Origin of the sequence: Mucilaginibacter sp. OAE612 (assembly GCF_041806395.1) — a bacterium.
Classification (GTDB): Bacteria; Bacteroidota; Bacteroidia; order Sphingobacteriales; family Sphingobacteriaceae; genus Mucilaginibacter; species Mucilaginibacter rubeus.
This window is the reverse complement of sequence record NZ_JBGMUW010000001.1, coordinates 2,421,621-2,882,993: the sequence shown is the minus strand read 5'-3', so window position 1 is coordinate 2,882,993 and position 461,373 is coordinate 2,421,621. Positions and strand designations below refer to the sequence as shown.

Sequence of the window (461,373 nt, the reverse complement as noted above, 5' to 3'; positions counted from 1 at the left end):
AATTAACCAGTGAATCAAAACTGTAGCGATTGAGCCTAAAAGCACACTAACAACATTTACCCTTTCAAGCATAGTACCAACAAGCACCATTAATGCAAAACACAGGTAAACCCATGCGGCTCCGCCATACCATAAAGTTAACTTTGAAGTAAACAGGTAATTAATCACGATATCTGTAGTAAACAACGTAAGCAATACAGTAGCATACCCTTTCCACTTTGAGGTAAAATAAGCGCCGCCAAATAATGCAATAGCACCTACCGGATTGAAATTACTCAATTCTTTATATTTAAATGCTAAAAGCCTGAATGCGGCAGCAACCAGGATCATCAGGATCAGGAACAAGTTGCGGTTGGTGTTATCTTTTGCGGTCATGATTTTATATATGGCGTAAAATTACTTAATAATCCGAACAATAAGCAAACGCTATTTAAATTGATACCTGGCACCAAGCATGAAGTTGATACCGCGGGTGTTATATCCTAACCAATCTACGTATTTAGTATCCAAAACGTTGTTAAGGTCACCAAAAACATTTAGATTTTTGGTTGCCTTGTATTCCAAATGCAAATTTACCAGGTTATAGTGCTTCAGTGTAATCACTTCTGATCCAGTGTTTGTAAAAGTCAGATCGGTACGGTTACTTGTATATTTGTAGTTAACACCTACCTCAAAATCACTTAAAACATCATAGCTGATATTAGCGCCGAAAGTACTTTTAGGCCTGCGGTAAAGGTTGCCGGTTTGTGTACCGGCTTCGTCGGTTAGTTTACCTGTTACATAAGCGTAATATGCAGATGCATGAATGTTATTATCGTGATATTTTAATTCGGTTTCAAAGCCTTTATCTTTTTGCTGTTGCCCGTTTGCATATTGACTATAAGGAGGGCCAGACAGGTTTTTAAAATAGATAACATCTTTGGTATTGCGCTTGAAAAACTGGGTATTAAATGAAAGGGTATTCTTAACAATATCCCAATCAAAACCTGCTTCATATGATGTTGTGATTTCAGGGTTTAATTTAGCATTACCATATTCTGAAAACAACTGATATAACGAAGGTGATTTGAAGGCCGAAGCTATGGTGCCAAAGATCTTAAACTGATCGGCAAGGAATAATGATGGGTTGATGGTGTAGGTAAACTTGTCGCCATATTTGCTATGGTTGTTGTACCTGCCACCTAACTCCATGTGGAAGATATCGTATTTGAAAAATAACGACGTATAAGCGCTGAATATGTTATTAGCAGCATCACCAGCTTTAATAATGCTCGGCACACCCGGATAAGATGTTGATTCATACAGACTGTACTGGCTTGTGTTGCTGTATTTAAAGGCCGCACCGCTGGTAATATCAAAATACTTATTCAATTCATAATTAAACACAGCTTCGACATTGGTTATACGACCTGTATTTTTTGTAACCTGGTGGGTTCCGTAATTGTCAGATGGCAGGTTATTGAAATCATTTTGAACCGTATTTTGCGACAGGTTCACGTTGAGGTTACCTTTTGGTAAAATCAATTTTGCACCTATGCCACCAAATAAAAATGTGTTTTTATAAGTGTAATCATTGTCGTTTATAAAAGCACCGTAAGGCAGATCACCAGTATTGTGGCTCACCTGCAGGTTTCCATTAAGAATAAATTTAGATGAGACATTTTGGCTCAGGTTCACACTGGCCGAACGTTGGTGAAAACCATCTTTCTTAAAATCGCCTTTGCCAGTGGTATCTGTGGCCGCGGCAAAGCCTTTTGAATCGGTATTTGACAGATTAATGGCTATGCCTGTATTTTTCACCTGTCCAATTAATGAGGCCGACTCTTTGAACGTATTATAGCTGCCACCTGTTAGCTGCAATCCACCGGTTAATCCTTGCTGTTTAGCTTTTTTTGTGATGATATTAATAACGCCTGCTACAGCATCAGAACCATACAGCGTTGAACCGCTTCCTTTCAAGATCTCGATATGATCTATCAGATCCAGCGAAAAAGCGTTAAGATCATAACTACCATCAATGCCCGAAGCATTGTTTACCGGAAAACCATCAACCAGGATAAGGGTATTGCCAGATGAAGCCCCGCGCAGGAAAACCGATGTGCTGATACCGGGGGCATTATTTGCACCAGAAAAAGTTATCCCGGCAACCGTATTTAATAATTGAGGCAATGATTTGCCCTGCGATTTATTGATCTCATCGGCAGAAATGATGGTAACAACGCGGCCAATGTCTGACAGTTTTTTAGGCGACCGGCTTGCAGTTACTACTACCGTATTGAGTGTGCGTGTGGTATCCTGTGCATATGCTGCTGAGGTAGATAACCCAACAGTTAACAAACCGAATCCTAAAATAATTTTAGCGTACTTTTTTTCCATGTATGATTGATATGTATAAAATAATAATGCAGCCTTAATAGCATACACGGAAATGAATAAAATGAAAACACGCCAAACGAAGAGCATTCACATCCAAGCTTCAATCCCCGAAAGCTATGAATAACATATAATGCCTTGGCAGGTCTTCTGACTTGCTCCCCATTTTGCCTGGCCTTCCCTCCTGTTTACAGAAAGTGGCTGTATAGATTTGGCAACGGTTACGGAGCTTACAGCTGCGGGACAGTTACGGATTTACACCGTATTCCCTTTTAATTCATTAAAAAAATAGTTTAATGAAACCTAAAGCGCTGCAAAAGTACAATAAGTATCTGTTAACCTCAAACTACATAACTATATTTATCATGATGAAATATTGCTGCATTTTATTATTGATGATGGGCGCGCTTGGCAGTTTTGCCCAACATCCCGATACCGTTTTTCTGAAAGGTTTACTATATAGCCATCCCGAACTATTTTCAGGCGTTTTGAACCATCCTGCACAAAACGAAATACAGATCCTATATACCCGGATCGACAGGGATAAAGACAATGTTCCGCACTTTACTTCATACAGCTATCATCTTAATGCGCATCATTATTTTTACCCCGCGAGCACGGTAAAGCTTCCAACGGCCATTTTTGCGCTTGAGAAACTTAACGAATTAAAAATAAAAGGCTTAAGCCGCAAATCGGTCATGATTACTGATAGCGCATTTGCCGGCCAGACTAAAGTTAAAATAGATACATCATCCTCAACAGGTTTGTCGAGTATCGAAAATTATATTAAAAAGATCTTGCTGGTAAGCGATAATGATGCATATAACCGGCTCTATGAATTTGTCGGCCGTACAGAGATCAATCAAAAGCTAAAGAAGTATCATCTTAACAATACCCGTATTGTAGGCAGGTTAGCCATAGGTGATGCAGGCGAAAGCACAAAGCACACCAACCCTATTGATTTTTACAATGATAATAAGCTAATTTATCAGAAACCGGCGCTATATGATGCGTCAAATTATCCCATGCACCTGGAAAACATGCTGCAGGGTAAAGCTTATTTAGATAGCAGCGAACGGCTGGTTAACAAGCCTCTTGACTTTTCTGAAAAGAATGTTTACTCTCTCGCCGATCAGCAAATGGTGCTTAAAAGGTTGTTGTTTCCTGAAACTTGCCCTAAAAAGCAACGCTTTAATTTAACGATAGATGACTATCGCTTCATTTACCGTTATATGAGTACCTTCCCCACCGAAAACACCAAACCCACCTATCGCCGCCCCGAATATTTCCCGGCTTATTGCAAGTTTTTGTTCTATGGCGGAGACAGTACAGCAGTTATTAACCCTGACATCAGGATCTTTAATAAAGTTGGTGATAGTTATGGTTATGATATTGATAATGCATATATCGTAGATTTTAAAAACAATGTTGAGTTCATGCTCAGTGCCGTCGTGCAATCAAATGAAGATGGGATACTGAACGATAATAAATACGAGTACACAACGGTATGCCTGCCTTTCCTGAAAAACCTTGGCCAGGTGATATACCAATATGAACTCAAGCGCCCTAAAAAACACCTGCCCCATTTAACTAAATTTAAATTTACTTATAGCAAAAAGCAATAAAATTCACTTCTGGAAAACTTAGTAGCCCTAAAGGTGTTTTAAAAACGATAACTATTTAAAAACCTATGGCAACTACAATAGTAAAATATACCGACAACTTCCCTGTGCTTTATGGAGATGACCGCATAAACCTGAATTGGCCCGAACGCTTTACGTCCATCGCAGGTGGTATGAAGCTCGGTTTCTCAGGTTTTAAAAATATTTTTAAAAACCCGTTTGCAAGTATCGTAAAAATAGGTGCCGGTGGCTATTTGTTAAACAGGGGCATCACAGGGCATTGTGAGCTTTACAAACGTATTGGTAAATTATCCACCAATCCCATAAATGTAAATATTCGTTCGTCGTTTATTGTAAATAAACCCCGGCAAAAGGTTTATGAATTTTGGCGCAAGCTTGATAACCTGCCCCTTTTTATGAAACACCTGGAAAGTGTGGAGGTCATCGACTCTAAATATTCACACTGGGTTTTGAAGCTTCCCAAAAATGTAGCTACAATCAGCTGGCATGCCGAAATTGTCCATGACGAACCTAATGAAGTGATCGGCTGGAGTTCGCTGTCTGATTCGATGATTAATAATGCGGGTAAAATTCGTTTTCAGGATACGGTTGACGGGCAGGGTACCATTGTTGATGTGGTGATCAGTTATCAGCCCCCGGCAGGCGGTGTAGGCGCAGGCATAGCCAAAATACTAAACCCGGTATTCAAAAATATGGTTGATAAGGATATTCAGAACTTTAAACAGTATATGGATATCAATAACGATCCGGATGAGTTTGTTGAAGTAATTGTCGTCAAATAAAAAAATAACACCTTTATCCAAGGGCGCTCAGGTAATGCGAGCGCCTTTATATCTTACAACAATAGCATCATTTATGGGTGAATTTTGATTTGAGTTTTAGAAAACGCCGTTCATAAAGATAATACGATAATAAAGGGACAGTAATCAAACCCAATACATTGTTAGGAAATATGCTTAATAGCATTTTACTATCCCGGCCGGTAAATAACTGTTGCCATATGTATATGCCATAAGATAGAATACCAATAAATGATAGAAATTTATTGTTTAACACCTTAAAAATCCAATCGTTTGCGGGTATGATATTGCTTAAAATTAAATAGCCGGTAATTACTGAAATCGCCAGGTTTACGTACAGTGATTTTAAGGTATAAAATTCGTCAAAGCGCAATCCAAACATCAATATTATAGCCAAAATATTGCCAGCTGCCTTTGTTTGTTTGAGCCAAATTACATTCAAAATTTCTTTGGACGCCATCAACGCAAAAAAACAGCCGACACCAATTGATTGAAACTTTATAAAATAGTGAGTAAAACAGTAAATAATGCCACGATTCAAAACCGGAACAAACTGTTGCACTGTACACAATAGCGGCAATGCGAATACAATGCTGATAATAATATAATAAAATGCAGTTCTGTTGATCTTTAAAATAAAAGGAAAAAGGAGATAAAATTGTTCTTCAACCGATAACGACCAATAATGACTGAAGTAATAAGTGAAATCATGGCTGCGGAAATAGCTAAAATTCATTAGATATAATGCCGAGCCAAAAAATTGAATCCAGGAAATGTTTAAACTATAGAAATGGTTTAATAAAAACACCACTCTAATATATAAATAGGCTAAAGGAAATATTCGCAAAAAACGCCTGATATAAAATTTTTTTAGCGATAAGCCACCTGTTACTTCTTTTTCTTTTAAACATAGGCTCGTAATTAAAAAACCACTTATTACAAAGAAAATGTTTACTCCCAACCCACCATTGAATATTGTAGTATAAAAATAATTATCAGATAACTGAAGGTGGTAAAATACAACCAGGATAATTGAAATGCCGCGAAATCCATTTAAAGAGTAATAATAGTTACTGCGCAATAAGCTGGATAAGACAGGCTGTCCCTCCTTGTTTGATGTCATACCATAAAAATAGGCACTCAAATAATTAAAACAAAAAAGGCCGCAAATTGCGGCCTCTCTCATGCATTAGAATGCGATATTATTTTACTGCATCAACAACTGCTTTGAAAGCGTCTGGGTTGTTCATTGCTAAGTCAGCCAATACTTTACGGTTTAAACCGATTTCTTTAGCGGCTAATTTACCCATCAACTGAGAGTAAGAAATTCCGTGCTGACGGGCACCAGCGTTAATACGTTGGATCCATAAAGCCCTGAACTCTCTCTTTTTGGTTTTACGGTCGCGGTAAGCGTATTGTAAACCTTTTTCAACTGTGTTTTTTGCAATGGTGTATACCTTGCTACGTGAACCCCAATAACCTTTGGCGAGGTTCATGATCCTTTTCCTGCGTCTTCTCGACGCTACTGCGTTAACTGAACGTGGCATCTTGTGTGTTTTTTGGTAGTGAGTGCCTGCATCTCGTGTGCCGGACTTAAAACTCTAATACCTGGTTTTAAAATTTGTGAATTACTTTCCGATACAAAGCATACGTTTTACGTTACCCATGTCGGCATCAGATACTAAGCTGGTTTGACCAAGGGCACGCTTACGTTTTGTCGACATCTTGGTTAAGATGTGGCTTTTGTATGCGTTTTTTCTTGCGATTTTACCGGTTCCAGTAAGCTTAAAGCGCTTTTTAGCACTGGAATTGGTTTTCATTTTTGGCATAACTCTATTTATTTGTGTTAGATATTAACGTTTCTCAACGTTTTATTTTCAAACCCCGATCCTGAGACCGAGGTTATTTAATTACTTTTTAGCTGCCTTAGGTGCAAGGGTTAAAAACATCCTTTTCCCTTCAAGCTTTGGTAATTGCTCCACTTTACCAACTTCTTCCAATGCCTGGGCAAAGCGAAGCAATAAGATCTCGCCTTGTTCTTTGTAAACAATGGCACGACCTTTAAAGTGTACGTAAGCCCTCACCTTTTCGCCAGCTTCCAAAAACTTAATGGCATGCTTTAATTTAAATTCAAAGTCATGATCATCAGTATTCGGTCCGAAACGGATCTCCTTAATAACCGTTTGCTTGGCATTGCTTTTTATCTCTTTAAGCTTTTTCTTTTGTTCGTAAATGAACTTGTTATAGTCCGTTACTTTACAAACCGGCGGTACGGCGTTAGGAGATATTTCAACCAAATCCAGTTCCTGCTCCTGCGCTATTGCAAGGGCATCTCTTAATGAGTAAACTCCCTGCTCAACGTTATCACCTACAAGGCGAACTTCCTGAGCCCTAATGAATTGGTTTATGTTATGTTCGGCTTCTTTTTTCTTAAAAGGAAGCCTTGGTCCTCTATTGAAAGGTTTGTTTAATGCCAAGTTATACTGTTATTTCTTTAGTTATCTGTTCTTTAAAATCTTCAATGCTCATACTTCCCAAATCACCGGTACCATGTTTACGTACAGAAACCAAGCCTTCGGCAGCTTCTTTTTCGCCCACAACCAGCATGTAAGGGATTTTTTTGACTTCAGCATCTCGTATCTTTCTGCCTATTTTCTCGTCCCTGAAGTCGATTAGCCCGCAAATATCGGAATCTTTTAATATATCAGAAACTTTTTTTGCATATTCTTCATATTTTTCTGATATGGGAAGTATAATGAACTGCTCGGGCGATAGCCACAACGGGAAATTACCTGCACAATGCTCAATTAATACCGCTATAAAGCGTTCCATCGAACCAAACGGCGCCCTGTGGATCATTACCGGACGGTGCTTCTGATTGTCGCTGCCTGTATATTCCAGTTCAAAACGTTCAGGCAGGTTATAGTCAACCTGGATAGTACCCAATTGCCATTTACGGCCAAGAGCGTCTTTTACCATAAAATCAAGCTTAGGGCCGTAAAATGCAGCCTCACCGTATTCAACAACGGTAGGCAAGCCTTTTTCGGCTGCTGCCTCAATGATGGCATTCTCGGCCAATGCCCAGTTTTCGTCACTGCCGATATATTTAGCGCGGTTCTCCGGGTCACGTAACGACACCTGCGCTATGTAGTTATCAAAGCCCAAAGCTTTGAATACATACAATACAAGGTCAATTACTTTTTTAAATTCATCCTTCACCTGATCCGGACGGCAAAATAAGTGGGCATCATCCTGAGTAAAACCACGTACACGGGTTAAACCGTGCAACTCGCCGCTCTGCTCATAACGGTACACAGTACCAAACTCAGCAAAACGAACCGGCAGGTCTTTGTATGAACGCGGTTTTGTTTTGTAGATTTCGCAATGGTGAGGGCAGTTCATCGGTTTTAAGAAAAACTCCTCTCCTTCCTGCGGGGTCTTTATCGGCTGGAATGAATCGGCACCGTATTTTTCATAGTGACCCGATGTTACATACAGATTTTTATGACCAATATGAGGAGTGATTACCTGCTCATAGCCTGCTTTTACCTGTGCTTTTTGCAAGAAATTTACCAAACGTTCGCGCAATGCAGTTCCTTTAGGTAACCACAATGGTAATCCCATACCTACCTTTTCCGAAAAAGCGAACAGTTCCAGTTCCTTACCCAATTTGCGGTGATCGCGCTTTTTAGCCTCTTCGATCATATGCAGGTATTCAGTAAGTTCGCTGGCCTTAGGGAAAGTAACGCCGTATATGCGGGTTAACTGTTTGCGGGTTTCATCACCACGCCAGTATGCCCCGGCAAGGCTCATGAGCTTAACCGCTTTTATAAAACCTGTATTAGGGATGTGGGGCCCGCGGCACAGATCTGTAAAATTACCTTGCGAATAAAAAGTAATAGCACCATCAGGCAGGTCTTTAATCAGGTCCAGTTTATACTCATCACCTTTTTCAGTGAAATACTCAATAGCATCTGCCTTGCTTACCGGTTTGCGGATGTATTCCTCTTTGGTTTTGGCAAGTTCGATCATTTTATCTTCGATCTGCTTAAACTCGTCAGAAGACAAAACCTTGTCGCCAAAATCAACATCGTAATAAAAACCGGTTTCAATTGCCGGACCGATACCAAATTTAGTACCCGGGTTAAAGGGCTTCCAAAGCCTCGGCCATTAAGTGGGCTGATGAATGCCAGAAAGTTGACTTACCATCAGCATCGTTCCAGGTTAATAATTTAACATGGGCATCCTGCTCAATAGGGCGACTTGCGTCCCAAACCTGGCCGTCAACTTCGGCCGCTAATACGTTACGTGCTAATCCTTCGGAAATCGACTGCGCGATTTGCATGGAAGAGATCCCTTTGTCATACTGACGAACGGATCCATCGGGAAGTGTAATGTTAATCATCTACAACTATGATTTAAAGTTTTATAAAATTACGTTTAAACGGTCACCTACAAAGTGACCCTCATTTTGTGGGTACAAAAATAGAATTTTAAATAGCATTTAACATCAAAGCAGTTTCAATTTTTTGTTTGATGGGGATTTTCAGGCTTGTAGCATAGAAAATAAAAATGGGGCATCTTAATTTTCAATTTATATGAAAAATTAAGATGCCCCATCGGTTTACGGTGTTGAGCCTACTTAAAAGCCTCGTTCGACGGATTAGAATTAACAGATGTCTCTTTAACCTTAAATTCAATTGGTTGGCCAACCAGGATGGTCTTTACAGAGAACGGAATTTTAATACCTCCGTTTATACCTTCATAGTTACCAAACTCAACAGTCAGGTCATTTGCCCCTTCAATGGTTTGTTTAAGCTTCAGTCCTGTTTTTTGGCTATAATAATTATGGATATGAATCTCAGTACCTATATTGATATCAACCTCGTAGGCCAGCTCGTTATTTACCACTCTTAAAATAGGCTGCAGCGTTATATTTTGATTTATCCGCTCATAATCAAGTTCGGGAAACGGGCGGCTTTTAAGTTTGATCATTTTTTTGGCTGCATCATCAAGCTGTACATCCCTGTTAACCTGCCTTGCTTTTATACTATCGCCATTAAGTGTGATATGCGACACAACGAGGTTGTTATATGAGGGTACTATTGCTTCCTGGTAGTACTTATCAGGCATTTTATACCGGGTTACCAATTGAACATCGGCGCCTTGTATATTACCAACTGCCGATGTTTGCAGATCGCGAATATTTTTTAGTTTGTCGGCACCGCCAATGGCATCTAAATACGCCTTGATTACAGTACTTGCAGTTGTGCCTTGTGGAATCGGCAGCCCGCTATATGAGTTATTTTCGGGATTAACATCAGGTAAATTATGATCAGGATCGATGGTTGCATAAGCAATTTTCGAGGTCGATTTGTACGGGAAGGCCCAGGTATCGCCGCGCTGCCAGATCTCAGCCGGAAGCTTTACAATGCCGGTTTTTCCGTTCTCTTCTTTAATTGATATGGTAACCGGCAATGCCATTTCTTCCAGGTTTACAATGGTGATTGTAGCACCTTTGGTGGCATCATTATCTGGATAAGAAATATCCTTTATACCCTGATCAACTTTCCAGGTGGTGAAAAACCATTCGTTCCAAAACCAGCTCAGGTCCTCACCTGCGGCATTATCCATCGTATGGAAAAAATCCCAGGGAGTTGGATGTTTAAAAGCCCAGCGTTTGATATAGGTTTTAAATGCATAATCAAAACGCTCTTCACCTAAGATCTGTTCGCGTAAAATAGTTAATCCTAAGGCCGGTTTTTCATAAGCAGCAACTGCTAAAAAATCCTCCTGTATCACATCGGGCGTATTCATAATAGCCTCAGCACCTGGGCTAAATAAATAAGCGGCACTTTTTTGCTGATCGGGCTTTTCATAATATTCACCCTTGTTAAATACCTTGGTATCAACATTATTTAAAAAGGTGTTAAAACCCTCGTCCATCCAGGCGTATTTACGCTCATTTGAACCGACGATCATCGGGAACCAGTTATGGCCAAACTCGTGGTTGGTAACCTCCCACAAACCCCCGTTTTGATTATTTGAGCCACAGAATACGATACCCGGGTACTCCATCCCTCCTACTATACCGGCCACATTAGTAGCTACAGGATAAGTATATTCAAACCATTTATCACTATATAGTTCAATTGCGGCTTTAACATATTCGGTTGAGCGGCCATACGAGTTATTCCCTTTAGCCTCAACTGGATAAACTGATTGTGCAAGAGCTTTTTTACCACTCGGCAAATTGATGCGTGCGGCGTCCCAGATAAATGCTTTTGACGCAGCCCAGGCCACATCACGGGCGTTTTTACACATAAAATGCCAGGTGAGCGTCGGCTTTTTCGGGTAATCGTTATTACGTAAAATATCAGTCGAATCTTTAATGATAACTGTTTTATCACTCTTACGGGCTTCGGCCAAACGGTTTATCGAGGTAGGTGATAATACTTCAGCAGGGTTAAGCAGTTCGCCCGATCCAGCTACAACCAAACTTGCAGGCGCGGTAATAGTATAATCAAAATTGCCGTACTCCAGGTAAAACTCGCTTGCACCAAGATATGGTATGGTGTTCCATCCGGTTACATCGTCGTAAACTTCCATGCGTGGGTACCACTGCGCAATTTCATAGATCCAGCCATTTTTACTATGCTGACGGCCCATTCTGTCGGTACCATATTCGGGAATATCAAAACCGTATTCAATCTTGATCTGCAATTTGCTCCCGGCTGCACGTAATGAATCTTTAAGCTTGATCTGCATACGGGTATCAGTGATCAGGTAATCGGCTTTCAGCGTTTTGCCTTTGTTGATGATATAAACCGATTTTATTTCGGCACCCTTTGTATATGATTTATTTGCAAACCTTCCACCCGAAACATTGCTTGTAGATTCGGCACGTGAATCCTCTTTATAAATATTCTGATCTACCTGGAGCCATAAAAACCCAAGCGCATCCGGGCTGTTATTGGTGTAAGTAATTAAAGTACTGCCCTCTATCCGGTGTTTAGCGGTATCAAGCGTAACATCAAGCTTATAATCGGCCCGGTTTTGCCAGTATTTTGGACCTGGAGCACCACTGGCCGTCCTGAACTCACCGCCCCTTTCGGGGTAAAATATAGGGTTAAATACTTTGTGCTGATCATACTTGGGTGCTGCCTGATCTGCATTTTGCGCTTTTACTTCACCGGCATAAATGCCTAAAACCAATAACAACGCGGCTTTGTAGAATTTCATTAACTGTGTTTTAATTGTGAGGGAAAGATATTAAAATATATTTGACTTGAAACGTAATTGCTTGGTTACGTAGTATCAGGCTCATTTGTTTATAACAATTACGAATAAACTATTTTGCTAAAATGGCCGTTGATACATTGTTGCAAATCAATCCCTATTTTTTATATTTTTGCGGATGATTTACGGCACATACAGGTCGTTGATCGCAGCCCTAATAAATGGATATATCAGTTGTAGTACCTCTTTACGATGAAGTAGAATCATTACCCGAATTAACCTCATGGATTAGCCGGGTAATGGACGAAAACCGTTTTACTTACGAGATAATTTTGGTTGACGATGGCAGCAAGGACGGATCATGGGAAATGATCAGAAAGCTGCAAACCGGTAATCCTTTTATCAAAGGCATTAAATTCAGGCGTAATTATGGTAAATCCGCAGCCCTTAACACCGGTTTTATCGCTGCCAAAGGCAATGTGGTGATCACCATGGATGCCGATTTGCAGGATAGTCCGGATGAGATCCCGGAACTTTACCGCCGGATAACTGAAGAGAAATACGACCTTGTTTCGGGCTGGAAAGCAAAAAGGCACGACCCGCTGAGCAAAACTATACCTACCAAACTATTCAACGCGGCAACCCGTCGTATGAGTGGCATCCATAACCTGCATGATTTTAATTGCGGTTTAAAAGCCTATCGTAATGTTGTAGTTAAAAACATTGAAATTTATGGCGAGATGCACCGTTATATCCCGGTGCTGGCCAAGTGGGCAGGCTTTACCAAAATTGGCGAACAGGTTGTTGAGCACCGCCCTCGCAAATATGGCAAAACCAAGTTTGGCTTAAGCCGGTTTATCAACGGCTTTCTCGATCTGCTTTCAATTTTCTTTGTAGGTAAATTTGGCAAGCGTCCGATGCACTTTTTTGGTACGCTGGGCACATTGAGCTTTTTTACGGGTTTGATTATGGCCATCTGGATAATTTGGGAAAAGCTTTACAATATAGCACACAACCTAAAATACAGGGATGTAACCACGAGTCCGCTGTTTTATATAGCCTTAGTTGCTATTATATTAGGCTCACAATTGTTTTTAACAGGCTTTGTTGCCGAGCTTGTTTCACGCAGCGCAAGCGAACGTAACCATTACCAAATTGAGGAAACAATTTAATCAGATTTGAGATGTTAGATATGAGATTTGAGACTTTTTGAATACTTGCCTCCTGTCTCATATCTAACATCTTAAATCTCACATCTATTCTAAAAACATGTTTTTTTCCATCATCATTCCTTTATATAACCGACCGCAGGAAATTAAAGAACTGCTGGAAAGCCTCACCTTGCAAACCTATCACAATTTTGAGGTTTTGGTTATTGAAGATGGTTCTGTAAATGATGCTGAAGTCATAGTAAATACCTTTACCGATAAGCTTAACCTGCGTTATTTTAAAAAACAGAATGAAGGCCAGGGTTTTGCACGTAACTTTGGTTTTGAGCGTGCCAAAGGCGATTATTTTGTAATTTTTGACTCGGATTGTTTAGTCCCCCCCAATTACCTCCGAATTGTAAACGATTCATTGGCAAAAAACTATCTCGATGCCTATGGTGGTCCCGATGGCGCACACGAATCTTTTACCCCTACACAAAAAGCCATAAGCTATTCCATGACCTCCCCTTTTACTACCGGAGGTATTCGTGGTAATAAAAAAGGTATAGGGCAGTTTCACCCACGTAGTTTTAACATGGGTGTTTCAAGGCAGGCCTGGGAAAAAGCCGGCGGATTTATTATCACCCGCCTTGGTGAGGATATAGAATACAGCATTAGGATCCATTCGCTGGGCTTTAAAATTGGGTTGATTCCAGATGCAATAGTCTATCATAAACGACGAACCAACTTTTATCAGTTTTATAAGCAGCTGCACTTTTTCGGAAGGGCGCGCATCAATATTTCTAAATTTTTCCCGCAGGAGTTAAAGCTGGTTCATTTTTTCCCGGCTGCTTTTACAGTAGGTGTTATCCTTACTATTATTCTAAACCTATTTGGCTCTGTATTAGCACCTGTAGGTAATTTTATACTGTTGATTTTCACTTTGTTAATATTTTTCCATGCATGGTGGAAAAATAAATCGTTAAAAATCGCATTTTTGAGCATTATAGCTGCCTTCACACAACTTATTGCCTACGGGTTAGGATTTATACAGGATTTTTGGAAGCGGAAAGTTTTAAGTAGATCATAAGCAATATGTACCACCCCTTTTCTGTAGCGGAGACCATTAAAACCGCATGGAATATTTTAAAGAAGAATTTTGCCATAATCTCGGTCTACTCGGTAGTTGCCATGATATTTGTCTTCATATCAGGCTTTGCCGTATTTTATTTTGATGATAATGCAATGGTGAGTTCTATTGGCTTTGTTGTGTTACTGGTTGAAATAACTTTCATATTCTTAGCATTTATAAAGCTGGTATTCAGATTAATGGACAAAGAATACTATGATTTTGATTTTAGCGAGATCATTCCTAAAATCAGGATGCTGGTAAGCTATCTTACGTTATTGGTACTGGTGAGTACATTAGCTGTTTTTGCGACCCACCTGGTTGAAGGTTTAAAAGAAGGTTTCGCCCAGGATTTTTTCAAATTTATTATCGGACTTATTGTTCAGTTCTTTTTTTTGTTCTATTTTCCTATTTGCACCTGTTTCATTGTTGATGACGCGTCGGGGCCGATAGAATCAGTACAACAAAGCTTTTATTTGATAAAGGGGAATTTTTTAAAATATTTCTTGATCTTCATTATAATCGAAATATTGATGCTGGTTGCAGCAATCACCGTTGTAGGGTTAATAATAGCTATTCCATTTGCTAACATAATTTTGATGGCAGCCTATCGCAAACTGGTTTATAGCCACCTTGATGTGGATGATGACCTATCTGAAACCAATTAAAAATGGGATTTAAATCTGCATTAAGTAAAGTATTTGCTGCCTTTGTTAATCGGGAATTAAATAAGGTTCGTAAAAACGCGGTTGCATTTCAGCAAAAGGCATTTACAGATCTGGTGCATGCGGCCAAAGACACCAGTTTTGGTAAAGATCATCAGTTTGAAAAGATCAACAACTACGAGGATTTTAAGCGATTGGTGCCTGTACATGACTATGAAGACCTTCGCCCCTATATCGACCGAGTGGTTAATGGCGAGGAGGATGTGCTATGGCCCGGGAAACCTGCTTATCTCGCCAAAACATCCGGTACAACATCCGGTGTAAAATATATCCCCATTTCTAAAGAAAGCATGCCGGAGCATATCAAAGCGGCACGTAATGCTTTGCTAAGCTATATCCACGAAACCGGTAACTCTGATTTTGTTGATGGCAAATTGATATTTTTGCAGGGCAGCCCCATTTTAGCCGAAAAGCATGGCATTTCAACAGGCAGGCTTTCGGGTATCGTTGCGCATCATGTTCCCGCTTATCTGCAAAAAAACCGCTTGCCGAGCTATGAAACCAACTGCATAGAAGACTGGGAACAAAAAGTTGATGCCATTGTAGACGAAACTTTTAATGAAGATATGCGCCTCATCAGCGGGATCCCTCCCTGGTGCCAGATGTATTTCGACAGGCTTTCGGCCAAAGCAGGAGGTAAAAAGATAAAAGACATTTTCCCAAACTTTAAGCTTTACGTTTACGGAGGAGTTAATTACGAGCCTTACCGCGCCCGTATTGAGGAAAGTATCGGTTTCAAGATCGATTCGATAGAAACCTACCCGGCATCTGAAGGATTCATCGCGTTCCAGGATTCGCAAAAAGAAAAAGGCCTTTTATTATTAGTTGATTCTGGGATCTTCTACGAATTCATCCCATCCGAAGAGTATTTTAATGAAAGCCCAACCCGCATTAATATTAAAGATGTAGAGTTGAATAGAAACTACGCGCTCATCATGAACACCAGCGCTGGTTTATGGGGCTATAGCATAGGCGATACGATTAAATTTGTTTCAAAAGATCCGTATCGTATTGTGGTAACCGGCCGCATTAAGCATTATATATCGGCTTTTGGTGAACATGTTATAGGCGAAGAGGTAGAGTATGCATTAATGAGCGTGGCTAAAGAAGAGGGCGTTGACGTGGTTGAATTTACCGTTGCACCCCAGGTTAACCCTGCAGCGGGGCAATTACCTTACCATGAATGGTTTATCGAGTTTGGTACAGCCCCTGACAATCTTCAGGCTTTCGCCATAAAAGTGGACAAGGCGTTGCAGAATAAAAATATTTACTATTTTGACCTGATTGAAGGTAACATTTTGCAACCTTTGGTGATCCAAAGCCTGCAAAAAGATGCCTTTATCAATTATATGAGGACTGAAGGTAAACTTGGCGGGCAAAACAAAGTACCACGGCTATCAAACGACAGGAAGATTGCCGAAGGATTAAAGAGTTTTATAAAATAAAGATACTTGAGTAACCAAATAAAAAACATTGCCATCCTTGGCTCAACAGGCAGCATCGGTACACAAACACTTGATGTTGTAAGGTGGAACAGCAATTTATTCAGGGCGTTTTTGCTCACAGCACATTCTAATGCCGATTTACTCATCAGCCAGGCTATTGAGTTTGTGCCGGAATATGCCATTATCTGTGATCAAAGCAAATACCAGGAAGTTAAAGAGGCTTTAGCACATTTGCCAATACAGGTACTTGCCGGTCACCAGGCTATCATTGATACAGTAACGCATCCCGAAATTGCGGTTGTGCTGACTGCCATGGTAGGCTTTGCAGGGCTTGAACCAACTATTGCAGCTATTAAAGCGGGTAAAGACATTGCCCTGGCCAACAAAGAGACATTGGTTGTTGCCGGCGATATCATAACCGCATTGGCGAAACAAAATGAAGTTCAGATTCTACCGGTTGATTCGGAGCACTCAGCAATATTCCAAAGTCTCGTTGGTGAGGAGTATAAGTCGATAGAAAAACTGATCATTACCGCATCGGGCGGGCCTTTCCGCGGCCGCGGTCTTGATTTCTTAGCCAACGTTACCCGCGAAGACGCGCTTAAACATCCAAACTGGGTAATGGGCGCCAAAATCACCATCGACTCGGCATCATTAATGAACAAGGGCCTTGAGGTTATTGAAGCCAAATGGCTGTTTGATGTTGAGGCCGATCAGATCGAGGTTGTAGTTCACCCGCAATCTATTATTCACTCACTGGTGCAGTTCAGGGATGGATCAATTAAGGCACAATTGGGTTTGCCCGATATGAAGCTGCCTATACAGTATGCCCTCACCTATCCCAACCGGATCGAAACGAATTTTAAACGTTTCAGCTTTGCCGACTACGCTAACCTCACTTTCGAAAAACCAGACATGGAAACTTTCCGTAATCTAAGCTTAGCGTACGCTGCGTTAAAACAGGGAGGTAACATGCCTTGCATTATCAATGCGGCAAATGAAATAGCGGTTGCCGGGTTTCTTGACCGTAAAATTGGCTTTTTAACTATGAGCGGCATCATTGAAGAGTGCGTGCAGAAAATAAATTTCGTTGCAAACCCTACCTTAACAGACTATTTGAATACTGACAAAGAAACACGCATCTTTGCGCAAAATTATATACAGCAACGAGCTTCAAAAACATTACAGTTTTAATATTACATAGATATAGATAATGAGTATAGTGATCATGGTGGGCCAGCTTATACTGGGCCTTTCAATTTTGATAATCCTGCATGAACTGGGGCATTTCCTGGCGGCACGGGCCTTTGGCATTAAGGTAGAAAAATTCTACCTGTTTTTTGATGCCTGGAACGTGAGCCTGTTTAAATTTACATATAAAGGCGTTGAGTATGGTATTGGCTGGCTACCACTTGGTGGCTATGTTAAAATTGCCGGTATGATTGATGAATCGATGGATACAGAACAAATGGCTGGTCCGCCGCAACCTTGGGAGTTTCGTTCAAAACCAGCTTGGCAGCGCCTTATTGTAATGCTTGGTGGTGTTACGGTAAATGTTATACTGGGCATCTTGATATTTTGGGTGCTAACCATGCGTTTTGGCGATAGTTATATACCTAATTCGGCAGCAAAATACGGTATTGTACCAGGTGAAGTAGGTAAAAAAATAGGCCTTCAAATAGGCGACAAGGTTGTTGCTATCAATGGTAAGCCATTTGAACGTTTTGATGATCTTACAAGTCCGCAGGTATTATTGGATAATACTGTTTTTACCGTGTTGCGTGGCACCCAAACTTTGCAGATCAGCATTCCGCGTACCATCCTAAATGATTTGAACGATCATGATATAGAAGGTTTCATCAGTCGCCTGCCCCGTGCCAAGTTCATTGTTGATTCATTGGAACCGGGCAGTAATGCTGTAAAAGCAGGTTTAAAAAAGGGCGACAGCATTGTAATGGCCAACAATCATCCAATTGTATTTTGGGACGAATTGCAGGCTCAACTATCGGCTAATAAAGGCAAACAGGTTGAACTGGGTATAAAACGCAACCATGAACTGGTTACCTTGAAAGCACAGGTTACGCCAGAAGGCAAGCTGGGCTTTTACCGTGCAAAAAGCGATTTTCCGGATATCAAAACAATAAAGTACGGTTTTTTCGAGGCTTTTCCTATAGGAGCACAAAGAGCATGGGGAACTTTCAGGGATAATGCCAAAGGTATCGGTAAGATTTTCAGAGGTGATGTTAACCCTGGTAAAGCAGTAAGCGGACCGGTAGCTATAGCCAACCTGTTTGGTGGTACTGTTGATTGGGTTCACTTTTGGACGCTGGTTGGCTTCCTTTCGATGGTATTGGCATTAATGAACCTTTTGCCTATTCCAGCTCTTGACGGAGGCCACGCGGTATTCCTGATCATTGAAATGATTAAAGGTAAACCGTTGAGCGATAAGTTCCTTGAACGCGCCCAGATTGTAGGCTTTGTAATTTTAGTTACCCTAATGGTATTTGTTTTTGGTAACGATATTGTGAAGCTGGTAATGAAGAAATAGCGATTAGAGATTAGTGATTGGAGGTTAGAGATGCCTCCCAAGCATATAAAACAAGAAAGGTCTTTCAACTACTGAAAGGCCTTTCTTGTTTTATATGAATTTATCAATCAATTGAATAGCTGTACAAATTAGAATTAGCTTTAAGCTTTGAGCATTCTGCTTTCAGCTTGTTTTATACCGCCGGATCAATAGGTTTAGGATCTTCGTAATTATCGGAAACGGTGTCAAAAGGTGATCTTTCATTTTTGAATACCGCTGCCGAGATCAGACTCACTATAGCGCCAAAAATGACGTATATAAATACAACGCTTACTGTCGCTATAACCGCAAAATATTTACTTACCATACTTAAGGCATTGTCTATTTGATCCTGCGACAGATTTCCTTTTGCTTCCATTTGCGCGCGTGAGGCAGTTAGGGCCTTATTAACCATTTCCGGACTTAATATCGCATAATATACATAAGTGAATACCGCAACGAAAACTCCTGTAAAAATCGCATATAAAAAACCGGATAAAAAGCCTTCTCCGTAGGTAATATATCCGCCAAGCTGATCTTTGTATTCTTTTTGCGTTAACAGCAAGAAAGCGATGAAGGGCAAAAAACTCAGGTATTTAAGAGATGAGTTGGGGTCAATATCAAGAAACTGAAATGCATAAGTTATAACTATTGAAGTTACCAGGTTAATTAGCGCCCACTTCAGGGCTGGTTGCGATGGGCTCGCTTTTTTTATTTCCATGATATAGGTTATTTAGTGTTTGGTTAAAATTAACTAATTATCTTATATCATGTATATGTTTATTTTTTACCCAGGCAAATGCTTTTCAAATGTTTATCGCCGATATCTCGTTGTTAATTAATATAACTGAGGAAAGGCTATGATACAGGCGAGCTATTAGATGCTGTTTTATGGTCTGAAGCAGGTTAAACGCCCAGGCCCACTCGGCACCTATTTTTGCAAATAACAGGCGCAAACATTCAGATGTGCTTAATTATTCAAAAATATCAGTAGTGTTAACCCGGTAGAAATACAATATACTGATTACTATTATTTATAATCACTTTATTTAAAATGTGTTAGCCAGTGTTAACCCAGTTTATTAGGGTGTGTTATCCTGGTTTTAATTTCGTAAACTCGGTATAACAAAACAGGCCTTTCAAAATTTGAAAAGCCTGTTTTGTTATACGATTAATCTTTTATTCAAGAAATAGACTCCGCCGGCTCCCGTTTAAAGAAAGCAGCGAAAATTATCGATAAAACAAACAGAAATATAATGCTTATACCTAATGACTGGATTTGCTGACCTATGGTAATGCTTTTTCCGGTTTGAAAGCTTTTCTCCATCTCCTGAATCTTGGCGTCAGCTTCCTTCTTTTCTTCCGGTTTGGCAGTGCTTTCTTTCAGTTTAGTCAAAGCTGTAACCATAGCTGTCTTAGTCTTCTGAGCCATTTGCGGTTCTATAGCGTTTGCAAATATCTGATCACGTAGTATAAATATGGTCAGGTTTGAAATGAAAAACATAATGAAAATTCCGGTGGCGGCCTGCCTCATTGTCCAATACCCGCCGACTTTGCTCCTCAGATTTATGCAAAACAAAGCAGCAATAGCTATCGGAAATATGTACGTGAAAAGTATTGCACCAACTGTTATTGCGACAGCCGATGCTACACTTACCATAAAATAAAAATAAATAATACTTACCACAGCCAATACTGCACCTAAAATCAATCCTTTGATAAGTCCTTGTATTTTTATGGTTCTTTCTAATTGTGCGCTCATCAAAAAGGCTATTGAAAACTAACTAAAATTTCTAAAACTGCCATATCAAACTCTTTGTTGATAGCATTATCAGCAATCTCTTTCTTCTCTTCGTCAGATGGATCAATGTTTTGAAAAAAGCACATCATGGGGTAAAACAGCTCTTTAAGCTCCGAATCTTCAGGAAGCGTAGTAGCAACCTTGCTGATTTCGGATACCGGGCTTTCAATCAGGATTTGGTTGGCAATAACCGGCTCATAAATGCGGTATTCATCCTGGAACTCGTCTTCATCAACTAATAAAAACTCTTTCAGGTAATCTTCCAGTTCCGGCTCAATATCTTCATCTTCACACTCATTCAGATATAGTAAAAGGTTAAGGAGTTCGGTACCGCGGTCGAGCGTTTCTTCTTCAATGCTCTCCCATTCAGGAGTATCGAGGTAATCTTCTTCCAGTTTTTTAACATCTGCGCTAAAGAAGTTGATCATTAGCAAATCGAAGAAGATCTCACGAAGTTCTTCTACTTCAGGATTTTCATCAAAAACCGCATCAAGCTCATCTACTTTAGATAAAAAATCTTCGTCGGACGCAAAAACATCAGCAAACTCATCGGTTAGCTGGGTTGCATCAAAGCTGTTGTATTTGGAGAAGGCCTCAAGCGCTGCTATAAAGGCGTTTTCTATTTTAGGATCGATCATAGGTATGTTATTTAAAGATTTGTTGATTGTTGTAAGTTAACAATACTTTACCTTTTAAACGCTGCCCGATATAAGGCGAGTTTGCAGATTTAGATTTGTTGTTAGCCGCAGTGTATTCCCATTCGGTATCAGTATCAAAAACCACGATGTTTGCCTTTTCATCTTCAGCGATAACCGGCAGTTCAACACCAAGTATTTCGCGGGGATTAACAGCCAGTTTTTCAACTATAAGTTCAACCGGTAAACCCGCTTTTAAAGCCAGGGAAAATGCGGTTTGCAGACCTATTATGCCATATTCAGCAACTTCAAACTCCACATCTTTAAATTCAATTTCGTGTGGGGTATGTTGCGATACAATGGCGTCGATAGTGCCGTCTTTTAAACCTTTTATCAACGCAGCAACATCATCGGCAGTACGCAGGGGTGGTTTCACTTTATATAAACTGTCAAAGCCTAAAAGGGCCTCATCGGTTAATACTAAATGATGTGCGGCAACGTCGCAGGTAACTTCAATGCCTTTACGCTTGGCCTCACGGATCAATTCGATCGAACGCGCAGTTGATATGGTTGTAAAATGGATGCGGGACACGGTGTATTCTGCAAGATAAAGATCACGGGCAACCATCAGTTCTTCGGCCAGCGAAGGGATACCCTTCATGCCAAGCAGCGTGCTGATCTCCCCCTCATTAACTTTTGCCTTACCTGCTATAGCGGTATCTTCAGGGTAAGAGAAAACCAATGCGTCAAAACCCTGTGCATACAGTAAAGCTCTTTCCATTAAACCCGCGTCCTGTACCGGGCGACTGCCATCGGTAAAAGCCCTGGCACCGCTTTGGTACATATCATACATTTCGGCAAGATCTTTCCCTTCACGCTTCTGCGATATGGTCCCCAGAGGATAAACATCAACCAGGTTACCTTTTGAGCGGTTTAGCAGGTATTCAACTTCCGACTTGGAATGCACCGGCGGCTGGGTATTGGGCATTAGTGCTATGCCCGTAAAACCTCCTGCTGCTGCGGCTACTGTACCGGAGCGAAGGTCTTCCTTGGTTTCAAGGCCCAACTCGCCTACATTACAGTTAAGATCGAAAAAACCGGGCGAAACATATTTGCCTTCGGCATCAAACAGTTCGGCATCGGCATCTATATCGTCGCCTATGCGGGTGATAACACCATTTTCAATTAAAATATCGGCAACTTGTTGATGAAAGGATGATCCGGGATCAAGAATAGTGGCTGATTTGATAAGCAAATTCATTAGCACTGCTTTATGTGTGGATTTGTATCGATCTATCCAGCCTGAATAACGCCCTGTTGATCAGGCTTATAAAACCTGATTAACAAAATTTCTGCAAGCAGGAAGATCAGCGCCAAAATTATACAAAGTTTCCATAATTGTGTGCCAAAATTTGATTCGGCAACAACACTTTTTAATGAACCGCTTCCTGCTGTTAATAAGGGCTTTGCATTTGGTAGTATTTTTTCGAGATCGGCCGCCGTAAAATAACTCATATCTGATTCTGCCCGGTTATCGTTAAGAGCAAGTGTTGCCAGCGTACTGTCCTGCTTGCGGAGCGAATAAATTCCGGGTTCATTTAATTGATCAGAAACATATAACAACGTACTTCCCTCCTGCTGCCTTACATCCGGGATAATGCTTTGATTGCCTTTGGTGAGTTTGAGCAATTGCTTTTCGGTGGTTTGTACGGGTGGTACCTCAAAACTTTCGTCGGCACCAAAAGTGTAAAATAAGGGTTGGTCATGCCCGCTTAATAATGCCATCCTAAAAAGTATGGGTACAAACAGCGCATGCCTTGGCAGGTTACTAAAATCTTCGCTAAGAGGTACAGCACACATGTAAACATTCCCTTTTCCGCTGCTGTAACCCTCCCAAAAAGCTTCGCCGGTAGCAAGGTTCATCAGGCTTTCCTGCTTAGAACCGCTTTTACTCAGCTGATAATATTTTTTTACGGATGGCAAATCAGGATTTTGAGGAAAGCTCTCAAATACATTTTTAAATACTGCGCTCTGTTTGTTGATGGAGGCTACTTTTACGTCCTGGGTTATTAGCTTTTCAGGATATCCGGCATTTAAGGCTAATAAAAATGACTTATAATTAGCCAGATCAGCATCGGCCGACGGAAATACAACCAGCGTCCCTCCTTTTGTCACGTAGGTTCTCAACTGCTGTGCCAGTCCGGTAGCTATGGTTTTAATGTCGCTGATAATTACTATAGGGTAGCTATTAAGTGCAGCGTAATCAACGTTACCATCGGTTACACGGGATGCAGCAAAGAAAGCGTCAGATGCAAAAACAGCCTTCAGATATGGATTTGGAGCGCCTCCATCTATCAGCAGAATCGGCATTTGCTCCTTTACATTAAAACTAAAATAAAACTGGTTGTCAAATGTGACCGGGTTGTCCTGCAACTGAATTTCACCGCTCTGCCATCCAGGTTTTAAGCCCGAAAATGATAAGGTATCATTTTGAACATGGCGGGCATTGATACTGAAGCTACCGAGCGCCTTTTGCTCACCATTAATTAATATTTTGAGGGGAATCTTTTCTGCTTTTTCTGTAGCGTAATTATGTAGGCGTACAACCAGTTTTTCACTTTCACCCGGGCGATGTACCGCACCAAGGAGCCAAATCGAATCAACAGCAACATTGGGAAGGTTCCCGGCTTTAAGCTGAACAAGGTTAACGGCAATATTACTATCGGCTTTCACTGGTTTATCATTTCTGTTTTTTTGAAAATCAGAAATAATAAACACCGACTTGGGAGCTCCCGGTTGATTTTGCAATAGGTTTTCCTGTCTGCTGATAACCTGTTGTAAGCTCCTGCTTTGTGAACTTACTTTAACCGCATCAACTGCATCATTAAATTCATCACGGCTCAATAGTCTTTGATGTTTACCTTCAAAATCTTGCGTAAGTAATTGAAACCGATCATTAATATTATAAGCCGAAGTAATTTCCTTAGCACGGCGTTTGGCTTCATCAAGTAACGAGCCCTCGCGGTTAAGGGTTTCCATGGAGTAAGAATTATCCACAAAAACGCTGATCACCTGCTGTTTACCAGCATTAGCATTTTGCGCGCCGGGGATATAAGGTCGGGCAAATGCCAGTATCAGAAATAACAAAGCAAGTAAACGCGACGCCAATATCAATCGCTCCTTCAAATTGCGGCGTGAAGCCTGCTGTTCCTGCACCTCTTTCAGAAACTGTACATTACTGAAATATACCTTTTTGTATTTACGAAAATTGAACAGGTGGATCACAACCGGGATAGCCAGGCTCAGCAACGCGAATAAAAAAGCAGGATATAAAAAATACATATTTTATATAGATGGTTGTGCTATTTACAAATGTGGTAATTTTTTAAATATGCCGATGTGCAAATTTCAGATGCGTAGGTTTTAGCCTGGCTTTATTCATACATCTATAGATGCCCCTTTCAAATCATGTATAAATAAATATATTTGGTGCATACATCAATCTACTTAAAAAATGGAATACAGAAGATTAGGCGAAAGTAAACTAAGCGTATCGGCAATAACTTTTGGGGCATGGGCTGCTGGCGGCTGGATGTGGGGAGGCAATGATGACCAGGAAGCTATTGATGCCATGCGCGCGGCTTACGATCTTGGAATAACATCAATTGATACAGCCCCAGTTTATGGACAAGGTAAAAGCGAAGAGCTGGTGGGCCGGGCTATTAAAGACCTGCCCCGGGATAAGGTACAGATCCTGACTAAATATGGCTTGCGCTGGGACCTTGCTAAAGGTGAGTTCTTTTTTAAGAGTAAAGACAACAACGGGAAGGATATTGATGTATATCGATATGCCGGTAAAGACAGCATTATTGCCGAGTGTGAAACCAGCCTCAAACGTCTTGGTACCGATTATATCGACTTGTACCAAATTCATTGGTCGGACAAAACTACGCCTATTGACGAAACGATGGAAGCCATTTTACGTCTTCAGGAACAGGGTAAAATTCGCGAAGCAGGTGTTTGTAATTATAATTTGAGTCAAATGCAAATCGCTGCCAAAACCATTAAGCTGGCGGCAAACCAGGTTCCGTTTAGCATGGTAAACCGCGCTATTGAAGATGAGCTAATTCCTTATTGCATCGAGAATAGGAAAGCGATATTAGCTTATAGTCCCCTTGAGCGTGGTTTATTGACCGGTAAAATGAAACCCGGCCAAAACTTTGATGAGGGCGACCATCGCGCAGGCGTCAAATACTTTAAAGATCAAAACATTGAGCGTACCAATGCCTTTCTTGCCAAAATAAAACCATTGGCCGACGAAAAAGGTGCAACTTTAGGGCAATTGGTTATCCGCTGGACAATCAATCATCCAGGCATAACTGTAGCGCTGGTTGGCGCCCGTAATGCCGAACAATCTGTTCAAAATGCCAAAGCCATCAATATTCATATCAATGGAGAGGAAATGGAGTTTATCAATAACCAGTTAAGTGATTTGGTGATTGCTGGATAAACATCTTTAACACCGCGGAGAGCTATTAGTCTCTTCGCATGATTATATAAACCTGAACCATGATCATTGATACATTACTATATAGCAGCCATTTAATATCAAGCAATAATCCTACAATAACTGCTTTGACACTGGGGGGTACCGGAGCCATATTTAGCCTGTTTGGGGCTATACTATATGATAGCCACAAAAAACTCATGAAAAGAGGTATACAAGTTGAGGGTACGGTTATAAGTATTGAACATGAAAGGAGCAATAAAGATTCGATGGTATTAAACTACCCGGTAATTAGATATCGGACATTACAAAACGAATTGATAACAAAAAAACACAACATTGGTATCAGCAGATACTCATATAAAGAGGGTGATTCGGTAAATGTGGTATATGATCCTGCTGATAATTCGCTATTTACATTAAATGACAGTTCTTCAAAAAGCGTCCCCATTAGCTTCATTTTACTTGGATTAACGTTATTAGCTGCATCAATTATTATTTTCATAGTGAAAGCTGGATAGCCAAAATCGGTAAAATCGAAAAAACATGTGAATCAGCGGTCAATTTCCTTATCTTCCAATTATGAAAAGATCGTTATTATTATTTCTTTTATCACTCACGCTAAAACTATCTGCCCAAAACGTACAGCAAATTCATCAAAAGGCAGTTCTAATTGATGCCCACAATGATGTTATTTCAAATGAGCTGATAACCAAAGTTGATTTAAGCAAACATCAAAGCGAAGGTAACTTCGATTTGGTTCGTGCGAAAGAAGGCGGGCTTGATGCACAAATCTTTTCTATCTGGTGCGGTGAGAGTTATGGTAAAGGATCCGGTTTTGCCTTTGCTAACCGGGAAATTGATTCTTTGTACGCGCTCATCAAGCGTAATCCTGATAAAATAGCTTTAGTGCGCAACACCAAAGAACTTAAAAAAGCTGTGGCCGACAAAAAGCTGGCGGCGTTGATTGGTGTTGAAGGCGGGCATATGATCGAAGACAGGATGGATTACATCGACAGCCTTGCTAAACGTGGGATGCGTTACCTCACCCTCACCTGGAATAACAGTACTTCATGGGCAACTTCAGCACGTGACGAGGTTACTAAAAAAGATAGTTTGAAACATTTAGGGCTCACCGATTATGGTAAGCAGATTGTTAAACACCTGAACGAGCTTGGTGTTATGGTTGACGTATCGCACGTAGGTGAACGCACTTTTTATGATGTACTGGCAACTACCACAAAGCCTGTTATCGCTTCACATAGCTGTGCTTATAGTATCGATCCATTTCGCCGCAACTTAAAGGATGACCAACTAAAGGCGCTGGCAAAAAACGGCGGTGTGGTATGCATTAATTTTTATAGTGGCTTTGTAGATAGTACCTATACACCCAAAGTGCTTAAGTTTTTGGCGCTGCATAAAACAGAGCTCGATTCATTGACCAAAGTTTATCATGACGTCGATCTGGCCAATATCAGGATAAACGCCTTGTATAAATCGGAATCAGACAAGCTCAGACCACCGCTTGAGCTGCTGATCAAGCATATCGATTATATTGTGAAACTGATAGGTGTTGATTATGTGGGTATCGGGTCGGATTTTGATGGTGCCGAATCATACCCTCTTGGTTTGGATAGCGTTGCTGATTATCCAAAAATAACCGGAGAACTATTGAAATTAGGCTACAGCCAAAAAGATATTGATAAAATATTAGGTGGAAATGTAATGCGGGTGCTTGCCGCAAATACAGGCAAATGATGTCACTTTGTTGACGATATGCGCTTTGCCTTATGCGCTTAAAATCGTAAATTCGCAACTCATTTATAATAAAATGTCTCAAGAAACTGAACACGTAAAATGCCTGATCATAGGCTCAGGTCCTGCAGGTTATACTGCAGCTATATATGCTTCCCGCGCTGATCTTAAGCCAGTTATGTATACTGGTTTACTGGCAGGCGGCCAGCTTACACAAACTACCGAAGTTGAAAACTTCCCGGGCTATCCGCAGGGCATTATGGGTCCTGAACTGATGGAAGATTTTCGCAAACAGGCTGAGCGCCTGGGTACCGAAATCCGTTTCGGATATGTTAGTTCTGTAGATTTTTCAAGCCTGCCACATAAAGTTGTAGTTGATGATGTGAAAACCATCACAGCTGATACCGTGATTATTTCAACCGGAGCTTCGGCCAAATGGCTTGGTTTAGAGTCTGAACAAAAATATAGCGGCTTTGGTGTTTCTGCATGTGCAGTATGCGATGGTTTCTTTTTTAAAGGCCAGGATGTGGCTATTGTTGGTGCCGGTGACACCGCTGCCGAAGAAGCTACTTATTTAGCTAAACTTGCCCGCAAGGTATATATGATCGTTCGCAGGGACGAGTTCCGCGCTTCAAAAGCGATGGTTCACCGCGTGCTGAACACTCCAAACATTGAAATATTATATAATACCGAAACCAAAGAAATTTTAGGCGATGGTCAAAGCGTTACTGGTGTTAAAGTAATTAACAACCAAACAAACGCCGAAACCGATCTTGATGTTACAGGATTCTTTGTAGCAATTGGTCACCACCCTAATACCGATATTTTTAAAGGCTGGTTACATATGGACGAAACCGGTTATATCATCACCCGTCCCGGTTCAACTGAGACCAACGTTGAAGGTGTATTTTGCGCCGGCGACGCCCAGGATCACATTTACCGCCAGGCTGTAACAGCAGCCGGCACCGGCTGTATGGCCGCTATCGACGCTGAGCGTTATCTGGCTGCCAAAGAGCATGTGGTGACGGCTTAATTAAAGTGATTAGAGATTGGAGGTTAGAGATTAGTGTCTTAGCCTCAAAAAAGCGATAGGTTTTGCCTGTCGCTTTTTTATTTTCAAAGTACTCATCATTAAATAGCAACCGTGTTAGATTGCAATGGAAAGTTCACAGCGAGTATTGGGATTGTGGGCGGGCAAAGAGAGGCGAAGTATGTAATCATCTCTACTATTGAACTAACATTTTTACACATTAAAACTTTTTAAATTTTTTAAAAAAGTTTTATCTTACGGGCTCACACTAACCTGTTAGATAAATTATGTATAAAAAGGCTTCTTTAGTACTGCTTGCCGTGCTTGCAGCGTACACCTCCACTGTAAACGCACAGGACACGGATCCAAACCTGGGTATTATCCCCGCTCCTGTTTCCTTGAAAAAAGCTTCCGGTCAATTTGTTTTGAGCCAGGAAACTACCGTTCAGGCAGATACACCATCAAATAAAGTGGTGATATTTTTTAAAGAATACCTTGCCAACAATCAGGCTTATAACAAACCGGTTGCTTTAAAAGGCAGCAGAAGCAACAACGTTATAACTCTTACTGCAGCCGGTACCGAAGGTTTACCTGCCGAAGGTTATCGCTTAACCATTACGCCACAACAAATTACTGTTGCTGGCAAAGGGGCTGGATTATTTTACGGTGTGCAAACATTACTTCAACTGATGCCTACCGAACATTCCGCTACCATAAAGCTGCCTGCCGTGCAAATTGAAGATTACCCGCGTTTTGGATATCGTGGCGCAATGCTTGATGTTGGTCGTCATTTTTTTGGGGTTGAGATGGTTAAGAAATATATCGACCTGTTGGCTGCTTATAAACTGAATACTTTTCACTGGCACCTTACCGAAGATCAGGGCTGGCGCATTGAAATAAAGAAATACCCTAAGCTTACCCAAATAAGCAGTATGCGTGCACAAACGCTTATAGGTGGTTATCACGACCGTACGCCACAACAATTTGATGGGACACCGTACGGCGGCTTTTATACACAAGATCAAATCCGCCAGGTAGTAAAGTATGCCTCAGACAGGTTTGTTACCATAGTACCTGAAATTGAAATGCCGGGACACTCTAAAGCTGCGCTTGCTGCTTATCCCGAGTTAAGTTGTGACCCGTCAAAAACGTATCAGCCTGCCGAAACCTGGGGCGTATTTAATGATATTTATTGCCCTAATGAAAAAACCTTTGCTTTTTTGCAGGATGTTTTAACAGAAGTGATGGCGCTTTTCCCGAGCAAATACATTCACATTGGCGGTGACGAAGCTCCGAAAGATGCCTGGAAAAGTTCGCCATTTTGCCAGCAATTAATAAAAAAATTAAAGCTGAAAGATGAGCACGCACTGCAAAGTTATTTTATACAACGCATTGAAAAGTTTTTAAACTCAAAAGGTCGCAGTATCATTGGCTGGGATGAGATTTTAGAAGGTGGCCTTGCCCCTAACGCTACAGTTATGAGCTGGCGCGGCGAAGAAGGTGGAATTGCAGCAGCTCAACAAAAACATGATGTGATCATGACACCGGGAAGCAACGGTTTATATATTGATCATGGCCAGGGAAAACCAAGCCAGGAACCTTTGAGCATTGGCGGTAACGAACCATTATCAAAAATTTACAGCTACAACCCTACCCCTGCTGTGTTAACACCAGATGAGCAGAAATACATTAAAGGTGTACAAGCCAATTTGTGGACAGAATATGTAGCAACCGATGCCAAGGTAGAGTTTATGCTATTGCCGAGACTGCTTGCCCTGTCGGAAATAGCCTGGTCGCCATTGGCTAATAAAAATTATGTTGATTTTGCTGATACACGTTTACCTGCTCATTTGGCCTGGCTGGATAAAAACGGTTTTGATTACCACGTGCCAACAGCTATAGGTGCAAAAGATACAGTGATGATAGGCAGTAAGTTAAATGCCGTATTAAAACCATCTGTTGAAGGTGCAAAAGTTCATTATACTATTGACGGTTATACCCCGCGCGAAACAGATTTGATTTATACTATTCCGTTGAATTTGGAGATACCTGTTGATCAATACCGCGAACTACAGACTATCGTTATCACTCCTTCGGGCAAACGGAGCAATGTTACCCGTACATTGGTTTACAATAAAGCGCCAATGGCAGCCGTTACTTATACAGGTACAGCATCAGGACTAAAGTATCAGGTTTTTCCTGGTCTTTACAGCAGTACAAACCAACTTGGCGTTATGCCTGCCGACAGCGGTGTAACCAAAACCTTTAATACGGCCGATCTGCGAAAAAATAAAGGTAAATATGGTGTGATTTATACAGGATTTATTAATATTGAAACAGATGGCGTTTATGGCTTTGCAACGTCATCCGCAGGTGGTTCGGTTTTATTAATCGATGACCAACCGGTAGTTGATAACGACGGAAAGCATACCATAAATGAACAAATGGGAGCTGCGCCGTTATTAAAAGGCTACCATAAGGTAACGGTAAAATATTTTGATCAGGGGATTGGCCCGGTATCGTTAAAAGTGTTTATTACCGCACCTGGTAAAGCAAAAGCCGAGCTAACACCAGATACATTATACAACTAAGTTGAACCCTAAGAAATATGACTAACAGGTTTTACCTTTTTGCACTTGCAATAAGTGCATTAATGGCTGGATGCGGTGGGCAGGAAACAAAAAAGCCTGCCGCTCCTACGGCACCTAAAAAGCCGGAACTGATGGCACCTTTCAGGTATCACAAACTGATAGAGGTGTCTCCGGGCCAAAGCTATGATATTTTGAGCTGGGGGCGCGGTGCCGAAGAAGCTGGTTCGTTCATGATATTGCATTCAGATTCGTCGGCCATAAAATACACTACAACAACCGGCGATTTGGATGGCGCAATTATTGATGTTTACAATTCGGATATGGATGTGGATGGCAATCCGGAGATCCTGATCCAGGCGAAATCAAAGGATACAACCAATTACACGTCAATTTACGCCTTTGAGTTTAACGACAATAATAGTAAGGCCAATAAGCTGGATTTTCCGAAGCTGACCAGCTCGCAGCGCAAAGGTTACCGTGGTAATGATAATTTCTATATTAAGGAAGGTAAGCTGATGCGGGAGTTCCCGATATTTAACGGAACCGGCAAAGATGCCAAACCATCAGGAGCAAAACGCCAATTGGAGTATGGTTTACGGGGTAATGAATTTACCGTTAAGCAGTTGAGCAAAGATTCGACAGATGTAAAGCAACCGGACAATCAGCCTGCTAAAACTGATGAGAAAAAATCATCAGATAAACAAAATTCATCGTCATCCTCGTCAAAACCATCTAAGAAAAAGCATAAAAAGCGTAGAGGGTAGTTTAGTTTGCGTTACAAACGAGCGCAAGGCGAAACAAATCAAAATATTAAAAGCGCCGTGATGAGCAGTTCATCATGGCGCTTTTTATTAATCACTAATCTCCAACCTCTAATCACTAAGATCACGTCTGCATAACCCCTACATTAAAAGCCTTTTCTATCGGTGCGTGGTTAGCCGCGTCGATACCCATTGAAATTACTTTACGGGTTTCAAGCGGGTCGATGATCCCATCAACCCAAAGCCGGGCAGCGGCATAATATGGAGTTGTTTGAGAGTTATATTTATCTGTTATTTGTTTCAATAACTCGGCTTCTTTTGCTGCGTCAATCTCTTCGCCTTTCGCTTTGAGGCTTGCTTCCTGAATTTGTAACAGCGTTTTCGCTGCTTGTCCGCCGCCCATCACCGCAATTTTGGCCGACGGCCAGGCATAGATCAATCGTGGATCGTACGCTTTGCCACACATGGCGTAATTGCCCGCCCCGTAACTATTGCCAATAACAATGGTAAACTTTGGCACTACTGAATTTGCTACTGCATTCACCATTTTGGCGCCGTCTTTAATGATGCCTCCCTGCTCCGAGCGGCTACCCACCATAAAACCGGTAACATCCTGTAAAAACACCAATGGGATCTTTTTTTGATTGCAGTTCATGATAAAACGGGTAGCCTTATCTGCCGAATCGGAATAGATCACTCCGCCAAACTGCATCTCTCCTTTTTTTGACTTGATCACCTTGCGCTGATTAGCTACAATCCCTACAGCCCATCCGTCAATGCGGCCTAAGCCGCAAATGATAGATTGTCCGTAGCCATCTTTATAGGGTTCAAATTCTGAGTTATCCAACAAACGGAGTATGATCTCCTTCATATCATAGGCTTTTTCCCGGTTATCGGGCAGTATTCCATAAATTTCTTTTTCACTGAGTTTTGGAGCTGAGGGCTGGATCCTGTTGAAACCGGCTTTGGTATAATCGCCCGTCATACTCATGATATTGCGGATGGAATCAAGAGCGGCTTGATCATTAGGCTGTTTATAATCGGTAACGCCTGAAATTTCGCAATGAGTAGTGGCACCACCGAGGGTTTCGTTATCTACATCCTCGCCAATGGCCGATTTTACGAGATATGATCCCGCCAGGAAAACAGAGCCTGTGCCTTCTACTATCATCGCTTCATCGCTCATGATAGGCAGATATGCACCTCCTGCCACGCATGAACCCATAATGGCGGCGATCTGGATAATTCCCATACTGCTCATGATAGCATTATTGCGAAAAATGCGGCCAAAGTGTTCTTTATCCGGAAAGATCTCGTCCTGCAAAGGTAGATAAACTCCTGCCGAATCGACGAGGTAAATGATAGGTAACTTGTTTTCGATGGCTATTTCCTGGGCACGGAGATTCTTCTTAGCTGTTATCGGAAACCAGGCCCCTGCTTTTACCGTGGCGTCATTAGCCACAACAACACATTGCCTACCGGATATATACCCGATACCGCAGATAACTCCTCCGGATGGGCAGCCGCCATGTTCAGTATACATGCCGTCGGCCACAAAAGCGCCGATCTCCAGCCATGGTTTATCTTTATCAATGAGGTAAGCCACCCGCTCGCGGGCCAGCATTTTTCCTTTTTCTTTTTGTTTGGCTGCGGCTTTTTCACCACCGCCCTGATGTACTTTGTTAAGCCGGGTGTTTAGGTCATAAACAAGCTGCTTATTAATATCTTCATTTTTATTGAATTCGATATTCATAATTGGTTTTAGATAGGACAGGTAATTTAGAAAATTTCCTATCTAAAAAAGGAAATTGCAAACGGTTTTGTTTCAAAGAGGTGCAACCTGTTACCAGTTTGCCGTAAAAAGTTCGCACCAGGTCGTTTAATTAGCCAACTAAATCTTTCTACACATCAAGACTTTGACTCAGAACTCCAGACTTAAGACTTACGTAAGGTTTCTATCCTTAAACCATACATCATCTGGCTTGGCGTTGAAATTATCCATGAGGCTTACCAGTTCTATCGGATCGCCTGAGGTAAGAATCAGTTCGCGATTGGTTGGCTTCAGAAAACGTTGTTCAACCATTACATCCATTTGTTTAAGTAACAGATCGTAAAAGCCGTTGACGTTGAGCAAGCCGATAGGATGGTTATGCAAACCCAACTGCAGCCAGGTTAGCACCTCAAAAAACTCCTCAAGAGTGCCCCATCCGCCCGGAAGCGTAATGATGCCTTCACTAAGATCGTTCATCATTTGTTTACGCTGATGCATATTTTCTACAATGTGCAACTCGGTTAAACCTGTATGTCCTACTTCTTTATCCATCAAAAACTGCGGGATTATACCGATAACTTTACCTCCACTGCTTAACACAGCATCGGCCATCAAACCCATAACGCCAACTTTACCGCCGCCAAACACAAGTGTAATGTTACGGCTTACCATAACCTCTGCCAATAGTTCGATGGCTTGTTTTAATGCAGGATCGCCATTGAAATTGGCACCGCAGAACACACAGATAGATTTCATGCTCAATGATAACAAAATTTGTTCAATGGCCTATTAAGGTTTTGTTACCTGTTGATTGTATGTAATCCAATATTTATATATTTAGAAAAATTATCACATGAAAAAACCTATCTTAACCATTATCACGTTTTTTATTGTTGCAGTGCAGGCATTCGCACAAAACATCACAACTCCTAATGTTGAGCAAAAAGACGATCAATCAACAATCATCAAAAAAATAGAAACCAATAGTCAGTATACTATTGTGACCTTTGAAAACTATGCTTATCAGGATAATGCGTGGCTACAGCTCAATAAAGAGATCTTTATTCAAACTGATTTAAGCAACGCACATTATGAGTATGTTAAGTCGGAAAACATAGCCATGGTACCCAATAAAAATGTATTAAAAAAGGCTGGTGATAAGCTTGAGTTTAAGGTATATTTTAAAAAAATACCTTCTGCTGCAAAATCCATTGACATCATAGAGCATGCCGGGTTAAGCAGGTCGGGAATTAACTATTTTAATTTTTATAATGTTAGTTTAACTGAGCAAGCTGCCGCAACCAAGCATGTCAAGGTAACCGATGTTGTATTGCTTCCGCCACCACCTGTAGCCACGGATACAGCCTCAACAGGACTATTTAATGGAAGCCCCTCTAATGACATGCAAAACGCGATGAATTCTATGGGACCGATGTACGCATCGATGGCAAAATCAGTGCTTGATGCTCAACTCGCTTACTTTAAGCAGCCCGGCAAAATAGCCGAAATAGCTAAATTAAATAAAGATTATTTTGATGCACTTGTTAAAGTGGGATTCAATTACGAACAGGCGTTAAAGATCATCACCGCGAACGGTTTAATTTCAAAATCATCATCAGTGACCGGCCAATAGGTTATTATCAAAAACAAAAGCGGCTGAAAGATAGAGGATCTTTCAGCCGCCTTATTTTATGCAGTTTATATTAAGAATTACCTGCTTGTATAGTTAGGGGCTTCTTTAGTGATAGTAATATCATGCGGATGACTTTCGCGCATACCAGCAGCGGTGATCCTCACAAATTTGGCACGTTGGAGGTCTTCGATATTGGCAGCACCGCAATAGTGCATGCCGGCACGTAAACCACCGATGTACTGGAAAATCACTTCGGCCATGCTGCCTTTAAACGGCACGCGACCAACAATTCCTTCCGGTACCAGTTTTGTCACCACATCGGTTTCATCCTGAAAATAGCGGTCTTTTGAGCCTTTGGCCATCGCCTCAACCGAACCCATACCACGGTATGATTTAAATTTACGGCCTTCATATATAATAGTTTCGCCGGGCGACTCTTCAACACCGGCAAATAATGAACCTGCCATGATTGAGCTTGCACCGGCGGCAATAGCTTTAACGATATCTCCGGTTTGTTTAATACCGCCATCGGCAATTACCGGAACGCCACGACCTTCAAGTGCCTTGGCGCACTCATATACCGCGTATAACTGTGGTACACCCACACCAGCAATGATACGGGTTGTACAAATCGAGCCCGGGCCAATACCTACTTTAACCGCATCAGCACCGGCATCAGCAAGTGCGATAGCAGCATCGCCTGTTGCGATGTTGCCGGCAATTACCTGCAGGTTAGGATAGAGTTTTTTAACTGCCTTAACCATATCAATAACTCCTTTTGAATGGCCATGAGCTGTATCAACCGTAATTACGTCGACACCGGCATTAACCAGGGCGGTTACCCGGTCAATGTTATCGGCCGCCACACCAACGGCTGCACCAACACGTAAACGACCGTATTCGTCTTTACAAGCGTTAGGGAAGTTTTTAACTTTCTGAATATCTTTATAAGTGATGAGGCCTACCAGTTTCCCATCTTTATTCACAACCGGTAGTTTCTCAATCTTATTACTTTGCAATATGTTGGCAGCGTCAACTAAAGTAGTTCCTTCAGGTGCAGTGATCAGGTTTGTTTTGGTCATTACTTCGCTCACGGGAACGCTCATGTCTTTTTGGAAGCGAAGATCACGATTGGTGATAATGCCTTTCAGATTATGATCGGCATCAATAACCGGGATACCGCCAATGCTAAATTCCCTCATGATCTGGAAAGCGTCTGCAAGCAAGGCGTCTTCCAGTAAAGTTACCGGATCCTGGATCATACCGCTTTCTGAGCGTTTAACCTTGCGCACCTCGTCGGCCTGTGCCTGTATGGTCATGTTTTTATGTAACATGCCTATACCGCCTGCCTGTGCAATGGCAATAGCCAGATCAGCCTCAGTAACGGTATCCATGGCTGCCGAAATGATAGGAATGTTTAACCGGATGCTTTTAGTTAAGTAAGTGCCGGTATTCACTTCGCGCGGTAACACTTCTGAATAAGCCGGGAGTAGTAAAACGTCGTCGTAAGTTAATCCTTCGGCAACAAATTTTGATGGGTCTAACTGCATAGCAAATAATTATTTTGGAGTTATTATTTGCCGGGCAAAGGTAATAAAATATTTCGGATTTTGGAATTTCGCTTTTCTATTTATTTAAAATTGCCTTAAGATGATAATTCGGGATTTGGGATTTCGAATGTTCGATTTCGGATTTATTTTATTTTTACTGCTCAAATCCATTCAAGAATTTGGGAGTTTCGCTTTCTGATTCGCCGTTAGACAAATCAAAAAGCGAATTTCCGAAATCAAAGTAATCCGAAATCGAACATCCCAATTCCGAAGTCAAAAATTAATATTTCCCTACAATCACTTTATAAAACTGATCGAAGTTGAAATAAGTATTAGCCAGTTGGATCAGCTTATCTGAAGTTATGTTTTTTACGGTCACCGTATACCTGTCATAATAATCGTAATCCAAACCTGCAAAATAGATGGTTTTGAACTTATCAGCATGCGAAAATACATTCTCCAAACTTCCTAATAATGAGCCTAACATGTAATTGCGCACCAGGGAAAGTTCCTCTTCCGGTACCAGTTCGGTTTTCAACAGGTTCATTTCTTTTTCAATCTCGGCAACCGCCGACTTACAAACATCTGCACCAACCTCTGTCGCTATAAAAAATGATCCGCCCTGCTTAAATGACGCCAGCCCCGATCCTATACCATAGGTATACCCTTTATCCTCGCGGATATTAGCCATTAACCGCGATCCAAAATAACCACCGAATACTGTATTTAAAACCTGTAACGCCTGGAAGTCTTCATGCGAACGGTTGATGATAGGTGTACCTATCCGGATAGCCGATTGCAAAGCTTCCGGTTTCTCTGTAAAATAAAACAGGTCGGCGGCGGCCTTAATATCGGGCTGAATTGTAACCGCCGGGGTTGGGCTGTTTTCCCAGTCTTTATCAAACGTATCGGTAAGCAATGTCAGCATTTCAGGCTCAATCTTACCCGCTATAACGATAGTGCAATTGGAAGGCTGGTACATTTTTTTGTAATGTGCCAGCATATCATCATGCTGCAGGGTTTGATAGTCGGTCATCTCAGCAGCATATCCAAAAATGGTAGTTCCATAAACAGCCCTGTTAAATGCTCTGCGGGCCACCACATCATTTTTTTGCAGACTAACCTGCAATTTTTGTTGTTGGTTGCGCTTAAAGGTTTCCAGTTCCTTCTCCGGAAAAATGGAATTATTCAGGATATCGGCAATAACCGGTAAAGTATGGTGCAGGTGTTTATTTAAGCTATACAGTGTTACCTGCGAGTTTTCATATCCATAGTCAACCTGTAAAAAGGCGCCGTAAAAGTCAATTTTGTCGGCAATCTGTGCAGCAGTTAAAGTTGTAGTGCCATCAGTAAGCATGGAGTTTACAGCCATGTTAAGCAATGGTTTCGCCGGATCAAAGCTTAGGTTACCGAAGACCCACTCAATGCGCACAAGCTCCTGGTCGCCGGAGTTAAAGCAAAAAATGTTGCAGCCATTGCTTAGTTTCTTGTGCTCTGGCCTAATCAGATTAATATTATCGATAGCCCTGAATTCGGGGGCTAATTTTCTGTTGATCATATGTATATTGTTTATCTGAATCAGAATTTACAGAATTTTACAATTCACAGAATGCCATTTGAAATTCAGCTAATTCTTAAATTCTGTAAATTCTGATTCAGACGGTTTTATTTCTCAGCCAAATAAATAAGTGTTGATGAATTATCTTTTCTGAACAGTTTATTGGCTTGTGCTTTTACCTGGGCAGCGTTTACAGCAAGATATTTTGCTGTTTCATGGTTGATCAGGTCAGCATCACCCAGCAATTCAAATGAGGCCAGGTTCATGGCCTTATCCAATAGCGACATTTCGGAAAATATCATGGTTGACTCGGTTTTGTTCTGAACTTTAGTAAGTTCATCTGCCGGGATCTCCTCAGTTTTTATTTTCTCCAGTTCCTCCCATAATGCAGTCTCTGCCTGTTCAATGCTGATGCCATCGAGCGGTTTGCCTTCTAACACAAACATGCCTTTATCCAAACTGCCGGTAATATAGGCATGCACCTCGCTAAAAATCTGTTTTTCCTTAATCAGCGATTTATATAACCGTGATGAATTGCCGCGCGAAAGAATATCCGAAAGCAGCTCTACCACATAGTAATCTTGATCTGTGCGGGCCCCCATCTGAAAAGCGATATACACATCATTGAGTGGTACTTTGGCGGTAACCGTTTCGCGGCGGGCTTCCTGCTGTTCAGGTTCCTGGGGAAGGCTGCGGTGATATCTTTCGCCGGCCGGGATCGGAGCAAACCATTTTTCGGAGAGCTCTTTTACCTGTTCAGTTGTTACGTTACCCCCTACTACCATAATGGCGTTTTGTGGGTTATAATGTTTTTTGAAGAACGCTTTTACGTCTTCGATTTGTGCATCCTCGATATGTTTGATGGTTTTGCCGATAGTCGCCCAACGATAAGGGTGTTTTTTGTAAACCAGCGGACGAAGCTTTAACCAAACATCGCCGTATGGCTGATTTAAGTACCGCTGTTTAAACTCCTCTATAACTACGTTACGCTGCACCTCAAGGCTTTTTTCGCTAAAAGCAAGGCTCAGCATCCGGTCACTCTCCAACCAAAATGCGGTTTCCAGGTTAGCCGATGGCAGAGTGATATAATAGTTGGTGATATCGTTGCTGGTAAAGGCATTATTTTCACCTCCTACCCTTTGCAGTGGTTCGTCATAAACAGGGATATTGACTGATCCGCCAAACATGAGATGCTCAAACAAATGGGCAAAGCCGGTTTGTTCAGGATCTTCATCGCGTGCACCAACATCATATAAAATGTTAAGCACCGCCATTGGCGTTGTATTATCTTCATGCACAATAACCCGAAGGCCATTGTCAAGTGTGAATCGGTTGAATTTAACCATGTATCTCTTAAATTTTTAATACGGATAGCAAATGTATAACTTTTGATGACATTGAAAGTGAATGCCAAAAATGAACAAGTGTTTTAGGTTAGGCCCCGGTATTTTTTTACTTTTAGGCTACCAATGACCCGCGACGAACTTACCCAAAAAATAGCGAATACCATAGGCAAACTCAAAGTGCTTGAATTAAGCCGTATTTTGACGGAACAACAGTTTGATTTGCGCGACCTGATAGAGATTACCTTTCATGCTGATAAACCCCTCGGGTTCCGTGCGGCGTGGCTCCTGGAAAACATGTTTTTAAAAGACCCTGAGGTTTTTACCAATAATCTTGAATATTTGATTGAACGGTTACCACAGGTTACCAATCCAGGCTGCCAAAGGCATTATGCTAAAATATTGATGCACGCCACCGAAGAAAAAGAACAATCGCCGGTAAAACAAAAACTGAACAGCATCGATCTTGAACCAGCGGTTGAGCAGCTTTTTGACTGGATGATAGATCCAAAAGTTAAAATAGCGGTGAAAGTATTTGCTGGTTGGGCTTTGTTTAATTTGCGGCACCGTTACCCCTGGGTGGCCGATGAGCTACCGGCCCAGCTTGAATTTTTAACGCGTAATGGTACGGCGGCTATCCAGTCGGCAGGAAAAAAAATGACGAAGGAATTGAGATCTAAGCCTCTCTAATCCCCCGAAGGGCAGACGTTTAAAAATTGGCTGTTATATTAAAAGCCAAAAGCCGCCAACAAATATCCCGCTGTCCCTACAGAAATATTTGTCACCGACTTTTAACTTAAGATTTTTGACTTAAGACTTTCGACTTACTTACGCCGTGGGCCTGTCGTCGCCGTGCAGGTTATGACTTACCTGCCCATGATGCAATTTGGCAGCTAACGCGGATGAGCTATCATCGGCATAAGTACCATATGCATTTACCAGCACTCCTTTTAAGTTATATTTTGATGATGATACAGCGTATACTATCGACATATCCGATGGATTACTTGGACCTTCAAAGCGGTAAAACTCATCGATCTCAAAGTCATCGGCGGTCATCCTGATATCTTTTTCTTTATCATCAATAGTATCGCCATCAAGGCTAAGGTTGGCTGTATATCCCCTCTTCATGAGGTCATTAGTGGCATCCACTAAGGTTTCATAATTTTTCATGGTGAAGTTTTTGTATAGGTAAAACAGAAGATGAGTTCATTGATCACCTTCGTATAATATATAACTGCAAAAGCAACTAACTTGTTTGAAGCGGGGTAATAAAAAAGTCCGGTTGCCACGGGCAACCGGACTTAAACTAACAAATGAAAATTCTCCCGTTCTAAGGTTATTTTATGCTTACTGGGCTTTGGCCAGCCAGAATGAAGCATTTAAATGAAATGACGAATGCGAGGTATATCCTGACGGAGCATCACCCGACCAACCATTAAACAGGTTATCGCCTGTATCACCTGTGCCGTCATCGGCGTCCGAGCTGTCGCCGATCCAAACAACACGGCCGCTTCCATAGGTTGCCAATAATGCCATAGCGTTGGCATTGCCACCATTGGTAGCGCTGTTACGCCAGAATAAGCCCTGTACGGTTGAGTTGTTGGCCGGGAACAAGGTTGCTGTAGAACCATCGTAGAAAGCCATTTTTGAAGCAGTACCTGCCGCACCATTCAGCACTTTTTGCGCATCGGCATTGGAGCCGGTATAAACGTTGGTTGACGGGCTTTCGTTGATATCAACATAATTTACACTAAAGCCGAAAGGGTTGTTGTTATTGATGCCATTGTTGGTCATTAAGTCATTCCAAACCCTTGGCGAATCATAACCATCACCATCGCGGTCTGAAGGATTGTAGCCGTTAGCATCGGTACCGGCAGTTGTTGCCGCCGTATGATCAGCTATCATAAATAAACCACCACCGTTTGCTACAAAGTTCATCAAAGCAGTTTTCTCGGCGGCAGTAAATAAGCGGTTAGGTTCGCAAACAACAAATACATCGTAATTGCTCAAATCCTGGGCTCCACCGCCGCCATAAGTGATGGCAGTGCCTACAGGTAACGATTCAACCAGTTCGCCTCGTTTTACCAATTCTACAGCCCATGCTGAAAGAGCGCCTTTCCAATAAGTTTCGGTAGTAGATGAAGTAATACCTGTGTATGACGGAGTAGGAATGCGTTGTGCCTTGGTTTCGGTAGTGGTACCGCCTGTGTAAATAGCAACCTGCTCAGTGCCGTCGGCATCTATTTGCCAGTCGGCGCTGCCTGCATTTTCCAGGTGACTTGCATCAAACAGGAATTTTTTGCCTGTAAGTACAGTACCCCCGCCTGTACCGCCGCCGCCGTTATCATTAATGGTGATATCATCAATATTGATACGGTTGGTGCCGCCGGATAATTTACGGATCTCTAAACGTACATTACCGGTTTGTGTAACAGTAAAAGTTGATGTAGTAAGGGTTGCAGTAGTAGTAATTGCTGAGCCGGATTGCGTCCAGGACGAACCTCCGTTAACAGAATAAAACAATCCCCATGTGCTTGGAGTATCGCCGTTATAAGTTGCACTTTTAATAGTAACAGTACTTATGCCGGTAGTAACATCAAACAACATGGTAATTTTACCGGTATTGCGTACACGGGCACTCCATGAGCCTGCTTTTTGATCTGCTGCGAGATTACCGATCAGGGCATCATACATATTCCATGAACTGCCGGATAGGGTAACATTGTCGCCGCTTGATGAACCGGTTGGTGATACATCATAAGCAGTTTTTGGACTGGTTGCGCCAACTTCAAAACCCTGTGTTAAGGACACAGCTAAGGTTTTAATCGTTTTTGCACCGGTTGCAGTTTGATCAGCATCTTTCAATGCAGGCATCTGGCCATTTTTCTGACAGCTTGCCAGCATGCCTGTTGCGGCAGCGGCCAATACCCACATACGTAGATTAGTAAGTTTTAGCATAATGATTTTTTTAGGTTTTAATGTATAAGTTAATAATGTTAAATTATACGGTAAAGCTGCACAAAGGTTAATTCGTAATTATTGCTATTTCATTAACTTATTGTTAAGTAAACCTTGAAACTTTTTACATTTATATAAAGTGTTCCATTTTCAGAAGTGGAACATTGTGGAATACTGCGCATTTATGTTACCACTGGTTATCAACAACTTAAGTGGTTCAAAAAGTGAAAGATAGCTATATTGTTAATAATCAGGTATTTAAGATTTTCGGCGTTTTTTTAGTGGAACACCCTTTGGTCATACACATCAGGAGTGGACAACCCATGGTTGAAAGTGTTTTGACAACGGCTAACATATGGCCGGCCGCAAACAAAAAAAGCGTCCAAAAAGGCCGCTCTTTCAATACATTAAAATCATTCAAATTTATTTGGCAAAATAAGCCCCTATCCTTTTGGCAAATGCCACGGTAATTATGCCGATAAATATTTTTGCCCCTGCCGATATTACACTGCTTTGTTCATTAACGTTAGCAAGCGTATACAGGTGATATAAAAAATCAGGGATAGTGCCAACTAACAATAACCCTCCTATTATTACCAGGGATATTTCGTAGATGACTTTTCGTTCGGCAAAAAGTTTCGCGTTTTCCTGGTAATCAGTTTCATTAGTGATCCAGCGGGTGATCCTTTTAGTACCGGCAATTAACAGCACCGCCAATATGATCAGGAAAATAAAGTTTAACCCATTTACCAACAAAAGGTTTCCCTGATCGGCAGGCTGCTGTTCGGCAGGGGAACTTGCATGGTTTCCGATAAAAGTGATCAGGCCGGGAAGTTTAGAGATATCGGCCACCAGCAGGTATATACCCAGTATTTTAATGGCGACCTCATAGATGTCGGATTTTTTCATTCGTCTTAATTAGGGATTAATTGGTTTATGGCTTACAAGATAAACAATTGTGCTACATAAAAAAGAGAAATGAAGATCCGGAGGGCAAATTATTCCAGATAATAATGCTTTATCCTGTTTAAATCCCCATCAAGTTCATAAACCCAGGGGGTGGCGGTAGGGATTTCTAACGCAGTTACTTCCTCATCATTTAAATTATCTATATATTTTATAAGCGAACGCAGGCTGTTACCATGTGCCGCTACAATAACCTTTTGATTGCGGCGCAAAGCCCTGACAATTCTTTCGTTCCAGAAAGGCAATACCCTGTCCATGGTTTCGCTCAGGTTTTCGGTCAGTGGGAGCTCACGCTCAGTCAGATCTTTGTACCTGAGATCACGCCCCGGGTAGCGCGCATCATCTTTGGTTATAGCAGGCGGGTGCTCATTAGGGTCACGCCGCCATTTTAACACCTGTTCTTCGCCGTATCGGGCTACGGTTTCATCTTTATTTAACCCCTGTAAGGCACCATAAAAGCGCTCGTTCAATCGCCATGATTTTTCGACGGGGATCCATAAATGATCAAGTTCTTCCAAAATATAGTGGAGCGTTTTAATGGATCTCTTTAAATAAGATGTAAAGCCGATATCGAAATTGTAGCCGTTCTTATTAAGGATCTTTCCGGCGCGATGGGCCTGTTCGTAACCTTTTTCTGACAAGTCTACATCTTCCCAGCCTGTAAATCTGTTTTCCTGGTTCCAGGTACTTTCGCCGTGGCGTATCAATACTAATTTTTGCATAGGTAGGCCTCTCTAAATCTCTCCTAAAGAGAAAACTTTTATTGTTGTTGTTTAAAGCCCCTCCTGCCGGCAGGGTTTGAATGGGGTTAACGCAAAAGTAGGTTAAGGGTGTGAAAAACTTGCTTAATATTTATAATTCAGTTAGCTTGCGGTACAAACCAAATAAACTAAAACCTATTATGATCCCTACCACACCAGTACCAGTGAAAGACGGCATTGCCAACCCGGCGCCGCTTGGCCTTTGCGCTTTCGGAATGACCACCGTTTTATTAAACATTCACAATGCCGGTTTTTTTGAAATGAACACCATGATATTAGCTATGGGCATATTTTACGGCGGTTTGGCGCAAGTTATTGCCGGTGTTATCGAAGCTAAAAAGAACAATACCTTCGGGCTGACCGCATTCACCTCTTACGGATTTTTCTGGCTTTCATTAGTGGGTCTATTGGTAATGCCTAAATTGGGCTGGGGAGCTGCGCCATCCGAAGGAGCCATGATCGCTTACCTAAGCGTCTGGGGTGTGTTTACCCTGTTGTTGTTTTTTGGAACATTAAAGCTTAACCGTGCGCTGCAATTTGTTTTTGCATCGTTAACTATATTATTTTTCCTGTTAGTGGCTGGCGATGCTACCGGCAATGCAGGCATTAAACACCTGGCCGGTTACGAAGGTATTATTTGCGGGGCATCGGCCATCTACACCGGCATTGCCAATGTTTTGAATGAGATTTACGGAAAAACCGTTTTGCCAATTGGCCCGGTGAAGGTTTAAATTATTTGAGCTAAATTGCGCGGGTGAAAGATTATAAAAAATATTACAGCATACCGGCCACTCCCGAAGAGATCTATATGGCCATCACCAACCCGGTTACCATTGAATTGTGGACTGGTGAAGTCGCAGAAATGTCGACAGAGCCCGGTACCGAATTTTCTATGTGGGATGGCAGTATAGTAGGTAAAAACGTCGAGTTTGAACCCAATAAAAAGGTGGTTCAGCAATGGTATTTTGAAGGACAAAGCGATAATTCTATCGTTACCATCAAATTACATGCTGATAAGCAAGGCACTTCGGCCGAGTTAAGGCACACCAACATTCCCGATGATGATTATAATGATATTGTTGACGGGTGGAACGAGAGTTACTTTGGCGGCCTGATCGATTTTTTTGAGGGAGCTTAAAACACCGGGTATTCAACACCACCTCTTTAATAAAACAAAACATTTATAATTTATACGCATGAAACAAGGTCTTTTAATTGATATGGATGGTGTGATTTACAGCGGCGAAGAACTGATACAGGGCGCTGATAAATTCATCAAACACCTTATTGATAACGATATACCATTTGCCTTTATGACCAACAACAGCCAGCGTACCAGCCTGGAGGTTGTACGGAAACTTAAAAGATTGGGAATAACTGTAGAAACAAAACATATTTATACAAGCGCCATGGCTACCGGGAAATTCCTGGGCGATCAAAGCCCCAACGGTACCGCTTTTGTGCTTGGCGAAGGTGGCCTATTGAGCAGTTTGCACGAAAACGGCATCACACTTGTTGATTCCGACCCGGAGTTTGTTGTCTTGGGCGAAGGCCGCAACTTTACATTGGAAATGGTGCAGCGTGCGGTCGACATGATCCTGGCGGGCGCCAAGTTTATAACCACCAACAGGGACCCATCCCCTAAAAAACCGGGCTGGAACAATTTGGGTATTGCAGCTACAACAGCCATGATAGAGGAAGCTACCGGCCGTAAGGCTTTTGTAACCGGCAAGCCAAGCCCGGTAATGATGCGCTCGGCAAGGAAATTCCTGGGCCTTGAAACTGCCGAAACCACTGTAATTGGCGATACGATGGAAACTGATATCCAGGGCGGTGTACAAATGGGATATAAAACTATCCTGGTGCTATCCGGTATCTCCAGTAAAGATCAGTTGAGCCATTACGCGTTTAAACCGGATATGGTAGCGAGCTCGGTTGATAAGATAGTTTTTCCGCTTAAGTGGTGGTCATAAAATAGATTCTATATCCTCATCGAAAAGCGGACGATCCACAAAATCGTCCGCTTTTTGTTTTTAGATGTTTTAATAGACAGGCAGAAATCCGGCAATGAGGTGCGGCGTTTAAAATGTAAAATAACCTGTAACGAAATCTTTAATGTTCGCGTCCCATTTAAAAACTTACTTTATGCAAAACATGCGATCTTCTCAGATACACAATAAATCTACCTGGTTGCTTATACTTACCTGTTTAGTTTTGTCCGGGCTCATCTGCAACTTACAAGCACAGATCATAAGCCCAGCCGGGAAACTTATCAGTAACACTACTATGGATGCTTTTTTGAAAAAACAAATGGATTCGTTGCAGCTCCCGGGGGTATCTATCGCATTTATAAATAAAGGTAAGATAGTTTATCACCGGGCTTTGGGTATAAAAGATATTAAAACAAAAGCGCCTGTAGACGAGCAGTCGATTTTTGAAGCAGCCTCACTTTCCAAACCAATATTTACTTATTGGGTTTTAAAAATGGCAGATCGCGGAATATTAAGCCTGGATACTCCTTTGTATAAATATCTTCCCTATCCTGATATCGCACATGATGAGAGATACAAACTAATCACCGCCCGGATGGTGCTTTCTCATCAATCCGGGTTACCAAACTGGCGCTTCTTTCCCGCTGATTCCGCGCTGCACGTTAAACCCGGGAACCTTTACTTGAAATTTACACCCGGCACCTCATTTTTTTATTCGGGCGAGGGTTTTCTTTACCTGGGCAAAGTGATCGCTCATCTGCTTAACCGGTCATTGCAAAATATTGAGCCGGTATTTGAACAAGAAGTAACCGTTCCCCTGCACATGGCCCACAGTTCGTTCACTGCTAATCCCTATATCCTGAAGCACAAGGTCTCAGGTCACCAGGAGGGGCATGTAGATCCTGTTGGTGGGTCAAATTGGCCGGTGTTACCATCTTTGCAGATAGATTCAAATACTTTTAACCCGGCGGCAACACTGCATACCAATGCTTTGGACTATGCAACTTTCATCATAGCCTTAATGAAAGACAAAGGGTTGAGCAAGAACAGCATCCGGGAAATGTTCCGTCCGCAGTTAACTGTTCCGCTTGCCGAAGATTTCCGCAAGGCAGGTTATTCAACCTGGGGGCTGGGCATAGCAATTGCACAAAGCCCGGTGGGTACGTTTTACCTGCATTCGGGCAATAACGGTAATTTTCAATCTGGCTTCCTGATGGATAAGGCCCGGCAGTCCGGCTATGTATTTTTTACCAATTGCGATCACGGGAACACTTTTAATGAGAAACTGGAGGCTTTCCTTTCGCTTAAATAGGTTTACTATATTTGCTGCATGGATACACCACTCCAACTTTCCACTTTTGAATCTGAGTTTCGCGTACGCCCCGATGATATCGACATGTTTCAGCACGTACATAACAGCAAATATTTTGATTATGTACTGGCTGCGCGTTACGACCAGATGGAGCGTTGCTATGGAATGGCGATGGAAAAATTTATGGAACGCGGCTTCGGGTGGGTAGTACGTACCGCCCATGTGGATTATAAACGTGCTTTAACCATGGGCGATTACTTTATTGTGAAAACCGGTATTGAAAGTATTGACGACAAAGGCTGCCGTGTGAAGTTTACCATCACCAATAAAGCCACTAAAAAGATCTGCTGCGATGGTTGGTTTGATTATGTGATGATTGACATGGCTACTGGACGCGGTGCAAAGATCCCTCAGGATGTAATTGATCAGTACCTCATCTGATCGCCCGTTTTAGCTCCGCGGATGGAATTGGCTGATGGTGCTTTTTAAATACTCCCTGTCTAAATGGGTATAGATCTCTGTTGTGGTGATACTTTCATGTCCCAGCATCTCCTGTACTGCCCGTAAATCGGCGCCCCCTTCAACCAGGTGTGTGGCAAAGGAATGCCGAAAGGTATGCGGACTTATCTTTTTCTTCAATCCGATGGTTTCAGCCAACCCTTTGATGGTTAAAAAAATAATCTGCCGGCTTAACCTTGTGCCGCGCCTGTTCAGGAAAACATAATCCTCCTCACCTCTTTTTATAGGGTTATGTACCCTTACATTTTCTATCCAGATCTTCAGCGCTTTTATAGCTTCGCTGCCTATCGGCACCAATCGTTCCTTATTGCCTTTACCGGTCACCTTTATAAATTCAATATCAAGGTACAGGTTGGAGAGTTTCAGTTCGGTAAGCTCGGATACACGCAGGCCTGAACCGTATAGAGTTTCCAGGATGGCTTTGTTTCGCATGCCTTCGGGTTTGGAAAGGTCTAAGGCAGCTATAATTTTGTTGATCTCTTCATAGCTCAATGTATCCGGCAGTTTACGCCTGATCTTGGGCGATTCGAGCAGTTCTGACGGGTCAGATTTAATAATATCTTCCATCAGCAGGTATTTATAAAACGCTTTGATCCCGGATAGGATCCTGGCCTGGGATGACGGGATCATCCCCAGCTCATTTATCCAGTTGATGAACTCCCGTAAATTAGTTAAAGTAATTAATTCCGGTTTTAACTTAACTAACTGTAAATCTGAATATTGATATAGCTTTTCTATATCCCTGCTGTAAGCTTCGATAGAGTTGTCGGACAGCGACTTTTCTAATTTTAAATATGCCTGGAAACCTTTTATTGCCGAACGCCAATCCAATTGATTTTAGTTTTGATGATTTATAGCTAAGTTTGAACTAATGAAGATACAAATTATAAACGGCCCCAATTTGAACCTGTTAGGCGTTCGCGAAAAATCAATTTATGGCGATGCCAGTTTTGAAACCTACCTTGAAACTTTGCGCCAACGCTATGCAAACATCACCATTGATTATTATCAAAGCAACATTGAGGGCGAAATTATAAATAAACTGCATGAAATTGGGTTTAGTTACGATGGTATTGTGATGAATGCCGGCGCGTATACCCATACTTCTATTGCCATTGCCGATGCAATTGCAGCCATCAATACGCCGGTTATTGAAGTGCATATCTCCAACGTACACAAGCGCGAGGAGTTCAGGCATAAATCAATGATAGCGGCCAGTTGCCGTGGAGTAATTGCGGGTTTCGGGATGGATAGCTATCGCCTGGCCATTGAAAACCTGTCGCTCAAATAATATTAAAATATTTATCGTTTTGATAAAACGCTTTTGGTGTAAAAGCGTTTAAACATTGCTTTCAGCTTATTGTTCCAGATGCTTAAAATATTCCGGGTTGCCGCGCTAAGTTTACTTTTTATTACGCTGTTATTCAGTGTTGATGCATTTGCCCAAGCCAAAAAGAAAAAGCCAAGATCGGTAAGAGACTCGCTTCGGGCTTCTATCCTTTCGCGCGATTCGATGATGCGGGCGCTCAAACGCTCGGATACATCGGTCAATAACCTGCTGCAAAAGGTTGAATATTACACATCTGCCTTTAACCAGATCAAAAGCAACCTGTCAAAAAAGTTAGATACGGCAGAGATCAGCACCAAGCTGCCATCATTTGAAAGGCGGATTACGCTCATCAAATCGCTTATTGATAATGATAAATCAAGCACGTTAAGGTACCTGTATACCATCAGGGATGTGCTTACCCGCAGTGATGACCAGCTTGACCTTTGGCAGGAGCAGCTTGCGGATATCAACAGTAAACTTGTTCAAAATCAAAACGATCTGGACGCTATATCGCGCGACAGCGTTTTAAAGATCCTGCCTGCCGATAGCTCGCTGGCTACCACTTACCTCATCCAGAAAATAGCTATCGACAGTAAATACCATCGCCTGGACACCACTAACAAAAAGGTGATGGTAAAAGTAGGCCTGCTGCAAAACCGCACCTCGGCTGTTTATATTTCGATACTTGACCTTAAAGACCAGATTGATACCAAGATCAGGGATTTCAGCATCAGGGCGATGTCTCAGGAGTATAGCAACATATGGAACATGAACGCTGATGAAGGCAGCGATTTCGGCCCGGCAACAAAAGCTACGGCCGATATGAACGCCAAGCTGTTCAACTTTTTTATAGGTCGGGATATCCTGATCCATCTTTCGGGCTTGGTGGTTTTATTAGTATTTTTCGCCTGGGTTCGCGCCAGTCGGCGTAGGATCATACGTGATAACGATACGCCCGAAAGTGTGTTTAGCCAGGCCAATTACGTTGTAAATTATCCGTTTGTATCCTCAATTGTTTTAACTTTTACGTTGCTGCCAAACGTTTATGATCACCCGCCGGTAATTGTATTGGAGATGTTTTTATTGGTGCTGATGATTGCCCTGCTTTACCTCATAAAAAAGGCATGCCCTGCAACTATGTTCCGTTATATGCTGCAGCTATTTGGCATCACTATTATTTACAGCCTGAGCAATCTTTATATCCAGGTAACCAATATCGACAGGGTAGTTATATTAATTTCAGGCCTCGCTGCATCGGTAATAAGTTTCAGGTTTTTATCAGAAGTGCGCAAGGCCAGGGCTGATTACCTGCCTTATACCGGCTTTATATTGAAGGTTTTCATATTTCTGCAGGGAGCATCTTTTTTATGTAATGTTTTCGGCAGGGTGAGTTTGGCTAAAATCATTGGTGTTAGTGTAGTTTATAACCTGTGGCTTGCCCTTGCTATGTATTACATAGTGCATATCATTATGGAAGCCTTGTTCCTGCAACTGGAAGCCGGTAAAAAGAGCAACAACCTAACTTCTTTTATCGATTATAAATTAATGCAAAATAAGTTCAGGAGTGTGCTGAGCATATTGGCTACCTTGCTATGGCTGGTAATGCTTACCCAAAACCTGAACGTTGAAGATACCGTATTTGATTACCTGGGCGATTTTCTGACCAAAAACCGCAGCATCGGGGGTACCAATACCCAGTTCACGTTTCAAAGCGTGATCATATTTGTGGCCGTGATCTGGCTGTCATCTATCGCGTCAAAGATAATCAGCTATCTTTATGATATTGCAGCCAAGCATGCCAATGATATTGATGTAGCCAAGAAAAAGAACCGCACCTCTACCCTGCTTATCCGTATCGGGGTAATTGCTTTAGGCTTCTTCCTGGCCGTAGCTGCTTCAGGAGTGCCTATTGATAAGATTACTATCATTATCAGTGCCTTTGGTATTGGTATTGGTTTTGGCTTACAGAATATCGTTAACAACCTCGTATCGGGTTTGATACTGGCTTTCGAGAAACCGATCCAGGTTGGTGATATTATTGAAGTTGACAGCCGTTCGGGTACTATTATGGATATCGGCATCCGTGCCAGTAAAATTGCTACCGCCGATGGCGCGGAGGTAATTATCCCTAACGGCGACTTAATATCTCACCACGTAATTAACTGGACCTTAAGTAATAACAATCGCCGGGTTGAACTGATTATTGGGGTAGCATATGGATCAAACATTGAGCAGGTTAAGGCAATATTGTTAAATTTATTAACTAACCATGATGATATCATGAACCAGCCATCGCCTTCTGTATTCCTGCATAATTTAAATGAAAGCTCGGTTGATTTCAGGGTGTTTTTCTGGGCAGCCGATATCAATACCTGGCTTGGACTTAAGAGCCGCGTATTAGCCGATATTTACGATGCATTTAACAGAGAAGGTATCGAAATACCGTTCCGCCAGCAGGACGTACGCGTAATATGGCCAAAAGGCTTGCCTCCCATTAAAGTAGAAGCGCGGGGCATAAGCGACGAAACTGAGCCGGAATAGGGTACAGATGCCGCTAAAACTCCGAAGGATCAAGATCAGTAAAATGAGTTTTCTTTTTAACAAAGAAATCCCAAACTATACTGCCTCTGTATATGCCTTTTGTGTTTTGTACCGCGTTGCCTTTCGCCTTTTGCCTTTCGTCTTTAACCTTCTTGAAGAAACTTAACACAAAGCTTTGATGTGCCCTGCTTACTGCCCAGGCATCTTTGCGTTTACCTTCCATCAAAAACCTGAACAAGGCCAGGAGATCCATTATAAAACGGATGCTGATCACCCAAAACGCCCGCCAAAATGGAAGGTTCTTTTTTATAAGCAGCAGGTTATTCCTGAAATTGAGATAGGTCTTAAACGGGTTTTCGGCATTTAATGTACCGCCGCCAACGTGATATATGGTTGATTGCGCGCAATACATTACTTTATAACCCATGTTTTTTAAGCGCCAGCAAAGGTCGATCTCTTCCATATGGGCAAAAAAGCTTTCATCAAAGCCGCCGGCTTCATCCCAAATGCTTTTTTTGATAAACAAAGAAGCTCCCGATGCCCAGAATACCTCACCTGATTGCTCATATTGACCGTTATCCTTTTCCAGCTCGTAAAAGATTCTGCCACGGCAAAAGGGATAGCCGTGCTTATCAATAAAGCCACCGGCAGCGCCGGCATGTTCAAAGTATTCTTTTTGTGCGTATGACCGGATCTTGGGAGCAGCAGCAGCGATTAAACTATCGCTTTTCATTAATTCAATAACAGGTTCAATCCATCCTGGAACAACCTCAACGTCCGAATTAAGCAGGATATAATAATCGGCATCAACCTGGGCCAGCACCCGGTTATACCCCCCTGTAAAGCCGTAGTTTTTATCATTTTGGATAATCCTTACCGATGGATAGTTTGCGCGCATAAGCGCTACTGAATCATCCGAAGAAGCGTTATCCCCCATAACGATATCCAGGTTAGGATACGTTGAGGATAATACCGAAGGAAGAAATTGTTTAAGGTACTTTGCGCCGTTCCAGTTTAAAATAACTACAGCAACTTTAGGTGTATGGGTCATCTATGTAAATCCTCCGGCTTAAATTTCCATCTCCGGTGCGACCATAGCCAATATTGCGGTTCTCTCCTGATCATCCCCTCAAGATATTTAACATGCATATCTGTTATTTCGTATTCGGCAGTTTCTTTTGGTGTTTCGGTAAGCGGGATTAGCGTATATTCATAATATCCGCGTTTTACCCTTTTCATGTCGTAAAAAACAACAGCTGCGTCAATTGTTTTGGCAATTTTTTCGATACCCAAAAATACCGCAGTAGGCTGGTTTAAAAAATTGGTGAAATAGTTTACCTCATGCATCACGGGAGTTTGATCGCCCACGAGCACACTTACAGTAAGTTCTTTACGGTATTCAATCATTTTACGCAATGTTTGCTTCATGGCAACCGGCTGCCCACCAAACCTTGAACGGATCTTAATGAAAAAATCATCAAACGTTTTGTTAGACAGGTTTTTGTAAATGATCATGAACCTTTTATCGGTAACAAAGTTGAAATTTAGGGCTGCCATTTCCCAATTGCAATAATGGCCGGCAACTGCAATAATACTTTTACCTTTAGTAAAGTATTCAAACACCAGGTCGGAATTGGTAGCCACTACCCTTTTCCGGATCTGTTTTTCTGATACGGTGATCATTTTAATGGTTTCCACTATCAGGTCGGCCAGATAACGATAGTATTTTCGTTCAATATCACGGCGCTCCTGATCTGTTTTTTCGGGAAAGGAATTGCGGAGGTTTTGCTGCACTACATCACGGCGGTAATGAACAATGTAATAAATAATAACAAATGCGATATCGGATAAAATGTATAAAAACCAAAAGGGAAGCAACGATATAAGGTATAAAATTAATATCCCTAACTTAGTAAAACCCTTTTTTATCATTATTTTAGCCAATTTTGAGCACAAACATAAAATATATGATTGAAAAAGGCGCTGTGTTACCCATGTTTTATCTTCCGCCGGTAGATTATTTTGTACAATTAAATACGTATAAGCCTGATATACTGATAGAAAAAGAAGAACATTTCCCCAAACAAACTTATCGCAACCGGGCTAATATCTACTCGCCCGATGGTGTTCTGGCATTGGTGGTTCCGGTAATAAAAGGTTCAAAAAATCACACTAAAGTTAAAGATGTAAAAATCAGCTACGATTTTATGTGGCAGCGCCTGCACTGGCAAAGCTTGCAGGCTTGTTATCGCCGTTCGGCTTATTTTGAGTTTTATGAAGATGACTTTGCACCTTTTTATGAAAAACAAATTACCTACTTGTTTGATTATAATCAGGAGCTTTTGAACCTGCTGCTCAAGCTCACTAAAATAAAAACGGAATTAAATTACACGAATGAATACCAGGCCGAATATCCGAACCTGCACGATTTTCGGTTTTCTATTCATCCTAAAAAAGAAAGCGAAATGCAGCAGAAACCATATTTCCAGGTATTTGAAGACCGACGGGGCTTTATGAAAAACCTGAGTATTATTGACCTGCTGTTTAACCAGGGCCCGCAAACCGTAAACTATTTGTAGATGAATGGCAACTTTAAACGCCTGCGCCTTAAAAAACACAAACACGCAGGAAATGTAGGTGACAGACCGGGTACTATCAGGGTAGCCGAGGATGCCCTGAAACCCATTATATCCGTTTACTCATACAATAAAGATGAGTTAGTAACATGCGAGGGCAAGGATATCAAAACAGCCTTAAAACAGCTAAATAAATGTGATAATCATACCCATTGGATTAAGATTAATGGTTTGGGCGATGCCTCGCTGATTGAGCAAATTGGTGAACATTGCAATATCAATCCCCTGGTTTTGGAGGATATTGCCAATACACACCAGCGCCCCAAATTTGATGAATACGAGGATTATGCCTTTTGTACCAGCCGCATCGTTCAATTCAATAAGGATAATGAGATCATTAACTGCCAGTTTTCAGCTATCATAAAAGATAATATCATCATTAGTTTTGAGGAGGATCACACCGAGCGCTTTGATGCCGTAAAAACCCGTTTAAAAGCCGGAAAGGGCGCTATCCGTACCGCGGGACCCGGATATATGTGTTATGCGCTTACTGACACTATAATTGATACCTACTTTGTGCTGCTTGCCGAAATTGGCGACCATTTGGATGCCCTTGAAGATAAGCTTTACCTGAGCGCCGATAAAACCATCATGTTTAATGCCCAGCAGCTAAAACGTACGCTCATTGTTGTACGCCGTGCCAGCTGGCCAGAGAGGGATAAGATCAATGACATGATCAGGTCTGAAAGCCCGCTGATAACGCCGGAAGTTAAATTGTTTTTGCGCGACGCCTATGATCATTGCATCCAGGCCATGGACCTCATTGAAAACTATAAAGAGGTAACGTCAAGTATCATCGACCTGTACCTATCCATGGTAAGTAACCGCATGAACGAGATCATGAAGGTGCTTACTATCATTTCTGTGATCTTTATCCCGCTTACTTTTATAGCCGGTATCTACGGGATGAATTTTTCCCGGCAGGATGATAAAGGCCATCTTCTGCCGGATAACATGCCAGAGTTATATTGGCACCATGGTTACATTTATGCTATCGTGTTTATGTTTTTGATAGCCATAATACAGGTATTTGTATTTTGGAAGAAAGGCTGGTTTAACAGATTGTAGATGCCCCCCAGCCCCCTAAAGGGAAGTTATCGGCATAAAAAAGAAGCGTTACGAGTACTGCTTCTTTTTTTAATGGAGATGGGTAAGAAACCTGATCAGAATCCTCCCCCTTTAGGGGGTCGGGGGGCTTGGGCTTGAACTTGTTTCTTCACCATATACAGGATCTCGCTCAATCCATTTGTTTTGATCTCAAATGTGGTTGAGAGCATCATCCCCATTTTATCTTTAGTAAATCCTTTACCCGACATCCATTCAAGATATGATACAGGGATATCAGCTATAATAGTGCCTTTATACTTGCCATAAGGCATTCTGGTTTGTACAATATCAATTAGGATCTTTGGATCTGGTCTTAAATTTTCCACGCGGTAAAGGTACGCACAAACCGATGGGATTCTGCTTCTATTCCTGCAATCCTTTTATAATAAAAAATGTTGCGAGTGCAGCTGCGATGCCAACTGTTGCTTTTAAAATACCGCTGCTTACATAAGGCGGAATATAGGTTACGCCCATTTCATCGGCAACAGCGGGATGCTCTACATAGCGACCTTTTGTCGGTATTGCCACTTGCTCAAAGTTATCGGCCAGTTCGTGTAATTGATCATGCAGCTCACGGCCGCGCATTATGGGGCCATGGCCTGCCGCTACTGTGCGTGGTTCAAGCGCGGCAAGCCTGCGTACTGATTGGGCAGCAGCTTCCCAGTCGGTAGTGAAATACCTTGGCGGTCCGCTTAACTTTTTAAGCGAACTAAATGAATATAAAGCTGATTCGGCCTTAGTAGTTGAAAAGGCATCCCCGGCTACAAGGGTCGAATTTATTGGCAAAAACAGGGAAATATGGCCCGCCGTATGGCCGGGTGTGTGAATGATCTTCCATTCGGGCAGTTCGGGGATCCCTTCCTCCATATCGATGGTTTTTACTTTAGTACCGAGGTTAATGGGGGATGTTGGGAAAAATACCGACAACAAGCTCATCAGCCCGTCGGTCAGCGATGGATCGGCTGGTGGGTATGATGACAGGCCTGTTAGGTAAGGCAATTCAAGTGCGTGGGCATAAACAGGTACATTCCAAATCTCCAAAAGTTCTGCTAATCCTCCCGAGTGGTCGGCATGTCCATGTGTGAGCACAATAGCTGCAGGCCTAGTTCCCGGGCCAAAAAGCTCTTCGGCCATGGCAATTATTTTTTTTGCCGAACCTTTTAACCCCGTATCAACCAAAACCCAACCTTTGGCAGCACCGGGACGGTTGGCGATCATGTAAACATTAACAAATAATAGTTTAGTTCCCCATACCCTTTGCGATACCTGGAAATATTTTGTACTGAGCCTTCTGTTCATGGTTTATAATTATTAACAAAACGTAACTCGTGTATTAAAAGTTTTAGTTGCTTAAATTTAAATACAATTTTATCAGTCTAAAATAAATAACATGGCCTTCGGCTTAACACCAGCGCAAACAGAAACTGCCAGAACTATGTTAGGTTAGTAAAACTATAAACACTATGAAACAACAATTTGATGCCACGCTTACGGGGACCGATAGCATTATTGAAGGTACAGCGCAACAGGTGACCTGGGCGGGTTATGCCAATGCATATGAGTTTAAATCGATAGATGGCACACTACATTTGGTAATTGTCAAAGATCAGGATAGCGAATGGATCAGGATTGATGGTACAGAGCCTTACCTTTCGAGCTGGATTGATGAACTGGCCGAACAGGCGGTAAGCCACTCTTTATAAAAAAAGGAAGCCGGATCATTTGCCCCGGCTTCCTTCGTTATATTTCATATGGTTAATCCAATTCAATTGGTTTCATTTTAGGCACCAGGAAATGCATAATGAGCCAGGCTAAAATGTAAGCGCTTCCGCAAACAAAGAACATAATATAATAGGCTATCTCAATTTTACCGATTGACCGGTAATACACAAACAGGTTTTTTTGCACGGCAAGCGACAGGAACACACCACCGATAGAACCGAACATGCCACCTAAGCCCGTTACCGAACCAATAGTGCGTTTTGGGAACATATCCGAAACTGTGGTGAATATATTAGCGCTCCATGCTTGGTGCGCCGATGCTGCTATCCCTATCACTATAACCGCAAGCCACATATTAACACCACCCAGAATTTGCGCAAATATGATTGGTATTACCGCCAGTGCGTAAATAAACATAGATGTTTTGCGGGCTTTAAATACAGGCCAATCCTTTTTAATAAGGTTCATAGGCAACCAACCGCCGCCAACACTCCCAAAGGTAGACATGGTATAAACCAACGCAACGGGAATGGCTATTTCTGTGCCCTTTAAATGATACTGGCTTTCCAAAAAATCGGGGAGCCAGAACAGGTAAAACCACCATATAGGGTCGGTAAGGAATTTACCTATAACAAATGCCCACGTTTGCTTAAACGAAAGCAGCTTGCCCCAAGATATTTTCTTTTGCTCAACTGGCTGTAAAGCTTCAGTTTGACTGTCATGATCACTGTTGATGTAATCAAGCTCGGCTTTTGATACCTTGCTATGCTTTGAAGGTGCGCGGTAAATTACCTGCCATAATACAAGCCATATAAAACCGATTGAGCCGGTTATGATAAATGCCCAGCGCCATCCCCAGGCAGCTGCTATAAACGGAACTGTTAAAGGTGCAACTATAGCACCTATATTTGCACCCGAGTTAAAGATCCCCGTAGCAAATGCACGTTCTTTTTTAGGAAACCACTCGGCCACGGTTTTAATAGCTGCAGGAAAATTTCCCGCTTCACTAAGGCCCAATGCAGAACGCACTACGCCGAAACCAAAGGTGCCACCAACAAAAGCGTGGCACACCGCCGAAATACTCCATAGTAGTGTTGAAAGGAAATAGCCGAGTTTGGTGCCTATCTTATCGATGATCCGTCCGGCAGCCAGCAAACCTATTGAATAAGCTATTTTAAAAGCAATCTCAATATTGGCATAGTCGCCATCATTCCACTTAAACTCCTTGGTAAGGTCTGATTTAAGCAAACTGATTACTGCCCGGTCAAGGTAATTAACGGTTGTTGCGAAAAATACCAGCGAGCAGATCACCCAGCGGTAGTTTCCAACTTTTTCTTCTCTCATTATAATTTAGGTTAACTGGCTATTTAATGGTTTGTACTATTTCAAGCAGCTTCAGGGTATCGTTATACAGTCTATCGTACTCCTGGTTTTCCAGTACGCTTTTGCTGATTAGTTTACTGCCCATACCCACCGCACATACCCCGGCTTTAAACCAGGTGCTGATACTGTCATGGTTCAAATCAACCCCACCTGTTGGTATGAACAACTGACCGGCAAACAAATCCCTGATTGAGGATACAAACTCAGGCCCCAGTATATTGGCCGGGAATATTTTTATCAGCGCAGCCTCGTTTTGTTGAGCTGTGTAAATTTCGGTTGGTGTCATACAACCAGGAATCCATAACAGGTTGTGCTGCGCTGCCAGTTTGCCAACCTCGGGGTTAACAATTGGCGAAACGATAAAATCAGCCCCGGCAGCAACAAAAGCTTCAGCTTCCTGAACACTTTTGATAGTGCCGATACCTAACTCCAGGCCCGGCATTTCGCCGTTTGCAAGGGCTTGTTTTAAAACCTTGAAGTTTTGGAGGGCGGCTGCACCGCGGTTGGTATACTCAAATACCCTAATCCCAGCTTTATAAAGCGTGCGGGTTATTTGCAGGCTCACTTCCGGGTCTTTATAAAAGAACAGCGGTAATGTACCCTGCTTTAATATCGCGTCAAGTACTATATTTTTTTTACTCATTGTTTCATTGTGTTATAAATTTGATCAATTGTTTTTGTGGTCGCATCGCCTTCAATAAATAGCTTCTCGAATGCGGCTGCCGTTGCAAAGTCCAGCAATTGCTGTGGATCTTGTTTGTTATAAAAGCCGTAAATAAGCCCGGCCATAAAGCAATCGCCGCTGCCAACTTTGTCAACCACGGTTTCGGTAGTATAGGTTGGGGAGTGATAAAAGCGGTTGCCTGTATAAAGCGAAGTATAATATTCAACGCCTTTGCCTGCATCAAAGCGGAAGGTATTGGCAACAGCCCGGCAGCGCGGATAAGCATCCATGATCCTTTCAGACGAGTAGAGCCCCTCTTTAAGGTAGATGCTCTGCTGACCCGATTCATGGATATCCGGTGTAACGGGAATGCCCAGCATGGTTTCCTCTGCCCAAACATTCCCCATAATGATATCAGCATATTGCACCAGCTTTGGCATAATCTCCGTTGGCTTTTTACCGTACTGCCATAATTTGGGGCGATAATTAAGATCGACAGATATGGTGATATGTTTTTTGCTTGCTGCCTGTAAAACTTCTTCGCAAACATCGGCAGCCTGCTGGCTTAAGGCCGGGCATATCGCACTGAAATGAAACCAGCTCACCCCTTCCAGAACAGCATCCCAGTTAACCATGCCCGGTTTCAGATCGGCAAATGCCGAACCGGCACGGTCATATACAATGGCATTGTTCTTTACATCTTTACCACGGGTGAGATAATAAAGACCTATCCTGTTACCACTATGATGTATTGCTGATGTGTCGATGTTTTTGTTTTCCAGGTAACCGATAATCTGTTCGGATAAGGCATTATCAGGCAAAGCAGTAAAATATTTTATTGGCTGCTCCCAAAGGGCTAAAGCATTGGCTACGTTAAGCTCGGCACCACCCATAAAAAATGGCAGCTTGTTGCTTTTTAACCATTGCCCTTCACCATCGGGGCACATGCGTAACAACAATTCGCCAAATGACAGGATGCTTCCCTTTGTATTTTCTATATTGCTCATTTAAAAATTGAAATAGTTTTTGGCGTTAAAATAGCAAATATCGCTCACGATCTTTCCTGTCCATTCAATATCGTTTGGTAATTCGCCGTTTTCAATGTCATCACCCAACAAGTTACAAAGCAACCTGCGGAAATACTCATGCCTCGGGAACGACATAAAGCTCCTCGAATCGGTAAGCATCCCAACCAAACGGCTCAGCAGGCCCATGTTTGATAAAGCGTTTAATTGCTTAATCATGCCATCCTTTTGATCCAAAAACCACCAGGCCGATCCAAACTGCATTTTGCCGGCTACCGAACCGTCATTATAGTTGCCCACCATGGTAGCAAACAATTCGTTATCGGCGGGGTTTAGGTTGTAAATAATGGTTTTAGCTAACTGGTTAGTGGTATCCAGTCTGTTCAGAAATTTGGATAACGCCCTGCCTTGTGCAAAATCGCCGATAGAATCCCAGCCGGTATCAGGCCCTAAATTGGTTAAAGCGCGTGCATTATTATTGCGCAAAGCGCCAAGGTGAAACTGCTGTACCCAGCCTTTTTCATGATCCCAAATGGCAAAGTAATACAACATAGCCGATTTAAATTTCAGGATTTCCAAAGGCAACAACACTTCGCTGTTCCTTATTTTGGTAAAGATGGTAGCTATCTCTGCGTCAGTATAATCTTCGGAATAAATTTGCTCCAGTCCGTGATCTGATAATTTGCAGCCGTTTTCGGCGAAGTATTCGTGTCTTGCTTTTAAGGCCGAAAGATATTCATCAATGTTAGATATAGATACATTTGCCACTGATTCCAGTTGGTCAATGTATTTGTTGAGCCCGGCAATGTCATCGGCGTTCATAGCTTTATCGGGGCGGTAGGCTGGCAATACTTTCACACTGTACCCGTCCTGTTTCAGTTTCTGATGATGGCTAAGGTTATCCAACGGATCATCAGTAGTACCCACAACCTCTACGTTTTTACTTTTTAAAATATTACGGATGCTGAACTCCGGCGATTGCAGTTTTTCGTTGCACTGGGCATATATTTTTTGTGCCGATGCTGGTGAGAGCAACTCATTGATGCCAAAATATCGCTGCAATTCAAGGTGTGTCCAATGGTATAGCGGGTTTCTCAAAGTGTAAGGAACCGTAGCGGCCCATTGCATAAACTTTTCTTCGTCGGTTTTATTACCGGTGATATAGGCTTCATTAACACCATTTGCCCGCATAGCGCGCCATTTGTAATGATCGCCATAAAGCCAGATCTGCGTTATGTTTTTAAAATTGATATCGTCAGCAATCTGATCTGGCGGCAGGTGGCAATGATAATCAATAATAGGCTGATGGCTGGCGAACTCATGATATAAGCGCTGCGCCGTTTTTGTTTGAAGTAAAAAATCCTGATCTAAAAAATTCTTCATTGGTTATTGACAGATATATACCGGAGTTAGCGGTATAGTAGTTTATACTTGTAAGCGGCAAATTACACATCATACGGGCAAGTTGGAAGTAATAAGCCTAAACAATCCACGCAAACGTTTTCGTTGAGACGTAAAAACAACTACTATGAAGCAAAAAGGCGATGAGGTTATCACCCCATCGCCTTTTTTATCTATTGGTGAAATTTCTGCTACCAGAAAATCGAGTACAATGCAACCACAATACCTGTTACAATTAAGGCGCCTGCTAAAAATCCTCTCGAAGTTTTAAACATTGAGCCATCAATTTCGAGGCCGTTTGTTGTAACGCCCCTGGCCTGGTCAATTTTTGAAATAATGTACATACCGATAACGCACAGGATAAATACAAAACCCATACGGTCAAGGAAAGGGATTTCATATAACTTCGTTACTTTATCATCCTGCAAGGCTAATTTTGAGAAGCCATACGGCGACAGGAAGCTCAGGTCAATAAACTTTGGACAAAGTTTAAAGAAACATGAGAAAATGAAACCGCCAATGGTTGCAAATAAAGCCGCATTTGAAGTAGCTTTTTTCCAGAAGAAACCAAGGATAAACATGGCAAAGATACCCGGAGATACGAAGCCTGTATATTCCTGGATATACTGGAAGCCCTGCTTACCTTCGCCCATCAATGCTTTACCGATAAGCTCAGATAACAGGATACCTAACAACAAGGCAACAAGTACCGATATTTTACCAAGGTTAACCAGTTTTTTATCGGTAGCTTCAGGATTGATTGCTTTTTTGTAAATATCCAACGTAAAGATGGTAGCGATACTGTTTGCTTTACCCGCTAACGACGCTACAATAGCAGCCGTTAACGCAGCGAATGAAAGGCCTTTTAAGCCGCTTGGCAATAAGTTTAACAGTGATGGATACGCTTTGTTAGGATCCAAAACTCCAGATGAACTCGCCATTTCCTGGTGGAACATCCCTTTTTGATATAAAAGGTAAGCCGCAATACCAGGCAGCACTACAATAACAGGCATCAGCAACTTAAGGAAAGCTGCAAACAGGATTCCACCACGGGCAGTTTTAAGGTTTGCGCCCAAAGCCCTTTGGGTAATATACTGGTTACAGCCCCAATAGTTAAGGTTAGTGATCCACATGCCGCCTATCAGAACAGATAAGCCGGGAAGATCCATGTAATTTGGATTATCCTTTTTAAAGATCATATGGAAGTGATCAGTAGCTTCACTATGCAGGATCTTGAAACCATTGAGTAAGCCTGTTGTATTTTCTTTTTCGCTTAACAAAGTAAGTGCAAGGTAAGATGCCATTAAACCACCCAATATCAATACCGCCACCTGGATAACGTCGGTATAGCCGATAACCTTCATACCGCCCAGTGTAATAACCGCCGAGAATATGGCCAGCAACCAGATACACAGGTGAATATCAAGACCTGAAATACCGCTGACAGCTAATGCACCAAGGTAAAGGATCGACATTAAGTTAACCACAATGTACAGCAACAGCCAAAAGATAGCCATGATCATGGCCACCGTTCCGTTATACCGCTGGTGCAGGAACTGTGGCATGGTAAAAATCTTATTTTTAAGATATACCGGGATAAAGAAAACCGCCACAATGATAAGGGTAATTGCAGCCATCCACTCGTAAGTAGATATGGCTAAGCCCATTTTAAACGCAGACCCACTTGTACCTATAAATTGTTCGGCAGAGATATTTGAGGCGATGAGCGATGCTCCGATAGCCCACCAGGTTAACGACCCTTCGGCCAAAAAATAGTCTTTTGAGGTGGCATCGGCGTTGTGTTTACGCTTATACACCCACCAGCCGTAACTGGCAACAATTATAAAGTAGATAAAGAAAACAGCATAATCGCCATTTGAAAGGGTTTTGAGGTTCATTGTTTTGGTTTGTCTTTGGGTTTAATATGTATGATTGACAATTATAAACTATATATATCGATTTATCAAATTTTCGATGTATTCTTGTTTACCACTTGTCACTTTAGGTTCGCCGTTAGCTATCGCATAGTTACGCAAATCTTCCAAAGAAACCTTACCCTCTTCAAAATCTTTCCCGGTGCCAGCATCAAATGAGGCATACCTGTCGGTACGTAATTTTTTATACTCCGATTTTTGCAAAATGTTGTCAGCAGTAACCAAAGCCCTTGCGAAAAGGTCCATGCCACCAATGTGAGCATAGAACAAATCAGCCGGATCGGTTGAGTTACGGCGGATCTTGGCATCAAAGTTAATACCACCACCCTGGAAACCGCCTGCCTCAAGAATGATCAGCATGCACTCGGTTACTTCATTAATATCGTTAGGGAACTGATCGGTATCCCAGCCATTTTGCGTGTCACCGCGGTTTGCATCTATCGAACCTAATAAACCCGAATCGGCAGCAACCTGTAGTTCGTGCTGGAAAGTATGACCTGCTAAAGTAGCGTGGTTAACTTCAAGGTTCAGTTTAAAATCGTTGATCAGGTCGTATTTCTGTAAAAAGCCCAATACGGTGGCAGCATCATAATCATACTGGTGTTTGGTTGGCTCGCATGGTTTTGGCTCAATAAAGAACGTGCCTTTAAAACCTTGCTTGCGGGCATAATCTTTAGCAGTATGTAAAAACTTAGCCAAATGCTCCTGTTCGCGTTTCATATTGGTATTCAGCAGGCTCATATAACCTTCACGACCACCCCAGAAAACATAATTTTCGCCGCCTAATGCAATCGTTGCGTCAAGTGCCGCTTTTACCTGCGCACCGGCATGAGCCAATACATGAAAATCGGGGTTGGTTGATGCACCGTTCATATAACGTTTGTGGCTGAACAGGTTTGCAGTACCCCAAAGTAATTTTACACCGCTGGCAGCCTGTTTTTGTTTGGCATAATCAACCAAAGCCTGCAAACGGCGGTCGTTTTCAGCAACATCATTACCATAGTCAACCACATCAACGTCGTGGAAACAGTAGTAAGGCAGGTTCATTTTGGTCAAGAACTCAAACGCTGCATCCATTTTGTCTTTAGCTCGCTCAACAGCGTCAGCTTTTTCATCCCAAGGGAAAACGTGTGTAGCGCCGCCAAACGGATCGGCACCGTTACCGCAGAACGAATGCCAGTATGCACCTGCAAAGCGTAAATGATCCTTCATGGTTTTGCCTGCCACTACCCGATCCGCATCATACCAGCGAAACGCCAGCGGGTTGTCTGATTCAAGGCCTTCAAATTTGATCTGGCCTATTTCTTTGAAAAATTCTTTTTCGCCTGTTACTATCATTTTAATTATTGAATTAGTGAGTTATTGAATTAGTGATTTTTTTATTGGCAATTGTTTAATTATTTATTTGGATACACGGGCAACACCTTTCGCCTTTAACCTTTTCCCTTTCACCTCAGTTTCGTTTCTAAAAGCGCTTTCCACTCCTGGTAAACGGGTTCAAATTGGTCTGTAGTAGGTTCAACCAGTTTAATGGCCTTGATATTACTGAATGCCTCAGCCGGTGATTTGAAGATGCCTGCGCCTATACCTGCGCCTAAGGCCGCACCTACACTGCCGTCGTTATTATAGAGCTCGACAGGAACGCCTGTAGCATTTACAAAAGTTTGGGTAAACAGATCGCTCAGGAAAAGGTTGCTTTTGCCCGCACGGATCACAGTAGGGTTCATACCATTGCCGCGCATAATGTCAAAGCCATAACGGAACGACGAGGCTATCCCCTCCTGCACAGCCCTGAAAATATGTGCGGGGGTGTGCAGGTTAAGGTCGATATTTTGAAAATGCGCACCAACCTGCTTATTATTTAACATACGCTCGGCACCATTGCCAAAAGGCAGTACCTGTAAGCCTTCGCTGCCCAAAGGTGCTTTTTCAGCTTCTGCGTTCATTTGGTTATAGGTATAGCCTGTACCGAAGGTGTTTTTTACCCAGCGATACAAACTGCCGGTTCCGTTAATGCAAAGCAGTACACCAAGCCTCTTTTGCTCATCGGCATAATTAACGTGCGCAAAGGTATTGATGCGTGATTGCTGGTCATAAACCAGCTGATCATCCACACCATATATCACGCCAGAAGTACCTGCAGTAGCAGCTACTTCGCCGGGGTTAAGTACATTTAATGATAAAGCGTTGTTGGGTTGGTCGCCGGATTTATAAGTAACCGGAATACCTGCCTTTAAATTCAGTTTTTCGGCAACGGATGCCTGCAAAGTTCCGTGCGATGAAAAAACAGGATTGATAACCGGGAACAGGCTTTCGTCAAAACCAAAATAATTGATGATCTCTTTGGAGACGTCATTGGTTTTGAAATCAAAAAACACCCCTTCAGATAATGCCGATACAGATGTGGTGATCTCGCCGGTAAGCTTCATGGCGATATAATCACCAGGCAGCATGATCTTATCAATTTTACTGTAGATCTCCGGTTCATTTTCCTTTACCCAGGCCAGTTTTGAGGCCGTAAAGTTTCCCGGCGAATTAAGCAGGTGCGATAAGCAATGCTCTTCGCCAATGGTGGCAAAAGCTTTATCGCCAATTTCAACAGCGCGGCTATCGCACCATATAATACTATCGCGTAAAACATTTTGATCTTTATCAACCAATACCAGGCCATGCATTTGGTATGCTATACCTATTGCTGCTATATCTTTTGTATTATAATTGCCTTTAGCATGACAGCGCTCCAATGCTTTTTGTGCCTGCTCCCACCACATTGAGGGAGATTGTTCGGCCCAGCCAGGATGCAATGCTTTGATTGGCGACTCCTGGTCAGGGTATTGTGCCGAAGCGATTGTTTTTTGCGTTGCGGCGTCAACAACACTTACTTTTACCGACGAAGTACCTATATCGATCCCTAATAACAGCATAGCCTATTCAGATTTTTGTATGATTTTTTGGTTGTATTTATTAATTGGTAACTTAACGCAACGAAAATAAAGAAATAAATAAAAATTGCAATCGATTGCGTAAAATATTTTTTCCAACTTGCACGCTATAATGAAGAAAGTTAAACGCACCACCATTTATGACATTGCCGCTAAGCTCGGCATAACCGCGTCTTCTGTATCAAGAGCGCTGAATAACAGCAGCCAGGTGAACGAAAAAACCAGGGAGCTGATCATCAAAACCGCCGATGAGCTCAATTATAAACGCAACACCCTTGCCTCCAACCTACGCAAAGGGCATTCAAAAACTATTGGCGTAGTGGTGCCGCGGATAAACCAGAACTTTTTCAGTAACGTGATAGCCGGCATTGAGGAAACAACCTATCAAAAAGGATATAACCTCATCATCTGCCAGTCGGGCGAAGTGCATGATAAAGAAATTCAATGTGTAAATACGCTCATTAATCAGCATGTAGATTGTATAGTGATCTCGGTATCGGCCGATAGCTATGATTACCAGCACCTGCAAAATGTGCTTGACCATGGCATTCAGCTGATCCAGTTTGACCGTGTTGCCGAAGAGCTGGAAACGCTCAAAGTGATCAACGATAACGAACAAGCTTCATTTGAAGCGGTATCGCACCTGATAGAAAACGGCTATAAACGTATCGCCTTACTTGAAGGCCCGCAAAACCTAAACATTTTTCGCCAGCGAAAAAACGGGTACCTAAGAGCATTAGAAACGCATAAGGTGAAAGTGATTGATGAACTGGTGGTTGAAAATGCGTGGACAAAGGAGCTTGGTGCCGAAGCTACCCGTAAACTGCTTAACCTCCCCCACCCGCCGGATGCTATATTTGCCTCTACATCTGACTTTTCGGCTTTAGGTGTCTTGGAGGTAGCTAATATCATGAATATCAAGGTGCCTTCAGAATTGGGCATTTGCGGCTACTCTAATGAAGCTTTTACGGAGATTACCAGTCCATCGATAACTACTATAGATCAGTTTAGTGTTTATATGGGCAAAACCATTGGCAACCTGTTTTTCCAGGAGATTGCCAGCATCGAGGTTTCGGTTAAACCCAAGATCATCAGTATTAAGCCTGAATTGATTATAAGAGGATCAACAGCAAAGAAGGGATAAGTTAGCTCCTTATAAGATTGATGATTTATAAAGATTAAAATAAATGTCATTGCGTAGCGCGGCAATCGCAGGCTATACAGAGCGGCCGTGCTTCCGTGCGATTGCTTCGTGCCTCAATGACATTTTTTTATTTGTAATTTTTACTAAAATTCCACCACAAATCCAACTCTTTCCCGATAAAAAACATATTTTAAATTCAATATCGATAAGGATTTAGTTACAGATTTGTTACATTAAGCTTTAATTTCAACCATTATTTAAGTATAACACGTATGGATGATTTTTTAGCTGCCAGATCTCAAATGGCCTTATCCTTAGGTTTTCATATCATATACTCCTGTATCGGTATGGTAATGCCGGTTTTCATGGCCATATCGCATTATAAATGGATCACAACCCAGGACCCGGTTTATAAAAACATCACTGTAGCCTGGAGTAAAGGCGTAGCTATATTTTTTGCTACCGGCGCGGTATCCGGCACCATGCTCTCTTTTGAGCTCGGGTTGCTTTGGCCCGGCTTCATGAAACACGCCGGACCGATCTTCGGGATGCCGTTTTCGTTGGAAGGTGTCGCCTTTTTTATTGAAGCGATAGCGCTTGGCTTATTCCTTTATGGCTGGAACAAATTAAATAACTGGGTACATTGGACAGCTGGCGTTATTGTTGGAATAAGCGGCGTTGCATCAGGTATCCTGGTGGTGTCAGCCAATTCCTGGATGAACAGCCCTTCGGGCTTCGATTTTGTAAACGGGCAATATATTAATATCGATCCGGTAAAAGCCATGTTTAACAAGGCCTGGTTTTCCGAGTCGTTGCACATGATCATAGCCGCCTTTTCGGCCACAGGCTTTGCCGTGGCCGGAATCCATGCGCTCATGATCTACCGTAAAAAGAATATCGCTTTCCATACTAAGGCGTTTAAAATAGCTATCATCTTTGGGGCAGCCGCAGCTATTTTACAACCTTTCAGCGGCGACTTATCAGCCAAAAATGCAGCTAAAAGCCAGCCCGCAAAACTGGCTGCAATGGAAGCTTACTTCCTCACCCAGGAATACGCACCGCTGGTTATCGGCGGTATTCCTGATACCGCTGCAAAAAAAGTGAACTACGGCTTAGAAATTCCCGGTTTATTAAGCTTTTTAGTACATGACAATTTTAAAACGCAGGTGAATGGATTGGATAAGATCCCTGTTAAAAACCAGCCGCCGGTAGCTGTGACCCATTACGCATTCCAGATCATGGTAGGCATAGGCGTTTTGATGATGCTGATCGGGATCATCTATTTTTATGAACTCTGGAAAAAGAAAGACCTGCTTTCCAAACCATGGTTTCTGAAAACTTTTATTTGGGCAACACCACTTGGTTTTATAGCCCTTGAAGCCGGTTGGACGGTTACCGAAGTTGGTCGACAGCCATGGATTATACAGGGCGTTATGCGCACCAGCGAAGCAGTTACACCAATGCCGGGTATTCAGTATTCTTTTTACCTGTTCAGCTTTATTTATTTTACGCTGAGTGTGGCTGTTATATTTTTATTAAAAAGGCAAATCCAGATGGTGCCTGAATTGTATGACCGTAAAACCGCCCAGCCATGATGCTATATATTGTAATCCTTTTTCTTTTTGCGGCTATCACCCTCTACTTTTTATTAGGCGGAGCCGACTTCGGTGCTGGCATTATCGAGCTTTTTACATCAACTGACAATAAACACCGCACCCGCAAGATCATGTACCAGGCTATCGGCCCAATTTGGGAAGCCAATCATATGTGGCTTATCATTACCGTGGTGGTGCTATTTGTGGGCTTCCCGGTTATTTACAGCGAAATGTGTATTTATTTGCATATCCCGCTGTTAGTGATGCTGCTTGGTGTTATAGCCCGGGGTACCGCTTTTTCGTTCCGTAATTATGACGCCATTAAAGACGAAAAGACACAGGCATTTTATACGCATATATTCGTTTATTCAAGTTTTGTTACGCCATTGTTCCTGGGTATCATTGCAGGCAGTGCCCTATCCGGGCAGATTGATCCTAAAGCCACTGATTTTGTGCACGCTTACATCTTTAGCTGGTTTAACTGGTTTTCGGTATCTGTTGGCTTTTTTACCGTGGCGCTGTGCGGCTTCCTTGCAGCTATTTATATAGTTGGCGAGACTGAAGACGTTGACGAAATTAAGCGTTATATCCGCAAGGCGAAGATCATGAACATTGCCGCCGTAATATGCGGCGCACTTGTATTTTTGGCTTCTCATTTTGAGCATGTCCGCCTGGCAAACTGGATTTTTGGCAACCCTGTAAGTTTAGTTGCAGTGATAGCTGCAACCATTTCATTGGCAGTACTTTATTTAATTATATCACATCGCCGCAACCGGCAATGGATCAGGGTACTGGCGGCTTTCCAGGTGTGTATGATATTGATATCAGTTGGGTTTTCGCGCTTCCCGAGGTTTGTTATTTTTAAAGACGGCAGTTCTATGTCCTTGCTTACCGAACATGCCAATAGCAATAGTATTGATGACTTAGGGATCGGTTTATTGGTGGGTAGTTTGTTTATACTACCGGCGCTGGGGTATTTGTATTACGCGTTTAAAAAGAAAAATTAATCTTGATTTGCCTGATTTTAGGATTTCATGATGTCACACCCTAAATCAAGCTAATCGTAAAATCAAGCGCATCATGGTTCTAATGACAAATATATGCCATCAAATATTACATTTGTGTTGTGAAGAACTATTTAAAGATCCTGTCAATCGACGAATACTCCATTACGCCTAAGTACCTGCAACTCTCCAATGCTATTATCAGGGCCATTGAAAGCGGGCAGATTGTAAAGGATGATATGCTCCCTTCTATCAATGATCTCAGCTATGCACTGGATACTTCACGTAATACCATTGAGCGCGTTTATAAAGAATTGAAGGAAAAAGGCATAGTAAGCTCTGTTCCGGGAAAAGGCTTTTTTATTTCCAATACCGATTTTCAGAAGCCGCTTAAGATTTTCCTGTTATTCAACAAACTCAGCGCGCATAAGAAAATTATTTATGATGCCTTTGTTGCTACCATTGGTGAGCAGGCCGCCATAGATTTTTATATCTACAACAATGATTTTTACTTTTTTAAAAAGATCATTGCCGAGAATATCCAGAGCGATTATGCCAAATACATCATTATCCCACATTTTTTAGATAATGAAACCAAGGCTCATGAAATCATCAACACCATCCCTAAAGACAAGCTGATTTTACTGGATAACCTGGTACCTGGTGTAAACGGTAAATTTGCAGCGATATATGAGAATTTTGCTACAGATGTTTATGAAGCGCTGAAGAACATGTTGGATAACCTGAGTAAATACCATACGCTCAAGCTGATTTTCCCCGGCAAAACCTATCACTCTAAAGAGATCATGAAGGGTTTCCTGAATTTTTGCAGGCAGTATGCTTTTGAGTATGATATCGTTGAAACGCTATCGACAGAAACAATCCAAAAAAATACGGTATATATCAGTCTTACAGAGGATGACCTGGTTGAGCTCATTAAAAAAATCATCGCTTCCGATTTAAAAGTGGCTAAGGACGTTGGCGTGATATCCTATAACGAAACGGCGCTTAAAGAGATCATTCTTGACGGTATCACCACCATCTCAACCGATTTTAAATTAATGGGCAGCAAAACCGCCGAGTTTGCGTTGAATAACTGCCACGAGCATTTTGCAGTGCCGTTTACGGTGAGGTTGAGGAGTTCGTTGTAGCACCCTAACCTCCTAAAGGGGGAACGATAGTTTAAAAGTAACGATGAATCCGGACTTGCGAAGTTTTAAAACTTCGCAAGTCCGGATTCCGCAATTTGAAGCTATTTTTATTTTAAGTTCTTAACCTTAATACTTCTAAAAAACACCTCATTGCCATGATCTTGTAGCAATAAATGGCCCTCGGGAGCTTCGCCGAAGTTTTTCCAGATTTTGTACTTGCTGATGGCTACCAGGTCGCGAAAAGCTTTTGAACCACGGTCGTATTCCAGCACTTTAACGCCGTTCAGGTAGTGCTCAACATGGTTGTTTGGATATACTACCACACGACCAGTATTCCAGGCACCTATCGGGTGTATAAAACGTTCTTGTTTATTGGCTTTGATAAGGTCATACAACGAGGCTAATGTACGGTCGCCATCACGGCCAAGTTTGGCATCGGGGTGCAGTTTATCATCAAGTACCTGGTACTCCAGGCCAATAGCCGACCCTTTGGTAACTTCAGACAGGGTGACAAAATATTTGACACCGCTATTAGCACCCGGAGTAAGCTTAAACTCAAACGACAGGTCAAAAGCGCTATAATTATCATTGGTGACGATATCGCCGCCGCCAGATTCTTCCTGTCCGGCAGAGGGCAGCACATGCATAGTACCGTCAGCATATTCCCAGCCTTTATCCGGGAAACCTTTAAGGGTAGCACCGCGCCAGCCTGTATTGGTTTTGCCATCGTATAATAATTTCCATCCGTTTGCTTTTTCAGCAGCAGTTATGCTGTTTGGTGTAAGGTTAACAACATACACATCCTTTGGAAACCGGGTAGCTTTTAAATTAGTGGTTTTAATGTTTATGTTTTTGAAGTATACCTTTTTATTAGCCTGCTTTTCTTCGCTTACCGCATGCACCTGTAAAGCGATAAAGCCTTTGCTGTCGATAGTATCAACAACATCGCTTGCAGGGACACCGTTTACCCATGTTTTCATCCCGTTGCCGATACATTCAATTTTAATGTGATTGTATTCGCCTACTTTAAATGCATCTTTGGCTTTAGGGTTCAGATCAAGCGGATATAGCCAGTCGCGACGGCCTTCGTCATAAATACCACCAGTCCATTTGCGTGAGGATGGGTCTATTTCAAATTGCCTGCCATAAACCTTGCCTTTGCCTTTATTACCCTCAGGGTCAAAATGGCTGCGGGTTTGCACGCCCGAATTGCTCAATTCACTTTCGATTTTAGCATCCAGCTCTAATATAAAATTACCGTATTCCTTTTCGGTAACTAAAAATGAATTGCCCGAGTTGAGTACAGTAGTGCCTACTATGGCTCCGTCTTCTACTTTATAATCGGCGTTGCCGGCAAGCTTTTTCCAGCCTTTAAGGGTTTTACCATCAAACAGTTTGGTTTGCGCGTTTACTGGGCTAAATGCCGTTGACGCCAAAAGCATAATTGCAGGGTAGATTATTTTTTTCATATTTGATATTTTCTTGTTTGATTAAAATAAATCGTCATTGCGAACACGAAGCAACAGCGTAATTAAGAAATTACACCTTCACTTCCCAACCCTTTTCATATTCGCGGCTCCAAAGCTTTTGAGCTTCGGGGTCATTTAAAATACGACCATTATTTGGATCGATATGCAATACACGATCAACGCGATATGAGATATTGCCTAATTGCGGCAACAGGGTTGATTTGAAACCGATCTCAATCGGGCAGTTCAGTTTATCTGTCCCTCTTACCGAATCGACAAAGTTTTTCATGTGGAAGCCATCCAACGCCTCCGTTGGGCTTACCTTGTTGGTGCCATCAACCTTGGTATCATCTTTAATTTCTTTTACCAATTTGTTATCACCGTCGTAAACCCGGTAGCTATTGCCGCTATCATAAAAAAGGGTTCCTTTATCTCCATAAAATACTACCCCCCTGCTTAACTTTTCGATATCGAAGCCGTTGCAACTACGGCATTCCCACTCTGCAGCGGTGTTATTGGGGAAATTGTAAAGGATGTTTTGCGTATCCGGCGTTTGCCAGTCGTCATTAAAATGGAAGCGGCCGCCTGTTGATACCACTTTGCTTGGGTAATCAACTCCGAGCCCCCAACGAATCACGTCCAGTTCATGCGTACCATTATTCAGGGCCTCGCCTGTGCCCCAGTTCCAAAACCAGTGCCAGTTATAATGGATCAGGTTATCCTGGTACGGCTTTCTTGGCGCCGGCCCCTGCCACAAATCATAATTTAAATTGGCAGGTACAGATACCTGTTTGCCTTTACCAATACTTGCGCGATGATTGGTATACCAGCCCTTTGCATAATAAATACGACCGATTACGCCATCATGTAATTCCTTTACCATGGCCTGCACATTGGAGAATGAGCGACGCTGGCTACCCATTTGCACCAGTCGTTTATACTTATTTGCTGCTTCAACAGCCATCTCCCCCTCGTGCGGGTTATGACTACAAGGCTTTTCTACATACACATGTTTGCCGGCCTGGCAGGCCATAATGGTTGCGGGTGCGTGCCAGTGATCGGGCGGGGCAACCACTACCGCATCAAGATCCTTTATCTCCAGCATTTTGCGGATATCTGTTAATCCCTGCGGCTTTTTGCCTGTTTGCTTGTAGATGGCATCAATCGTTTTTGCAACTACGTTTGAGTCAACATCGCAGATATAACCTATCTCTACATTGGGCAACTTGGCAAAGCTTTGAGCAAGGTATAATCCCCGGCTGTTAGTGCCCATCATTCCCAATACTACTTTTTCGTTGGGCGATCCTTTAAAAAATCCGGTAGCTTTTGATAGTTGCGGCGCAAGCAGGAAACTTGTACCAGCTACAGCAGTGGATTGAATAAACTTTCTACGATTGATCATATTCAAAACAGGTTAATTGGGTTGATAAGCGCGCCCCGGCGGACTGCGCCGCAAATTAGCTAAGTTTTGGAAAGGGCTAAAGCTATCCGGCCATTTTTTTATGAAGCAATTGTAATTTAACTGTTACTTAATTGAGCTAAAAGCGAAGATCATACATGTTACTTAACCCTAAAGCAGAAAGCCTAAGGCTGAAAGCGAAGTAGTCAACGTTAAATAATTTCGACTATCAAACTATTGGTTTTAGGCTTTCAGCCTTAAGCTTTTAGCTTTTAAAGCGAAAAGCCCCATCAAGGGGCTCCGGGAGTATTAATTTGCAGGACATGCTTTAAACAAGAGGTTGTATCGAAAAAACATCGAGCTTTGAAGATTGAAAATTACGTACACGTTTGTATACGCCGTTGCCGTTGCTGCTTCCATCGGTATTGGTATTTCCTTCAATGGTATCAAATAAGTCGCCATGTACGCCAATAACAATACCTGTATGTACCCAGTCGTTAGGCGTTTTCTGAACCAGGAAAATATCGCCGGGCTTTACTACAGCAGGATTAGATCTCACTGTTGCAACACGGCTTAACAAACCTTTATTAATGCCGGTAGTACCAACAGTATCGCAACTGTAGGTTAGCGGCATAAGTGTACGGAAATCTTTTCCTAACTGGCTTGCGGCCTGGTCAATAATGGTTTGTACAAACCCCATGCACCAAAACCACTCCGTTCCTTCATTATTATCCATATAAGCCCGCACCCAAGGACCGCAATTACTTTGCCCCTTAACGGTAAGTTCAAATGGTGCGTTGCTTAAATGCTGTATAGCTGTATTCACAACCAATTCCCTTAAGCTGGTACCTGCAACCGGGCTTTTAAATGCTTTTATCATGGGTTGGCATAACTCACCGAAAACATTGCTATCAACAATGCCGGTTTGCGGCAGGTTTTTTGCCTTCTGGAAATTCTTAACCGCTGTTTCGGTGCCCGGGCCAAAGCTGCCGTCAATGCCTGTTGCTGTACCTGCCGAAGGGTTGGTAACCGCATACAGGTTAAGCCAGCTTTGAATTTTACTTACTTCTTTTTGATTGTTTGAGGCACTGCCTTTTTGTTGGGTAGCTGATATAGCTATTTCTTTAAGGTATTGTTTTTTAATCATACAGGAAAGGTTAATAGTGATAAGGTTTAGATATCGTAATAATGGATATTTCATTACCTTCAAAAGCAAAGCTAAAGCAATCATTACAACTATAACAGCGTACTGTTACGGGATTTAACAGGAAAGCTTACGTAGTTTTACGTAAGCTTTCCTGTTATTGATTTTTAATATTGTATTGGCAGCGGTACCAGCTTTAAGTTCTGGCGCTGGTGCCAGTATGGATATATTGGGTCTACCTCGCTGGCGGCATCCAATTTTTTAACCTGCTCAACCGTCAAATTCCATCCTATGGCGCCGAGGTTTTGCTTAAGCTGCTCTTCGTTACGTGCGCCAATTACCAGGTTGGCAATGGTAGGCCTTTGCAGTAACCAGTTCAATGCTACCTGTGCCACAGATTTACCGGTTTCTTCAGCAACTTCGTCAAGCACATCAACGATGTTATATAAATGCTCAAAATTTGTGGCCGGACCATGTGCGCCACCCTGCACGGTCCTTGAGTTTTCGGGGATCGGCTCTCCCCTCCTGAATTTTCCGCTCAACTGGCCGGATGATAGCGGGCTCCAAACAATAGTGCTTACTTTTTGATCGATACCTAATGGCATCAGCTCCCATTCAAACTCGCGGTTAAGTAACGAATAATATGCCTGATGGGCTACATAACGGCTCCATCCATATTTTTCAGACACCGACAGTGATTTCATTAAATGCCAGCCCGAAAAGTTTGAGCAGGCAATGTAGCGCACTTTACCGCTGGTCACCAAATCATCAAGTGCCCTTAATGTTTCTTCAACCGGGGTGTTGGCATCAAAGCCGTGCATATGATAAATATCAATCCTGTCGGTATTTAAGCGGCGCAGGCTGTCTTCGGCCGATTTAATCAGGTGATAGCGTGATGAGCCGAAGTCGTTAACCCCTTTTCCCATAGTGAAAGTAGCCTTGGTTGAGATCAGTACTTCATTACGGATACCTTCCAGGGCCTTACCTAATATTTCTTCAGAGATGCCGTGCGAATAAACGTTTGCGGTGTCAAATAAGTTAATGCCGGCATCAAGGCAAATGTTAACCAGCTTTTTTGCCTCATCAACCTGGGTGTTGCCCCATGCTTTAAAAAATTCATTACCACCGCCAAATGTGGCAGTGCCGAAACTTAATACCGGCACCCTTAAACCGGATGCGCCTAATTGTCTGTATTCCATAGTTTAATGTTTTATGATGTAGCAGGCGGTAGCCTGTATCACAAATTTATGCGGAATGGTTACCGGCAGGGATTTTTTCAGATCATAAGTTTGTCATTTATGGCCGGTGTTTCAGTGCAGAGCGGTAAACAAATATTAGTTTTGGGTAATGATTGCAGACCCGCTAAGCGTTTCCCTTTTTGAGATGAGGCTGGAAGAAATCCATCGCCGCCATCCTATGCTAAGGTATGAGATCAGCATTCGCGATTTTATTGCCTTATTTCCGCTAAAAATAAAAAATGGCAGACCGTTAAAACCCGAACAGCCTTCCTCCTTTGCACTCGACAGGGACGTGTTTTTGCAGGTGCTTGTAGCGTTTAACCAGTCATTCAACTAAATTAATCCGCACTCTCTTGTTTTGTCCAATCAGGAACACTTCTAAATAACAAATAAACAATTTTGGCGGCTTGTCAAGTTTTAACTTTGGCCAAAATTTAACACATGGAGAAAACTAAACTTACCATTAATAATAACGGTTCGGTTAAAATAGAAGGCGATTTTGAAATTGTTGATATGCAGGGCAACGCTTACGGTTTACAAGGCCGTACTGTAGTTTCTATTTGCCGTTGCGGCTTATCAGCAAACAAACCATTTTGTGATGGTTCGCACAAAGGCCATTTCGAGCATAACGCTATCGCATTTGATTTGCCTCCAAAAAAAGTATAAACAATTGTTTTATATACATTAAGCCCGGTGTTTAATTACATTGGGCTTTTGTTTTATACACGATTTTTAAAATAATCTGCATTTTTGAAAACTATGCTTAAATCAACAAGGCGGCACTTTTTTCATATAGGTTATCATGGCGCCAGGTATTCGGGCTGGCAAAAACTTTCAAAAGCAATTACGGTGCAGGAGGTGATTGAAACGGCCCTTTCCAAAATCCTGAAACAACCTGTTGCCATTAATGGTTGCGGCCGTACCGATGCCAAGGTGCATGCAAGTCAGTATTTTTTTCACGCAGATATTCCTGATAATTTAGATTTCGACCTGCTATTTCGCCTTAACAAACTGCTGCCGGATGATATTGCTGTATTCGATATTATCCCGATGCAGGGCGATCCGCATGCCCGTTTTGATGGCGTAATCCGTACCTATGATTATTTCATCCATAATTATAAAGACCCATTTCTTAGTAACTTCAGTTCACTTTATCCGGATCAGGATCTTGACTTGGATGCAATGAAAAAGGCTGTTTCCATCCTGCCTCATTACACCGACTTCCGCGCCTTATGCAAAACGCCCGACAGGATTGAGCACACGATTTGCCACGTAAAATCTGCAGGGCTTTATATCGACGGCAATGGAAGCAAGCTCAGATTCAACATTACTGCCAATCGCTTTTTATATAAGATGATCAGGATCACTGTTGGCCGCCTGCTTGAAATTGGCAAAGGACAGATGAGCACAGATGAATTTGAGTTTTATATTGCCAACAAACAAACACCCAAAATCATTATTCCGGCACACCCCCAGGGCTTGTATCTTTCAAAAGTAACTTATCGTTACCTTGATCTTGAACCGCGGTCGGCATTTTCACTGCTCAACAGTACAGACTGGTACCCCCTATAACATTTATTTGCCATGGCAAACGTATGTAAATGGGGGTTAACAGGGTTAACACTTTTTAAATAAAACGCGTTTAAATAACTAACATTAAGACACTTAAGCCGAAGCAAGGGTTACACTAACTGATGTTTTGAGCACTTAAACATGTCCGAATGTTTGTGGCTATTATCGGCAAAAGCAGGTACACATGAAATCAGGGACATTAACCGCGATCAGGCCATAAAACAAGTATCATTTGATGCTGATTGCTCACCAACATCATAACCTTATTTTGTTAGCAATCTTATAGCAAGTCGTCGCCGCTAAATATTTAGATGCAGTTCCCCTGTCTTATCTGCTGATTTTTAAAAATATGACGCGTTAATTTGGTACTTTTGCACCCTCATTTTAAATTTTAATAGTATCCTGATGGCGTGGTCTGATAAATTGAAGCTTAATAAACAATTATTGCGTTCTGTAAACGAAGCCGGTTTTGCAAACCCTAAAGAGCTCCAGCTTAAAACCATCAACCGCATTATTGGCGGGCAGGACATTATTGCCATTGGCCCTGAAGGCAGCGGAAAAACCACCACTTATGTATTAGGCGTATTAAACCGCTTTAACTATGCTCCCGAAGGCGTTCCGCGCGTATTGGTGCTTGTACCCGAAAAAGAACAAGTGTTTGCTGTTATAGAACAGTTTGACAGGCTTAACAAAAATAAATCTATCCGCATAGTTGGCCTGTACGTCACCCCTGGCTTTGAAAGCCAGATGGATGAGCTTGCCGACGGTGCCGACATTGTTGTAGCCACTCCCGACAGGGCAAGGGCCATCTATCTTAAACTGGCCTTAAATTTAAATAAAGTTGATTTGCTGGTAATAGATGATGCCGACCAGATTGTAAAAAAAGGTTTGCAATTGCCGGTTGTTGAATTGGCTAACAGTATTGACAAGGGCCAGCACCTGGTGTTTACCGAGGTGATGCACGCCAAACTCGAAAAAATGCTTGATCCGTTCATGAGGCAACCGGCTACAATTGAGGTTGATGAGCTGGGCGAAACGGCTATTGAAACCCATGAGCAGCTTTTATATAACGTACCAAACTTTGGCACCAAGCTAAACCTGCTCAATTTATTCATGTACGATGAAGAACTGTTTACTAAAACCATTGTATTTGTAAACACCCAAACAACTGCCGAAAAGCTTTTCCAAAGCCTTAAAAGTCGTTTACGTACAGGTGTGGCATACTTAAACCCTAAGTTCTTCGACTCAAAGGGGTTCAAAACCATTGAAGAGTTTAAAGCCGAAGCAGGTGCAAGAATCCTGATCGTGACTAACGAAAATGACGAAAACCTTAACCTGAGCGGTATCCCCTTCCTGATCCATTTTGATTTGCCTGCAGATAATGAACTGTTTATTAGCCGTGTGGCAAATCCTAATCCTGACGATAAGGAAGAAACGCTGGCAATGACATTTGCTACTGATATTGAGTTAAGCCAGGTGAAAAAGATTGAGCAGATGATAGGGAATAAAATTCCTGTAGCCGAGCTGCCGGATGACCTGGTGATAGTAACCGAGTCGAAGCCTAAAAAAGCGGATGCTAAGGAAGATGTTAAACCCGCAGGTGTTGGTGAAGCTTTTCATGAAAAGAAAGCGTCGAATGCCAAAACTTATAATTTAAGCGCCAGTACTAAGGCCAAAATGAACAAGAAGAAAAAGCACGGATAAAGACTCCGTTGTATCCAGACTTACGAAGTTTTAAAAACTTCGTAAGTCTCCATCGCATTTTTACTATACTATCTCCAAATACAACTCTTCTACCTTTTTCCTTGCCCAATCAGTTTTTCTCAAAAATTTGAGGCTTGATTTTATACTTGGATCATCGTTAAAACAATTGATCCGGATCCGTGTGCCCAACTCTTTCCAGCCAAAGTGAGCTACCAATTCATTTAGGATCATCTCAAGGGTTTTGCCATGTAAGGGGTTATTGGGCTGTTGCTGCATATGGCAAAAGTAAATGTTTGTTTTGTTAAAATGGTATAACAAAATTTGTTGCCCTGCCGTTTAAATAGTAAATGATATTAGCTGATATTTAATAAACGGTAAATTTTATTAAATTTAATGCAGCCAATCATGCACGGTTAAACCACTTCTTCAATTTGCCCAAAAATATTTTAATGAATAGCTATAAGTGTTATCTTGTTTTATTGTTGCAAGCTATTTCGTTATGCGTGTTTTCACAAAACCGCCCCATTCATTTTCAGCATATCGGCAGCCGCGAGGGGCTTTCTGAGTTAAACATCAATTGTATTATGCAGGATAGCCGCGGCTTTATATGGGTGGGCACGCGCGACGGTCTTAACCGTTATGACGGTAACAAATTCAAAGTTTTTAAAAACATCGTTAACGATACTAACAGTATCAGCAACAGCTTTGTTCAGGATGTACTTGAGGACAAAAACGGAAACCTGTGGATCTCGACCAGCGGTGGCGGTTTAAACATGTATGACCGTAAACTTGATCGTTTTATCCATTATCGCCATAATCGAAACAATACCAATTCAATTGCGAGCGATATCTTAGTTAAAATAGCGCTTGATAAAAGCGGAAACCTGTGGATCTCGAATCAAAAAGAAGGTCTTGATCAGTTTAATATCGCGAAAAAAAAGTTTACCCATTACCGGTATAATGCAGCCGATGCAACCAGTTTAAGCGATAACAATGTCCGTACAGTTTATGTGGACAGTCAAAATAAGGTATGGGTGGGCACAACCTACGGCGGACTAAATCTTTATAAGCCTCAAAGCGGTGATTTTACCCGCTTTGATCATGATGAAAGCATCTCCTCTTCTATATCAGCCAACAAGGTCAATGCTATTTTGGAGGATAGCGATCATCGTTTATGGGTTGGGGTGAGTGATGGGGGCCTTAATTTGTTTAATCCGGCAACCCAAACTTTTACTCATTATAAGAATGATCCGCACGATAATAATTCCCTTTCGTACAACACGGTGCAATGCATGGTCGAAGACAGTAATCATAACTTGTGGATAGGTACGGAAAACGGCGGGTTAAGTATTTTTAATTATGCTGAAGGAAAATTTAACAACCATTTTGAGGATGATGTAGATAACAGCAGTATTGCTAATAACTCGGTAGATGTGATCCTGAAAGATAAGAGCGGGAATATATGGATCGCTGCATTTGCATCAGGCCTTAACTTTTATAAAAAAACAAGCGAAAACTTCATACATTACAAGCACGGCGCCCAGCCAAATAGTCTGTCAAATAACTTTGTATTAAGCATTTACGAAGACGAAAATAACAACATATGGCAAGGCACAGATGGCGGCGGCCTCAATCTTTTCAACCCTGAGAAGGGTGAGTTTAAGGTTTATAAAAACAACAAAAACGACAATGCCAGTATTTGCGGAAACTATGTTTTGGCTATACAGGAAGATGCGAAAAATAACCTGTGGATTGGCACCTGGGGCGATGGGGTAAGTATGATGAACCCGCAAACCCGCAGGTTCAGGACATTTAAACATAATCCGGACGATAGTACAAGTATAGGCGGGAATAACATTTATGCCATCACTAAAACACTTGATGGAAAACTATGGTTTGGCACGCTTGGGACAGGGCTTGATTTATTTGACCCTAAAACCAACAGGTTTATTCATTACCGTCATGATCCCGGCAACCCCAAAAGCATAAGCAGTGATAATATCAATTCGCTGCTTGGCGATTCAAAAGGTAACCTTTGGGTAGGCACTAATGATGGAGGCGTAAACCTGTATGATGCTGCAACTGATTCATTTAAACCGGTACAATACGAAAAACTGAACAGTGCGGTAGGCAACAACACCGCGCTCGACCTTTTTGAAGATCACCTGGGTAATATCTGGATCTGCACTTACGGCGGTATCTATCGCTTAAATCCTGCTACCGGTAAGGTTACAAATTTTAAAGCAAAGGATGGCCTTCCCAATGATTACGCTTACGCAGTTGAAGAAGATAACAGCGGTAATTTATGGATCAGTACCAATAAAGGCATTTCCAAATACAATCCTAAAACTAACCATTTCAGGAATTTCACCATTGAGGATGGTTTACAGGCCGACGAGTTTAAGCCTCACTCGGCTGTAAAAAGTCATGATGGCACCATGTACTTTGGCGGGGTTAACGGGTTTAATATGTTTAATCCTGAAAATATCCATGAAAATATATATAACCCTCCACTGGTACTTACCGATTTTCAGATTTATAACAAATCTATCCGCGTAGCTCAAAACAGCGATGATCCTTCGCCCCTGAAAGAAGATATTTCCGAAACAAAATCAATAACCTTAACGCATGATCAATCGGTTATATCGTTTGAATATGTATCTATGGACTTTGCCCTAAGCAACAAGGGAACGTATGCTTATCTACTCGACGGCTTTGATAAAGCATGGAATTATGTAGGCAATAAAAACACGGCCACGTATACCAATCTGCCGGCCGGAAATTATGTATTCAGGGTGAAAAGCCGCAGCGCCGATGGTAAATGGTCTATCCGGCAGGTAAGCCTGAATGTAACTGTGCTGCCGCCTTTCTGGCTTACCTGGTGGTTTATCAGTTTGCTGATCGTGCTGATTGTTACGGCCATTTATGCATTTTATCGCTATAAAGTAAATGCTATAGTGAAACAAAAAAACCTGCTTGAAAAGCAGGTTAGCGAACGTACCGCCGAGGTAATGCAACAATCGGAAGAGTTGAAAACACAGTCCGAAAATCTGCAGACATTAAATGCCGAACTCCAAAATCAGTCAGAAGAGTTACAGGCTTTGAACGAAGAACTGCTTTCCCAATCGGAAGAGCTGCAACTGCAAAAAGAACAGGAACGTGAGGCCCGGGAAGAAGCTGATAAAGCCAACCAGGCCAAAAGCATATTTTTAGCTACCATGAGCCATGAGATCAGGACGCCCATGAACGGCGTTATTGGCATGGCCTCGCTCCTGGGCGAAACTGAACTGAATGCCGAGCAGCGCGATTATACGGATACCATTATTTCCTGCGGCGATAGTTTGGTAAATGTGATCAATGATATCCTTGATTTCTCCAAAATCGAATCAGGAAAGATGGAAATGGAGCAGGAAGATTTTGACCTGCGCCAGTGTATCGAAGAGGTGATGGATATCTTTTCGCAAAATGCAGCCAAACGCGAACTGGAGCTGGTTTACCAGATTGACCCCGCCCTACCACAGCAGGTAATTGGCGATAGCTTGAGATTAAAACAGGTGCTCACTAATTTAACTGGTAATGCACTTAAGTTTACCGAATGCGGCGAAGTATTTATTAAAGTGTTTTTATCCAAAAATATTGGCGATAAGGAAATTGAGATTGGTTTTAGCGTGATGGATACCGGTATAGGAATCCCGGAGGATAAATTGACAACTTTGTTTAATGCGTTTTCGCAGGTTGATTCATCTACCACGCGCAAATATGGAGGCACCGGGCTTGGCCTTGTGATCAGCCAGCGCCTGGTAAACTTAATGGGGGGCGAAATATGGGCTGAAAGTGTTTATGGAGAAGGCTCTGTTTTTGTATTTACCATAAAAGCCACTATCAGCAACAAACAGTCGAAACATGTACCTATTGTTTTTAATGCCGAAGAGCTTGAGGGCAAAAAGGTGCTTATTATTGATGATAATAAAACGAACCGCTTTATCCTGCAAACGCAGCTCGAACAATGGGGAATCCAAACGGTGGCGGCGGCCTCGGGCAGGCAGGCGCTTGACATCCTTACTGCCAATAATGGATTTAACCTGGTTATAACCGATATGGAAATGCCTGAGATGGATGGTGTAGGATTGGCGCGGGAAATCAAGAGCAATTATGGAGAATTGCCGGTAATTATGCTTAGTTCCATAGGCGATGGTTCAAAGAAAAAATATCCGGGTTTATTTTCAACTATTTTAACCAAGCCAGTAAAACAATCGCAATTAGGTAAAAGCCTACAGGCTGAGTTCCAGGGGAAAAAACAGGCGCCGGCTCCTGAAGCAAAGCCGGATAAACTGCTTGATGTAAATTTTGCGAAAGATCACCCCCTCAGCATACTTGTGGCTGAAGATAACACGGTTAATCAAAAGCTCATTAGCCGCATGTTGGAGAAGCTGGGCTATAGTTTTGAACTGGCCCATAACGGGCACCAAACGCTCGATAAATTAAAGGCTAATCCAACCTTCGATGTAATTTTCATGGATGTACAAATGCCTGAAATGGATGGTTTTGAGGCGACCCGCCATATTCGTCAATATGCTTTTAAGCAGCCTTTTATCATTGCTATGACCGCTAATGCCGGCCCTGACGACCGGGATATGTGTATAAGCGAAGGCATGGACGATTATATTGCCAAACCCATGAAAACCGAAGCACTGATCAATGTTTTAAAGGGTGCTTACAAAATGATGAAGAATGTAAGGGGCAAGTATGTTTAACTGTTAAAAGCAAAGCTACTTATTGTGATGCCACACCCCAGTAGCAACTATGGCGGATTTTTTTAAGAATTGCCGGTGTTATGCTTGACACTTCATGCTGATATTTATTTTGGTTATTGAGTACGTACATGGTGCCGCTGATATTGTTATAAATATATGAGCATAAGCGTGCGTCTTCACCGTCTTCATCTTTCTTTACGTCAACTCTTATACCGTTGGTTTGGTTACTGGTGTCTGGTGTTAATGCCGGGGCCGACGCTTTTACCCAGTTAATGGTATAGTTTATGCTTTGCGGCGAAATACCATTAGTACTTTCTTTGTAACTTTTACTATCCTGAATAACTGCAAGCAAACATTTTACGCACGGATCGCCCACCGTTGCCTCTCCATATTTTTTGCGCGGATTATTGATCACGCTATCCTTTTTACCTGCAACGGTAACTGTTGTTTTTGAAATATCATTTGATACAGGTTTCGGTTTATTTTGTTTGCAGGCAAATATGGTCATCGCCAAGGCGCAAAAACAAATACATGGTTTAAACAGAATCATGGTTTATAAATTAGCTCTTAACTTATATACATCATTTTAGCCGTTTTGTGTTATAGTGTTTTGATATACCAAATGCAGTATTAATCTATAAATGGAGTTTAAACAATTTAAACATAGATTTTATTGCATTTAATGGACAGGTAAAGGACAGTTTTTCTATAAAAATTTCTTAAAATTGCCTGATTTATTTTGCCGGGCCGGTTAATTAGCGGCAGGACTTAAACCATCATAACAATTTTAAAAAAACGGGGGTTTACCTTTGTTATAAATAACACTGCGGCATATGCAGGATATCATAATAAAATGACTAATAGCGGTACAGGTTCAAATTTAACAGTTGATGTGGTTTTAATTGGCGCAGGTATTATGAGCGCCACCCTTGGTGTAATGCTTAAAGAGCTGCAGCCCGATCTGACGATTGAAATTTTTGAACGCCTGGATGTTATCGCTGCCGAAAGCTCGGCCCCGATGAACAATGCAGGTACCGGTCACTCGGCATTTTGTGAATTAAACTACACCCCCCAGCTTCCCGATGGTACCGTTGAAATAAAAAAAGCCATTAAAATTGCCGAGCAGTTTGAAACCAGTAAGGAGTTTTGGGCTTATCTTATTGAACAGGGCCTTTTAAATAACCCGCGACGTTTTATCCGTAAAGTGCCGCATATGAGCTTTGTTTGGGGTGAAGAAAACGTTGAATATCTAAAAAAACGTCAGCAGGCCCTTACCAAGCATCATTTTTTTAAAGGGATGGAATACTCGGAGGATAAGGCTCAAATAAAGAAATGGATCCCGCTGGTGATGGAAGGCCGCGACCCTGATGAAAAAGTATCGGCAACGTTTATGGATATCGGCACCGACGTAAACTTTGGCAGCCTTACCAGTGCGCTTATAGATGAGCTTAAACAAAAAGGAGGCGTAAACATAAGCCTTAATCATGATGTAAGGGATATTAAGCGCAATGCCGACGGCACCTGGAAAATTACTGTGAAAGACAAGAACACAGGTAATAAAAGAAAACTGAATGCTAAATTTGTTTTTGTTGGTGCCGGTGGTGGTGCCTTGCCCCTGCTGCAAAAATCAGGAATTCCGGAAAGTAAGGGCTTTGGCGGCTTCCCGGTAAGTGGCCAGTGGCTGGTGTGTAATAACCCCGATATCGTAAAACAACACGAAGCCAAAGTTTATGGTAAAGCATCGGTTGGTTCGCCGCCAATGTCGGTTCCTCACCTGGATACCCGGATGATTGACGGTAAACGAGCATTACTTTTTGGCCCATATGCAGGTTTTTCAACCCGCTTCCTGAAAAAAGGATCATTGCTTGATCTTTTTGGTTCTATTAAGTTAAACAATATACTTCCCTTACTTGCTGTGGGGCGCGATAACTGGCCTTTAACCAAGTACCTCATTTCTCAGGTTATGCAATCGCCTGCCGACAGGCTTAACGCACTTAAGGATTACATGCCAACGGCCAAAGCCGAAGATTGGGATCTGGATATAGCCGGTCAGCGTGTACAGGTTATTAAAAAGGACGCCAAACATACTGGTGTGCTGGAGTTTGGCACAGAGGTGGTTACCTCTGCTGATGGCAGTATCTCAGCCTTGTTAGGTGCCTCACCGGGCGCCTCGACTTCGGTACCTATTATGATCCAGCTTATCGAACGCTGTTTTAAAAACCACGTCAAAACAGAGGCCTGGCAGCAAAAATTCAGACAGATGATCCCTTCATACGGGGTGTCATTGGCCAGTAACGAGGCTTTGAGTGACGAGACGAGGGCAAGAACGAGCAAAGTGTTAGGATTGATTTAAAATTAGCTTAGTTTTCATAAGCCAAGGAAAAACTTATTGGTACAGAATAAATTGCATCAACAGTAATTCCATAACTGGTGGCGGGTTTCCAGGGCGGGGATAAACGAATTACACGCAAAGCTTCTTCGGCCAGGATTTCATTTCCCTGTACGCAGTGAATGTCATGTAGAATACCCAGCCGGTTAACAGTAAAGGTTAAGATTGCCCGCCCCTGTATATTATGATTGCGTGCTTCAGGCGGGTATACTATACTCTTCGCAAGATAGCTTCCAAATTTGTTTAGCCCTCCCATAAATTCAGGGACAGTATATTCCATATTAAAAGGATATTTATTACCGCTTTTAGCATAGCCGTTTCCTTTAATCACGTTGCCGCTTTTATAAGTTGCCTCATATCGTAAGGTATCGTTTAATGATCCATTCCAGGCGCCGTCTTTTAAACCGTCTTTTATAGGGCCGGTACCGACTACACTTTTAAAATCATTTGAATAAAGTATTGCAGTTCCGTTGCCGTTTTCGGCTAACATCCGCCCTGTTGAGTCACTGCATTGGCTTACTGTCAATGTTTCGATTGGAACCCCGGAATTAATTTATAACCTCGGTGTAATACATTAATCAACTATTGCTTAACAGGAAGAATTGTGCCCTCTTTCATCTCCTCGTTAGCTTGTTTAACCAGCTTGTCACCATCTTTCAACTCACCGGTAATTTCTACTTTTTCTTTGCCTGTAAATCCTGTTTTTACATCTACCCAATTGGCTTTGCCGTTTACCAGTTTCACCACAAACTTGCGTTCCTGCGTGGTTACAACAGCCTTGTAAGGTACCGTAAAGCCAGGATCAGGACGATCAACATTTAAGGTGATCTGGGCAAACATACCGGGCTTAAGCTGTTTTTTTTGATTGGGGAAACTAAACTCCCATGTTTCGCTCCGGGTATCTGAGCTGATCGCTTCAGATTTCCGTGCAAGATTGGCTTTAAATATAACTCCCGGCAAAGCGGAAACGGTAAACGAGGCCTGGTTATCTTCTATTTTAGTGGCATTATAAGCCTCCGGTACCGGTACCTGGATCCTTAACAACGAGTTATCCTCTACTGTAAAAAGCAGGATCTTACCGGTATTATCCACATAATCGCCTTTAAAAATATTACGGGCGGTAACTACTCCGTTAAATGGTGACCGGATAACGAGGTAATCTTCTAATGCATGGTTAGCCCGGGTAGCAGCTTTGGAAGCTTCATAAGCGGAGCTGTCTGTTTTCATTTGGTTGCGGGCAATATCCAGTTCATTATCTGATATGGCGCCGGGTGTTTTGGATGCTTTTAACAGCCGCGAGTAAAAGCTTTTGCTGGACAGGAACTTAGAATAAGCTCCCTGGCTGTTACTGCGACTCTGCGCCTCGACGGCTTTTAATTCAGGCGCGTCCAGGATACAAAGCACCTGGCCTTTACTTACCGTGCTGCCAATGTCCGCTTTTACATCTTTTACGTAACCGGCTGTACGGGCATAGATATTGGCGCGGTCGTTTGGAATAATTTCCCCGGTGAGGCTGAGTTTATTGCTCACCTTACCGGCTTTAAGTTCAATCAGCTCTACAGGTTGTTTTACCGGCGCCACCGTAGCTACTGGCGTCTTATTTTCATTGCTGCCGCAAGCCCCAAGTATCAGCAACAGGCCTAATCCTAAATATGTATGTAATGCTTTCATGCGTTTGGTTCGGTAATGGTAAAGTATTTGCTTTCCTTATCGTCGGGATCAAGTGAGATCGCCTTAACCGGGCTATCGCCGGCTAAGGCATGATAGATCAGTGGTAAAATCAACAGGCTCAAGAGCAACCCGAATAATAACCCGCCTATTACCGCTATGCCTAAGGGCGCGGTCTGATCCCCGCCCTCACCTATTCCCGATGCCATCGGGACCATCCCGGCAATCATTGCAAGGCCAGTCATCAGGATGGGCCTTGTCCTGTCCCTGATTCCGATCAGAAATGAATTTTCGGTTCTTAGTTTACGATAGTTTTCTGCCTGGATGATAAACAGGATAGCATTGGCAACCGCCACGCCAATGGCCATAATACAACCCATGTAAGATTGAATATTTAAGGTTTTACCCGTTAGCCACAGCAGTAAAAAACACCCGGTCAATACGCCCGGTATAATACCGATCACAATCAGCGAAACCCTGAATGATTGGAAATTAACAGCCAGCAACAGGAATATCACGACAATGGCCAGCAGGACACCTGTTTGCAGTTCATCAAATGTTTGCTGAAACACTTCTGCCTGGCCCTGCTGCTGGATCTTCATACCATCGGGCAACTTGCCTAAGCCTGCAATAATCTTATCAATGTCGCTGATGGCGGCGCCTAACGATTTGCCATGCAGGTTAGCTGTAAGCGTGATAAAACGCTTTTGGTTTAAACGGTCATACTCCCCTTCTATCCTACCCATCTTCCAACTGGCCACATCACGCATAAACACCTGTTTGCCGCCATTTGAACCCAATAGGATATTATCTACCTTACCAGGGTCGTTCATGACAAACTCCGGCACCTGAACCTGCACCTGGTAAGCAGTGGCATTAGCTTTATCCAGCCAGTAATTGGGTTGGGTAAACCTGCTGGAAGACGTGGCCGCGATCAGTGATTTACTTGCGTCATCTACCGTTAAGCCTAATTGTCCTAACCTAACCCGGTCAAACTCCAGTTTCATGGCGGGGTAACTTTGAGGTGCGCCATAGGTAATATCCCGCAGGTATGGCAATTTGTGTAGTTGGTCGAGGATCCGCTGCGCAAAATCCCTGTCCTGTAATAAATTTTTACCCAATATCCTAATCTGTACAGGGGTGTTGGTGCCCTGGCTCATCACCTGGTCTACCAGGTCCGACGGCTCAAAGGAAATTTGCATACCGGGTATTTTCAGGGCCACTTCTTTTCTCAAAGTTTCCTTAAAATCTTCGAGATTTATGCCTGCATTCTCCACGAAATTGACTTTAAGAACTGCTTCCTGGGGGCCGCTTGTCCATAAGTGGATGGCATTAACAGGGTATGACGAACCCTGGTTGCCGATAAAGGCAGAAGTAATGGCTATTTTTTGCCCGCCCGATAAACTATCTATCAGGGCCAGCAATGCTTTGGTTTTAGTTTCAGTACGCTCAAGACGGGTGCCATCGGCTAAACGAATCCTGACCTGGAATTGGCCTGCATCAACTTTAGGAAATAATTCTTTTCCTAAAACATTGAACAATAAAACCGCGGCAACCACAGATACCAACAGGTATACCGTAACAATCAATGTAGATGCGGTGGCGGCTTTTTTCAGCCATTTGCCATGCCGGTCTTTAAATTTACTCATCTTTTCACCCTCTTTCGCGTTTTCGCTCAAATGATCCTTAAAAAGCCAGTTGGCCATGACCGGGACAAAGGATTGTGAAAGCAGGAATGACGCGATCATGGCCAAACCTACCGCTAAGGATAAAGGCAAAAACATTGCTTTGGGAATACCGGACATAAAAAATGCCGGAAAAAATATCGCAAGGATACATAGCAATATTAACAGCTTGGGTAATGCTATCTCTTTAGAAGCTTCCAGTATCGCCCGGCCTTTCGACTCGCCTTTTTCCTGGTGATGATGGATATTTTCTATAGTAACGGTAGCTTCATCTACTAAAATACCAACGGCCAGCGCCAGGCCGCCTAAAGTCATGATATTGATGGATTGCCCGAATAATTTCAAACAAATAACCGCTGATAACAAAGCCAGCGGAATAGTAAGTACCACAATGAGCGATCCCCTCCAATCGCGCAGAAATAACAGTACCATGAGGCCAGTGAGTACGGCACCTAATATCCCTTCTGTAGTTAAACTCTTTATCGAATTGATGACATAGCCCGACTGGTCAAACTCGTAGCTCACTTTGATATCCGGCGGTATGGCAGCTTGCATATCCGGCAATGCCGCTTTAACCCGTTGAACCACATCCCAGGTAGAAGCATCGGCCCTTTTGGTTACAGGAATATATACTGAGCGTTTGCCGTTAATGAGCGCATAACCTGATGTAATATCCGCCCCATTATCTACCGCGGCCACATCATGTACAAAAACAGTCGGGCCGCTGCCAGTTTTAATGGGAATATTAGCCAGGTCCTGGATATTTTCCACAACCGTATTTTGCGGCGTGATCAGCGTTTGGTCGCCTACACGAATATTGCCCGAGGGGGTGATGACATTCCCCTTGGCAATGGCGGTTACCAGGTCCTGGGGTGTAACGTTATAACTGCGTAATTTATCAGGATCAGCTTTAATGAGTACGGTTCTCTGGTTACCCCCAAACGGCGGCGGAGCGGAAACACCCGGCAGGGTTGAGAACATGGGCCTTACCTTAAACAAGGCCAGGTCCTGCACTTCAGACAGGGAGCGCGTTGAGCTGAATACCAGTTGCCCTACCGGTACACTGCCGCCGTCAAAACGGGTAACAAAGGGAGATATAGTACCCGGTGGCATAAATGCCCTGGCCCGGTTCACCATCGCCACAACTTCACCGGTGGCCTGGCCCATATCAGTACCCTCATGAAAGTTCAGCTTTAGCAGGGTTACGCCTTGTATTGTCTTGCTTTCAACCGATTTGATGCCGGTAACATACAGAAAGTGGTATTCATAATAAGAAGTGATATAACCTTCCAATTGCTCGGCAGACAAGCCGCCATAGGTTTGTGCTACATAGATGGTTGGGGTGCCCAGTTTTGGAAAAATATCTACGGGCATATTGCGAATAGAAATTACGGAAAAGAAAATGATGGCGATAACCGCGACAATGATCGTTACCGGTTTTCTTAATGAACCATATAAAAGCTGGATGATATTCATTTTCCGTATTGATTTAAAAAGATATCTATATTGCCCTGGTAAGCAGCCTTAGTTAATAAAGATTTCCAGGCTCCCCAATAAGCGATCTTAACCGAGGCTTCCGATTGGTAGAGCAATTGCAGGGATTGGATCACATCATAATAACTGATGAGCCCCGACTGATAGCGGGATTGTATTGCCTGGTAGGCGTACCGCGCCGCTTTCAATGCTTCCGGGGCCAGGCGGGCAGATTGTATGGACTTAGTTAAAGCGGAATCTGCTATTTCCCGCTCAGTATTCAAATGAAGTTCGGTTTGTTTAAGCTGCTCCCGGCTGGCCTCAATATTCAGTTGCTGCTGTTTGAATAAGGGTTTCTGTCGAAATACTTCCATGATAGGAAAAGAAAGCTGTGCGCCGATACCATAATTATACCGCTCAAAACGCCACCCATCACCATTATTAACCGCCCCATCGGCGGCTACGCCTGATCCGCGGCCATAACCCACGCTCCAGATAGTTAGTTTAGGCAAAAGGCTTCTTTTGTAGGTTTTAAGGGTTAACTCATTGGTCAGTACATTGGTTTTTTGCAAGCTAAGCTCGGGATGTTCAGTATCATCAGCATTGAGTGGAACAACAGGCAGGCTCTTAAACATCGCAGAATCTGCCACCGGGGTACCGGGTAAGTTACCACCGGTGAGTTCTTTTAAAACGATCAGGCATGAATCCCTTCGGCGTTCAAAAGCTATGAGTTGGATCTGTGCTTTAGCCAGTTCGGCGTGAAAAGTAGATGAATCCGTTCCAGGCCTTAACCCGCTTGATACAACAGCCTGCGATTGTTTCAGGTGATAAGCATCCCTGCTGATATTACTTTGATAAACTTTAACCAGGTCGGCAGTAAGCAGGTAATTGAGCCAGGCATTAATCACAAATATCTTATGCTGAAAAATGGTAAGCGTTTCGTCGGCTTGCCCGTTTTTGAGTTTCCCCCTGGCCAATTCAACGGCTGCTCCACGCTGCCCAAAGGTAAAAGGCTCCCATTGCAGGTTCAGAGCTGCGGCACTTCCTGGCGTGCCTTTATAATCATTTGATTTGCTTGGCGGGCCGCTGATAGGTGTAATGTATTGCGGGTAAATCATACCCGTAATATTGTTGTAAGTAGCGTAATCTACCTGGTAAGATGCATTTATAGAAGGAATGATGCCGTTTTGCTGTAATTTAACGGCATATTGCAATCCCTGGGTCTGCAAACGTTTGGCTTTAATCAGCGGATAATTACGGGCCGCCGTGCTGAGCAGGGAATCAAGATAAATGCTGCCGGATTGCTGTGCATGAAGCTGCTGACAAAACAACCCCATGGCCAGCATCAACAGTATAATTTTTGAGGTTTTAGCCTGATAAAATTTCGAATAGGTTTTTGAATACACTATATATAAATTTATGGTTGCAACGCTATAAACAATCTACTGGAAAAGCTTGAATAAAATTTACCATTTGGACAGATTTTACTTTTTGGCCAGGCTTTTTTTATACTCCGAAGGGCTTTGCCCCGTATGCTGTTTAAAAATCCTCGAAAAATGGCCCTGATCAGAAAAGCCGGTCAGGTAAGCAATTTCTGTGAAGCTGTGGGTGGTGGTCCCCATCAGGTTAATGGCTTTTTCAATCCGCATTTTCCGGATATAATCGCCAAAACTCATATTCTCAAAATATTTGGAAAACTCCCTGGATAAATAGGCCGGATTGATTTCCAACTCTTCAGACGCCTGTTGCAGGCTCAGGCTCATATTGGTATCGATCTGGTCCTGGATCATCTCTTTAAGTTCCTTTGTCCAGGATGGCGCTTTTTTATCTTCTTTAGTTTTGAGGTACTGGTGGTAAACCTCTATAAGCCTTTGTTCAACAGGCCCGTCTGTATGTTTTTGTTTATGGAGGTATTTAGCCCAGTTGTATAGTCCGTCGTAGATCACCATGCCTAATGCCAGGAGTTGCTGATCATCGGCAATATCATGCCTTAACCCCGAAAATACCGCTTCCAACCCGGCTGATTGCGGCGCAAAATCGTGGCGGTCGGTATCCGCGCCCCTGATTATCGAGGCCAGCCGGTTTAAAGCTGCATCCTTTAACTGGTGTTTTTTAAGGAAATAATCAAAGGTGCATTGATCTTCGTAGTGGGTATACTCTACATTGGGAATATCAAAAGGGATAGCATCCAACTCAGCTGCCTTCGCCAGCACTTCCTCGTACGGAACGTAGATGATTTCACCTTCAGGATCAATGAAGCGTTTGATGAGCCAGGGGCAGGCAATACGGTCAATTTTAGGACGGGCACGCGTGATCCATTTCATGGTGGATCAAAGTTAAAAATCTAAAGCATATTAGCAGCGACACAGTTCTTATACTCATAAGATTTTTTCAGCTACCAGAAATTATGGTTTTGTTATTCCGCTATGCGCATCGGCCAGGCGCTCTACCTCAACACTGGCTAATATAAATGCGCCGACACCTTTAGCATCGTTAGTTATTACCTTCTCGCTTAAATAATACTCGTAACTCCCATCCCGGTATGGTTTCCCTCCAAGCCCCGATACACTCACCGTGCCGTTAAGGTTCAACTGCCCATTTGCATCCGTTTCAATAAACTTTTTGATAATTCCGTTATAGCCTTTTTGAATGGAGGGTAAATAGGTTGGCTGTAAGTATCCCTGCCTCACCGCTTTTGCCATGGTGTATACAAACATACATGATGCCGATGCTTCCGGATAATTCCCTTTGGCGTCACTTTTGTCAAGTACCTGGTACCACAAGCCAGAATTTTCATCCTGATATTTAACAATTGCCGCGACAAACCGGTTAAGTATTGCCAGTAACTCCACGCGTTTGGGATGCTGCGCCGGAAAATAATCAAGCACATCAACCAATGCCATCCCATACCAACCCATTGCCCGGCCCCAAAAATTAAGCGACTGACCGGTTTCCGGGTTAGCCCAACGTTCTTTTTTACTTTGATCCCAGCCATGATACAACAGCCCGGTTTTTGTGTCGCGGGCCTTTTCTTCCATCAGGATAAATTGCCTGGCTATATCATTAAATGCGGTATCTTCATGAAAAGCAGCAGCATATTCAGCATAAAAAGGCTCGCCCATATATAAACCGTCCAGCCACATCTGGTTTGGGTAACGGTTTTTATGCCAAAAGCCCCCCTCGGGTACACGCGGTTGTTTCCGCAGTTGTTCACGCAGCAACGTTGCCGCCTTATAGTATTTTTGGGCACCCAGCACTTTATATAACGTCAACAAATTACGGCCGCACAATACGTTATCTATATTGTAATCAGCTTGCCGATAGGTGCGGATATTGCCGTCGGGCATAACATATCTGTCCATACATTGCTGTATATAGGTGAAGTATCTTTTGTCGCCTGTTTGTTGCCACACGCCTTCTATGCCTTTCAAAATCACTCCCTGGTCATAAGTCCACTTGTCGCCGGTTGTCAGGCTATCTTTCCAGATAGTCATAACCGTTTGTGTCATGCGCTGCGAATAAGGCTGCTTGTTTTGAGCCTGTAACATCAATGAACACTGTGCAAGGATGGCAATAATAAGCAGGCACCTTTTTATAAGCTGATCACTTCTCATACGAATTCATTTTGTTGATGATAAACTAACCGGATCATCTTCGTTTATTTTTATTTGTTGTTGATTTACAATTGATGGATACCGGTTCCAATATATGCTCACACATCGTATTAATTATTAGGCGTTACCCTAAACCAATCTACATCAGCATGACCCGAATCATTGACCTGGCTTGTACGTGTACAAAACAAGCCAATCTTGGCCCCAATCCAACGGCCTGCCTCGGCCGTAAATGGCCTGCCGGTACTTTTATAATCTATTCCATCGGTGCTGTAGCTGAAGTTACATACGGCATTCTTCGTTACTTTAACACGCAGGTAAACAGTTGGTGACGATAGCTTCGTAATCACTTCCTCCAGCTCCTTTTTGCCCTTATCTGCTTCCGTACAAGTAGTAAATACCAGGTATATGCCATCTTTTTTACTTTGCATGGCGATATTAGCATAGCTGAAACCCATAATGGTAAGTCCCGTTTTTTCACCCTCCAGCTTTAAGTTAGGCGTAAAGGTGATTTTGGCAGTAGCCATAAATTCGTCAGCCGGAAACTTTTGTAACAGCACATTTGGCGTAAACCACAGGTTAGCGGCATCATTTGGGGGTTGATAACTGTAAAACCTCAAAGCGCCTTTATTGATATTCATAAACATCCATATGGGCTTCGCGTTAGCCATCCATTGCCATTGTAAGCCCGGAGACATGGTATTAAATTCGTCACTTTCCTGCGGAGTGCTTACCGGAAAGATTTTACCAACATTGGGCTTTTTATACGTTAATACCGGTTCGCCTTTGCCATCACCATCCGTATCTACACCAATAACAGGCCAGTTATCCTTCCAGATCATTGGTTGTAAATGCACCACGCGCCCATAAACGCCTTTGTCCTGGAAATGCAGAAACCAGTCTTCTCCGGTTGGTGTATCCACCCATGCACCCTGATGTGGGCCATTGATGCTACTTTTCCCCTGATCCATTACTACCCGCCGCTCATATGGCCCATAGATATTTTTTGAACGTAGCGCCAGTTGCCAGCCTGTGGGGACGCCCCCTGCCGGAGCAAAAATGTAGTAAAACCCGTTACGCTTATAAAACTTCGGGCCTTCTATGGTAGGGTCCATTTCATGTCCGTCATAAACAATCACGCCATCGTCAACTACCCTGGTTCCGTCATTATTTAATTTGTTTACAGCGATTACGCTTTTTATACCTGCCCGGCTGCCTGCGAAGCCGTGCACAAGGTACATACTGCCGTCGCTATCCAGCAGCGGACAGGGATCTATGATACCTTTGCCTTCCATAACCATAAAAGGTTTGCTCCAGGGGCCGGCGGGTTTTTTAGCTTTTACCACGTAAATGCCAAAATCAGGGTCAGGATAATAAATATAAAATTCGTTATGGTAATAGCGGATGGCGGGAGCCCAAACCCCATCGCCGTGCCGCGGTACGTCAAAATGATCAAAGGGTGGCTGCTTCAATAACGCGTAACCTAAGATGCTCCAGTTAACCAGATCTTTTGAATGCAAAACAGGCAAACCTGGAATTGCTTCAAAGCTTGAAGATACAAGATAGAAATCGTCGCCAACGCGAATAGCGTCAGGATCGGAATAATCGGCATTTATCACCGGATTTTTATAGGTGCCATTACCCTGATCTGCCACCCATACTTTAGAGATATAATTGGCACCAGTTACGGATAGTCCTTTTTTTTGTTGCGCAAGAACCTGTCCGTTTATAATTAATAGCGTAACGAACAGCAATTTATTTTTCATATAAAGGTTTAACATTTGAATGCGCGATATGCGCGATAAGCCCAAGCTTTAACGACCGGATGCCTGCTAAAACTATTTCGGCCATTTTCAGGGCTCCCAGCTCACTAAAGTGCGTATCATCAGCCCGGCCTTCCGGATAGTTAATACGTTCTCCCGGATTAAGGTAATTAAACAACTTTTTTGATCCCTCGGGCCCGAGTTTTTGCAATAAAGCCTGGCTTTCCCTGTCCAGGTCAATCAGCGGGACCTTTTGTTCTGCTGCCAGTTTACGCACTATGGCCGAATACACTTCATGTGTGCTAACGATGGTTCCTGTTGTATCAAACTTTCTTCGCGCTGCTGGTGTCAGCAATACCGGGTTTGCTTTTTTTTCCCTGGTTTCGCGGATAAACCTTGCTAAGTTATCTCGGAACCCCTGTTCATTGATATAGCTCTTTTTAGTAGGTACCTCATCATTGTGGCCAAACTGTATAAATACATAATCTCCTTCCTTTAAACTGCCGATAATAGAGCTCCATAAGCCTTCACTAATAAACGTTTTGGTGCTTCGGCCATTCTGAGCACGGTTGTCAACAACTACCGTACTATCAAAAAAAGCGCTGAAAGGCATCCCCCAACCTGTCTCGGGAAATGCCTTTGGCTGCTTATTGGCCATTGTTGAATCACCCGCCAGGTATACGGTGGTATGGCCGGGAGTAATCAGAAAAGACATCAACAACAACGCGCTTATTAAAAGGCAGATAAATAATAAGCCTTTAATTTTAATATTACCGCTCCTGTACATCATATATTGTTTTTTAGCAAAATTTTTTCTCTCCGGTTGCATACTTATAGCAGGCTCAAAAATTATAAAAAGGGATCATTTATCAGATCCCCTTTTATACCGTTTCAAATTAATTATAGCCCGGGTTTTGTTTAAATACATCTTTATTGGTTACGGCATCAATTTGTCCCTGAGGTATGGGTCGTACCAATTCATATGGCTTAAAATTGGCTGCGGCGTCCGGGTTCATAGCTTGGATCCGGCTCGCCAATTTACCCGTCCGCTTCAAATCAAACCATCGTAACTGTTCGCCGCCCAACTCACGTGCTCTTTCGTCCAAAATAAAATCGAGCGTAACCTGTGCGGGAGTGATCTGCATTTCTGCTATATGACCAGGTTTTGCCGCCCTTGTCCTAAGTACGTTAATATAAGTTGCCGCGGTTCCCGGGTCGCCCAGGTTTAATTTTGCTTCGGCAGCAATCAGGTACATCTCGGCCAGCCTGATCACAAAGACATCGCGGGCACTTTGGGCCTCAGCCACACTTGCACGTGTTGAATCTTTAAATTTCGATAAAGAAACATAAAACTTACGCTGAATAGGCACCCCATTTGATTTATATACCTTGGACAGGTCATAAGTAACATATTTACTGCTCTGCGATGCTGCAGGTATAGTTGCATTGGGGGTATAACAAACCGTATCGCCAACTTTAACAGCATTACCATTATAAGTACCTGCTTTATTAGCATACCAAACACTCTGAAAGGAGCCGGCATAGCGTGAATCATTTTGCTGATCAAACATGTTTAAATAAGCTAAAGTGGGCATATACCTGTTAAACGGCCTTCCGTTTGGAATATCACGGACGAGCAGGCTTGAATTTACCTGGTCATAAACCATCAGGTATAGTAAGTGCCCGTTGTTTGAACCCCGATAGTGCCCGTTTGGATATGTTGCCGAGGTAAGATCATTATTGGCCAGGTTGGTTGAATAATCAATGGCCCAAATCACTTCCTTATTTTTCAGGTTCCCCATATTCCACAGATCAGCATATTTAGGCTGCAATACATAGCTATAGTTTTTAATCACATCATCGGCCATGTTAAATGCCTCGGCATTCATACCCCGGGTTAAGTACATCCGTGCTAAAAAAGCTTTAGCTACCGGCACTGTTGCCCGTCCATAATCGGTGGTGGTTGGAGTCAGGTTAGCTACTGCAAATGTAAGATCTTCAAATATCTGCTTATAAAAAGTCTCAACCGGTGTTTTATTAGCTTCTGTATTGGCACCTGCGGTTGGTTTGGTGGTAAAGTTTACACCGCCCCAGGTTTCAACAATATGCCAGTAATAAAATGCTCTTAAAAAACGCAGCTCGGCTTCGCGGTTCAATTTTTGGGCTGCCGTATAATCTGTAACGGCAGCAATCTGGGCTATGCCCGTATTGCATAAATTTACACCGGCATACAAGTTGTTCCACAATAAAGGCAGCGGGTCTGCGGTGCCTTGTAAATTAATATATTGAGTAAACATTGGGTATGGGTCGCCGGTACCGCTCGTCCAGATATCCGTTCCCATTTCAGAGGCCAGGTACCCTTCTTCCTTCCCATACCAAAACCGGGTATAGGTATAGGCTGCATTAACCAATGTTTCAAAACCTACCGCTTTGGTATAAACTGTTGTAGCGGTTAAATTACTGGGGTTATATTCTTCGAGCTTTTTGCTGCAGGCACTAAATAAAGTGGCAATGGCTATAAGCAGCAGCGCCCAACTTTTTAGTAAATTTTTCATAATATAATTTTTAAGATATTAGTATTTGTTAAAAAGAAAGGTTTACACCGGCCAGGAACAATTTAGTAAGTGGCCTGTCAAATGAACCGCCGCCTTCCGGATCATAATCTTTTATATTTGAGAAGGTCGCAAAGTTTTTGGCGCTCACATAGATTCTTAAATTAGACACATGGATGGGTTTAGTTACACTTGCGGGAAAGGTAAACCCAAGCGTTGCGTTCCTTATTTTAACATACGAACCATCTTTATAGCCCAAGGTTGAAGCAAATGGCTCTGATGCCTTTGTGATATTGGCACTTGGCCTTGGGTAGGCGTTTGTTGGGTTTTCCGGCGTCCAATAGTCTACATTGGCGCCATTTTCAATTCCATTAGGCTCATACTTCAATGCGTATTGAGATACGAACATCTGCCCGATACGTCCAAATACCTGCACATTTAAATCGAAGCCCCTATATTTAAAATCGTTGCTAAAGCCAAAGCTATACCTTGGGACAGCTGAGCCAAGTATTTTACGGTCAAATGTTGTGGTAAACTTTCCGTCATTATCTAAATCAGCAACCTTAATATCACCTGGCTTGTACCCATAAGTTGCAGCCTGGGCGGCTTCAGATGTTTGCCAGATACCTGTTTTTTGATAATCGTAAAAAGATACAACCGGGTAGCCTATAAACCAGCCATTGGCAAGGTCGTTCACACCATTTGGTAAATAAGTGATGCGTTCCTTATTGCGTGTATAGGTGATATTGGATGTCCATGTAAAGCTTTCTGATTGGATGTTAATGGTTTTCAGTGCAATCTCAATACCTGTATTACGACTTTTGCCAACATTGGCCAATGTTCTTTGCGCTCCTGTTGAGGCAGGTAATTGCTGTGGCAATAACAAATCCCTGGTGTGCGAATCATAATAATCTATAGTGCCCGAAACCCTGTCTTTATAAATTCCGAAATCTATACCGGCGTTTAAGGTTCCTGTTAACTCCCACTTTAATTGAGGGTTTCCGATATTGGGGTCAAGGCCATATGCTAACGCGGTTATATCGTTCCATGAAAATGGAATAAGCACTGCCTTACTTTGGGTTTGGTATGCGCTTACAGCAGCATTGCCGGCAACCCCATAGCTTAAACGTAATTTCAACTCAGAAAACACGTTTTGGGTTTTCATAAATCCCTCATCAACCACACGCCAGGCCGCGGCAGCCGAAGGGAAGAATGCCCATTTATTTCCCGACGACAATACGGATGAACCATCAGCACGCCCGGTGAGGGTTAGTAAATACCTATCTTTAAACGCATAATTTAAACGTAATGCTCCTGAAGTTAAATGTTGCCCAACGTAATTACTTGATATTTTTAAGTTAGACGGATTGTTTTGCAGCGCGTAGAAAGATTGGTCGGGTATTAATTGTCCGGTGCCTTGTGCTGCAGATTGGTCCATAACATTTGATTGATAACTGGTAACACCCGTTACAACTACGCTATGGCTGGCTATTGTCTTTTGCCAGGTAATAATATTTTCCCAAAGCAAATTAGTTTCGTTTGAATTGGTTACTGACGATAATGACCCTGAAGATAAGGCCCGGTTTATAGTATTGGCACTTTCAAAATGGCCGTTTCGTGAACCAGATAGTGTGATACCTAAATTTGACCGTATGGTTAAACCATTTATTGGCTTCCATTCTGCATAGGCGGTTGAAAGCAAATGAGTAATCTTGTTTTTATTTACAAACTGGGATGCATCATCATCAAAAAGAGGATTGGCCTGGTTACCGTTACCCGGAAATTTAGCTATACTACCATCTGCATTATACGGATTAAAATAAGGAATAATTTTATTGGCTATGGATAATACCCCATCGTTTCGAAGGTTTTGATCATAATAAGCAAGCTGACTTTGCAGCCCCACTTTAAAAGCTTTGAATAACTGGTGATCTATATTTAACCGCAGGGTATACCTGTTTGAGTAATCATTAGCGTATAACCCTTTTTCCTTAAAATAATCAAAAGAAAAGTAAGCTTTTGTTTTTTCACTACCACCGGAAACGCTGGCGTTATAATCCTGTTGGGAGCCTTTATGCAGTAAAAATCCCGGCCAGTAATATGACAGGCCGCTTTGAACTGCAGCCAGATCGCCTGCACTGGTAAAAACTTTCGGATCGTCGGCAGGGGAATTCCATGTTCCGATAGTTCTGAAGCTTTCACGTTTCAGGTTTGCATATTGCGGCCCTGTCATGGGTACCGGATAGCCTGCAACATCCGAAATTCCATAGTATGAACCCGCAGCTACTTTCGGTTGCCCGCTGCTGCCTCTTTTTGTTGTAATTATAATTACACCGTTTGCTCCGCGCGAACCATAAATAGCGGTTGATGAAGCATCCTTTAAAAACTCCATTGATGCAATGTCGTTTTGATTGATATCTTCATAATTGCTGTACTGGATTCCGTCGACTATATAAAGCGGGCCGTTACCTGCAGATAGAGACCGGTTACCCCGAACAGTTACGCTTACATTTGCACCTGCAGCACCGCTTGTACGCACGATATCTACACCCGAAACCTTTCCCTGAAGCGCTTCCATAGGATTTGATGCCGCAACTTTGGTGATCTCATCCCCCTTAACAGAAACAACGGAACCGGTAAGATCCCTCTTTTTTACCGCGCCATAACCCACAATAATCACCTCTTCGAGCGATTTGCTTAAAGGAACTAAAGCCACCTTTAAAAAGGTTTTGCCATTAACACTCTGTTCTAACGGCCTGAATCCTAAAAAAGTAAATACCAATACGGTATTGGCATTGGGAACAGTAATGGTAAAATCGCCTGAAACATTAGTTGCTACACCGATATCAGTGTCTTTTATCCTTACCGATACACCAGGCAGGGGTTCGCCTTTTTCGTCGGTTACTTTGCCATTTATGGTTATTGTTTCAATTTGCCCATTGTTGCTCGCAGCAGGCCCTGCAGTTGTGGTATTAAACAAAATAATATTGTTGTCTATCTGGCTATACCCAATTCCCCGGTTGGCAAAAAGCTCGTCAAGGATATCCTTTACCGATTTGTCGAGGGAAGAAACGGTAACGTGGGTGTTGGGTGACAGGACATTGTCTTTGTATGCAAACCGCAAATTGGTTTGCTTTTCAATTTTTTTGATTACCGATTTTATCGTTTCGTTACCCACTTCCAGCCTGACATTGATCTTATCCAGCGATTGACCCTTGCTTGAGGAAGCTAAAAGCAATTGGCCGGAGACCAGAAATACCAACAGGATCATAAAACTGAATCGCATAACTTTTCGGAACGTGTTTAAAAATTGGCGTGCAGAGGCACCGGATAATGTGCACCATTGCTTAAACGCAAGAGTTTTTTTCATAACTTGCATTGGTTTTAATCGGTTAATAATAATTGGTTAAATACTTGCCCTGTCGCCGAATGATGTGAGAAGTCGTAAGCAACGGGGCTTTTTTAATCTGGAAGGTTTAAAGTATCAATGTTTCATAGGTTTTTTATTTAAGTGGTAAAAAATTGGTTATTATTCACAGCCGGAACCGGATAGCGTAACATCACCTTCCTTACTCCATTTATAGCTCAGATTATTCAGGTGCGATAATACTTTGACAACCTGTTCCAACCCTGTGGTATTTAAGAAGGTTGCGCTAAAACGGCAGCTTCCTATCTTTTCGTTATCAAGGATAACTTTTACACCATATCTTTCTGTTAAAACGGCCGCGGCTTCTTTCAATGTGATATGATCCATCACCAAATCGGTCTCTTTCCAAAGTACCGTTGTTTTGGCATTCAATATATCTATGGAAGATTGATTATTGATTTCGTTATAACTTATCTGATGATTGGGCAATACAATGCCTAAGGTTTTTTTAGGGGTTGATACTTTAACTTTTCCACGGGTTACCGTTACCTGGATCAAACTGCCTTCCGATTTAATATTAAATGCCGTACCTAACACGCGGGTTGTAATTTGCCCTGTATGCACCAGGAAAGGGTGAAGCGGATCATGCCTTACATCGAAATAAGCTTCGCCGGTTAAATATACTTCGCGGGTTTTCCCGGTGAATTTTGCCGGGTAATCTAAATGACTGTTCTTATTTAATGTCACTACGCTTCCGTCGGCCAGCTTGATCTCGTGCACATGGCGGACGGAGTTTGATAGTGTTACCCGGGCCTGCATGGGCATTGGTTTAGGCCTTGTGTGTAAAAAGTACAGGCCTGCGCATATTAACAATGCAATGGTAGCGGCAACCGAACGGATAATTGTTTTGGAGCTTCTTTTTTGAAATGAGTAAACGTTTTTTTCCTTTTTTACAATCTCAAGCAACTTATTGTATAAAACTTCCTGGTGAACGACTTCTGCGTCAGCATCAGGTTTCATTTCAGTATCGGCCCATAGTTTCTCCAATAAACCTTCAATTTCTGGCAAATTCTCCTCTTTGGCCATCAGCTCAAAAAGTTCGTTAAACTCTTCTGTAGTACACGAGGTGTCCAGGTATTTTTGAAATAAGTATTTTATGCGAAAAACAGAGGCTGTTGACATGCTGCACTTGGCTGGTTTAAAACCAATTCATATACATGACGATAAAAAGAGAAGAGAGGACTAATCAGATTTGAAAAAAAATAAAAAAAAACGAGATTGTAAGCAGGATGGATAGTTGACCGTGTTTTATAAACTCGCGCATTTTTTTTAAAGCAGTAACAATGTGATTTTTTACCGTGTTTTTTGACAGGTTTAGTTTATCAGCAATTTGCTCATGCGTAAGCCCTTCTTCCCGGCTTAAATTGAGTATCAATTGTTGCTGTTGAGTAAGCATTTGCAAACAATGTATCACATGCTGGTTATATTCTTTAAAATCGTGATTTGGGGCTGCAGTTGCCTGCTCATACTGCATGTGTTGGTTAAGGAGCTGCTGTATTTTTTTTTCGCGGGTGGCCGTACGTAAAAAGTCGAGTGATTTATTTACAGCCATCCGGTGAAGAAAAGCATCAACATTTTCTACTTCACTTAAGATCTCTTTAGCCGACCAGATCTTTACAAAAATATCAAGCACCAATTCTTCTGCAATTTCGCGAGACTTGACAACTTTATAAATATAGGCGAAAAGCCGGGGTTGGTTTTTTTGAAAAAATAATTTAAAAGCAAGCTCATCGCCCGATGACAGACGCTGGTGCAGCGAATTTGATATTTCGTCACCTGTATCGGATGAGCCCAAATTGTTGAACAAGGCAATATTATAATTGGAATCATAAAGTAACAATCTATTATTCAAATAATCAATAAATAAGTGAATAAATGATTGTTTAGAATACAATTAATACACGCTCTGTACCGGTCAACCAATACTTAAATGATGTATCGTAATTATTGCTAATATGTTGATAATGGAATCTTAAGGTACCCTTCAGGCCTGTCCTGACTTCAACACCAGGGCATCCCCTTCAAACATGATTCCTGGCCAGCCATAGGCCATAAACTGTCGGATGTTCTGATGGTCTGTACCATCTGTATTTGCCAGTACGGCCCTGTAGTGCTCCGCAAATAAATAAAGCGTATAAGGCTCACTAAGATTATTGAGTTGCGCAAAAGCGAAAACCCTGGCGCTGCCCTGGTTCTGAGCGGCTTCGTTATAAACATTGCCATTTTTAAATGCAGTTGGCTGATGCTCGTAATAATTATTAATAAATTCAATGACCTCATTAAATGTAACCGTACCCTCTTTTAGGGCCGCAAGTAGATCAGACAGTTGTTCTTTCATTAGGAAAATATTTTTGCGAAAATAAAATTTAAAAACAGTTATTGATGCAGGTGGTTGATTTCAATTGAAATTGAGATGGAGCCGGGTTAAAGGCAAAGACGATATCCGAACCCGGGGTACCGACCCGGGGCTTATAAGTTACATTACTCTAAAGTGCCCATACCGGAATCTCTTTTTGAGTATATCCCAGAACCCGTTCTTGCTTTGCGATAGCTGTAACCTATAGCCAGCCCTGGCCTTTCAGATAAGCAACAAATTGCGGGTTTTGCACAGAAAGCACGGGTAACCATAATCCTAACTTTTCCCGTTCCCAGTAAGGGCCGGCACCAGGCGTGGGACGGGCAAAACGGTAACGGTAAATGACAGCACGAATATAACGCGGTGGTTTTCCCGGGAAGGGATTTCCGGCAAATAAACCGACTACCCCCGGGTCATTATGCAATAGTTTCCAGGCCAGATGATATGTCCAGGGGTATTGATCGGCTGTGGACATTGCGGCAAACCACATCTGCCAGTCCAGTCTCAATTGGTACGGCGCCACCTGGCGGGGGGGCCGGTCGGGCGCTACAGGCAGCCCTTTGTATGGATAAGCTTTCCAATTTGCACTGTCGGGATTGAGATCACTTGTTCCTTCAAAAACCACGTTGTAACGTTCCCTTCCCACGCTGCCAAATGCGCCGTAAGTGTTCACGAGCTCTAACGGGTCAAACGAAGTATTCATAATTTGTTTGGATGATAAGAGATTGAATGCAGGCTGGATACTGAGCATCCCTACAATACAAGCCACTGCCAGCACCGTATATTGCATGGGCTGTGAAACCTCTGCTTCCAGTGCAGCTTTCGCAGCTTTGCGTACAAGTACGCCCGGCAAAAGTTTAGCCCAAAAACCGTCATCAAGGCAAGCCAGCGCAGGCACAATGGTAAGCCAATTCAAAAAAGAGAGGTTCCCGCTCAGGATGATTGCAAATTGGAACAGAATGATAACGGTACCTGCGATGTGCCTGAATATTCGCGGGCCAAAAACAAACCAGGGTGCCAATAGTTCGGCCAGCCAATTGAACCAAACACCAAGCTGCAATAACGAATGTGGCAGAAAGTGAAACCAGCGGCTAAATGGTCCCGGTATTGGCTGGGTTTCAAAATAATAATACAATGCTGTGCCATTACGCCACACAGCATCGCCACGATATTTGATCATCCCCGCGCCAAACATGATTCGGAAGATCAGCCAGCGAAACAGGATGATAACGAGCAAAGGCGACGGACGTTTGGGAAAAGGCCGCATATCCAACAAAGGGCATAAAAATATAGCAAGAAAACCGGTTTCTGTAAGTTGGATTTCCCAGCCATAACCGTACCACTCCTGTCCAACATGTACCAATGATAGATACAATACCCACAATACCCCCATTGAAAGCCCGTTGGCATAACCGGCTACAACAATCAGGGATAAAATTAAACCTGTCCATGAAACAAGCAGTAATGCCTGATCTGAATGCCAAAACCAAAACACTGAAGGCAGCCGCATAAACCCTGCTCCTTTTGAACCCAGTGCTATACTTACCTGATGCAAATAATGATCAACCGGTAATAAGCCATTTGAGCCGATTAATGGCAGCACCTGGGTTATAGCCACAAGGAACGCCACCGCGTAAACCGCACCCAGCAAACGAAGGATCACAAAACGAGTGAGCCAATACTGAGGTGCTGAGGTATGTTCAAAGCTATATAACATAGTGACGTGTATCTTAAAGTTACAGAGATTTGAAGATTATGGGTAGAAATATTTAATTAACGCAGTGTTCGAATCAAAATGAATTTTCTTGCTCATAGCTTAAGGAGTTCAGCCCAATAAAAGCAGCCATGGCAATTAAATTTATATATTTATTACCTAAAGCTTAATTCTTAAAAAATGTCAAACAATAAAAAAAACTGGTATCAAAGACATATCGATTCCATGAACTTTGGGCAGCGATTGGCCGACTCTGTAGCGGCTGGCATGGGTTCATGGCGGTTCATCATCATTCAAACCTTAATTGTTGCATTGTGGATGGCGCTAAACGTAGTGGCCTTTATTGGTCATTGGGATCCCTACCCATACATTTTATTAAACTTGTTGTTTTCAACCCAGGCAGCATATGCAGCCCCGATTATCATGATGGCACAAAACCGCCAAAATGAACGTGACCGCGCCCAGGCCAATGAAGATTTCCGAACCAATGTGGAAGCAAAAAAAGAAATTGAAGAATTACAACTGCGCTTAAACGCCATTGAAGTAGACAAGCTCGACAGGATCCTGGCACTGCTTGAAAAAATGGATAAAGAATAATCCATAATCGCACAAACACGAAACCAACCGCCTTTTCAGGATAGTTGGTTTCGTAATCTTTGCCAATCATTATGGAGTGTAAACTACGAGGCAATGATTGCCGGCGCTTTAAAAAAAATCTTTCATAACTATTATTTTACAGGTGTATCAAATAAAGAAACCGTAAACTGGCTATCGGCGTCCGTTTCACTTGTTTTGGCATAAGGAGAAAATGTTTTGACTGACAACTCGTTGCGCTTAACCGAAAATTTATACAAACGCATCAACCCGTTACCGCCGTTTGGCCTGCTTTGATAATCGTTAAGGAAAGCCTTAATTGTGTGGCCGTTAAAAACTTCTGTACGATAACCCTCCCCATTATCACCAACGTGCCCGCAAAGCATCATAAACAGATTGGGATTGTTTTTAAGGCTTTCATAAATAGCCTTGCCCTGCGCATTAAAAGGAGCCTGCGGTACGTTGGAACCCTTTACCGGGTTAAAATGTAAAATGGAGTGGCTTACTACAATTGCCTTGCGAGAGGCGTATTTGCTTAAAATTTGGTTAGCCCAGCCATACATGCCTGCCTGATCTTCATTAAAAGCATCAAATTCGAGGAACAACACGATAAAATCAATGCCGCCTGCAGTAAACAAGTCATAATGGCTATCGTTATTATTACCGTAATGGCCGCCATAATATGAACGTCCCTCAAAGTGTTTTACACCAAAATATTGATTATATCCATTAGTAGTGCCTGTAACCGGGTGCTGTGACGGGAACTGGTCATGATTGCCAACAGCCAAACCGTAAGGAATACTAACCGGATTTTCCAGGCCATAAAGCGCGGTTTTGGCAAGGTGCCACTCGCTTCTGGCTGTTACCGGGTTATCACCATGTTCGGTAATATCACCCATGTGTGCTACATAGGCTATGTTTTCTTTGGTCTGGTTCTTCTGGATCCAGTCAATTTGCGCTTTGAACATCTCAAAAGTTCCGCCAAGCTGTGCCTGGGCCAGGTAGTATTGCGAATCGGGAATTACAGCGATTGAAAAATCGCCGGATTTTACCGTTACTTCAGGTCCCGGAGTGTTTAACACGGTATCTGTTGGAAGCAATGACTCTGATTGCGCGCTGTTATTCAACAATAATGAGCCAAGGCAAAGCCCGGCTGCGAATGCATTTCTGTATTTCGATAACATGTGGTATTAATTTGATGGTGAAACTATTCCCCGCCTTCAGCAATCTGAAAGCGGGGACAGTAAACATTGATGGATCAATGACCCGGGTTTTGAGTCATCTGACCAGGGTTTAAATCAATTTCGGGCTGTGGGATGGGATATAACAATTTGTTGGCTGTTACATTGTATGTATCAGGTGTAAGGTAGTTTACATGAGTTTTTAGTACAGCTCCAAAAGCGTTCATCACGTCAACAGCTTGGCCGGTGCGTACAAGATCGTTCCAGCGGTGGTTTTCGAAGGCCAGCTCGACCCGGCGTTCATGTGCTATGATAGTGCGCAAAGATGCCTGGTCGGCAGTGGTTGTTGCGGGTAACCCAGCCCTTGACCTTACGGCATTTAATGCTGTTAAAGGTGATTTACCCTGCTCATTTTGTGCTTCAGCCAAAAGCAGCAATGCATCTGAATAACGGTAAACAGGGAAATTATCGCTTGAACCTGTAACTGCTATCAGCGGTGGATGCTCATATTTTTTAATATAAGGCACGCCCATTTTACCCGCCGCCGGTATATAACCAATAACACTTTTATTGGCTGAATAAACAAACAGGTCGCTGGCGTTATAAGTACCTTCAACAATCCCGATAGAAGCATCAAGGCGCTTGTCATTCGGCTCATAGGCATTGATAAGATCCTGTGTAGGTGTATTCCAGCCACCGGTTGAGCTGTTGTTGATATTAATCCCAGTGATGATTGAGGTATTTGGACTCCTCGGTAAAAAATGAAAAGGCAGCGGGTTTGGCGTAGTGCCTAAAACTGTCCCTTCCAAAAACTGGATGTCAAATAATGATTCTTTGCTGTTTTTATTTCCGGGTGTAAAGGCATCTGCGTAATTAGCGTTTAATCCGTAACCCATGCCCGAAAGCGTAGTTAGTAAGGTTTCAGCATCTGCCCATTTCTTTTGAGTAGCGTAAACCTCGGCCAGGAGCATCGTTGCCGATCCTTTGGTGGCTTCTCCTGTTTGAGGGAATTTCGCCGGTGCACTCAACTCGCTGATGGCATCCTTAGCATCGGCAATAATTTGATTATATATCGCGTCAGCTGCTGAACGTGGTAAAAAGGCATCTTCGGCCTTGGTCACTTCCTTTAAAAATAAAGGAACGCCACCAAATAACCTAACCAGTTTAAAGTAATAAAAAGCCCTTAAAAATTTGGCTTGCCCATCAAGGGGCGCCTTAACTGCTGCATCAAAATCTGTTGTTTTCAATCGCTCAATAACAATATTGGTGCGGGAGATGCCGGTATAGCAATGCTGCCAAACAGCGTTTACGTAATCGTTAGTAGATGTATTTGTGAAGTTTGAAATGCTTTCGCGATATAAATATGCAGTACCGCGATTGCTGGGATAAGGCTGGTAAATGGTATTGTCCGAGCGCATTTCTGAAGTAAAGTAATCGTTTACCAAAACGTCACGCAGTGGTGCGTAGGCGGCGATGTCGGCCTGTTTAAACTGATCAACAGTTTTATAAAATGTAGCATCGGTATAGGAGTCCTTTGGTGTAAGGTCGATAAAGTCTTTTTTACACGAAGCAGCGGTAAGCGCTGTTAATGCAAGGATGATATATGTCTTTTTCATACAATGGTCTTTGGGAGATTATTTAAAAGTTGCTGAAACACCAAATGAAAAGGTGCGTGGGATAGGATAAGCATTTTCATCAACGCCAATACCCAGCGTGGGGTCAAGCCCGGCAAAGTTGATCTCGGGGTTCATGCCCGAATATTTTGTAAATACAAAAGCTTGCTGAACAGATGTATAAACCCTCAGGCTGCGCATCAAAAACTTTTCGCCCAAATTAAACCGGTATCCCAGCGAAATATTCTTTGCAGTTAGGTATGAACCATCCTCAACCCATTGCGAGTTAACCTGCCTTCCCATTGCTGTAGTACCGGTTTTTGTACGAGGATAAACGCCCGAACCAGGGTTTTCCGGCGATCTCCAGCGGTCGGCTGCCGCGGCAAGCATCACACGTGAACCGTCGAGATTGGTTTGATAAGCCCATTTAGCGGCATTTAATATTTTGCCCCCAACTGAAAAGGCCATGTGTATGTTCAGGTCCCAGTTTTTATAAACAAAGTTGTTGGTAAGGCCACCGGTAAATGTTGGCGTTGGATCCCCGATAAAGGTACGGTCGTTCACATCATCGATAACGCCATCGCCATTAATGTCCTTAACCTTGATAGTACCGACGTCAGAAGCGCTGCCGTACTTGGCCGAATTAGCCAGGTCGTTGGCATCTTTATACAATCCTAAAAATACAAAGCCATAAAACTCGCCCAGGTGGTGTCCCTCCTGCTGGCGGTAATAATCAGACGATACCGTGTTGTTTCTGCGGATGTAACCCGGAGAAACCAGGTTTTTGATCAGGTTGCGATCAAAGGAAACATTCAGGTTAGTTGTCCATTTCAATTTCCCGGTAAGGTTGGTTGAGTTAACCGTAAACTCGTGTCCCCATAACTCAATAGCACCCACGTTATCCAGGATGCTGGTAAAGCCCGATGCCTTAGGTATAGGGCGCTGCATGATAAGCCCATCGGATATTTTGTGGTAATAATCGTAAGTGAAATTCAAACGATTGTTAAACAGCGACAGGTCTAAACCGATATCGAATTGTTTATTGCGTTCCCAGCGAAGGTCATCATTAGCCAACCGGTTAATGGTTTGCCCTGCTACAGATGCGCCACCAAATTCATAATAATATTTCGCTATTGTTGCCTGTGCAGCATAGTAACCCGGAAAGAAATTATTACCGGTTACGCCATAGCTCGCGCGGATCTTCATGAGGTTAAGAAAACTGAAACGATCCATGAACTTTTCATCACTTATTACCCAGCCTGCCGATACCGAAGGGAAATTACCATAGCGCTGGTTCGCACCAAAGCGCGAAGATCCGTCACGACGAACAGCCCCCTGCAGCAGGTACCTGCCTTTATAATTGTAGTTAATACGAGCGATACCAGATAACAACGAATAAGCACTATATGAACTGCCACCTTCTGATAAACTTGTAGCCGCGTTTAAATATGGGATATCGTCGCTTGGGTAACCTAAACCGGTTAACGTATTATTAGTACCGCTATATTTTTGAGCAGAATAACCTGCCAGTGCTTCAATATTGTGATCTCCGAAAGATCTATGGTAAACCAGGTTCGCCTCCGCAGTATATGATCCATTATCTACTGAACTGCTGGTTCCGGTGGCCTGACCTACCGTTGAAGTAACTACACCCGACTGGAAATACTGCCGGGTTTCGGCGCCTTTATCTACAGCGATATTAGTTTTAATGCTCAGGCCGGTTAAAAACTCGTAGTTTAAATAGCCATTGGCCAGGATGCGTGTAGTTTTATAATCATCGTTAGTAAGGTTGAACTGGGCCAGCGGGTTAATATAAGCCACCATACCCGGTGAATAAGTATCACGGTTGTAACTGCCATCTGCATTATAAGGCGACTTTAACGGACTGGCTTCAAAAATCCTTTCAAACAAACCGCCAACCCCATCAGTACCTAAACGGTTGTTATGATCAAGGCGATAGCTTGGCGCAAGGTTAAAACCAATTTTTAATTTATTGTTGCTTAATGAAAGGTCCTGATTTATACGCAATGAAAACAATTTGGTGCCGGTATTAATCAGTACGCCCTGCTGCTCCTGGTAACCAGCCATAACTGTCGAACTTGATTTTTCGCGCGCGCTGCGGATGGTGATGTCATAACTTTGAATCGGAGCAGTACGGGTAAGCAGTTTATACCAGTTAGTACCTTCGCCATATTGCTCCGGGTTCAAATAATCGGCTGGGGTAGCTGTTGTATAGCCAGGTTCGTACTGACGGCTATCGGCAAATTTTTCATTCATGTACTGGGCAAAGCCACGGGCATCCATCATTTTTGGAACACGCTCGCCCGGTATTTTCTGCACACCATAATTAGCATTAAATTCAATTTGAGCATCGCCCGGTTTAGCATGTTTTGTAGTGATCAGTATCACGCCATTTGCTGCCCGTGAGCCATAAAGCGCTGTAGCCGAAGCATCTTTTAAAATACTGAAGCTTTCGATCTCGGCAGGGTTCATGTTATTGATGCTGCCTGTAACAGGGATTCCATCAATCACTACCAAAGGCTGGTTGCTGGCATAAAAAGAAGCCGCACCCCTGATCCTGAATTCTACGCCACGGCCCGGTTGTCCGCTGCTTTGCGCAACCTGGACACCGGCCGCCTTACCTTGCAATTGCTGAGCAAACTGCTTTACAGGCATATCCTGAAGCGGAGCTGCATCAACCTGGGTAAGCGAACCCGTAACTTCCCTTGCACGCTGTTTTCCATAACTTACAGTAACTTCTTTTAACTGGCTACCGGCCACAAGGCTTATATTTAAAGTAGTTGTTTGATTACCGTTGATTGTAACATTGGCAGATTCAACCCGGGTGTAACCTACAAATGAAGCGGTCACAGTATAAGTACCTTCGGGCAGGCTGATATTATACCTGCCCTCGGCATCGGTCATCATTCCCAACGAGGTGCCAACAATACTTACCGATGCACCAGGCAAGGGCTGGCCACTTTCATCTGTTATCCGCCCGCTTACCCGTCCGGTAAGCTGCCTGTAAAGTATAATATTACCGGCTTGCTCCTTAAAGCCTATCTCCTGCCCTTTAAACAAGTCCGTTAGGATATTTTTCAGGCTTTCGTTCTGATAATTAGCTGCATTAACATGTTTATCAGCAAGTTTTAAAAACAGCTCGTCATAAGCAAAAGCAACGTTGGCCTTTTGTTCCAGCTTTTTTATAACTGAAGAAAGGTCTTCGTTTCCGATGCTGATATCAAGCCGGGTATTCACCCCCTGGGCTGCTAACTCAGTGGCCTTTACTGATACCAGGCCGATGGTTATTGATATGGAAATTAGTAAAAAAGAGATACGCATAAACTGTCTGCATAACTGTGTATGGAAATTCATATTTTTGATTGCTTTGTAATAGTCAAATTTTGCTGAGCCTTGCAGGCTGGGGTCGGCAAACCTTCACCTGCTGAAATTAAAGCCGGCTCCTGCTGAAACAGGACCGGTTTCTTTTTTAAGGGTTAATAAATAATTACTTCGGTACCCTCCTTTCTGAAATGTGCATTATGTATGGCGCTGATGAGTTTCAGCGTTTCTGTGGCCGGTGTATTGCGCTTAATACGTAAGGTGAATAAATAATCATGCACCCGTTTGCTGCCTGCTTTTAAAGTAAGGCCATACAGGTTTTTAAAAACCAATGACAGTTCCTCAAACTTTACTCTATTTAAATAAGTGTCACCATCTTTCCAACTCTGGCTTTGACCGGCATCCACTTTTTTCTGCTCAAAAGTGCCATCGTCCGTTGTATAACTAAGTTCCTGTCCCGGCGTGAGGAATGACAGCAGCTTTGTGCTTTTACTTACCCCTACCTTGCCGGTAACAACAGTAATTTTAACATGAGAAAGGCTGTGATATGCGTTGATGTTGAACGAGGTTCCTAAAACCTGCACCTGTAAAGGAGCGGTGATAACCCTGAATGGTTTGTGAACATTGTGCTTAACCTCAAAATAAGCCTCCCCCTCATCCAGGTAAACCTGGCGTATAGTTTTATCAAAATTAGAAGGGATCCGTACACGGCTTTGGGCATTTAACCAAACAACAGAACTATCCGGCAATGTCAGTTTCCTGATCTCACCGTTATGTGTACTTAAAGTGGTATAAGTTTCCGGAACTATAGTTGCGGGGTTTCTCAGAAAATAAATCAACGCAGCGGAGCAGCATAACAATAAAATACTTGCAGCAATTCGATAGCTGAACCACATCGACCGTACAGGCGTATTGATGGAGCCGCTGATCTTAGCATGCATAGCATTTCTTACGCGCTCCAGCTCTTCTGCCGGCAACGCTTGCTTTTCATTCCCGGCATCATATGAATCATACCAGGCTTCAATGATCGCTTTTTCGGTTTCGTTAGTTGCGCCTTTCTGGTACCGGCCCAGTTGTTTTATAAATTTACGTAGCTCCATAGTGGGTTTTCAACAGTAAGTCGTCAAAAGGCCCTGGAGGTACTTATAATTTACATCAACATTTTGTTAATTAATTGTAAAGCACAAATAGTATTAGTGCTAAATAGGCGGCGCTTTGTTCGGGGTGTTTTTCGGAGATAGCGATACGGAGCCGGCGCAGTACTTCAGAGATGTAATTTTTTACCGTTTGCTCAGCCAGTCCTAATTCGCTGGCAATTGCTTTTACCGAGTGGTTTTCGCTGCGCAGTTCGTAAACCTTTTGCAGCATTTCGGGCATATGCTTAACCGCCTGTTCAAGCGTTTGCTCCAATTCAAGATATCCGGAATGGTCATGTATGGAATTTTCAAGCAGTTCTACCCGCTGCAGCGCATCCTCCAGGCGCACATGCGTAACCTTTTGCGATCTGAAATAACTGATCACACTCAGACGTACCGCGCTCAATAAATATTGCTCAAAACTTGTTTGAATGGCTAAGGTATGTCTGCGTTGCCACAGTTTTATAAAAATCTCCTGCACAAGGTCCTGTGCCTGCGCTTCATCATCAAGCCTGGCACGGGCTGCCTGGTACGCGCGCTCCCAATAACGCTCAAACAGCAGATCAAAAGCCGAATGATTGTCTTCCCTGATTCGTGAAAGTAAAATAGTATCGGCAATTTCTATCATTTGATGCTACAAACCTACATTACTAATGTTAACTAAACTTTAAGAAAATGATCGCTGCATGGTTGTTACAAAAAACTAACCGTCTAATAAAATATTGGATGATAGTTTGTAGATTTAAAAATTATGAGAAACCAACCTACTATTAAAAAGAACTCAAATAGCAGATTCATCCGCATACAGCTCATCGCAGGATTGCTGCTTTTAATGATTTCGGGAGCCAAAGCTCAACAGGCAAAGGACCCTGCCGTTATCGGCAGATGGGATATAACTATCGACAAAGGTGGTAAAAGCCTTCCTTCCTGGCTGGAAGTTCAAAAATCAGGCACACATACCCTGATTGGCCGTTTTACCTATGCTTTCGGAAGTGCGCGACCAATATCAGAAGTAAAACCACATGACGGCAAATACAGCTTTTCTATCCCGCTGCAATGGGAAGAGGGAAACCGGAACATGGATTTTGAATTTGAGGTTAAGGGCGAAGAATTAACCGGAACAATGGTATATTCAGATGGGGTTACTTATCATTTTACAGGTGTCAGAGCTCCGTCAATGACAAGGACAAAGGCACCGGTTTGGGGCAAACCTGTTAAACTGTTCAACGGTAAAGACACCAAAGGCTGGCATACGGACGGCAAAAACCAATGGGTAGTAGAATCGGGCATATTGAGGAGCAAGCACTCCGGCGCAAACCTTATTACCGATCAAAAATTCAGCGATTTTAAATTGCACATCGAATTTCGCTATCAAAAAGGCAGCAACAGCGGCGTTTACCTGAGAGGGCGCTATGAGGTACAGGTTATCGACACTAAAACCGGTGAGCCTGAACCTATCAATAACCAGTTTAGCGCTATTTACGGTTTCCTACCGCCTAATAAAATGATGGCAAAAAACGCCGGGGAATGGCAATCATATGATATTACACTGGTAGGGCGGTTAGTTACCATCGTAGCCAACGGTACTATGGTGATATGCCAGCAGGAAATTCCGGGCATTACCGGCGGGGCTATCGACAGTAAAGAAGGTGAACCAGGGCCGCTGCTGATTCAGGGGGATCACGGACCTATCGATTACAGAAACATTATCATTACTCCTGCAAAATAAATTACCGAGGGTATATTATTAAAAAAATCGGCCCGTTTAACCTAAGCAAACAGGCCGATTTTTTTCAAACTGATTTATTTAAAAACCATTAATCGGCTTGATACATCAGTTCTGCAAAGTTTTCCTTTTCGGCGCCGCAGGTTGGGCATTCATAGTCGCCTAAATTTTCAAATGGCATTCCGGGTTCTATATTATTAAAGATATCTCCATACAACTCGTCATAAATAGTGAAACAGCTTTTACATTGATGAACTGTTTTTTGATTGGGTGATTTAATTTCAGTATTGGTTTTGCTTACCGGCAACGGTGATAGATTATTGATTTGTTGTTCATAAAACATATCGCAAAGCGCTGTCAGGTGCCTGCTTAAATCTGCTTTGGCAACACCTTGTTTATAAATCACAAATTCGCGGGTATTGTGGTTAAAGTCACGTGTATACACAATTTCAAATTCATCGGGCATCCGCGCGCGGATCATAATTGAGCCATAAATCCCCGATTTAGGCGACCGTTTTATGGCAAAGCTAAGTCCATATGTTCGCAAATCGGCCTCTTCAAATTCGCTTACCAATTGCTGCTTAAGCTCGAGGCAGGGATTGCAAAGGTCTTCAACCTGCCAGTTAAGCTCATTTGAAGCATGCCTGATGTTTACCCGGTATTTATTAAGCAGGTTACCCCATAACGGCCTGTGCTTTGCCTCGATATTTTTAATGAGTAAGGATTTCCACGGGCTAAAATACAATTGTCCAACCCTGGTTTGCATACACAGGTTGCAGATTTCTTTCAAAAACTCAATATCAAAAAGCTCGTGGCGCCTGTAAATACCCAGCCAGTATTTATTACCCTGTTTGTTAAAACCCTCATAATAGGGTAGTTGAAATTCGGGAATAATAAGCGGTTGATCAATTTCCTGGATTACAAATTGGTAACCGGCAGTAACTAATTGATAAAGCTTATCGGGATTGATTTCAACCTGATCGTAAAACAGCTTTTTGTTGGCAAATATAACCTGTTGTATTGCTTTGCCAATGGCGGGAATATCATCCGAATAAACCAATACAGGCCAGCAATACAGGATATTAGTTTTAGGAAACCTGATATACAAGTACCAGTAATTACTTACCGGCGAAGAAATAAAATTAAGGTTACCGGTAAAAAAAGAAGCAAAAGTTTGATTGCTGTCAACCAGGTTTATTTTCAGTTCGGGCTGATAATCAAACAGGTCGAAAATGTCTTTATAAACACCTTCTTTGAGCCAGTTCTCCTGGTTAAAAATACCATCAGCTATGTACGAACTGGTGATGTTGGGATAAGTATCCTGGTTAACTTCATGGTCAATACCGGCACTAAGCATATCAAATCCTAGATCCTCCAGCTGCGCTTCTTCAATTTCAAAATACAGTTGCTGCCGGTTCCCAAAACGGACCTGTTTAGCACCCGCGTTTTGCGCAATGATGAGCATCTCGTAAAAATCACCGGCAGAAGCTACACCGCCGGGTAAATTTATCTTAATCAGTTGCTTATTATCCATTGGTTCAAGCTTTTAATAATTGTTGCTCAAGTACTTCTTCTAACAGGCGTTTTACTTCGGGCCTGCATGATCCGCAGCCTGTTCCAGCTCCGGTTTGGCTGCAAACATCGGCCAGTTGGGTACAGCCGCCGGCTACTTTATTACGTATATTATCGGCACCCACATTATTACAACTACAAATCAGTTTGCCTAAAACAGGTTCGGCTGTTTTACCGCTGCGAAGCAGTTTCAGGCGCTTATCGCTAAGCTCGGTTTTGTTTGCTATCAGCTCTCTGAATTCCTGAAACTCGCCTTTATCTCCAATTAAAATGGTGCCCACCAGCCTGTCCTGGTGAATAATGCATTTTTTATAATAACGCTTGGCCTTGTCTATAAACACAATTTCTTCATAGTCTTTTTCATTCGGGCAATCAGATAAACCGATACTGCACAAATCAAAGCCATGAATTTTGATGATATTCATAAACAGGCTGCCCTTGTAATAACTGGCTATGTCGCCGTTCATATAACCTGCAACTACAGCAGCTTGTTGTTCCGCAGCAGCGGTTATACCATATAATGTGCCGTTAAACTCTGCTATTTCGCCAATGGCGTATATGCTCGGATCGCTGGTAAGCAAACGTTCGTTTACAATTACGCCGCGCTTAATTTCAAGACCGCAATCTTTTGCAATTTCAAGGTTTGGCGTAGTACCGATGGCCAGGATCATGGCATCGCAGTCAATTTTTCGCCCGCTTTTTAAACCTATACCGGTAAGCTTGCTGCGACCGTAAAATAACTGTACTTCGTCGTCATAAAAAATATCGCAGCCTTGATCAACCATTTCTTCGTGCAAGAGCCTGCTGCCCAACTCATCCAATTGGCGGTTTAAAAATCTTGATGTACGTTGAATAATGGTGATGGTAATCCCTATTTCACGCAGGGAAGCCGCCATCTCCAATCCCAATAAACCACCACCAACAATAACCACATGCCCGTTTTTAGGTACATGCTTTTTGAAATTATCAGCATCGTTACGGCTGCGCATACTGAAGATCCCCGGCAGGGATGGAACGTTTTTAGGAATTGCCGCCCGGCTGCCGGTAGCCAACAGCAACACATCGTAATAGGTTTTTACACCGCGGCTATCGAGGACATATTTGTTAATACGATCTATTTTCTCGACACTTACGCCACGTAATAACTTTATTTTAAGTTCGGGTTCTTCCTCATCCGTCATTTTTACCAGTTGCTCCCAGCGTTGCTCACCGCTGATATAATCTGGCAGCATAACACGATTGTAAAAAGGATGGTCTTCTTTACTGAAAATGATGATCTCATCATCTTTGTTGAGTTCCCGATATGATCGTACAAAGCCGTGCGCACCGGCGCCGGCTCCAACAACCACAATTCTTTGAAATGGCTTTTTATATTTTTGGATATTTACCGCGCAATACTTAAAATCCGGCTCCTTTGATATCGGATCAAGTGCGTCATTAGTAACATTGTTAATGCGGTGCAAATCATTGTTCAGGATCTTGCCCCAATGCATCGGCACAAAAACGACACCCTGCTTTATCTGTTCGGTAATCCTGGCTTTTACCCTCACTTCCCCCCTTCTGGATGTAATAATAGTTACATCGCCTTCCCTGATTTCCAATGCTTCAGCATCAGCAGGATTGATCTCGATAAATGACTCTTTAATATGCTGGTTAAGCTTATTCACCTTACCGGTTTTGCTCATGGTGTGCCATTGATCTCGAATGCGGCCGGTAGTGAGAATAAAAGGATAGTCGCCGTCAGGAACCTCGCTGGTATGCGCATCCGGTACCGCGCTTATCTTAGCGTTACGTGTTTCGGTATAAAATTGCTTGTCGGTAAACAAGCGTGGTGTCCCTGGTATCGCATTACGTTTTTTATAAGGCCATTGTATTGATCGTTGTTGTATGATGGTTTCGTGCGTAAGCCCGCTGATATCAATATTGGTTTTGCCTGTTAGTTTAGCATGCTCGGCATAAATTTCTGCGGCATTTTTGAAGTCGAAGCCCTTGTACCCCATTTTTTGAGCAAAACGGCAAATGATCTCGCTATCCGGCATAGCCTCGCCTGGTGGGTCAAGTACTTTACTCAAATAACTGATCCGCCTTTCAGAATTGGTCATAGTACCCTCCTTTTCGGCCCAGGCTGCTGCAGGGAGGATCACATCGGCATAAGCCAATGTTTCGGGCTTATTGCTGATCTCCTGAACCACCACAAACTTTGCTTTTTTCAGAGCTTCTTCGGCCAGGCGTACGTTTGGCAAGCTGGTTAATGGGTTGGTACACATGATCCAGATGGCTTTAAGGCGGCCATCATTTAATGCCTCAAACATCTCCGTTGCGGTAAGACCTGGTTTTGCGGCTATCTCTGTACCTCCCCAAAACTTCTGCACCTCCGCCCTGTCTGCCGGATTGGTTAAAACACGATGCGCCGGTAAAAGATTAGCAAGCCCTCCCACTTCACGCCCGCCCATGGCATTTGGCTGCCCGGTTAGAGATAATGGGCCAGATCCCGGCTTACCAATATGGCCTGTTATCAAGTTAAGATTCAGGAGGCTTAAATTTTTATTTACCCCAACAGCGCTTTGATTTAGCCCCATTGTCCACATCGTTATGAAACCTTTTGCATCGCCTATATAACTGGCAGCAAGCCGGATGTCGTTTTCACTTACACCGCAAATTGCAGATGATTCAGCAAGGGTACGTTCAAAAACCAATTTGCTGTACTGCTCAAAACCATCAGCATGATTGTTTACAAAATCAATATCGATATCCCCATTCTCTATCAATACCCTGCCAATAGCGTGGTTAAGGGTGATATCGGTACCCGGGTTTAACTGCAGGTGCAGATCGGCATTGCTGCAGGTATCCGTAACCCGGGGGTCAACAACAATGATTTTCACATCGGGATTTGCGGCTTTATGCGCTTCAACCCTTCGCCATAAAATAGGATGGCACCAGGCTGGGTTAGCTCCGGTAACATAAAAGCAATCGGCCAGTTCAATATCGTCATAACAAACAGGTACAGTATCCTCGCCTAAAGCAATTTTATACGCGGCAACCGCGCTGCTCATACACAAACGCGAATTAGTATCTATATTATTACTGCCAATAAAACCTTTAATTAACTTATTGACAACATAATATTCTTCAGTAAGGCACTGGCCTGAGGCATAAAATGCAACCGAATCCGGCCCGTATTTATCCATGAACGTTTTAAAAATGGCTGCTGTGCGCTCCAATGCGTCGTCCCAGCTTACCCTTTGCAGGGGCATGCTTTTGTTATAACGCATTTGAGGGTACAGCAGCCTGTCGGTTTTATCATTAGCTGTGTAATGCAGGTTAAGCCCTTTACTGCATAACATGCCTTTATTTACAGGATAGTCCTTATCGCCCTCAAGCGTTATACTGCCATTTTTTTCTTTATTAATTACCACACCACAGCCTACCCCGCAGTAGCAGCAAGTACTTTTAAATGTATTTTGAGGGCGTTTGTTCAACATTTCTTTTAAGCTAAAAGCTTAAGGCTGAAAGCCAAAAGCTCTTTTATTTATTACTATTTATTATGTATTTTAAGCAGAAAGCGTTAATGGCTTTCTGCTTAAAGTTTTTTTGCCCGGGCTTTAAGCTCCTAAAGCTAAAGCAGGTTCATCTGCTGTTTGAGCTTCAGCCTGTTTTTGAAAACGGGTGATCAGCACAATCACGGAAATTACCATAACAGTTATACCGATGTAGGTAAATGCCTGTATATAGGTGATATGCTCCGATTTAAAAAGAAATCCAAACAACATCCCGCCAAGGTTACCGCCCGCACCCACTATACCACTTACCATCCCAACATTTTTACTGTTGATGAAAGGCACTATGCCATAGGTGGCGCCGTTTGACATTTTGAGGAACAACGCGAATGAAAGCATGGAAATAATAGCCATTGTAAGGCTGCCCGAATTTGCAAACAGAACAAGGCCAATACCCTCCAGCAGCAGCACGCCGGCAAGCAATAGGCCTTTGCCGCGCATACCGAATTTGCCACCAACTTTGTCAGATACAATGCCGCCTAATGCACGGGCAAAAATGTTCATGAAGCCAAAAATACCTGCCCAGAAACCGGCCGAACTTTGCGACAAATGAAAAGTATCTACAAAATGCAGGGAAGCTACGTTATCAAAAGTGATCTCCATACCAAAACACATCGCATAGGCCAGTGTAAGTGCCCAAACCCGCCAGTCGGCCAATATCGACCAATCGGTTTTTGATGGGTTGGTTTTGGCATAACCTACTTCATCATAGTTGCCGTTAGGCGTGTCTTTGGTAAATTTCCAGTATACGAATGCTATTATCAGCATCATTACACCCGGAACTATCATGGCATACCTCCAGGCTTCGGCCTTGGTAAAACCGGCCCCTACTATAGCAGCAAATATTAAAGGCATCACCATATTGGTTACACCACCGCCAAGGTTACCCCAACCACCGGTTACCGCGTTGGCTGTACCTTTTATATTAGGCGCAAACATCATAGAAGTGTGGAACTGGGTAATTACAAAAGATGAACCTATTACACCAATAGCCAGGCGGAACAGTAAAAACGAAGTATAATCATGAGCCAGACCTACCAGAAAAACAGGCAATGACCCTATAATTAATAACCTGACTGCTGTTTTACGCGGTCCCCAGGTATCACAAAGTTTACCTATAATAAGGCGGGCAATAATTGTTGCAGCTACAGATGCAATGATGGTGTTACCCACTTGTCCTTTACTCAAATGTAATTCGGCACGGATGGTTGGCATTAATGGCGCCAGTCCGAACCAGCCAAAAAAGCAAACAAAAAACATGAGCCAGGTAACGTGAAAGGTGCGCATTTGTACACCCTTTAATGAAAATATGTTGAGTTTGGTAAGTTGTTTTTCCATTTTTTTAAGCTTAAAGCTCAAAGCCTAAGGCTAAAAGCTGTTTGTTGTACTTTAATTTTTTAACATTTCTCGCTTTCGGCTTTTAGCCTTAAGCTTTCAGCCTACATTACTTGTTTAAAAACTCAGGTTTGATATTAAGTTGCAGGTATGCCCAAAACGGGTGCAGTTTGCTGCTATCCGGCGTTAAACCTTTAGCATACTCCATGCTGTGGGTTGCTGCCATGTAAGATAAGCCCAGATCAACAGCGGTAAATTTGTTAAGCTTATAGCTGTTGGTGAGATCAAACTCAGTACCCAAATATTTGTCGATAGGTTGGCCGTTTGTTCCTTTCTGATCTTTAGCCAACAGAAAGTAATGATTAGCCAAATCAACGCTAAATCGCTTATTATCTGAAAGATATTTGATTTTAACGTAAGGGTTGCTCAAGCCGCCGGTTGGGGATCCGGTGCCTGCATAAAAATAGTCCATATAGCCCCAGAACTTATGCGGAGTACCATACAATGGGTCAAACCTGTGATTGGTTTTTGAAGTGGACAGCGCATCATTTCCAGACAGATAATCCCATCCGGCTGTGTAAGCCATGTTACTGCTTTTGTATGATAAAGATGCGGTATAAGTGTAAGCACTTAACTCAGCACCGTCGCGATCATGACCTCCCTGGTAATAAAATCCAGCGGTAGCAGCCCATTCATCTTTGCTGCCGAAAACGGGATTAACAAGCAGCCCGGTTGTATAGCGGGTATTAACTCCTGGTTGATTAAACCGGCGGCCATATATATAACCAACATCTTCGCCTGATACATTTTTTACCGAATCGAGCTTGTATTTGGCAAACTGATCGGCCAGGAAAAGGCCGGTTACTTTAGTTTTATTAAATTTTTTAGCAAAGTAGAGATATTCAAGTGCTTTATAGTTCTGGTTTTGCCCGTTAGTACCGGGAGGATTTAAAAATGAGAGGTTGCCGTTTTTGGCGCTAATACCAGAGGCATTGACTAGCGGGATAAGCCCGGCAGGGGTGTTAGCCAGATTACCTTTGCTATCCTTTACTGTAGCGGGTACATTGGCCGGTGTATAATAGGTGCCATTATAATTAATAGCATCAGAGCTTTGATTAAAGGCAGCGCCGAGATCAACCTGCCAGCCTGATTGAAGAAGTTTTAATACGATGGCGTCGTGCCTGCGGGCTTGCTGAATCCAGTCGGTAGCGCCAAGCAAGCGTTCATCGTCATAGCTAATTTCCTGGCGACCAGCTTTTATGGCGAAATAATCGACAGGTGATTTTTTAAAGGAAGTGTCTTTTTTGTTGGAGAGGATCAGCTCGGCCCAGGCTTCGTGAAGGCTTAGCCGGCTGCCGTCGTTGATAGTAATAGTTGAGGCATCCTGGCCCCACAGCCTTACATCCTGTACGGATGTTTGGAAAATAAGCTTGCTGCTTTTGTAATTAAAGGTGAGCCGCGTTCGTTGTGACACAAAGGCCGCGTTTTTGTTACCTACCGGTTCTAAAGTTCCATAACCATCACGTAATTCGCCCCTTGTTTTGATCTGGCCTGTCAAAGACAGCTGCGCAGAAGCATTATAAGAAACGAAACATGATATAATTAATAGAATTTTTCCAATAGTGTATTGATTAGATACATTTTTGTACATTTGAATTGGTTTTTTATTTGTTAAAGCGATTAAAAACTATTTAACCCTGTCTGGGAATGCGACCTCCCGGCAGGGCTTTTTTATGAATTTTTGATTTTTACCATAGGCTCAACCTTTTTTGATTTATTTGTCTGTTTAATTATGATAAATATAACTTATTTAATGATTGCGTACAAATAATTGATTTTTAAAATGAATTTTTATGATTAAAATCATTAAAAACTATATTTTTTGACAAAAACTCAAATTACAAACGATCAAAAACAACTGAAATGCATTTTTAACAATTTATTAATAGATAAAAAACCAATAAACCATCGCAAAAACCAAATTAAAATCCTTTCAATAAAATAAAATCACTATAAAAAATCACATACATTGATATAAATCCATTTAAATTTGCTTTAAACTCTAAAAATTCGAAAAATAAATTCAAAATAAGACGGCAAAAACGAACATGGCTTTATTAACCAATACCTTGGTGTATAAAATACACTGAAATTTTAAACAAAAACGCAAAAAAAGCGCCATTACCCCTTTCGGCAACGGCGCTTAATGTAAATTTCGTTCTGTTTTCCGCCTAAATACACCAGCATTTAATCAACTCCGACAAAAACTTTTCCGTCGGCTATTTTTACCGGATAAGTTTTTATCACCAATTCCTCTTCCCCCAAGCACTCACCGGTAAGGAGCGAAAATGTTTTTTTATGAAAAGGACAAGCTACTTTTGGCTCGCAGCTTTCGCCGGCACTGCCGATCATGCCACGCGATATTGCCATTTGCTGCTTATGTGGGCAAAGATTTTGCGTTGCATACCATTCATTGCGACGTGTAAAATTAAATATTGCTATCTGTTCATCGCCGTGCTTAATACATGATCCGCCATTTTCTGGCACATCATCAACATAACAGGCCATGATCCATTGGGTTGCTATTGTTGCTTCCATTGTGTTTTCTTTTTAATAATGATCAATCTAACTTTGAACTAAAAACTCGGGATTTCCTAATAAAACCTACCATTCCTTAGCGCGAACCTGCTCACGCATTGGCTCAAATTGAGCATGAGGATCTTTTTCATCAGGCGCATTTATAAAATGAGCGAAGCGCTTACGCATTGAAGGGTTATTTATAGCCTCTTTCCACTCGCAATGGTAGGTATTTACCAATGCCTGCATCTCCTCTTCCAACTGCTCACCCAATCCAAGACTGTCATTTACTATTACATTTTTAAGATAGCTCATGCCACCGTCGAGCTTATTAAGCCAGGTTGCTGTCCGGGTTAACTGATCGGCTGTTTTTATATAAAACATCAGGAACCTGTCGAGATATTTAATTACGGTCTCCTTATCAATATCTGTAGCCAGCAACTGGGCGTGCTGAGGCTTTGAGCCACCATTACCACACACATATAAATTCCAACCTTTCTCTGTGGCTATAATTCCAAAATCTTTTGATTGCGCTTCGGCGCACTCCCTAACACAACCACTTACGCCGCCTTTAATTTTATGCGGTGCGCGAATCCCTTTGTATCTATCCTCCACCTCGATGGCGAAAGTCACACTATCATGCAAGCCAAACCTGCACCAGGTACTGCCTACACAGCTTTTTACGGTACGGAGTGCCTTGCCATAAGCATGCCCGCTTTCAAAACCGGCATCAATAAGCTCTTCCCAAATTAAAGGCAGATCGCTCAGGTGTGCACCAAACATATCAATGCGCTGCCCTCCGGTTATTTTAGTATACAACCCGTATCTTTTAGCAACCTGGCCAATCACGATCAATTTATCAGGCGTAATTTCACCACCCGGAATACGCGGCACAACAGAATAAGTGCCTCCCTTTTGAATATTGGCTAAAAAACGATCATTGCTATCCTGTATTACTTCCTGTTTTACAATAACATCATTCCATAAACTGGATAAAATACTGGCAACAACCGGCTTGCAAACCTCGCAGCCATCTCCTTTGCCATAATGATCCAATACAAGATCATAGTTTTTTAACCCGTTTATTTTAACAAGATCAAATAGCTCCTGGCGCGAGTAATCAAAATGCTCGCAAATAACATTTTTAATATACTGACCATTCGCCTTCATGGTGCCGGCAATCAAATCTTTTACCAATGGTACGCAACCGCCGCAGCCTGTACCCGCCTTGGTGCATTTTTTCATGCCATCAATACCGGTAACACCGCCGTCGTTCACTGCCGAACAGATAGCACCTTTGGTAACAGCCTCGCATGAACAGATCAGCGCATCATCAGGCAAGTTCATTACACCTGCCCCCGCATTAGTTTCACCTCCCCGTGATCCTAATATCAGGTCTTCCGGATCCGGCGGCAGTACTATTTTATTATTAACGGTTTGCAGCAGCATATTATATGCATCCGCATCGCCGATTAAAATACCGCCTAAAAGGTTCTTGCCATCGTTTGTTATATTAATACGTTTATAAATCCCCTTATGCGTATCCTCAAACAAAATAGTACGACAATCAGGTTCAGTAATAAAGGCATCACCAAAGCTGGCCACATCAACACCAATCAGCTTTAGCTTAGTGCTCATATCATAGCCATAAAAACTCTTATCAGCCTCAGTTAGATGAGCTGCTACAATATCAGCCATCTCATAGCCGGGTGCAACGAGGCCATATATCATACCTTCGTATAAAGCACATTCGCCAATAGCATAAATACATTCATCACTGGTTTGCATTTTTTCGTTCACTACAATACCGCCACGTGTACCTACTTGCAAACCCGCCAGTTTAGCCAGCTCATCGCGCGGGCGAATGCCGGCCGATATAACCAGCATATCTACAGCAAGCTGGCTATCATCATTAAATTTTAACGAGTGGATTTTTCTATCGCCGGTGATAGCAGCAGTGCTTTTATTAAGGTGAATATGCAAACCCAGCTGGCTCAATTTCATTTGCAACATATTACTCCCTGCAGAGTCTATCTGACGCGGCATCAGGCGCGGTGCAAATTCAATAACATGCGTTTCAGAAATACCAAGATCTATTAAAGCCTTAGCAGCTTCCAGCCCCAGCAAGCCACCACCCATTACAGCTCCTGATTTTGCATTAACAGCGCAGGCCTTGATCAACTCCAGGTCTTCAATGGTGCGATACACGAATACACCTTCCTTTTCAATACCCGGGATATCGGGCACAAAAGCCGATGAGCCGGTTGCTAAAACCAGGTAATCATATTTAAGTGTAATGCCTTTTAAAGAGTGGATTGTTTTTTCGGTGCGATTGATTTCCTGGATGGGGTCATCCAAATGCAGCGCGATGTCATTATCTGAATACCACGATAAAGTGGATAGCGACAGGTCATCAGCAGTCTTACCGTTAAAATATTCACTAAGGTGTACCCTGTCATAAGCGTGACGCGGCTCTTCGCCAAAAACAATTATTTGGAACTGTGTTGATCTGGCTAAAAGTTTTTCGCAAAACTTATAACCTACCATACCGTTGCCAACAACAATGATGGTTGGTTTTGACATATCGAAATTTTTTAAATGTTAAAGCAATTTTCAAACTAAAAATGAATCAACTGCGACCTTGATTTCATTTATATCACAATTATAACTCAAAAAAACATCAAATAAAAATTTAATTTCAATTTTTTATTAAATAAATCATGATTATTGGTGTTTAAATTCATAAATTAGTGCTATTAATATAATTTATATCAATATTTAAACAGTTTTTTTTCATTGATTTTGTGATTTTCACAAAATCAATGAAATATAAAGGCTTAAAAATCTATTTTTCAATCACTAATTTAATAAAATGCAAAAAAAAATACAAAATCCAGAACTTTTTGTACTTGGAGCCGGTCCGGGAGACCCGGAATTGATGACTATCAAGGGATTTAAGGTATTACAGCAGGCAAATGTGATATTATATGACAATCTGGCTAACAAAGAGTTACTGGCGATAAGCCGGGATGATTGTGAAAAGGTATACGTTGGCAAGCAACCTTATGGTGACTATACACCGCAGGAAACAATTCATGAGCTGATAAAACACTACGCATTTACTAAAGGTAATGTGGTAAGGTTAAAGGGAGGTGATCCATTTATATTTGGCCGCGGATTTGAAGAAATTGTTTATGCCCGTCAACATGGTATCACCACACATTACATACCTGGTGTAACCAGCATGCAGGCCTCCGGACTGGAAGACATCCCCTTAACCCACCGGCAAGTGAGCGAAAGCGTATGGATGGTTACCGGCACCAAAAAAGATGGCAGTCTATCTGCCGATTTAACCTGCGCCATGCACAGTAACGCAACAGTTGTTATATATATGGGGATGAAAAAGCTGGCAGAAATAGCATCAGCCTACATAAAAGCGGGTAAAGGCGATACACCGGCAGCTATTATACAACATGCTTCATTGCCTCAACAAAAATCTGCAAAAGGAAAAGTAAGCGGGCTTGAAGCTATCGCGGCAGATAATCAGCTTACTTACCCCGCTATTATTATTATAGGTGATGTTGTTAACGTAAAAAATTAAAAAAATGAAGATCAGAATAAAAGGAAACTCGCTGCGCTATCGCTTAACCAAAACTGACGTAGAAAACTTTGACAGGGACGGTTATCTGGAAGAAAGCACCAATTTTGGTTCACAAGTATTTAAATATGCATTGCAACGCTCTGCAACTGAATTTTTAACTGCCGGTTTCAGCGATAACACCATAATTATGTATATGCCGGCCGCGATGGCCGTTGAATGGGCAAGCACCGACCGTGTTGGTTACGAAAGCAACCACAACCAGATGTACCTGCTTATTGAAAAAGATTTTAAATGTCTGGATAATGTGGCTGAAGACCAAAGCGACAATTATCCTAACCCATTGAGTTTAAAACTTCAGCATTAAGCCAGGAAGGAGTAAATAAAAATCAATTAAACCGAAGTTATGATGAAGTTTTGGCGTGTTTATTTAATCTTAAATGCCGAACGGTAAAAAATAGCGCAACTAAAATCAAAATCCATACCCAGGTGTCCAGCGGGCAACCGTCGGGGCCGCCATCATTGCCATCGCAAAGACCATCTCCCGGATCGGCAAAACTCCAGGATACAGTGAGCAGGTTGATTATTATAATAGCTAATATTGTTTTCCATTTTGATTTAATCATAGCTAATTCAAACATGTTATTATTGTCTAAAAAACATTCCACTCCCAATCCTATCTCCTGTGCCTTCATTAACTGCAACTACTATGTAAAGCCCGCGGCTCAAGCTATTAACATTTTCCTGTATAGTATTTGTACCTGTTGCCGATAGTCTTCTCACAATAGCCCCCGAAGGGCTGACTATATTAATCCTAACAGGCCTGGTTGATGTTTGTTCTACCTTTATATTGACTGTACTCGCTGAAACTACGGTTGGATAGACCAGAAATTTAGTTACTCCGGCGCCCGGTCGGATCTCAAAATTAAGGTTATCGGAGAGTTTATTTTCCCCGGTTACCAGGGTTTGGCCAAGGCGGTAGATTATCTGCCCGCTACCAGGAGTTTGGTCTGTATAGTTATATTTACCGATACCAGTTGACTGCAGGCTATCTATAGTCAAAAACGTTTTGCCCCCATCAGCACTTTTTTGAACAGCGAATTTGGTAAAGTTGCTTTCATTATTGGTTTCCCAGTTTAGAGCTATCCCTTCAGTAACTTTCTTCCCTGTAAAGGTTAACAGCCGATAATCGTGACCAGGAACGATACCTATTTTAAGATAAAACCTGTCATGAGCATAGCTTGCCGGGTTCGACTCTACTTTGAATGCGTATTCGGAATTATGTACAACATCAAGCGAATCGTTGGTGTATTTATCCTTTAGATAAATTGAATACCTTGCATCTATATTCTTTTTTACGGGCGAGGTAAGTTTATACGTGCCATAATTCGAGAAAGTAACGATCAGGTTTACACGTTTTAACTTTTCGAGATTACCTGTGTAATTAGCAAAACACCCTACCGAATCGCTGCTTAACGAGTAAAACAAATCACCCTGCCCTGATGGCCGATAATAGGGTGCATCTTCGCCAGGAACAAACTTGTCTGTAGCATTTTTATCAAAATTGATATCGGTAGAGTTGTGGACTATCGCATCCTGCACCAACTCCATAGTAAGACGGGGCAAAGGGCTTTCAATATCATTGGTAGCTTTGCTCGCAAACGAAGCGCCAATATTTTTACTTGGGTTGCTAACGACATTGAATATTGGATTAGATGAAGGAGAGTTTGAGTAAAGAGAATAGGCCACCTTCATTGACTCATCAAATTTAAGCGCTGACGCAGCTGTTGCTAATATGAAAAAACCCTGTCCTGACAAAGCATAACGACTCGCACCTGCTCCGACACTATTAGTACTGGCATCATACAAAGCAAACTTGGTTGAAGAACTATTGGTGCCCGTACTTGCGTCTTTTACCAGCATATAATAAAATTTGTGAACACTCCCGTTTACAGTATAAAGTTTATTAAGGTCAATTACTGACGCATAAGGGTTACCAATAAGATTAAGTCCTTTCTTTGTTGAGACGGTTGAATTGAATGACAACGCCTGCGGAGCACTTACTGCTGTAGCCGTATAATAAGTTGGCGGCGTAGATGGAAAATTAACAATATTGGCCGTTAACGCGGCATTGGTAGCGGCTGAGCCAGTGCCTTTAATAACTGTACCGAAAAAATTTAATGTAGCGTTATCCGTCGCCGGAAAAGGCCTTACAAAAGGGTTAACCACGCTTCTGCTGCCTCTGAAATAATATAAAAAACCATTAGCAGCAGGCAAGCCCTGGCTTGTTGAGCTAAATGGCTTATACTCGTTATTTACCACCTGATTGGGGTCGGTACTGAGAGGCGCGTTTTCATCATATACAAAAACAGACGGACTATTATTCGTGGTTGGAGAAGAATCAAAACCACCGCCAGACGGGCCTGTGATATAAGTTGTTGCGATAAGCGGAATCAGATTATAGGTAGAAAGCGAGCCAGTTGTTGTAAATGTAGTTGTACCGTTAAGCACCGGCGACGAAAGCAGCATATACCGGCGCAAAGTGCCTTTTACGTAACGCTGAACATTAATACTGCCGGTTATACTATTGACGAAACCACTTGATACAAGATTACCGATACTTGCGTCCCCAACAGCAGTAGACAATAACGTAAGCGCCGATGTTGTTGATGTGGCATTACCTACCGCAAGGGTCGACCCCGCGCTTGCTGATGAGGTTACATTTAACGTATATAATGGAGCAACTGTAAATTTGCTGCCTGATGCCATTGTTTTGGTTCCGCCACCAGTGAAGGTTACGTTATAAAAATTTGTACCGGTGCTTGTAGCATCTGTGAGCGTTTGCGTTGTGCCATCAAATGATATCAGCGCGGATGCATTGGGTGTAAAAGTGCCTGTATTGGTATAGTCCTTGGCAATCGATAAGGCACCTGTCCCCATATTCATGGTGCCGACATTGCTGAGCGTTCCGTTTACGTCAATACTTCCAGAACCGCCGGTAATCGTCGCAGCTGCATTATTAGTCCAGATGGCAGCTGTTGAACCAGCCACACCAATTTTGGTAGCCGTATTGGTTGCATTGGAAAATGACACATTTGAATTTGTGGTAAATGTGGAATCGATATTTAAATAACTTGTTTGACCAGCGGTTGTACCACCAATAACAGCTGTGCCGCTGCCTTGTATAATGAGGTTGTCATAAGTGCGATCTGTAGCCGCATTTGGGTTTACAGGCCCGCCACCCGAGCCAAAACCCTGAACTGAAGTAGTATAAATCACTGGGTTAGCCCCTTTATAATTAACAGTAGCTTTACCTCCATGGTCACCATAAAAATTACAGGACGCATAAGGTACAGGTATCGTTCCGATGGCGTTTGTGGCGTTAAGGATTAATGTTGGATTTACAACCGTATTAGTTGTTTTATATGATGTGAGGGCATTCACCGTAAAGTAAGCGCCGTTCTGACTGGTAACACTGTGATTTGTAAAGGTTATCTGGTTATTTATGGTCATAGTCCCCCCTTCCAATCTGAATCCACTTCCATTTTGTTGTTTTACGTTCAGATGTATATTTACATTGTTGCTGACTGTTAGTGTGTTGACCTCCGAAAACAAAAATGAAAAACTACCATAGGTGGCTGAATTAGTACCGATTTGTATGTTTGTGCAGGAGATCGTACCGGTTCCTCTTATATCATTGAAAATGGTACCACTTGCATTGGTATTGACATCCTGGGTGATATCACCTGTTACGGTCAGTGTCGCGCTATTTACAGTTAATATTGTTCCGGTTAGCGATGTGCCCGCTAAGACGCCTCCCGAAACGTATTGAATCCGTCCAAAAGTGATTGAAGCTACTGTAACGTTTGCCGAAAGGACAGGTTGGTTTGTGTAAGTAGAGCCTGTAACACCAAAGCGAACAATGTCGGCAGTACTACCGCCCTGACCGGGGTATGAGGTTGTTGTCGCTCCTCCAACAGTCCAGTTATCCGGATTGCTCCATAAAGTGCCGTTTATATAACCACCAGAACATAAAAAACCTGAACATGTTCCCGCGCCGGTCCAATCAAAAGTAGTCGCAAAAGCGAGCTTATTTATGAAGAGTGCACAGATTGATAGCAGGATAATTTTCAAATAGCTTATTTTCAAGATTTTTGTGCGCTTGGTTTTAAATTGTTTCTTTATACGTTATACATTTCCTTCAGGTTATATTTCAATGCAAAAAACAAGTTACATTTAATTAATAAGCAGAAATAAAACAATACAAATCCCCCTATCATTTGATTTGATCGGCCCGCTTATCGGAGTAGTATTAATATCCTTAGCGTAACCATCTAACGGCGTAAAAAGAATAATACAACAAGATGGCCACGAACTGTTATTAACAACACGTATCAAGAGAACTTTAAATTTCAGGCAAAAAACAATTCGGCCTGGCGGCTAATACTTTTTTTAACCCAACCCTAAAATCTTTTTTTCCTGTTTACTACCACAGAAGTATAATACGAATCAGAAACAATATAGAATGTATTCGACGATAATATGAGTTTTCCAGACCCAGACTTTCAGAAAGCAAGATTCAATTTTTATGTAATCTTATGAAGATTAGATGAAGGCTCCGGCCGACAGTTGTTCATGTTTAAATATGAATTATATATTTGTAACTCATATTTAAACATGGCTAATCATAAAAAGACTGAGTTTGCCGCAACAGATCAGGACATATCAATGGTAGCAAAGGCGCTGTCGCACCCTGCAAGAATCGCCATCATGCGTATTTTGGCACAGCACAAGCATTTTACCTGCGGCGAAATAGTTGAAATACTCCCTTTAGCGCAGCCAACGGTATCCCATCATTTAAAAGAATTAATGGATGCCAGGCTGATCACCGTTGCAATTGATGGTAAAAAATCATTGTATGATGTAAACTGGCCAACCTGGAACAAGTATACAGCCGAGTTTGAAAATATGCTCAGTGCTATTAACAATGCGGACCAGCAGACCTGATTTGCCTTGTTAACTTATGGGTTATATTCATACACAACCTTATAAGGTACCTGTTTAAGTGAAGCAGACACCTGTCCTATCCTCAGATCGCGCAGTTGTGGGGTGGGCTCACAAAAGGAATAAGCTTTTCCTTTATAAAGCAAGGGTTTCCCCATCGGTTTATTAAACTGCACTGCCATAGTTATATGAGTTGGATATAACACCGCGATCATCGGCAAATTGTATATTTCTTTAACAAGGTAAAAAAATAACGCGGCACGATCATCGCAGTCGCTGTATTGGGCAAACAGCGTTTCTTCCGGGCTCAACCGTTTCTCCCGGCCGAAATTCATATCATCATTTTCATATAAAAAGGCATATCGGGTAAAATGCATCAAGTAATCAACACCTTTTTTGATACTCATGCCGTCCACATTTTTTTTTAGCAGGGGGATCAGCGATCCATAAGTTTCTTTACTCAGCGGAATATTGAAGTAAGATTCAAAATCTACAACCGGATAATTCTTGAAAATGGAATCAATCAGCGGGTTAAGCTTAATCCTGAAATAGTATGCTTTATGCCGGTAGGTAAACTGCAGATCCTTTTCAACATAGTCCGCAGGCGCAAAATCAGGCATGCTCGTAACCTTATATGAAAATGAGTTTATTGCACCGGGCACATTGATATCAACAGGAATAGCCGGTTGTATTGTAAGATCGGTACCCGGATAGTCATGAATGTTAAGACACATGTACTTTTTATCATCAACCGTATAAGAAGGAATATCTGATACATCTTCATTGTTGTAAACATAAAAAATGATTTTTTTTCCGGCCAGCGCCAATCGTGCGTCATAGCCCGATTTAACCATCAGGAACCATTTACACAAGGTGTACGTATTGTAATTTTTTTCTTTAGGGCTTATTTGCTGGGCAGTTTTGCGCACGAGCTGGTAATACAGCCAGTCATTAAGCTGGTGATCTTGTTTATAACTCAATAATGCATTAAGCAAAGATTTATAATTACCGGCATCAACATTGGTATAAAAGCTTTTTATGTTATTTACCGATAGTCCGCTTGTGGTATCGCTAATAGTTAAAGCATCAGCATTAAATGTACCATCATAAAAAGCAAAACAAATCCTCCCGTTACTTTGAGCAAACAAATTAGCTGTACTTAAAAGTATCAAACAAGGGAATAATATTTTAACATATCTGCCCATAGCAAACACATCATTTTACTTATAAAGGTTAAAGCATTTTGGTTTATGTCTAAATATACAAAATTGCAAATTAAAACATCAATTGACTTAATATTATTTTAATCGTTTAACAACATACTATTAATATTACACGCATAGATTTGAATTGGAAAATTATGATGCATGAGGACAGAAACATTAGGTAAAAGAATACTATGCTTATTTATAGCTATAGGGTATTTCTTTTTTTCGTGTTTGTATGTTACACGATGTCCCAAAATTGCAGGTCATGTCAAAACAGGAAAGTATTTAACGCTTAACAACGGAACGGTAAAACAAAACGGTCCGGTTATTTCGAGTGCAAATAACGGTAAATCGGCACCTGTTCTCTTTTTATCCCGCCCGCGGGTCATTTTCGGCAAAACCTTAGCTGCATTAAATAATCAATTCAGGTTAATTCGTACTTGTGAGTTATGTCCGTTCCTGTTCATATCAGAATATGACACTCAAAGCAGATTTCGGCCTCACAAGGTTTTTTACGCTGCTAACATTTTTTCCATTACCTGTACCTGGAAAATCTGATTTATCAACTTCTCTCCTGCCAGTACCTTTTACAACGTTTTCTTATTACCTGCATTTACAGCGATTAATGCTGTACTATTAATTTATTTAAAAATCGTGTAGACAAGTTATGCCTTATTTCAACTTAAAATTTTCAAATACCGATAATGAACTGGCTAATTTTGCGAAAGCCCTTGCATTGCCGGTCAGGATTGCCATTGTTCGTATCATTATAGCTAACGGCAATTTAGTACCCAAAGAAAGTTTATATAGCATCCCGTTTAACCAGGAAACAATAACCAAACATATTGCCGAATTAAAACGGATGGGTATTTTAAAGGCTTGTGGTTTACGCGGTTCAATTAAATACAGTATTGACGAGCGGTTGTTTCGTCAAATGGCCGATGGATTTGCCATGCTATTTGAAAGTATAAGGAGATTTGAACATGATCTGCCGGACTATTAAACTTGATTATACGAGCATTGAGGTGATTTTCTGAACGCAAGATGATTAATTACAAAAAAAATCAATTATAATAACCTGATAAACAGGTACTGCGTTATAACATTTACTTAACCTGTGCTTAAAATACCAATTCAGATTTGGCAATTCGGTTCAGATTTGTACTTTTGCGCCCGGAGAGTTGGCAGAGTGGTCGATTGCGGCAGTCTTGAAAACTGTTGAACTGTGAAAGGTTCCTGGGGTTCGAATCCCTAACTCTCCGCATCAAGTATTATTCAGTTAGGATAAAAAGCGCTGTAAATGAAATATTTACGGCGCTTTCTGTTTTTAGCCATCGCCAAAATAAACCGATCAATCGCGTTGTTCCGGTACCCGTGGGTGACCTTTTTCAAGGTAAGCTTGCCGATCACCGGAACGTTATAAGTCTCCTATATTGAACATTTTCTTAATTTAAACATCTTGATTTCAGTAGGATATGTAACTGATTTTATTCACTTAAAGCTTCAGTGATGAACAGATCTTTTAACCTCCTCTTTTACGTAAAGAGATCAAAAGCAAATGCCGAAGGCCTCGCCACATTTACCTGCGTATTACTACCACTGGGCACTTTAGATTGGCGAAGAGGGGGCAATATCACTGGTATATCCAAATTACCGCCTGAAACCGTCATTTTTCAGGGCGCAAAAAGGGCGCAGGAAAGAATTTAATTACAGTCTATTTAAGTCCTTTCAATCACTTATTTAAATACATAAACATCTTAATAACAGTATATTAACAAATAAATGCGTCTAAAATTAGAAACTAATTTCAGGGTGCATACATATGCTTCAGCTTTCGGTTCTCTTCCTCCAGCTCTTTCAGCCGCTTCAGTTCCTGGCTATCCATACCGGCATACTTTTTACGCCAGTTGTAAAAGGTTGATTTGTGAACGCCCAGTTCGCGGCATAAATCGTTAAACTCACGGCCTCCTTCGTATTCTTTGATCGCCTTGACAATCTGTGCTTCGGTAATAATAGAGTGCTTCATCGTTTGACTGTTTAAAGTTAAGGCTTTTCGTCCTTTAAGCAGTCCGATTTTTAGGAGGGGTTACACTGCTCCCGCTTAATCAAATAACGACCACAATCGTTACTGTTTTGCCAGTCCCTTAAGATATCCTAAGCAACCTTTTTACTAACCCTTTATCAAATTAGGTTGGAATCTACGTAAGCCGCTTTTGCCTCATATATTCTCTTTAGCTGAGCATTTGCGCGAGTAAAGTTTCTGATTAACATCTCTTTATCGTCATTATTTCCTTTTGATACATCAGAATAGCCGAAGTATTTTTGCACCGAAATAAACGGGAAAAACACCATTTTATTAATCACCATTTTGGAAAGCAGAATATCCGCAACTACATTATTATTATAGGGTTCGTCCAATATTTTTTGAAATACAGGTTTATACAAAATAGTAAATTGTGTACAATGGGAATAGCCTATCCAGGCTCTATTATTGGTAATGGGAAGGGCCTTAATCAATCCACAGATACCACCCAACAGCATCTCGGCCTGCTGCAAATAAGCCTCCATAATATTTTTAAGTAAAAATGACCTGGAGTAGTCGGATGTAAACTCATGATCATCTTCACAAATAATAATTACATCATCCCCGTTTTCAATAGCTAGTTTTATAATTTTACGAACGGTTTCCCATAAGCCAACGGCGCCGACTGGATTTTTACAGGCCTCTATTATCTGGATATTGAACTCATCCTTCCCAGCAAATTGCCCTTTTATATGTTCCAGTCTTTCCGTTCGTTCCGGCAGATTAATTATATATGTTGGAATAATGACGTTATCATAGTTTTCTTCATTTAAGGCATCTGCATTTTCGATTGAAAATGACTTATAAAAGGCAGAAATGCGTTCTATTAGTTCAACTTGTTCCGAAGCATTGAAACTTGGTCGTTTTACGCGTGCCTCATTAGTATCCGACTTTAAACCGGCACCTTTTGGCTCTGTCAAATTTGATATAAATGGATATATAAAGAATTGTCCATTCGCAATTGAAAATATATTTTTATCCGCCAGTAATATGTCTTCAAAAAATGGGCGAAATATAATTGTAAACTGCGATTCGGAGAAATTCTCTACCCAAAATATGTTATTTGAAACTCTTATCGCACTCCCAAATGAGGTTACGTCACCACATAAAATATCTGCACCTAACTTTTCTGCCTGCCTTATACATTCTAATAAATTATCCGTCGAATAATTGGCCGTAAATTGATGGCTGTCTTTACATATCAAAATGTAATCTGCATTTGTGCTTATTACATTTTGTACAATTTGTTGGATAGTTTTCCATAAATCACTTATTTTATTTTCATCGGTAATGGGTTCCACAAAATTCAGTGCAAATTCTTCTTTCCCGTTAAACTCCTTAAGGATATTTTCTTTAAAATCCATCCGGTCTTTGGGGTTGATAATAAAGGTGGGGATGCATTGTCTTGTCATATTCATTTTTATAACTATTAATACGTGATGGGTAAAACAATCACTGATGATTGTTCTTAAATATTTCGAATCTATACATTAGAACATACAATTCTTGTCAGGACATTTGCAAACTCGAATAAGCGGCCTTTGCTTCATATATTCGCTTTAATCTTGTGTTCTCGCGATAAAATGACTTGGCAAACAACTCTATATTTTCATGATTACCTTTAGTTACATCTGAATAGCCAAACGGCTTTTGGGCAGAGATAAATGGGAAAAACACCATTTTATTACTCAGTATCATCGAAAGCATTGCATCTGCCGTTACCGTATTGTCGTAAGGGGTGTCCAATATTTTTTGAAATACAGGTTTATATAAAATTATAAATTGCGTACAAAAGGAAGTACTCACCCAGGCTCTGTTAGTGGTAACAGGAAGGGCTTTATGGAACTCACAGATACCGCCCGAAATCATTTCCGTATGCTGTTCATGAGCTTCCAATATATTTTTAAGTAAAAGTGATTTGGAATAATCGGCCGTAAACTGATGATCGTCCTCGCAAATAATGATTACATCATCTTCGTTATCCATAGCAATCTTTACTATCTTCCGAATGCTTTCCCAAAGCCCAACCGCACCAATCGGATTTTTGCAAGCTTCGATTATTTGAACTTTGAACTCATCCTTTCCCGCGAATTGCTTTTTTATATGGTCGAGTCGTTCTGTTCGCTCGGGAAGATTGATAATATAGGTTGGAATAGCTACATCATTCAAAAATTCTTCGCCCAAGTCGTTCTGCTTTTGCCCGGAAAATTCTTGATAAAATGCGGAAATATTATCTAATATTTCAACTTGTGCTGAAGCCAACCCGCTTACATTTTCCGTTCTGCTTATTTCGGTATTGCCGGGCGTTGCGTTATCACGGACGAGTTCCTTCTTAATTGATATAAAAGGATATATAAAAAATTTACCATTGGTAAATGGGAAAGTTTTATAATCATCTGTTAGAATGGATTCGAAGAATGAGCGGAAGACAATTGTAAATGGCAACCCTGCAAAATCCTCTACCCAAAAAATATGTTTTGAAATCCTCAAAGCACTCCTGAATGTGCCCAGCCCACCACATAAAATATCGGCACCTAAATCTTTGGCCTGACTAATGCACTTAATTAAATTATTCTTTGAATAGCTATCGGTAAATTGATGGTCATCCTGGCATATTAGAATATAATCGGTTTCGGTTGCCGTCACTTTTCGGATAATATGCTGAATAGTTTTTGGTAAGCTTATTACATTATCTTCGTCCATTACGGGCGCTATAATGTTTACCAGAAATTCCTTTTTTCCTGAAAATTCTTTCAAAACAGTTTCTGTGCCATCTGTACTGTTGTTGTTAATAATAAATGCGGGGATGAAGGTTTGATTTGTCATTTCTTGTTTTGCGATTATTAGGCTGGTAAATTTGCTTCCACCTTTTATGGAATTCCCACCTATGTTACTTTTCAGAAGCAACCGATTGTTTTATTTATTTAGCTTGGCGACTTCCAGGCTTTAACAGTAAAGGCTCAACCTACCAAGAAAAACCCAGCGTATTCAAGTTTATATAGCCTTGTTCATTTTATTTAACAGCTTTAATTATTTTAGCTTGTAACATAAGTTTTATTCTACCGATAATTAACAACTCAAATTCAGCTAAAGAAGCCTTAAGATCATCCGGCTCAAAAACGGACCTTATTTCAGTTAATACATCATTTATTGCTACCGGCTGTTCCGATATCTGTAATAAGCGCATATCCAAATCATCAATTATTGACAACGAATAGCCCTTGTAATGGCATTCCGGTATAATGCATACATAAACACTTGTTGGCGTTTCATTTAAATTTAGCGGCCGTTTCTTTAAATTTTTACTGATTTCAGTATCAAACGACCTCCAGTCAAACGAGCTTTCCGTTATTTGAACTATCTTATCTGCTACGATCTTCTTAGCATAGCTACTGTCTCTGTCAGCAAAAATGTATTCAAAATAATTAGTATGTGCAATGTCTCGTTGGTACAGAAATTCATTTGAATGTTGAGAAAAATCGTTTTCTATAGTATCATTAAGCCTTGCCTCAAATAACTTTGCGTCATTCAGCATTTTGGAATATATGGCATCATCTATATTATTTGTTTCTGTATTATCGATCGCTGCTAATACATTTTCAACTATTTTACTTTGAAACTGACGTTTGGTTTCTGATTTAATACCTGTATTCTTTTCTGATATTACCAAATCCGGATGTTGTTGGCAATCCTTCAAATTAAAATATCTATCTGTTAAATATTTTTCGGTGGGCTGATTAATAAAATAGTAATAATCCTTTTTTAAGGGAGTCTGCTGATTCTTAAACAATGCAATTATCCGGTAATAATATTCAGGATAATCCTGCCTTAACCTGTTTGCCAGTTGTTGACAAACATTCGAAGTTCTTTTATATTGACCTATCAGATGCAGGTAATTTTTGTTAAAAGGCACTTCCGTAAAATCGCCGAACGATTTATATTGGTTATCAGGAATGATCTCATCAAATAACACATTTACCTTTTTATTAAATTTAGCTGCCAGGCAATAAAAAAGATATTGCTCAAAATATATATTGAAAGCGCCAATGTTAATATTGGAGAGACTGTTGACATTATTGCTTATTGTTTCCTTTGATCGTGCTGTATAAAGATTAAAAAAACTCAAGTCGTTGCCGCCTATGATCCCGGCGTTGTAGGCATATATTTTATTTTTTTTATCTTTTTCTTCTGTTACTTCAATTGGAATGTAGGTTAATCTGGGTTCCAATTCGCTAAATAAATTTTCATAAAAGCTAGTTCCAACTTCCAAATTCTGTGCTATCAAATCGCCATGAAGCAGACTTTCATCAAAGGGTTTCCAAATAATTACATCTCCGTCCACGTGTAAAAATGGTACGGCTTGTTGTGAATAGGTATGTATTTTGGGCAACCCCCATAACTCAGAGGGGTTTTGATCGAATTGATCCAAGTCGCATACTACATCTGTATAGGGTAGCCGTAAGGTATCAATTAGAGTTTTTGCTGTAACACTATCGGCATGTAATACAACCTCATCGTAATATTTTTTTAATTGCAGACAGCTTAAAGCCCAGCCCATTAAATGATATTCGGGCGAATACCATCCGGCATTAAATTTCAGCATATCCTTTTGATTACATGCCCAGGAAGTTTGAACGATTTTCATATTGGATTTTTAGTTGTGTAAATGTTCTAAGTCATTATTTAGCCGGTTAATGAATAAAGCTCCCGTCTCCCCTGCGTTTCAACGGCTGGCCGTTATGCATCGGCGTCCCCCCCCATTTTTGCAGATTTAATTTTAGCCCCACCAAAAAATATCGACTTAAAGTATTTGACTGTGTGTAAGTTATGGACTGCGGCGTAACCGATTGCTGTAAAAAATTGTTCTGGTGTAATAGATCGAATACATCAAAGGTGAGTGCCAAACTCTGTGTCCGCATTGAAAATCGCTTTTCAAAACCGGCATTAATTACCAGCGGGTTTTGTTTATAATTTGTAAAGCCCGATATGTAATTCTTGATGGCATTATAATGTAACTGAAAATTTCTTGGTAAATAGATCTGACCATCAATCGCCAATTTGGTGGTTTGAATGGTGTTTGAAGTTGCATTTAATGTGTTGGTGAATGACCTGTTGACCTCATAACCTATGTAAGGGCTTATTATAAACTTATTATCATTTAAACTTATCTGAGGGCCAAACCTTTCATTAAAATCCCATTGGGATGTATGGTAGGATATACTATTGCTTACCGCATTGAAATAGCCATAAGTAATGCTTCCGTTTAACCCAAGATAATAGTTCCGATCATTTAATTGTTTTGAAATTGAGTAGCCGCCTGTTATTGCCTTGTCGCCGTTTATATTAACATAATTAATTTCATTGATGGTTTTATTTAATGTCGCCGAAATGGGTGCTGTGATCTGCACAATATTGGTCGCTACCTGATTATCATATAATCTTCCGTCTACATTAAAAGAAATATTAAACTTGTCATTGGGGAAATATTTGTTGTAACTGGCCGTAACGCTATGGGTAAAGGTAGGCTTAAGGTTGGGGTTGCCTATAATAATGTTATTGGGATCCGATCTGTCTATAAAAGGCTGTATTTGTTGAAACTCCGGCTCGGTGTTGATACCGGAATACGCTATTTGAAATCTTTCGGAAGTTGACCAGGAGTATGAATACCTGAATACGGGTATGATCCTAAAATCCAATCGGGAGGTAGAAACATTATTGGCCGTATTATTGTCTACCTGTGTGCCTGATAGTGCGGTAGGTACAAATGTAGCCCCCAGGGATAAATTGCTCTTTCGGCCGCTATACCGGTAATCAACCGTGGCCCTTGTTTCTGTAAACGAAAAATGATAAGTATTCTCCAACCGGGTGAGTTCCTGTAACTGACCATTCGCCAACACCGTATCCGATATCGCTTTATTGTCATAAACTGCGTTTCTTATTTGTCCGGTAAACTCAAGTTGCGCCCTGGCCGTTAACGGCTCAACATAAGTAACAACGGAACGATAGACTTTGCTGTTACTTGTTTTGTTAATTATTAAATGGGATAAGGAGTCCTTTACCAACGTGTTCTGCGTTGTGTCAAGGTAATAACGGTACTCAGTGCTTTTATCCCCCTTTATCTGGCTATTTGATTGAGTGAAGCCAGCCTGAATAGAAAAGTTTCTTTTGGGCTTTTTAAATGTATGCACAAATAGTGCTGTTAAACCATAGCCATGACCGGTAGTTGAATTGACTGCTTCGAGGTTGACCACCGGGTGTTCAAATCCAGTGGTAAAATAATTTAAATTACTTGTTAGCGTACTGGTGGTTGCCGAGGAATTAATATTATTGAATGTTGCGTTGATTTGGAGATAGTTGGATTTATCAAGGTTATCCTCCAGTTGAAATTTTACAGTATTGCCACGGCTTGAGTTTTTAACCGTGCTATTGTTAATGAAATTACTTAACCCATTGCTTGAATTTGCAAATCCGTAAGTATTGCTTATTGAGTTAGTATTATTAAAATTATAAACGTAACTGCCAGTGGCCACTATTTTACTGCCCCAATCATCAGTATAACTAAAGGTAGGTGATCCGGATCGGGTTGTTCCGGGAGTGGATATCACTGAACTTGTTGGCGACGTTGAAGCGACACCATTGACAGTGCTGCTTACATTGCCAATTAAATTTAATACCCGGTTGGCATTGATATGCTGTACCGAAAGCTGTTCATTATACCGGCCATGATTTCCTTCTTGCGATACGATCCGGGCAATAGTACCAATTGACTTATCGGCCCTGGTGGTGATGTTCAATGTTTTTGAAGGGGCGCCATCTTTTATCCCGGTCCGGGCAGCCTGATCTCCATAATCATCAACTATCTGAATTTTATCCACGATGGAAGCCGGCAAATTCTGGATGGCCTGTGCTACATTTCCCCCTCCAAATACTTTTCCGTTAAGCTTGGCTTTTGTCACTTGTTGACCCTGGTGTACCAATGTCCCATCTGCTCCAACCTCCATTCCCTCCATCTTCTTCAGTAACTGATCCACGGTAGAGTAAGCGGGTACTTTATAATCGCTGGCCCTGTATTGGACGGTGTCCGTTTTATAAACAATCGTGGGCGTTCCGTTAACGTTGACTTGTTTAAGCTGATAATATTGATCTTTGAGTATTATTGGTGCCAGTACAATTTTTTTTGTCTCCTCATTATTTAAATACCGGCTCACCTTGGTTGTAAATCCTACTTCGGATACGGTAAGTAAAAATGTCGCCTCTCTTACATTCTCGAATATAAAAATCCCATCTTTATCAGAGCTTGTCGCCATCGAATCTTTTGCAGACTTTAGTATGACCGTAGCCCTGGCAACCGGCGTTCCGGTACTGTCCTGTACAATCCCGCTAACCTGGCGAAACTCCCGCGCAGGCAACTTCGGTGCGTCTTTATTGATAATTTGTTGCGCCTTCAAATTTGTCGCTACAATTAAAAAAAGGATAAAAAAAATATGTTTCATTTTATCCCTCTCATTAAGCTGTTAATTAAACGGTGAAATAAAGTGGCTTTGGCTGTTATAATTTCGGCGTCGGCTATCATCCCGTTCTTCAATAATAAATATCCGCTTCCATGGTTATCAAAAGCCACCTCTGCAACATATTCTCCTGTTTTTACTTGATCATCGGTAACATACCTGATTACACCGTCCAACGTACGTTGGTCATCAACAGGATTTCTAAGTTTAATTAATACTGTTTGCCCTGATTTAACCTTATAAATATCATTTTGCGAAACAATCATTTCTCCGTAAAACCCTCTATTCTCACCAACTATAAAAAATACATTCTGATTAGGATGTAATTGTTCATTTTCATGTATCACCCCCGCATAAATTAATTGCCCATCGACCGGTGCTTTAAGGTTCTTTCTGCCGGTCGAATTTTCGAGGACTGCCAAATAATCGTCTTTCTTGACGGAGCTATTATTTTGTACCAATATCTTGATTAATCTCGCCGAATCTTTTATTGACAAGCTATATGGTGAGTTTACCGAATGTATTTTTATCTGTGTTTGAATAGCTTCGGGATAGCTTATAGTTGATGAAATGAACACACATATTATTGCGATAGCTAATACCAGACTTATTCCCCACCTATACAACCACATTGGCGGTGTACCGATAATATCCTGCATTTCTTCAGCATGTACCGGCTCTTCTTGATTTAATAATTCCTTTGCCATGTAATTATATGCCTAATTCAAGTTGATTTTTCACCAAGTTAAAATACTCCCCCCTCATTTCAGTTAGTTGGCGATGAGTACCTTGTTCAATAATTTTGCCCTTATCCATAACAATAATATTATCAGCATTTCTTACGGTGCTTAAGCGATGTGCAACCACCACCACGGTTTTTCCGTTAGTAAACTGGTTCAGGTTGTCCATTATTATTTTTTCGTTGTTTGCGTCCAATGCATTCGTTGCTTCATCAAAAAATAAGTAAGCCGGATTTTTATAAACAGCACGGGCGATAAGCAGGCGTTGTTTTTGGCCCTGACTTATTCCATGTCCGCCTGCTCCAATCTTGGTATAGAGACCAAAAGGCAGCTCGCTTACAAAATCATTCAGGTTCGCTGTTTCAATGGCCTTATTTAATTTATCCAAATCCGGAAAATCATCTCCAACCGCTATATTATTGGCTATAGTGTCTCCAAAAATAAATCCGTCCTGCATTACGGTCCCGCAACTGCTCCGCCAAATCTTATAGCTTAAGCTGGTTAAGTGTATTTTTCCAACTTTTATTTTTCCGGTTTCGAGCGGATAAAAACGGAGAAGTAATTTCAGCAATGTGGTTTTACCGCTACCGCTCATTCCCACTATTGCCGTAGTTTTACCCTGCGGAATGTTTAAATTTATATTTTCCAAGGCGGGATTGGCATCGGCTCCCGGATATCTGAAAGTAAGGTCTTTAATACTAATGCTTTTGTCAGCGGGCAATTCATTGATAAACGTACAGTCAGCAGGCTCTTCATCTTTTAGCTGGTGCACTTCATTCAAACGTTCCAGGCTAATTTTGGCATCCTGATACGCCTGTATAAAGCCAATCATTTGTTCGATAGGGTTACTTACCTGACCAACAATGTATTGTATAGCCATCATGCCGCCTAAAGTAATATTGCCGTCAATAACAGCCTTTACGCTTATAAATGTTATCAGTATGTTTTTTCCCTGATTTATGAATGCTGATCCGGTTTGCTGTATCTGGCTTAGGGCAAGATTTTTTATTTTAAATTTGTAAAGGCTTGCCTGTATATTTTCCCAGTGCCAGCGTTTTTGTTTTTCACAATTATTCAATTTAATCTCCTGCATACCATTTACAAGCTCTATTACATTGCTTTGATTATTTGAAGCGATGCCGAACTGTCTGTAGTTAAGGTCACGCCTGCGTTTCAAAAACAGAATTATCCATAAAACATAGAGTACGGTACTAATAAGAGAAATTAAAAAAATCAGCGTATTATAATAAATCAATACAATGGTAAAAACCACCAGGTTAAGCAATGAAAACAAAGTGGTTAATGCGGTGCCGGTTAAAAAGTTTTCTATCTTTTGCTGGTCATTCATTCGCTGCAGAACGTCGCCTGTAGTTTTTGTTTCAAAATAGCTGATTGGCAACTTCATGAGTTTTACCAAAAAATCGGTTAAAATAGAAACATTGATACGCACACTTATGTGAAGCAGTATCCATGATCTGATGAAATTGATGCTCATACTTCCCAAAAAAAACATCAGCTGAGCAATCAAAATCAAATAAACGAAGTTAAGGTTACGGGTATTGATGCCTGTATCTACCAGGGCCTGCGTAAAAAACGGAGTGACCAACTGTATTAATGTGCCAACACCCAGTCCAATAATCAACTGAAAAAAAAGTTGTTTATATTGGAAATAGTAACGGAGGATGGCACTCCATTTGACCTCATTTTGCTTATCTTCTTCAAGTTCATAAAACGAAGGCATTGGTCCTAGTAAAAGTGAGATGCCATCATAAAGCTCTTTGTGCGAAAACCAATTTGATTTAAATTCTTCTTCCTGTAGCATAACCAACCCTTTGGCCGGATCGGCGATGTAGTAGGCCGTGCCTCCTATTTTATAAAGTATAACATAATGGTTTTGACGCCAATGCAAAATACAGGGCAGTTGTACTTGCTTAAGCTGTTCAATAGTTACCCTTACGCCTAATGAGCGTAAGCCTATTTTTTCTGCCGCGTCGCTGATGTTCCATAAAGTTGTCCCCCCTCTGCCCGTAAAACACAAAGCCCTCAATTTTTGAATGGAATAATTGCGATTATAATACTTAGCAATCATCCGCAAACACGTTGGGCCGCAATCTAAATTGTCTTGCTGTTTGTAAAAGGTAAATTTCAATTGACTTGAGTTATTTTATTGTTTTCTGCCAAGGCATACTTGCCGAAAAAATCTATAGTTTGAATACCCAGGTATAAAGCGTTCTTGGGCATCAATGCGCTGAATTTGTTTTGCTTTTAATTTTCATACCGGCAGGTTCACGCGGACTGTTTTTTGAAAGATGTAGAGACTTTAAGCTTTCTTACCAGTAATGCTAAGCGCCATAACAAACAATATCAGTTTAAAATTCATTATTTATCCATTTACTTTTTTGCTAAAGTATATTCACCCCAAAAATCTGTGGAGGAAGTAAAAGCCTCTATATGGACTTTAACAGGAAACGAAGGCTGGTTATTTTTGATGTATTCGTCGCTAACCCCAGGCAGGGGCCCGATGGGGACAACATATACTCCCCCAGCCAACGTTGTTGCTTGGCCGGCCGCGTTATATACAGCGGCCATATCTACGCCCGGCAATTTAATATTATAGGTAAATTTTGCAGGCGCATTTGCATCAAGTCCCAATTGTTTTAAACTGATAGACAACTCATAGGTAAAAAACAATTTATTATTAAAAGCTCCGGCTGCTTTGATGCCATCATGATTATATACCGAAATAAGGCTGTCCATGCTTTTTATTCCGGTTACCTTAATGAGTTTGGATGCATTTGCGTAATCTGTATTTTTTACCTTCATAATCGAGTCGGCTTCCGTCTGAGAAGCTGGCTGGTATTTTAGATTAACCCAGACCCGGTTGTGCATATCTGGGAAAGGATAAGTTATACTAATGCCATTTTTGATGTTTTTTTGATTAGATGGATTAATAGTCAGAATGATACCGCCTCCCAGTATTTTATTGATATTGGTATGTTCCGTTGCCTGTATAGTTAAATACAAGTTATCATCATCGTTAGCCATCGTATAAAAAATATCTGTAGCATGGTTATAAGCCTGAAATTTGTTGCTCCATTCCGTTGATTTCCCGTCAATTTTCACGTTCGACGGAGCGCGCAGGCTGCTTTGTTGGATGCCGGGCAGCTTTTGAGCATAAATAATAACGGGTATTACGATTGACAACAACAGTAGTGAGAGGTGTTTAAAGTTCATTTTTTTACAAAAAAAGATTCACGGAAAAAACAACCATGATTTTTGTTATCATGGTTGTTTACTCAAAAATTAATAACAATCAACATTGTCGCAACAATCGTTCGTATTGCAATTATTATCTGCACCAGATTGAGTACCACTTGTGATACTGGTGTGAACTCCTACTGCCCCTGCACAACCGGGGGCACTACTCCAGTACCATGTACATGAGCCTCCACTAATCATTTTCATTTGATCTTTGGTGAGCATTTCCTTAATGTCTCCAAACTTAAGTTCCAACTTTTTCATAAATTTTTGTTTTTAAATTGATGCCTCTATTTTAGGGTTGCGGCTTTCCTTATCCTGTTTTACCAAGGCAGGCAACTTTTTTGTTCGCGAAACAAATTCTTTACACCTTTTACAAAACATATTTAATATCTTCTGCCTGGTAAGCAGAAGGTAATCTGCGACCGTTGATGAACAGCGTTGGCGTACTTGTAATTTCTACCATCTTACACCACTCTTTTTGCGCTGAAAGTGCGTTAGATTCAATCGCAGTTCCCATAGCCGGGTATTTCTCTTTCCATAATTCATATTTTTTTTTCTCCTGTTTATACCAGTCATTTATTGCTTCTTTAAGCCTGATTTCGTTCTTTTCAAACTTTAATGCCATAAAGTGGCTGATAACATTTTTGTCCAGTTCTTTTTGATATAGTCTGTTAACAAAAACCAATTGAAGTTTTATATCATCTCTTGAATCAAGTAAATTATCCAAAAGCATATGTGTTTTTGTACAATGAATGCAAAAAGGGTTAGATACCAGCGTAATCACGTTGGTAGCTTCTTTGTTACCTATCATGATAGTATTTTCTTCGGTTGGCAAAGCATACTTATTCTCCCGGTGCAGCATATTTTGGAATAATTCTTTATTGTATTTATACCTATACAACTCCAGTCGAAGCATTTGTAATTGCATAGAATTAATCAAGTAAGGCTTTATGAAGACCCATAAAAGGATCGGAACAAGTATTCCGACAAACAAATTGCTCAAGGTATGTAAATCGGGATACTGAATTCCATTGGATAGATAAGTTATAAAAGCAGCAAACTCCAGCCATAAAAGAGCCTGGACCGTGCAACAGAAAATACACCATTGCTTTGCTACCCGCCACTGATAATAAATGGAATAAAAAGTATAGGGTAAGCTTAGTAAATTTAGAATTCCCAATATTTGTATTAAGTGGGCGTTTGCGGCATTAAATAGCAAAGCAACCAATGTACCTGAATAGTAAAAAAAACCAATTTCGCTCCAACTCAATTCTTCGGTTACTTTTGCAGCCTTTGATGATAATATGACATGGCAATTTTTACTATTATCGTCCCCGCAAAATTTTTGTATCAGAGGATTATTTGCATCGATGCTTTGTATTAGTAACAATATGGAAGCTAATAAGCCTACCGTCTTAAAAAAAGCTAAGATGCCGATATGCCAATTTATAGTTTGTAGATAGGATTGATTGAAAAACAAATAAGCGAGAAAAACAATGATTAGTCCTGATACAACAAACGGCATGCGTAGGGTCTCGATGATTTCTTCCCTGCGTTTGGCAGAATAATCATACTCACCGGATGAGTCATCTTTTTGAAACGCTAATATAGATCCCTGATAACGACTTTTAAATTCGTCTATACTAAATGAATGGTTATTCCAATGGTCATTCGATATGGTGATTTGGCTTTCATCTTTTTGGTTTACTAAAACAAATTCCCCTTTTGCAAAACAAGCTATAAAAGGCAAAGGTATTTCCGTCTCAATTAATTCTTCAACACTAACCTGGTAAGCTTCATTGGGGATATTCCAATAGGTCAATACCTCACTGATAGCAAGTAGGCTGGAAGCATCGGTATGTTTTTGCAATTCACTAATAATGCTATTCCGGGTGACGGGAATACCCAATTGTTTCACGACAAGGCTTATTACCTTAACTGAGTTACGGTGTTCCATAGGATATTAAAATGGCTAAGCGATGGTCAATAAACGAGGACGATCAGGATGTTTTTCGAATTCCTCAGTGATATTATCACCAATAACGGATATATCAAATGCGTGGCCAATACAGGTTATTACCTGCGAAAAATTACTTTTCATAATAAGGTTTAGATGTACAATTAATACTCTTCAGTACTAATTAGTTGTATTAAATTGATCGTATTTAATCGGTAGTATAAATTGGTATTTCAAATATATAATTATATATGTCAATAACACAAGTATTTTTAAAAATAATTTTCATTTACATGTATACCGGCCTATTTAATCTGGATCGTTGTGTTTTGTCCATATCCAAATCCGCAATTAACCCCCTTGAATTCGAATTTTCCAACTTCGAATAACTGCTTAAGCAAGATATTGTTATGAATTCCAAATTTTGTTTGACTTTTTCCCTGATTGTCATTTCGAGATTTGTGAATTGCGGTTTTCTAATATCGATCTTAGCTTTGTATTTCCAGCGGCAAGAGGTCTTTTTGCCCTACAAAAAGCCTCTTACCCTCCGGGGATTTGTCGGAATTTCGCAACTCTTTCCGATGTATTAAATATTTTAAGTTCTATTTGAAAATATAATTTCGAGTATCTGAAAAATATCGATTTCAATTTTTGGAGTTTCATTACTACGTCGTCGTTAAATCGGCAGACACTTTTCTTTCAGTAGCCAAATGTACGAGCCTCATTTTTGTTGCCTGTCGTTTAACGGCGGTTGACAAACCAGGCAGGACAGCGCCGGAATTCCGCAATCATGAACAAGCCTGATTCTACCATGGGATCTGATTTAAAAACATTTTCTAAAGTGATGGCTGATTGCTTCCGCCCTACTATTGAAGATTTCTTTTTGGGGGTGGTAAAACGTTTGCTTTACTTTATGCTTAAGCTGATGGTCCGAAGGGGAAAATAACCTCTTCGAATGAAAAATACGACTTTCCCTGTTACGTATTTTACATTTTTATTTATGCGGGATTACCACCCTTTTCGCGCTGTTTTCGCTATCTAAAACCCTGTTCATTTGCTCATAAGAAACAATTCTTAAAAATGGAACAAGCATCAGTCAACGAAAAAAGATCAGTAGCAGGACTCGGGTACTCCATTTACCTCCTGGAACAAGGTATTACATTTTCGCATACCCCACCCTATCTGATCTCGGGCGCTCTGACCGGTCCGGAATCCTGGCTGATCCACCTCTCTATCGTAAGCCAGCAATTTGATTCGTACATCAGGCCAATCCTGGATTTCCTGAAATCGGAAGGTCTGCCATTGGCTATACCCGCAGACGCTGTACAACATAACAGCATATTGGGTGGCACAGGCGGCTTTCAGTTCACCGGCAAAGTGATCTCGGTCAGGGTTAGCAGAACCAATGACCTGACAAGAATAACCGAAAAGATGCGCGATCTGACCAGGCACTGTCGTTTCTGGAGCCATGCGGCGCTCCTATTTACCCTCCCGTATGCTACTTACGTGATCCTCATGTACGGGGTACAGTTGGCGACGGTGATCCCCGAATCGCTGCGTGACCCGCGCGAAACCATCTTAACGGTAAAACCGCATTCCATTTTCTGGACGCTGGATGCGCTCGGTTTTATCTGCATGGGAAGTTCCACGTTTTTGGCGGCCTTTGCGCTGGAAAAGAGCGACCGGAAAGCTTGCCGGCTGCACGGCTTTTTACTGGCCAACGGCTTGCCTATTTCTACCCGCGTTTTTCCACCTTAGTGCTGTTCATCGTTTCGCCGTGGCTGGTCACCGCGCCGGGGTCGATGCTGGCGATGGCGATGTTTCTATGGAGGACACAGGATAAACTTTAATAACCGGAAAACGCTGCTGCCGGCTTATGCGGCTTCCAAAGCTGTATCGCAGCTTTCTTTTCCCTGGCCGGACCCATGAACGATACCATATGGTATCGGTTTGATACTTGCAATATTATCTCGATGAATTCATCTTTAAATATAATCATAGAGGCAATAGACAATCTTTAACTTTTTAGTCAAAAAAACGGCTACTGCCTCCTGATGGGCTATTACTTTCAAGAGCCTCCGCCGGGGCAAAACAAACTAAAATAATTAAGCGCGCGACCAGTGGGATCTTTACTATTTTAGGGATTCCGATCGGACAATGCATCGATTATTTACTCAAAAGCTTAATAAAAGCCTGCCCAAAATTGTCACCATTTTCTATTTCAAAATCATTTGATATAGCGAAACTGAAGATACAGCCCAATAATAACCGCATAACACATACTGCCTACAATCGCCACAATTAATCCTGTTATAAACAGATGCCCGTTATAACAGGCGGGGCGTGGTACGTCGGTCTTTTTTTTTGCCATTTTTAATGCGTAATCCGGAATTATATTAACAAAGTATCCATTTGATTAAATCACCCAAGAGGCGATCTGCTTAAATGTCGATGGTAAAACCAACCCGCTCCTATTTGAAATCAGCTGATAAATCGGCTGTTTGATAATAATCTGTAACAGCATTGGCATCGCCGTTAGGCATAATCGAAATAAGCTGGCTGTCTCCTTTTGCAAAGGGGACAAATTGTCCGTAATTGTTTTCTGGGTCGGTGATGAAAACATGTTCACTGCTCTTATAGGGCAGATCCTTTGTTCCGGATTTATAGACCTTGAAATAATACTGATGATCGGGTTCCAGTGGAGGCAGTTCTGTAAAATCGCTGAAGGCGCCGCTTACATTCTTAATTACTTTATTCAAAGGCTTGTAAACAAACTCAAATTTGTCATAGTCTATGTATTCGTCAAAAAACTCGACATCTACAGAACCTCCGTAAAAATCGATAAAAGTTGTTGTGAACCGGAGACGAAAGCCCATGTTTTCAGGGTTTTTAACAGGTGTAATAGCGACATTATCAGAAAACGTCACACCGTCATAAAAGATCCGTTTGGTCTGATTAAAGGGATTTTCTGAAAGGCTGATCGTACTGACAGCCTTATGGTCGTTTTTTTTGCGGACCTGTATCTGATCCCTGGAATTGAAAAGTGACACATTAAGTTTAAACTCGTTGTTGATGGCTTCGCCGATATTTTTATCATTCAGTGTAAATTCAAGTGTATCAGTCAGCACCAGCCCTTTAATGTTGAGTTGTACAGCTTTTACAGGATTGTTATTTAACAACTGCTCTTTCTTACAGGCAAATAAAAACAACGATAATATTGGGAGCAGGTATTTTATTTTGATCATATGTTAATTATTTGAAGAAAACCGGGACATCAGCTGATGCCCCGGTAAATCACAATTCGGTGAAAATATTAGAAAGTAAATTTGGTCCAGTTGGCAACCCAGTTACCTGAACCAACGGTTAATGCACCGCTTGTACCAGGAGCAAGGAAATTAACCGCGCCTGCATTGTAGAATGGCTGGCTCATGCCCCAGGTAGGTGCAGTGGCAGCTGTTGATGTAGGATTGGCTACAGTGCTGGAATAAGCGCCGGTTGCTACAGAGATAGCAGCGCTGAAGCCGTGAACACTGGTACCATTGATGGTTGATGGTGTAGCACTTGCATCAGCATCAAAGACAACACCGGAAGGATAACCGGTAAAGAATGAGTTGCTCAAAGTAACTTCAGTACCGCGACGGTTACGGAAGCCGTATTTAAAGCCTGGTGAGGTGATAGCCGGCGATAATGTCGCAGTTTTTGTACCGATAACACTAAAATTAGCTAACGTGGGGTGTGTTTTTGGTAATAAGCTGAAGGTAGCATCTTCAGTAGGTGCATTATTATCAGATTCGATACCGTTTGAATCACTTGCACCACTGCTGGCACTGTGTGTAGAGTAGGCATCAGCCACAGCGATGGCGTATTGGATAGAACCTGTAAAACCGTTGTCAAAGTCAAACTGGTCGTCATCATTACCAAATGAAACCAGGTATTTAGGGCTTACTTTACCGCCAAAGAACTCAAACCCGTCATCCAGGCCGTATGAAGCCTGTACGTGATCAATGGTTGTTCCGCTACCGACGCCACCTAAAGTTAAAGAGTTTACCTCCACATTTGGTGCCAGTACGTAACCAGCATATTCAATACGGGCATATTGCAGGGTACCGCTGTTGTCTGCATCGTTCGAACCACCGTAATGGAATTTAGGATCATCAGCCAGACCTTCGATCAGTTTATCACCAACGTTGATCTTCGCGTTACCTAACAGGATGACACCGCCGAAATCACCAGGATGACCAACAGTGCTTGCGTTACCGTCCAATAAATAACGGCTGGTGAATACGATAGGATTAGTCGAAGTACCAACTGCGTTGATTTTAGCACCTTTGGCTATTACCAAAACACCATTTTGAACACCAGCAGTGTTTACAGTTGATTTGATGAAAGTACCGGCATTGATGGTCAGGGTAGCACCGCTTCTAACAGTAACTACACCGCTAATTTCCCATACATGACTTGCGTCCCAGGTGGTATTGGTAGTAATATCGCCACTGACTGTTGTAACCGGCAATGATGACGCGCTGTAATCGGCAGCTGATGTACTGCGATTGTCAAATGCTTCGCCGTTTTTGGCTTCCTTTTTACAAGATGATACGAAAATACCTGCAGCAAGGCACAGGGTAATTATTGATAATTTTTTCATTTTTTCTGTTTTTCAGGGAGGTAATTTTTGTTTTATGCTCCCACTTTTTAAGGTTCATTTTTGGATTTGGGTCATACCGGTAAACTTTATACTGCTTTGCGAGATTAGATCAGCTCAATGTTTCCGGCATACATTTTTTATTATATCTTTGCCGTCAGTCCAAATCCAACAGCAACGATCTTATGTTTATACCCTTGGTTTAAACACGTATCCCTTTCGGGGGCTGATATATTACTTTCAGGTTTTCCTGTTTGTGCCGGTAGCGGGCAAGCTAATCGGTTTTAAACGAAGGGCAGTACAAGCGCCCTTCGTTTTATTTTATGGCACAGCGGATTTACTTCATCCTCCTTTTTTTAGTTAAACCATTATATATCTACATACAGAATGTATTCGTTCTGTTAAAAATTGTAGGTGAGCGATGTGCTGAAGGTCCGTCCAAAACGCTGTTGAAACATCACCTGGTCACCTTTTTCATAATTATTACTAAATCCGCTTTTTAAGCGATAGGCTTTACTTTTATCGCCGCTGTTATCGCTTGATATAAGCTCATAACTGGCTGTGTTACGATAAACATTGAATATATTATTGGTAAGATTAGCCATGTTGAATTTAGCCTCCATCTTATTTTTCAGGAAACGATAGCTGATCTGAATATCCAGTTGTTCTCTTGGCCTTTCATATTCAATAAAAGTAGGATCGTCACTAACGATGTAGGTTTTACGCCCCGACTTATTATAAGCCGCGTTGAAACCAAGGTGGTTGCCAAGGTATTGCAGGCCAATATTATACAGATAAGGCGATTGCCCATACAGAGACCGTTTTTGTTGGGTTGGAACCTGTATGTAAGGTTTGCCGTCTCCGGGGTCTACGGTATAGGTATTTTGAACAGTTGATTTTTGAAAGGTAAGGTTACCGTAGGCTGCTATATTTTTGAAGATCTCATTTTCAGCTATAAAACTGAAGTTTTTTCGCAATTCAAATTCCAGGCCGTATACTTTTGCCCAGTCCGCGTTTTGAAGGTAATAATTAGGATTGCCGTTTACCATAATAGCGTTCAGCTCTACGGGCTTATCAAAGCGTTTATAAAAACCGCCCACCGAAATAATCTCACCCAGGCCGGGAAACAATTCCGCTTTAAGGTCATAACTGTTGATACGGGTACTGTATAAGCCTTTATTACCGTATAAAGCATCAAGCGTGGGGCTATATCTCAAAAAGGGATTATTATCCATCAGCTCGGGCCGTACCACGCTGCTGGAAACAGCTCCCCGGATGTTTAGCGACTGTATAGGGCTATAGGTCAGATTAACCGATGGAAGCCATTGCCATCTTTTATCAGGTTTTACCGCGAAAATATTCTCACCACCTCCCTTAATGATCGCGCCTGCTTTGATCTCGGTATATTTATAATATTCGCCCCTTAAGCCCCACACTAACCGCAGCTTATCAAATAGCCGGTTATCAAACATCACATAGCCCGCGTGTGTCTGGCTTTTGCCTTTATAATTGTCTACAAAGGAAGGATCAATCGCATATACATATTTATCATAAGCTATATTTCCAGGACTGATCAACTGTCCAATTGGCTTATAGCCTGAACTGTCCGCATATTTTTCAGTTGTGGCCAGGGCTGCGATCTGCCAGTCAAATTCCGCTTTTTTATGCGTGCCGAAATAGCCGGTTTTTATGGTGCTGCGGAAACCTGCCAATGTGAAAGGCAATGTGCCGGAGAGGTTCCATGAATAATGAGTTTCTTTATTAGCAGCATGCTGACGCGAGGTTTGCGATATCCTGGGTTCCGTAAGTTTACTCCCGTTATAGAAGTATTGATAGCGATCACCGACCAAAACAGGTCCGCTTGTGGCAATACCAGCGTCCTTTTCCTGCCTGTTTACCGAAGTTCTGGCTACGTCCCACTCTATCTTTAATTTTGCCACCTGGTGCTGCCCGTTTAGTTTATTTTGCAGCAAAGAGGTATAGGTAGGATCATCGGCCTCTAAAACCCGTCTTGGAGGCCTGCCGGCAGCTATGTCACCCGCCCCGTTATCCGGCTCGTAGCCAGCAATTCTTGTTAGGGTATTATCATACACATGGGTATAGGTATTGCGCAGGCCAAAGCGGTTATTGCCCAGTTGCAAACCCATATTGAGCAATGCCCCCAGGGTGGTGTTAAATACGTAGGCCGAACCGGTATTTAAATCTGGTCGCTGAATATACCAGCCTCCCCTTGATTGATCATCAATAACATTGATATTTTGTGTGTTACGGTAACTTACAGCGCCTGTAAAACCAAATTTGTTGTTCCTGGCAGTATCCAACGCCAACAAACGGCCTATCGAGAACTGATAGTTTTGCGAGGGAGCCGTTTTGTATTTATACATGGTAAAGTTGTCATTGATCAATCTTTTACTTTGATCAACTACCTTTTTTTGATACTCTGCGTCAGAAAGTGCGCGGTTAGGCTCAGTATTTCTGTTGGTGTGTACCAGCCCTGCGGGGAAATCTCTCCTGCCATCATCAAAACCCCAGTAATCGTACTTCCCGCGTTTGTGGCTCAGGAAATCTTTACCTGTGCTTTGGTCATTATACGAGGCCCCTGCCGTAAAATTCATGAAATTTTCGGCCGGGATATCCTTTGTATTCACCTGGATCAGGCCGCCCCCAAAACTGGCATTCATATCCGGGGTAACTGTTTTGCTGACAACCACGTTATCCACCAAACCTGCAGGGATCATATCGAACGAAAAGTTGCGGCTTTGTGCTTCTGTACTTGGCAATACCGTTCCATCCATCATGGCTGTATTGTAGCGCTCACCAATGCCCCGTACCAGTACAAACTTATTATCAACAGTGCTTACGCCGCTAATCCTTTTCAGACTTTCGCCTATGTTCCTGTCGGGTGTGCGGTCCAATTGCTCGGCGCTGATGCCATTGCTGATCTGCGATGCGTTTTTTTGCCTGGCGAGCAATCCTTCGACCGATGCTTTTTGATAACTTGCCGTAACGACAACTTCTCTCAAGGCCGATGCGGCAGGCTTTAAAGTCACATCAAGTGCTGTATTTTTGTTTTCGTTAACAACTATTCCGGTTATACGCTGTGTTTGATAGGATATATAGCTGACTTCCAGGGCGTAGGATCCGGGTGGCAGGTTCAGTAAATAAGTCCCGTCAACGCTTGTTTGTGTTCCTGCGTCGCTTCCGATCACTTTTACCGAAGCACCAGGTAAGGTTTCCCCTTTCTCATCCAGCACTTTTCCTGCTATGGTACCGGGCTTGACAGGAACAGGAAGTTTGTACAGCAATATCGTTGACCGGTCCGCAAATTTAAACGTGACATGGGTATTAGCTAAAATTATTTTAAGCACGTCTGTAAGGGAAACATCCTTTACATCCAGGCTGATCCTGCTGTTGGGTTTAAAAATTGCTTTGTTGTAATTAATTACGCAACCCGCTTTATTTTCGAGTGCAGTAAGCCCCTGAGGAATGCTAACCGCTACCAGTTTAAGTGTGATAGTATGAGGAGGTGTTCCCTGATAAGCAGTTGCATAGGTATCCCCGAAAAGCAGGGCAAGCATCAGGGGTACGAGCAGGATTGCCCTACAGCTAATTTTGAAAAAATACAGATATACTTTTTTGTAAAAGCTTATATTCATAAGTTTACGATGTTTTTTAATTTTCACGATTTAAAAACTATTCCCGAAACCGTTCTGTTGGCGCAGAGCGGTTTCCTTGTATGATAAGTGGCGAACCCCACAACGGGCAACTGTTTGCCTGACTTTATAAGGTTATGTCTTCATTCACAAGTCTCCCCCCATAAGACGACTGTTTTATTGTTGTTGATCCTGTATTTGATGTGCCCGCTGCTCATAATGCTGAGCTGCTGCATAACACCATGGATGTTTTGGTTAAAAAAGGTAGCATTAAACCTGCAACGGGCAAGTGCCGGGTTTTTTATCTCAAAACGAACGTCATAATAGCGCTGAAGCTTAAAAAGGATATCACCCAGGTTTTCGTCCCTGAAAACGAAACGGTTGCTTATCCAACCATCAGACTCTGTGGCCTTAACACTGCTAACCTGGTAATTATGGTCATTGTTACGGTACGTTATCCGCATACCCGGCGACAGCAATGACAGGGTGGTACGAATGCCGTTCCGGTTCTCGATAACACCCACTTTCCCTGTTCGTACGGTCACGGTTACTGTATTATCGGCAGGGTAGGCATAAACATTAAAAGAGGTACCCAAAACCCTGGTTTCCAGCTTTCCGGATTTTATAATGAACGGGCGGGTTGCGTCGTGCTTCACCTCAAAAAAAGCTTCGCCTTCAAGGCTTATATACCTGGGATGGCCAGGTTCAAAATGTTCTGGCCAGGTAATTTTTGTTTCGCTTCCGAGATAAACTACAGAACTGTCAGGCAGCAGCATTTTAATTTTTTCACTGGCCACGGTTGTTTTACTTACCAGAGCGACGGGGTCAACCACATGCTGCCGGCCCGGTTTCAACTTGTACCAGATCACTGCAGCCGAGCAAAGTAAAATCAGTGCCCCGGCATATCTGAGCAGTGGGAAATGGGTGCTTCTTTTCCGCCTGCTCCGGTTAATTTTGGTCCATATCAGCTCCAGTTCAGCTTCCGGGTCAGTTGCTTCGTCTATGGCCATTTCCTCCTCCCGCCACACCGCTTCCATAACAGCTGACAACTCTGATTCCGCATCTTTATGATCTCGCAGGTACCGTAACAGGATTTTCTCCTGAACCGCGTCAGTTTTACCTTCCAGATACATTTTGAATAAGCTCTTTATTTCGTCGCTGTGTTCCACGTTTGTTACTTCTGCCGCAATTGGCCATTTTATAGTATATAAGACTGGCAGGCGAAGTATGGCTATATGAATATGAAATTATTTGAAAAAAGTTCGGGCTTGAATAAAAAGCATCTCCTCAAACACGATAACGATGTTCTACCTCTGTATAACCTGCGTGCGCAATTAAGGCAAACCGGTATATCGCCGTGTTTGCTATTTGAAGCAATAGGAGAACTTATAGGAAAAGAGAATTTAGCCCAGTTCCGGGGTAAGGGATATGATTATCAGCAAAGCAGGAAGAATTGTATCTGGAGACAGATATCGAAATCTTGCACGGATGTGGCCCAGGGATTTTTTAATGTGGTTATTAACGGTATTGGGAGAGATACCCATTTGTTGTGATATAGCAGCGTGTGAGCAGCCGCCTTCCCTGCTCAAAAGGTAAGCAGCCCTGGCCTGTGGAGACAAAGACTCGATCGCCTGCATGGCAATTTTTCCGCACTCGCGCAGCTCGATATATTGGTCTGTGGAATTATGGGTTGGTTCGCCTTGGTTCGCCGCTCTGTAAACAGACATCCTTGTTTTCTTTTTAAGAGCATCCAGAAAATAACTTCGCACCATACTGAACAGATAAGCGTCAAAGTTTTTTTCCGGGTCTATCTTATCACGGCTTTCCCAAAGACGGACAAAAACATCCTGCGTAAGCTCATGCGCATCTTCTGCACATCTTACAAAACGATAAGCGAAAGTGTAAACTTTTTTTCTGTATAGTCTATAAATTTCACCGAAAGCATCGCCATCCCCAGCTTTGACGTTTGCTAAAAGTTGCTTAACAGATAAGGTTTTCAAATATTTCATACAGCAGCAGGTTAAGACAATTGCAAGTTAACCGGGTTAATTTGAAGTTAATGTTAAATGTGCAAGATGCTTTTGAGTTTTAGCGGTGTGTAACAACCACACTTGATGAACTGGCCGATAGTTTGGAGTCTGCAAGTACAGTTAGCGCCCCCGTCGTCCTTTTTTTCGTTTGCGCAGCGAGCGTTACTCTTTGCGCATGAGCATCTTTGATAATAGTTATTGCGGTGTTTATAAGCGGATCATTCTCCGATCCAAGCGGGAGCAACGGTAAAGTCGCCAGCTCGTTTACGGAAATATCAGGATTAATCCCTCCGCTGTAATCTCCGCTCCCGACGGCGTTAAAGAGTTTATACACTATCGGATGCATTTCCCATGCTACCCGCTTAGGTACGCGCATATCAGAAATTTTAAAGGACGCAGCATCCTTCCCCCGCGTTACTTCGCCTATAAGCGTAACCTGCATGTACGGTTTTAAATTATTGATCATAACCTCAGATGCAGAAGCAGTAGCTCCGGTGCCCAGTATATAAATTTGTTTTAAGCCTAAGTTGTATTGTAATGCCAGCTCAAAATTTACGGTACCATCATAAGTAGCGGCATCCCCGACAGACTCTTTTCGCCTGCCGCCGTTCTTATTGCCCAGGTAAATGATAAAGGGCGTTGAATAATTTATATCATTCGCTATCATTGCCGTAAGACCGGCAGCCTCTGCAACTTGTCCGCCGGAGTTATAACGCAGATCAAGTATCAGATCTGAAATCCCCGAACTTTTAAACCTTGCAAAAACACTATAAAGAGAAGCAGCCAGCCCGGGGCTAAAATCATTGATATAGAGATAACCGATCTTTTTATTTCCGGCCGCTATAACTTTGCTGGTGGCCGGCTGTTCAAAGGTGGCACCTGATGAAATTTCCACATCCCTATCCGCGATCAGCTGATCTCCGCTAATGCGAGCTATGGATAATGTGACACTATTGCCAGAAAGTAGTTCGCTCTGGAGGTCTTTGGCGTTATCACGGGTTAATTGCTTACCGTTGATCTTGTTGATATAATCCCCCCTCACCAAACTGTTCCTGGAGGCAGGCGAATCATTCAGTACCAGTTTAATTACGCCAATAACCAAACCTGTTCTTTGTTCAACGATCGTACTGTAATCAAATCCGAATTTACTTTTGCTGTTCGCAATCCCGCTTGTAGGATCGCTGGGGAGAATAATATAAGAAAAGGGATCGGCCGTGTTTTTTACAGTGTTAAAATATACCAAAGGGGGCTTGCTGATGTCTGCATGTGCAGGCAGTTGGTCTGTCCAATAATAATATCGTTTGAGACTATCCGTTATCCAGGTATTAATATCTTCATTGCTCCCGGCAGGATACACAACTTTAACGTTCTCTTTTTTGCAGGAAAACTGAACCAAAATACTGAAACAGAGCAGCAGATTTGGTAATTGCCTTTTAGACAACCGGAAAAAAAGCACCATAGGTATGATAGGTTTTTCACAAAGCTATCATAAGCTTGTTAACAAATAGTTAATATATCATATATTATATGATATATTAGCAACTATCTTTTTATCTCTAAAACAATGTGTTGCGCCGCTTTTCAACCATTCTTCACAAGGAATAATATCTTCATTGCTAAAATATTCTGGTGTAACATATATATAACCAACGCGGTTCGCCACTGGCTATATTCAGTTTTTGAGATCTGGCAGTATTATAGTTTTTGAAAACTTTTGAAGGAATAAAACCGTTCCGACCAGACCATGGTTCTCATTGAAGAAAACTGTCGACCAGGGAGGGTGATGCGCCGCTGCCGTCCTTCAAACAAAAAGCCTTTACCTAATTCCAGCATAAAGTGCTCCAGTTTATTGATGATGGCGGTCTCCAGATCATTCTCCGAATAGCCGCTATCCTCCTTTAAGCCCAAAAACTCCAGTACGAACGGGCTTTTCAACGCACGAATGGGTTCTTAGCTTGTTTGACCTGCCTCCGCACCATCCGGTACGCATTTTTTATCGCGGCTTAACGCCAGCCGCTCGAACAGGGAAGAATTGTGCTGACGCTGCAATTCCCGGACTGACCAGTTATTCGTTACCGATTGCTGCTCATAAAATTCCCGTTCACCGGGGTCGGCAATCTTCATTAACTGGATGTAATGTGTCCAGCTTAATTTGAACAGACCGGAAAACGCAATCAGTGATTGCGGAATCTGTTCCTGATATAACAGGTAGAACCTTTTGAAATAGTCCAGGTTACGATGCGAATAACCTTTGCCATATTGCGCGTCAGCGCTTGACTGAGGTCTTTGACGATTGTTTCCGTATAAGCGGCCCGCTGGCTGCCGGCCTGCTCTTCATTGACGATCATTTCACCTATATGATAATAGGTGTAGGTCATTACGGTGTTCACATTCCGAACAACCTCGCTGCGGGATTTTTCGATCAGTTCCCTGACTGACCTGAAAAGTTTGTCATTGGTTAGCTGTTCCATTAGCTAACGCGTTTCATTGCGGGTTTAACATTCGATCTTCTTGCTGCCGGGCGCTTGGGTTCGGTTTCTGTTTTTCCTTCAGCACGCTCATATCCTCGCTGATCTTTTTAAGCAGTACACGGGCATAGATCTGCGTCGTGGCGATCTTGGTATGGCCCATCATTTTGCTGACGGTTTCAATAGGTACGTTATTGGCTAAGGTGATCGTCGTGGCAAACGTGTGGCGGGCTACACCGAAGGTGAGGGTCTTTTTGATACCTAAGATCTTGGCAATCTCTTTAAGGTGCATATTAACCTTCTGGTTGGTGAGGGTCGGAAAGATCGTGCCGTGGTAAACTGCCCTGGGATCGTCTTCATACTTCTTCATCAGGGCAAGTGCCGGTGCCAGCAAAGGGATATTGGTTGCCTCATTGTTTTTCTGCCGGAACAGCTTCAGCCATTTTCCACCGTCTTCGCCATCGACCACATTGCGTTCCGTCAGATTCATCAGGTCGACGAACGAAAGGCCGGTATAACAGGCATATACAAAAAGGTCGCGGATCATGACGAGCGACCCGGAAGCGAACTCATGCTCCTGAACGAGCTTCAGTTCTGAATTGGAAAGGAAGGCTGTTTCTACCTTCTTATACCGGAACCTGTAATTTTTGAAGGGGTCTTTATTGATCCATTGCAGTTTGAAAGCCAGCGTGGTCATCTTGCGCAGTCGGATCAAATGTTTCATCACACCATTATTATTGATCGGCTGAGGGTGGTCAGCTGGCTTGTGATTGCGCAAATACGTTTCAAAATCGACGATAAATTTGTAGTCGATCTCATGGATGCGGATATCGGTGGTCTTGCGTTTCTCTTTCAGGAACTTTTCCAGGTAGCACCGGATCACCGCGTAGTGCTTAAGGGTACTCCAGGTGAATGCTGCCGAAGCGACCTCATAATGATAATCCATCAGCCTACTGAGCGAGTAGGTTTCCTCAGTTACTTCGCCGAGGAAGCAAGCTTTGAGTAAAGCCGGCGTGATCTCTTTTCCGGCGATCTGCAATTGCCGGTAGTAGGTGGTAATGGTGAATCTGACCTGCTCCAGATAGGTGTTGGATTCTTTGGCTTCCGGCAGCCTGACCTTGACACAGCCGCGTCCTTTGTCCCAGCTTTCTGCATTCACGAAATGCGGCAGGGCAATGATTACTTTTTCCTTGTTGACCGTGATCGAGGCGTAAACCTTGGTTTTACCATCTTCTTTTTCTCTTCCTTTCTTGATGCTGAAATGCACACCAAACGACTGCGATGTTTTCATTTTTGTAACAGTTTGTTTATGAATAAATGATTAATTACATCCTGAAACCGTTCTTTTCAGGCCGCTTTTGTCCGCCGGATTGCGATTTTTAACAGTTTTTCTGAGTGCATTTGAGTCCTTATTTCAGGAACTCAACTAACTGTATTACAATCAATTAATTCATAAAAGCGGACAAATCTAAAAAACGATTTTTGTCCGCCGGATTGTCCGCCAAAACGGTGCATTCGAAAGGATTGAGAAGGATTGGAATAAAATAAAAAATCCTGTAAATCAACGACTTACAGGATTTTCTTAGTGCCGAAAACACTAATTTGTGCGCCCACCTGGGCTCGAACCAGGGACCAAAAGATTATGAGTGGTCGAGTTGGGTCGAAATATCTTGAGCCAAAAACCGCGTTTTTGACTTGCTTAGGGCTAATTTAAGAATAATTTTTCTATTTTGCAAGTAACTTAGTGACGGAATGGTGACGGTTTTTCGTTGAATTATGCAATTATTGGTGCTGTTTCATCCTTTCCGCATCTGGTTATAATATGTGCCTATTCAAATTTACAGAAGATAAGGGATAATTAATGATCTGCTAAAATTTACAAAACTGAAGAAAATCTGTTTGAACTGTCGGTCTGCTTTATTTTTTAAACCTATTTTGTATTAAGGTGTTGATTAGCGCTCAAATAATTCAATAATAGCGGAATTGGTGTCCTCAACAGTCGGCTCGGACGCAATTACTCCCCGCTCAGCGTGATCAGGTTCATAGTCATAGCTATCGATAATAGTATCTATTCGGTTGTCAACGCTATAAGAGAGATAATCCACAAAATCACCGTAAAAGTCTTCGAGGCCACAATTTTTCAAATAGTCCTCGTAATCAGCATGATAAACCTCATTGATAAGGTCTTCAGCGCTTTCGCGCTCATCAATTCTGCAAAACTTGAGTATGGCTGTCTCGTGTTTATCAAGACTGATATCATCCGCAGTACCATCAAATACGCTGTTAACAGATACTTGAACTTTTTCCATAAACTGTTCATCCGATTGCCAAACTTCTTTCTTTATACCATAACGGTTTAACAGACGAATTGCATTCATAAAGTCTCCAGAATCGTCACAGTGATCAAGTAACGCAGTAAAATAAGTTTTGTAATTAGCAGCAACCATTGATTTCGTTTCTGGAAACTCATTTAAAAACTCCAATATATAAGCATATCGGCTTTGATCGAAAATATCTACCTTTTCAGGCACGATGTCGTTTAATAGTTCAACCAACAATTTAACATCCACCTCCTCCAAAAAAAACCGAAAATATATATAAAGGCTATTTAGGCATTTAGAAACTTGATCAGTGTCCCTGATGGAGCGCATGTCTGGATAAATTCGCTTAAATTCTTCATAAAACTCCGGAATTATTTCGGGAGGTATAGTTACATTACCGAAAATAGACTCATCGAAAACCGAATATATCTGCTCAAAGTAGATAGCCGAATAAAGTATTCGCTTTTGCTCCGAATGGCTGTCATTTAAATATTTGATGAGAAAATCATTTACGGAAGGGTTAATAAAACTATAAATGGTACCAGACGATTCAACCCTCCCCGTAATCAAACCATCCAAAAGGCGTTTTAATGCTATTTTAAAGTCGTTTGTACCTACCTTATGCCCATTACTTAATATTTCATACTTAAAGCGTTTTTCAAATGCGTGTTCCAATACGTTTGAATGCACGCGGCTACCACCAAAACTAAAAAGCGTTGTCACCAAAAAACGGTCAGTATCATGAAGTTGTTTTTCAAAAACAGATTCCCATATCTGATCTGGGTGGTCAAGTTTTGAAAATATAAAGTCAACGAGCTTTTTTCCTTTATAATTTTCCAAGTTTACTGAGGTAGTGATGAATTCGATTAATCGGGGGAAGTAATTGTCATGCTCAATAATCTTCATATAGTTCTTTGATTCAAAAAAGACCTTTAGCTGATCATTTGGCAAATCAGAATGATACAAATGATTGTACAGTATTCGTGCTTTATCGAATTTAGAATAGGCCTTGATCTGGACTTCATAATTGGAAACTGAGCCGAGGCGAGAATTGGCAAACTTATCGTAATTATATTCCGCTTGTTTTAAAATCGTAGTACGGCTGGTGAGAATAAGATATTTATTTTTTAGGCTACATACTCGCTCAATCAGGCTGATGAGTGCGCTTTCTGAGTTTCTTGGGTTTAGGATTTCATAAAAATTAGAGCCGAAAAAATCGTCGAAGAAAATGACTTGTTTAACTTTAGAGTCTGCTGAAATTATGTTATTCGCATCCGGAATTCTATCATCAATAAAAACCAGTTTAAATCCTTTGGCAAGCAGCCCGCATATTAATAAATAAGATATTGTTGTTTTTCCAATTCCAGGCTCTCCGGAAATAACAATGAATTTTTTTTCATTCAATTTATCAACTGCATCCTGATAATTTACAGTCGGGACATAGAGACTTACTTTTCGCAAAATTTTTTGCTCATAAAATTCCGAAACACCTTTTACTCCATTGTTCAGGACATTTCTCAAAACATTGGTACTGGTGATCCAAAGTTTATAATGCTTTGTTTCTAAATCTTCGTATTTGGTCAGCATCGATTCAATGCGACCCATGCCATAAACATCCTGAGATGTAAGAATGTATGGCGCCATTATTTTAACCACCTCGTTTGTTTGCTTAACACTTAATGATAAAGAGGTGATCAAGATATATCGTTTGGGTTCAGGCGCAAGCAAGCTCATGCTTTTATGCTCCTTTTTCAATTGGGTTTTTAAATCACTGAATTTAGAATTGATAAAATGCTTTGCCTGGACAATGATCTCATTCTCTACATTCATTGCGTACCGAAGATCAATACCTTGATCTCTCCCGGATTTGAAGGTCTGCAAGGATATGTCAAGTTCCCGTTCCAATAAATCTTTTGCTAGCTGCTCAAAATCATCGTCGTTGATTACGGTTAGGTTATATTTCATTTTCGCTGATCTATCTGAGAAAATGTCCAAGATACGGATTTAAAGATCGAACACGATGTGGTTGTTGGTATCCTTTTTTTCTGTTCAAACAGCCGGGTATAGCGCTGCGTCGTTTTTACATGCCGGTGTCCCAGTATTTTAGATACCGTGAAAATATCGTTCCTGTTATTCAGCTGCAAAGTAGCATGGTATGTGTATACAACAAAAGGTAATATGCTTGGATATTGCGGGAACCTTGACCAGGCGTTTCCGTAAGATATAGACCATCAGGTTGTATTAGTAGTAACAGAGATTCAAATTGACAGACACGAAAATGATTTGGTCAAAGTGGTCCGGAATTAACCGATGCTAATTTTTGAACAGGGTGATCTCTGGCTCCACAATATCCAGACTTTTATCTCATTCCAGCTTAATGCCATTTGTTAATTAAAGATGTAAGAATGTTTAAGTACAAGTATATAATTAAATAGAATCCTAACTAAATAGTATTTTAAACATGACTTCTGATTTTTCTAAAATGCAAACCATCGATGTACTCAATCACCTGGATTGTATTTTTTGCGAATTCTTTTAGTTCCTGCTCTGAAATAAATGCAAATTCTTCTGCCCGATATATACTACCATGCGATTCATGATCTGCAATCTTTTTTAAATGGTTCAATCTTTTGATAGCTCCATCTTTATCAATGCCTCCTATAACAACATCATCAATAAGATCAAACTCTCTTACAACGCCTTTTATAAGGTGTGATAGTCCGGGTAAGCGGTCATGAGAATCATTAACAAGCGCCAATTTGAAGGACAAAAATGTTTCAAGTACTATTCTAATGTAGTTCGGTAAATAATTTTTTACAATTTCATATTCAATTTTTTTCTCTTTAAAATCAACAATCTCCTTTAACTTAACTATATAGGTATTGGTGAAGTTTTTTAAGCCTGATGGCAGCTTTCTGATTCTGGGTGATTGTTGAGTTAAAAAATACTCTTGTATGTTATCAGCCAAATGCTCATTTGTTTTAAGTGCATTATGTAAATATTTTACAAAGGTAAGATTGTGACTTAATATGAACAGTTGACTTGGATGATGACTTATTTCTTCCACCCCGTGTTCGGTTAATTTTATCTTATTATAAAATAAAAATGAGTCAATAAGGTTCGCTGTTTGAAACAACCTATTATCATCCAAACTCGAAATAGGATCATCAATAATTATGATTGAGTTTTCAAAACCGTTAGGGCTTCCCTCAATTTTTTCAACCCTTAATTTACTGATAAAATAGGCGAAAGCTAATGCCGTTTTTTCACCTTCACTAAGGGAATGATTGAGACTGGTTTTTCTTTTGCCGGACTTATATGTTATTACTAAATTATTAAGTGTCTTAACCTTATCCCTGTCAACCTCAAAATTTGTTATGCCAAAATGTTTAAGATAAATATTGATATATTTAGATTCTGCGTTCAATTTCGCAATCTCATCGGTTTTCTTGACTTGCTGACCGACAACAAGTTCACTAATTTGCTTAACCAACTTCTCACAGATTCGTGCTATATCGGAATTCCTTTTACTTATCGACTTGAAAATATTATTGCTTTCCAAATTTAATTCAACAGCTGATATTAAGCCAATCTTTGCTTTGATCTCCTTTATAATTGAATCAATACTTTTACCTTGAATTATAGCTAATTCCTCTTGTATTCTTGTTAGAGCAGCAGATTTAAATTCTGTGAGAGAATTTCCGTAATCTTTTAAAATTTGAATATGTTCCCTCTGAATTAGTATCTCTGTGTTAGGATTCTGCTTTTTCTGTTTCAGTAATTCAGAAATCTCTTTAATAGCGTCACTTAATAAATTGTTTCTTTCAGGCAGAAAAGTGAATGGTTCTATATCAAAATTGAACTCGTTCTTACAAGTATCAATCAAATCAAGTATTATCCTTTCATTTTTATTAATCTGGCCCTTTGCAATAAATGGCTCAAAAGATAAATTAGCCAAATCAATAAAATCCAATAAGTTAATTAATACGTCATTAAAATAATTAGAATACTCGTCAACAATAGAATCAATATTTATTGATAAATCGGTATCACAAAGTGGGCAATGTTTATCAATATCTTTGGAAATATGCAATAATCTACCACCTTCTTTGAACCAGTCATTCAAATCACCTATACTCGTAACGTTTTTATCTTCAATTGCTTTTTGAAATGAACTAATTCGATTTCCTACTTTTCCTTTAGCCTCTGTACTGATTTTAGTTTTTAGCCTCTTTATTAATTCATCGGTATCTATATCAAAGTTCAAGATTGAATTAACCCGGTCTATTAATGATGCAAACTTCTCAACTGTATTGGTTTCTTTGCTTTTTTTAGAATACTCTTTATAAAGATTTTCAAGTTCCTTTTTTAATATCGTAATGTCTCCTAACTGTTTATTACTAATAGACGGTTTAACGTTGACTAAACGCGAGCCACTGACCTTTTTCTGAAATTCGTCATTGTAAAATTTAAAAATCCCATCCAGTTTATTTTCAATTTGTGATACCCATTTATTTAATTTTTCGATCCTTTTGTTAAGCCGGTCGATTATATTATCTAATTTTTCTATTTCAGGGCTCGTAAGTTTGATGTCCTTGCTGAAAGAATCAATATTGGCCACTGTACCATTATACACATGGTCTGCTATAAATTTAGAATTGAATACATAAATATCTAAATTCTTCTCCGCGATGTTTTTGTTGGTTATTTTTCCTGAATCTGTCAGAATTTCCAATTCAGATGCTGTATCTAATAGTTCGTTAAGTAGGGCTGTTTTTTCCTTACAGTGCCTCGACAACAAAAAAAGCAGGTTGCTAACGGTGGTTTTCCCGCTACCGTTACTTCCATACAGAATATTGGCCTTCCCAAAAGGTTTAAGCTGTTTCGAATCAAACACAAAGTCATCGTAACAACCTATTTTTTTAATTTTTTGAAACTGAAGGATCATTTTCTGTCAATATTTAAATTCGTTATTTCCAATCGTACTTAGTCTTGTCACACCCACATCTAATTGTTTTAGCAACGGTATCGTAGTTTTTCAATGACACGTCCGGCTTTTTACAGTCGGCATCCTGGCAATGAAACAAATGTTCAAATTCAATAATGTCACTCCAGAATGCCTTTAAATCACCTAACTTGGGACTAAAGGGGTTATCATGAGAAAGTAAATTGCCCAATAAGGCCGAACTGGCAAGTCGATCTATAATGGGTAATTTGGCTTTTAAATCAACACTGCTTTTATTGATTTTGGATTTTAGTTCACTCAACATCTCGTCCGGCATACGCTTTTCGTTAATATCATTGAACCGGAAACTCAATTTAACTTCCAGGTTAAGGCAAATGCCTTTCAATATATGCTCCAAATATTTTCTGATTGGGTTACCAAGAAAATTTATGTTTCCACTGGCGATGCTTGATTCTATCAATTCCTTTAGATCATTAGGCAATTCGTCCAAATGTGTTCCTTTTGCTTCTGTCCATTTAATTTCATTGATTGACCATCCTTTCTTTTTAGCCAGTTGCCGCACATATTGGAACCATTGCTCCTCATGTGTCAATAGCACAATTTGATAGTCAGAAAACTTCTCAAACAACAGGTCAGCAAATTTTTTGCGATGATTGGTATCAAAACTGGATATTACATCATCCAATACGATAAATTTATTTTCTTTGTTAAAAGCAACGACCGACGCTAAGAAAAATGAAATACCAAAACAGTTTAAATGGGATTCACTAAAATATTTTTGTGGGGGAGATACCCATTCCCCTTTATATTTATATTCGATGGTGATCCCATTCAACTCATCTTCTTCTCCAATGGTAACTATCCTGATTTCCTCAAAAAGTTCACCTGGATTCATATATTGATAGAACTCGTTAATTGTTCCGGAAAATGTATCTATGAAATTTTGTAAGCCCTCCTTTTGCTTTTTAACAAACTCATTATAAATAATCTCAAATGTGTTCTTTTGCTGTTCAAGTTTTACCCGGTCAACTTCGAATTGCTTAATTTTCAAAAAGGCATCCCTGGCTGCGGAAATATTCGCATAGAGAATTGTGGTATTATCGCTTGCTATCGCCGTTTTGATTTTGGCGACCCTGTCAGCGATAACATTAAGCTCTTTAAAATCACCTAACTGGAGTTTTAGTAAGCTGCCAGTACTAATTTTATTACCGGATGTCACCTTTTCAATTGCCGCCTTTTGATAAAGTTCTATCTTTTGCCTTAATGTACTTATAGCTGTTTTAATTGAGGAATTTAATGCGTCATTTAATAACACATCGGTGGAAATTGCATCTAATCTTTTTAATCTTTCTGCAACAATGCCCGTGATGCTTAGTTTCGCGTTGTCGAAAGATGCTTTCTTTTTAGTAGATTCTCCTATTTCCTGAAGCCTTATTTTTATTTCAGCCTGTAAATCAGTAAGATTTTTGGGCTGTAGACATAAGGGACAGCTATCCTCCTTATGAAACTTTTTGCTTATTACGTCGTTGCCCACTTTTAGCAGTTCAGCCAAAAAAGTTTGCATGATGCTTTGAACATCATTAGCTATTTTATCAAATTCGGAGAAGTATTTAGCATATTCCGTATCAATCAAATCAATCTCAGATTGGAGATTACCAAGCGAATTATGGCAATTCTCCAAAAAACGCAATTCGTTAACAAGTTTTGCGCTGGCCGGTGTTTTCAATTTTATTAAAACTTGGTCAATATCCCCCATTGAGGTGATAATGATCCCGGTATTTAAAGGCTGAATAATCTCGTTGATTTTTTCAAAAAGATTTACTTGCTGGCTAATTGCTGCACCAATCTTTTCTATTAAGGTTTGTTTTTGAGTGTTAATCTGAGTTTCAAAATTCTGATTCTTGATCTCCGCTTTTAAGGAATTAAAAGATTTTTTTAAAACTTCTTTAGTTTTTGTTACCTCAGAAAATCCGATAATATCAGATAGGTTTTTGAGTTTATCCCCCTTAGTCTGATCAATAAAATCTCTTAAAAATTGATAGCGTAGGATTAAATTTTCTTTTTGAGATTGAGCTAAATATTCCGTAAAATCCGTCGCGCCGTTTGAAAACTCTGTAACTAACTTTCCCTTTTTATAAAATAGTTTTCTATCTGAATTGATAGCTGGTCGCGTAAAAGAAATATTTATAGATGATTCGATATCTTGCTCAAGATACGCGTTTCGTAAAGCATCTTTCAGGTCAATTTCACTGCTGGATAAATGGGAAACAGTATCCGTATAATACCACTCCAATGAATCAGAAATACTGCTTTTACCAGTGCCATTGTCCCCATACAGCAGGATGGATTTTCCTCCAAGATCCAGCGTAAATATTTCTTGTATGCCCCTTAAGCCAGCAATGTCAAGTCGTTTAATTTTTGTTGCCATTTTTCTCTCTTAGTTTTTGCAACTCATTTTTCACATTAGTGTCTGTTAGCTTATTCTGGCCATACAAATCGGCTAAACATTGTGCAATTGCTGAATCTACATCAGATATATTGAGAATTTCCGCAAAAAAGTCATCTAAAATTTCTTTTCCGGACTTAACAGGATTTGTCATAATATTATTTAAAATAGTTCCAATCGATTTTAAAATGCGTATCAATAGTGTTATTCAGGATTTCAAACCCTGTTTTATTGTTACATATAGGATAAACACCGAAGTGTTCTACGAAATTTAATATGAAATAGCTTTCTAAATCTTCGATCCTAAAAACCCAATTGCTGCGCAACATTTCAAAATTGATATAAGTAAAATATAGAGGCTCAATTTTTCGATAGTTTACCAATCCGACATTTTTAGACTTACCACCAAAATGTCCAATAAGCCTGCTGCCTATGCTATTGGTTTTTCGTTCACTCATGCCAATGTATAAAAGCCTTGAGGTGTCAAAAGGATATTGTATAAAGATCGACTGGCTGAAAATAAAATATAAGCCAGCGATACCACTCAAAGGGTTGATATTCGATGGATCAAACAATTTAGGTTCATCAAAATATATTGTGATGATTGACATATAATTTAGGGTGTAAGCAAATGTACTGATATTAAATACAAATGTTTTGCATATCTAAATATGGATTCGCAGCTGATTAATGAATGGTTAGAGAAAAAAGTATCTTTGTTTATGTACGATTTTAGCCTTTCACTTTACTTTTTCGATGTCAGGGAAGCACATCCTTTGGATACTTTTTTTATTTCTCTCCAAAACAAGATTGTCCTTTACCGTAAACATTCAGAAACAACGACCGAACTGTACCGAAAAGAATTAAGGCAGGGACTTGAAAAATTAAAAGCTGAGCAGCTTGAAGCAGAAGAAAAAACACTTGCAGCCTATAAAAAATCCTATGCTGAAGCCGGAGGAAGTGATGAGGATAAACATAGTTTTGCCACAATGGACGCTGGAGTATTGGATATGCAAAATCATTTTGCTTCAGCTGATGAGCGTTTAAAAACCCAATTTTTTGAGATGGCAGGCTATTTTAACAAGTCATCTTTGGTAATCGTTTATGCCTTGGTCGAAAACGAGTTGAGAAAACTTTGCGGCCTATTAAAAACAACTTTAAATAAAAGGATTTCCCTGGGCGATTTGGAGGGCAAGGATTATCTGCAATCTATTTTCGATTATTTTGACAAGGTTTTAGAGATAGATCTTCAGCGGGAACAGCACTTTTTGTCAATATTTAAAGACATACAGTTTTTAAGAAATAAGATTATGCATAATGGTGGGGAGTTCTCAATTGTAAAAAATGAAGAACTTGATCGGATTGTAAAAAGCAGTAAAGGCCTACTTTATTTGAATACAAATCGTGAAGAGGGAATACGTATTTTGGGGATTTCACGGATTGATTTTGTGTATGAAAAATATGATATCATACTTTCATTCCTACAAAAGTTAATATGGGTCGTCGATGAAAAATTAAAATATTCACTGCTCGAAAAGAGGCTTGTTTATTTGTTCCGGTACTTAACTGATGATTTAGATATTACAATTCAGCAAGTAAATAAGGTTAAGAATGGCTGGCAGACTACTTTTTTAATTGATACTATGGACTTTGACTATCTGATTGAATATCAATGCAAACTCACTGTTGTTGAGGCAAAACAAACAACAATAAATATTCTCAATCAAATAGAAAGTGATAAAAAACTTGAGAGGTTGAATCAACAATTGCTTGAAAACATCGACTTGCTAACTGAAAATATTTTAGCAGGTTTGTTTCATCCAGAAAAAGATGTAAATATTCAACTAATGTTTTACCCCAAATCTTAAATTGCTGATAGAACCGATTAATTAATTATTCACGAATTTTAGACAACTTATTATGGCAGAACCCTTAGAGACAGACTACCTTGCCACCCAAATCCGGGATCGGATCAGTGCCTTAAGTTCCGAATACTTTAAACATACCATGCAGGAGGAATTTGAGGACCTGCATGACCGGGACAGCACTTCCAAGGCGGAAATGATGGATTGGGTTCATGATACGCTGAAAAGAATTTATGTTTTGATCCTGGCATATCTGGAGACACAAAGGCTACCGCTGCTTGCGGAAACATTCAGAAACCGTTACGAAAACAGGTTGGAGGATGCAGGTTTCATGCTTGATGCGGGCGCCATGCCTTTCGACGAAGGCCGTGACTCATATCTATACCGATTGCGGGAATTTGAGGATTTTTTATTGGCTTTTCGGGCATTCGACATTTTCCGGGAAGAAAAACGTATCAGTACAAATATGCTGGAATCTGTTTTAAGTAATAGCCACCTAATAGTGAAGAAAACCAAAACTGTTATAAAAACGGAAACAACAGTTTATAAGGCCATAGAATGGTTTCTGCAAATGATGTACCCGGAAATTATTTACAGCAAGGCTCCATTATTTCCAGGAAAATTCAAGCATTATAGCGCCGATCTATTCATACCTGAATTACAAACAGCTATAGAATATAAATTGGTTGACCCGAACGATAATCCCGAAGACTATATTGATCAGATTAAAATCGATGCGGTAAATTATCGCGGAGATGACCGGTATAACCTATTCTATGCAGTCGTTTATTTTCGCGATAATGAAACACATAAGTTGGAAACTTTGCAAAGCTGCTGGCGGTCAAAACATTTCCCGGCTAATTGGAAACCAATTTTTGTATTTGGATAGGTTGTATCCACCCTATAACGGCCTCTGCCTTTCACCATGTTGGTTATTAAAAAATCGCCTCTGAATTGCTTCTTGAACCTGCAATAATTGCCTTTGTATAGCAACCTTATATTCCCATTCCTGTTGATCTCTATCTCTCGTTAGAGCCTCCATAATTTGCGAAATACGCGCCAACCAATCCCCATTATTTGCAGTTTGAATATATGCTTTTCTTGGGATGCTTATTGTTTGAAAAATTCACCCTTACAATGCTTTTTTAAAATTACTAATTTTATTAGTATATTTGTCTTAATGAATGATCCGAAGATATTTGAGGTGGAACTAAACGGGCAGATCGTCCAAGTGTCTGACCATACTATTAAGTCGGCTCGGGTCTATCATATTGTCTACCCCAATTCCAAACCGCCTTTAAATATTACGATAGCGGAAGATAGTGACGGATTGAAATTCTGGACTTCCCTACCTGAAGGACGTCAGAAAGAAGCGGAATTTGCAGGCAAGGTTATTGCTACGTATATTCGTGAATACAGGAGGAACCAACTATGTGTTACTACAACGGACAAAAAGTTACCCGCTCGGAATTTATTCGATTAAAAGGCATAGAAAAAGCGATCAGAAATTATAATTTCCTGAATGTCGGCGTTCATAACGGCTTTAACTATGCCCCCTGTGCTATATTAGTTCCATCTGAAGATGGAAAAGATTTTGAGATCGTGCAGGCCGAATGGGGCTATGTTCCTGGTTTTGTGAAAACCCGTTCCGAGGCCAATATTTTCCGCGCCAAATACACTACTCTTAATTTTAAATCAGAAAATCTTTTTGTGAAGGAGGACGGCAAACGGTCTATGTGGTCTTCCGCAGCTAAAAACCGTCGTTGCTTAGTATTATCTACAGGTATCGTCGAAAGCCGACATGTCCCGAAGATTGGCAAGAAGGGACAAGAGCTAAAAGAGACTATCAAGTATCCATATTATGTGACGGTAAAGAACCAGGAGTATTTTTTTATGCCAGGTTTATATAACGAATGGTTAGACCCGGAAACGAGCCAGTTTGTAAATACCGTCGCTATTGGAATTACAGAGGCCAATGCCCTTATGCGCCAAGTTCATAATACTAAATTGCGCATGCCGACGATATTAACGGAAGACCTGGCGTATGAATGGTTACTCAAAAAGCCGGACGAGGAACGATTGAGCACCATTGCCCGCACACAAATACCGTCACGCTTATTAGAGTTTTGTACGATTGATCCAGATTATCGCACCGCTAAAGAAGCGACGCCGCGTGACTTTCAGGAATTAGCGCCGATAGACACGGCTTACCTTGACGTTGCTGAGGAACTAAAGTTTAATCATTGGCCCGACGATCTTGAGCCTGTACTGGCTGGTGCCGAGCGGCCATCAGGTACAGTAGTCGAAAGTACCGTCAGAACTTATTATCCGCCAGGTATGAATCCCCAAGGCGACCTGTTCAACTAATGTTTATTTAAAATTCCTGCCTTTGTGCAGGTAGTTGGCCGATTCGTTATCGAGAGACTTTAACGGTTTTTCCACCGGAATAAATGGGGAGGCTTTTTCATCAGCTCGTGACAACGTCAAAACAGGTTGTTTCTCGTTACGGATTGCGGTTAGATCACCCAAAAGTTTTGTGATATCGAAAACACGGCGCACAATGATGTGCGTAACTTCAGCACGTTCGACCACACCTTCAACCATCAGTAATCGCGCATGTAAAATTTCTTTGCGGTATTTATCGAACAGTTTTGGAAAAACAACCAGGTTGGTTATGCCGGTTTCATCTTCCAATGTTATAAAGCAAACTCCTTTAGCTGTCCCTGGGCGCTGCCTGATCAAAATTAAGCCAGCGGTTTTAATGACTGTTTTATTTTCAATCACATTAGCTTCTTTAGCTGTTTTGATATGCAGCAATTCAAGTGTATGGCGAATAAAGCTGAGTGGATGGCCCTTTATAGAAAGGCCGGTTGTAGCGTAATCTTGTACGACGTGTTCGGACAAACGCAATTCAGGCAGATTCACTTCCGGCTCGTGAACGCTTTCCGATGGTTGGCCTTGCATCAATTGCACAGGACGGTCATGTAGTGCAGAAACTTCCCAAAGTGCGCGCCTGCGATCAAGTCCCATAGAACGGAAAGCATCGGCATTTGCGAGTTTTTCCATCGTTGCTACGCTAACTCCGGCATCACAAATCTGATGAGGAGCGGTGTAAGGTTTAGTTCTGCCCGCCACAAGCTTTTCCATTTCCTCTTTTCTAATGCCATCAATTTCCCTAAGCCCTAATCTATGCGCAAAATATTCACCTTGCTTGGCTTCAAGCGTATTGTCCCATTGTGAAAGGTTAACATCAATAGGCAGCATTTTAACACCATGCTCACGGGCATTCCTAACGATCTGTGCAGGCTGATAAAAGCCCATGGGCTGACTATTAAGTAAAGCAGCGCAGAACACATCGGGATAATAAAATTTCAGCCAACAAGAAACGTAAACGAGTAAAGCGAAACTGGCGGCATGGCTTTCGGGAAAACCATAACTTCCAAATCCCTCTAACTGTTTAAAAATACGGCGGGCATACTCTTCAGTATAACCACGAGAAGTCATACCGTTGATCAGTTTATGCTCAAACTTACTAACCATACCGTTGAATTTAAAGGTGGCCATCGTGCGACGAAGTAGGTCAGCCTCGCCTGGTGTAAATCCGGCAGCAACTATAGCCAATTCCATCGCCTGCTCTTGGAACAGCGGTACGCCGAGTGTGCGCTCCAATATAGATTTAATTTCGTCCGATGGGTAATCTACAGCTTCTTCTCCATTCCGTCGCCTGATATAGGGATGCACCATGTCGCCTTGTATCGGGCCTGGCCGTACAATTGCTACTTCGATCACCAGGTCATAAAAGCAGGTAGGCTTCATTCGTGGCAGCATAGACATCTGCGCACGGCTTTCAATCTGAAATACGCCAACGGTGTCGGCAGCAGTGATCATTTCATAAACTTTTGGGTCGTCCTGCGGAATATTTGCTAAGGTGAGTGTAATGCCGTAATGGTTTTGCACCAAATCAAAAGCCTTACGGATACAGGTCAGCATTCCCAAAGACAAAATATCTACTTTCATAAAACCGAGCGCGTCTATGTCGTCCTTATTCCATTCGATATTCGTGCGGTTTTCCATGCGGGCATGAAAGATTGGGCACAGGTCGCTTAACTTCCCGTCTGTAATAACAAAGCCCCCAGTATGCTGGCCAAGCTGACGGGGAAAGCCGATAAGCAGGGAGGTCAGCTCTATCACTTTTAGCAAATGAGGATCTTTGTGATTAAGCCCCAAAGAGCCGACTTGTGCCGCCGTAATTTCCTCATCGGACAGATCACCGTAAGCATCAGATAGTTGCTTAACCACATCTACCGAAAGTCCCATAGCGCGTCCGACATCATTAACCGCGCCTTTGTAATGGAGCATAAATACGGTTGGCAGGATCGCCGCACGGTCACGGCCAAAGCGGTTGTAGACATACTGCATTACTTCTTCCCGCCGTTCATGCTCAAAGTCTACATCAATGTCAGGCGGCTCGTTGCGCTCTTTGGAAAGGAAACGGGCGAAGAGTAAATTGGATTTATCAGGTGCAACCGACGTAATGCCGAGCACAAAGCAAACTGCAGAATTAGCGGCAGATCCCCGGCCCTGACAAAGAATATGCTGGTTCCTGGCCCAAGTAACATAGTCTTCTACAGTGAGGAAATAATCGGGAACATCCAATTCGGCAATGATCTCCAATTCATCTTCAATAGCTTTTTTGACTTTTGACGGTATGTTGTTATTATAAAAGCTATTCGCACCTTTCCAGGCGAGGTATTCCAATTGCTGCTGAGGTGTACGACCGCCAGTGGTCAGTTCACTGGGATATTTGTATTTCAGTGATTTCAGGTCGAACCGGCAGGCATCAGCAATAGTTCGGGCATTAATGATCGCTTCCGGATAATTGCGAAATAAGCGCTCCATCTCAGCTTTTTCTTTGAGATGCCTTTCGGCATTTTGATGCAGTTTATAACCGGCATTAAAAATCGTGCATTTTTCCCGAATGCAAGTCACAACGTCTTGCAGTTCCCTTCTGTTAGGGTGATGATAATGAACATCATTAGTGGCGACCAATGGGATATTTAATTCAGCTAACAGGAAAAGGCGCTTGGCATCATCGCCTGTATAATATTTGGTTGCAGCGAGATAAAGGTTAGGCAGGTTTTGCTTGTAATCTTTTACATGGTTCGTAAATACAAGTTCAAATTCAAAATCTTGGGTGATCTTGTCGGGTGGTATGATAATAAAATAAGACCCTTCAGAATGCTGGTAAACATCCCTTTTAGAAATATAACATTTTTCTTTTTCAGCACGCAAATTGCCCAATGTAAGTAAAGCGGAAAGCCGGGCATAGGATTCTTTGTCAGTTGGATAAGCCAACAAGCTTGGGCCATCGAGCAGGTCAAGGCGAACACCGGGAATCAGTCGGATATTGCGGTCTTTAGCAACTTGGTAAGCACGGACAACACCTGCAAAAGTGTTACGATCACTGATGCCAATCGCATCATACCCCAAATCGGCCGCTTGGTCGACGAGTTCTTCCGGGTGACTGCCGCCGCGCCGAAAGCTAAAATTGCTGGTCACCTGTAATTCGACGTAACTCATGCGAAAAAGCCATGTAGATACCAGTGTTGATTGTTTTCTGCATTATAGTGGCCTGAGCGAAAAAGCCAATACCGACGCCCTGCTTCATCTTCGGCGATATAGTAGTCCCGGTGTTCACCCGGTTCGAGCCACCATTCACGTTCGATGCGCTCAGGGCCGTCGGCACCTACGATAATATGCTGCTCACCTTTCCAGATAAATAACTTGGGCGGGTAATCCGGTGTTAGCGCCATCGCTTCAATACGTTCCGGATTATCCAGTATTTGCATAGGCCGTGGTTTATCCGTGCGCCAATCACTTTCGGGTTTCTTTTTAAAATTGGTGTTTGGTTCCGGCGTGCGTTCAGGCCAGTAATGTTCCCCTGGAAGGTAACGATTAATATGAGCTGTGCCGATCCGGCCTGCTACCCGGTCAAGCAGTTCGGCTACTTCTTCACTATCCGCGCCGCCTCCGGCTGACCAAATTTCACTTTGCTTATCGTTGACAGGTTCCGTCTTCAGTGCATCCAACACAAATAATTCAATGCCAAGTCCCGGCGCGATGGTTTCCAGCTTAATAAAAAATAATTTGAATAAGTGCTGTGTTCGGTTACTGGGATGATTGGTGCCTATGCTAATGTTCCCGTTCTTGCCATCTACCCGATACCAGGTTAATATAGCGGAGCGGACACCTAAACCTTCACCGTAAAGCCTTTTGCAAAGCCTTTCGAGCAAATCATTTAATCCTATTTCTATAGCCGTTCGGGTACGGACAGGTTCCATGCAATCGAGGCGTACGCTGTATGGCACTGGTTCTTTAAGCGGAAATAAATATTCTACCTCCTGACCGAGTGCTTGTTGCAGCCGCAGTACCATATCTTTACCAAAACGCCTGCGTAAGACGGCGTTTGGCATGTAAATAAAACTATTGATCTGATGCAGGCCCAAGTTCCGCAGCTTCAATAGCTGGTTCATAGGCAAACGTAGCGCGGATGGTGGTAACGGCATCAGCGCATTCCTGTGTTCGCCTTCAGGTACGATAAGGCCGGAGGTCGCGCAACGGGCAACGCCCCAGGCGGTGCCGATAGTGTCGGCAATCGCCGGGCGAACGTCATAGCCAATCGCTTTTAAGCGGGAAACAATTTCTTGTAAATAAGCTTTTTCCCCGCCTTTCAAATGTGTACAGCCGGTTACATCCAGTAATAAACCGTCAGGCGGATCAACCTGTACAAGCGGCGTATAACGCAGGCACCATTCCGCGAGGCCGGTTAGTAATTTCAGGTTGCGGCCCGGTTTACCGTCGAAAACCTGGAGATCCGGCGCGATGACCCGTGCATCGGCAACGGTCATACCTTCCGTTACTCCGTACTTACTGGCTTCATCTGTCAACGCGGTAATGAGCATACGTCCATGGTCGGGTTCGGCGAAGACATATGCTTTCCCTTTCAGCCCGGTTTGGCGGATTGCCTTCCAGTCTGTGAGTAAATGCCGGAACCATATGGACGCAAAACGCTTAGGCATAACGGCGTGCTTCTTCCGTAAGCTGCGGTGCGGTGATCGTCTGAAAATCCTGTTTTTTCCACTCTACAGTCCAGTTGCCTGGCCTGCCATTCCTCACTTTAAGCAATTCAACTTGCCAGCGCGGATGGCCGACGCCAGGCATACCAGTTCTAAGCTGGCTACGCACAGGCCGGATTTGCCATCGGGTAACGCAGGCAGTCGTATTGACTTTTTTGACATCCTTTCGCAAAACAAAACCCGTTACGTGGCTTTTTTCAACGGCTAATTGTAAACGTTGGGATTCCGTAAAGCTGAGGTCTTTAGTTTCACAAATGACTGTTGCAACACCATCACATTTTAGCACTTCCTCGGTAACCCAAAGCACATCTTTTTGTAGCGGCACATCTACGAAAATAACACGGTCGGGATCGACACCAAAAAGTTTCAGCGCTGGCGGGTAAATGCGGCGGGTATAACTGATCCACAAGCAGGCCCCACCATTGCCCAATAGTTTTTGAACAAGACCGGCAATAAATCCACCGCTGGCGGCGGTGTCTTCCGGACAGCTGCTTATAAATTCATGGATCGCGCCGGTCGGGAACACGCCGTCGGGAAAAGCGGCTGCTACCGGGCCAAGGCCCAGGTCATTGTCAGCGCCGGGTTGCGGCGGACGGAAGCCCTCCCAGCGGATCATATCCTGCCTGAGTTTGCTGATGATTTCTTCTTTCGTTGCAGTCATGGTCGTCGTTTAAAAGTCAAAGTGCATTTGATCAAAATTCAGCTTACGGCTGCTGTTATACTCCCTAATGGCGGCGGCAATGGTTCTCACTTCATCCAGCGAAAAAACCTCATCTTCGCTGAAACCTATTATATCTTCAGGTTTCAGCTGATCCTTCTCGATATTCACATAAATCACCGAATGATGATTGAATGTCCTGATCTGATAGCGCATAAAACCTACGTGATCAGCGAGTTGGTCAAGCTGTTCGCCAGAGAAAGTTACCAGCCGAGAGTTGAGTTCTATTTGTAAATTAAATGGTACCATGTTTGCCAAATTTGAGGACTATAAAGTTATGCTAATATTTTTAGCATTTTCTATTACTTTTTTACAATTTTTTATTCACATTTGTTTTATTAAAATTTACTGAACATGGATAAGGCATTTTTAAGTGGGCCCAAAGCGATTACAATTGATCGAAAGCAGGGAGGGCAACTAACCCTGCGGGTAATCCCTGAATTTGATGATGCTACCGAAGCATTAATTTATGGCGGATTGGCCTTTCAATTATTTCGGGAAGATTATGGCATGTTTCAGTTATTTCATGTTGAAGTGCCTGGCTACGAAGCGCCCAAAATGGAATCGTTAGGCATGCTTTTATTTGACCGCGAGGAAAATTGGATTTATGACGGGGATAAATTAACAATTGATGAACAGGAAGAAGCTGCGGGATTCATTACCGGTCATCGTGGAGCAATGGATAGACTGATCAAAGACATTCTTTAAAACATATGCATACAGAATACCTAAAGCGGGTGGTTATATATCTACAGCAGGAATTGCCGGAATATCAGGAAATGTTGAGTGTGAAAGCTAATCAGATTGTTTTTACCGTACATCCCGGTGCCGTATTTGAACAATTTTACCAAAAGCTATTCGCTTCTGTATCTGCTTGTACCGCCCGTATCCGCAACAGAGAAATTGATCTGGAATTTAAGGTATGGTCACCTACGCAGGAGCGCGATTTTAAGGTGCTTAAATAAAATTTCTACTACTAAACAAAATGCCAGTCGATCTCATTGCCGACAAGCTGTGCCAGCCAATTCAGATCCGGATTGGTTAGCCATTCCCACTCGTTGATATCGGCACAAATAACGGCACCAAGTTCTTTGCCTGCCTGGAAAATATAAAAACAACAAAAGTCATCCCCACTGTACCAATGGGGAATTATATCAAGATCAATCGTACCCCTATTGATTTCAATGGTAATCAAAAAAGGTGCTTCCGTTAGTATAGTTTCGACATCAAACAATGTTCAGGAGATTAGAAGTTAGGTATCCGATTAACATTTTTAATTTAGGATACTGACCTGGATATTACCCTAAGCTACGAAATCATAAAGTCATTTCAAATAGCCCAACCTAACTTATCCCCGTGTAAGATTTTGCAATCGTACTGTTTTCGAGTTAAAGTTTTGGTATTTCCGGCCCGCTAAACGGGTTTTCAATGGCTTCCATGATCTGTATTAACCTGTGCCTTGCATGGCCATTTTTGGAATCGTTCCGCATCATCTCTATATTCCGATCTACCGCCTCTTTCACATTAAACTGGGTAATGGCTCTGTTTATCCGTAATGTTTCCGGTAAAGTAACCTTTTCAAAATAGGCTATTAACTCCTGATCTGTCATTTAGCAAAAATAGCAAGGCTATGTATGGAATTGATTACTTCTCTATTTATTCTTTCCAATTTTTGGCGAATCATTGTTTTTCCATTTGAAAAAGTAAAAATAAAAGTCCCGATGCGCTCGCCGCCGGGGACTTTCAACCTAAACCTTATCACAATAAGCGAATGAGAATCATTCGCTTAAAATAGGTTGGCAATTTAAGCAATAAAATAACTTACAGGCAAATAAAAGGCACAACAAAGTACCCCGGCCTTAATAGGTCGGGGTGCAATAGCTTATGCTTTATAAGCATAAGGCAACAGGTAGGAAATAAAAATCACCTTCTTATATATTGATTATTTTCAGGGCCGTCTTTTTTTCGTTCTAACAGCGTTTCCCATATTTCGTAGTCACTTTCATAAGTTTCGCCCTCGAACAGGTACCTCTCGTTCTCTTCGTCAAAAGTAATCTGCTCAAAATCCTCGTCACTTAGCGAAATATCTGTCAATGTTTTGCCATCATAATTAGTTTCACCGAAGATGCCCATGTTCGGTTCAGAATAGCTTTGTACAAATCCGACCTGATAGTTATCCGCTAATTCTGTTACGATAGCAATATTCGGCGACCATTTCGTCTGATAGCTTAGATAATCATTATCCCATGCTATTTCAAAGAAATAACCGCCCTTTTCCTTGGCAATAAAATCAGGCAACTGGCCTTGATCAGTTTCTTTTTCTTTTTGGGCCATGCGTTCAAAAAGATCTTTCAAAGACTCGATCTGTTTTTCATCTCCTTTAAATTCAACAATATTGCTGCACCAGTTTGGCATAGTAATCAGTTTTAGAGGTTTTAAAATAATAGTTTGCCGTAGTTCTGGGCCAAATGAAATGGGTAATTGGCAACCAGCATCTCGGTCTTTAACTTCTGCTTGCGGCTTTTTGCATTAACAGCAATTGGTTGAATAATAGCAAGTTCTACCCACCCAAACTGTTTAACGTACCTCGCTAAAATGCCGGACGGGTAAGCGGACAATAGAAATTTACCTTTTATTTTAGCCAGTAAAGAGAGCAAATTCTCAAAATCCTGCTCGGAGTAACCATCATAATGCCCCATGTCAGAATTGAAATACGGCGGGTCGCAGTAGAAAAAACTGTTTTCATGGTCACGGCTTTTGATAATTTTTAAAGCATCAGTACATTCCAACTGGCAGTTTTTCAACCTTTTGACCAGCCTTTTGGTAAAGTTGTCAATCTTGGATTGAATCTTTCCGTTCATGGTATTACCTGTAATATCATATCCCCAGCCACCATCTATCATGGAGGCGAAACTTTGGCAACATAACACCCAGGTTGCCCAGGCACGCTTAACTTCGGAAAACATGTCGGTGTTATTGTAGATCACCCAAGCATGGCGGTGCAATTCCCGGCTATGGAGTGTAGCTTTAATTTCTTCATATAAAGCTTCATAATTTTGTTGTATGACCCGGTAAAGGTTTATCAGTTCACCGTTGGTATCGTTTAGCACTTCCACTTCGGAAGGATGTTTTGCAAAAAATATGGCTGCACCTCCTGTAAATGGTTCCGCATAAAGTATATGCCTGGGGATCATGGTAACAATCTTTTCAGCCAGATTCTGCTTGCCACCGTAATAAGTGACAGGCGTTTTGATTTGGACATTGCTCATAGAAAAGATTTGGTTTTTTATAGAACATCGGTTAAAGTGAGGTCGACCACTTTGTCATTAATCAACAGGGATACGCGGCACTTTACGCCAGGAGTTCCCATGCTTTGTACTTTGAAGATTTTGCCATTATGGATAGCATGCGGTGAATCTTCCGGCACTTGAATCAAAGCGGTGCCGCTCGCCCTAATCCGGTCGACCTTAGCAAGAATGTGTTTCATCGTTTAAAAATTTGCGGGTTGGGAAAAGCCAGGTCTAAACCGCCCGGCCCGTTTGAGAAAACGGGGTTGGTGAAGGGCGGCTTTGTCCTGGCGCGGGTGCCTGAAGGTGTGCGGGCGTTCCCGGCGCAAGCGATCCCGGCGTAGCGGGTACGCATGCGCAAAGGGTTAGCCCGCATTCCTGCAAGGCATGGGAGAAAAACGTTAAAGGAGTTTACTTAACGGCCTATCTTACGGCTATTGTCCTGATTATTTTGGATTTCATTTATCCGGAACTCGTTATACTTTTTACCGGTGAGATAAGACAAAACCTCCAGTTCGTGCAGGTCTAAACTTTGAGCAAGAATATGCCGTGTTAGATAGGTTTCCTTTTCGGCAAGTTGTTCAGGATTTTCCGCCGCATTTATGAATGCCCGAAGCAGTTCTGCCTGGGGTGACAAAGGCTGCTGCTGTAAACAAGTATAGGTATAGGTGCCACGATCCTCGTAAGGTACACGAAAGTCTATCTTATAGCTAACATCGAATTGCTCGGCTATTTCGCTTAGGCTCCTGATCGGGGGAATCCAGCGTGAGTCAAAATGAAGTGCGTTATCATAAACCATGATCGAAAGAAAAGGCGGTGTATGTTCCTCCATTTGGTTGAAATGATCTAAGATTACCTGTTCGTTATCGCCAGCAAACACAACAGTGTTCATACAATGGCCGGTAAGATTGCTCATCGTCCTCTTGTTACGTTATTGGCCTCACTTTCCGTTTGCTTAAATGAATTGGAGATATCATTTTCGGGAGCTTCCTGACGTTTCACGGTTGTGGTTTTAGTTTGTTCCCCATTGCCTCTCGCTGCTGCTTTTTCCGGCCATATTTCCTCATCCCTGACCTCTTTCATGTTTTTATCGTAGATGTCAAAAGATTTCATAACCGGATTGGCAGCGACCAAAACTGGAATAGATTTTTTACCCATGGTTAATTCCGTTTGCCAGTAATTACCGTTGCGCATAGCCTGAAGCCCCTCTGATTTGGTGGCTTCTTTATCCAGCCCCTTTAAAGGATACTTAGTTATGCCATTTTCAAACTGGTAGCCATATTCTGGCCTTAATACCTTTAGCGGGTGATTACCATATGCATCCTTAACATCCAGCTGTAACTTAAACCAGGCCTTGATTTTTTCGGATTTTTTCGCATCAGCCTCTGCGCCTTGTGGCCTTACGTAAATATCCTTTTCAAGTGATTGTCCGGATAATAATTTATAAGCCTGTAAAGCCGTAATGCGATGATCCCTTTCGATGTCGAAGGTTTGCTCACGCGGCACCAATTCACCTGTTTTATGCAGCGTGACATCAATCGTATTTAAAAAATAGGCATCGCCATCTTTTTGTTTATTAAAGTTAAGGCCATATTGAATGTAATCGGTTTTTGGAGCGTTTACATCCTTACTTTCTAAGGGCCTTAGAATATTGCTAATACCCAGGGTAAATTTGGGCAACTCTCGGCTAATCGCCGATTCCAGTACTGCATTTAGCTTTTCGCCAAAACCAAGGCTGGTTTGCAGTTTTTGAAGGTATTCCAGGTTTTTTTCATTTTTTACCATAATAATTAAATTTTAGTGATTAAAAAAGTTTGTATTGATGACCGATGGCCGGAGGTTCGTAGCCATTTTCCCTCGCGAAGTGTTCGCCGAATTCTGTAACCAGTTCCGCTATATCCCGGTAAGCCGTATCCTCCAAAACTTCAGTATGAAAGAAATGTGAACGATAGCCTGTTTCGCTGATAATTGGGCTTTCTGAGCGAAACTCCATGTGGCTGACCAATGGTTCATTTTCCGGATCGGGATGCTTATCCAGCCAATAATAGCGGTAAGCGACCTGTACATCCTGCCCATAAACTTTGATTTCCAGGTCGACGTTTTGTTTAAACTGTTCAGGTATCATAGTTGGCAAATTGTAATTCGATAAATGAAGACAGGCCACGCAGCGGCTTATGCGTTCGCATGCCTGCCCGCAATCCGGTTAGCCGCTCAAATCGACTTAGTGAAAAAACTTCGCTGTCTACCATAAAAGGCTTGTTGCAGCAGGTAATCTTTACCTGCTCGTTCATGATCTGGAAAGAAACAGAACGGCCCTTAAACCAGGTAGCTATTGCCGCATCTGCAATGCGGCCAACGAGGTTGGCATCAAAAATCAGGTGCCAGCGCGCCAAAGGAAAAGTTGATTTTAAAGCCTCCACTTGCGCCATAGATGGTAATAACCCTACTGCCGCAAAAGCAAGTTGTTCAGGAAATTTTAATAAAAATGCTCGTTGCGAAATAAAGCAAAGCAGTTCGGCTGCTGAATAACTGATATACAGGTCGCTAATCAGATTTGGATGGTCGGCATTTGCCAGCCAAAATTCCGAGGTGGACGGGACGCGATGCCATTCCGGTGCCCAACTTTCCACGACTTCGTTGCCATATTGAAACATCAACCGACCGTCGGCATATTGAAAAAATGGAGTGAAAAGCTCTATCACCTCCGGCTTGAGGCCAAACATAGGAGGTTATCTGGCGCGGGTTTTGTTATAACCCCTTGTTTCTTCAGTTTGCTGTTCAGTAGCTTTGAACTTCTTGGCAAAATGTTTTTCCATTTCAGCATAAGCCTTTTTGAAAGCTGGTGTCTGCTCGTCGGCTTGTTCTTTTTTATCGCTGTTTAATAGATGCCTTAGTCCCCTGATCAACAAATAAGAAATTCCGCCGTCAAGCAACACGGATAATATCAAAGCTGCGCGGTCAGCACGGATGCCTTTGGGGTCGGTTGCCCGGTGCTGCAACTCGGTTCCGTCCGGCAATCTCACATTAAAGCCTTTTTGAAAATCGTCCTTTTGCCAGTCTTTTAATTTGTACCCATTGATTTTATCAGGTGCAATAACCAGCTTGGGATCAAAAGAGATAAATTCCTTTGTACCAGGGTCATATTCAAAAACAACTTCTTTTTTCCCTGGCCCAGGAATGATCTTGTCAATACTTAGGGTTTTGCCAGTAATCAATGCCTGTGCTTCATCTTCGTCCAGTAGTGGTGGAATTACCGGCTGTTTATAAATGGGGTGCAATTTAAAGCTTACCTGGCCATCCGGGTTTCTGTCCAGTGACAATTTTGCGTCAAGCTGTTCAATGTGAACGCCGCTTGCATCAAGGTTTTTTAGGCTCATTAAATTCGTTCGCCGACCGGCAAGCAAAGCTTCAACATCTTCCGGGCTTAGGATGTAATTCCCGGTCTTATCTACCAGGCCGAGGCTTTCCATTTCCTGCTTCGGCAGTTCATTGACATAAAAAGGATTTTTCATAATTCTATTTTTAGCGTTTTAATTGATAATTATTATTGACCTCTATTTCTGAACCTTCGAAGTTGCCCATGTTTAGAGATTCAATGGTTAATACTTCAGGTTTTTGCTGTTTGGCTCCTAACAGATTTTTGTACAACAGATCCTCCCGGCTTAAAATAAATTGCTGGCCGCTTCCGAGATCTTCCATTTTCAGCCGACCATTTTTCAGGTTTTCGTTCACCTTAAAAATCGTCCCGTTATAGCTGATATGATCGTTTTCCGTTAAGAGGTGACTGGACACCTTTTTGTCATCGGCAAAAGCGGTTAGTTCCATGTTTCGTTTTCTTTCGAGGTCAAGGAGGTAGGTATAAATCTTCTCCGCATCGGCTGCGGCGCTGTGTATTTCAAAAGGATGATCAGTTAGAATACTGATCCAGCTATCCACATAAGCCGTGTGCTGGCTGGGGTCATGGCCGATTCGCAATTCATCGCCGATTAGAAGGGACGCAATTTCTGCCCGTAATTCCTCCCGTGCGTAATCTTTAGTCCCAAACTTGTTTAACAGGCTGCGGTCAAGGCGGCTTTCATGGCCAGTCCAATGGCCGAGTTCGTGAAGGGCGGTTGCATAATATTTGCCTGGCTCATCGAACTGTTGTTTAAGGGGTAAAGTGATATTATCCTTAAAGGGGCTGTAAAAAGCGCGATTTCCCGGAATATGCTGAATATCTGCACCGGAACTTTTGATGAGTTGTTCTGCTCTTTCCAGCGGCTCCCAACCAAGGGAAGAAATATCGGGTATGACCAGTTCGGGGATGCCGTTAACCTGCTCAGCGTTAAAAACGGCAAAACTGGTGATGATTGGCCTGTTCAACTTTACAGTAATTTTTACAGGATCACCTTTATCATCCTTAACCACCTTTCCATTCTCATCTCTTTTCGTTCTTTGCTCGTACAATTTAATAAACTGGATAGCGGTTGATTTCGAGCCTTTGCTTACCTGCCAGCCGTTATCATCAGCCTGTTTATAAGTCATCCACCGGGGATCGTTCCTGCCGCTCATGATGAGAGATAAAGTATTGATCCCCTGGTAGCGATTGCCGGTGACAGCGTTGTAAGGCAATTGAAATGCTGGCAGGCCCTTGCTGTTCCAGGGCTTTTGCCAGGGTGCGGTACCGGCTTTTAAAGCTTCGATCAGTTTCTCAGCAACTTCCACATGAAGTGCCTTTTTTTCATCGGCCATGTTCAGCCTCCCTTCTTTCGTCAGGGTCACCTGGAAATTCATCGGCGTAGTCAACGCCGTAAATCAATGCTTCTTCGGGTGTCAGTTCCAGTTCCTGACGCTCGGCAATCAGTTGTAATTTTCTTTCCAGCAACCCTATGTGCCGGTTATGATAATCATAGTTCATGGTGATTTATTTATGAGTTAAGGCGGCCTGGCAAACAAGCCGCATAAAAAAGCCAGCGGGGATAATTCCTGGCCATGATATTTAATGGAAAAATGCAGGTGTTCCCCGGTAACCCTGCCTGTCGCCCCGGTGATTCCGATAGCCTGACCTGCCACTATTTCTTCGTTCGGCAAAACGACGATTAGCGATAGATGCCCATAAATGCTCTCGAGGTCACTGGTATGGGTGATGATGATATAATTTCCGATGTAGGCGTTGTAGCCAATAGTCTTGACTATACCATTGAGTATGCAGAAAACGGTGTCGTGGCGGGCGGCAAGATCAACGCCCTGGTGAAATTGAATTTTGCCCGTTATGGGATGTAGCCGCCAGCCAAACCGGGAGGTCATGCGCAAACTCTTTAGTGGTAAGCTAAAATCCTGTTGGTCACAATCCATTTGAGGCCATGCTTTTGTTGCTGTTAAAAGCAATAGAAAAATTATGCAGGCATTTCTTTTTAAAACCATTAGACCTATAATTAGCGCCCGGCCCCGGCCGGGTTCATAATCGGGATCAAGGTCGCGATGCACATCAATATAATCTTGTACACTGACCACGGTAGCAAACATCAAATTCGCCCTGCTCATAGCTAAGTCCAAGGCCTCTTTTCGGTGGTTCAGTTCGCCGGTTGCATCCAAAAGATATAATCCTAAAATATCAATCACATCCTGTCCATCAATTTCCTCGTGTAGATGGGCGCGTAACTTGTCAAGTATTTCCTCGCCTGGCACCAGCATTAGCAGGGCATCCGTACTATACAGGCCAATCATCTGATTTTTAAATTTGACCAGCACCTCGTCTTTTTCAACATCCAAATTGTATATGGTGCCCATGTGGCCTTGCATGTGAACTGGGTCATGAGTGAGGGTTGGGTGAACCATGACCACTTTATCAAGTAGTTCATACATAATCTTAATTTTTTGTTAAGTAATCAATGTTTGTGAGCAGGCTTCATAGTGCCCTTTGCCGTGCCTGCTGGCTGTTGTGGCGGGATTTTTCGGAAGGTCATGGTCATGGCTTGCACCTCGTTAGTGATCCGCAAATAGTTGCTGCGCAGTATGTCATCCTTTTTGCCCTTAAAATCATAGAACAGCGGTAAGTCTTGGTAGGCTTTTTCCTCCGCTTTTATGGCATCCAGGTCGAGGTTAATGCGGCAATTGATAGCGGAAGTTTCGTATTTCCCGGTATATTTTTCAACCGCATCCGATGCTAAAAGCCCTACCATTTCCCCAGCTTTTAAGGAAGCTATCTTACCGGCCGGAATCAGCGGTTCGAGTTTCTCGTTTAAGGATAGCGACGTTTTGTTGCGGTCAATACTCAGGCTTTCGCCGGTTTGTTTAACCTTACCAAATAACCGCTCCAGCCATTCGAGCGTATCCTTATTCCGTACTGAGCCTGACAATACGTTACCCATTACTGAGGTAATGGTTTCGGCGGTTTCTTTACCATATTGCTGCCTGAGCATTGGTAATTCCTGCATTCCCAAAAGGACAGATACGCAATTACTACGTGCCTGGGAAACGCATACATCCACACGGTGGCAGTATAAACTTGGGCTTTCGTCGACTACAATCCCGACTGGGATATTACCTTTAGAATTGACTTCACGCAAGATGCAGTTCATCACTACCGAATAGCAGGCAGAGTTGATACTTTGGGTACTTGGGTCGTTGGCCAGCACCAAAATTCCGGGATGGTTAGGGTCGCTTATTTTTAGGTCAAAATCATCACCGGAGAATACCCAAAAAGTTTCTTTCGTCGCCATTCGACTAATAAAGATCTTTAAGGTGCCGACCTGGCCCTCCAACTGCTCAAAGGCTTTTGCCCGGTAAGCAGTAACGAATGGCGATAGCAATGAGGCCAGTTCCGGCTCTGAAAAGAGCGTGGTAAACACTTCCTCGTAAGGCAGATTTAAAAAAGCCAGCACATGAGGTAAAGTGGAATATTTACCATCCTCATATTTACTAAAGAAGTAGATGCAGGCTGCTAAAAAATTGACAGCACTTTGCGTAAAAAATTGGTCGCTGCCGCCGCTCTTATCGCCTTTTTTTAATGCTTCTACCAGTGCTTCGGCATTTTCGGAGGCATCGGCAAGGGTTTTGAGATACTTCTTGTTAAAAGGGTTAACCCGCCTGCTTTTCTCCGGGTCGTTTAGGTTCACCACATGAAAGGTGTAACCTTTGCATTTTTCGTTTTGTTTAGCGAGCAGGTAATGATAATAAACTATCTTACCTAAATCCGGGAATTTCAGATCGTAAACGCAAAGTGTAAACTCGTTGGCTATCATTTGCCGGATAACAGGCATCACAATCCCAAAGCTTTTCCCACTTCCCGGTACTCCCAACAGCAAAATTCCTCTGTATAAATTCTCTAAAACGAGGTAGCCTTTCCGGACTTTATTTTTGAAATAGAACAGGGTTGGAATGTTCACGGCGTTGGTTGCCAGCAATGGCATGGTTCGCTGCATAAAAGATTCCTCCTCTACGTTCCATCTGTCTTTGCCAAGCCTGGCGCTGATCATTTTGGAAACGTTATCCATTGAAGTGTGAATCAGGACAGTTCCTGTAAATGCAAAAGCGATATAGGCGATCTCATACCAGTTTAAGCCATAAAAAACAGGTAATCCCGGATGTCCGTAAAACCATAAGCCTCCGAAAAACAACAGCAAGCCTGAACTTAAAGGATAGGCGACCGAATTTTTAGGATTGAAATCCTGTTGCTTTTTGCTGAGCGTGCCAACCGATACGAGGCAGATCAGGATTAGGGTAAAAAGCTTGCTGTATATCGGTTGCTGGTAAATCTTCAGGCGGTGCAGCCGGTCAATAAAAAAAGCCAGGCCTTTGTAGGCATGGCTTTGTAATAATTGGGGGCCGTAGATAAAGCAAAATATTTCGAGTGCTACGGACAAATAGATTGCGGCCTGCAAAAACCTATGCTGGCTTTGCTGCTCTTTGCTTTCTTCCATAGCCTCATAAATTATCGGCCTTTAAAAGATCGCCGTATTTGATTTGCAGCGTTAATGTTCTGCCGGAAACCTGCTTTTCGGATAGTTCCACATTAAGGATTTTATTATCCGGGAACGTGACCTTTTTGAATACATAAATATTATGGTACTCCTTTTTAAAGGAGGGCTGCTGGTAAAGCTGCCATTCAGGTTTTATTTCTAAAGATTGTACGTTAGTCGCTTTAGTGATTTTTTTGTCCTCGATTTTAAACCGCAGTTCGTCAATGTCATAAGCAAGGTTGGTTTTGTTCTGAAAAGCCACATCTAAAAAAACGTGGTCGCCAACCGTATATACATGATTAAGGATCGCAGTCAGCCCGTACGCCTTTGCTTTCCGGATATCGGATTTTTTACCCCTGTGTAAAATGTCCATAGCGTAGGATTTCATTTCAGGGGTGGTCAGCGTTATGCCAGGAAAGTCAAGCGGCCGGCATTGCTCCGGCTGTATGGCAATAGCTGTGGGTAATTGCCGGCCGGTTGATTTGGTAAACACCAAATGATATTGCGCAATAAAGCTTTCGCCTACGATAGTGATCACGCCGAGGCTGGTGCAATCAGTTTGCAGGTGCCGCAAGGAATCCGGCACCAGTTTTATGCGCAGCAAGTTTTTAACGGGCATATCGCCGGTAATACTATGGCTGGAAATGTCTGCATACTGGATGGGTTCAGGCGATAAAAAATGAATGTCGGCCTGACTGCTGATCTCAATTTGCGGCAGCGAATCAATATTAGTTCTACCAGGGCTTTGAGCAAAAAGAATGTGTGCCGCACCGAAAAGCGCGGTTAACAACAAGAATACTTTTTTCATAAATGTTATTGTTTTTATTAGTGGTTACGAAGAGTTTCGGGGTCAATCAGGTAAACAAGCGTATTGTATTTCAACTTGGCTTTATTCTGGCGTATTAGCTTGCTTACGGCGGTGGTGGTCGATTCAAACATGCGCGAAACTACGCTCATCACCATCTGATTATTGTTATCAGCGGATTGCTGTAAGGTCAGGCCCTGGCTGGCATCGCTGCCAAGATCTTTTGTAAAATCCCGAAATGCGGATGCCGGAACATACAGGCCTGGTAAACCGTCATTATCATAAATGGATAATTTGACGGGCAGCAACTGGTCGTCTTCCATAATGGATTTAATGGTTAATAATACCCTTTGCCCGGTAAAGCCGGATATTTCGGCATAGAGATAAGTACCCTGTTTAACCAGGAAATGTCCGGCCATCATATCTTCCAATAGCCGGATGCGCAAACGTGATCCTGCATAACCGGTAATATTCTGATCGACAATGGCGCGGATGAGTCCGTCATGCTGTTCCGGCATGATGGTATTAAAGGCAGCTGTTGAATTGCTGGCTTTAGTTACCGGCAGCGTTTGTTCCTGTGGTGTCGCCGCTGCCAGTTTTTCCGCTAAAGCTTTTTTTTGCTGCGCCTTATAGTCCGGATCATGTGATTTGTCCATGCTGTCTATGAGCGCCATTTGCTGGCGGAACAATTGCATAGGGTCGGCATTCTGCGGGTTGCCGTTATTGGTGTTTTGCCTGGGCTGGCTGCGCATTCGGTTAAGTGCCTCCGCCAAGGCTTGATCTGATTGGTTGTGTTTTGCGGGCTTAGTTGGAACCGCCGATGCATCAGGAAAACTGGGATAATTAGGCGATAATGACCGCGACCTGTTGCCTTTATACTTAGCGGCTACTGCTTTTTTCAAGGAGTCAAGTTTCCTTTTCTCGGCATCGTTATAGAGATTTGGCGCTGCCGAGGCAGTCGTCGTATCATCCTGTAACTGGTTGATAGCGGTGTAGCCATCCGCTTTTTTGTATTGGTTGCGGTAGGCATCCAGTTTGTCGGTTAAGGTGCTTTTCTTAACCTGGTCGGAAACATCCGCGACGTTATCCTGCAAGGTATCCTTTCCTTTGGCAACCGCTTTTGGCTTGCCGAAGCTGCTTTTATAAGTATAAAAAAGTAGCAGGAAGAAAGGCAGCAGGATAAGCGGCAGGACGTACCTGGGGCTTTTAAAATTTACTTTCATGAGTTAATGATTTAGTTATTAATGGTTGGGCCGGGATTTTTTAAGCAAGGCGCGCAGGCTTTCCATTTGCATTAGCGCTTGATTCAGGGTCAGGCTGTCGGCATGGGTAAGTGTATCTTTTTTCAACAATAAATCGACCTGTTGCTGGGTAGCCCATAAAGTTTGCAATGCGCTTGCGGTGCTGATGATTTGGCCAAAGCCGGAGGCGGTATTTTGAACCGATGTTTTTACCTGTAGGATTGGCCTTTGCCGCTCTCGCATAACGGTAAAAGCCAATACGCCTGAAAATAGAATGGCAATAACCATGGCGGTAAAAACCTGGCGGGGATATTTTTCCATTAGCTGGCGGCTTTTTGAACCTGCGCGCTCGAAATAAATACCAAATTCCTTTTTCAGTTCGCTCCCCAATGTTTTACCGGGGTCACGGTTGGAAGTTATTTTTCTGAACATTATCGAGGTCTTTGTTTTCAAGGGTTTTCCATTGGGTAATCAGGACAGCGTTGGGATTATTATCCGAACGCACGTCAAGGTCTTTGAGGTAGCCCTCCGTGACCAGGGAACGAGTCAGGGTGCTGCTTCTGCGGTCAATCTTCTGTTTGCCATAATACCTGAAATATTTGTGCGGCATGTCCAAATAAACTGAGTCCATTGTTATGGTGAGCACTGCGCTGGAGGATAAAATGGAATTGAAAAATCCTTTTTCCTTGAGGTTATTATATTGTAAGGCACCGCTTTCATCGACGAGATACATCGCCTGTTTCATTTGGTATTCGATGTATTTATCATCGGGAGTCAGCGTAAAAAACAGGCTGTGAAACCGGATAATGTCGGAGCGGTATTCGGCTGCGCGGTTCATCTGCACATCGGTTTGTCTGGCCAGTACAGGTGTGCTATTGGCATCCAATACATAGACACTTTTACGGGCTATTGCTACTTGTTTATAGGCAAAAAAGCTGACTATACCCACCATTGCCAGGGCACATAAAAAGCTTCCTGCGGATAAAAAGGTAGCCAGCCTGATCTTTGATTCAATGTTTTTTATAATCATAATGGGCTTGGAAATTAAAAAAGCCGCCTTGTGGGGCAGCTTTTTAACGGTTAATAAAGAGGTTATTAAATCTTGGCGATCATACGGGTAACTGTCGCTCCGAGGCTGGAAGCGCCGCGTCCCATAGTAGAGGTTGCCGAGGTAATACCTGATGTCGACACTATCCAGGTGGATATGCTTGGTACTGTCAACATCGTTAAGCCGCCTATCAAAAAGGTTACTATGACCATTCCAAAGGATAAAATACCGTTGGAGGCGAACCAGCCTAACTTCTCCATTGAGTTCCCTGCCGAAGTGTCCAGTAATTGCTGGAAACGGGTAATTTCAGCTTCCATTGCAAACTGCTGAAATTGCGTGGCGATATAGAGTACGAGGTAAGCTATCCCGCTGTACAGGTTGACGGATATAAAGCGGGCGACCCATGTCGTGAACGAATCCCGAAAAGCGGGCATAATACTGACTGCGACGGAAAACGGCCCGAGTATAATCAGTATCGTTGAAAATATGATCTGTATAAAGAATATGATGTAAACACATATTCGTAATATCCAAATGGCACAAGTTTCCAACAGGGATGTGACCAGTAACTGAAGCCCGACCTGCAGCCGGTTTCTTAATTCAATAATCGGGTTCCATATTTGAGCAAAGCCATCTTTGACGGCGGAGGTGACAGATTCCCATGCTTTCCCGTACCAGGTGGTAGCCTCATTGCTGGCAACTTCGGTTTGTGCCTGCATACTCATCAGCGAGTCGGCTACCGTTACCATTAATTGCGCCCGTTGCACCCGCAGGTCGTTTAACTGGGTTTCGCTGCCGTTAAACAGGGCGTTGGTTTTGCTTTCGATGACGTCCGTTGGAAAGGCCACTACTTTCGTGAAAGTTCCCCACCAAAGTATTACCATGACTAATCCGAAAGGCCGAAGCAGTGGCATGACTTCCAATTGCTTATCTCCCGACATCATCTCGTATGCCTTTAGTGAAAAAAAGATGATCATAAATATGGCAGCAAGCGCCTGGGCATCGGCGATGAACGTATCGTACTGCCCCCAAATACTGGCTTTCATAGCTTGCAAAAAGTGCATGATACCATCTTCATAAACACCGTTGCCTTGCAAAAAATTAAAGGTGTCCTTAAACGAATCAGATACGCTGACCGGCTGGACTTGTAATAACATACCGAGCATAAATGATGAGTTAAAGTTTGTAATTGGCTAATATTTCATCCGCGATTTGTTGGTCTGACTTGTAACCAGCCGGAATGTTGACAGGAGTTGTGGCGGGCGATTTCAGGCTTTTAGCCTTTTCGCTCAGTGCGAGGAAGGTACCAGCTTGCTGCTTTTTCGTTGCCCAGGCCGCATTTAGCCTGCGGTATTCTGCCAGCAAACGATAATAGGTTAAAATGCGCGAACCCCGGTCAAGTGTCGTCGTTCTCGCCGTGTTGAGCCGTTCGGAAAGGCTATGCGATTGTTCAAGGTACCAGTTGTAAGTACCGCTGCTAACAAGATAATTTTGCACTTTGGATGATACGCCGCTTAACAATTGGCTATCCTGCTGGTTAAGCAAATCCTTAAATTCCTTACTGTAATATAAAAGCCACAAAGGATCTGCGGAGGATACCAGACCCGAATAATTGACGGCTTCAGATACAGCGGTATTACGCAGCGTATCGGCCTGTAATTTATAAGCATTGTCGGTATTCTGCATGGCGGCGACAAGTGCCAACCTTTGGGTCTGCGGGCCTGACGGACCGAGCGGACGGAGATCGGTTTTATGATAGTTCGGGAACCACGCCCAGGTCAACCAATATAGCGGGTTGAGCCAAAGAAAACCATGGGTCGGGGTAAAATCATTTTGATTCCACTGCTTAAATACCATGCGTTCTTGCTGGTATCTAACCGATTGATCGTTGACATACATTTGGGCAAAAGTGTATTTGCCCAGGCATAGCAATAGCATTGCTATGATGGTCATTCTTTTAATCATAAGCTTATTGTTTTAGTAATTGATACTGGAGTAATAGCTGGTCAGCCAGGTGGGTGTCCTGATTGATAAATCCCTGAAAGGGATCGGCTGATTTGATTACGCCGTTCAGCTTCGCGAAATACATGGTTTTGTAAATGCTGTAAGAAAGCGCGCGCATAACCTGCAAATCAAGGATCACCTTGCGCAATAAAAAATCGCGCTTTTCATAATCCATCAATACGTTGTCGCCCTCCTTTAAAATAAAGGACGATACCTCGGATACCAGGTTGATGCCCCGCGTTTTCATTTGCTCGGCATTCTGCTGGGCGAATAATAAGAGTAAGGGATCGGCTTTGGCGAGGTTTGTGATCTGGCTACATTGTGTCGTGATATCGCCAATGATTTCCGCGACCTGCTTAACGGCCAGCCCGTCTTTGAGTGTGCCGTCAACAGTAGCAAGAGACTGGTGGATCATATCCTGTACCAGTACAACCGAACTAACGTTAAGATTAATATTGTCCAAATCCTGCTTGATTTTACTCAGCGAATTTTGGTGCGTATTCTCTGCGGCTTCCCTCGTCAGGCCGTTCTCATTGACGATGGCAAAATGCTGGGCATCAAAAATGATAGTTTGGGCGTAGGTTTTCAGGCCGCCTGTTACGAACAGGAATAGGCCGATCAATAATTGTTTTTTCATAATTTTTCATTTAAGGGCTTTGGCGTTCCGCATAATGTCATCTACCAGATTTTTATCCTGGTTGATAAAACTGCCGAACGGGTTGCCCGATTTGGAATGGAGTTGATTGTTAAAATTGATAATAGAATTTAGCAGGCCGCGCGATGCGCCGTCGATGCGTCGTAATTCGGTGACCACATAGCTGAATAGCATCTTGCGGTCACTGGCTTTCATTTGGTTTACATCGCCGATACTTAAAATCAGCCCGGCGCAATATTCCGTTAATAGGGTGGCCTGATCAGCAAGGTCAGCTTCAGAATTTGCAGCCAGCAGGATCAAAACGGGATTGCCCTCGCATTGGGCGATAATTAGTTTTTGCTGGCTGATAATTTCATTAACCAGTGGAGCGGCTTCCAGCCCGATCTCACCTGCATCAATCACCAAGCCGAGCGTATGAAAGCGGCTTTGAATATTACGGTAGGTGGTTTTCAGGGTGGTCATCTGCGATTTGTTCACGTCCTCGTTGGCGGTTACCGTTGCCTGATTCGTTCGGGCGTTTGTTTGACGGTCGTGTTCTGACTGGCTTTCGGTAACCAGCTGGTCAATCAGTTCAACGTTGGTCTGTGCAGAACCCATTTTTACCAGCAGTAACAGACCCAGGCTTAAATAAATCAGCTTTTTCATTGCTTCAGGGTTTTAGAGTTCTGGATAATGTTGTCGCCGATCTGCCGGTCAATATTGATAAAGCCGGAATAAGGGTTTAACGAATTCAGGATGCCGCGCATTTTGGCATAATACATCGTTCGGTACATGCCATAAGCCACGCCCCTGATAATGGATAGTTCGCTGACTATGCGGTTTAGCAGCTTGGCTCTTTCACCGCTGTCCATTAAGTTGCTTTGTCCGCCCTGCAATATGAAGGTGCTTACCTCGGCTGAAAGTGCGGTCGCCCTGGTCTTAAATTCAGTAGCCCCTTGTTGAGCAAATAGCAATAACACCGGATCACTTTGGGCGAGGGTGGCGGCTTTATTGACGTCGGTTACAATGTCGCTGCTGATCTCGGCAATATCCTTAATGGCCAATAGGTTCGACATGATGGAGGACACCTGACTTAATCCTTTGTAAATATCCTTTTGTAAGGAATTAACAGCAGTTAACTGGCCGGTGACGGCAAGCTGGCCGGTTTGGATGAGCGTTAATTTATTGTTAGTAGTATTCAACTGCCCGTTGATGATGCCCGAATGCACTGCCATTGCCGCCGCTGTGGTTGGGTCGACGTAGACTGCCTGGGCTGAAACTTTCGCGGCGCTAATTGCCGCAAGGATGATTACGAAAAATAAAGATTTCATGGTTTTGAGTTTAATGTTTAAGCCGCATTTTGAGATAGCGGCCCCTGCTTATTCACTTGTTTCACAAAAGCTTCCAGCTTCAGACCTGATATTTGCAGGTCATTTACAAAGGCGGTTAATGCTGCGGGATAATCATGGAAAATGGCTACGTATTTTTCTACCGCACTTTTCTCCGGCTTTTCGGTTGTATAGGTCAAATACTGGAAGATGGATACCTCTACGCCATAAACCTCGCCTGTATTTCCCCTGCGGATATAAACCTCTTTGAATTTTCCCCGTCCGTCCTTGTTATCCAGTTGGTTGATGGTAAAGATTTTCTTTTGTTCGGTTTCAGACAGCGATAAAAGCTTGGCGATCTCCTGATAGTTGTCCTTAAACCGGGATTGGTCAAGCAACATGATAGTATCTGAATTACTTAATATACTGTCCTTTACTACCGCGTTCCCTAAAATGTCACCGAGTTCCTGGGTAACCACTATTGCTTCTCCCCAAAACTTGCGAACCGTTTTGTACAAGTACAATAGATAACCTGCCATTAATGGAGATGCAATGGCTTTCCATGCTTCCTCCACGATCAGGCATTTGCGATGATCAGACCGGTAACGCATTTTCTGGATGAACACATCCATAATAATGAGCGTGACGATGGGAAATAAAATGCGGTTTTCTTTTATGGAATCTATTTCAAACACTATAAACCGCTCAGTAAACAGTGACTGGTCAGCCGCCTCGTTAAGTATGCTTTGGAACTCGCCGCCTTTTGAAAATTTTTTGAGTACATAGCGGAACTCGTCCACGTCAAACGGAATGCGTTCTTCCTGCTTGATCTGAGGTATTTTGCTTAGGGCAAAATCATAAAAGGTATTAAAACAAAACGGATAATCTACTTCCCCAAACCCATAGCTATAATAAGCACTGATCACATTGGAAATCACATCCCTTTCAACCGAGGAAATACTTCCCTCGGCACCTTTCCATAACAGGCTGATGAGCGTTACTAAGAAGTCCTTTTTTTCTATATTATATTCAGCCTCCGTGATCTGGAAGGGGTTCATCGTGATGGGCTTTTTGTCGGTGTAGGTGATGTACTTGCCGTTATAATAACTGCACAGGCCGGAGTAAGAATGCCCGGTGTCCACGATCACCACGTCCATGTTATAAAGAAGGTATTGTTCGGTCAGGGAATTGATAAAGTACGATTTACCCGAACCGCTCGGACCTAAACAAAAGCGGTTTCTTGCGCTTATCCTGTTTTGTCGCATCGGCAGATCTGATGGGTCAATAGCTACTGGAATGCCCTGCCGGTCAGTGAACCTTACCAAAAAATCGGACGGGTCATCGGTCAGCAGGGCTTCCTTGAAAAAAAAGCAAAGGGCTGCATCAGAGGTGGTCAGGAACCAGTCGTATTTCTGTAATTCGACTGCATTACCCGGTAAAACAGAACGGTAAAGTTCCATTTGGTTATAGGCGTTTTTGGAAGGGATAATTCCTTGCTGAAACAGGGCGGCCTCAATATAATTTGCTGCCCGGCTTATCCGGTCATCCTGGGCGCAGACCATAATATTAAAATGGGCGTTGACCAGTAACTGGTTATCCCTGGCTACATCGGCCAATAACTGGTCGATGTCTTCGACGCATAGGTTATTAGCCGGATCGGGTACACCGGAGTGACGTTTGCGTTTCAGTTCCAGTTTATTCAGCGTTACTCTTTGCTGCGGAATTTCCAGCACTTGATTAAAGATGATGCAGTCATAGCCGGGCACCGTGTGCAGGAAACTAAAATTATCTACCGGCAGCGTACTTTTGGTTTGGCCTTCCTGCTTTTCAGTATAGGTAGCGACTTGCTCCGGCAGATCTATCAGGTCGGTATCGATCAGGCTGATACTCCGAATTGTGCGGCCACCCATTTTGAGTTCCTGGTCAAGTGAAAGCAAATTATCGAGCGTGATCAGGTCACTGGAAAACGACATACCCAATATCCGTTTGACATATTGCTGAATATCCTTTTCTTCCAATAAGATGGGCTGCAGACCTGCGCCTGATAACAGGTCGTTTGTTTTAAGCACCGACTGTTTGAAGTCGTTAAGTGCTTTGTGATCGAAAACATAAAAGGTGTTTCGCTTCACCTGCCGGGTAATGACGAGGTAAGTGTAAATGGCCGTGTATTCCCTGCCCTCAAAATGCTGGTGATATTTTTCCTGTAGGAATTCGGGGGCGGCTTTACCCTGGTATTGTTTCCGGCAAAAAACATCCTGCTTTTGGATAATAAAACCTTCGCCTAAAATTTTTACGAGGTTAAGCAGTAGGCCGTGATAACTGTTGTAGCCGTCCGGGTCAGCAGCATATTGAAGTACCGGATTTTGAATTTTAAAAATAACTGAGTAATCGCCGCGCAGGCCATATAACAAGCTTAACGCGTTATGTTGGTCTATACCCGCATACGGCAGTTCAAAGGAGTTTTTCTGATGGGATGCCATGGGATTGAAAATTGACGGGGTGAACAAAAACGCCTTTGTGGCGTGACTTGGAGTGGAGGCCCCCTTTCTGTTTTTGGAAAGTGTAAAAGAGTCCGCCTGCAATGGTGATGATGGTAACGGCACCGCCTAAATACATGCTGGTTAGTGCGCCAGTTAAGCCACCTGAAACCAATCCGATAATCAGTGAGCTGATTCCCCAGGCGATGAATTTGCCTTTGAAGCCTCGATAAATAAGGGGCTTTTGAAGCCCCTTATAAATTGCGTACTTGCGTATCATACCCCGAAAAAGGCCTTGATGACTACAGAAACCAACACCAGGAAAAGGCAAGATCCGCCCCAGCCCATGATCTCCTTGTTGATATCCTGATCCCCTGAGTTCCACTTGATGTAAACCCGGACGCCGCCGATAATACCGACCACGGCACCGATGGCGAGACAAAGTGTCGAAACAGGGTCTACATAACTGGTAAGGGATGAAGTGGCGGCATTGATGCCTGTCGTACCACCTCCGGTTTGCGCGAATGCGCCTTGTGCTGCCAAAGTTACGGACGCAGCTACTGCTAACAGTTTCTTGTTTTTTACTGTCATAAAACTTAAAAAATAAAAGGGTGAATAAAAAATGATGGATTGTTAAATCCCGTAAAGGGCTTTGATGAAGATGCCTGCGAGTATCAAAAACAGGCAGGAACCGAACCAGCCGATAACCTGGGCATCAATCGGATGATGGTGCCGATGGCCTCTAATCTGCCAGTTGGTGTAGACCCGCAAACCGCCGATGATACCAGTTAGCGCACCGATTACCAGTACCAAATCTGAAAGGCTGAAATACACACTGTGGAGTTGCTGCGTAGCCTGGTTAAAATCATCGATACCGGGCGGGTCTTGGGCGTACGCCTTAAAAGTGAAGGCAAAAAAAAAGACAGCGAGTGCTGTCTTTAAAATCAATGATTGATTTTTCATGTCAATAGGGTATTGCCTTGGTGTATTGCAGCAGACCTGCCTGGGCAACCTTGATCAGTTCTTTTAGGCTGACCGCACCTGTTGATTCCAATACAGGTGAAGGATAAGCTGGTGCAGTTTCCTCTGGCCCCTGTTGGAGTGCCGTAGCAGGGTTTACCATCTGCTCAGGCTCGTCATCATAGACAATAATTTCGGGCTGGGACTCTTCGGAAAAAAACAGGATGTCCTGATCAGTTTCTCCGCCGGGTGCTTTCTGTTTCAGGTATAGGTCGGCTAAAATGTTGAAGGCGTAATAGCCCAGGTAAATGCCAATGAGCAATAGTATAAAATGGTTCCAGTTCATAATTCAATGGTTTGCAGGGATGCTTTGATGTAATTAATTAATTCTGGGCGCTCTTTAAAAAAGCTGTCGAGGCTGTAAGCGATCAGTTTGTTCATGTCGATGCTTTTGGTCACTTTAAGTTGCTTGAGCATAAAGACCGTGCGGCCATCCAACCGGATCAATAGTTTTTCATTTCCGGTTAATTCGTAGGCGGTCAGTTCTGCAAATAAGGTTTCCAGCTCTACTGGCGGTTTTTCGGGTGGCGGCTTACCGGCTTTCTTCTTGACGGGTTTATCCTGATTGTTAGCGTTGGGTTGACTTTGCTTTTCCGTTTCGGGTTCTTCGATGCCGGGTTGCTGGCGCATTTTTTCCCTCAGTTCGTCGGCTAATGATCGTATTTTAGTCATATTGCCTCCTTTTTAAACAGGTATTGTTCATAGATACAATTGAGCGTCGGCAATACGACCGGATACAGGATCAACGGCGTTTGAAAGGTGCTGATGCGCTGGAAGTCGATCCGGTCGGGAAGGCTTGGAATGATGGGGCCAAATTGACGTATCACCTTTTCCACTTCGGCCTGGGTTTCGTATTTTACCGTTTGTTTGATCCGGTTAGGAATAAAGATCATTGGCGCACGGTTATTGATCCGGCGCACCACCATGGCAAAAAGGATGGTTGAGTCCACCGTAAACTCATCATAGGCGAAAGGGCATATAATAAAGTCGGCTGCTGCGATTGCCGGGATCAGGCCGTCATCATCCATCTTGCCCGGCATGTCTAAAATGGCGATATCCTTTTTCTTCTTGTTGATGACCTGTAGCAGATCCGGGAATTGTTTCAGGTCGGTAGGCACCACGTCATAAAGTGGTTCATTCTCCAGTATTTTTGCTTTTTCTGCTTTAGCCGCGATAGATTGCTGATAGTCCATATCCAGTATGGTAACCGGATGCTGATGGATGGTGGTGAGGTAGTTTGCCAGCAGTAGCGTAAGCGTACTTTTCCCTGCGCCACCCTTTTGGTTGCCGATAAGTATGATCATAAAATTGGTTTTAAATGTTAGCGGGTGTTGGTTCTTGCCTTGCGTTTTCTTTTGCGGTTCCGGCCATTGATCTGCTCATCGTCAATATCAGCAGCTATATCAATTCGCAATGGTGGTACGGTGATACCTGATGTCTGAAAACCGGCAAATTCAGTGTGATAGTTTCCGGCATCATCAGCGTACCAATCCTCCGGTTCATTGCCATAATTTTGCTGTGGCTCTAAATCATCAAATTCAAGAAATTCCGATACCTGGGCTGGTTCGTTAGTAATAGTAGGATCACGCTGTTCAGGTGCGGGTTTAATAAACTCTGCCAATGGCATTAGGTCGCCGCCCTTATACACAGCATTCTTAGCATGGTCAATTACTGTATATCCATAAGGTTGTTTACCATCCTTGGCGTGGAAAAAGATTTGAAGGCCAAAATCCCTTAGCAGCATTTTGCTCAGATCGGAAGAATAACCGGTCGTCTTACCTTCACCGCCTCCTGCCAGTTTACTTGTTTCAGGAAAAAGTTCAGGGTTAAAATCAGGCCGGTATTTTTCGATGATGGCTCGCAATTGCTCTATCCGCTTTTTATTTTGCTGGTGATCCGCAATACGTTCATCAACTTTTTCAACGGGCAGGCTATCCAGTTTTTTACCGAACTTGAAGATTTGAAAAATACCATCTTTCAGATTTAGGGTATATCCTTTTACTTCAAGCAACATCATGAACTGCGCCCTTGAACTGAAGTTGTAGGTTAAAGCACAGTTCTTATCTTTTTGTACCTGCAAGTTTTCGTCAAGGCCCATAACTTCATTTAATACCTGATAGCCCTTAATTCTTTCATAACTATCCTTAACCTTTTTGCCATCCCTGCCGATGCGCGTGGATACCAGGTGTACGTGGTTATTTTGAGTGTCCTTATGAAAAATAATCAAATAAGGGTGGCTGCCATAACCCATTCCCTCCAACCACTTTTCGGCAATACCAGTTAACTCCGATTTGCTGTGATCCCTGCCTTTAGTTGAAATAGTAACATGCAGCTGTGGGTAAACAATGCGTTTATTTTTATCGGTTACTGCCTCCAGGTAATTGACATAATCCTCTGCGCGTGGGTTAGAAAGCCCGGCTAATGCGCCGAAATTCTTTACCTCCATCAATTCACCTTTATCCAGCAGCATTTTGGCAAAACTGTACCCGACACCCTTAAAAGAAGATGCAGGCCTTAAAAACTTAACGATCATATCAGCCCCGGATTAGACGTATAATTTGCCGGAGCGATTTTTCGGTATCGTTACGGATTCGGGCATATTCCCGGAAAAGCAGGTTAAACTCTCTCACCACCATCTCATCGAGCCGTCCCCGCTTGTTCAGAATGTTTGCGTGCCTGGCCAGCTGGTTAATGTTATTGCCCGCCCGGCCTAATTCTGCGCCCATTACATCCAGCCGATTTAAAACTTCGCGGGCGTTAACCAGTTGTTTATGCTGGCTGCCTAACAGGCGGTGCCGAATCAGGTCTGTATGGTTCATCCCGAGTTCCTTCTCCAAAGCAACAAGTTTGTTGTATTCATCCTCCGTCAGCCTCGCCCGGATGAAGCGTTCCTTTTTTCCCTGTTGTAATTCGGGTCGCCCTGGTTTTTTAAAAGGCTTGCGGGGTTGATCCATCGGCTTATTTTTTTAAAAGGAAAACCAAGTTGCGTAGGTTTTCCCATCCCATGCCGCTTTGCGGCAATGGGCAAGTAAGTTTTTGTGACACAAAAACACAACTTGCCGCTTGTAAAACAAACGGGGACTGTATAAACAGCTATACGTATATGCGGCTATATTCAGGCGCTGGAAAAAAAAGCCCTGTTAAAACAGGGACAGTTGTACCGAATTTATTTGTGCCTGTTTAATGGCATTCAGCGTTAGCAGGATAACGCTTTGCTTAAAATTGGTGGTGTCGGTATGGCCGATAACGGCGGTCATTTTAGCCTTTAGGTCATTTAACCCGGCTGTTAAGGCCTCCAGACGGCTGTTGAATTGCTTATCGTAAACGGAGATATGCGAACCACCGCCAGCCAACCCGTAATTATAATCCAGGGTATAAGTCCAGATAGGATTTTGCCCCCGGCCTAAATAAAGAATACTGTGTTCGCTGAACCTGACAGGATTCCCTAAAATAATATCCTCCCGTTCCAGGAACTTTGGTTGGATAAACCAGCCGTTTTTATCAAAACCTATTTCCGTAAAGCCAAATTCCAGTCCTTTACGGTAGGCATAAACATTCATAGTCATGTGCCTTAAATCCTTTCCAAAGCTGTTAAACCAGTCTAATTTCGTTTGGTCTGCTTGTTTAACCGCTTCGAGCATTTCGTTCAATAGCTGTTTTTCATAAGGCACAAGGCAGCTTTTGTTGATGTAATCCGTAATTACGTTTTGCGATTGAGGGCTTAAAATCAGATTTTCCATAACATACATTTAGTTTTTTTATGCAGGTATGAAAAGCGTTTGCCTGACCTATCAAGGGCCGTGATGCAATCGCGGTTTATATACCCTTGACGGGTCAAAAGGCAAAATGCTATACCTTTGCATACTTAAAAAACTAAATGGTTAAGGAAAGCTGGCCTGCAAAAAGAAAAATATTACCGGATATCAATCAAGTAGTTTGTCTTCTAAGGATTTGACCTTTATATCCGAGATTCTATGCTTCTCCTTCAGTTCCGCAATTTGCCTGCGGTATTTTTCGCATTTGATCCGCAATTTGTGACTGCCGTGTAGGTGTCCCATCTTCCAGCCTTCCGAATAAGAGGACGTTTCATAAAATTCTGTTGGGTCAAACGGCGCATAACTGCCTGAATGCCATTTAAGGAAAGAATAATAAAGGTATCGGCCTGAAAAATAAGTGAGAGTAACGACAATGATTTTTGTCCAGGTGATGGTGATTTCCATAAGTCTTAATGTTTATATGTGAATATGTAACTGTGCAGATAGCGGTATAGGTAGCTATACCAATAGAAGTCTATCGGACTATATAAATAAGCCCATAGCTGTTTAGCTATTTATACCTATTGCTGATTAGCTGAATATTTATCTATATAAATATTCGGATAGTTGAATAAATAACTAAGTGGATATATAACTAAAGAGATATTCCTATAGCTGTATAAACAGCTAAGCGTTTATATAACTTACTGTCTATCCAGTTAGCTGTATATTGGTATATCCGTATATATAGCTATAAAGTAATTACCTGCGCAGGCTGGTCTTTACCAGGTTATTGGTATCGGCTGCGGGAAGGCGGTAGAGATTATCCAGTTCGGATACCAGCCTTTGATTATAATCCTTGAAACTGGCATAATTTGGAGCGCTGTTGTGGGTAAGTGGGTAGGCGTTTACAAAAGTCCGGCTTGCATTTTCACCGGCCTCATCATTGTCAAAAAAGATTGTTCTATCATTAAAATCTGAAGCCCGTTTGATAGCCGCTTCGATGAATGTAACCCCATTTAACAAAATGACTGTTTCACCGTCATCCTGTTGTTCAAACTTCCAGCTGAGGTAATCGATCATTCCTTCAAACAAGGCCAGCCGATCAGAGTCACCGGGAATTATGGTTAATCCCTTCGGGCCGAGGCATCCTTTAAAGTAAGGATTGTTGACCTCCCAACCACCATTTTCATTTTTCCAGCCTGCCGAAAAAAAGTATTTGCGGAGTTTTTTCTCATCCTCGATATAATAATAAACCTCCTTTAAGTGCTGATGTGCAACCGGCCATATGGCCCTGGATTGCAGATAGTTTGTAATGGCTGGGTTATTACCAAGATCTTTTACTTCTGAAATTTTATAATTAGGTATTTTGGTAGCTTTTCTTGGCCGAAAGTTTTCCCGGCTGGTTACTGGTGCAATACCTGGTTCAATATTACAGGTTTCATTTATTCGCTCCAATACATCCCTAAAGCCGAGCGGATACCAGTAAGCCAGCGCAAGGTCAATCACGTTGCCGCCTTTAATGCCCGATGGATTAGCGCCACCCCAATCGTACCAAACACCGAGTTTGTCATCAACACAAAAAGAGGGTGTGCGTTCTTCACGCAGCATACTCAAATAAAAAAGTTCTTTGCCGGATTTGTAGGCCGGGTGATAGCCCAACCGGGCCAAAAAGTCAACCGGGGAAACCTGTTCCCTGATTTCCTGCGCATTGTAGTTAATTAATGTATTCATTTTTTTTGCAATTTGTAAATGGGTCAAATCCTACAGATAGCGTAAAAGTTCAATGGATTTGGCTATCGCCGCTACTTCCAGCCGATCAATGCGCCAAACGGCGGAATGATCCCCGTCTTTGCGTATGGTAAGTATTCCTTTTTCAGCCCAATTTTCGATATTGGCCCGCCCGTATTTTCGGAATGCTTCCGACTTTTTGAGGTAGGGTTTCAGTTTACCTACTTTGGTTAGCGCCTGGATCGCGCCCATTTCGGCAGCTTCACGAATAATAAGTTTAAGCTGCTGCGTTGATAGGGTCAACTCCATCGCCAGAAGATTTAATGAGTGTTATTTGTTCCCGATCAAAGCATACCGTTACTGAATTGAATTTGAGCGCTCTCATTTTGGCTGCGCTTAAGAATTCAGGGTAATTCAGGATCAGAATGTTGGGATAATATTGCTTATGGAAATACCGCCAGTAGAGGTAAGTGGTAAAGTCCTTGAAAATAAAGAGATTGCCGGGTTCACCGGGGATAAAGGTCATCCCTTTTGGACCAAGGCAACCAGTGTAATTAGGATGCCTGATTTCCCATCCTCCATTTTCGTTTGGCCAGCCAATGGCACAAAAGTCCCTCCGCTTTTTATTTTGGTCCACTTTATAATAGTAAACTTCCCGAAGGTCGGCGGTCACCAGTTGCCACAATCCTTCCGTTTGCAGGATTGCACGAACGGCTGGCGTATCGCCCAACGGAAGCGTTTCGTTAACCTGATAATAAGGCAGTTTAGCCGCCTTTCTTTTCCGATAATCACGGTTTTGCTGGTTATTTGTATTCATAATATTATTGTCTAAATGGGAACCGGCAATGGGCAACGAACCCAAACAATTCACTTTTACCGGTTGATAAAAAATCCGGGACTACGTGCGTTGGCCTGTACAGACCATGCCCAAACGGGCTGCCCAGGGTTCGCTGTTGTCCAGTCCCGCCTGTGCTTTTGCATAGCACGGGTTGCTGTAGCTGCTTCCTGATTCCCGGCTCAATGCCGGGTAATGCTTCATCCCATGATGTCAAAAAACGTTCGTTAACCTGCCCGCCGAAGCGGGCGAAAGTTTATCTGTCCGAAACTGGCAGATAGGTTCCGCGATTACTGGCCGCTGCAATAGCTTCCAGTTTTTCGCGGTCAATCCCCGATTTTGAGATATAGATTTGGCCTTTTAAAGGTTTGAATAAGCCTTCGGAAATCCAGCGGTCAACCTGTGAGCGGCCATACAGCCGGTAGGCTTCCGCCTTACTGACCATCGCATTTTGAGAGCTTGTTTCTGATAGCGCTTTAGCGGTGCCACCGGTAACAGATTCAAGAAAAATACGTGTCAGTTCAGCCTGTTTCATCATTATCCCTTTGGTGATTATGGGAGCAAAGAACATCGGATTTGGAATGCCCAAAAAGCGCAATTTTTAGCTGCGCCCTGATTTGCGCCCTTGCGTCTTGCTGATTTTCAGGGCGTTATTTTGAGGTGGCTTTTTTAATTTTTTTTAAAAAATATAAAAAAGCCCCACCGAAAACGGGAGGCTTTCAAATGAAAACGGATTATGCGTTAATAGCCCTTAATTTTTAAAATGAGTTTTTCCAGGGTTGCGATGGCCACTTCCTTGTCGCTCTGTTCGATATGGTAAGTACTTTTGCGCATACTATCCCAGGAAAGGTTTTTGTTCTTATCGGTAGATAGGTATGGAACAACTGAACGAAAAATTACACTCATAGAACTGGCCAGTACTGTTTTGGTATCATCGGCGGCCTTGAGAATAATACCGATCTGGTCGGCGCTAAGTTTGCATAATAATTTAGAAACCACCATACGCTTAGCTGACGTTATGCTATTATCAACCCCGGTTTCCGTTATATATTTACCATACCTTTTTTTAAAGACGATGCCCATATTTCGGATATAAAAAATAATGGTTTCCCCTGTTGTGGCTAAAGGGTGGCCTTCGGGGTATGCGGCCAAGTTTTCCATTGCTTGCCGTTCCAGCAGTATCAGTGAATCATAATATTGCGTGACAGTTGCCTTTATTTTCTTGGAAGAAATAAGATAAAATGTGCTCGCTTTTAGATTCCTTAATACACTTTGCAATTCCTGGTCGAATTGGCCTGCAATAATTTCAAGCTGTTGAAATTCTAATTCAACTACATTTGTTTTTTCCGGGTTTAATGTCACCTCCACCACCTCATCCAACCAGGCATAAGGATAGGCCTGTCCCCACGTTTTCTTATACATTTATGCGCCTTTCTGTTTTTGTCGTTTTGCGTTATCTTTTTAATTATTACGCAAAATAGATGTAGAATAGGCCGTTGAGCAATAGGGGATTTCACTCATATAACAGAATAGGTATAAACCACTATGAAGATTTTATCGCGATATTTTAGGATGGAAATAATTTATGGAGCAGCGCTACCTTATTTTTTACGCTTGTTTTTTCATAAATATTCTGCATGTGATTTTCAACGGTTTTCCCAGCTATAAAAAGTTTATTCGATATTTCCCGGTAGGTTAAGCCTTCTCTCACCAAAAGCACAATTTCAATTTCCCGATTAGTAAGTTTGTAATAGCGGAACATTTCCTCAAGATTATTCCTGTGGGCACCCCCCGTATTGAATTCCAACAACTGTTCGTATTCAACTCTTGCATTTCTGATCGATCTTGAAATAAAAAGAATACTTAGGATAACAATTCCTGTATTTGTGCATAAAACCTCGAGAAGCTGACTTGATTCTACCAACCCGAAAAAAGTCAATGAGAGCCACGGAATAACCGCGCAATACATTGCGATCTCCTCTAAATATTGATTTTTATTTCTTTCAGTTTCATGTTTTTTTCTTATTGCCTTAAATATCACCCAAAGTAGTATTACTGCGTAGATGAATGGAACAATCATCCCAAATTTAATATCTACGTTAAGCTTTCCGTTTATAGCGTAAACAATGACAAAGAAAATTAAATACGGCAACATTAAGAATAGAGGAACCCCGTACAATGCATGCCAGCGCAAGGTTTTTAAATCGAATGCTTTATAAAAATAAAACGGGAAAAAAGATGCCATCAAAAATCCACTTCCATAAGCTATCATTAACTGGGTGGGGACAGGAATATTGATTTTGGGATCGGGAAATAGACCTCCAGTAATATTATAAAATTGAAAAAGAAGAAGTAATAAAAGATACCATAAGCGCATCTTATCCTGCGGCCGAAACAAATAATAAAGTATCTGGAAAAAAAACATGCAGAATTCCAGCACTATAAAAATGAAGGTGACAATGTGAATTTGCGTACCGAACACCAGCATAATTCCCTTAGTTTTGATCAACTTTAAGGAAAAAAAGCGTGTAACCCATCTCTAACTTTGCATAAATCTCAAATCCAAATCGTTTGTACCAAGGTAGGTTTATGACAGTTGATGTTTCTAAAAATACAGGCAAATGTTCTTTCGTTTTCGCCTCTATAATTTCAGTAAGCAATTTGCTTCCAATTCCCGTATGCTGTGAACTTGGCATAACTCCGATAAACCAGAGGTAAGCCATGTCGATTTTCGGTTGCAATTTTTTTATTGCAGCCTCCCGTTTTAAGGCTTTAAAAATGCGCGTTACTCCGATTGCCTTGAAGATTAAATTGATGTCCAGCCAAATAGCTTTAAAACTAAAATGCTTTTTTTGCGGATATAGAATTAACGCACAAGCGTCCATATCATCGGAAAGGTATATACTACCAAAAAGGTAACATTGCTCAAAAGAATAATCCATTAGAGCTTTTATTTGGGTTTTATTGTGCTTCTCGCTTATGATATAATTTACGCTTTGATTGTCGTAAAATGAAAGGGTTAGAATATGAATGACAATTTTTTTGTCATTGTAAGTGGCTTTTTTCATAGAATAAGTAGGCGGTTAAATAAAATCAAATCGTTTTTGGCTTAGACTTAACTAAACGTAAAAATAATACGCTATTATATAATAATACGCTACATAAAATGATTTAAGTTGCCTTTTAGTTAATAAACATCTATATAATTTACCTTTTAATGACGATGTTGGAGGAAACCGTTGGACAAACGGCAGTAAAGTCTATTCCTTCAGTTAGAAATAATTTGATAAAACAAAAAGCAGGTATTGTTGATACCTGCCTTTTTTAGAAGTTTTAAAAAAGTACGAGCTTTACTTTTTTAAAAGGTCATTTTTCTCTTGTTCGCTTTTCAACAACCGTTCATACAATTCCACTACCTTATCTAATGGATTGAATGTACAATGATGTTGGCTGATATGGTTTGCACCATGATTGTTTGACCCCTCATAATTATTTTGAATATTGTAAATTACAGCCTCATCGCTATAGTTCTTAATTGCTTCGGAGGATACGCCCAACGCATCGGCAATCTTCTCTAATATCTCATCCTCAACTTTCTCACTTTGTTCAATTTTAGAAATAGCCTGCTGGCTAACACCGAGAAGCGTAGCTAAAGCTTCTTGCTTCATACCGATAATTTCTCGCACCCTACTTATTTTTCGCCCAATCTTTAAAGTTTCTGCCATGGTTAAAATTACCCTTAAACTGTAAATGTACAAAACATTGCATTTAATGTAAAACACAATCATTAATGGTTCGGTACATTATTCACTAATAATTCTTTTGTCTCACCAGTCAAAACAGGCAGGTAGTAAGTAACAGTTATGAATTTTGGCCAGGTCGCACCATGGGAGAATTACCCTAAATATTTAAACTTTAAAGAGATCCAGAACCCTTTGCTTGTCTTGGACGAGTTTTTTGGGGATTGGGTTGAGATTCATTTGGGCGAATTAAAAAAATGGAAAAAATACGCATTGAGCAGTAAGGTCTATCGGGGTGAAATGCACGGCCCCGGTGAATTGGTTTTCATCCATGACCGGAATATCCGTCTACTCGAAGCCTGTTATTTGCTTCTGTGCAGCTACGAATATGGCTATGGCAAACGAAACAAAGTAACTGATGCCATCCTGGAAAAGGGGCAACAAGAATGGGCTTTTTTTCCTGATAATTTATCCAAATCGGAATTGCTTGATCCTTATAAGCGGATTAAGAAGGTGTTCAAAAAAGCCAACCTGGAGGACTATCGCGAAAATTTGAAAGAATGGATGCTTTTTGCATTGTATACCTTGCCAATTGATGAGGGAGAATTGAGCATTGGCATGACAAACATTTATGAAAATATGTGTAAGTTATACTCTGCCGCATGGATCATTAATCAGGTTGAAGGCACTGACCCAAGACTTAATGACGAATACCGGAACAGCCTCACACCATTAGGCAAATTAATATTGGAGGCAAATCACAGTGCCCCGTCGACAGAGGCTGATAGTAAGGCAGCGATGGTTCGGCTGAAAACTAATTGAATCACCATGGCTTTTGCGGGTTTGAGTTGTGCACCGCTTATCAAGATTTAGAAAGATGCTTTTTGTTTGACAGCCAGGACACAGTAGTGTAAGGCAGCAAATGTGCTGCCTGCATTGCTGTCGTTAAATAGACGTATTGGAAGATTCTTATTATCAAAAGGTTTTATTATACAATCAAAGAATGGTAAAGTACAAACATCTGTGGTTCGGTACACCAATAAGTCATTGTTCCTTTGCATTGTTGGTTAATGAAAACCCAACTTAATTGGATATTATGGATTACGAAAATATAGCACCATGGGAACATTATCCAAAGCATTTGCGCTTTAATGAAATTCAAAACCCGCTTTATGTCATTAGTGACTTTTACTCAACTGGCTGGCCAAAGGACCATAAAAAAAATTTAAAAACATGGCGCTATTACGTAACCCACGAAGGATATTATAAAGGTAAAGATGGACATGGGCCAGGGACGTTATTATTTGAGTATGATATGAACCTAAGATTTATTGAGGCAATGCATCTTTTACTCATTGATTACAAACGACACTCATATGATTATAAAATTGCAACACCAGAACAACTAAAAGAAGAACAAAAAAAATGGGCCTATTTCCCCAAAAATCTCTCTGATGATGAACTTGCAAATCCTTTCATTGCAATAAAAAAATCTTTTAAGGTTTTAAAACCCCAACATTATAGAGATCAATTACATGAATGGCTTCACTCATCGTTATATAATATTCCATCAGATGATGTTCTAAATGCTGGTGACATAATTGTAGTGTACGAAAGCTTATTGAAACTATATGCCGCAGGGTGGCTAATCCATCAGCGCGAGACAAAAGAAGTTTACCTTGAAAAATCTTTATTAAGCCAAGCTAAATTGGGGACATTGGATAGGGAAAGCATAGACGAGGAAATACAATTACAACAAATACATCCCGAATTAACTGAGGCTCAAAAAAGACAATTAGAAGAAATCCGAGACCTTATAATCAAGCGAATACCATGTGTGAGGATGATTGTGGCGTTGGGAACAAGTAACGACCCTTTTAATTACTATCTCGCGGTTCTAATAAACGACAATGAAAGAACCCCGGAACATGAAGTAGGCAATAAGATTGAAGATCATTGCAGATTTCTCGCCAACGTGTTCACATTTGTTAGCAAAGAAAGCAGCGCGCGAAATGCAGTTTTGGCTGGCAAACGTTTTTGGAATATTGTAATGCTGAAAGGTATTAAAATATATGAGGGCAAAAATGTCAAAATTCCGGAGCCACAAGATATTTCAAAAGATACTTGGTTGGAAAGAGCTAATCATGACTGGCACAGATGGGGGCGACAGGGAAAAGAATTTATGAAAGGTGCTACGTACTATATTGCAGAAGGGTCTGATACCCTCGCATTATTTATGCTACATCAAGTTGTTGAAAATAGTCTTATGGCAATCATTAAGCTGTTTTTAGGATATCGTCCATCTGCGCATAATTTACGTCGGATGCTAACTATTACTTTACTTCTTACACCGAAACTTGCCGAAATTTTCGATTTGGAAAGTAAAGAAGGCTCGCAACTCTTTTCTATACTTCAAACCGGTTATTCAGATGCTCGGTATAAAAATGATTTTCAGATTGACGGGACAATGTTACCATTATTGCAACAAAAAGCCGAATCGACTTTGATAACAACAGAAAATATTTACAAGCAATTCATTACAGGTATTACGAACCAAGAGACAAAGGCTGACACCCCGTTGGAAGGCAATTAAGCTGGGTGATTTTAGGTCACTCAGTTTATTGCCCACGAAATTCGCTAGGACGAAAGGCAAAAGGCTTGGGGCATTATTTACGCCCCTCGCTTTAATGCCAACGAAATTTAAAAGGCACCGCCAAGCGCCCGAGTAGTTAAGGGAGGTGGTTTATTTATCAGGCCACCTTACCTGGCTACATTAAAGACCCGGACACCTGTGAAGGAAGCAGTAGATTAGGCAGGCGGTAGTACCAGATACCGTCTTGCCTACTACTTGCTAAAAAACAATAAAGATGAAAAAAAGCAAACTCAAAGCTACTCTCGAAGATTTATATAATGAGTTATATTTTTACAAAATTGCGTTTGAGAACAGTAACCAAATATTAACTCAGGAGGTTTTGGAAAAGCATTTTCTAAAACCAATAATATTAAATAAGTCGATAAAAAAACTTCATAACGAATTCTTTAGCTTCAATACTGGGGTAATAGGGATTGCCCTAAAGGATAAGGAGACCCTTGTTCAGAAATTTTATATTGGAATTGAAAAAGACGCTATCTATGTCGCATGCAATTGTGGCATGCCGTCGCAAGAACTATGTGAACACGCCTTCTACGGATTAGGGAGGTTTATAAAAGGGCATAGTGGCGATTTTAAGTCCTATTATTGGCCAGGCATCGAGATCGATAATCACGGCTTGTGTAAATATTTAGACATAAAAATTTCTTGGCATGAAATTTCAATTCATCCAAAAAAAGAATTAGGTCGCTTGTTTATTACAAATCGAGGCTTTGACGAAATTGATCGCATTTTATTTGATGAAAAACGCTCACAGATTAGCATCAAGAAAAATGCATACGAAAAATTAATTGGTTATCATTTTATTTATAATGCAAACCAAGGAGAACGTGGGCATTGTCCCTTTCTAATGCCATTTATTGGAATTGCAAACAATACAGACGATATCCTTTCTTATGAAACGTATCTGATGATTGACGATAGATCAATTGGCGATATTCCTTTAACAAACGATCAAATACTGCTTAATGACATTTGTTATAAAATGCTGAACTTGGCATTGTCAACAAGAGGGGATAGAATAGACTGCTCGAAAGATAAGTTGTCACAAAGCCAAATGGTCGAAATACTTGAGCTATGGAAACAAGCTATCCCATTAATAAAAACACAGCCATACGTCAAAGGAAGTTATTCATTTGGTATGAGGAATCTCCCTGAAAAACCAGGAAAAAAAGATATCCAGGATTTCAAAATAGATAAAGGCACATTAAGTATTTCCTTTTTCTTAAAAGAACATGAAGACTTCTTTACGCTGGAGCCTACAATATATGTTTACGAGAAGGACATCACAGCGTCTTTCTGTAAGTTCCCTTTTTTTATTGTCGATCCTCTTAGACCAAGCTACTATCACTTCCATTTAGTTGACAATATTCAAGATGATACTGTCTTGGAATGGTTTACTTTAGGTGGAAATAAGTTGACCGTTTTAAAACATGATTTTGAGGAATTCAATAATAAATTTCTCGTCAAGATCAGAGAACACTATGTGGTCTATCATCTGCCTCTCAAATCGAGAAAAAAAAGTTTATTAAAGAACCAAGTTGTTTTATAACCTCAAACAATGCCATTTGGTACCGCCAGGAATGAAGGCGAAGCAGTTGAATTCAACTGCTTGCCTTCTTAAATTTACCTCTAAAAGAAAATTTCTCAGGCCCCAGATTGCGTGGGGGGTGATTGAATAGCAGTCACCCACCCATACTGCTGGATAAATCAACAAACTGGTATCTATGAAAATATTTGAATTAGTATAATTGAAAGACATCCGTAACTTTGATAATATGGCGTCATTAAAGACATATTTTATTATGTTAAAGCTACTTTTAAGCGGCTACAGAGAAAACCACCAAAAAGAGGAATTATATCTGCACGACGCACTAAGAAAGGCCGAGTCTGAAGATGATTTTAAGAATATTTGCACTGTGCTTGGTAAATCCGGCGGCCTCTTCTGTGTTCCTACGCTAATGGCTTTTTCAAAAGAAAAGAATGCTAACAAAGCAAATGCTGCTATTAATACACTTGTACAAATTCGTGAAAGGGTAATTGAACACGATAACCCAGATATGAAGGACTTCTTTTCACCGACATTTTGGCAACCGCGTTGGATTGGAACCAAAGAACGGTTTATTAGTTATGTCGCTTGTATCGCCGGGATTTTCGACAAAGAAGATCCATTTGATGGTGCTAATTTAGATGAAACGGCTGAAAAGTTAATGTGCGAGATACAGGTTGATCTCTATCCTCACGAGACTTTTCGTGAGTTAAGATTGTGCTCGCCTGGCTGGGAGGCAAAAGATGATTTTGTGAAGCTATTAACAGAAATTGAAAGCGACGCGCTTATGCAAAATATGTTTTTAGATCTTACAATCAAAAAAAGCCCCGAAGCTTTATATGAAGAAAATATGGTTAATATGCGGTGCGATTATCTCTTAACAAGGTTAAATTTGCATGTTGATTATCACACTATACATTATTTGTTGAAGGTTGCTGAGCAGTTAAATCGACCAACTAAAAACACAGACTAATTGACTTTTTTATATTATAATAATTGATATGTGCTATTAGATGGCCATATAATTTGCCGATACACTTTGCACGGAGCACTGGCGTCAATGGAATTAACCCCATTTGCCAAAAAACATTACAGTTGTGTTTTGTCAGTCGGCTGAAAATAAGAATTCAGTTTACGACTAACATATTATTGTTTGCTTAGTAAATACTTAACCTCCACTTTTACACAAATTTAGACGTATATTCAATTCAATGAATCTAAATAAAATGTAATTTAAAACCAGCTACTTTTTTCCCCAACACCTGTAATTATTATAGATTGTATGGCCCTTGAAAAAACCACATAATAAAGAGATCTTTCCTGTTGGTCATATGAATCTCGTTCTCTATCAGTCAGATTAGAGTAGTTAGCAAATTTATAGGGTACACTTAACTCAGACATCCCTTTAACAAAAACGACTTTAAATTCATGCCCCTTCATATTATGGAAAGTCGAAACGTTTATGGCGTTGATATTTTGTTTTGCGCTATTGAGGTCTAAATATTTAATATTTGCTGAATTAAGCGACTTCTTAAGATCGTCTAAACCACCATTCGTGCGTGAGCACAAGCAAATTTCGCTTGGCTGTATTACACCGCCACCTATATACACTTTCAGCTTGTCCAATATGAATTCATCTTCTTCCTCTGGCGTAACAAATGTTTGATAAAAAGGCTCATTGCCATGCATTAATGATAGATAGCCTTTTAAGTTTTCATGATTTCCATCGAAATCATCCACTTGCAAATTGGATACGACTTTCATTGCAAGATGTTTTATTTCTTCGGTTGTTCGATAATTGATTTTTAATTTACGACTTCTTCTTCCCCTTACAATGATTCCCGATCTTGCGAAATTAAGCGTCCTTTTATATATGTTTTGATAGGGATCGCCAACCAAAAACATATCATTTTCCTTTTCTTCAACCAATGATCTCAACAAACTCAGCTCCGGGTTACTAAAGTCCTGGATCTCATCACATATTAAATATGAATATGGTTTGGTTTTCTGTTTTCTAAAATAGTCAGCCAGCAAATTGCATAATTCTAATTTAGAATAATTTCCTGCCTTTTGTTTTTTGAATTCTTCAACTACCGCCCAAATATCGATTTTGTCTTTTTTGCCAATCCGGGAGTTTCGACCAATTCTCGAAGCAGTATTATATTCCGCTAAAGACGATATATTTTGGGGTAAGATTATCTCATTATATTCGGAAAAGAAAAATTCTACATCAAATTGAGATGGATATTTTTCCAAAGACTGGCTCCAAATCCCTTTCTCTTGTTCAGCTGAAAAGTAACCCACTTTAGAGTTAGATATTCTGTATTCAGAATTATTGGCTAAGTCAAAGATCAATTTGTCAATATTAATAATCTCGACCTGACTTTCTAAGAGACCTAAACCCTTTATGGTGTCCTGCAAATACCCCGTCAAACTTTTGGTGTAAGTAGTAAATAACACAGGACGATCAAAAATTCCGGCATTGTCAATAAGGAATTTTGCGCGGTGTAAAGCACAAACAGTTTTGCCAGTACCGGCCCCACCGGTTACCTTAACCGGGCCATTAAAATTGCGATAAGCTAAGGTGCGTTGACTTGGGTGCAAAAAGATTTTCCATTTTTCAAAGCTGCCATTCAAAACTTCTTCCAATTGCGTATCGTCTGTTAGTATAAACGCATGTTTCAAAGCATTGCTGCTTTCCATAGGATTTTCATTGGTTTTACCAGCCTCAATATCTTCAAGTATTTCTTGAAGCGGAATCCCTTCTGCTATATAAAACAAGTATTCATATAAATCTACCGGCAGATTGTTTTTGCAATTGTTAAGATCATCAACAGACGATATCGATCTTATTAAACCTATCATCTGTTCAGGAGCGCCTATTGACAATAGATTAGCATCGGTCAGATTGTCAAAAAGTGGCGTTTCCTCCTTAACAAACGCTTCTTTAATAACTTGTTCCTGGGGTTGTTCAAAAAGCTGAAAACCCTGCGTTTCAAGGTTCCATTTGAATATTTTATTTTTCGCCCAATCCATCGCTTCGTCATGGTTATCAACCCAGAGCAGATGATACCCATTCCCCTTTTCAGGAGCCTGGACTATAGCCCTGTATTTATCAGTAACGCGAACGGTTCTTAAGCTCTGATCAGCAAACGAACTTATTTTTTCATAGTTAATTGCGGATGATGTGGGGTTTTCTCTGAACTTCTTCAAAAGATCCCTTGTTTGCTTTTGAATATGTTTTGGCAATGAGGAAAATGAATCAAAAAATGAGTCGTGTATAAACAGTTGTATATCGTGATTCATAATTATAAATTGTTAATGTTGAAATTTTCAATGGTATATTCCGTAAAACCTGATTCAATAAACTTTTTCCTGGATTCTTCATCAAAAGGGAGCATGAAGAACTTTGGCAACTCAGACCCCAATGTAGCCTGAGCGACAATTATTTCATCTTCCAGCAGTTCAAAATCATAATCAAAGTTAATAGCAATGCGTCTTTCTATTAACGCTTTAACTATTTCATGCAATTCATCTGCGAAAAGTTCCAATATCTGATTTATAGATTCTGTCGGTTCTTCTACCTTCAATTCCCTCTCTACTCCTTTGAAATCATGGAATTGCAATAAATTATACGTCTGCCAAAAAAGCTCCCAGTTTTCTTTATTATAGTCAGCATCGGGCAATTCATAAAAAATACCGGATTTTATGGCCAGCGTAACCGGATGCCCAAGGCAAATAATTTTTAATTCGTCTACGAATTTTAGATTATCGCATACTGCGAATTGATCAGGCTTAGATTGCTCAAAATTGAAATCTGCCTCCCGTCCCGATTCTAAAAAAGCATCTACCTGGTCAATTGCCAGGCATTTATTTAAGAGTTTGCTTTGTGCTGCAAATAATGGGATAGACGACCACAGCTTAACATCATAGTTAAAAAGAGGCTGTTTAAGAAAAATACAAAACCTCGAATAACTGTTCTGGTTCTTGATTAAGCTAAAATCAAAAGATTTTAGAAGCGGGTGTTTAGGCGCAATTCTTCCTATTGCTTCGAAATTTATTTGTCGAAAAAAGCTATCCTCTGTTTTATTAACAGCCAAATTTACAATGTCTTCCCATGAAAATACCCATTGATCATATCTGCCTGATAGGGTTATAGCATCCCGTATTTTCAAATCACCTAAAACGCGCTTATTTTCAGCTGTGGCATGAAATTTATAACCGTCTAAATAAACAACTATATCCTTTATTGCCTGAACCTGCTCAAATGTTTGTGCAACACCATTAATGGTTAATGACACGCATTTAAACAAACAATCTGGCCTTGTGGTGTATTTTACGCCGGTTAAATAATAACCTAAATTCTGTGGCCATATTTCGTAGCAAATCCGGTTATCCTGTTCAATTAAGGTGAGCCGGTATTTTTTTAATCCATTTTCAATCAGCTCCTCAAAATCACTATTGTGTTTGGCCTTGAAATCCCTTTGCAAAAGATCAATGAACCTTTCTTCTAATTCAGACTCCTCATTGTTGGCAATATGAGCAATATTAGTCAGGCTATTTACTTCATTCCATTCGTTAGATTTCTCAACAATGTCTTTAAATAAATTCTCCGCTTCAGCTCTGCTTAATATTTCCCTGTCATACTGATTAGCGTAAGTGTAGATACACTTATAACAACCATCTTTTCCCTCATCTTTGCAGGTACAATTCCTGATATGGTCGTAAGCGATATTCAGCAGCTTTGTAAATTCCTCTGTATTAAACAATCTTGATAAATAGCCAGTACCGCCGGGAATGCTTTCATACATTACCAGGTAACTTTCCTTTCGGCCGGATTCGGTATTGAACTCATCATAGGCTCTTATATTTACATGGTCTGGGTGACCTTTGAAATAGTCCTTCAATCCTAATAATAGGCCCGCTTTAAAAATAGAGACCTTCTCGGCCGTCCTAAAATCCTGCACAGGAAGTAATATTTTTAAAGCTTCGGTTTGAAAACTCCTATAGATGTATAACTCGTTAAAAGTTTCATCATTTTGTCCCTGGTAGTTGATTGCTCGGTTTGCACAATATCCAAAATGATATGACTTTTGACGGTTATCAAGCTCACGTTGCGTAAGCGGCCTTTCTGTGGCTTTCCCACAAGTTTTACAAACTACGAAACCGACCTCCGGATTTTCTTTATCATTGATAAATAGTTTTCTGCTTCCCCAAAACCCCTCTTCCCTAATGCCAGTATTCACTTCAAAATATTCGGCAGCCGAATAAAATTCAATACCAAAAGGTACCCGTTTTAAAACTTTAGCGCCTCTCGATGAACTTGGGTCTGTTTTTAGATGGACTGACTTAGTATAAAATTTACGTTCTCTATCATCTGAACTGTCGTTAATTTTAGATGATTCCCTATCGTTTACTGACAGTACTCCCTTAAGCTTTACTAAAGTCTTTTTATTTGCAAGGCTCCCCCATGAGTTATGCTGGCACTTTGGACATAATAGCTGGTCCCGCGGTACATCTACATCTAATTCCAGAGCATCACAATTGCTGCAAAAGCGCCACGTTTCATAATCATCCGCCGAAAATATTTCAAGTCCCTGCGATTCCAGCTTGTGTCCCTGGCTATAAAAAATATTTCCGGGGGCAAGCTCTGTGATGGCACTGGATGCCGGCCGTACAATTTCACCAAAATCTTCAACATGGTATCTTACGCCTGTTGGTTCTTCGACCTTAGATATTATTTGGGCATTAATATGTACCCCCGTTTCAGGAAAAGCATAGTTTGGCAGAATACCGATATTGGTTAGGTATTCAATGGTGTTTCTCTTGAAAATATTATCAATTGCGCCAGAAATCGCTTTATTTTCAGCTTTTAATGCTTCAGTTTCAGCGCCTGTGGCTGGAAGGTTTGCCAACTGTGCATTTACTTCCTTTCTTTTTTTATAATAGTACTCCAGTTCATCAAGTAATTGTCTGTGTATGGATTGCAGCGCCATGACCGGGTGATCAGCCTGCAAATCCATTTCAATCTGTTTAATAGCCTCTAAAGCATCCTCACTGATGTACTTTTCTTTAAAGTTTGCAAATAATTTGGCCTTATTTTTTGAAATAAAATCGGCAATCTGGTTAAATACGAAACGAGCATCACCTAAAGGAATGCTTTTTATTTTTAATGCTTTTACAAATGGTGGAATGTTATTGCTGTCATGAGCAGCGGATGCCCAGGTATCAAAGCAATAGGCCATAAAATGCCTGCGTAAAATATCCCTAGCACCCAAATAACATGAGGGTGTTCTGATGTCACCCGCCATCATGGCCATGGTATCTTCAAAGTAATATTGATCGTGCTCGTCGCGCCCGGCAAGATTTACGATGAGCGAGGTGCCCGAAGCCCGCCCTGCGCGACCAACCCTCTGTAAGTAATTTGAAGTTTCGGGAGGTATAGATGCATTAAAGGCAGTATTTAAATCACCGATATCAATACCCATCTCAAGAGTAGATGTGGCCACTAATACATTAGTGCTTTGGTAATTAGGCCTATTTTTAAAATCTATTTCAAGTTTCTCCCTTTTGTCCCTGTCAATCAATCCCGTGTGGTCTTTCGCAAATATTCTTAAAGCCCGACCCCTATTATACACCATGCGGTAATAATCGAACCCGTTTTCATTTTTAGTATATTTTCCCGGGCAACGGTGTTGTAAGCAAGCCATTCCCTCAACTAAATTGCCATTACCACTACCAACATTCAAATTATTGCCGCAAACGCTGCATTCAAATGAACTTACATCAGTTGTCAGGTATATTTGATCGGGATTTAAGCCAACGTTATTAATGCCTGCAGCAACTTTTTTGTCCAGTAATTTATTGGCCTCTAAGTATTCAAAAAGCTTTTGGTAGAAATCATTAATAAGTTCGGTTTCAGCTGATCCTACTGTATCAAAACATTTCAAAAACCAGGTGCTATACCAATTTTGCTTGCCGCCCTGCGTTTGAATAATCTCAAAAGCGGCAGTATTTGGACCGGGTGATAATGTTGCAAACTTTGGCAAACGCGAGTTCTTCCCAAAGTTTTTAATCAGGAAGTGCTTTTTATTTGTGTTTTGAGTAATTAGCCAGTAATTGGTTTTTTCTGATCTATATTTTTTTAAATACACATGGTCAACACCGCCTTTAAAACGTAAGCGATGTAAAAACCCCAATAGAAACTTGGCAAATGTGTCCTGATTGATGCGGCCATTAAGGGTTTCCTTTTCAATCCAATAACTCATTTGATTATAGACATCATCAAATTGGAGAATGTCAAATTCTACGGCAGAAGCCCCTGATTTTTCGAGTGTGCGGCCAATACCCGCGCTAAATGAAAATTCAGACCATATTTCCCAGCTTAACCTATTACTGAACTCCTGCAAAAAGGGTTTCGAAAACGACTTGTCCTTTTGCCTATAGTCATCAATTTTTATCCGGCTTTCGCAATCTGGAGGCAGGTATTTAAAAATGAAGGCATCTTCAGGCTTTGATTCATTAAGTAATTTTTGACGCCATAATTTTTCAAATTCAGGGTAAAGTTCAGTTAAAGTTATACTGCCATCGTGTGCCTTTAAAACACTTTGAATAGCGTGCCGCATTCCGAAACGATAGTTCCGGCTTTCAATAAAACCAGCCTGGTGGGCAGCATCCTGCACAGCATTGGTAAAAGCGAGCAGTTTTCTGTCATGATCTGCTGCCGGATCTGTTGCCGTTGCCATCAACTGTGCAGCAATAATCGATTCTAAAGTCGGCAGACCTGTACCGATCAGTGCAAGCGTATTTCTGGAATTGCAATGCGGGCATATCTTTTCAATTCTGTCGTCAACCTGCCTTCTTACGCCTATTATTTTAAAATAATTGTCAGCTTCCTTTTTATCTGATAATTCTAAGGTTTCGGGGTTAATATAATCCCCAATTTTATCAGTAGGGCTATAGTCATCAGCGAAAACATTTGCAACAGATTGTCCTTCTAATGAAGAAATAAAGTACACATTCTTATTTTGCCTTTCAGCCATAAAGAGGGTGCGTATCTTTGTCAAATCATTTTCTAAATAATCATTCCCTTCTTTTTTTACAGCAAGCCAGCCCGAACCGCCGCAGTCACGACAATAATAAGGGGGTAATGATTTTATTTTTTCATTTGGGTTTAAATCGCTCTGCCATGCAAACAACGGGTAAGGCTGCATTTTTTTGAGGATTCGGTGTAAACTACGTATCCAATAACTGGTTTGAAAGAAAACAAACGGGGTATATTGATTTCCCGATTGCTCTTTTGCGTATGACAATATGCCCGTTAACGATTGCAGAAGCTTAAAACCTTCATGATAGTTTAGTGTTCCCTCCGAAAAGCACCTTGTTATCCAATAGGTGGTTGTTTCTTCTAATTCAACAACGCCTTTACTGGTTAGTTCGACCAGTTGCAGTAGCCATTTATTTTTTTTGAGCTGGTTTAACAGTACTTCCGGCTCATTTGAATATCCCCATAAATTTAGCTGTCGCTCAACATACGTTTCATATTCGTCAGCTTCATAAAAATCGCATTGGTTTATTTTGCCCAGGTCAAAGGCTGGCACCTCCAATGCTTCATCGAAAAACATTTCCGGTTCTATTCTTTTCTCCTCAATAACAGCGCTGCTATCTACATCAATCCCAAAGATCAGAGAGAAAAACTTTACCAGCTCTTCTTTTCCTTCATCGCCGCCAGCCATTGTTGCCGACGTGCCAACAGGAACTAACTGATCATTACCAATATTTAATTTAAGCTTTAAACGCCTGATGAGGCTAGCCACATCCGATCCTTTTGCGCCGTCATAAGTATGCAATTCATCCAATACAATAAATTTCAGCAGCAAGCTATCTGCATAATTATACTTCCATAGGTTATGATACCGGGCTATCATGAGCGAATAATCCAACATTTTAAAGTTGGTTAATATGATATCCGGAGGTGCCTGTATTAAGGTATCACGGTCTTCAATTATCCGCTGTTCTTCCATACGGGTGGGCCTGTCCTTTGCCTTGTTTCTACCTTCACCTATAAACAGGCCTGCCCTTATTTTGTCGCGTAATACATATTCGCCCGAGGGACTTTTATAATTGTGAATGGCTTGTGCCAAGCGCCTTGCCTGGTCCGTGGCGAGGGCGTTCATGGGGTATAAAATAACAGCCTTTATGCCGGGCTTGCCTATATTTTTATAGCAATAGTCCAACAAAGGGTATAAAAAACTTTCTGTTTTTCCAGAACCCGTTCCTGTTGTTAAAATTACAGGCTGGGGTTGATTATTTTGAGTTGTCAACCGTTTAAAGGCCTCGTACTGGTGCCGGTAGGGTGGAAAGTTTGGGGCAATGGTTAGTACTTCGGCAAGGTTAACTTCTTTTTCTATACGCTCAAAGGGTAGCCTTATTTGTATATAAGGGCCTTTAAACATTCCATGGCGCTTATTATATAAAAAATCTTCAAAAGCCTGCTCAACTTTTTTATCATCAAAGTTATAGGTAGCTTTCAGGTACTCAACAACCGCGTTTCTTATTTCCTCTGCCTGTAGTAGTGATAACATGTATAAGCGCTTTAGTTGTTAGGTGTAGCGGTAGCTAATTCATCACTAGCAAACACGTTTTCAAAATGTGCCCAGGCGGTTTTATAATCTTCAACCCGGTCGCATTTATCAAAGGGCGCATAGTAGGTTATTTTCTGGCCCTGGTATAATTCGCTTTTGGTAATGGTATGTTCGTATGTATCGCCATCCTTAAGGGTGCGCTGCATGGGGTTAACTTCGGTTGTTGCTTTATCCCATTCGGCTCTGTCTAAACCAACCCCAGTGAGGCCTTTGCTGCAGGTGAAAATAATGTTTCCTTTGGAATCATACCAGGTATCGTCCTCGTTCTGTTGCAACACAGGGAACTGCACATTATAAATAAGGCTCAACTCGGCAAGCGTAAGGTCTAACGCCATAGCTGTTATTACATCAATCTCTACCAAAGCCAACCGACGCTCGTACCAATTTCGGAGCGGTGTATGCCATTCCCATTCTTTAGTTAGGGTATTAAATGGTTTTAACCTTTCATCGTTCTTACTCCATTCATCTTGCCTATAAACCCCCTGCCAGTTTTCTTCCCATAGCGGCGCATAGTATTTGTTAAGGCAGTTAAGCAATAAGGTGCGGCTAAATAGTTTCGGTTTAAACTTCGCTTCAATCCCCAAAGGAAATGCAGTGATTCTGCTTTCACCTAAATTAGAAGCGCCAACAGTTTTGATGAAGAAATCTAAGATTAGAGATGAGCAAAGCCCCTGCGCTTCAATCAAATCGACCGTGTGTTTCAGGACAAGTGATATCACACCATGGATATGACTTGTTTTAGGTGGCAAAATTGCACAGGTTAATGTTCTTTCCCCTGCTTGACTAAGCATTTTCCTAAATCCAATTTTATAGTACTCTATCCATTTATCATTATCAAAAGCTTTTATCAATGACGGGAATGCGCTTGTATGTTCATCAGGAATATAGTTTGTTCTCGAGGTGTAATCTGCATCTATCTTTGATAAATCAATAGTGTTATAATCGGCTTTTTCGACGCAAATCTTTTTGGGCGTTTTATATAACGGATTACTTACAAAAAAATGTGGCCCGCTGTAAACCATTTCAAATTTCGAAATATCAGGGTATTGGGTTTTTCTTTTAATTATTCCAGCGTTCGCATCGTTGGTTTCATGCCATCCCTCGGATATTTTTAATTCGTAATTTTGAACGGATGTTTTAAATCCGCTTAACTTTTCTAAAACTTTCAATATAGTAGCTGAATGTATTGATACTAACTTGGCAGACTTGCCATCATTTGTATTTTCAAATGTTCGTGAAAGTATTTTTAATTTATCTTCATTGAAGTGAACAATGCGGTCTTTATGCGGTTGAACATTCCAGCTAAAACCATCTTCGTCATCTCCCTTCACTTTAATACCTCCACATATGCCTTTTCCGTCATGAATAAAGCTACCGGCGATGGTTGCTGGATGAAAAATATTGTTGATAGACTTAAAGGATATCGCGGCGGTAGTCCCTGAATAAATTTGGATGCCATATTTTTCACGGTGGGCAACCTCGGCAAAAAGATTAAAAGCATTCTGAAATTGAAAATGATATTTTAAACGTTGATACATTTCCCGCCGTAAAGGTTTGGCATTAGGGTCGTCATAAACTCCTTCAGGATGTAACAAGCCCATGTACCCTTGTGGTGCTGTTAAAGAAAAGCCGTCCTCTAAAACGCATTTGTATAAATTGGTTTGCTGCCCTGTAAGCAACGGGTAATTTTGATAGGCATTCATAAATTGGGCTGAACTTTCAATACCAACAAGCTCGTTATAATAACCGCTTTTTTGGCTTGCTATTGATAAATAAGCCTCTTGCATTTTTTTAACCTGTGGTGCGGTAGTCTTCCTAATCAATATTTCAGGAAATTGCTCTGCAATAACATCTTTTTCTTCAAACTGCAATTTTAACCACGGCGGGTTGCCCACTATCACATCAAAACCGCCCTTATCCTTAAACACTTCCAAAAACTCCAGTTCATGGTGAAAAAAGCGATTTTCTTCGCGCAGGATGCCTATGGTTTGTATGCGGCTGTCGCTACCAAATAAAGTCCATTGGCTTGCTGCATTTTTTTTAATGTTGGCTAAAATCTCGGGTGCGCCCGCATTTTCAGCCAATCCGGAGAGATCAATACCTAAAATATTTTCAACCTCATTGTACCACTCATTCCTATTGGGGAAATCAGCAGCGTTGCGGGCATCCCAAAACCAAAGGCTGCACCAATAGTCCATCACCATACGCAGCTTATAAAAAGGGGCGCTGCGGGCATTTCGGCTTTCGGCCAGGCGTTCCTTTTCATCGTAACCTTTAATCGCTGTTTGCGGCGCATTTTGCCCGTACACGGCATATGCACTGGTGGTATCCTTTATAATTCCTTTTATCTGCTTGTAATGCTCTTCCAGCAGGGTATCAATTACCTTGCAAAGCTTCTCCAAGCGCTTACATTCAAGGCTGGTTAGTGGTTGTTTAAACTCTTTCTTACGTTCGGTTATTGCCTTTTTTTCGAGGTCGCTTAGGTCTTCTTTTATTAAACTAAGGCTTGCAGAGGCAAGCATATTTTCGTCAGGCAATAAAAAATGATAAAACTGACCAGGTTTACGTGTTAGGTTTCCTTTTTTATCCCATTTAACACGCTTGGGTGACTTTGTCCACCAAGCTTTGGGGATAAGTGTATTACGTTGTTTTGTAGTGCCTTCTTTGGGGTATTCCGCTGTTACATCTTCCGAATCGTAAACTTTTAGCCAGCAGCCCACAACCGCATTACCCACACCTAAACGGTGCGCAAAAAATGGCGTTTCCATATTGCGGTGCATACAATTAAGCCACAACGAAAGCTTGCCCAGTTCAACAGCGGTGGGGTTTAAATCCACCCCGTACACATTATTTGCAGCTATATAGGCTTTTACTTTTTGCAGTTCGTCATTGTAACTTCCCGGCACTATGCGTTTGCGGCCTTTTCTAACTGCTTCGGTTTCTTTTAATTCCAAATAAGCATCCGCCAATTGGTTAATGGCCTCGTTATGAAAAGCCGCGGCACCCATAGCTGGTTCCAGTATTTTGAGCGATAATATTTCATCCGCACAGTCCTCACCAGCTTCCTGTCTTTCCTTCAACTTATCAATAATGCCCTTTAGCGTATATTTTACGGTTGTTTGGGTAAGTACTTCGGGTGTATAATACGAGGCCGATTTTTTCCTGTCTCGTCCATTCAGGCGATAAACAAAATGGCCTTTGGGTAATTGCTTATCGTATTTGGGATTATCCGGATCTTTTAATATTTCTTCTTCCTTAAATTCATCCCGCCTGATCAACGGCACCAAAAAAGTTCCTTCTTTACCATCCGGGTCGTCCGCCGCCTTTACCTCAATTAAAGTATCAGCTGCAAAAAATCCGCTAAAGGCAAGCAAACTTTCGTACACACTGCCTAATTGATTGATACCTAAGTTGCCGTAGGATATCCGGCCCCGGCTTTTGCCTTTACTTTGATCACTTAACGATAAACTCTTTATAATTTGCTGTAAAACGATATTGCGAAACTGTACACCTAACAAGTGTTTCAGTTCGCCATTATCAAACAAGGGCGAATCCAAAGGTTTCATCTCAAAACCCTTGCCAGCTTTTTTGACACCGTTATGCAGGTAATCGAATAATTTCCATAAGCTGATGGAAAAGAAATGCCCTTCTTTCGATGAATCTGTACCAAGATGAACAAACTCAAGGTCGCGAAGCATCTCAAGGCTATAACCTTTTTGGTAGATAGTATCTTTAACCGGTAATATTTCTAAATCTTCCCTTGCTTCTGCATAAAACAAAAACAGCAGGCGATATACCATGGTTAGACATTCATCTTTTAATTCCTTCGCAAATTTTTCATCGGCCATAAATTTTTCAATGACCTCTTTATCTTCTAAGGTTTTGGCATTTTTCTTCTTATACCAAATGGCTTCATTTGCCAAACTCTCCACAGCAAAAATTACCCCTTTTTTTAGATTTTGAGTTACACCGTAAGCCGCCTTATGTGCATCTTCGTCCAACGATTGCAGCAAACTGTCGGTATTGCCTAAAAAATTAGGTTTTGCCAGCAGGGCATAAAACAATGCCAGATAATCACGATTGGCAGAGATTTGAGATTCAAGGAAAAGTTCTTCCAGGTCGAACAATAAAAAACTATCATATTTCCATTTCTCGAAATGAATTAAGAAAATTTTTGCTCCGGCAAGCATGATCACATATACCGGGCGTTCGTCTTCGGGCAATAGAAACAATTCGGACAGCGCATCTTTAATTACATCAGGATTTAAGGTAATATCTCCCCACGCTTCCGGAAAAACCTTTTCCCACTCGTCTTTTACCCAGGTTTGGTCGTAAATACCTTCGGGCGCCTTTTCACCTTCATGAACGATGGCTTTCATTTCCATGATAAACAAATAAGGTTTTCCGCCTTTGGTATAATTGTAGCGTACCGGTATTACCTGGGTATCATCAAGGTAAACCGGCTGGTTATATTCTGGAGTGCCATTGATATAACCAAGCGCCTGCAATACTTCCCGATGAAAATCGTGAGTGCGTTTTACTTTATCTTTTACACGTTGTATGTTGAATAAATCATTTTTAAAGCGATAGTATTTTTCACGAAGAGGAGAAATAAGCGCATTTATTTCGGATAGATGATTACCTGTGTCCTTTCCATCACTATCTTTTTTCTGCGTAACATAGCCAGCCTTATCAAACACTTTTTTGGGGAAATTATCCGTAAAAAAGTGTTGTGAATAGTAATCGCCAATATTTTCTATAAACCTGATCATTCTCTTATTAAATCGTTACGCGTTATAAAACACTGCCAGCAAACGCAAATACGGGTCTTCTTCTAACTGAAAAAAAGTTTTGTAAAACTCGTCAGTCTCCTTATGCACATAATCTATATCTTTTTTTCGCTTATCCTTATGTGAGCGACCCGCGCCGGCGCTATCATCCCCAAATTGTAAATCTAACTGGCGTTCCGAGTTTTGCAGCCACTTGTTCAACTTTCTTTCGTAAACGGTTAGCCTGTCTTCAATATCATCAACCAAATTACCCTGTAACTGCTGCGTGTACAAACGCTTTGCAGATGAGACCGCATCAAATAACATAGCTTGCACAATGTCCAAATGCGCTTGTTCAATTTCCAGGGTTGGCAAATCGTCGAATAACCGGTAATGGCTAACAAAATCGTCAAAGCTATCCAGGTTGCCTACATCCCTGCCAATAAAAGACCGGCCAATCACAAATGATTTTGACAAAATTGCCTGCCCCTTGCCATTGGAGCTTATTCCCTGGAATATAAACCATGCCGATTTATCAGGCAAGGGACTGCGCATCCGGGCCACAGGAGCATTCCCTTTATCAATGCGGGCCAATATTTTATACTGCAACCATCGGGCTAAAGGATGCATGTCATAAAGTAATTGGTGCGTCGGCCAGCCTTCTTTTTTTCGCGCCCTCTCTATCGATTTTTCAACCGCTTCTTTATCACAGGTAAGTTTAAATGTATCCCTTTTATCGGGGAAAGCTTCATCCGGAATATCATATAGTACCCCTTGGGATTCGCCACGTTTGCCACAAAGTTCTTCAGTTTGAACAAACTCAATTAATTGATCCATCGGGTCAACTGATATTTTATCGCGCAGCTTTTCATCTACTGATTTTAATTCATCAATGACCGTGGAATAGTACTGGAAATCAGTAGAATAAAAAGAGCTGTGCGGCTTTTCAAAAATATTTTCTTTTGATAATTCAGTTTCTTCTGATACATCATAGACCGCATTCCAATCAATTTCGTCGTCCTTCTGTTTTTTGTCGAGTATGGTTATATCTCCTTTAACAAAAGCCCTGGTTACCAGCTTTTCTTCTTTATTGGTGTCATAAAGCATCCAAAGGCTTGCAGCGTCACCCAGCGTTTTATATACTTCTTCTTCTTTTTCCTTTAATTTATCCAGTATCCTAAAATCGTCTTTAATTGCCGGATTATCCGATTTTGAAATAAGGTAATAGATGTAAGGTGTATTTTTTTGCCCGAACCGATCTATCCTGCCATTGCGTTGTTCCAGTGTTATAATAGACCATGGAATATCATAATTAAACATCTTGTGGCAATGATAGTGCAAGTTAACCCCCTGGCTTCCTGCGTCAGATGTCAGGAACAAGCGGATAGGGCTTTCTTCCTTTGAAAACTTTTCGATAATGTCCTGTTGCTCGGTATCGGTTAAGCTACCATTAAACTGAACTATTGCAGCTTCATCAATGTTAAATGCGGCTTTCAGGTTTTTTTCAAGGTAATCGAGAGTCTTTCTTCTTTCAGTAAAAATGATGATCCGGTCGTCCGTTTTCCTGCCTTTCCAACCCGATGCCTTTAATTGAGCAATAAGTTCAGCTAACTTTCCGTCTGCATTAATTTTTAGAATGTTGTCCAGTTGAGCCTTTAATCCAAGTAAGAAACTTTTAGTTACCTCTTCATCAATTTGTTTTTCCAGCCGGTTGCTTATCGTTTCCAGACATGCAGAAGGAGAAGACATGTACGATTTGAATAAGCCTATAGTAAAAAGTAGTGAACCATCGCTCATATTTCCGTTTGCTTTATCAAAGGCTTCACTTTTAGCGTGTTGGATTTGTTCAATCACACTTTCCTCTTCGGGAAATAATGAAGCGTGAAAGCTGGTAGTTACCCGGTCACGAAAGGAATCTCCTACCTCATTTTCAACGTCCTTTTTAAATCTGCGCACATACAGTGGTGTAATATCTTCTGCTGTAAATTCCCCATTATAAGGAATGGCAGTTGGATCGAGCAATGTAATCAAGTTGGCAAAGTTTTTCTTCTTGCCGTTATGTGGTGTAGCAGAAGTAAGCACCAGTGCTTCACATCTTTGCGATAAAAATTTGGCCAGTTTACCGCGGTCGCTGCCTTCATTTGCAACTGTGTGACACTCATCTATTACGATAATGTCCCATTTGATCTTTTCAAGATAATGCCTGAATTTACCATTGTTTTTAAGGGTATCGACGGATACAATTACCTTATCATAATAATCAAATGGATTCTTGTTGGAGGGTATAATGGTACTTATTCGTGCAACCCCCTGACTATCCAACCGTACCAACGGAATTGAAAAACGCGACCATACTTCTTGTTGAAATTGGGAAAGTATAGATTTGGGAGTAACTACTAAAATTCGCTGGCCCTTTCCCCGGCGAATCATTTCTGTAAGGAAAATCCCTACCTCAATAGTTTTACCTAATCCTACAGCATCTGCAATAAGAATTCGGGGTTTGGGTAGCTTTAAGGCCTTTATAGTTGGTGTAAATTGATAAGTGCTTGGCCGGATTGCGGCTTTGTTCGCTATCTCAATTCCTTCAGAAAAGAAAGACGAGTTACGCAAAACAGTTTCTATAAAAAGTTTCGATTTGCGATATCCATTGGAATTATCAGCAACGAGCTTAGTTGATTCTGGCGTAATAACATCAAAATCCTCCAAACTGAGATCAAACGTAAAACGCATCCCTTTCACCAATTCGGAAATACCTTCAACTTCAATTATATCTTTTTCTACATGAGTTACCAAAAAGTCTTCATCCCGTAAAGAAAGACGTATTCCGGCTGCTATGTTGTGCGTTTTTGTTTCTAACATTTATCTGTTTAGGTAATTCCCCGTAATTGGTTGTGAGATTTCCTTTGATATATTGTGAAGTAATGGAAATTAATCAAATTTTCACAATGCACGAAGCTAAATAAAAAGCTTAGAATTATAATAAGTAGTATTACTCGATTGTAAATACGAATTTGAAAATATTTGTAATTAATATTGATACTATAGCGCTACTCGAGCATATTTTCAATTATGATGATGATAATTCAGGCACGAAATGATTTTTCTGTCTCCCGAACAAATCTACCCTACTTATAAATATTATAATTCGATCCCGATTTGGATTAAAATTTTTTTTTAAAGCGAACAAAAGCCGGAAGATGCTTTTAATTATCTACTAGTCTTTCGAACAAAATACCATAGAAATAAAATCCAAACTCCAAACCCTATGATAAATAAGGGTAACTTATTTGCCGACGTTGTGGCGGCAAGAAATGCCCCTGTAGCTACAATACAGGTAAGGCAAAACAAAATGAATGTTTTCATATTCAGTAATATTATGCGCTTACGAGACGCATGGTTTTACGGTGTTCTATCGGGTCACTTAATTCCTTAATTTTAGTTGTTTGTGGCTTGGCTGGTTTCGGTTTATTCAATCCTCTGAAAAACTTCATTACAGCTGCCTGTACTTTATCAACGATACTCCAGTCTTTTTCGATATAAATGTCCGTGATTTTGTGATCACCGTCTACATGGTTTAAGGCTTCTGCAATACTATCTTTATCCATTTGGCATTTATTTCTTGCAATGGTCGCAAAGGTATGCCGCGCCCAATAAAAGGTAATATCTGGCACGCCCGTTATAGTACGCAATTGTTGCATTCCCTTGCTTAACGCTGTATCCAATCCATTATAGGTACTGTATCTGTCCTGCAATTTACCTATGTATTTTTCAAGCAATGGCCTTGCTTCCGGAACAATCTTTATACTTATAAATGCATCATCATCACGAAGACCACTTGTTTTTGAGCGGTTGTATTCTAACCTTGTGCTTTCCGGATCATAGCTATTGAGGTTGTAGAAATCTACAGCGTTCATCCCGCACATATAAAAGCTTAGCATAAATAAATCCCTGGCCAATTCTGCGCGGCTTTCGGGGTTTACCGTACACTTTTTAAGTTTATTGACCTGCTCAGCTGAAATATTTCTTTTTTTGGTTTTTGGAGGTGCGCCGATCTTATAAACCTTGAACGGATAATGTTTGATTTTAATAACGCCGATGTCCTCATTATTATAGATCTTTCTGGCCTCATTGAATAGCGTACGCAAATCGCGCATGTGGGAGTAAATACCTCCGGTTTGCATACCTTTTTCTGTTGTTGTTACTTCCTTACCTAATTGGTTAACCCGCACCATTGTACGGTCGGTTTGCAACCATTTTTCGTACGCGAATAGCATACCGGAATTGATCTCTAAAATTGAAACGCTTTGCTTTTTAAAATAGTCAATTAGGCTGTTTCGGACAGCCCGATGATTATCTGCGGTTCCATCTCTTTTAGCTTTCCGTAACGAAGCTATGTGCTGGGCGCAAAAGGCAATAAAGTCTACCTCTTTGTCTTTGTTAATTAAATACGCTTTTAAATCATCACAGGTAAAAAAGTCCAATTTTGGAGCAAGATCGCCAATGGTCTTTCGATAATCCGTTAGCGCATCGTCTAAGGATTTAAGAATATGCTTATCCTTAATTTTTAAGTTCTCATCCAGTTGCCGAGCCGTTACATATTGGTTGGTTTCGATAAACCGGCGGACATCTTTGTGAAAGACTTTAATTTGTACATGGAAGGTTCCATCTTCCCTTTTAAATTGGTCATAAACCACAGCATTTACAGTTGCCATAATCTTGTTTTTTTTAGGCCACGTAAAAAACGTCATGACGGAATAGTGACGGTTTTACGTGAAGTTCAACAAATAATTATGCAAGTCCTGACGTTGTGAAGTTTTTACGGTGTCAGCGCCGTGGAATAAATCCGACTCAAAGATATTAAAAAAAGGCCGTTTCCGTTACAGAAACGGCCTTTTTACCGGAGAAAAACAGGGCCATTGCTGTCTGTTTTCTTGTGCGCCCACCTGGGCTCGAACCAGGGACCAAAAGATTATGAGTCTTCTACTCTAACCGACTGAGCTATAGGCGCGGTTATTTTGTTTTTGTTTGCGGGTGCAATTTTACATATTTGCGGCCATATCTCAAACTCTTTTTATGGAAAATATTAAAAATATCATCTTCGATTATGGTAACGTTATTTTCAGTATCGACTTTCTCCGGGTTCAACAATCTTGGAATCAATTAGGTATAAGTAACCCCGAAGCGTTTTTTGGCCACAAAACCCAGGATGAAATTTTTGATAAATTTGATCGTGGCGAAGTTACCGCGGCACAATTCAGGGATTACGTAAGGGAAAAAACCAACAACCTTTCCCTGACGGATGATCAGATTGATGCCGCATGGAACAGTATCCTGGTCGGAATTGCCGAAGGAAATCACGAATTACTGTTAAAGCTGAAAGACAAATACCGTACTTTTTTGCTTAGCAATATTAACGCTATCCATTATGATTATATCATGAACTATCTTAAAACCGATTTCGGTTTTGAAGGAAACGATCACCTGTTCGAAAAAACATATTACTCGCACCTTACAGGCAAGCGCAAGCCAGAGCCTGCCATTTTTGAACAGGTACTTAAGGAGAATAATTTAAAACCCGAAGAAACCTTATTTATTGACGATAGTCCGCAGCATTTGGAGGCCGCAAAAAAGTTGGGTATCCAAACCTTTCTAATGACAACTCCAGATACCATACAGTCCTTTGCAAAAAGAGAGCAATTAATTTAATAAATGCCCTCTTTGTATGGTAGTTTTATAAGTTAAGCGCTTCGGCGCTTTCTTTCTTTTGTAATTAGACTCAACTCGCGGCTCATTTGCCCGGCTATAGCTGTATTTTCCTGTGCACGGCGAAATAAATATGGCAGTACAGCCTTTACCGGTCCATAAGGCACGTATTTGGCTACATTATAATCGGCATGGGCCAGGTTAAAACTTAAGTTATCGCTCATGCCAAGCAATTGCGAAAAATAAACATGCGGATGTTTATGATCAATACCTTTATTGTCCAGTAATTCGGCCAGCAAACGGCAACTTTCTTCATTATGTGTACCTGCAATAAAAGCTATTTCATTGATATGACTTGTACAATAATCAAGCGCCGAATCATAATCAAGATCAGCAGATTTTTTATCGGGCTGAATTGGCGATGGGTAGCCCTTTTCTTCGGCACGTTTACGTTCTTTTTCCATGTAAGCACCGCGTACTATTTTTGCTCCCAATATAAAACCTTCGCTTTGAGCGATGGCATGATCATTTAACATCGAGGCCAGTTTATCATGCCTGTACATTTGATAGGTATTATAAACTATCGGCTTTTGCTTGTTAAATTGGGTCATCATGGTAAGCGCTAAAAGATCAATAGTATCCTGAATCCAGCTTTCTTCAGCATCTATCATTACAGGCACGTTGTTTTTGAACGCTTTATCACAAATAGCCAGTACACGGTTTTGTATCCTTCTCCACTCCTCTTCTTCGGTATCGTTCAATTTAACACGGGCATCCAATTTTTCAAGGAGGCCAAAACGTCCCACCCCCGTTACTTTAAATACGGTAAGAGGGATCGCTTTGTCTTTGGCAGCGCGGTCAATGGTACGGATAATCTCATCGCGGGTATTATCAAATACGGTTTCTTCCTCTTCACCTTCTACCGAGTAGTCCAAAATGGTACCCACCCTGCCGCTATAAAGGTTTTTGATGGTATAATCACATTCGGCAATAGTTTCGCCGCCGCAAAAATGTTTAAATATGGTAGCTTTGATAATATTCCTTATCGGCAAACCTATCTTCATGGCAAAATTGGTAACCGGTGGGCCTATCTTTACCAAAAAGTTAATATTGATCATCCTGAACAACCAGTAGGCACGGTTCAGATCGGTATTGGATGAATGGCGAAAAGCTATTTCTGTATTTTCGAACGAGGGCGTATTTCGTCCTTGATTATTGTTAGTTTCAAAAGAGGTCATCTGCAAAATTATAAAATGATAACTCATAATTGCATGAATAGTTTATTTTTGCCATCCCATGATCGAATTTAAGTTAGAAGGGGACTTTATCCCCATGATCCAGCTACTCAAGGCTGCGAACTTAGTGCAAACCGGCGGCGAGGCGCAAATAGTTGTAACTGAAGGCCTCGTGAAGTACAATGGTGTAGTTGACTACAGAAAACGCCTCAAAGTAAAAAGAGGTGACACGGTTGAGTTCGATGGAAATAAAATTATAGTCATATAATAATGAACACTATTTTAAGCGATAATTACTCGGTTTATTTTGATAATAGCCTTGATAAATTAGTTGATTTTGTTAAAAAAGGCAACTATTCAAAATTCTTTATTTTAACCGACGAAAATACAGGCGAACACTGCCTGCCCTTACTTACCAGCAAACTTAAAGATTTTAATAATTACGACCTGATCGAGATTTCGTCGGGAGAGGAAAGCAAAAACATTGATTTTTGTGTGGGCGTTTGGAAAATGCTGATTGACTTTGGTGCCGATCGTAAAAGCCTCATGATTAACTTAGGTGGCGGTGTTATTACAGACATGGGTGGCTTTGCCGCTTCTACCTATAAAAGAGGGATAGATTTTGTACAGGTGCCAACTACCCTCCTTTCACAGGTTGATGCCTCTGTGGGCGGCAAAACAGGTATCGATGTTGACGGCATAAAAAATATTATCGGGACATTTACTATGCCTAAAGCTGTGTTTATAGCGCACGAGTTTTTACAAAGCCTTCCGCCTCGCCAGATCCTTTCGGGTTTGGCCGAAATGCTGAAACATGGTTTAATTGTTGATGCCAGTTATTGGAATCAACTTAAAAACAGCGACCTGAAAAACCCTTCGGTTGAGCTTGTTCACCGCTCCGTAGAAATCAAGAATGAAATCACCATTGAGGATCCGCATGAGAAAGGTATCCGCAAGGCGTTAAACTTTGGGCATACTATCGGGCACGCGGTTGAAACATACTCTTTATTACATGACGAAGACAGCCTTTCGCACGGTGAAGCAGTAGCTATCGGCATGATCTGCGAATCATACCTCGCCCACAAAAAAACAGGGTTGCCTTCAGAAGAACTTCATGAAATTGTAAAGGTATTGACCGATCTTTATCCGAGGTATACCATCAACGAAGACAGTTTTGACGAACTGCTGTTGAATATGAAAAAGGACAAAAAGAACATTGGAGACGAAATTAATTGCACCCTGTTAACACATATAGGTGAGTTTAGTATTGATAATGTGTGCACCGCCCACGAACTTTGTGAAAGTTTAAGATATTACATTAACCTGTAACATGTTTCAGCATTTAGATCCGCGAAATCAGGCGGCCCTTGTTTTAATGGGCTTATTGGTTGTTTTAACGCTTGTTGAAATGGCTCTGAGCTATTGGGAAGATCGCAAGTACTATCAAACCCGCGATACGTTAACCAATATTTATCTTACTTCGCTGGCCGTTATTACTAATCTCTGCGTTAAGGTATTTACCTTTTTTATACTTGATTATACCTACCAGCATTACAGGCTTTTTCAAATTCAGAATGTTTTTTGGTACTGGTTTGTGTTGGTTGTTGTACAGGACTTTTTATACTGGGTACTGCATTATACGGGGCATTACTGCCGTATGTTTTGGGCAATGCATGTTACCCATCATTCGTCCGAGCATTTTAACTTCACCACGGGCTTTCGGTCAACAGTATTTGAACCGCTTTACCGGGTATTCTTTTACCTCCCGCTTGCTTTAATGGGCTTTACCGCTTTAGATATCCTGTACGCATACCTTATTACCCAGCTTTATGGCAATCTGGTGCATACGCAGTACAAAATTCCCTTGCCAAAATGGTATGGGTGGATTTTTGTAACGCCCGCGCATCACCGCGTTCACCATGCTTCAAACATCCCTTATCTTGACAAAAATATGGGAATGGTGCTTATCATCTGGGATAGGCTATTCGGCACTTTCCGTGATGAAGATTTGCCCGAGCCTGTTAAATATGGCCTGACCAAACAACCGGAAGATATGGGACCGGTAAACGTTTTGTTCCATGAATGGAAAGCCCTGCTGCATGATGTAAAAAATGCCCCCGATCTTAAATCAAAAATCAGCTATTTCCTAAATCCACCGGGCTGGAGCCATGACGGCAGTACACAAACTGCGCGTGTGCTGCAACGTGAATATAAGGCAATGGAAGGGGCTCATAGAAAACACGAAACTGCCGCATAACAATATTATATTTGGCGTGACACTTTTGTGTCGCGCTAAACCATGTTACAATTAATATCCAAACTCCAGCACAACACTTACGAAAAAAGCGAATATTCTGACGAGCAACTTCGTAATGTTGATGAGACTATCCAAGTCATTAAAGATTTCCCGTGGGACGCAGAGCGGGCATTAACTGATATCCAGTTAACCGGGCCATCGGTAGTTATTCAGGATAATAACCTGAACTACCTCAAGCTTGGCCTTTACTTTAATAGTAAATTCTGCGTTTATTATCTTGATAACGGCAATCATCTATATGAATATCATGCCTCCACCATTGATAAGGCTTGCGATCTGGTAAAAGACTTTTTTGAGCAGACACTCAATCTGAGTTCATTTGAAAAACACTTCTTTAATATCGGGAATCAACCACATTTCATAACCAGTGACTTTATCTATAGAGTTAACCCGGCGAGAATATTTGTTCTTGCAGCTTTTTTCTCAATATATCTATTATTTGCCATTTCAGTATTTTGTGCAAGCGTACTTCATATTGGCGGCGGTTCGTATCCGATAGTGCTTCTTTTAATAATTCTTGGACTGGGGATATTTATTGGCAGTATATCCTCTGTAGCCATAAAAGGCCGTAATCAGTATTTGCGAATATCACGTGGCAACCACATATTCTATTACGGGATTGACGAAAAACACATTAAGGAGTACAATAAAGCCGATGTAGCAGAACTTGCTCATAGAACAGCGACGAGCGACCGGAATATGGGTAACGTACAAATCAGGTTCAAAAACGGAGAATTTATACAACCTAAAATGTTAATCCATGATATGGATCTTATTCAGAAGTTTCCGGAAAATTTGGGAATAAAGATAATCTATCCCCAAAATTCTCTCTTCAAACGCTCCCAAAGCGCCTAACACAGAATTTAATTTGGTTGATCTATTATTTTTTACAAAAAATAAAATTTTCTATTGACAAACTCTTTTTTTACCGTACATTTACGTCGTAATAAAAAACAGCAAATGAAATTAACAGGTGCATACTTCTTTGGCTACTACTTTTACTTTACCAGTGAGAGCCGGGACTAATATGTACAAAACAAACATATAAAGAAACTAAAAAGTCCCGGCCTACCAGCCGGGACTTTTTGCTTTAAGCAGGTTTATGAAAATAGAACAACCAAAAGTCGCAATTCAGGGTATCCGGGCCTCTTTTCACGAAGAAGCTGCATTGAAATACTTCGGCGAAAACACCGAGACCATTGAATGCAACTCTTTCAAACAAACATTTGAGAGTTTAAAGAACCGTGAGGCCGATTATGTGGTAATGGCTATCGAAAACAGCATCGCCGGCAGCATCCTGCCAAATTATACCTTGCTGCTTGATTATGGCTTCCCAGTAGTTGGTGAAATTTACCTGCCCATCCAGCTGCACCTGATGGCTTTACCGGGAGTAAAATTCGAGGATATTAAATACGTAACCTCCCACCCTATTGCCTTACGCCAGTGTGTTGATTTTTTTGACGAATATCCGCACCTTAAAATTGTGGAGAGCAGTGATACCGCGGCCTGTGCTAAACGCATCAGGGATGAGCAGCTAACAGATACGGTTGCTATTGCAAACTCTTTAGCCGCTAAGCTTTACGGCCTGGATGTTTTGGAACGTCGCATCGAATCGAACAAAAGAAACTTTACCCGTTTTTTGATCCTAACCCATCATGATAATATTGAAAAGAAACCGGCTAACAAGGCTTCTTTGTGCTTCCAGGTAAGTAACAAAGTTGGTGCATTAGCTAAAGTGCTTAATATTTTCGCCGAAGAAGGCGTAAATATGAGCAAAATTCAGTCGATGCCGATTTTAGGCAAGCGCAACGAATACAATTTTTATGTAGATATAGAATGGGAGGAACAAAAACAATATGACGCTTCCATAAGGCAGATCCTTAAGTATACCCATAACTTCAATATCCTTGGCGAGTACGAAAGGCACGATGATGAGCATGCGGTGAGCCCAAAACCTCGCCGGGCCGAACGGAGTATCCGCAAGTATATCAATATCAGGCGTAATGCATAATAAAGACAATTGGCAACAGAACCCAAAAAACTAACATAATTTAAATTATCAACTAACATTCCCGGCTACCACCGGACAAACAAAAAAACGATGAAACTAAATTTAAACATACAGCCGCTTAACACCTGGATTAAAACAGGTAAGGAACCTCTGGTTATTTCAGGCCCTTGCAGCGCTGAAACAGAAGAACAATTAGTAGCCACAGCTCATTTATTAGCCCAAACAGGTAAAATCTCAGCTTTGCGTGCAGGTATTTGGAAACCACGTACCCGTCCGGGTGAGTTTGAAGGTATTGGCAGCATTGGTTTGGAGTGGTTAAAACGTGCCAAAGAAGAAACAGGCTTACCAACAGCTGTTGAGGTTGCTACTGCAAAACACGTTGAAGAAGCTTTAAAAGCGGGTGTTGATATCCTTTGGGTAGGCGCACGTTCAACCGCTAACCCTTTCACCGTTCAGGAAATTGCTGATGCTTTAAAAGGTGTTGATGTGCCTGTAATGGTTAAAAACCCGGTAAACCCTGATCTTTCATTATGGGTTGGCGCTATAGAGCGGATCAACAACGCAGGTATTACCAAATTAGCTGCAATTCACCGTGGTTTCTCATCTTACGAAAAATCAGCTTTCCGTAACGAACCAATGTGGGATGTTGCTATCGCCTTAAAAACCCTGGCTCCTGAGTTACCTCTTATTAATGACCCAAGCCATATTTCGGGTAACCGCGATCTGATCGGTTATGTTTCACAAAAAGCTTTGGATCTTGATATGCAAGGCTTAATGATCGAATCACATATCGATCCAAGCGTAGCCTGGACAGATGCTAAACAACAGGTTACCCCTGCTGCTCTTGCCGATATCATTGACCACTTAACTTTGCGTAAAGCGGAAGTTAGAAATTCTGAAGTAAATGATAAGCTGGCCGAGCTACGTAACCAAATCGACAAGATTGATGACCTGGTGATCCAGAAAATTGCTGAGCGTATGCAGATTGCTGAGAAAATCGGTCAGTACAAAAAAGATAATAACATTACCATTTTACAAGTTGGCCGTTGGGATGAAATCCTTCAAAAACGTACAACTTACGGTAAAGCATTAAAATTAAGCGCCGAGTTTACTGAAAAATTGCTTGAACTGGTTCACAACGAATCTATTCGCAGGCAAACAGAAGTAATGAACGCCGACGCCGCTCAGGGCCAGGCAGCAGAAAAACTTACACACGCCTAATATTTTAAATGATGCATAACATCATTCTGAAAAGAAACAACAAGTTCATTAACGGCACGGTTAACCTCACCGGTTCAAAAAGTGAGTGTAACCGCGCCCTGATCATCGAAGCGTTAAGCAAAGGTAAAGTAAGGGTTGAAAACGTATCTGACGCCGCTGACGCTGTTTTACTGGCAGGTATTTTAAGGGAGAACCAGGACTCAAGAACTAAGAGCCAGGAGGTTCCGGCAGGAAACGCTTCTCCCGATAATTACGAAATTGAAAATTGCAGATCCGAAATCGTAGACATCGGTCCGGCGGGTACGGCTATGCGCTTTTTGACGGCTTACTACGCCATACAGGAAGATGAAGTGATCTTAACTGGTAGTAAACGCATGAAGGAACGGCCAATAGGTATCTTAGTTGATGCATTGAGGACCTTGGGTGCCAATATTGATTATGAAGAGAATGATGGCTATCCTCCTGTCAAATTAAAAGGAGGTTTTAAGCAGCAAACCAATAAGATCAGTATAAAGGGGAATATCAGTAGCCAATATATTACAGCATTGCTACTCATAGCAGCTCAGTTGCCTTTAGGCTTGGACTTGCATATAGAAGGCGAATTAACGTCGCGCCCGTATGTTGAAATGACTTTGACTATGCTTGAAACTTCTGGCATCAAGCACGCATGGAAAGATAATGTTATCACAATTGCAAACCAGGAATTTACAACGACATCACTGTACGTTGAACCGGACTGGAGCGCTGCTTCCTACTGGTACGCTATTGCTGCTCTTGCAGATGAGGCTGAACTGTTTTTAACAGGACTTACCCCTTACAGTTTGCAGGGTGATAGTGTGATCACCGAGATCATGGCTAACTTTGGTATTACTTCGCAGTTCAGGGATGGTGGCGTTCATTTGAAGAAAGAGAACAAACCTATCTCCCGCCGCGAATTTGACCTGAAAGAATGCCCCGATCTGGCACAAACAGTAATTGTTGTTTGCGCAGCGCTTAATCATGAAGCATCTTTTACCGGCCTTGAAACTTTAAAGATCAAAGAAACCGACCGCATCCTGGCCCTGCAAACAGAGCTTGGCAAAATGGGTGTTAAGCTGATTGAAAAAGATGAAGTTTACATGCTTGATTGCAGCGGGAAATTTATCCCTGATAGTATCTTCATCAATACTTATCATGACCACCGAATGGCAATGGCCTTCGCGCCGCTGGCCCTTATCCTTCCGCAAATGGAATTTGAAAATGGGCCGGTAGTTGATAAATCATATCCCGCCTTTTGGAATGACCTGGAAAAGCAGGGGTTTGAAGTGGAAGAGAAGGAAGCTTAAAGCTGAAGGCAGAAAGCCTAACGCAAACGTACAAAGTGCGTTATTGTGGGGAACAAAGCAATCTCAAGCGAGATTAAGACTTACGAAGTTTTCAAAACTTCGTAAGTCTGGATTTTACAATGACAGTTATAAAATAACCAATTAAAGATATTCAGATAGGATTTTCTCCTGTCTCCTATCTAACATTTCATATCTAAAACTATGGCAGGCAATTCATTCGGGCAAATATTCAGGATAACTACTTTTGGCGAATCACATGGCGAGGCCATCGGTGTAATTATTGACGGATGCCCGGCCGGCTTACAAGTTGATCTTGATTATATCCAGGGCGAACTGGATAAACGTAAGCCTGGCCAGTCAAAGATCACTACCCAACGTAAAGAAAGCGACACGGTAAAAATCCTTTCGGGTGTATTTGAAGATAAAACTACGGGCACCCCTATTGCTATGCTGATCCCCAATGAAGACCAGCGTTCAAAAGATTACAGCCACAACGTGGATGTATATCGCCCGTCGCATGCCGATTATACCTATCAAACCAAATATGGCATTCGCGACCATCGCGGCGGCGGCCGTTCCTCTGCACGCGAAACTGCCGCCCGCGTTGCTGCAGGCGCTTTGGCCAAACTGTTGCTTAAAACACAGGGCATTGAAATTGTTGCCCATGTGAGCAGCGTAGGTAAAATCAATGCACCAAATGTATTTATTAACGATCCGCTTGAGTTTATTGAGGAGCGCGAAAAAAATATTGTACGCTGCGCCGACCCGGCCACTGCGGAAGAGATGATCGAATTTATTGATAGTGTGCGTAAAGATGGCGATACCGTTGGCGGCAAGATCAGCTGCTATATAAAAAACTGCCCGGTAGGCCTTGGCGACCCTGTGTTTGATAAACTGCATGCCGATTTGGGCAAAGCGATGCTAAGCATCAATGCCGTTCACGGCTTTGAGTTTGGTTCGGGCTTTGAAGGCAGCGAAATGCGAGGATCTGAGCATAACGATATCTTTGTAAAATCGCACCTGGGTGATATACAAACCATTACCAATTTCTCGGGCGGAATCCAGGGAGGCATTAGCAATGGTATGCCTATCGAATTTAAGGTAGCCTTTAAACCTGTCGCCACCATCATGAAAAACCAGGCCACAATTGATAGCGAAGGCAACGTTGCCGAAATATCAGGCAAAGGTCGTCACGACCCCTGCGTAGTTCCGCGCGCCGTACCTATTGTTGAAGCCATGGCAGCCCTTGTGTTAGCCGATCATTGGCTCAGGAACAGAAACGCCCGTTTAAGCTAAAAGCGCTCAGTTAGCCTAAAGCAAAAAGCCGAAAGCTCAAAGCGTTCCACTGAGAACATTTGAGTTTTCGGCCTTTTATTTTCACCAAGCTTCTTTTGCTTTTGGCTTTCTGCTTTAAGCTTTCAGCCCAATAACCTACCTTTGTAAAGCCATGCTTATCTCAATTATCCAATTATACAAACAAGCCTATAGCGGACTATCAAAAAACAGCTGGTACCTGAGCATCGTAATGCTTATTAACCGTAGTGGCACCATGGTTGTACCTTTCATGACCATTTATACCATCAGGCAGCTGCATTTTACCATTGAGCAGTCGGGATATATTATGGCTATTTTTGGCGTGGGTGCTGTTTCCGGCGGCTTCATCGGTGGTAAGCTGATCAATAAAATAGGCTTTTATGACTTGCAGGTTGGGGCGTTGCTTACCGGCGGATTACTATTTTTGATCCTTGGTTATCAAACCAATTTCATCAGCATGGCCATTTTCACCCTCGTGTTGAGCATTTGCAACGAATCATTCAGACCTGCCAATTCAACGGCTATAGCACATTACAGTACAGAAGAAAACAAAACGCGCTCCTACTCGCTTAATCGGTTGGCTACAAACTTAGGCTGGGCTTTTGGCGGCGGTTTGGGGGGATTATTGGCATCTATAAATTATCATTTGCTTTTTTGGGTAGATGGTTGTACAAATATCGCGGCAGGTATATTATTGCTCACTTTGATGCCCCGTTCAAAAGTGGCAAAAACAATCAAAGAAGCAGTGGCCGGTTTTGATGAAGTGGTTTCATCGGCTTATAAAGATGGGCTTTACTTGATGTTTATCTTATTGGCAACCCTGTTCGCAACTTGTTTTTTCCAGTTTTTTATTATGCAGCCTGTATTTTATAAAATACAATGGCATTTTAACGAGCGTTTTATCGGCTTTCTGCTGGCATTGAATGGTATACTCATCGTGCTTGTTGAGATGATACTAATTAACTGGCTCGAGGGTAAACGCCATGCTTTATCTTACATCATCTCCGGCATTTTAGTTACTGGTGCCGGCTTTGCATTACTTAACCTGATGCCACATGTGCCTTTGGTAGCCATATTAATTGTATGCATGATAACATTGGGTGAAATGCTTTCCATGCCATTTATGAACACGTTTTGGATAAGCCGTTCAAATGTGCGTAACCGTGGTGAGTATGCCGCGTTATATAGCATGTCATGGGCCGGTGCGCAGATCATCGCTCCATTTTTGGGTAGCCAGGTTATCGCCTATGGAGGGTTTGAAATGCTTTGGTGGCTATTGGGTGGCGTTTGCCTGATTGTGGCCTGCGGCTATTTGATCATGAAACGGTCAATACATACCACTAAACGAGTACCTGTTTTACCTTAATTTGCTATCATGAAAAAAGCCATCATATTAGATCTTGATAATACCATATACCCGGTAAGTTCCATTGCCGATCATTTGTTTAATGAACTGTTCAACTTTCTTGATCAGCATATTACCGGCGAGGGTATCGAGCATATCAATAAAGCAAAGGAGGATTTAAAGAAGGTTCCCTATCAGAAGGTGGCAGACAAATACCAATTCAGCGATCTCATTAAAAACAAAGGGCTCGAACTATTAAATAATATTGAGTACAACCGGCCGATGCAGCCTTTTGATGATTATAAGCATATCCGCGAAACTAAGATCACCAAGTTTTTGGTTACCACGGGCTTTACCAAACTGCAATGGAGCAAAGTTAAAATGCTGAACATTGAAGCAGATTTTGAAGCCATCCACATTGTTGACCCTGAACTTTCGCCCCTTACCAAGAAAGATATTTTCGCGTTGATCTTGGAGAAATATGATTACAAACCCGAAGATGTACTCGTTATTGGTGACGATCCCGAATCTGAAATAAAAGCAGCAAGCGATTTGGGTATCGATACTTTTCTATACGATCCCGAAAATAAACATCCAAACGCCCGGGTAACCTATCGCTCACAAAATCTTAAGGATGCGGCCGCTATTGTTGCTTAAGCACCTTTACAGTAACCAAAAGCTGCCCAAGATGGCGCATGGTATGTTCGGCAGAATGCATATACAAGCCGATAACTGTTGATGGTAATTGCCCCCGGCCTACTCCTCGCCATTCGGTTAATATGGTCTCGTCGGTAGCTTTGAGTTTATCGATAGCGTTATCAACCTCGGTATTAAACGCTTTTATTAAATCAACAACGGTAATTTCATATTCACCAGGTTCACCTTCGGCTGCAAGGTAATTTAGTTGTGCCGCACTAAGCCCTTCACCTTTTGCATAGGTAAAAAGCCGATTGAGTACCCCGGTGAGGTGTTGCAAATGAAAAGCCGGCGATGCCACGCCGGCAAGCTTTTCCCACAGCAGCTTTTCCGGAAAATCGGCCATCAATTCATTAAGTTCTTCCCTTGCCTGTAAAAGCGCGTGTGCAACAGGTTGAAGCAAGGCCGGCACATCATCCAGCGGGCCGCGGAGCCAAACTTCAGGTAGTTTTTGAGTAGACATTAGTTTTTATTTAGCATTGTTTTCACCTGTTCGTGATTCAACGTTTGGGGTAAGCCATATATGGTTCTTACCCGTTCATGTGTATTATCAGTCCACAGCCAGCTTGTCCATACCATAAACCAGGCCCATTCGGGTTGGGCTGCCAGAATTTCGGGTTTTGGCAGTTCGCCGGTTTCCGTCAGCGCAATGATCTTGCCATTGGCAACCTTAAGCAAATCGCTATAATCCCGTTGTTCATAATCGAAATGATAGATATCAGCACCTAAAATATCCACATAATCAGCACCGGGATAAAAGTCTTTATAGTCATACGCTTCATCTAATGGCAGGTCGCGCAAACCGTTAGGCCCCCATACCCAAATCAGGTTATTTAAATGATGATAATTGGTATAATGATCATACATCATTTTCCAAAGTTTAATGATGCCGTCATTACCTTTTTTGTTTCCCCACCAAAACCATACGCCGTTCATTTCATGGTAAGGCCGCCATAAAACAGTCACATGGGCATCTCTTAGCTGTTTCAGGTAACCGGCTACCACATCAATCTGGGCAAGCCATTTCTTATTTAAATCTGTATTAGGGGTTGTCAGTTCTTTCCATTGCGCATCAGTCAACTTTCCCTGGATACTTTGTTTCCAATCGTAGGGAGGATTATCAATCGGCCGGCCCTGGTGCCACATGAGTGTTACGAGGTAACCATCCTGCCATTTTTGTTTTGCTTCATTAACCAAATCCTGCCCCAGGTCCTTATCGCCCCAAAGCATAAAATCCGAACCCCACACAGCGGGATAATGTCCTGTAATGGCTTTAGCACTGTCTGAAAAAACGTCACGGTCACTGTTATAATTTTGTTGCCCCGACAAAATATGTTTGCCTTTTATACTATAAAGGAAAGCAAGCAATTTATTTACCTCAGGCGATGCTTCTTTATTTACTGGTTTAAAACTTTGTGCTAATGCCATGAAAGGCAATGATATGATTAAAGTAAGCGGGAGTAGTTTTTTCATTTTAATTAAACAGGCTATTCGGCTTAAAGGCGATAACGGGCTTTGTTCAAAAATAAATAAAAAGTACGGCCGTTTATGGTATGGCTATTGCTATTCATAAGCAATATTTAACTATCTTTCGTCTATATGATACCTATTCCCTTTAGGAAACACTTTATCCCGATTATACTTTCCACGTGTTTGGTTTTGCCTGCTGTATTACAAAGCTGCAAGAAAAAGCATGAAATGATTGCTGAAGATATGTTCAGGATCACACAAAATGAAATTTTCAAAAAGGCCGATACTGAAGGATACATCCCCGTTTTTAAAAGAGTATTCACAAAATACCGGTCTAAGACTGCCAATCCGCTGGTTATCGAATCATTTTTCAAAAAGAATGAATACCAGCCACTTTTAGTTATAAACCATTTAAACAATGGCGATCTCGAAGCTTTACCAGAGTATCTTGATAAGATCAATGAACACGGCCTCGATCCAACTGTGTATCCATCGGCAGACATCAAAGCACTTGTAGCCAAACTCAAAGACAAAAAGGCTATAAAAACAATTGATGAAGCCTATGAAACTGTTGCCAAGCTTGAGGTGTTAACAGCGGGCGCTTTGATAAAATACTCCAATGCGCTGCAGTACGGGGTAATCAATCCTAAAAAGATCTACTCAAGATATTTTATGGCCACCCGTCGACCTGATAGCACAACGATGCTTGCCACTTTAAACCAGGCAGATTTTAAAGCATTCCTTGACAGTATCCAACCCAAAAGCCCTCAATATTTAGCGTTACAAAAAGCATACAGGGACAGTGCAACTATAGAAGGCCTTTCCCGCGAGGAGAGCAAACGCTACTTATTGGTGAGCCTGGAGCGGCTGCGTTGGAGAAATAAACCTTTCGAACCCAAATATGTGATTGTAAATATCCCCGATTTCAGGCTCGACGTTATCGAAGATGGCAAATCGGTTTTAAATATGAAAGTTTGTGTAGGCCAGGGACGAAACATGAAAAACCAGAACACGCTTGAACATTTTGATGATACAGCGAGGGCTGATAAACCTTTTCCCCGGGAAACGCCGATACTGAACAGCCTCATCCATAGCGTTGAAGTAAACCCTATTTGGAATATTCCCCGCAGTATTGCCACAAAAGAGATCATTGTTGAGGCCGCCGAAGACCGTTACTACCTCTCCAACAAAAACATAGATGTTTTTAAGGACGGCAAAAGGATTGAAGACCCGGAAACTATCGATTGGTCGCAGGTTACGCCCGACAATCTGGAATACGAGTTTAAACAACGCCCCGGAGAAGACAACTCTCTGGGTAAAATAAAGTTTCTGTTTAAAAACCGTAGCAGCGTTTACCTGCACGATACACCTAATAAAGAAGCATTCAGACATGCTATGCGTGCAGTAAGTCACGGCTGTGTACGATTAGGTGATCCGCTTGGTCTGGCACAAAACCTGTTTGGAGAAGGCGCCGCCCTCGACACCATTTCGAAAGATATGGTTGAAGATAAACCGAACCCTACCAATATAGGTTTGCCAAAGAAAACGCCTATTTACATCACGTATGTAACCTGCTGGGCAGATGACGATGGCACCATCCAATACCGCCCGGATGTTTATGGTTTAGATATAGTGCTTTATGCACACCTGCAAAGTTTTTTGGCGAAATAAAAAAGAGCCCGGCGAACTTTTCGGTAAGCCGGGCTTCATGATTTGGTTTATAGTTGGGTTGGATTTAAAACTTTGTAAAATTGAATGACGTATCAGCGCTTGCCATTAAATTAAGCGGCCCCGTTTCATCCAGGTATTTTGAATAGTACGACTCATCGTTTCCGTTAATAAATAAAACGGTTTTGCCGGCAATGGTATTGATAACTTTATTAACCACTTTTGGCGATACCGCGGGGCAGCCAAAGCTTCTGCCGATATATCCCTGCTCATTGATAGCGGCAGGCCCAACATAATTAGCGCCATGTACAACAATGCTGCGCATACGGGCATTGCCGTTAAAGCCTTCATCCATACCGTCAAGGTATAGTGAACGGCCATGTTTACCATTATAAACCTTATCAGTTACATAAAATCCGAGACTGCTTTCATGTGAATCGTTCGCATCCGAAAAATGACTTGCCATTTCCTGTCCGCTGCCTGATCCATGTGCAACCCATGTATTGAGCACCAACTGTTTGTTCAACAAATTTATAATCCACATACGCTTTTCACGGCTTGATTTGCTAAAATCAACCACCGTGAGCACGTCGCTGCTTTGAGGTACCTGGTGCGAAAGCTTCAGATTGGTATAGCCTGTTACAGCTTTTTCAAACACATTAAAAGCTAAACCGGCCTCTTTAAGGCGCGCTGCCTCATATAAATTATTAACGTATTGCTCAAATAGTTCTTTAGTTGTAAACGTTGCATTTTCTTTCCTTACGCTCACTGATCTGTTTGCACCATCCGATTTCCAGCTTAAAATTGTTGCTGAAAGAAAAAAAATCGACATAGTGACCCACAAAAAATGTTTCCTCATACGCTTTCCTGAGTTTAATTTAATTTAAAATAATTAGGGTATAGTAACAGGTTTTGGACGGTTTGTTAACCTGATATTAACAGGTAAACACAAAAATATACTTTAAAACCTAAAATCCAAATTAGTAAACCAATATTTTTTTTACTTAAATGAAAATAAGTTTAAAGATAAGCAATATTTTAGACTGTTATACGGAGCAAAAAAAGGAAAGGTTATGGGTTAATTTTACTTAACCCATTTAATTTTATTTTCAAGCGGAATAGTACGTTTACCTTCGGGATACAGGTCGGCATAACCAAGATATAATACGCCCATTACATTATCTTCATCCCGCAAATTCAAAAATTCTTTAAAAGCGGGCTTCAGGATAGCACCGCCGGTACTCCAGAAGGAGGCCATATTTAAGGCGGTTGCACCTAAAAGGATATTCTGAATAGCGCTCGACACAGCTGCAACTTCCTCGAATGGCGGTATTTTAGGCAAATCGCCGCGCTGCATTACCGTAATGATTACATGCGAAACTTTGCTGCCGAGGGTTTTCAGATTATTGTATGCAGCCTCATTAAATTCTTCGGCAGATACACTCTGTTTATAAACTTCGGCATGTTCGGCACAAAACTGATCGGGATTTTCATAAACAATAAAGCGCCAGGGTTCGGTAAAACCATGGGTTGGTGCCCAATCGGCAAGCTCCAGCAGGGCGGCTATATGACCGTTTGGTGCCTTATGACCATTCATCATGGCTGGTTTTACGGTACGGCGGGTTTTGATATTCTCGGCAACGGTTAAAAAAGTATTGTCCATTTCAGATAAAAAGGGTTGTTGAAATCAGGATTATGAATCACTGATCTCAACAACCTGTAATTATGTTATTAATAAATAGCAGGATATTTCGATGGATTAGCCTCGTTCATCATAGCGTAAACAATTTCAACAACATCATCAACAGAAGGCTTGCTGAAGTAGTCTCCGTCCGAACCATAAGGCGGCCTATGTTCTTTTGCGGTAAGCGTTTTTGGCTGGGCATCAAGCGCATAATAGCCATTTTGGCCTTCCATTATTTTTTGCAGAATATAAGCTGAGCCAGCACCCGGTAAGTCCTCGTCAACAACAAGCAACTTGCTGGTTTTCTTTAACGAAACACCACAAACACCCTCTGTATCAAAAGGGTATAAAGTTTGCGGATCGATAATTTCAATATTGATACCCATTTCTGCGAGCTCTTCCGACGCTTCCTGTACAATGCGTAGCGTTGAACCATAAGATACAACGGTAATATCGCTGCCTTCGCGCAAAACTTCGGCTTTACCAAGCGGTACAGTAAATTCGCCGACATTGGCGGGTAATTTTTCTTTTAAGCGATAGCCGTTCAGGCATTCTATTACCAGCGCAGGTTCGTCGCCCCTTAACAGCGTATTATACATACCTGCTGCCTGGGTCATGTTACGGGGCACACAAATATGAAAGCCGCGCATCGACCCTAAAATAACACTCATTGGCGAACCTGAATGCCAGATCCCTTCTAAACGATGGCCCCGGGTACGGATAATAAGCGGAGCTTTTTGCCCGCCCATAGTACGGTAACTTAAACTTGCTATATCATCACTGATGATGGTTATGGCATAGATCAGGTAGTCAAGGTACTGGATTTCTGCTATTGGCCTTAGGCCGCGCATAGCAAGGCCCATACCCTGCCCTATGATACTTGTTTCGCGAATGCCCGTATCTGTAATGCGGATTTCGCCATATTTTGCCTGTAAACCAGCAAAGCCCTGGTTAACATCGCCTATCGCACCCAAATCTTCACCAAATGCAACGATGCTTTTATCGCGTGCAAAATTGGCGTCGAAAGCTGCATTCAATACTTCCCTTCCATCCATTAACCTGGCATCATCGCTATAAACAGCGGGCACAACAGGCACATACAGAGGCGATTCAGGAGTTCCGGTAAAAAGCTTTGAATTGTAACGTTCGGTATTTTTTGCTTTCTCAGCTTTTAACCATTCTGTTAAAAGCTGGCGTTCAACATTATTTTCGGTGGTAGTTAACCGTAATGTTTTGCGGATGGCCGAAAAAATTTCGCGACGCCCGGCATCAATACTGGAGCGCAAACCAGCTGATAATGCTGATATTACTTCTTTTTTACCCGGCACTGTTTCGGCAAAGGCATCGATCAATGCTGCAGCTTCTTCTATTTCGCTTTTTATTACGACAGCCAATTCATTAGCCGCCTCACGTTGACATTCGCGTACATACCTTTTTGCTTCAGCTTCAAGCTCTTCCAGTTCTATTTCGGTCGAGATTGCCGATGTGATCATCCATTCGCGCATTTTTAACAAACAATCGTGCTCATCTTCCCAGGTAAGGCGTTCCCTGCTTTTATAGCGTTCATGTGAGCCCGAAGTTGAGTGTCCCTGTGGTTGGGTCATTTCGGTAACATGGATCAGCACAGGCACATGTTCCTCACGGCAAATATTAATGGCGCGCTCGTAAGTTTCACAAAGGGCAATATAATCCCAACCACGCACTTTAAAGATCTCGTAACCGTTGCTTCCGTTTTCGCGCTGAAAGCCTTTTAATATTTCAGAAATATCTTCTTTGGTAGTTTGCAGGTTCGCTGGCACAGAAATAGCATACGCGTCATCCCAAATAGAGATGGCCATAGGCACCTGTAGTACCCCCCCGGCATTGAAAGTTTCAAAAAACGAACCTTCGGATGTGGCGCCGTTACCAACGCTGCCAAAAGCAACTTCATTACCATTAACCGAAAATTGTTTCAGATAATCCAGCTCTTTATTTTGGCGATATAGCTTTGACGCGTAAGCTAAACCTAATAAGCGGGGAATTTGTCCGGCGGTGGTTGATATATCCGACGAACTGTTCATCGTTTCAGCCTGGTTAACCCAACTGCCATCAGTATTTACAAAACGTGTAGCGTAGTGGCAGTTCATTTGCCTGCCGCCAGAGGCCGGATCTTTTTCAATATCGGGGTTAGCATATAACTGGGCAAAAAACTCTTTCATATTGCTCATGCCCGTAGCAAACATAAAAGTTTGATCGCGGTAATAGCCCGCGCGCCAGTCGCCGGCGCGGAAAGCCTTGGCCATTGCCAATTGCGCAACCTCTTTACCGTCGCCGAAAATACCGAACTTTGCCTTGCCCGTTAGCACTTCCCTGCGGCCTATTAAACTGGCCTGACGGCTCTCATAACCAATGCGGTAATCATCAATAACAATCTTCTTGAAATCATCAAAACTGAGCTCGGCAGTATTAAATTTACTGGTAGCGCGTGTTGTAGTTTCAGGCATATAAAATTTTGTTTAGACGGTAAAAGTATAAAATTCTATTCTGTATTAGGCAAACTAACAGATAAAACCCGGAGTTTGAGTAATAGTTTTGTAATTACATTAAACCTTTTATATTTGTAATAATCAAATATAACGTATGAAAAAGATATTAATGATTTGCGCGGTAATATTAGGCTTTGCCTTCACAGCATCAGCACAAGATAGCGGAAAAGCTGAGTTTAAATTTAACGAAGAAAAGCATGATTTTGGTAAAATACCACAAGGCACTCCTGTTACTACCGTGTTTGAATTTACCAATATTGGTAAAGAGCCGCTTATTTTAACAGAAGTAAGACCAACCTGCGGCTGTACCATTGCCGACTATACAAAAACCCCTGTAAAAAGCGGCGATAAAGGAACAATCAAGATCACTTACAATGCTGCCGCTGCTGCTCCGTTTAATAAAACTATCGTAGTTAAATCAAACGCAGTAACGCCCGAAAAATATTTGAATATTGTTGGTGAAGTGGTAGCTAAACCAGCGGCAAGCAAATAATTGATTGCATGCTTGATATATCCCGTATATCAACCGGGATATTTAAAAATATATTTAAAAGACCCGAAACCGGGTCTTTTTTCGTTTACAAAGGTTTTACAAAACAGTATTTTCATTTTTAGTAAATTTGCAGGATGCCAAAAATATCTGAAAAAGGGCAACGGATGCCCGCGTCACCGATAAGAAAATTAACACCTTACGCTGATAAAGCTAAGCAGGATGGAAAAAAGGTGTATCATCTCAACATCGGCCAGCCCGATATTGCTACACCCGATGGCATGTTGAATGCCATAAAAAACATTGATTTTAAGGTTTGGGCCTATACCCCGAGCGAAGGCACATTAAGCTATCGCAAAAAGCTTACTGAATATTATAACAAGCTGGATTATAATATTACTCCCGAAGATATTATTGTTACCACAGGAGGCTCGGAAGCGATTACCATTGCTATGATGGCCTGCCTCGATTCGGGCGATGAAGTGATCATCCCTGAGCCTTTTTATGCCAATTATAATGGATTTGCAAGCCAGGGCGATATTGTAGTTAGGCCGATATTGTCATACATTGATAATGGTTTCGCGCTCCCCCCTGTCAGCGAATTCGAAAAACTGATAACAGATAAAACCAGGGCGATTATCATATGCAACCCTAACAATCCTACCGGGTATTTATACTCAAAAGAAGAAATGGACGCCTTGAAAGAATTGGTGTTAAAGCATGACCTTTACCTGTTTTCGGACGAAGCTTACCGCGAGTTTTGCTATGACGGGCGTTCATTTATATCACCAGCGCATATGAATGGGCTTGAAGAAAACGTTGTAATACTGGATACAGTAAGCAAACGCTATAGCGCGTGCGGTGCCCGGTTAGGCTGCCTGATCACTAAAAATAAAGAGTTGCGTGCCACGGCTTTAAAATTTGCCCAGGCCCGTTTAAGCGCAGGCATGGTTGAACAAATTGCCGGCGAAGCTGCAGTTGATACTCCGGATAGCTATTTTGAAGCCGTAAATAAAGAATACACCAGCAGGCGCAACACGCTTGTTAGTGCACTGAACAAAATGGATGGCGTTTATTGTCCTAATCCGGGCGGGGCTTTTTATGTGGTTGCCAAACTACCTATTGACAATGCCGACAAGTTTTGCCAATGGATGCTTGAATGCTTCAGCCTCAACAACGAAACTGTGATGATGGCCCCTGCCACAGGCTTTTACAGCACACCCGGCGCAGGATTAAATGAAGTGCGTATGGCATACGTTTTAAATAACAGCGACCTTAAAAAAGCAATGATTTGTTTGGAGGAAGCATTGAAAGTTTATCCGGGCAGAACGGTTAGCAGTGAGCAGTTATCAGTTGGCAGTTTGTAACAGGCTGCTGCGCCAGGCAGTTTCTTAATTTATTAATACAGCAAACTGCCTGCTTAAAACTGCAAACTATTTCCGTATATTTGTAACCGCTTTACTGCAACTGCCTATTCGGCTAATACAAACTCAAAAAATGGGGTCGACCGGAATTGACAGGATGGAGATAAGTAGGTAAGCATGCAGCGCGTTGGGTGAATTAGCGCTTTAATCTGAACGCTCAAACTTACAAATGGCGAAAATAACTACGCCTTAGCTGCCTAATTTAGAATTAGCATAGCTTTTGTCCCGCCGGTTTTCCGTTTCATCGGATCGGCAATCGGGGCATCGAAAGATGAAACTGGCCTGCTTAGGGTGTGATAAGCGGGTAAGATAAAGCACCTAAGGAAGACGGTACAGGTAAGCGACTGACCTTCCCCTTCCCTACAATTAAACAGAAGCTAAGCATGTAGAAAGCTTACCTTATACCATGTTTGGACGAGGGTTCGAATCCCTCCGGCTCCACTTGAAGGGATTTTCTCAGGAAAATCCCTTTTTTTTATCAATTTAAAGCAATCCTTTCTCCTTCATTATCAATTCGTTACATGCCAATACCGGCACTATGGTAGGTGTTCGATAGATGCCATTTTTATAGTATAAATTGCTGTCGAACACCTTAGATACCAAAACTCTTTTTTCGATGGTATTTGAATGATTATAGATTGTTTTCATATCGCCAAGTTGATGCAAATGCTTTTTCAGAATCTTATAACCATATGATTGATCCCGATTATATCTTTCAATATAGCCTTTGATCGTAAATATTTCAGTATTATAAGTCGACGACCAGCGGTCGTAAGTATCGCGACCAATTTGATTACTAATCCATTTCTCCTCAACTGCATGAAGTTTTTCTTCGAGCACAGCCAGTTGAGATCTTTTATCATCAAGGATTGGAGAGTCTTGGTTTGCAAGTACTTATATTGTTCCTGATACCCAATGCGCGTTTATATGCGGCGAGGCTTATTTGATCTGCCTCAAATGAATAATCTATACCACGCCTTGAAATATTCAGAGCTTCGTTTCGGTAAGTGATTGTGATATGATGTTGTTGTAACCAGGAGGCGACCTTTATGTCAGTCGCCCGGCCGACGAGGTCGTTGCCAAACACTAAAATAACTCTCCGTCCCGGAAAAACCTGGTTTATCCAATTTATTTGCGCAGCACATGGCCTGCTGCCCAAAGCAACGACGCCCGGGTTGTCAAGCCCCGAAAAACGCTGAAAATTTAACGAGAGCATAGCGACGGCCTCCATTACCGAATGAACGATGATCAAAACAGGGGCGAGATTATTCCCGGCCACCCAGACATTCCGGGTGACCGGGACTTTATACCCCCTTTCGTCGAAAGTTTCCTTTGTATCACCATAATCAAAAACAAATTCGCTGTCCAAAGAAAAAAAGCCACTACCTGTTCAGGTATCCAAAGCTTGTGAACTAAAGTCATCAGCGGGATATTTCGTTCCCCTTATAGTTATGGGCAGCCTGGTCTGACCGGCCAGGCCTTTGATCTTCAATATCCCTGATCGCGGCATAATATCCGGGGCTTAACCTCCCTGCGGCTTCTTCATCACGCTTTTTATTGAACAAAGCGTTCAGACCGCGGTAAACCATATAAGACAGACCGCCATCAATCAATACAGAGGCTACAAGTGCCAACCTGTTCGAAAGGATACCCTGCCGGTCCGTTCCCGAATAATTGAATTTGGCGCCATCGGCAATCTGCACCTCCTTCCCCTTACGGTAATTCTCTTTTTGCGCAGGAGTAAGGAATTCATTGTTGACCATATCAGGTACCAGGATCTTCTCACTATCGGAAACTATAAACTCCCTCGTTTCTGCATCATATTCGACCAGCAGTTCCGTTTTGTTTCCTTTGTCGTCCTGTAGTATCCGTAACAGGTTTTGTATCTCTCCTTTCTGAAGCTGCTGCGCTTCGTTATCAGTTAGAAAATCAGGCGTTATCGCCGTATGATATATCGGGTGAACGAGTAGATTGGCTTTACCATTATCGTTCATTTTCAGGGAGATCCTGGCATGCAGCGATTTGATCCTGATATTTTCAGCCTCCAGGTCACTAAGTTCCAGTAAGTCCGTACGGCGGCCTGAGAGCAATGCCTTCAGGTCTTTTGCAAACCAAACGACAGGTCCGGCAGGATATTAGCTGCGCTTTTTACCCGTTTCATTTAAAATATCCCACTAACAAAATCCCCAACGAATAAATCGCCGGGGATTAGCATGGGGTGATTAGAAAAAATTTAATTAATTGGAAATATGCGGTATAAATCCCCCCTACAACCTATAGGGTCTCCATTTTTCAAAAAAGTAAACACAGGAGTAGGATTGGTTCACAACCAATATCGATTGATACAAAACCAGGTTTCAAAATAGACTAATGTACCTACGATTCGCCAACGTCTTTGCCTTCCTCCCAGCCAGGCAAATTTGCCTGTTCGAACGAGAACCGGGCAATTAGTGGCATCCACTTAATCAGCGATTCGGGCGATTGTGTAACTGTCTCCCAGTCTTCAATAGCCAGTGCTTTTTTAGCTGCTTTTCCAAGGCCTCCTTCAGCCGAACTTAGTTTCAACAATGCTTCTCTGAGTCCGCTGCCATTCAGAGCGAGCTTGTGGATCTCCTCCAGCAGTCCCGATACCCGGTGCCCGCTACCAGCTTGCAGTGCCAGAAGTATCATGGGTACCTGAAAGTCTCCGGGAAAATTTTCGTTTCCCTCAAAACCGGCAAGTTCTTCTTTCGGTACGAAAGCCTTTACGATCCTGTAAAGGTTGGTAAAACGCTTTGCAGTGCGGGGGCTGTTGATCAGTCGGAATAGTCGTTTAGCAAATGTTGCTTCCCAAGGCTTGATGAGTAGAGATTCGCCGCTGATTGTTAAATCTGAAGCATCTGCTTCAACTATTTCTTTTGTTTCTTGTTGCCATGTTTCTGACGCGCCTGCTGGCTCCGGCCCTTCCTCAGTAGCTGTGCCTGTTTTGCTATTTGTCGTTGAGTTTACTTCAGTTGGATCTCTTTCTGCTGTATTATTTTCTTCAGCACTTGCCTGCTGTTTCTTGTGGTTAACGTCCTGACTGGCGGCAGGCTGTTTGAATAAATTATCCATCAGCTTACTGAACCCTCCTTTGCCGACAGGGCGAAGACAGAAAGGTATTTGGAATATCTTCTCCAGGAAATCCTGCGGCGTAGCAAATCCCTCATCAGGAATACCACCGTTCTTACCTACGGCAGCTTCAAAAACGGTAAAGTTATTATCTATCGACCGTAACAGCCAGCGCGGATCAACACCTACAACGACAATAAAGAGTTCATAGGCTTGCATCAGGTGTACAGCACGCAGGACTTCAACAATCTTTTGACTTGGGCACCGGTCTAAATCGTCAATGTAGAGTATGATCCGGTCGATTGGTTTAAAGTTTTCCTGATTTCGGGGGACCCGTTTGAGCAAAGCAGTAAGGGAATCAAAATCCTTCCGCACAGTGGAGATCAGGCCAAGATGCTTGCGATAGTCGTCCGAGCGACTTCTCTCCCTGATAAAATGATTGAGACTGTAAGCTTCGTCAAGGCTGGCCAGCTCCTGCTCAAGTTCGTTTTTAGATTGCCTTGCTTCCTCTAATGCGCTTTCCGCCGCTTCAAATTTAAGCTTGGCGGAGCTCAACTGTTCGATTAGTTTTATTTCCGTTTCGCTTTTCTCCTGACGCTTTTCCGCCAGCTTTTCGTCTATCCGCTTTTTAAGGATTTCTACCGCTGACAATGTCTGTCTAACCTTGCCCAGTCCGTTTCTGATGGTTAGAACGATGCCCGTAATGAAGGCGGATAGTTGGGCGAAGAAAGTTCCGACCGCACTCAAGCTGTTCTCCCAGTTAGCATATCGGTGCAGTGCCCAGCCAGCAAGTGGGAATACCAGTAAGATCAATACAAGCAGGAAAATGAGGACTTTCTTATTATCCGATTGCACGACCGAAACAAAAAGCGCGTTGATACGGCCTTTGATAGTAAGCGTTTCAGACAAGACAGCATTCAAATCTGATGCACGTGCAACGACTTCGGGTAAACCCAGATCCATGGCGGCTTTTTCGATCTGCTTCTTTTCCTGTTCGTTTAAAAGGCTATAAATATCTTCTCCGCTAAGTTCATGGAAATCGACAGGTTGGTTTTTACGGCTTTCTTCCACTTCGATAAGCAAACGCTGGGTGGCTTCAATTTCTGCAAGGGCACTCGACTGATTCGCTTGCTGGAGTTCAGTTGCCAGGTCTGCTTCCGCTATACCCGCTAAAATACTCTCCTTTTGCTGGTTTATTGTTTTGGGCGGAGCAATGTGATCCTGTAGTTTTTCAAAGATAACATCTACCATACTGGCCCATAGATTAGTATCCGAGTAATGCCATGCATTAAACGTGATCTGCACGGCTCGGGTATGAAAAGAACCATCCAGTTTGTTTTTATGAAGCAGTTGGAGCCTGATAACCTCCTTTTGCATAAATTCCATAAAGAAACTTTTACCGCTTCCCCAGTTACCGAACAGGCCGAGTGCCAATGGAGGGATGACCTCCCTGGCCATCATTACGGCGGTGAGGATCTTTGCTTCCTTACTAATATCCAGCCATTCCTTGCTCACATCAATACTGTCCGGATTATAACCGGAGATAAAGAGGCTGTCCTCGTCGGGCACTAGGCGGATATCGTCTAATAAAGTCAGGAACCGTGCGGCCGTGTTTTTCAGCTGCTGATCTGTCGCAAACTTGCCGAATAGTTCATCGATATGTTTCCGATCTGCCTTATTCAATATCATTGCAAAATTACGCACCGCATTGGGTTCAGAAGACTGAGACAGGATCAGCATCTTGCGGAGAAAATTCAACCAGTCCTCATCAGAAAGGAACTGGCTAATATTGTCTCCCATTGTGCTATTTGCGAGGGCGTAGAAAGCAGCATAAGTCAAATCGTCCAGTTGGTGCTCCAGGATAAACCGGACGATATCTTCAGTGAGCGCCGGTACCGGGGCTACGCGCAGGACACGCAGGGCAATGAGTAAGCGGCTAATTTCATCCTCGCGCGGCTCTGTTTTAATATCTGCCCGCAACCTGGCTATCACTTCCTGGCTGTCGGGAGCAAGCATTACCAGTGCTGTCAGTGATATTAAAGGCGAATCATCTGCGGCCGCCAACTCAATTGCTTCCCGCATATAACTTACCTGTTTTTGATATAACCCCGCTAAGACCCGGTATCTGACGTTTTCGTATGATTCTCCTGCCGGCCTCAAATGCTGTAACAATAGTTCTTTGTTCTTTTCTTCTTCGGGGTCATTCTGTATGAGTGCGCTCAACATCCATGACCGGATTGGAGCTACTTGTTCCGGTGGACGAGCGGGTATATAGTTTTTGTCAGGGATAAAATCTTTAAAGCGGTTCTTGATCTCCTCCCGCAGCCGGATGGAGAGCGCTGAACGGTTCAGCGTCCTGGAATCGCGGATCTGGCTGATTACACGAAAACGGTCTTCGTTAGAACCATCGGTAATTCTATAAACGATATTATCGAACCTGTTTGTGGCCCTATAAGCTTCCGGTGTCCCAATGAACCTGATCAGTTGATCATATGTGCGTTCATTGCGTGTACGCAGGTCAGCATAACGATTCTTTTTAAAAAAATCGTTTAGCTCTGACATCGCTTCCGCCGGCGGGTCGCCAATTAAAACCGGAATGACATGATTACCACTGGCGAGGGCCTGAGAAGAAAAAGGAAGATGCCTGGGTCCCCAACCTTCATTGCCTAATAGCACTAGAATTGTTTTTACCGAACCAAAAAGCTCAAGCTCTTTTTCAACGGGCGCACCACCCGGAATATCCCTTTCCCAGTAAAAAGTTGTATAGCCGCTATAATCGAGTTCCTCTGCGACTTCTTTTACAATGGCTTTTTCTTTGTCGTTATATAGGAAAAGAACGTCATATCGGATGTTCATGGTTAATAAGGTTGGTACGATAAATATACACAGCCCCTTTTGTATTTAAAAGATTATTCTATCAGTCATTTAAATAATGACGTAAGTTGTCGTCCTGAATAGAATTGGTTCAGGCGAATGCTCGTTATCTTGCTCATATCATTTTCCTGGATTGATCCAGTGGTTTAGAAAAGCCCGGGCCGCAGGTAACGGCATCAGCGGCGCCTAAACAAAAGATCAAAGCGCTTCCATATTTCCTGGCCTGCTTTTCTTTTATGTTTATTTTGCCGTTGAATAAGCTGTCAACTACAGGTCCGGGGACAGAAATGTCGCTTTTAAGTTAGTGTACATGGAGAAAGCACCTGATTTGGAATTTCTTAAAACAAGGCGCTCAAAATCAATCGCCCCTAAAAACTGAGCGGTTTTCGGTACTTAATATATCTCTATTAGCTGAAATTAGGTTTTCAGCTTCATAGCCTGACATTGGAGATTTTGAATCTTATTACACTGTCAACCCTTGTTTTCAGGCCTTGGGCAAATGCCTGCCAGATCGTGTAATCATCATGAACCAAAGCATTAACAGCTTGAAATGTTGATCCAGTTTTACTGTTGAATTCACGGCTGTTACGCGTCATGAAGTTCCTGGTTACATTAACATCAATTAATACGGGGAGGATATATACAGCGCTGCATAATTACTCAAAATGTCGCTGGTTTCGTAAAAGATGGTAGCTTATCCGTACACATCTTCGTAACAGCCAGTTTCCAATACGACGGTGATGATCGTTTTCATTTTAGCCAACCCACCTTTCTTTTCCAATCCCCGATATCCCGTTTTCGCTTGTCCATGTCTTTCGGCGGTAATTGGTTTTCCGTCTTCGCGCGCCTTCTGATCATTGATATTTGCTCGTCCATAGTATTAGGCCCGATAGCTCTTCTTCTTTGATTCACGCTGATTAGATCGTCAAATGCCTTTTCTTAAACTTTTAATTGTCGGATAGTCCAGGTGGTCATAATGATCATGAGAGATGATCGGAATATCGATAGCTGGCATGTCTTGTACAGTGTAATGGCTGGCACCATCAAATGCGCTGACTACTCCGGGCAAAGGACCCGCAAGGCTACTGAATATCGGATCGATCGATATATTGATCCTCGTATGTTTGATCAATACCGAAGAGTGGCCAAACCAGACGACCACGGGCTTATCATCCGATAGTCCTTTCAGATTGGTTTTTGACCCAGGGAAGAAGGCTTAGGCGGCTTTACAGAATCCGGATGACTGAAAAGCATCCGCAAAAGGCTGATACGTTTGGCCTGCTGTGTGTCATCGGCATATTTTAAATTTTGAAACTGGCTGTTAACATAATTAGATTGAAGAGCATATTTCGTAGTATCATCCTTCCCAGGACTCCCGCCTACAGAAGTCACCAGCCCGCAACCAAAAGGCAAGGAAATTGCCGCAAGAAAGCAACAGAATAAAAACAAGGCCCTTTTAAACAAGCTTTTGATTCTAAACATCATAACAACATCTTTACAAAGCACTGTATTTATTATCTTCTACAATTCGAAAATGCCAGTTAATCTGATGGTCTATAATTTACCGCAGGTTTAGTGGTATCTGCGCTGCTAATTGTTGCGGTTGCCCGGCTAGCAAATAGTATCTCAATACGAGGTATTAATGGTTTGATTGTTACGATTGGTTACTTTAATTGACCAGTGGAAATTGTCGGATTTGCCGATATCCATCAGCACGGCATCCTGGTAGCTTTTGCCATTATAATCAAACCTGACATTGGCCTGACCAAAACTATTGTTAGCCCCGTCATGAGACCGGTAAGAAAGGCTGCTGTGGCTGGAGGTAGCGCAGCCCGAACTGGAGCAGGCGCTGCGGACATTGCTGTAATCAAAAAAATGCACAGTACCATTTATATGTAAGCCGTCTGATTCATAATCTTTAAAGGTGACGACCACATCGATGGTAGACGTGTTAGTGCTGGAAGTTGATGACGAGGCGTGTGTAGCGGCATAACTACCGTTGACGGTTGCCGTTCCGGACGAGCCATTAAGTACGGTATTGGTATAAGTTTGGACAGTTTTGGAGAGATTCGGCCTCAGCGCGGCTGTCCACAAACCATTCATTTTTGAAAACAGCGCTTTGGCACCGGTCTCATCACTGATTGGCGTCCCGCCGCCATTGTTATCGTTTCCCTCTTTTTTGCAGGCAGCCAGCACGCAAACGGCGGCCAGAGCGATGGTGATCAATTTGTTTTTCATGGTGTGATTTTTTTATTCAAAATTATCGGGCTGCTTTGCCTGGATCAATAGAACAAAAGTTACATTTTATGTAAATTAGTGGCGTGCAGGTTAAATACATTTTCTATTTAACATTCGGGGTACTGCTTTTTTTAGCGGTAAGTGCCTGCGCACAGATGGAAACGGGGCTGGATAAAGACAGTCTGAAAAGAAAGCTATCGGTTATGCATGCAGATTCCGATAAGGTGCAGACCCTGATCAGGCTGGGGCAGCAATACGAAACCAATACCCCGGATTCGGCTTTGTATTATTATGAGGCTGCGGGCAAATTGAGTGAAGGTATACATTACCTGCAAGGCACGTTGCGTTATATCGCCAACTATACCGCCGTGCTGAACGTCCAGGGAAAGTTTAAAGAATCATTGCAGCTTAATTTAAGGGCAATAGGTATTGCCCGGAAGGGCCATTTGCAGCGGCAATTAATGAAGGCGCTCATCAATACCGCGGTCGTTTACCAATATACGGAGCATTACCGGGAAGCGGTGAATTATTATCTGCAGGCGCTGCCGCTGGTCGATTCTATAGGAACTTTACAGGAACGTTCGATCACTTACGGGAACCTATGCAGCCTTTACCGTAATTTAAAACAGCCGCAAAGCGCGTTACGGTACGCTCGGCTGGCATTGGCTTTCGGCGAAAAGAACCGGGATGATTACACGGTCGCGATGGCTTGTATAAACCTGGCTAATTGCCTGAAAGATATGGGAAAGGTACGTGAAGCGATCATTGATATAGAGCGGGCAGGAAGACTTGGCCTTAAATTAAATGACGATAATATACAGGAAACGGCCTTGATCAATCTTGGGGACGCTTACCTGTCGCTTAAAGAACCGGCTAAATATGTTCCGGCTTACAATGCGGCCCTGCCCCTCGCCCGCAAAATAAGTGACGTATCCGGGGAGTGTTTTGCTTTACACGGGGTCGCCCTGGGCATGTTTTTTAAAAAAGAATATCTCCAGGCAGAACGGCTGCTGAACACCTCTATGGCATTTGCCAGGCAGCACGACCAAAAGGAGGCCTGGAGCCGCATGCTGCTGCTCATGTCTGACGTGCAGATCGCACTGGGCCGCCCGAAAGCTTCGGAAGACTACCGCGGACGCTATGATTCAGTGACTAACGTGTTACTGAATGCATCACTGTTAAAAAACATACAGGAACTCGAAGCGCGGTATGGGGCGGAAAAAAAACGACGACAGCTTTTGCAGAAAGACCTACAGTTAGCGCGTAAGCAACGCTGGCTGGTGATCTCTTTGGCAGGATTAGCGGTATTGGGTCTGGTATTTTTGCTGGTTTACCGTAGGCAGGAAACCCTGCGGGTAAAAGCGATGCTAACCGGTGAGCAGCAGGAACGCCGTCGGATCAGCCAGGAAATGCATGACGACATGGGATCCGGATTAACCCGCTTATTGTTCTTAACCCGTTCTTTGATAGCCGGTCATGAGGCCGCGCCGAAGATCAGCGATGCTGTTAATGGCCTGATCCGCCAAATGAACGAAGTGATTTGGATGATGAATAACGAGCGGGATACGCTGGAAAGTTTGGTCGCTTACTTGCGTGCCGCTTGCGCGGAGCTACTGGATGCGTCAGGTATAGCTATGATCTTTACAGTACCGGATAAAATGCCGGACGTGATCTTAGCGCAGGAAGTAAGGCGGAATATGTACTTAGCTGTCAAGGAAGCCGTGCACAATGCGTGCAAGCATTCAGGGGCAAACACTATTACTATTGCCATCATTACGGATAAGGAATTAGCGGTTTCTGTACAGGATAACGGCCGGGGCATAGACCTGGCCGGAGCGGCTTTGGGCAATGGGTTAGGTAATATGCAGCAGCGTATGGAAAATATAGGCGGAAATCTTGAAATAGTTAGCGAAGCCGGGACACTACTGCGCTTCTCGGTGCCGCTATCCATATGACTTTTGTTCTATTATAAATGTGAGTAGCAAACAGGAACTTTACCTGATGGAAAATATACGCGTAAGTATTGTAGAGGATATGCCCGAGGTTAGGGATGGCCTGCGTTTCATTGTTGGTCAGGCTACCGGCCTGAGTTGTCTGGCGACTTATAGCAGCGGCGAAGAGGCTTATGCCGGCGTGCTGGCAGCGCCACCCGATATTGTGATTATGGATATTTCGCTGCCAGGCGAAACGGGTATTGATTGTATCAGGAGATTAAAAAGCAGGGGATTCGCCGGTCAGTTCCTGATGTTTACGGTTTACGAAGACAGCGACCAGATTTTTGAGGCGCTGAACGCCGGCGCCAGCGGCTATTTGCTTAAAAGCGCCGCACCCGAGAAGATTGTCTCTGCCGTTCAGGAACTTTATGAAGGCGGTTCCCCGATGAGCGCCGCCATCGCCAGGCGGGTGGTCAACTCATTTCGCTCGTCGGGTGAAGGCGATAAACTGAGTTCACGTGAAATGGAGGTACTGAACTTGTTATCGAAAGGCTTTTTATACAAGGAGATCGCGGCGCAGCTTTTCCTGAGCGTGGGTACCATCCGGCAGCATATCCATCATATCTATGAGAAGCTGCATGTGCAAAACCGCACCGAAGCGCTCAATAAGGTGTTTGGCAAAATGTAACCTTGGTTCTATTGAGGCGCTTTCTTCAGCGGGCTAATTTTGATGCATCACTCACCAAAATCAAAGCTTATGAAAACGCTGAAAATGTTCATCCTTTTAGCCGCCCTTCCTGTCCTGGCTGCGGCACAAACCAAAGAACAAGCGCTCCAAAGTATTAAAGACCGCAAAGGCTGGTACATCGGTCTGGGTATTTATTACGCTAACCTGACCACGCATTGGAAGTACGATCAAACGCCGCCGGGCACCGGCGTGCCTTTCTTCGATGCTCGCAGGGTTTCGGCCACGAGGAAAGCCGTACGCTAATCACCCTTGGTATCGAGCGTAAATCCATTTTTGGGACACCGGCCCTCAGAGACGGTATATTTGTCAACCATTATGATTATAGCGGTAACTATCGGGGGACGGAATATACACCCATCTATAATTTCGTTGATTTTGATTTCGGCGCTGATGTATTGATCGGCCCCACTGGCAAAACTTACGCGCATTGGCTGGACACCGATGAGCCTATATCTTCCGGCGGGTTAAGCGCCGGCGCTTCCGCTTATATCCGTATGTCCTGGCAATTCATTTTATCACCCAAACTTCGCTTTACACCGTTCTCCGTGGCCATTGGCGGGCAATATCTGCATATCAAAAATAACGGTGATGGCTCAGCCCCAAGCCCGCTATTGAAGGATTTTAATTACGACCAGGGCTGGAATGAAAACCTCAGCACGCTTTACTTATCAGTGGGAACACTGGGCATAGAAACCGGCAGTCTGAGCATTACACCGGAGGTGAGGGTACTCACGCTCAGCGCTGCTTCTACCAGCCTTAAACCCGCCCGTATCATTGGCGATGTGCAAAAGGAGTCGAATCCGACATTGATCAGCGTGGGGGTCAAGGTGTTGAAGAAGTTTTAATGGCCATCATCAACACTTGTGATTCTAATTAATTTCAAAATTTTAATCTCATTGCGAAAAATCCGCAAACACCGATTTAAGCCAGAGAATCTGGCCTTATGCATATAATCTTAGTATGACAACAGTTATAAGACGCATTGCCGAACAAACCATACTTGCAAACGCATTGGCCCCGGTTGAAACTAAGCTTAAGAAAACTGATTTAAAATAAGGAAATCAGCGAATTAAATCCAATTTGAAACTTATTCCGACAAACCGAAAACAATCTCCGTCATATCTCAAAACAGCCTGTCTTAGCAAGAATGTTATTTTTATTTGGATTTATTCTAAATAATGAGTTATTTTTGGCGCATCATTTAATCCCGCCATTCATGAAACGAAATATACCTTAAGCGATTGTTAAAAAAATGAACCCGGTGCTCCGTCGCCAAACATCACACCGGGTATTGTCAACAGATCCTTCAACCTATTAACTATTACAAAACTATGAATTCTTTATTACTATGCGGTAATACCTTTACATCCTGCCCTTTCAAACGTATCTTTAAAGCAACCTGTACCATTATTTTTATCCTTTGCAGTCAATTCAGTTTCGCCCAATCACCAACAGCGACCATCCAGGGGACGATCAAAACGCACGGAGGCTTAACTGCTGCCTCGGCAACGGTCTCTTTAAATGGAACCTATAAAGGGGCAACCGCATCGGATAGCGGCACTTACCGCATCAGCAACATCCATCCTGGTAAATATACCGTCGTGGCAAAACTGGTAGGCTACCTCTCCTCTTCCAGGGAAATTGTACTTCATGCAGGTGAAACTTTAAGTATTGATTTCACCCTTGCCGACGATAAGCGGGAATTAAATGAAGTGACCGTCAGCTCCGGCTATAATAAGTTTGCTAAAAAGGAAACGCAGTCCGTTGCCAAAATGCCGTTAAAAAACCTGGAAAACCCGCAGGTATACAACGTGGTGCCAAGAGAACTCCTGCAAGACCAGGTGATCGTCAGCTATAATGATGTACTGAAGAACGTTACGGGCGTCAGTCAATCCCTCGTCAACGGCTCCAATTCTTTTAACCTGAGAGGATTCAGTACTTCCAGTTATCTTCGTAACGGCCTTCAGGACACCAAGCCAAACAGCATCGAAGTTGCTAATATCGAACGCATAGAAGTGCTGAAAGGCCCTTCCGCAACCTTATTTGGCAACGCTTTGTCCTCTTTTGGCGGTTTGCTGAACCGGGTAACCAAAAAACCTTTCGAAACTTTTGATGGTGAGCTCACTTATACCGTTGGCGGTTTCGGGCTGAACAGAGTTACAGGAGACTTCAATACACCGCTCAACAAAGAAAAAGGCTTATACCTGCGCACCAATGTTGCCTATAACAATGAAGGCAGTTTTCAGGATGCGGGCTTTACCAAACGTTTCTTTCTCGCGCCTTCGTTATTGTACAAGGTTAACGACCGATTAACCCTTTCCTTTGATGCCGAGATCTATAACCAGAAAGCCAATGATTTTAACCGACTGTTTCCGCAGGCATCTTTTACAAAGACCAACCCTACCACGCTGGGCATCGACTGGACAAAGTCCTACAGCAGCAATGACTTGTATCAAACCACGCCCTCGGTGAGTATCTATGGCCAGGCCTTATATAAGATTTCCGATCACTGGAAATCACAAACTTCATTCTCACAAACCAATTCCGGTGTGGAAGGGTACTGGAGCTACAACAACATTTTAGGAGACACTGTGGTATCCCGTAACCCGGCCTATCGGAATACGGATTATAACTACACCGAATTTCAGCAAAACTTCAACGGCGATTTTAAGATCGGCGGACTGCGTAACCGCTTAGTGGCCGGGCTGGATTACTTTGCCAATACGATTAAAAACTCGGGCGTACAGATCTATGGATTTGACCAGGTTAAGATCAGCGGAAATGATCCGCGCTATAACCAACTGACTCCCGCTGCGCTTGATAAAGCTTTTGCGGCTATTCCCTATACCAAAACCCAAGGTTCGCAAAGCATTTACAGTGCCTATGTCTCCGACGTTTTAAACGTTACCGATCAGCTTTTAGCGATGGCCAGTTTACGTGTTGATCACTTTGTGAATGATGGCACCAGGAACATTAATACCGGGACGACCACGGGCAAATACAATCAAACGGCGCTATCACCCAAATTAGGCCTGGTTTATCAGCTCATCCCGGAACAGGTTGCTCTCTTCGGTAACTACATGAATGGCTTCAGCAACAATGCCCCGGTAAGCCAGCCGGACGGATCGCTTTCCGCTTTCAAACCCAGCCAGGCCAACCAATGGGAAAGCGGTGTAAAGCTGGACTTGTTCAATGGCAAATTAAACAGCACGGTAAGCTATTACCATATCAAAGTAAGTGATGTGATCCACAGTGATTTTACGCCAGGGCGTTCTGCCTACCAGGTTCAGGACGGCGGGCAGTTGAGCAAAGGCTACGAAGCCGAGGTGATCGCCCATCCTTTCGCAGGTTTTAATCTGATCGCCGGTTATGCGCATAACGATATTTACACGATTAACACTAATCCTAATGTAGACGGTTTGCGCCAATGGACTGGGCCGTCAGAAACGGCAAACCTTTGGTTAAGCTATCATTTTCTCAAAAGTAAGTTTAAAGGCCTGGGTCTGGGTATTGGCGGTAACTATAACGGCAAAGCTTATATCATGCAATCCAGGTCCGCAGGAGAGTTCTACCTGCCTGCTTATACTGTATTGAATGCCGCAATCAGCTACGATCAGCCGGTTTACCGGGTAAGTTTAAAGATGGATAACCTGACCGATAAAGTGTATTGGGGCAGTTACGTGAGCCAGATGATGCCACGCAGGTTCAGTGCAACGATCGCCTTTAAATTAAAATAATGAGCGCTTTAAATATCAAAAGATGGTTTCGGATCCACCGCTGGACCAGCCTGATCTGTACGTTATTCCTGCTGCTGCTATGCCTTACCGGGCTGCCGCTGATATTTCACGAAGAGATAGAACAGCTTTTAAGTACGGATGCCCCCTACCAGGTTTTGCCTGAAAATACGCCAATGGCCAATCTGGATCAAATGCTTAACGCTGCGCAGCGGCGCTATCCCAAAGAAGCATTAAGTTTCGCTTTTATAGATGATGATGAGCCGCAGGTTGTTATTTATATGATGCCGGACCTTAAAGGCAAGCCCGACACCAGGCATGCCATGCAGTTCGACGCCCGTACGGAAAAATTATTGAAGGATGAGCCTCCCGCGTCCCGGCAGCCGCAAACTTTCCTGGGGTTGATGTTTTCTCTGCATACTGATCTGTTCGCAGGCTTGCCGGGCGAGTTATTTTTGTGCCTGATGGGGCTTCTTTTTGTATTTTCCATTATTTCGGGGATCGTATTATACGGTACCTTCATGAAAAAGCTGGACTTTGGTACCGTTCGAAAAGGGCGCTCCGCCCGCCTGAAATGGCTCGACCTGCATAACCTTATCGGGATCGCGACCGCTGTCTGGCTGGTTGTTGTCGGCGTAACGGGCGTGATCAATGAGCTTTCCAAACCACTTTTCGGACTGTGGCAAATGACGGACGTTAAAAAGATGCTGATGCAGTACCAGAACCGGCCGCTGCCGGAGCCTGGTCATTTGAGTTCGGTACAGGCAGCTTATAACACCACTAAAAAAGCGTTACCTGGTATGACGATAACCAGTGTCATTTATCCGGGAAATGTATTTGGAACTCCTTATCATTTCTTACTTTATACCAAAGGAAGTTCCGCCCTGACTTCCCGGTTATTTACACCGGTACTGATCGATGCCTGGACCGGCAAGCTGGATGCTATAGTGAACATGCCGGGTTATTTAAAAAGCCTAGAGATCTCACGTCCGCTTCATTTCGGCGACTATGGCGGTTTGCCCCTGAAAATTATCTGGGCTGTATTTGATTTGCTTGCCGTAGTGGTCTTAATCAGCGGAATCTATTTATGGATTGTCCGGCGAAAATTTTACGCCGATTACTTTTTAAACTTATCCAAGGAAGAAACCAATGAATAATTTGCAATTCAAGAAAGTATGGGCCATGCCGCTGCTGCTAGCGGCCCTGACCTTGTTTGGCCTGCTTGCCGCGTTGTTAGGTGCCGGGTATTGGTGCGTTTTCGCCTGGATTACCATCTCGGTGCCTTTACTGGTGATTATCCAAAAGATATGGCTTAAGCGATAAGGCTTAAAGTGAAGCGATTATATGCACGGTGTGATGGTACTATCTCAGGAAATCAACGAGTTACTCGCTCCTGCGCCTTTCATTGTTAATTTCCTTACGAGCAGATCGATTTTGGAAATGAGTGGCGAGCCACAGAGGGTACAATGATGAGACACCGCTAATGTTTTCTCGTTAAATTGTAATGATAAAGTTAGGACCGTTTCCTGATTATAGATAGACACGCTGCACTTTTTATTAAAGCAATAATAATTCACGGTGGCGTTTTCCATTTTCGGTTTTTACCTGGAATACCGCTAACATAGTGCCAAATCGCTGTGGGAATTTGTTCTAGTTGGAAATTGGTTAGTTTTTCTCTTATCGTTGTGCTACATGTGAAATTATAATTCGATCGTCTGATAACCAGGTCAGACCAGTGGTTTTGAATTTCGCAGCTCTTCAAAGAGTTCAATAACTTTTTTTTGCAGATCGATCACTTCGGTCTCCCGGGCAAATAGCTTCTCGTGCAGTACGTTAAGCTTATTGGGCCATTGGTTGAAGTTTGCATCGTCAAGTGTTAAAAGCTCGGTCACTGAGATTTCAAAGACAGCGGCAATTTGTGCGAGTCTTGACAAGTAATTTTGGAAAAATTTGCTGAACACATCGCTCCCGAAAGGCAGTCGCATTTCGCCTCCCTTTAATAAAATGACTAACTTAGCAGGTGATGACCGACATTGAACGTTTCAACCTCTATTGGCTTAACCATGCCATGACTGCCCCGGTAGCGTCGGCAGAACAGTATTATTTCGATGCCCATACCAAAACGCCTTGTCGAACGGTTAGCAGGCATCGACGCTGAAGCATCTGAAATCGTTGAAATTCCAAGATTGAATGTCCGGGACAAGGTTTCCGTGCAATTGTTATTTCTGTCGAAATTCCCCGGCATTATCCATGAGGAAAAGCTGAGGCTTGCCGCCGAACAGCAACAGGATGCGCCAGGTCTTGTCCTGGATAAACTCGAAGCTATGGACCCGGTCCTGTTACCTTTCAGGCTACTGGGAAGACTTTAAGTTAAAGACGATCCAATATTACCTGGAAAAATTCACCGGCATCATCGGCATAGCCTCAAAAATGTTTTAAATTAGGCTGCAATCTGAAAAACTGGGTTAAACCGGAACTTTTTAATCAATTATGAGGCTTATACTGCCCATCTTATTTTGATGATACTCTCGATAAAAGCATTTTCTCAGGAGGTGGCATCTGATAGTCTTGCAAATATTGCGCGAAATGCGATGTTCACCGATGCTTACATTCAAATTGAAGGTAAATTACACTCGAAAAAACTAAAAGTGGAGGTTAATTTGGGAGATACCCCGGAACAGATGAAGGCCGGAAAGGAGTATTCCGAAAAGCTGACAGGTAAAAGTCATATGCTGCTATCTTAAATTTCATGGTTCAAAACAAATTCGAACTCGTCCAAACGCTTGGATACACGGAGGCCATTCGGGAACAGGCGGCACTACGGGTATTTTTTTTATCATGAAGAAAAATACAGCGCCCCGATAGCCATTCGTAATGATCAACTTGCGTAAAAGTAATCCTGAGGTTATTTGTCAATGCTTTCACTTTCTCCTGATGCTCAGCGAAAAGCGAGGCAGTACCGTTTTTCCGTTTTTCGCCCTTTGTTTTTCCCCTCACCAGCCTGCTTCCTTCTTGCCTCGTTTCTAAAAGCCGTTACTATTGTGGCAGGTCAATCTAAACCGTTATTCAAACAATTCCTGGCTATCGACATAATAGGCTTTGCGTTTATCGAGCTCGGCTTTAAGAATAGGTTCACCGCTGAGTGTCAAGGTTTGTTTCGGCCGGTGCACCTGCAGAAAATCGCGTTCCTTTTCAGTGATGGTTATCCGGAAAGTTTTTACGGATATGGTTTTCTGCATCAGTTAATAAATCTTTAATAGCCTGGGTTAAAATTTCAATATCGGCTTCAGGTATTTTATTGGCTTTACAGCTGTTGCCGGCCTACGCCTCGTCGTAACGATCATTCCGCCAGGGATAGGCGGTGTTGGAATAACCACGCTCTTCCCAGAAACCCAGCTTGTTCTCCGTCAGGAACTGGATGCGTTTGATCCATTTGGCGCCTTTCCAGGCATAGAGCTGCGGCGTGACCATGCGGCAAGGGCCGCCATGTTCCTGGGGCAGCGGCTGCCCGTCGAAGGTGTGGACTAACCAGTACATCCGGCTTCAGTGCTTCTTCCAAAGCGATATTGGTGGTATAAGTATCGTAACCATAACAAAGCAGGTGCGTCGCTTCGGGCTTGGGTAGCACAAGCGCGGCCAAATCGATCAGGCTGACGCCTTTCCAGTGCATATCCAGCTTGGACCAGGTGGTAACGCAATGAAAGTCGGATGTATCTTTCGTTTGGGGCAGGGTCATAAAGTCTTTCCAGGTCAGCACGACCGGGTGTTCTACAGCGCCGTCAATGGTCAGCCGCCACCGTTCCTGCGGGATATTGGGATGATAGCCCAGGTCAAGGACGGGCCACTTGACCGTTTTGGTCTGCCCGATCGGGATTGCGGGCATGCCATGACGGTTAGGCGGGCCGGAGCCTTTCGGCTGATCGTCCGCCAGTGAAGGCGTCGCCTGCATCTGCTGCTCGAAGCGTGCTTTAAGTTTCATCCGCGCTTCTATGATACGTTCCAGTTTTTCCGGTTCTTCCATACGCTAAGTTAAGCATTTAATGCTTCAGCTAGTAAACGGTAAGACTTTAGCCGGGCCTGCTGATCATAAATGTGCGAAGTCGCCATCAGTTCATTGATGCCCGCGTGCTTAATAAAATCATTCAGTTGCGCCTGCACCGTTTCCTTACTACCAAAGAAGGAATAGGCCAGCATCTGCATGGCCGCTTCCTGTTCAGCCGCGCTCCAGATGCCGGCCATACTTTCTACAGGCGGTGGTAAGGGTTGCCTTCTGCCGGTAATAATGCCCTTGAACAATTGCTGTAAGGAAGTGGCGAGGTATTGCGCCTCTGCATCCGTATCAGCGGCCACTACATTCACACAGGCCAGCACATAGGGCTCGGACAAATGACGGGATGGCTTAAAAGTTCTCCGGTAGAGTTCAATTGCCTGCAGAAAATAGGCCGGTGCGAAATGGCTCGCGAAAGCATAAGGCAGGCCTTTGGCAGCCGCCAGTTTAGCGCTGTCCAGGCTGGAACCGAGTATCCAGACCGGGATATCCAAACCCTCGCCGGGAACGGCGCTGACCCCATTCGGATGATCGCCCGCAAAATAATGCTGGAGCGATGCCACATCCTGCGGAAAATGAAAGGCGGCGTTCATATTCTCGCCCCGGATGGCCAGCGCGGTCGCCTGATCGCTGCCCGGCGCCCTGCCCAATCCCAGGTCAATCCGGCCCGGATAAAGCGTTTCCAGCGTACCGAACTGCTCGGCGACTACCAGAGGTGAGTGATTGGGCAACATAATACCGCCTGAGCCGACACGGATCGTGGAGGTCTTACCGGCGATATGCCCGATCAGTAAACTGGTAGCTGAACTGGCCACGCTCACCATATTATGATGCTCGGCAAACCAGTAACGCGTGTAGCCCAGGGCTTCCGCCTGCTGCGCATTCGCTACACTATAGTTAAAACTGTCCGCAATGCTATGTCCCTGGATGACCGTCGCCAGGTCGAGAACCGAATAGTTGATCGCTGCCATGCTGCAAAGTTAGCCGATGCCAAACCGGTTTCTGTCAGCTCAGTTCCATTTTCAGGATGCCGGATCAGGGTAGCCTAGCGATTTACAAATTCACCTTGCTGTTCGGCAACCTGGTTACCCCATTGCAGGATGGCATTAAGCAGTGGAATGCAGGATCTTCCAAATTCGGTTAAGCCATAGATCACTTTGATCGGCGGCTTTTCGCCGTAGACCTTTCTATAAACCAGGCCGTCTTCTTCCATTTGCTTGAGCTGCAGGCTCAGCGTTCTTTCGGTTACGCCGGGCATTTCCTTGCCGAGCTCGCTGTACCGTTTAGCCGCATCTTTCAGATGGTAAAGGATGACCGCCTTCCACTTCCCGCCTATCAGGTCCATCGCCAGGCTTACGGTGCAAGGATATCGCTTGTCATGGAGCTGGATAAAATCGCTTTTACATTCTGTTCGCATGGGTTCGTGAGGCTATCCAAATGGATAGTTATTGCAAAACTAAGGAACGATAAATAGTTTTGCAACTATCATTTTTATAGTTTAATTTATGGAATCGAAATTCAATCAAACAGCGCTCAAACCGCTGATCACCATCACAGGAATTTTAGGCAAGCAGGGCTACAGCGCCGCGCAAACGCTTTTGCAAAGTGGCCGGTACCGGGTGCGCGGGATTACCCGCCGTACGGATTCACCGAATGCGATCAGCCTGAAAGAACAAGGTGCGGAATTAGTTAACCTGCCACTGGATATCGGTCATCAGAAAGCTTATACCGAAGCATTCCGCGGCTCGCACGGCGTTTTCATGATGACGCCTGGTATCGCGCCGCCGGATACCCACGAATTTGAGTTGGGTAAGCAACTGGCCGATGCGGCGGTGGAAGCCGGGGTACAGCACGTGATCTTCAGCAGTCTGGAAAACGTTGATGAGATCACCCGGGGAAAGAAGTTCGCACCACATTTTACAGATAAAGCCAGGATCGAAGCCTATATCCGGACACTGCCTGTTACCAGTTCCTTTATTTATATGGCTTTTTTCTACACGAACCTATTGGAGTTTTATACGCCGCTGGTCAGGGAGGATGGTACGCTGGTCTTTCCCATCTATCTGCCGGAAGACTTCCGCGCGCCTTTTGTTGATCCCTTAACAGCTACCGGGCCCGCTGTATTGGAGCTATTTTCTGACCAGCAGCAATATGCCGGGCAGTCCTTGCCTGTGATCGGCGACATCATTTCGCCGCGGGAGATGGTAGCTACTTTTAGCCGGGTAACCGGCAAAAAGGCCGTTTACAGTTCAGCTTATTCGCGCGAAGACTTTCTCCGGTATTTCCCGGCGTTTGCTTCCAACGAGCTGTTGGTGCAGGAAACTATCGGAATGGTGAAATACGCCGTGGAAGATGGTTATTTCCGCGAAGGCCGCGACCTGGAATGGAGCCGTCGGACCGATCCCGGTACCCTAACCTGGGAACGTTTTTTGCGCAAGACCGGATGGCAGGGCGAAAAGATCAGCTTTTAAACTGATCTGCCTTCCGGCTCGCCACGATGATCACCGGCTTTTTTATGCGGATTAATTTATTACATAGGCGATATCTTATCCCTGGCAAAGGGACACGTTATTCAGAATAACTCCAAATAAAAACAGGGACACTTTTTAATGGGTAATATTCTTTCCGGCTGCTGCTATCACAGCAACAGTAACGGACGCATGGAGTGGGATATGGACTAAAGAAATCATCAAATTTGTGCGCCGGCAATCTTTTCCCGGCGTTTTTTGTTAAGGAACAAACACAGCGCATGAAAGCACCGCATTTATTTTTTATCGTTAACCCCTCGGCCGGCAAAGACGAACCTATCGTAGAACAGATCGGCGAAGTATTCCGGGACAGCGGGACAGTGATCACTGTTCACGTATTGGATAAAGAAGAAGAACCTGCCGAACTCATCCGCTCGGTGCTGAATGAAACCGATCTGGTAGCCGTTTATGGTGGTGATGGCAGTGTGACGCAAGCCGCTGCGGGTTTGATAGGAACCGGCAAACCCCTGCTTATTATTCCCGGCGGAACGGCCAATGTTTTTGCCAAAGAACTGGGTATCCCGCAAGATACCATGGAAGCTTTAAAGCTGTTCCGCGACCAAAAGTATCGCCTGCAAGCGGTAGATACAGGACTGGTTAACGGCCGCTCTTTTCTTTTGCGGGTCAACCTGGGCATCATGGCAGAAATGATCACCGAAACCGACCCGGGTTTGAAGGACAAGATCGGCCAACTGGCTTATGGTGTTGCCGCGGTGAAAAGCGCTGTAAAGACCGAACCGGTTGCTTACCATTTAACGATAGACGGCAAAACGGCCGAAGCAACCGGCGTAGCCCTGACTGTCACCAATTCCGGCAGCATCGGTATCGGCGGCTTGCAAATGTACCCGGAGATCAGTGTCAATGACGGCTTACTGGATATTATACTGCTCAAAGATGCAGGATTGCTATCGCTGCTCAAAGCTGCGGGGTCCAGTCTACTGGATCAAACAACCGACGCCGTTGATCATTGGACTGGTAAGGACATTACGATCAGGTTGCCTGAAAAACAAGTATATCTCTGTGACGATTGTGAAGCAGAAGCTAAAGAACTTACGCTAAAGGTTGTTCCGGGCTCCTTAACGATTGCTGTGCCATGTTAACGAAAATCAAAAGTATCATTACCTTGCTGGTTATTTTCTGGCAGAAGATATGGGATAATATTTACCGTTTCTTTAATGGCGTTCCAACCCTGAAGCGCAGCCAGATCACCGCCAATCTTTTTTTAGGGAGCCAGTACAGCCTGATCGGCCTGCAAAAACTCAAAGCACTGGGCATCACTGCTATTGTCAATATGCGGGAACATCCGGCTTTCGCCGAGTCGAAATACGAAGGCTTCCATTACCTGCATTTGCCTACGGCTGACAATACCCCGCCGCCGCTGGAAACATTGGTCAAAGGCGCGGAATTTGTCACTCACGAGATCAAAGCCGGCGGCAAGGTTTATATTCACTGCCGTCAAGGCCTCGGGAGGGGACCTACCATGACCATTGCCTACCTGATCAGTACCGGCCTGACCTATGATGCCGCTTTTGCACTGGTCAAAAAGGCGCGCACCTTTATCAACCCACGGTCATCGCAAATTGCTCAGTTAAAAGCTTTGGAACAATACTATCAGGAACATCCCCAACCAGTGAGCGTGACCCCTAAATAATTAAAGCGGTTGGGCCAAACCCACCAGCAGTCCTTCGGCACCTCTGATATAACAAAGCCGGTAAGCATTTTCATATTGTACGATCTCGCCAACCAACGTTGCGCCTTGTTTTTGCAAACGCTCCACCAGTTCATCAATATTGGTCACGGCAAACATGGCCCGCAAATAACCCAAAGCATTGACCGGCGCATTGCGGTGATCCTCGACGACCCCGGGATCAAGAAAACGCGATAATTCTATACGGCTATGTCCGTCCGGCGTCACCATCATCGCAATTTCTACCCGCTGGTCAGGGAGGCCTGTGATCCGGCCCGCCCATTCACCTTCAACGACCATCCGCCCCTCCAGTTTCAGGCCGATCTCGGTAAAAAAAGCGATGGCTTTATCCAGGGATTCCACCACGATCCCCATGTTGTCCATTCTCAATAATTCACTTGTTGCCATAAACCTGTTGGAATAAAATTTGTTAACTATTAACTAATTATTCATAACAAATATATCGACCTATGAGTACAAGAGGAAGTAAAGTGGAAAGGAATTCCGTTTCGAATCAGCCCCACGAGATCAAATATGAAGCACAAAAGGAAGGTACCAGTTCAAAAGCCATCAAAGAGGCCAAGAAATCGGTAGGCAACCAGCGCGCCGCCATTGAAAAGAAAATTAAATGAGCCGGGCATTTGTCAAAGAGGGCGATGCCGATCAACTCAAAGATGTGGCAGCGAATAGGACTTCGCTGCTCTTCTTTTTAAAACGGGAGAATGGCGGCCCCGTATATGAACTGCGTACGCGCTACAGCGAGAAATACCGGAAAGAAGTGCACGAAATGAGCGACGGTTTAGGTTATATGCTCAATGACGAGAACCAATGGCAAATCATATTAGAAGATGAACACACCAGGAAAAAATAAAGAACAAACCGATGAGATCGGTGATGATTTAGAAAGCGGCGATGAAGTAAACCAGGCGATCGAACAACAAGGCGATGACGCTACCGCCGGAATCCTGCGCGATACCGATGCGGCTAAGCATGAGCCCAAAAAGCAGGATGATAACCAGGAATTGCAGGGCGCGCCGTAATGAAAATTGCGACATATAATACCAACGGTATTAACGGCCGCCTGGAGAATTTACTGCGTTGGCTCCGGGAGGCACAGCCAGATGTCGTCTGCCTGCAGGAACTCAAATGTGAACAGCATAGTTTCCCCGAAAGCGCTTTAAAAGATGCGGGCTACAACGCGATCTGGCAGGGCCAGAAAAGCTGGAATGGCGTAGCCATTCTTGCCAAAAACGAGATACGTGAACTGCACCGCGATCTGCCTAGCGACGATGATGAGTTTACCCATAGCCGCTATATCGAAGCGTTCGTCGATGACATGGTCATCGGCTGTATTTATTTGCCGAACGGCAATCCCTGGCCCGGACCTAAATTCGATTACAAATTACGCTGGTTCAAACGGCTGGCTGATCACGCAAAAGGGTTGGTCAACCGCGAACTGCCGGTATTGCTGATCGGCGATTACAATGTGATGCCTACCGAACTGGATACCTATAAACCCGAAAAATATCTGGAGAACGCGCTGTTCCGCCCTGAAAGCCGCGAAGCTTACCGAAATCTGGTTGATCAGGGCTGGACCGACGCCATCCGCCAGCTATATCCCAACGAACGGATCTATACCTTTTGGGATTACCTGCGCAATGCCTACGGTCGGAATGCCGGGCTGCGGCTGGATCACTTTCTGCTCAATAAACATATCGCGCCGCGTTTAAGGACCGAACAGGTAGACAAACATGTACGCGACTGGGAACACAGCAGCGACCACGCGCCGGTGTGGATCGAACTGGCATGATATTTAAACCAATTAAACCATGGACACCAAACAGCATTTAAAGCGTTTCCTGGACGCTCAACGCAGCGATTACGAAACAGCACTGGCCGAGATCAAAAGCGGCCGCAAGCGCAGCCATTGGATGTGGTATATCTTCCCGCAGATCGCCGGTTTGGGAAGCACAGCAACGTCCCGGCATTATGCAATAAAAGACATTAGCGAGGCTACCGACTTCTTATTTGACGAAACCCTGGGTCCGCGACTCGTTAATATCTGCAAAGCCCTGCTGGAACTGCCCACCAATGACGCTTTTGAAATTTTCGGGGACCCCGACCATCTCAAGCTGAGATCAAGTATGACCTTATTCGACGCCGTGCCGGCCACTTTCCCGGTATTCGGGCAGGTATTGGATAAATTCTATCGCGGCGAACGTGATCAGCGCACACTGGATATTTTAAAACAGCAAAAAATATAAAACTCGGCCCGCAGCTTTTAGCCCTGCTCGATAAGCAATATACACTATCTCAGTTGACAGAAATGGTCTTTCAACGCTATGACCTCGCATTTAAAACCGATGAAACGGGACGCCCGGTCTTATTATTCATCGGCAAAAAAGACGGCCAGGGTAAGATCAAAGGCGAAGGGCCACTGGGACAATAGGGGCAAAATATGAAAAAGAAAAGCTACAAGATCACGTTCAGTTTGCAGGAAGGCTACGCACCCGGCGCAAAAATTCACCGTATCAGCACTGCCGAACGCGTCATTAAAGATTGGCTCGCTGAACGCCTGCAGAAAAAGGAGCCCATCGTGACAGGGCTTTTACAACAAGGCACCTGGTTTTTTCCGGCGAACGACGCCGTCAGCGCATCGCCCACCGCTATCTTTACCGGTGAGCTTTCTGAACCAAAAGACATGAAGCGCAGCAACAAAGAGGTGAAAAATACGCTGCGGTCGCTGACAGCTTTGTTGAAGGAGCGGTTCAAACAAGAATCGGTCTTTATCGTTTATCGTGAAAAGAACTGGTGCGTATGATCAACCAAACAGAAACGCAGGAATTACATATAGATGATGATGGGGTGTTTCCCGGAAACAGGCTGCCGGCGCTGTTGTATAAAGGCGCTCTGGATATTCCGTTTTTGTTTCCGGCCACGCATGTCAGCAAGCTGTTTGCGGCAAACGGATGGAGCAATAGCTGGGATGCGGGCATTTTTACCTATCACCATTACCACAGCGTCACCCATGAAGTGCTCGGCATTTATTCGGGCAAGGCCCGTATTCAGTTAGGTAACGATGCCGGTCCCGTCATCCTGCTGGAGAAAGGCGACGTACTGATCATTCCGGCCGGTGTAGTCCACAAAAATCTCGATGAAGAAAATGATGTTGGCGTGGTCGGGGCTTACCCGGACGGTAAAGATTACGATATGAATTACGGCAAACCCGGTGAAAGGCCAGGAACCGATAAGAATATCGCAGCCGTGCCCTTGCCCAAAACAGATCCGCGGACGGGCGAAGTGATCAAACAATGGAAAAATTAAAAAAGGAGGATTTTATGCCATGGTATAACGGCGACTACCCGCCATGTTATAAAAACCAGCCGAAATACCTGCGGGAAAAAGCGATAGAAATCGCTAACGAGATCATTAAGGAAAGCGGCGACGAAGGCATCGCTATCGCAACCGGGCTGAAACGGGCACGGCAATATTTCGAAGAGCACCCGGAAGAAGTACCTGAAAACGAAAAGTAATCATGCCCTCTGCAGTCATCAAATCTTACAGCTATGATGCCGCCAGCGAAACGCTGGAGATCGTATATCACTCCGGCAAGGTTTATCATTACCTCAACGTGCCTGAAAAAGTATTTAAGGAGATGCGCTCTACCATGGTCAAAGGTATCTGGTTCAACCGGTACATCAAGGGCAAATATCCGTTCGAGGAAGCTACGCCAGGTTTAAACCAAACGAATTTATTTGAAGATCAACTAAAAAAACGGCCGTAAGACAGGCTTGTGTTAACGTTGATACCCGCTCCGCGGTTGGTTGCCATTATTTGGCGAGCTTTTAGAATTGAAGCCGATACAAACCAATCTCGACTATTCCAGGTTCGCGCCTGCCGTCACGAATGAACAGGCTTTGCCGGCTGAACTGTTCAGGGAAATGGTAACGCCCAAGCAAAAAAAATGCCCGGCGGGCCCCGCCGTGGAATGGCCATTTTTACCAACGGGAACAACGGCTTCGCCTTGATCAAGCAGGTCCTGAAAGCGGCGTTTCACTTGAAAGAACTTACGCCTTAAAGTAGAGAACGGCTCCGAAATTAACTGTGGCGGGCGGCAATCAGCGCCAGGGTACTCCTCCTTTGACCATATTCGCTCAGCTTCATTTATTTAACCCTATTTAGCGGTCTGTTGGAAGCCATTCCCTTTTATGTTGCGGTTTTGCCTTTGGCATCTATTAACTGAAAGCCCGCCTTCACGGCCTTCGTTTTTTTCATGTAGCGTACTTCCAGGGAATCCCTATAATTAATGGCCAATTTAATTTTATCCGGGCTTAAAAAAGTAGCTGTAAAAGGATAGTTTTCTCCTATGGTGATCCTTCCGGCGATGTAATTGGCCTGTTGATCACGGATCTTAAAATAGCCGGTATAACAATGTAGTTTTCTGGTTACGCTTATCTTGCCGCCGGGAAAAAAGGCGATCTGAAAATTTTTTAACGAGTCCGCAACCGGATCTTTCTCCGTCCAATAGCCATAAATGGTATTGGCAGGTTCTATTCGTTTGGTATAGGTTTTGAAATCAAAACCTGAACAAATACCGAGAACAATAAAGCTGCTTAATACGATAGTTTTCATAGCGATCCATTTTTTTTATCACTCATCTAAAATTAGGTGAGAATGAAAAGATGGTCAACAGATTTAACGTTTTTTAACAACCATATCTTGCCAATCGGCGTTCACCTATGTATAGCAACGCTATACTTTGTATGTTTTTCTCATCTAATAAAACGTTTTACCAAAATCTATAGATACCTGTCTTTTCTCCTGATGCTCAGCGAAAAGCGAGGCAACACCGTTTTTCCGTTTTTCACCCTTTGTTTTTTCCCTCACCAGCCTGCTTCTTTCTTGCCTCCCAAAGCATCGCAAATTTTGCCGCTTCTATCTCGTAAGACTTTTATAAAAGGCTACGGCATAATAAAGCATTCTGCTTTACCCTTGGGGACTTAAGCGGCTGAAGCCGTCCCTGCGCCGACCAAAAAAGGGCCATTGCCTGGTTATTTTGCTGCGCTCAATTAGAAAAGATGCATAGCGCTGGTTGAACTGGCGAACACCGATGATTTATTTAAAGAGCTGAACGCTTAAGTAATAGTTCAATCCCAATTGAATTCAGAAGTTGCCGGAATCGAACACAAATCGTCCGTTTTCGTTACAACCTGTTTTTGCTACCTTGTCATAAATAATTAATTTTCAATGATATTCACCCATGGAATGCGTATTGTTGCAAACTTTTTATTGGAAAACTTTACAATAAAGATCGGCATTACTGAGATAGTTTACCTGGGAGCGATCTATAGTAGCCTGGGTATGGCTGCACTTCTGGTTGTTGATAAAAGAAGCCCGAGGAAGGATTGCTGGCCATTAGCAGTGGCCCTGGTCTTGATGCAATATTTCCCTTGTGAGCATCGTGGCTATAAAAGGGCGGTTCCCTGTTGATCTGCCAGACAGCCTCATGGGTTTAGGGCCTCTGATTTACTTTCAAGTATTGAAGAAATGCCGGCCACTTGAAAAGCTTACATCAATGTACACATGGCATTTCCTTCCCTTGCTCATCACTTTAGGCATTCCGTTATGCTATCCCGCAAAAGCGACATGGCTAAACGCGTTCTCCCCGGTTTCAGTCCTGCTTTACCTGGTGGCGGCTCATCGGGAAATAGTGGCCATGTATCATAGCCGAACCTTTATCGAGGGTGACCGTAACAGGAACGAAATAGAATGGCTTCACCGGCCTTTGATAATGTTAGGCGCAGTCTGGCTGCTCTTGTTAATTTTAGGGACCGGACATTATTTAATGATCAAAAATCCGGTACTATCCGCGATTGAACACTTCTTGTACCTGCTGTCAGCCATGTTGTTGATCTGGCTCGCCTTCCGGACTTTTATTCGGACACAAGGAAATTTGGATGTACCAGGAACCTCAGCTATAAAGCTTAACTTGAATGCTGATCTGAGACGTAAGGGTGGCCAATTGAAAGCAGCTTTGAAGCTGGAACACTACTACCGGGACCCGGAACTGGACCTCCGGTCGCTGGCTGAAAAAATGGATGTTCATCCTAATGAACTTTCCAGGATCATTAACGCGGTATTCAAAAAGAGTTTCAATGAGTTGATCAATGAATACCGGATCAATGACGTTATGCGAAAAATGCAGGACAGAAATTATGACCACCTGACCTTGCTCGGCATTGCTTATGAATCTGGTTTTAACTCTAAATCCACTTTCAACCGGACATTCAGGGAAATGACAGGACAAAGTCCCGCCGAATATAAAAACGAATTAAAAAATAAGCGCCCAACTTATAACCTGGGACGAACAAGACACTTCGCTGGCCGACCTTCGGGTCATAAAACAGCCATGATTCAGGCTAAACTGGAATTAAAGCGAAAACTCATGTTGAAAAATTATTTAAAAATCGCCTGGCGTAATTTAAAGCGAAACAAGATCTACACGACGATCAACATTACCGGATTATCCGTTGGTATTGCAGCCTGCCTGCTGATATTCCTGGTCATTAAATTTGAAACGAGCTTTGACGATTACCACCAAAAGCGTGACCGGATCTACCGGGTGGTCAGGATCAGCAACGGGCCTGACGGGGTGCATGCGGGCGTTGGCACACCGTTGCCGATAACCGAAGCTTTGAAACTTGACTTCCCGCAACTGGAGCAGGTGGCCAATATCATGCAAAATTCTAATTCGCACTACACCGTGGATGACCTGCAACATACAGGCGTTGCCCGAAAGTACAGGGAGCCGCTGGCTTATTACGCCGATCCGGAATTGTTCGGCGTATTCGATTTCAAGTGGCTGGCGGGTGATCGAAATACCGCGCTTTCGGCACCAAATACCATTGTGCTGTCCCGCGAGGAGGCCAATAAATTTTTCGGCGATTGGCGGACCGCCGTGGGCAAAACGGTGAAGTTCGAAAATGCGCGCGACCTGCAAGTCACCGGGATATTTGATGATACACCGGTCAACACTGATATCCCGATGAAACTAGCCGTTTCATGGGCGACATTAACGGTGGCAGGCGGAGAACTTTATGATAGCCAGCAAGACTGGGTCAGTACCTTTGGGGCGAAGAACTGTTATGTGGTTTTGCCGCCCGGTTTAACGGCCGAACGGTTTAATAAGGACCTGCTTGCTTTTGCAAAGCGCCACTTGCCCGCAACTCAGCAAAAAGGTGGAAGCTACCAATTGCAGCCATTAAGCGATATACACTACAATACCGGCACGACCGTTTACAGCGGACATCCTTTCAGCAGGCAGCTGATCAATGTGATCGGCCTGATCGGATGCTTTCTGTTGCTGATCGGCTGTGTTAATTTTATCAATCTGGCTACCGCGCAGGCGGTCAACCGTTCAAAAGAAGTGGGGGTGCGAAAGGTAATGGGCAGCAGCCGGCTGCAACTCGTTCTGCAATATATGAGTGAGACTATGATCATTACCACCCTGGCGGTATCGTTGGCCGTTGTGATGGCGGTATTGGCCGTGCCGATGCTCAATAACTTGCTGGATACTGAATTACGCCGTTCTTTTTTAAATGATCCTGTTATCATCATGTTTTTGTTGGGCGTCATTGCCGCCGTTACGCTGGTCGCCGGGCTTTATCCGGCCTTTGTACTTTCCGGTTTCAATCCCGTCGCAGCAATGCGTAACCAGGTGACCGCCGGCAGGGCCAGCGGCATGTCGCTCCGCAGGGTATTGGTACTGGCACAATTTTGCATCGCTCAGTTTTTGGTGATCGGAACACTGGTCCTGCTGCGTCAAATGGACTATTTTCAAAACAAACCGCTGGGATTCAATAAAGACGCAGTGATCACTGTCCCGGTTCCTGCAGACAGTTTGAGCCGATTGAAATTAAACAGCCTGAAGAATGAGCTGCTCACGCAATCCGGCATCAAAAATGTCAGCCTGAGTTTGTTCGGGCCATCTGATAAGAGCGGTTGGGCTACAGATATCAAGTACGACAACGCTGCCAAACCGGCAAATTTCGCGGTTAACTTAAAATGGGCAGACCGGGAGTATTTCAAATTATACGAAATGCAATTCGTTGCCGGCGGGCCATATCCGCAAGGCGATGTGGTAAAAGGCTATGTGGTCAATGAAGCGCTGGTTCGGCAACTCGGCATCTCCGATCCGAAACTGGTCATTGGCAAATATATTATGCTTTGGGACCGCAAGGATCTCTACGCCCCGATCACCGGCGTTGTTAAAGACTACCATATCAGATCTTTGCAAAACGCCATTCCACCGGTTTTGATGGGCGCTTCTTTGAATCAGTACGCAAAACTTAACATCAAGATCGATCTGCACCATGTTGATCAAACGCTTTCAGCAATTGAACGGCTATGGAACAAAACCTATCCTGCAGGAGTCTATGAGTATCAGTTCCTGGACCAGACCATCGCCAATTTTTATAAAAAGGAAAATGCGCTTGCGGTGCTGTATGAGATCTTCGCATCGGTTGCCATTTTTATATCTTGCCTTGGCCTCTATGGTTTGGTTTCGTTCATGGCGGTACAACGAATCAAGGAAGTCGGCATCCGTAAAACGCTGGGCGCGTCGGTGATCAATATCGTCTATTTGTTTTATAAAGAATTCACGGTGCTCATTCTAATTGCCTTTGCCGTCGCTGCGCCGATTGGCTATTACTGCATGGAAAAATGGCTGCTGGATTATACCTACCGCATTCAGATAGGACCCGGCGTATTTGTGATAGCCATCGCCAGCTCCGTTTTTATTGCCTGGGCTACTGTCAGCTCAAAGGCGATCAAGGCGGCGTTGACCAATCCGGTAAAGAGCCTAAAGAGCGAATAATTTTTTAATGTTACCCAGATCAACGGGATTGTAAGAGGCACTATATGGATATTCCGGTATGCTTGACCATGCTGTTACGTGCTTTTTAGAGCAACGAATTGTGTTAGTGGATCTTAAACTTGGCTATTTACTTCAAGAAGATAGCGTGGTCAAAGTGTAACGGAACACTGTGAACTCTTTTTCGGAATGCACTGGTCAACAGATCCGGATTATCCATGCTGGCTTTTGAGTAGGATTTTTTTGCGTTGAATTATGGCTGGGACAGAACATCTAAAAAAAGACCGGTAATTGATTCCTTTATTTTAAAAAATATATTTTCGGTCTGGACAACTTGCGATGCCTGCCAAACGCTGCTTTTCAAGTATATCCCTGCCACATATAATAACATTCAAGTTTCGTATTTAATCGTCCAATCGTAACGCTCTATTTCGTCAATCCAACCCGTTTATTGTCGAAATAAGGTCTATAACTTTACTATGAACACACGCTTAGTCTGAAAATCAATATTTTAAAAACTGGCATCGGTCTTGTCTCGCTCTCCCTATAATGATAGCTTAAACACATTTGGTTTAACTACAATTCCAACAAACAAAATAATTAACCCTCAAAAAATTAAAAAGATGAACAGCGAACAATTAATTGAATTAACCCGCCAGCTAATTTATCATGCAACGCATTTTGATGTAGAATACGTTAATAAAGCTTATGCTGATAAATTACTTATTGTAAAAGTTGACGAAGATGGTGTCGTTGACACTATGAATAAAGAACAACTCATGGCTTTCATAAAGCAAAACAAAGATTTAAACACCGAACCATTATCTACTAAAACCGAATATCACTACGCTGTATGTGATGGGGATATGGGTATGGTTGTAATTACGCGTGAATTGGTTTTTGATGGAAAATTGAACAGAAAATATTTTACAGTGATTTGGGAATATCTATCAGGCAGATGGCAGGTTGTTAAAGAATCGGCAGTGGTTCGTAATTAATAAATCACAACCACATTCTACCTCATATTATCTTCCGTCTTCCGACCGCAATGGCCTATACAGGTCTCCATTATCAAACAACCAACAGCGTACTGTCTTGCTGTTGGTTGTTTGAGTTTTAAAACATATTTCCGAAGCCTATCACTTTCCTGGCCGTGAAAAGCCCGCCGTTTTAATTCGCTTATCACGGGTGTAAAAAAGCTTTCGATTCCGCCTTGCTTCTCTCAAGGCCCTATCCTCTCCTTCAATACGCTGTATTTGGTGTAACATCAGCATGTTCGGCGAAATAAGGTGCAATTAAAACTCAACCAAATCAACAAACAACTCAAAACCAATTAATTACCAGATGGCACAAGGCTTGCAAAAAGTAAAAAGCCGTCTCGCTGATGATTCAGAACATCAATACAGACTGAGCAAGGCGATAAATAAGGCTGGCAACAATTTAAACATTAAAAAAACATCAACATGGGAAACTGGCTATTCGGATCGCACAGCGATCCTCACAAAAAGAACGATCAATCAGAAGAAATGGCATCAGAAGGTTACGATCCAAATGAAGAAAGCCTTGAGGAAGGAGGCGAATATATGGACGACTCATTAAGGATGGTTGAACAGCCGCTTCAGGATGAATAAAGCGATCTGAATATATATCCACATAAAATCTAATTAAAACATTGAAGGAATGAACGAAGATCATAGGGGAACCATTTTTATTGTAGATATCAGCGGCTATTCAAAATTTGTTACCGAGACGGAGAATGAAGCAGGAAGCCTGATTGTTTGCAGTCTGTTTGAGTCAATTATTGATGCCAACCGGCTTTCATTCAACATTTCAGAAATTGAAGGTGATGCTATACTTTTTTACAGTCATGGCCCGGTTTTCCCTGTTAAAGAAATCCTTTCACAATTTGAACTTATGCTCGAGGCATTTAAAAACAGGCTCAAAACCTTTAAAGAAAGTTTTCCGCAAACCAGCTTTCTTTCAATTAAACTGGTGGTGCATTACGGGGTGATCGGGAGATTTGCTGTTGGGAGTTATTCCAAACTATTCGGTCAGGCTGTTGTAGAAGCGCATAGGCTTTTAAAAAACGGCATTGATACGCATACCTACGCGCTGATCACTAAAGAATATTTCAACGAACAGCGACAAAACGATTTTATGCTACCAGACGAAGCCACCGAGGTTTGTGAACTATATGATGTTGGCCGGCTTTGCTACACCTATTTCCCGTTCAATACCGGTCCGCTCCCATTATACCCGCAGGATTTAAACCTCGGGCAAACAGGCACCTAAAACCATAAAACTTCATTCAAAACAATCATCTATCAATATGCACGCCGGAAAATCATATAAACTGCCAGAGTTCCTGGTTTGGACCAGACGAAAAATATACAAGCTTTTTGTGCTTGGCCTTATACCGGTCATCCTTTATGAGGTGCTGGGGTTTAAATGGCTTGATATTCCCTGGGCTATTATAGGATTGGTGGGTACAAGCGCCGCATTTATAGTTGGTTTTACTAACACGCAAACTTACCGGCGTACCGACGAAGGGCAACAAATGTGGACCAGCATATTCAGTCAAAGCCGGGCATGGGGACTTATCAGCCGCGATTTTTTTAATAATCCAGAGAAAAGCAAACTACTTATTTATCGCCACATTGCCTGGCTTACGGTTCTGCGTTATCAGCTAAGGGAAGAGCGCATTTGGGAAAGCGTTGGTAAAAAGCACAACGCCGAGTACCAACAATACTATACCGTACCCGAATGGAAAACGCCACTTGAGAGTGAACTCATAAATTATCTTCAGGACGATGATTTGAGGCACATCATCAATACCAATAATAAAGCCACCCAGATTATGGCCTTACAAAGCGGAACTATTAAACAATTGTATGAACAAGGCGAAATTGCCGTGCTACAATTTGTAGAAATGGAACGCGCCATCCGCGATTTTTATACGCAGCAGGCTAAGGCTGAGCAAATAAAAAACTCACCGTATCCCCGTCAATATGCCATTATCAATACCTTTTTTGTCTGGCTGTTTTGCATCATCCTCCCTTTTGGCATGCTTAAGGATTTTGATCATCTCAATAACGAGGTGCAAGGTATAATGAAAGGATACATGGTTTGGTTAGTGACACCGTTCAGCACGCTGATATCATGGATCTATACATCTCTTGAACAGGTTGGCGAAAGCACCGAAAACCCGTTTGAAGGCAGTGCTAATGACGTACCCATTTCGCAAATGAGCCGGAGCATTGAAATTGAATTAAGAGAGTTTTTGGGCGAAAAAGATCTGCCAATCGAATTAACGGCTCAAAATAACATTGTAATGTAAGCGATACCTGATTTAAAACTCTGAAACATAATTAATGAACCTAAAATAAATTAAAGATGGAAACATTAAACATGGAAATTAAAAACACGGCACCTGTTTTAACCAATCTTTTACAGATTGTAGAAAGCGGTTTGCTTTCAGAAAACATTTACCTCACACTTACAGACGAAGGTTCAGAACAATCTTTATCCGGCTTAAGGATAAACAAACTGGGTGTTACCGAAGCACCAATCCCTGAAATCCTAAAGCTTTTAGGTATCCGCAGTATCACCTTAAATGCAAGTCATGATTTTACCGAGCTGTCAAAACTAACGGTAACACTACCACCTGCGGAGGTTGAACAATACTTATGGACATTTTTCAGGGATGAAACTGTTATTGCCGAACTACGCTCATTATTTAGCAATTGCCGCACTATTGCTTTTGATGATTGGGCAGCCATCACAGGTGCCTCTAACCTTTGGAACGGTTTATTGGCTGAGGTTATAAGGCCACTGGGCAAGAAAGATCTTGAATTTATCTTTTACCTGGGAGATCCCGGGAATAAACTTTCCTTCCAGGTAGATGAGGCAATCGATCTTATCAGCGAGTTTTCGCACCATGGCCAGGTAACCTTTGCCCTTGATGCAAGCGAGGCGATGAAGCTATGGATGGTATTGAACGGTGTAAACCCCGATACTCCATTAGAAGGGCAAACCCCGTCCGATCTTAACAAAAAATACTTCTCCATTTATAGAACGATGGACGTTAGCCGCCTGTTGATATACTCAGCCGACAATGCAATATTATTCTCAAGCGATCAGCAATTTGTACTTAGTCGAAAAAAAGTTGAGCATCATATTGAAATAAGCGCAAACGCAAGGCAAGATTTTATTGCCGGCTTCAGCATTGGCTTGTTAAAGCACCTTGACATTGCTCATTGTATAGCACTCGGTCTTATTGTATTTGGCTGCTACGGCGAATTTAACTCACAACCCGGTCAGCAAGATCTGTCGCTATATATCCAAAACTGGATCAAAGATCTCGAAAAACCCGATAGCATACACCTTTACGAATAAATAACAATCTTAATTTAATTATCAATGGAACAAAGAATCGATCTATTTGCCAAAGGGGCAAACACACTTAAATCGCTCTTTCAGGCTGGAGCTTACCTAAAACATTCTAAGATAGAAGCACCGCTTCAGGAACTGATTTTTTTCAGGGTATCCCAAATGAATGGCTGTGCTTATTGCCTGGATATGCACTCAAAAGATGCCCGCGCGCACGGTGAAGCCGAGCAGCGTTTGTATGGAGTAAGCGCATGGCGCGAAACACCGTATTTCACAGATCGTGAGCGTGCAGCTTTAGGCTGGGCTGAGGCCGTAACTAAATGCGACGTGTCCGACAGTGTTTACGAACGTGTAAAACCTCATTTCACCGATGAAGAGCTTATCGATCTTACACTCGCTGTTACAACCATTAACACATGGAACAGGTTTAACCTTTCCTTTCCACAGGTTGCAGGAACTTACCAGGTAGGTCAGTTTGGTTGATCAACCTTTTGCATGGGCCGGGCTTTACCAGCCCATGCAAATTTCAGCAAACAGCCAACACAACCATGACAACCACCCAGAATCTTGATATGGATAAGAACCCCGCTTTTAACGATGAAAAACAACCAGGGCAATTAACGTTAGATGAACTGCTGGCAAACGCTCCCTTAGCAACGTTGCCGCCGGATTTTAAACCTATGAAACCGACTCTGGTTGATGCTCCTTTTAACGATCCCGACTGGCTATTTGAAAACAAATGGGATGGTTACCGGGCAATTGCCGTTATTAATAAACATAACACCAAACTGCTTTCACATAACGAAGTTTCATTTGCCAAATACTATCCCATTATTGATGTACTAAATACATGGCCATGCAATGCAGTTATTGATGGCGAGATAGTAGTAATGGGTAACGACGGAAAAACCGATTTTGGAGCTTTGCAAAATTGGGAAAGTGAAAAAGACAGTACACTGGTATACCAGGTATTTGACATCCTATGGTATGAGGGCCGCAATCTGATGGGGTTACCGTTGAAACAACGGCAGGCAATTTTAAAGTATATTATACTACCGGGCAACCATATTATCCGCCGAAGCATACCTGTACCTGATAATGGAACAGTTCTGTTTGCAAATGCCGAAAAGCACGGCTACGAAGGTATAGTTGCCAAACGTGCCGATAGCGTTTACACGCCAGATAAACGCTCAAAAGCCTGGTTAAAAATAAAAGTACAGCGCAGGCAGGAAGTAGTTATAGGTGGATTTACTAAAAACAAAAGCACCATCAAACCATTCAGCGCTTTACCATTGGGCGTTTACGAAAACAACAAATTGCGGTTTGCTGGAAAAGTTGGAACGGGCTTTTCGATAGACTTGCAAACCAAAATGCTGCAAAACTTTACGCAATATATTACTGATACCAATCCTTTTGATACTGAAGGCACAAGCCAGATATCACCGCTAAATAAAAGGGTGCCGGGCGAAACATTTACCTGGCTTAAACCCAAGCTGATATGTGAAGTTAATTTTGCCGAGATCACTAAAGACGGGCTTTTAAGGCAGGCATCATTTAAAGGGATGCGCATTGATAAACAGGCCATTGATGTAATTTTAGAAACACCTAAAGATATCATTGCAACCATAGCCGGTGAAGAAAGTAAAGGGAGTACTTCTCTATCATCTGATCAGCCCCCAGCAACCACTTTTATTCCGCGGGGCAACGATTCGGCAACAATTAATTTTAACGGATCCGAATTGCAGTTTACTCATCTTAATAAGATTTACTGGCAACAGGAAATGGTGACAAAACGGGACATGCTTAACTATTATATAGCTGTTGCCGAGCATATGCTCCCCCATCTCTACGGCAGGGCGATGTCATTAAATCGCTTTCCTGATGGTGTTGGCGGCCCGCATTTTTATCAGAAAGATGTTACAGGCAGGGCCCCTGCCTGGGCTACCACTTATGCACACGATACAGCCAAAGGTGAACATCATAATTATATAGTAGGTAGCGATATTTCGAGCCTGTTGTGGATGGCCAGACAGGGCTGTATTGAGATAAACCCATGGCTAAGCCGTGTTAACTCACCCGAAAATCCTGATCATTGTGTGATTGATCTTGATCCTGACGAACATAATACTTTCGATCAGGTAATTGAGGCGGCGCTTATGGTAAAGAGAATAGCTGATATGCTTGGCATTCCTTCATTCCCAAAAACATCCGGATCAACCGGCATCCATATCTACATTCCACTGGGCGGGGGATATACTTATGAACAATCGCAGGTGCTTGCTAAACTCATCGTATCTGCCGTTAACAAGGAGTTACCTCATTTTACTACGCTTGAAAGAATGACAACTTCCAGGCACGGCAAAATGTACCTTGATTTTCTACAAAACCGGCCTGAGGCTACTATAGCCGGTGTGTATTCGCTCAGGCCTAAACCAGGTGCAACCGTTTCGATGCCGCTACATTGGGATGAAGTTAAACATGGACTAAAAATGCGTGATTTTACCATTTTCAATGCTATAGACCGGCTTAAAGAAACCGGCGACCTTTTTAAAGGGGTATTAAACAACGGCATTGACCTGCTCAACACAATTCAAAAAGCAGAGAACCTGTTTGGTAACCATTGATTTATGACGACGTGCTAAATAAAATATATTAAAGGACAGCTTGCCACCCGCCGTAACGAAGATGACGGGTGCCAGCTTATCGAGGATGTTGTAATGGGTATGCACTTTCCACCCGTTCGTGCATAAAACAAACCTACGCCGGCATAGCATAGCTATGCAAACCGGTCAGCAACGCGATAAGTCGGCGGGCGGTAACACCTTTAACTATATCTGATTTATCAATCACTAATCCTTTTCATCAGCTCTGCAAATACCGTCACCGGCTGGGCACCGGTTATTGAATACTTTTCATTGAATAGAAAAAAGGGGATTTTGCCAATGCCTATACGTTGTGCCCGGTGTTCATCGGCCCTTACTTCGGCCGAATAGTTATCACTTTCCAAAAGTGGTTTCGCATCAATACCAATTTCAGAGGCCAGCGTGATCAATTGTTTTTTACTGCCGATATGTTTTCCCTCCTCAAAATAGGCTTTAAAAATCCTATTATTCATTTCCACTTCTTTACCCTCATCTACAGCAAAATGAATTAGCCTGTGTGCATCAAAAGTATTTGTTCGGATCACTTTATCAAAATCGATGATCAATCCTGCTGCCTGGCCAGCGGCTGCTATAGTATCTATTGTTTGCTTTGCTCTTAGTGGAGATAATTTATATTGACGCGTTAAGGTGATATACTGTGTTTCATTATTATCAACCGCTATTTCCGGATCAAGCTCAAAGCTACGGAGCACAACGTTTGGCTGCTCACCGGCATGTAGCTTAATAGAGTTTTCTAAATGCTTTAAACCGATATAGCAATAAGGACATGCCACATCAAACCAAATTTCAATTTTCAATACTTTATGTTTAATCTAACTAACAACCAATATGACCGGATTGGACAAGATTTATAATATTTTATTTCATACCTATAAATCCTATCTTCAATAATTGTCCATATTTAATTGTACTGACCTCATTTAAAACACCATATTTCGTGACTTCTACTACCCGTCGTCGAAATGAAGTATAAAGCCAACCCACAAAACAAGATAAAACACTAACCAACAACACGTTAATACGTGGCATCTACATTGTCAAATTCATGCTCAAATACAGCATTCTAAAGTGTCGTAAAGTGTTGTTTTATAAAATGAACCGATTACACCATGGAAAAAGATTTAAAAGGCAATATCTTTATTATTGATATCAGCTATTATATAAACTATATTGAAGATATCGATAACGAGATACGCGCATGCATTATTGATAAATTATTAAGATCTATAATCAGGGCTAATCATTTATCCTTTCTGATATCAGAGATAGAAGACGATACCATACTCTTTTTTCGCTATGGACCAGCCTTTCCGGTTCGGATAATTTGGGGACAACTGGAAGCAATTCTTGCCTCGTTTAGCTGCGAATTGGATTTGCTGAAATATTATGTACCTGCAGCCCATCAGCCATCTGTTAATATCGTTATACACTATGGTAACCCTGGTAACTTTTCAAAAAAAGAGCGCTCGGAGTTGCAGGGAACTATTATAGCCGGTCCTTATAGTTTGTTAAAAAATAAAACGGTACTGCATACGCATGCCTTAATTACAAATCAATACCTCGAAGCGCAAGTACAGGAAGCAATACCTACCGAAGGCCGGGTTTGTGAATTATACCATGCAAGTACGCCTCGCAATTTGTCGCTGCAAATTGGCAGCTTTTCAAAAACAGCATAAGCCAACCGCAATTATTAATGCTAAATATTAAAATGATGCAAGCGTTTGAGATGGAAATTGTGAATTCGGCCCCGGTATTATCAGCACTTGTTGAAACGATAAAACAGGCGGGCAAATCAAAAAACACATACCTGCTATGTGAAAAGCAAAGAAAAATGACGGACTCTAAACTTCACAAAACATCACCAAATTCATTAGGAATAAAGGAATTAACGTTACCAGTTTTTTTTAAAAAATTAGGTATCAAAAGCCTGATGATGTGCAATGGCTATGACCTGTCATCATTAACCAAATATGAGTTTATTGTTTTAAACGAAAATAAATGCGAAAACTCCTGGCATGACATAAGAAATGACCAGCTAATTGCCGACCTGCATCTCCTGTTCAAAAAATGCAGGGCAATAACTTTTAACGATTGGACAGATCTGGTAGGCGCGTCGGGCTTGTTGACAGGGCTATTTGACGATGTGATAAAACCGCTTAATAAATCAAACCTCGACTTTATTTTTTATTTGGACGATCCAGGCAAAACCCTTTTTTATCAGATTGATAACATCCTTCAAATAGTCAGCAAATTTGGTGTTAAAGGTAAAGTTACTTTTGTACTTGATGAGTTTGAGGCGGTTAATCTTTGGATGGTACTCAACGGTGAAATGCCCAATACAACATTCAATATCAATACGCCTTATGGTTTAAAAAAGAAGTGCTTTTCCATATTACGCACTATGAACATCAACCGCTTGCTCATCTATTCGGTAAATAGCGTGATCCTGTTTTCAGAAGACCAGCAATTTATATTTGCACGAAGAGATTTTGATCAGATAGCCGAAATTGCCGCTGATGCAAGGGATAAATTTATTACCGGCTTTAGTTTCGGATTACTCAGCAAGCTTGATATTCAGCATTCTATAGCACTTGGCCTTATTATGCTTGGAGTGCAAACCGAAATGAATATCTCCGCCGACACTGCGCAACTTCTTTTGTACATAGAAAAATGGCTTGCCGATCAGGATCAAAATAATGATAAATATTTGTACCAGTAAATACCGACTTTTGTTTAACCATCAAATCATAGATAAAAGATTATGAAAGAATTTCTATTTCTGTTTAGAAGGGATTACAAAACAGCCGAAAACCAACCCACTCCCGAAGAATTAAAAACGCATTTAGAACATTGGCAAACCTGGTTTGACGAGCTTGCAAAAAAAAATATACTTGCCAGGCCAACTCAGCGCTGGGATGGCGTAGGAAAAGTTATTGAGCGGGGTAAAAGTACTACCAATGGCCCATTTGCCGAAATTAAAGAATCAATAGGCGGAATGATCATCATCAGGGCGCTTGATTATGATGAAGCTGAAAAAATTGCACAAGGCTGTCCTATTTTTGAACTTAACGGTTCGGTAGAGATCAGGATGGGATTATAAACTAATGAGGCTGACGAAGATGATTGTATACAGGGCGAGGATTTTATGAATAAACCGGATTTAATTCCAAACCTTTTCCGCACCGAATATCAAAAAATAGTATCGGTGCTCATTTATCTATTTGGCATCGAATATATTGAAATAGCTGAGGATATTGTAAGCGACACCTTTCTTTCAGCAACCGAACTTTGGGCTACAAAAGGGACCCCCGAAAATCCAACAGGTTGGCTCTATACCGTAGCAAAAAACAAAACCCGCAATTATATTAAACGCCACAAGGTTTTTGAAGAGAAACTGGTTGCGGCGTTGAAAACAGAAGAAACTGTAAGTAAAGAAATCGAGGTCGATCTATCTGTTAAAAATATAATCGATAGTCAGTTGGCAATGATCTTTACTGTTTGCAATCCGGTTATATCAAGCGATTCGCAGGTGGCACTCGCTTTAAACCTGCTTTGCGGCTTTGGCATTCAGGAAATTTCGGCCGCTTTTTTAACCAATAAAGAAGTAGTATACAAACGGATAAACCGGGCCAAAGAAAAGCTCAAAGAAGCCAAAATAGCGATTGAACAGCCATCGCTTAGCCAGATCACCGCCCGGCTTGATAGCGTTTTAAAAACCCTTTATCTTTTATATTCTGAAGGATACTACTCTACCTCACAAAATATTCTGTTGCGCAAAGATCTTTGTGAAGAAGCCATGCGCCTCACTTTATTACTTGCCGGCAACAACACAACAAACACGCCTGAAGTTAACGCGCTACTGGCCCTGATGAGTTTCCACTCCTCCCGCTTTGATGCCCGGTTAAGCGATGCCGGCGACGCTATCCTATACCAGGATCAGGACGAAAATTTATGGAACCAGGAATTGATTGAAACGGGCTTATATTTTTTAGACCGATCGTCGCGCGGCGACCATTTAAGTAAATATCACTGCGAAGCCGGAATTGCCTATTGGCACACCCGCAAAGCCGATTCGCCTGAAAAGTGGGAGAATATCCTACGGCTGTATGACCAGCTATTGCTTATAGAATACTCCCCTACCGCCGCGCTTAACCGCGTTTTCGCACTATCAAAAGTAAAAGGAAAACAAAAAGCCATTGCAGAGGCAGAAAAACTAAACCTTACAGATAACGTTTTTTACTATTCGTTACTGGGAAACCTGTATACCAACGTTAATGATAGTAAAGCATTGAGCAATTACAAAACTGCTTTGAACCTTTCAGCCTCAAATACCGACAAAGCTACGATTCAAAAAAATATCGAACTTTTAAAAATAAAGATGGCTAATTAAGTCTACCGCCATTTTCGAAATGTCTTTTAGTTATTAAAGAAATTGGCAAACCAACCAGTACCAAGTGCCAGATAACGCTGATGACAACAGCACTTAACTCTACCGGAGCCGGTTGAATTTTGCTAAACGGGATAATTACCAGGTTCATGAACAGCCAAATGGCAATCCCCAGTAAAAGCCCCGAAATAACAGGCCATTTTCTTAACGGGCTTATTACAGGGTACAGGTAAAAATAAACTGCGGCGATAACGAATGCTATCATTAAATGCAATAATGTACCGATAATAACCGTGGTGGTGCCTCCCGAAAATGCTTCAGCGCCATAAATCGCGCTCGCGATGTATTGCATAACCTGTGCCGGGCTCAGTCCCAGCTTGAAATAAAATACTACCGATGCTGCCATGCTATCCAAAATGCCGGCAATGATTCCCGCTGTTAATATTGTGCGGGCAGCACCTATTTTTTGTTCGGTGTCTGCCAGGATGTTTTGTCTCATATCCGTTTTAGTTGAATTGAAAACCTAACAACAACCGACATTTTATTTTTGGACAACCGCATTGTTTTTTTCACGACGAATTTCTGCCCGGGCTACTTATTTCAGATGCAGCAGAAGGAATATAGCTAAAAGGAGTTAGGCGTTATTTGGTGGCAGAAGTCACAGCCGGGCGGTATTTCGTTCGTGTGCTATACCCCTTATCCCATCAATACACTTACCATTAAGCGTTTATCATAACTGGCATAGTTTTATATAAATCCAAATTGGCTTTTAACCTTTCGGTAAAGTCATTTTAAATTATATGAAAGATACAAGTACCGAATATTTCACAGACGATATGATCACAGTGGCAGAAGACATGGAGGCTGCTGAACCTGTAACCGAACAAGAATGGGAAACCACACTCCTGCTTGATTTTGGTAACGCAATAGCTGCCGTAAGGAGTAAGGAAGATCTTTTTGATACCGTAAAGTTGTTTTTGCGAAGATTAAATATACTTCGGGGATATGCCATCAGAATGATTAACGATGATGGCAAAACCATGAGTACCTATGTACATGACCGTGCCGTTACCACTCCTGATGATCCCCTGATACTTGAGGTGGCCAAAGCGCGCTATCCTATTAAAGATGGGATACAGGATAGGGTGTTAAATAGCGACACACCCGTTTTTTTAATAGTTGATGAAGAGATTGCGCGAGGCCACGATGCAGGGTATCTGCATTTTTGGAAAAGTGTGGGCTTTGTAAAAGTAGCCGGAATGCCTTTGCAAACAGCCTCCCGAAAATGGGGTATTTTATGGCTGGCCATGGAAGAAATCAACATTCAGCTTGTTGAAAGCCTTTGTTCGCTGATATCAATTGCCATATCAAACATCAAAACCAACGAACAAATCCTCATTCTTAAAGAAAAACTGGAACAAGAAAACCAATACCTTAACGAGCAGCTTAGCAATAGCTATAGTGCCGAAATTGTGGGGCAACATCCTGCAATGCACAATGTATACAAACTCATATCTCGGGTTGCGGGTGCAAGCTCTTCGGTATTGATACTGGGCGAAACCGGTACAGGAAAAGAACTTATTGCAAGGGCCATACATCAGGCTTCTCCCCGAAACAACAAATTAATGATCAAGATCAATTGTGCGGCAATGCCGGCAAACCTCATAGAGAGCGAACTCTTCGGTCACGAAAAAGGATCGTTCACCGGCGCGTTTGAACGTCGCATAGGCAAATTTGAACAGGCACACAACAGTACGCTATTTTTAGATGAAATAGGTGAGCTCCCGTTAGAGTTACAGGTAAAACTATTAAGGGTTATCCAGGAACGTGAGTTTGAACGGATAGGCGGAAAAAACACCATTAAAATTGATGTAAGGATAATAGCAGCCACCAACAGGAATCTTGAAGAAGAGGTAGAGGCCGGCAGGTTCCGTGCCGATCTTTATTACCGTTTAAATGTTTTCCCCATTCAGCTACCGGCCTTAAGGGAACGCAAAGAAGACCTTATTCCCTTAGCCAACTTTTTTATCAGCCGCTACAGCAGGCAAACCGGCATAGCGGTAAAAGGCATGACTGCCGAAGTAGCCCGCACTTTGCAAGACTATGACTGGCCGGGTAATGTACGCGAACTTGAACACTTGATTGAACGCAGCATCCTGCTCACAAACGATAACAAGCTAAGAGACGTTCATCTTCCGGGAATTAAAATAGATCAATCTGTTCAAGACGACGCTCCGCCATTAACCATGGAAAGCAGGGAGCGCTATCACATAATTGGCACGTTAAAACGCTGCAGCGGAAAAATAGGCGGCGAAGGCGGAGCCGCCGAGATATTAGATATTCCGTCAACCACACTTCATTCAAAAATGAGAAGGCTGAAGATCACAAAAAAAGAATACAAGTAACATCCCCTTTTTGACGGCGAACAGGGTAAAAAGGGATCTTAGACAAATAAAAAAAAGAAAAAGGAGGCTAAATGCTAATGGAAAGTGAAGACGAACGGGACGAGATAATACTTTTGTTAAAATGCGAACTGGCAAAAGTTAAAACGCAGGCGCAATTAATGGTAGCGATCGACAAAACCTTAAAAAAACTGGTAAACTTTAGCCAGGCCACATTGCTGTCATGCCAGGAAGATGAAAGTACTTACCGGATCTTTTTTATGGATAAGGCCTCTGGTGGCTCTACTGGATATTCAAGCTATAATGAGATTATATCCTGTTCGTATTCGTTTTGCGACGATTTATCCGGGTTTATTTCAAAAGCTGATAAAGCACAAATTTTCGATATCCGCACATTTAACTTAGCCGTAGCACCTCAATGGCTTAAGTTAAACTACGCGTCGGGAGCCCGTGAACTCATTGTAAAAAACCTGCCCGGTGCCGGGGATACTAAACATACTCTTATCCTCTTTGCAGATAAGTTAAACTCGCTTACAGATACACATATACAGTATGTAGAAACAATAGCAGGGCAAATCGGCAAAGCCATTAATAACATCGCTGCCCACGAAGCTGTATTATACAAAGAACACAACAAAGCATGCCTGCTTAAATTTGCTACTGACCTTGCTGCTGTCAAAAAAAAGGGGGATCTGGAAGCCGCTATTTTTAATATTCTGGATCAACTTATAGGCATAAAGCTATCTATGATCAGGCTAATAGAAGATGATGGAATTACTTTAGTTCCTTATCTATATGATAAAAACGCCGTTTTTAAAGATGAAGAGCTATTTAAACAACTATTGGCAAAAAATATAACTATCGACGAACCTATTTCGGCCAGAGTACTGGATAGTGATGAGCCCGTTATATTTAATATCGAAGCTGAGCAAAAGAGTGGCAACAGCAGCCCGTATATAACCCTTTGGAAAAAGGCGGGTAAAAAACATATGTACGGCGCCCGTCTATGTATTGGGAATGAAAATATAGGAACACTTTGGCTGTTGATAAACGAACTGAATACCCATCTGTTGAAAGGCCTTTGCTCACAAATATCGGTAGCCATATTCAACATCAAAGCCAACGAACGGTTATTGGCCTATCAAAAGCAACTGGAAACGGAAAATGATCATTTGAAAGAACAGATCAAAACCATCCACAATTTTTCGGAGATAATTGGTATCAGCCTGCGAATGCAAAAGGTTTACCAGTTGATGTCGCGGGTGGCCGATTCAAATTCAACAGTGCTTATTTTAGGAGAGACCGGTACCGGGAAGGAACTGATTGCGCGTGGGATTCATGACGCCTCGCCCCGGAAAAACAAATTGATGATAAAAGTAAACTGCGCTGCTCTTCCGCCCAATCTCATCGAGAGCGAGCTTTTTGGTCATGAAAAAGGATCGTTTACCGGTGCTTTTGAACAACGGATAGGCAAGTTTGAGCTGGCCAATAACAGCACTTTATTTTTGGATGAAATTGGTGAACTACCGCTGGAGCTGCAGGTCAAATTACTCCGTGTTATCCAGGAGCGGGAGTTTGAACGCGTAGGCGGAAAAAGCACAATAAAAGTTAATGTGAGGATAATAGCAGCAACTAACCGCAACCTGGAAAAAGAGGTAGTGGCAGGTAAATTCCGATCTGATCTGTATTACAGGCTTAATGTATTTCCAATCAATTTACCATCATTACGTGAACGGGTCGAAGACATACCCCCATTGGCAAACTTCTTCCTCAATAAATATAGCAGGCTTACAGGATACAAAGTTGGCTCAATAGCACCCAAAGTTTTGCAGCAATTGAAATCGTATTTATGGCCGGGAAACGTACGGGAGCTGGAGCACATTATTGAAAGAAGCGTTTTAATGACAACCGGCAACGTATTGCGGGAGGTACATTTGCCAAACACAAAACAAAGCGATAACCAGGCCATCCCCCATTTTAATCAAACTATCGAGGAGATGGAACGAAACCATATTATTAATATCCTGAAACAATGCGAGGGCAAAATTTCAGGAGCGGGCGGTGCGGCCGGGGTATTGGCTATTCAACCAACCACCCTGCATTCTAAAATGCGAAAATTAAATATCGCTAAAAGGGAATACATGAACCATGCACAGTAAGCTAATAGAAAAAAGGGATTCACTATTTGAATAAATGAATCCCTTTAGCGCGTGCATATTGAAGGTTCAAAGGTAAGAGCCCAGCCCGCCTCCCTAAATCAACGCTAATATTTTGGTACCGGTCAATTATAGCCTTTTAATTATCGTAAAACTGCTCCGTTAAATTTCGCCACCATTTATTAATCGGTACATTTAGCTAACGGATATGCCACCATCAACAGGCAACACCACCCCGGTAACCCAATTGGATCCTGAATCGATCAATAGCGCTGTATTAGCTACAATATCTTCAACATCTCCTCTTTTTTGTAAGGGGATAGTTTTTGCTTCACTTTGCTGGATAGCGAGTATAATATCTGCCGAAAGGCCGGCATTTTCTAAAACGGGGGTATCTGTAGGGCCGGGTGCAACGCAATTTACACGAATGCCGAGCGGTGCCAGTTCCAAAGCCCATACCTTTGTAAGCATGTTAAGGCCGCTTTTTGCCGAGCCGTAAGCGCTAAGCTGAGCGTAAGCTTTTATACCATGGCTACTGCTTACGTTAATGATTTGCCCTTTGGTGGCAGATAAAAATGGCACACAACCCGCAGCGAGTAAGCTTGGAGCTATCAGGTGAACCTGATACATCTCCTCTAACTGGTCCCTGCTTATTTCGGGCAAGGGTGTAAGGGCCACATGGCCTGCATTGTTTACCAGCACGTCAAGTTTGCCGTTCCATTCATCTTTTATGAAATCGATGATCTTGTTTTCCTGTGCGTTTTTCAGGCTATCGTATACGATGGTATAAATGCCGGGTAACTCTGCCGCCAGTTTTGATAACTTAGCGTTGTTTCGGCCGGTTGTCAATACCCGCCAGCCTTTGTTATAAAAATGTTTGGCAAGCCCCTCTCCTATACCCGAAGATCCTCCTGTTATTACAATGTTCTTTTGCATTTTTTGTGTATCTAAAATTGTGTTCTAATTATTCATTTGAGTCCCTTACAATCATGCAACCGCGTTAAAAGGACGCTGGAAATGAAGCCTGAATGTTTGCGGAGCAGTTTTAACCTGTTTACTAAAAAAACGGATAAAATAAGAAGGATCATCATAACCAAGTTTATAGCCAATTTCCTTTACCGAGAGATGCGTGTAAACCAAAAGCCGTTTAGCTTCCAGTATTATCCGTCTCTTGATTATTTCATTGGGTGTGTAGCAGCTGTGTTTACAAATCCGTTTATTCAATGCTTTTGCACTGATATTTAAAATATTAGCATACGATGCCACATCGTGGTGTTTAAAAAAATTGCGCTCAACTAACTGGATAAAGAACCTGCAAAAAACCGAATCGTGCTGAGCAGATAGAATATCCGGCCCCTGAATACGCTGGCAAATACGTGCAGCCTTAATGACGATCTGTTTTAATAAAACCCGGACCATTTCTTCCAGGTTAATATCATTTTGGGTTATCTCCTGCCTTACCTCGTCAAAAATAGATAAGATGATGTCTGCATCCACAGTGCTAAGTGCTATACCAGATACCTTTTGAACTTTATCAAAAAGCAGTTCATCGCAGGCTATTTCCTGGCTATGCAGGCTTACTCCATAAAGATCCTGATCATAGTATATGATGCTGCCCCTGAAGCCTTCAGAAAGCTTGAGCATTTGCGCGGCAGTTACAAAAACAATCCCGTCCTGTTGTACCAAAACATCTGTAAAATCAATACTCAACCTGCTTCCATGCCTTACATACACTATCTTAATAAAATCCCTGAGCTGATCGATGAACTGGTCGGACTGGTTTCGCCCCTGAAAATCCAGGATCCCAAATCTGTTAAAGGCTTTTTGTTTAAAGTGTTCCATCTTAATAATCCATACCGGCAGCAATGCCGCTCTGTCTAATGGATTACAATCAATATACCATGAATTAAATAATTGACTGTCAGAACAATAAACAACAACCACCTTCCACCGCACACCTAATACAGCGGATTAAAAAGTACTTTAACGATATTGCGAGCAATCGCTGTCAGGAGGCTTGCGACAAATAATCCGTTTTGGAGATCTTCAGCTTTTTCATTTTAGCATGTAAGGTAGTTGAAGGCGTGCCCAACACATCCGCAGCCCCGCCTGATCCTGCTATTTTCCCCCCGCATATTTTGAGTGTTTGAATGATGTGGGCACGCTCAATTTCTTCGAGCGTTTGATTAACTGACAGGTCTTTTCCAAAACGGGTTTTAGGTAGGTAGATCTCCCTCAACGTGCTGCCGTTGGTTAACAAAACGCTTCGCTCCAGCAGGTGCTCAAGCTCCCTGACATTACCTGGCCATTGGTAACTTTTCAGCTCCTGCATTACTTTGGCTGATATAGATGTCACTTTTATGCCGGTATTTTTACAGTGGCGGGCAAGGAAGTAATTGGCCAGCGGAGCTATATCCGCAATCCGTTTGCGCAAAGGCGGCAGACTGATGGGGAAAACATTAAGCCGGTAATAAAGGTCGGCCCTGAACCGGCCTGCATTTACTTCTTCTTCCAGGTTGCGGTTGGTGGCCGCTATGATCCGTACATCAACCTTAATGGTAGTTTTACCGCCTATCCGCTCAAATTCGCGCTCCTGAATAACCCGCAGTAGTTTTACCTGCAATTCTAAAGGCAACTCGCCTATCTCATCTAAAAACAAAGTGCTGTTATGCGCCTGTTCAAATTTACCGATCCGCCTTTCAAGCGCGCCGGTAAATGCGCCTCTTTCATGGCCGAAAAGTTCGCTTTCAATCAGGTTGGCAGGAAGAGCGGCACAGTTAACTTTTACCATTAACTTATCCTTTCGCGGTGAGCTTTTGTGAACTCCCCGTGCTACTAATTCCTTGCCTGTCCCGGTTTCGCCCATCAGCAATACCGTTGAATTTGTTTTGGCTACAATCGACATCAACTGATAAACCTGTTGCATTTCAGGGCCGCTACCAACAATTTCGGCAGAATTATAAATGGTGTTTATCTGTTCTTTCAGGTGATCGTTTTCAACCTCCAGCATACTTTTATAGGTAATAAGCTGCTCGTTAACCAATACATTCGAAATAGCGGTAGAGATCTGCGCGCAAATTCCTTTCAATATGGCAAGGTTAACCACATCCGTTTCCATAAAAAGAATGCCGAGATCTTTACTTCCTGTTCGTAATGCTACACCAATCATTTTCCGCAGCCCCATATCGCTCCAGGTACGAACGTATTGTGGAACTACCGGGCGCCTCATTTCCTGATCGGTGATAAAAAGAATTGGTTCGGTGCTCCGCAACACCTTATCCTGTATCCCATCCTTAATATCAAACCTGGTCGCGATCATTTGCTTAAACCCCGGGGCATTTTTAAAAATAGTAGTGCTGTCATAAACATACGAACTGGTTGTCCCCCCCTCGTTATCGATAAGCCTAATGATATAGCCCTTTACCGAGCTTAGCTTTTTTACCGCCTTTTCTACAGCTACAGAAAAATCGTGTTTGCTGCGCACTGCAGCGATATCATGGCTAAAATCCAACAGGAAAGATTTTTCTCTTTCCTTATTCATGATCTCCTCGTTGGCAGCAATGTTACTTGCCGCCGTAAATAACTGACTGGAAATACGTTCAACAATATTCAATGCCGCAGCATCAAATGTTCCCTTTTTGTCGGCAAATAAAATAAGGCTTAACTCAAGTTCGGTTTTACCGGGCAGCAAGTTGATCACCATTTCGCGGGCACCGGCAGCATAGTTTAGTTTAAACCAGAGCGGAACTTTATTGAGATCAAAAGTAGTCATATCAAGCACCACAGGGCCATCACAGCCCGATGCTGCGCTATAAATGCCATCATTAACCGGATTTGCGCTCTCAAGGGCTGCAACGTGCCGGGGGAATTTTTTCGTGGGCGAATCCGGATCAGTTACATATACACTGTAGTTTTCTCCTGCCTCATCGAGGATGGTCATTACATTATGTGTAAACTTTACAAGCTTTTTAAGGCCGGTATTAACAACGATAAGTAAATCTTTTCTATGCCGTACGGTTGCCAGGTTATTGCTTATATCCAGTAAAACCTCATTTACCCACTCTTTAAATTCAATTTCTTCATTTATTTTAATGTTTGATACCGCGCTGGAAAGCTGGGAGCTTATCATCGATATGAAAGCCTTAAAATCGTCAGAAAAAGCCCCGATACGGTCTGAATACATCAAAACATGCCCGATAGTTTCCATTTTACTTTTTAGCGGAACTATCATTGCTTCTTTTATCCCGCATTCGTAATTCACTTTTAAAAAGCCGGGAATACCGGGTTTATGTATAATATCGTCCAATAAAAATGATACCGGCATATCAGAACCATGCGCCTGGCTTATAAACGGATCGTCAAGAAAAAAACGTGAGGCGAGCAATGACGGCAACTCGTCACGATGCTTGATCTGTAGCGCCTCCCTGTCAATTAAAAAAGGATAATAGGTTTGCTGCTGCTTATCAACCAGTGATACAACCGCGTGTGTAAAGTAAAACAGGCTTTTAAGCCTTGATGAAAAAACCGTAATTAAATCTATCTTGGTTCTTACCTGGGTGATATCATTACTTAACTCCAGCAATACCTCCTTCTCATTTTCATAACACCGCACGTGCTTTTTAAGTACTTTGAGAAAATTCTTTTTGTCTGTCAACTGATTTTCGAAATCATCAATCACTGTTAAAAATCCTGGCTTTTCCATTTTGTAACAATTGGGGTAAAAAGGCACCAACGCAGATTTTACCGCGCCCATGGTACAGGCCGGCAAAACCAACAATCATAAAAAATGCAGTGGCGGATTCAATTTTAAGCGATTTGCGCTATAGCAATACCCTCCCGTCTCTTAACCGGCGTTAGCTTGACCTCTAACATTACGATATTTCCTAAAACATGCCGTTATCCTATTGCATAGTATTGCTATCAAATCCCTCCGCACCGAACACTCCCACTACTCGCATTTACAGTTGATTGACAATCGACCTTCCGGAATTGGACATAACCGATAACTTTTTCCGAAACAGGCTTAAAAAGTAACGCCCCCGGGTTATCCCGGAGGCGTTACTTTTGATAAGATTATAGTTGACTATTTAAGTGCCTTTTTAATCTCGGATGCTACCTGTAACATCGCGGCCCGTGTGCCGGGAACATTGGCAATTGGGTTAAGCAAACCAAAATCGTGGATCATACCATTGTAACGTACCGACGTTACTGTCACACCCGCTTCATCAAGTTTGCGGGCGTAAGCTTCGCCCTCGTCACGCAGCACATCGTTTTCGGCTACTAAAATGAATGCCGGCGGCAGGCCTTTTAACTGTGCGGTGGTTGCCTGTAACGGTGACGCGTAGATCTGTTTGCGTTCATTAGGATCGGTAGTGTAATTATCCCAAAACCATTGCATCATTTTTTTGGTAAGGAAACGCTGAGTAGCGAACTGATTGTACGATCCGGTTTCGAAATTGGCATCTGTAACCGGCCACATCATCACTTGCAACTTAATTTGAGGGCCTTTTTTATCTTTTGCCATGAGGGCTACTGCTGCGGTCATGTTGCCGCCAACACTATTGCCTACTACTGCCAATCGTTTACCGTCTACCCCTATTTGCAATCCGTTTGCCGCAACCCATTGAAGAGCGGTGTATTCCTGGTTGATAGCAGTAGGATAATGAGCTTCGGGTGATGGCGTATAGTTTACAAATACCGCCGCCGCACCTGAGTTAACCACCAGGTCGCGTACCAAACGTTTATGGGTAGGAAAATCGCCCAACACCCAGCCGCCTCCGTGTATGAATAGAAATACCGGCAATATCCCTTTGGCCTTAGCTGGTTTAACCACGTTTAAAACAAGAATACCGCCTTCGGCCGTAATTGTTTTCTGCGTTACCTTGATGTCTGAATAATCGAACTTTACAGATTCCTGGGCACCTGTAAGTACGGCCCTTGCTTCTACTGGACTAAGCTCTTCAATTGGCTTACCTTTGCCGGCGTTCAAAACTTTTAAAAACGCTTTGATATTACTTTCAATATGCCGGTCCTGTGCCGGATCAATAGTTTGCGCGTCAACTTTACCGCAAACAGCTACCGCAAAAAGGGCGGTTAAAATTGTAATTTTTGTCTTCATTTTTTTGAGTTAGTGTATGAGTTTAACACCACAAAATTACCTTGACTCCTTATGACACTCAATGCACATACGGCTAAAAGCAATGGACTTTTTTCCCTATGGAAGGCGAATCAACTCAACAAAAAAGCCCCGTCGCTTTGCGCTCCGGGGCAATAACAAATGTCTACTAATTAAAACAACTATTTTTTCTCCGAGGCGGCGATGATCACCTTGCCTACAGCATCCGGGTGCGACATAAAAATCACATGGCTTCCTTTGATCTCGGTGACGCGTGTATTTGAACGTTTGTACATTTTACGTTCAATTTCAGGGTTGATGCTTTTATCTTCGGTTGCTACGATGCCATAAGTTGGCTTAGTTTTCCAGGCAGCATCCGCCACGGCGGTCTCAAAGCTTCCGCCAAAAATAGGTTCCTGCGAGGCAAACATAAAATCGGTTTCGGCCTGGCTTAAATCGCCTGCAAAACCGCCATGAAATTTGGCTTTATCATAGTAAACAAAACCTTTTTCATCCGGAGGTAAAATACCGTATTCAGGCAAAGTTGGCGCGGTTGCAGCCCATTGTAAAGTATTTTCACCTTTATCAGGCTGATATGCTGCAACGTAAACAAGACTGGCAACTTTTGGATGCATACCTGCTTCGGTAATCACCACTCCACCCCATGAGTGGCCCACTAAAATAACCGGACCATCCTGCTTATCGAGAATGCGGGTGGTAGCATCCACATCATCTTTGAGCGAAGTAAGTGGAATTTGCGCCGCCGTAACATGGTAACCTTTTTTAGTAAGAATCTCGAAAACACCTTTCCAACCCGAGCCGTCGGCAAAAGCGCCGTGTACAAGTACTACGTTTTTGATCTTGTCCTGCGCATTTGATAAAACTGGCGACAGTAGTAAAAAGCTTAACACAAATGCCGTAATAAACCTCCGGCCCATACTTAATTTTGATTTGTTTGATTGTTCCATTTTCATAGTTAATTTTTTTTTAACAAAGGTATTTTGGCTTCAAAAGCTCATCAATGGACAAAGAGGCGCTACTAATGGACATTTTTCCCTTTCGATTCTACCACTCCGAAAAAATTGATTTGATCAGATGATTTCAGAAAACAACGGGCAAAAAAATAGCGGGATGTTCTCCCGCTATAAAACAATAAATCGTTGTAAATCTACTTTGTTAGATGAGCCCTTAGCATCCAGGCCATTTCTTCATGAGTTTCTAAAAGCGCGGTAAGGTAATCGCTCGAGCCCATGTCCTGGTATTTTTCGGCAAAGGGGGTAATGTTACCGCGCAGAAACATGATGATGCTTTCATGATCGGCTAACAGCTCCTTGACATATCCCTGACTGTTGTTGCTATTTTCGAGCTTTTCGGTTAAATGGGTAAGCTGTAAAAACTGGGTTAATGTGGCCGGGGCATAGTGACCAATTTTACGCATCCGCTCCGCAACACCATCAACCACCTCTTCAAGCTGCTGATATTGCGATTCAAAAAATACGTGAACCGTGTGAAAGTCGGCACCCTCAATGTTCCAGTGTGCGTTTTTGGTTTTGGTATACAGGATAAATTCGTCGGCCAATAGTTTTGCCAGTTCGTCAGACACAGCCTTTCTGCCCGCATCATTAATTCCAATGTTTGTTTTCATGTTGATATAATTGTTATTTTTTGTTGGTTGGTTCATAGTTATCCCGCCAGGCAATGGCTTTATTTATTGCTATTGATCTTTAGTTTTTATCATCAGTAAAATTGTTATACCAGTGCGTGCCATCACAAAACGGTTTATTTTTTGAGCCTCCGCAGCGGCACAGGGTATAATGTTCTTTCGATGCTCCTTCCAAAAAATCGGCATCCAGTTTTATGCTTCCTTTTACACGGTACGGTCCATTTTTTGAAACTGTAATAGTAGGTTCGTTAATTACCGGTAAGTTCAGCTTAGGGTTGGCAAAACTGAAACTTAATGCTCCCGATGGGCACCTTTTAGTTTGCTGACCTATCCTTTCACCGCTGGCTGCCGTTTGATCAACAAAAGGTTCTTTTCCCAGCCTGAATACTTCGGGCAATTCATCAGTACAAAAACCCGAGTGCTGGCAGATACCACGGTTATCGCATACGGTAAAATCGGTTGCGGGATATTTATCCAACCGATCAGGCGTTCGGCCGGATAATTTACTGCTATCAAAACCTATGCGGGCATGGGTGCCATCACAAAACGGTTTATTTGCCGAACCGCCGCAACGGCATAATGCCATTTGAGGCTCTGCAAGTAGCCTCTCGCCTTTTGAATTAAGCAGATTACTTACACCTTTTACCAGGTACGGCCCGTTGGTGGATGGATTAATCTCAGGCTCAAGTTTTGCAGGATCAACGAACTCAACCTTCGGGATAATTTTTTGCGCCTGCGCGGTTTTTTTTATAAAAAGCTCAGAGAGTGCCTGTAGGGCCGCAGATGCTTCTTTCACCTCTGGTGAGGATGTTTTTTGCTCGGCTAAGGCGGTGGCTTCTTTGGCAAGGTTAAAAAGCCGCTCACAGAAAAACACCCATGCTGATTCTTTATGCGGCAGCAACGTAATATCCCTATTGTAACCAAACCCAGGGCCGGCCATTAACGCGGCATTTGCCGGATCACCGAGAGGCATTTTGGCAAGCGCCTCGCCCATTGGGCGAATTACGGTAGTCATTATCCGCAGTGTAGCACGGGATAGCATTTCCAGCTCTTCCTCAGTTTCATCGCTGTGGGCAAAAAAGCGGAGTAACATTTGCAACATGGTATCATAACTCATGTTAAAGATATCGGCCGCGCAATGCGTATCCTCATCAAGGATTAACGTGCCTCCGGTAGCATCGTCATAAAACCGGGTCATGGGGTTTGAGGCCATTTTCCTCACGGGATCGAATACTGTATTCGTATTCGCTCCTTTTTCCATTTCGCTGATGTATTGCTTCCTGATGGTATCAAAGATCTCAAAATGGCAATCAGGGTGCTGTTGTGTTGGTGCTTCTCCCTGCTCCACAATCATTTCAATAGCCTGCAAGGCAGATTCCCTGTTTACTACGGAGATCAGCGTTCCGCTCAAGTCGACATAACGGGCATTGGCCTGCGCCTCCCTCGGGCCGATAAACAATACATCTTCAGGGATACATTTAAAGCCCGATGCTACCTTGTGATAAAACTCTCCAACAGTTGTAAAATCAATTTCATAAGGTTCCTGGAATTTAAAGGCTTCGGAGCCGAAGCGGGCTATCAATTCAGGTTCGGCTTTAAAATGCCGGGGCTTTAATTCGGCATATTCCAATTCCTGTTCTCTTACAACTTTATTACGCAGTTCATCATATTGAGCATGTACAACGGGTTCAAGTACGCCTTCTTCCGGTAGTTCAAATATCACCAGCCGCTCAATTGTAGCAAGCGAAAATGGCTCAAGAGTTAACTTAATGCCGAATGGAAAAGCGGATACAGGTAAAGGAAAATTGGCCCTTTTAAAATTAGGTGCACCACCTATTGCAGTGAGCATGTTGTTAACCTGGGCAAGGTGCAGCATTTCTTCTACCGCTACCATGGCTAATTTTCGCTTCCAGGTTTTTACCATGGTAAGTTGCTCTTCAGTCATTCCCCCTTCATCAAGGTTCGATTTTAGCGAATATGCTGCATAGAGATATACACAGGCCAGGCCATGTTCCAGTTCGGATGCCCGCGAGAGCAAATAAATAAGTTCCTCTCTGCTTTCTACGTCTTTAACTGCCGATTCACGGTGAGTTGGATTATTCATATTTTAGATGTTTTAATGAGCAAAATTATTGAGGGCCGACCTGCCTGAAGGGGACCAGATGGGCCCCCTCCAGGTAATCCAGGCTTTGGCAACGATGGGGGCTTCATTCATCGTCATAATTCAAGAACAGGAAGTTAATTTCACCAGGATATCCACGGCTTTTGAAATCTCCTCTTCAGAGAGTGATGCAAACCCAAACCGGATCCCGTTATCATTCGGGTTGCCGGCAAGCCTGAACGGCATGCCAATCATACAAAGCCCGGCATGGGCGGCATCATTAATTATTTTATTTACAGGATATTGCCGCTTAAACCTAAGCCATATAGCCATGCCGCCAAGCGGCCGGGTAAACTCAACTGCGTGCGATAGTTTTTTGGTAAGCAGATCACAAATAAAGTCACAGCGCCGGGCGTATAATTTGTTCGACCGGTTAATATGCCGCACTAGATCACCATTAATGATCATCTGCGCCAGCATAAATTCAATAAAGGTATCCCCTCTTAAATCAATCAAACGCTTCAGATCCGTCGCTTTTTTTACGATATCGGGCGCGGCTATCATATAGCCCACCCTTATTGAAGGCGCAAGCAGTTTTGTAAACGATCCAATATAGATTATTTTACCGCCATGAGGGCTGCTGGCCAATGGAAGGATAGGATTATTGGTATAATGAAAATCGTAACCATAATCATCCTCAATTACATAAAACCTGTACCGTTCAATCAGTTGAAGCAATTGCTGCCTCCTCTCGGCCGACATGGTTATGGTTGTAGGATGATGCAGATGAGGAACAATGTAAAGCATTTTTACCGGCGACTTTTTCAGGATCTGTTCCAGTTGATCCAAAGCCGGCCCTTCTGCATCTATTCCTATTTTTGAAATGTGAGCGCAGGTGTTTTCAATGATCTCGTCGGCATAGCGGTAATTGGGTTCCGTGACCACTACATGATCACCTTTGGCTAATAATACCGTAGCCGCTATATAAATGGCCATCTGCGCTCCGCGGGTAATCACCAGATCATCCTTCCTGATATTTAAGCCCCTGGTTTCGTTTAAAAACAAAGCAGTTGCCTCTTTAAGCAACGGCAGGCCACCCTGATCCCTCAAACACATTAATTGCTTAATTCTGGCACTGGTGGCCTTATCCCGGTATACTTTACTGATCTCGTTAAAAGGCGCAAGTTCCGGATCTGGATAGCCATCATTAACTACAATATCCCAACTTTTGGTTGTCCGGTGCTCTGGCTGTGATCCCCCTTGTAAGGCCAGGTTTCTTGCAGTCATGTTATCGCAGGAAGAAAAAGAATTTGGTGGCTGAAACGACCGTGGTTTGATTATTGGAAGCTCGGGCGTTACCCTGTAGCCCTTCCTATCTACTGACTCTATCCAATCTTCCGTCATCAGCTCTTCGTAGGCATTTATAATCGTTTTACGGTTAACGGTGATAAATTCGGCCATTTGCCGGGTGCCCGGGAAGAATGTACCAGGCGGAATTAAGCCTTCCCTTATCAGGCTTATCAGGCGATTGGTAATTTGCCTGTAAACAGGGAGCTGGTTTTGCTTATCGATAACAATCAGGTTGTGGTAAGGAAGCATCTTATTTTGTAATTAAATTTGTTTGCTGCCCTACTGAAAAACCCGATTCAAAAGCTTGCCAAGGCAGGGCATTGCACTTTCACAACCCACATACCAGATATCAATTATTTAAAAATCAACAACTTATCAAAATAAACAACATCAAACCACTCCATATTTGGTGCCAAGGCACTCTCTTACACTATATAAAGCGGATATTTTGTCAAAACAAAAACGCCCGTCACTTTGATGATGACGAGCGCTCAAACCATAAAACAAAAAAGATAAACTATGCCTTTTTAGGTTGGTTCATGTACCAATTTTCGAAGTTGATATTAAAGATCTTAGCATCTTTACCCGGCACCAGCATACCGTCATTTAATTCTACACCATAATAACTTGCATGTACATCAGCAACAACTTTACGAGGATCTCCATTTTTAGTTAAATACATCTGAACAAGATCTGATAGGTTGAACTTATCCGGCCCGGCTATTTCAACAATTTTATTCAATGGCTCCATCAATGCTACTTTAGCAACCGCAGTGGCTACATCGGCAGACGCAATTGGTTGAATATGTGCCGGCGACAGGCGGACAGTATCTCCTTCAGTTGCAGCATTGGCAATCCCGCTTAAAAATTCAAAAAACTGAGTTGAGTGGATAATTGAATATGGAACACCTGATGCTTTGATCAAATCCTCCTGTGCCTGTTTAGCACGGAAATATCCGCTATCCTGCAAACGATCTGTCCCAACAACTGATAACGCCAGGTGATGCTTAACGCCCGCAGCAATTTCGGCTGTAAGCAGGTTTTTGCCCGATGTTTTGAAAAACTCCATAACCGCGGCATCTTCAAACGAGGGCGAATTTGCTACATCAATTACAATATCTGTTCCGTTCAAAACCTCGGCAACACCTTCGTCGGTTACGGTATTTACGCCGGTTGCCGGTGAAGCCGCTATAACTTCATGACCTTGCTCTGTAAGTTTATTTACAACCTGCGAACCTATCAGTCCGCTGCCGCCTATTACTACTATTTTCATAATTTGTATTTTTAATGGCCGGTAAAGGCCGTTTTATAATTCTGTTATTTATTAATTGTGCAGAAAATGATCCTGGTAAATATCTTCATCAAAGCCAAACAAAAGAAAATCTCCGTCTTCAATAACCGGGCGTTTGATAATACACGGCTCTTCGACCAGTAATGCGAGCGCGTTTTCAGCCGTTTTTATTGAAGCTCTAACTTCAACCGGCAATTTTTTCCAAGTGAGGCTTTTGGTATTGACAAATGTGGAATAACCAGCTTTTGCATCCCAGACTTTGAGTTTATCCGACGAAATGCCTTGTGTTTTAAAATTCTGAAATTCAAAACCTACATTGTGTGCTTTTAGCCAGGCTAAAGCCTGGCGCGTGCGTATGCAGGTGGTTAAACCGTAAACTTTCATAAAGTTTGCTTGTTATTGATGAGGTTATTGCTTAATTATTTTGCAGCGGTTATGAACGGCAATTCTTTTGGGCCGATGAAATAAACCAATAGCTTGGCCTCTTCGGTTTTGCTCATATTTTTGCTTTCGGCATGTAAACCGTTAGGGTCTTCCCAAAATGCTTCGCCCTGTTTGTAAATATGGGTTTTGCCATTAAAAGTTGAAGATATATTTCCTTGTAATACATAGGCGATAGTAGGGATCGGGTGTCTGTGAGCTCCGGATACTTCGCCGGGTGCAAACTTCACAATCACCATTTTAACCTCCTGGCTTTTGATTTGAGGTGTAGTAATGATCCTTTTAAAAATAACTTCAGGTTCGTACTGTGTAACATTTACGTTTGCACATTTGGGGTCCTTTTTTGCCTGGGCATTAACGCCTAAAGCTGCACAGAACGCCAATAAGGTTAAACTTATTTTTTTCATAATAGAATAATTATACCCAAACCCGTTATTGAGTTTGTAAGGCAAAATTATACCGTATATAAAGGCTTAAACTGGTCCAGAGATCAGCCTTGAGGGGGACCAGGCAGCATTGCCCGGAAGTGGAGATAAGGAAATTAACTAAATATGTAAAAGAAACGGTAATTGAAACGAAACGCCATTTTACAATAGCGAAACCTCGCTGCCGGGTAATACAGCAGATGACTTTTCAACTTTGAATTGTATGGTCACAACAACTCCCCGGTTGCTTTTAATATCAAAGCTGCCACCCAACTGCTTACTGAGGGCCTTCATCATTTCCATACCCAATGAGGAGGTTTCGGCGAGTTCAAAATCAGGAGGCAGGCCCTTTCCGTTGTCTGTAACACTAAGCGTAATTGTATCCGGCGGTGATAAAAGTGCTTTAATAAAAATCTCTCCCCCATCTTGATCAAATGCATATTTAATACTATTGGTAATGGCCTCGTTTAATATCAGGCCCATAGGTACAGCCTGTGATATATCCAGGCTTACAGCATCCAGTTCTTCTCTGAATTTAATTCTTCGCCTGTTGCAATCGTAGCTGGTGTTCAGATATCGGGCCAAATCGTTAATATAATCGGCCATTACAATAGTAGCCACATTACTTTTATTATATAGCTTTTGATGGATAATAGAAATAGCCTGTACCCGGTTCCGGCTATCCTGTATCGCCTCGATGGCATCGGTATTTTGCAGATATGCCGATTGCGTGTACAATAAGCTCATCACTATTTGCAAGTTGTTTTTAACACGGTGATGTACCTCCCGAAGCAGCCACTCTTTTTCTATAAGCAGGTCTTCTTGCCGTTTCAATAAATCATCCTTATCAGCAAGTAGTTTTTCTTTTTCTGAAAGTAGGGCTGACAGTATATGGTTTTGCCTGTCAATCTCTTGCTGTTTAATTTGCAGGCGTACATTGCTCCGTTGTTTGCCGCGATAGGCAATATATATCACAACCGCAAACACTACCGAAATAAGTACCCCGGCAAACGTGATATTTCTTTGCCGGTTAACTTTTTCCAGCTTGCCTTTTTGTATCTGCGCATTATTATTGAGGCTCTGAATGGTTTTATCTTTTTTAATAGAATTATAGTTGGCTTCTAATTCGTTAATTTGTTTAACCGTGGCGGCATTAGTGAGCGAATCTTTCATGCGCCTCATATATTGAAACCCCTTCAACGCGACATCAAAATTCCCCTCGGCCGAATCAATTTTATATTTATACCCGAAGATAATTATCCGTGAAGGGGTCGATAATCTTTTTAAGGGCAGGGTTTGCAGATATTTCAACTCATCCGATAGTTTTGTCCACTGTTTTGTTTGAATGAAATGCTGAGGAAGTGCGTCGTAATTTTCAACAAATCTGTCTACTGCATAAAACAGCGGATCATCATTAAGCGTACCATATAGCTTACCAAATACTTTTCTAAATGCTGGCACCTGTTTTTCTGCTTCCTCATTCCGGTTAAGAAAATTGTACAGTTGCATTTTTCTTGCAACATACTTACTTTGTTCTCCGAGGGTTTGGCTTGGAAATTTTTTTGGTGTTTCGCTTAAATAAGTAAGGGCAGTACGATATTTTTTTATCGTTATACAACAACCAATAGCCCCGTCAATAGCACTGTAATAATAATTTTGGTTTCTTATTTTAAGCGCTAATTCGGCCCCTTTTATAAAATATGGTAATGCTACACTGTCCTTATTGTTCTTCCTGTATGACAATGCTACAGCAATATTAAAAAAAGAAGCATCATAGTCGCTCCTACGCACGTCGGCATCACAACTGTTTATACATTCAATACGGGTAAGTAATTCTTTTTGAAGCTGATCTTTACGCGAGTATACTTCGGCTAGGAGGTAGTAACCGTAATAAATCCTCGGAAACTTCATAGCCTTATAGTCCTGTATTACAATGAGCATCTCTTTTTCCGCTTTGTCAAGCCGTCCTTCGTTTAGGTCGGCATCTGCAATTTTGCCGAGGGCGTCGGCTATTTTAAGGCGGTCTGTTCCCTTTTTATAAAGCTCATACGCCTTATTATAACATTTTGCGCGTGTAGCAAGCAGGCGTTTATCATTAAAAGATAAATTGTTTCCATACAAGGTCCAGTATTCAGCTTCTTTTGAATAGTTACTTGTTTTATGGTAATAGCCGGTTATCTGGTTAAATAATGAGTCGGCAGCTTTGAAATCCTCCTGCTCAATAAATGTTAGTGCCTTTTCAAACAAAGCACGGTGCAGAAAATCGGTCGATCCTATTGCCTGGCTCAACGTTATTGCCGAGTTAAAATAAGTACGGGCAGTATCAAGGTTTTTTAGATCCCAAACAGGCTTCTCCTTAAAATGTCGCCCCAACTTTATTAGCGCGACGATCCGGTTAGTATCCTTTTTAGTTTTGTTGAGTTCGGTTGTTAAAGTTTTGAAATCCTGGGCATAAGCAAATAGCGACAAACAGCAAAGTAAAAACAGAATAAAAGAATGTCGTATCGCTGAATGCTTCATGAAAATCTACTATAATGCACCGGGATGTAGTAAACCCTAAACAAATGTTTAGCGCTAAAAGTAGCTATTTTTCATGATCCGAAGCAGGCAATACCTAAACTTATGTTTATGCTTTTTGCGGAAAATAATCCTGCTTACCAATATTGAGCTTTTTCATTTTGGCATGTAGTGTAGTTGGCGGTACACCCAGCCATTCGGCCGCACCACCTTCGCCGGCAATTTTACCGCCGCATTTTTTTAATACCGCAATGATATGGCACCGCTCAACATCAATAAGTGTTTTGTTTTTGAAAATGTCCTGATCACCAATGTTTTTGTTTGTATCATTCGGCAAGCAAACCTCTCGTAATACATTATCGTTAGATAGCAGGATACTTCTTTCAATCAGGTGTTCCAGTTGCCTCACATTTCCGGGCCATGAATAGCTTTTGAGTTGCTGCAGTACTTTATTAGATATGAAACTGATTTTTTTACCGGTTAATTTGCAATAACGAAGCAGGAAAAAGTTTGCCAGTTCGGCAATGTCCTCCTGTCTTTCTCTTAACGGCGGCAAGCATATCGGGAAAACATTGAGGCGATAGTACAGGTCTGCCCTAAAACGATGCGCGTCAACCTCCTCCTCCAGATCGCGGTTGGTAGCCGCAATGATCCGGACATCAACTTTTATGGTTGTTTTCCCTCCAACCCTTTCAAACTCCCGCTCCTGGATCGCACGTAATAATTTAACCTGCAACTCCAACGGAAGTTCGCCAATTTCGTCAAGGAAAATGGTACCCTGATGGGCCAGCTCAAATTTGCCAATTCTACGGTCCATGGCTCCTGTAAATGCTCCTCTTTCGTGACCAAAAAGTTCGCTTTCTATTAGGTTTGCCGGTAGTGCTGCGCAATTAACAGTCACCATCGGTCTATTTTTTCTGGATGATGACAGGTGGACCCCCCTTGCAATAACTTCCTTTCCCGTACCTGTTTCGCCGAGCAGCAAAACTGTTGAATTACTTGGCGCAACCATGTTCATCAGCCTATACACTTTTTGCATCTCGGTGCTGTTGCCAATAATGCCGGGATATTGATTGTTGAAGACAGAGCTCCGCGCCGGACGATTTGTACCCGTATTTGCGCCCGAATCAATCAGGATACCTTGAGGTAAGTCAAACTGTAAATTCAGGTTCTGCATTTTGGCTTCCGGTTTGGATGTTATTCTTTCAGTGATCATTCCAATTTTATTTAGGGAGATTTCATTACAACTGCTTCGAATTTTATGCCACAGCCATAACAATTAAAAAAAGAACATTTTACCTTGTTAGCCGACGATATATCGGCGCTTTCGTTTTTTTGTGAATCTTATTTCGTCGGTTTACATTGCGAGTATCGGGCACTTAACGATGGGCGCTACTTATAAAATTCGCCGAAGATTCTCAAATACCTTAGTTTTCAGGACACATTTGGCAGATTATTAAAATAGGCCGAAATTGTATCATGTTATTTTGACCGCGGCACACGTATTGGATAGGATGTTTCATAACTAAAAGACTATTTAACTAAATTTCCAGATCGAACGAGTTTCGTCGAGGTGAATGGTTCTGAAATAGCTTTATTTTGCACAATATGTCGATGAAGAAAATACTGATAGTAGAAGACGAATCTCTTGTAGGGCATCATTTAAAACTGATCTTAACATCGGCCGGATATAAAGTTACCGGTATATCAGAGTCAGTTAATGAGGCATTATCTTCTATCGACGAACAAAAGCCCGACCTGGTGTTGCTTGACATTCACCTGAAAGGTGCACTAAACGGCATTGATCTTGCCAGGAAACTTACTGAACGGAATATGGCTTTTGTATACCTCACCGCAAACTTTCAAGGCGCCTTATTGGAAGAAGCCAAATCAACAATGCCATTCGGTTTTATAGTTAAGCCATTCCGCGAGGACGACTTGCTCACTACGCTTGATGTTGCTTTTTACCGGCATCAAAACAGTATTGAATCAAGCAGGCAGCAAGAAATGGAACTGAACCAAAAGCTGAAAGATATCCGTAATTATGACGGCGATAAGGTGCAAAAACTATTGCGGCTCGCCGATAAGCTGCAGGCATATGTGCCGTTTGATTACCTTAATTTCATACTCAAAAACGCAAATATCCCAAGCATCACCAGCGTTGGTTTTTTAAGGATAGGCTTTGATGAATACCAGGTGCTTGGAGAACAGGAGTTGGTGAATGTAACCGGCACAGATCATGCCACGCTGAATAACATCTATACCTCGTTACCAGCTGTAAACAGAGCAAAATACTTTAATGATGAGGAAGTTGATCACCTTTGCAATCAAAATCCCTTGAGCAAACTAATCGCCGATACCTATGACTTCGAATCAGCGTTGTTTTTTCCAATTTTGCAAGACAACTCAACCTTAATAAGATACGAGTTTTACTGCCGAAGAAGCAATACCTATGGCCAACAGCATATTGCATTATTAAGCCGTTTGATTAACGTTTTGGGTAGCGTACTTGAAAATGACAGGCAAAAGATCACTGCAGATCAACAGCCTTCAGTTCCCTCCGCCGAACCAGTATCGTTTAAAGAGCGTACCCGCGATTTTGACGGCATTGTAGGGCAAAGCCGCCCTATGCTAACTGTACTTGATCATATCAATACTATTTCGCCACTTGATACCTCAGTACTTATTCTTGGTGAAAGCGGCACCGGTAAGGAAAGAGTAGCTAAAAGCATCCATTCGCTATCGGCCAGGTCGGGCAAGCCTTTGGTGGTTGTTAATTGCGCGGCACTACCGGCCAACCTTATCGAAAGCGAGCTTTTTGGGCATGAAAAGGGTGCCTTTACCGGTGCTCTTGAAAAACGGACCGGTAAATTTGAAATGGCCAACGGCGGCACAATTTTCCTGGACGAGATAGGCGAACTGCCGATAGACCTACAAGTAAAGCTGCTTCGTGTATTGCAGGAACAGGAAATTGAACGTCTTGGCGGTAAGGGGCCTATAAAAATTGATGTTAGGATCATAGCTGCTACTAACCGCGATCTGGAAAAAGAAATGGAAGAAGGGCGTTTTAGGCTCGACTTATATTATCGCCTCTTTGTATTCCCTATCATTATCCCTTCTTTAAGGGAAAGAATTGACGATATACCTGCGCTCACTGATCATTTCATCTCGCACTTTTCAAAAAAATATAAAAGACAAATTAACGGGATCTCTCCCGAAGCGATGGCCCAAATGCTTGATTACGCATGGCCTGGGAATGTCAGGGAACTGGAGCATTTTATTGAAAGAACTATACTATTGTCAAAAACCTCAATTATAGAACAGGTTTTATTGCCCAAGCAGCCAGGTAATAAAACAAGCCTTGAACCCCAGGCAAGCACAAGAATGAAAACTATCGATGAAAATGAAAGGGACTATATCATAACCGTGCTAAAAAATTGCAACGGCCGAATAAGGGGTGCTGGCGGTGCCGCCGCGGTAATGGGACTACCTCCTACTACTCTTCATTCAAAAATGAAACGACTGGGTATTAAGTAGCCCAACTCCTTTTTCATAATATCACCGGAGTTATTACAATCTACAATAATCCGGATATCTATACCGACTACATATCGGACGGTGCTCTAAGTCCCGTCCGATATATCGCCTGCTTTGCATTCCAAACAAAAGACAAACAATTGATTTTCAAAACCTTATCCAGATGGCACAATCTTTCGTTTCCTGTATTTCATCTTAAGAGATGAGATGCCGGAAACTGAAACTATAATTAACTGATCCGCACCGGTATTAACACCCTTTTGAATAGCTATAACTCAAAAAAACTTTAGTTAAACCACATATCACGACGATGAAAAGGCTTGCCATTTGCATTTTTTTGATAAGCTACGCCTTCGTCGCCGGTGCCCAAAATGTAGTAAAACTGCTCGAAAAGCTTAATAAAACGAGGAAGGACACCAACCGTATCAACATGCAGCTTCAATTAGCCCGGCATTATTTGTACAAACCAGGCAGACCGCATACAGACATGGACAGCGCCGTATATTATATAACCCAGGCCGAAATGCTTAGTAAAACTATCCATGCCACAGCGTACCTGGATAGCGTGGTTTTTATTAAAGGAGAACTCGCTATAGAACAGAACAATTTGAGCCTGGCAAATCAAATTTTTACAGAAGCTGCTAACCATTATCAAACACATCGTCAACCATTAAAAGAAGCTAATGTATGGCGTTATTTTGCAAACCACATGCCTGCGTCAGATAAGGCTAAAACTGATAATAAACTAAAAATCCATAATAAGGCTTACGAAATTTATTTAAAAAACGGGTTCAAACTTCAGGCGGCTGATGAACAGTTCGATATCGCGTTAACTTATCAAAACGCCAATCAATTTGATAAGGCTGAGCAATATTATATTCTGGTAATCAAACAATTTGAGCTGTTAAAAAGCCCCCGAATTGCCGAGGCTTATTATAACCTTGCCGATACCTATTACAGAAAAGGCGATATGCCGAAAGAATTACTTGCCCGCATAAACTGCGTAAACGCTTATGAGGCCAACTCCAAACACGATACTTATTGGGGGCAGTATTATTATTTTACTTTAGGCGTTGCTTACTATAATAAACGGCAGTTTGGGCAAGCGCTCGTTTATCATCAAAAGTGCGTAGACATTGCAGCAAAGCTAAATGCTCATGAGATATATAACCTTGGTGTTCATGAAATACTTACCTGTTATATTAACTTAAAAAAATATCAAACAGCCATTGTCTATCTCAAAAAGACTTATCAAAAATTCCCTCAAAAAACAGTGATTGAGGAAAGCATGTTTCTTTCGGCCGAGATGAAGCTGTACAATCATACGAAGAACAACGCAAGTGCCGAAAAAATGATCCCAAGATTTAAAAAAATCCTTTTGCTGGTTCGTGACGGTATACCCGAGGAGAGCAAGAAAAATTATTACGCCATGGATAATTTTATTGCTACTTATGATCCGCTACCAAAGCATTACCTGCTAACCAGGCAATGGTTTAAACTGGCTAATGAGTTAACGATGCTGGAAGCGCTGCCCACCGGTAAGATGTCGGTGCTCTCAAAAATGACCATATATCAGCATAGGTTCAAGGTCGATTCGGCTAAAGGCGAATTTCTTGCAGCGCTAAAGGGCTTTCAGCGGATCAAAATTATAAAAGACTCCCTTACCAATATTGCAACGAGCAAGCAAATCAGTGAGCTTGAAACGAAATATTTATCAGTACAAAAGGATAAAAAGATCCAGGAACTCAACAACCAGTCAGCAATTCAAAAAAACAACCTTGAAAAAATTCACCAACAGCGAAATATCACTTTAGCGGGTGTATTGGTAGGCTTTTTATTGGCCGGAATATTATACTTCGCTTACCGAAGCAAGCAACGAAGCAACTTTAAGCTAAAAAACAAACAAAAAGAGATCAATATCCAAAACACTTCGCTCTCTTTCCTTCTGAACGAAAAAGAAAAACTGCTTCAGGATAAAGACAATTTATTAGGGCGTCAACAGGATTTGCTTACTGAAAAAGAATGGTTGCTCCGCGAGGTTCATCATCGGGTTAAAAACAACCTTCAAATAGTAATGAGTTTGTTATACACTCAATCTGCATATCTGCAGAATACCGATGCCCGGGATGCCATAAGGGATAGCCAAAACCGGGTACAGGCTATTTCTATCATCCATCAAAAGCTTTATAGCAAAAGCAATGTGGCAACTATTGTAATGGCCGATTATATTACCGATTTGGTGAGATATCTCTACACCTGCTATGATTGCGGACATCGCAAAATCAGATTTAAAGAAAACCTTGATCAAGTGAATCTTGATATATCACAGGCCGTACCTATGGGCCTTATATTGAATGAGGCTATCACCAACAGCATTAAATATGCATTTGATAAAACCGGAGGCGAGATACTTATTAATGCGAAGCTGTCGGCACCGGAAACCATCGCCTTGCTTATTAGTGACAATGGCAAAGGGCTTCCTTCGAATTTTGACTTAACAGAGACATCATCCTTAGGAATGGAGATGATGAAAGCACTTAGCAAACAACTGGGCGGAACCTTTGAGATTAAAAATGGGCCTGGAGTAAACGTGCTTGTAATTTTTAAAGTTGAAAGACAAATGAGGATAGTGTCTTGATAATATGCCGATCAATTTTTTTAACGCAAATTCATTTCATCCAAAAGCGTCAAAAGTGGAATAAGGGGTTCGATTGAGATCCCTCCGGCAACTTAAGGAGGTGAACAGAATTATCTGTCTCCTTTTTTATTAAATACAAACTACTGATAATAAATGAATTACATACACAATTTAAGTCTCAAAACAGGTTCTACGTTTCCACTAAAAATCCAAATCTTTAGACCAATAATGAAAAAACTCTACTAAAGTAACTGCGAGGTTGATAAAAAATTCGAATTCCCATCAAGGTTACTTTCTATAGAATCTCTTTGAGTTGCTTCGTTACTGCAAGGTCTGGCAATAAGATAAAGAAAATCTAATATTACTATTGCATCCTCATCCTGTACATTGATGCCATTAGCTTTTTAAATTTTTATTGCTTAGCTAGTCGAGACTTTTCTGATCGAGAAATTCTTTGGTGCTTTATATGTTATGGTTTCCATTTGCAAATCGATAATGTGTTCATCATAAAGTCGTCTATTCCTCCGTCTGCTGCCAAATTACAGATCTGCCGTATTAAATCAATGACCGATTATTTGCGGCCCTCCATTTTGCAGCGTGATATCAAACTCCAAACCAAGTTCAAATAAGCCTAACCAATTGATTCCAAACCACTATCATTAACAAAAGGCTATTTACCACTTTAATAACTTATTAATCGGTCATGGATTTAAAGGTTATTTTTTCAATATTATCAGGTTTGCCTTTTAGGGCGGGAGAGATAGAACCAATTAATTTCCCATTCTTTTTAATGGCAGTAATCTTGCGGAATGAATAGTTGCCTTTTTCGTAATCAAATGTTTCACCGTCATCATCATATAATGAATAAACACCGGGCTTGTTGCCATAATACCTGATCTCGAGATCTACCTTCTGTCCTGCTTTTGGCGCATGCAGCATTGCAGGCATCATAGGTATAATTCCACCATCCTTAACATACACAGGAATTTTATCCAGGCCCGGCTCAACGCTAATCACTTCACCTCCGCCTGCATACTTCCCGGTATAAAAGTCATACCATTTGCCTTTGGGTAGTATTACCTTTCGGCTGGTTTCACCCGCAAATACGGGCGCTACCAATAAATATTCGCCGGCCATATACTGATCTTTAACTTCTTTGGTTATGGCTTCTTCATATGGGTTCTCTTCCAGGTTTATCTGTTTCTTTTCAGTTTTGGCCTCTGAAACTCCAAAGCCGTCTTCCATATACATAGCCCTGAAAGGCGGGATCCCTGCAAAATGATATTTAGCAAATTCGCTGTACCAGTATGGCATCATTTGCATCCGCAGGTTCGCCATAGCTTTTACCTGCTCAGCAACTTCAGGAAACGACCACGGTTTAGTACCACTTGCCCATGCATTGATCATGGCCATCGGCGAAAACACGTTTGATTGGAACCTGCGCAGCCACTCCTCTCCTGTTTTGGATGATCGTACTTCTGGCGTCCATAATACACCGGCAAAACCGCTATTTACCAGCGCTGTGATAAAATCGCGGTGATCATGGTAATCATTATAGATAACATAAGGGAATGATGCACCGCCACCGTTTGATGCACGCACCAGGCCGAATGTACGCTGGTTGCGCTGATGATAAATCTCGTTTGTATAACGCTGCATCATTAACCCATAGGTTTGGCGCATTTGCTCTGCAGCATGACCGGACGGGAAAACAGCTACATCGGGCCATAAGTAATTGTCGCCCCCGTCAACCTCATCCATTTTATACCCGCTGACGCCTATATCTATTTTTCCTTTTTCCAGTTCGCCGAAGAAGATTTTACGCGCTTCGGGCATACTGATGTCTGGTACGATGCCGTTCCAAACGGTATGTGAACCGCTATAGGGTAAAATACTTTTATAAAGGGGTGCTTGTGGCGACACATAGGGATTAGTCCACAAATTAAGCCTGATATTCTTTTTCAGCATATTTTGCACCAAAGCTTTTGGATCAGGAAACCGGCTTTGATCCCATTCAAAAGTGCAGGGGTACGATTTACTTTGCCAGCCGGGTTCAAGACCGATAAAATCAAGCGGATAGCCTTTTTCTTCAAACGCCTTTGCTTCATCCTCAACACCCTGTGCATCGGTTAAGCGTTGCATACGCTGGGTAAAACCAAGCCCCCAGCGAGGCGGCAAGCAGCCACCGGCATTTAATAAATTATATCGCCTTACAGCATCAAGCATGGTAGGCCCTGCAAATACATAAATTTCGGTACCGGCGGCAGGCACTAACATTTCTACCGCATCCGAATATGGATGCGAGTTCCATGTTTTATCAAGATTTCGATCTTTTACATCTGGCGGAACTTTACTGTCCCGGCTTACCGCCGTACCGGCATATACGTTGATATATCTTGCCGAATTAATAAACACGCCATATCCTTTTGATGATACATAAAATGGTGTCGGCGCATGCGTGCGGCCATTATCTTTACCAGCGTAATTATCAACATGAAGGGTAAGCACCTTTCCCCTCTGAAATACGGTTTGAAAATTTAAGCCGAACCCAAACAGCTGTTCCTTTTTTTCAAGAGGAAAGCGGAGATAGGTTTTACCATCCTGTACCTTGCCGGTAATTTCCTCTTGTGCCAGGGGAAAACTGGCAGCAGGCATTTGCTGTAAACCTGCATGAAAAGGCCGTGCGCCTGAAGCTTTCAACAGGTCAAACTCCTCGGGCGTGCCGATTATACCTTTCCAAATGCCTGGTTCTATCTCCGTCCAACTTATTGATTGCGCATGGAGTGATGCAGCAAAACTTAAAAACAAAACAAACAGCAAACAGTATTTTAAATTTTTCATGGTATTACCGGGGAATAACAGTGTAGGTTTTGCCTTTTTCAGTGGCAAAATCAATTAAGTAGCCTTTATTAAATGTAATGTCAGGAAGTTGAGTATCATTCACTTTTTGATAAACCGGCATCGCTGGCGGAGTATTTAGTATATTACTATTTATACCAGCAGCAGTCTTACTGCCTGTCTCCACAATTTTTACGGGAATAGGTGTACGCAGCCTGCAAATGCCTCCCATGTTTGATTTAATGGTTGCTTTGCTCAGTTTCCCCTTTTTCCAGTCGATAGCCACCTCAAAATTTCCGCGTGCTTTAATGCCTTTGATGCTGCCATCGGCCCAGGCATCGGGCAGGGCTGGTAACAATTCAATTTCACCATCCTGACTTTGCAGCAGCATTTCGGTCATGCCGGCTGTTCCCCCAAAATTTCCATCAATCTGGAAAGGCGGATGCGCATCAAACAAATTCGGATAGGTGCCGCCCCCGCTCATTTGCTCTTTTTTCTGCAATGGGTCCATATAATTAAATGCGGCAGCTAATATTTTATAGGCATGGTTGCCATCATGCATTCGGGCCCACCAGTTCACCTTCCAAGCCATTGACCAGCCTGTACTTACATCTCCCCGGTAAATCATGGATTGTTTTGCGGCAGCTGCTAACTCCGGTGTTTTAAATACGGAGATTTGCCTGCCGGGAAACAGGCTGAACAGTTGCGAAATATGCCTGTGGGTATCTGCCGGATCATCCCAGTCTTTAAACCATTCCTGCAATTGGCCATGCTTGCCTATGTGAAACGGATAAAGTTTATTATATGCATTTTTCAGCTTATCGGCAAATGCGTTATCAATATCCAAAATACGGGCACTACTGATACAATCCAGAAACAGCTCCCGAATAATTGACATATCCATGGTAGAGGCCATGCTTACCAGGTATTCTTTACCATTGATCTTAACTGTGTTTTCGGGTGATGTTGAAGGGTTTGTTACCAGATAGCCTGTGTTGGTATCAGTAATTAGCCAGTGCAGCATAAATTGTGCAGCACCTTTCATAACAGGGTAAACAGTTTTGCTTAAAAAAGCCTTATCACCGGTAAAAAGGTAATGATCATACAAATGAAGGCTCATCCAGGCACCGCCCATTGGCCAGGCCGACCACCTTACCGAGCTTTTAGGATCCTGATCATAATTACCAACAGTTGATGTTTTAGCCCAAATATCGGTATTATGATGCTCAACCCAGCCTTCATTGATATTATAATTTACTTTAGCAGTGACTTTACCATTTACCCCAAGCTCTTTCAAAAAATCGAACAATGGCTGATGGCACTCAGAGAGATTGGTATTCTCGGCCAGCCAGTAATTCATTTCGGTATTAATATTGGTGGTATAATTGCTGCCCCAGGGTGGTATTACCTGGTCATTCCAGATCCCCTGTAAATTGGCAGGAGCACTTCCCGGCCTCGAACTGGCAATGAGCAAATAGCGCCCAAATTGATAATACAGCGTTTGCAACTGCTTATCGGGTTTCGCTATATTGAAGTTTTTAAGCCGTTCATCTATCGGCTGTTTTATCATTTCAGCATCAGCGCCTAAATTAAAATCTACACGTTTAAATAAATGCTGATAATCGGCAATATGCCTTTGCTTAAGCAGGTCATATGTTTTTTGTTCGGCAGCCGAAAGGCTCCTATCAGCCTCGATATCAGCGGCTTTACCCTGTAATCCGGGCGATTTATCAAAGCCATTAAAGCTGGTAGCTTCAGTCAGATATAGGATAACCTCATTTGCACCGCTAACCTGCAGCGCATTGTTAACAGCACTTACTTTCCCCCCAATATTCTTTATTTTAAGGTTGATGCGGAAATTCATACCCTCGCCTTTGGGCTCGTCATAAATCACCTGCCTGGGTTCGTAATCACGGTTAGCAACATAAGTTGGCGCTTTGCCATTCAAAACCAATTTATTGCTACCGGCTGCCGAAACAGTAAAGCGTAGTTTACTTTGCAGGTTGGCCTTGAAATTTACTGCCCCCTTTTTATCGGCAGTAATACGCACTACCATCACCTTGTCGGGGTAACTTATGAAGGTTTCTCGCGAAAAATTAGCTCCATTAACCTTATACCTCACCGTAGATACGGCATTATTTAAATCCAGCTCGCGGCGATAATCACTACAGGTGCTATCAGTCAGGTTAAAATCAAGCAACAAATCGCCTAAAGGAAGATATCGGGCAGTGTAAGGTCCCTGCAGATATTTTTTCCATATTGCTGCTGCTTTGCCAAAATCCCCGGCAAAAACAGCGGCGCGCACTTCGGGCAGATGGGCAGGCCCCTGCGGATTGTTTCCCGGTTCAGGATAACCGGACCAAAGATTATGATCATTCAACTGAAAACGTTCATGATTAACACCGCCAAACACCATAGCTCCGGTAGTAGCATTACCCAGGGGCAGCGCCTCTTCCCAGGCAACCGCGGGTTTTGTATACCAAAGCTTTAAAGCCGCATTATTACTTTTGGTTTGCGCAACAGCAAGTTTGGCACTTATCAAACCCACAAAAACTAAATACTTTTTAAGCTGATGCATATTAAAGATTTATAAATACAGTTTGTAATCCCGGCGATTGCACGCCTACTACACTTTTACCGTTTTGGGTTTGTACTTTTATAGTAGCGCGACCATTATAAGCCTGCACTTTTCTTGATCCGCCTGATGTACCTAAATCATCCTGCAATATGCCATCCCCGCTTAGCGAAAAGCTGAGCCAGTTTATAGCATCGAGGCACTGGATACCGTTTTTATCTAAAACTTTAACCTGTACTGTGGCAAAACCATTTTCTTCTGCTATTTTCTCAACTATCAGTTTAGCCGGCCTATCCCATTTATCTGTTTGATAAATCTGGTTAATCTCATCGGTTACGGTAGCTTTTCCCTTTTGAGCCACTACGCGGATATTGTTGCTGCCTTTCTTAAACGTTACCACCCAGCGCAAACCGGCAGCAGGAAAATCCTGGCTGTTCCGTTTTTTTATACCGCAGCTCTTTCCATTCAGAAATAACTCGGCGGTTTCACAGTTCGAATAAACTTTAATCACCTTCTGTTCTCCCTCGCTTCCCCATCTTACAGGCCAGGTATGCCCGTAAATATGTGCCATTGGTTTGGTTGTCCAATACGATTGAAAAACGTAATATGATTCCTTTTTGGTCATGTCCCGTTCCACCACACCCTTTTGGTTCATATAAGGGATCGGATTGTCCGGCCGTAACGGTGTCGAAAAATCTTTGAATACCCAAAAGGCCGATCCTGTTAACCAGGGCATTGTCTCCTGCTCTTTTAAATGCCAGTCGAAAAGATTGCAGATATAGCTTTCGCTCCAGTCGCCATCCTTTGAAACCCTTGCATCTCCGCCGGAGAGCGACGCGTCGCCGGCGCGTTCATCGGCGCCGCCTCCCTTCTTAATATTAACAAAGGCCTTATCAGGATCTTCAGAATGACGCAACGCATGGCTGTCCCCGCCCCATTCTGCATGAAAAAAGTGGTTTACTTTCTTAAACTCATCGAGGGTTGTTTGCTTATACTCGTTATAAGTACCACGATACCAGCCTGCCCATATAGAGGGTGAATACACATCAACAATATCCTTGCAAAAGTCACAACGACGAATGGTGGTTTTTCGGGATGGATCGAGCCGGTGGGCAAGGTCATTTTGCTCGCTCATAAAGGCCCTGATCTTTGCTTTATCAAACTCTGAGAAATCACCTTCCCAATCATTCTCATTTCCAAGCCCCCATAAAATTATAGCTGGATGATTATAATGCTGCTCAATCATGTTGGTAAGCATTTGCCGGGCCTGATTTTTATAAATCTCGCCTCCCAAGCCACCGCGGCACCAGGGCTCTTCTTCCCAGGCCAAAATACCCAGGCTATCGCACAGATTAAGTGCAATCCGCGATTGCTGGTAATGGCCCAGGCGAATAAAGTTTACGCCCATATCTTTCATGAGCTGCATTTCCTGCCTGATCATACCTTCGGTCATCGCAGCTGCAACACCTGCCTCGTCTTCATGACGATGGGTACCCCTTAACAATAGGCGTTTACCGTTAAGCATGAAAGGCCCATGATCCACAAATTCAAAATTCCGGAACCCTATCTTTTCCCTTTGGGTAAAAGTACTGCCATTGGCACGCGCACTAACCTCAACAGTATATAACACCGGATGATCTGGCGACCATAATTGCGGCTTTTTAACCGTAAATGAACCAACCGGTATTTCTCCCGCAGTAGAAGATAAATTATATTTTGATTGCTGGATAATTTTACCCTGCGGATCAATGATCTTAATATCACCCTCAACTGCATTTATTTTTTCAGGATCATAGACACGAAGACCAATATTTAACTTCCCTTGCTTACCATCTTTATCAACCTCTGCCTTGGCAAAAACCTTATCCAACGAAACAACAGGTACGTATACTAAAATGAGATACCGGTAAAGTCCGCCATACACTGTAAAGTCCGATAAACGTGACGGAATACTTTCAAGGTCGCGCGAGTTATCACACCTTATTTCGACAGGGATATTTCCTTTAAATTGAGTTTGGCAGATCTCTGTTTTCTTAAAGTCATTAACAGCCTTTGTTATATCTACCGTCCATTCATCGTAGCCGCCCAAATGCGAACCTACTTTGGTGTTATATACATAAACGTCAGTCTTTTGCCCGGCACCTTCAAAATGCAATAGTGTACGCCCTCTTTGATATGGGTTATTGATGCTTACCTGGGTACGGTACCATCCCGGCCCCTGGTAGTAGTTCACATCGGGATCTACCGCGTCACGCGCGTTAAAACAATGCGGAAGCACTACCTGCTGCCAGTGCGGAACATCATGCGGAATGCCTTTATCTTCCGGACGGATGGCTTCCCAAATCCCACCTAAATCTTGTTTTATAAACTGCCAGCCCGTATCTAAACGGGTACTTTGCTGCGCGAATAAAGACTTAGTACTCAAAACAAATATCAATATTAAATACAGTCCCAGATTTTTCAACTGCATATTAATGGGTAGTTAATTTATAAGCTACTACCTTTTTTCCAAAAAACGTTGGCACATACAAAATGTGATTAATGGTGTCGTAACCTAAATCGGCCGTATTCATCTTTTGTGCCTCCGAATCAAGCAGGGTTTCTATTTTACCATCGGCTGTTATGTAAAATATGTGCCCCGACCAGCAGGTAATCAAAAAGTCGCCATTACCTACCGGCTCTAAACCATCACCTCCACAGCTTAGCGTGGCAATTTGTGTTAAATTACCCTTGCTATCCGCCTTCATGAACTTCGGTCCGCCGAGGATATATAGATCATCGTTGATGGCTTTAAGCCCGTTTACACCATTTACGTTGGTTAAAAAAGTTGTTACCTGGCCCTTTTCAATCCGGTGGATCTTTTTGGTTTTACTGTCTGAAACGTAAACTATCCCTTTGCTATCTACGGTAATGTCATTTAACATTTTTGCGCTGTCGACAGGTATCTTATTGATCACTTTGCCTGTTTTAATATCAATGACTACCACTTCCGACAAATCGGCTGCATACAATTGATCCTCAACCCGCCCAAGGCCTTTAGGTGAATTTAATCCGGTTGTAAAGTTCAGGTCGATAATCTTTCCATCCAGTCCGATCTTTGCAACCCCACCTTTACCATCAACTGCGCTGGGATTTCCTTCAATTTCTGATACATATAAGATTTTCTTTTTAAAATCCGGTAAAACCGATTCGGGGATCCGTACTACTGTATCAGTTTCCCAAAGCTTTTCCAATTGGTGTGTTTGTGCAAAAGCGCCCTGTACTATAAATGCCATTAAAGCAGGCAATGTTGATTTTAATATCTTTTTCATAGCGGTTTGTTTTATATATCAAGATACAGTTTATAACACAACAGCCTGTGTACCACCGTCAGTTATTCTGTATTTAATTACTTTACTACCCTCAGTAATGGAGATAAGCAGTTTCCCTTTGTTTAGCCGTGAAACCTGAAGGTTAAAAACATGGCCGAATGCATGAATATTATTCAGGGCCATCTCATTCCATCCGTTTGGTAAACGGGGAGTACAATCAAAATTGCTGAAACCTGTTGGCCTGATGCCGAATAAGCCTTCGGTAAAAATCCGGCAGTAAAGCCCGCTTTCGGCCGACAAATGTCTTTGGTTACCTTCGGGATAAGCTTCCACCGGATAAGGCACGTGCTCCCCTAACAGCCTCCTTTGCGAATAATAGCGCAGATAATCCATTGCTTTTTCAGTTTTACCCACCTGAAATACGCCGCGAAGCGCATACAGGGTTGAACGGTCCCAAAATGTTTCTTTGCCCGCCTGTGTTGCTAATCCATCAGCAGTCCATAAGCTTGGCGAAAACAGGGCATTGATTGTTCCTTCGCTCCTGTCTAAAATACCCATGGTAAGCGGCAGGCAAATCCAGGCACGCAATACATCATTAGTTTCATAGTATTTATAGGTTTCAAAACCCTCAAGAGTTGCCCCAAAGTATTTTTCGATATTGATTTTAAGCGCCGCGGCCTGCTTTAAATATTCGTCTGTTTGTGTTTTGGGCTGATGCAATTGTTTGCCAAGATATGCGGCGGAGATCAGGGCATCATAATAAAGGCTATTGGTTGAAAGGTTGGCTTTGCCTGATGGAAAGCGCCCTTCCAGTTCGTCATGATCAGATGTAACAACCCCCTGGTCGTTCAGTTTCCGGTGACTATATTCAAGGCACCAGGTAATGAGCGGCCACAGTTTTTTGGCAGAGTCGGGTTTGCCATAAGCTAATGCATACCTTGACGCCCCGTAAGCGATCATCGCCTGATCTCCCCTGTCACCAGCTCCTTTCCATACTGCATCGCCTTCAGCCACTATCGAGCTGGGAATTGGTTTATATTCCAGGTTCATATATTTTGCAAACAGCCTGTAACAGTTCATGGCCGACAGGTTACCGATACTATCTCCTGAAAAAGCGAAAAAGGGGCTAATATATTCGGCCTGATCATTAGCCCAGATAGCTGCATAATACGCAAGCCCACCGGGGCCGTGCAGGTAGCCTACCTTGGTTTTGTAAATACTCTCCGTGCCCCTGATTTTGGCAAAGGCGAAGGCGGTATTTAATAAGGTATCGGGTGTTTTTAATTGCAGGGGCGATAAAATTGTATTTATACGATCTTCACGAGCCTTTTCTTCCGCATTAGCATCAATTTTAACAGGCTGGGCCGGAAAATCTGTAGCGAGGTAATAAATCGAAAAGGTAGTATTTGATCCCGGCTGAACTACCCTGCTGCCAGGATCAACAGCGCCATTGATAACCGAATGGGGCCTTACCTTACTTTTAGCACTATCCGTCCTAACCTCACACCGCAGATATTCCATAGCAATGGTAACTGGCTTATCGGTTATATTGGTAAACACAAACTTTTCAATTACCATTGGCTTATCTACCGATGGGAAGATGCTCCGATCGATTTTCACCAGCGCCGGATTACCTGCCGTAGCAGCTATCCTCATGATCCCTTTATGGCTGATACTGGTGATATTATATGAAAGATCGCCTGATTTTTTACCATTGGCCAGGTCTGTCTTTAGCTTACGGTTGTTGACAAAAAAGCGCGGCAATTCGCCGTCAACAAATGAATAATCGATGTGGGTCCGCGTGCCATCGGGCAACATCCTGAAAGTAGGAAAAACAACGGTTCTTGAAATAGACAAGTTACCGGCGCTATCTAAGCCATACTGTACCCATACAGATACTTTCTCGCCCGACATTTCGATATGATCGGTGTGGGGCAACCGGCCACTAATAGTCCATTTAATGCTTCCGTCAGGCTGAATCGCCCATCTATCTGTTTGCACGGGCGACACAACCTGCTGGGCATAAACCATATGCGGAAAAATAAAAGTAAGGACAACTAAAAATATTTTCTGTGGATATATCTTCATATGTTCTGTTTGATGGCTAAATAATGCTAATTTAAAATGGCAATGCCTGCTTTTAGACCGGCAGATAGTTCAACCTTTTTTGAGATCCCGGGAATGTTATTTTTCAGGATCTTGATATTACCGCTTGCGTCACCTTCAACACGTACAAATGCATCTGCAGAACCAGCAACCGTGGTATTCTTTATCAAAGCTTCGGCAACGCTTTCTAACCTGATCACTGCTTGGGCTCCTGCTGTTTCAGGAATTATGCAGGAATTAAGTTCAATGTTTTTCCCGTCCTCACAAATGAAAGCCGGTCTGAGGTCATTGCTACCTAATGTGAGTTTTATATTATCAAGTTTTAACCAGTCAACATGCCTGGCCCATATGCCATAAGCAGGAACAAGCGGACCAAATGTTTTTACTTCGGGATATTTATCGATGGCTTCCGGAACAACCTGCCGGGCGTTTTCTTCGCTGCCGCCACCGGCCAGATTTATCTCGATGTTTTTTAAAGTGAGCCCTTTAATATTATGCCCGGGAATCCCTGTTATCAGAATGCCTGACGGCGGCATGAGCTGTGCATTATCTGCTGCCTTTGCCTTAACATTTTGAATGGTTACATTTTCAAGTGTTCCTATTGGTTGCTGTGTATCCTGATCTTTGCGGAATACGCTTAACCTTGCCCCCAAACGGATCAGGATAGGCGTTTTCACTTCCACCATGGTAATATCAGCTATTTCAATATTCCTGATATTCGCCCCATCTACAGAAAGCAGCTTGATACCTCCGTTAGCCGTGTCATAAATATAACACTCTGAAATCCTGATATTTTCAAATGGCGCCATCGATTCTGTACCGATCTTGATGGCACCCTGCCCGCTTTTTAACCGCAAGCCCGAAATCACAATATTTTTACAGGCCATTTTGCTTGATGTTGTTTTGAAACACAAGGCATCATCGCCGCTTACCACATCGCAATTTTTGATAGTTACATCCTGGCAGCCGTCTATATCCATGCCGTCGTTATGGGCAACTCCCCTGCTTTCAATTTTTACGTTTTGAATATTTACCTGCCTGCATTGAAAGTAGTGGGAGGTCCAGGCAGCTGAGTAATTTAAAGTAACGCCACTTATTGAAACATTTTGGCAGCGTACAACCCGCAATAAAAAAGGGCGTCGTCCCCAGCGTTGTGATTCGGCACGGGTATCGGTTAAGATCTGCTGTGCTTTTAGCTTTGCTCCCTGCCCATCAATAATTCCTTCGCCTTCAATGCTGATGTTCTTTTTGTCGACGGCTACAACCAGCGCCCAGCCTACGCTTATCCCAAGCCCTTCAACAAAGGGATCAAGGTTTTTATAATCATTAACATCGGTACTTCCTAATAAAACAGCCCCCTTATTCAAATGCAGGGTAATATTATCATTCAATGCAATTGTGCCGGTTAAAAAAACACCCGATGGAACAACCACCTTGCCGCCGCCACTTTTATGGCACGCATCAATGGCATTTTGAATTGCCATTGTATTTAGTGTAGTACCATTACCGGTAGCACCAAAAGCGGTAATATCCACCTCGGCAGCGAACAACCTAAAATCAGATGTCAAAACGATAAAAGCTATACAAAACAACAACCTCATTACCCTGCACATATCTATTTTTTCTTTTCGGCTTTAATCATTTCAGTTCCGGCCAGTAATAACGCGCCTAAACCATGGGTATCGTTCAATTCGGTTGGGCGGGTATAATAAAATTTGATGTCAGTATCCATATTGGTGCCGATACAAACATCCTGTAGCTGGCCATCAGCAGTTATTTTTGAGGCTAAGCCTTTCCATCCTTCACGGGCAATGGCTATATATTTTTCATTTATCCAGCCCTGGTTTACTGCCCTTGCTACCGCATAAGTGTACATAGCGGTAACTGATGTTTCGAGGTATGAATCAGGCTTATCCAATAGCTGATGCCACAACCCGGTTTGATCCTGGTAACGGGCATAACCCACTATTTGCCTCAACAGCAATTTGATCAGTTCGGCACGTTTGGGATGGTTTGCAGGTAAATTGTTTAACAGCTCAACCTGTGCCATAGCTATCCATCCGTTACTGCGGCCCCAATGTCCTACCCCATTGGTTTGATCATCGCTGTAATAATTATGAAAAAACAAACCGGTGGCAGGATCATAAAGGTATTTGTTGAAATTCTCCACCTGTTTGATAGCATCATCAAAGTATTTATTATCGCCGGTAAGTTTGCCCATACGTGCCAAAAACGGAATGCTCATGAACATATCGTCGGCCCAAAGCGTGCCAAAGCGGGGCTGCGGGCGGGCAAGTGTACCATCGGGCAAGCGCATTTGTTTAGTTAGGATATAGGCAGCAGACCTTTCCAGATAGGCCTCATAATCCTTCCTTTGTGCAAGGGCATCCACATCAAACAAACCAGCCGACATTGCGCCACAAGCATCGAGATTAGTAATATTGAATACAGAACCGTATTCTACCTTACCTGCTTTTGCTTTGTAAAGCGTTTCGAAATAACTAAGGTTATCAAAAATAAAAGCAAAATTATGCTGTGAATAGTCTGAATATTTTTTGTCGCCAAGCACATCCGCAGTTTGCATCATGCCTATAGTTAAAACACCATTTACATATGCCCATTTGTTGTATTTATTATCAACCTTGACATCTATGGATGAAGCCAATCCCTTGGTAGAATTATATTTTTCGTTTGTTTTAGCATTAACAAACTGAAAGGAAGTTTCCTTAATAATGTTATCGGCAACACGGCGCACAATATTTTCAGTATTAACGTCCTGCCCAAACGCTGCCGAAGCATAGGCAATAAGCAACAAGTATAAAAATGATTTCATTTTAGCTGTTTTTAATTTGATTGTTATATATTTTTAATAGCTGCCTTCTTTATATTCTTCGCGCGGACCGCCTTAACCTGAGCTGCTGTAATTGCCCCGCCTTTATTACCAAAACTTTTCCGCACATAAGTCAACACATCTGCTATTTCCCGGTCCTTCAAAAAATCATGAGCGGGCATCACATTTGAATATGATTCTCCATCAATATCAATGTTCTCCGAAAACCCGTTAAGTACCACTTTAATTAATTGTGTATGATCACCTGTTACATAGGATGTTTTGATTAATGGCGGGTTCATATTTGGAACCCCTCCGCCATCGGCCTGGTGGCAGGTTAAGCAATGATTTATATAGATAGCTTTGCCATTCGCCATAGAAACAGCCAAACCTGCAACCGGCTTCGCTTTTGACTTTGCCCTGTTTTTAACCTGTGCCATTAGCTGGAAACAGCTAAAAGCAAAAAGAAAGGTCAATAAATATTTAGCCATTTGTTTATTATTTTTTAAGATAGATAATACGGTATATGGTACCTTTTGAATCATCTGTAACATATAATGAACCATCCGCACCTTGGGCAAGTCCGCAAGGACGATGATCTGCGCGCCCGGCCGCAGTTTTCTCTGGCGAGCCTGAAAAGCCATCAGCAAATACTTCCCAGGCACCATCAGGTTTACCATTTTTAAATGGCTGAAAAACAACGAAGTACCCGGCCTGCGGTTTAGGGGCCCTGTTCCACGAACCGTGAAAAGCGATAAAAGCACCGTTTTTATATTTCTCAGGGAATTGGTTTCCGGTATAAAACAACAGACCATTAGGGGCCATGTGTCCTGGATAGGCGGCAGCCGGATCAAGAAACTTTGCATCAGCTTCTTTTTTGCCATCACCGCCATATTCAGGGGCCTGGATCTTTTTATGCTGGATCTGGTCATAATACATATATGGCCAGCCCGCATTATCGCCTTTTTTTAGGCCATATAAACATTCGGCAGGTAATTCGGCCGACTGCTTGGTGGTATACAATTCAGGCCATGAACTATTCAGGTTATCCCGGCCGTGCTGCATTACAAAAAGCTGGTTGTCCTGTTGGTTCCAATCCATACCGACCATATTCCTTAAACCTGTTGCATACCGTACACCATCGCCATAGGTTTGATTTAGCTTATCCGTTCTAAATTGCCATACGCCACCCATCGAATCCAGTATCGGGCATCCGGGTATCCCCGGTGAATGTAGGCCGCGGTCTTTTTCCTGGCAGGAGTTGAACCAGGCGCCTATGTTTACATAAATATTGCCGTCGTTATCCAGCGCAAATGATTTGGTTTCATGCTGACGGCCTGCCTTTAACCCGGTAATTATTTTTTCGGGCTGATCGGGGTTGATCACTTCGTTTTTATCATTCACCTTATACCTGAACACCTCGGTATTTGATGATGCATACAGGTACCCGTTCTTTAAATAAACCTCGGTGCCGCCATAAGTACCAAAGCCCGATTTAAGTTCGGCCTTACCATTGGGCGCTTCATGAAATACTAAAATCCCCTTCCCCTCTTTATTGGGTTTGGCCAGCTTTACATAAATATTGCCCTGCGGTGTAACTACTAAATGCCGGGCCTTTGCACCGGTTTCGGCAACTTTCAGGGCACCGAAACCTAAAGGTAATTTTAAGCCCGCGTTATCGGCGTCGGGCACCACTTCTGTTACTGGCTTCAGGGCATAAAGCATTAGGCTCACCGGCAGGATCGTAAGAATTGTTGCCCATTTAAAAAGTATACTTTTCATGCTGTTGATTTACTATAATTCTTTTTTATTTGCGTTGGCCAGTTTAGTATCCGCTACCGGGCGGCTGTTATAAATGTTAAAGTCCTTTACTTCATTTAAAACAAACGTCGCCGAGCTCGCTGTCTTTTGCGCTTTGATATGCTGAAAATCTGCACCGTTTACATGATCAAGAATAAACGCGGGGCGGAAATCATCTGCGATATAGCTAACTTCCACATCGTTCATTTTTAAATCTTTAACATTGCGGATAAAGAAGCCGTAAGAAGGCATAGTGCCAAAGCGATAGGGTTCAGGGTATTCTTTTTCTAAACCAGGTACTTCACGCGTAGATTGGTCTTTAGTGCCTCCGCCTTTATAGTAGATCCTGATATTACTCAACCTCAAATCTTCTATATCATGGCCTGGGATACCGCTTATAATTGCCCCATGCTTATGATCTGCATTATAACACACAACATTGTTGATGATCACACGCCTAAGCGCCCCTACAGGTGCACTTTCCGGTCCGCGCATACGAGCGCCCAACCTTACAAAAATTGGCGCGTTAACAATATCCCGCATGGTGATGTTGGTGATGGTAACATCCTCTAAAAGTGCACCATCGACAGTTTCCAGGGCCAGGCCACGGCAGTAATCAAACACGCAGTTGGAGATGGTAACATTCTTAAAACCACCGTTTGATTCGGTACCTATTTTTATGCGGCCGGTGGGATTACCGTCAGAATATTTTTTTTCATTGCGGGTAAAAGTGCCGGCCAAAAATGAACCTTCATCGTAGCCGCTCACCTGGCAGTTGGTAATAGTAACATTTTCGGTAGCCCTGGCAAATCCAAGCCCATAGGTACTTTTAAGACAGATACCATCGTCATAAGGCGAGTTGATACTGCAGTTTGAGATACGTACGTTGCGGCAGCAGTCAATATCCATACCGTCGCGGTTAGTATCCATCTTAACATTATCAATAGTAAAATTGTCGATCCCCGTTGCGAGGATCCCAAACCAGCCGCCATGCAGAATCGAAATATCCCTGATAATTACGTTACGGCACAAATAAAGACTGATCGTTTTGTTGGGGCGCTTATCATCTTCACCCTTATTGCTCCGCACCAGATCTTTACCCCAAATGGTACCGGGACCCAGTATTGAAATATCATGCAGGTTTTCGCCCCAGATCAGGCTGTTATGCCAGTGCCTGTGTCCAAAGTCCTGGTAGTTATTATCTATTTTAGCTTCTGGCTCATCATAACCTGAACCGGCTTCAATAGGCGCTGCAATTATGGTAGCCCCCTGATCGATATATAGGCTGATGCCACTTTTAAGATGCATAGAACCGCTTAAATAATTCCCTGCCGGAAAATAAACTGTTCCGCCGCCAGCCGCTGCTGCAGCCTCAATTGCTTTATTGATATTTTGAGTATCAATTGATTTACCGTCGCCCTTCGCCCCATATAACTTTACATTATATGGGGATGTTTCAGGCGATGTACTATCATTTGCCTGAGCTTGAATGAAGCAGAATGGCAAAAGAAAAATCAAAAGAATACGAAGTATAGTATAGTGGTTTTTCATAGTATTTTTTGTCGCTTTACGTTATGTACGCCTTACCTACTTCCGGTTTACCAACCCGGATTTTGCGGATATGGAGTACCTGTAATTGTTGCATCGATTTGTGTTTGCGGGATTGGGCGAAGCACATGAAATGGTTTAATATTAGCTTTACCATCCGTATTATGCAGTTTTACCCTTTCCAGCAGCTTCCCTGTCCTTGCAAGGTCAAGCCAGCGTACAAGTTCACCGCACAATTCTCTTGAGCGCTCATCCAAAATGAAATCCAGCGAAAGTTTATCTACAGTGATATCCATTGCTGCTGCGTTGCCTGAAGGGTAAGCAGCCCTTTCACGAATGGCATTAATATATGGCACTGCGTCACCGGCACGGCCATCCATAAATAATGCTTCGGCAGCAATTAAATACGTTTCGGCCAGGCGATATATGATTATCGGCCTGCTTGAGGGCGAATTTTGATCGGGCCGTTTAGTATCAAAATACTTAATCATAGCTGGCGACAACGCAATGCTGTATTTGGCAGGCGGAATAACCTGGTAACGATAACCGGCAATCTGTGCCGAAGTCATAGCTTTACCAGGCATCCAGATAGCGGTGTCACCTACTGTAAATTTAGGTGCTCCGGGCTGAGCACCAACAGGCGCACCGGCTGGCAATGGATTAGACCACGTAGGTATTGAAGCTGCATTGTTGCATAACCACATGGTTTGAAACGTTTTATTATAACGCTGATCATTAACCCTTTCGCTAAATACAGTATCAGTAAGCCAATGTGTAGGCACCACTCGGATATATGGGCGCCCGTAAAGGGTACTGCGCTGCATGCCGGGCTGCACTTCATACTTAGGTACAAATAAGTGGCACAGCAAGTTATCAGGGCCACTGTTGTTTTGGGTAGCGGAACCGTTGTAGGCCAATGTAGTAGTGTGTTGTACAGTCCAAAGTATTTCACTGTTAGTTTCATTGCCCTCAGCAAATACTTTCCCGAAATCCTGCTGCAATTTAATACCTCCGGCGGGTGCAACGTTTGTTATAAGATCGATTGCTGTTGCATAGGCATTTTTATAGTCATCTGCCTGTTTAGCCGATGAGCCCGCCCTTGTTAAATATACTTTTGCAAGCATGTGCATTGCGGCAGCTTTTGTAGCTCTGCCGGGTTGCACTCCATTGGTTAAAGGGCTTGCAGGAAGAACCGCTATCGCATCTTTCAGGTCCTGAACAATGAAGTTATATACATCGGCCATTTTGTCCCTATTAGCCGAAGTAGTAGGTACCGCCTGAAATGTTTTATTTAAGGTAACGTCGCCCCAAAACTGAACTAATATAAAGTAATAATTTGCCCGTAAAAACTTGGCCTCACCAACCATGCTCGCTGCCGTTGTAGCGTCAATACCAGCAGGAACATTACCGATCAAGCCATTACATGTGTTAATATAGGTGTAGCAGTTTTTCCAGATGGTAGCAACGGTACCATCTGCAGTATTAAAGTTGCTGTTATATTTTACCAGGCCGTTGTTTCCATCGTTACCGGCAATAAATTCGTCGGTGCCGGGTACGGTTAATTCAAAATAGGTATCCGGCCCCCAAATGGTTCTGAAACCTGCATAGGCTGCAGTGAGACCTGCCTGAAAGCCCTGGCTTGTTGTAAAAAAAGCAGGGGTAAGCGTTGATTTCGGGTCTTCTATCAGTGTTTTTTTACAAGCTGTAGTTGTAAGACCTAAAAACAAACAGGTGTATAAATATATAGATATCCTTTTCATCTTATTTAAATTTAAAGTGTCATGTTAATACCGAATGTAAATGACTTTGTAGGAGGCGTATCTACGTTTAAGCCCCCGGCTGTTTCGGGATCCAAACCATGATAAGTATTACGATACGGAGAAAAAAGAATAAATGGATTTTGCGCCGTAGCATATATTCTTAGTGACCGTGCACTGATACGCCTGGTTATCGATTCGGGCATATTATAGCCTAAGGTCAGGCTCCTGATTTTTAAAAAGGTACCGTCAAAATAACTTAAAGTGGATGAATAAGGCGTATTGGTTGAAGCAGAATTGGGTTTAGGATAGTAATTCTGATGATTGGTTGGTGTCCAGTAATCCTCATTCAGGTTATTATAATTACCCTGGAAGGTGTTAATGAAACTTCCGCTCTGGAACATTTTGGAAGTGATTAGTCCCCCCACCCTATAAGCGGCCACTACCGTAAAATCAAATCCTTTATACCCTATGCGGTTGGTAAAACCGCCGGTATAAGTTGGCTGATCTGACCCAAGTACAATCCTGTCGGCGGCGCTGATCTTTCCATCTTTATTTACATCCTCTACCCTGATAGTGCCAATCACAGAACCTGTACCGGTGGTTGTAAGACCTAAGCTTTTAGCCTGGGCAGTATCGGCAGCTGTATTTTGCCAGATGCCAATTTTTTTATAATCAAATATGGCATTGATGGGCTGCCCCACAAACAAACCGTTTGTGATATCCTGGGTAACCCCGCTCGCTAATTTGGTTACTTTACCCCTGTTAAATGCGATGTTAAAATTGGTGCTCCAGCTAACGCTGTTCCTGCCATTACCGGGTAAATTGATGGTGCTTATGCTTACTTCAATCCCTTTATTTTGCGTTTGGCCCACATTAGTTAAAATACTGTTTGGTATACCCGAGGTTGGCGGCAATGATAATGGCAACAGTAACGACCTGGTATACTGATGGTAGGCTTCAACTGTACCAGTAACCCGTCCCTGGAAAAGCCCGAAATCAACGCCCAGGTTTAATGTAGATGTATACTCCCATGTTAGATTGGGATTCGGAACATTTGTTGGGTAAGCTCCGGTTAGGTTGGTAGAGCCAAAGTTATAGTTAACAGATGATAAAGCGCCCAAAGTTTGGTAAGGGTTAATGGCTGTATTGCCAACTGTACCATAGCTCGCCCTTAATTTAAGGTTTGACAGTACGTTTGAGTTCATTAAAAAAGGCTCCTTTGTAACATTCCATGCAAGTGCTGCCGATGGGAATACATGATACTTATTACCCGGTGCCAGGCGCGATGAGCCGTCTGAACGCATGGTTAAGGTAAGTAGGTATTTGTTGGCATAGCCGTAGTTTACCCTCGCCATGTACGAAATGATGTCCCACTTAGAATATGATCCGGAGCCGCTTAAATTTGCGCCGTACTGTGGGTTAAAATACTGGATACCATCCGACAGGATATTGTTGTAGCTAAATGAATTTGACTGGCTTTGGCTTTCCTGTAAACTGTACAAACCAGTAAAGTTTACATGGTGCTTTTGCGCAAATACTTTATCGTAAGTCAATATATTTTCAAGCGTATAATTATAGCTGTAAGTGCTTTGGTTATTTGCGGTTGACGCACCACCCAGGTTGTTGGTGGTAGCGCTGGCGTAGTAGTTGCCGTAAATATCAGGCCTGATTTCAGCGCCGCCGTTAAACCTGTATTTTAATCCGGGTGCAAGGGTTGCTTCGAGGTAGGCCGTTGTAAAAGTTCCGAATCTTTTTCGTGTTTCAACAGCTGCGCCAGGAACAAAATTTGCAAGCGGGTTCCATACCTGGTTAGCGCTTCCGGCTGTAAAGCCTACTAATTTACCTGTGGCATCATCATATGGAGTTGAAAGCGGGCTGGCCCTTAAAGCCTGACCAAGCGGGTTAGCATTTTCACCATTGGTGTAGCTTAAGGTATTCAGGCTGCTTAAACCAACCCTTACATATTTACCCAGTTGCTGATCAACACTCAGCTTAACAGAATAACGAACAAATGACTGACCAAAATAGATCCCTGTTTCGTTGTAATATCCACCTGATATGGCATATTGGGTAAGCTCATTACCGCCTGCAACACCTAATTGATGGTCTGTTACAAAACCATTTTTATAGATCAGCTTTTGCCAGTCGGTACTACGACCACTTTTTATCGAAGCCACCTCTTGCGGGGCAAAAGAGCCATCGGTTAAAAATGCAGGATCATCAATGCCGGTATATTTGCCGGGATTACCATTATATAGGCCCCATTTTTTGAGGTCTTCAAACTGAGGGCCGTTCATAATATTATACTGCCCCAGCGGCTTATTGAAACCAGCATAAGCACTATAAGTTATTGCTGTACCACCCTTTTTACCACGGCGTGTAGAAACCAATAAAACACCATTTGCACCTCTTGAACCATAAATAGCAGTAGAAGAAGCATCTTTTAATACCTCTAATGAAGTTATGTCATCAGGATTGATGTCATTCAAACTTCCGTTAAAGGGGATTCCATCAACTACGATAAGGGGTGAGTTTGAGGCATTTATAGATCTGTTTCCACGGATTAAAATAGAGGGGGACGCACCAGGGTGGCTGTTACCACCGCTTTTCTGGATATCCACACCAGCGGCCTGCCCCTGTAAAGCCTGACCAAGGTTAGCGGCCGGAACATCACGCAACGATTGCTCACTAACTGAAACGATTGAACCTGTTACGTCGGACTTTTTCTGAACCCCATAGCCAACCACAATAACATCACTTAACGACTTCAGATCGCCCGTCATGGTTACGTTGATGCTTGTTTGATTGTTTACAGCAACCTTTTGTGTTTTGTATCCAACGGAAGAAAATATAAGCGTAGCATTGGCAGGCACCTTAATGGTATACTCACCCTTGGGGTCGGTGATCACCCCTCTTCCACCGCCTTCTATACTTACAGAAACACCCGGCAGGGCGCCATTTGAATCGGTTACTTTACCTGTTACTGTAATATCGGCAGCTTCAATATTTTGCTCATTGGTTTTGTTGGTTAGTACACTTGGTTTGGCGGAAGCTGATTTATCGTAAATTACAATTCCGGTATTTATCTCTTTAAATGACAAACGGGTTTTAGCGAATAAATAATTCAGGATTTTACCCAACGCTTCATCTTTGAATTTACGCGGTGCAATTTTGTAACCGCTTAGTTCAACCGGGTTATAAGAAAATTTAATATTGGTTTGCTTTTCGAGCTTATCAATTGAGCTTTGCAACGTTTCATTACCAAATACGATTTTCACGGGGGAATCCGAGATCTGGCTCGTTGCATGTTTGGCAAGCAAAACATGGCAAAATACCAGTGAGCTGACCATAACAATCGTCGATACCTTCATGAAAAAATTAAAAAATTTAGTTGATTTTTTTTTCATCTTTACGAGGTTTTTATTCTAAAAAACTATATGAATTATTGGATTAGCTTGGAACCTGCCAATAATTTATATCTGCACTCTCTGCCAATGCCCCTGCAGCCCGGCTTCGGGGGTACTGGCTTTTTGGGTTTAACTGTTTTCGTTTTTTGCCAGATAAACCTCCTTTCCTTTCAAAACATAATCTAAATGGTGGATGGTTTTAATGATGTCAAGAACATAGGATAGTGTATTATTATTTGAAAAATGAATAGTTGTTATCAAATGATCATTCTCTTTATGATTATAGTTAATGTGAACACCATAAGTGTTTTCCAGCCGCATTACCAGTTCATTAAATGAAACACCGTACAAATTGACCTCGCTTGATTTCCAGGCTGCTACCTTTTCGGCATCAATTGTCCTGATTTGGTGGGTGGCCTTTTCCTGGTCGTAAACCATTTCTTTATCTGGTGTAAGCAAGCCAAAGGTTTCAGTTTTGTTACCGACAGCAACACGCCCCCTGGTAACTGTTAGCCTTACGTCACTGATGTTTTTGTAAAACTTTACATTGAATGCAGTACCTAATACCTGGGCGTATAAGCGGCCATAATGAACAATAAAAGGTGAAGTGCTATCATGCTTTACATCAAAGTAAGCTTCGCCGTTAATAAGCTGTACCTCTCTCGTTTTTCCAAAGCGTTCGGGGAATTTTATGGTTGAACCCGAGTTTAACCATACCGTTGATCCATCGGGAAGGGTTATTGTTTTGAGATTGCCTTTTTTTGCGGTTACGGCCATCATAGCTGCTTTATCTTTAACCGATAATTTAAAGTAAAAAAGCGCTGAACTACACATCAAAACCAATGAGGCGGCAATGGCATATTTGGCGGCCGATGTTTTTATAAAATGCCATTTCCCATAAATTTCTTTATGGATGTTATGAAGCATTTCCTTCTCTATAGCCCGCATAGCTTTTTCGTCCTGAAGATGATCATCTCCGGGCCCAAAACCTGGACCGGGCTTGCGCCATTTTATCATTATGAATGTTTTTTAAGTTTATCTCAACCGCTTATAGCAGTCTTTTTGGCTTTGTACCATATATACAAGGTCAGCTGGTTTTGGTACCAGATGTATTTTGCATTTTTTATTAAATGCTGCTATTCATGATCAATAGAAAACAACCATGTTATTAAAGGGCATTTCAAAAAATCCCCAGCTTTGTCCGTAATATTTTTAATGCGTTGGAGAGTTGATTCTTGACCGTACGAGGGGTAATATTAAGGGTTTCCGAAATTTCATTGACGGATAAGTTTTGCTGCCGCGATAAAATAAAAACCTCCTGCATTTTTTTGGGCAATTCCCTGATCCCTCCTTCAATCGTTGCTGAAAGTTCTTTTGCTATTAAGCTATCCTCGTGGTTATATTGATCTGTATCTTCCAGGTACAGCAAGCTATCCATGCCTCTTTTTCTGACCGAATCCTTTTTATGAAAATTAATGATGCTGTTTCTTAAACTTCTGAAAAGATAAGAGGCATTATACCTTTCTGGCTGCAGGCTATACCTGCAATTCCATAAACTAATAAAAACAGTTTGCACAAGGTCTTTTGCATCGTCCGATGAACCCGTTGAACGATAAGCACTATGATACAAAGCCCTCCAATTACGTTTATAAAACTCATCAAAGGCATTTATATCTCCGGCCTTAATTAACATGATTAATTCAATTTCTGAAAGCATTACTTAAAACTCAAAGTGACTTAAATTATTGATGTGTATAATCGGTTTAGGATTATAAAACCGGAATTCAATCCGGATAAACTGGTTTCCTTTATTTCTTTGCCGGTATTTGATCTATCAGCCATTTGCTCAGATCATCGGCCGCTTTATCGTTATCAAAATCCATGGCTGCGGGTAGCCGTCCGTTGGTATATTCGTTATACAGCCAGGGATCGCCGACAGCAATTACTGTACCTGCCCCGTATTTGGCCATACCTATAATTACACGGGAGCTATCAGTTAATAATGGCGCCGCCGGGGGCGATAATTTTAGTGTGGAAATATCTTTGAGATAAATTTTTTTTGCCGTTTTAAATAAGGGATCATTTGCCGGAATTGTGATAGCGCCCATTTCAAACTGAATACCAATAACGTGCTTGTACAAATCATCATTAAAGTGAATTCCAAATTTTTCGGCCAGCTTGTTGAGGTGTGGCAATTCGGCGTTTGCACTGTCATTCGCCATTAATACCAGTATCCCACCACGTTTAACCCAGTCGGTAATAGCTTTAATATGCCTGGCTTCAATATAATTAGGGTTAGCCGTTTCCTTTTTGGTATCAGGGTCAACTATTATATAAATATCTGTCCCAGTCAAATTTTGGGCGTCCGGTTTACTTTCAAGGCTCTTAAGAAGGGCCCCATTCTTTTTAAAAACATCTCCCCAAATAGAGTAACCGCTGCTCCTCTGATCCTCCCAGGTATAATGATACCGTTCTAAAGTACCTGCGGAATTCTTACGGTATTCATTATTAAAAAAATAGTCTAAAGTAACGGTCTTAGTCTGCGCCATTATAGTAGGCCTTCCCAGTAAATTAAATACCAGTAGTATAATGTATCCTTTAATCCTTCTCATATAATTTTGTATCGGCTTTTATTGAATGCTATTATTTGTTAAACCTCGCCACATATCCGCCGCCCACACCTAAACTTAATGACAGTACATCGGTTGGCTTTGCAACGGAGCGCTCTGTTTTCAATGTTGCAGAACTCTCCGGATTATCATGAATATCGGTGCATTTAGCAGGCGAGCTGAGGAAGCTAAGCGGTATTTTTATGTTTCTGGGCTGAGTTCCGTTCATGACGGCCAAAAACCAGGTATTGCCTTTTCGCCGGGCAAAAACTGCCAGCTCACCAATGGCCGATGACGGCAATACAATCGTTTCGTCCCATGTTGAGGGGATACTTTTGATAATGTCGGCGCCGGGATTTGCCAGCAGATTTTTAGGATTGGCAGCATAGGTTAATAGAGGTGCACTTAAAATAACTGCGCTGGCTATCTGATTGGTCCAGGTAGTGTTTTTACGGCGGTCGCCAAAATGTACCGGTGTATATTCTGCCGGGCCTGCTAAAAAACGGGTAAATGGCAGCGTTGTGCTGTGTGTTGCCCTGTCTTCCAGCTTGCTTGATTCCATACCTTTAACAGCTTCCCGGGTAAGCTCATTGGGCCAGGTACGCGATTGCCCGGTAGGCTTATTTGATCCGTGAAAGTCGACCAGTAAATGCAGCTGTGCAGTCTCTGTTAAAATTGCCTGATATAAATCAACTGTCTCTTTTGCTTCATTATCAAAAAAGTCAATCTTTAAACCTGCTATTCCCAGATCATGGCAACGCTTAAAACGCGCGTGCCTGATGCTTGAATCGCGCAAATCCTTAGAGTGCATCCAAACCCAAATACTCACCCCCTTTTGCTGCGAATAATTAACCAGGTCCCTGATCTCGTCGTCACTCCATTTTTCCCAAAACCCTTCCAGTATATTGTGCTCAAAACCTAACCCGGCTGCCAGACTCGAATACTCTTTCATGCCGGACGCCGATTTGTCGGCAGCGCCATCCAAATATTGCCATACTGCCCGTCCCGGCTTTACCCACGAAGTATTGACTCCTTCAGGAAAATATTTTTTATCGGGCGGAGGGCATAAATCGTGTACGGCATCACAATTAACCATTGCATTTAGATCCGCACCGATCATGATCACACGCCAGGGTGTGGTGATGGTTCCGCTAATTGCCGCAGGCTTTAAAACCCTATCAATATCTTCTTTACTATATCTTAGCTCATAAGGATGAGATATGGGATGATGATGAGCTAATTGCAATATCAATTGACTTTGCCCATTAGCCAGCAAGGCCATCCCGGAGTAGTTTTTAAGGTCGGCCTCGGTAATAGAAGCATATCCTGCGTTATCGGGTAACTTAATTGTGGCAGGCGGAGCTATCCATTGACCATTTTTTACAGAGTCAATTAGTTTATGGGTATGCACGCCTTCATAATGCCCGTTAAGGTCATGATACCAAATGGTGCTGCCGGCGGGAATATTAAACGCGGTGGCTTCATCTGGTACGTGGATAACACCTTTATCTCCTGGTATTGTAAAGCTAAAAGCAGCCGCGTCGTTAAATACCCTTACATCAAGTACAAAAGCGGTTTCGCCATGTAATAGTTTAATTTTTGCACCGTTAAAATGATTAACAGCTTTTGAATGCACGCCATACCATGGATAGGTTTCATTTATGCTGTAAGTTGTGCTTCCTGTAATAGTGGCCCGGTTGGTTAATGCCGTTTGATCAATACTGACCGACATGGCTGATGTATTGACAACCGGCTGGCTCTTATAAGTGACTGTATAAAATATGGTTCCCTGTTTGTTGAATACTTCCATTCGGACCTGCTTATCCGGGCTGTAAACAACTACATTAACGGCAGCAAACAAGCCTGATGAACAAGCCATCAAAGAGAGCGCTATACTTATAGCCACTCTCATTTTTTTAATAATTTTCATCGTTTACAGCTTGATTAATAGCCCGGTGTTTGTTTAAATGCGGTGTTGCCCACTGCTTTGGCAATATCAATTTCTGTTTGCGGAACCGGCCAGATAGTATCCCTCAGCGGAAACGTTCGCTGTGTTGCGTTCGGGTCTTTGATGGTTGGTATAATTACCCTATCCAAAGCCCATCTTTTTAAATCAAAATATCGTTGTCCTTCAAGTGCCAGCTCAATCCGCCTTTCATGGCGGATCCTTATGCGCATATCATCCTGCAAAAGTCCGGCGGGTATTGGCGGCATATTTACTCCAGGGCGGGTACGAACTGCGTTAATTGCAGCATACACACTGGCATCAGGGCCGGAAACCTCGTTCTGTGCCTCGGCATACATCAGCAAAACATCTGCATAGCGTAAATAAACCCAGTCCTGATCGCTTTGTGTGCCTATAACTGTTGCACGGGTGGAATCAACTCCCTTTTTGTTAAGGAAACCGGCAGAAGCGCCAATAGCCGCCGGGACAAAAGGGATCCCTCCTTTATACAACACGCCGGGCGTTAATATTGTAGCCAATAACCTTGGATCGCGGTTAGCATATGGTGTTGCGGAATTATATAAAGGCGATGTACTGATTGGTTGCCCGTCGGTACATTCATAATCATTAACCAGGTAACTTAAAGGCTGGAAACTTGAGCTGTAGGTATATAAATAATCTGCCGGGCTAAAAGCCGTGGGAACCTGGTAACGCCCCGAGAACATGATCTCGGGGTTGCCGTTTTGTCCCGGTTTTAAAAATAAATTCCTGTACCCGCCGGTATAAATACGAAACTTGCCGTCGGTTATAATGGTATTAGCGGTAGCAGCAGCCTGCTGGTACTGATGCCTGGCCAGGTATACTTTTACCATATAGCCCATAGCAGTGCCCTTAACGACATGGCCGGAATAAGCAGTATTGGGTAAATTATTTGCGGCAAAGGTAAGGTCGTTTAAAATGGTATCAATCACCACAGATTTTGGTGCCCTTCCCATCTGGGTATTCGCCGGATCTATGGTGATCTGATGAAGCGATAAAACAACATCGCCATACAATTGGGTAAGCGTAAAATACCAGTACGCCCTTACAAATCTTACCTCGGCCAAATATTGGTTTAAAGTTGCAGATGGCAGATTGATTTTACGCACGTTATCTAAAAAAGTATTACATGCCTGGATAGCCCTGTAGGCAGTTGAATATGCGTCTGTTTGCAGGCCGCCAACAGTCGGCGTTATGGCTCCCTGCGCTATATTTGAATAGGCACTGCTGTACGCGTTATCACTAAGGCTATCCCAATAAGGCGTACCAGCGCCAAAGCCCTGCCCGGTATTTCCGGACGCGGTATAGTTAAAACCCTGGATAAAAAAGCTATAGATCCCCGCTAAAGCAAGGTCGGCATCATTTTGTGTTTTCCAGTAAACGGAGCTGGCAATGTCTGCCGGAGGGTTCTGATTTAAAAGGTCTTTTTTACAGCTACTCACCATTAAAACGGCTGTCAAAAAAAGCATCAAATATTTTATCGTTGTTTTCATGATCGTTTCAAATAATAAATGTTAAAATGTAGCCCTTACCCCAAAGGAGTAAACCTGGTTTTGGGGGTGTGTAACATACCTTGTGTTGGAAACTATCCTTTCGGGATCAAGACCGGGAAACTTGGTGAACGTAACCAGGTTATCTCCGGCAAAATAGATCCGCAGGCCCGACATAAATAGATGCTTAACCCAATCTTTAGGTAAATTATAGCCAAGCTGCACGTTTTTTAACCTTAAAAAAGAAGCATCTCTTAAATAATATGTGGAAGCTGTGTTGGCATTACTGCTGATGTTTCCCTGGCCCAAAACATAAACCATAGGCATGGTTGTACTTGGGTTAGATGTTGTCCAGGCGTTTAACCACTCTTTAGGTGGAGGCGATCCCTGGTTAAATGGCTGTATCCCCCAACCGTTAACATATAATTTTTGCCCGTACGAGCCGTAAAAGAACACCGTAAGATCAAAATTATTCCAGTTAACATTTGTGTTAAAAGCATAATTAAATTTAGGATAGGCACCCGGCACTATTACCCTGTCACTGTCATCAACCTTTCCGTCGCCATTGGTATCCGCATACTTCATATAACCCGGCTGCGGATTATATTGCTGCGTTGGCGAGGCTGCTATTTCTGCTGCCGATTGAAAAATCCCCACATACTTAAGCATATAAAAGCTGCCATAAGGTTGTCCCTCCTGGTTAATGGTATTTGTTCCGGTACTTATGGCCGGGGCCCCATAGGAAACTAAAGTGTTTTTATTGGCCTGAATGTTTCCGCCGAATGAAAATCCAACATTACCAAAGCGGTCGTTATATTCAAAAGACGCTTCAATACCGGTGTTTTTCATTTTACCATAGTTTATAATGGGTGCATTGAGGCCAAAGTAAAGCGGCGTAAGCGTAGTGGCTGTTTCAAGGATGCCCGATGTTAATTTATCATACCAATCGAACGAGAAGCTGAGTTTGTTGTTCAACACCGTAATATCAGTACCGATATCAAATACCCTTGTAGTTTCCCATTTGATATTAGGGTTGGTTAATGAATTATTGATAACGCCACTTGTTACGGTGGAGCCTACAAATGGATAAGCATAGCTTGTTTTATTATTATAATAGCTTTTGAAATTATAGGTTTCCTGGTATGGATAGTTGCCGATATTCTGGTTCCCCAAATTACCTAATGACGCGCGTAGCTTTAAATTATTTAACCAGTTTACATTTTGCAGGAATTTTTCTTTCGTGGCCGCCCAACCTAACGATACCGACGGGAAAAATGCCCACCTGTTGTTTGCCGGAAAACGGGAAGATGCATCATACCGGGCATTGGCTTCCAACAGGTATTTCTCCTGGTAATCATAATTTAAACGCCCGTAGTACGAATGCAAGGAGTAAATATTGCTTGTGCCGTTGGTAAGCTGCGAAGCAATGGGCCCGGCATCAACCTCCTGTAATGTATTGGATGCAAATGGTAAATTACGGAGCCCTTCCAGGTTTTGCGACTTGTTATATTCAACCTGCGTGCCGGCCAGTAATTTAAAGTTATGATTGTTATTAATTGATCGTGAATAGGTAAACTGTGTATAAGCAACCGGGTAAAATGAATTATTATCGGTTACATCAATGCCTTGTCCATTTACATCCAGGGTACGTTCAGGTGCATCGCCGGGCTTTGCAAACCAGTTGTATTGATTAATTACCGGCTTAAAATCGATAGTTTTATTGTAATCGAAGTTAAAGCCGCCGTTAGTTCGCCATTCCAGGCCTTTTAACAAATGAATGTTTAAATAAAAACTGCTTTGTAAATAATAATCGTTTTGTTTGTTGATGGCGTTTTTGGCAATTGCAATTGGGTTTTTGTTGGGTGTTTGAACACTGGGGAATACTGAATTAGTATACCTGCCGCTGCCATCGGGTAATATGGGGCCATACATAGGCTGTTGTGACAGAGCAGATAAAAACTGATCCTGACTCCCCCTTGAGGTGTAACCTCTCTCGCTGCTGTTTAAAGTAATGGCTGAACCAAATGTTGCCCACTTGTTCAATTTTGAAGTGAGGTTGAGTTGAATATTGTATTTTTTATAGTAATATCCCAGCATAACATCAGGCTGATCAACATAGCCTAAACCAACGTTATAAGTGGTGCCATTGCTACCTCCGGTGATACCCAGATGATGAGTTTGCACCTTAACTGTATTAAAAATGGCATCTAACCAGTTATAATCGGGATATAATGTATGATCTGTTGGGTTAGTATAAAGTGCGATTTGCGCATCGCTATATTTATTGGGATAATTTGAATTGGTTGCGGCCTGGTTCCAGAGTGTCATGTACTGGGCCGAATTGTAGATCATGTTGTTGGGCAATGCAGAAGCTCTTGTGATACCAAGATTATAATCATAAGAGAGCTGCATTTTGCCCTCCTTGCCTTGCTTGGTGGTTATTAATATAACTCCGTTTGCAGCACGCGTACCATATATTGATGCCGAAGCTGCATCTTTTAGTACAGTTACCGATTCAATATTTTGCGGATCGAGGGCTGTAATACTCCCCGGCAAACCATCAACAATGATGAATGGCGAATTGCCTGCGCTGCTGAAAGTACCCGTACCCCTTATGCGTAAAGAAGTTCCTTCGTTACCGGCTTCGCCCGAACCTTGTACAACGGATAAGCCGGGTAGTTTTCCCTGTAGTAATTGAGTGGGATCTGTAGCCACTCGTTTATTCAGTTCCGATCCCGTTACAGTAACAACGGCACCTGTCAAATCAACTTTCTTTTGGGTTCCATAACCTACAACTATCACTTCACTAAGCCTGTTTGAAGCTTCTTTCATCGTGATATTGATCGCCCTCTTATCGCCTACTACTACTTCCTGTGTTTCAAAGCTCACATAGGAGAAAACTAATACCGCCTGCCCATCGGGCACTTTTATGGTATACTCACCTTGCGCGCCTGTAATGCTTCCTACCGTAGCCCCTTTTACCTTTACATTAACACCAGGCAGCGGCTGTCCTTTTTCGTCAATTACCTTACCATGAATGTCAATGCTTTCCTTTACTTCCGCTGCTAACTCTTCCTCCTTTTTTTTTATAATAATAGTTCCCTGAATAATGGTGTAAGTAATAGGTTTATTGCGAAAACACTCATTTAGTGCCTCTTCAACCGTTGCATGTTCAAGATTGATATTTATTGTCCCGGCAAGGGTTGTTTCGGGGTTCACATTTATCAGTATTACATGATAGCCGCTTTGTTTTTCAATATATTTGAGAATTTTTTTGACAGATACATTTTTTTCATGAAGTGTAACTGTTTGACTAAAGCTTTTGGCACTAACGCTGCTAAAAACAGTAATCATTATAATGGCAATCAGTTTCATAACCAATAAAACTTTAGTTATAGCAGGCCGCATGCCCGCTACAGACTTAGAAATGAATTTCATACTTTTGTACGGTTTGGGTTAGACGTTGAATTTCAATTATGCTTTCCAGGGATAATTGGTTTACCCAGATACTACCGGGCAGTGTTACGAGCACTCCCGGTTACTATCTTCGTTTTTCGTAAAATCGTATTTATAAACATCTGTGGCTATAAATACGAGCGGAGTGAATTCCTTTTAGGGAGAGATAAGTATTTGTTTTCTCATCATTTTTAATTTAGGTGAACAATTGGTGGTAGTGGTTATATATTTAAGCGCTAATCTTCTCACACATTAGCCCTGTCGTTACTTTGCTACAATTACCGTTTTACCCTTAATAGTGAAGTTTAACCCGGCGTATTTTAATATATTGGTAAAGCCTGAAAAATCAACCTTGCGCGATAGCTGACCGGAGAACTGCAGATCTGGCACCTTCCCTTCGTACACCACTTCAATATCATACCATCGGGATACCTGTTGCATAACGTCTTTGATATCGGCCTTAGTAAACATGAATAGTCCGTTTTTCCAGGCTACCTCTTCTTCAACATTAATGTTGCTCGTGATTTTTTGCTGGCCCTGACCATTAATTATTACCTGCTGCCCCGGTTTAATCTCATTTATCATAGCAGATGACTGTACGCTAACTGCTCCTTCTAAAAGCGTAGTTTTGTAAAGCTCTTCATCGTTATAAGCTTTCACATTAAAGTGAGTTCCAAGCACCTTTACTTCTGCTTTGTCAGTTTTCACTATGAAAGGCATTCTGGCATTTTTAGCTACTTCAAAATACGCCTCCCCACTTAAGTAAACTTTGCGTTCGCTGCCCGAAAATGAAGTTGGGTAACGTAATGAAGAAGAAGAGTTCATCCAGATCTTTGAACCATCGGCTAATACCAGTTGGTACTCACCTCCGCGTGGAACGACAATGGTGTTATATATTACCTGCTGTCCGGCATTTGCTTTTCCGGCATGTTTGTAAGCTAATATTTCGTTTTTGTTAGATACTGCAGTTCCATCATCCTCGTTGATAGATACCTGTGTATGATTTTTAAGCGCTAACTTTTGGCCATTGCCTAAAATTAAGATAGCTTTGTTACTGCCGGGTTTGATCATGGTGGCTTGAGCTATCTGCGATTTATCATTCCCTTTTACCCGGTTTTCATTCCGGAGATATAATAAAATTGAGATACTTAAGGTCAAGATGACTATGGCTGCATACTTCAATAACGATGTATAATTAAAACGGCGAACTGACTCTGATTCCGGTTCAGGTAATTTCCGCAGCAGCTCATTCCATGCTTTATCGTTATCAATGTTATCCCAGAAAGCCAGCTTTTTTTCAAGGAAGCCGGCATCTGTCAGCTTTTCAAATTGCACTTTGTTTTCGGCACTTTCATTAACCCATTCTTTTAACCATAGGTATTCTTCCTGCGAAATATCACCGTTTAAAAGTTTGCCGATTAGTTCAGCTACGTAAAAGTCCCGCTCGTTTTTTTCCATTTAATAACATACAAACAACTAAAGGAAGCAAACGGGTGACAATGGTATGATCTTTTTTATTTTTTTATGGGGGCAGAAAATGCCCGGGAATGGAGTTATAGAGAAGAAGGGACTTAAACTTTATGTATAAGTAATAACAAAGCGGTTGGAGAATGCTTTAAAATTTCGCGAAGGATACGCAGGCTCCGTACTTTTTGTGTTTTTACCGTATTGATAGAAATATTTAAATAATCGGCAGTCTCCTGGTTACTTAAGCCTTCAAAATAGCTAAGGTATATTACTTTACGATAGCTTTGTGGTAATTGCTGCACAGCCTGCTGAACTTCCTCTAATACTTCGGCTTCAATAAGGCGGTAAATTATGTTTGGTTCGTCAAGGCTTTCAGTTTGACGACTTTCAAATTTTCCAACAACCTTTTGGTGCTTATAACTGTTGATGCAGCTGTTTTTGGTAGTTAAGTATAAAAAGGCCTTTATTGAATTTAAACTATCAAAACTTAAACGACGTTCCCATAGCTTTACAAAGGCATCCTGCACAAGATCTTCAGCAGCATCTTCATTAACAATTCCTGCAGCAAAAAAACACACCCGCTTATAAAACATATTAAAAATATGATTGAAAGCTTCCTTATCCCCATTTTGAAATGCCACCATTGAAATTGCTTCAGGCATAAACATCAAACTTTAAGTTTACTAAAATTAAACACAGTAAATAACACTGTAACTACCTTTGTGTATCGAATACACTTTATAACAGACCGATTTATTGTTTTTAGACGTCTAACCTATCGAAAAAAAACGAAGCCCAAACGTTATTTATCTTATTAATACCCTTATCAATGTCAAACTGTAACAACCATATTGTAAAAGTCACGATTACGCACTGTCGGGCTATAATTGGTAAAACTAAAGTAGAGATAAAATTTAATAGTAAAATGATAATTTACTACAAAGTACGCAAACGTTTGCGCTACTGTTATTACGGGTGTTGCATTAACTTGTACGTACCCTGTTTAACCAACAGGCAACAGCTTAGTGTTACGAAATGTTTCTAATTTGAGGCGTTTATTTCGATTATCATACTGCTTAAGGGTATTAATTTCCCGGGAGTTAAACTAAGCCCTACCTTCATCAGGTAGTCCCCGCTAAATGTACCGCCGTTTTCGGCAAGGTTTGATTTGACGCCAGGCATCAGGTTTATCTCTTCTACCCGGTATAATTTGTGGCTGTCCAACCCTTGCAAACGCACCCGGTTAAACACTTCTTTATAACGTGTGTTAAGGTTATAATTAAACACTACAGATTTTGATTTTTCATCATTTACATACATTGCCACCATACGGTTCTCCTCGTACGGCGAAATAAGGCGGTACAGATCGCCAAACCAAATGATATTGCTCAGGCGATTATAGTTTTTAACTGCCTGTTTGCTAAACTCCAGTTCGTCATCTGTCATTTTACTAACCTTAATGTCATAGCCCAACTTATCCATCATGGCAACATCTGTTTTAAATTTTATGGATTGTTTGCCCCATGAAGTAACATGGCTTGATATGGTTAAAGAAGGGAAAAAGTTACTATATCCCCATTGTATATAAACTCGCTCTAATGGGTCCGTATCGTCGCTAGGCCAAAACTCCGTGAAGTATTTTAAAGCCCCATAATCTGTGCGACCGCCGCCGCCGGCACACAACATAATTGGAAAATGCGGGTATTTTTGGCGCAAGCGGTCAAGGATTTTATACAAGCTTAAAGTATAATCAACATATAACGCAGATTGCTTGTCTTTTAAATATGGAGACCATGCATTGGTCATGTTGCGGTTGCAATCCCATTTAATATAAGCCAGACCTGGATTTTTGGTTAGCATATCATCCACAACATGGTAAACATAATCTGCCACTTTAGGATTGGTAAGATCGAGCACTAATTGATTCCGCTGATAATTTTCTTCGCGGTTTGGTAATTTCAAGATCCAGTCGGGATGCTGCTCATATAATTCGCTTTTGGGATTCACCATTTCGGGTTCAAGCCAGATCCCGAACTTCAGGTCTTTAGCTTCGGCTTGTTTTACGAGATAAGCGATGCCGTTGGGCAATTTTGATTTATCTTCCTGCCAATCGCCCAAGCCGGCTTTGTCATTATTTCGGGGATATTTGTTCCCGAACCATCCGTCATCCAATAAAAACAGGTCGACACCCAGCTTTTTGGCATCATCAAATAAATTAACCAGTTCTTTTTCATCAAAATTAACGTGTGTAGCTTCCCAATTATTGAGCAAAGTAAGGCGCGGTTTATTACCATCAAGTACACCATAATTGCGGGCCCATCTATGTAAATTACGACTGGCCTGCCCCTTTCCGCTGGCCGAATAAGTAAAAATAAAGGCCGGAGTTGTAAAAGTTTCACGGTTCTTTAGTTCATATGCCGATCCATAAGTGTTAATGCCTGGTATAATCCTTAAAGCATTACGCTCGTCTATCTCAAAATGAAACTTAAAATTACCTGTCCAGGCCAGCGTTCCGGCTATCAGTTCGCCGGTTGTTTCATCTGCCGGTTTATTCATCGCAAGAAAAAACACGGGAGTTTGATACATATCGGCCCTTGTACCTAATTTACTGTCAATCTCCTTTATGCCACTGGTCAGTTTGCTTTCCTGCATTCTCATTTCAGATGCCCAATCGCCATGGAATTGAGTAAGCCAATAATCCTTAGCTTCCAGATGAAGCATACACGAGGCATAATCTTCAAGGGTTATTGTTCCTTTTTCATTGTTTTTGATTTCTGTCCATGCTTTTATAATATCTTCCCTGTTAAAGGCCTGGTAATGCAAAACTACATGTACAGGATATTTAGGGTCCTTTAACTGAATGGATGTTTCGCTGACGTTGTTGTCAATGCTTTTTGTAGTATGGCTAACGTACCTCAACTCAAGCGAAGGATTATGATCATCATGGATTAAACGGATGGCAGGCTGCAGCAAATCTTCCATTCCGCCTGTAATATAGGCTTCATGTTTCCCGGCAGGAATCAGGGCGGTTTCTTCGTTATTTAAAAGCCGTTTACCAAGGTATGACTGATAGATCCTGTTATTTGCGCCTATTGTAAGCACCATGTTTACATTATTTGTACTTATCAATATTGCTTTACCAGTTTGCGCGTTTACAATTGCCGAACGGCAAAAAAGAACTAAAAAAAAAATCCGTATAAAATTATTCATATTATAAGTTTGACTTTAATCCTGGTATCAACTCTTTGATAATTTAAAAAGCCATACATGCATAAGCTTAAAGTGCTCTAAAAACTACGTGTTAAAAAACTGTCAGTTTTGTTCCCCGATAGAAATGTCGGCAAACATTACATCTTCGTCCCTAATGTAAGCAGGGCTTTTCAAGCTCCGGTATACGCCCCATTTCGGCCTGCAAAATGAAGTCTCTTTTCGCCACAGGTCAATATTGGTATTGACATAGCTGAGCAGTACCTTATTATCTGCAATCCGTTTGATCTCAACATTGTAAGTTCCAACGCTATCATAATGAAGCGTCTCTGTTACTTCAACCCAGTTGCCTTTAAAATCGACCAGGTTAACGCCGGCTAAAACCCCTTGCGAAGTTCCTTTTGCCGAACCTGTATGAATTATTTCAAACTTATCAGGCTCACCAAACCGGGGTGTAAAAGTTATAATGGGAGCTCCGGCATCTCCATCACCCGCTTTTATCTGGTGGATATGCGTAAACGTTGGCTGCGCTTTAAAACCGCTGTCTATTTTAAACTTCCATTTGTAAATAACCGTTTCACCCCGCTCTCCCTTTAATTTAGCTGCGGATGGGCCATATGTTTTGATTTCTACCCGCACCCTGTCGTAATTCCGGCAGCGATCATTATCTTCTTTAGCATGGCTGTGAAAAACAAAAACATATTCACCTAAATGCTTATCAAACGCTTCTGTAATATGTTTAACATGATGGGCACAATCAGAAACTTCACAGGCATCGCCACCCAATACACGAGATATTTGCTGATATGCATCGTCACTTCCGTCTGCTTTTAAAACAACCTGTGCTTTAAGCAGGTTGCTCGTAAATAGCAATCCGATAATCAAAGATTTTTTTAAAAACATAGTTGATCCTTGTTTCAATTGTTAATCAAGCGCACCTGTTTTCATTGTACCGGTTGGGTTAGCAGCCTGCCTGCTTATCTCCCCTTTTACTTCTACCTTTATTACGGTAGCAATGCTATCCCTGGCTTTATCGGGGACATTTATAATCAGGCCTTCACTTGATAGCGCAGCTTTTAATGCTGTATTCCCGGCCAGCATTTTAGCGCTTAAAACTTCATTTTTGAGACCGGGAATAACCAGCTTTCCGCCGGAAGGCCAGTTAAACACAGAGAAATACAAGGTGGTATTTTTGACGTTTGGTTTAAGGGTACATCTGCCCCAGCTTAAGGGCTGAAGTGGACTTGACTGGGTAGCGTATATTGCTTCGCTGTTTACCTTCATCCATTCACCCATCTTTCTCAAGGTGGTTATACTTTCCTGCGGAAATTCGCCTTCGGCATTGGGGCCAATATTTAACAGGTAATTACCCCCTTTTGATGCAATATCAATGAGGTTGTGAATTAACGTTTCAGGAGTTTTCCATTTATGATCATAGCTTTTATACCCCCAGGTACCATTCATAGTCATGCAGGTTTCCCAATCTTTTCCATCAACCTCGCTCAGGTTGGGTATTTTTTGCTCTGGTGTTTTGTAATCACCCGCGAAGTTTGGACGCTTAAGCCGGTCGTTAGTGATAATGTTGGGCTGTAATTTTAACAGGTCATGCAATTTTTGGGCAAACTCATCAGTCATGTTTGTAGGTGTATCCCACCAAAATACGGCGATATCACCATAATTGGTTAACAGCTCTTTTACCTGCGGAACAGCAACCCGATCAATATAATCAGCCATTGTTGCCGAAGTTTGAGCAGGATCCCAATGGCCATTATGTTCAAGGGTATAAGCATCAATCTTGGCTGAGTCGGGGTTCGGCCAACCTTCGCTGCTTAATTTACGCGCTGCCGCACCACCCGGGTTATTCCAGTCTTGTGCTTGCGAATAGTAAAACCCTAATTTAATGCCATACTTTTTGCACGCCGCCGCTAAGGGCTTTAAAACATCCTTACCATAAGAGGTGGCATCTGCAATATTCCATTTGCTGGCATTTGATTTAAACATGGCAAAGCCGTCGTGGTGTTTAGCTGTAATTACAATATACTTCATACCGGCTTCCTTGGCCAGTTTTACCCAGGCATCCGGGTTGTATTTTACGGGGTTAAATTTTTTTGCAAACTGCTGGTACTCGGCTATCGGAATCTTGCCCCTGTTCATGATCCACTCACCACCGTGCCCTATCTCGTATCCTTTATACATACCGGCCAGCCCGGCATAATCGCCCCAATGTATAAACATGCCGAAACGAGCCTCCCGCCACCATTTCATACGTTCATTGCGGGACAGCTCTTTTTGTGCAAAAACATTATGCGCAACAAAAATGAACAGCCAACAAGCTATAAAAAGTTTTTTCATAAGGATTTAATTTTAGCGGTTATAATCGCAATGATTTATAATAATGTTCGTATTAAAGCAATATGTATGCATAAGTAACTATATTGCTTTACGATATAATACAAGTACCATGAGGTTTGGTACCAGAACGCTACGTAATAATTTCAGGTTGATCTCATAATAGCATTTGTATCATGACCACTCACCGTTCAAAGCTGCCGCTTACAATTGTATTGTCAATTATATTGAACCGTAAGCCGGATTGGCCTGGCTTACGGTTTTTCAGTTTTCCTACAGAATTTATTAGTTAATTTACGCTCATGCTCAAAAGAATCGCGGCTTTTTGGACGATCGGGTATTTGCTCTTTGGCAGCATTGCTTTGCCATTGGGTGATTTCTCGCTGCTTAACGAATTGCCGCGTATGTATCAGGCTTATGAAAAGGTGGTCACACCGGACGAAAAAGGTGTGCTGGATTTCATCGGAGATTATCTGCTAAACGGTAAAGACCTGTTAAACCATAACCAGCATGATCAGCCATCAAAACCCGGTGCGCTGCAATTCCAGGGCACGCCATCCTTTGCGGCCATTATTCAACCGGTTAGCCCGTTTTTGGCTGAACCTGTATCACTAGATTTCATCACCCCAGCTTCGTTACATCATAGCTCCGGTGCTTTGAGCTATTACCATCCTTCTTTATTTCGTCCGCCTTTAGCGTAAGAAAACCCTCATTTTCTTAATCATCAATTTTTACGTTTTAAGCTATTTCATGCGCTATTTACTTTTAGGCGCTGTGCTGCTGGCTTCAGTGGCCGCACGTGCACAGCATACTTTATCTATTTTGGTCAAAGATGACCAAACCAAACAGTCCATAGCCGGTGTTACGGCTTATATCAACGAATTAAAAAGAGGCGCTGCTGCGGATAGCAGCGGGCACATTCAGTTCAACCTGCCCACCGGCAAATACGAGATCAAATTCAGTATGGTGGGTTATCTGCCGCAGGAAAAAACTTTCGTGTTGCCACTCAAAAATATTGAGCCCGTTATAGAAGTTTACCTGGAGCCGATGGCAGGTGAATTGGCAGAGGTGGTGGTGCAAACCAACCGCACCAATCAGAACCGCAGTGATGTGCCCACCCGTATCGAAGCATTGCCTGCTGAGGAACTGGACGAAAAAAGCACCATGCGCCCCGGCGATATCAAAATGCTGCTAGGGGAGATCACGGGTGTACACGTACAAGCGGCTTCGGCGGTAAGCGGCACAGCGAGTTTTCGCATCCAGGGGCTGGATAGCCGTTATACGCAGCTATTGCAGGATGGATTGCCAATGTACGATGGCTTTTCGGGTGGGTTAAGCCTGGTGCAGGTTTCGCCGCTTAACCTGAAGCAGGCCGAGATTATTAAAGGTTCGGCATCGACACTTTATGGTGGTGGGGCTATTGCCGGTTTAGTTAACCTGATCACCAAAACGCCAGCGGCTAAACCCGAATTGACCTTATTGCTTAACCAGAATTCAGCCAGAGGCACCGATGCCAGTGGTTTTTACAGCCAGCAATGGACACACGCAGGAACAACAATTTTTAGTTCTTATAACTATAATGGTGCTTACGATCCGGCTAATACAGGGCTTTCCGCGGTGCCTAAAACCAATCGCTTCACGCTTGCGCCAAAAGTATTCTTAAAGCCAGGCAACCGCGACCAACTTTGGTTTGGTGTTAACCTCATGCACGAAGATCGTTTAGGTGGCGATATGCAGGTCATCAACGGCCATGCCGATAATCAGCACCAATATTTCGAGCGTAACCTAAGCGACCGTCTTTCCACGCAGTTTTCCTACACGCATAAGCTTGACTCGAACAACCAACTGAACTTTAAAAATACGATTGGCTACTTTTACAGGACAATCGGTGAGCCGCAGTTTCTATTTAAGGGCGATCAATTATCATCTTATACCGAAGCTAACTATGTCCGTAATGGCAAAATTGCAAGCTGGGTAGCCGGTGCGGATGTTTGGACAGATCATTTGTCGCAACCAAACGGAAGTGTAGATTTAAGCTATAGCCGCAACACTTACGGAATTTTTGCTCAAAATACCTTCAAACCCACAAAATGGTTAGCTGTAGAAAGTGGCATTCGGCTTGACGAAAACTCGCCGTCATCTGCAAGCTCAAACGGGTTATTCCTGTTGCCACGCGTTAACACGCTATTTACGCTCGATGAACATTGGAGTAGCCGCGTAGGCGGCGGCCTGGGCTATAAGATGCCGGATATTTTTAATGACGATGCCGAAGAACAGGGCTATCGGTATTTGCAGCCATTAAATATTGGCGCAACCAAAGCCGAACGTTCGGCCGGTGCCAACGCAGATGTAAATTATAAAGGCGCAGTAGGCGATGCTTTTTTGCAGGTTAATCACCTATTCTTCCTCACCAAAGTGAATGACCCATTAGTATTACAAAACAATGCATTTATAAACGCCCCGGGTTACCTGATCAGCAAAGGGGCCGAAACCAATATTAAGCTGCTGATGGATGAGTTAGGGATTTACCTTGGTTATACCTATACAGATGTACAACGCCATTTTAACGGGTTAAGCAGTGCTCAGACATTAACACCCAAACACCAGTTAAACGCAGACCTGACCTACGAAGTGGAAAACAGTTTCAGGGCAGGCGTTGAGGGATTTTATACAGGTTCACAAATATTGGACAGTGGTACAACAGGTCGTGATTATTGGACTTTTGGACTACTTGTGCAAAAGATGTGGAAGCATTTTTTTATTTTCATTAACGCCGAGAATCTTACTGATCAACGACAAAGTAAATGGGGAACGATTTATACCGGATCCGTTTCTAATCCCGTGTTCAAAAATATTTACGCGCCGTTGGACGGCAGAGTTATTAATGCCGGAGTTATAATAAAGCTGCTTAACAATAAATAAAAACCGCCTTACTTTCTAATGCGACTTTATACCCCGTAATAGGGCTGCCCCCTTTGGTAAGGCTACCCTAATAAACTTAACTAACCGCATGAAAATTTGCAGTGAGAATAGGAATGCCTTTGTATTTTTCCATTAGACGGGCTGCCCGTTAAAGTTCGGACATATTTCGGGTAACTAAAACGACACGTAACCGCAATTACTTAACCGAAACGATGTGGAATTCAGATCCCTTTCCACTCATAGCTTTTACTTTCCAGCCCTATTAAATCAATAACCCGGTTTACTACTGTCATAGCCAGCTCTTCTATAGTTTGGGGCTTGCTGTAATATGATGGAATCGCCGGACATATGATCCCACCTGCTTCTGTAACAGTCGCCATGTTTCGTATATGGATCAGGTTGAACGGCGTGTCACGGGCTACCAATACCAGTTTACGGCGCTCTTTAAGGATCACGTCGGCCGCACGGGTGATCAGGTCGTCAGAGATTCCTCCTGCTATCCTTCCAAGCGTCCCCATAGAGCATGGAACAATTATCATGGTATCAAACTTTGCCGAACCCGAAGCGAAGGGTGCCATGAAATCATTTTTAGCGTAAAATTTAAAAGGGAACCGGCTGTATTCTTCGTTGTCGAGTTCAAACTTCCAAACATCTTTGGCATTATCTGACATAACAACGCCCACTTCGGCAATTTGATCCTGTAATTGGGTTAGTTTTTTTAGCAGCAGACTGGCATATATTGAACCACTGGCACCCGTAATAGCAACAACTATCTTTTTCTTCATAATTACTCCTTCAACAACCCAAACACACAAAAAGTTAGGGGCACAAAAAAGGGTCGAATAACTTGTACCCGACCCTACATCTACCTATGAAAAACATGCCCTTGAGAGGGCACTACAAATATAATAACACTTTTTAAATTATTAAACAATTTGTTAAAATAATTTTAACCTGTTTATTGAATATTTTTTTCGATTAAAGTTTGGATAATTCCATCAACCATACCTACCCTGGGTACATATATATTTTTGATGTTAGCATTTTTCATTACCGTAAGGTAAATTTCACAGGCTGGAATAATTACATCGGCCCTATCCTGGTTTAGGCCAAGCACGTTGATCCTGTCTTTTAATGAAAACGAGCTCAGGTAGGTATATAATGATCTTAGTTTAGCAAAAGTTAGCGGCATATCTTCTTTTTCTTCGGATAGCCTGAACAGTTTATTAATGTTGCCGCCGGTACCTATGCCTGATAATTGCTTAAAGTTACGGGTATTGTCGCGCACAAAATCCTTCATTTCGTTCCAGGTTTCTTCAGTGTCCTGATTATCCAGAATGCGGATGGTGCCAATGTTAAACGAACGCGAAACGATCAGCTCCCCTGCCGAAAACAGCGAAAGCTCTGTACTGCCGCCGCCTACATCAATATAAAGGTAGTTTTTGCTTTTATCAATATTTTGCTCGGCATGACTGGCATAAATGATACTGGCTTCTTTAGATCCATGTACAATTTCAATATCGATATTAGCCTCATCCTTAATCAGCTTCACAACATCTTCCCCGTTTTTAGCTTCGCGCATGGCCGAAGTTGCACAGGCTAAATAATCGGTAACCTTATATACATCCATCAGGTTACGAAAAGCAACCATTGATTTAACCAGCTCTGTCGTTTTTTTCTCAGATATATGCTGCTGTATAAAAGCATCGTCTCCCAAACGCAACGGAACACGGATCAGGGTATTTTTTTTGAACGACACCGATCCGGTGTTTTGAATTATGTCGGCAATTAACAGCCTCACGGCGTTTGAACCTATATCAATGGCGGCGTATCTCAATGTTATTTCGTTTTATTTTTTAAATAATTATATATTTCAATTTGCGCCCGGTGGCTTTCGGGCGAGTTTGTTTTGTGGTATTTGTTGGTGTTCTGGCTGTTGATCTCACGGGCTTTGGTGTTATCCTCAAGCTGGATATCAATAATATCCCTTATCTCCTGCTGTAGTTTTTCATCATATATCGGGAAGCCAACTTCAACGCGATTGTCGATATTTCGGGTCATGAAATCGGCCGATGTAAGGTAGATGAGCTCCTTGCCGCCATTGCAATAAATATGCACCCGCGCGTGCTCAAGATATTTATCTACAATACTAATCACCTCTATATTTTCGCTATAGCCTTTCACCCCGGCAATTAAGCAGCACATCCCCCTGATGATCATCTTAATTTTCACGCCTGCATTACTCGCCTGGTAAAGCTTGCTGATCATTTCCTCATCGGCCAGGCTGTTCATCTTCAGGATCATATACGCCTGCTTGCCGGCTTTCGCGTTTTTGATCTCGTTATCTATCAGCCTGTAAATTGCAGGCCTTGAGTCAATTGGCGACACGATCAGGCTTTTGAGCCCCTTAGGCAATAATCCCTTATTAATTGCTTTAAAAACATTTACCAGGTCATCGGTGATTCTTTTGTTAGCTGTAAAAAGGGTATGATCGGCATAGATCTGCGCTGTTTTTTCATTAAAATTACCAGTTGAAAGGCAGGCATAATAAGCCAGCTTACCTTTTTCGGTACGGCTAACCAAACATATTTTTGAGTGCACCTTGTAACCGGGCACACCGTACAATACTGTTACGCCCTCCTCTTCAAGCCTGTTACTCCAGTGAATATTGTTTTGCTCATCAAAGCGGGCCCTTAACTCTACAAGGCAGTTTACCTTTTTGCCGTTTTTAGCGGCATTGATCAAAGCATGGACCACTCTTGAGTTTTCGGCCAAACGATATACAGCAATGCTAATCTCTTTTACCTTAGGGTCGATAGCGGCCTCGCGCAAAAAATGGATCACGTAATCATACGATTGATAAGGTGTACTTACCAGGTAATCCTTTTTGGCGATGAGCCCTATAAGGCTTTTACCGAATGAAAGGTCGGCCACAGGGAGTGCTATATATTTGCTATACTCAAGCTCCGGCCCACCAACGTTGGGGAACGCAATAAAGTTCTTGAAATTATGGTACCTGTTACCCGGGATAAGACTTTCGCCATGCAGGCCCATTTTGCCTACCAGGTATTTCAGCATATCCATAGGCATCTCTGAGTCATACAACAAACGCATCGGTTTACCTTTTTTTCGCTTTTGAAGGCTCTTGGCCAGTGAATCGACAAATTTTTCACTCACCTCTTTATCCAGGTCAAGCTCCGCGTCGCGGGTAAGCTGGATGGAGTAAGCCTCAATACTATCATGTTCAAAAATGAAAAAGATATCCTCCAAACTGTACCTGATAATATCATCAAGCAAAATAATGAACTTCAGGTTATTGGTATCGGGCAGTTTAACAAAACGCGAAAGGTTATCCGGGAACTCAATAAGGGCAAACCTCGTTTTTTTATTGGTGGTAAGCTTTACAAAAAAGTAAACGGCCCTATCCCTAAGCTCAGGCAGCGGTAAGGTATCATTGAGCATGATCGGCACCAATGTAGCCAGCAGCTTTTCCCTGAAATAATTTTTAACGAAGGTACCACGGGTTACGTTAAGCTGTTTATCATTAAGGATAAAGATCTTTTCTTCGGCCAGTTGTTTAACAATGATGTTTTCGTACAGGTTATTGAATTTACGTTCCTGCCTTACTACAATATTCTTGATCTGGTTAAGGATCTTTTTAGGGTTATAACCAAGTATCTCTTTCGATTTTTCATTAAGTGCAGCTAAACGGCTTAGTGTGGCAACCCTCACCCTGTAAAACTCGTCGAGGTTAGATGAAAATATAGCTAAGAACCTAATCCGGTCTATCAGGGGAACGGTCGGGTCGGCCGCTTCCTGCAAAACCCTATCGTTAAAATATAGCCAGCTTATTTCTCTGTTAATTAAGGGAACCTGTTTATCCATAAAAATTTCTCGCTTTACAGCCAGATGTTACAAATCTGCTTATTTATTTGTTAACTTAATATTAACTCATGAGGAATTAACCTGTTTTCATTCATCATTATTTATTGCAGAAATTAAACAATTTGTTGCAATATTGCGCTGTATGTTAACAATACATTAGTTTTGCAAAACATTTATAACCAACACACTACTTATGCCAACATTTGATATAGTTAGTAAAATAGACGGGCAAACGCTTGATAACGCGATAAATACCGCCAAAAAAGAGATCCTGAACCGTTACGACTTTAACGATTCAAAAAGCACTATTGACCTTGATAAAAAAACAAACCAGGTTACCATAGTTACTGAAAACGATATGCGCCTTAAAGCCATACAAGACAGCATCATAAGCCGGATGGTTAAACAACATCTTGATCCCAAAGCGCTGGATTTTGGCAAAGAGCAATATGCATCGGGCAACATGATCCGCAAGGAAATCAAGATCAGGGAAGGTATAGATAAGGAAGCTGCTAAAAAGATAGTAAAGAAAATTAAAGATAGCGGCCTTAAAGTGCAAGCCTCCATCATGGACGATCAAGTGCGGGTGCAAGGAAAAAAGATTGACGACCTGCAATCTGTTATCAGCCTTTGCCGCGCGGAGGATTTTGGCCAGCCATTGCAATATATTAATATGAGAGACTAATAGAAATCTCTGATATTAATGTAAAAAATCCTATTAAAACAAAAGGAGCCATGCATTTTGCTACCGCTCCTTTTGTTTTATCTGAAAGCGCTATTAGCCCGCAACTTCAACTTCTTCTTTATTAACTTCATTAGGCCGGCCATTTTTGAAAGCTTTACGCGGCGATAAACCAAGCAATTCAAACATAGCCATATCGGTATCAAATGATGGGTTTGGCGTGGTAAGCAGCTTTTCGCCAGCAAAAATTGAATTAGCTCCTGCCATAAAACAGAAAGCCTGTTCAACCGTACTCATCTCCGTACGACCGGCAGATAAACGCACTACGGTTTTAGGCATAATGATCCTTGTTGTAGCCACCATCCTAACCATGTCCCAAACAGAAACACGGGGCTGATCGGCTAACGGAGTTCCTGCTACCGGAACTAAAGCATTAATAGGCACTGATTCGGGGTGTTTGGGCAGGTTCGACAATGTTTTGAGCATGGATACCCTGTCCTCCACCGTTTCACCCAGGCCAATGATGCCGCCACTGCATACGGTGATCTTAGCTTTGCGCACATGTTCAAGCGTTTTAAGGCGCTCATCGTAGGTACGGGTGGTGATGATCCGTTTGTAATCTTCTTCGGATGTATCAAGGTTATGATTGTAGGCATATAAACCGGCATCGGCCAAACGTTGTGCCTGGCTTTCGGTAAGCATGCCGAGGGTACAACACACTTCCATATCAAGGCTGTTCACCGCTTTAACCATATCAATTACCTTATCAAAATCGCGGTTATCGCGAACCTCACGCCATGCTGCACCCATGCATAAACGTGATGCGCCACCGGCTTTTGCCTTTTCGGCAGCAGCGATTACTTCATCTTTCGGCATTATGGCATGTACATTTACACCTGTATTATAACGGGCAGCTTGCGGGCAGTAAGCACAATCTTCAGAACATCCGCCTGTTTTTATCGATATCAATGAACTGATCTGCACTTCTGCATAATCTTTATTCTCGCGGTGGATCGTAGCGGCCTTGTATACAAGATCAAGCAATGGTGTGTGGTATATATCGGCTATTTCTTCTTTAGTCCAGTTATGTCTAACTTCTGTCATCAGTTTCAGATTAAATTCGTCCCAACAATGTTATTAAGTTATTGTAAACACGCAAATATTCAAAGATTATTTATAAATATAACATTTTGACAGCCCTCAAAAAGAAACTTACTATATAACAAGGTTTTAAATATTTGGCAGCTTAGCCCTTCCGGGGTTCTTGTCCACGCTAATTGCTTATAAATTGCCGTGGGACAGGGACAACCGGCGGATATACTACTTCAATAAAAGCTTGGTAGCTAACCACAGCGGTAGTAAAAACCCTATACAATCGGTAAAAGTGGTGATGATGATGGATGATGCTACTGCGGGGTCAATCCCTACCCTTTTCAATATCAACGGGATGGAAGCGCCTGTTAAGCCTGCTATGATCAGGTTGCCTGTCATGGCTAAAAACAACACCAGGCCAAGCAGCGGATTGGCATCGTAAAAGAACGCTACTATAAACACGATGAGCCCATTGGCGGCGCCGTTGATTAGGCCTACTAAAAACTCTTTTAATACGGTGTTATAAGCTTGTTTGTCGGAAAGGTCGCTTAATGAAATACGCCTAACAGTTACCGCCAATGCCTGTGTGGCAGCATTACCGCCCATACCTGCTATAATGGTCATATAAGCCGAGATAATGGAAAGCTTGGCAACTGTCGAATCAAATGTCCGGATAATGGATGCAGCAAGGAATGCTGTACCCAGGTTAATCACCAGCCATGGCAAACGGCTTTTTACTGCCTCCAGCCAGTTACCGCTCAACTCTTCATCTTCAGATACACCGGAGATCTTCAGGATGTCCTCGGTGTTTTCCTCTTCCATTACGTCGATAATATCATCCACCGTAACGCGTCCGAGCAGTTTCATGTGATCATCAACAACCGGGATACTGGTAAGGTTATATTGCTTAATGAGACGGGCTACCTCTTCCTGGTCAAGCTCGGCTTTTACGTAAACAAAATCGGTAGTTACCAAATCGCTGATGCTGGCATCGGCGCGGGCCTTGATGACTGTTTTAATGGAGAGGATCCCTTTCAGTATGTCGTCATTATCAACTACGCAGATGGTATAAAACTCTTCCATCTCTTCCGATTGTCGGATGATCTCATCAAGCGCATCCTTTTTATCCAAGTTGATGTTTACCTTGATAATCTCGGAGTTCATCAAACCACCGGCAGTATCTTCGGCATAGGTCATCAATGCCCGGATGCTGCTGGCATCTTCATGATCGAGGTCTTCTAAGATCTCTTCCTGGTGTTCTTCATCCAACTGGGAAATGATGTCAGTAGCATCATCATAATCAAGCTCTTCAACTATCTCGGTACGTTTTTCAGGATCGAGGTTTACAAGCAATTCGGCAGGGCCATGCTCTTCGTCCATTTCGGATAAAACTTCCGAAGCAACGTCGGCCGGGAGGATATTGATGATCCTTTCTTTTTCTTCCTGCTGAAGTTTTTCAAATAGTATAGCAATCTCCGAGGCGTGATATTCCTTCAGAACATTCTCTAACTCAGCATCATCGGCTTCGAGCGCTGTTTTAATGCGGAGCAGGTCGGTTTTATCTAATTCAAAAGATTGCATACCCGACTAAATTAAAACAATTAGACCACAATTAAGGAATTAAATGGACAGAAAAAGAGTGCCTAAAGTGGCTATTGTAATGGAATAGTTAGATGCTGTGGTTGTATTTAACCTGCGAGCCGCTCACCTTGCTTAATTTAAAAAGCGCCGGCTCAACCTGCGTTTTTCGGATAGAAAGCTGGATACTGCAATCATTGTCAAATTGCTGATTAAGTACGCCAAGCCCCTCTTCCTTAATGATCCGCATCACATCATTCATTTGCAAATAATCAAATGAGATAGTGTATACGTCATTTACTGTTTTTGAAATGATAACCGATTGGTTTAAGGCATCTTCGGTAGCCGCTTTATAAGCATTAATCAAACCCGGAACCCCTAATAACGTGCCGCCGAAATATCGAACTACTACAACCAGGAGATTGGTAAGATCTTTTGACAGCAGTGTATTCAGGATTGGTCTGCCTGCAGTACCTGAAGGCTCACCGTCATCATTAACCCTGAACACCGAGCGGTCGATGGTTAAACGCATAGCCCAGCAATGGTGATTGGCTTTGGGATGTTCTGATTTTAGTCGGGCAACTATTGCCTTGATGTCATTTTCAGAACTGATGGGATAAGCATAGGCCAGGAACTTGCTGCCGCGGTCGCGAAAAACACCTTCGGCAGGGTTTTCTATGGTTTTATAAGTATCGTCAAAAAGCATTCAAAAATATTACAGGTGCAGGAAGCCCAATGTTTGCGGGAAATAAATAATGATAATAGCCAGCACCGCTATAGCTATGCCGATTTTATTAAGCAGGCTCAGCTTCTCTTTAAATACAAAGATGCCAACCAGCGTACCAACCACAATAACGCCAATATTTACCGACGAAAACACTGCCGAAGGGCTGTTCGCCAGCGCCTGGTGCGCCTTTAAGTAAAAAAGGATATTGCCAAAATTGGCTATCCCTAATACCCAGCCTATGAGGATATGCGGCAATGAAAATTTCATTTTTTTTGTGGATACCTGGTAAATCAAACCAGCAAGGGTTAATATAAACGCAATAATAAAGATGACAAAAATGGCTGTGGTAAAAGGTACATTATTGACCTTGGTAAGCTGTTTTAGCAATACATCAATTACGCCAAAACCGAGGAAAACAATTAACAGGTAAATCCATGAGCCCTTTTCAACTTTGTTACCTGCCGATTTTTGCCAGGGTATAGAGCAGATGATAGCAATGAAAGCCAGTATAATGCCGATGGCTTTTACCATACCGGTGGCTTCGCCAAATAAAACAAATGCTGCCAGTATGGGGATAAACAGGGATAAGCGTTGTGCCACGTCTGTACGAACGATACCGGCCTTGCGCACCGACGTTGCCATGATTACAAATATTGCCGGGAACAGAATCCCCAAAGCCACGTAATTATAAACAGGCCCGTTTTGAATAATACTCAGCTGTGGTTTAAAAAAGAACCAGGTAAGCAAAATAGCCATAGAGTAGTTCCAGGTAATGGCCTGGTAAACGTCCACATGGTAGCGTTTTGCCAGTTTCAGCAAAATGGAAACGATAACACTACAGCAAATACTTAAAAAAACGAACAGCATTTATATAACCGGCTTATTGTATAACAAATGGAGGCGATCGGCGCCTACAGGATATTCATCGGCAAGTATACTTGTTATTTGCGGTGCTTTTATACCTTTCCCTAAAACTTTATTACCGGTAAATACCCTGGCTTCGTCCCAAAGGCCGGCTTCAATAAATGATTCAAGTGTTTTAGCACCGCCTTCAATAATAACAGATTGGATATCCTGAAGGTATAATTGGTACAAAATGTATTGCGGCACAAAGCGTTCAAAATCTTCAAGTGCTATATACCTGTTTTTACCGTCAACATCAAACTTAACCTCGTTAAATATCAACGTTTCTGCAGATTGATCAAATATGTTCAACCCTTTATTCAATTCCAGCCGGCGGTCAATCACCACACGCTTAGGCGACGGGCCATCCCAGTAACGGGTGTTTAATTGTGGGTTGTCACTTAATACCGTGTTTTTGCCAACCAGTATAGCATCTTCTTCACTGCGCCATTTGTGTACCAGTTTGCGCGATTCGGGCCCCGTGATCCAAAACTGCCTGCCATCTGCCGGAGCAAAAAAGCCATCCTGTGTTTGTGCCCACTTTAATATAATATATGGCCTGTGCTTTTGTACCTTGGTAAAAAAGCGACGGTTAAGCCATTGACATTCCTGTTCTAATACGCCGGTTATTACTTGAATGCCGGCAGCCTGCAATTTTTCAATACCTTTTCCGTCGACCTGAGCAAATGGGTCGCGGCAACCAACAATCACTTCAGGGATTTGATGTTTGATGATCAGATCGGCGCAGGGCGGCGTTTTACCATAATGCGCACAAGGCTCTAATGAAACATATATAATCGAGTTTTTCAGCAGTTGGGCGTAGTTATCAAACCTTTGCGTAACCTGTTCAATAGCGTTAACTTCGGCATGGGCCTGGCCGTATTTCTGATGATAGCCCTCTCCTATTATTTTGCCATCGTGAACTACTACCGCGCCAACCATAGGGTTCGGACTAACGTATCCTGCACCCAATTGAGCAAGCTCCAAACAACGGCGCATATATTTTTCATGTTCAAGCATGCTGCAAAAGTAGCTTTTATGTTACTTTGTTGCATGATTACAATTAAGGATGTTTTTGAAGATTACAGGCAGCAGATAAATGGCATTTATGATGCTGTTGAAACCGAAGCTATTACGCTGTTTGTTATTGCCGAAGTTACCGGTTTATCAAGGGCATCTGTTAAGGCATTCCCCGAAAGAGCGTTAACTGCTGAACAGTCGGAACGGGCGAAAAACATCCTTGCCGAACTAAAAACAGGCAAACCTATTCAATACATCTTTGGTGTCACCGAGTTTTTTGGCTTGCGATTTAAAGTAAACCCATATGTGCTGATCCCACGCCCGGAAACTGAGGAACTGGTGGAATGGATTTTAGAAGGCGAAAGGTTAAAGGCGAAAGGCGAAAGGTTTTCTGTACTGGATATAGGTACGGGCAGTGGCTGTATTGCCATCAGCCTGAAAAAGAATTTGGCAAATGCGGATGTTTCTGCGATAGATATATCCGAAGGAGCTTTGGAAACCGCCAAGGAAAATGCTTTGTTAAATGAAGTTGAGGTTAATTTTATTCTGGCTGATATTTTAAATATTGAGCATAATAAAGAAGAGGCTCAATATAATATCATTGTAAGCAACCCTCCTTATGTTACGCTTGATGATAAAAAGCAGATGCATAGTAATGTTACAGATTTTGAGCCACATACTGCTTTGTTTGTACCCCAACATGATCCGCTGATATTTTACCGGGCCATAGCCGATTTTTCACTCAGTAATTTGATTGCCGGCGGCTTGCTTTTCTTCGAGATCAATGAAAATTTAGGCAATGAAACTGTTGAGCTATTAACTGGTAAAGGATTTAAAAACATTGAGTTAAGAAAAGACATGAGCGGTAGGGACAGGATGGTGAAAGCGCAGCTTTAAAAGGTTACAACTTATCGCTTACCACGCCCTCAAACTTGTAATAGTTACTGTAAAATAGCCAGTAAGCAATACCAAAGTTTAAAGGAATCAGCACCCAAAGCAGCTTGAACATAATGATCCAGAACAATACAATAAATAACCCCAGGATCCATTGCAGGTACTTATCCATATTAAGGCCAAACCAGTAAAGGAGGCAATGAAACAGCATCGCGGTGCTTAAGCCAACAAACAGCAGTTCAATAGCCATTAGCAAGTTAAACCTGCTGAACAGCCAGATACTTTCGGGGATGAGGAGAATGAAATAGACGCCTATAAAATTTAGAAATAGCTGTGGCCTGCTATAAGGCAAATTGCGGGAAAAGCAAAGGCCGTTCTCTTCAAATTTCCTTTCCTCAAATATCAATACAATATGTGCCGTTATAACAGCAAGGATTGCTATACCGGCAACACGGACATCAGTTTTAACATCAGCAAACACGTAAAACACCCCGGTGATGATAAGCCAGGAAAGCGCCTTGGTAATGAGGTATGGAACCTTACGCTTATCAAACAGGTGGTAAACGTAAAGGCTGAAATAAGGTTTACGCCATTTGCTGCTTAGTTTTAATAATATAGATTGATCATTGCCATCAACAAGTCCGTTAATTTGCTTTGTATAAATAACTGCACTTAAATAAGTTAAGGCGATTAAATACAGTAAAATGCAAACCGGAAATAAATAATACTTATTGGAAAAACCCACCCCCACAGCGATGAGTGCGTACAATATTACCGGCGATAATATAGCAGCCTGTACCCAAAACCAGCTTATTATTTGTTTCCCTTTGTTCAGGGCATTGCTGCTATAAAATAAAAAATGTTGACTGGGGGCAAAGATTTGCCCGGATACGTAATGCCAGCTTTTAACGGCATAAATAAACCAGCTTATAAACACCAGGATCATTACAACCGAACTGCTGTCCATAGCCAGCATCAGTGCTTTGTGATAGCCTATTAAGTATTGAGGTGGTACAATACCAACCATCGCTAAAAACACAAACAACAGGATTCCCGCATGTACCCGGAAAAAACCGCGGGCAAATATTTTTAACAATACGTTAGTTAGCGGCTTCATCAGCTGATAACCTTTAAGGTTTGATCTTCTACTAAAAGCTCGCCCGATACAGGTAGTGAGCCATTCTCCAATATTTGGTGCGACGATAATAAAAAACTGGTTCCCTGTTGCTCCTGCCGCTCCCTTATCCAGGTATTTAATATTGCCAACGAGGCCGTATCAATAGTGATCAAAGGTTCGTCGAGCAGGATCAGTTTGGGATTACCTAAAAAAGCCAACAGCAACGAGAGTTTTTTCATCATACCGCTACTATAAGTACCTACGGGGCGGTCTACAAAACTTTGCATGCCCATGCTTTTAATATAACCTTCCTCCTGTCTGGCCGGTGCGTCTTTAGCATCAGCAAACAGCCTTATCATTTCAAACCCTGTTAAAAAATCCGGAAACACAGGCTCGGCTTCGGCAAAATTTACGAGCTTGCGGTAAGCTACCGGTTGTTTTTTTATACTGATGTTTTCATCAAGCAAGATGTCTCCATCAAATGCCAATATACCGGCAATGGATTTTAGGAAGGTACTTTTACCCGACCCGTTTACTCCTTTTATCCAGTAAATGCCGCTTTCAAGCTTGAGGCTGTCAATTTTTAAAGCAGGGTAACTACCGTATAATTTTTTGAAGTTTTGAAATTGCAGCATCGTTAATTTGATAACAAAATGAATCTGTTGTTACACAAAAAGAGACGCCTGTAAAGCGTCTCTAAAAGTAATTATCTAAATAAATCCGAAATTGAAAATCCCAATTCCAAAATCCTATAAAGAAGCTCCTTCAATCAGCGCACTGTAAAACTCGCCAACGTCCATACCGGCTGCCCTTACCTGCTGCGGAATCAAACTGGCGGCCGACTGACCGGGCGTGGTGTTGATCTCAATAAAATAAAAATCATTACTGCCTTCAAGCAAAATAAAGTCGATCCTGGCCATGCCGCGGCAGTTGAGGCGGGTATACACCTCGGTAACTATGCCAGCAATTTCTTTAACCTTTTCAGCCGAAAGGTCGGCGGGAGTTATTTCTTGTGTTACACCAGAAGTATATTTCGCCTCGTAATCAAAAAAATCTTTTGAGGTTATAATTTCTGTAGCAGGCAATACCTTTATTTTACCGTGCAGGCGTGCTATACCAATACTGAACTCGCGGCCTTTAATAAATTCTTCTACTAACACCTGGGCATCTTCCTGAAATGCCCTGTTCAATGCTTCCGGCAGGCCGGCTATGTTTTGAACCTTGCTCATACCCACGCTGCTGCCACCATTATTAGGTTTAACAAACAACGGAAATTTCAAATTAGCTGCTATTGTGGCAACGTCATGCACATCGCGCTCAAATAAACGCATGGAATGTGCGGTATGCAAGCCATGGATCCCGTGCACGATAGCTTTGGTATAAGCCTTGTTCATGGTAATGGCCGATGTTGTAGCGTCGCAGGTATTATAAGGGATGCCAAGCATATCAAAATAGCCCTGCAGCTTTCCATCCTCGCCGGGGCTGCCATGAATGGTGATGAAGGCAAAGTCGAACTTTATTTTTTCCTGGTTAAGGGTGATGGTAAAATCATTCTTGTCAACATCGACTGTCGCGTCATCTGCTTCAAAAAACCACCTGTCGCGGGTAATTAATATAGTATAAACTTTATAGTTGCTGTTTGACGCCAGATTAGCTGCGATATTTTTTGCGCTGTTGAGGGATACTTCATATTCGCCGGTAAAACCTCCGGCCAAAAGGGCAATATTTTTAAGACTCATTTTATTTCGGATTTCGGATGTTCGATTTCGAATTTATTTCCAGGAGCAACGAAAGCGACCTGATTTCGAAGTCGAAATTAGAATAAATATCATTGCAAATAATACTAAAGTTTAAATTTTGAGTTTAAAACTCCCAAAATTCTGCAATAATTAATTCCGAAATCGAACATCCAAAATCCGACATCCTAACACCCATATCCAAAATAATTCCTATGTTTGATACTTAATTAAAAGGTTTACCCTTACGTATACTGATGAGCAAATTTGGGGCTTACTTAAAATCAAAATCATTCCGGAATAACTTATTAATGGCTATTGTAACCGTGATAGCCGTTGTTTTAATAGCTTTTTTTAGCCTTGGTTATTATACCCGTCATGGTTCGGGCATACCCGTACCAAAGCTTAAAGGCCTTTCCATTGATAAAGCTATGGATATTTTAAAAGAGCAGGGATTCGGCTATAAAATAGATTCTGTGTATGTACAGGACGTGGCCCCCGGTACTATCGTTGAACAAGACCCAGATCCCGGGACCAACGTTAAAGAAAGCCGGGTAATTTACCTTACCATGGTAACCCTGCAGGCGCCAAATGTAGCCTTGCCCGATCTTGAACAAAGCAATTATCGCGAAGCGATAGCTACCATATCAAATTATGGCTTAAAACTGGGCGATACAACGTACCGTTCGGATATTGCCCGCGACCGGATCCTGGAGGTACGTTTTGGCGGACAAGTGATAAAACCGGGTACCAAGATCCCCAAAGGCTCAAGGATAGATTTGGTTTTGGGCGATGGTGAGGGTGCAAGCGAAGTGGAAATACCCGAACTGGTAAATCTTGACCTTGATGCCGCCCGATTTGCTATAAAAGGCGCCGGCTTAACTGTTGGGATCATTACTTACCAGGGTACTATTACCGATTCGACTAATGTTGTTGTTGTTTCGCAATACCCGATGAAGACCGATTCATTAAGCAAAACAAGTATTGGCACGCGTATAAATCTTACTGTTTCACAAGGTACCAAAACCGATGCAGCTCCACCGGCAAATTAAAGCTTCCGAACTGATTGAGCGTTTAAGCAAAGGTGAAAGCCTTAACCTGCTCGACGTGCGCGAGGTTATTGAATTCCATACTTATAATATAGGCGGTGATAATATCCCCCTTTCAAATTTGGAGAATGCGCTTAACAGTTTACCCTACAACAAAACAGATGAGATAATCGTTATGTGCAAAATTGGTTTAAGGAGCGAAACTGCACAAAACATATTGAAGCGGTATGGCTATAACAACGTTCGTAACTTGAGCGGCGGATTAGTTGCCATTCAAAAATTAAAATAAATACAACAAACACCATCTATTCAATATCATGACCGCGGAAAAACAAGGATCAGGCATACTGAAAAAATTTATCATAGCGCTGGTAATCATTATCGTTGTGCTTTTAGGCTTTACAGGTTTCAATTATTACCTCAAATACTTTGGACCTAACGTTACGGATAAACAGGAGTACTTATACATTCACACCGGCGCAACATTTGGCGATGTTTTTAAAACAATACAAGATGAGGGCATTGTGAAAGATACTGCTTCATTTGGCTGGGCTGCCCGTAATATGAATTATATTACCCGTGTAAAACCAGGTAAATATCGCCTGCATGAAGGCATGGGGAACCGCAAGCTCATCAATATGCTGGCCTCAGGTACACAAGAGCCTGTTAAAGTTGAATTTCACGGATTGCGACTTAAAGAACAGTTTGCGGGATTTATCTCGAAAAAGATTGAACCGGATTCAATGGCGATTATTCGGCTGCTTGATTCGGCGAGTTTTGTAAGTAAATATGGTTTTACTACCGATAACGTTTATACCGTGATCATGCCCGACTCATACCAGATGTACTGGAATACGAGCCCGGAAAAGTTCTTTAAACGAATGTACGACCACTATCAGGCTTTTTGGACACCTGAACGTAAACAACTGGCTGCTGCAATAAACTTAACCCCTCAGGAAGTATCTGTCCTGGCATCAATAGTTGATGCTGAAGCGCTGCATGATGATGAAATGCCCGCCGTAGCAGGTTTATACCTTAATCGTCTTAAAAAAGGAATGAAACTGGAGGCCGACCCTACCGTGATCTTCGCGCTGAACGATTTTACTATAAAACGTGTGCTTACCCGCTACCTTTCATATAACTCGCCATATAATACTTACCTGCATACAGGTTTACCTCCGGGGCCTATCATGATGCCATCGGTTAATGCGGTGAAAGCAGTGTTAAACTATCAAAAGAGCGACTATATTTATATGTGCGCCAAAGCTGATTTTTCCGGCTACCATGCCTTTGCCACCAACGTGGCGGACCATTTGGTTAATGCGCATAAATTTCAGCAAGCCCTTAATGATCATAACATCCGAAGGTAATGTTTGAGCACACTACTAAAATACGGGTGCGCTATGGCGAAACCGACCAGATGGGCTATATGTATTACGGTAACTACGCCGAATTTTATGAAGTAGGCCGCGTGGAGATGCTTCGCAGTCTTGGCCTTACTTATAAAGGCATGGAAGAATCGGGCATTATGATGCCTGTGCTCGAGCTTCATTGCAAATACCTGAAGCCGGCTTTATATGACGAGGAAATCAGCATCAGGGTGATCATGGATAAGCTGCCAGGCATCCGCATCCATTTCAGGTACGAACTTACAAACCCAAAAGGTGAACTTATTAATACCGGCGAAACGCTGCTCGTATTCATTAACATGAAAACCAATCGCCCATGCCTGCCACCACAGGATTTTACCGATAGATTAATGCCCTTTTTTAAGTAAATTTGGTGTAAATGAAATGGCTGCACCGCTTTTTAATCCGGTTTACGTTTTACAGGTACATCATCGAGTGGACGAAGTCTGTCATCATTCCGGGTTTCAGGCCGTTGCCGCTATACACCGTTATTGATTTTTTTGTAAAGGAAATCACCAATAACTCGCTTATTAACCGGGCCTATGCTTTAGCCTATAGCTTTATGCTCGCCGTTTTTCCGGCTACTATTTTTTTGTTCACGCTTATCCCCTACGTGCCCATAAAACATTTTAAAGGCAACCTGATGATGGTGCTGGCCTCTGTAATGCCAACAAATGCCTATATGGCGTTCAGAGAAACCCTTTTCGATATCGTAAGTAATCAAAACGGCAAGCTCCTTTCCTTCGGTTTCCTGACAACCTTGTATTTTGCTACGAATGGCGTTATCAATCTCATGAAAGCCTTTAATAAATCCTCATTAATTGAGGATAAACGGAGCTGGCTTAAAAGGCGCCTGGTAGCCACAGGAATTACCGTAGCTATAAGTTTCGCGTTATTACTGGCCATTTCCATACTCATCCTGGGTCAATCCATTATCAGGTTCATTCAATCGCATGTGGCGTCTGAAAATCATTTTTGGGTTTACCCTGTGATGCTGTTCAGATGGGTGATTATTGTGGTGATCATTTTTGTAACCATAGGGTGCTTATACCGTTACGCTCCTGCACATAAAAAGAAATGGAATTTTATTAATCCTGGCTCCATACTGGCTACGGCACTGGCAGTTTTAACTTCACTGGGCTTTTCCTATTATATCAACAATTTCTCGTCGTACAATAAAGTTTACGGCTCGATAGGTACGCTCATCGTTGTGATGATCTGGATGTATATAAACTCATTAATTTTGATAATCGGGTTCGAATTAAACGCGTCCGTAGAGCTTTCCAAGCGTACAATCCGTATTGTAAAACCCAGATTTAACACTTTTCGGGCAAAAAAAACCGATCAGGCAAAAAATTAACTACCTATTAATCAGCAATTAATACAGATTATTTAATTAAATTAAAAAAAGTGAAATTCAAATTTGGCAATTCGCCCCGGATTTGTACTTTTGTCCCCGGAGAGTTGGCAGAGTGGTCGATTGCGGCAGTCTTGAAAACTGTTGAACTGTGAAAGGTTCCTGGGGTTCGAATCCCTAACTCTCCGCCAAGTATCTAAGCCCTGAAATAGCTGATTTCGGGGCTTTTTCTTATACTGGAATAGCCACTCTTACCTGAACAAAATGGTTGATGTGACCCAAGGTAAGTGCATCCGTTTGGGTTTGAAAAGACAGCCAATGCATTTGGAAAGCTTCCTGTTTACCGCACCGCTATAATCACGCGTTGATAGCTGGTAAGAGACGGTGTGCCGTTATCCGTTGCCTGAAAAACAATGTGAATTGTTTGGCCGGAAACAGCGTCTTTAGGTACCCTGATTTGTGTTTGCCTGGCTTTTCGGGGTTTAATATCGACACTTTTCCCGGGATAAGTTCCTTGTTGAAATTGCACCAGCTAACAGAAACCAGATTTCCGTCAGGATCAGAAACGGCTCCGTACAGTCTGATCGTTTCGCCGACTGTTGCCCTGACATTTAATGGACCTTCTATTTTGGCAACTGGCTCGTGATTTGCCAGTGCATATATTGGCGTTACCGACCGTTTAATCCGGGCAGCAAAATCCCGCTGAGCGGCAGGAAAAAAGTTAGGGTACGTATTATTTCGATCTTTCGGCACAGCGAGTGAAGCTGCCATAGCCTGGGATGACGTATCACTATTCTGGAAGAAGGCGTTTTTACCTTTAGGATCAATAAATCCGGTGCCGCCCCAGCCTCCATAAGTACCTTTTTCTTATGCACGTAATCCATTGTCAAGCATGTTCATAAACGTTGGGTCGTCGCCCTCCCCTAACCATGAACCTTTTTCCTGAACAGGCATCCATACAATATAACCCATTTTCTTCAACTCGTCGTTAGTATGTCCGCTGAGACCAAAATAGTCCATGATGTCGCCTTTTACCATTTATTTTCCATCGCCCATACTCTGTACAGGGCTCCCAATGGCCCCCTGTCTGATATATTTTCCTTCATCCAGGATACTGTCATATAAACGGAATCCTATGAAGTCGCATTTAGTTGAGCACCATATCCATAGTTCGGTCCGCCTTTAAACTCACGGTATTCAAAAACCCTTCGCTGTAACAACGCCATTTTGAACGGTGATCTTGGTTTCGGAGCCATAACCAAAAACTGAACCGTTATTAGCGGTATAAGTATATGAATTTTTACTTTCAGTCTTAAAGTTTTGCCATACTTTATAGCTTTTGTCATAAGCGGTATCATTGGCATCTTTTTTTCAGGCAGATAGCCCAATAATAACCAACAGGAAGATAAAGCACGTTTTCATGCGGTTTGGTTTTTAAACCTATTCGGCAAAAAATATAAAAACGCTACAGCTAATAACAAATATTCTTGTTTATTTTGGGCGATATCATAATACAATACCATGAAAACTGAAACTATAGCGATACATGCCGGCAACCATGTTGATGAAGCAACAAGGGCCGTTATACAACCCATTATTATGTCAACCACTTTTGAGCGCGGTGAGGATGGCGGTTTTCCGGCAGGTTATATTTACAGTCGCTCATCGAACCCCAATCGTCACGCACTGGAGCATGTGCTGGCAAAGTTAGAGGGAGGTGTTGAAGCAGCTTGCTTTTCATCAGGTAATGCGGCCGGGATGTCGGTATTTCAATCATTGGAGCCGGGCACCCATATAATTGCGCCGGATGATATGTATCATGGCTTACGTAATCAGCTTAAAACCCTTTTTGCCGGGATCCTTACCTTCGATTTTATTGATGTAAACGATACCGGGGTTTTACAACAGCACATCAAGCCCGAAACAGGTTTGATCTGGATTGAAACACCTTCAAACCCCCTGCTTAAAATAACCGATATTAAAAAGGTGGTTGCTATTGCCAAAGCAAAGGGCATTAAAGTTTTGTGCGATAATACATTTGCCACCCCTATGTGCCAGCGACCACTTGAGCTGGGCGCGGATATGGTTATGCACTCAGCCACCAAATATTTTGGCGGACATAGCGACCTGATGGGCGGCGTGTTGATCACGGCCGAAAAGAATGATTGGTGGACAAAAATCCGCCAGGTGCAGGAAATGGGTGGCGCAATCCCCTCGCCTATGGATTGTTATTACCTGGTACGCAGTATTAAAACTTTACCATACCGTGTAAAAGGCCACGTACAAAACGCACAGTTATTAGCCGAATACCTTGAACAGCATCCCAATGTTGAACAGGTAATGTACCCCGGTTTGCCCTCGCACCCGCAGCATGAGATAGCTAAAGATCAGATGCTGGCTTTTGGTGGCATGTTATCTTTTACTATTAAGGGCGATGAGAACGACACGCATAACATCATCAATAAGCTGAAACTATTTATCAAAGCTACCAGCCTTGGTGGTGTTGAAAGCCTAATAGAACACCGCGCTACTGTTGAAGGGCCGGATACCAAAACACCACGAAACCTGCTAAGGGTTTCGGTTGGGCTGGAACATATTGATGATTTGATTGCCGATATGAAGCAGGCTTTGGCTTAGGCCTTTTAAGGTAAAAGGATAAAGGTTAAAGGCGAAAGGTAGCTGCATTTGTCTAAGCTTAAAATTGTTCTCGAATGAACCTTTTGCCTTTGGCCTTTTACCTTAACCTTAAAAAGAAATAAAATTTGGTATATTACCTCACAATCCCTTATATTCGCAACATTATTTGGTAGTGATACCAACGTCGATCAATCCTCCGCACATAGTTCGGGTTTTGATTTATAAAGAAGCGGCGAGAGATCAGGCTCAATGACCCGCTGGCAACCCTTCAATGTTGAAGAAGGTGCCAATTCCTGTCCCGGCAAATAACACCGGGGAATATAAATTTATAACCATGAAAAGTTTAATTAAATTTACGCAACGCAACACTTTTTACACCTTAAACGGTAACGTACAACATATTGGCTCCCCTATTGGCTGTATTTGTATGTGTTGCTGCTGTTGATGCTTAGCACGCTCCTATTTTTCATTTTCTGAAAAGCGTGTTGTTAAACCGGTTGTTTTTAAACCGGCTTTCCAAATTCATCTAAACATTCAAAAATCTAAATTAAACACATTAAAAAATTACAACTATGTCTGCCTTAAAATTCGAAACCTTACAATTACATGCCGGTCAGGAAGTTGATCCAACAACAGGTTCACGCGCTGTGCCCATTTATCAAACTACTTCATACGTATTCAACAGTGCCGAACATGGTGCAAACCTGTTTGCGCTGAAAGAGTTTGGTAATATCTATACCCGCATCATGAACCCTACTACCGATGTGTTTGAAAAACGCATCGCGGCGTTAGAGGGCGGTGTGGCAGCGCTGGCGACAGCTTCTGGCCAGGCATCTCAATTCCTTGCCCTTAATAATATTTTACAGGTTGGCGATAACTTTGTTACCTCACCTTTCCTATATGGCGGTACTTATAACCAGTTTAAAGTAGCGTTTAAACGCCTGGGCATCGATGTGCGTTTTGCCAAAGATGATACTGCGGTCAATATCGAGGCGCTTATTGATGATAAAACAAAGGCCATTTTCCTGGAAACCATTGGTAACCCGGGCTTTACTATTGCCGATTTTGAAAAGGTGAGCGAAGTTGCCAAAAGGCATGACCTGCCGCTAATTGTTGATAATACTTTCGGTGCGGGTGGTTACCTCTTCCGTCCCATTGAACATGGCGCTAATGTGGTTGTTGAGTCAACCACCAAATGGATTGGCGGGCATGGTACCAGTATTGGCGGCGTCATTATTGATGCAGGCAATTACAATTGGGGTAACGGTAAGTTTCCGCAATTCACTGAACCATCTGAGGGGTACCACGGGTTGATATTTAACGATGTATTTGGCATTGGCGGTCCGTTTGGCAATATCCAGTTTATTATTCGTGCCCGTGTGGAAGGCTTGAGAGATTTCGGCCCGTCGCAGGCTCCATTTAATTCATGGCTGAACATTCAGGGACTGGAAACACTTTCGTTACGCGTGCAACGTCATGTTGATAATGCCCTGCAACTGGCTAAATGGCTGGAGCAGCATTCGCAGGTGGCAAGCGTAAATTACCCGGGACTGGAATCATCGCCATATCATGAGCTGGCTAAAAAATATTTAAAGAATGGTTTCGGTGGCGTATTGTCATTCGAGATTAAGGGGAGTAAAGAGCAGGCCAGCCGATTGATCAACAACCTGAAACTGGTTAGCCATTTGGCCAATGTTGGCGACGCAAAAACACTCATCATTCAGCCATCGGCAACTACGCATCAGCAATTGTCTGATGAAGAGCAATTGGCTGCCGGTGTTACGCCAGCTTCATTGCGCGTGGCTGTTGGTATTGAGCATATTGACGATATTAAAGCTGATTTTGAGCAGGCTTTTGCAAAAATTAAGCAAGGTGAGGGTGAGTTAGTTTAATAATGTATAGTTTTTTTAAGTGATATAGTAAACGTTATTGCAGGTTGCAGCCGGAAATACCGGTTGCACCTGAAATAACAAAACAACAGAATGAACGCAGAGATATTTAAATACACTGATACTTTTGAATTTGAATCGGGCCGTACAATTGAAGGTTTAGAAATAGGTTTTCACACTTATGGCCGGTTAAATAAGGAAAAAAATAACATTGTTTGGGTTTGCCATGCGCTTACTGCCAACAGCGATGTATTTGACTGGTGGAAAGGGCTTATTGGCGAGGGGTATTTTTTTAACCCGGAAGAGCATTTTATAGTTTGCGCCAATATTTTGGGTTCTCCTTACGGCACTACAAGTCCGTTGAGCATTAACCCGGTTACCGGCCAGCCATATTATCTTTCATATCCCCAGTTTACTACAAGGGATATGGTTAAAGCGCACCAGTTGCTTGCCCAGCATTTAAACATTAATAATATCAGTGTATTAATTGGAGGTTCATTAGGCGGCCAGCAGGCTATGGAATGGGCTATTATTGAACCGGAGCGCATCAAAAATCTTATTCTGATAGCAACTAATGCCAAGCATTCACCATGGGGCATTGCCTTTAACGAGTCGCAACGTTTGGCTATCACTACCGACCGCACCTTTTACAGCAATACGCCCGAAGGCGGTCAGAAAGGCTTAAAAGCTGCGCGCAGTATCGCGCTTTTAAGTTATCGTACTTATAAAACTTACGGCATTACCCAGCAGGAAGAAGCCGACGATGTGCAGGACAATTTCCGCTCTTCATCGTACCAAAATTACCAGGGGCAAAAGCTGGTGAACCGCTTTAACGCCTATAGTTATTGGTACCTGACCAAAGTGATGGACTCACACAATGTGGGCCGGGGCCGTCACGGTGTAGATAAAGCGTTGAGCCTCATCAAGGCAAAAACATTAGTTATCGGCATCTCGTCGGATGTTTTGTTCCCTGTTGAAGAACAGCAATACTTGTTCAGGCATATCCCTAAGGCCGCCTTTGCCAAACTGGATTCGTTTTATGGGCACGATGGATTTTTAATTGAAACAGAAGCATTAACAAAAATATTCACATCATTTTTTAAAACCGATGTGAAAGGAAAAATTATAGAACTGCAACGTACAGCGTAATGAGTAAAAAGTTAAATATCGGCCTCTTCGGATTTGGAGTTGTTGGCCAGGGGTTATATGATATCGTTAAAACAAAGCATTTAAATATCGAGATAGTAAAATTTGCTATTAAAGACCCTAATAAAAAGCGTTCCCTGCCGGCCCACCTGTTCACCACTGATAAGGAAGAACTGCTTAATAACCCCGAGATCAACACCATTGTTGAACTGATCAATGATACCGAAGCTGCTTTTGAAATTGTTTCAAGAGCATTAAAATCTGGCAAGAACGTGGTATCTGCCAGTAAGAAAATGATCGCCCTGCATTTGGACGAACTGATCGAGATCCAGCATCAATACGGTACATCATTATTATATGAAGGCGCGGTTTGCGGTAGTATCCCTATTATCCGCAATCTGGAAGAATATTATGATAATGAACTACTGCATTCTATCAGCGGTATTTTCAATGGCTCATCAAACTATATCCTTTCAAAAGGTTTTATTGAAGGGCTCGATTACGACAGTGCATTAAAACAAGCCCAGGACCTGGGTTTTGCAGAAACCGACCCAACAAGTGATGTTGGTGGTTTTGATGCAAAATACAAACTGGTTATTGCTGCTGCACACGCATATGGCGTAGTTGTACAGCCCGATGAAGTATTTAACCTCGGCATTCAGAACCTTGCAGCCGCAGATTTGCAATATGCCCGCGAAAAGAACCTCAAAATTAAACTGGTACCTGTAGCTAAAGAGCTTGACGACCGTAACGTTGCCCTGTTTGTACTGCCTAAATTTGTAAACGACAAAGAGTTTTTATACAACGTTGAGTACGAATATAATGGCGTAACCGTACAGGCCGCCTTTGCCGATCAGCAATTCTTTTTTGGCAAAGGTGCAGGTGGGCATCCTACCGGCTCGGCTGTACTTTCGGATATAGCGGCATTACGTTATAACTACCAATACGAATACAAAAAAGCTAAAGAGAAAACAGACCTTAATTTTACCAATAACATTGAATTAACCATTTACCTGCGTTATGACGATGAGGAACTGGTTGAAGCACTGAATTTTGAACACATCAATGAGCGTTACTATTCAGGTAATTATAAATTTGTGATAGGAAAAATCAATTTGCAAAATCTGATCGCTAATCAACATCGTATATCTGAGAGTAAGGCTTTCGTAGCCTTTGCCGATCAGCTTACGGGGGTCAGCTTAGCATCGGTAACTAAACAAACAGCTGAAGTTTTTTAATAGATTCTCCGGTTGTTAATAAAAAAAGGCTTCTCAAATTGGGAAGCCTTTTTACATTTAATTAATTTTCTACAGCTTATTTAGCCGGTTCCGTAGCTTCTTTGGCCGAGTTCAGGAACACGAACTGGTTATCAAACATATCTATTTTAATAACGCTGTCTTTATCAACTGTACCCGCCAGGATCTGTTTACTCAACTCGTTCAGTATCTTTTTCTGGATAACGCGTTTTAACGGACGTGCACCAAATTGAGGATCATAACCTAACTGGGCCAACCAATCTAAGGCTTCATCGGATGCTTCGATAGTTACACCCATTTCAGCAAGCGTTTGCTGTACCTGTTTAAACTGCAGCTTAACGATATCATGAATTTCATCGCGATTAAGCGGAGTAAACATGATGATCTCATCTATCCTGTTTAAAAACTCCGGACGGATAGTTGCCCTTAACAAATTGAACAGCTCGTTTTTGGTTTTTGCCACCAGTTCATTGCGGTTTTCGTCCTCCAGGTTTTGGAAGTTTTCCTGGATGATGTTTGAACCAATGTTGGAGGTCATGATGATGATAGTATTCTTAAAATTCACCACACGGCCTTTATTATCAGTTAAGCGGCCATCATCCAGCACCTGCAGCAGGATGTTAAATACATCGGGATGGGCTTTTTCAATTTCATCCAGTAAAACCACACTATAAGGCTTGCGACGAACGGCCTCCGTTAACTGTCCGCCTTCATCATACCCAACATAGCCCGGAGGCGCTCCTATCAGTCTTGAAACAGCATGGCGTTCCTGGTATTCACTCATATCTATCCTCACAAGTGCACCTTCGTCATTAAACAGGTATTCGGCCAGGGCTTTTGCCAGTTCGGTTTTACCCACACCGGTTGTACCTAAAAATATGAACGAACCTATTGGCCTGCGCTTATCCTGCAAACCTGCACGGCTGCGGCGGATAGCATCACTTATTGCCTCAATAGCTTCTTCCTGCCCGGCTACACGTTTGTGCAGTTCATCTTCAAGATTAAGCAGTTTTTCACGTTCGCTTTGGATCATCTTGCTTACCGGGATGCCTGTCCAGCGGCTTACTACACCGGCAATATCATCGGCGGTAACCTCTTCCTTCAGCATGCGGCTGTCGCTTTGATTTTCAAGCAGGGCAGCTTTCAGCTTTTCAACTTCGGCCTGGGCTTCAACTATAGTACCGTAGCGTAATTCGGCTACCTTACCATAATCGCCCGCACGTTCAGCCTGTTCGGCTTCCAGTTTATAGTTTTCAATCAGCTCAACCTTAGTATTAATACCGTCAACAAGGTCTTTTTCGCCTTTCCATTTGGCACGTAATGAATCACGCTGTTGTGACAGATTGGCTATTTCCTCACTTAGTTCGGCAACCTTACGATCGTCTTTTTCACGTTTGATAGCTTCGCGCTCAATTTCAAGCTGCATGATGCGGCGTTCCAGTTCGTCAACCACTTCCGGTACCGAATCCATTTCAAGGCGAAGTTTTGAAGCGGCTTCATCCATCAGGTCGATAGCTTTATCCGGTAAAAACCTGTCGGAAATATAGCGTTGTGACATTTCGACAGAGGCGATGATCGCTTCGTCTTTGATCCTCACTTTGTGGTGGGTTTCATAACGTTCTTTCAGTCCACGTAAAATAGAGATGGCATCAGCAGCATCAGGTTCTTCTACCATTACTTTCTGGAAACGGCGTTCCAAAGCTTTATCTTTTTCAAGGTACTTTTGGTATTCGTTAAGGGTTGTAGCACCAATTGAACGAAGCTCACCACGGGCCAGGGCCGGTTTCAGGATATTGGCCGCATCCATAGCGCCTTCTCCCCCGCCTGCACCTACCAGCGTATGGATCTCATCTATAAAAAGGATGATTTCCCCGTCGCTTTGGGTAACCTCCTTTACAACTGCTTTCAACCGTTCTTCAAACTCTCCCTTATATTTGGCGCCTGCAATGAGTGCACCCATATCCAACGAGTATACCACTTTGGTTTTCAGGCTCTCAGGTACATCACCTTTGATGATCCTGAAAGCTATTCCTTCGGCAATGGCAGTTTTACCAACGCCGGGCTCGCCAACCAAAATCGGGTTGTTTTTGGTACGGCGTGACAGAATCTGGATAACCCGGCGAATTTCATCGTCGCGGCCAATAACCGGATCCAGCTTGCCCGAACCTGCATATTCGTTCAAATTGCGGGCATACTTGTTAAGGGCGTTATAGGTAGCTTCAGCGTTTTGATCAGTTACTTTGCTATCGCCGCGGAGTTCAACAATGGCTTTTTTTAGGTCTTTTTCATTAACACCCGAATCTTTCAGGATGCTGCTTACCGCACCACCGGCGGCTAAAATGCCTAACAGCACATGCTCAACAGATACAAATTCGTCTTTAAATTCTTTTAAATATCCCGACGCTTTTTGCAAAGCAGAATTTGCTTCGGACGAAAGGTATACGTTGCTGCCGCTTACCTTGGGGAACGATGCAATCTGCGCATCTAACGTATCATTTAACCTGTTCAGGTTAACATTTAATTTCTTTAATAAGTAGGTAATTACGTTTTCATCAACCAGCAATAAGCCTTTAAGCAGATGCGCGGTCTCAATTGCTTGCTGTTGGTTACCAACAGCAATTTCAGATGCCTTTTGTACGGCTTCCTGAGCTTTTATGGTAAAGTTGTTAAAATTCATAGTACTCATGGTTGATCAAATTATCGGCCATCGTACCTATAGTGAAAAATTGTCATTTAAAATTAAACCACAATGACACTTTGCCATGATTATTAGCAATTTAGATACTATAATGTTTAACAAACTACAGGGCAAATTGTCGTTTTGCCATGCTAAATAAATCTGTTGGGCTATGAGTAAATGAATAATGGAACGATCGCAGTCCTGCTATATATGTGGTATTTTTAGTATTACGGAATGCCGCGGTGCTGATAGATTATGCCGGTGCAGGTTTAACTAATCGAGTTTATCAACTCTTACCAGATTACAAGTCCAGGCAAGTGGTTTTCCGCCATTCCGTCCGTCAACTACTCCGCTTGTCTTCATCGTCTTTTTATCACTACCTAAGGTGTAATAATTTGCGTACTGCCTGCCTTTCAGATCGTAAGTGGCGTCAGGCCTCGCGTCAGTGATCGTTAATAGATAAATGTTATCTGATAAAACTTTAAAAGTACCGCTGTGCGTAACAATCTGCCTCTCATTTTCCTTTGCGATATTATAAAAGCTTCCGTCTGATTTAAATACCACTTTACTTCCGGGATTGGTTGTGTCGTTCCAAATACCAACAAACGGCTTAATTTCTTTCTGATTAGCCCTTTCTACAGTTCTGCAGGAAAAAGTTGTTAATACAGTAATAAGAATTGCGATAGATTTAAGAGATTTCAGTAACATGTGATTTTGGTTTTATGTGTAAATTATACTTATCCCTTTTTTAAAAAACAATCAAGGTTCAACAAAATAGGCTTATATCTTCTTTGACCGAATATTCAGTAAAAAGGGTTAACCACACGCTGTCACATTCCTGTTACAATTTTTATAAATATTTTCATAATTTTGTTTAATCCATAAAATATAATTGAATACCCATTTCTTTTTTAACAGTCTCCCGGTAAAATACCGGTCGCAATACCGTTTGCATTATACTTACCAAAACCTGGTAGCCATAAGGGGTGCCAGTATAGTATTTTTATTGCTTAATGTAATTATCCGGATCCTTTATCTTGTATTCCCCATTAGCTTAACCAAAGCTCAAAATTTTCCCGAGTTTAATTTCAGCAACTGGGTTTTCATTATTATAACTCCCGTTTTCCTGATAGCGAGTAACCTTTTTATCGTTAGCTTCAAAAGCCATAAAAAAGCTACAACAGGCATGTCATTGCTTGTATTTTTGTTTGCGCTTTATATTATTGTTTGCGGCATGTATTCCAGCTTTATAGCCACCTCCAATCCGAGTAATGCCCTCACCTTATATCTTGTCGCATTAAGCTTAATCAGCGTGATAATTGTTTTTGAATACTATGAAACCGTATTGCTGCTTATTGCCGTTGAGCTTTTTTTTACTTCCCTGCTATTTTACAGTGAAACGCCGGCTACGGATATGTTGTATAACCAGTTGATCTCAGCTATCTTACTTTCCGGCTTTTATTTTATCTCAAGGTACTTTTTTTCCTACAAGGCCAACTATTATTTTCAGGTGATTGAGATTCGCGAAAAAAACTCGGAAATAGAAAAAGCAAGCGAGTTTAAAAACCAGGTGTTGGGTATGGTTGCCCATGACCTGCGTAACCCGATAGCTGCTGTTGAATCAATTGCCATGATGATGGAACTTGATGAGGTTAATGAGGAAACACAAGACAACATCAATATGATCAAAGCATCCTGCGTAAAAGCGCGGAGTATTATTGATGATTTACTGGAGGCAGCCCGAAACGAGAACATAGCGGTTATTGAAACTCAAAATATTGAGCTTAACCAATGGCTTAACAATATCGTGAACGAATGGAAATTACAACTGGGCAATAAAGTTAATGTACTGTTCAGCAGTTCGGTGAGTGTTGCCCATGCGCTCATAAATCACGAAAAATTTCACCGGGTTATTGATAACCTGATCAGTAACGCGGTGAAATTTTCAAAAGACCGGGATAATGTGGATGTACGCCTGCTTAAACTAAACGATACGGTAGTTATTGAAGTTCAGGATTACGGCATGGGCATCCCTGCCAATATGCTGCCGGAGATCTTTAACCAATTTTCAAAAGCTGGCCGAGCCGGTTTACGCGGCGAAAAGTCGACCGGTCTTGGGTTGAGTATTGTACGCCAGATTATTGAAAAGCATAAAGGCACTATCAGCGTTACTAGCACTGAGGGACAGGGTTCAACGTTCAGGATCACCTTGCCGGTGGTTAATTCGTTTTAGGATATTAAATAAATCTTTTTTTATCCAAGGTAATCTTCTCAAATGACCACTTAAAAAATGGGTGTCATACTGAGTGTTTAAATCCGGAGGCCTCTGAAGGTGCAATGACATTTACACTACCCGTCATCCCGAATTTATTTCGGGATCCCACGCGCTGAGCGGCTATGCAAGCGGCCTTGCATGTGGGGTGCTGAAACAAGTTTAGCATGACTGTATTTTTTATTATGTCATGGGTAGCCCGTCGAAGTATGGCGGGCTGGCCTCTGCTCAGGAGTCTTTGACGGGCTCAGACTGATAGCCCCTCTTTGTCATCTAACCTTCATAGTCCATGGATTTTAATCACTCAGCATGACGGCGTAGATGCGTCATTTCACCTTCAAGCATTTATAATTTGCTATATTAAACAACCTCAATGGTCACGGTACCTCCCGCCTTAAGGGCCTCAAAAATCTTTGTGTTGAGTTTAGCTGTAGCCATTGTACTGTGCAGAACAGCATCAACGCCTTTATCTTCACCGGGGAGAAGGCAGCCGTCGGTATCCTTGGCAAAATTCCCAACATGGATCTCAATTCCGGCGAAACCGGGTACATTCTCTAATAATGGCAGGTTTTCGTTGTGTTTGGGGCTGAAAAATTTGACTACATTATAAGTTCCTGTAGGTATGGCTGTTTGCGTTTTAATTTTTATTGATGCAATTTGAGCAAGGCTCATACCGCTATTTAGCCCTCTGTCTACGTCCTCCAGTATAAAACATTCGAAGGCGCCATTTATTGATAATTCGCCAATGGTTGATTGTTTGGTTTTGATTTTTCTTTCGAGTTTTAAGTTTAGGTTCATGATACTGGTTTTTAATTGCTAATATTAGTAATTAAAAATCTAATTATCAATAGATTATATTAACAAAAGTAAATTTATCTTTGAAGATTATTCTTCCTTTGATTTATAGAACCTGTTATCGAAATTAACCAAAAACAGTTCGGTAGTGGCTCGGGTAAGAGCTGTATAAAACCACCGCAGAAAATCCATATTGATCATTTCATCGGTTACATAGCCCTGATCAACAAAAACGGCATCCCATTGGCCGCCCTGTGCTTTATGGCAGGTAATGGCATAGGCAAATTTTATTTGCAAGGCATTGTAATATGGATTGAGCTTCAGTTCATTGTGCATCGCCCTTTTGTTGGGCAAATGTTCATAGTCCTTCATTACTTCCTGGTAAAACCGTTTCTGATCATCCTGGCTTAACGCGGGCGAATCGGCATAAAGCGTATCAAGCAAAACCTTACAATCAAGGGTTGGATCTTCGGCATAGTCAATAAATTCGAGCTGCACATCGGCAAAACGAAAACCATACATCTCTTCGGTGCGGCGTACTTTTACTATACGGGCAATATCGCCGTTGGCAATAAACGCAGTACTATTTTCATCTTTATCCTGCAGCCAAAAGTAATTGTTCTTCACTATCATGATCTGATCGCCGCCGGTAAGCTCTTCCTCCCGGTATAAAATGCGGTTTCGAATTTGCCCATTGTACAAATTGGCATTTTTGTTTGAGCGGCAAATGATAAGTGTACGGTCATAACCGTATTTACGGTAAGCGTACTCCAGGCCTTCAGGCAACCGCTCGCCGGTCATCCTGTAAACATCCTTAAAACCTTTGGTTACAATTTTAGGGATCTCGATGATCTCTTCGCGGATCAGATCGCGGATATTGGTGGCATTAAATAAAATACCCGAATTCTTTTGCTGGCGCAAAACTTCTGTAAGCTCATAGCTGAATATCGACAGGCCAAATTTATCGCCCATAAGCTGCACGTCAAGCGCAGGGCTGTCGTCGGCCCCTACAGGCGGTAACTGTGCGGTATCACCTACCAGTATCAGCTTGCAGTTTTTATCATTATAAACATATCTCAGCAAATCAAACAATAACGACACGTGATTGCTGCCTATTGCTTCATCCGAAATCATGGAGGCTTCATCTACAATAAAAAGGGTATCGCTGGCCAGGTTATCGGCGAGGGCAAAACCATCATCGATCGTCAAGGCCGATTTTTTACGGTAGATGCGTTTGTGAATAGTAAAAGCCTTGCGCCCAGAGTAATTGGTAATGACCTTGGCGGCACGTCCGGTTGGGGCAAGCAGCACGGCTTTATAGTTATAATGCCTCAGTGCCTTTACCAGCGCGCCCACGATAGTTGTTTTCCCGGTGCCGGCATAGCCTTTCAGAATAAAGCATTCGTCGCCTTCGGTACTTTTTAAAAAGGCATGCAGCTTGCTAAAAAGTTCCGTTTGCTGGCCTGTTGGCTCATGCGGAAATGACTGGCGGATATGATCGGGACTTGACACCCTGCAAAAATGATGATAAGTAATTTAATTCAGTAAGATTAGTTTTACATTTGAGCCATGGAATTTGACGAAAACAAAGAGGACGAAAAATACAGCGAAGACGATTATGTAGATATTTACTCCAAAAGAGCGATATTTTGGTTTTCGTTTTTTAACCTGATATTTGGCGGGGTGCTGCTGGTGATCAATTTATATAATGCAGGTTACAGAAAGGCGGTTCCGGCGGTGCTGGCCTTTGTATTATTTTTTTCCTATCTCTCCTACTTTGTTATCATGCATTCGGGCGTTAACCTGCAACAGGTTGTTGATGCTATGAATGTAACGGCTAAAGGCGGCCAGCCAACACCGGCGCAGGTTACAGCAATGCTTTCGGTAGCAGGCCTTAACATAGGTTTTGGCCTGATTGGTGCTTTAATTCTAAGCCAGTTTTTTTTCAGGAGATATTTTCCGGATAATGATTATTATCCTAAGCCTGTAGGATTGCCGATTTTGATCTTTATCATCCTGATGATATTAACCCGCATTTTATAACAGCATACCAATTTGGGCTCCGGTAATTACTGTATCTGCCAAAAAATATTACTTTTGTTAAAACCGGTATGAACGAACACAATTACACTTACCACGATGATAACTTTAGTTTAGATAAAACTGAGGATTATACTTTATTAATACAGGTTGAAGACAAATCGTTTTCGTACGCCATAAGTAATAACGGCAAGCTAATAGCCTGGGCCGAAAATTACCCATTTGATGAGCTAAGCGATCCGCAGGAATTGCTTGACCTGCTGTCGGCCAAGTACGGGCAAATAATTATCGGTTTACCTGCTCACAGCTTTACACTGGTGCCGGCAGAATTGTTTAGCGGCGAGCGCCTGCCGAACCTGGCCCGTTTCCTGGATGTAAAAGCCGACAGCAAAGTTATAGCCCAGGTATTAGACAAAGAGAATATCATCGTATACAATACCAGCGAAACCATTGTGAGTGCCGCAGAAGAATTTGGCATCCGTAATACCGTTTTTACATCAAAAGGCTGGTTGACTGCCATTGCCCAAAACAATCCCGGCAACGACTGCCTTTACCTCAATATCGAAAAAGAAAAGGTGGAGATAGCTCATTTTGCGTCCGGCAAACTGCGTTTCTATAACTCTTTTGATTTTAATGGCGATGATGAACTGGTTTACTTTACTGTGCTGGTTGCCAATGAACTTAACCTCGAAGCTAAATATACCAACTTATATGTAAGCGGTAACATTGATGTCGACAGTAAAGGACTAAGTCGCCTGGCCGAATTTTTCAAAGTGGCCGAAGTCAATAATTTACAGGTGTTACAATTACCCGCGGAGGTTGTAGCTCACAGGGTGTTATCAATAGCGGCTCTTTCATTATGCGCATTATCGGAGGCAGTTTAAAAGGCTTAAGGCTTAATCCGCCAAAAAATCTTCCTGTTCGTCCTACAACCGATTTGGCAAAAGAAGCTTTATTTAATATCCTGCTTAACCAAATTGAGTTTGAAGGCATTAAAGTGCTTGACCTGTTTAGCGGCACCGGCAACATCTCGCTTGAATTTGCTTCACGCGGAGCTTCAGAAGTTATATCTGTCGACAGGAGTATTCATTGCGTTAATTATCTTAAAGATACCTCGCGGCAGCATAAGCTTACACAAATAAAAAGTTACCGCGAAGATGTATTCAAATACCTGAATATTGAAACGGAACAATACGATCTGATATTTGCCGACCCGCCCTATGACCTGAACAGGATCCCCGATTTGCCAAAAGTTATTTTTGAAAAGAGCCTGCTTAAACCTGATGGCCTGTTAATTGTTGAACACCAGTCCCTGCAAAATTTGAGTAATCATCCCGCTTTTGTTGAACAAAGAAAATACGGGCATTCGTCATTTTCGTTTTTCAGACCGGTTTAGATAACTGCCGTTAAAATAACTATCCCGCTTTCTTTAAAGCCCTTTAACCGCTCAGGATCTGCATCGGTAATGATCGCGTTGATGATATCTAAGCCTGCAAAATTAAGGTAGGTTTCCTTGCTTATTTTGCTGGCATCACACAGAATGTAGGTAAATGCGCTGTTTGCAGCAAAAGCTGTTGTAATGGATGCTTCATGTTCACTATTGGCGAACAATCCTGCTTCCGAAATACCGTCAACGCCCAAAAAAGCTTTGGTTGCACGGTATTTTTGAATATTCTCAATGGCAGTGGTGCCATGTACAGCCTGTCGCTCTTTATCCAGCTCCCCTCCTATTATATTAACACTAACAGCGCTATCCTGAAGCTCATATACTACAGGTAATGAATTTGTTATCAACTTTATCTTCTTGTTTTTAATGAACTGGCATAACCTGAAAACAGTACTCCCGCAATCCATAAAAATAACATCCCCATCAGTGATTTGCGATGCGGCCCTGCGGCAAATGGCATCTTTAACAGCTGCGTTTTGAGCGCTTTTATTCACAAAGCTATGTGGCTTTTCGTGAGGATTAACTTTTGTTGCTCCTCCATGAGTACGATAAAGCAATCCATCGGCTGCTAACTGGTTCAGGTCGCGGCGTGCTGTAATTTCTGAAATGTTCAGTTCGGCAGCCAATTGCTTTATATCAACCTCTCCACTTAGACTGAGCTGCTCAATTATTTTTTGTTTTCTTTTTGGAAAGTTCATTTTATTAATCCTATTTTCGTTCAAAAATAGTCATTATTAATCATAAATGATCAAATAAAAATGAATCAAATCAAAATACTTAATACCGATATTTTATCAGATAACTGGTACGTCCTTAAAAAAGTAACTTACGAGGTTACGGAAAAAGACGGTAAAACCGCTGTGCAAAGCCGTGAAGCTTATGACCGCGGCAACGGCGCAACCATTTTGCTTTATAATAAAGCACAGTCATCTGTAATATTAACCAGGCAATTCAGGCTGCCAACCTATATCAACGGAAACCCCGACGGAATGCTGATTGAATGTTGTGCCGGTTTGCTTGATAAGGATAATCCGGAAGATTGCATCCGTAAGGAAACCGAGGAAGAAACCGGCTATAAAATAACTGATGTTAAAAAGGTTTTTGAAGCTTATATGTCGCCGGGCTCTGTTACCGAAATCCTTTACTTTTTTGTTGCCGAATATGCCAAAGAAATGAAAGTTAGTGATGGCGGGGGGCTCGCCCACGAAAATGAAAATATTGAAGTTTTAGAGCTGCCATTCAGCGAAGCCCTGCAAATGGTAAAAACCGGGGAAATAAAAGATGGCAAGACAATTATGCTTTTGCAGTATGCTCAGTTGGCTTCGCTGGTTTAGTGTTGATTTTGTTGATGATGTGAATGGCGCATTTTGTCAGATATAAAGTCGCGCATTAAATAATGCTGATAAAAGGCAAAAAACAATCGTTCATTTAAACAATCCAATCAACTATTCATTAATTTTACTGCATGAAGACAGCCCTTTTTCCAGGTTCATTTGATCCGCTTACTAAAGCTCACGTTGATATTGTGAAACGATCTGTTGAGCTTTTTGATAAGCTTTACATAGGCATCGGCGTGAACAGCAGCAAAAAGGGGTTGCTGAGTGTTGAACAGCGCGAACAAATGATCAGGGCAGTTTTCGCGCACGACGAACGGATCCACGTGATAGCCTATGAAGGCCTTACTGTCGATTTTTGCAAGAGCATAGGCGCCGCTTACATGATCAGGGGGATTCGTACAGTATCAGACTTTGAGTATGAAAAAGCGATTGCCCAGATGAACCATTCGCTGGCACCCGACATCGAAAGCATATTTATCGTCAGCAAACCAGGTTATTCATCCATCAGTTCAACCATTGTACGCGAAATCATTCGCTATAATGGCGATGTGAGCCAGTTTATTCCGAGAGAGGCATTACCTTATTTGTAACCAGCTTTTCTTTGTGCAACACATCCATTATGGATGGAAATGTATTTTCAATTATCGGTTCAATATGATGGTGCTCAAACCAGCGCACATCGGTAATACCCTCTTCTTTTTGAGGCTTTAGCTTTTCTTTACCCTTACTTATCATAGCAAACCAATGCGTTTTCTTAAGCACTACCTCGCCGCGGTTAACATATACATGGTATGTTTTACAAATTTTTTCTCCCAGTTCGCTTACTTTTATACCACACTCCTCCTCTACCTCGCGCACTGCCGCTTCTTTTACCTTTTCGTCTTTTTCTATTTTGCCTTTGGGCAGGTCCCATTTATCATTACGATAAATGAATAAATATTGCCCCTTAGTGTTCATAACCAGGCCCCCTGCCGCTTCAATAAGTGTAATATTCTTTTTAACTGCTTTAAGATACACCTTAGCGTTGGCTGTTTTTATGTAGAACAGTTTGTTAGGATTAGCGAGGATCCAGGTATATATAATTTTAAGGTCAAAGGTCTCTGCATCAAGCCTTTCAAAATTATCTGCATGCTTTGGTTCAGATTCTGTGAGCAGGATAACCTTTTCGTTAATATAAATTCTGTATTTTTGAGCCATGTTTACTAATAATGAGATCGAACAACAAGTAGCCGAATTCCTGTTGCAAATTAAAGCAATTAAATTACAACCCAATAATCCTTTTACATGGGCATCGGGCTGGAAATCTCCAATTTACTGCGATAACCGCGTTACACTTTCTCATCCAACTATCCGCACTTACATCAGGCAGCAATTAGTGGCAGCCATACAGGATAAATTCGGGTCAGTTGGCTGCATTGCAGGTGTGGCAACTGCAGGTATACCGCAAGGTGCTTTAGTAGCCCAGGAATTAGGCCTTCCATTTATCTATGTACGTTCAAAACCTAAGGAGCATGGTACAGGCAGCATGATTGAGGGCGATGCCGCTACTACATCAGGCAAGCGGGTTGTAGTTATTGAAGATCTGCTTTCAACCGGTAAAAGCAGCCTGCAGGCCGTTGAAGCGTTACGTGCAGCAGGTTATGACGTTGCGGGCCTGGCAGCTATATTTACCTATGGCTTTGATATTGCCGACGAAAACTTTAAACAGGCCAACTGCCCATACGTAACCCTATCAAATTACAACGCGCTTATTAAATACGCTGAAGAACATCAGTTCATTAACGAAAAGGATGTAAACCTGCTCAGGCAGTGGCGCGAAAACCCATCAACCTGGGGTGAAATGGCTGCAAGTTAAGACCGTTGATTTTTTTGATTTCGATGATTGCGCTGATTTTTAGATTGTTCGTCAGCGTAATTTGTCTCAAATCTCAAATCTAATATCTCAAATCTATCCATGAATACATTTACCAGTACCATAAGTATTAACAAGCCTTTAATGGAGGTTTACGATTTCCTGGCCGATTTCAATAATCACCGTCAACTGATGCCTGATAATATCCAGGAATGGACATCCACCCGGGATGAAGCCCGTTTCAGTATCCAGAATATGGCCAAACTTGCTTTGAAAATTGAGGAGCGTGTGCCCGGTCAGCTGATAAGGATCATACCTGCCGAGAAACCGCCGTTTAACCTGGAACTAAAATGGTCGTTATCTTTCAATAACGACCATACTGATATTTTATTCACCATTGGCGCAGAGCTTAGCATGATGATGAAAATGCTGGCATCAGGTCCGCTTCAAAAATTGGCCGACCATGAAACACAAAGCTTATTTAATATTTTAAACTAAGCTTAGGGCTTGCCCTAAATCTTATAATTAATATAATTTTAATATACTTTGCGCTTTTGTGTATTGTTGATGGCTATTACCACATTGATGATAATTAAACCTATAATTAATGCTCCCATGACCATTGTTAAATAATTTAAATAAATTTTTATACTGTATGTTAGTCAAAGGCTGTACCATTATATTATAACCGGTTAGATATAGCGATTAAACGTATTAAATATACTTTTAGTTTACACTCCATTATCATTTCTGTGTAATTGTATACCCATGGATTTCATTTTATGGGGAAAAATTGCTGCTCAAAAAATCCCCATCCATAATATCAGCACCATATATCGTTAAAATGAAGATTTTACCGTACTTTTGCGCCAAATTAGAGGTGCAGCATGATCACGGTATCCAATCTTTCTTTACGTTACGGTAAGCGTACTTTGTTTGAAGACGTAAACCTGAAATTTACACAGGGCAACTGTTATGGTATTATTGGCGCCAATGGCGCGGGTAAGTCAACATTCCTGAAAATTCTTTCGGGCGATATTGACCCAACCAGCGGCTCGGTTAGCTTCACTCCCGGCGAACGCATGGCTGTTTTGAGCCAAAACCATTACGCTTTTGACGAATTCACAGTTATCGAAACGGTGATGATGGGCCATAAGGAAATGTACGCCGTAATGAAGGAGAAAGACGCTATTTATCTTAAAGAAGATTTTAGCGATGCCGATGGCGAACGCGCGGGTGAACTGGAAAATCTCTTTGCCGAAATGGACGGCTGGAATGCCGAAAGCAATGCAGCTACCCTGCTCAGCAACCTTGGCATTAAAGAAGAATTTCACTATCAACTGGTTAAAGACCTTGATAACACCCAAAAAGTACGCGTTTTATTAGCCCAGGCACTTTTTGGCAAACCGGATATCCTGTTACTGGACGAGCCTACCAACGATTTGGACATCCACACCATTAGTTGGCTGGAAGATTTCCTTGCTTCATATGAGGCTATCGTACTGGTAGTATCGCACGACAGGCACTTCCTGGATACTGTGTGTACCCACGTAGTAGATATCGATTTCGGTAAAATGACCATTTATACCGGTAACTATACCTTCTGGTACGAATCGAGCCAATTGGCCCTAAAACAACGCGCCGAGCAAAATAAGAAAGCCGAAGATAAAGTTAAAGAGCTCCAGGAGTTTATCCGCAGGTTTAGTGCCAACGCGTCCAAATCAAAACAGGCAACCAGCCGTAAAAAAGCTTTGGATAAGATCAACCTGGATGAAATTCAGCCATCAAACCGTAAATACCCAGGTATTATTTTCAACAACCTGGGTCGTGAAGCCGGCGATCAGATCCTGACCGTTGAAAACCTGGGCAAAACCCTTAATGGCGAGGTGCTGTTCAACAATATTACCTTCACTGTAAACAAAGGCGATAAAATTTCCATCCTGTCGCAAAACAGTTTGGCAACTACTGCTTTCTATAATATTTTAACAGGCCGCGATAAAGATTTTACAGGCACCTTTAAATGGGGTGTAACCATTAACGCGGCTGATATCCCTAACGACAGCAGCGAGTACTTCGACGGTAAAAACGATAACCTGATTGACTGGCTGCGCGAATACTCACCAGGCGAAAAAGACGATCAGTTTATCCGCGGATTTTTAGGCCGGATGCTGTTTTCGGGCGAAGAAGTTATGAAAAAATGCAGTGTGCTATCTGGTGGCGAAAAAATGCGCTGTATGTTTAGCCGTATGATGCTGCAGCAAGCCAACCTGCTGATGTTTGACGAACCAACCAACCACCTCGACCTGGAATCGATCACAGCGCTTAACAATGGTATGAAAGACTTCCGCGGCACTATCCTGTTCACCTCACGGGATCATGAACTGGTTGAAACGGTAGCCAATCGGATTATTGAGTTAACACCAGGTGGTTACATTGATAAACTCATGACCTATGATGAATACATTAACAGCCCCGTAGTGCAAAAACAACAGGAAGATTTATACGCCGCTGTATAATAACCGGTAAGGAATATAAAGGCCAGGTAGTATAATACTACCTGGCCTTTATATTTTATAACCTATAATAAGTTAAACCCGGAGGCCTGCGTTTCGAGCTGATTAATAGTAGATTCGTCGCTAAACAGATAAAAATGATCTTTAGTGTACGAATATTGAACATTTAAGCCGTTTTGGGCAATGAAATCTTTAACAACACTTTCATACAGCAGTTTGTTAATTTTGAGTAATTTTCTTTTTTTCATGAGAGATAGATATTAAGTTTTACAATTTAAGCACCTTTTGTTAAAATTCCAACAAAAAAATTAACATTTTGTTATGAAGTTGCTATAATTAACTTTTTTTTGGCCGAGCCGGGAATAAAATGAACACCAGGAAGATGAAAGCGGGTTATTACTCCAACCTTTAATTTTACAATAAGCAGATTAAAATAATTAATAACTATGAGTAATTCAGCCTGCTGAAAAAGAAAATAATTTGCATATTTGCAACCCGGCAAAAGTTGGCACATATGACTCCGTAGCTCAGCTGGTAGAGCAAATGACTCTTAATCATTGGGTCGAGAGTTCGAATCTCTCCGGGGTCACTGAAATTTCAAAAAACAGCCTTTAGGATATCGTTAAGGCTGTTTTTTTGTTTCACCACTCAATAACATACCCGCCTAAAACAACCATTGCATCAAGGTTTCATAAAAAAATGTTTCGCCAATATTTCACCGTGTTTCACCAGTAACCCAATTTGTCTCACCAGAATGGCAACTAAAGAATTTAAACAAAGCATCTCTGCTATGATCATTTTACACCACCGGGAAATGTCAGACGGCACCCGGGGTCACTTTTTTAGGCAAGTTGTCAATTTTATTGGCAACTTTTTTTTATGACAACTATTTTTTCCATAGGCTTTTGAGCTAAGTCCGATTGCTTTGGATACGAATCGTCAATCACAAGTTACTTCGTTTGATATAACCTTCAAATTGGTACCGCTTTCGATCATTTGCAAGCAAAAATAAACTTTACATTAACTGCCTCGCGGCCAGATTTAACTTATTCGCTCCGTAAACTCCTCACTGGGTTCATGAGCGCGGCTTTCAAACTTTGATAGCTTACAGTCAGCAATGTGATCACCAGCATCAAAATGGCCACACTCGCAAATATCCACCAGGGTAATCCGGTATGATAGGTATAATGCTGGAGCCAGCTGTGCATCAAACCGTAAGCCATCGGAGTGGCGATCAGCAAAGCGATCCCGATCAATAGTATAAAATCCATCGATAGCAAGCGCCATACCGCAAAAACAGATGCGCCTAAAACTTTGCGAACACCGATTTCTTTTACCCGTTGCTCGGCCATAAAGGAAGCCATACCGAACAAGCCCAGGCAACTGATGAAAATGGCCAGTCCGGCAAAAGCACCGGCCAGTTTGCCCACCCGCTCTTCCAATTTGAACTTACCGGCGTACTCATCATCAACGAACTTGTAAGCGAACGGTACCGCGGGCGAATACATCCTACTTACCGCGGCGATCTTATTTAGCGCTGCATGAGCGCCGGCATTGGGATTGATCCTGATCAGCACATCCGCGAACGGGCCTGGGCCTAAATAAAAGATCGTTTGTTTAACCGGCTCATACGGCGATTCCATGACCATATTTTTGACCACACCGATCACAGTCAGGTCTCGTTTGCCCACATGAACAATTTGTCCGACCGGGTTTTTAAAGCCCATGTATCTGACTGCAGCTTCGTTGAGAACCAGAGAAAGCGAGTCTGCCACATTGCCTGGTATAAAGTCACGCCCGGCGGTAAACTGCCACCCAACAGCTTTGCCATAGTCTTCGTTAACACGAATACTCCCAAAAAAATCCGCTTGAGCAGGGTCTTTACCCTGCCAGTTAATATCTCCGCGGTTGTTGTTGATGCCCGTTGTCGTGCTGGATGCTTCACCGACAGCGGTTACGGCCCCTGTAGCAAGTAGGTCGGCCCTAACCGCGCTAAAGTGTTTATGTAGGTCATCATTGGTAACTGCCACATCAATTAGGCTGGCCCGATTGTAGCCAACCGGCAGGTCTTTGGCAAATTGCACCTGTTTGAACACGATGATCGTTCCGATGATCAGCACCACTGAAACGGTAAACTGCGTCACCACCAGAATTTTACGCGGAAGCGCCGCGAGCGGTCCGGCTTTAAAAGTGCCCTTCAATACTTTAACCGGGTTAAAAGCCGACAGGTATAAGGCTGGATAACTGCCGGCAATGATGCCTGTAAAAACCGTAAAGCCGAGGCAGGCGGCCCAGAACAGCGGCTGTGCCCATAAAATGCGGCTCTGTTTACCAGCAACAGCATTAAACCAGGGCAACGCCAGCCAAACCAACACCAGCGCGATCATGAACGCGCAAAAGGCAATGAGGAAAGATTCGCAATAAAACTGTTGGATAAGCTGCCCACGTAAAGAACCCACCGCCTTGCGGATACCGACTTCCTTCGCCCGCTTTTCACTACGCGCCGTGCTCAGGTTCATGAAATTAATGCAAGCGAGCAACAACACAAAGATCCCGATGATACCAAATAACCATACGTATTGGATAGCACCGCCGGTATTGACACTGTTTTTGAACTCCGAGTACAAATGCCACTTGTGCATAGGTTGCAGGAACATCGCCGGCTTGAATTTCCGGCTTTCCGCATCAACATGATCTAACTTGATATCCTTGATCCTGGCCGAAACCGTACTCATATCCAAACCGTTGGCCAGTTCTACATACATCTGCAAGGAATTGTCGCCCCAGTCCGTCGGCGATCTTTCATTGCCTGCTGCGTGGATATAATAGTCAAAGGCGCCTATAAAGGCCAAATCGTGAAAACTGCTGTTTTCAGGCAGGTCTTCGTAAACGCCGGCTACTTTGAAAACGTCTTTGTTGTCCAGTCTTATTACTTTGCTCAAGGGGTCGGCATTACCGAACAAAGCTTTCGCGGCGGAAGCCGACAGGAGCATGGCCAAGTGATCTTTCAATCCGTCGCGGTTACCGGTGAGCATCCGGAGCGTGAGCATTTCCGGGCCATCCTGGCCCATGAAATTGCCGTTGAAGCTGATATTTTTAGCGCCAAAGTTGAGGACGTGCCGATCATTCCATGAGGCCAGCACAATATGTTTAAAATACTGGCCGTAGTCTTTACGCAATGCTTCGTCCAGTGGCAGCGGTACGGCGCCATCGGTGTTAATGGTTCCGTTCAACGTCTTGTGCTGCATCACCATAGCAACGCTATCATAATGCCTGTGGTATTGATTGAAGGATAGCTCATCCCATATCCACAGGCCAATGAGTATCGCGGTAGCCATACCGACCGCCAGTCCGCTAATATTGAGCGCGCCTGAAACTTTGTTACGCAGTAAATTGCGCCAGGCAATTTTAAAATAGCTTTTAAACATAAAATATCGATTGGATTTTTGATCCAAAATTATCGGCAGTTCTGCGTAACGAGGTTCCAGTTTAGGAAATGGGACTTCTTTTTTCAGGTCCTTTTGATAGGTTGCAGGGCTTTTGCCCGTTAATTCCTTAAAGATGCGATGAAAGGACGTCTTGGAGTTGAAACCCGAATCGTAGGCGATACCGAGCAGCGTCATGCGGTTATAAGCCGGGTCCTTCATTTTCCGGGCAACTTCGGCGACGCGAAGCTCTGAGATGAATTCGGGGAAATTCTTTTTTAACCCCTGGTTGATGATCCTTGATAATTCGTGAGGCTGAACGCCGAGCTTTTCCGCCAACGCACCAATCGTCAGCTCCGGATCTTCATAAAGGCGGCCATCGTTGACGGCCCGCTTCAGCCGCCGGCCTCGCTCCCGAATGCCTGAAGGCGTAATAACCGGGCTACGTACCAAGGTTCCGGTGGCTGTTTCCAAAACCGCGCGGAATGCGATACCGATCAGCGCGACAGCAAAACAAAGGCTAAAAATATGATCAAACAGCCAGAGCAGGCTGATCAGTATCAATAGCTGCATGCTCCGTTTCATCTGCCGGAAAGCATATAAGGGCCGGTCCATATACCCCGGCTGAAATTGCCGGGAATTAGCGTTGACCAGTCGCCATGCAACTAACAAGTAGATCAGCGTTAGCGCAGGTATATGCCAGCTTTTAAAAAAGAGGCCCAACAGCAAGGTGATCAAATGAAACACATCATACCATTGCCATGCCCGCCCCGGTTTTACGCTGATTTTTACATAATTATACAGTAACGGACCGAGCAGGAGAGAAAATTCCGCCTGCATTTGGGCCACCTGTAACCCGAGTACCACCAGGGCAAGTCCCAACAGCCGGTTTGCCCTTCGCTTTTCTCCCGTAAGAGACCACAACAGGATAGCAAGGGTCAGTCCCACAAAAAAGGTTGCCAGGCAAATGATCTGGTACAGGCCAATAGGGTTGATCTCAAAATCCAAATAAGTGGCAATAATGTTTACCTCAAACTTATCGATAATCTATGAATAAATTGCGATGCAAACTGAGTTGACTTTTAAGGGACTCGGGAGTACAATTGGCGTAACGGCGCGGATGGCGTTCGATTAAAAAAATACAATGAAGGCTGAAGTATTTACTAATTTCATAAATCTAAATTAGCTATCAAACTTAAATCAGAAATAAAATAGTTCGAAATTTGTAAAGTAGGGATCACTTTTCAGGCGAAACCGCCTCATAAGTGACTTATGAGACGGCTTTTTTTATCTCGCACATTTGTCACTCAATTTGATGATTATAGCATAATGTGGAAAAGTTTTTGGCATTACGATAGTAGTGATATATCTTCAAATAGATCACTTATACTGTTTTTAAGATTCGTTGTTCCATTACTACAAACTCTTGATATTTTTCCGTTTCTGTCAATTACTTTTTAGATGTATGTCGCTTTCCAAATGTGGCGGGATCAATTTATACATTACGGGGGTTACTATACGCGACAGTATAGTTGAACTGATCAGCCCGCCGATCAGTACAATAGCTAACGGTGCGATCAAAGGATTGGGGTTCAAGGCAATTGGAAGCAAACCGCAGATTGCCGTAATGGAAGTAAGCACAACGGGTAGAAATCGGGTTTCGCCTGCCATCGCTATTGCTTCATCAATGCTATGGCCTTCCTCACGCAGGTGGTTGGTAAAATCGACCAGCAGCAGCGAGTTTTTAACCTGTATGCCTGACAGACCTATAAAACCGATGATAGAAACCAGTGACATCGGGTTACCCGTGAAAAGCAGGAATACCACACCGCCCAATATACCCAGGGGAATGATCGATAGTACGATAATGATCCCTTTAAATGTCTTGAACTGCAACAGCAGCACGCCAACGAAAAGAAACGTGCTCAGGATGATCACCGACAGAAAGTTGCCGCCTAAGGCATCACCTTCCGATTCCGCTTCTCCGGATAACTTGTAATAATAGCCCGGCGGCATTTTTAATTTATTCAGTTCAGGAACAACCTCTTTCAGGATATCATTGGCCAAGACGTGCTCTTTGGTTAAGGAAGTAACTTTTACAAAGCGCGATTTATTGAAATGGTTGATCGCCGTAGGCGATGTTTCAAACGAAATAGTAGCAATCTGGTTAACCAGTACGGGCGTGCCCTGGATATTATTTACGTACAGGTTCTTCAAGGCATCCAGATTCGAGAACTTATTCCTGGGCAGGGTGATCACCACATTTCGCGAATCGCCCCTGTCGTCGATATAGTCACCCACGTTTAATCCCGCCACGGCCATCCTTACCACTTTATCCACATCACTGGTTAACACGCCTAAGGTACGGGCCTTCTCTTTGTCAATTTTTATTTTGACGTCTGACTTATAGGTATTCAATTCGTTGTTGATATAAAAAGTGCCCGGATTTTTTTTCAGGACCTCCTCCACTTTAAAGGAAAGCTTCCGTAAGGTGTCCTGATCCTCACCAAAAACCCTCACCACAATATTGGCTTCAATCGGAGTACCTTGTTCAAAATCTTTAACTTCTATCCTTGCATAAGGAAAATCGTTGAATTTTTTTCGCAGTTGTTTGATCAGATCTGTTTTCGATTTTGGACTTGCCTCTTCGTCCAGTTGAACGAATACCTGGGCAAAATCAGGCTTTACATCCTGCTGGTGCACGTTGTAATAGATCTGTGGATTGCCTTTGCCCACGTTAGATGTGTAATAAACGATCTCTTTGTGTTTCTTCAGTTCACTTTCTACCAGCCTGGTCACCCGGTCACTTTCGGGAATATCAGCTTGCAGAGGCAGTTTGATATTGATCAGGAACATCGGCTTTTCAGAGGTCGGGAAAAGCTTAAACCCGGTTTGTGTAAATAAGAAAAAAGCAAGCCCGCTTAAGGCCAACGAGATCCCGATAGTAGTTTTGGGCCACTTTAAGGCAAGCGGCATTACCCGGGCATATGATCGGGTGAGGAAACGTTGCAGGTGCTTTAAAAAGAAGTTACCCTCGCCATGGGTATGTGTCTTTAACATTCTGCTGCCCAGGAAGGGAACAAGCGTTAAGGCCACGATCATAGAAGCCAGTACACTGGTCATCACGGCCATCGGCAGACTGCGGATAAACTCACCAGCCATATCGGGCAAAAAGGCAAGTGGCAGAAAGGCGATAACCAATGTAGCCGTACAGCCTATAACCGCTATCCCGATCTGTTGCGTACCTTTCAGGATAGCATCTTTCCGGGAATGCCCCTCGCGAAGCCAGCGCTCGATGTTCTCAACCACCACGATACTATCGTCTACCAGCAGCCCCAATGCCACCACAAGCCCTACGATACTAAGCTGATTTAAGGAATATCCCAATAAATTCATGGCAATGAGCCCCAGGGCCAAAGAAAGCGGGATAGAGATCATCACGATAAGCGATGCCCTAAATCCTAATGGCAGCAAGGTAATGATCACTAAAACGATGGCTAATCCAAAATCAAAACCCAGGTGGCCCAAGCGCTCGGAAACCATGTTAGCCTGGTCAAAGTTTTTAACAAGCCGGACATTCCCGGGCAGGCTTTTGCCGAATTCATCCAGTACCGGTAAAAACTCTTGCTGTACGCTGGCGATATTCACATTGTCTTTCATCCCCGCTGTAACCAGCACACAACGGTGCCCGTTCAGCCGGGTGATATGATCGGCAATGCCATCCTTGTAGCTCACATCGGCCACATCTTTCAGATATATGATCTTGCCATTGGCATTATAAATAACAGTATTGGCCACATCATCAACGGTCTTGAACTTGCCGCTGGTCTTTACGTTGAATATCTTGCTGTCCAGGTTGATGCTGCCGCCAGGGATATCCGCTGCCTCGCTTTGTAAACTGCCTATGACCACATTGAGCGGTATTTTTAATTGAGCCAGTTTATCCAGCTGCATGTCGATCCGGATCTCTTGCTCGGGCATTCCAAAATACTTAACATCCTTGAGGTTGGTGATCTTCTCCAGGCGCGTTTTCAGAATATCCGCTTTATCCCTCAATAATTTCCCGGAAGCATTGTCAGAAACCAATGCCACTTGCAGTACCTTTACATCAGAGGATGAGATCTTTTCTGTTTTGATCATGTAAATATCCTTTGGAAGTTCACTGTTTTTCAAGGCATTGATCTCCGTAGATATTTCCTGGTACTTATTATCTACATCTACGCCATATTTAAATTTCGGCTGGATAACCGCAACACCGTCTTCCACAGTGGTCAGGATCTTTTCGATGTTTTCCAGTCCGTAAATTTTGTTCTCAATGGGTTTTACTACCTGCTCTTCCATATCTTTCGGACTGGTGCCCGGATAGATCACCGTGATCAGGTATTGCGGCGGATGGGTGGTCGGATCTTCCGACCGCGGCATGGTAAACAACGTTAACACGCCTACTACTGCGACAAGCAAAAATATGATCAGTGTGAACTGGTAGTTCTTAACTGCGAAATTTGTAATTTTCATAACTGTAGCCTTACTTGATGATTTTAATAATGGACTGTTCGTTGAGGTAGGCGCTGTTGGAAACTACGATCTGGTCTATACCTTCCAGTTTATCCTTGAGATAGACATTGTCGTTATCGAACTTCAGGATGGTAACCGGCACTCTTTTTACACGGGTCGCGCTAACAGTGGTAAACACAAAACCTTTATTGCCGTCAGCCTCCACCAGCGATCCATAGGGGATCACCATCACACTTTCATCCTGGTGAGTGGCTATCTCCGCCTTGCCAAACATGCCAACCGCAGGTTTGAGGCCATTTAAGTTCAGCTTAAGCTCTACCTGGAACGATCCAAGGGCCTGATCTGCAGCCTGCGACTTGCGAAATACCACCGCCTCAAATTGCCTGCCTGCGTATCCATCGAGCGCGACTTTGGCTGTCTGCCCCGGCTTAATGATGGCCCACTCGCGGTCGGTTACCCCAACTTTTAGCGAATAACTGTTGTGCTGTTCGGTGGAATTGATGAGCAGCACCGGCATGCCTTCGGCGATAACCTCACCTTCATTAGCTATTTTCTTGCTTACGAAGCCATCGGATGCAGCGTATATTTTGGAATAGCGATCATTAAAGGCTACAGCTTCCCGGGCTTTTTGCACAACGTCCAGTGCGGTTTTGGTGTTTTGCAATTGCTCCAGGGTATATACGCTGTCTTTGTAAAGATTGACAGCACGACTATAATCGCGCTGTGCCTTTTCCACACCCAGGCTGGATTGCGCCAGACCGGCTGAAATTTCGGTAGAATTGAGGGTTGCCAGTAATTGTCCTTTTTTGAAGAACTGGCCTTCCTGCACCAGGATACGGTTGATTACGCCGCCTATCTTGAAGGCATATTTAGCTTCATCTTCGGTGCTCACCAGGCCGGTTGCACTAATGTGGTCGGGAACTCCTAATATGGAAACCGATGCTGTTTTAACGGGGATGATATCCGGTTCACCCATTGCGTTTTGTTCCTGATGTTTTTGTTTGCAGGCAGTCAGCAGGAATATGGCTACTATTATTATGCTGAGTAATTGAAGTTTTTTCATTGTTGTAGTGTTTTTATTATTGAATTGTGAAACTGGCATTAGCTCGTTCGATGGCCGTATAGGCTATCCAGGTGTCGTAAAGGGCGATGTTGGCGTTGAGCTGCGCATCTATCCACTGGTTTTGGGCATCCAGCAGTTCGATGTAAATGGCCATTCCTTGCTTATATAGCTTGACCATATCGTTGTAGTACGTCTGGCTGGTCTTCAACTGGGATTGTGCCGCCTTATATTGTGCAATGGCGCTTTGCATGGCGGCCTGGCGTACTTTAAGCTCGGTAAGGAGTTGCTGCTGTACATAGTCGGTCTGTGATGCCAGGGCCTCGCGGTCTGCAATCGTTTGTTTTACCCGGTAACTATTTTTCCCGGAGGAAAACAGGTTCCATTCCAGGGAAACGCCTAATAAGTAATAGCGACTTTGGCTATTGAACTTCCAGTCGAACGCCTGCGATCCCAGGTCGATAAAGGTGCCCAGCTTGGGGATGATATAAGATTTGGCCAGCCCATTCAGGTTGCCGTTAATGTCTTTTGCTATCCGGAGTTTGGCTAATTCCTCCCGGCCAGTGATGTTGTTAGCCAAGCTTTGGCCAAGGGCCGGAAGCGTGGTAATATCATCTAAAAGGATGCTATCCGTTAGCGGCCGATTGATCAGGAAATTAAAATAATAACGGGCCGATTCCGCGGTTTTCTTTGCCCCGGTGAGTGAAGCGTTGATCCGGGAAACTTCATTTTGGCTTCTGAGTACAACCGTCCGATTTACCTTGCTGTTATCATATAGCCTGGTATTGATCCTTTGGCCTTCTTGCACCAGCCTGAGCGAGGACTCATAGATCCCGGTAGCATAAACGGCTTTGAGATAATTATAATAAGCCGTTTTGATCTCTTTGACCAGTTCGCGTTTATAAAGCTGGACTTCGGTTTTTTGCAGATCCACCTGCTGCGCCTTGATGCGCTTATTATAGATCAGTTCCGCATTCAAAATTGGAAGGGTAGTGCGAAACTTGGCGTCATAAAAATTATCCGGGTTGAGCAGAATGTGCTGGTTTTGTAACTGCGGAAAAGCATTGCTGCCGGTCAGTTTATTCAGCGTGGAATAAACCCCGTTAAACAGGTCGCCCGTCGGAAAATCTATCGTCCGTCCGCCGTCGGCTTTAGTATAAGTTGTTGAAAAGGTAACCTCGGGCCCGAACATGCTTTTTGCTTCCTTCAATGCATATACATTTTTTTCGAGTACAAAGTCTTGTTGCTTAATGCTCTGATTAGAGTTGAGCCCCTCGCGGATGTATTCATCCAGCCGGCTTTGAGATTTTGCCGGGGTAGCGGCTATCAGGGCTCCCGCCACCAGGACAAAACCATATCGGATATGTGTTTTAGATTTCATTTTCAATCACTGTTATAATTTTAAACATTGTTCAATAAAGTGTCAAAAAAAAGCGTTAACTTTTTTCAAGGAGCGCGACAAAACACTCATAGCCGCTCTGCATCAGTTCCTCGTTCGTTCTGCCTATGAAACTTGTAGTGCGGTCTTTGCAGAAGAGGGCACAAATGCCGTGCATTGCAGAAAGGATCATAAAGGTTAGATCTTCTGTATCCAGATCCTTGAATCTTCCCTTTTTCTGGCAGTCCTTAATTACAGAAGCCAGGCGGTCGATCGCTTCCTGTGCTATCTTAAAACCACCATCATTTTCGGACATTTTTGCCGGTTCTTCCACCAGGAACATCAAATTATAATAATCCTTGTTTTCTTGTGCAAATTGGATAAAGATGCGGCCCATTGCTTTCAGGCGCTCAAAAGGATCACCCACCTTGTCTAAAACTTTGAACTGGTTGAGCAGTAACCCGAACCCTTCCTTATGCAGTTCCTGGAAGATCTCACTTTTATCTTTAAAGTAAAAATAAATAGAGCCTGGGCTGTAGTTGATCTCGTTGGCGATACTACGCATGCTGGCTTGTTCATAGCCTTTTTCAAGGAATACTTTACGTGCTCCGTTTAAAATGCGTTTATGCATTTCCTGTTTCTCTTCCAATTTTCGTTCTGCTATGCCCATTTTTATTAATAATAAGATACAAATATAATAGTGCCGGCCGGGTGGCGAAATTTCGCACCACGATTCGGCGTTTAGTTTTTCATGCCGGGGCTAATTTGTCCCATAATATTTACAGCGGATTTTCGGCTCAATAATTTGAATCCAAATAGCATGAACCTATTCTTCCAACCTTGTACTACTCTCGGCTTCCGCCTGTTTTCCAGGGCCCTTACCAGTTCTTCGGCGACATCTTCAACAGATGACATTACAAATTTTGGAAAATCACTGGTATGTCCACCTGCATGTGAATGAAAGTCTGAGGCTGCAGCACCGGGATTAAAACCCATCACAAAAATTCCTTTTTTCTTGAACTCATACCACAGTGATTCCGAGAAATTGGCGACAAAACCTTTGGTAGCTGCATAAACTGATCCGCCAGGAAGGGAAGAATGCGCAAGCAGGGAACTAATATTTACCAAAGCATCACCCTGCCTGGCATTTTGCAAAAACGCATAAGATAAGGTTACCAGGGCATTCATATTGAGCTGCATGGTTGCCAGTTGCTCATCCAATGGGATCTCAATAAACTTTCCGTAAATACCAGCACCTGCATTGTTGATCAGAACATCATATTCCCCGGCTTTCAAATGATCCGCTACTTTTTGCAAGTCGTCTTTATCCGTCAGGTCTGCAACCAAAATGGTATGGCCGGTGCCATCCAGATCTTTTATTGCCTTATTTAATTTTTCCTCGCTGCGGGCTACCAGTGTTACCTGGTAATTTTGAGCAGCCAGGCGTCTGGCTGTTTCCAGCCCTATGCCACCGCTTGCGCCTGTGATCAATATTTTTTTCATGATTGTTTTGATTAATATTTTAAACACATCAAAATTATTGAACGGTGTTCAAATAAAAATATTAATTTTTTCATTTTACACGAAAATGATAAACACATTTAAAACGTTCAAGGCGTTAAATACGGCTGGTCTTGTAATTATCTGACAGCCGCGTCGGCAGCCACTAACAGAAAACCAGTTATTTTCCAGCGATGCAATTTCCTTTTCACATTTTACGCAAGTAGTCAATTCTATTGGCAACTTTTTTATGAAATTTTCATACGTCATATTGTCGTGATCAAGGCTTATTATATGGAACGATGTGCATGCAGAATGATTGGATTAGATATGCACTTTCACTTACCGGAAAGAGCTGATCAGGAAAAGAATGGATGCCGGTGATTATAACCTGAAGCAGATCGCAGCTAAATTTGACCTGACCGGATGAAAGCCACGTCAGTAAAATCCTAAGATGATTTTTTATAGACGTTAGAAAAGAAATAACTATTTTTCGATCAATAACAGTTTTTTTAGATCAAAAGATTGATCTAAAAAATTTTATTTCAACCTAACCGCTTCGTGATGCGGCTTATCTAAGCAAAATTTGAGAGTACTTTTTGAAACCTCTCTCCCCTACCTCCTTCCAAAACCGTACGCCCATCCGTCCGCTTCCATTACACATCAAACACAAAACCAAATCATAACGATCTTAATAAAAGCAAGTTGTAAATTTGGCTCGCCAATTGAGCCAAGTTAACTAATTGAAAACCTACATATTCCATATCAACCTTTACCACCTAACATTCCTGGGAACGGTTTTCCTTGGCCTGGCCGCGGCTTTGCTTTTATGGTTCGGCAAAAAACTAAATCAAACTGCAAACCGTTTTTTGGCAGTGGCGTTGGTGGTTATTGTTTTATACATAGCGCGCTTGCTTGCTGTAGATGTAGAGTTGGCGAGCTACATCCCCAATTGGGGCCGCTTGCCACTGCGGTTCTCGCTGGCCTTTGGACCGTTGGTTTATTTCTATGTACTTCAGACAACCCGGGCGGAATATAAATTCCGACTGAAGCATACGCTGCATTTTGTTCCTGTATTGTTTGAGCTTAGTATTCAGTTGTTAGAAACCAGCCAGAGTATTCAAACAGGAGTGGCAGCTTATCAAGCTTCGGTTTTTCAGCAATTTAACCTTGTATTGGAATTGCTGGCGTTCATCTCAGCCCTGAGCTACCTATATGCATCCCATCAACAAATAGAAAACTATTACCGTCTCCTTGAATTCAACAACGGCGACAGGTTCTGCTACCAAATGCGCTGGTTGCACAGCTTGCTGGCCGGTTTCTTCATTTTGTGTTGCTGCTGGTTGATGGTTGCGGGTATTGATTATACTTATTTCCACCAGGGTTTAGGCAACCAGGCTTATTATCCCTTGTATTTGGCTTTGGCTATCCTGGCCATCCGGTTCGCAGTTGTAGCTTTTTTACGGCCCGAGGCTGCTTTGGCCCCAGCGAGGATGCCTGTATTTAAACCAGCGCTACCGGCCGAATCGAAACAAAAAGGCACCTGGCTAAAGCAGGTGCTGAAAGCCAACCGCTATTACCAGGACCCGGAACTGAATTTACGCTCGCTGGCTGAAAAGCTCGACCTGCATCCTAATGATTTATCGCGCATCGTTAATACTGTACTCAAAAAAAGCTTTAACGATTTTATTAATGAGTACCGTGTTACCGAGGTTACCCGCAAAATGCAGGACCCAGCTTTTGATCACCTCACCCTGCTGGGCATCGCCTTCGAATCGGGCTTTAATTCAAAAACTACCTTCAACCGCACTTTTAAACAACTAACCGGCAAAAGTCCGGTCGAATATAAACTTGAATTGAAAAAAGAGCGACCAAATTATAATATGGAGCGCCAGCCCCGCTATGGCACGGTAATTTTAAACCAGCAAACGGCCCAAAACTGGTCGGTAAAAAAAACAAATCCCTACGCTATGTTTAAAAATTACTTCAAAATAGCCTGGCGCAACCTGATGCGCAATAAAAGCTATGCCACTATCAATGTTACCGGGCTGGCCATAGGCATCGCGGCCTGCTTGCTCATTTTTTTGGTTGTGCAGTACCAAACCGGTTTCGATAATTATCATACCAATAAAGACCGCATTTACCGCATCCTGAATGTAAGTAGCGGCCCCGACGGTGTGCATGCCGGTTCGGGCACGCCCCTGCCGATGGTTGAAGGCCTCAAGCTCGACTTTCCGCAAATAAAGCAGGCGGCCAACATCATGAAAAACGACGGCTCGCACTATACCATCGGCGATGTGCACAATACCGGTACCTTCAAAAAATTTAAGGAAGACCTGGCCTATTACGCCGACCCCGAATTTTTTAGGATCTTCGATTTTAAATGGCTTGCCGGCGATAAAAACACCGCCCTTGCCGAGCCTAAAACCGTGATCCTATCACGCGAAGAGGCCAACAAATTTTTCGGCGACTGGCACAATGCCATGGGCAAAACAATCCGCTATGAAAACCGCCGCGACCTGAAAGTGACCGCCATTATTGAAGATACCCCGGTTAATACCGATTTTCCGATGAAGCTGGCCATCTCCTGGATCACCCTCATTGAGAAAGGCGGCGACCTGAACGGCAATGTCCAGGATTGGGTAAGCACCTTCGGCGACCGGAATAGTTTTATCATTTTGCCCTCCGATATAAGCAAAAAACAGTTTAATACACAGCTTGCGGCTTTCGCAAAAAAGCATATTCCGCCACCTTACAATAAAAACCAGAGCTATCAATTACAGGCCCTCAAGGATATGCATTTCAATACCGAGGTAGGTGTGTACAGCGGTCACCCGTTTAGTAAGCAGCTCATAAGCGTGATTAGTTTGATTGGTTTGTTCCTGCTCATCATTGCCTGCGTTAACTTTATTAACCTGGCTACCGCGCAGGCCGTGAACCGATCAAAAGAAGTGGGCATCCGCAAAGTATTGGGCAGCAATCGATACCAGCTGGTACTGCAATTTATCAGCGAAACACTCATCATCACTTTATTTGCCGTTGTACTGGCCGCGGTAATTGCATGGATAACGCTTCCCATGCTCAATCGTCTGCTCGAGATCCAGTTGAGTGGTGGTTTTCTTGCTAATGGAATTGTGATCTTATTTTTAGTGGGCATGGTGATCGGGGTTACTCTCCTGGCCGGCTTCTATCCGGCGCTGGTATTATCGGGTTATAAGCCGATAGAGGCTTTGAGAAATAAGATCAACGCGGGCCGCGCCAGCGGCATCTCACTACGCCGGATATTGGTGGTGGCGCAGTTTTGCATAGCGCAGTTTTTAGTGATAGGAACGCTGGTATTGATTTACCAGATGAACTACTTCCGGAACAAAGAACTCGGGTTTAATAAGGATGCCGTGATTACGGTTCCATTCCCGGGCGATAGCATAAGCAAATCGAGAGTGGGCGCTTTGAAAGATGAGCTTTTGGGACAGCCGGGGATTAAGGATGTGAGCCTGAGTTTGTATGGGCCCTCGGATAACAGCGGCTGGTTCAGTGATTTTAAATTCAATAACGCAGCCAAACAAGTGGATTTTGCCGCCTGCCTCAAATGGGCCGATGCTGATTATTTCAGGCTTTATGATATCCGGTTTGTTGCCGGAGGTCCGTATAAAAAAACGGATACGATAGCGGGCTACGTGGTTAACGAAACCCTGATCCACAAACTCGGCATTACCGATCCGAAACAAGCCATAGGCAAATTCATTATGCTTTGGAATGATAAGAAACTGAACGCCCGCATTACCGGCGTGGTGAAGGATTATAATACAGGCTCGCTCCGCAGCGCTATCCCGCCGGTACTGATGGGAGCCTGGAAATCGCAATACGGCAAGCTCAATATCAAGATTCAGTCGCAAAATGTTAAACAGACCCTCGCCGGTATCGACAACCTTTGGAATAAAACCTTCCCGGAGGGCGTGTACGAATACCAGTTTCTCGATAAAACGATCGAAAACTTTTACCGTAATGAGGACGAGTTATCCACCCTTTATAAGTTATTCGCAGGCATAGCCATCTTTATTTCTTGTTTGGGATTGTATGGAATGGTATCCTTCATGGCCTTGCAACGCACCAAAGAGGTTGGTATCCGCAAAACTTTAGGGGCATCGGTAGGTAATATCGTTTACCTGTTTTCGAGGGAGTTTACGGTGCTTATTGTTATCGCCTTTGCCATATCGGCCCCCGTAGGTTATTACTTTATGCACAAATGGCTGCAGGACTATACTTACCGAATTACTATCGGCGCGGATATATTTATTTTGGCAATCCTGACTTCGGTGGCTATCGCCTGGATAAGTGTGGGGTATAAGGCCATAGTGGCCGCGCTGGCCAACCCGGTGAAGAGTTTGAGGAGTGAGTAGAAAGACCTAAGGCGCTTTTATTGGTACGACAACAAAAACAGATGATTGACTCAATCGGTCCTTTAACAACACTTAGGAACTATTGCTCCATTAAAGCCTATCGGGCAAAACAAGCGTTATCCTACTTAACCCTAAACTGGAAAATATCCGAAGTACTTAAATTATTTTGCTTATCGCGGGTTACAATCTTCCAGTAATATATGCCGGCAGGTTTAACTTGTATATTGCTTAATGAGGTACCCGAAACATGAGATTGCAACAACGATGGGGAAGCAGCATTGGTACCAAAGTATATATCGTAGTCCATGATATCGTTATCAGCATCTGAACCTGTCCATGATAGGCTAATGAGGCTATTCACAGCCTGTAGTTGTCCACCATCAACTGGTTGGTAAGCAGTTGCCGGGAATGGCGCGTGACTTACTACGCCTGGCCCTGAGCTATAAAATTTCCAGGTATCGCTTTGCGCCGTACCGGATGTATTTTTTAGTTTCGATATAATCTGCCACGAGTAGGGTGTATTTACCGGCAACTCTACCGAAACCTGGTTTACAGCTACAGTTTGACTAAGTGCTGTACCCGTTTGGAGGTTTTTTATAGTTATCTCGTATTCGTCGGTATTGGTGGCCGCATTCCAGCTAAAAAATATGCTGCTTTGTGATCCTGATTGCCCATTACCGCTCACACACACCGAGTTTTGGGCCGGCAATATCAAAACGGGTTTCGATGGTGACTTTGTGTCTGAACCGGCATCGCCTTTTTTTCCGCAGCTACAAAAAATAAAACCGGCCCATATCGTCAACAATATTAATCTCTTCATTTTTTAATTATCTTAAATACCTGTTTTGTACCATCCGTATCCAGCATTAAAGTATAGTTACCAGGAAGCTCGATTCCGCCCGTTTGTAATGTTACTGTGCTTGCAGGGTTACTTATCTGCTTACTAAGCACCAACAAGCCACTAACTGAATAAATATCAATAATTGCCTTTTTAACCTGTTTATTACCAATAAACACATTGATAGACCCGTTGAAAGGGTTTGGGTATGGTGCCGGTTGGGTAGTAATATCAATGATCTTCTCCACCACGCCCTGGCACAACTTATCAGTTGTTACGCTTAATTTATTTTTGCCCGCCGCCAATGGTAATACAATACTGCTATCCCTGGTGCTATGTAAAACCCCGTTCAACATTACGTGATACACTTCCCCCCCGTTTAACGACAGGCTGATGGTCTTGGTTGCCTCGTTTACGGTAGATAGCAGGGTAAGGTCTGCCGGTTGCGATACTACTGCCGCATAACATTGCTGATAATTTTTATCTTCTTCTACTGTTATGCACACATTATAAGTCCCGGCTGAAAGCCCGCCAAAGTTGACGGTTTTAGTGAACGGAGCAGATTTATCCAAACCATTACCGGTTATGCGGGCGGTATATTTGTAGCTGTCATAAGTTGCATCGACTGTAATCTTTCCGTTGCCACTGCCTCTGCAGGTTAAACTTTGCGACGTTAGCAGGAAAGCATTTTGCGGCAGTATAAATTTAGATACGATAACTACAGGCAATGACACTTGGCTAAGCGAGTCGACACTTACTCGTACAGTGTATGATGCTGGCTCTTTAACTTCATAACTGGCATCTGTAGCACCGGCAATAGCCTGCCCATTTTTCATCCATTGATATTGATATCCATCTGTCGCCGCAGTGCGTAAATAAGTGCTGCCATACTGTTGGATTACGGTAGCATCAGCATCCACTTGCGGAACAATAAATAATTGCAAGCCATCTGCGATACCGGAACCGTCTTTATTTTTAACAATAATTTGCCCCCCGGTTGTGCCTGGGGCAATAATTGCGTTGATTAACGTTGGCGATACTACTTTAAATTTAGCTGCGGCCGTGGTTCCGAACGAAACATCCGTAACATTCTTAAAATTTATACCGGTAATGGCTACTGTTGTACCTACCTGCGCCCGCGGCGGTGTGAATGAGTAAATAACCGGCGCAGTTGAGGTAACAAAAGTGTTTGATTCGGCCGTATAAGTGCCCGATGATGTAACCGCACTTATGGCATAAATATAAGTGGTGTTAGGTTTAAGATTTTTCAGTACCGCATTGTAGGTTGCCATACCCGAACCACCGCTTACCGTGCTCACATTAACAGTTTTACCATCGCCAACTTTCGATGCCTCCCAATACCTGAACAGTATCGTGGCATCATTGCCATTATCATCAGCCGAACCTGCAACTGTAGCCCCTGTAGTGCTGACGTCAGCCGCATCCTTAGTTGATAGTATAGGTGTTGCAGTGTACGTTCTTACAAAACTTTGCGTACTTGCGGTATTGTCGCTCCCCGCAAGCATCATGGCGCCGTTAGGGGTCATGCTTACTGAGGCACCAAGGCTCGTAGGGTTAACTTCTCTTAAATAAAGTTTATTAACCACATTCCAGGTATCGCCAGTACGTTTGTAGCACCACATCGCTCCCTCGTAATAATCTGTTAAATAGCCACCCACCATCATTGTTGCACCGTCTGCAGACAGCATCAACGCCTCTCCGAACGCAGAATTATTAGCGCCGTCTTTGGGTATTATCATATTGCCCTGCTGTTTCCAGGTATTATTGCTGCGTGTAAATACCCACACTCCGCTGTTTTGTGAACCATCATACCACGATACGCTACCTATAGCCAGCACGTTACCGTCTGCGTTTAGCGAAAGCGCAACCCCTTGCGACTGCAAATGTTTGGCTCCGGTGCCAATTAGTTTGGCACCCTGCTGACTCCATACGCCGTTGGCATTCCTTGTGAATACCCAGGTAGCACCGGTATAGTTGTCATCATTGTAACCGCCCAGTGCTATGGTATTGCCATCGGCACTTATAGCTACTATAACACTTTGATCAATACCGCCTACGGCACCCTGGCAAACAAGTTTGGCACCCTGTGGGGTCCATACACCGCGATCACGTGTATAAACCCATGCCGCTCCGTTATTCATGTGGCTGGTAGATCCTAACACAAGGGTGTTGCCATCGGCACTCAGTGCTATATTGTACGGATAGGCGTCGTTTAAAGGATCAATTGCCTTAAAGTCGGCTTGTTTTGACCATATTTCACCATCACGTACATACACAGTTGCAACGCCGTCGTGTGTAAAAACAGCGGTGTTGCCATCTGCACTTAGTGCGGTAAAAAATAAAAGACTTCCTGTTAATAAATTATCGGTTTGCTTTTCCCATGCATCTCCATTGCGTTTGTATATCCAAACACCACTTTGCCCGTGGTCAACATATGCAGCAAAAAGGGCGGTTTTACCGTCGGCGCTGATATTTACTTTAGTATTAGAGCGTCCGTAGCTGTCTGGCTCATCAAGATACAACCTTTGCTGTTGCAGGAAATTTGGCTGCGAGGTATTGATAACTTTAAAGCTACCACTTGCATTCACGCTCCCCGCGGGTGTGTTGATAGTAAGCCCTCCTTTAGTTGTACCGGGCATAACCATAGCAATCATTTGTTTGCCGGTTGCAGATATTACCAGGGCAGGCACACCGCCTACAATAACACTTTGGGGGCTTATAAGGTTATCGCCGCTTATTGTAATCAGTGTACCAATCGCCCCTTTCGCAGGAGTAAAAGACGTAACAACAGGCAATCCCGGTATAGTTGTGAATTTTTTTGTTATGCCATTTACCGTACCTTGAGTACTTGATGCATTTATACGGTAGTAATAAGTTACGCCAGGTGCAAGGCCAGACAGTGCAACGCTGAAAGTCACCGCTCCCTGATCTGCAGCTACGCTGCTTTTGCCATCAGCCGGTATAATTTTAGCCCCGCTCATATCGGAAGATGTGCTGTATTCAAAATTAACGGCAGCTGCAATACCTTTACCATTCACGGTACCATTCAATGAGGCGCCATTAAGAACAATATTTGATGCGCTTAAAGTATTGGCTTCGGGCAATAAAATTGCCTTGTAAACAGCCACCGAACCAACTCCCCCATTATCAAAATGGTTGCCCGCCGTCGCAATGCTGCCATCAGCGCTAATTGATAAGGCATCACCATAATAAGTTGCATTACTTGCAGCTTGTGATACAGGGTTTCCCTGTTGGATATATTTATCGTCGGTACGCTTAAAAAATCTAAGCTCATCCTTGTCTGTATTTCCTGCATCAGCCGCAACGATTGTTGAAGCATCGGCGCTGGCACCTACCAGGCGGCCAAACATACGCACGTTATTAGCAGCTGCAGGCAACGCTATTCTGGTGTTTTGCGTCCAGTTAATAGTTGATGGGAACTCACGTTTAAAAGCCCATACAGCACCTTGTCCGCTGTTAAAATTTGGCGCGCCTACTATCACATATTTTCCATCAGCACTTACCGATATCGAACTGCCGAACTGCGAACCATCAGCAACGCCGTCTGGCACAAGTTCAAAGGGCGGGGATAACCATCCGCTATTGCCTAATTTAGTATAAACGCGCACCGTGCCTCTGCTGCTGCCATAAGTTGGTTGTCCAACAGCAATTACCTTCCCCTCAGCACTAATAGCCAAAGTATTACCCGGCTGAAAGCCGAACGGCAGCTGTAAATTTGTACCTGACCAAACATTGTTTGCACGGTTATACACCGTTATCATAGCATAATAATTATTCTGCGAAGATCCGCTTACTACAACGGTCGATCCATCGGCGCTTACTGCTACGAGGCTGCCCTGCGCCTGTTGCCGGGGTAATGCTGCAGTAACAATTTTTTGTCCTTGCTGTGTCCATATTTTGCTGCTTCGGGTGTATATCCAGGCTGCGCCTGTTGCATTATTATCGCCTTCGCCACCTACTACTACCATATTACCATCGGCCGTTATAGCAACCGATGCTCCTTGCTTGGCCGCTCCTATTACATCAAGACCAGACAGCCGGGCTTCCATATTCCAGCTATCTCCATTTCGAGTATAAATGTAAGCCGCGCCAATATTGTTATTATCACTATGGGCTCCCACTATTAAGGTATTACCGTCTGCACTCAAGGCGGTTGCCCATCCAAATTGTGCAAGCCCTTTCACGTCTGCCTGTGTTATCCTTGTTTGCGGAGTAAATGAACCATACGCTGGTGCCAGCTTAAAATTGCTGGACGCTGTGGCATAACCATTAGCGGTGTTAAGCGCTATTGCGCCGGTTGACGCCCCAGGCATAACCATTGCTACAACTTCGGTATTAGTGTTTGACAACACTACAGTATTTATTCCTCCTATTACCACGCCCTGCGTATTAACCAGGTTATTACCACGTATGGCAACCAAAGTACCCGCCGGGCCACTTAGTGGGTTAAACGATGAAATGGCCGGCTTACCAACATTGGCGACAGTTGCTATATTTAGAGTATAAGAACTGCTGCCGGCCGCATTAAAAGCAGTTACAACATAATCTGAAGCTGGAGTTATTTCTGTAGCAAAGCCGGTGATATTACCTGTAAGCTGATCAAATTTAAGGCCCGCAGGCAGCTGTTTATTAATAATGTAACCAGTAACTCGTATTTTCCGAACCAGGTAGTTCTGATATTCTACCAGGTAAATATTCCCTTTCGTGTCATAAGTGAGCGCATTAGGACTTCTGAACTGGGCTATGGTGCCTATTCCATCTGTGTTGCCGCCTGCCGTATAACCATCGGCGGGAGTACCGGCTACCCGGTTTATTATACCGGCAGGAGAAATAACGTTTATGATTTGATTGGCTGTATAATAAATATTGCCTGTAGCATCGGCGGCTACACTGGTTACATAATTATTTGAGGGGATACCCAACATTTCGGCGGTGGCAACGGTTGTCACAACGCCCTGCGGGGTTATTTTCCTTATCCTGTCATAATCACCCGCGATGATATTATCTTGTTTATCTACAGCTAAGCAATTGATACTATTAAACCTGGCCGTTATTGCATTTCCATCATTTGATCCGGCATCGCCAAAGCTACCTGCAAATGTTGTAACAACACCTTGTGGTGTTACTTTACGGATGGCCTTGATATCATAGTCTGCAACATATAAATTACCCTTGCTATCCACAGCGATTGAAAGAGGATAACCAAAAGATGCATCGGCACCAATACCATTAACCGGGCCATAAGGGCCACCACCCGCTATTGTTGTCACTACAGTGTCGGGGGTTATTTTACGCACACTCCTATCTGACATAACATACAGGTTACCGGCAGCATCAACTGTAATTGCGCGGGGATCAACGAAGCCCGCAGACCGGCCAACGCCATCTTTGTAAATATCATTACCTCCAGCAAACGTAGTCATAACACCGGCCGGCGTTATTTTGCGAATAACATGATTGGCTTCATCGGCCATAAATATATTACCTTTTGCATCTACGCATTGTGAATGTACAGCACCGAAGCTTGCGGTTGCAGCACTACCATCCTGGTAGCCTGGCCGGCCACTGCCACAAAGAGTGGTAACCTGTCCATAATATCCCTGAGGTATTGCGCCTCCGGTGTTTACAGGCGCTAACGTTTGGATTGGAACTCCCAAAGTAAATATTTTAGCCCCGGCGGTATAAGTGATTTTAGGGGCCTGGGCCTTAACCGCAGCTACTATGCACAACAAGCATAAAATTGCCAGTAAAAATTTCGACTTCATTAAATCAGTTACTGGCTTTAAAAAACTTTAGCGGATAATGAGTTACTGGAAGTAAAGGGGAGTATATATTTATTCATACATTACAGCGATAAGATTAGTAGCAGTAAATATAATATTTTTTAATGGAAATTGAGTGCCGGTTTTTTGGAGACATTTTTCATAAAACACTTTGACACAAGTGTTAGTTGATTCGTTCTTACAAAACGATCCGGTACACTATTTCTAAAATTCAACCAGGATGATCTTATATCTTCAATCTATTAAAATTAAACTTTTGTTCCTGGCCTTCTTTGATTTCTTTAGCGTTAACTGATCGCTTTTTACTATCCGCTACCGTGTTTAATTTAATAGTCCCGTGATGAACTTTAATGGTTAATGATCTTACTTTGCTATTTGCGCCATCGTTGCACTACCCCACCGCGTAACCGTTCGACCAGAAATAAGTTCCGGGTTTGGATGTTATTGCAAAACTGCCATCAACTGCTGAATACTGGAATTTGCTGATGGCAGGAATAGCTGATTTCGGCAGACATCCCTTCAAGCCGGTAATCTTTGTCCACTATAAACTTGTCCGGATGCACCTTCAATGCATTCTGATGACATTCAAGACAGTTTGCTATTAGATTAAATCTATGGTATAACCTTCCGACTGAAGTTTTTGGATGACTTCAAAAGCCGTGGCCATGATATTGTTGTTTTTTTTTATAAATCTCGGTATAGTTAATGCTTAGTCCCAGTTACCTGACAGCGTAACATCCATGTCTTTATTTTTGACATCCATCTCTAACGGAAAAATGATTTTATAACTATCCATATTCATTTTTTGCGAACTAATCAAACCTGTAGAGTCGGCCCACAACTGCACTATACATGTTTGTTTATATAGCGCTTGTTTGAGGCTCGGAGTTATACCCAGCGTAACGGGCAATGGCAGGGTTGACGGATACGAAGCAGATTTACCGATAACTCGCTGATTATCTGCGGCGTCAACTACCTTGACGTAAATATGCTGTAATTCGGAGTTTTTGTTTGTGTAGGCATTTATGGTAACCGTTTTTAATTTAAAGTTTTGGTTATCTTTTTGGCATGCAGTTATACTGACGATGATAATAGCCAACAGGGTTATATATTTCATTTGTTGTTTAATATTAAGTAATTAGATTATGCAGGTACAAGCCGGCGCGAACGCAGGTAAACCGCTGTACGATTTAGATAAGGGAATAAAGCAATAAGCAGCAAGGTTGCGACCAACATCATTGACATCATCTCGTAATAATCCATAGCGAACCTGATTTGGATTTGCTGATTAACGGCGCCTACCAATTGCTTGTTTGCGCCTTTACCGGCTTGCTTTAACGAGAGCCCCTTTGACAACAGTTCGGTCCCACGCGTGGCCAGCGCGTGCAATGCAAACCGGTCAACTTTTGTTAGATGGTCCTGAAATGCATTGTAATGCCGGCTTTTTTCGTAGAGCTCGCAAAAATTGATGATTGCAGCACTAACACAGAAGCCAACATACCCCATAGTAGAACATATCGAAGTTGCTGACGGGCCAATTGCAACAGGCACTGCAGAGATGGCATACACAATGGTGGGCACCATGATCATCCCCACGCCTATCCCCTGCATAAAAAGCGGAGCGTAAAAGTTGTTTTCATTTGCCTCTGTAGCAAACAAAAAGAACATAATGACATGAAAAGCCAGCAATAATATAAAGCCCGGAAACCAGATAAACCTGATATTTTTTTTCTGCAGGATCATAGCACCGGAAATTATAATACCAATTATGAGGCCGCCCAGGTTGCAACTGTTTATATAACTTACGTGAATAGGATCAAGCTTAAGTACACCTGTAAAAAATGAATTGGTGATATTAACCGCAAACCGACATATATAAAGTATGAAGATTAGAAAGGCCGCGAACTTAAAATTGCGAAAGCGAAATATACCCAGATGCAGATATGGTCTTTTTAAACCTCTTTGGCGTACAATGTAAATCAATGTGCTAACTATCATAGCGGCAACGCTATAGTAAATGCGGGCATCATCCAACCAATAATATTCCTGCCCATAAATACTAATATACCCCAGCAAAGTGAGCATGATGCTCCAAAACACAAAACTCTGCCAGTCGAGTTTGTATAAGTGAAACCGGGCGTTTAACCTTACGTTATTCATACACAGCATGATAAGGCACAGGCATGGCAGGTAAGAGAACAATGCGCCCTTGTAAACCAGGTTAAAATTATAAGAGTCTATCAAATCGGCGGTAACCAAATTGGTAAAGGGCAGAATACATATCAGCATTCCGAAAAAAACCGAGAAGCTTATTTCGCGGGCCCTTTCGCTGTGCAGGCGGGTAAACATGAGGGATAAAGACAGGTTTACTGTACTGGAGAATAACATCCCCTGGAAAAAACGGATCGGGAATAATATATAAAGATCATTGGTTAAATAACATACCAGTGTTGTCAGCAACTCCAACATGGTAAAAATGATAAAATATTCTTTTGCTGCCAGGAAGTTGAAGAATCGCCGTTCAAGGCTGTAAAAGGCTATATACCCGGCATAAAACAAAGCTACCGCAAATTGTATATCTGCCAGTTCGCTGCCATAATAGCCTGCTGCCGCATTGATGTTTGCAAATGGCAGAAAAAAAAGCACCAGCGTGGGCAGGATAAGTGAAAACAGTATGATCTTAATAGCCCAGCCCGGAACCCAGCTTCTAAAAATTGGAATCCCCCTATCCATGGCGCTGCTGTTTTTTTGGAACGTAAACATTAACATTCATCCCCACTCTAAGCATGGCCAGCTGCTTTTTTTCAGCATCGACCCTGATACGTACCGGCACACGCTGAACAATTTTCACATAGTTACCGGTAGAGTTATCCGGAGGCAGCAACGAGAAGCTGGAACCGGTCGCGGGCGACAGTGAAATGATAGTGCCCTTAAACTCCTGGTCCGGAAATGCGTCGGCAACAAATTTTACGGTATCACCTATATGCATGCCGGCAATTTGGGTTTCTTTATAATTGGCTATCACCCATTTGTCAGTTTCGTTATCAACAATATAGGCCAACACTTCGCCAGCATTAATCATTTGACCGACCTCTACCGTACGACGGCCCATTCTTCCATCATATGAAGCCCTGATAACGGTATATTCAACGTCAAGCATGTTGCGGTCAAGCAAAGCTTTTAAACGTGCAATTTCTGCCCTTAATACCGTCTTTTCTGCTATAATATCTTCTATTTTTGATTCTGCGGCTCCGTAGTTTTCCTCTGCCGACTGGAAATCGCTATTGTTTACATCCAGGGTAGCCTGAACATTTTCAAGCTGTTGTTTAGTAGCTGACTCCTCTTTATAAAGGCGCAAATAACGTTCAAAGTCAAGCCGCTGTTTCCAAACTTTTGCAGCGCTTGCTTTAATTTGAGCTTTAGCAGAACCGGCAGTTTTTTGCGTGGTGTGTATGTTACTTTTTAATACCTCTAACTGTGCCTCGGCTTTTTGTATAGCTGCCCGGGTCTGCGCAACTTGTAAAGTGTATTCTCGGTTGTCTATGATTAATAAGGTATCTCCCTTTTTTACCGGCTGGTTCTCTTCAAACTTTACAGCCACTATAAAACCTCCCGCACGCGATATAACAGGGTTTACGTACTCCTGTACCTGTGCGTCATTAGTTTGCTCATACTCATGATACTCCCAAAGTGTAAATACGGCCCAAATAGCCAGGGCTATAATGGTAAGGCCGGCTATCCAACCGGTTATCTTGGTAATAATTCGATCTGTTACTATATGCTTTTTTTTCATGTTAAAGTACGCCGGTGATGTTTTGAAGTAGATAATATTTGTTTTGCGCCACAATACGTGCGGTTGCCAGCTCAAAGCGTGTTTGCAGCACCTGCACATCGGCATCAAGCAAGTCGGTAATTAATGAAGTTTGATTGAAATAGGTATTTTTAATAATGCGGGCGTTTTCCTGTGCATGGGCCACATCAACCTCGGCCACACCAATTTGCACCAGCGATTCCTTATATCGTAAGTAAGCCTCTTTAACCTGTTGCCGTACTTTGTCCTCAATGTCTTTATGAGTGGTTTCTTCTTTATCAAGCTCCAGTTTAGCCGAGTTCACTTTATGCCTGTTTTGATAAAGTTGCGATAGCGGCATAGTAACCCTGATACCGGCAACACCAAGCGAGTACCAGGCAGGATTGTAGGGAAATAGGAATATTTGCGGGTTAGCATATGAAAAATCGCTGTAAAGCCCAACCTTTGGCTGATAGTTGGCTTTTACCTGGCTAAGATGCAGTTTACTAACCTGCGTTTGCTTTTCAGAAATATGGTACGCAAAGGAATGTTCCATTGCGTCGGCGAGGTATTTTTCATAAGGCAATTCTGGCACGTCAACTGAATCGAACTCTGTCGGGATGATCACACTTTCATCCGGTTCGCCCATAATGATGTTTAGTTTCTGCGTAGCGATAAGAATATCATTCTCAATGGTTACCAAAGCCATCTTACGCCTGGAAAGATCCAGTTCAACACGCAGCACATCGCTTTTTAAGACCACCCCATTTTTTTGAAGGGCTTTTATCTCCAACAATTGTTTTTCCTGATCGGCAATATCCTTAATGATCAGTTTCCTGAAGACCAGGGCCTTTTGAAGATCAAGATACAGCGCGGCCGTTTTATACCTGATGACAGAGATCGCTTCGTTATTATGGATAACCGCAATCTGGTACAATAGCTTATTCTCTTCAATTTTAAGGTTAAGCTTATTGCCATTATAAAGGTTCAGATAAAAATCGGCCCCTGCTTTGTATAAAGTGTGTATAATTTCGTGTTCCTGCGTGTGCGAAGAAAAAAGGCCATTTTCATAAATGGGCATATTGGTTGCCTTTTCAATGCTGCCAAGCAAACTTACTTCGGGCAACCGTTCCATTATTGCGTCCTTAATCTCCTCGTCAGCAATCAAATTGGCTTTTCTGGTAATCTCAACCTGCCTGCTGTTTTGTTCGGCTTTGCGCCAGGCCTCCGGCAATGTAAGAATGGCAGTGTTTTTAGACTGGCTATATGCGATATTGGCGGTTAACAAACCAGCAAATGCGATCAATATTTTACTGTAGTACATATTTGTGGCAAAAATATGCCTCTCATAATTGCTCGCTTTCGCCTAAGTTGCCAATATTTTCATCATTCCGGCCAATTTTTATTAACTTTGAACTGCGATGATATTCTAATGACGAAAATTGGATTAATAGCTTCTCTCCCCGAAATTGATAATAAACCGGATTCGGTTTTTGTGATGCATGAAAGATCAGAGAAATTAATCCCTTTTCATACCCATACCAAGGGCCAGTTAAGCTACGTTGAGGGCGGCTTGGCTTACATCACTACACAAAACAAAACCTATGTAGTGCCTGCAAGGCATTATTTCTGGATTCCGCAGGGCCTGATACATGAACTTCGGGTGGGTGTTTTCGCAACAGCTTTACGATCACTTTATTTTTATTCCACCAACGACGACGCGAATGAATTTTATGGCAAACTGGGTATTTATCCGGCTAGCGAGTTGCTGATCCAAATGATCAATTATACCGAGCGTTGGGACGAACTCCATATCGGCATTGGCGATCGTAATTTCGATTTCCTGGTAGCGCTGAAGAATATGCTGCCCGACTTAAACAAAAGGTCGTTGCCTATTATGTTGCCCAAAACTGAACATGAGCTAATGCAAAAGATCATGAATTATTTAGAAAGCCATATAAGCGAAAAATTAGTTATAGCTGATGTAAGCGAACATTTTGCCATGAGCGAGCGGTCGTTATCGCGCCTGTTTCAGTCGCAATTACGTATTTCGTTTTTGCAATATGTTAAGAGCCTGCGTATGATAACGGCGATAGAGATGATTGTTAAAACACAAAAACCTATTGCTGATATTGCTTTTGAGGTGGGGTATGCCAGTGTTGCGTCATTTAGTGATACATTTTATGCTTTCACCTCATCACGTCCGTCTGACTTGCGGAGGCGTTGATCTGAAAAGTCAGCCGAACGGTCAAGCTTTCCCAGTACCGCTTACCCACACACGTACGCTTTGCACCTCTATAGCAGAATACCAATCTCTGCCCTGGCTGTGGCTCTTGCCAGCTTTTAAGTCCGCCTGTGAAAAAATAGATGTCATTAAACCCTTGTCTTCATTTATTCCCATACAAAGGTCTTGGGCGCTGGCCCCATCCGCTAACAGAAAGTAAGTTTAATCAATTCAATGAAGATTTGAATTGAGCAGGCGATAGCTGCGTTTTGATCTTAAAAAGGCGGCTAAACGATTGCGGATGCTCGAATCCCAATCGATAAGCGACTTGGCTAATGCTCAATGTTGATGTGGCAAGTAATTCTTTAGATCTCTCGATCAGTTGCTCCTGGATGTGCTGTTGTGCGCTAAGCCCGGTGAGCGAGCGCAACATATCACTCAGGTAATTTGGTGTGTAGTTTAATCGATCCGCCAGGTGCTGAACGGTGGGCAGCCCTTTTTTTGTTGGCATTTCTTTTTGGAAGTAACTGTTTAATGCCGCTTCGAACTGCTGAAGCAGGTCGCTGGTGGCGGCCTGTCTCGTCAGGAACTGACGTTTGTAAAAGCGTTTGGCGTACGTCAAAAGCAATTCTATCTGCGCAATGACCACCTCCTGGCTGAAATCATCGATGCGGCTGTTCAACTCTTCCTCAATGATCTTAAAAATGGATGAAATGGTCTTTCTTTCCTGTTCAGAAAGGTGAAGCGCTTCGTTTGATGAATATGAAAAAAAACCATACTGCCTGATCTTGGCAGATAAGGGAAAACCTTGCAAAAAATTCTGATGAAAAATCAACGAGAAACCTTCATTTCCTTTATATACGGATGTGCTGCCAACCACCTGGTTAGGTGCGGTGAATACCATACTGCCTTCGTCAAAATCATAATAGCCCTGCCCGTATCTAAACTTGCCGCCCAGCTTTTCAATAAAGGATATCTTGTACAACGAGGTCACGTAACTGACCGGTAAACGGCTTAAATTGATCCGTTCGTCGCGTGTATCAAACAAGGTGATTAACGGATGCTTAGGCCCTGGGAGATCCAGCATACGGTGAACCTCTTTAATCGATTCTACTTTAGCGATTTTAGGCTTTTCTGTTTTCATAGCTAAAATTACTTAATATGACCGGCAACTGCCTCAGCCGCCGGTCATTTAAGTGCCAGGTAATTGTGATTAATCGAATTACCAGGGCAGTTTTCCTTCCGGACCGGTAAATCCACCTGTCGGGCCATCTGTTTCGAGTGCGACGCGTACTGGCTCACGCGAACCCATTTCCAGGCTATCTGTTCCCTGGAAATTATTGAGCGCAGTAGCTGTATAACCCGGGCTGGTCGCGTTTACCTTGATCCCCTCTTTCTCCAGCTCTAAGGCAAAAGCCAGGGTTACCGCATTTAAAGCAGTTTTAGATGCAGCATAGACGATGCCGAAATGCTCTCGTGCCCAGCATGCCGGATCGGAAATCCAGGTAAGGGAGCCAAGGCCGCTGGATACGTTAACGATGCGCGCTGCTGCTGATTTTCGCAGTAAGGGCAACGCCTTCTGGGTTACAGCGATCACACCGAAGACGTTGGTTTCCCAAACGGTGCGTACTTCATCCAGCGATACGTTAACGGCGCGACCGGTAGCCATTAACTCTTCCGGGGTTTTGGGAGCCGCTCCTGCGTGAGAGACACCCGCGTTATTCACCAGTAGGTCCAGGCGTCCATATTCACCGGTTATTTTAGCTACCGCCGCGTTGATACTTTCCTGCTGTGTGACATCCAGCTGTACTGCTTTTGCATTATCGCCAATCTCGGCAGCTGCCTTTTTGCCGTTCTCCAGGTTACGGGAACCCAAATAAACAATATAGCCGTTAGCGGCAAGCGCTTTAGCAATTTCATTCCCTACACCCTGATTAGCACCGGTTACCAGCGCGATCAGTTGATTATGATTTTGACTTTCCATTTGTTTAATTTTTTTAGTAGAACAAAGGTCTGTATCACAAGTTGCACCGTTTTAACCAAATCAAGGATATTCCTAACCAAATTATTCTATTATTTAAAAGGGCTACCCAGCCTACGATATTGCCTGGACGCCATTAGTTGGCAGCCGGGCTCGTCAGTACAGTAGCATTCAAATATTTGGTCGATTCGGCAGGACGATGTCCTGCCAGCTTTGGGCGACGGTGATTTGTTTGAGAAGCAGTAAACAAAACAAGGTCGTGATTTTTTTCATGGCCTATTATAGTTAGACGTTTGTGAGGCTCTAAATATTATTAGAAATTTTTAGAGCTGATCTATAAAGCCATGTTTGCTCCACGGTAGGCCTGTTGTCATTAACATCAGAATTAACGTTAATACTGTCCATCCCATGTGGATCAATCATTGCGAACTAAACAGAGTCCCGGTTGAAAACAAACAGATTAAGTGATTATCCCACGAGGCAGGGTGGGCTATCCGCAATTAATAAAAGCATAAAAAAAGTTGTCAATAAATTGACAACTTGCCTAAAATAGTACTCAACCCCGTCTGCTATACAAACGTTTTTTTCAGATGACCTAACACGGTTTGCCGCTTTATTTTAATAAATAAGATAAATTTGAAATATCTAAACCGTCTTTAATCGAGCCGCAGCTATATGTCAATATTCGTTAACTATTGAACCTACGGGAGTAATTTTATTAGATCCTTCCTCTCCTGCTCACCAACCTGCTTAAGCAACCTAATTTCTTCTGGGATAAGTTTATAATAGCGCTCAAAATTCTCTAAATAGTTTGCGAAATTCATTGGATGATAACTCAGTAAGCGATTAGTTTCCTCCGCAAAACCAAGATTTTTCGGAATATAAATACCATCATTACCATTGTCGCCATTTTTTAATAAAGATGTTATCATCGACAAGCGTTTGAACTTCTCTACAAGCCCTGCAGTTGTCAAGGTTCCTGGTGCCTCGTTATAGGTTATGCGTAATTGCCTTGCAACCTTGCAGCTCTGGTCAGGAAGCAAAATATTTAAACATAGATTGTCGCCATCATAATTCCAGCAGCCATCCCGGCTATCAGGATTAAATTGCAGAGGTTTGCCGTTCATCGATACCTTTAACGGTGGCTGGGTACCAAATAGCTTTATTTTAATTTTTTTCCGTTTGGCCATGTCTTGATAATTGCCCACAGTAGGCGCGATATTCACAATCAGCTCTTTGTCGTCGAGCTGTGATGCTATGTTAGTTTTGGCAAATTGGTTTTTATAATTTTTATTGTTTCCGTTATCCTCGTAAACCTGGAAATTACCGCTACCTCCCGGAAATATTCCCAGCGTTAGGTTATTCGGATTTTTGTCCAGATTTTGAATTTGATTATTGTACATGGGTATTACCGAGCCGGCTTTTACATATACCGGGTATTCGTTAATCGAAAATGAACGTTCAAGTATTTGCCCTCCCTTTAGCAAAGTTCCTGTAGACCACTCATACCAATCATTTCCTTTCGGCAACCAAACTTTAACTGTGGCGAAGCCTTCCTTAGATGGTGTTGTAATTGGCCTGATAAGCATATTATCGCCAAACATGTACTCTTCTTTATAGCTGTAAGCTTCCGGCTGTTTCGCATAATCATAATACATTGGCCGGCAAAGCCCGATGCCGGTTTCAAACGTTTTCCTTGACATTGTATAAATGTAGGGCACAAGCGCGTAACGCAGCCTGATGGCATCATGTTGTGCTGTGGCATACTCCGGAGCAAAATTCCATATCTCTTTTTTGATAGCTGCGTTTTTAGTAGAATGTGTTCGCATAATGGGGCTAAAGCAACCATATTGCAACCAACGTGTATAAAGTTCAGGCTCTACCCCTTTTTCGTTTCCCTTGAGGATGTGCCCGCCAATATCATGGCTCCAATAGCAATATAAAACGTTCGATGCAGTGCTTGTAAAATAGGGTTCATAAGCCAGTGATTCCCACGACATGAAAGTATCTCCCGAAAATCCAATCTGGTAACGGTGGTTGCCCAATCCTCCCCATCGATGGTACAACAGCGGCCTGTTTTGGCTATGCATTGCCTTATCAGTAAAGAATGTATAATTAAGCCACCATGTATTACTTAGTTGGGGGATCTTATTATCGTTTGGCCATTGTTGCCAGTCCAGCCACCAGAAATTAACGCCGGCTTTTTCTATTGGTCTTAATACGATATCAAATAAGCCACGCATAAACACTTTGTTTGATGCTTCAAACGGGATAGCTTTCCTTTGGGAGGAATCGGTCTTTATATAGGCAGCAAAATCATTATAACGTTGTTCTGTTGGCTGGATACCATCTGCCGGATGGAGATTCAATGTGGTTTTTAAATGGTTGTCCTTCGCCCATTTCAAAAAGTTGCCTGGATCGGGGAAAAGGTTTTTGTTCCAGGTGTAACCTGTCCAGCCCCTGGTATGCCAATCCATATCTATCACCAAAACATCAGTAGGTACATCAAATCGTTTCAGGTTTTGCACCAGTTCCCGAAGCTCGTTATCCGAGTAACTCCAATACCTCGACCACCAGTAACCAAATACATAGCGTGGTAACATAGGCACGTGACCTGCAATTTTGCTAAAATCCAATAACGCGGATTTATAGTCATCACCATAGCCCAGAAAGTACCAATCCAATTTTGAGGCACCAGGAGCGGTTATCCAGGGCCAGTCAGAGTCATCTAATCTTAAGGATTGAGAATCGTCAAGAAAAAACCAGCCATCCCGCGAAAGGATACCATCTTCCAATTGGAGTTTTTGATTACTGTACAAGTTCATTTCACCGTCTTGCCCATCTAAGGTGCGGGAAGTTCCTTTTAAATTGAATTTTTGTTTTTGCCCCGGCTTCCACGATACCGTATCAGCATTCAAAAAACGGATCTTTAGGTTGGTGCTATCAAATACTCCTGAATTGATTTTGTAAGCAAGCTCAATCTTCTTGGTTTTTAGGTAAAACCATTCGTTTTCCGTCCGCGTGCTGAATGCAGGAACAGGCAGTTTACGGTTAACCACAACCAGCGACGCCCTGTTATCATAACTTGCGGGCTGCCCCCATTGTAATCTTATCAGTTGATCTGTAAGAACGGTAAACCGCACGTTCCCGGATTGCACAACAGCTTTTGGGTCGGGCGTTAATTGATTATCATTTTGACCATATGAGTTACTTGCAAAAAAGATTAGGTAGCAGGCTAATAGCTTAAAAAATGTTATTGTTTTATGTTTGTAGGACATTAGCATATAAGTGAACTTTAAAACTGTGATCAGGAATAATCATAAGAGCTGAACGGGGGCGTATCCGGCCAGATAATGTATTTATTTAGCTGACGAGCAGTTGTGAACGGGCATACAATAGCTTTCCGGGTTAAAGAATCCGGTTTTGTTTGATATTAAAAAACAAGAGTGACTTAAAATGATAACAGGTATCCTGCCGTTTACTTTCCGCTTATCAACAGCCAGGCTAAAGCGATTGTCTTATTCAAAACAACCGCTTTAGTTAGCCGTCCTGGCTTTATCTTTACACAGCGTTATTTGAAAACCGAAGGTAAGAGCAAGTCAGCCGATATAAGGGTTTAGGTTACCATCCATAATTTTGTACCAGTGCCGGGTCGATATTAATCTCGGTCTGAGGTATTGGCATCAGGTAATGCCTGTCGGCAAAAACACGGGTTTGATCTACCACCGTTTTATAAAACACCGCAACACCTGCAGCTTCACTATTAGGATCTAAGCCGGTAGAGTTCAGCTCGCCAGGTGTAGGTCTCGCGTTCATGCCGTGCATATTGCCATTGTCTACAGTTTTAGCTATCAACCAACGGCGAACATCCCAAAAACGCTGATTTTCAAAGGCAAACTCCACACGTCTTTCATTTTGGATCCTTTTCCGCATACCTTCTTTTGTATTATCAGAAGCGATGATGGGTAAGCCCGGCATAGATACCCGGCTGCGTACGGCGTTTACAGCGTTATATACATCGCTATTTGGCGCACCTAAATATTCATTCATAGCCTCAGCATAAATCAAATATATCTCGGCCAAACGGATAATCGGAAAGTTACGGTTTGCATCGCCGCCACCTTTTAAATTAACATTAGGATCGGCCCATTTACGCCAGTTGTAACCTGTTTCGCAGTTGGTACCAGGTTTAGGCCAGCCGTCGCAACCACCGCCGTTATTGCCAAACCAGGCAAATTTTAAAGGCCTCGCATTGTTGGTGTAATTCCAAACGTCGTACTGAAAAAATATAGTAGCGTAAAAACGGGGATCCCTGTTTTTATACATATTTGATATATTGGATACAGGCGTATTCCTTACACCGTCCCATAACTGGCCATTCCAAAAGCCCGTAGCTTGATAACCCGATTGAGGGTCTGTTATTGGCCTGCCATTATTCATTTCGTACGAATCAACTAATTCCTGGAATACACTCATTTTTCCGTTTCCGTTAACGGCATTGGCATCGCGGCCGTTAGGTAAATAATTACCTTCGAAATTTCTGTTGTTCCCCATAATATATGGCAATATGATCTCATCATAATTTCTGGTAAAAAACAACTGCGCATAGTTATCAACAGGGTTTGTTGGGTTGGGATTGGATAGTGAATAAGTATTCAGGTTTAGCACGGCTTTGGCTGCGTTGGCAGCCAGTAGCCATTTATTGTTGTCATAGGCCTGAGGAAATAACTGCGTTCCATCGGCATTTTTAATACCGGCATACATCGTGTTTCCGTTAAATAACGGGCTGGCTGCATACAGTAGAGTACGGGCCTTTAATGCTAACGCGGCGCCCTTGGTTATCCGCCCATAATCTGCTGAGCCACTGGCATAATTTACCGGTAAAATTTCCGCAATGGCGTCACATTCTGAGGTGATAAATTTAACCACATCCTCAACGGTGTTTCTTGTTGTGGTGGTGGCAGCCGGATCTGTTGTGGCTAAAACTGTATTGATTAAAGGGACGGCGCCGTATCTTCGGAATAATTCAAAATATTGATTAGCGCGCAGAAACCTCGCTTCCGCCTTGTAAAGCGGAATGCGCGGCGTGTAGTAATCACTCCTCGAAGCCGGGACGGGGGTTTTATCAATACTTGCCAGGAAGATATTTGCAGAACGGATATATTGGTAAGCCCTGCCCCAGATATCGAGTGAGTTATTGGTAGCGTTCCAGGCACCTGAATTAAACGGCAATTCGGGTACATTTTCCCAATGGTTTTTACATTCATCAGTACAGGCCCCTAAAACTGTTCCCCCTCCGTAAATGAACTGTATATCATTATTGTTTAGCGATGCGTATAAATGGTTCCAGGCACCTTCGGCATTTTGGATATTATTAAAAACAGCATCCTGCGTAACCAGCTCTGTTGGTACGACATTAAGATATTTTTTGCAGGAAACCACAGAAATGCAGGCAATTAAAAACAGGTATATGAGTTTGTTGCTTTTCATGTTTAATATTTTAAAATGTAAATCTTAAACCCGCGTTGATCACTTTTTGCTGCGGATAAGTTCCAGTACCATTGTTACCAATTTCCGGATCGAAATTGAAATCTTTTAGCTTGCTCCATGTTAACAGGTTAATGCCATTAACAAAAACGCGGGCGTTCTCTATTCCTATCCTTTTCATCCATGTTGTGGGTAAGGTATAGCCCAGTTCAACGGTTTTTAAGCGCAGGTAATTTGATGAATAGATCCAAAAGGTGGAAGCTTGCTGATTGTTCACGTTATCGGCCGATGAAATACGCGGGAACATATAATTGGCATCGGGATTTGAGGCTACCCAGTGGTTATCAACCACCTGTACCAGCGAACTGGCAAAGCGCGAAAAGGCATAAACCCCTGATCCCGACAGTAAAGTAGAGCCGCCTAAACCACCTTGAAACAGGACACTTATATCAAAATTGGCATAATGATAGCCCAGCGCGACACCAAACTGCGATTTGGGATTGGCTACCTTTCCGGGAAGAAAACCGGCATCTAAACTGTTGATCACATTGTCGCCATTCAGGTCTTTATACTTAATATCACCCGGTTTGGTAACACCAAGGCTGGCTTGCGAAGGGCTGTTATCAATATCCTGCTGGCTCTTAAACAATCCGAGGGCGGTGTAACCGTAAATTTGGTTGATACTCGTACCTTTTAAAGCCTGCCATTCGCGACCGGGATAATCGGGTTGGGCATAAAAAAGGATCTTGTTGGTGGCATAGGCATAATTAACTGTAATACTATATCCCTGTTTTTTGCCAAACTCGTGCCTGTGGCTTAGCGAAATCTCGTACCCCCGGTTATCTGTTATGCCCGCATTAACCGCCGGTATTTGCGGCAAGCCTATAAAAGAGGGGATCAACTGCGAGGTAGCCAGGATATTATTGCGGCGTTCTTTAAAAACATCCGCCGAAAGTGAGAACATCCCTTTCCATAAACTCAGGTCAAGGCCCAGGTTTATTTTCTTTGAGCGTTCCCAGGTTAATAAGGTATTGCCAGCCTGACCTTCCAGGTAACCGGTGTAGCTATTTCCATTGCTGTTAAACCCAAATCTATATGAGTCGCCGGTTACCCATGAACTTAAGTAGAGGAACCGGCTTGACCCTATTTTATCGTTACCAACAATACCGTATGATCCGCGCAATTTAATTTGATCGATAAAGCTAAGCGAGGGGTTATCTTTAATAAAATGCTCGTTTGATGCTATCCAACCTGCAGAAACAGCAGGAAAAAAACCAAACCTGTGCCCTTCGGCAAAGTTTTCAGATCCGTTATAGCCAAAATTAAATTCAACCAGGTAACGGTCATCATAAGCGTAGGCAGCGCGGCCTAAAACACCCTGGTATTTGTAGGGTAACCCTGCTCTCGCGTTTCCTACACCACCACCCACAGCATCAAAAAAGCTCGACTGGTTGTAAATAGCCATCGCTTTTACCGAATGCTTGCCAAAGTCGCGGTCGTAGTTCATATAAGCTTCCAATACAGTGCGTCGTGATCCGTTGGCGTTCACCTGGTAATCAAGGGTACCGGTACCATTATTTACAATCACATAATGGCCATTAGCTGCCAGGTCGGTCTCAGTATCGGCAACTCCCTGGTTCAATAAATATTGGTAAGTGATATTGGATAACGGTCTGTTTACATTTCGGAAGTTATCATTATCAAATGATAACCGGACACGTGTACTCAAACCTTTTGTCAGCCAGCCTAAATCCCATTTAAAACCAGCGGTAGATTGCAGGGCGGTTTCAAAGTTTCGTTGATAACCTGACTGTGTCAGATCAACATACGGTGATTGATTAGTATTGGGCGCGGCACCCGGCGAACCATCCGGATTGGTTATTGGATAATACCATGCGGGTGTTTGTTTGATATCATTAAATATTTGTGAGGCATTTGCCCCGGGATAATTTCTATCATAAACAATAGCACCAAGATTCAGTTCCATCGACAGGTTTTTGGTAAGGTTCAGGTCAATATTCGACCGGAAGTTGTATTTATGGGTTATGGCCTGGATATCGTACTGGCTTACCGCGTCTTCGTAGTTATACAAACCGTTTTGCTGCAAATACGATAACGAGATAAAATATCTTGTTTTTTCGGTACCACCCGTAACGTTCAAATTGCCTTGCGAGAGGTATGAAAACGGCTTTAGCATTGTTTTTGTCCAGTTAACATTAGGGTACAGATATTGGTAGGCCGGATAGGTACGATCACGATACTTATTCAGTAAAGCATCGGTGTAAGCGTTGGTATCGGCAAACAGGCCATCGTTTATCAGACCTTCTTTATAAAGCTTGCGGCCAGTGTATGAATCAACATACTGCGGTAAGGAAGTTGGTGACTGCCAGCCGTTTTGCGCCGTTGCCGAGATACGCGATGTGCCGATCCTTCCGCGTTTGGTAGTAACCAGTACAACTCCGTTAGCGCCTTGGATACCATATATAGCGGTTGAAGCCGCATCTTTAAGGATGCTTACATTTTCTACCTCATTGGCGTCTATGCCACTAAAGTCCCTTTGGATACCATCAACCAAAACCAGGGGAGCCGAATTGTTAGTCGTACCGAAGCCCCTGATGTTCAGAGACGAACCATCGGCACCCGGCTCACCGCTGTTTTGGATGGTTAGCAAGCCTGGCAAGCGGCCGGCCAACGCATTACTTAAATTAGCAACAGGGCTTTGCTGCAGTTCTTTTGTACCTACAGATACTATTGAACCCGTTACGCGTTCTTTGCGCTGAGTTCCGTAACCTACCACAACAATTTCCTGCAAGCCTGTACCAGGAACAAGCGCAATAATCCCCAGGTCTTTCGCTGCTTTAACTTCTTTTGTGGTGTAACCGATGAAAGAGATGACCAGCGTACTGTTGTCAGGAATGTTTTTAAAGGCAAATTCGCCTTTCTCATTGGTGGTCATCCCCTGCCCTGTGCCCTTAATTTTTACCGAAGCACCAGGTAAAGGTCTGCCGGCCTCATCTACCACGGTTCCTTTAACCTCAATATTAGCTATGACCGCTTTATTTTCATTGAGATCCGGTTCAATGGTTTCACCATTGCCCTTAATGACAATGGTTTTTTCGGCAAAACTGTATGAAAGCGCCTGACCTTTTAATAAAATATCAAGTACCTCTTTAATATCGGCATCTTTAACATTGATAGATACTGATGGAGAATTTTGCAGCAACTTATTTTTATAAAAGAAAGTATAGCCGCTTTGCTTATTGATATCTTTTAATACTTTTTCGAGCGATACCCCGTTTTCGGACAGGGTGATTTTTTGGGCGAACACATCCGCTTTAACCTGTAAAGCAAAAGCGATGGTTAACAAAATAATTAGCTTCATCACTAAAAATGTTCTTCGACTTAAAAACAGAAATTCGCAGTTTTTCAAACTACGTAGATTAATTTTCATAGTTTCGTTAGGTTTTTGGTTTGATTAAAATTGAACTGTGCTGGTTTTCTATTAATCTCTGATCCAGAAACTACCGCGCAAGCGGAACCTGCCGGCAGTGTTGGAAGCACTTCCGGCATTTTTTATGGATGAGAATTTTTAAAGGGAGCTTTTAAGTATCTGTTTTCTTCATCTTAAATTGGGTTTTGAGGTTAATAATTGGTATTGGTTTTTATAGGATGATGCAGGGGCTATTGAGAAACGATAAGCTTTCGCCCGTTTTGTTTTACATTAATATCATCAAGTTTCAGGATTTTCAGCACCTCAGAAAAAGCCGCGTTCCGGGGGATCTCACCGTTGTAGGTATCATTACCCAACTGGCCCTGATATTCCACCTCAACATTATACCACCTGGAAATTTTGCGCATTACATCATGAATGTCTGCATTTTTAAATAAGATCACGCCCTTTTTCCAGGCCACAAACTCTTCTGCATCAACAGTTATTTTTGATAACCGGTCGTTTTTGAAAACAGCTTGTTCATTGGGTTTTATAATGATTTCAGGAAGAACCCCCGGAGTTTGATTTTTTCCATAAACTTTAACGCTCCCCTGCAGCAGGGTGGTTTTAACTGCGTTTTCGTCCTGGTAAGCGTTGATATTAAAATGAGTACCCAACACCTGCACCACCTGGCCGGCACCCGACACCTTAAATGGCCTGTTTCTATCATGGGCCACCTCAAAATACGCCTCGCCAGATAACTCAACCACTCTTTCCCTGCTCGTGAAATTTATCGGAAACTTAATGGTACTACCGGCATTTAGCCAGACCTTCGTACCATCGGCCAGTGTAAGCTGGTATTTTCCACCTAAGGGCGTTGATAATATATTGTACGACTGTGACGAACGGGAGATTCCGGCAGTGGTTTTCTGATAGGTCAGGCTGCTATCGATATCGTTATTAACGGCAACATCATTAAGTGTAAACAAGTATCCTTTGCGCAAACCATCAAGGATAATTTGCTTTCCGTCCGCAAGCGTTAATATGGCCTTATTACTGCCCGGTTTAACAATATTTCCATCGGATGCAATTTCGTGAGGTTTAGTAGTTCTGTCGAAATGCTTACTGACAACAAATAATCCACCAAGAGCAAAAATAACAGCCGCTGCTGCCCACCATCGGATCCTGATAAGAGGTTTTATCTGGTTTTTAGATAGCCTGTTTTGCAGATCTGTTTTCAGGCGTTTCTCAATTTCAACTCTGTCACCAAAATCCGGGATCCAGGGCATATCCGATAAATCGAAACGATCGCGATATTCTTCAAATAATTTTTGTTCTTCGGGCGTACAGTTACCTGACGTGCAACGCTCGTATAATTCTTTAAATTCCTGGTACAACATGGCTATAACGGTTATTAGTACAGACAACTCCCGCGGCAATAACTCACACACCTTTTTTATTTTTTTTAGATTTTTTGCAAACCATCCAAAATGACACCCAGCTATCCCTCAACAATAAAACTTTGTTATTACCTTGCATAGTTCAAGCTTAGCCCGGATTCTTTTAAATGAACTACACTCAACAATCAGATGAAGATTTATTTGCCGCGGTGAAACGTAATGATAAAAAGGCGTTTACCCTGCTTTATGATCGTTACTGGGAGCTGGTTTATAAAAAAGCTTTTTCCTATTTGCATGATACCGACACCTGCATGGGCATTGTAAACGACATATTTGTTAATATTTGGGAAAAGCGGGATGCGCTCAAAATCATTACATTTAAAAACTACCTGACCTCATCCGCGCGATACCGTGTATACAACGCTATAAAAGCAAGCAATACCTCGCCGGTAAAATATGTCGCAGATTACGAAAAGCTGGATGACTTAAGTGTTGTATACAATCGCGCCGAAACCAGTTTTGAAGTTAACGAACTAAGCACCGACCTGGATAAATTGCTCGATAAACTACCTCCGCGATGTAAAGAAATATTCCTTTTAAGCAGGGTAAATCAATTAAGTAACACCGAGATTGCCGAACGACTATCTATTTCAAAAAGAGCGGTTGAAAATCAGATCTCGCTGGCTGTTAAACACCTTAAGCCTCATTTTAAACATTATCCAACGGTTATACTTGTTGCAAAATTGATTCTTTTACATAACCAACTTGGGTTATAGGTAAAAATGGCAGCCTCCGTTTACAATTGAACCGAAAAAAAGTAATCTGGAAAACTCCAGAGTATTTCCGTCTTTTTACTCTACTGAAATTATTTCATATGACTCATCTGCAAGTTCGAGTTCCGCTTGATTTGCCGGTCTTTGGATTTCAAACTGGCATCTATGTGATATTGTGGTCAGATCTTACGATATGCTCCCCAATAGAGCAATCAATCTGTAAACCATCTACAACAAGATTAACAGCACGTTAGAAAAAAAAACAAGTAAAAACAAATTTCCGTGACTATCGTGGCAAGGCAGGAAAGGGTTTAAGGATTTACACCGCGCATCAATTTGTCTTGAACTCCGCCACATCCGAAGTCGAGGTATTATTATTACTATCGCGGGTAACGATTTTCCAGTAATAGGTAGTGCTGGGATTTACAGTTACATTGCTTATAGTGGGCGACTTGATGTGGCTTTTATAAAGCGGGGTTGATGCCGTTGTTCCAAAATATAAATCATAATCAACTATGTCATTATCGACAGAGCCACCCTGCCAACTCAATGTAATTCCGGCGGATGATGGCACAGTAATTATCCGCCCCATTGCAGGACTTAAATTATCGGCTGGAAAAGGTGCATAAGTTGTTATTCCATCCCCGGAATTATAAAATTTCCAGGTTTCGCTTTTGGCAGTACTGCTACTTTGGTTAGATTTGGAAACAACATACCATGAATAAGGCGTATTCCGGCTAACTATCACGTTTGCACTGTTACCCGCCGCAGCTGTAGCCAGCGTGTCGCCCGTAAGCAAATTTTTGATAACAACTGTATAACTATCAGAACTACCACCATCATTCCATTGAAATTGAATCGTGCTCTTCAATCCCGAATTTACCGCACCTGATACACAAACCGCGTTCTGAGCCGGAAACACCAATATAGCACTCTTTGGTGCCGGTGGTGTGGGTGATACATTGTCTGTATGTTTTCCGGTGCAACCGGCTATTAATAAACTTAATACTATAAGTAAAAATGAATATCTCATTGTTTTAATACTTTAAATATAACTGAGGTAGAGCCAAGAGTAACCCTTAGCACATAGGTACCGATCATAAAATTTGGCACGTACACTTGCAATTTACCATTATTGTTTGCGGCTTGTTTATTATAAACTATTTTGCCAAATGAATCGCTAATAGCTATCCCTGCAGTTGATACCTTGCTCCCACCCAGGTCAATATTCAATACATCGATAAATGGTACAGGGTAAACGGTAATCACATCCATATTAATTACCTTTTGTATAACGCCCTGACAGGCCTTATCAGTCTGAATCTGCAGCTGATTGGCACCGTTATTCAAAGGCAGATTCACTTGGCTGGCATTTGTTTGATAAGTTTTTCCGTTAAGATTAATGTAATAGGTATTAGCCCCTGCCAAATCTATAGTTACTGTTCGTGAAGTTTGATTAACAACCGGATAAGCCGAAAGTAACTTTGGCTCGGTTACGTTTACCGAGTAACACCGTTGGAAAGTACTATTTCCGGATATACCAATACATATATTATACACGCCTGTATCAAGGCTATTAATAGTTAGGTTATCAGTAAAGGAAAGATTCTTTGTAAAGCCGCCTGGGCCGGTGACTGTAACTGTGTAGTTTAATACATCCTGGGCTTTGATGCCAATAGAGCCATTCGCGCTGCCCCGACATGATGCACTGGTAACAGAAACCATAAAATTACTGTCTGGTAAGGCTACTTTCCCTTGCTGTATAACAACATTCAAAACGGAGGATTTTTGCATATTCAACGCTTTGCTGGTTTCTACAACTGTAACCAGGCCATTACCTGGCTTGCCCCAGTTAACAGTAGCCTGGTTAGATGATGACTTAATACTAATATTGTTGGTTGCCGCCCAGCTAAAAGAGTTTGTACTCACAGGAGTGGAATAAATTACATTAGCGGCATAATTTGCCACCGTATCCGGCCCGCTTATCTCCGGAGCCGGCATATCTTCTACATCAACGGCTATTGTTCTGCTTTGTCCGTTGCTGCAGTTGTTATAAGGTGTAACTTGTAATGTATATTTGCCACCGTTTTTCCATGATACGATGACTTGGTTATTATGGTACTCTACAAACTGAGCACCTGAAATATTCCATTTGTAATAGGTGTTTGGTACTGCTGCAACCGTATAAGCTGTTTTTATCCCCGAAACAACAACTGTATCCCCGGCAATGTAACCTGCATTTACGGGCGGCAGGCTTGTATTGTTCAATTTCATCAGCCAGCCGCTATATCCAGCAATGAACAGCTGTCCGTCATTTATTTGGAAACTCGGGAAACCGTATCCATTTCCAGGTTGAAGTATCTGAGACCAGTTTAGGCCTCCGTCTATGGTTTCGTATATCTGCGTTCCCCCTTGTCCTTCATCGTATGCTGTATATGCATAACCATGCATATTGTCAACAAACTGCATATTCATAATATCCAGCTGCATTGACGTAGTTAGTTGTGTCCAGGTTTGGCCGCCATCGGTAGTTCGCAGCAAAAGGCCCTTAACTCCCCCTGCAAGCCCTGTTAATGCATCAAAAAAATGCAAGGAAAGTATAATCTGATCGTCTTGAAAATTTGTCGATTTCCAGGTATTCCCTCCATCTGTAGATTTATAAAGAGGCATCCCAATACCTGTGGTATAAACTGTAAGCCGATCGGCAATGCTGATGTTTCGAAGGCCCAAACCAAGCGGCTTTAACACAGGAGACCATGTATCTCCGCCGTCATTTGTCCGATATAGTGTTTGCCCATTTGCGTAGAAGCCTAAATTTGAATTATAAAAAGTAACAGGTACTGCAACAGGTGTGGTTGTATCTTTGTTTTTTAACACCCAGGTATTGCCTCCGTCTGTTGATTTATAAAGGTTATAATCATCTGCATAAAAACCGGTATCGGCATTTAAAAAAACACCGGTTGTTAAATAATCACCATATGGTATACTGATATTCATCGGCTTCCAGGTTGTGCCACCGTCCGTGGTCTTTAAACTTGTACTACCAAAAACATACCCGGTACCATTAGCAAACAGATTGCCCGCAACATAAGTGCTATTGCCAATATAAGATTGTTGTACCCATGTGCCTTTGCCGCTGCCAGTGTAAATAACGCTTCCTTGCTGCGCAGTTGCTCCCAATCCGTCAGCATGCCCCACCAAGCAAAGATTTGTACCTTTGTTATCAAAAGCCAGTGCAGTAAATACACCTGCCTGGCCAACAGTTTGCATTGTCCAGGTATGCCCACCATCGGCAGTTACATATAAGTAAGCACTATTAAATCCTGCCAGCGCATAACCGTTGTTTGAATCCCGAAAGTAGATACGGTCTACTATTCCATCTGATTGCAGAACACCGCTGCGTGCCCATGTGTTGCCGCCATCTGTTGTTTGCAAAACATCGCCGCTGTTACTGGTCATATAACCAACTTTAGCGCTAACAAAGGTGATGTTACTAAAGGCTGTACTTGATCCCACCGCACTTACAGAGATAGCCTGCCATGTGTTTCCACCGTCGGTAGTGCGCACAAGCGTACCGGATGAACCGCAGATAAAGCCTGTATTTTTATCGGTAAACCATACGCCGTAAAAGTTACTTTCATAATTGGTGTAGGAAAGCTGATTCCAGCTATGTCCGCCGTCGGTTGTTTTGAATATCGAACTTGGATTGTATGCATTACTGTTTGTAACTACATAACCAACAGAATCAGAAGCGAAATACATATTTGTAAAACCTGACGCATATTGTGGACTTGGCGGCCAGGTAAGCGGAAACCATGTATTTCCGCCGTCTTCGGTTTTAAGCATCGGTGGCGACTGGCCCGATATGTACCCTGTTTTACTGCTGGTAAATTGTACCCTGTAAAAATCATTCGTTATACCGCTATTTACTTTTTTCCAGGTTTGCCCTGCATCATCCGACTTAAGGATTACACCACCCGTTCCCACTGCAACGATACGGGTACCTGCGTAAGTTGCATCATTAAGTGAATAGGTTAAATTTTGAAATGATTTGGCGCAGGCTTCTGCCAGGTTAGCCTGCTGATTGCTTACCTTGATTGCAAATATTTTTTGAATAGTTGAGGTTCCCATGGTAGCCTGTACCCGGATAGAATATGTATTTCTGATCGCAAAATTAAAGATTGAGGCAGATTGCAACGTTCCGTTTACTATCGTAAAACTACCGTTATCGGCACTACCGTTGCCTGCTACCAACTGGTATTGGTATCCGGAGCCATTAGTCACCCCGAAAGCTCCTATTGAGGTATTTACAGGTAACTTTTCGCTGATGACCTTATTTGATAAGGTAAAAGCGGCATTGCTGTCGGCAAAAACAATCTCTTTATTAAGCCCCCCGGAAGGAACTACGGGCGTTTTCATCACTGTACCAGACGCCGTGCCGTTTAAATTATATATAAAGTCCGTTTCGCCGCTGTTATCATTACTTTTTATTGTTAGCAACGCGCCAACCTGTTCGGCTTTAAGTGGCGAATATAACAGGTTAAAACTTGTTTGGCCGCCCGGCGGTAAAGTTTGGGGCGGAGTACCATTTACATAAAAGGACGCTCCCGAAACACTTATTTCGCTAAAAACAAGTGCATTGTTACCTGTATTGGTCAGATTTACCTGATTAGTCACCACGCTATCTGGTTTTGATGTAATAGCTGATGTAGCTCCATTAACCAGTTTTTGTTGTTTCATGCTAACCTGCAACTGTCCGGCCGGCTCATTATTCCAAAGCCCTACGGGATAATTTGAATTAATTGTAAAGTAAAGATGGCCGTTGCCATCAAACAAACCTTGAGGCTGAGTTGGCTGATTGATGGCCTGACTGGCTGTAGTGCCGTTGTAACTCCATAATGCGCCCTGACTGCTAAAAAATAATTTACCGTTTGATACTACGGGCGTAATATTGTAGTCTACCATAGCATTTGCAGCTTGAACAGTACCTGCGGCAGTTCCATCCGAAGTATATAGCTTAGCATTAGAGGTAGCAGCAAAGTATAATTTGTTATTAAAATTGACAAAGTTGCGCATATTATTGTACGCAAGCCCCTGCGGCCAATCGTATGACCCAACTATTTTTGTACCGGCTGGGGTGCAGTCACTCGTCCATAAAACATCAGTGCCGCTTGAACCTATACCGCTGGTGCGGATGGAGAAAAAAAAGTTGGATCCCACCGCGGTTATGTTGTCGATAGTACTGGCAGAATAACCGCCCGGGTTAAATGACTGAAGCAGAACAGGCTTACTGCTTGATGGCGACAACGCATAAAGATTCACGTTCTGAAAGTAGTAGTTTTCATCAGTAATGAAAACCAGATTATTGTTTATATTGGTCAGCATACCAAGAATCTGGTTATTATCGACAGGGATTTGTTTAGTACCGGCAGCCGTACCGTCTGATGCCCAAAGCCCGTTTTTGCTAAAATATAACTTATTACCCGCCACTACTAACTGTGAAATAATAGAATAGTCATTTACAGTTACCTGCACCGTACCATTTGATGTGCCATCAGTTTTCCAAAGCGAAAAGGTGATCCCATCGGATGTTCCTACAAAATAAAGAAGACCATTGTAAGTTGTAAACAGCCTGGGTTGGAAACCGTAGCCTGTAGGTGTAGGGCCTACATTTTTAACCATCACTGTGCCATTGACTGTACCGTCGCTTCTCCACAACTGTGTGCCATGAATACCATCATTGGCTGCGAAATAGGCGTTGCCTTTAAAAATGCCGATAGATGTTATGCCCGATCCGTTTGTGCCGGTGTAAATGTCTTTCACCATCACCGTGCCGGCTACTGTACCATCTGTTTTCCATAATTCCGGTCCGTGTATGCCATCATCACCAGCAAACAACATCCCGTTGCCGAATTGTACAAAAGCCGACACCGAATTGAAATTCTTTATAAAATTTTGCGAATGAGCTTCGGTAACCCCAATAAAACAGGCAATAAAAAACAAGCCTAATTTTTTTATCATAACAATAATTGTAATAAGCTACTTAGTTAACAAGGTTATAATCAAACATGGGTAAATCACCGGAAACATAACAGGAATGATGTAATGCGTAGGATTAATAGGTGCAGTACCTTTGTTAAGAATTGTGATAAATATATGTTTAGTTATGCGTACTAAGTTAAGTCATATTTTCATAATGTACAAAGGAGAACTTTTAAGAGAAAAAGATAACATTAAAGCATTCATCGGTATCCCGCATAAAATCTATAACGGCATGTAAATGACCAATAAAACCAATCAGTATCAGTTGTTGGCAATACTTACAAATCTTGCGGGAAACATTTGGCAGAATTAATACCTAACTAACAACTTGAGTTAATTAATAAAAAGTCAGTTAAAATATCTTACAGCTACAGCTTGGTTATTTTGCAAAAAAAAACCGCCCCATAACAGGGCGGCCTTCAAACCAAACTAACTACTTTATGAAAACAGTCTTTAATTATTTTACAGCTATTTCTCTTGTTTGAAATTTAGCTTCTTCTCTTTTTGCTACAGTAAGTTTCAAAATACCATCGGTATAATCTGCTTCAATTTTTGATTGATCAGCACTTTCAGGTAATGTGAATGACCTTACAAATGAATTGTAGCTATATTCACGTTTGCTGAATTTTTTACCTTCTTCAACATTTTCGGCTTTCTTTTCTGCAGCTACACTTAATACATTTTTGTCGAGATTGATTTTAAAATCTTCTTTCTTTAAGCCAGGTATAGCCAGTTCAACATGAAACTCATTTTCGGTTTCTGCGATGTTAACTGCAGGCACACGGGCAATCAGTTTATCACTTAAAAATGAATCATTGATCAGTGAATCAAATACATCACTAAAAAATGGGTTAGCTGAAGTGTTTTTAAGGCCGTTGTTAAATTTTACTAATGTCATTTTTATATCCTCCTAAAGTTTTGTTTTTTGTTAACTTCGTAACCTATTGATCAACTGCTGTACCAACAGTAAAACCGCCCATATCAAACGACAAAAAGTCACTATTAAATATTTTAGGCGGACAAAATGACCGAAAATGGCTGAAAAACTTACAGATTATAAATATAAAACCCTTATCCCTATCCGCTTTTCGGATATCGATTCATTTGGACACGTAAACAACGCAGTATATCTTACTTATTTTGAAATAGCCCGGATTGGTTATTGGAAGGAAATTATCAACTGGGACTGGAGCAATGCCGGCATTATCCTGGGCCGGTCAGAGATCAACTATCTTAAGCCTATTACTGTTCAGGATAATATTGCCTGCTATGTACGTACCATCCGCATAGGCAACAGCAGTTTTGATATGATGCATGTATTGGTAAAAATAACCCCCAATGGCGAAGAAATTGTAACAACAGGCAAAACG

The 461,373-nt window shown here is 42.4% G+C and carries 373 protein-coding genes, 4 tRNA genes, 1 other RNA gene, 3 pseudogenes and 2 riboswitches (2 of these 383 running past the window's edge); of the genes and pseudogenes, 136 read left to right on the top strand and 245 right to left on the bottom strand.

All coding sequences use genetic code 11. The annotated features are described in order from the left end of the window. Window positions 1-375, bottom strand: partial view of a DUF6580 family putative transport protein gene (locus ABID99_RS12035; protein ID WP_373613846.1) — the 5' portion only. 198 nt of this gene lie to the left of the window's left edge; the window shows 375 of its 573 coding nt (coding positions 1-375); the start codon lies at window positions 373-375; its stop codon lies off the left edge, out of view. A gap of 51 nt (window positions 376-426) precedes the next feature. Continuing rightward, window positions 427-2,376, bottom strand: a complete 1,950-nt coding sequence (locus tag ABID99_RS12030; RefSeq protein ID WP_373613845.1) for a TonB-dependent receptor plug domain-containing protein — start codon at window positions 2,374-2,376, stop codon at window positions 427-429. Window positions 2,377-2,495: 119 nt separating this feature from the next. Beyond that, a riboswitch (cobalamin riboswitch) is annotated at window positions 2,496-2,695 on the bottom strand. Here ABID99_RS12030 and ABID99_RS12025 point away from each other — a divergent pair. After that, window positions 2,670-3,998: a serine hydrolase gene (locus tag ABID99_RS12025; RefSeq protein WP_373613844.1), complete on the top strand. Its 1,329-nt coding sequence runs from the start codon at window positions 2,670-2,672 to the stop codon at window positions 3,996-3,998. (Overlaps the previous riboswitch by 26 nt.) A gap of 65 nt (window positions 3,999-4,063) precedes the next feature. Next, complete coding sequence (locus tag ABID99_RS12020) at window positions 4,064-4,798, top strand: SRPBCC family protein (protein ID WP_090525622.1); 735 nt, start codon at window positions 4,064-4,066, stop codon at window positions 4,796-4,798. 67 nt (window positions 4,799-4,865) lie between these two features. Here ABID99_RS12020 and ABID99_RS12015 read toward each other — a convergent pair whose 3' ends face one another. The 6 genes and pseudogenes from ABID99_RS12015 to ABID99_RS11990 form a co-directional block, all read right to left on the bottom strand. Further along, entirely contained in the window at window positions 4,866-5,939 is a 1,074-nt protein-coding gene (locus ABID99_RS12015; RefSeq protein WP_373613843.1) for an acyltransferase family protein, read from the bottom strand. Window positions 5,940-6,018: 79 nt separating this feature from the next. Continuing rightward, window positions 6,019-6,363, bottom strand: coding sequence for a 50S ribosomal protein L20 (rplT, locus tag ABID99_RS12010; protein WP_022829871.1), 345 nt, complete (start codon window positions 6,361-6,363; stop codon window positions 6,019-6,021). A gap of 81 nt (window positions 6,364-6,444) precedes the next feature. Next, window positions 6,445-6,645 (bottom strand): 50S ribosomal protein L35, encoded by a 201-nt coding sequence (rpmI, locus tag ABID99_RS12005; RefSeq protein ID WP_090525627.1) that lies wholly within the window; start codon window positions 6,643-6,645, stop codon window positions 6,445-6,447. A gap of 81 nt (window positions 6,646-6,726) precedes the next feature. Then, complete coding sequence (infC, locus tag ABID99_RS12000; RefSeq protein WP_090525629.1) at window positions 6,727-7,293, bottom strand: translation initiation factor IF-3; 567 nt, start codon at window positions 7,291-7,293, stop codon at window positions 6,727-6,729. Window position 7,294: 1 nt separating this feature from the next. After that, window positions 7,295-9,221 (bottom strand): annotated as a pseudogene (gene thrS / locus ABID99_RS11995) (threonine--tRNA ligase). Window positions 9,222-9,454: 233 nt separating this feature from the next. Then, complete coding sequence (locus tag ABID99_RS11990; protein ID WP_373613842.1) at window positions 9,455-12,058, bottom strand: M1 family metallopeptidase; 2,604 nt, start codon at window positions 12,056-12,058, stop codon at window positions 9,455-9,457. Window positions 12,059-12,276: 218 nt separating this feature from the next. On the opposite strand from ABID99_RS11990, the gene ABID99_RS11985 reads away from it, so the two are divergent. From ABID99_RS11985 to rseP, 6 genes are all read left to right on the top strand, one after another. Continuing rightward, window positions 12,277-13,227, top strand: coding sequence for a glycosyltransferase family 2 protein (locus tag ABID99_RS11985; protein WP_090525633.1), 951 nt, complete (start codon window positions 12,277-12,279; stop codon window positions 13,225-13,227). Between the two features lie 97 nt (window positions 13,228-13,324). After that, window positions 13,325-14,293 carry a glycosyltransferase family 2 protein gene (locus tag ABID99_RS11980; protein WP_176624693.1) on the top strand — a complete coding sequence of 323 codons (969 nt, stop codon included), beginning with the start codon at window positions 13,325-13,327 and terminating at the stop codon, window positions 14,291-14,293. Window positions 14,294-14,298: 5 nt separating this feature from the next. Continuing rightward, window positions 14,299-15,000 (top strand): hypothetical protein, encoded by a 702-nt coding sequence (locus ABID99_RS11975; protein WP_090525637.1) that lies wholly within the window; start codon window positions 14,299-14,301, stop codon window positions 14,998-15,000. 2 nt (window positions 15,001-15,002) lie between these two features. Next, window positions 15,003-16,502, top strand: a complete 1,500-nt coding sequence (locus ABID99_RS11970; protein WP_373613841.1) for a GH3 auxin-responsive promoter family protein — start codon at window positions 15,003-15,005, stop codon at window positions 16,500-16,502. 6 nt (window positions 16,503-16,508) lie between these two features. After that, on the top strand, window positions 16,509-17,696 hold the full coding sequence (locus ABID99_RS11965) for a 1-deoxy-D-xylulose-5-phosphate reductoisomerase (protein WP_373613840.1): 1,188 nt from the start codon (window positions 16,509-16,511) through the stop codon (window positions 17,694-17,696). A 19-nt stretch (window positions 17,697-17,715) separates the two neighbouring features. Further along, window positions 17,716-19,050, top strand: a complete 1,335-nt coding sequence (gene rseP, locus ABID99_RS11960) for an RIP metalloprotease RseP (RefSeq protein WP_090525641.1) — start codon at window positions 17,716-17,718, stop codon at window positions 19,048-19,050. Between the two features lie 172 nt (window positions 19,051-19,222). Here the strand turns inward: rseP and ABID99_RS11955 are convergent, their stop codons facing one another. The 5 genes from ABID99_RS11955 to ABID99_RS11935 form a co-directional block, all read right to left on the bottom strand. Further along, entirely contained in the window at window positions 19,223-19,789 is a 567-nt protein-coding gene (locus tag ABID99_RS11955) for a DUF4199 domain-containing protein (protein WP_373613839.1), read from the bottom strand. A gap of 462 nt (window positions 19,790-20,251) precedes the next feature. Next, the gene (locus ABID99_RS11950; protein WP_090525645.1) at window positions 20,252-20,830 is read right to left on the bottom strand and encodes a DUF4199 domain-containing protein; all 579 of its coding nucleotides are present in this window, start codon (window positions 20,828-20,830) and stop codon (window positions 20,252-20,254) included. Between the two features lie 8 nt (window positions 20,831-20,838). Beyond that, window positions 20,839-21,507: a hypothetical protein gene (locus ABID99_RS11945; RefSeq protein ID WP_373613838.1), complete on the bottom strand. Its 669-nt coding sequence runs from the start codon at window positions 21,505-21,507 to the stop codon at window positions 20,839-20,841. A 7-nt stretch (window positions 21,508-21,514) separates the two neighbouring features. Then, window positions 21,515-22,765, bottom strand: a complete 1,251-nt coding sequence (locus ABID99_RS11940; RefSeq protein ID WP_373613837.1) for a dihydroorotase family protein — start codon at window positions 22,763-22,765, stop codon at window positions 21,515-21,517. A gap of 32 nt (window positions 22,766-22,797) precedes the next feature. Next, window positions 22,798-24,846: a BatA and WFA domain-containing protein gene (locus ABID99_RS11935; RefSeq protein ID WP_373613836.1), complete on the bottom strand. Its 2,049-nt coding sequence runs from the start codon at window positions 24,844-24,846 to the stop codon at window positions 22,798-22,800. 172 nt (window positions 24,847-25,018) lie between these two features. Here ABID99_RS11935 and ABID99_RS11930 point away from each other — a divergent pair, with 172 nt between their 5' ends. The 6 genes from ABID99_RS11930 to ABID99_RS11905 all read left to right on the top strand — a co-directional run bounded on the left by ABID99_RS11930 (window position 25,019) and on the right by ABID99_RS11905 (window position 32,151). Continuing rightward, a complete protein-coding gene (locus tag ABID99_RS11930; protein WP_188831931.1) occupies window positions 25,019-26,014 on the top strand; it encodes an aldo/keto reductase in 996 nt (331 codons plus the stop codon). A gap of 59 nt (window positions 26,015-26,073) precedes the next feature. After that, window positions 26,074-26,532, top strand: coding sequence for a DUF3592 domain-containing protein (locus ABID99_RS11925; RefSeq protein ID WP_188831932.1), 459 nt, complete (start codon window positions 26,074-26,076; stop codon window positions 26,530-26,532). Between the two features lie 61 nt (window positions 26,533-26,593). Continuing rightward, the gene (locus tag ABID99_RS11920) at window positions 26,594-27,769 is read left to right on the top strand and encodes a dipeptidase (protein ID WP_090525657.1); all 1,176 of its coding nucleotides are present in this window, start codon (window positions 26,594-26,596) and stop codon (window positions 27,767-27,769) included. Window positions 27,770-27,842: 73 nt separating this feature from the next. Beyond that, on the top strand, window positions 27,843-28,799 hold the full coding sequence (trxB, locus tag ABID99_RS11915; RefSeq protein WP_090526227.1) for a thioredoxin-disulfide reductase: 957 nt from the start codon (window positions 27,843-27,845) through the stop codon (window positions 28,797-28,799). 284 nt (window positions 28,800-29,083) lie between these two features. After that, complete coding sequence (locus ABID99_RS11910; RefSeq protein WP_373613835.1) at window positions 29,084-31,387, top strand: family 20 glycosylhydrolase; 2,304 nt, start codon at window positions 29,084-29,086, stop codon at window positions 31,385-31,387. A 17-nt stretch (window positions 31,388-31,404) separates the two neighbouring features. Continuing rightward, complete coding sequence (locus ABID99_RS11905) at window positions 31,405-32,151, top strand: hypothetical protein (RefSeq protein ID WP_090525661.1); 747 nt, start codon at window positions 31,405-31,407, stop codon at window positions 32,149-32,151. A 121-nt stretch (window positions 32,152-32,272) separates the two neighbouring features. Here the strand turns inward: ABID99_RS11905 and ABID99_RS11900 are convergent, their stop codons facing one another. Both ABID99_RS11900 and ABID99_RS11895 read right to left on the bottom strand, forming a co-directional pair. After that, window positions 32,273-33,901, bottom strand: coding sequence for an acyl-CoA carboxylase subunit beta (locus ABID99_RS11900; RefSeq protein WP_373613834.1), 1,629 nt, complete (start codon window positions 33,899-33,901; stop codon window positions 32,273-32,275). Window positions 33,902-34,090: 189 nt separating this feature from the next. Beyond that, on the bottom strand, window positions 34,091-34,675 hold the full coding sequence (locus tag ABID99_RS11895; RefSeq protein WP_373613833.1) for a TIGR00730 family Rossman fold protein: 585 nt from the start codon (window positions 34,673-34,675) through the stop codon (window positions 34,091-34,093). A 97-nt stretch (window positions 34,676-34,772) separates the two neighbouring features. Between ABID99_RS11895 and ABID99_RS11890 the strand changes: the two genes are divergently transcribed. Beyond that, on the top strand, window positions 34,773-35,552 hold the full coding sequence (locus ABID99_RS11890) for a hypothetical protein (RefSeq protein ID WP_090525667.1): 780 nt from the start codon (window positions 34,773-34,775) through the stop codon (window positions 35,550-35,552). Window positions 35,553-35,629: 77 nt separating this feature from the next. Here ABID99_RS11890 and guaB read toward each other — a convergent pair whose 3' ends face one another. The 3 genes from guaB to ABID99_RS11875 form a co-directional block, all read right to left on the bottom strand. Next, window positions 35,630-37,102 carry an IMP dehydrogenase gene (gene guaB / locus ABID99_RS11885; protein WP_090525669.1) on the bottom strand — a complete coding sequence of 491 codons (1,473 nt, stop codon included), beginning with the start codon at window positions 37,100-37,102 and terminating at the stop codon, window positions 35,630-35,632. Window positions 37,103-37,382: 280 nt separating this feature from the next. Further along, the gene (locus ABID99_RS11880) at window positions 37,383-38,660 is read right to left on the bottom strand and encodes a M16 family metallopeptidase (RefSeq protein WP_373613832.1); all 1,278 of its coding nucleotides are present in this window, start codon (window positions 38,658-38,660) and stop codon (window positions 37,383-37,385) included. Between the two features lie 107 nt (window positions 38,661-38,767). Next, on the bottom strand, window positions 38,768-40,006 hold the full coding sequence (locus ABID99_RS11875) for a pitrilysin family protein (protein WP_176624715.1): 1,239 nt from the start codon (window positions 40,004-40,006) through the stop codon (window positions 38,768-38,770). A gap of 123 nt (window positions 40,007-40,129) precedes the next feature. On the opposite strand from ABID99_RS11875, the gene ABID99_RS11870 reads away from it, so the two are divergent. Beyond that, window positions 40,130-40,693, top strand: coding sequence for a hypothetical protein (locus ABID99_RS11870; RefSeq protein WP_090525675.1), 564 nt, complete (start codon window positions 40,130-40,132; stop codon window positions 40,691-40,693). A 138-nt stretch (window positions 40,694-40,831) separates the two neighbouring features. On the opposite strand, the gene ABID99_RS11865 is transcribed toward ABID99_RS11870, so the two are convergent. The 4 genes from ABID99_RS11865 to gpmA all read right to left on the bottom strand — a co-directional run bounded on the left by ABID99_RS11865 (window position 40,832) and on the right by gpmA (window position 44,652). Beyond that, complete coding sequence (locus ABID99_RS11865; RefSeq protein WP_090525677.1) at window positions 40,832-41,176, bottom strand: phosphoribosylpyrophosphate synthetase; 345 nt, start codon at window positions 41,174-41,176, stop codon at window positions 40,832-40,834. A gap of 177 nt (window positions 41,177-41,353) precedes the next feature. Then, window positions 41,354-42,964 carry a hypothetical protein gene (locus ABID99_RS11860; RefSeq protein ID WP_218117147.1) on the bottom strand — a complete coding sequence of 537 codons (1,611 nt, stop codon included), beginning with the start codon at window positions 42,962-42,964 and terminating at the stop codon, window positions 41,354-41,356. Between the two features lie 423 nt (window positions 42,965-43,387). After that, the gene (locus tag ABID99_RS11855; protein WP_373613831.1) at window positions 43,388-43,873 is read right to left on the bottom strand and encodes a hypothetical protein; all 486 of its coding nucleotides are present in this window, start codon (window positions 43,871-43,873) and stop codon (window positions 43,388-43,390) included. A gap of 89 nt (window positions 43,874-43,962) precedes the next feature. Further along, window positions 43,963-44,652, bottom strand: coding sequence for a 2,3-diphosphoglycerate-dependent phosphoglycerate mutase (gpmA, locus tag ABID99_RS11850; RefSeq protein ID WP_373613830.1), 690 nt, complete (start codon window positions 44,650-44,652; stop codon window positions 43,963-43,965). A 179-nt stretch (window positions 44,653-44,831) separates the two neighbouring features. Here gpmA and ABID99_RS11845 point away from each other — a divergent pair, with 179 nt between their 5' ends. From ABID99_RS11845 to ABID99_RS11825, 5 genes are all read left to right on the top strand, one after another. Continuing rightward, complete coding sequence (locus tag ABID99_RS11845; RefSeq protein WP_373613829.1) at window positions 44,832-45,422, top strand: acetate uptake transporter; 591 nt, start codon at window positions 44,832-44,834, stop codon at window positions 45,420-45,422. Between the two features lie 23 nt (window positions 45,423-45,445). Further along, window positions 45,446-45,829 (top strand): SRPBCC domain-containing protein, encoded by a 384-nt coding sequence (locus ABID99_RS11840; RefSeq protein ID WP_090525689.1) that lies wholly within the window; start codon window positions 45,446-45,448, stop codon window positions 45,827-45,829. 58 nt (window positions 45,830-45,887) lie between these two features. Further along, complete coding sequence (locus ABID99_RS11835) at window positions 45,888-46,664, top strand: HAD-IIA family hydrolase (RefSeq protein ID WP_090525692.1); 777 nt, start codon at window positions 45,888-45,890, stop codon at window positions 46,662-46,664. 313 nt (window positions 46,665-46,977) lie between these two features. Further along, on the top strand, window positions 46,978-47,994 hold the full coding sequence (locus ABID99_RS11830) for a serine hydrolase domain-containing protein (RefSeq protein ID WP_373613828.1): 1,017 nt from the start codon (window positions 46,978-46,980) through the stop codon (window positions 47,992-47,994). 18 nt (window positions 47,995-48,012) lie between these two features. After that, on the top strand, window positions 48,013-48,435 hold the full coding sequence (locus tag ABID99_RS11825; RefSeq protein ID WP_090525696.1) for a thioesterase family protein: 423 nt from the start codon (window positions 48,013-48,015) through the stop codon (window positions 48,433-48,435). A gap of 9 nt (window positions 48,436-48,444) precedes the next feature. Here the strand turns inward: ABID99_RS11825 and xerD are convergent, their stop codons facing one another. After that, window positions 48,445-49,344, bottom strand: coding sequence for a site-specific tyrosine recombinase XerD (xerD, locus tag ABID99_RS11820; RefSeq protein ID WP_176624721.1), 900 nt, complete (start codon window positions 49,342-49,344; stop codon window positions 48,445-48,447). A 40-nt stretch (window positions 49,345-49,384) separates the two neighbouring features. Here xerD and aroQ point away from each other — a divergent pair, with 40 nt between their 5' ends. Further along, window positions 49,385-49,804 (top strand): type II 3-dehydroquinate dehydratase, encoded by a 420-nt coding sequence (gene aroQ, locus ABID99_RS11815; protein WP_090525703.1) that lies wholly within the window; start codon window positions 49,385-49,387, stop codon window positions 49,802-49,804. 78 nt (window positions 49,805-49,882) lie between these two features. After that, window positions 49,883-52,384, top strand: a complete 2,502-nt coding sequence (locus ABID99_RS11810) for a mechanosensitive ion channel family protein (RefSeq protein WP_373613827.1) — start codon at window positions 49,883-49,885, stop codon at window positions 52,382-52,384. A gap of 13 nt (window positions 52,385-52,397) precedes the next feature. Here ABID99_RS11810 and ABID99_RS11805 read toward each other — a convergent pair whose 3' ends face one another. Continuing rightward, the gene (locus ABID99_RS11805; RefSeq protein WP_373613826.1) at window positions 52,398-53,435 is read right to left on the bottom strand and encodes a glycosyltransferase family 2 protein; all 1,038 of its coding nucleotides are present in this window, start codon (window positions 53,433-53,435) and stop codon (window positions 52,398-52,400) included. Beyond that, window positions 53,432-54,316, bottom strand: a complete 885-nt coding sequence (locus tag ABID99_RS11800) for a lysophospholipid acyltransferase family protein (RefSeq protein WP_373613825.1) — start codon at window positions 54,314-54,316, stop codon at window positions 53,432-53,434. Before ABID99_RS11800 ends, ABID99_RS11805 begins: the two co-directional genes overlap by 4 nt. Window positions 54,317-54,351: 35 nt before the next feature. On the opposite strand from ABID99_RS11800, the gene ABID99_RS11795 reads away from it, so the two are divergent. Further along, the gene (locus ABID99_RS11795) at window positions 54,352-54,963 is read left to right on the top strand and encodes a WbqC family protein (protein WP_373613824.1); all 612 of its coding nucleotides are present in this window, start codon (window positions 54,352-54,354) and stop codon (window positions 54,961-54,963) included. Next, on the top strand, window positions 54,964-56,088 hold the full coding sequence (corA, locus tag ABID99_RS11790) for a magnesium/cobalt transporter CorA (protein ID WP_354482882.1): 1,125 nt from the start codon (window positions 54,964-54,966) through the stop codon (window positions 56,086-56,088). Window positions 56,089-56,183: 95 nt separating this feature from the next. Here corA and ABID99_RS11785 read toward each other — a convergent pair whose 3' ends face one another. Together ABID99_RS11785 and ABID99_RS11780 are read right to left on the bottom strand one after the other, a co-directional pair. Next, a complete protein-coding gene (locus tag ABID99_RS11785; protein WP_373613823.1) occupies window positions 56,184-56,453 on the bottom strand; it encodes a DUF3820 family protein in 270 nt (89 codons plus the stop codon). Between the two features lie 37 nt (window positions 56,454-56,490). Then, the gene (locus ABID99_RS11780) at window positions 56,491-57,426 is read right to left on the bottom strand and encodes an MBL fold metallo-hydrolase (RefSeq protein ID WP_373613822.1); all 936 of its coding nucleotides are present in this window, start codon (window positions 57,424-57,426) and stop codon (window positions 56,491-56,493) included. Between the two features lie 164 nt (window positions 57,427-57,590). Between ABID99_RS11780 and ABID99_RS11775 the strand changes: the two genes are divergently transcribed. After that, on the top strand, window positions 57,591-57,830 hold the full coding sequence (locus ABID99_RS11775) for a hypothetical protein (RefSeq protein ID WP_090525721.1): 240 nt from the start codon (window positions 57,591-57,593) through the stop codon (window positions 57,828-57,830). Between the two features lie 52 nt (window positions 57,831-57,882). On the opposite strand, the gene ABID99_RS11770 is transcribed toward ABID99_RS11775, so the two are convergent. The 7 genes from ABID99_RS11770 to ABID99_RS11740 all read right to left on the bottom strand — a co-directional run bounded on the left by ABID99_RS11770 (window position 57,883) and on the right by ABID99_RS11740 (window position 67,180). Further along, complete coding sequence (locus tag ABID99_RS11770; protein WP_091164847.1) at window positions 57,883-59,193, bottom strand: MFS transporter; 1,311 nt, start codon at window positions 59,191-59,193, stop codon at window positions 57,883-57,885. Between the two features lie 19 nt (window positions 59,194-59,212). Beyond that, on the bottom strand, window positions 59,213-59,875 hold the full coding sequence (locus tag ABID99_RS11765) for a bifunctional 4-hydroxy-2-oxoglutarate aldolase/2-dehydro-3-deoxy-phosphogluconate aldolase (RefSeq protein WP_373613821.1): 663 nt from the start codon (window positions 59,873-59,875) through the stop codon (window positions 59,213-59,215). Next, window positions 59,872-60,903 (bottom strand): PfkB family carbohydrate kinase, encoded by a 1,032-nt coding sequence (locus ABID99_RS11760; protein WP_373613820.1) that lies wholly within the window; start codon window positions 60,901-60,903, stop codon window positions 59,872-59,874. Before ABID99_RS11760 ends, ABID99_RS11765 begins: the two co-directional genes overlap by 4 nt. Continuing rightward, window positions 60,904-62,304 (bottom strand): glucuronate isomerase, encoded by a 1,401-nt coding sequence (gene uxaC / locus ABID99_RS11755; RefSeq protein WP_373613819.1) that lies wholly within the window; start codon window positions 62,302-62,304, stop codon window positions 60,904-60,906. A 209-nt stretch (window positions 62,305-62,513) separates the two neighbouring features. Then, window positions 62,514-64,220 carry a sodium/sugar symporter gene (locus tag ABID99_RS11750; RefSeq protein WP_090525734.1) on the bottom strand — a complete coding sequence of 569 codons (1,707 nt, stop codon included), beginning with the start codon at window positions 64,218-64,220 and terminating at the stop codon, window positions 62,514-62,516. A gap of 48 nt (window positions 64,221-64,268) precedes the next feature. After that, a complete protein-coding gene (xylA, locus tag ABID99_RS11745) occupies window positions 64,269-65,594 on the bottom strand; it encodes a xylose isomerase (RefSeq protein WP_373613818.1) in 1,326 nt (441 codons plus the stop codon). A 110-nt stretch (window positions 65,595-65,704) separates the two neighbouring features. Then, window positions 65,705-67,180: a xylulokinase gene (locus ABID99_RS11740; protein WP_373613817.1), complete on the bottom strand. Its 1,476-nt coding sequence runs from the start codon at window positions 67,178-67,180 to the stop codon at window positions 65,705-65,707. Window positions 67,181-67,310: 130 nt separating this feature from the next. Here ABID99_RS11740 and ABID99_RS11735 point away from each other — a divergent pair, with 130 nt between their 5' ends. The 4 genes from ABID99_RS11735 to ABID99_RS11720 all read left to right on the top strand — a co-directional run bounded on the left by ABID99_RS11735 (window position 67,311) and on the right by ABID99_RS11720 (window position 72,092). Then, the gene (locus tag ABID99_RS11735) at window positions 67,311-68,342 is read left to right on the top strand and encodes a LacI family DNA-binding transcriptional regulator (RefSeq protein WP_188831952.1); all 1,032 of its coding nucleotides are present in this window, start codon (window positions 67,311-67,313) and stop codon (window positions 68,340-68,342) included. A gap of 272 nt (window positions 68,343-68,614) precedes the next feature. Beyond that, entirely contained in the window at window positions 68,615-69,937 is a 1,323-nt protein-coding gene (locus ABID99_RS11730; RefSeq protein WP_373613816.1) for a cytochrome ubiquinol oxidase subunit I, read from the top strand. Beyond that, on the top strand, window positions 69,934-70,944 hold the full coding sequence (locus tag ABID99_RS11725; protein WP_373613815.1) for a cytochrome d ubiquinol oxidase subunit II: 1,011 nt from the start codon (window positions 69,934-69,936) through the stop codon (window positions 70,942-70,944). Before ABID99_RS11730 ends, ABID99_RS11725 begins: the two co-directional genes overlap by 4 nt. Window positions 70,945-71,063: 119 nt before the next feature. Continuing rightward, window positions 71,064-72,092, top strand: a complete 1,029-nt coding sequence (locus ABID99_RS11720; RefSeq protein ID WP_188831954.1) for a GntR family transcriptional regulator — start codon at window positions 71,064-71,066, stop codon at window positions 72,090-72,092. A gap of 107 nt (window positions 72,093-72,199) precedes the next feature. On the opposite strand, the gene ABID99_RS11715 is transcribed toward ABID99_RS11720, so the two are convergent. The 4 genes from ABID99_RS11715 to ABID99_RS11700 form a co-directional block, all read right to left on the bottom strand. Continuing rightward, window positions 72,200-73,561 carry a DUF1080 domain-containing protein gene (locus ABID99_RS11715; protein ID WP_373613814.1) on the bottom strand — a complete coding sequence of 454 codons (1,362 nt, stop codon included), beginning with the start codon at window positions 73,559-73,561 and terminating at the stop codon, window positions 72,200-72,202. Between the two features lie 70 nt (window positions 73,562-73,631). After that, window positions 73,632-74,963 carry a Gfo/Idh/MocA family protein gene (locus ABID99_RS11710; protein WP_373613813.1) on the bottom strand — a complete coding sequence of 444 codons (1,332 nt, stop codon included), beginning with the start codon at window positions 74,961-74,963 and terminating at the stop codon, window positions 73,632-73,634. A gap of 325 nt (window positions 74,964-75,288) precedes the next feature. Beyond that, window positions 75,289-76,107, bottom strand: coding sequence for a peptidoglycan-binding protein (locus tag ABID99_RS11705; RefSeq protein WP_373613812.1), 819 nt, complete (start codon window positions 76,105-76,107; stop codon window positions 75,289-75,291). Between the two features lie 164 nt (window positions 76,108-76,271). Further along, window positions 76,272-77,303 (bottom strand): aldo/keto reductase, encoded by a 1,032-nt coding sequence (locus ABID99_RS11700; protein ID WP_373613811.1) that lies wholly within the window; start codon window positions 77,301-77,303, stop codon window positions 76,272-76,274. Window positions 77,304-77,451: 148 nt separating this feature from the next. Here ABID99_RS11700 and ABID99_RS11695 point away from each other — a divergent pair, with 148 nt between their 5' ends. From ABID99_RS11695 to ABID99_RS11680, 4 genes are all read left to right on the top strand, one after another. Beyond that, window positions 77,452-77,679 (top strand): hypothetical protein, encoded by a 228-nt coding sequence (locus ABID99_RS11695; RefSeq protein WP_354482923.1) that lies wholly within the window; start codon window positions 77,452-77,454, stop codon window positions 77,677-77,679. A gap of 104 nt (window positions 77,680-77,783) precedes the next feature. Further along, a complete protein-coding gene (locus tag ABID99_RS11690) occupies window positions 77,784-78,008 on the top strand; it encodes a CDGSH iron-sulfur domain-containing protein (protein ID WP_090525766.1) in 225 nt (74 codons plus the stop codon). Window positions 78,009-78,101: 93 nt separating this feature from the next. Further along, complete coding sequence (locus ABID99_RS11685; RefSeq protein WP_176624762.1) at window positions 78,102-78,914, top strand: tRNA pseudouridine(38-40) synthase TruA; 813 nt, start codon at window positions 78,102-78,104, stop codon at window positions 78,912-78,914. 405 nt (window positions 78,915-79,319) lie between these two features. Beyond that, window positions 79,320-80,618 (top strand): DEAD/DEAH box helicase, encoded by a 1,299-nt coding sequence (locus ABID99_RS11680; RefSeq protein ID WP_188831960.1) that lies wholly within the window; start codon window positions 79,320-79,322, stop codon window positions 80,616-80,618. A gap of 63 nt (window positions 80,619-80,681) precedes the next feature. Here the strand turns inward: ABID99_RS11680 and ABID99_RS11675 are convergent, their stop codons facing one another. After that, complete coding sequence (locus ABID99_RS11675) at window positions 80,682-80,894, bottom strand: VF530 family DNA-binding protein (RefSeq protein WP_091170888.1); 213 nt, start codon at window positions 80,892-80,894, stop codon at window positions 80,682-80,684. 173 nt (window positions 80,895-81,067) lie between these two features. On the opposite strand from ABID99_RS11675, the gene ABID99_RS11670 reads away from it, so the two are divergent. Beyond that, the gene (locus ABID99_RS11670; protein WP_373613810.1) at window positions 81,068-85,372 is read left to right on the top strand and encodes a two-component regulator propeller domain-containing protein; all 4,305 of its coding nucleotides are present in this window, start codon (window positions 81,068-81,070) and stop codon (window positions 85,370-85,372) included. A gap of 19 nt (window positions 85,373-85,391) precedes the next feature. On the opposite strand, the gene ABID99_RS11665 is transcribed toward ABID99_RS11670, so the two are convergent. Continuing rightward, window positions 85,392-85,922: a hypothetical protein gene (locus ABID99_RS11665; RefSeq protein ID WP_373613809.1), complete on the bottom strand. Its 531-nt coding sequence runs from the start codon at window positions 85,920-85,922 to the stop codon at window positions 85,392-85,394. 303 nt (window positions 85,923-86,225) lie between these two features. Here ABID99_RS11665 and ABID99_RS11660 point away from each other — a divergent pair, with 303 nt between their 5' ends. Continuing rightward, window positions 86,226-87,725 (top strand): malate:quinone oxidoreductase, encoded by a 1,500-nt coding sequence (locus ABID99_RS11660; RefSeq protein ID WP_373613808.1) that lies wholly within the window; start codon window positions 86,226-86,228, stop codon window positions 87,723-87,725. A 7-nt stretch (window positions 87,726-87,732) separates the two neighbouring features. On the opposite strand, the gene ABID99_RS11655 is transcribed toward ABID99_RS11660, so the two are convergent. The 14 genes from ABID99_RS11655 to ABID99_RS11590 form a co-directional block, all read right to left on the bottom strand. Next, on the bottom strand, window positions 87,733-88,251 hold the full coding sequence (locus ABID99_RS11655; RefSeq protein ID WP_188831963.1) for an energy transducer TonB: 519 nt from the start codon (window positions 88,249-88,251) through the stop codon (window positions 87,733-87,735). 92 nt (window positions 88,252-88,343) lie between these two features. After that, window positions 88,344-89,432, bottom strand: coding sequence for an efflux RND transporter periplasmic adaptor subunit (locus ABID99_RS11650; RefSeq protein WP_373613807.1), 1,089 nt, complete (start codon window positions 89,430-89,432; stop codon window positions 88,344-88,346). Beyond that, entirely contained in the window at window positions 89,429-92,590 is a 3,162-nt protein-coding gene (locus ABID99_RS11645) for an efflux RND transporter permease subunit (protein ID WP_373613806.1), read from the bottom strand. The genes ABID99_RS11650 and ABID99_RS11645 overlap by 4 nt, the downstream gene beginning before the upstream one ends. Beyond that, window positions 92,587-93,993 (bottom strand): TolC family protein, encoded by a 1,407-nt coding sequence (locus ABID99_RS11640; RefSeq protein ID WP_090525778.1) that lies wholly within the window; start codon window positions 93,991-93,993, stop codon window positions 92,587-92,589. Before ABID99_RS11640 ends, ABID99_RS11645 begins: the two co-directional genes overlap by 4 nt. Before the next feature lie 78 nt (window positions 93,994-94,071). Beyond that, a complete protein-coding gene (locus tag ABID99_RS11635; protein WP_090525779.1) occupies window positions 94,072-94,911 on the bottom strand; it encodes a chromate resistance protein ChrB domain-containing protein in 840 nt (279 codons plus the stop codon). 81 nt (window positions 94,912-94,992) lie between these two features. Further along, window positions 94,993-96,201 (bottom strand): glycoside hydrolase family 105 protein, encoded by a 1,209-nt coding sequence (locus ABID99_RS11630; RefSeq protein WP_254780063.1) that lies wholly within the window; start codon window positions 96,199-96,201, stop codon window positions 94,993-94,995. A 110-nt stretch (window positions 96,202-96,311) separates the two neighbouring features. Beyond that, a complete protein-coding gene (locus tag ABID99_RS11625; RefSeq protein ID WP_373613805.1) occupies window positions 96,312-97,967 on the bottom strand; it encodes a glycoside hydrolase 43 family protein in 1,656 nt (551 codons plus the stop codon). Next, a complete protein-coding gene (locus ABID99_RS11620; protein ID WP_373613804.1) occupies window positions 97,957-98,754 on the bottom strand; it encodes a rhamnogalacturonan acetylesterase in 798 nt (265 codons plus the stop codon). The genes ABID99_RS11625 and ABID99_RS11620 overlap by 11 nt, the downstream gene beginning before the upstream one ends. A 106-nt stretch (window positions 98,755-98,860) precedes the next feature. After that, window positions 98,861-100,519, bottom strand: coding sequence for a RagB/SusD family nutrient uptake outer membrane protein (locus ABID99_RS11615; RefSeq protein ID WP_373613803.1), 1,659 nt, complete (start codon window positions 100,517-100,519; stop codon window positions 98,861-98,863). Window positions 100,520-100,547: 28 nt separating this feature from the next. Continuing rightward, window positions 100,548-103,886, bottom strand: coding sequence for a SusC/RagA family TonB-linked outer membrane protein (locus ABID99_RS11610; RefSeq protein WP_373613802.1), 3,339 nt, complete (start codon window positions 103,884-103,886; stop codon window positions 100,548-100,550). A gap of 159 nt (window positions 103,887-104,045) precedes the next feature. Beyond that, on the bottom strand, window positions 104,046-105,065 hold the full coding sequence (locus tag ABID99_RS11605) for a FecR family protein (RefSeq protein WP_373613801.1): 1,020 nt from the start codon (window positions 105,063-105,065) through the stop codon (window positions 104,046-104,048). Between the two features lie 64 nt (window positions 105,066-105,129). After that, window positions 105,130-105,750 (bottom strand): RNA polymerase sigma-70 factor, encoded by a 621-nt coding sequence (locus ABID99_RS11600; RefSeq protein WP_373613800.1) that lies wholly within the window; start codon window positions 105,748-105,750, stop codon window positions 105,130-105,132. Between the two features lie 177 nt (window positions 105,751-105,927). Next, entirely contained in the window at window positions 105,928-106,281 is a 354-nt protein-coding gene (locus tag ABID99_RS11595; RefSeq protein WP_112652361.1) for a HopJ type III effector protein, read from the bottom strand. A 220-nt stretch (window positions 106,282-106,501) separates the two neighbouring features. Then, entirely contained in the window at window positions 106,502-108,016 is a 1,515-nt protein-coding gene (locus ABID99_RS11590; protein ID WP_373613799.1) for a lipase maturation factor family protein, read from the bottom strand. Window positions 108,017-108,193: 177 nt separating this feature from the next. Here ABID99_RS11590 and ABID99_RS11585 point away from each other — a divergent pair, with 177 nt between their 5' ends. Next, window positions 108,194-108,610 (top strand): DUF1003 domain-containing protein, encoded by a 417-nt coding sequence (locus ABID99_RS11585; RefSeq protein ID WP_090525787.1) that lies wholly within the window; start codon window positions 108,194-108,196, stop codon window positions 108,608-108,610. 131 nt (window positions 108,611-108,741) lie between these two features. Here ABID99_RS11585 and ABID99_RS11580 read toward each other — a convergent pair whose 3' ends face one another. The 5 genes from ABID99_RS11580 to ABID99_RS11560 form a co-directional block, all read right to left on the bottom strand. Continuing rightward, window positions 108,742-109,791: a metallophosphoesterase gene (locus ABID99_RS11580; RefSeq protein ID WP_373613798.1), complete on the bottom strand. Its 1,050-nt coding sequence runs from the start codon at window positions 109,789-109,791 to the stop codon at window positions 108,742-108,744. Between the two features lie 74 nt (window positions 109,792-109,865). Then, a complete protein-coding gene (locus ABID99_RS11575) occupies window positions 109,866-111,404 on the bottom strand; it encodes a RagB/SusD family nutrient uptake outer membrane protein (protein WP_373613797.1) in 1,539 nt (512 codons plus the stop codon). A gap of 18 nt (window positions 111,405-111,422) precedes the next feature. Then, window positions 111,423-114,776: a SusC/RagA family TonB-linked outer membrane protein gene (locus ABID99_RS11570; RefSeq protein ID WP_373613796.1), complete on the bottom strand. Its 3,354-nt coding sequence runs from the start codon at window positions 114,774-114,776 to the stop codon at window positions 111,423-111,425. 122 nt (window positions 114,777-114,898) lie between these two features. Further along, window positions 114,899-115,843 carry a FecR family protein gene (locus ABID99_RS11565; RefSeq protein ID WP_373613795.1) on the bottom strand — a complete coding sequence of 315 codons (945 nt, stop codon included), beginning with the start codon at window positions 115,841-115,843 and terminating at the stop codon, window positions 114,899-114,901. A gap of 70 nt (window positions 115,844-115,913) precedes the next feature. Beyond that, window positions 115,914-116,507 carry an RNA polymerase sigma factor gene (locus ABID99_RS11560; protein WP_176624803.1) on the bottom strand — a complete coding sequence of 198 codons (594 nt, stop codon included), beginning with the start codon at window positions 116,505-116,507 and terminating at the stop codon, window positions 115,914-115,916. Window positions 116,508-116,630: 123 nt separating this feature from the next. Here ABID99_RS11560 and ABID99_RS11555 point away from each other — a divergent pair, with 123 nt between their 5' ends. Beyond that, window positions 116,631-117,608: a DUF1080 domain-containing protein gene (locus ABID99_RS11555; RefSeq protein ID WP_176624805.1), complete on the top strand. Its 978-nt coding sequence runs from the start codon at window positions 116,631-116,633 to the stop codon at window positions 117,606-117,608. 88 nt (window positions 117,609-117,696) lie between these two features. Here the strand turns inward: ABID99_RS11555 and ABID99_RS11550 are convergent, their stop codons facing one another. The 6 genes from ABID99_RS11550 to nirB form a co-directional block, all read right to left on the bottom strand. Further along, complete coding sequence (locus ABID99_RS11550) at window positions 117,697-119,139, bottom strand: rubredoxin (protein ID WP_373613794.1); 1,443 nt, start codon at window positions 119,137-119,139, stop codon at window positions 117,697-117,699. Window positions 119,140-119,143: 4 nt separating this feature from the next. Next, entirely contained in the window at window positions 119,144-122,659 is a 3,516-nt protein-coding gene (locus tag ABID99_RS11545; protein WP_373613793.1) for a molybdopterin-dependent oxidoreductase, read from the bottom strand. A gap of 120 nt (window positions 122,660-122,779) precedes the next feature. Beyond that, window positions 122,780-124,072, bottom strand: a complete 1,293-nt coding sequence (locus ABID99_RS11540) for an MFS transporter (protein ID WP_373613792.1) — start codon at window positions 124,070-124,072, stop codon at window positions 122,780-122,782. Between the two features lie 106 nt (window positions 124,073-124,178). Next, window positions 124,179-125,720 (bottom strand): alginate export family protein, encoded by a 1,542-nt coding sequence (locus ABID99_RS11535; RefSeq protein ID WP_188831976.1) that lies wholly within the window; start codon window positions 125,718-125,720, stop codon window positions 124,179-124,181. 596 nt (window positions 125,721-126,316) lie between these two features. Beyond that, a complete protein-coding gene (gene nirD / locus ABID99_RS11530) occupies window positions 126,317-126,667 on the bottom strand; it encodes a nitrite reductase small subunit NirD (protein ID WP_090525796.1) in 351 nt (116 codons plus the stop codon). Between the two features lie 66 nt (window positions 126,668-126,733). Then, window positions 126,734-129,229, bottom strand: coding sequence for a nitrite reductase large subunit NirB (gene nirB, locus ABID99_RS11525; protein ID WP_373613791.1), 2,496 nt, complete (start codon window positions 129,227-129,229; stop codon window positions 126,734-126,736). A gap of 289 nt (window positions 129,230-129,518) precedes the next feature. On the opposite strand from nirB, the gene cobA reads away from it, so the two are divergent. Continuing rightward, complete coding sequence (gene cobA, locus ABID99_RS11520; protein WP_090525798.1) at window positions 129,519-130,247, top strand: uroporphyrinogen-III C-methyltransferase; 729 nt, start codon at window positions 129,519-129,521, stop codon at window positions 130,245-130,247. A gap of 4 nt (window positions 130,248-130,251) precedes the next feature. Next, entirely contained in the window at window positions 130,252-130,611 is a 360-nt protein-coding gene (locus tag ABID99_RS11515; protein WP_090525799.1) for a hypothetical protein, read from the top strand. A 37-nt stretch (window positions 130,612-130,648) separates the two neighbouring features. Here the strand turns inward: ABID99_RS11515 and ABID99_RS11510 are convergent, their stop codons facing one another. After that, on the bottom strand, window positions 130,649-130,885 hold the full coding sequence (locus tag ABID99_RS11510; protein ID WP_176624819.1) for a hypothetical protein: 237 nt from the start codon (window positions 130,883-130,885) through the stop codon (window positions 130,649-130,651). A gap of 4 nt (window positions 130,886-130,889) precedes the next feature. Beyond that, the gene (locus tag ABID99_RS11505) at window positions 130,890-134,378 is read right to left on the bottom strand and encodes a beta strand repeat-containing protein (RefSeq protein WP_373613790.1); all 3,489 of its coding nucleotides are present in this window, start codon (window positions 134,376-134,378) and stop codon (window positions 130,890-130,892) included. A gap of 543 nt (window positions 134,379-134,921) precedes the next feature. Between ABID99_RS11505 and ABID99_RS11500 the strand changes: the two genes are divergently transcribed. After that, window positions 134,922-135,251 (top strand): metalloregulator ArsR/SmtB family transcription factor, encoded by a 330-nt coding sequence (locus tag ABID99_RS11500; protein ID WP_354482998.1) that lies wholly within the window; start codon window positions 134,922-134,924, stop codon window positions 135,249-135,251. A gap of 14 nt (window positions 135,252-135,265) precedes the next feature. On the opposite strand, the gene ABID99_RS11495 is transcribed toward ABID99_RS11500, so the two are convergent. Further along, on the bottom strand, window positions 135,266-136,420 hold the full coding sequence (locus ABID99_RS11495) for a hypothetical protein (protein ID WP_255485253.1): 1,155 nt from the start codon (window positions 136,418-136,420) through the stop codon (window positions 135,266-135,268). A gap of 703 nt (window positions 136,421-137,123) precedes the next feature. Here ABID99_RS11495 and ABID99_RS11490 point away from each other — a divergent pair. The 3 genes from ABID99_RS11490 to ABID99_RS11480 all read left to right on the top strand — a co-directional run bounded on the left by ABID99_RS11490 (window position 137,124) and on the right by ABID99_RS11480 (window position 138,163). Further along, window positions 137,124-137,459, top strand: a complete 336-nt coding sequence (locus ABID99_RS11490; protein ID WP_354483001.1) for a hypothetical protein — start codon at window positions 137,124-137,126, stop codon at window positions 137,457-137,459. A 172-nt stretch (window positions 137,460-137,631) separates the two neighbouring features. Next, window positions 137,632-137,718: transfer RNA gene (locus tag ABID99_RS11485), tRNA-Ser, on the top strand. Between the two features lie 247 nt (window positions 137,719-137,965). Continuing rightward, window positions 137,966-138,163 carry a hypothetical protein gene (locus ABID99_RS11480; protein ID WP_176629017.1) on the top strand — a complete coding sequence of 66 codons (198 nt, stop codon included), beginning with the start codon at window positions 137,966-137,968 and terminating at the stop codon, window positions 138,161-138,163. Window positions 138,164-138,263: 100 nt separating this feature from the next. Here the strand turns inward: ABID99_RS11480 and ABID99_RS11475 are convergent, their stop codons facing one another. The 10 genes from ABID99_RS11475 to ABID99_RS11430 all read right to left on the bottom strand — a co-directional run bounded on the left by ABID99_RS11475 (window position 138,264) and on the right by ABID99_RS11430 (window position 152,005). After that, complete coding sequence (locus ABID99_RS11475) at window positions 138,264-138,482, bottom strand: transposase (RefSeq protein ID WP_090525805.1); 219 nt, start codon at window positions 138,480-138,482, stop codon at window positions 138,264-138,266. Between the two features lie 155 nt (window positions 138,483-138,637). Beyond that, a complete protein-coding gene (locus ABID99_RS11470; protein ID WP_188831984.1) occupies window positions 138,638-139,903 on the bottom strand; it encodes a hypothetical protein in 1,266 nt (421 codons plus the stop codon). A 145-nt stretch (window positions 139,904-140,048) separates the two neighbouring features. Continuing rightward, window positions 140,049-141,365, bottom strand: a complete 1,317-nt coding sequence (locus tag ABID99_RS11465) for a hypothetical protein (RefSeq protein ID WP_176629020.1) — start codon at window positions 141,363-141,365, stop codon at window positions 140,049-140,051. 187 nt (window positions 141,366-141,552) lie between these two features. Beyond that, window positions 141,553-143,184 (bottom strand): DUF6734 family protein, encoded by a 1,632-nt coding sequence (locus ABID99_RS11460; RefSeq protein WP_188831985.1) that lies wholly within the window; start codon window positions 143,182-143,184, stop codon window positions 141,553-141,555. 46 nt (window positions 143,185-143,230) lie between these two features. Further along, on the bottom strand, window positions 143,231-146,032 hold the full coding sequence (locus ABID99_RS11455; RefSeq protein ID WP_373613789.1) for a TonB-dependent receptor: 2,802 nt from the start codon (window positions 146,030-146,032) through the stop codon (window positions 143,231-143,233). Beyond that, window positions 146,029-146,754: a hypothetical protein gene (locus ABID99_RS11450; protein WP_188831987.1), complete on the bottom strand. Its 726-nt coding sequence runs from the start codon at window positions 146,752-146,754 to the stop codon at window positions 146,029-146,031. Before ABID99_RS11450 ends, ABID99_RS11455 begins: the two co-directional genes overlap by 4 nt. A gap of 4 nt (window positions 146,755-146,758) precedes the next feature. Continuing rightward, the gene (locus tag ABID99_RS11445) at window positions 146,759-148,936 is read right to left on the bottom strand and encodes a peptidase domain-containing ABC transporter (RefSeq protein ID WP_090525811.1); all 2,178 of its coding nucleotides are present in this window, start codon (window positions 148,934-148,936) and stop codon (window positions 146,759-146,761) included. Window positions 148,937-149,178: 242 nt separating this feature from the next. After that, window positions 149,179-150,021: a hypothetical protein gene (locus tag ABID99_RS11440; RefSeq protein ID WP_090525812.1), complete on the bottom strand. Its 843-nt coding sequence runs from the start codon at window positions 150,019-150,021 to the stop codon at window positions 149,179-149,181. Window positions 150,022-150,090: 69 nt separating this feature from the next. Continuing rightward, window positions 150,091-150,309 carry a hypothetical protein gene (locus ABID99_RS11435; RefSeq protein ID WP_090525813.1) on the bottom strand — a complete coding sequence of 73 codons (219 nt, stop codon included), beginning with the start codon at window positions 150,307-150,309 and terminating at the stop codon, window positions 150,091-150,093. A gap of 109 nt (window positions 150,310-150,418) precedes the next feature. Continuing rightward, window positions 150,419-152,005 carry a vitamin K epoxide reductase family protein gene (locus ABID99_RS11430; protein WP_373613788.1) on the bottom strand — a complete coding sequence of 529 codons (1,587 nt, stop codon included), beginning with the start codon at window positions 152,003-152,005 and terminating at the stop codon, window positions 150,419-150,421. A gap of 790 nt (window positions 152,006-152,795) precedes the next feature. Here ABID99_RS11430 and ABID99_RS11425 point away from each other — a divergent pair. After that, a complete protein-coding gene (locus tag ABID99_RS11425; protein ID WP_175489940.1) occupies window positions 152,796-152,951 on the top strand; it encodes a hypothetical protein in 156 nt (51 codons plus the stop codon). 134 nt (window positions 152,952-153,085) lie between these two features. Next, entirely contained in the window at window positions 153,086-153,763 is a 678-nt protein-coding gene (locus ABID99_RS11420; protein WP_373613787.1) for a hypothetical protein, read from the top strand. Between the two features lie 713 nt (window positions 153,764-154,476). Here the strand turns inward: ABID99_RS11420 and ABID99_RS11415 are convergent. From ABID99_RS11415 to ABID99_RS11350, 14 genes and pseudogenes are all read right to left on the bottom strand, one after another. Further along, window positions 154,477-155,250 carry a hypothetical protein gene (locus tag ABID99_RS11415; RefSeq protein WP_373613786.1) on the bottom strand — a complete coding sequence of 258 codons (774 nt, stop codon included), beginning with the start codon at window positions 155,248-155,250 and terminating at the stop codon, window positions 154,477-154,479. A 68-nt stretch (window positions 155,251-155,318) separates the two neighbouring features. Continuing rightward, window positions 155,319-156,650: a hypothetical protein gene (locus ABID99_RS11410; RefSeq protein WP_090525818.1), complete on the bottom strand. Its 1,332-nt coding sequence runs from the start codon at window positions 156,648-156,650 to the stop codon at window positions 155,319-155,321. Between the two features lie 398 nt (window positions 156,651-157,048). Then, window positions 157,049-160,225 (bottom strand): TonB-dependent receptor domain-containing protein, encoded by a 3,177-nt coding sequence (locus tag ABID99_RS11405; protein ID WP_373613785.1) that lies wholly within the window; start codon window positions 160,223-160,225, stop codon window positions 157,049-157,051. 218 nt (window positions 160,226-160,443) lie between these two features. Beyond that, window positions 160,444-161,469, bottom strand: a complete 1,026-nt coding sequence (locus tag ABID99_RS11400) for a FecR family protein (RefSeq protein WP_373613784.1) — start codon at window positions 161,467-161,469, stop codon at window positions 160,444-160,446. Window positions 161,470-161,703: 234 nt separating this feature from the next. Further along, on the bottom strand, window positions 161,704-162,309 hold the full coding sequence (locus tag ABID99_RS11395; RefSeq protein ID WP_373613783.1) for an RNA polymerase sigma factor: 606 nt from the start codon (window positions 162,307-162,309) through the stop codon (window positions 161,704-161,706). Window positions 162,310-162,388: 79 nt separating this feature from the next. Beyond that, window positions 162,389-163,789: a S41 family peptidase gene (locus ABID99_RS11390; RefSeq protein WP_373613782.1), complete on the bottom strand. Its 1,401-nt coding sequence runs from the start codon at window positions 163,787-163,789 to the stop codon at window positions 162,389-162,391. Between the two features lie 236 nt (window positions 163,790-164,025). Continuing rightward, window positions 164,026-164,265 (bottom strand): PDDEXK nuclease domain-containing protein, encoded by a 240-nt coding sequence (locus ABID99_RS11385; RefSeq protein ID WP_176629034.1) that lies wholly within the window; start codon window positions 164,263-164,265, stop codon window positions 164,026-164,028. Between the two features lie 15 nt (window positions 164,266-164,280). Beyond that, window positions 164,281-164,708: pseudogene (locus ABID99_RS11380) on the bottom strand (DUF1016 N-terminal domain-containing protein). Between the two features lie 106 nt (window positions 164,709-164,814). After that, complete coding sequence (locus ABID99_RS11375) at window positions 164,815-166,089, bottom strand: site-specific integrase (RefSeq protein WP_373613781.1); 1,275 nt, start codon at window positions 166,087-166,089, stop codon at window positions 164,815-164,817. 661 nt (window positions 166,090-166,750) lie between these two features. Continuing rightward, window positions 166,751-169,084, bottom strand: coding sequence for a hypothetical protein (locus ABID99_RS11370; RefSeq protein ID WP_373613780.1), 2,334 nt, complete (start codon window positions 169,082-169,084; stop codon window positions 166,751-166,753). A 490-nt stretch (window positions 169,085-169,574) separates the two neighbouring features. Beyond that, a complete protein-coding gene (locus ABID99_RS11365) occupies window positions 169,575-172,067 on the bottom strand; it encodes an AAA family ATPase (RefSeq protein WP_373613779.1) in 2,493 nt (830 codons plus the stop codon). A 22-nt stretch (window positions 172,068-172,089) separates the two neighbouring features. Next, entirely contained in the window at window positions 172,090-174,513 is a 2,424-nt protein-coding gene (locus ABID99_RS11360) for an AAA family ATPase (RefSeq protein WP_373613778.1), read from the bottom strand. Then, window positions 174,497-174,685 (bottom strand): hypothetical protein, encoded by a 189-nt coding sequence (locus tag ABID99_RS11355; RefSeq protein WP_373613777.1) that lies wholly within the window; start codon window positions 174,683-174,685, stop codon window positions 174,497-174,499. Before ABID99_RS11355 ends, ABID99_RS11360 begins: the two co-directional genes overlap by 17 nt. A 4-nt stretch (window positions 174,686-174,689) precedes the next feature. After that, entirely contained in the window at window positions 174,690-175,142 is a 453-nt protein-coding gene (locus ABID99_RS11350; RefSeq protein WP_373613776.1) for a hypothetical protein, read from the bottom strand. Window positions 175,143-175,202: 60 nt separating this feature from the next. Between ABID99_RS11350 and ABID99_RS11345 the strand changes: the two genes are divergently transcribed. The 3 genes from ABID99_RS11345 to ABID99_RS11335 all read left to right on the top strand — a co-directional run bounded on the left by ABID99_RS11345 (window position 175,203) and on the right by ABID99_RS11335 (window position 178,763). Then, window positions 175,203-176,399, top strand: coding sequence for a hypothetical protein (locus ABID99_RS11345; protein ID WP_373613775.1), 1,197 nt, complete (start codon window positions 175,203-175,205; stop codon window positions 176,397-176,399). A 52-nt stretch (window positions 176,400-176,451) separates the two neighbouring features. Beyond that, entirely contained in the window at window positions 176,452-177,285 is an 834-nt protein-coding gene (locus ABID99_RS11340) for a hypothetical protein (protein ID WP_373613774.1), read from the top strand. A gap of 542 nt (window positions 177,286-177,827) precedes the next feature. Beyond that, window positions 177,828-178,763: an SOS response-associated peptidase gene (locus tag ABID99_RS11335; RefSeq protein WP_373613773.1), complete on the top strand. Its 936-nt coding sequence runs from the start codon at window positions 177,828-177,830 to the stop codon at window positions 178,761-178,763. Window positions 178,764-178,766: 3 nt separating this feature from the next. Here the strand turns inward: ABID99_RS11335 and ABID99_RS11330 are convergent, their stop codons facing one another. From ABID99_RS11330 to ABID99_RS11315, 4 genes are read right to left on the bottom strand one after another with little or no spacing between them, the layout of a single operon-like run. After that, the gene (locus ABID99_RS11330) at window positions 178,767-181,976 is read right to left on the bottom strand and encodes an error-prone DNA polymerase (RefSeq protein WP_373613772.1); all 3,210 of its coding nucleotides are present in this window, start codon (window positions 181,974-181,976) and stop codon (window positions 178,767-178,769) included. Continuing rightward, window positions 181,973-183,475 (bottom strand): DNA polymerase Y family protein, encoded by a 1,503-nt coding sequence (locus ABID99_RS11325; protein ID WP_373613771.1) that lies wholly within the window; start codon window positions 183,473-183,475, stop codon window positions 181,973-181,975. Before ABID99_RS11325 ends, ABID99_RS11330 begins: the two co-directional genes overlap by 4 nt. Further along, the gene (locus ABID99_RS11320; protein WP_373613770.1) at window positions 183,468-184,193 is read right to left on the bottom strand and encodes an ImuA family protein; all 726 of its coding nucleotides are present in this window, start codon (window positions 184,191-184,193) and stop codon (window positions 183,468-183,470) included. Before ABID99_RS11320 ends, ABID99_RS11325 begins: the two co-directional genes overlap by 8 nt. A 9-nt stretch (window positions 184,194-184,202) precedes the next feature. Beyond that, window positions 184,203-184,499 (bottom strand): hypothetical protein, encoded by a 297-nt coding sequence (locus ABID99_RS11315; protein WP_373613769.1) that lies wholly within the window; start codon window positions 184,497-184,499, stop codon window positions 184,203-184,205. Between the two features lie 105 nt (window positions 184,500-184,604). On the opposite strand from ABID99_RS11315, the gene ABID99_RS11310 reads away from it, so the two are divergent. Both ABID99_RS11310 and ABID99_RS11305 read left to right on the top strand, forming a co-directional pair. Next, window positions 184,605-184,958, top strand: coding sequence for a hypothetical protein (locus ABID99_RS11310; RefSeq protein ID WP_373613768.1), 354 nt, complete (start codon window positions 184,605-184,607; stop codon window positions 184,956-184,958). A 5-nt stretch (window positions 184,959-184,963) separates the two neighbouring features. Further along, on the top strand, window positions 184,964-185,215 hold the full coding sequence (locus tag ABID99_RS11305; RefSeq protein ID WP_373613767.1) for a hypothetical protein: 252 nt from the start codon (window positions 184,964-184,966) through the stop codon (window positions 185,213-185,215). A gap of 11 nt (window positions 185,216-185,226) precedes the next feature. On the opposite strand, the gene ABID99_RS11300 is transcribed toward ABID99_RS11305, so the two are convergent. The 43 genes from ABID99_RS11300 to ABID99_RS11090 all read right to left on the bottom strand — a co-directional run bounded on the left by ABID99_RS11300 (window position 185,227) and on the right by ABID99_RS11090 (window position 216,080). Further along, window positions 185,227-185,484, bottom strand: coding sequence for a hypothetical protein (locus ABID99_RS11300; protein WP_373613766.1), 258 nt, complete (start codon window positions 185,482-185,484; stop codon window positions 185,227-185,229). 154 nt (window positions 185,485-185,638) lie between these two features. After that, window positions 185,639-185,860: a hypothetical protein gene (locus tag ABID99_RS11295; protein ID WP_373613765.1), complete on the bottom strand. Its 222-nt coding sequence runs from the start codon at window positions 185,858-185,860 to the stop codon at window positions 185,639-185,641. Between the two features lie 313 nt (window positions 185,861-186,173). After that, complete coding sequence (locus ABID99_RS11290; protein WP_373613764.1) at window positions 186,174-186,665, bottom strand: hypothetical protein; 492 nt, start codon at window positions 186,663-186,665, stop codon at window positions 186,174-186,176. 20 nt (window positions 186,666-186,685) lie between these two features. Continuing rightward, window positions 186,686-187,519: a DNA adenine methylase gene (locus ABID99_RS11285; RefSeq protein ID WP_373613763.1), complete on the bottom strand. Its 834-nt coding sequence runs from the start codon at window positions 187,517-187,519 to the stop codon at window positions 186,686-186,688. A 17-nt stretch (window positions 187,520-187,536) separates the two neighbouring features. Beyond that, window positions 187,537-187,737: a hypothetical protein gene (locus ABID99_RS11280; protein ID WP_373613762.1), complete on the bottom strand. Its 201-nt coding sequence runs from the start codon at window positions 187,735-187,737 to the stop codon at window positions 187,537-187,539. Further along, window positions 187,734-187,892 (bottom strand): hypothetical protein, encoded by a 159-nt coding sequence (locus ABID99_RS11275; RefSeq protein WP_373613761.1) that lies wholly within the window; start codon window positions 187,890-187,892, stop codon window positions 187,734-187,736. The genes ABID99_RS11280 and ABID99_RS11275 overlap by 4 nt, the downstream gene beginning before the upstream one ends. A 60-nt stretch (window positions 187,893-187,952) precedes the next feature. Then, a complete protein-coding gene (locus ABID99_RS11270; RefSeq protein WP_373613760.1) occupies window positions 187,953-188,453 on the bottom strand; it encodes a hypothetical protein in 501 nt (166 codons plus the stop codon). Beyond that, a complete protein-coding gene (locus ABID99_RS11265) occupies window positions 188,450-189,322 on the bottom strand; it encodes a hypothetical protein (RefSeq protein ID WP_373613759.1) in 873 nt (290 codons plus the stop codon). The genes ABID99_RS11270 and ABID99_RS11265 overlap by 4 nt, the downstream gene beginning before the upstream one ends. A gap of 19 nt (window positions 189,323-189,341) precedes the next feature. After that, the gene (locus tag ABID99_RS11260; RefSeq protein WP_184547241.1) at window positions 189,342-189,662 is read right to left on the bottom strand and encodes a hypothetical protein; all 321 of its coding nucleotides are present in this window, start codon (window positions 189,660-189,662) and stop codon (window positions 189,342-189,344) included. After that, complete coding sequence (locus ABID99_RS11255; protein WP_373613758.1) at window positions 189,652-190,260, bottom strand: hypothetical protein; 609 nt, start codon at window positions 190,258-190,260, stop codon at window positions 189,652-189,654. The genes ABID99_RS11260 and ABID99_RS11255 overlap by 11 nt, the downstream gene beginning before the upstream one ends. A 6-nt stretch (window positions 190,261-190,266) precedes the next feature. Further along, entirely contained in the window at window positions 190,267-191,049 is a 783-nt protein-coding gene (locus ABID99_RS11250) for a DUF4099 domain-containing protein (protein ID WP_373613757.1), read from the bottom strand. Window positions 191,050-191,059: 10 nt separating this feature from the next. Further along, window positions 191,060-192,268 (bottom strand): ArdC family protein, encoded by a 1,209-nt coding sequence (locus ABID99_RS11245; protein WP_373613756.1) that lies wholly within the window; start codon window positions 192,266-192,268, stop codon window positions 191,060-191,062. Beyond that, a complete protein-coding gene (locus tag ABID99_RS11240) occupies window positions 192,258-192,434 on the bottom strand; it encodes a hypothetical protein (protein WP_373613755.1) in 177 nt (58 codons plus the stop codon). The genes ABID99_RS11245 and ABID99_RS11240 overlap by 11 nt, the downstream gene beginning before the upstream one ends. Window positions 192,435-192,451: 17 nt before the next feature. Continuing rightward, window positions 192,452-193,381 (bottom strand): M23 family metallopeptidase, encoded by a 930-nt coding sequence (locus ABID99_RS11235; RefSeq protein ID WP_373613754.1) that lies wholly within the window; start codon window positions 193,379-193,381, stop codon window positions 192,452-192,454. Window positions 193,382-193,404: 23 nt separating this feature from the next. Then, window positions 193,405-195,438, bottom strand: a complete 2,034-nt coding sequence (locus ABID99_RS11230) for a TraM recognition domain-containing protein (RefSeq protein ID WP_373613753.1) — start codon at window positions 195,436-195,438, stop codon at window positions 193,405-193,407. 4 nt (window positions 195,439-195,442) lie between these two features. After that, window positions 195,443-196,285, bottom strand: coding sequence for a conjugative transposon protein TraN (gene traN / locus ABID99_RS11225; RefSeq protein WP_373613752.1), 843 nt, complete (start codon window positions 196,283-196,285; stop codon window positions 195,443-195,445). 17 nt (window positions 196,286-196,302) lie between these two features. After that, entirely contained in the window at window positions 196,303-197,505 is a 1,203-nt protein-coding gene (locus tag ABID99_RS11220; protein WP_373613751.1) for a conjugative transposon protein TraM, read from the bottom strand. A gap of 18 nt (window positions 197,506-197,523) precedes the next feature. Further along, on the bottom strand, window positions 197,524-197,955 hold the full coding sequence (locus ABID99_RS11215; RefSeq protein ID WP_373613750.1) for a hypothetical protein: 432 nt from the start codon (window positions 197,953-197,955) through the stop codon (window positions 197,524-197,526). Continuing rightward, a complete protein-coding gene (traK, locus tag ABID99_RS11210) occupies window positions 197,927-198,553 on the bottom strand; it encodes a conjugative transposon protein TraK (RefSeq protein WP_373613749.1) in 627 nt (208 codons plus the stop codon). The genes ABID99_RS11215 and traK overlap by 29 nt, the downstream gene beginning before the upstream one ends. Before the next feature lie 65 nt (window positions 198,554-198,618). Continuing rightward, window positions 198,619-199,737 (bottom strand): plasmid transfer protein, encoded by a 1,119-nt coding sequence (locus ABID99_RS11205; protein ID WP_373613748.1) that lies wholly within the window; start codon window positions 199,735-199,737, stop codon window positions 198,619-198,621. A 10-nt stretch (window positions 199,738-199,747) separates the two neighbouring features. Continuing rightward, on the bottom strand, window positions 199,748-200,536 hold the full coding sequence (locus ABID99_RS11200; protein ID WP_373613747.1) for a hypothetical protein: 789 nt from the start codon (window positions 200,534-200,536) through the stop codon (window positions 199,748-199,750). Window positions 200,537-200,540: 4 nt separating this feature from the next. After that, window positions 200,541-201,212, bottom strand: coding sequence for a hypothetical protein (locus ABID99_RS11195; RefSeq protein ID WP_373613746.1), 672 nt, complete (start codon window positions 201,210-201,212; stop codon window positions 200,541-200,543). A gap of 6 nt (window positions 201,213-201,218) precedes the next feature. Continuing rightward, window positions 201,219-201,875, bottom strand: a complete 657-nt coding sequence (locus ABID99_RS11190) for a hypothetical protein (RefSeq protein ID WP_373613745.1) — start codon at window positions 201,873-201,875, stop codon at window positions 201,219-201,221. Further along, a complete protein-coding gene (locus ABID99_RS11185) occupies window positions 201,872-202,540 on the bottom strand; it encodes a hypothetical protein (protein WP_373613744.1) in 669 nt (222 codons plus the stop codon). The genes ABID99_RS11190 and ABID99_RS11185 overlap by 4 nt, the downstream gene beginning before the upstream one ends. A 17-nt stretch (window positions 202,541-202,557) precedes the next feature. Beyond that, on the bottom strand, window positions 202,558-205,017 hold the full coding sequence (locus ABID99_RS11180; protein WP_373613743.1) for a TraG family conjugative transposon ATPase: 2,460 nt from the start codon (window positions 205,015-205,017) through the stop codon (window positions 202,558-202,560). Further along, a complete protein-coding gene (locus ABID99_RS11175) occupies window positions 204,989-205,294 on the bottom strand; it encodes a DUF4133 domain-containing protein (RefSeq protein WP_373613742.1) in 306 nt (101 codons plus the stop codon). Before ABID99_RS11175 ends, ABID99_RS11180 begins: the two co-directional genes overlap by 29 nt. Beyond that, entirely contained in the window at window positions 205,291-205,605 is a 315-nt protein-coding gene (locus ABID99_RS11170; RefSeq protein WP_158993902.1) for a DUF4134 domain-containing protein, read from the bottom strand. Before ABID99_RS11170 ends, ABID99_RS11175 begins: the two co-directional genes overlap by 4 nt. A 42-nt stretch (window positions 205,606-205,647) precedes the next feature. Beyond that, a complete protein-coding gene (locus tag ABID99_RS11165; protein ID WP_158993900.1) occupies window positions 205,648-205,977 on the bottom strand; it encodes a DUF4134 family protein in 330 nt (109 codons plus the stop codon). A 1-nt stretch (window position 205,978) separates the two neighbouring features. After that, on the bottom strand, window positions 205,979-206,320 hold the full coding sequence (locus ABID99_RS11160; protein WP_373613741.1) for a hypothetical protein: 342 nt from the start codon (window positions 206,318-206,320) through the stop codon (window positions 205,979-205,981). Beyond that, window positions 206,317-206,706 carry a hypothetical protein gene (locus ABID99_RS11155; RefSeq protein WP_373613740.1) on the bottom strand — a complete coding sequence of 130 codons (390 nt, stop codon included), beginning with the start codon at window positions 206,704-206,706 and terminating at the stop codon, window positions 206,317-206,319. Before ABID99_RS11155 ends, ABID99_RS11160 begins: the two co-directional genes overlap by 4 nt. Continuing rightward, window positions 206,703-207,338 carry a ParA family protein gene (locus tag ABID99_RS11150; protein ID WP_373613739.1) on the bottom strand — a complete coding sequence of 212 codons (636 nt, stop codon included), beginning with the start codon at window positions 207,336-207,338 and terminating at the stop codon, window positions 206,703-206,705. Before ABID99_RS11150 ends, ABID99_RS11155 begins: the two co-directional genes overlap by 4 nt. 17 nt (window positions 207,339-207,355) lie before the next feature. After that, complete coding sequence (locus tag ABID99_RS11145; protein ID WP_373613738.1) at window positions 207,356-208,567, bottom strand: relaxase/mobilization nuclease domain-containing protein; 1,212 nt, start codon at window positions 208,565-208,567, stop codon at window positions 207,356-207,358. Between the two features lies 1 nt (window position 208,568). Further along, window positions 208,569-208,988 carry a plasmid mobilization relaxosome protein MobC gene (mobC, locus tag ABID99_RS11140; RefSeq protein ID WP_373613737.1) on the bottom strand — a complete coding sequence of 140 codons (420 nt, stop codon included), beginning with the start codon at window positions 208,986-208,988 and terminating at the stop codon, window positions 208,569-208,571. Between the two features lie 186 nt (window positions 208,989-209,174). Further along, window positions 209,175-209,774: a hypothetical protein gene (locus ABID99_RS11135; protein WP_373613736.1), complete on the bottom strand. Its 600-nt coding sequence runs from the start codon at window positions 209,772-209,774 to the stop codon at window positions 209,175-209,177. A gap of 183 nt (window positions 209,775-209,957) precedes the next feature. Beyond that, complete coding sequence (locus ABID99_RS11130; RefSeq protein WP_373613735.1) at window positions 209,958-210,254, bottom strand: hypothetical protein; 297 nt, start codon at window positions 210,252-210,254, stop codon at window positions 209,958-209,960. 297 nt (window positions 210,255-210,551) lie between these two features. Further along, on the bottom strand, window positions 210,552-211,523 hold the full coding sequence (locus ABID99_RS11125) for a toprim domain-containing protein (RefSeq protein WP_373613734.1): 972 nt from the start codon (window positions 211,521-211,523) through the stop codon (window positions 210,552-210,554). 30 nt (window positions 211,524-211,553) lie between these two features. Beyond that, complete coding sequence (locus ABID99_RS11120; protein WP_373613733.1) at window positions 211,554-211,829, bottom strand: hypothetical protein; 276 nt, start codon at window positions 211,827-211,829, stop codon at window positions 211,554-211,556. Next, a complete protein-coding gene (locus ABID99_RS11115) occupies window positions 211,798-212,337 on the bottom strand; it encodes a hypothetical protein (RefSeq protein ID WP_373613732.1) in 540 nt (179 codons plus the stop codon). The genes ABID99_RS11120 and ABID99_RS11115 overlap by 32 nt, the downstream gene beginning before the upstream one ends. Window positions 212,338-212,611: 274 nt before the next feature. Further along, entirely contained in the window at window positions 212,612-212,893 is a 282-nt protein-coding gene (locus ABID99_RS11110) for a hypothetical protein (RefSeq protein WP_373613731.1), read from the bottom strand. A gap of 203 nt (window positions 212,894-213,096) precedes the next feature. After that, complete coding sequence (locus ABID99_RS11105; RefSeq protein ID WP_373613730.1) at window positions 213,097-213,777, bottom strand: hypothetical protein; 681 nt, start codon at window positions 213,775-213,777, stop codon at window positions 213,097-213,099. Window positions 213,778-213,922: 145 nt separating this feature from the next. Further along, a complete protein-coding gene (locus ABID99_RS11100; protein WP_373613729.1) occupies window positions 213,923-214,864 on the bottom strand; it encodes a response regulator transcription factor in 942 nt (313 codons plus the stop codon). After that, a complete protein-coding gene (locus tag ABID99_RS11095) occupies window positions 214,851-215,423 on the bottom strand; it encodes a GNAT family N-acetyltransferase (protein WP_373613728.1) in 573 nt (190 codons plus the stop codon). The genes ABID99_RS11100 and ABID99_RS11095 overlap by 14 nt, the downstream gene beginning before the upstream one ends. A gap of 282 nt (window positions 215,424-215,705) precedes the next feature. Beyond that, window positions 215,706-216,080 carry a helix-turn-helix domain-containing protein gene (locus tag ABID99_RS11090; protein WP_188832052.1) on the bottom strand — a complete coding sequence of 125 codons (375 nt, stop codon included), beginning with the start codon at window positions 216,078-216,080 and terminating at the stop codon, window positions 215,706-215,708. Window positions 216,081-216,218: 138 nt separating this feature from the next. On the opposite strand from ABID99_RS11090, the gene ABID99_RS11085 reads away from it, so the two are divergent. From ABID99_RS11085 to ABID99_RS11070, 4 genes are all read left to right on the top strand, one after another. Further along, window positions 216,219-216,917 carry a hypothetical protein gene (locus ABID99_RS11085; RefSeq protein ID WP_373613727.1) on the top strand — a complete coding sequence of 233 codons (699 nt, stop codon included), beginning with the start codon at window positions 216,219-216,221 and terminating at the stop codon, window positions 216,915-216,917. A 274-nt stretch (window positions 216,918-217,191) separates the two neighbouring features. Further along, window positions 217,192-218,688: a HEPN domain-containing protein gene (locus tag ABID99_RS11080; protein WP_373613726.1), complete on the top strand. Its 1,497-nt coding sequence runs from the start codon at window positions 217,192-217,194 to the stop codon at window positions 218,686-218,688. 274 nt (window positions 218,689-218,962) lie between these two features. Continuing rightward, window positions 218,963-220,297 carry a hypothetical protein gene (locus ABID99_RS11075; protein WP_373613725.1) on the top strand — a complete coding sequence of 445 codons (1,335 nt, stop codon included), beginning with the start codon at window positions 218,963-218,965 and terminating at the stop codon, window positions 220,295-220,297. 199 nt (window positions 220,298-220,496) lie between these two features. Next, complete coding sequence (locus ABID99_RS11070; RefSeq protein WP_373613724.1) at window positions 220,497-221,267, top strand: hypothetical protein; 771 nt, start codon at window positions 220,497-220,499, stop codon at window positions 221,265-221,267. Between the two features lie 260 nt (window positions 221,268-221,527). On the opposite strand, the gene ABID99_RS11065 is transcribed toward ABID99_RS11070, so the two are convergent. From ABID99_RS11065 to ABID99_RS11040, 6 genes are all read right to left on the bottom strand, one after another. Then, complete coding sequence (locus ABID99_RS11065) at window positions 221,528-223,600, bottom strand: UvrD-helicase domain-containing protein (RefSeq protein ID WP_373613723.1); 2,073 nt, start codon at window positions 223,598-223,600, stop codon at window positions 221,528-221,530. Window positions 223,601-223,602: 2 nt separating this feature from the next. Then, the gene (locus tag ABID99_RS11060) at window positions 223,603-229,749 is read right to left on the bottom strand and encodes a DEAD/DEAH box helicase (protein ID WP_373615908.1); all 6,147 of its coding nucleotides are present in this window, start codon (window positions 229,747-229,749) and stop codon (window positions 223,603-223,605) included. 140 nt (window positions 229,750-229,889) lie between these two features. Beyond that, window positions 229,890-234,710: an Eco57I restriction-modification methylase domain-containing protein gene (locus tag ABID99_RS11055; protein WP_373613722.1), complete on the bottom strand. Its 4,821-nt coding sequence runs from the start codon at window positions 234,708-234,710 to the stop codon at window positions 229,890-229,892. Between the two features lie 15 nt (window positions 234,711-234,725). Continuing rightward, window positions 234,726-237,566 carry a helicase-related protein gene (locus ABID99_RS11050; protein WP_373613721.1) on the bottom strand — a complete coding sequence of 947 codons (2,841 nt, stop codon included), beginning with the start codon at window positions 237,564-237,566 and terminating at the stop codon, window positions 234,726-234,728. A 515-nt stretch (window positions 237,567-238,081) separates the two neighbouring features. After that, window positions 238,082-239,419 carry a site-specific integrase gene (locus tag ABID99_RS11045; protein WP_373613720.1) on the bottom strand — a complete coding sequence of 446 codons (1,338 nt, stop codon included), beginning with the start codon at window positions 239,417-239,419 and terminating at the stop codon, window positions 238,082-238,084. Window positions 239,420-239,641: 222 nt separating this feature from the next. After that, window positions 239,642-239,715: transfer RNA gene (locus tag ABID99_RS11040), tRNA-Ile, on the bottom strand. 65 nt (window positions 239,716-239,780) lie between these two features. Between ABID99_RS11040 and ABID99_RS11035 the strand changes: the two genes are divergently transcribed. Then, window positions 239,781-240,413: an HAD family hydrolase gene (locus tag ABID99_RS11035; protein WP_373613719.1), complete on the top strand. Its 633-nt coding sequence runs from the start codon at window positions 239,781-239,783 to the stop codon at window positions 240,411-240,413. Between the two features lie 32 nt (window positions 240,414-240,445). Here the strand turns inward: ABID99_RS11035 and ABID99_RS11030 are convergent, their stop codons facing one another. Continuing rightward, the gene (locus tag ABID99_RS11030; protein ID WP_373613718.1) at window positions 240,446-241,648 is read right to left on the bottom strand and encodes a proline dehydrogenase family protein; all 1,203 of its coding nucleotides are present in this window, start codon (window positions 241,646-241,648) and stop codon (window positions 240,446-240,448) included. Between the two features lie 58 nt (window positions 241,649-241,706). On the opposite strand from ABID99_RS11030, the gene ABID99_RS11025 reads away from it, so the two are divergent. The 10 genes from ABID99_RS11025 to ABID99_RS10980 all read left to right on the top strand — a co-directional run bounded on the left by ABID99_RS11025 (window position 241,707) and on the right by ABID99_RS10980 (window position 251,835). Next, window positions 241,707-241,913, top strand: coding sequence for an RNA-binding S4 domain-containing protein (locus ABID99_RS11025; protein WP_090525828.1), 207 nt, complete (start codon window positions 241,707-241,709; stop codon window positions 241,911-241,913). Window positions 241,914-241,915: 2 nt separating this feature from the next. Beyond that, complete coding sequence (gene aroB / locus ABID99_RS11020) at window positions 241,916-242,974, top strand: 3-dehydroquinate synthase (protein WP_188832064.1); 1,059 nt, start codon at window positions 241,916-241,918, stop codon at window positions 242,972-242,974. A gap of 1 nt (window position 242,975) precedes the next feature. Next, complete coding sequence (locus ABID99_RS11015; RefSeq protein ID WP_176629040.1) at window positions 242,976-243,902, top strand: sterol desaturase family protein; 927 nt, start codon at window positions 242,976-242,978, stop codon at window positions 243,900-243,902. A 42-nt stretch (window positions 243,903-243,944) separates the two neighbouring features. Then, window positions 243,945-244,817 (top strand): hypothetical protein, encoded by an 873-nt coding sequence (locus ABID99_RS11010; RefSeq protein ID WP_373613717.1) that lies wholly within the window; start codon window positions 243,945-243,947, stop codon window positions 244,815-244,817. A 247-nt stretch (window positions 244,818-245,064) separates the two neighbouring features. Further along, window positions 245,065-245,973: a prephenate dehydratase gene (locus ABID99_RS11005; protein ID WP_188832067.1), complete on the top strand. Its 909-nt coding sequence runs from the start codon at window positions 245,065-245,067 to the stop codon at window positions 245,971-245,973. A 90-nt stretch (window positions 245,974-246,063) separates the two neighbouring features. Then, window positions 246,064-247,194: a chorismate mutase gene (locus ABID99_RS11000; protein ID WP_373613716.1), complete on the top strand. Its 1,131-nt coding sequence runs from the start codon at window positions 246,064-246,066 to the stop codon at window positions 247,192-247,194. 8 nt (window positions 247,195-247,202) lie between these two features. Next, a complete protein-coding gene (gene aroA / locus ABID99_RS10995) occupies window positions 247,203-248,519 on the top strand; it encodes a 3-phosphoshikimate 1-carboxyvinyltransferase (protein WP_373613715.1) in 1,317 nt (438 codons plus the stop codon). A 201-nt stretch (window positions 248,520-248,720) separates the two neighbouring features. Beyond that, on the top strand, window positions 248,721-249,815 hold the full coding sequence (gene aroC, locus ABID99_RS10990) for a chorismate synthase (RefSeq protein ID WP_373613714.1): 1,095 nt from the start codon (window positions 248,721-248,723) through the stop codon (window positions 249,813-249,815). Between the two features lie 151 nt (window positions 249,816-249,966). Beyond that, entirely contained in the window at window positions 249,967-251,199 is a 1,233-nt protein-coding gene (locus ABID99_RS10985) for an MFS transporter (protein ID WP_373613713.1), read from the top strand. A 9-nt stretch (window positions 251,200-251,208) separates the two neighbouring features. Further along, window positions 251,209-251,835 carry an HAD family hydrolase gene (locus tag ABID99_RS10980; RefSeq protein WP_176629045.1) on the top strand — a complete coding sequence of 209 codons (627 nt, stop codon included), beginning with the start codon at window positions 251,209-251,211 and terminating at the stop codon, window positions 251,833-251,835. On the opposite strand, the gene ABID99_RS10975 is transcribed toward ABID99_RS10980, so the two are convergent. Together ABID99_RS10975 and ABID99_RS10970 are read right to left on the bottom strand one after the other, a co-directional pair. Beyond that, entirely contained in the window at window positions 251,822-252,337 is a 516-nt protein-coding gene (locus tag ABID99_RS10975) for a DinB family protein (RefSeq protein ID WP_373613712.1), read from the bottom strand. The genes ABID99_RS10980 and ABID99_RS10975 overlap by 14 nt on opposite strands. Beyond that, window positions 252,337-253,347, bottom strand: a complete 1,011-nt coding sequence (locus tag ABID99_RS10970) for a glycosyl hydrolase (RefSeq protein ID WP_373613711.1) — start codon at window positions 253,345-253,347, stop codon at window positions 252,337-252,339. The genes ABID99_RS10975 and ABID99_RS10970 overlap by 1 nt, the downstream gene beginning before the upstream one ends. Before the next feature lie 225 nt (window positions 253,348-253,572). On the opposite strand from ABID99_RS10970, the gene ABID99_RS10965 reads away from it, so the two are divergent. Next, window positions 253,573-255,015 carry a L,D-transpeptidase family protein gene (locus ABID99_RS10965; protein WP_373613710.1) on the top strand — a complete coding sequence of 481 codons (1,443 nt, stop codon included), beginning with the start codon at window positions 253,573-253,575 and terminating at the stop codon, window positions 255,013-255,015. A gap of 64 nt (window positions 255,016-255,079) precedes the next feature. Here the strand turns inward: ABID99_RS10965 and ABID99_RS10960 are convergent, their stop codons facing one another. From ABID99_RS10960 to ABID99_RS10950, 3 genes are all read right to left on the bottom strand, one after another. Continuing rightward, window positions 255,080-255,844 (bottom strand): murein L,D-transpeptidase catalytic domain family protein, encoded by a 765-nt coding sequence (locus ABID99_RS10960; protein ID WP_175489943.1) that lies wholly within the window; start codon window positions 255,842-255,844, stop codon window positions 255,080-255,082. A 252-nt stretch (window positions 255,845-256,096) separates the two neighbouring features. Further along, on the bottom strand, window positions 256,097-256,675 hold the full coding sequence (locus ABID99_RS10955) for a nitroreductase (RefSeq protein WP_090525842.1): 579 nt from the start codon (window positions 256,673-256,675) through the stop codon (window positions 256,097-256,099). A 68-nt stretch (window positions 256,676-256,743) separates the two neighbouring features. Further along, on the bottom strand, window positions 256,744-259,179 hold the full coding sequence (locus tag ABID99_RS10950) for a thiamine pyrophosphate-dependent enzyme (protein ID WP_090525843.1): 2,436 nt from the start codon (window positions 259,177-259,179) through the stop codon (window positions 256,744-256,746). Between the two features lie 136 nt (window positions 259,180-259,315). On the opposite strand from ABID99_RS10950, the gene ABID99_RS10945 reads away from it, so the two are divergent. The 3 genes from ABID99_RS10945 to ssrA all read left to right on the top strand — a co-directional run bounded on the left by ABID99_RS10945 (window position 259,316) and on the right by ssrA (window position 261,579). Beyond that, window positions 259,316-259,714 (top strand): DUF1573 domain-containing protein, encoded by a 399-nt coding sequence (locus ABID99_RS10945; protein ID WP_090525844.1) that lies wholly within the window; start codon window positions 259,316-259,318, stop codon window positions 259,712-259,714. A 134-nt stretch (window positions 259,715-259,848) separates the two neighbouring features. Continuing rightward, complete coding sequence (locus ABID99_RS10940) at window positions 259,849-261,078, top strand: pyridoxal phosphate-dependent aminotransferase (protein ID WP_373613709.1); 1,230 nt, start codon at window positions 259,849-259,851, stop codon at window positions 261,076-261,078. A 132-nt stretch (window positions 261,079-261,210) separates the two neighbouring features. Further along, window positions 261,211-261,579, top strand: a transfer-messenger RNA (tmRNA) gene (ssrA, locus tag ABID99_RS10935). Between the two features lie 39 nt (window positions 261,580-261,618). Here ssrA and ABID99_RS10930 read toward each other — a convergent pair. The 7 genes from ABID99_RS10930 to ABID99_RS10900 form a co-directional block, all read right to left on the bottom strand. Then, window positions 261,619-261,975, bottom strand: a complete 357-nt coding sequence (locus ABID99_RS10930; protein ID WP_373613708.1) for a hypothetical protein — start codon at window positions 261,973-261,975, stop codon at window positions 261,619-261,621. A gap of 22 nt (window positions 261,976-261,997) precedes the next feature. Continuing rightward, a complete protein-coding gene (locus ABID99_RS10925; RefSeq protein ID WP_188832245.1) occupies window positions 261,998-262,504 on the bottom strand; it encodes a hypothetical protein in 507 nt (168 codons plus the stop codon). Window positions 262,505-262,556: 52 nt separating this feature from the next. Next, window positions 262,557-263,234 carry a DUF4099 domain-containing protein gene (locus ABID99_RS10920; RefSeq protein WP_373615906.1) on the bottom strand — a complete coding sequence of 226 codons (678 nt, stop codon included), beginning with the start codon at window positions 263,232-263,234 and terminating at the stop codon, window positions 262,557-262,559. Between the two features lie 277 nt (window positions 263,235-263,511). Continuing rightward, window positions 263,512-267,081, bottom strand: a complete 3,570-nt coding sequence (locus ABID99_RS10915) for a P-loop NTPase fold protein (RefSeq protein WP_188832247.1) — start codon at window positions 267,079-267,081, stop codon at window positions 263,512-263,514. 943 nt (window positions 267,082-268,024) lie between these two features. After that, window positions 268,025-268,261, bottom strand: coding sequence for an MBL fold metallo-hydrolase (locus ABID99_RS10910; protein WP_354483134.1), 237 nt, complete (start codon window positions 268,259-268,261; stop codon window positions 268,025-268,027). Window positions 268,262-268,284: 23 nt separating this feature from the next. Continuing rightward, window positions 268,285-268,584 carry a hypothetical protein gene (locus ABID99_RS10905; protein ID WP_373613707.1) on the bottom strand — a complete coding sequence of 100 codons (300 nt, stop codon included), beginning with the start codon at window positions 268,582-268,584 and terminating at the stop codon, window positions 268,285-268,287. Window positions 268,585-268,725: 141 nt separating this feature from the next. Beyond that, the gene (locus ABID99_RS10900; protein ID WP_188832250.1) at window positions 268,726-269,337 is read right to left on the bottom strand and encodes a hypothetical protein; all 612 of its coding nucleotides are present in this window, start codon (window positions 269,335-269,337) and stop codon (window positions 268,726-268,728) included. Window positions 269,338-269,492: 155 nt separating this feature from the next. Between ABID99_RS10900 and ABID99_RS10895 the strand changes: the two genes are divergently transcribed. The 7 genes from ABID99_RS10895 (at window position 269,493) to ABID99_RS10865 (ending at window position 277,076) form a co-directional block, all read left to right on the top strand. After that, window positions 269,493-271,292 (top strand): ATP-binding protein, encoded by a 1,800-nt coding sequence (locus ABID99_RS10895; protein WP_373613706.1) that lies wholly within the window; start codon window positions 269,493-269,495, stop codon window positions 271,290-271,292. A 46-nt stretch (window positions 271,293-271,338) separates the two neighbouring features. Continuing rightward, window positions 271,339-271,959 carry a response regulator transcription factor gene (locus ABID99_RS10890; RefSeq protein ID WP_188832252.1) on the top strand — a complete coding sequence of 207 codons (621 nt, stop codon included), beginning with the start codon at window positions 271,339-271,341 and terminating at the stop codon, window positions 271,957-271,959. 69 nt (window positions 271,960-272,028) lie between these two features. Continuing rightward, window positions 272,029-272,262, top strand: coding sequence for a hypothetical protein (locus ABID99_RS10885; RefSeq protein WP_188832253.1), 234 nt, complete (start codon window positions 272,029-272,031; stop codon window positions 272,260-272,262). Continuing rightward, a complete protein-coding gene (locus tag ABID99_RS10880; protein WP_373613705.1) occupies window positions 272,175-272,864 on the top strand; it encodes a hypothetical protein in 690 nt (229 codons plus the stop codon). Before ABID99_RS10885 ends, ABID99_RS10880 begins: the two co-directional genes overlap by 88 nt. A 486-nt stretch (window positions 272,865-273,350) precedes the next feature. Continuing rightward, window positions 273,351-275,756 (top strand): TonB-dependent siderophore receptor, encoded by a 2,406-nt coding sequence (locus ABID99_RS10875; RefSeq protein ID WP_373613704.1) that lies wholly within the window; start codon window positions 273,351-273,353, stop codon window positions 275,754-275,756. Then, entirely contained in the window at window positions 275,756-276,910 is a 1,155-nt protein-coding gene (locus tag ABID99_RS10870) for a PepSY-associated TM helix domain-containing protein (protein WP_373613703.1), read from the top strand. Before ABID99_RS10875 ends, ABID99_RS10870 begins: the two co-directional genes overlap by 1 nt. Beyond that, entirely contained in the window at window positions 276,903-277,076 is a 174-nt protein-coding gene (locus ABID99_RS10865; RefSeq protein ID WP_373613702.1) for a hypothetical protein, read from the top strand. Before ABID99_RS10870 ends, ABID99_RS10865 begins: the two co-directional genes overlap by 8 nt. 404 nt (window positions 277,077-277,480) lie before the next feature. Here the strand turns inward: ABID99_RS10865 and ABID99_RS10860 are convergent, their stop codons facing one another. After that, window positions 277,481-277,738, bottom strand: coding sequence for a hypothetical protein (locus ABID99_RS10860; RefSeq protein WP_373613701.1), 258 nt, complete (start codon window positions 277,736-277,738; stop codon window positions 277,481-277,483). A 123-nt stretch (window positions 277,739-277,861) separates the two neighbouring features. Between ABID99_RS10860 and ABID99_RS10855 the strand changes: the two genes are divergently transcribed. Beyond that, window positions 277,862-278,122, top strand: a complete 261-nt coding sequence (locus ABID99_RS10855) for a hypothetical protein (RefSeq protein ID WP_354483151.1) — start codon at window positions 277,862-277,864, stop codon at window positions 278,120-278,122. A 150-nt stretch (window positions 278,123-278,272) separates the two neighbouring features. Beyond that, window positions 278,273-278,497, top strand: a complete 225-nt coding sequence (locus tag ABID99_RS10850; RefSeq protein WP_373613700.1) for a hypothetical protein — start codon at window positions 278,273-278,275, stop codon at window positions 278,495-278,497. 318 nt (window positions 278,498-278,815) lie between these two features. On the opposite strand, the gene ABID99_RS10845 is transcribed toward ABID99_RS10850, so the two are convergent. The 5 genes and pseudogenes from ABID99_RS10845 to ABID99_RS10825 all read right to left on the bottom strand — a co-directional run bounded on the left by ABID99_RS10845 (window position 278,816) and on the right by ABID99_RS10825 (window position 281,218). Beyond that, window positions 278,816-278,992 carry a hypothetical protein gene (locus ABID99_RS10845; protein WP_373613699.1) on the bottom strand — a complete coding sequence of 59 codons (177 nt, stop codon included), beginning with the start codon at window positions 278,990-278,992 and terminating at the stop codon, window positions 278,816-278,818. A gap of 82 nt (window positions 278,993-279,074) precedes the next feature. Beyond that, window positions 279,075-279,224 carry a hypothetical protein gene (locus ABID99_RS10840; protein WP_373613698.1) on the bottom strand — a complete coding sequence of 50 codons (150 nt, stop codon included), beginning with the start codon at window positions 279,222-279,224 and terminating at the stop codon, window positions 279,075-279,077. Window positions 279,225-279,345: 121 nt separating this feature from the next. Further along, a pseudogene (locus tag ABID99_RS10835) lies at window positions 279,346-279,636 on the bottom strand (molybdopterin-dependent oxidoreductase); the annotation flags it as partial. A gap of 146 nt (window positions 279,637-279,782) precedes the next feature. Further along, window positions 279,783-280,772, bottom strand: coding sequence for an LLM class flavin-dependent oxidoreductase (locus ABID99_RS10830; protein ID WP_373613697.1), 990 nt, complete (start codon window positions 280,770-280,772; stop codon window positions 279,783-279,785). A gap of 74 nt (window positions 280,773-280,846) precedes the next feature. Then, the gene (locus ABID99_RS10825; protein ID WP_373613696.1) at window positions 280,847-281,218 is read right to left on the bottom strand and encodes a winged helix-turn-helix transcriptional regulator; all 372 of its coding nucleotides are present in this window, start codon (window positions 281,216-281,218) and stop codon (window positions 280,847-280,849) included. 88 nt (window positions 281,219-281,306) lie between these two features. Here ABID99_RS10825 and ABID99_RS10820 point away from each other — a divergent pair, with 88 nt between their 5' ends. The 3 genes from ABID99_RS10820 to ABID99_RS10810 all read left to right on the top strand — a co-directional run bounded on the left by ABID99_RS10820 (window position 281,307) and on the right by ABID99_RS10810 (window position 283,980). Then, on the top strand, window positions 281,307-282,272 hold the full coding sequence (locus ABID99_RS10820) for an NmrA/HSCARG family protein (RefSeq protein WP_373613695.1): 966 nt from the start codon (window positions 281,307-281,309) through the stop codon (window positions 282,270-282,272). A 278-nt stretch (window positions 282,273-282,550) separates the two neighbouring features. Further along, window positions 282,551-283,429, top strand: a complete 879-nt coding sequence (locus tag ABID99_RS10815; protein WP_373613694.1) for a diacylglycerol kinase family protein — start codon at window positions 282,551-282,553, stop codon at window positions 283,427-283,429. Further along, on the top strand, window positions 283,423-283,980 hold the full coding sequence (locus tag ABID99_RS10810; protein ID WP_373613693.1) for a dual specificity protein phosphatase family protein: 558 nt from the start codon (window positions 283,423-283,425) through the stop codon (window positions 283,978-283,980). The genes ABID99_RS10815 and ABID99_RS10810 overlap by 7 nt, the downstream gene beginning before the upstream one ends. On the opposite strand, the gene ABID99_RS10805 is transcribed toward ABID99_RS10810, so the two are convergent. Beyond that, on the bottom strand, window positions 283,981-284,424 hold the full coding sequence (locus tag ABID99_RS10805) for a VOC family protein (protein WP_373613692.1): 444 nt from the start codon (window positions 284,422-284,424) through the stop codon (window positions 283,981-283,983). It lies immediately after the preceding gene. 62 nt (window positions 284,425-284,486) lie between these two features. On the opposite strand from ABID99_RS10805, the gene ABID99_RS10800 reads away from it, so the two are divergent. The 10 genes from ABID99_RS10800 to ABID99_RS10755 all read left to right on the top strand — a co-directional run bounded on the left by ABID99_RS10800 (window position 284,487) and on the right by ABID99_RS10755 (window position 288,044). Beyond that, complete coding sequence (locus ABID99_RS10800; RefSeq protein ID WP_373613691.1) at window positions 284,487-284,648, top strand: DUF3606 domain-containing protein; 162 nt, start codon at window positions 284,487-284,489, stop codon at window positions 284,646-284,648. Continuing rightward, window positions 284,645-284,887: a hypothetical protein gene (locus ABID99_RS10795; RefSeq protein ID WP_373613690.1), complete on the top strand. Its 243-nt coding sequence runs from the start codon at window positions 284,645-284,647 to the stop codon at window positions 284,885-284,887. Before ABID99_RS10800 ends, ABID99_RS10795 begins: the two co-directional genes overlap by 4 nt. Then, window positions 284,865-285,056, top strand: a complete 192-nt coding sequence (locus ABID99_RS10790) for a hypothetical protein (RefSeq protein WP_373613689.1) — start codon at window positions 284,865-284,867, stop codon at window positions 285,054-285,056. The genes ABID99_RS10795 and ABID99_RS10790 overlap by 23 nt, the downstream gene beginning before the upstream one ends. Then, a complete protein-coding gene (gene xth, locus ABID99_RS10785) occupies window positions 285,056-285,826 on the top strand; it encodes an exodeoxyribonuclease III (protein WP_373613688.1) in 771 nt (256 codons plus the stop codon). Before ABID99_RS10790 ends, xth begins: the two co-directional genes overlap by 1 nt. Before the next feature lie 19 nt (window positions 285,827-285,845). Continuing rightward, the gene (locus ABID99_RS10780) at window positions 285,846-286,280 is read left to right on the top strand and encodes a DUF1810 domain-containing protein (protein WP_373613687.1); all 435 of its coding nucleotides are present in this window, start codon (window positions 285,846-285,848) and stop codon (window positions 286,278-286,280) included. A 194-nt stretch (window positions 286,281-286,474) separates the two neighbouring features. Beyond that, entirely contained in the window at window positions 286,475-286,837 is a 363-nt protein-coding gene (locus ABID99_RS10775) for a hypothetical protein (RefSeq protein ID WP_090525857.1), read from the top strand. Then, complete coding sequence (locus tag ABID99_RS10770; protein ID WP_373615905.1) at window positions 286,834-287,340, top strand: hypothetical protein; 507 nt, start codon at window positions 286,834-286,836, stop codon at window positions 287,338-287,340. The genes ABID99_RS10775 and ABID99_RS10770 overlap by 4 nt, the downstream gene beginning before the upstream one ends. Next, entirely contained in the window at window positions 287,328-287,549 is a 222-nt protein-coding gene (locus tag ABID99_RS10765) for a hypothetical protein (RefSeq protein ID WP_229701520.1), read from the top strand. The genes ABID99_RS10770 and ABID99_RS10765 overlap by 13 nt, the downstream gene beginning before the upstream one ends. Before the next feature lie 2 nt (window positions 287,550-287,551). Further along, entirely contained in the window at window positions 287,552-287,800 is a 249-nt protein-coding gene (locus tag ABID99_RS10760; protein ID WP_354483174.1) for a KTSC domain-containing protein, read from the top strand. Window positions 287,801-287,867: 67 nt separating this feature from the next. Further along, window positions 287,868-288,044 (top strand): hypothetical protein, encoded by a 177-nt coding sequence (locus tag ABID99_RS10755; RefSeq protein WP_373613686.1) that lies wholly within the window; start codon window positions 287,868-287,870, stop codon window positions 288,042-288,044. Between the two features lie 178 nt (window positions 288,045-288,222). Here the strand turns inward: ABID99_RS10755 and ABID99_RS10750 are convergent, their stop codons facing one another. Then, entirely contained in the window at window positions 288,223-288,648 is a 426-nt protein-coding gene (locus ABID99_RS10750; protein WP_373613685.1) for a hypothetical protein, read from the bottom strand. A 943-nt stretch (window positions 288,649-289,591) separates the two neighbouring features. Between ABID99_RS10750 and ABID99_RS10745 the strand changes: the two genes are divergently transcribed. The 8 genes from ABID99_RS10745 (at window position 289,592) to ligD (ending at window position 299,901) form a co-directional block, all read left to right on the top strand. Then, window positions 289,592-292,891 carry an ABC transporter permease gene (locus ABID99_RS10745; protein ID WP_373613684.1) on the top strand — a complete coding sequence of 1,100 codons (3,300 nt, stop codon included), beginning with the start codon at window positions 289,592-289,594 and terminating at the stop codon, window positions 292,889-292,891. 620 nt (window positions 292,892-293,511) lie between these two features. After that, entirely contained in the window at window positions 293,512-293,886 is a 375-nt protein-coding gene (locus ABID99_RS10740; protein ID WP_373613683.1) for a hypothetical protein, read from the top strand. A 465-nt stretch (window positions 293,887-294,351) separates the two neighbouring features. Then, window positions 294,352-294,519, top strand: coding sequence for a hypothetical protein (locus ABID99_RS10735; RefSeq protein ID WP_175489945.1), 168 nt, complete (start codon window positions 294,352-294,354; stop codon window positions 294,517-294,519). A gap of 49 nt (window positions 294,520-294,568) precedes the next feature. Continuing rightward, window positions 294,569-295,180: a DUF2652 domain-containing protein gene (locus tag ABID99_RS10730; RefSeq protein WP_373613682.1), complete on the top strand. Its 612-nt coding sequence runs from the start codon at window positions 294,569-294,571 to the stop codon at window positions 295,178-295,180. 37 nt (window positions 295,181-295,217) lie between these two features. After that, on the top strand, window positions 295,218-296,225 hold the full coding sequence (locus ABID99_RS10725; protein ID WP_090525865.1) for a bestrophin family protein: 1,008 nt from the start codon (window positions 295,218-295,220) through the stop codon (window positions 296,223-296,225). A 56-nt stretch (window positions 296,226-296,281) separates the two neighbouring features. Next, complete coding sequence (locus tag ABID99_RS10720; protein WP_090525866.1) at window positions 296,282-297,283, top strand: hypothetical protein; 1,002 nt, start codon at window positions 296,282-296,284, stop codon at window positions 297,281-297,283. Between the two features lie 24 nt (window positions 297,284-297,307). Beyond that, on the top strand, window positions 297,308-297,760 hold the full coding sequence (locus tag ABID99_RS10715; RefSeq protein ID WP_090525867.1) for a carboxymuconolactone decarboxylase family protein: 453 nt from the start codon (window positions 297,308-297,310) through the stop codon (window positions 297,758-297,760). Window positions 297,761-297,825: 65 nt separating this feature from the next. Then, window positions 297,826-299,901, top strand: a complete 2,076-nt coding sequence (ligD, locus tag ABID99_RS10710) for a DNA ligase D (protein ID WP_373613681.1) — start codon at window positions 297,826-297,828, stop codon at window positions 299,899-299,901. Window positions 299,902-300,119: 218 nt separating this feature from the next. Here ligD and ABID99_RS10705 read toward each other — a convergent pair whose 3' ends face one another. Further along, window positions 300,120-300,737, bottom strand: coding sequence for a DsbA family protein (locus ABID99_RS10705; protein ID WP_175489946.1), 618 nt, complete (start codon window positions 300,735-300,737; stop codon window positions 300,120-300,122). 312 nt (window positions 300,738-301,049) lie between these two features. Here ABID99_RS10705 and ABID99_RS10700 point away from each other — a divergent pair, with 312 nt between their 5' ends. The 4 genes from ABID99_RS10700 to ABID99_RS10685 are packed head-to-tail and all read left to right on the top strand — an operon-like array spanning window position 301,050 to window position 304,330. Then, on the top strand, window positions 301,050-301,616 hold the full coding sequence (locus ABID99_RS10700) for a DUF2652 domain-containing protein (protein ID WP_090525869.1): 567 nt from the start codon (window positions 301,050-301,052) through the stop codon (window positions 301,614-301,616). Between the two features lie 32 nt (window positions 301,617-301,648). Continuing rightward, window positions 301,649-302,659 (top strand): hypothetical protein, encoded by a 1,011-nt coding sequence (locus tag ABID99_RS10695; protein WP_139159943.1) that lies wholly within the window; start codon window positions 301,649-301,651, stop codon window positions 302,657-302,659. 42 nt (window positions 302,660-302,701) lie between these two features. Further along, window positions 302,702-303,040, top strand: coding sequence for a YciI family protein (locus ABID99_RS10690; protein ID WP_090525871.1), 339 nt, complete (start codon window positions 302,702-302,704; stop codon window positions 303,038-303,040). 45 nt (window positions 303,041-303,085) lie between these two features. Continuing rightward, window positions 303,086-304,330 carry an RNA polymerase sigma factor gene (locus tag ABID99_RS10685; RefSeq protein ID WP_176628997.1) on the top strand — a complete coding sequence of 415 codons (1,245 nt, stop codon included), beginning with the start codon at window positions 303,086-303,088 and terminating at the stop codon, window positions 304,328-304,330. Here ABID99_RS10685 and ABID99_RS10680 read toward each other — a convergent pair. After that, window positions 304,323-304,826, bottom strand: coding sequence for a hypothetical protein (locus ABID99_RS10680; protein WP_373613680.1), 504 nt, complete (start codon window positions 304,824-304,826; stop codon window positions 304,323-304,325). The genes ABID99_RS10685 and ABID99_RS10680 overlap by 8 nt on opposite strands. A 301-nt stretch (window positions 304,827-305,127) precedes the next feature. On the opposite strand from ABID99_RS10680, the gene ABID99_RS10675 reads away from it, so the two are divergent. Continuing rightward, a complete protein-coding gene (locus ABID99_RS10675) occupies window positions 305,128-306,732 on the top strand; it encodes a sigma 54-interacting transcriptional regulator (RefSeq protein ID WP_229701521.1) in 1,605 nt (534 codons plus the stop codon). A 77-nt stretch (window positions 306,733-306,809) separates the two neighbouring features. After that, window positions 306,810-308,888, top strand: a complete 2,079-nt coding sequence (locus tag ABID99_RS10670; RefSeq protein ID WP_373613679.1) for a sigma-54 interaction domain-containing protein — start codon at window positions 306,810-306,812, stop codon at window positions 308,886-308,888. A 192-nt stretch (window positions 308,889-309,080) separates the two neighbouring features. On the opposite strand, the gene ABID99_RS10665 is transcribed toward ABID99_RS10670, so the two are convergent. From ABID99_RS10665 to ABID99_RS10605, 13 genes are all read right to left on the bottom strand, one after another. Beyond that, the gene (locus tag ABID99_RS10665; protein ID WP_373613678.1) at window positions 309,081-309,821 is read right to left on the bottom strand and encodes an SDR family NAD(P)-dependent oxidoreductase; all 741 of its coding nucleotides are present in this window, start codon (window positions 309,819-309,821) and stop codon (window positions 309,081-309,083) included. A gap of 51 nt (window positions 309,822-309,872) precedes the next feature. Then, window positions 309,873-310,727, bottom strand: a complete 855-nt coding sequence (locus tag ABID99_RS10660; protein WP_090525875.1) for an AraC family transcriptional regulator — start codon at window positions 310,725-310,727, stop codon at window positions 309,873-309,875. A gap of 166 nt (window positions 310,728-310,893) precedes the next feature. Then, window positions 310,894-313,587: a sigma 54-interacting transcriptional regulator gene (locus ABID99_RS10655; RefSeq protein ID WP_373613677.1), complete on the bottom strand. Its 2,694-nt coding sequence runs from the start codon at window positions 313,585-313,587 to the stop codon at window positions 310,894-310,896. A 381-nt stretch (window positions 313,588-313,968) separates the two neighbouring features. Beyond that, window positions 313,969-315,003 (bottom strand): alpha/beta hydrolase, encoded by a 1,035-nt coding sequence (locus tag ABID99_RS10650; protein ID WP_090525876.1) that lies wholly within the window; start codon window positions 315,001-315,003, stop codon window positions 313,969-313,971. A 179-nt stretch (window positions 315,004-315,182) separates the two neighbouring features. Beyond that, window positions 315,183-315,974, bottom strand: a complete 792-nt coding sequence (locus ABID99_RS10645) for an alpha/beta fold hydrolase (protein WP_373613676.1) — start codon at window positions 315,972-315,974, stop codon at window positions 315,183-315,185. A gap of 194 nt (window positions 315,975-316,168) precedes the next feature. Then, window positions 316,169-316,645, bottom strand: a complete 477-nt coding sequence (locus tag ABID99_RS10640) for a Dps family protein (protein WP_373613675.1) — start codon at window positions 316,643-316,645, stop codon at window positions 316,169-316,171. A gap of 79 nt (window positions 316,646-316,724) precedes the next feature. After that, the gene (locus ABID99_RS10635; protein WP_373613674.1) at window positions 316,725-318,767 is read right to left on the bottom strand and encodes a ferritin-like domain-containing protein; all 2,043 of its coding nucleotides are present in this window, start codon (window positions 318,765-318,767) and stop codon (window positions 316,725-316,727) included. Window positions 318,768-318,887: 120 nt separating this feature from the next. Continuing rightward, the gene (locus ABID99_RS10630) at window positions 318,888-320,363 is read right to left on the bottom strand and encodes a PLP-dependent aminotransferase family protein (protein ID WP_373613673.1); all 1,476 of its coding nucleotides are present in this window, start codon (window positions 320,361-320,363) and stop codon (window positions 318,888-318,890) included. 268 nt (window positions 320,364-320,631) lie between these two features. Beyond that, window positions 320,632-321,387 (bottom strand): SDR family oxidoreductase, encoded by a 756-nt coding sequence (locus tag ABID99_RS10625; RefSeq protein ID WP_373613672.1) that lies wholly within the window; start codon window positions 321,385-321,387, stop codon window positions 320,632-320,634. Window positions 321,388-321,438: 51 nt separating this feature from the next. Then, complete coding sequence (locus ABID99_RS10620; protein WP_090525881.1) at window positions 321,439-321,789, bottom strand: Spx/MgsR family RNA polymerase-binding regulatory protein; 351 nt, start codon at window positions 321,787-321,789, stop codon at window positions 321,439-321,441. A 35-nt stretch (window positions 321,790-321,824) separates the two neighbouring features. After that, window positions 321,825-322,253, bottom strand: coding sequence for a cupin domain-containing protein (locus ABID99_RS10615; protein ID WP_090525882.1), 429 nt, complete (start codon window positions 322,251-322,253; stop codon window positions 321,825-321,827). Between the two features lie 180 nt (window positions 322,254-322,433). Continuing rightward, window positions 322,434-324,740 (bottom strand): histidine kinase dimerization/phosphoacceptor domain -containing protein, encoded by a 2,307-nt coding sequence (locus ABID99_RS10610; RefSeq protein ID WP_373613671.1) that lies wholly within the window; start codon window positions 324,738-324,740, stop codon window positions 322,434-322,436. A gap of 157 nt (window positions 324,741-324,897) precedes the next feature. Then, a complete protein-coding gene (locus ABID99_RS10605) occupies window positions 324,898-326,004 on the bottom strand; it encodes a sigma-54 interaction domain-containing protein (protein ID WP_373613670.1) in 1,107 nt (368 codons plus the stop codon). A gap of 398 nt (window positions 326,005-326,402) precedes the next feature. Here ABID99_RS10605 and ABID99_RS10600 point away from each other — a divergent pair, with 398 nt between their 5' ends. Beyond that, on the top strand, window positions 326,403-328,325 hold the full coding sequence (locus ABID99_RS10600) for a sigma 54-interacting transcriptional regulator (RefSeq protein WP_373613669.1): 1,923 nt from the start codon (window positions 326,403-326,405) through the stop codon (window positions 328,323-328,325). Window positions 328,326-328,635: 310 nt separating this feature from the next. Further along, window positions 328,636-330,963 (top strand): histidine kinase dimerization/phosphoacceptor domain -containing protein, encoded by a 2,328-nt coding sequence (locus ABID99_RS10595; protein ID WP_373613668.1) that lies wholly within the window; start codon window positions 328,636-328,638, stop codon window positions 330,961-330,963. 693 nt (window positions 330,964-331,656) lie between these two features. On the opposite strand, the gene ABID99_RS10590 is transcribed toward ABID99_RS10595, so the two are convergent. From ABID99_RS10590 to ABID99_RS10480, 23 genes are all read right to left on the bottom strand, one after another. Further along, window positions 331,657-333,804 carry a TIM-barrel domain-containing protein gene (locus ABID99_RS10590; protein WP_373613667.1) on the bottom strand — a complete coding sequence of 716 codons (2,148 nt, stop codon included), beginning with the start codon at window positions 333,802-333,804 and terminating at the stop codon, window positions 331,657-331,659. Window positions 333,805-333,808: 4 nt separating this feature from the next. Then, window positions 333,809-336,379, bottom strand: coding sequence for a glycoside hydrolase N-terminal domain-containing protein (locus ABID99_RS10585; RefSeq protein ID WP_373613666.1), 2,571 nt, complete (start codon window positions 336,377-336,379; stop codon window positions 333,809-333,811). A 1-nt stretch (window position 336,380) separates the two neighbouring features. After that, window positions 336,381-338,846 carry a glycoside hydrolase family 2 TIM barrel-domain containing protein gene (locus ABID99_RS10580; RefSeq protein ID WP_188832275.1) on the bottom strand — a complete coding sequence of 822 codons (2,466 nt, stop codon included), beginning with the start codon at window positions 338,844-338,846 and terminating at the stop codon, window positions 336,381-336,383. Window position 338,847: 1 nt separating this feature from the next. After that, window positions 338,848-339,687: an SMP-30/gluconolactonase/LRE family protein gene (locus tag ABID99_RS10575; RefSeq protein ID WP_229701524.1), complete on the bottom strand. Its 840-nt coding sequence runs from the start codon at window positions 339,685-339,687 to the stop codon at window positions 338,848-338,850. Window positions 339,688-339,717: 30 nt separating this feature from the next. Further along, window positions 339,718-341,775: a hypothetical protein gene (locus ABID99_RS10570; protein WP_373613665.1), complete on the bottom strand. Its 2,058-nt coding sequence runs from the start codon at window positions 341,773-341,775 to the stop codon at window positions 339,718-339,720. 26 nt (window positions 341,776-341,801) lie between these two features. After that, window positions 341,802-343,361 carry a glycoside hydrolase family 28 protein gene (locus ABID99_RS10565; RefSeq protein ID WP_373613664.1) on the bottom strand — a complete coding sequence of 520 codons (1,560 nt, stop codon included), beginning with the start codon at window positions 343,359-343,361 and terminating at the stop codon, window positions 341,802-341,804. Window positions 343,362-343,408: 47 nt separating this feature from the next. Continuing rightward, window positions 343,409-344,626, bottom strand: coding sequence for a glycoside hydrolase family 105 protein (locus ABID99_RS10560; RefSeq protein WP_188832278.1), 1,218 nt, complete (start codon window positions 344,624-344,626; stop codon window positions 343,409-343,411). 23 nt (window positions 344,627-344,649) lie between these two features. After that, the gene (locus ABID99_RS10555) at window positions 344,650-345,114 is read right to left on the bottom strand and encodes a cytochrome c (RefSeq protein ID WP_373613663.1); all 465 of its coding nucleotides are present in this window, start codon (window positions 345,112-345,114) and stop codon (window positions 344,650-344,652) included. 7 nt (window positions 345,115-345,121) lie between these two features. Continuing rightward, the gene (locus ABID99_RS10550) at window positions 345,122-346,405 is read right to left on the bottom strand and encodes a sorbosone dehydrogenase family protein (protein WP_373613662.1); all 1,284 of its coding nucleotides are present in this window, start codon (window positions 346,403-346,405) and stop codon (window positions 345,122-345,124) included. A gap of 12 nt (window positions 346,406-346,417) precedes the next feature. After that, entirely contained in the window at window positions 346,418-347,974 is a 1,557-nt protein-coding gene (locus tag ABID99_RS10545; RefSeq protein ID WP_373613661.1) for a glycoside hydrolase family 28 protein, read from the bottom strand. Between the two features lie 47 nt (window positions 347,975-348,021). Beyond that, a complete protein-coding gene (locus ABID99_RS10540; RefSeq protein ID WP_373613660.1) occupies window positions 348,022-349,731 on the bottom strand; it encodes a RagB/SusD family nutrient uptake outer membrane protein in 1,710 nt (569 codons plus the stop codon). An 11-nt stretch (window positions 349,732-349,742) separates the two neighbouring features. Further along, on the bottom strand, window positions 349,743-353,138 hold the full coding sequence (locus tag ABID99_RS10535) for a SusC/RagA family TonB-linked outer membrane protein (protein ID WP_373613659.1): 3,396 nt from the start codon (window positions 353,136-353,138) through the stop codon (window positions 349,743-349,745). 129 nt (window positions 353,139-353,267) lie between these two features. Then, window positions 353,268-354,155 (bottom strand): FecR family protein, encoded by an 888-nt coding sequence (locus ABID99_RS10530; protein ID WP_090525894.1) that lies wholly within the window; start codon window positions 354,153-354,155, stop codon window positions 353,268-353,270. A gap of 163 nt (window positions 354,156-354,318) precedes the next feature. Continuing rightward, complete coding sequence (locus tag ABID99_RS10525) at window positions 354,319-354,831, bottom strand: RNA polymerase sigma factor (RefSeq protein WP_175489949.1); 513 nt, start codon at window positions 354,829-354,831, stop codon at window positions 354,319-354,321. Between the two features lie 115 nt (window positions 354,832-354,946). Further along, window positions 354,947-355,750, bottom strand: a complete 804-nt coding sequence (locus ABID99_RS10520; protein WP_373613658.1) for a DUF4350 domain-containing protein — start codon at window positions 355,748-355,750, stop codon at window positions 354,947-354,949. Between the two features lie 31 nt (window positions 355,751-355,781). Further along, window positions 355,782-357,677 (bottom strand): glycoside hydrolase family 97 catalytic domain-containing protein, encoded by a 1,896-nt coding sequence (locus tag ABID99_RS10515; protein ID WP_373613657.1) that lies wholly within the window; start codon window positions 357,675-357,677, stop codon window positions 355,782-355,784. A 14-nt stretch (window positions 357,678-357,691) separates the two neighbouring features. Next, a complete protein-coding gene (locus tag ABID99_RS10510; protein ID WP_373613656.1) occupies window positions 357,692-359,224 on the bottom strand; it encodes a RagB/SusD family nutrient uptake outer membrane protein in 1,533 nt (510 codons plus the stop codon). A 21-nt stretch (window positions 359,225-359,245) separates the two neighbouring features. Then, the gene (locus ABID99_RS10505; protein WP_373613655.1) at window positions 359,246-362,659 is read right to left on the bottom strand and encodes a SusC/RagA family TonB-linked outer membrane protein; all 3,414 of its coding nucleotides are present in this window, start codon (window positions 362,657-362,659) and stop codon (window positions 359,246-359,248) included. Between the two features lie 282 nt (window positions 362,660-362,941). Further along, the gene (locus ABID99_RS10500) at window positions 362,942-364,135 is read right to left on the bottom strand and encodes a FecR family protein (RefSeq protein WP_354483256.1); all 1,194 of its coding nucleotides are present in this window, start codon (window positions 364,133-364,135) and stop codon (window positions 362,942-362,944) included. A 113-nt stretch (window positions 364,136-364,248) separates the two neighbouring features. Then, entirely contained in the window at window positions 364,249-364,806 is a 558-nt protein-coding gene (locus ABID99_RS10495; RefSeq protein WP_175489950.1) for an RNA polymerase sigma-70 factor, read from the bottom strand. 379 nt (window positions 364,807-365,185) lie between these two features. Beyond that, window positions 365,186-367,354, bottom strand: a complete 2,169-nt coding sequence (locus ABID99_RS10490; RefSeq protein WP_373613654.1) for an alpha-galactosidase — start codon at window positions 367,352-367,354, stop codon at window positions 365,186-365,188. 102 nt (window positions 367,355-367,456) lie between these two features. Further along, entirely contained in the window at window positions 367,457-368,254 is a 798-nt protein-coding gene (locus tag ABID99_RS10485) for a hypothetical protein (protein WP_188832287.1), read from the bottom strand. A 21-nt stretch (window positions 368,255-368,275) separates the two neighbouring features. Beyond that, entirely contained in the window at window positions 368,276-369,703 is a 1,428-nt protein-coding gene (locus ABID99_RS10480) for an alpha-L-fucosidase (RefSeq protein ID WP_188832288.1), read from the bottom strand. 299 nt (window positions 369,704-370,002) lie between these two features. On the opposite strand from ABID99_RS10480, the gene ABID99_RS10475 reads away from it, so the two are divergent. Continuing rightward, window positions 370,003-370,401, top strand: a complete 399-nt coding sequence (locus tag ABID99_RS10475; RefSeq protein WP_188832289.1) for a hypothetical protein — start codon at window positions 370,003-370,005, stop codon at window positions 370,399-370,401. Window positions 370,402-370,450: 49 nt separating this feature from the next. Further along, on the top strand, window positions 370,451-372,622 hold the full coding sequence (locus ABID99_RS10470) for a TonB-dependent receptor (protein WP_188832290.1): 2,172 nt from the start codon (window positions 370,451-370,453) through the stop codon (window positions 372,620-372,622). 221 nt (window positions 372,623-372,843) lie between these two features. On the opposite strand, the gene ABID99_RS10465 is transcribed toward ABID99_RS10470, so the two are convergent. The 3 genes from ABID99_RS10465 to ppk1 form a co-directional block, all read right to left on the bottom strand. Beyond that, window positions 372,844-373,407: a UbiX family flavin prenyltransferase gene (locus ABID99_RS10465; protein WP_175489951.1), complete on the bottom strand. Its 564-nt coding sequence runs from the start codon at window positions 373,405-373,407 to the stop codon at window positions 372,844-372,846. A gap of 173 nt (window positions 373,408-373,580) precedes the next feature. Further along, window positions 373,581-374,459: an ethanolamine ammonia-lyase reactivating factor EutA gene (locus ABID99_RS10460; protein ID WP_090525907.1), complete on the bottom strand. Its 879-nt coding sequence runs from the start codon at window positions 374,457-374,459 to the stop codon at window positions 373,581-373,583. Between the two features lie 2 nt (window positions 374,460-374,461). Next, window positions 374,462-376,507, bottom strand: coding sequence for a polyphosphate kinase 1 (gene ppk1 / locus ABID99_RS10455; protein WP_090525908.1), 2,046 nt, complete (start codon window positions 376,505-376,507; stop codon window positions 374,462-374,464). 193 nt (window positions 376,508-376,700) lie between these two features. Here ppk1 and ABID99_RS10450 point away from each other — a divergent pair, with 193 nt between their 5' ends. Then, window positions 376,701-377,192 carry a YajQ family cyclic di-GMP-binding protein gene (locus tag ABID99_RS10450; RefSeq protein WP_090525909.1) on the top strand — a complete coding sequence of 164 codons (492 nt, stop codon included), beginning with the start codon at window positions 376,701-376,703 and terminating at the stop codon, window positions 377,190-377,192. A 93-nt stretch (window positions 377,193-377,285) separates the two neighbouring features. On the opposite strand, the gene bioB is transcribed toward ABID99_RS10450, so the two are convergent. The 5 genes from bioB to ribD all read right to left on the bottom strand — a co-directional run bounded on the left by bioB (window position 377,286) and on the right by ribD (window position 382,509). Beyond that, a complete protein-coding gene (bioB, locus tag ABID99_RS10445) occupies window positions 377,286-378,293 on the bottom strand; it encodes a biotin synthase BioB (protein ID WP_188832291.1) in 1,008 nt (335 codons plus the stop codon). 216 nt (window positions 378,294-378,509) lie between these two features. Next, window positions 378,510-379,862, bottom strand: a complete 1,353-nt coding sequence (gene mgtE / locus ABID99_RS10440) for a magnesium transporter (RefSeq protein ID WP_373613653.1) — start codon at window positions 379,860-379,862, stop codon at window positions 378,510-378,512. 88 nt (window positions 379,863-379,950) lie between these two features. After that, window positions 379,951-380,565, bottom strand: a complete 615-nt coding sequence (locus ABID99_RS10435; protein WP_373613652.1) for a YigZ family protein — start codon at window positions 380,563-380,565, stop codon at window positions 379,951-379,953. A 9-nt stretch (window positions 380,566-380,574) separates the two neighbouring features. Beyond that, the gene (locus ABID99_RS10430) at window positions 380,575-381,453 is read right to left on the bottom strand and encodes an EamA family transporter (protein WP_354483266.1); all 879 of its coding nucleotides are present in this window, start codon (window positions 381,451-381,453) and stop codon (window positions 380,575-380,577) included. Next, on the bottom strand, window positions 381,454-382,509 hold the full coding sequence (ribD, locus tag ABID99_RS10425) for a bifunctional diaminohydroxyphosphoribosylaminopyrimidine deaminase/5-amino-6-(5-phosphoribosylamino)uracil reductase RibD (RefSeq protein WP_188832295.1): 1,056 nt from the start codon (window positions 382,507-382,509) through the stop codon (window positions 381,454-381,456). 33 nt (window positions 382,510-382,542) lie between these two features. Between ribD and prmC the strand changes: the two genes are divergently transcribed. After that, on the top strand, window positions 382,543-383,406 hold the full coding sequence (gene prmC, locus ABID99_RS10420; RefSeq protein ID WP_373613651.1) for a peptide chain release factor N(5)-glutamine methyltransferase: 864 nt from the start codon (window positions 382,543-382,545) through the stop codon (window positions 383,404-383,406). A 4-nt stretch (window positions 383,407-383,410) separates the two neighbouring features. Here the strand turns inward: prmC and ABID99_RS10415 are convergent, their stop codons facing one another. The 3 genes from ABID99_RS10415 to ABID99_RS10405 form a co-directional block, all read right to left on the bottom strand. Next, window positions 383,411-384,520 carry a hypothetical protein gene (locus ABID99_RS10415; protein ID WP_373613650.1) on the bottom strand — a complete coding sequence of 370 codons (1,110 nt, stop codon included), beginning with the start codon at window positions 384,518-384,520 and terminating at the stop codon, window positions 383,411-383,413. Further along, window positions 384,520-385,155 (bottom strand): ATP-binding cassette domain-containing protein, encoded by a 636-nt coding sequence (locus ABID99_RS10410; protein WP_373613649.1) that lies wholly within the window; start codon window positions 385,153-385,155, stop codon window positions 384,520-384,522. The genes ABID99_RS10415 and ABID99_RS10410 overlap by 1 nt, the downstream gene beginning before the upstream one ends. Before the next feature lie 114 nt (window positions 385,156-385,269). Beyond that, window positions 385,270-386,259, bottom strand: coding sequence for a D-alanine--D-alanine ligase (locus ABID99_RS10405; protein ID WP_354483275.1), 990 nt, complete (start codon window positions 386,257-386,259; stop codon window positions 385,270-385,272). A 254-nt stretch (window positions 386,260-386,513) separates the two neighbouring features. Between ABID99_RS10405 and ABID99_RS10400 the strand changes: the two genes are divergently transcribed. The 6 genes from ABID99_RS10400 to ABID99_RS10375 all read left to right on the top strand — a co-directional run bounded on the left by ABID99_RS10400 (window position 386,514) and on the right by ABID99_RS10375 (window position 390,262). After that, on the top strand, window positions 386,514-387,308 hold the full coding sequence (locus ABID99_RS10400) for a PASTA domain-containing protein (RefSeq protein WP_090525919.1): 795 nt from the start codon (window positions 386,514-386,516) through the stop codon (window positions 387,306-387,308). Beyond that, the gene (locus ABID99_RS10395; protein ID WP_090525920.1) at window positions 387,286-387,594 is read left to right on the top strand and encodes a rhodanese-like domain-containing protein; all 309 of its coding nucleotides are present in this window, start codon (window positions 387,286-387,288) and stop codon (window positions 387,592-387,594) included. The genes ABID99_RS10400 and ABID99_RS10395 overlap by 23 nt, the downstream gene beginning before the upstream one ends. Window positions 387,595-387,622: 28 nt before the next feature. Next, window positions 387,623-388,675, top strand: a complete 1,053-nt coding sequence (gene mltG / locus ABID99_RS10390; protein WP_373613647.1) for an endolytic transglycosylase MltG — start codon at window positions 387,623-387,625, stop codon at window positions 388,673-388,675. Beyond that, on the top strand, window positions 388,675-389,082 hold the full coding sequence (locus ABID99_RS10385; RefSeq protein ID WP_373613646.1) for an acyl-CoA thioesterase: 408 nt from the start codon (window positions 388,675-388,677) through the stop codon (window positions 389,080-389,082). Before mltG ends, ABID99_RS10385 begins: the two co-directional genes overlap by 1 nt. An 11-nt stretch (window positions 389,083-389,093) precedes the next feature. Then, window positions 389,094-390,074 carry a YihY/virulence factor BrkB family protein gene (locus ABID99_RS10380; protein ID WP_373613645.1) on the top strand — a complete coding sequence of 327 codons (981 nt, stop codon included), beginning with the start codon at window positions 389,094-389,096 and terminating at the stop codon, window positions 390,072-390,074. A gap of 98 nt (window positions 390,075-390,172) precedes the next feature. Next, a tRNA-Ser gene (locus tag ABID99_RS10375) sits at window positions 390,173-390,262 on the top strand. Window positions 390,263-390,411: 149 nt separating this feature from the next. On the opposite strand, the gene ABID99_RS10370 is transcribed toward ABID99_RS10375, so the two are convergent. Together ABID99_RS10370 and ABID99_RS10365 are read right to left on the bottom strand one after the other, a co-directional pair. Further along, window positions 390,412-390,600 carry a hypothetical protein gene (locus ABID99_RS10370; RefSeq protein WP_373613644.1) on the bottom strand — a complete coding sequence of 63 codons (189 nt, stop codon included), beginning with the start codon at window positions 390,598-390,600 and terminating at the stop codon, window positions 390,412-390,414. A gap of 338 nt (window positions 390,601-390,938) precedes the next feature. Further along, the gene (locus tag ABID99_RS10365) at window positions 390,939-391,091 is read right to left on the bottom strand and encodes a hypothetical protein (RefSeq protein ID WP_175489953.1); all 153 of its coding nucleotides are present in this window, start codon (window positions 391,089-391,091) and stop codon (window positions 390,939-390,941) included. Window positions 391,092-391,592: 501 nt separating this feature from the next. Between ABID99_RS10365 and ABID99_RS10360 the strand changes: the two genes are divergently transcribed. The 4 genes from ABID99_RS10360 (at window position 391,593) to ABID99_RS10345 (ending at window position 396,981) form a co-directional block, all read left to right on the top strand. Continuing rightward, the gene (locus tag ABID99_RS10360; protein WP_090525926.1) at window positions 391,593-392,708 is read left to right on the top strand and encodes a PLP-dependent aspartate aminotransferase family protein; all 1,116 of its coding nucleotides are present in this window, start codon (window positions 391,593-391,595) and stop codon (window positions 392,706-392,708) included. Between the two features lie 216 nt (window positions 392,709-392,924). Continuing rightward, window positions 392,925-393,035, top strand: a riboswitch (SAM riboswitch). Between the two features lie 245 nt (window positions 393,036-393,280). After that, window positions 393,281-394,600, top strand: coding sequence for an O-acetylhomoserine aminocarboxypropyltransferase/cysteine synthase family protein (locus ABID99_RS10355; protein ID WP_373613643.1), 1,320 nt, complete (start codon window positions 393,281-393,283; stop codon window positions 394,598-394,600). A 90-nt stretch (window positions 394,601-394,690) separates the two neighbouring features. Further along, window positions 394,691-395,746, top strand: coding sequence for a homoserine O-acetyltransferase (metX, locus tag ABID99_RS10350; RefSeq protein WP_373613642.1), 1,056 nt, complete (start codon window positions 394,691-394,693; stop codon window positions 395,744-395,746). Then, window positions 395,746-396,981, top strand: coding sequence for a homoserine dehydrogenase (locus tag ABID99_RS10345; protein ID WP_354483284.1), 1,236 nt, complete (start codon window positions 395,746-395,748; stop codon window positions 396,979-396,981). Before metX ends, ABID99_RS10345 begins: the two co-directional genes overlap by 1 nt. A gap of 76 nt (window positions 396,982-397,057) precedes the next feature. On the opposite strand, the gene clpB is transcribed toward ABID99_RS10345, so the two are convergent. Continuing rightward, complete coding sequence (clpB, locus tag ABID99_RS10340; protein WP_373615904.1) at window positions 397,058-399,676, bottom strand: ATP-dependent chaperone ClpB; 2,619 nt, start codon at window positions 399,674-399,676, stop codon at window positions 397,058-397,060. A gap of 276 nt (window positions 399,677-399,952) precedes the next feature. Continuing rightward, a complete protein-coding gene (locus tag ABID99_RS10335) occupies window positions 399,953-400,387 on the bottom strand; it encodes a hypothetical protein (RefSeq protein ID WP_373613641.1) in 435 nt (144 codons plus the stop codon). Window positions 400,388-400,571: 184 nt separating this feature from the next. Here ABID99_RS10335 and ABID99_RS10330 point away from each other — a divergent pair, with 184 nt between their 5' ends. Further along, window positions 400,572-401,912, top strand: coding sequence for a sensor histidine kinase (locus tag ABID99_RS10330; protein ID WP_373613640.1), 1,341 nt, complete (start codon window positions 400,572-400,574; stop codon window positions 401,910-401,912). A 399-nt stretch (window positions 401,913-402,311) separates the two neighbouring features. Here the strand turns inward: ABID99_RS10330 and ABID99_RS10325 are convergent, their stop codons facing one another. Both ABID99_RS10325 and ABID99_RS10320 read right to left on the bottom strand, forming a co-directional pair. Then, complete coding sequence (locus tag ABID99_RS10325) at window positions 402,312-402,749, bottom strand: DUF5675 family protein (protein WP_373613639.1); 438 nt, start codon at window positions 402,747-402,749, stop codon at window positions 402,312-402,314. A gap of 87 nt (window positions 402,750-402,836) precedes the next feature. Then, window positions 402,837-404,258 carry an ATP-dependent RecD-like DNA helicase gene (locus tag ABID99_RS10320; RefSeq protein ID WP_373613638.1) on the bottom strand — a complete coding sequence of 474 codons (1,422 nt, stop codon included), beginning with the start codon at window positions 404,256-404,258 and terminating at the stop codon, window positions 402,837-402,839. Between the two features lie 57 nt (window positions 404,259-404,315). Here ABID99_RS10320 and ABID99_RS10315 point away from each other — a divergent pair, with 57 nt between their 5' ends. The 3 genes from ABID99_RS10315 to rsmD all read left to right on the top strand — a co-directional run bounded on the left by ABID99_RS10315 (window position 404,316) and on the right by rsmD (window position 406,182). Further along, the gene (locus ABID99_RS10315; protein ID WP_373613637.1) at window positions 404,316-404,789 is read left to right on the top strand and encodes a hypothetical protein; all 474 of its coding nucleotides are present in this window, start codon (window positions 404,316-404,318) and stop codon (window positions 404,787-404,789) included. A 68-nt stretch (window positions 404,790-404,857) separates the two neighbouring features. Beyond that, window positions 404,858-405,670: a DUF3822 family protein gene (locus ABID99_RS10310; RefSeq protein ID WP_373613636.1), complete on the top strand. Its 813-nt coding sequence runs from the start codon at window positions 404,858-404,860 to the stop codon at window positions 405,668-405,670. After that, window positions 405,646-406,182, top strand: coding sequence for a 16S rRNA (guanine(966)-N(2))-methyltransferase RsmD (gene rsmD, locus ABID99_RS10305; RefSeq protein ID WP_354483292.1), 537 nt, complete (start codon window positions 405,646-405,648; stop codon window positions 406,180-406,182). Before ABID99_RS10310 ends, rsmD begins: the two co-directional genes overlap by 25 nt. On the opposite strand, the gene ABID99_RS10300 is transcribed toward rsmD, so the two are convergent. After that, entirely contained in the window at window positions 406,179-406,931 is a 753-nt protein-coding gene (locus ABID99_RS10300) for a DeoR/GlpR family DNA-binding transcription regulator (protein ID WP_354483294.1), read from the bottom strand. The two genes, rsmD and ABID99_RS10300, sit on opposite strands and share 4 nt — an antisense overlap. Before the next feature lie 60 nt (window positions 406,932-406,991). Between ABID99_RS10300 and nudK the strand changes: the two genes are divergently transcribed. Both nudK and coaD read left to right on the top strand, forming a co-directional pair. Further along, window positions 406,992-407,567 (top strand): GDP-mannose pyrophosphatase NudK, encoded by a 576-nt coding sequence (nudK, locus tag ABID99_RS10295; RefSeq protein ID WP_373613635.1) that lies wholly within the window; start codon window positions 406,992-406,994, stop codon window positions 407,565-407,567. Window positions 407,568-407,698: 131 nt separating this feature from the next. Continuing rightward, window positions 407,699-408,160 carry a pantetheine-phosphate adenylyltransferase gene (coaD, locus tag ABID99_RS10290; RefSeq protein ID WP_354483297.1) on the top strand — a complete coding sequence of 154 codons (462 nt, stop codon included), beginning with the start codon at window positions 407,699-407,701 and terminating at the stop codon, window positions 408,158-408,160. On the opposite strand, the gene ABID99_RS10285 is transcribed toward coaD, so the two are convergent. Next, window positions 408,129-408,767 carry an NUDIX domain-containing protein gene (locus ABID99_RS10285; RefSeq protein ID WP_354483299.1) on the bottom strand — a complete coding sequence of 213 codons (639 nt, stop codon included), beginning with the start codon at window positions 408,765-408,767 and terminating at the stop codon, window positions 408,129-408,131. The two genes, coaD and ABID99_RS10285, sit on opposite strands and share 32 nt — an antisense overlap. On the opposite strand from ABID99_RS10285, the gene pyrE reads away from it, so the two are divergent. The 3 genes from pyrE to ABID99_RS10270 all read left to right on the top strand — a co-directional run bounded on the left by pyrE (window position 408,766) and on the right by ABID99_RS10270 (window position 411,938). Then, window positions 408,766-409,425 carry an orotate phosphoribosyltransferase gene (gene pyrE, locus ABID99_RS10280; protein ID WP_091164523.1) on the top strand — a complete coding sequence of 220 codons (660 nt, stop codon included), beginning with the start codon at window positions 408,766-408,768 and terminating at the stop codon, window positions 409,423-409,425. The genes ABID99_RS10285 and pyrE overlap by 2 nt on opposite strands. 99 nt (window positions 409,426-409,524) lie before the next feature. After that, window positions 409,525-409,920 carry an SRPBCC family protein gene (locus tag ABID99_RS10275; protein ID WP_354483301.1) on the top strand — a complete coding sequence of 132 codons (396 nt, stop codon included), beginning with the start codon at window positions 409,525-409,527 and terminating at the stop codon, window positions 409,918-409,920. A gap of 389 nt (window positions 409,921-410,309) precedes the next feature. Next, on the top strand, window positions 410,310-411,938 hold the full coding sequence (locus ABID99_RS10270; protein ID WP_354483303.1) for an ATP-binding cassette domain-containing protein: 1,629 nt from the start codon (window positions 410,310-410,312) through the stop codon (window positions 411,936-411,938). Window positions 411,939-412,000: 62 nt separating this feature from the next. On the opposite strand, the gene ABID99_RS10265 is transcribed toward ABID99_RS10270, so the two are convergent. Beyond that, complete coding sequence (locus ABID99_RS10265; protein WP_091164514.1) at window positions 412,001-412,183, bottom strand: hypothetical protein; 183 nt, start codon at window positions 412,181-412,183, stop codon at window positions 412,001-412,003. Window positions 412,184-412,451: 268 nt separating this feature from the next. Between ABID99_RS10265 and ABID99_RS10260 the strand changes: the two genes are divergently transcribed. Then, window positions 412,452-412,524, top strand: a tRNA-Lys gene (locus tag ABID99_RS10260). A gap of 457 nt (window positions 412,525-412,981) precedes the next feature. On the opposite strand, the gene ABID99_RS10255 is transcribed toward ABID99_RS10260, so the two are convergent. From ABID99_RS10255 to ABID99_RS10230, 6 genes are all read right to left on the bottom strand, one after another. Then, entirely contained in the window at window positions 412,982-416,368 is a 3,387-nt protein-coding gene (locus ABID99_RS10255) for an ABC transporter permease (protein WP_354483305.1), read from the bottom strand. Between the two features lie 438 nt (window positions 416,369-416,806). Beyond that, window positions 416,807-419,875 carry an efflux RND transporter permease subunit gene (locus ABID99_RS10250; protein ID WP_354483307.1) on the bottom strand — a complete coding sequence of 1,023 codons (3,069 nt, stop codon included), beginning with the start codon at window positions 419,873-419,875 and terminating at the stop codon, window positions 416,807-416,809. 10 nt (window positions 419,876-419,885) lie between these two features. Then, window positions 419,886-420,938: an efflux RND transporter periplasmic adaptor subunit gene (locus ABID99_RS10245; RefSeq protein WP_188832308.1), complete on the bottom strand. Its 1,053-nt coding sequence runs from the start codon at window positions 420,936-420,938 to the stop codon at window positions 419,886-419,888. Window positions 420,939-420,954: 16 nt separating this feature from the next. After that, window positions 420,955-422,316, bottom strand: a complete 1,362-nt coding sequence (locus ABID99_RS10240) for a TolC family protein (RefSeq protein WP_373613634.1) — start codon at window positions 422,314-422,316, stop codon at window positions 420,955-420,957. 55 nt (window positions 422,317-422,371) lie between these two features. Next, a complete protein-coding gene (locus tag ABID99_RS10235; RefSeq protein ID WP_112652400.1) occupies window positions 422,372-422,983 on the bottom strand; it encodes a TetR/AcrR family transcriptional regulator in 612 nt (203 codons plus the stop codon). A gap of 71 nt (window positions 422,984-423,054) precedes the next feature. After that, window positions 423,055-423,816 (bottom strand): SDR family NAD(P)-dependent oxidoreductase, encoded by a 762-nt coding sequence (locus ABID99_RS10230; RefSeq protein WP_373613633.1) that lies wholly within the window; start codon window positions 423,814-423,816, stop codon window positions 423,055-423,057. 740 nt (window positions 423,817-424,556) lie between these two features. Here ABID99_RS10230 and ABID99_RS10225 point away from each other — a divergent pair. Continuing rightward, window positions 424,557-428,213: an ABC transporter permease gene (locus ABID99_RS10225; RefSeq protein ID WP_373613632.1), complete on the top strand. Its 3,657-nt coding sequence runs from the start codon at window positions 424,557-424,559 to the stop codon at window positions 428,211-428,213. A gap of 121 nt (window positions 428,214-428,334) precedes the next feature. Here the strand turns inward: ABID99_RS10225 and ABID99_RS10220 are convergent, their stop codons facing one another. From ABID99_RS10220 to ABID99_RS10195, 6 genes are all read right to left on the bottom strand, one after another. Next, complete coding sequence (locus tag ABID99_RS10220) at window positions 428,335-429,033, bottom strand: hypothetical protein (RefSeq protein ID WP_373613631.1); 699 nt, start codon at window positions 429,031-429,033, stop codon at window positions 428,335-428,337. Continuing rightward, a complete protein-coding gene (locus ABID99_RS10215) occupies window positions 429,030-434,858 on the bottom strand; it encodes an IPT/TIG domain-containing protein (protein WP_373613630.1) in 5,829 nt (1,942 codons plus the stop codon). Before ABID99_RS10215 ends, ABID99_RS10220 begins: the two co-directional genes overlap by 4 nt. A gap of 727 nt (window positions 434,859-435,585) precedes the next feature. After that, window positions 435,586-435,993 carry a hypothetical protein gene (locus ABID99_RS10210; RefSeq protein ID WP_373613629.1) on the bottom strand — a complete coding sequence of 136 codons (408 nt, stop codon included), beginning with the start codon at window positions 435,991-435,993 and terminating at the stop codon, window positions 435,586-435,588. A gap of 26 nt (window positions 435,994-436,019) precedes the next feature. Then, window positions 436,020-437,609: a transporter gene (locus ABID99_RS10205; protein ID WP_373613628.1), complete on the bottom strand. Its 1,590-nt coding sequence runs from the start codon at window positions 437,607-437,609 to the stop codon at window positions 436,020-436,022. After that, on the bottom strand, window positions 437,602-438,669 hold the full coding sequence (locus tag ABID99_RS10200) for an HlyD family secretion protein (RefSeq protein ID WP_090525957.1): 1,068 nt from the start codon (window positions 438,667-438,669) through the stop codon (window positions 437,602-437,604). The genes ABID99_RS10205 and ABID99_RS10200 overlap by 8 nt, the downstream gene beginning before the upstream one ends. Before the next feature lies 1 nt (window position 438,670). Continuing rightward, window positions 438,671-439,990 carry a TolC family protein gene (locus ABID99_RS10195; protein WP_090525958.1) on the bottom strand — a complete coding sequence of 440 codons (1,320 nt, stop codon included), beginning with the start codon at window positions 439,988-439,990 and terminating at the stop codon, window positions 438,671-438,673. 108 nt (window positions 439,991-440,098) lie between these two features. On the opposite strand from ABID99_RS10195, the gene ABID99_RS10190 reads away from it, so the two are divergent. Further along, a complete protein-coding gene (locus tag ABID99_RS10190; protein ID WP_373613627.1) occupies window positions 440,099-440,893 on the top strand; it encodes a helix-turn-helix domain-containing protein in 795 nt (264 codons plus the stop codon). A gap of 223 nt (window positions 440,894-441,116) precedes the next feature. Here ABID99_RS10190 and ABID99_RS10185 read toward each other — a convergent pair whose 3' ends face one another. The 6 genes from ABID99_RS10185 to ABID99_RS10160 form a co-directional block, all read right to left on the bottom strand. Further along, the gene (locus ABID99_RS10185; protein ID WP_373613626.1) at window positions 441,117-442,034 is read right to left on the bottom strand and encodes a helix-turn-helix domain-containing protein; all 918 of its coding nucleotides are present in this window, start codon (window positions 442,032-442,034) and stop codon (window positions 441,117-441,119) included. Window positions 442,035-442,112: 78 nt separating this feature from the next. Then, window positions 442,113-442,874 (bottom strand): SDR family NAD(P)-dependent oxidoreductase, encoded by a 762-nt coding sequence (locus tag ABID99_RS10180; protein ID WP_373613625.1) that lies wholly within the window; start codon window positions 442,872-442,874, stop codon window positions 442,113-442,115. 698 nt (window positions 442,875-443,572) lie between these two features. Then, window positions 443,573-446,149 (bottom strand): TIM-barrel domain-containing protein, encoded by a 2,577-nt coding sequence (locus tag ABID99_RS10175; RefSeq protein WP_373613624.1) that lies wholly within the window; start codon window positions 446,147-446,149, stop codon window positions 443,573-443,575. 343 nt (window positions 446,150-446,492) lie between these two features. Continuing rightward, window positions 446,493-448,361, bottom strand: a complete 1,869-nt coding sequence (locus ABID99_RS10170) for a RagB/SusD family nutrient uptake outer membrane protein (RefSeq protein ID WP_354483325.1) — start codon at window positions 448,359-448,361, stop codon at window positions 446,493-446,495. Window positions 448,362-448,371: 10 nt separating this feature from the next. Further along, the gene (locus ABID99_RS10165; protein WP_373613623.1) at window positions 448,372-451,809 is read right to left on the bottom strand and encodes a TonB-dependent receptor; all 3,438 of its coding nucleotides are present in this window, start codon (window positions 451,807-451,809) and stop codon (window positions 448,372-448,374) included. A 230-nt stretch (window positions 451,810-452,039) separates the two neighbouring features. Next, complete coding sequence (locus ABID99_RS10160; protein ID WP_373613622.1) at window positions 452,040-453,188, bottom strand: FecR family protein; 1,149 nt, start codon at window positions 453,186-453,188, stop codon at window positions 452,040-452,042. A gap of 167 nt (window positions 453,189-453,355) precedes the next feature. Between ABID99_RS10160 and ABID99_RS10155 the strand changes: the two genes are divergently transcribed. After that, entirely contained in the window at window positions 453,356-453,964 is a 609-nt protein-coding gene (locus ABID99_RS10155; protein WP_188832321.1) for an RNA polymerase sigma factor, read from the top strand. 328 nt (window positions 453,965-454,292) lie between these two features. Here ABID99_RS10155 and ABID99_RS10150 read toward each other — a convergent pair whose 3' ends face one another. The 3 genes from ABID99_RS10150 to ABID99_RS10140 all read right to left on the bottom strand — a co-directional run bounded on the left by ABID99_RS10150 (window position 454,293) and on the right by ABID99_RS10140 (window position 460,901). Then, complete coding sequence (locus ABID99_RS10150) at window positions 454,293-454,994, bottom strand: hypothetical protein (protein WP_373613621.1); 702 nt, start codon at window positions 454,992-454,994, stop codon at window positions 454,293-454,295. After that, window positions 454,991-459,982: a YCF48-related protein gene (locus ABID99_RS10145; RefSeq protein WP_373613620.1), complete on the bottom strand. Its 4,992-nt coding sequence runs from the start codon at window positions 459,980-459,982 to the stop codon at window positions 454,991-454,993. Before ABID99_RS10145 ends, ABID99_RS10150 begins: the two co-directional genes overlap by 4 nt. Before the next feature lie 478 nt (window positions 459,983-460,460). Beyond that, the gene (locus ABID99_RS10140; protein ID WP_373613619.1) at window positions 460,461-460,901 is read right to left on the bottom strand and encodes an Hsp20/alpha crystallin family protein; all 441 of its coding nucleotides are present in this window, start codon (window positions 460,899-460,901) and stop codon (window positions 460,461-460,463) included. 136 nt (window positions 460,902-461,037) lie between these two features. On the opposite strand from ABID99_RS10140, the gene ABID99_RS10135 reads away from it, so the two are divergent. Further along, window positions 461,038-461,373: the 5' portion of an acyl-CoA thioesterase gene (locus ABID99_RS10135; RefSeq protein ID WP_373613618.1), read on the top strand. Its footprint extends 111 nt past the window's final position; 336 of the gene's 447 nt are visible here — the first part of the coding sequence; the start codon lies at window positions 461,038-461,040; its stop codon lies beyond the right edge, outside the window.

Bases quoted from the DNA above. Each gene is read 5' to 3' on its own strand.
- ABID99_RS10190 (WP_373613627.1), top strand. From the start codon at position 440,099: ATGACGAAAATTGGATTAATAGCTTCTCTCCCCGAAATTGATAATAAA.
- ABID99_RS10235 (WP_112652400.1), bottom strand. From the start codon at position 422,983: ATGGGCATAGCAGAACGAAAATTGGAAGAGAAACAGGAAATGCATAAA.
- ABID99_RS11410 (WP_090525818.1), bottom strand. From the start codon at position 156,650: ATGAAAAAATTATCAATAATTACCCTGTGCCTTGCTGCAGGTATTTTC.
- ABID99_RS10310 (WP_373613636.1), top strand. From the start codon at position 404,858: ATGAACGAACACAATTACACTTACCACGATGATAACTTTAGTTTAGAT.
- ABID99_RS11705 (WP_373613812.1), bottom strand. From the start codon at position 76,107: ATGATTAAAAAACAATACCTTAAAGAAATAGCTATATCAGCTACCCAA.
- ABID99_RS11575 (WP_373613797.1), bottom strand. From the start codon at position 111,404: ATGAAAAAGACATATATCATCCTTGCATTAACAGCGCTTACCGCTGCT.
- ABID99_RS10895 (WP_373613706.1), top strand. From the start codon at position 269,493: ATGGAAACGGGGCTGGATAAAGACAGTCTGAAAAGAAAGCTATCGGTT.
- ABID99_RS11825 (WP_090525696.1), top strand. From the start codon at position 48,013: ATGGATACACCACTCCAACTTTCCACTTTTGAATCTGAGTTTCGCGTA.
- ABID99_RS11735 (WP_188831952.1), top strand. From the start codon at position 67,311: ATGAAGAAAGTTAAACGCACCACCATTTATGACATTGCCGCTAAGCTC.
- ABID99_RS11265 (WP_373613759.1), bottom strand. From the start codon at position 189,322: ATGGTAAAAAATGAAAAAAACCTGGAATACCTTCAAAAACTGCAAACC.
- ABID99_RS11010 (WP_373613717.1), top strand. From the start codon at position 243,945: ATGTTACAATTAATATCCAAACTCCAGCACAACACTTACGAAAAAAGC.
- ABID99_RS10470 (WP_188832290.1), top strand. From the start codon at position 370,451: ATGCGCTATTTACTTTTAGGCGCTGTGCTGCTGGCTTCAGTGGCCGCA.
- ABID99_RS10450 (WP_090525909.1), top strand. From the start codon at position 376,701: ATGCCAACATTTGATATAGTTAGTAAAATAGACGGGCAAACGCTTGAT.
- ABID99_RS11150 (WP_373613739.1), bottom strand. From the start codon at position 207,338: ATGATCATACTTATCGGCAACCAAAAGGGTGGCGCAGGGAAAAGTACG.
- ABID99_RS11295 (WP_373613765.1), bottom strand. From the start codon at position 185,860: ATGACAGATCAGGAGTTAATAGCCTATTTTGAAAAGGTTACTTTACCG.
- ABID99_RS10220 (WP_373613631.1), bottom strand. From the start codon at position 429,033: ATGAAGAGATTAATATTGTTGACGATATGGGCCGGTTTTATTTTTTGT.
- ABID99_RS11105 (WP_373613730.1), bottom strand. From the start codon at position 213,777: ATGTATAAGAAAACGTGGGGACAGGCCTATCCTTATGCCTGGTTGGAT.
- ABID99_RS11465 (WP_176629020.1), bottom strand. From the start codon at position 141,365: ATGACAAATCAAACCTTCATCCCCGCATTTATTATTAACAACAACAGT.
- ABID99_RS11690 (WP_090525766.1), top strand. From the start codon at position 77,784: ATGGAGAAAACTAAACTTACCATTAATAATAACGGTTCGGTTAAAATA.
- ABID99_RS11770 (WP_091164847.1), bottom strand. From the start codon at position 59,193: ATGAGAGAAGAAAAAGTTGGAAACTACCGCTGGGTGATCTGCTCGCTG.
- ABID99_RS11005 (WP_188832067.1), top strand. From the start codon at position 245,065: ATGAAAATAGAACAACCAAAAGTCGCAATTCAGGGTATCCGGGCCTCT.
- ABID99_RS11985 (WP_090525633.1), top strand. From the start codon at position 12,277: ATGGATATATCAGTTGTAGTACCTCTTTACGATGAAGTAGAATCATTA.
- ABID99_RS10830 (WP_373613697.1), bottom strand. From the start codon at position 280,772: ATGGCAGCGATCAACTATTCGGTTCTCGACCTGGCGACGGTCATCCAG.
- ABID99_RS11535 (WP_188831976.1), bottom strand. From the start codon at position 125,720: ATGTACAAAAATGTATCTAATCAATACACTATTGGAAAAATTCTATTA.
- ABID99_RS11710 (WP_373613813.1), bottom strand. From the start codon at position 74,963: ATGATCAATCGTAGAAAGTTTATTCAATCCACTGCTGTAGCTGGTACA.
- ABID99_RS10170 (WP_354483325.1), bottom strand. From the start codon at position 448,361: ATGAAAAGCAACAAACTCATATACCTGTTTTTAATTGCCTGCATTTCT.
- ABID99_RS11940 (WP_373613837.1), bottom strand. From the start codon at position 22,765: ATGAATTTGCTTATCAAATCAGCCACTATTCTTGATCCCGGATCATCC.
- ABID99_RS11540 (WP_373613792.1), bottom strand. From the start codon at position 124,072: ATGGAAAAACAACTTACCAAACTCAACATATTTTCATTAAAGGGTGTA.
- ABID99_RS10960 (WP_175489943.1), bottom strand. From the start codon at position 255,844: ATGTCGATTTTTTTTCTTTCAGCAACAATTTTAAGCTGGAAATCGGAT.
- ABID99_RS11355 (WP_373613777.1), bottom strand. From the start codon at position 174,685: ATGACAAATCCTGTTAAGTCCGGAAAAGAAATTTTAGATGACTTTTTT.
- nirB (WP_373613791.1), bottom strand. From the start codon at position 129,229: ATGTCAAAACCAACCATCATTGTTGTTGGCAACGGTATGGTAGGTTAT.
- ABID99_RS10270 (WP_354483303.1), top strand. From the start codon at position 410,310: ATGATCACGGTATCCAATCTTTCTTTACGTTACGGTAAGCGTACTTTG.
- ABID99_RS10465 (WP_175489951.1), bottom strand. From the start codon at position 373,407: ATGAAGAAAAAGATAGTTGTTGCTATTACGGGTGCCAGTGGTTCAATA.
- ABID99_RS10380 (WP_373613645.1), top strand. From the start codon at position 389,094: ATGAAATGGCTGCACCGCTTTTTAATCCGGTTTACGTTTTACAGGTAC.
- ABID99_RS11350 (WP_373613776.1), bottom strand. From the start codon at position 175,142: ATGTCAATCATCACAATATATTTTGATGAACCTAAATTGTTTGATCCA.
- ABID99_RS11725 (WP_373613815.1), top strand. From the start codon at position 69,934: ATGATGCTATATATTGTAATCCTTTTTCTTTTTGCGGCTATCACCCTC.
- ABID99_RS11830 (WP_373613828.1), top strand. From the start codon at position 46,978: ATGGATGCTTTTTTGAAAAAACAAATGGATTCGTTGCAGCTCCCGGGG.
- ABID99_RS10575 (WP_229701524.1), bottom strand. From the start codon at position 339,687: ATGAAAAAGATATTAAAATCAACATTGCCTGCTTTAATGGCATTTATA.
- ABID99_RS11975 (WP_090525637.1), top strand. From the start codon at position 14,299: ATGTACCACCCCTTTTCTGTAGCGGAGACCATTAAAACCGCATGGAAT.
- ABID99_RS11080 (WP_373613726.1), top strand. From the start codon at position 217,192: ATGGATTACGAAAATATAGCACCATGGGAACATTATCCAAAGCATTTG.
- ABID99_RS11240 (WP_373613755.1), bottom strand. From the start codon at position 192,434: ATGAACTATGATTATCATAACCGGCACATAGGGTTGCTGGAAAGAAAA.
- ABID99_RS11345 (WP_373613775.1), top strand. From the start codon at position 175,203: ATGGATTCGCAGCTGATTAATGAATGGTTAGAGAAAAAAGTATCTTTG.
- ABID99_RS10545 (WP_373613661.1), bottom strand. From the start codon at position 347,974: ATGAAAAACCACTATACTATACTTCGTATTCTTTTGATTTTTCTTTTG.
- ABID99_RS11625 (WP_373613805.1), bottom strand. From the start codon at position 97,967: ATGAAAAATAAATTGCTGTTCGTTACGCTATTAATTATAAACGGACAG.
- ABID99_RS11270 (WP_373613760.1), bottom strand. From the start codon at position 188,453: ATGAGCAATCTTACCGGCCATTGTATGAACACTGTTGTGTTTGCTGGC.
- rseP (WP_090525641.1), top strand. From the start codon at position 17,716: ATGAGTATAGTGATCATGGTGGGCCAGCTTATACTGGGCCTTTCAATT.
- ABID99_RS10585 (WP_373613666.1), bottom strand. From the start codon at position 336,379: ATGCATCAGCTTAAAAAGTATTTAGTTTTTGTGGGTTTGATAAGTGCC.
- ABID99_RS11185 (WP_373613744.1), bottom strand. From the start codon at position 202,540: ATGAAATCTTTATTTTTCGTAATCATCCTTGCGGCAATTAGCGCCGCG.
- ABID99_RS11630 (WP_254780063.1), bottom strand. From the start codon at position 96,201: ATGAGAAGTGATCAGCTTATAAAAAGGTGCCTGCTTATTATTGCCATC.
- ABID99_RS11305 (WP_373613767.1), top strand. From the start codon at position 184,964: ATGCATACAGAATACCTAAAGCGGGTGGTTATATATCTACAGCAGGAA.
- ABID99_RS11635 (WP_090525779.1), bottom strand. From the start codon at position 94,911: ATGAAATGGATCACGCGTGCCCGTCCTAAAATTGACCGTATTGCCTGC.
- ABID99_RS10850 (WP_373613700.1), top strand. From the start codon at position 278,273: ATGATACTCTCGATAAAAGCATTTTCTCAGGAGGTGGCATCTGATAGT.
- ABID99_RS11560 (WP_176624803.1), bottom strand. From the start codon at position 116,507: ATGATAGAAATTGCCGATACTATTTTACTTTCACGAATCAGGGAAGAC.
- ABID99_RS10915 (WP_188832247.1), bottom strand. From the start codon at position 267,081: ATGAACATCCGATATGACGTTCTTTTCCTATATAACGACAAAGAAAAA.
- pyrE (WP_091164523.1), top strand. From the start codon at position 408,766: ATGTTTACTAATAATGAGATCGAACAACAAGTAGCCGAATTCCTGTTG.
- ABID99_RS11475 (WP_090525805.1), bottom strand. From the start codon at position 138,482: ATGAAGCACTCTATTATTACCGAAGCACAGATTGTCAAGGCGATCAAA.
- clpB (WP_373615904.1), bottom strand. From the start codon at position 399,676: ATGAATTTTAACAACTTTACCATAAAAGCTCAGGAAGCCGTACAAAAG.
- ABID99_RS11285 (WP_373613763.1), bottom strand. From the start codon at position 187,519: ATGAGCAATGTCCAAATCAAAACGCCTGTCACTTATTACGGTGGCAAG.
- ABID99_RS11570 (WP_373613796.1), bottom strand. From the start codon at position 114,776: ATGAATTTCCATACACAGTTATGCAGACAGTTTATGCGTATCTCTTTT.
- ABID99_RS10535 (WP_373613659.1), bottom strand. From the start codon at position 353,138: ATGAAAAAAAAATCAACTAAATTTTTTAATTTTTTCATGAAGGTATCG.
- ABID99_RS10580 (WP_188832275.1), bottom strand. From the start codon at position 338,846: ATGCAGTTGAAAAATCTGGGACTGTATTTAATATTGATATTTGTTTTG.
- ABID99_RS11165 (WP_158993900.1), bottom strand. From the start codon at position 205,977: ATGAAAAATCAATCATTGATTTTAAAGACAGCACTCGCTGTCTTTTTT.
- mobC (WP_373613737.1), bottom strand. From the start codon at position 208,988: ATGGATCAACCCCGCAAGCCTTTTAAAAAACCAGGGCGACCCGAATTA.
- ABID99_RS10520 (WP_373613658.1), bottom strand. From the start codon at position 355,750: ATGAGAAGGATTAAAGGATACATTATACTACTGGTATTTAATTTACTG.
- ABID99_RS10820 (WP_373613695.1), top strand. From the start codon at position 281,307: ATGGAATCGAAATTCAATCAAACAGCGCTCAAACCGCTGATCACCATC.
- ABID99_RS11890 (WP_090525667.1), top strand. From the start codon at position 34,773: ATGAAAAAACCTATCTTAACCATTATCACGTTTTTTATTGTTGCAGTG.
- ABID99_RS11115 (WP_373613732.1), bottom strand. From the start codon at position 212,337: ATGAATACAAATAACCAGCAAAACCGTGATTATCGGAAAAGAAAGGCG.
- ABID99_RS10430 (WP_354483266.1), bottom strand. From the start codon at position 381,453: ATGCTGTTCGTTTTTTTAAGTATTTGCTGTAGTGTTATCGTTTCCATT.
- traN (WP_373613752.1), bottom strand. From the start codon at position 196,285: ATGAAAAAAGTATTCTTGTTGTTAACCGCGCTTTTCGGTGCGGCACAC.
- ABID99_RS10210 (WP_373613629.1), bottom strand. From the start codon at position 435,993: ATGAAATATATAACCCTGTTGGCTATTATCATCGTCAGTATAACTGCA.
- ABID99_RS10285 (WP_354483299.1), bottom strand. From the start codon at position 408,767: ATGGCTCAAAAATACAGAATTTATATTAACGAAAAGGTTATCCTGCTC.
- ABID99_RS10945 (WP_090525844.1), top strand. From the start codon at position 259,316: ATGAAAAAGATATTAATGATTTGCGCGGTAATATTAGGCTTTGCCTTC.
- ABID99_RS10335 (WP_373613641.1), bottom strand. From the start codon at position 400,387: ATGTTACTGAAATCTCTTAAATCTATCGCAATTCTTATTACTGTATTA.
- ABID99_RS10315 (WP_373613637.1), top strand. From the start codon at position 404,316: ATGGAATTTGACGAAAACAAAGAGGACGAAAAATACAGCGAAGACGAT.
- ABID99_RS10750 (WP_373613685.1), bottom strand. From the start codon at position 288,648: ATGAAAACTATCGTATTAAGCAGCTTTATTGTTCTCGGTATTTGTTCA.
- ABID99_RS11920 (WP_090525657.1), top strand. From the start codon at position 26,594: ATGAAAAGATCGTTATTATTATTTCTTTTATCACTCACGCTAAAACTA.
- ABID99_RS10770 (WP_373615905.1), top strand. From the start codon at position 286,834: ATGATCAACCAAACAGAAACGCAGGAATTACATATAGATGATGATGGG.
- ABID99_RS12015 (WP_373613843.1), bottom strand. From the start codon at position 5,939: ATGACATCAAACAAGGAGGGACAGCCTGTCTTATCCAGCTTATTGCGC.
- ABID99_RS11415 (WP_373613786.1), bottom strand. From the start codon at position 155,250: ATGATCAAAATAAAATACCTGCTCCCAATATTATCGTTGTTTTTATTT.
- ABID99_RS11330 (WP_373613772.1), bottom strand. From the start codon at position 181,976: ATGAGTTACGTCGAATTACAGGTGACCAGCAATTTTAGCTTTCGGCGC.
- ABID99_RS12020 (WP_090525622.1), top strand. From the start codon at position 4,064: ATGGCAACTACAATAGTAAAATATACCGACAACTTCCCTGTGCTTTAT.
- ABID99_RS10795 (WP_373613690.1), top strand. From the start codon at position 284,645: ATGAGCCGGGCATTTGTCAAAGAGGGCGATGCCGATCAACTCAAAGAT.
- ABID99_RS10845 (WP_373613699.1), bottom strand. From the start codon at position 278,992: ATGCAGAAAACCATATCCGTAAAAACTTTCCGGATAACCATCACTGAA.
- ABID99_RS10685 (WP_176628997.1), top strand. From the start codon at position 303,086: ATGAATAAACCGGATTTAATTCCAAACCTTTTCCGCACCGAATATCAA.
- ABID99_RS11125 (WP_373613734.1), bottom strand. From the start codon at position 211,523: ATGAATACATTAATTAACTACAATGCGCAGGAAATCAGGGAACAGGTT.
- ABID99_RS10500 (WP_354483256.1), bottom strand. From the start codon at position 364,135: ATGGAAAAAAACGAGCGGGACTTTTACGTAGCTGAACTAATCGGCAAA.
- ABID99_RS11095 (WP_373613728.1), bottom strand. From the start codon at position 215,423: ATGAAAAAAGCCACTTACAATGACAAAAAAATTGTCATTCATATTCTA.
- ppk1 (WP_090525908.1), bottom strand. From the start codon at position 376,507: ATGGATAAACAGGTTCCCTTAATTAACAGAGAAATAAGCTGGCTATAT.
- ABID99_RS11220 (WP_373613751.1), bottom strand. From the start codon at position 197,505: ATGAAAGTAAATTTTAAAAGCCCCAGGTACGTCCTGCCGCTTATCCTG.
- ABID99_RS11390 (WP_373613782.1), bottom strand. From the start codon at position 163,789: ATGGTGCTTTTTTTCCGGTTGTCTAAAAGGCAATTACCAAATCTGCTG.
- ABID99_RS10530 (WP_090525894.1), bottom strand. From the start codon at position 354,155: ATGATAAAATGGCGCAAGCCCGGTCCAGGTTTTGGGCCCGGAGATGAT.
- ABID99_RS10245 (WP_188832308.1), bottom strand. From the start codon at position 420,938: ATGAAAAAACTTCAATTACTCAGCATAATAATAGTAGCCATATTCCTG.
- ABID99_RS11090 (WP_188832052.1), bottom strand. From the start codon at position 216,080: ATGGCAGAAACTTTAAAGATTGGGCGAAAAATAAGTAGGGTGCGAGAA.
- ABID99_RS11615 (WP_373613803.1), bottom strand. From the start codon at position 100,519: ATGAAAAATTTACTAAAAAGTTGGGCGCTGCTGCTTATAGCCATTGCC.
- ABID99_RS10840 (WP_373613698.1), bottom strand. From the start codon at position 279,224: ATGGTCACGCCGCAGCTCTATGCCTGGAAAGGCGCCAAATGGATCAAA.
- ABID99_RS11370 (WP_373613780.1), bottom strand. From the start codon at position 169,084: ATGAAATATAACCTAACCGTAATCAACGACGATGATTTTGAGCAGCTA.
- ABID99_RS10645 (WP_373613676.1), bottom strand. From the start codon at position 315,974: ATGAAAATGGAACAATCAAACAAATCAAAATTAAGTATGGGCCGGAGG.
- ABID99_RS10510 (WP_373613656.1), bottom strand. From the start codon at position 359,224: ATGAAAACAACGATAAAATATTTGATGCTTTTTTTGACAGCCGTTTTA.
- ABID99_RS10175 (WP_373613624.1), bottom strand. From the start codon at position 446,149: ATGTCCTACAAACATAAAACAATAACATTTTTTAAGCTATTAGCCTGC.
- ABID99_RS11780 (WP_373613822.1), bottom strand. From the start codon at position 57,426: ATGAACAGAAGGCTCAGTACAAAATATTTCCAGGTATCGCAAAGGGTA.
- ABID99_RS11970 (WP_373613841.1), top strand. From the start codon at position 15,003: ATGGGATTTAAATCTGCATTAAGTAAAGTATTTGCTGCCTTTGTTAAT.
- ABID99_RS10745 (WP_373613684.1), top strand. From the start codon at position 289,592: ATGTACACATGGCATTTCCTTCCCTTGCTCATCACTTTAGGCATTCCG.
- ABID99_RS11845 (WP_373613829.1), top strand. From the start codon at position 44,832: ATGATCCCTACCACACCAGTACCAGTGAAAGACGGCATTGCCAACCCG.
- ABID99_RS10855 (WP_354483151.1), top strand. From the start codon at position 277,862: ATGCCCATACCAAAACGCCTTGTCGAACGGTTAGCAGGCATCGACGCT.
- xth (WP_373613688.1), top strand. From the start codon at position 285,056: ATGAAAATTGCGACATATAATACCAACGGTATTAACGGCCGCCTGGAG.
- ABID99_RS11215 (WP_373613750.1), bottom strand. From the start codon at position 197,955: ATGTTCAGAAAAATAACTTCCAACCGTGACCCCGGTAAAACATTGGGG.
- ABID99_RS11480 (WP_176629017.1), top strand. From the start codon at position 137,966: ATGAACAGATCTTTTAACCTCCTCTTTTACGTAAAGAGATCAAAAGCA.
- ABID99_RS11050 (WP_373613721.1), bottom strand. From the start codon at position 237,566: ATGTTAGAAACAAAAACGCACAACATAGCAGCCGGAATACGTCTTTCT.
- ABID99_RS11775 (WP_090525721.1), top strand. From the start codon at position 57,591: ATGAAACAACAATTTGATGCCACGCTTACGGGGACCGATAGCATTATT.
- ABID99_RS11360 (WP_373613778.1), bottom strand. From the start codon at position 174,513: ATGGCAACAAAAATTAAACGACTTGACATTGCTGGCTTAAGGGGCATA.
- ABID99_RS11145 (WP_373613738.1), bottom strand. From the start codon at position 208,567: ATGATCGTTAAGTTTTTAAGGCCTGCATCTTCTTTTAAGGGTGTCGGG.
- ABID99_RS11490 (WP_354483001.1), top strand. From the start codon at position 137,124: ATGCCTTATTTCAACTTAAAATTTTCAAATACCGATAATGAACTGGCT.
- ABID99_RS10195 (WP_090525958.1), bottom strand. From the start codon at position 439,990: ATGTACTACAGTAAAATATTGATCGCATTTGCTGGTTTGTTAACCGCC.
- ABID99_RS10800 (WP_373613691.1), top strand. From the start codon at position 284,487: ATGAGTACAAGAGGAAGTAAAGTGGAAAGGAATTCCGTTTCGAATCAG.
- ABID99_RS10205 (WP_373613628.1), bottom strand. From the start codon at position 437,609: ATGGATAGGGGGATTCCAATTTTTAGAAGCTGGGTTCCGGGCTGGGCT.
- ABID99_RS11395 (WP_373613783.1), bottom strand. From the start codon at position 162,309: ATGAAATATTTGAAAACCTTATCTGTTAAGCAACTTTTAGCAAACGTC.
- ABID99_RS11065 (WP_373613723.1), bottom strand. From the start codon at position 223,600: ATGAATCACGATATACAACTGTTTATACACGACTCATTTTTTGATTCA.
- ABID99_RS11700 (WP_373613811.1), bottom strand. From the start codon at position 77,303: ATGGAATACAGACAATTAGGCGCATCCGGTTTAAGGGTGCCGGTATTA.
- ABID99_RS10165 (WP_373613623.1), bottom strand. From the start codon at position 451,809: ATGAAAATTAATCTACGTAGTTTGAAAAACTGCGAATTTCTGTTTTTA.
- ABID99_RS11195 (WP_373613746.1), bottom strand. From the start codon at position 201,212: ATGAAAAAACAATTATTGATCGGCCTATTCCTGTTCGTAACAGGCGGC.
- ABID99_RS10975 (WP_373613712.1), bottom strand. From the start codon at position 252,337: ATGTCTACTCAAAAACTACCTGAAGTTTGGCTCCGCGGCCCGCTGGAT.
- ABID99_RS10415 (WP_373613650.1), bottom strand. From the start codon at position 384,520: ATGAAGCCGCTAACTAACGTATTGTTAAAAATATTTGCCCGCGGTTTT.
- ABID99_RS10365 (WP_175489953.1), bottom strand. From the start codon at position 391,091: ATGGACTATTTTGGTCTCAGCGGACATACTAACGACGAGTTGAAGAAA.
- ABID99_RS10150 (WP_373613621.1), bottom strand. From the start codon at position 454,994: ATGAGATATTCATTTTTACTTATAGTATTAAGTTTATTAATAGCCGGT.
- ABID99_RS10555 (WP_373613663.1), bottom strand. From the start codon at position 345,114: ATGGCTAAATATTTATTGACCTTTCTTTTTGCTTTTAGCTGTTTCCAG.
- ABID99_RS10345 (WP_354483284.1), top strand. From the start codon at position 395,746: ATGAGTAAAAAGTTAAATATCGGCCTCTTCGGATTTGGAGTTGTTGGC.
- ABID99_RS10725 (WP_090525865.1), top strand. From the start codon at position 295,218: ATGCACGCCGGAAAATCATATAAACTGCCAGAGTTCCTGGTTTGGACC.
- metX (WP_373613642.1), top strand. From the start codon at position 394,691: ATGAACGCAGAGATATTTAAATACACTGATACTTTTGAATTTGAATCG.
- ABID99_RS10970 (WP_373613711.1), bottom strand. From the start codon at position 253,347: ATGAAAAAACTACTCCCGCTTACTTTAATCATATCATTGCCTTTCATG.
- ABID99_RS10300 (WP_354483294.1), bottom strand. From the start codon at position 406,931: ATGAACTTTCCAAAAAGAAAACAAAAAATAATTGAGCAGCTCAGTCTA.
- ABID99_RS11175 (WP_373613742.1), bottom strand. From the start codon at position 205,294: ATGATACGCAAGTACGCAATTTATAAGGGGCTTCAAAAGCCCCTTATT.
- ABID99_RS11620 (WP_373613804.1), bottom strand. From the start codon at position 98,754: ATGATGTACAGGAGCGGTAATATTAAAATTAAAGGCTTATTATTTATC.
- bioB (WP_188832291.1), bottom strand. From the start codon at position 378,293: ATGACAGAAGTTAGACATAACTGGACTAAAGAAGAAATAGCCGATATA.
- ABID99_RS11875 (WP_176624715.1), bottom strand. From the start codon at position 40,006: ATGGTTAAATTCAACCGATTCACACTTGACAATGGCCTTCGGGTTATT.
- ABID99_RS11200 (WP_373613747.1), bottom strand. From the start codon at position 200,536: ATGATTAAAAGAATGACCATCATAGCAATGCTATTGCTATGCCTGGGC.
- ABID99_RS10695 (WP_139159943.1), top strand. From the start codon at position 301,649: ATGATGCAAGCGTTTGAGATGGAAATTGTGAATTCGGCCCCGGTATTA.
- ABID99_RS10240 (WP_373613634.1), bottom strand. From the start codon at position 422,316: ATGAAATCTAAAACACATATCCGATATGGTTTTGTCCTGGTGGCGGGA.
- ABID99_RS10655 (WP_373613677.1), bottom strand. From the start codon at position 313,587: ATGGAAAAGCCAGGATTTTTAACAGTGATTGATGATTTCGAAAATCAG.
- ABID99_RS11255 (WP_373613758.1), bottom strand. From the start codon at position 190,260: ATGTTTGGCCTCAAGCCGGAGGTGATAGAGCTTTTCACTCCATTTTTT.
- ABID99_RS11800 (WP_373613825.1), bottom strand. From the start codon at position 54,316: ATGATAAAAAAGGGTTTTACTAAGTTAGGGATATTAATTTTATACCTT.
- ABID99_RS10660 (WP_090525875.1), bottom strand. From the start codon at position 310,727: ATGGAACACTTTAAACAAAAAGCCTTTAACAGATTTGGGATCCTGGAT.
- xylA (WP_373613818.1), bottom strand. From the start codon at position 65,594: ATGATAGTAACAGGCGAAAAAGAATTTTTCAAAGAAATAGGCCAGATC.
- ABID99_RS10715 (WP_090525867.1), top strand. From the start codon at position 297,308: ATGGAACAAAGAATCGATCTATTTGCCAAAGGGGCAAACACACTTAAA.
- ABID99_RS10570 (WP_373613665.1), bottom strand. From the start codon at position 341,775: ATGAAGATATATCCACAGAAAATATTTTTAGTTGTCCTTACTTTTATT.
- ABID99_RS11515 (WP_090525799.1), top strand. From the start codon at position 130,252: ATGAAGATCAGAATAAAAGGAAACTCGCTGCGCTATCGCTTAACCAAA.
- ABID99_RS10515 (WP_373613657.1), bottom strand. From the start codon at position 357,677: ATGAAAATTATTAAAAAAATGAGAGTGGCTATAAGTATAGCGCTCTCT.
- prmC (WP_373613651.1), top strand. From the start codon at position 382,543: ATGATTACAATTAAGGATGTTTTTGAAGATTACAGGCAGCAGATAAAT.
- guaB (WP_090525669.1), bottom strand. From the start codon at position 37,102: ATGCAGTTAGACCCATCAAAATTTGTTGCCGAAGGATTAACTTACGAC.
- ABID99_RS11030 (WP_373613718.1), bottom strand. From the start codon at position 241,648: ATGACCTCTTTTGAAACTAACAATAATCAAGGACGAAATACGCCCTCG.
- ABID99_RS10180 (WP_373613625.1), bottom strand. From the start codon at position 442,874: ATGGAAAGTCAAAATCATAATCAACTGATCGCGCTGGTAACCGGTGCT.
- ABID99_RS11880 (WP_373613832.1), bottom strand. From the start codon at position 38,660: ATGATCAACAGAAAATTAGCCCCCGAATTCAGGGCTATCGATAATATT.
- ABID99_RS11290 (WP_373613764.1), bottom strand. From the start codon at position 186,665: ATGCCAAACTGGTGCAGCAATATTGTTGAATTTAAAGGAGATGAAAAA.
- ABID99_RS11945 (WP_373613838.1), bottom strand. From the start codon at position 21,507: ATGATCGATCCTAAAATAGAAAACGCCTTTATAGCAGCGCTTGAGGCC.
- ABID99_RS10630 (WP_373613673.1), bottom strand. From the start codon at position 320,363: ATGCTTCCTTACCACAACCTGATTGTTATCGATAAGCAAAACCAGCTC.
- ABID99_RS10550 (WP_373613662.1), bottom strand. From the start codon at position 346,405: ATGAAAAGTATACTTTTTAAATGGGCAACAATTCTTACGATCCTGCCG.
- ABID99_RS10505 (WP_373613655.1), bottom strand. From the start codon at position 362,659: ATGAAATTCATTTCTAAGTCTGTAGCGGGCATGCGGCCTGCTATAACT.
- ABID99_RS10230 (WP_373613633.1), bottom strand. From the start codon at position 423,816: ATGAAAAAAATATTGATCACAGGCGCAAGCGGTGGCATAGGGCTGGAA.
- ABID99_RS11405 (WP_373613785.1), bottom strand. From the start codon at position 160,225: ATGCTTGCCCTGCTTTTCGGGGATACCTATGCAACTGCTTATCAGGGA.
- ABID99_RS11035 (WP_373613719.1), top strand. From the start codon at position 239,781: ATGGAAAATATTAAAAATATCATCTTCGATTATGGTAACGTTATTTTC.
- ABID99_RS10435 (WP_373613652.1), bottom strand. From the start codon at position 380,565: ATGCTTTTTGACGATACTTATAAAACCATAGAAAACCCTGCCGAAGGT.
- ABID99_RS10690 (WP_090525871.1), top strand. From the start codon at position 302,702: ATGAAAGAATTTCTATTTCTGTTTAGAAGGGATTACAAAACAGCCGAA.
- ABID99_RS11110 (WP_373613731.1), bottom strand. From the start codon at position 212,893: ATGATGAAACAGGCTGAACTGACACGTATTTTTCTTGAATCTGTTACC.
- ribD (WP_188832295.1), bottom strand. From the start codon at position 382,509: ATGCTTGAACATGAAAAATATATGCGCCGTTGTTTGGAGCTTGCTCAA.
- ABID99_RS10720 (WP_090525866.1), top strand. From the start codon at position 296,282: ATGGAAACATTAAACATGGAAATTAAAAACACGGCACCTGTTTTAACC.
- ABID99_RS10200 (WP_090525957.1), bottom strand. From the start codon at position 438,669: ATGAAAAAAAAGCATATAGTAACAGATCGAATTATTACCAAGATAACC.
- ABID99_RS11440 (WP_090525812.1), bottom strand. From the start codon at position 150,021: ATGAACTTTAAACACCTCTCACTACTGTTGTTGTCAATCGTAATACCC.
- ABID99_RS11925 (WP_188831932.1), top strand. From the start codon at position 26,074: ATGATCATTGATACATTACTATATAGCAGCCATTTAATATCAAGCAAT.
- ABID99_RS11670 (WP_373613810.1), top strand. From the start codon at position 81,068: ATGAATAGCTATAAGTGTTATCTTGTTTTATTGTTGCAAGCTATTTCG.
- ABID99_RS11260 (WP_184547241.1), bottom strand. From the start codon at position 189,662: ATGATACCTGAACAGTTTAAACAAAACGTCGACCTGGAAATCAAAGTT.
- ABID99_RS10620 (WP_090525881.1), bottom strand. From the start codon at position 321,789: ATGAAAGTTTACGGTTTAACCACCTGCATACGCACGCGCCAGGCTTTA.
- aroA (WP_373613715.1), top strand. From the start codon at position 247,203: ATGATGCATAACATCATTCTGAAAAGAAACAACAAGTTCATTAACGGC.
- ABID99_RS10635 (WP_373613674.1), bottom strand. From the start codon at position 318,767: ATGAATAATCCAACTCACCGTGAATCGGCAGTTAAAGACGTAGAAAGC.
- ABID99_RS10325 (WP_373613639.1), bottom strand. From the start codon at position 402,749: ATGAACCTAAACTTAAAACTCGAAAGAAAAATCAAAACCAAACAATCA.
- ABID99_RS11715 (WP_373613814.1), bottom strand. From the start codon at position 73,561: ATGAAAAAAATAATCTACCCTGCAATTATGCTTTTGGCGTCAACGGCA.
- ABID99_RS11950 (WP_090525645.1), bottom strand. From the start codon at position 20,830: ATGAGCGCACAATTAGAAAGAACCATAAAAATACAAGGACTTATCAAA.
- ABID99_RS10860 (WP_373613701.1), bottom strand. From the start codon at position 277,738: ATGCGACTGCCTTTCGGGAGCGATGTGTTCAGCAAATTTTTCCAAAAT.
- ABID99_RS11335 (WP_373613773.1), top strand. From the start codon at position 177,828: ATGTGTTACTACAACGGACAAAAAGTTACCCGCTCGGAATTTATTCGA.
- ABID99_RS11930 (WP_188831931.1), top strand. From the start codon at position 25,019: ATGGAATACAGAAGATTAGGCGAAAGTAAACTAAGCGTATCGGCAATA.
- ABID99_RS11420 (WP_373613787.1), top strand. From the start codon at position 153,086: ATGGAACAAGCATCAGTCAACGAAAAAAGATCAGTAGCAGGACTCGGG.
- ABID99_RS10675 (WP_229701521.1), top strand. From the start codon at position 305,128: ATGAAAGATACAAGTACCGAATATTTCACAGACGATATGATCACAGTG.
- ABID99_RS10865 (WP_373613702.1), top strand. From the start codon at position 276,903: ATGAATAATTTGCAATTCAAGAAAGTATGGGCCATGCCGCTGCTGCTA.
- ABID99_RS10595 (WP_373613668.1), top strand. From the start codon at position 328,636: ATGAAAAGGCTTGCCATTTGCATTTTTTTGATAAGCTACGCCTTCGTC.
- ABID99_RS11205 (WP_373613748.1), bottom strand. From the start codon at position 199,737: ATGCTCGGTATGTTATTACAAGTCCAGCCGGTCAGCGTATCTGATTCG.
- nudK (WP_373613635.1), top strand. From the start codon at position 406,992: ATGAATCAAATCAAAATACTTAATACCGATATTTTATCAGATAACTGG.
- ABID99_RS11510 (WP_176624819.1), bottom strand. From the start codon at position 130,885: ATGTTTGAATTAGCTATGATTAAATCAAAATGGAAAACAATATTAGCT.
- traK (WP_373613749.1), bottom strand. From the start codon at position 198,553: ATGATTATAAAAAACATTGAATCAAAGATCAGGCTGGCTACCTTTTTA.
- ABID99_RS10885 (WP_188832253.1), top strand. From the start codon at position 272,029: ATGAAAACGCTGAAAATGTTCATCCTTTTAGCCGCCCTTCCTGTCCTG.
- ABID99_RS11310 (WP_373613768.1), top strand. From the start codon at position 184,605: ATGGATAAGGCATTTTTAAGTGGGCCCAAAGCGATTACAATTGATCGA.
- mltG (WP_373613647.1), top strand. From the start codon at position 387,623: ATGACCGCGGAAAAACAAGGATCAGGCATACTGAAAAAATTTATCATA.
- ABID99_RS11085 (WP_373613727.1), top strand. From the start codon at position 216,219: ATGAATTTTGGCCAGGTCGCACCATGGGAGAATTACCCTAAATATTTA.
- ABID99_RS10265 (WP_091164514.1), bottom strand. From the start codon at position 412,183: ATGAAAAAAAGAAAATTACTCAAAATTAACAAACTGCTGTATGAAAGT.
- ABID99_RS11655 (WP_188831963.1), bottom strand. From the start codon at position 88,251: ATGTTAGCCGAAAACGGCAACGGAACTGCAATACTTTATTCAAATGAT.
- ABID99_RS10140 (WP_373613619.1), bottom strand. From the start codon at position 460,901: ATGACATTAGTAAAATTTAACAACGGCCTTAAAAACACTTCAGCTAAC.
- ABID99_RS11910 (WP_373613835.1), top strand. From the start codon at position 29,084: ATGTATAAAAAGGCTTCTTTAGTACTGCTTGCCGTGCTTGCAGCGTAC.
- ABID99_RS11935 (WP_373613836.1), bottom strand. From the start codon at position 24,846: ATGTATTTTTTATATCCTGCTTTTTTATTCGCGTTGCTGAGCCTGGCT.
- ABID99_RS11750 (WP_090525734.1), bottom strand. From the start codon at position 64,220: ATGAACCTCAAAACCCTTTCAAATGGCGATTATGCTGTTTTCTTTATC.
- ABID99_RS10485 (WP_188832287.1), bottom strand. From the start codon at position 368,254: ATGTTTTTAAAAAAATCTTTGATTATCGGATTGCTATTTACGAGCAAC.
- ABID99_RS10525 (WP_175489949.1), bottom strand. From the start codon at position 354,831: ATGTTAATTAAGGCCGGAGATATAAATGCCTTTGATGAGTTTTATAAA.
- ABID99_RS10810 (WP_373613693.1), top strand. From the start codon at position 283,423: ATGTTAACGAAAATCAAAAGTATCATTACCTTGCTGGTTATTTTCTGG.
- mgtE (WP_373613653.1), bottom strand. From the start codon at position 379,862: ATGCAATCTTTTGAATTAGATAAAACCGACCTGCTCCGCATTAAAACA.
- ABID99_RS11565 (WP_373613795.1), bottom strand. From the start codon at position 115,843: ATGGAGCTACGTAAATTTATAAAACAACTGGGCCGGTACCAGAAAGGC.
- ABID99_RS10480 (WP_188832288.1), bottom strand. From the start codon at position 369,703: ATGAAAAAACTTTTTATAGCTTGTTGGCTGTTCATTTTTGTTGCGCAT.
- ABID99_RS11900 (WP_373613834.1), bottom strand. From the start codon at position 33,901: ATGAATATCGAATTCAATAAAAATGAAGATATTAATAAGCAGCTTGTT.
- ABID99_RS10985 (WP_373613713.1), top strand. From the start codon at position 249,967: ATGCTTATCTCAATTATCCAATTATACAAACAAGCCTATAGCGGACTA.
- ABID99_RS10405 (WP_354483275.1), bottom strand. From the start codon at position 386,259: ATGAGTCTTAAAAATATTGCCCTTTTGGCCGGAGGTTTTACCGGCGAA.
- ABID99_RS11740 (WP_373613817.1), bottom strand. From the start codon at position 67,180: ATGCTGTTATTAGGGATCGATATAGGTACTTCGTCGGTAAAAGTAAGT.
- ABID99_RS10670 (WP_373613679.1), top strand. From the start codon at position 306,810: ATGGAAAGTGAAGACGAACGGGACGAGATAATACTTTTGTTAAAATGC.
- ABID99_RS11075 (WP_373613725.1), top strand. From the start codon at position 218,963: ATGAAAAAAAGCAAACTCAAAGCTACTCTCGAAGATTTATATAATGAG.
- ABID99_RS11155 (WP_373613740.1), bottom strand. From the start codon at position 206,706: ATGACTAAAATACGATCATTAGCCGACGAACTGAGGGAAAAAATGCGC.
- ABID99_RS11275 (WP_373613761.1), bottom strand. From the start codon at position 187,892: ATGCGTACCCGCTACGCCGGGATCGCTTGCGCCGGGAACGCCCGCACA.
- ABID99_RS10940 (WP_373613709.1), top strand. From the start codon at position 259,849: ATGCCAAAAATATCTGAAAAAGGGCAACGGATGCCCGCGTCACCGATA.
- ABID99_RS11045 (WP_373613720.1), bottom strand. From the start codon at position 239,419: ATGGCAACTGTAAATGCTGTGGTTTATGACCAATTTAAAAGGGAAGAT.
- ABID99_RS10540 (WP_373613660.1), bottom strand. From the start codon at position 349,731: ATGAAAAGGATATCTATATATTTATACACCTGTTTGTTTTTAGGTCTT.
- ABID99_RS11580 (WP_373613798.1), bottom strand. From the start codon at position 109,791: ATGTTATCGAAATACAGAAATGCATTCGCAGCCGGGCTTTGCCTTGGC.
- ABID99_RS11605 (WP_373613801.1), bottom strand. From the start codon at position 105,065: ATGTCAACAGCCTCTGTTTTTCGCATAAAATACTTATTTCAAAAATAC.
- ABID99_RS12025 (WP_373613844.1), top strand. From the start codon at position 2,670: ATGAAACCTAAAGCGCTGCAAAAGTACAATAAGTATCTGTTAACCTCA.
- ABID99_RS11980 (WP_176624693.1), top strand. From the start codon at position 13,325: ATGTTTTTTTCCATCATCATTCCTTTATATAACCGACCGCAGGAAATT.
- ABID99_RS11645 (WP_373613806.1), bottom strand. From the start codon at position 92,590: ATGAATATCATCCAGCTTTTATATGGTTCATTAAGAAAACCGGTAACG.
- ABID99_RS10870 (WP_373613703.1), top strand. From the start codon at position 275,756: ATGAGCGCTTTAAATATCAAAAGATGGTTTCGGATCCACCGCTGGACC.
- ABID99_RS10640 (WP_373613675.1), bottom strand. From the start codon at position 316,645: ATGAAAACAAACATTGGAATTAATGATGCGGGCAGAAAGGCTGTGTCT.
- rpmI (WP_090525627.1), bottom strand. From the start codon at position 6,645: ATGCCAAAAATGAAAACCAATTCCAGTGCTAAAAAGCGCTTTAAGCTT.
- ABID99_RS11590 (WP_373613799.1), bottom strand. From the start codon at position 108,016: ATGTTATATAGCTTTGAACATACCTCAGCACCTCAGTATTGGCTCACT.
- ABID99_RS10730 (WP_373613682.1), top strand. From the start codon at position 294,569: ATGAACGAAGATCATAGGGGAACCATTTTTATTGTAGATATCAGCGGC.
- ABID99_RS10665 (WP_373613678.1), bottom strand. From the start codon at position 309,821: ATGCAAAAGAACATTGTAATAACAGGAGGATCTTCGGGTATAGGAGAG.
- ABID99_RS11795 (WP_373613824.1), top strand. From the start codon at position 54,352: ATGATTGAAAAAGGCGCTGTGTTACCCATGTTTTATCTTCCGCCGGTA.
- ABID99_RS11365 (WP_373613779.1), bottom strand. From the start codon at position 172,067: ATGATCCTTCAGTTTCAAAAAATTAAAAAAATAGGTTGTTACGATGAC.
- ABID99_RS11810 (WP_373613827.1), top strand. From the start codon at position 49,883: ATGCTTAAAATATTCCGGGTTGCCGCGCTAAGTTTACTTTTTATTACG.
- ligD (WP_373613681.1), top strand. From the start codon at position 297,826: ATGACAACCACCCAGAATCTTGATATGGATAAGAACCCCGCTTTTAAC.
- ABID99_RS11015 (WP_176629040.1), top strand. From the start codon at position 242,976: ATGTTTCAGCATTTAGATCCGCGAAATCAGGCGGCCCTTGTTTTAATG.
- ABID99_RS11435 (WP_090525813.1), bottom strand. From the start codon at position 150,309: ATGAAAAAGTTGGAACTTAAGTTTGGAGACATTAAGGAAATGCTCACC.
- ABID99_RS11545 (WP_373613793.1), bottom strand. From the start codon at position 122,659: ATGTTGAACAAACGCCCTCAAAATACATTTAAAAGTACTTGCTGCTAC.
- ABID99_RS11180 (WP_373613743.1), bottom strand. From the start codon at position 205,017: ATGGCATCCCATCAGAAAAACTCCTTTGAACTGCCGTATGCGGGTATA.
- trxB (WP_090526227.1), top strand. From the start codon at position 27,843: ATGTCTCAAGAAACTGAACACGTAAAATGCCTGATCATAGGCTCAGGT.
- ABID99_RS11315 (WP_373613769.1), bottom strand. From the start codon at position 184,499: ATGGTACCATTTAATTTACAAATAGAACTCAACTCTCGGCTGGTAACT.
- ABID99_RS11855 (WP_373613831.1), bottom strand. From the start codon at position 43,873: ATGAAAAAATCCGACATCTATGAGGTCGCCATTAAAATACTGGGTATA.
- ABID99_RS11375 (WP_373613781.1), bottom strand. From the start codon at position 166,089: ATGAAAACATCGCAGTCGTTTGGTGTGCATTTCAGCATCAAGAAAGGA.
- ABID99_RS11550 (WP_373613794.1), bottom strand. From the start codon at position 119,139: ATGGATAATAAGCAACTGATTAAGATAAATTTACCCGGCGGTGTAGCT.
- ABID99_RS11425 (WP_175489940.1), top strand. From the start codon at position 152,796: ATGAACAAGCCTGATTCTACCATGGGATCTGATTTAAAAACATTTTCT.
- ABID99_RS10605 (WP_373613670.1), bottom strand. From the start codon at position 326,004: ATGATCACTGAAAGAATAACATCCAAACCGGAAGCCAAAATGCAGAAC.
- ABID99_RS10560 (WP_188832278.1), bottom strand. From the start codon at position 344,626: ATGAAATCATTTTTATACTTGTTGCTTATTGCCTATGCTTCGGCAGCG.
- ABID99_RS10495 (WP_175489950.1), bottom strand. From the start codon at position 364,806: ATGCCTGAAGCAATTTCAATGGTGGCATTTCAAAATGGGGATAAGGAA.
- ABID99_RS11230 (WP_373613753.1), bottom strand. From the start codon at position 195,438: ATGGAAGAAAGCAAAGAGCAGCAAAGCCAGCATAGGTTTTTGCAGGCC.
- ABID99_RS11760 (WP_373613820.1), bottom strand. From the start codon at position 60,903: ATGAGCAATATAGAAAATACAAAGGGAAGCATCCTGTCATTTGGCGAA.
- ABID99_RS11055 (WP_373613722.1), bottom strand. From the start codon at position 234,710: ATGATCAGGTTTATAGAAAATATTGGCGATTACTATTCACAACACTTT.
- ABID99_RS10805 (WP_373613692.1), bottom strand. From the start codon at position 284,424: ATGGCAACAAGTGAATTATTGAGAATGGACAACATGGGGATCGTGGTG.
- ABID99_RS11870 (WP_090525675.1), top strand. From the start codon at position 40,130: ATGACCCGCGACGAACTTACCCAAAAAATAGCGAATACCATAGGCAAA.
- ABID99_RS10215 (WP_373613630.1), bottom strand. From the start codon at position 434,858: ATGAAGTCGAAATTTTTACTGGCAATTTTATGCTTGTTGTGCATAGTA.
- ABID99_RS10765 (WP_229701520.1), top strand. From the start codon at position 287,328: ATGGAAAAATTAAAAAAGGAGGATTTTATGCCATGGTATAACGGCGAC.
- ABID99_RS11320 (WP_373613770.1), bottom strand. From the start codon at position 184,193: ATGACTGCAACGAAAGAAGAAATCATCAGCAAACTCAGGCAGGATATG.
- ABID99_RS10400 (WP_090525919.1), top strand. From the start codon at position 386,514: ATGAGCAAATTTGGGGCTTACTTAAAATCAAAATCATTCCGGAATAAC.
- ABID99_RS11905 (WP_090525661.1), top strand. From the start codon at position 31,405: ATGACTAACAGGTTTTACCTTTTTGCACTTGCAATAAGTGCATTAATG.
- ABID99_RS11120 (WP_373613733.1), bottom strand. From the start codon at position 211,829: ATGGAGTTGACCCTATCAACGCAGCAGCTTAAACTTATTATTCGTGAA.
- ABID99_RS10250 (WP_354483307.1), bottom strand. From the start codon at position 419,875: ATGAAAATTACAAATTTCGCAGTTAAGAACTACCAGTTCACACTGATC.
- ABID99_RS10740 (WP_373613683.1), top strand. From the start codon at position 293,512: ATGAACAGCGAACAATTAATTGAATTAACCCGCCAGCTAATTTATCAT.
- ABID99_RS10815 (WP_373613694.1), top strand. From the start codon at position 282,551: ATGAAAGCACCGCATTTATTTTTTATCGTTAACCCCTCGGCCGGCAAA.
- ABID99_RS10155 (WP_188832321.1), top strand. From the start codon at position 453,356: ATGAACTACACTCAACAATCAGATGAAGATTTATTTGCCGCGGTGAAA.
- ABID99_RS11025 (WP_090525828.1), top strand. From the start codon at position 241,707: ATGATCGAATTTAAGTTAGAAGGGGACTTTATCCCCATGATCCAGCTA.
- ABID99_RS11765 (WP_373613821.1), bottom strand. From the start codon at position 59,875: ATGAGTAAAAAAAATATAGTACTTGACGCGATATTAAAGCAGGGTACA.
- ABID99_RS10490 (WP_373613654.1), bottom strand. From the start codon at position 367,354: ATGAATAATTTTATACGGATTTTTTTTTTAGTTCTTTTTTGCCGTTCG.
- ABID99_RS10275 (WP_354483301.1), top strand. From the start codon at position 409,525: ATGAATACATTTACCAGTACCATAAGTATTAACAAGCCTTTAATGGAG.
- ABID99_RS11060 (WP_373615908.1), bottom strand. From the start codon at position 229,749: ATGTTTAAAGGCCCTTATATACAAATAAGGCTACCCTTTGAGCGTATA.
- ABID99_RS10780 (WP_373613687.1), top strand. From the start codon at position 285,846: ATGGACACCAAACAGCATTTAAAGCGTTTCCTGGACGCTCAACGCAGC.
- ABID99_RS10185 (WP_373613626.1), bottom strand. From the start codon at position 442,034: ATGAAAACAGAAAAGCCTAAAATCGCTAAAGTAGAATCGATTAAAGAG.
- ABID99_RS10395 (WP_090525920.1), top strand. From the start codon at position 387,286: ATGCAGCTCCACCGGCAAATTAAAGCTTCCGAACTGATTGAGCGTTTA.
- ABID99_RS11955 (WP_373613839.1), bottom strand. From the start codon at position 19,789: ATGGAAATAAAAAAAGCGAGCCCATCGCAACCAGCCCTGAAGTGGGCG.
- cobA (WP_090525798.1), top strand. From the start codon at position 129,519: ATGCAAAAAAAAATACAAAATCCAGAACTTTTTGTACTTGGAGCCGGT.
- ABID99_RS11470 (WP_188831984.1), bottom strand. From the start codon at position 139,903: ATGGATTTTAAAGAAAATATCCTTAAGGAGTTTAACGGGAAAGAAGAA.
- ABID99_RS11805 (WP_373613826.1), bottom strand. From the start codon at position 53,435: ATGACCCATACACCTAAAGTTGCTGTAGTTATTTTAAACTGGAACGGC.
- ABID99_RS11595 (WP_112652361.1), bottom strand. From the start codon at position 106,281: ATGAAAGAACAACTGTCTGATCTACTTGCGGCCCTAAAAGAGGGTACG.
- ABID99_RS11130 (WP_373613735.1), bottom strand. From the start codon at position 210,254: ATGGAAATCACCATCACCTGGACAAAAATCATTGTCGTTACTCTCACT.
- ABID99_RS11685 (WP_176624762.1), top strand. From the start codon at position 78,102: ATGCTTAAATCAACAAGGCGGCACTTTTTTCATATAGGTTATCATGGC.
- ABID99_RS10590 (WP_373613667.1), bottom strand. From the start codon at position 333,804: ATGAAAAATTTAAAATACTGTTTGCTGTTTGTTTTGTTTTTAAGTTTT.
- ABID99_RS10475 (WP_188832289.1), top strand. From the start codon at position 370,003: ATGCTCAAAAGAATCGCGGCTTTTTGGACGATCGGGTATTTGCTCTTT.
- ABID99_RS11280 (WP_373613762.1), bottom strand. From the start codon at position 187,737: ATGAAACACATTCTTGCTAAGGTCGACCGGATTAGGGCGAGCGGCACC.
- corA (WP_354482882.1), top strand. From the start codon at position 54,964: ATGAATGGCAACTTTAAACGCCTGCGCCTTAAAAAACACAAACACGCA.
- ABID99_RS11190 (WP_373613745.1), bottom strand. From the start codon at position 201,875: ATGAAAAAGCTGATTTATTTAAGCCTGGGTCTGTTACTGCTGGTAAAA.
- aroB (WP_188832064.1), top strand. From the start codon at position 241,916: ATGAACACTATTTTAAGCGATAATTACTCGGTTTATTTTGATAATAGC.
- gpmA (WP_373613830.1), bottom strand. From the start codon at position 44,652: ATGCAAAAATTAGTATTGATACGCCACGGCGAAAGTACCTGGAACCAG.
- ABID99_RS11340 (WP_373613774.1), top strand. From the start codon at position 176,452: ATGGCAGAACCCTTAGAGACAGACTACCTTGCCACCCAAATCCGGGAT.
- ABID99_RS11555 (WP_176624805.1), top strand. From the start codon at position 116,631: ATGAGAAACCAACCTACTATTAAAAAGAACTCAAATAGCAGATTCATC.
- ABID99_RS11585 (WP_090525787.1), top strand. From the start codon at position 108,194: ATGTCAAACAATAAAAAAAACTGGTATCAAAGACATATCGATTCCATG.
- ABID99_RS10410 (WP_373613649.1), bottom strand. From the start codon at position 385,155: ATGCTGCAATTTCAAAACTTCAAAAAATTATACGGTAGTTACCCTGCT.
- ABID99_RS11430 (WP_373613788.1), bottom strand. From the start codon at position 152,005: ATGGAACACCGTAACTCAGTTAAGGTAATAAGCCTTGTCGTGAAACAA.
- ABID99_RS10980 (WP_176629045.1), top strand. From the start codon at position 251,209: ATGAAAAAAGCCATCATATTAGATCTTGATAATACCATATACCCGGTA.
- ABID99_RS11610 (WP_373613802.1), bottom strand. From the start codon at position 103,886: ATGAAAAAAACTCTTGCGTTTAAGCAATGGTGCACATTATCCGGTGCC.
- ABID99_RS11325 (WP_373613771.1), bottom strand. From the start codon at position 183,475: ATGCCTAAGCGTTTTGCGTCCATATGGTTCCGGCATTTACTCACAGAC.
- ABID99_RS12030 (WP_373613845.1), bottom strand. From the start codon at position 2,376: ATGGAAAAAAAGTACGCTAAAATTATTTTAGGATTCGGTTTGTTAACT.
- ABID99_RS10965 (WP_373613710.1), top strand. From the start codon at position 253,573: ATGATTGCTGAAGATATGTTCAGGATCACACAAAATGAAATTTTCAAA.
- ABID99_RS10890 (WP_188832252.1), top strand. From the start codon at position 271,339: ATGGAAAATATACGCGTAAGTATTGTAGAGGATATGCCCGAGGTTAGG.
- ABID99_RS11895 (WP_373613833.1), bottom strand. From the start codon at position 34,675: ATGAAATCTATCTGTGTGTTCTGCGGTGCCAATTTCAATGGCGATCCT.
- ABID99_RS11170 (WP_158993902.1), bottom strand. From the start codon at position 205,605: ATGACAGTAAAAAACAAGAAACTGTTAGCAGTAGCTGCGTCCGTAACT.
- ABID99_RS10905 (WP_373613707.1), bottom strand. From the start codon at position 268,584: ATGATGTTTAGAATCAAAAGCTTGTTTAAAAGGGCCTTGTTTTTATTC.
- nirD (WP_090525796.1), bottom strand. From the start codon at position 126,667: ATGGAAGCAACAATAGCAACCCAATGGATCATGGCCTGTTATGTTGAT.
- ABID99_RS11455 (WP_373613789.1), bottom strand. From the start codon at position 146,032: ATGAAACATATTTTTTTTATCCTTTTTTTAATTGTAGCGACAAATTTG.
- ABID99_RS11460 (WP_188831985.1), bottom strand. From the start codon at position 143,184: ATGAAAATCGTTCAAACTTCCTGGGCATGTAATCAAAAGGATATGCTG.
- ABID99_RS11865 (WP_090525677.1), bottom strand. From the start codon at position 41,176: ATGAAAAATTATGAAACCTTAGTGGATGCCACTAATGACCTCATGAAG.
- ABID99_RS10955 (WP_090525842.1), bottom strand. From the start codon at position 256,675: ATGGACAATACTTTTTTAACCGTTGCCGAGAATATCAAAACCCGCCGT.
- ABID99_RS11675 (WP_091170888.1), bottom strand. From the start codon at position 80,894: ATGCAGCAACAGCCCAATAACCCCTTACATGGCAAAACCCTTGAGATG.
- ABID99_RS10775 (WP_090525857.1), top strand. From the start codon at position 286,475: ATGAAAAAGAAAAGCTACAAGATCACGTTCAGTTTGCAGGAAGGCTAC.
- ABID99_RS11160 (WP_373613741.1), bottom strand. From the start codon at position 206,320: ATGAACTGGAACCATTTTATACTATTGCTCATTGGCATTTACCTGGGC.
- ABID99_RS11650 (WP_373613807.1), bottom strand. From the start codon at position 89,432: ATGAAAGCATTACATACATATTTAGGATTAGGCCTGTTGCTGATACTT.
- ABID99_RS11235 (WP_373613754.1), bottom strand. From the start codon at position 193,381: ATGTATGAACTACTTGATAAAGTGGTCATGGTTCACCCAACCCTCACT.
- ABID99_RS11450 (WP_188831987.1), bottom strand. From the start codon at position 146,754: ATGGCAAAGGAATTATTAAATCAAGAAGAGCCGGTACATGCTGAAGAA.
- ABID99_RS11245 (WP_373613756.1), bottom strand. From the start codon at position 192,268: ATGGCCGATGAAAAAAAGGCACTTCATGTGGAAGTTGCTGAGAAACTG.
- ABID99_RS11695 (WP_354482923.1), top strand. From the start codon at position 77,452: ATGATTGCAGACCCGCTAAGCGTTTCCCTTTTTGAGATGAGGCTGGAA.
- ABID99_RS11135 (WP_373613736.1), bottom strand. From the start codon at position 209,774: ATGGAAAATCTGATTTTAAGCCCTCAATCGCAAAACGTAATTACGGAT.
- ABID99_RS10385 (WP_373613646.1), top strand. From the start codon at position 388,675: ATGTTTGAGCACACTACTAAAATACGGGTGCGCTATGGCGAAACCGAC.
- aroQ (WP_090525703.1), top strand. From the start codon at position 49,385: ATGAAGATACAAATTATAAACGGCCCCAATTTGAACCTGTTAGGCGTT.
- ABID99_RS10600 (WP_373613669.1), top strand. From the start codon at position 326,403: ATGAAGAAAATACTGATAGTAGAAGACGAATCTCTTGTAGGGCATCAT.
- ABID99_RS11250 (WP_373613757.1), bottom strand. From the start codon at position 191,049: ATGAAAAATCCTTTTTATGTCAATGAACTGCCGAAGCAGGAAATGGAA.
- ABID99_RS10735 (WP_175489945.1), top strand. From the start codon at position 294,352: ATGGGAAACTGGCTATTCGGATCGCACAGCGATCCTCACAAAAAGAAC.
- ABID99_RS10900 (WP_188832250.1), bottom strand. From the start codon at position 269,337: ATGAAAAACAAATTGATCACCATCGCTCTGGCCGCCGTTTGCGTGCTG.
- aroC (WP_373613714.1), top strand. From the start codon at position 248,721: ATGGCAGGCAATTCATTCGGGCAAATATTCAGGATAACTACTTTTGGC.
- ABID99_RS11500 (WP_354482998.1), top strand. From the start codon at position 134,922: ATGGCTAATCATAAAAAGACTGAGTTTGCCGCAACAGATCAGGACATA.
- ABID99_RS11835 (WP_090525692.1), top strand. From the start codon at position 45,888: ATGAAACAAGGTCTTTTAATTGATATGGATGGTGTGATTTACAGCGGC.
- rplT (WP_022829871.1), bottom strand. From the start codon at position 6,363: ATGCCACGTTCAGTTAACGCAGTAGCGTCGAGAAGACGCAGGAAAAGG.
- ABID99_RS10760 (WP_354483174.1), top strand. From the start codon at position 287,552: ATGCCCTCTGCAGTCATCAAATCTTACAGCTATGATGCCGCCAGCGAA.
- ABID99_RS10825 (WP_373613696.1), bottom strand. From the start codon at position 281,218: ATGCGAACAGAATGTAAAAGCGATTTTATCCAGCTCCATGACAAGCGA.
- ABID99_RS11665 (WP_373613809.1), bottom strand. From the start codon at position 85,922: ATGATTCTGTTTAAACCATGTATTTGTTTTTGCGCCTTGGCGATGACC.
- ABID99_RS11990 (WP_373613842.1), bottom strand. From the start codon at position 12,058: ATGAAATTCTACAAAGCCGCGTTGTTATTGGTTTTAGGCATTTATGCC.
- ABID99_RS10615 (WP_090525882.1), bottom strand. From the start codon at position 322,253: ATGAAAAAAATAAGTTTAACCTTATTGGCGTTCTGTGCAGCTTTAGGC.
- ABID99_RS10160 (WP_373613622.1), bottom strand. From the start codon at position 453,188: ATGTTGTACCAGGAATTTAAAGAATTATACGAGCGTTGCACGTCAGGT.
- ABID99_RS10790 (WP_373613689.1), top strand. From the start codon at position 284,865: ATGAACACACCAGGAAAAAATAAAGAACAAACCGATGAGATCGGTGAT.
- uxaC (WP_373613819.1), bottom strand. From the start codon at position 62,304: ATGAAGAATTTTTTAGATCAGGATTTTTTACTTCAAACAAAAACGGCG.
- ABID99_RS10145 (WP_373613620.1), bottom strand. From the start codon at position 459,982: ATGATAAAAAAATTAGGCTTGTTTTTTATTGCCTGTTTTATTGGGGTT.
- ABID99_RS11000 (WP_373613716.1), top strand. From the start codon at position 246,064: ATGAAACTAAATTTAAACATACAGCCGCTTAACACCTGGATTAAAACA.
- ABID99_RS10360 (WP_090525926.1), top strand. From the start codon at position 391,593: ATGAAAACTGAAACTATAGCGATACATGCCGGCAACCATGTTGATGAA.
- ABID99_RS11680 (WP_188831960.1), top strand. From the start codon at position 79,320: ATGGCGTGGTCTGATAAATTGAAGCTTAATAAACAATTATTGCGTTCT.
- rsmD (WP_354483292.1), top strand. From the start codon at position 405,646: ATGCGCATTATCGGAGGCAGTTTAAAAGGCTTAAGGCTTAATCCGCCA.
- ABID99_RS10950 (WP_090525843.1), bottom strand. From the start codon at position 259,179: ATGCCTGAAACTACAACACGCGCTACCAGTAAATTTAATACTGCCGAG.
- ABID99_RS10875 (WP_373613704.1), top strand. From the start codon at position 273,351: ATGAATTCTTTATTACTATGCGGTAATACCTTTACATCCTGCCCTTTC.
- ABID99_RS11660 (WP_373613808.1), top strand. From the start codon at position 86,226: ATGACTAATAGCGGTACAGGTTCAAATTTAACAGTTGATGTGGTTTTA.
- ABID99_RS11730 (WP_373613816.1), top strand. From the start codon at position 68,615: ATGGATGATTTTTTAGCTGCCAGATCTCAAATGGCCTTATCCTTAGGT.
- ABID99_RS11860 (WP_218117147.1), bottom strand. From the start codon at position 42,964: ATGCTAAAACTTACTAATCTACGTATGTGGGTATTGGCCGCTGCCGCA.
- ABID99_RS10650 (WP_090525876.1), bottom strand. From the start codon at position 315,003: ATGAAGACAAAAATTACAATTTTAACCGCCCTTTTTGCGGTAGCTGTT.
- ABID99_RS10700 (WP_090525869.1), top strand. From the start codon at position 301,050: ATGGAAAAAGATTTAAAAGGCAATATCTTTATTATTGATATCAGCTAT.
- ABID99_RS10355 (WP_373613643.1), top strand. From the start codon at position 393,281: ATGTCTGCCTTAAAATTCGAAACCTTACAATTACATGCCGGTCAGGAA.
- ABID99_RS10625 (WP_373613672.1), bottom strand. From the start codon at position 321,387: ATGAAAATAGTAGTAATAGGCGGCAGCGGACTGATAGGTTCGCAGGTT.
- coaD (WP_354483297.1), top strand. From the start codon at position 407,699: ATGAAGACAGCCCTTTTTCCAGGTTCATTTGATCCGCTTACTAAAGCT.
- ABID99_RS10680 (WP_373613680.1), bottom strand. From the start codon at position 304,826: ATGAGACAAAACATCCTGGCAGACACCGAACAAAAAATAGGTGCTGCC.